This is a genomic window from Arthrobacter sp. UKPF54-2 (assembly GCF_007858535.1).
Lineage (GTDB): Bacteria > Actinomycetota > Actinomycetes > Actinomycetales > Micrococcaceae > Arthrobacter.
On record NZ_CP040174.1, the window covers coordinates 1530007 to 1983071 of the forward strand.

The following is a 453065-nucleotide window of genomic DNA, read 5'->3' on the forward strand; positions in this document are numbered from 1 at the left end:
TGCATGTGCACAATCGCGGCGCCGGCCTCGGCGGCGCCGATCGCGGCGTCGGCGATCTCGTCCGGGGAGACCGGCAGGTGCGGGGACATGGACGGGGTATGGATGGCGCCGGTGACGGCGCTGGTGATGATGACTTTGCGTGCGGCAGCCATGGGGGCAGCTCCTTCGGGGCTCAGTAAAGCTTTTCGGTGTTGCCGTCGACGGCGAGGGCCTGGCCGTTGACGTTGCGGGCGAGGTCGCTCGCGGCGAAGGCGGCCATGTTCGCGATGTCCTCGGCCTCGATCAGCCGGCCCAGGGACGACTGGTTGTGGTATAGCTCGGAGACCTGCTCGGCCGGCAGGTCCAGCATCTGCGCTTTGGCGGCGATGACGGCGTCGATCCGGGGGCCGTTGACGGCACCGGGGCAGATCGCGTTGACCCGGATCCGGTCAGGACCCAGCTCGATCGCGAGGGTCTTGGTCAGCCCGATCACGGCCCACTTGGACGCCGAATAGGCGCTGCGCCCGGCCATGCCAAGCCGGCCGGCCGCGGAGGAGAGGTTCACGATCGAGGCGCCGGTGCCCTGGCGGAGCAGGGGCAGGGCGTGCTTGATGCAATAGAACTGGCCGTGGATGTTGACGTCGAAGGTGGCCTTCCAGGCGGCGGCGTCGAGGGTCTCCAGCGGGCCGGTGGGCCCGGCGATGCCGGCGTTGTTGACCAGCACGTCCAGGCCGCCGAGTTTCTCGGCCACCGTGGCCATGAGTTCGCGGACCTGGGCCTCGTCGGAGACGTCGCTGACCGCGGCCGCGAGGCCGTTGACGCGGGCCTTTTCGACGGCGTCGGGGTCAATGTCGGTGACGAAGACGGCGGCGCCGAGTTCCTGGAACTTCTTGGCGATGGCCAAGCCGATGCCGTTGGCGCCGGCGGTCACCAGGACGCGCTTTGCGGTGAAATCCATGGGGTAGTCCTTGCTGTGGTGGTTCGGGGTGCCGCTCCGCCGGCGCGCAGGGCGCCGGCGGAGCGGCAGGGGTGGCGGAGGCCCTAGTGGGCGGCCGGAACGCCGTCGGGCTTTTCCGTGCCGCGCTTGAGCATGAGCGAGAGCAGCGCGCCGAGGATGCACATGCCCACGATGAACCAGAGCCCGGAGAGCTTGGAGCCGGTGGCATCCTGCATCATGCCCATCACGTACGGGCCGAGGAAGCCGCCGCAGAGGCCGATGGTGTTGACGAAGGCGATGCCGCCGGCGAGGGCGGCTCCGGTGAGCCGGGTGGCCGGGTAGGTGAAGAGGATCGGCTGCAGGGCGAAGAAGTTGAAGGCCGCGAGGCAGAAGCCGATCATGCCCAGGAGGGGACCGCCGACGGCGCCGAGGGCGAAGCCGGAGACGATGCCGATCATCGTTCCCGTGACCAGCAGGCGGGAGCGCCGGCCGTCGGTGGCGAACCGGGGAATCAGCAGGGCGCCGGCGGCGGAGAAGATCCACGGGATGGCCGTCAGGAGGCCGATCTGCAGCGGGTTGAGCTTGCCGTACGTGCCGATGATCGACGGGAGGAAGTAGGACAGGGCGTACACGGCGATCTGGTGGGTGAAGTAGATACCGACCACCAGGAGGATCTGCTTGTCCTTGAGGATGTCGCGGAGGCGGTGGTTGCCGGACGCTTCAGCGCCGGCCTTCTCCTCGGCGGCGATGCGGGCCTCGAGGTCCGTGGCTTCCTCGGCGGTGAGGAACTTGGCCTGGGTGGGACGGTCCGGGAGCTTCTTCCAGACGACGTAGGCCAGGAGGCAGGCGGGCAGGCCCTCGATGATGAACATCCACTGCCAGCCGTGCAGGCCGCCGAAGCCGTCCAGGGTCAGCAGCAGTCCGCCCAGCGGTGCGCCGACAATGTTGGCGATGGAGACGCCCAGCAGGAACATGCCGTTGGCCTTGGCGCGGTCTTTCACAACGAACCACTGGGTCAGGAAGTACATCACGCCGGGGAAGAGCCCGGCCTCGGCGACGCCGAGCAGCATCCGCATGATGTAGAAGGACCATTCGCCCTGCACGAAGGCCATGCAGGCGGAGATGATGCCCCAGGTGATCATGATCCGCATGATCCAGAAGCGCGCGCCGACCTTGTGCATGATCAGGTTGGACGGGATCTCGGAGAGGGCATAGGTCAGGAAGAACAGGCCGGCGCCGATGCCGTAGGCGGTGGCGGAGATACCGAGGTCAATCTCCAGGCGGTCCTTGGCCATACCGATGTTGGTGCGGTCCAGGAACGCCATGATGTAGGCGCCGATCAGCAGCGGCATAACGCGGCGGAGGATCACGCCGTTTATTTCCTGCGGTGTACGCATCTTCGTTGGTGCGGATACAACTGACATGGGTCTTCGTCCTTGAATTGGGTCAGGGTTGATGGTCAGGGTGGCAGCGGGCAGCGCGGTGGAAGCCCTTGACGCAGCGGATGCGCTTGGTGCTGGTGTTTAGGGTGGTGCGGGGTGGTGCGGGGTGTCAGGGAAGGGCGGGGGAGCAGCCGCAGGTGCGGCCGATATGGAGGCGGTGCCGGCACACCCGGGAGGTGTAGCTGCCGGACGGGGTCTCGATGCGTTTGAGCAGCATGGCGAAGGCCTCGTGGGCCATTTCCTGCTGCGGCTGGACAATGCTGGTCAGGTTGATCAGCCCGGAGCGGCTGTGCGGCAGGCCGTCGCAGCCGGCCACGGCCACGTCCTCCGGGATCCGCAGACCCCGAGCCAGGGCGTACTCCATGACGCCGATGGCGAGCTCGTCGCTGCCGCAGACCACTGCCTGCGGCGGTGTTCCGGAGGCGAAGAGGCGTTCCGCGGCCAGCCGGCCGCCCTCGTTGTTGACCCGCGTGCTGATCTTCCGGTCCCCGCTGATGACGACGCCGGCAGCGGCCGCCGTCCGCACGAAGGCCTGTTCCCGGGCCAGCGATGCGGTGGAGAAGCGGGGCCCGATCACGGTGGCGATCTCGGTGTAGCCGTGGCCGAGCATGTGCTGCATCAGCAGCGTGGCCGCGGCGTCGTCGTCGATCCCCACGAAGTCGGAGTCGAGGAAGTCGGCCCGGCGGGACAGGCAGACGTAGGGGGTCCGGGCGGCCCGCAGGGTGCGGAGGGCGCGGGCGTCGTCCCGGAGCGAGGCGGCGAGGATGACGCCGTCCACGTTGCGGTTCGCCAGCGTCGCCGTGACCTGGGCGAGGATTTCCGGGTCGTCCTGGGTGGTGGCGACGAAGACCTCGTAGCCGGAGTCTGCTGCCGCCGAAATGATGCCCTGGGCCCAGCGCGGGAACATCGGGTTGATGATGTTCGGCAGGATCAGGCCGATCACGCGGGTGCGCTGCAGGTCGGTGGACTGGGAGGACTTACGTGGCCTGAAGCCAAGTTCGTTCGCCACGTGGATGATGTGGCGCCGGGTCTCGGGGGAGACGCCGCCTTTGCCGTTGAGCACGTAGGACACGGCAGCGGAGGAGACTCCCGCCGCCCGGGCCACGGCCGCCGCGGAAACCGTGGCAACAGGGCCGTCGGCGGCAACAGTCGTGGCTTGCTCCTGCATTCTGACCCTCCTTCGCGTCGGTTTCTCCCGCTGTGACCTCAGTTACAGTACTGAGCGCGCCGAACGTTAAGCAACGTTAAGTGTTTTGGTGGTGCGGTATGTGGTTCCGGCGCCTTGACCGACGGACATGCCCATCCTCGGGCGCGGCACGGGCTTGGTCTCGGGTTAGTTGCCGGCGGGAGCGGGCGCGGCTCGGTTGCGGCTCGGGTGCGGCTGGGCGAGGCGGGTGAAGCCTGGGTTGATCGCGGCTTGGTGGCGGACTGGATAGGCGGGCTCAGAGCAGCGGTGGCCGAATTCCGGTCCTAGCTCCGCTGGACATGCCCATCCTCGGGTTCGCCCAGCGGACATATTCGGATTATGTGCACTCGTCGGCTCGAACGATGGGCACGCCCATTGGCGCGAAGAGTGGCCAGCGGGCATGTCCAACGCCACGCGCGAACGATGGGCATGCCCGCAAGCGGTAAGGGCTGCCAGCGGGCATGTCCAACGCCGCGCGCGAAGGATGGGCATGTCCGTTGGTGCGAAGAGTGGGCGACGGGCATGCTCAGTATTCCGCGCGAAGGATGGGCATGTCCGTTGGTGCGAAGAGTGGGCGACGGGCATGCTCAGTATTCCGCGCGAAGGATGGGCATGTCCGGAAGTGCAGCGGTCCGGCCCTAGACAGCAGTTTCGCCGTGGGCAAACATGGACCAAAAGGGGCCGGATGCAAAGTTGAGCGAGCTAGACTCAACTTTGACGACAGTCTTATCCCGGAAGGAGCTCTCTTTGGACGCCAAATTCACCACCAAGAGCCAGGAGGCTCTTTCGGCAGCCGCCATGAACGCCTCGACGGCCGGCAACCCGCAGCTGGAGCCCGCCCACCTGCTCAAGGCGCTGATGGACCAGCGCGAGGGGGTCGCCGTCGCGCTCCTGCGCGCCACCGGTACCGATCCGGATGCCGTCAGCGTCCAGGCGAGCTCGGCGATCAAGGCGCTGCCCTCCAGCTCCGGCAGTTCGGTGCAGCAAGCCCAGCTCTCCCGCGCGGCGATGAACGCTATCAAGAACGCCCAGAACGAGGCCGAGCGCCTCGGCGACTCCTTCGTCTCCACCGAGCACCTGCTGCTGGGCCTCGCGTCCGGCAACGACGACGTCGGCCGGCTGCTGCGCGACGCCGGCGCCTCCCACGAAGCGCTGCTCGCGGCACTGCCGGGGGTCCGGGGCGACCGCAAGGTGGACAATGCGGACCCCGAGAACACCTTCCAGGCATTGGAGAAGTTCGGCACCGACCTGACCGCGATCGCACGCTCCGGCAAGCTGGACCCGGTGATCGGGCGCGACGCCGAAATCCGCCGCATCATCCAGGTGCTCAGCCGCCGCACCAAGAACAACCCGGTGATCATCGGCGAGCCCGGCGTCGGCAAGACCGCCGTCGTCGAGGGCCTGGCCCAGCGGATCGTGGCCGGCGACGTCCCGGAAAGCCTGCGCGGCAAAACCCTGATCGCCCTGGACCTCGCCTCGATGGTGGCCGGCGCCAAGTACCGCGGCGAATTCGAGGAGCGGCTCAAGGCCGTGCTCGAGGAGATCAAGAGCTCCGAGGGCCAGATCGTGACGTTCATCGACGAGATCCACACCGTGGTGGGCGCCGGCGCCACGGGGGACAGTTCCATGGACGCCGGCAACATGCTCAAGCCCATGCTGGCCCGCGGCGAGCTCCGCCTGATCGGTGCCACGACGCTGGACGAGTACCGCGAGAACATCGAGAAGGACCCGGCCCTGGAACGCCGCTTCCAGCAGGTCTTTGTCGGCGAGCCCAGCGTGGACGACACCATCGGCATCCTGCGAGGGCTCAAGGAACGCTACGAGGCCCACCACAAAGTGGCCATCGCCGACTCCGCCCTCGTGGCCGCCGCGGCACTGTCCAACCGCTACATCACCGGCCGGCAGCTCCCGGACAAGGCGATCGACCTCGTCGACGAGGCCGCCTCCCGCCTCCGCATGGAAATCGACTCAGCGCCGGAGGAAATCGACCGGCTCCGGCGCCAGGTGGACCGGCTCACCATGGAGGAGCTGGCGCTGGCGGGCGAGACCGACGCCGCCTCGGTGGAACGGCTCGCCGCACTGCGCGCCGACATGGCCGACAAGAAGGAAGAACTCGCCGGGCTCAACGCCCGCTGGGAGGCGGAAAAGGCCGGCCTGAACCACGTCGGCGACCTCAAGGCCAAGCTGGACGAGCTGCGGTCCGCCGCGGACCGGGCCCAGCGCGAAGGCGACCTGGAAACGGCGTCGCGCGTGCTGTACGGCGAGATCCCCGCCCTGGAACGCGAACTGAACGCGGCGGCCGAGGCGGAGTCCGCCCGGGTGGCCGGCGGCGGCGCCAAGCAGGACCTGATGGTGGCCGACGAGGTCACCGCGGACGACATCGCCGAGGTCATCTCCGCCTGGACCGGCATCCCCGCCGGGCGCATGCTGCAGGGCGAGAGCCAGAAGCTCCTCGAGATGGAGCACGTCCTTGGCGAGCGGCTGATCGGCCAGACCAAGGCCGTCACCGCGGTGTCCGACGCCGTGCGCCGCGCCCGCGCCGGCATCAGCGACCCCAACCGGCCCACCGGCTCCTTCCTGTTCCTGGGGCCGACCGGCGTGGGCAAGACCGAGCTCGCCAAGTCGCTCGCCGACTTCCTGTTCGACGACGAACGCGCCATGGTCCGGATCGACATGTCCGAGTACTCGGAGAAGCACTCCGTGGCCCGCCTGGTCGGGGCGCCTCCCGGCTACGTGGGCTACGAGGAGGGCGGCCAGCTCACCGAAGCCGTCCGCCGCCGGCCGTACTCCGTGCTGCTGCTGGACGAGGTGGAGAAGGCCCACCCGGAGGTGTTCGACATCCTGCTGCAGGTGCTCGACGACGGCCGCCTCACCGACGGCCAGGGCCGCACCGTGGATTTCCGCAACGTGATCCTGGTCCTGACCTCCAACCTGGGCAGCCAGTTCCTGGTGGACCCGAACCTCGACGCCGCCGCCAAACGGGACGCAGTCATGGCAACGGTGCACGCCTCGTTCAAGCCCGAGTTCCTGAACCGGCTCGACGAGGTGGTGCTCTTTGATCCGCTGAGCGTGGAGGAGCTGGCCGAGATCGTGGAGCTGCAGGTCAAGGAGCTCGGCGAACGGCTCAAGGGCCGCCGGCTCAACCTGGAGGTCACGGAGGGCGCCCGAGCGTGGCTGGCCGTCACCGGCTACGATCCCGCCTACGGCGCCCGGCCGCTGCGCCGCCTGGTCCAGCGTGAGATCGGCGACCGGCTGGCCAAGGCCATACTGGCCGGCGATATCACCGACGGCGACACCGTGCTGGTGGACACCGCCCCGGACCTGATGGAGCTCACCATGGGCGGCCCGGACGTGTCCCCACGGCCCGACGGCGGCGCCTCCACCGGCAGCGGCCTCTCGGTACGCCGCAAGGAGTAAGACCGTCGGCACGCCTGCAAGGGGCCGCCGGCCGCCTTGTGCCGCTGGCGGCCCTTTTGCTGGGTTGCTTTTAGGCGCGCCGCTCGTCAGTCGAGGCAGAGGCAGAACGGATGGCCGGCCGGGTCCAGGAAGACCCGGAAGGTTGTACCCGGCTGATGTCCGTGTTTCCTCGCGCCCAGCTCAAGGGCCGCCGCCTCGGCGGCATCGAGGTCATCAACGGCGAAGTCGAGGTGCATCTGCTGCGGGACGTCCTGGCCGGGCCACTGCGGCGGCGTGTAGGAATCGACTCGCTGGAAGCTCAGCGAATCACCGTAGTCGGCGCGGATGGAGCACCAGTCATCGTCGTCCTGCTCCACCTTCCAATCGAGCAGGGTGCCGTAGAACTTGGCCAGGGACTTGGGATCAGGGCAGTCCAGTACAACGACCGGGAAGCGTGCGATAGCCATGGCGACACTCTAGGACATTTCCGGCCGAGCGCACCGGAAATGCCGGACGCGGGCAACCGTTGCCCGAAGATGCCGGTGCGGGTAACAATGATCCCGCCGAATCCAGCCCGGCCGAAAGGAAGCCTTCCGTGACAGCGCGCGACACCTCCTCCGTCGGTGCGCCCTGCTGGGTCGACACCTGGCAGCCCGATCCCCGGGCCGCCAAGGACTTCTACGGGCAGCTCTTCGGGTGGACGTTCGACGATCCGGAACCGATGCCGCCCGGTCTCGACGGCGGCTACTACAGCGCGCGCTTTCGCGGGCAGTTGGTGGCCGGCATTGGGCAGGCCCCGCCGCTGTCACCGCCGGGCTGGCTCACCCACGTCCGCGTCCACGACGTCGGGGAATCCCTGGCTCGCGCCGAGCGGGCAGGAGGCAAGCGCCTCGGGCTGGCTGATGACGGCTCCGAGGGCCGCTTTGCGGTGCTCGCCGACCCAGCCGGCGTCCCGTTCTGCCTGCGGCAGTCGGGGGCAGGCGACGGGGTCGAGCTGGCCGACGAACCGAACTGCTGGGCCATGAGCTCCCTCCACGCCCCCGACGTTGGCCAGGCCCAGGCCTTCTACGGAGCTTTGTTCGGCTGGGAGCTCAAAGCGGTGCCTAACGCTCCCTTTTCACTGTGGCTCCTCTCGGACCGGGTCGTGGCAGTCGTTGCGGCCACCGACGGCATCGAGGTTCCGCCGCATTGGAGCGTCAACTTCGCAGTCCGCGACGCCGACGCCACTGCTGAGCGTGCTGTCTCCCTGGGCGGCGGCCTTTTGATGGCGCCGGCGGATACTCCGGGATTCCGGAGCGCCGTGATCAGGGATCCGCAGGGCGGCGTCGTCGCGGTCAGTGCCGCCACCACCTGACGCGGGTCGCCAGCGATAGCTCGCGTCGAGCAGTCTCGACGCGACGTGGGCCGTTGCCCGGAACCGGGCGCTACAGCGTCTTGGAACTACGGCAGGAGGGATTCCATAATGACGTTGCCGGCGTCCACGGCGACGTAGCAGTCCACCCGTCGGTCGCCGGTGCCCCAGCTGGAGGAGCTCGGGTAGGCCAGCTTGTAGCTGAGCAGGTAGTCGCTGGACTTGTCGGTCAGCAGGGCCGACTTGCAGGCGTCGAGCGCTTTTTGTTTCAGCGGGTCGCGGCCGGGGTAGGCGTCCGAGGCAGCATACGACTCGATGGCCACCAGCTGCGCCGAATGTCCCGTGTCGCAGGCGACCACCGTGGACGCCGCGGCGTTCGGGTCGAAGTCCTTGAAGCAGTCGCCGAGGCGGAAGTCCATCGGGTTGACGCCTTCCAGCGGCAGCGCGCCGCGGGCCGCGGGGGTTGCGGAGGACGCGGACGCGGCCGGTGCGGGCGAGGTGCCGGCGGCAGGCTGCTGCTTGGCGGCGCCGAGGGCGGTAAGCCACCAGATCACCAGGCCGAGCACCACGACGGCGGCGAGGGCCGCCCCCACCTTGGCCAAGCCCAGCCGCTGGGCGCCGGCCCACAGGGTGCGGCCCAGCTCCTGGGCGCCGGATGCCGGCTTCGAGGCCCGCAGTTGCGCCGTCCTGGCCGAAAGGAGCTTGCCGAACTGGGCGGTCCCGGAGGCCGGGTTGCGGTTTGGTCGGACCTGCGGCAGCGCCGACGTCGGCGGTGCGGAAGGCCGCGGCGGGATATGGACGGAAGAGGGCAGGCGCGCCGGCGGGGTCGACGCCGGGCGGCGCCCGGCGTCGTGGGGGTGCGGAACGTCAGGCATTCCTGCATCGCCGAGCCTGGCGTTCTCGCTGCTCTCAGGCCTCTCGGTCACTCGGGAAATCACCTCATCCATGCGTTGCGCCGGGGCTGGACGTCCGGCTCTGGGCCCCCGTCGCCGGGAGCCCATCAAGAGACTCTATCGAAGAAGCGCGCGGGCCCGCATACAGGCCGGGGTCCGAACCGGGGCCCGATGGGCGCGGCGGGACGCGCAGCTTGCACCGTGACGCCGTCCACAGCTGCCGGGCCGGCGAGCAGTACCGGCCGAAAGCATGTAATCTAGGTGTACGACAAATTGACCAAACATTCCGGGGCCTCACCGATCGCCAAATGGTGACCACCTCCGGTCCGAGTACAAAAGGGGGTCACGCCATGGGGCGCGGCCGTCAAAAGGCAAAAGCTACCAAGCAGGCTCGGGATATTAAGTACTATTCCCCGAACACTGACTACTCTGCGCTTCAGCGTGAGCTGAAGAGCTCCGAGGGTCGTGCACCGAGTCGTTTCTCGAGTGAGCCCGTTGAGCCGGACTATTCGGCTTATGTCGATAAGTACGCGGACGATGTGGAAGAGGACGACGACGAGGTAGATTCCCGTCGGATAGGTTAGTCGCCACTTCACTCCGGGATCCCCTGCAGGCAGGGGACCCGGCCATGTTTTTCAGGCCCGCCGGCCACACCCCGTTCGGGGCGTGCCCGGCGGGTTTCTTGCGTCCGGCCCGTACCGTCCGTTGCTTGCCGGGTCCTGCACCGCGGGCTACCTTGGGTGTGCCGGAGTGCCCGGCGTTCTCTGGGAAGGACTGCCATGGCCATTCGATCGGGATTCAGCCAGGGGGAGGTCTGCTGGACCGACCTCCAAACCTCGGATGTGGCGGCGGCCAAGGACTTCCATACCGCCCTCTTCGGCTGGAGGTACGAGGATCTGCCCACTCCTGATGGCCGCAGCTATGCCCAGGCGTTCCTGGGCGAGGAGCTGGTGACGGTGATCGCGCCGCAGAACCCCCGGCAGCGGGAGTCCGGGGCGCCGGGGCAGTGGAACGTCTACTTCACCGTGGACGACGCGGCCGGGCTCGCCGCTGAACTGACCCACGCCGGCGGGACCCTGGAATTTGGCCCGGAAGCCGTGGAGGGCACCGGCGTGATGGTCTTCTTCGCCCCGCCCGGCGGAGGGAGCACCGGGGCGTGGCAGGCCGGCAGCCACTTTGGCGCGGCCCGCACCGAGGAGCCGGGGCCCTGGCGTGGGTGGAACTGCTCACGCCCGAGCCGCAGGCCGCCGTCGGGTTCTTCCAGCAGTTGCTGGGCCATGACGTGACCGAATACCCGCAGGACGACGGCGGAACCTACACGACGCTGATGGTGGCCGGTACGGAGGTGGCCGGGATCGCCACGGTACCGGCGGCCGAACGGAACCTGGAGCCGGGCTGGCAGGTGTACTTCGGCGTCGAAAGCGTGGCCGATGCCGTGGCCGCGGCGCGGGCGGCGGGCGGAGTGGTGCTGGTCGAACCGGAATCCGGTGACGAGGCCGGCACCATCGCCACCCTGGCGGATCCGCAGGGCGGCGTCTTCAGCGTGCTGGAGGTTTAAAAACCAATCGAGTGCTCCAAAGGTGCCGTTTTGAGGGGTCTAAACGGCACCTTTGGAGCACTCGATGGGGGCTTAGGCGTAGGCGTTGACCATCCGGACGGCGCCGCCGTCGACGCCCTTGGCGCCCTGGACGTAGTCCGGACCAGTCTTGAGAACCGAGTCGGAGTCTTCCCCGACCGTGCCCATGATCCACGAGGGCAGGCCGTGGGCGTTCAGGTGGTTCACGGCGGCGTCGGCGGCTTCCGGGGAGACGATCGCCACCATTCCAACGCCCACGTTGAGGGTGCGCTCGAGGTCGGCCAAGGGGACGTTGCCCAGCTCGGAGACCAGCTTGAAGATGGCCGGCAGTTCCCAGGTGGCGCGGTCCACGGTGGCCAGCAGGCCCTGGGGCAGGACGCGGGCCAGGTTGGCGGCCAGCCCACCGCCGGTGACGTGGCTGAAGCCGTGAACGGCCTGGCCGGCGGCGGAGCCGTCCACCGGGAAGGTGCGGGCCAGGTCCAGGCAGTCGGCGGCGTATACGCGGGTGGGCTCGAGGAGTTCCTCGCCCAGGGTGCGTTCGAATTCGGAGACGTGCCGGTCCAGGGCCCAGCCGGCGTGGTTGACTACGCGGCGGACCAGGGAGTAGCCGTTGGAGTGCAGGCCGGAGGAGGCCATGCCGATCACGACGTCGCCGGCGCGGACGCGTTCCGGGCCCAGCAGGGAGTCGGCCTCGACCACGCCGGTGGCGGCACCGGCGACGTCGTACTCGTGTTCGCCGAGCAGACCCGGGTGCTCGGCGGTTTCACCGCCCACCAGGGCGGTGCCGGCCACCGAACAGGCGGCCGCGATGCCGCGGACGATGTCGGCGATCCGTTCCGGGACCACCTTGCCGCAGGCGATGTAGTCGGTCATGTACAGCGGCTCGGCGCCCACCACCACGATGTCGTCCACCACCATGCCCACGAGGTCGAACCCGATGGTGTCGTGGATGTCCATGGCCTGGGCGATGGCCACCTTGGTGCCCACCCCGTCGGTGGACGTAGCCAGCAGCGGCCGCTTGTAGGTCAGCAGCCTCGAGACGTCGTACAGGCCCGCGAAGCCCCCGACGCCGCCGATCACCGAGGAGTTGTGGGTCGCCTTGACGGCGTCCTTCATGAGTTCGACGGCGCGGTCGCCCGCCTCGACGTCGACGCCGGCGGAGGCGTAGGTGATGCCGGTGTTCTGGGCGGAGTTCATGTCAGCGGCCGGGGAGGCGGAAGTCATACTGGCTCTTTCTTGTCGGCATCAAGCTTGTCGGCGGGTACGCGGTCGGCGTCGGTGAGCAGTTGTTCGAATTCGGCGTCGGGCCCCGGATCGCAGCCGGTGGCGCCGGCCTTCTCGGCCGGATCCTCATCGGCGGGGATCGCGGCGTCGGACACGGCGTTGGCGGCGGCCCCCTTGGCGGGAAGGCCGCCGAGGTCCGTGCGCTCCAGCAGGTTCTTGCCCAGCTTGTCCGCGCCCGGGAGCTCGATCGGGTACTGGCCGGTGAAGCAGGCCGTGCAGAGGCGTTCGCGCGGCTGCCGGGTGGCCCCGATCATGCCGTCCTCGGAGATGTACGCGAGGGAATCTGCGCCGATCGCCTGGGAGATCTCGTCGATGGTGGCGCCGTTGGCGATCAGCTCGGCGCGGGAGGCGAAGTCGATGCCGTAGAAGCAGGGCCACTTCACCGGCGGGGAGGAGATCTTCACGTGCACGGCGGCGGCGCCTGCTTCGCGCAGCATCCGCACGATGGCGCGCTGGGTGTTGCCGCGGACGATCGAGTCGTCCACCACCACCACACGCTTGCCGCGGATCACGGATTCCAGCGCGTTGAGCTTGAGCCGGATGCCGAGCTGGCGCAGCGTCTGCGAGGGCTGGATGAAGGTGCGGCCCACGTAGGCGTTCTTGACGAAGCCGTGCGCGAACGGGATGCCGGATTCCTCGGCGTAGCCGACGGCGGCGGGGGTTCCGGATTCCGGGACCGGGATGACGATGTCCGCTTCCTGGGTGTTTTCGCGGGCCAGCTGGCGGCCCATCTCCACGCGGGATTCGTAAACGGAGCGGCCGGCGATCGCGGCGTCCGGGCGGGCGAGGTAGACGTACTCGAAGACGCAGCCGGCCGGCGTCGGCTCGGCGAAGCGCTGGGAGCGGACGCCCTGTTCGTCGATGGCGATGAATTCGCCGGGTTCGATCTCGCGGATGAAGCTCGCGCCGACGGTGGCGAGGGCGGACTGTTCCGAGGCTACGACCCAGCCGCGCTCCAGCCGGCCCAGGACCAGCGGGCGGATGCCGTAGGTGTCGCGGGCGGCGTAGAGGGTCCCTTCATCCATAAAGACGAAGCAGAAGCCGCCCTTGACCTTGGGCAGCAGTTCCAGGGCGGTCTGTTCGAGGGACTTGCCCTCCTCGCCCTCCAGCAGGGCGGTGACCAGGGCGGTGTCCGAGGTGTTGCCCTGCTTCATTTCGCCGCTGAGCTGGCCGCCGTTGCGCTCCTCGATCATGGCCTTGAGCTCGGCGGTGTTGGTCAGGTTGCCGTTGTGCGCCAGGGCGACGGTGCCGGTGGCGGTGGCGCCGAGGGTGGGCTGGGCGTTGGCCCAGTGGCTCGCGCCGGTGGTGGAGTAGCGGCAGTGGCCGACGGCCAGGTGCCCGGTCAGGGTGTTCAGCGTGGTCTCGTCGAAGACCTGGGACACGAGGCCCATGTCCTTGTAGACGTTGATCCGCTTGCCGTCGCTGGTGGCAATACCAGCCGACTCCTGGCCGCGGTGCTGCAGCGCGTACAGCCCGTAATAGGTGAGTTTTGCTACCTCTTCGCCGGGAGCCCAGACCCCGAAGACGCCACAAGCGTCCTGCGGGCCTTTTTCGCCAGAGAGAAGATCATGAGAAAGTTTTCCATCGCCGCGTGCCACTGGTCGATTATCTCACGTTGTGCGCTAGGACTTTTCCGGGCGCCGGTTTGTGACCTGCCGGGCCAATGGGACGGCCGTCTAGGCGCGGTCGCCGTCGTCGGTGTCCGGCACCGAATCCGGGACGGACTCGACGACGGCGTGCTCGGCGCGGCGGACGCTCAGCCGGTCCAGCACCAGCGCGACGACGGCGCCAAGGATCGCGCCGCCCGCGGCGCAGAAGGTCAGGAAGAAGCCGAAGACGGAGTTGGCGTCGTAGCCCTCGTCGCCCGGCAGGCCGTAAGCAATCACGGCGGCCACCACAACGCCCAGCAGGCCGCCCAGGATCAGGAAGGGGACGTACCTCGGGGCGCGGCGGACGGTGACGGCGCGGCGTTCGGGCGCAACGGGGGTGTCTTCAGAAGCCATGGCATTAAGCCTACTGCCCCGCGGGCGCCTCTTCTCCGCCGGTGAAAATCCCGAACCCTAGCGGGAAGGCGGCCGTCGGGGCACACTATGTGGTGGGGGAGGGTGCGGTCCGGACTTCTAAGGACGCACCATGTCAGTCGCAGCGGACAAGATCCGGAACCGGCAGCGCATCATCTGGGACAAGTTCGCAGCGGGCTGGAAAAAGTGGGACGCGGAACTGCTCGACTGGCAACGACCCTTCGGCGCCGCCGTGATCCAGGGCGCCGGGCTCCGGCTGGACTCCACTGTGCTCGACGTCGCCTCAGGCACCGGTGAGCCCGGACTCACCGCGGCGGCGCTGGTGCCTGGCGGCGGCGTGGAGCTGACCGACATCTCGGCCGGGATGCTGCAGGTGGCGCAAGAGAAAGCATCCACCCTGGGAATGGGCAACGTGAGGTTCAGGGTCTGCGACGCGGCAGAGCTCCCCTTCGACGACGGCACATTCGACGCCGTGCTGTGTTGTTTCGGCCTGATGTTCTTTCCCGATATGCGGGCGGCGTTGCGGGAGATGGTCCGGACGGCCAAACCCGGGGCCCGGATCAGCGCTGCGGTCTGGGGCCGGGCCGCCGCCAACCCTTGGGCCAGCCTCGTCCTGGGCACACTCGCGCAACATACCGAGCTGCCGGCTCCGCCCGCGGACATGCCGGGTTTGTTCCGCTGTTCGGCGCCCGGCTTCATGACCAGGCTGTTCCGGGGCGTCGGGCTGCTGGCCGTGCAGGAGCGGACGGTCAGCACCGATCTGGTCCACGATTCGCCGGCGAGTTACTGGGAGTTCATGACCGACATCGCGACCACCGTGGCGACGGGCCTGGCGCTGGCGGATGAAGAGGCACGGTCGCTGATCCGGTCGGACGTGTTTCAGATGCTGGGCCGCTACGAGCACGGGGGCCTACTCCGGCTCCGGTCGACGGCGACGATCGTGACCGGTATCCGGGCCTAGGGGTTTTCCGGGACGGCCGGGCCCGAGGCGTCGGCGATGATAGCCCGGACAGAGTTGTTGCGCTTGTCGTGGGTGAGCTCCACCAGGCCCAGCGCTTCCAGCAAAGGCGGCAGGTACATGCCGAACCGTCCGCGGTATCCCTTCCGCAACCCGTACCACCCGCCTACAGGGTTCTCCGGGTCCCGGCCCCAGGCCTCGACGGTTCCTTTGGCGGCCGGCTTGTTCTCGTCGGCAGCACCCAGGGGCACCCAGTCAGCCTTCTCCATCAGCCACAGCTGAAGATCCTCAACCGCTCGGAGACGGTACTTCAGCGTGGTGGCGCCGACTTGGCAGACGAGGGCCGGCGGATCGGACTCTTCGTCCCGGTACATCGTGTACTCGGAGGTCCCCGGCGCCGTCTTGAGCTCCCAGGGATCCTGCTTGGTTCCAGCTGCCACGTGGTGACCACCTTCGGTAAGGCCGATTGCCGGCTGATGGGACCGAGCCTACCCAGTGCAGCCCGCCCGGCGCGAGGGCTTAGACGCCGAGCTCTTCCTTGAGTGCGGCGACGTGACCCTCGGCCTTGACCTGGTACTGCGCCAGCTTCACCTTGCCCTCGGGGTCGAGGACGACGGTGGAGCGGACGATGCCCTCCGTGATCTCGCCGCGGACCAGCTTTTCGCCCCACGCGCCGTAAGCCAGGGCCACAGCGTGGTCCTCGTCGGCGAGCAGCGGGAAGGTCAGCGCGAAGTCACCGGTGAAGTGCGCCAGGGCCTCCGGGGCGTCGGGGGAGATGCCCAGCACCTCGTAGCCGGAGCCCTGGAGGGAGGAGAGGCTGTCGCGGAAGTCGCAGGCCTCGGTGGTGCAGCCCGGGGTGGCGGCCTGCGGGTAGAAGTACACAATGACGTTCTTGCCGCGGTAGTCGGCCAGGGACACCGGCTTGCCCTCGGCGTCGGGCAGGGTGAAGTCGGGGGCCGGGGTGCCTGGCTGAAGCTTGACGGTGATGTTCTGGCTCATGGGAGTCCTTCGCTGGCAGGGCGGTGGGAAATGGTCTGTGGTGCACAACACCACGGTCGGATGCGGTATTCCGGCGGCTCAGCGGAGTCCGTGCCGGTCCGCGCCGGGCCCCGACGACGCCGGGTCAGCGGGCCGTGCGCTGGCGGAGGGCCCAGTCGAAGGCGGTTGCCGCCGGGCCTTGTATTCGAGGGCAACGTAGCCCTCGTAGCCGAGCTCGCGGCTGCGGGTGATCCAGCGCTCCAGCGGAAGGTCCCCGGTGCCGGGCGCCCCGCGGCCGGGGGCGTCGGCGATCTGGACGTGGCCGAAGTCCTCAGCGTGCTCCTCGATGACCGCGCCGACGTCGTCCCCGTTGACCGCGAGGTGGTAGAAGTCTGCGAGCACCTTGATGTTCTCCGCGCCGGTTTCCTGCCTCACCCGGGAGATGACGCTGAGGGCGTCGTCGGCGGTGAGGAGCGGGTAGCGGGGCGCGCCGCTGAGCGGTTCGAGCAGCACGGTTCCGCCGATCCGGGCCACGGCGCCGGCGGCGGCTGCGAGGTTCTGGACCGCCAGTTCGTCCTGCGCCTCCGGGGTGTGCCCATCGTGCCGGTTGCCGTACAAGGCGTTGAAGGACGTGCAGCCGAGCCGAGCGCCAATGCCGGCCACGACGTCGATGTTGTCCCGGAACTCGGCGGCGCGGCCGATCCAGGACACGAGGCCGCGGTCCCCGGCCGGCATGTCGCCGGCGGCGAAGTTCAGGCCGGTCAGCCGGACGCCGGCATCCGTGATGGCGCGCTCGAAGCGGCCGAGGTCCGCGTCCCCGGGGACGGAGCTCGCGAACGGCCACCAGAATTCGACGGCGTCGAATCCCGCAGCCTTCGCCGCGGCGGGACGCTCGAGCAGCGGCAGCTCGGTCAGCAGGATGGAGCAGTTCACGGAAAACGTCACGGTGCGCTCTTTCTGGAGTCGTTCTGGCCCGGAATGGTCCGGGATGGGCTAGCGACGCTTCCGGGGGTCTTTCCGGGCGGCCAGGCCCACCAGCGCCCCGATGCCAAGGCCGATCAGCAGCCCGGTAAAGGGCTTGTCGACGGTGGCCACGCCAATGGAATAGCCAAGCGCGGCGCCAACGAGCATTCCGATCCACAGGGACTGGTATTTCACAGGCTCAGGCTAGCAAGCCCGGCCGCAGGGGCGGCGGCCGGCGGTCACACTGCCCCGACTGTGACAGCAACGGCGGCCTATAGTCGGAGGGTGGAATACCGCATCCCGGTCCAACCCAGCCGGGCGTCCGAGATTGAAGGGTTTGTGCGCCGGCTTGCCTCCGTGGAGACCGGCCCGGGCTGCGCCAACTTCTTCGATCACACCGTGCCCGCGAACGCGCTCCGCCGCAGGAACCTGGCGATTTACCTGCAGGAAATGCTGGAGCGCGCCCCGAAAGTGCTGCTGGTGGGGGAGGCCCCGGGCTTCAGGGGCATGAAGATCACCGGGGTGCCCTTCACCAGCCGCACCATCCTCGAGGGGCCGCCCAACGGATTCGGCCTGTTCGGGCCCGGCAAGGGCTACGTGCTGCCGCCGGAATCGCGCGGCGTCCCGGCGGAGCCTACGGCCACGGTGATGTGGAATGTGCTGGCGGAGCTGGACTTCCTGCCGCTGCTCTGGAGCGCCTGCCCCCGCACACACACGTGCCGGGCCAGCCGTTGTCCAACCGAACCCCCACGGCGTCCGAAGCCGCGCTGGGGAGCCCGTTCTGGCAGGAGCTGGCCGAAATGTTCGCAATTGAGACTGTGGTGGCCGTGGGCAACGTAGCGCACCGCAACCTGCACCGGAACGGCGTCGACGCGCCGAAAATCAGGCATCCCGCCCACGGCGGCCGGTCCGGATTCAAACGGGGGCTGGGGGAGCTGATCGCGGCCGTCGCGTGACGCCGGCGGGTGGAACAACGAGACGTAGCCTTCTAGCCGTCAGCGCCCCTGCCAGACTGACAGCACCTCGCTCTTGTCCCAGCTGCTCCAATCGGACAGATGCGCCAGCCCCCGCGGCGTCCTCGGAAAATCGCTACGGAAACGGACTGGCGCACCCCGGGCTGACAGAGAGGGGGCCCGGGGTGCGCCAGTCCGAATTCGGCGCGGAAACCGCGGCTGGCGGCCTACTTCGCCAGGAAGCCCAGCAGCGCCTCGCTGACCTCGGCGGCGTGGGTCCAGAGCATGCCGTGCGGGGCGCCGTCGATCTCCACGTACTCCGCGCTCGGCAGGGCCTTTGCGAAGCGGCGGCCGGTGACGTCGATCGGCAGGATCCGGTCGGCGGTGCCGTGCACAATCAGGGCCGGGACGTCGATCTTGGGGATGTCCCCGCGGAAGTCGGTGAGCCAGGTGGGCTGGGCGGCGACGGACGCCGTCGGGCCGCCGGAGGTGGCGAGGTTCCAGCCGGCCCGCATGACTTCCTCGCTGAGCCGGGGCGTGCCCAGGAAGGCGTCGCTGTTGTAGAAGTTTTTGAAGAAGTCGGTGAAGAAGGCGTAGCGGTCGGCCGTGACCGCCTCCAGCAGGCCGTCGAACACGGACTGCGGGACTCCCTCGGGGTTGTCCTCGGCCTGAAGCACGTAGGGCTCCAGTGAGCCGAGGAAGACGGCCTTGGCCACCCGGGCGGAGCCGTAACTGCCGAGGTAGCGGCCCACCTCGCCGGTGCCCATCGAGAAGCCCGCCAGCACGGCGTCGTTCAGGTCCAGGTCGGTCATCAGGGTGTTGAGGTCGGCGGCGAAGGTGTCGTAGTCGTAGCCCTCGGTGGGTTTGCTGGACTTGCCGAAGCCGCGCCGGTCGTAGGTGATCACGCGGTAGCCGGCGGCCAGGAGCGCGGCGGTCTGCTTCTCCCAGGAGGATCCGTCCAGCGGGTAGCCGTGGATCAGAACCACCGCCTGCCCGGTTCCGTGGTCCTCGTAGTAGAGCTCGACGTCGGTGCTGTTTTCGGTTCCAACCTTGATGTATGCCATGAAGCGATCCTCTCGGTACGGTCTGAAGTCAGTTCGTGCGTCCCGCAGCGGGTCCCACTGTAGGGAACCAACGCCCTGCCCGGCTAGCGTGTTCCGCGAATTTGCGCCGGATACCCCCAGGGGTATAGTGGAGCGACGAAACCTACCACTGAGGAGACACCAGATGTGCCGACAGGTTGCATGCAAGAAGTGCGGTAAGACCACGTGGGCCGGCTGCGGCCAGCACGTTGACCAGGTCATGCGCGGCGTGAAGAGCGCGGACCGCTGCAAGGGCCACGAGAACGAGCCCAAGACCGGCTTCTTCGCCAAGCTCTTCGGCCGCTAGTCGCCGTCGGCAACCGCCGCCGAATCAGCAGCCTCAACCGGCGGCGGCTGCCGGCCCGGCGCTGTCTGCCGCTTCGCGGAGGAGATCCGCGGCGAGGCCGGCCCACTGGGGGCGGAAGGAATAGAGGCAGCCGAGCCGCAACTTTGCGGCAGCGGCGTAGGCCCCGAAGCGGGCCGGTGTGACGCGCAGTTCCACGGCCGCTGCGGTGACCTGGCGGCGCGCGGCGAGGTACCGCTCGTCGGTCAGACGACCCTGGCGCAGGCGCAGGTCAAGGTGGGCAGCAAGGTTTGCGAGGTCGGCGGCGGCTTCGGCCAACCCTGCCTCGTCGAAGTCCAGCAACCCGAGGGGGGCGCCCGGAGCCGTGGCGAAAATCTGCTTGTCATGGAGATCCCCGTGCGACCACACCAGCGGATCAGGGGGAGTTCGCAGCAGCTGCGCGGCGGTTTGCGCGGCGGCCGCGCGGACGGCGTCCCGCTGGGCCCTGGCCGCCGGTATGTCCCCGGCGTGCAGCAGCCACAGGTCCACCATGCGTTGAAGGTTGTCCAGTTCGACGGCGGCAGTCCGCCGCGCCAGCGACGCCGGTGCCTCCGGCGGACTGTGCGCAGCCGTGCCCGCGAGGGTCAGCTGACGGACCCAGGCACGGGACCATTTTTGCCAAATTTCCTCGAACCCGACGTCGCTGAGCGCGGCACCGCTTCCGAGCTCGAACAGGGAGCGGCCGGGCAGGGCCGTGAGGAGCAGGCAACCTTGGGTGTACCAGATGACCTCCGGGCTGACGAAGTCCCCCGCGGCCAGGAACGCGCTGGCCCGGGTGTGCCGGTCCGCGGCCTCGTCCGACTGCCGGGGCCGGAAGATCTTGAAGTAGTGGTCGCCGGCCCTGACCACGGCCCGCTTGTGGGCCCGGTGCACCACCACCTCGCCCAGAGGTTCCACGCGCGCCAGGTCCGGCAGCCGCCGGTCACCCCCGGCCGGGAGCAGCTCCACCCGTCCTGCCCGCAGATGGGCGGCGCGGACACCCGGCCGCGCCGGCGCCGCAAGCTCCATGGCATAGTCGCCCGCGATGGGTTCCGGCCATGCCCGCCGGACCAGCCACTGCGTTCCTTCCTCGTCCCGGACGGAGGGCGGGACGGGCGGGTGCCAGCTCACGGCACAGGCTCCTGCACCCGGTGCGCCGGCGGGTGCGGGGCCCGTTCCTCGAGCGCGGCGAGGGCCAGGGCCAGGCGTCCCGGCAGCGGGGAGCAGGCCAGCCGCAGCCACGCCGCGTCGGAGTAGGCGCGAAATCTGGGCTCACTGACGCGCAGCCGGCCGGCGACGGCCATGACCTGCCGATGGGCAGCGAGGAACCTCGCGGGCGTAATGCGGCCCTGGCGTACCAGGAACTCCAGATGGACATCCAGGTTGGCCAGATCCAGGGCGGCCTCGGCGCGGGCGGCGTCGTCGAAGTCGAGCAACCCGAACCCGGGCAGCCCGAACCCGCCGTCGAGGGCGATGATCTGCTTGTCGTGCAGGTCGCCGTGGGCCCACACCAGCGGATCCGGCGCCGACCCGAGCAGGCCACGCGTCACGTTCTCCGCCGCGGCGCACAGGGCATCGCGTTGAGCCGACGCTTCCGGGATGTTCCCGTAGTGGCGCAGCCAGCGGTCTACCCACCGCCGCGCATCCGCCGCCTCGACGTCCGGCGACCGCACGGGCAACGCGGCCAGGGCGTCGTGCCCGGCGGTGCCGTAACGGGCATTCACCTGGGTGGACCAGGCCTGCGACCAGTCTTCCCACAGCAGGGCAAACGATGCGTCGGTGAGCGCCACGTGGTCCTGCGCCAGCTCGCCCAGCGTCCGCCCGGGGAGGGAACTGAACACGATCACGTCCGCGGAGCTGCGGAGAACCTTCGGCGCCCGGAACGGCCCGGCGCCCAGCAGGATCTCCGTGTGGGTGAGGCGTTCGGCCGGCGCGGTCGCCTCGCCGGGCCGGAAGACCTTGACGTAGCACCCCGCCGCCCGCACCACGGCACGCGCATGGGGCCGGTGGGCAACGATCTCACCGTGCCTCGCTTCAGCCCGAAGGGCCGGCAGTCCGGGGTCATCCCGTGGGACCAACTCAAAGTGTCCGGACCGGAGATGGGCCGCCCTGACGCCGGGCCGACCGGCCGCCAGGACCTCCAGTTTGTAGTCTCCGGGGGTCCTGTCGGGCCACGCCCGGCGGACCTGCCAGGTCTGCCCGGAAGCGTCCACGGCGGACTTCGGGAGCGGCGGCTGCCAGCTCATGGGACCAGCTCCCAGGCGCCGTCAAGATGCCGGGACATGCCGGCGGCCCAGTCACGGGACCGGTCCCGGAACGGGTCCACGCTGCCGGCGAACAGCCGCAGTGCCGCCCAGGCGTCCGCCGCCGCGGGCCTGAACCGGCCGCCCGCGTGGACATAGCCCTCCACCAGGGCGGCCGTGAGCGGGGTGCCTGCCGTGGTTCCGCTCCAGCGGCCCATTTCTTCCGCGGCCGCGAAGGAGCCAAGATCAGCCTCCGGTACACCGGCGCGGGCGCGGTCGAAGTCGATCAGCCGGACCTCTTCTCCGCCAACGAGCACCTGGTCGGCGGAGAAGTCGCCATGGACGACGACGGCGGGGCCGCTCACGCCGTCGCCGTCGAGGCGGCGGCGGATCCGGGCCGCTACCGCGGCGGCGCGTTCTTCCAGTGCGGGAACGAGCGCGGCAACCATGGCGCAGGTGACCGCCAATTGCCGCTGCACGAAGTCCGCGGCGGCGGAACCCGCGCCGTCCTCCGCCGCAATGCCGTGGAGCCGGGCCAGGGCCTCTCCGGCTTCCCGGGCTCCCTTAGGGCTGCCGCCGGACGCCAGGTCGCGCTCTCCCCAACGGGGGCTGGCGCTGGTGCCGTGGTCCAGGAAGTCCGCGGTGCCGAGCATGGGAAGCACGGGAACGCCGTGGTGCTGCAACTGTCGGTGAAGGCGGCCTGCGTTGCCGGCGGGCGGTCGCGCTGCGGTCTTGATCACCAGGGGCGCGTCCTGGTTGTGCTCCAGCAGGACCACCCGCCGCTCGGGTTTGTAGCGCAGCACCGTGGCCCCGGCGCGGAGGAGGCCGGAACCGGGCGGCCGCACCGCGCCGAGCTGTTCCAGCCCCTGACCGGCAAGCCAGCGCAGGTTCGTGCCCAGGGCCCAGTCGTCTTCGATGCCGCCGACGGCGATCACGGCGTCGGCGTGGGGCGGAGCGGCAGGCAGCAGTCGCAGGCTTCCGCCATGCTGCTCCGACTTCCTGGCTCGTCCGGAGAGCTTGACGTTGTGAGCGGTCGTGAGGGCCCAGCCATACTCCTCCGCTGATCCGGCGGGGCGGCGGAAGGCTACCAGCGCCGAGGTGCCCGGTTTGTACCGGACCCGGGTAATGCGGACCGGTTCGCCGAGGAGCCCGGAGAGCAGGTCGTCGTCGAGCACCACGGCCAGGCCGGGCAGGCGCTGGTCCCGGCCGGCGAGCAAGAGATCGGCCGTGCGCGGGGGAACCCGGACCGGCGTCACGTGGGTACCTCGATGTCCCGGCGTTCGTCGCCCGGCCGGCGCTCCGCCGCGTCTTCCTCCGCCGCCCGGGATGCGGGCGGATCCCCCAGCCACCTGCTGAACCGGCTGCCGGGATCCTGCAGCAGCTCGAGCGGACTACCCTCTTCAAGGATGCGCCCCTCCTCGAGCCAGATGACCCGGTCGGCCAGGCGTGCGGCGAACGCATCGTGGGTGATGGTGATGGAGGTCCGTCCCCGCGTCAGGATTTCCAGGGCATCCAGGATCGATTCCCGGGAGGCGGGGTCCAGCCCCGCGGTTGCCTCGTCTAGGATGACGATCGGCGCCTCGCGGAGGATGGCACGCGCGATCGCGATCCTTTGCCGCTGGCCGCCGCTGAGGTCCTTGGCGGCCTCGCCCAGAACCGTGTCGTAACCCGCCGGCAGGGCGCGGATGAAGTCATCCGCCTGTGCCAGCGCGGCGGCGTGCTCGATCTCCGCGTCGGACGCGTCGAGACGCCCGAACCTGATGTTCTCCCGCACGGTGTTGCCAAAGAGGACGGAATCCTGCAGGAGGATGGAGACGTGGGCCCGTACCGAGGCGATCTGGAGCTCCCTCAGGTCCTCGCCTCCCACCCGGACCGTGCCCGTGGTGGGATCGATCATGCGCAGGATGAGGCTGGCCAGGGTTGATTTTCCGGCGCCGGACGGGCCGATGATGGCAAGGCGTTCGCCGGCCGGAATCGTCAGGTTGATGCCGTGCAGCACGATGGTCCCCTCGCCGTGGCCGGCGGAGACGTTGTCGAACACGACGTCCGGCCTGCGGCTGTCCAGGGGGCGGGCGCCGGCGGGCTCGGGCAGGTCGGTCTCGGCCTCGAGCAGGTCCGCCACGCGCTCGCCGGACGCCGTGGCCTGCGCAATCCGGCTTGTTTGCTTGGCGAGGTCCTTCAACGGCTTCATGCCGGTCTTCAGGTAGGTGAGGAAAACAACGAGGTCCCCGGGGGTGATCGAGTGGTCGAGCACGCGCCAGCCGCCTCCGGCCAGGACGATTGCGGTGGCGACGCCGATCAGCACATCAGTACGCCGTTCCAGGCCGGCGGCCAGCCGGAGGGCCGCGACGCCGGTCCCGAGGGTGGCCGAGTTGCTCTTCCGGAAGTTGGAACTGATGGTGTCCTCAAGTCCGTAGGCCTGCACTTCGCGCATGGCCCCGAGGGTCTGCGCGGCCGTGCTGGCCAGGGCCCCCTCGCCCTTGCGGGTCCGGCCCGCCGCCTTGGCAATCGAGCCCGAACTCCGGCGGGACAGGACGGCGAAAATGCCGGCGGCCAGGAACACCACGAGGGCCAGCATCGGGTCCAGCCAGAGCATGATGAGGGTCATGGCCAGGAGGGTGACGGCGTTGCCCAGCATCGGCAGCCCGGCCGTGACGGCCACGTCCTGCAGGCGTGAGACGTCGCTGACCAGTCGCTGGACAGTATCGCCGGAGGACGCCCGGGTATGGTGCCGCATGGACAGGCCCTGGACGTGGCGGAACGTGCGGGCCCGGAGGTCGGCCGCCACCCGGGAACCGACCAGCGCGAACGAGACGGCGGACCAGTAGTTGGCCACGGCACGCAGGATGCTGATCACCACGATCGCGCCGCCGCACAGCAGCAGGGTCTGGGTGCTGGCTTCCAGGGCGGGCCCGGGCCTCCGCAGGGTGGCGCCCAGCGAGCGGGTCACGGCGTCGATCACCAGCTTCACCGGCCAGGGCTCCAGCAGGCGGAAAAGGACGTCGGCGGCGAGGGCCGCGAAGCCAATGGCCATCCTCAGCCGGTGCTCGCGCAGATGCGGGCCGACGCACCTGAGGGTCCGGCGGAGCCCGGAGGCCGGCTTGTGGCCGCGGCGCGGCGTCATGGCCACGCCACCTGCCGCGGGACCGGCAACGCGGCCGTGATCCGGGCAAGGACCCGGTCCCAGCTGAAGCGCTTCTCCGCGTCGTCGCGGGCACGGCCGCCCAGGTCCGCGCGCAGGGCGGGATCGCCGGCCAGCCGGGTCAGCGCCGCGGCGAGGGCCGCGGGCTCGGAGGGCGGGACCAGCAGGCCCGTGCGTCCGTTTTCGAGGATTGAAGGGATCTGGCCCACGGAGCTGGCGATGATCGGCATGGCCGCCGCCATGTATTCGTACACTTTCAGGGGCGAGAAGTAGTCGTCGTGGCGCTCCTCGTCCGACGGATAGGGCGCTGCTGCGGCGTCGCATTCGTGCAGCAGTGCGGGCACGTCGGCGGGCCGCACCGCGCCGGTGAACTCCGCCCTGATCCCCAGCGAGCCGGCGAGCCGTTCCAGCTCCGGCCGGCCGGGCCCGTCCCCGATGATCCGGACCGCCCAGCGGCTGGCCGGATCCGGTGCCGTGGAATTCGCCAGCGCGACGGCCCGCAGCAAGTCCGGCACCCCGTGCCAGGGCTTCAGCGTTCCCACAAAGGCCACGGTGAGGTGGTCCGGGTTCCTCCGGCCGGGCCTGCGGGCGGTGATGCGACGGGCGTTGACGCCGTTTGGTGCCAGGACGGTCCGGGCTCCGGGCACCCGTTCGTGCACCCAGCGGACCACGGGCTCCGAGACGCAGGCCACGACGCCGGCCGTGCCGGCGTTGCGGCGCAGGATCGTTTCGGCTTTCTTGACGTCCAGCAGTTGGCGGTACTTCTGCTGTTCCTCGATCAGCGGGGCGTTGACTTCCAGGACCGAGGGGATGTCCAGGACCCGGGCCAGCACCGCAAGCGCCGGGCTGAACAGCGAATAGCGTTCGTACACCAGGCCGCATCCCTGGCGCAGGACCTGGTCGACCATTGAGAGCGCGGCGTCTTCGAGCGCCTGTTCGCGGACCGGTCCGGGCGCCGGGGGAACTTCGACGACGTCGAGGTCCTCGAGGTCCTCGGGGCGGTCGGTGCCGCGGCGGGCGCAGTAGACCGTGACGCCGGCGCCGGCCGTGCGCCAGGCCCGGACGATTTCCTGGACGTGCACGGAAGAGCCCTTGGTGCCAAAGACCGGCACCCCGGGGTCGGCGCAGATATAGGCCACACGCATCAGGCCACCCTCCTGGCCGCCAGGGAGAGGGACCGGAGCAGCTCGGCCTGGCGGCGGACGTCGAAGTCCTCCTCGATGAGGGCGCGCGCGTTGCGGGCCATCAAGACCCGGTCGGTGCCCGGGGCGCTCATTTTTTCGATGGCGCGGGCCAGGAGCCGGGAATTCCCCGGCCGGGCCAGGATGCCGGTGGAACCATTGCGGACCACTTCCGGGATTCCGGTGACGGCCGTGCTGATACAGGGCACCCCGGAGGCCATGGCTTCCAGCAGGACCGTGGGCATGCCGTCCGCGTTGCCGTCCGCCGCGACCACACAGGGCGCCACGAAGATGTCGGAGGACTCGAGCAGCTCCTGGACCTGGTCCTGCGTCTGGGCTCCGATCAGCCGGACATGCCCGCCCAGCCCGAGGCGTCCGACGGTCTCCTCCAGCTCCTCGGCCAGCACGCCGGTTCCGGCGATGCGCAGGTCCAGGTGAACACCGGCCTCCAGCAGTTCGGCGGCCGCCGGCAGCAGATACTGGAATCCCTTCTTTTCCACCAGGCGCCCGACGGCGGCGATCCGCACCACGGCGCCTGGCGGCCGCGGGTCCCGGTACGGGAACCGGTCCAGGTCCAGGCCGTTGCGCACCAGGTGGAGCCGGCCGGTGGCGGCGGGGAACTGCCGGCGCAGATAGCGCAGGTTGAAGCGGCTGATGGTCACCGCGTGGTGGGCCTGTTCGAACTTGATCCTCAGGTCCTCGCCGCTGACCGACTCATGGAAGATGTCCACGGCGTGGGCGGTGAAGGAGAACGGGATGCCTGTGATGGCCGACGCCAGCCGGGCCACAGTTGTGGCGCCCGAGGCGAAGTGGACGTGCATGTGCCGGATATTCCGGTGCTGCAGGGCCACGGCCAGGTTGATGGCACGGACGGCATCCTCCGGGGCCGCGGCGGCGAGCTCGGCGAAGTTCCTGCCCAGCGCGGCGGTGAGGCCGGCGGCTTCGGCTGCATGGAAGCTCTCCCAGAGGTCGGCCGTCTTGAGCGGCCGGTCAATGTAGGTCACCGGCGCCCGCACCCTTGCCAGTTCGGAGTGGAAGCGGGGGTCGTTGGGCGGCAGCAGCGAGAAGATCTCCAGCCGGTCGCCCGCCGCTTCCCGGGCCAGAATCTCGGAGACGATGAACGTTTCGGAGAACCGCGGATACATCTTAAGGACGTAGGCGGTCCCCGGCTCAGACGGCGACACGGCTGGCACTCTCCTTCGGATCGAGAGCCGGAACGCTCGACTTCGGACGGAAGAGGGGCTGGAGCAACTCGGCTGCCAGCTGCGGCACCCGGATGAGCCCGTCAAGCACCGCCCGACGCCGGTCCACCGCGGCGCCGAGCCTCGCCGCCAGCCATCCGCCGAAGATCTCGGGGGTCAGGGTTCCGATGTCCTGATGTTCCAGATACCCGGCGGCGGCCAGGGACTCCGCCCTGATGCGCTGCTCTTCACGTGCCTCGGTCCGCGGAACAATCAGGGCAGGCACAGTGGTGCTCATGATCTCGCACACCGTGTTGTAGCCGCCCATCGAAACAACGGCCGCCGCGTGGCGGAGGTGGTAGGGGAGGTCGTCCACTGCGGAGACAACCTTGACGCCGGGGCCGGCCTGGCGCCGCAGGTCGTTGAGCTGCTCCACGGGCATCTGGGGACCCGCCACGATCAGGTGGCCCAGTCCCGCCGGCACGGGTGCGGCCACTGCCACGCGGGCCAGGGCGTGGCCGTCCGAGCCGCCTCCGACCGTCGTCAGGCAGTAGGGCCCGGGCATGCAGCTCGTTCCGGAGCCGGGCGGCCGGCCGGCAGCCAGGTAGCCGGTGTAGCGGATGAGCTTCCGGAGCGAGAAGGGTATTTCACCGGCGGCCACGGGATCGTGGACGGCGGGGTCACCGTAGACCCAGATCTGATCGAAGAGGGCCTTGACCAGCCGCGGTCCGCCGATCCGCGCCCACTCCGCGGAGGCGACCGCCGGGGAATCCAGGACTTCCCGAAGACCCAGCACCACCCGTACCTGGCCCACGGAACGGGAACGCCGCAGGGCGGATTCAAGTTCGCGGTTCACCCCGGTGGCGTGGCGGTCCACCACCACCAGATGCGGGCGGAACCCGGCCAGGACGGCTTTGAGGAGCCTCGCCCGCATGGACACGAGATCGTCCATCGGCATGGAGAGGTTCCTTGGCAGGTAGCCGGCGGGGCTCTTGCCCACCCCCGGCAGCAGCACCCAGTCCCAGCCGTCCGGCGCCGGGAACGCGGGCGCCAGCGCGGTCCCGGTGATGAGGATGCCGGTGACCGGGCGGCCGGTCAGGCCCGGAAGCTGGTTGCTCAGGGCGTGGGCCAACGCCAGATTCCGGCGCATATGCCCCAGGCCCACCGAATCGTGTGAGTAGAGCACTATCCGCATGGGCTCCATTGCGATCCTCCCCATACCCCACACTCAGGGGTGTTCCTTGCCGGCGGTGTTTGCTGTCAAGACCACCTTGCAGCACCATCGTGAGGCACGGATGAGGGGAAGGTTAAGGAGTCTTCATAAAGCGCGTGGCGCCTGCTGTGAGGTCATAGGTCCGCCCCCACGGACTGCAAAGGAATCCTGATCATGAAGCGCGAACCCTGCCCGTAGGCGGATTCCACGGTGGCTGATCCGCCGTGGGCTTCGGCGATGGCCCTGACGATGGCGAGGCCCAGGCCGGATCCTTCCTCGCCGCGGCCCGGGCGCGCCCGGCCGAACCGCTCAAAGATCCGCTCCTGGTCCTTCATCTCGATGCCGGCGCCGGTGTCCCGCACCCAGAGCACCAGGGTCTCGGGCCCGGGCACCCGGGCGCCGTCCGGCGCCGTCGCGCCTTCCACCTTGCTGCCCAGGGCGATCGTGGCGGCACTGCCGGTGTACTTAACGGCGTTGGCTGCCAGCTGGACGAAGGCCTGGGTGAGACGCTGGGGGTCGGCCTCCACCGTGCAGTCGGCGCATTCGTCGATCTGCCAGCGTCGGTCGCCGAGGACATGGATTTTTTCCATCACCTGAGGGAGGAAATCCGGGATCCGGATGGGCGCCGTCCTGATGAAGTCAGGGTGGCCGGCATTGGCGAGCAGCAGCAGGTCATCGACCAGGCGCTGCATCCTGTCCACCTCTTCCAGCAACACCTCGCGGGTGGCCATCACATCGGCGGGGTCGTCGACGGACACCAGCTCCAGGTGCCCGCGGAGAATCGTCAGCGGGGTGCGCAGTTCGTGGCCGGCGTCGTCGAGGAACTGTTGCTGCTGCCGCGCGCCCTCGTCGAGTCTTTCCAGCATGGTGTTGAACGTCTTCGCGAGAAGCGTTACATCGTCCTCGCCGTCGCGTACTTCCACCCGCTGGGTGAGGTCCTCATGGCTGACCACGCGGGTGGCTTCGCGCAGGCGGCGGAGCGGATCCAGCAGGCGCCCGGCCACCAGGCCTCCGATCAGGGCGGCGGCGAGCAGCGTGCCGGCGGCCACCAGGGAGTAGGTCTGGACGGAGGCGAGATTGTGGTCCCTCTGGTCGGCGGCGTCCCGGCCGAGCAACAGATACGTCCCGGTGTTTTCGCCTGCCGTGCCAGGCACGGGCAGGGCCACCGTCCGGAGTGGGCGGCGGCCGGCGTCGAACGCGCCGAAGGCGGCGGCCCAGCGGTTGGGGAGCTTGGTGACTGAAGACTGCAGGGTGGCGTCCAGCAGCGGCTCCTCCGGGTTCCCCTCCTTGATCCACGCTATGCGGCCGTCGACGATTCCGGCCATCACTTCGTTGCTGCGGGGTTCGATGTCCTCGGCGGCCTCATGGAGCCGGTTCCCGTAGGAATCACCGCTGGCCGCGTTGTAGGTTTCAACCAGCTTGACCACTGAATTGCCCTTGTCGAGGATGGCCTGGTCCACGCGGGCATCGGAGTCCTGGAACTGGACCGTGAAGGCGATCAGGCCAGCCGTTACCAGCCCTGCGAGCATCATGCCCAGCATGGCGGCGATCACCCGGAAACGCACCGAGTGGAACTTTGCGCTCCACCCGGACGGGTCCGTGCCCGCGTCGGCGCGGGCTCCCCCGGGAGCTTTGCGGCCTCTTTGACGCAGCCGTTCCAACATGGAGGTCACGGTTCCCCTTCCCCGGCCAGCCGGTATCCGGCGCCGCGCGTGGTGACGATGTGGTCCGCACCGATTTTTTGCCGTAGCTGGCGGACATAGACGTCCACCACGTTGGACGTCCCGTCAAAGTCGTAGCCCCAGATGTGGCTGAGGAGCTGTTGCCGGCTCAGGACCTGTCCCGGGTGTAGCAGGAACATTTCGACCAGCGCGAACTCGCGGGACGAGAGTTCCACCGTTCTGTCCCCGACGCTCACCGAGCGCGTGTGGAGGTTCAGCTCCAGGACGCCGTGGCGGATGATGTGGTCCGAGGGCGGGTCGTTGTTCTCGCCCGGGCGGACCCGTCGCCGGATCCGTGCGACCAGTTCCTCGAAGCGAAACGGCTTGGTCATGTAGTCATCCGCACCGCCGTCCAGGCCCGCAACGGTGTCCGCGGCCGAGCCCCGCGCGGTGAGGATGATGACCGGAAGGTCCACCCCGCTTTTACGGAGCGCGGTCAGGACGGTGAAGCCGTCCAGACGGGGAAGCCCGACGTCCAGAAGCAGGAGATCGAACTGGCCGCTGGACGCGTAGTCCACGGCCGTGACGCCGTCGGTGACCACGGTGGGAACGAAGCCGGCAGCCCGCAGGCCCTTCTCGATGAACCGGGAGATGCGTTCTTCGTCTTCGGCGATGAGTATGCGGATCACTTCGACCCCGAGGAGTTCGAGCCTTCTCGAAAACTTTGGCGTCTCCTGCATATGAGCTGGGAGGAACGTCAGGGGCCCCAGCAGCCCCGATCGGCCCGTACGGGCGAAACCCGGACGCGGTCAGCGTCCGTGCGCAAAGCTCCGGCATCCACGATTGGCTTGGGATCCGGTTTCCTCCCATCCTGCCCCTGCAGCGGGACCTACGCCACCCCCTCGCGGTACGCATTTTTCGCACCGCGATTTATCGCGACGCCGTGGGCGCCCGCCCGCTAGGCTGGCAGCTATGCCGAAGAAGATTACCGTCAGCCTGCCCGACGCGACCCTGCGCGAGTACCTCCAGCCGCACCCGGATGTCACCGTCCTCGAGTGGGATTTGTCCGGTGAACCGCCGCAGTCGCGCCTGGACATCGTGGTCCCGCCGTACATGGGCGGTGCCAAGGTCCTCCGCGGGCTGGAAGGTGTGGAGACCGCCCTGGTGCAGAGCCAGTCGATCGGCTACGACGGCGTCGAGGAGTTCCTGCCGGCCGGGCGGGTGTTCGCCAACGCCGCCAGCGTCCACGAAACCTCCACCGCCGAGCTGGCCGTGGCCCTGATCCTGGCCAGCCAGCGCGAGTTCCCGCGCGTGCTGGCGAACCAGCGCGAGGGCCGCTGGGAGGGTCGTCCCACTGCCAGCCTCGCGGACCAGCGCGTGCTGATCGTCGGCTACGGCGGCGTGGGCAAGGCGATCGAGGACCGGCTGCTGCCGTTCGAAACCACGGTGACCCGGGTGGCCAGCCGGGCCCGCACCGATGACCGCGGCCACGTCCACGGCATTGACGAGCTCCCGGCCCTGCTGCCGGAGCACGACGTCGTGGTTGTGGGGGTCCCGCTCAGCGACTCCACCCGCCACCTGATCGACGACGCGTTCCTTGCCGCGATGCCCGACGGCGCGTTGCTAGTCAACGTGGCGCGCGGCCCGGTCGCGGACACCGAGGCGCTGGTCAAGCACACGTCCTCCGGCCGGCTGCGCGCCGCCCTGGACGTCACTGATCCCGAGCCGCTGCCCCAGGACCACCCGCTGTGGGCGATCCCCGGCGTCATCATCAGCCCGCACGTGGGCGGGGCGAGCGCGGCCATGCGCCCGCGGATGGGAAAGCTGGTCCAGCGGCAGATCGAGCTTATGCAGGCGGGCGAACCGCCGGTGAACGTCGTAATCAACAGCTAAGTGGAGGGCACCCCGGTGGCGGAGAGCTAACAGTGGAGGAAGGGTCCACTTCGGGTGCGCGAGGGCGGCAGCCATGACGCATTCGAGAGCTACCTGCCATCTATCCAGCCCTGCAGGCAGGTAGCTGAGGAGCGTAGAAGCGGCTAAAAGACGGGTAGCGGGTACTGGAGTGCACGGCGGGGTGCGACAGTAGCCTCTCGCTTGTCAGGTTCTCGAGCCAGCAAGCGCTCCAATCGTTTGGGGGAAATCATGCTACCTTCTGCCCGCCCATCTTTCCGTCGGCCCCCCAGGCATCGGCTGGCCAGACCGGCCGTCGTCGCGGCGCTCGCGCTGCTGATCAGCGGCATGGGCCAACTCGCCGGGATGCCAGACATTTTCCCACCGGAAGTGGCCGCGGCCGCAGTCCCCTTGAGCGCCACCGACGTCACGAAGGTGCCACACTACTTCGGCCCCTACCCCAACTGGGCCAACAGCCCGCAGACCCTGGCGGACGCGATGGTGAAGATCAGCGTCGGGACCCCGACGCCGGTCCCCTACGGCAACCCGCTGACGGAACGCAGGTACGCGACCGACTATGCGAAGCCGACCGGTGAGATGGGTCCCGTGCTCGTTGTGCTCGACCATGCCAAGCTGCCTGCCGGCACCCTCAACGACTTCCAAAGCTGGAACCAGGGCACCGCCGGAGGAAGCCCGACCACCTCCGCGGGCAACATCTTCCACGCTTTGGTGCTGCGGCCCACGGGCACCGCGGGCGAGTACACCGTTGTCTACGCCAGCGACGAGCTGAAGGTGCCGACGCCGACCGTGGCCACCGGAGAGGTCGAGACCTATTCCGTGCCGCCGGTGACCGTGCAGAAGGACGACGTGATCGGCTTCTACGGCCAGGGGATTCCGGTCGATACCGGTGTCCCCGCCAACGGCGACACCTTGAGCACGCCGGCAAGCGGTGACCCGACGCTGGCCACGAACGTAGCTCCGGCCAAGGACAGCACGGTCAAGCTCGGCGCCTCGAACTACCCGGACTTCTCGCACGACCGCACCTACTCCTTCGGGGCCGACGTCACGCCGACCATTACCGATCCGGGTACCGGAGCGGAAGCTACGGCCTCGGTCGACCCGAAAACGGGCGCCATCTCCGGTATCACCGTGACCAGCCCAGGTGCCGGTTATGCCGTTCCACCAACGGTGGAGATCACGACCGCCGGAGTCACCCCGACCACGGTGGCTACGGCCACCGCCAAGATCGCCACTGGCGTCATCACCAACATCGACGTCAACGAGACCGGCTACGGTTTCACCAAGCCCGCCGTGACCCTGACGGGCGGAAACCCCCCTGCGGGCTCCGAGGCGCACGCGCGCGCCAGCGGGACGGTGGACAACCTGAAGCTGACCGACGGCGGCAAGGGTTACAAGACCCAGCCCCTGGTGAACATCTCCAAGCCTGACCTCGCCGACGGCGAGCAGGCCACCGCCAGCGCCACGATGGACGCCAACGGCGTGGTCACCGGCGTCGAGATTGCCAACGCCGGCAGCGGATACACGTCCGCCCCGACCGTCGCCATCAGCGACGCCAGCAAGACGGACCCCGACCAGGAGGCCAAGGTTGAGGCCACCATCGGCGTCACCCGCATCGACGTCACCGACGGCGGGGCGGGCTACGCGTCGGCACCGACCGTGACGATCGCCGACACGGTGGGCACGCCGGACAAGGGCGCCAGCGCCACCGCCAAGGTGGCGGTCAACGGCTCGGTCACCGACATCGTCGTCACTAACCCCGGAGCGGGCTACCTCACCCCGGGGATCAAGAAGTTCGTCGACACCCTTCCCGGCCAGGGAGAGGCCAACGCCAACGACCTGGGCCAGTACATCCCGGTCGCCGTCCCCGACACCACCACCTACCCCGGCACCGACTACTACGAGATTGCGGTTGTGCAGTACCGGATGAAGTTCCACCGCGACCTGCCGGCCACGCTGCTCCGCGGATACGTCCAGCTCTCGACCAGCGTCGTGCCGGGCAAGAAGGTCGCCCTCAGCAACGCCAACCTTGACCCGGCCCTGCCGGACAGCCCCATCAGCTTCACCGGGGTGGACAATCCGCACTACCTCGGCCCGACGATCGTTGCCACGAAGGACCGGCCCGTCCGGGTGCTGTTCCGCAACCTGCTGCCTACCGGCGTGGCTGGCGACCTGTTCCTCCCGGTCGACACCACGGTGATGGGCGCGGGTGCCGGTCCCAGCATGATGACGCTTGACCCCACCACCAAAGTCCCGATGGACATGGCGAAGGATGAGAAGAGTGTCCTGGACGGCGTGCGCAATCCGATGTGCGGGCAGACGCCGAAGCCGACCACGTGCTACTCGGAAAACCGCGCCACCCTGCACCTCCACGGCGGAATCACCCCGTGGATCAGCGACGGCACGCCGCACCAGTGGGTCACCCCGACCGGCGAAAACACCGCCTACCCGAAGGGCGTCAGCGTCAGCAACGTCCCGGACATGCCGGACCCAGGCCCCGGTGCGGAGACCTTCTTCTACACCAACCAGCAGAGCGCACGGATGATGTTCTACCACGACCACTCGTGGGGCATCACGCGGCTCAACGTCTACGCCGGCGAGGAAGCCGGCTACATGATCACCGACGAGACCGAGCAGAAGCTGATGGCTCCCGGTGGCGCCCTCGAAGGCCTCGGCATGGGGACCTCGCTCACCATCCAGGACAAGACCTTCGTGCCGAGCGCGAAGCGGATGGCCCAACTCGACCCCACCTGGGATCCGAAGAAGTGGGGCGGGGAGGGCAACCTCTGGCAGCCGCACGTCTACATGCCGGCGCAGAACCCTGGCGACCCCAGCGGGATGAGCGCGTTCGGCCGCTGGTTCTACGGCCCGTGGTTCTGGCCGCCTGCCAAGGACGCCAAGTACCCGCCGATGGCCAACCCCTACTACGATCCCAACTGCGACCCGAACACCGCTGACTTCTGCGAGCCGGCCCTGATCCCGTCGACACCAAACAACTCGGTCGGCATGGAGGCCTTCCACGACACCCCGGTCGTGAACGGTACCGCCTACCCGACGACGACCATGGACCCCAAGACGTACCGGTTCCGGATTCTCAACGGCTCCGATGACCGGTTCTGGAACCTGTCCTGGTACGTCGCCGATCCTGCCACCGGCACCGAGGTCGCGCTGAAGGCCAGCGAAGTCTCCATGGCTCAGACCGACCCGGTCGTCACACCGACGCCGGACACCACAAAGAGCCCCAAGGGACCGGACTGGATCCAGATCGGCAACGAGGGCGGCTTCCTGCCGACCCCGGCCGTGGTCCCCGCGCATGAGACGACGTGGATCACGGATCCGACAAGGTTCGACGTCGGCAATGTGGACCAGCACGCACTGCTGCTCGCACCGGCCGAACGGGCCGACGTGATCGTCGACTTCTCCGCCTACAGGGGGAAGACACTGATCCTCTACAACGACGCACCGGCGGCGTTCCCGGGCCGGATCCCCGGCTACGACTACTACACCGGCGGACCGGACATGTCCCCGGCCGGCGCCCCCACGACCCTGCCCGGCTACGGGCCCGATACCCGGTCGGTCATGCAGGTCAAGATCTCCAACGCCGCACCGGCGCTGGCCTTCGACCGGCCGAACACCACAGCTGACCAGATGGGCAAACTGATGGCGGCGTTCGACCACCATACCGACGCGGCCGGCAATCCCGCCGGCGTCTTCGAGTCGAGCCAGAACCCGATCGTGGTCGGCCAGGCGGCGTACAACCAGGCCTACGGGAAGAGCTTCGTCAACAGCGGATACTGCAACGCGGCCACCAACGCCTCCGCCAAGTGTGACGGCTTCGCCCGGATCGCCGAGCAGGGAGGAGACAGTTTCAAGTTCGACACCCTGGCCGGCGCCCAGCTCAGTATTCCCATCGAGGGCAAGAGCGTCCACGACGAGATGAACTCGGCGAACTTCGACGAGTGGGGCCGGATGAGCGGCAACATCGGATTGGAGGCGCCCGGAGCAACACCGCTGCTGCAAAACGTCATCCTGTACCCGTTCGTCAACCCGGCCACGGAGAAACTGGACGGTACCAAGGGGACGGACAGCCTCCACGTGACCCCAATCTCTGCCGCCGCTGACGGCACGCAGATCTGGAAGATCACCCATAACGGCGTGGACACGCACCCGCTGCACTTCCACCTCAATGACGTGCAGGTGGTGAACAGAGTTACCTGGGACAACATCATCATCCCGCCCGAACCGACAGAACTCGGCTGGAAGGACACCGTGCGGGTCAGCCCACTGGAGGACACGATCGTGGCGGTCCGGCCCATCCTGCCGAAACTGCCGTTCGCCATCCCGGACAGCAGCCGGCCGCTCAACCCGATGATGCCGCTGGGCGCCAAGGGCTCGACGAGCGGACCGAACGGATCCGAAGCCGGGTTCAACAACACCGACACGAACGGCAACCCGATTGCGCCGATCAGCAACGACATGACCAACTTCGGCTGGGAGTACGTATGGCACTGCCACATCCTCAGCCACGAGGAAATGGACATGATGCGGCCCATCTCGGTCAGCGCGCCGCGCACACTGCCCGACGCGTCGGTGGCGAGCTTCACTAGACCGACAAATGACGTGCTGCTGAGCTGGACCGACGGGACACCGGTGTCGCTTACCGACCCCACAACCTGGGGCAACGCGAAGAACGAAATCGGCTATAAGATCGAGCGCGCGCCAATGACCAACGGCACGGTCGGCGCCTACGCCCAGATCGCCACCACCCTGGCGAACGTCACCAACTACACCGACAAGTCCGCCGGGACAGGGCAGTACGCCTACCGGATCAGGGCGTGGAACGCGGCCGGGGACACTGTGTCCGCACCGCTGCTCACCGCGTCCACTACGCCGACGGTGACCGCCAAGAACCCCTCAGCCGGGGCGACCGGCGTCGCGACCAACGTCCGGCCGACGGTCACCTTTAACGAACCTGTCACCGGTGTCAGCAACAGCACGTTCACTTTGAAGCAGGGCACCACGGCCGTTCCGGCGTCGGTGACCTATGACGCGACGTCACGGACGGCCACCCTCGTCCCGACCGCCGCACTGGCCGCTGACAAGCCCTACACTCTCTCCTTGACCACGGCCATCAAGAGCGTCTCCGGTGGCTCGCTGGCAGCGACGAGCTGGGACTTCATCACCGGGCCCAGCCCGACGGTGACCACCACCAACCCCGCCGCCGGAGCCACCGGCGTCGGCCTGGGAACGATCTTCTTGCGGACTCCGCTGACTGCACAGTTCAGCGAGCCCGTGACCGGTCTGCCCACCACCGCTGCCAGCACGCCCAACTTCACCCTGAAGCTGGGGACGGCGACCATCGCCTCCAAAGTGAGCTACAACGCCACCACAAGGGTCGCCACGCTGACCCCGGACGGTCCGTTGATCAGTGACCGCACCTACACGCTGTCCCTGAGCAGCTCCATCAAGGACCTGGCCGGCAATCCGCTCACCGCCAAGACATGGACCTTTATCACCGGGCCCGCTCCGGTCGTCATCGCCCGGACCCCGGCGGTCAATGCCACCCGGGTGAGCCGGACGGCGAACATCACCGCAACCTTCAGCGAGGCGGTCACCGGGCTGCCGAGCACGGCCGCGGCGAACGCCAACTTCACAATCAAGCGGACCTCGACCGGCACAGCCTTCCCCGCCAGGGTCAGCTACTCCAGCACCACCAAGACAGCAACGCTCAACCCGTCTGGAACACTGCTGGCCAACACCCAGTACACCGTCACCCTCAGCAGCGGCATCAAGGACACCGCTGGCAACCTGCTGGCTCCCGTTACGTGGAACTTCACGACGGGCAATTAGCACCTTCGAAGGTCGAGGAGACACTCGTGTTGAGAGGAACGCCCCCGTGGGCCCGGGACCGGGGATCCTGGGCCCACGGGCCCCGCGTGCGCCGGCTTCTGGGGCTGGTGTTTGCAGTGTCGGTGCTGCTGGGGATGCCCGCCGTTCCGGCCTGGGCGCATGGCGAGCTCGTGTCCACGACGCCGGCCGAGGGCGCCGTACTGCCGGGTGCGCCGGGCTCGGTTGAGCTCGCCTTCGACGAGCCGGTCTCCCTGGTCCCCGACGGCCTCCAGCTTTACGACGGCAGCGGTGGTCACCGCTCATTGCCTGGCGAGGCGGTGGAGGCGACGGTCCGGGTTACCTTGCCGTCGGATCTCGCCGAGGGCAGCTACGTGCTCGGTTGGCGGGTGGTTTCCGATGACTCCCACCCCGAGTCAGGGGTGCTCTCTTTCGCTGTGGGGCAGGCCGGCGCATCGGTCCCGACCGTCGTCAAGAGCGACGCCGGGCCGGTGGACGTCCTGTACGGGGTGCTCAACGCCTTCGGCTATCTGGGGCTCTTTTGTCTCGTGGGTCTCACGGTCTTTGACCTGTTTATCGCCCGCGCCACCGCGGCGGGCCGTCGGCTGCCCCGGGCGGCCGCACTCGTCGCCGTCGGCGCCTACCTCGTGCTGGTGCCCCTCACCACGGTGCGGGAGCGAGGGCTGGGTCTCGGCGCGCTGTTTGATCCGGCGGTCGTCACGGGGTGGCCGTGGGGGCCTGTGCTGACCCTGGTCCTGGCCGCATCCGGCGTGGTGCTGATGCTTTTCCGGGCGCGGCTGCAGCGCCGGGCAGGCTTCTGGGTCGGGACGGTGGGAGCAGCGGCGGCGCTGGCCTCGGTGCTGCCTGTCGGCCACACCCAGACCTTCGGACCCAGGTGGCTGGTGATGGGCGCCGACCTCGTCCACGCCGCGACGGCCGCGGTCTGGCTGGGTGGTCTTGTGGCACTGATCCTGCACCTCACCAGCGCCCGACGCCGGAAGAGCGACCCGGCCGCGGCTGCCGTCGTCCTGGGCCGGTTCTCCACCTTGGCCGGCGGCGTCGTCGTCCTGCTCGGCCTCACCGGGACCATCCTGGCCGTGGTGATCGTTGGCTCAGTGACCGCCCTCGTCGGGAGCTCCTATGGCCTGCTGCTGCTGGCCAAGCTTGCCATGGTCGCGGTAATCGGCGCCCTTGCGGCATGGAACCGCTTCGGGCTCGTCCCTCGCCTGGCTCGCGCCGGCACAACGGGGACTGCTTGGCCCAGGCTGGCACGAGCCATCCGCCTCGAAGCGGCCGGGGTAGTGGTGGTTGTTGGGCTTACTTCGGCCCTGACGCTGACGAACCCGCGTGAGACCGACGCCACTGCCGGCCCGGCTACGGCCGGGAAAGCCGCTGCGGTGGGGAGCCCGGTGCTCGCCGACCTCGGCACCGGACACCTAGCCGGCCGGTTCAGCCCGGGCACGGCCGGAGCCAATGTCATCACCTTCGACCTCACCGATGCCGGAGGTGCCCCGATCGTGCCGCTCGGCATGCCACAGGTCAGCGTGGCTGAGCCCAACCTGAGTCTGGGACCGCTGGCTGCCGAGGTTGAGCCCGGCGAAAAGCCGGGCAGCTACCGGGCCAAGGTCCTGCTGCCCGTGGCGGGTCAGTGGAAGATTACCGCCGCCGTCCGGGTCAACGAGCTGGAGCAGCCCGCGGCCGTCGCCGACGTGGTCGTGGTCGCGTGTCCTATGGGGAAATCCGTCGGCCGCTCCGATGGCGCAACCGGAGCCATACCACCGTGCTGAGAACGAGCGGCACTTGGGCCAGTGCATAAACGCCGTGGACCAGGTAATGGCTGAGAGTCTGCTCCGGGACGAAGGGGAGGACGGGTAAAGGAAGGACGCTGAGCACGCCGCCGCCAACCAGATTCAGCACGCCCCAGCACAGCAAAGCTATGGTTGCGGCCTGCCTCTCTGGCGTGAACCATCCGGCGACAAGCACTGCGGTGACCAGCAGCGGGACGAGCGATTCAGGGCTAAGGAAGCTTTGTCCGGGCAACTCGGCCAGGTTGTGGACGAACAGGCCGGCCCAGCCCAGAAATGCCCCGATGGGGACAGCGAGTGCAGGTGTATCGCTCATGCAACTGCCTGCCGGTTCCGGTTTTCGGACCAGAAGGCCAGGACGTGCTGGGTGATTTCGCCGGGTGCTACGAGCAGCGGAGCCACGTGGCCCGCACCCGTCACTCGGACACAGCGTCCGTCCGGAATGCTGCGTGCGGCGCGTTCCGCCTCCTCGGGATCGTTCATGGGGTCGTCCCGGCCCACGAGCATCAGGGTAGGGACCTGCAAGAAGGGCAGGACCGGGCGGAGGTCAGGGCGGTGAAGCATCACTGACTGCATTGCCCAGTATCGTCCGGGTTTGTTGCCGCGGCGGAACGCATCGCTCACCGCCGCGGCCGCCTGGGGTGCTGATTTCGCCGCGCCCCGCCCGGCCAGCGCGTCCACCAGCATCCCGCTGAAGGGTGCCGGGCCCAGGGCCCGGTAAAGGTGGACCAGCAGGGCAGTTTGCAGCCGGTCAGCAGGCGTCAACGGATAAGGGGGCGTGCCGATGGTGGTCAGGGTCCGGCACCGCGAGGGGAACCTGTGCGCGAAAACGATGCCTACATGACCGCCCCAGGCGTTGCCCACCCAGTCCACCGGCGCAGAGATACCCAACGCATCCAGGATCTGGGCAGCCGCGGTCGCGCAGTCCTCAAGGGAATAGCGTCGGTGGGGTCCGGGACTGCCGCCATGCCCGGGTCCGTCCACCAGGAAAAGTTCACGTTGCTTGCCCAGATCCTCCACGACGCCGTCGAAGGTCTCGGAATCAACAAAGAGGCTGTGCCACAGAACCGCCGGCGCGCCGGCGCCGGTCCGACGGACCATCAGTGGACCCAGAGTTGTATCAATCATGGTCGACGAGGTTTCCGCACGCATTTCCGGCCTCCAAAGAGCACTCGCATCAAGCCAACTATTTAGGGGATAATTTGCTTCGGATTCCGAAGCTTATGAGATAGAGTTTGCTCCGTGTCTATGCCACCGTCAAGAGATTCCGAGCGGCCAAGGCTTCCCGTGGGCCAGTTGCTTGTCCGCCTGCTGGCCGAGTTTCGGCGCGAGCTCCTGGCCGAAGCGGAATCCCACGGGTACGCCGACATCCGCCTGGCTCACCTGCAGATCGCGGGCAACGTCGGAACCAAGGGCATCCGGCTGACTGCCTTGGCGGCCCGGGCGCAGCTCAGCCTCGCTGCCACGTCCGAACTTGTTAACGAACTGCAGGACCTGGGATACCTGGAGCGGAGGCCCGACCCCACCGACGCCCGAGCGAAACTCATTTTCCCGTCCTCCCGGGGACTGCAGATGCTGCGGGAGGCGTCAGCCAAAGTTCGGGAGCTCGAACAATTGTGGGGCTCCTATGCGGGCGGGGAACGCTTCGAGGCAGCCCTCCAGACTCTCCAGGACGTGCTCGATGCGACGGGGAAACCGGAGAGGCAGGACCGCGGGCAGGCCTAGGCGGTTTTGGAACCCCGTTCACTCCCAGCCTCCGGACGTAAACTGACCTCCGGACCACCAATCGGGGACCGTGCGTGGAACTGGAGACCGGATGCTCTGGAAACTGCTCGTCGAATACCTGAGGCCGCAGCGGCGGCTGCTGCTCGCCGTCGTCGTCTTCCAGCTGGCGGCCTCCATCGCCTCGCTCTACCTGCCCACCCTGAACGCGGACATCATCGACCAGGGCGTGGCGCGCGGGGACACCGATTACATCCTGCGCGTCGGCGGCGTGATGCTGATGGTCACCCTGCTGCAGATCGCCTGCACCATCGCCGCCGTCTACTTCGGCGCGAAGGCCGCGATGGCGCTGGGCCGGGACGTGCGCGGGGCGATTTTCACCCGGGTGGCGGAGTTCTCCGAGCAGGAGGTGACCCGGTTCGGCGCGCCCAGCCTGATCACCCGCTCCACCAACGACGTCCAGCAGGTCCAGCAGCTGGTGCTGATGTCCGCCACGCTGATGGTCACCGCCCCCATGCTGAGCATCGGCGGCGTCATCATGGCGGTGCGGCAGGACGTGCAGCTGTCCTGGCTGATCGCGGTCAGCGTGCCGGTGCTGCTCATCGCGGTGGGCCTGATCGTTACCCGCATGGTGCCGCTGTTCCGGCTGATGCAGACCCGGATCGACACGGTCAACCGGGTGCTGCGCGAACAGCTCACCGGCATCCGCGTGGTCCGCGCCTTCGTCCGCGAGGACATCGAGACCGCCCGCTTCGGCCGCGCCAACGAGGACGTCACGGACACCGCGCTGCGCGCCGGCCGGCTGATGGCGCTCGCGTTCCCCACCGTGATGCTGGTGCTCAACGTCTCCTCCGTGGCCGTGATCTGGTTCGGCGCGTTCCGGATCGAGGACGGCTCCATGCAGGTGGGCACCATGATCGCGTTCCTGAGCTACCTGATGCAGATCCTGATGTCCGTCATGATGGCCACCTTCATGGCGATCATGATCCCGCGCGCCGCCGTCTCCGCGGACCGGATCGGCGCGGTGCTGGGCACCGAATCCAGCGTCCGGCCGCCGGAGTACCCGGTCAGCCTCGCCGGTGCAGCCCGCGGCGAGCTGGAGATGCGCGACGTCGGATTCGCCTACCCGGGTGCCGAGGCGCCCGTCCTCTCCGACGTGGATTTCACCGCCCGCGCGGGGCAGACGACGGCGATCATCGGGTCCACCGGCTCGGGCAAGACCACCCTGGTGAACCTGATGCCGCGGCTCTTCGACGCCACCTCGGGCTCGGTGCGGATCGACGGCGTGGACGTGCGCGAGCTGCACCCGGACCTGCTCTGGGGGCACATCGGCCTGGTCCCGCAGAAGCCCTACCTGTTTTCAGGCACGGTCCGCAGTAACCTGCTCTACGGCAAGCCCGACGCCACCGAGGACGAGCTCTGGCGCGCGTTGTCCATCGCGCAGGCCGAGGACTTTGTCCGCGAGATGGAGGGCGGCCTGGACGCGCCCATCTCGCAGGGAGGCACCAACGTCTCCGGCGGCCAGCGGCAGCGGATCGCGATTGCCCGGGCGCTGGTGAAACGGCCCGAGCTCTACATCTTTGACGACTCGTTCTCCTCACTGGACACCGCGACGGACGCCCGGCTGCGGCAGGCGCTCCGGCAGCACACCGCCGGCGCGACCCTGGTGATCATCGCCCAGCGGGTGTCCAGCATTGTGGACGCGGACCAGATTTTGGTGCTCGACGACGGCAGGATCGTCGCGCACGGCACGCACGAGGAGCTGCTGGAGACCTCGCCGACGTACAACGAGATTGTGAATTCCCAGCTCGCGGCGGAGGAGGCGGTATGAGCAAGGTGGAGTCCCAAACCCCCGGCGCCGCCGCTGGTGGAGCTGGCCCCGCGGGCGCCGCTAAGGACGCGCCGCTGCGCATTCCCCGTCCGGCCGGCGGGCCCGGCCGCGGCGGCCCGTTCGCCGGAATGAACATCCCCGCGGAGAAGGCGATGAACTTCGGCCCCTCCGCCCGGCGGCTGCTGGGCGAACTCCGCCCCGAGCGGATCTGGCTGACGCTGGTACTGGCCCTCGCCGTCGTCAGCGTGACACTGTCCGTGATCGGGCCGCGGCTGTTGGGCGAGGGCACCAACCTGATCTTCGCCGGCGTCGTGTCCAAGCAACTGCCCGCCGGGGTGAGCAAGGCCCAGCTGATCGCGCAGCTGCGGGCCGCGGGGGAGAACCAAAAGGCGGACATGCTGGGCGCCATGGCGCTGACGCCCGGGAACGGGATCGACTTCGCCGCGCTGTCCTCCGTGCTGCTGTGGGCGCTGGTGTTGTATGTGCTGGCGTCGTCGTTTATGTGGATGCAGGCATATATCCTCAACGGCGTGGTACAGCGCACCGTGTACCGGCTGCGCGAGCGGATCGAGGCGAAGATCAACCGGCTGCCGCTGCGCTACTTCGACACCGTGCAGCGCGGCGAGCTGCTCAGCCGGGTGACCAACGACGTGGACAACATCTCCCAGAGCCTGCAGCAGTCCATCAGCCAGGCGGTGACCTCGCTGCTGACCGTGGCCGGGGTGCTGGTGATGATGGTGATCCTGTCGCCGACGCTGGCCATCATCGCCCTGGTGACCATTCCGTTGACGCTGGTGACGACCGCGGTGATCGCCAAGCGCTCGCAGAAACTGTTCGTGGCGCAGTGGAAGAACACCGGCGAGCTGAACGGCCAGATCGAGGAGACCTACACCGGGCACGCGCTGGTGAAGGTGTTCGGCCGGCAGCGCGAGGTGGAGGAGACGTTCCGGCAGAAAAACGTGGAGCTGTACCAGGCGAGCTTCGGGGCGCAGTTCATTTCCGGGCTGATCATGCCGGCCATGACGTTCATCGGGAACCTGGTCTATGTGGGGATCGCCGTGGTGGGCGGGCTGCAGGTGGCCTCCGGCGCGATGCAGTTGGGCGACGTGCAGGCGTTCATCCAGTACTCGCGGCAGTTCACCCAGCCGCTGGCCCAGCTCGGCTCGATGGCGAATCTGCTGCAGTCCGGCGTGGCGTCGGCCGAGCGGGTGTTCGAGCTGCTGGACACGGAGGAGCAGTCGGCGGATCCTGTGCCGTCCGTAGCGCCCGACGGCGGGCGGGGGCGGCTCGTGTTCGAGGACGTGTCCTTTGCCTACTCGCCGGACAAGCCGCTGATTTCCAACTTGAGCCTGGTGGCCGAGCCGGGGCAAACCGTGGCGATCGTTGGCCCGACCGGGGCCGGCAAGACCACGCTGGTGAACCTGATGATGCGCTTCTACGAGCTCGACGCCGGGCGGATCACGCTGGACGGCGTGGACGTGGCCGCGATGTCCCGGCATGAGCTGCGTTCGCGGATGGGCATGGTGCTGCAGGATACCTGGCTGTTCGGCGGGACCATCCGGGACAACATCGCCTACGGCCGGCCGGATGCTTCCGAGGCGGAGATCCTGGAGGCGGCGAAGGCGACGTACGTGGACCGGTTCGTGAAGTCCCTGCCGCAGGGTTACGACACCGTGCTCGACGATGAGGGTTCCAATGTTTCGGCGGGGGAGAAGCAGCTGCTGACGATTGCCCGGGCGTTCCTGGCCCGGCCATCGGTGCTGATCCTGGACGAGGCAACATCGTCCGTGGACACCCGCACCGAGGTGCTGGTGCAGAAGGCGATGAGTGCGTTGCGCTCGGACCGGACGTCGTTTGTCATTGCCCACCGGCTCTCCACCATCCGCGACGCCGACCTCATCCTGGTGATGGAAGCCGGCCAGATCGTGGAGCAGGGGACGCACGCTTCGTTGCTGGAGGCCGGCGGGGCGTACGCCCGGCTGCACGAGGCCCAGTTCGCGGCGCCGGTGGCGGAGGTTTGAGGAAAGGGCTCCCCGCAGCCGCAGAAGGCACGCCCTACAACCGGTGCGGGTCCTCGGCGTACATCTGCAGGCGGATTTCCAGGGCCTCGGTCATGTGGCGGGCTGCGATGTCGCCCGCCACAGTCGCGTCGCCGGCCTCGATCGCGGCAACCAGGGCCTCGTAGTCGGCCAGGACTGCCTCCCAACGGCCCGGGTGGGTGAGGGTGGTCAGGGTATAACGGCGGACCTGCTGGTCCAGGCCTGTCAGCAGCCGCATGAGGGACGGGCTGTGGGCCGCGGCCCAGATCAGGCCGTGGAACTCCCGGTTTGCCTCGGCCAAGGCTGGCCCGTCGGCCGGGTCCAACGCCCGCATGCTCTGGTACTTGGCCCGCAGCAGCCGGACATCCAGGTCCGTTCGCTTGCGCGCAGCCTTGGCCGCCGCCGCCCCCTCGAGCACAATCCGCGACTCGTAGATGTCTACGATCTCCTCGGCCGTGTGCGTCCGGACCGCCAGGACCTTGCCGCGGCGCTCCAGCAGGCCGTCCTGCTCCAGCCGCTGCAGCGCCTCGCGGACCGGGGTGCGGGAAGCGCCGTACCGCTCCGTCAGCTTGACCTCGGTGAGGGTCTCTTCCGGTGGGATCGCCGAGCTCAGGATGTCCTCCAGCAGGCGGCTGTAGACCGACTTCTCCAACACCACGCACGCTCCTCACTGGGCCCGGACCTTACGTCCACGGGCAATCCATCCGGGTTCCCATCACACCAGCTCGCAGTATACATTTGCATTCAATCGCGGCGCCGGAGCCCCGGCCGCCGCAGCCGGGGCCACCGAAGGAGCTTCCATGCCCGCCGAGATCCTGCTGGTCCACGGGAGCATGCTCGGCGCCTGGTGCTGGGAGGACACCATCGCCGAACTCGCCGCCCTCGGCACCGAGGCCGCCGCGTTCGACCTCCCCGGCCACGGGAACGACGCCACCCCGCGCGGCTCGGTGACCGTGGCCGACTACGTCGACGCCGTCGTCGACCGGCTAAACGCCGCGCCGGAACCCGTGGTCCTCGCCGGGCACAGCATGGCCGGGTACCCGATCGCGGCCGCGGCCCTGGAGCGCCCGGACAAGGTCCGGCACCTGGTCTACTTCAGCGCGCAGGCCCGGAAACCCGGGCAGTCGTGGGCGGACACGCTGGACCCCGCCATCCGTGAGACGTACGAACGGGAAGCCGCCGAGCGCGGGGACGGCAGCTACGTCGTTCCGGAAACAGTGGTGGCCTCCCGCTGGCTCTCCTCGCTGCAGTCGAACGCCCCCGCGGTCCAGGCGATCCGCTCCCGCCTCACCCCGCAGCCTGCCGGGCCGCTCTTCGAACCGTGGAGCCTGCCCGCCGGCGCCCTGGACGGCGTCACCGTGACCTACATCTGGCCCGAGAACGACCGGCAGAACACCGAGTGGCGGATGCGGATGTCCCTCTCCAACCTCCCGGCGGCCACCCGGCTGGTCACCATAAGCGGGGACCACTGCGCCATGCTGACCGACCCCGCGGGCACCGCCGCCGCCCTCCACGCCGTCGCCACCTGGTAGCAGCAAACGCGAGAGCAGGGTCGGAAAGGGGCTCAGGCGATCGAACCGGCCCGCCGGCCGAAGACCGCGCCGGCGGCCAGCCCGCTGCCGCCCGGATAGTTGCCGCTGAACAGACCGCCGAGCGCCTCGCCGCAGGCCAGCAGGCCCGGGATGGGGGCGCCGTCGTCGTTCAAGACGCGCCCGTAGGTGTCCGTCTTCAGCCCGCCGAACGTGAAGGTCACGCCGCAGGTGACGGGGAAGGCGTAGAAGGGGGCCGTCTCCAGCGCCAGCGCCCAGTTGCTCTTGGGCGGCACCACGGCGGCCGCGCGGCCGTCCTTGACGTTGGGGTCGAACGCCCGGCCGGTGTCGATGCCGTCGTTGTAGCCGGCCAACGTGCGTTCCAGCCCGGCCGGGTCGATGCCCGCACGTTCGGCCAGGGTGGCCAGGTCATCGGCGACGATGACCGAGACGCCGGGCATCTCGTATTCCTCGGCGCGGAGCATGGGCCGGGTCGTGGCGTCGAACAGCTGGAACGCCACGGCTCCGGGCTGCTGCAGGATGTCCCGGCCGTAGCGGGCGTAGGTGTAGTTGCGGAAGTCGGCGCCCTCGTCCACGAAGCGCTCGCCGTCGCGGTTGACCACGATGCCCAGCGGGTAGCCGCCGCGGGTCAGCTGGTTGGTCAGCTCAAAATTGCTCTCATTCTCGGCAAAGCCGGCATCCCAGGCGACGCTGTGGCAGGTGGACCAGTCCCCGCCCTGCGCAGCTCCGGCGTCCAGGGCGGCGCGGATCATCTCGCCGGTGTTCCCCGGGGTGCCGCGGACCTTCGCGTTCTGCCAGCCCTCGCCCAGGTAGCGGCGCCGCATCTCCGGGTTCGCTTCGAAGCCGCCGGAGGCCAGGATCACGGACTCTGCCCGCACCTCTCCCTCTACGCCGTCGTCGTCGCGGAACGTCGCGCCCACCACGCGCGCATCCTCGACGATCAGCCCGGTCGCGGCGTGGCCGTAGCGGACGCCGACGCCGGCGCGTTCGGCCGCCGCCACGTGGTCCTCCATCAGGCCCTTGCCGCCGCCGACGTTGCCGATGTGCAGGCCGCCCCAGAACAGGAACGATCCGTCCGGCCGGTTGTACGCCTGGCGTTCGTACATCAGCCGGTACTTCAGCCCCTGCTGCTGCAGCCACCGCAGGGTCCCGTGGCTTTCCTCCACCAGCACCCGGGAAAGCTCGGGATCGTTCCGTCCACCCGAGACTTTCTCCAGGTCCGCGAGGTAGTCCTCCTGCGTGTACGGCGGAACCTCCGTGACGGCGTGACGCTTGTCGGGTTCGACGACGTCGGCCAGGTCTTCCAGCCCGCCGTGCGGGATGCGGGTGGCGCCAGCGGTGTAATAGCTGTTGCCGCCGGCGCGGTCCTTCTCCGCCTTCTCCAGCAGCAGCACCGAGCGGCCGTTTTCGGCCGCGGCCAGTGCCGCCGTGAATCCGGCGTTGCCGCCGCCTACCACCAGAACGTCTACGTTCTTCACCATTTCAGACTCCATTCTCGCTGTTGAATACGAATGTATACAACAGAATGCAATCGGACAAGGGGTTACGCGAAGTATTGCGGGGAAGTGGTGGTGGCGCAAGAAACTCAGCAGGGAGCTCGACCGTATCCGGCCGAGCTCCCTGCTAATCCCGCCGCACCGCCGCTACGGGCGCGCTGTGGTCAGTTGGTTTTGGCGATGAAGACGTCGCACGGTGCGTTGTGGGCGACCGTGTTGGCCACGCTGCCCAGAACCCTTCCCAGGCCCTGCATCCGGCGGTTTCCCACGACGATGACCTTGGCCTCGAGGCGTTCGGCCTCGCTGATGAGGACCTCGTGCGGCTTCCCGTGCGCGGCGGTGTACGTGGTGGAGACGCCCGATGCGCCCAGCAGCAATGCCACGCGCTGCGCCACCTTGGTCGCCTGCTCGGAGTCGGAGACAGTCCAGTCCTCGCCCGCGATTTCCACTACTTCGGTCTTGTCGCTCGCGTACGCGGTGACGACATTGAGGGTTGCGCCCATGGCCGAGGCCAGGTCCGCAGCGGTACGCGCGGCCCGCATGGCTGTTTCTGATCCGTCGACGCCGACGATGACGATGCCTGACACTGGTCGATCTCCTTCTTTAGTCACTCATGGCGGTGCTCCCGGATGCCCCGCGGGCACCGGGTGACGTGCAGGGGTTTACGGCGCAGGGATCTCCTGTGCGTCGATGTACATCTCGATCCGGATGTTCTTGGCAACTTCCAGGTGGGCGCTGGCGATCTTGCCGGCCCGCTCCGCGTCGCGGTCGCGGATGGCGGCCACCAGTTCCTCGTGTTCCTTCAGAACCTGGTTCCAGCGGGCGGGTGTGGCCAGGGTGGTGCCGGGGTAGCGGATGAAGTGGACCAGGATGCGGTCGAGCAGATCCAGCAGCGCGGCGCTGTGGCTCGCTGCCCAGATGCGCTCGTGGAAGGTGCGGTTCACGGCGGCCAGCTGGGCCGCGGTGGCCTCCTCGAACTTCAGGTCCACCATGCTCTGGTGGGCGCGTTCGATCAGCATCAGGTCCATGTCCGTGTGCCGCAGAGCTGCCGTCTTGGCGGCGGCTTCCTCCAGGAAAGAGCGCACCTCGTAGAGGTCCAGCATCTCCTCGGGCCGGTACTCCCGGACCTGCATCCGGGAACCGATCCGCTCCACGAGGCCCTCGGTTTCCAGGCGGCGCAGGGCTTCCCGGATAGGGGTACGGGACACGTTGTACTTCTTGGCGAGCGCGGTCTCCACCAGCTGGGCCTTCGGCGGGAACTCCTGGGCAATGATCGCGTTGCGAATCATCAGGTACGGACTCATGAGTGCCGGATTGCTCATCGCTGGTCTCCTCCTTGTGGCAGCAGCTGTTGTGAACATCAGGCGGTCCTGATTCAACTCAACATACAGTCGCAGGCCATTTTAACACACGGTATACATTCTCCGCGTTCGGTCGACACGGAAGGAGCGCCCTCCCCACTCTATGTCACGGTTCAGTAACGGGTGTGTGCCAACACACATTTTTGTTGCTCGCTTCCTTCAAACGGTATACATTCGATCCAAAGCGAGGACAGTTTCTCAAAACTGTACCGAAAGTGCTTCAAAGATCGACCGGTACCAACGACGGTACGCAGGCACCATTGAGGAGACACCATGACCAGCCCCACCGGCACGGTCCAACTAGGGGAATCGGACTCCCCACGAACGTCAGTAATTCAGGTCCCGGCCGCCCTGGTCCGCGGCGGGACCAGTAAGTGCTGGATCTTCCGCCAGAGCGACCTGCCAGCGGACACCGCGGACATCGAACGCCTGCTGATCCGCACCTTCGGCTCACCGGACCTCCGCCAGATCGACGGCGTCGGCGGCGCATCCTCCACCACGAGCAAGGCGATCATCGTCGATGACCTCGGCTCGGCCGACGGCGTGGTGAACTACCGCTTCGCCCAGGTGGCGATCGACAACCCCTCGGTGGAATGGGACAGCAACTGCGGCAACTGCGCCACGGGCCTGGGCCTTTACGCGCTGCACGCCCGGCTGGTAACTCCGGCCGACGGCGTCTCCCGTGTCACGATCGTCAACACGCTCACCGGGCTCAGCCTGGTCTGCGAGGTCCCCACCCCGGGCGGCGAGGTCCCCACCTACGGCGCCCGGCAGATCCCCGGGCAGTACTACCCGGGCGTGCCGGTGGACATCATTTTCGAGAGCAGCAGCTGGACCAGCTTCGAGACGGAAATGCCCACCGGCCACGCCGTCGACGAGGTCACCGTCCGGGGACGCACCTTCCACGCCACCCTGATCGACGCCGGCGCCCCGGCGGCGCTCTTCGATCCGCAGGACTTTGGCTTCACCGGCCGGGAGGACGCGGAAGAGCTGGAGGAACTGGTGGCCCTCGCACCGGAGCTGCGGTCCGCCGCCGCCAAGGTCATGGGCATCCCCAGCCACCTGACCTCCATCCCGAAGGTGGGCATCGTAGGCCCGCCGCCGGCAGGGGAGACGGGCGTCTCCGCACGGATGATCTCCATGGGCGCCCTCCACCCCGCCATCGGCCTCACCAGCGCCGTCGCCATCGCCGCCGCCTCCGGCCGCGCCGGCTCCGTCGTCGCCAACGCCGCGGTGAGTAACGCCGAAAGCGCAGGCCACGACGGCGGCGACACCCTGGCGATCCACCTCCTGAACGGTGCCACCAGGACGGCACTGGACGCAGCGGTTCCCACCAAAGTCGCATTCCAACGGTCCGCCAGGGTCATCAGCGAAGGAACAGTGCTCGTCCCCGGCGACTGACCGGGCGGCAGGCTTACATTCACAAGGACGTGTCATGAAAATCAGCATCCAGAATTTGCAGCTCAAGTACGGCGACTTCGTCGCCATCGAGAACCTCAACCTAGACATCGGCGACGGCGAGGCCCTGGTTCTCCTGGGCCAGTCCGGCTGCGGCAAGACCAGCACCATGCGCTGCCTTGCCGGCCTGGAAGAACCCAGCTCCGGCCGGATCATCATCGACGACGTCGTGGTGTTCGATTCGGAAAAGGGCATCAACCTGCCGCCGAACAAGCGCAACGTCGGCATGGTCTTCCAGTCCTACGCAGTGTGGCCGCACATGACGGTCTTCCAGAACGTCGCGTACTCCCTGAAGCTGCAGCGGCTCTCCAAAGCCGAAACGCAGGACCGGGTGATGGAAGTGCTCACTATGGTGGGCCTGGAGAAGTTCGCGGACCGCGGCGCCAGCCTCCTCAGCGGCGGCCAGATGCAGCGCGTGGCCCTGGCCCGCAGCCTGGTGATGCGCCCCAGCGTCCTGATGCTCGACGAACCGCTCTCCAACCTGGATGCCCGGCTCCGCGACCGCCTCCGCGTGGAACTCCGTGAAATCCAGCTGCGCCTCGGCCTGACCTGCGTTTACGTCACCCACGACCAGCACGAGGCCTTCGCCCTGGCCGACCGCATCGCCCTCCTCCAGGGCGGAAAGATCGTCCAGATCGGCGGCCCGCGGGAAATGTACGAGACCCCGGCCAGCGCCTCGATCGCCCACTTCCTGGGCGTCTCCAACGTCATGGACTGCGAATCGGTGCCCGCCCCGGACGGCTCCGCCACCGCCAAGGTTGCCGGCCACGGCCTCACCATCCACTCCGCCCAGCGCGCCGCCACGGCCCCGCAGCACATGAAGGTCTGCATGCGCGCCGAAGACCTCCAGATCAGCTCCCGGCCCACGACGGCGCCCAACGCCTGGCAGGGCAAGGTCATGGTGGCCGGCTTCCAGGGCAACGACGTGCGCTACGCCGTCGAACTGGAGGGCGGGCTGGAACTGGACGCCCTCGGCACCATCAAGCGGGGCGAACAGCACGAGGTGGGCGACTCGGTCTGGGTCAGCATCGACCCGTCGCAGGTCCAGATCCTCCCGGCGGAGGTGCTGGTATGAGCCTCAAGACGCCCCTGGCGGACCCCGTCATCACGGCCAGCCCAGCCCCCGTCGCCTACCGCGGGACCAAGGCTCTGGGGAACCTGCGCAAAAGTACCCCCGCCATGATCATCATCGCGATCCTGGCCGTCCTGGTGCTCCTGCCGCTGGCGCTGGTGCTGCTCGCGGCGTTCTCCGACGCCGTTCCCCGCCCCGGCAACATCTCCCTGGGCGGGCTGACGCTGGACAACCTGATCCTCCTGGCCAGCCCGGAAGCCCTCGGCGCGCTCGGCAACTCGCTCATGGTGGGCGCCGGATCGGCCGTCGTGGCACTCGTCATCGGGGCGTTCCTCGCCTTCGTCTGTGCCCGCACCGACGCGCCGCTGCGCAAGTTCATCTTCTTCATCGGCATGGCCCCGATGTTCATCCCCGCGCTCGTCGGCGCCCTGGCCTGGTCGCTGCTGTCCTCCCCGAGCGCCGGCTACCTGAACATCCTGCTCCGCGACCTGGGCATCGACTTCATCATCAACATCTACAGCCTGCCGGGGCTGATCTTCGTGCTCGGGATCTTCTACGCCCCGTACGCGTTCCTGCTGATGCACAGCTCGCTGTCCATGATGAACGCCGACCTCGAAGAGGCCGCCACGGTCCACGGGGCCACGCTGAAGACCATGCTGCGCACCGTCACGCTGCCGCTGGCGCTGCCGGCCGTCCTCGGGTCCGCGATCCTGGTCTTCGCCCTGACCATGGAGAACTTCCCGGTGGCCCAGGTGATCGGCAACCCGGCCGGCATCGACACCCTGCCCACCTACATCTACCGCCTGATGAGCGCGACGCCGGCCAAGAGCAACCAGGCGGCCAGCATCGCCATCGTCCTGACGGCGGCCCTGCTGATCATCACCGTGATCCAGCAGCGCATCATCAACAAGCGCAAGTTCACCACGGTCACCGGCAAGGGCAACCGGCCGCGCCAGGTCCCGCTGCGGAAGCTGCGCTGGCCGTTCACCATCATCGCGCTCGCCTACTTCGCCGTCGCCGTCGTCCTCCCGATGCTCGCGCTGCTCGCAGCGTCCATGCAGGCAACCCCGTTCGTGGCTTCCATCTCCCAGCTCTTCGAGACCGGGGCGATGAGCTTCGCCAAGCTCGCCGACGTGCTCGGCTCCCACGATTTCCAGCTCGCATTGCGCAACAGCGTGATGGTGGCCCTCCTGGCCGCGATCGCGGGAACCACACTGAGCTTCATCGCCTCCTACGTGCGCTACCGGACCAAGTCGCGCCTCGGTCAGCTGATCGAGCTGATCGCCATGACGCCGCTGGCGGTTCCCGCGATCGTCATGGGCATCGGCCTGCTGTGGACCTGGCTGCTGCTGCCGGTTCCGGTCTACGGCACGCTGGCGATCCTGGCGATCGCCTGCGTGGCGGTCTTCCTGCCGCAGGGTTACCGGGGCATCTCGGCGTCGATGCTGCAGATGGACCAGGACCTGGAGGACAGCGCCGTCATGCTCGGTGCGCGGCGGGCCAAGGCGATCGTCTCGGTCACCCTCCCGCTGATGCGCGTCGGCATCACCTCCTCGTTCCTGCTGTTCCTGATGCTCTCGATGAGGGAGCTCAGCGCCTCGATCTTCCTCTTCACCTCCAACACCCGGATCCTCTCGATCCTGGTGTTCGACAACTTCGACAACGGGCAGAGCCAGGCGGCCGCGGCCGTCAGTGTCCTGTACATCGTCGTGATCGCCGTGCTGGCGGTGATCGCCCAGAAGGTGGGCGCCGACCGCAAGCTCGGCGCCAAGTAACGCTTCCCAAAACCACACCATTTGAAAGGGTCTAAACAATGAAGTTAGCGTCCAAAATCCCCCTGCTCGGACTCGGCGTCGTCCTCTCGCTGAGCATGGCCGCCTGCGGCGGCTCCGCCCAGGGCACCAGCGTTGTCACCGCCACGGCGGAGGTGAAGACCGAGGACGGCCTGGTGATCAACGGCGAAAACATCGCGGACAAGGCCACCTATGAGAAGGCCAAGACGCAGACGCTGAGCCTGTATTCGGGCTACACGGAGTCCTCCGAGAGCGCCCTGGTGGCCGCCTTCAGCAAGGACACCGGTATTAAGGTCAACGTGGTGCGCCTGACGCCGAACAAGCTCGCCGAGCGCGTCCAGTCCGAGCAGGGCGCCGGCAAGCTGGGGGCGGACGTCATCCGCACCTCGGACTACCGGATCGCCAAGACCCTGGAGGACGCAAAGGTCTGGAAGACCTACGACGTGCCAGGCGCCGCGCAGTTCAAGGACGTCTCGATCGACGGCGGCCAGTTCACCCGCATGTTCAACTCCGTCTACACGCTCGGCTACAACACCCAGCTGGTCAAGGAAGCGGACGCCCCGAAGTCCTGGGCCGACGCCGTCAGCGGCAAGTGGCAGGGCAAGCTGGGCATCGTCCAAGGCGGCTCCGGCGGCAGCACCGCCTCCTTGAGCCGGTTCATGGAATCGAAGATGGGCTCGGACTACTTCGCCAAGTACGCGGCGCAGAAGCCCACCATCTATGACTCCCTTGGCGCCGAGGCCACCGCGCTGGCCCGCGGCGAGGTGGCGGTGGGAACCGTGACCATCAGCGGCACCAACATCTCCGCCGTGCAGGACAAGGCCCCGGTGAAGTTCATTGTTCCGGATGAGGGACTCGTGGCCTACGACTACTACCTGGGCATGGCGGGGTCCGCCACGAACCTTGAGGCGGCCAAGGTGTTCATGAACTACAACCTGTCCAAGCAGGGCCAGAAGGTTTTCGCGCAGCTGGGCGAATACCCGGCCCGCACCGACGTTGAGCCGCCCACCATCATGGGTATCAAGCTGCCGGCCGCCGACTCCGGCAAGGTCTACCGGATGGCGAACTCCGACGCGACCAGCTTCGGCAAGGACGACCTGGCCAAGTGGAACAAGGTCTTCGGCTACAGCAAGTAACCCGCAAACTGCCCGGGCCTGAGGGCCCGGGCAACGGACCGCAGTGGGGCGGCGAATGATGATCACCGGGATCATCGCCAATTCGCAACGTGCGCCGCCCCGCTGCACCAACCCGATCCCTGAGCGTCCGGCCCGTAACTAATCCCCACATACTCCCGCGCCGGATAAGCTCTACCAAGCCGCTGCAGTCACGCTCCCTCGGCGAGCAAGGGCTCCAGGCCCGCCCCTGCGTGGGCCGGCCGACGACAGCGCCGTAAACGACTGCCTCGCAGTAGCCGCTCTCAAGGAGGAGACCAAGGTGACTAAGACCGCGCAGCGCACTGCTGCTCCCGTGGGCGACGCCCCCGGCAAACGTCCGCAGCGTACTGCCCCCCGGCGCCTTATCCTGCTGATGGCTGCGAGCGTGCTCGCCGTCCTGGCTCTGGTTTTCCTCGTGCTCGGCGGTGGCAACTTCCAGCCGGCGTCCGCCGCGAAACCGGAGGGGACCATGACCGCCGTCCAGATCATTCCCCTCGTCATCCTCGTCGTGATGTTTGTCGTCGCTACTAAGTGGCCGTTGAACATCGGCGTCATGGGGCTGGTCGCATCCTTCGGCGTCGGCTACTTCATGCTCGGCATGACCGACAAGGAGATGCTGGCGGAGTTCCCCGCCAGCATTGTCCTGACCATCATCGGGGTGACCTATTTCTTCAGCATGGCCCAGCGGAACGGCACCATCGACATCATCGTGCAATCCTGCGTGCGCCTCGTCAGGGGCAAGACCATGCTCTTGCCGTGGGTGTTCTTCCTCATTGCTGCCGCGTTGACGTCGCTGGGTACTTTTTCTCCGGCCGCTGTCGCGCTGCTGGCACCGGCGGCCCTAGGTTTTGCCTACGAATCGCGCATCCATCCCGTGCTGATGGGCGCGTTCATCATCAACGGAGCCCATGCTGGCGGCTTTTCCCCGTTGTCCGTGGCCGGTGTGCTGGTACACGACGTCGCGCTGAAGAACGGCTTTCCTATTTCTCAGGGGGCACTCTTCACGGCGAGCTTCGCCCTCAACCTCATTCTCTCCGTCCTCACCATTGCCGTCTTCGCCCTCCTGGGAAGGCTGCGCGATGGTGAGGACGGCCAACATGCGGATCTCGACACAACCCGTACGGCTCGTCCCCACGGCCAACAGATCCTTACCCTCGTGCTGATCGCCATCATTCTGGTGTGCACCCTTGGGTTCCACCTGCCGATCGGCTTTGTCGCCCTCTCCGCCGGACTCCTGCTGGCCTTGGTCAACATCAAGGAACAGCAGACATTCATCGGCGGCATCTCCTGGTCCACGGTCCTCCTCGTGGCCGGCATGATCACCTATGTCTCGCTGCTCCAGCACGTGGGCGTCATCGACACGCTCGCCAAACAGGCCCTGGCCCTCGGCGCACCACTGCTGATCGCACTGGTGCTCTGCTACGTGATCGGCGTCGGATCAGCCTTCGCCTCCTCCACGGCACTGCTGACAGCGTTCATCCCCCTCGCCGGTCCCCTCCTGGCCAGCAGTTCGTTGAGTGCTTCCGGAACAGTCGCGGCACTGGCTATTGCTGCCACCGTCGTGGACGTCTCACCGTTCTCCACCGACGGAGCGCTGGTGGTCGCCAACGCCCGCGGCGACGACCGGCAGCGTGTCTACCGGCAGCTCATGGCCTACGCCGGGGCAGTTGTGCTGGTCGGCCCGGCGCTCGCCTGGGGACTGCTGGTACCGACCGGCATTATGTAATCGTGCCCGCGGATCCCAGGTAGCCAAGGCGACCTGTCTCGTGGGCCCTGTGGGCACAACGGCGGCGGGCAGGACGACGCTGGTGAACCTTTTGATGCGCTTTTACGAGCTCGACGCCGGGTGGATCACGCTGGACGGCGTGGACGTCGCCGCGATGTCCCGGCACGAGCTGCGCTCCGCGATAGGGGTCCCCGCCCGAGCTTGCGAGGGATGGGGAAATCGCGGAGCGCTAGGGGGTGCCATGGTCCGGAGGCGAGGTCTACGGTGGAGGAGTGAGTGATCGCCCCGAAATCTTCACTGTTGGTGAACTGCGTGCCTCCGGCCACGTCCACAAGGACCTGCGCCGCGAAATCCGCGACAACCTGCTCGCCGCGCTCGCCGCCGGCCGCGACCCTTGGCCCGGGATGTTCGGCTTCAGCCGCACCGTCCTGCCACAGCTGGAACGCGCCCTCCTCGCCGGGCACGACGTCGTCCTGCTCGGCGAACGCGGGCAGGGCAAGACCCGGCTGCTGCGCACCCTGGCCGGGCTGCTGGACGAATGGTCGCCGGTGATCGAGGACTCGGAACTGAACGAACACCCCTACGAACCCCTCACCGAGCACTCCCGCGCTCTGGCCCTCACCGAGGGGGACCGGCTGCGGGTGGCGTGGCGGCACCGCTCCGAACGGTACGTTGAGAAGCTCGCGACGCCGGACACCTCCGTCGCGGACCTGATCGGCGACGTCGACCCGATGCGGGTGGCCGAGGGCCGCCGCCTGGGCGACCCGGAAACCATCCACTACGGTCTGGTCCCGCGCTCCAACCGCGGCATCATCGCCATCAACGAACTCCCCGACCTCGCCGAGCGGATCCAGGTGTCCATGCTCAACGTGATGGAGGAACGCGACATCCAGATCCGCGGCTACGTGCTGCGGCTGCCGCTGGACGTCCTGGTGGTCGCCTCCGCCAACCCGGAGGACTACACGAACCGCGGCAGGATCATCACCCCGCTGCGGGACCGCTTCGGCGCCGAGATCCGCACCCACTACCCGATCGAGCTCGACGACGAGGTGGCCGTCATCCGGCAGGAAGGCCACCTGGTGGCCGGCGTCCCGCCCGTCATCCTCGAGATCCTGGCCCGCTACACCCGGGCACTGCGGCAGTCCCCGGCGATCAACCAGACCTCCGGGGTGTCCGCCCGGTTCGCCATCGCCGGCGCCGAAACCGTCGCCGCGGCCGCCCTGCGCCGCGCCAGTGTGCGCGGCGAGGACCAGGCCGTGGCCCGGATCATCGACCTCGACGCCGCCGTCGAAGTCCTCGCCGGAAAGATCGAGTTCGAATCCGGCGAGGAGGGCCGGGAACAGGACATCCTGGACCACCTGCTGCGGATGGCCACCGCCGAAGCCGTGCGGGCGCACTTCCACGGCCTCGACATGGGGGACCTCGTCGCCGCCCTGGACGGCCACACCACGGTCACCACCGGCGAGCTGGTCACGGCGCGGGAGTTCCTCGACAACCTTCCGTCACTCAACGGATCCAGCCTCTACGACGACATCGGCGCGCGCCTGGGCGCGGACAACGACGGGCAGCGCGCCGCCGCCGTCGAACTGGCCCTGGAAGGCCTCTACCTCGCCCGGCGGATCTCCAAGGACTCCGACGACGAGGCAACCGTCTACGGGTAACGCAGCCAAGGCTAAGGAGGGCCCATGACCGCTCACCACCGGTCCCGCTACAGCCGCTACGCTGGCGGGCCCGATCCGCTCGCCCCGCCGGTGGACCTGGCGGAAGCGCTGGACGCCGTCGCCGAAGACGTGATGGCCGGCTACTCTCCCCGGCACGCCCTTCAGGAATACCTGCGCCGCGGCGGCCGGAACCGGGAAGGGCTCGACGACCTCGCCGGCCGCGTCCAGCAGCGGCGCAAGGACCTGCTGGGCCAGCACAAACTGGACGGCACGCTCAACGAGGTGCAGAAACTGCTGGAGACCGCGGTGCTGGAGGAACGCAAACAGCTGGCCCGCGACGTGCGGATGGACGACACGGACCGCGCCTTCCGCGAGATGCAGCTGCAGAACCTGCCCAAATCCACGGCGGCGGCGGTCAACGAACTCGCCTCCTACGACTGGCAGTCCAGCACCGCCCGCGAGGCCTACGAGCAGATCAAGGACCTGCTGGGCCGCGAGATCCTAGACCAGCGGTTCGCCGGGATGAAGGAGGCGCTCGAGGGCGCCACGGAGGAAGACCGCGCGGCGGTGGCCGAGATGCTGGCCGACCTCAACGAACTGCTCGACAAGCACCGCCGCGGCGAGGATACCGACGCGGACTTCCGGGACTTCATGGCCAAACATGGCCAGTTTTTCCCGGAGAACCCGCAGTCCGTCGAGGAACTGATCGACGCGCTCGCCCAGCGCGCGGCTGCCGCCCAGCGGCTAATGCAGTCCATGTCCGCCGAGCAGCGCGAGGAACTGATGCGGCTTTCCGCCCAGGCGTTCGGCTCGCCGGAGCTTATGGCACAGCTGGGCCAACTCGATGCCAACCTGCAGGCGCTGCGCCCGGGGGAGGACTGGTCCGGCTCCGAACGCTTCGAGGGCGAGGAAGGGCTGGGGCTCGGCGACGGCACCGGTGTGCTGCAGGACCTTGCCGAGCTGGACGAACTCGCCGAACAGCTCTCGCAGTCCTACAACGGCTCGCGCCTGGACGACGTGGACCTGGACGCCCTCGCCCGCCAGCTGGGACAGGACGCCGCGGTGTCCGCCCGCACCCTGGCGGAGATCGAGCGGGCCATGCACGACGGCGGCTTCCTGCAGCGCGGCGCCGACGGCGACCTCAAGCTCTCCCCGCAGGCCATGCGGCGGCTGGGCCGGTCGCTGTTGCGCGACACCGCGAAGCAACTCTCCGGCCGGCAGGGCCGCCGGGACACGCGCGTTGCCGGGGCGGCGGGGGAGCAGACCGGCTCCAGCCGGCCGTGGGAGTTCGGCGACGCCGAACCGTGGGACGTCACCCGGACCATCACCAACGCGATCCGCCGCACCATCGCCGACGGCGGCGACCCGCGCCACGGCCTGCACCTGGCCGTGGACGACATCGAAGTCACCGAAACCGAGGCGCGCACGCAGGCCGCCGTCGCACTCCTGGTGGATGTCTCCTTCTCGATGGCCGCCGAGGGGCGCTGGGTGCCGATGAAACGCACCGCGCTGGCCCTGCACCACCTCGTGTCCACCAAGTTCCGCGGCGACCGGCTGCAGCTGATCAGCTTCGGCCGCTACGCGCAGACCATCGACATCGGCGAGCTCACGGCCCTGCCGGCGTTCCGGGAACAGGGCACCAACCTGCACCATGGGCTGCTGCTGGCCGGCCGGTTCTTCCGCCAGCACCCGTCCATGCAGCCGGTCCTGCTGGTGGTGACCGACGGCGAACCCACCGCGCACCTGGAAGCCGACGGCGAATCGTGGTTCTCGTATCCGCCGGACCCGGAGACCATCCGCGTCACCGTCGCCGAGCTGGACCGGCTGGGCCGCGCCGGCACCCAGGCCACGTTCTTCCGGCTCGGCAATGACCCCGGCCTGGAACGGTTCGTCGCCCGGATGGCCCGCCGGATCGATGGCCGGGTGGTGGCGCCAGACACCGGGGACTTGGGCGCCGCCGTCGTCGGCGAGTACCTCCGCGCGCACTTCCGCGGCCGGGCGTACGGGGATGAGGACTGGGCGACCTAGAATTCTGTTCGACGCCGATATTCAAGGGCGCTGGTTCTCAAGGACACGGATTTATCGAAACTGGAAAGGGCCGGAATGGCGCGAATGCCGCCAGCCCCGCTGGAACCGGATGACGCCGTCGTCCAGTTCCTCGTCAAGGACCAGCGGCCCGATCTCGCAGACCGTCCTCTGGTGCGGCTCACGAATGGCTGGGACAACGCGACCTTCCGGCTCGGCGACGAGCTCGCTGTCCGGCTGCCGCGCAGGGCAGAGGCCGTGCCGCTGATTCTCCATGAGCAGCGCTATCTTCCCGGCATTGCCCGCCGCTCCCCGGTGGCGCTTCCCGTTCCCGTTCATGCCGGCCGGCCGACGTCTGACTTTCCCTACCCGTGGAGCATCGTTCGGTGGGTCCCCGGAACCGGTGCGGCCGACGTCGGCCCCGCAGGCCGCGGGCCAGCCGCTGAAGGCCTGGCCGATTTCCTCCTGGCCCTGCACGTGCCTGCCGACACCGGCGTCCCCGTGAATCCTTTCCGCGGCGTGCCGCTGCCGGACCGTGGCGCTGCAGTGGTGGAACGGCTCCGGGACCGCGGACGCTACCCGCAGGCGGCGGCGCTGAGGGCGGTGTGGGCGCGGGCGTGTGCCGCCCAGGCCTGGGACGGTCCGCCGATGATGCTCCATGGGGACCTTCACCCGGGCAACATCCTGCTGGCGGACGACGGCTCGCTGGCCGGCGTCATCGATTTCGGCGACGTCGGGGCAGGGGACCCGGCCGTCGATCTTGCGGTGGGATGGCTGATGTTCGACGCCGGCGCCCGCCAGCGCTTTATGGACGCCTTGGGCCCAGCAGTGGACGGGGACACCTGGCTGAGGGCCCGGGGCTGGGCCCTCATCCTGTCCACCGCCCTGCTGAGCAACTCCGACGACAACCCCCGGATGCTCTCCGTGGGGGAGTTCGGGATCAGGCAGATCCTGGAAGGCTGAAGTTGCCTGCAACCCTGACGCCAACGTTAAATGTCGGTGGCTCCTGCCATGCTGTGGGTATGGAAGGCGGAGCAGTTGCGCAGACGTTGGAAGCCATGGAGGCTTCCCTTGCCAGGCTGGCTGCTTTTGCCGGTCGCGGAGCCCGGAACGCGGCCTCGACGGGCGCCGACCCTCTTCGGGACGAAGCCGACGCGTGCTTGGACGGTATGGCCGAGGTGGCCAGCATGGAAGCCAGGCTGGCCGGGTTGAAAGTCCACTTCGCCGCCGGATATGCCGGCGCTGCCGCCGCTATGGCCGGCGCAGCCGCTTCGCCGCAGGCGCGCATGGCCCAGGAAATGGCGGTGACTGCAGAGGTGGCCTGCGTGCTGACCGTGAGTGAACGATCGGCGGCGGCGCTCCTGTCCGAGTCAACCACCCTGACCACCCGGTTGCCCCGGACGCTGTCCGCGCTGCAGGCAGGAAGCATATCCTGGCAACACGCGCGGGTGATGTGTGACGAAACGTCCGGTCTGGACCCCGCTGCGGCGGCTGCGTTGGAGGCTCATTTCCTGGACCCCGAAGCTGCCGTGGCCGCGCGTGGCTGCCCGGCGGGGGAGTTGGTGCCGGGAAGGTTCCGGGCCAAAGCGCGCCGATGGCGTGAGGTGCATCATCCTGAAAGCATCGAAGCACGCCACCGCAAAGGTGCCGAGGACCGTCGGCTGGAATACACGCCGGACCGCGACGGCATGGCCTGGCTCTCGGCCTATCTGACTGCGGATGCGGCGGTGGGTGTGTGGTCCCGGGCCACGGAAGCGGCGCGTGCCCTGCAGGGGCCGGATGAATCCCGGACCCTGACGCAGCTCCGTGCGGACGTTGCCGCTGACTGGCTGCTGGCGGGGGTGGTGGAAGGAACTCCGTCACCCAAGGCACAGGTCCTGGTGACCGTGCCGGTGCTGTCTCTTCTAGGCGCCGTGACGGAACCGGCCACGCTGGATGGGTACGGTCCCGTTCCCCCGTCCATGGCCCGCCGGCTGGTGGGGGATGGTGCCAGATCATTCCTCCGTGTGCTCACCGATCCGCGCAGCGGAGCGCCGCTGGAGATCGGCCGGACCAGCTACAGGGTTCCGAAGGCGATGCGCCAATGGTTGCGGCTACGGGACGGCCGGTGTCGGTCCTACGCCAGCGAAGGTCAGGACTGGGAACCACCCCGCTGGCCGCAGGGTCTCGGCGATGAGGGTGAGGGCTGGGAGTTGGAGCCGCCCGACTGGCCCGACGACGTTGACGGCGCCGTCGGACCCGGGGAGACCGGGCCACCATTGCCCGTGGATCCCCTTCCGGACTGGGAACAGTTCATCGCGGCGTAGGATCGGCGCTCTCACAGATGGACGCTGTTCCGGGGGCTGCGCATGACGACGACGTGGGCGTGGCATCGGGAAGTTGGCGTGCGCGTTGTGAGAATGGCCGTTCGCGGCAGTAACCCACTGACGGGCCGCTGCCATATCCTGTCGAATCGGGGCAGAGTTGTTCGTAGTAGAGGTGAGCGAGCTCCCAGACAGGGCGCCCCCAAACCTGAGGAGATGACTCGAAATGCAGTATTTGCTGTCCGTGATCAACGACAAGCTTGAGCTCTCGCCGTCGGAGGAGATGGCGACCATTGACGAGTTCAACGACCAGCTCCAGGCCGACGGCCACTGGGTCTTCGCCGGCGGCCTCGGCTTTCCCAACACGGCCACCGTCATCGACAACCGTGGCGAGTCCCCGGTGGTGACCGACGGGCCGTTCGTGGAGTCGAAGGAGTTTCTGGCCGGGTTCTGGATCATCAACGCCCCCGACCTCGACGTCGCGCTCAAGCTGGCCGCCGAGGGCTCGAAGGCCTGCAACCGGAAAATCGAGGTGCGGCCGTTCCTGTGAACGCATCCGACGCCGGAGGCGCCGGGGGAGCGGTCAGCCAGGCCTACCGGGAGAACTGGGCCCGGGTGGTCGCCGCGCTGGCCCGCCGTTTCGGGGACCTTGACCTCGCGGAGGAGGCGGCGGCCGAGGCGTTCAGTACCGCCGTCGAACGCTGGCCGTCCGACGGCGTCCCTGCCAACCCGGGTGCCTGGCTGACCACCACGGCCAAGCGCAAGGCCATCGACCGGCTCCGGCGCGAGAACAAACGCGACGGCAAACACCAGGAGGCCCAGTTGGTGTTCGACGACGAACCGGCCGAGCCGCTTGGCGCGGTCGAGGACGACCGGCTCCGGCTCATCTTCACCTGCTGCCACCCGGCGCTCGCGTTGCCGGCCCGCGTGGCGCTGACCCTGCGGATGGTGGGAGGGCTGACCGTGCCGGAGATTGCCCGTGCCCTCCTGGTGCAGGAGAGCACCATGGGACAGCGGATCACCCGCGCGAAGGCCAAGATCAAGGCCGCACGGATCCCGTACCGGGTGCCGGCCGCAGAGGACCTCCCCGCGCGCGTCTTGGGTGTGCTCGCCGTGCTCTATCTGGTCTTCAATGAGGGCTACCTGGCGACGGGCCCGGACACCGGACCGGTCCGCTCCGAGCTGACGGCCGAGGCGATCCGGCTCACCCGCCTGCTCCGGACCCTGATGCCCCACGACGGCGAGGTGGTAGGCCTGCTGGCCCTGATGCTCCTCACCGAGGCCCGCAGCGCCGCCCGGATCTCGGCAGGCGGCGAACTGGTGACCCTCGACGAGCAGGACCGGGGTGCCTGGGACGCGTCCCTGATTGCCGAGGGCCACCGCCTGGTGCGTGAACGTCTCGCCTCCGGACTGGCTCCGGGGCGGTACCAGCTCCTCGCGGCCATCAACGCCGTCCACACCTCGGCCCGCGACTTCCGCGACACCGACTGGTCCCAGATCGTCGCGCTCTACGACCAGCTGGCGGCCCTCGACCCGTCGCCGATTGTCGCGCTCAACCGGGCCGTGGCGGTGGGGGAGCTGGACGGGCCGCAGGTGGCGCTCGCCGCCGTCGACCGGCTGGAACCAGAGCTGGCCGGCTACCACGCCTACCACGCCACCCGCGCCGACTTGCTGCGGAGGTTGGGCCGCGCCACGGAGGCGCGTGCGGCGTATGGGAAAGCCATCGAATTGGCGGGCAACTCCGCCGAGGCGGCCACCCTGAAGCGCCGCCGGGACCAGTTGGGTTCCTGACCCGGGGCCCGCCCGGATCTTGCGCGGCACTGTGCGGTCCGCGAGGATGAACGCCATCCCCCCGAACTGCAAAGAAGGGTCCACCCGATGACCAAGTACCTGATCTCGTTTCCGAGTGCCGCCATGGTCTTCCCCGAGGAGGAGCTGCAGGCCGTTGCGGACGCGGCCCATGCGGTAGTCCAGGAAGCGAAGGACGCTGGCGTCTGGGTGTTTGGCGGCGGCATCGACGAGAGTATCCCGCCCATCATGGTGGACGCCGACGGAAGCGTCCGCGAGGGCACCTACCCGCAGACAGTGCAGCTCGAAGGTGGCTACTCAGTGCTGGATTTGCCGTCCCACGACGCGGCCGTGGAGTGGGCGGCCAAAATCGCGGGAGCCTGCCGCTGCGCGCAGGAGGTACGAGCCTTCCAATACGACCCGGCCAGTTGATCAGGACTTTCAGCCATGGAGCCGATGGATTGCCTGGTCATTTACGTCCCCGCTGAAGCTGCCCACGACGTCCGGCAGGCGATCGGCGACGCCGGGGCGGGCAGGCTGGGCAATTACTCACACTGCTCGTTCAGCGCGGAAGGAACCGGGCGCTTCACGCCCCTGCCGGGCGCGACTCCTGCCATCGGCGCCGTCGGTTCCCCCGAGGAGGTTCCGGAAACGCGGGTCGAGGCCATCTACCCGCGTTCCCTGCGCGACGCCGTCCTCAACGCGGCACTGTCCGCGCACCCGTACGAGACGCCGGCGTTCATGACCTTCCCCATCGACGCGAGCCTGCCGGCCGGGTCCCGGCCGGACGCCTAGGGTTCGACGAGCATCAGGATGGTGTCCGGCCGGACGCCGTCGTACTTCATCGCCTCGGCTGCCTCTGCGGACGCCATGACGCGCTGGAACGCGTCCAGGTCCGGGACTTCGGCGATCAGGCCCACGCGCTGGCTCTTTGCCGGATCTGTGAAGGTCCGAACCGTAATGCCCAGAGGCCCGAAGACTTCCTCGCGTTTGGGCGACTTGAGCCAGTGTTCGACGTCGTCGACTTCATGGAAGATCAATAGTGTTGGCATCACATGCCTCTGCTTTCTGGGACTGTGCCAGGAGCCGAGCAGGTCAAGGGGCCGTGTCCGGACATCCCGATCACGCTGAACCTACCACGGCCCCGGAAGCGGCGGTAGGAGCGACGAATTGGCCGTCAGGACTCCCAACTAGCGGCTGCTGACCTTCCCGAACAGCTTGGCGATCGGGGCGAGCACGATCGGGCGGGCGGCGTACCAGCCGGCCGCGGTGATGGCGATGGCGGCCGCGAAGAGCCAGAAGCCCACCCAGTTCACCTCGTCGGTCCCGGCGAACATGTGGTTCAGGTTGCGCAGTGCCCCGGTCGCGAATACCAGGAACACGTGGATCAGGATGAACAGCACGAAGAACAGCATCGTGGGGAAGTGGAGCGCGCGCGCCACCTCCACGGGGTAGGCCTTGTTCAGCGCCTTGGCGTTCTTCGGCCAGAACTCGCTCATGCGCGCCCCCGTGATGGCCGCGAGCGGGGCGGCGATGAACACCACCACGAAGTACATCAGCTGCTGCAGGCTGTTGTAGTTCACCCAGCCGTTCTCCACCGGCCAGTCCAGCGTCAGGTACTGCAGCAGCGCGGAGGCCGCGTTCGGGAACACTTCCCAGCTGGTCGGGACAATCCGCATCCAGTGGCCCGAGGCGAACAGCAGCACCGCGAAGATGAGGCCGTTGGCCAGCCACAGGATGTCCAGTGACTGGTGCAGCCACAGCGTGATGCTGATCTTCTTGCCGCCGCGCTTGGGCGCCCAGAACGCCGGCGGCTTCTGCTGCGTGCGCACCTGGTAGCCCGAGCGGATGATCAGCGCCATCAGGAAAATGTTGAAGAAGTGCGCCCACTGCGCCCACCACGGGAAGCCCGGCTGAGCCGTCTCGGGCAGGTCATATTCGCCGGGGTACCGCTCGAGGAATGCCGGCACGCCCGGCAAAGTCGTCACACCGCGCGCGGCGAGGATGAGGATCCCGGCGGCGGCAATCGCGCCGACGGCGAGCAGCGCAATGCGCTTAAACCACTGCGCCAGGGTCCGCGAGCCGTAGAGTTTCGCCTCGGCCTTCGGCTTGGCGGGAGTTGCGGGTGTTGCGGGTTGTTCGACGACGGCGGGTGGAACCTCAGCGGGGACAGGAGCCTCGGCGACACGTGCGGGAACCGCCGGCTCGGCCTGCGCGGGCGCGGGAACCGGTGCAGCAACAGGAGCAGGGGGTGGGGCGTCGGCAGCCGGCGCAAGTCCGGCCGGCGGCCACGGTTCGCCGCCCGGGACGCGGGGGAGTCCGCGGCGAAGCTGGTCGGCTCCGGACGTGGGCGCAGTCGTGGCAGCAGCGAGCGCTGCTGCAGTTGCCGGCGTCTCCGCCTGCACTGACTTTTCCGGCGGAGCAATCGGAGCGGCCGGCGTCACAGCGGCGGCCGGATTAGCCGACGCGGGCTCGGCGGCTGCAGCCGGCGCCTCGGACACGGGCGCCGCCGACAGCAGAGCCGCACCACCGGGAGGCCAGGGCTCGCCTCCCGGCACCCGCGGCAGTCCACGGCGGAGCCGCGGGGCCACCGGGGCCGCAGCCGGGGCCGTTGCGGCGCTGCCGGCGTGCTCTGCGACGGCCGCCGTCGCCGTTCCTGCGTCGTTGATTTCCGCAGCAGGAGGGGCCAACGCCGCCAACGGCGCCGTTTCCTCAACAGCGGCCGGTACCGCTTCTGTCATGGCAAAGCGAGCGGGCGCCGTTCCGGCCGGAGGCCACGGCTCGCCGCCCGGAACGCGCGGCAGGCCCCGCCGGACGGACCCGGACTGAGTTGCCATGCCTACTTCTTCCGGGCCTCGAGGGCGCCGATGAGCTGGGGGACAACCTTGAAGACGTCGCCCACCACCCCAAAATCGGCGATCTCAAAGATGGGCGCGTCGGCGTCCTTGTTGACGGCGACGATCGTCTTGGCGGTCTGCATGCCGGCCCGGTGCTGGATCGCGCCGGAAATGCCCAGCGCGATGTACAGCTGGGAGGACACGGAGACCCCGGTCTGGCCTACCTGCTGCGACTGCGGGACGTAGCCGGCGTCCACCGCGGCGCGCGAAGCACCAATGGCGGCGCCGAGGGTGTCGGCGAGCTGTTCGACCAGGGCGAACTGTTCCGCCGACCCGAGGCCGCGGCCGCCCGCGACGACCTTCGCGGCGCCGCGCAGCTCCGGCCGGGTGGTGGCGGCGACCACCTCCTCAAAGGAATCGACCCGCGCGGCCTTCTTGTCGGAGGGCGTCACCGCCAGGGTCTCCGACGCCGGCGGCTGCGCCTCCGCGCGAGCCTCGATGGAGCCCTGGCGGATGGTGATGACCGGCGGCCCGAAGGTGGCGGTGGACGTCACGTCGTAGGCGCCACCGTAGACCGAGTGGTGGGCGACGACGCCCTCGTCATCGCGGGAGACTCCGACGGCGTCGACGCACACCGCGGCCCGCGATCGGGCCGCGTACCGGCCGGCGAGGTCGCGCCCGTTGAGGGAATGCGAGATTAGGATGGCATCCGGCCGCACCCGCTCGACGGCGGCCGCCAGCGCGTCAACGCCCGGCACGCCCAGCGCGGACGCATCCGGGGTTTCGGCGATCAATACGTGCGCGGCACCGAGGTTGGCGCCCTCCGCGGCGGCGGCGCTCCCGGCGTCGGGGGCGGCCAGCACCAAGGCAACCGCGGTGCCGGCTGCGGCGGCGGCGCCGAAGAGTCCCGCCGCTGCCTTCTCGAGTTCACCGGAGGGCCGGGTTTCGACGACGACGAGGATTGCGTCACGAGGGAATTCAGTCATGTCCGTTGTTCCTTACGCCAGTCGGTTTTCGATCAGGAACTCGGCCAGCTTCTCGCCGGCATCGCCCTCGTCAACGATCTTGGTGCCTGCCGCGCGCGGGGGCTTCTCGGCGATGGCCAGCATGATGGACCGCGCCGCGTCGGGGGCGTCAGCCGTGACACCGAGGTCCGCGAGGGTCAGGACCTCAAGGGGCTTCTTCTTCGCGGCCATAATGCCCTTGAAGTTGGGGAAGCGCGGCCCGGGAAGCGCCTCGGTGATGGAAATGACCGCGGGAAGCTCCGCGGACACCTGTTGCACGCCGGATTCAACGGCCCGGGTGCCGGAGACTGCGCCGTCGCGGATGTCCACGGAGCTGAGTCCGGTGGCGAGCGGCACGTCCAGCAATTCCGCCAGCATCGCGGGGATCATTCCGCCGGATCCGTCGGTGGAGACGTTGCCGGCGATGACAAGGTCAAAGCCGGCGCGGCGGATCGCCGCCGCGAGGGTTTCGGCGGTGAGGCCAAGATCCGCGCCCCGGAGCGCCTCGTCGCAGATGTGGATGGCGCTGCCGGCGCCCATCGCGAGCCCCTTGCGGATCGTCGCCGTCGCACCTTCGGGGGCGAGCGAGAGAACGGCGACGTCGGTGCCGTCGTGCGCGTCGGCGTAGCTCAGGGCCAGCTCCAGCGCGCGCTCGCCGATCTCATCGATGACTGTTTCGCTGGCCTCCCGGTCTGCGAGACCTGTTTCAAGGTTCAGTTTTCGGTCCCCGTACGTGTCGGGGACCTCCTTGACTAGGACGATAATCTTCATCGATGACTCTTCCTGTGGCGGGCATGTCCCCAGGGGGACACGTCGGATCTCCATAGAGTCTACGAAAGTGCAGCGCGGCCCGGGGGACAGGGGCCGTGTCGGCCGGGGGAGCACCCCCCACAACGCGGAGGACGGCGGGAGATCCCGCCGCCCTCCGAGTATGGGGTAAGGCCAGGGCCTACCTCAGGACCACCGTCCGGTTGCCCTGCAGGATCACCCGGCCTTCGCAGTGCCAGCGCACAGCGTTGGACAGTGCCTTGCATTCGGTGTCCCGGCCCGCCGCGACGAGGTCTTCCGGCCCGTAGGTGTGGTCCACCTCCACCACTTGCTGCGAGATGATCGGGCCCTCGTCGAGCTCCGCGTTGACGTAGTGCGCGGTGGCACCCACGGTCTTCACGCCGCGGGCGTAGGCCTGGTGGTACGGCTTGGCGCCCTTGAAGCTGGGCAGGAAGGAATGGTGGATATTGATGGCCCGGCCGTCCAGCTTTCGCGTCAGGCCGTCGCTGAGCACCTGCATGTAGCGGGCCAGGACCACCAGTTCGACGTCGAACTCATCGATAAGCGTCAGCAGCCGGCCCTCCGCCTCCGGTTTGGTGGCGGCGGTGACGGGCACGTGGAAGAACGGGATGCCGTGCCACTCCACCAACGCCTGATGGTCCGTGTGGTTGGACACCACGGCCACCACGTCGACCGGGAGCTCGCCGACCCTGGCGCGGAACAGCAGGTCGTTGAGGCAGTGGCCGAACTTGGACACCATGATCAGCACGCGCCGCTTGGAACCGTGCGGCTCCAGCCGCCAGCTCATCCCGAACCGCTCAGCCACCGGGGCGAAGGCCGCCCGCAGGGTGTCCGCGGTGGACGCATCGCCGTCGGACGCGAAATGCACCCGCATAAAGAAATGCCCTTCGGAGCGCTCGCCGAACTGCTTGTTGTCGATGATGTCGCAGCCGTGGTCCAGCAGGAACCCGGACACTGCGTGCACAATGCCCGGGGACTCCGCGCAGTCGAGCGTCAGGACATGCTCCACGGTCGTTTCCGCAGACGGGCCGGTCAGGGGCTCAGTTTCAATGGCGGTCATGGCTCAGCACTCGATGACGTTGACGGCGAGACCCCCGCGGGAGGTCTCCTTGTACTTAGTCTTCATGTCCGCTCCTGTCTCGCGCATGGTTTTGATGGCTTTGTCCAGAGATACTTTGTGGCTCCCGTCGCCGTGCAGTGCCAGCCTGGCGGCGTTGATGGCCTTGACGCTGGCGATCGCGTTCCGTTCGATGCAGGGAATCTGCACCAGGCCGCCGACGGGGTCGCAGGTGAGGCCGAGGTTGTGCTCAATCCCCACCTCGGCGGCGTTCTCGACCTGCTCGGGCGTGCCGCCCAGCACCTCGCACAGCCCGGCCGCGGCCATGGAACAGGCGGAACCCACCTCGCCCTGGCAGCCCACTTCAGCGCCGGAAATCGAGGCGTTGATCTTGAAGAGGATCCCGACGGCGGCCGCCGCCAGCAGGAACCGGACCACACCGTCGTCGTCGGCCCCTGGAACAAACTTCATGTAGTAGTGGAGCACCGCGGGCACGATGCCGGCCGCGCCGTTGGTCGGTGCGGTGACGATGCGTCCGCCGGCGGCGTTCTCCTCGTTCACGGCAAGGGCGAAGAGGTTCACCCACTCCATAGCGCGAAGCGGATCAGTGGTTCCGTTATCCGCCGCCAAGGTCTGGAAGAGCGACGGCGCCCGGCGCGGAACGTTGAGGCCGCCCGGAAGAATCCCTTCCGCGGCGCAGCCGTTGTCCACGCATTCCCGCATGACGGCCCACAAGGCGAGCAGTTTCTCGCGAAGCTCTGCCTCGCTGTGCCAGACGAGTTCGTTGGCAAGCATCACCTCGGAGATGGACAAGCCCTCCCGCCGGCAGGTGGCCAGCAGTTCGTCGGCGGTGGTGAACGGGTAGGGCAGGACAGTGGCGTCGGCCACCACCTTGTCCGCACCGTCGGCGTCCCCGTCCACGACGAAGCCGCCCCCAATGGAGTAGAAGCTCCGCTCGCTGAGCACGGCCCCGGCGTGGTCCAGGGCCCGGAAGGTCATGCCGTTCGGGTGGGCGGGCAGGGACTTGCGGCGGTGCAGGACCACGTCCTCGTCCCAGTTGAAGTCCACCCGGTGGTCCCCGCCGATCCGGAGTTCGGCGTCCAGGGCCGCCGCGGCCACCTGGTCGTCGGCGGTGGCTGTGTCCACGGCTTCCGGGTCCAGGCCCTGCAGGCCCAGCACCACGGCCTTGTCCGAGCCGTGGCCGCGCCCGGTGGCACCGAGCGAGCCAAACAATTCGGCCTGGACGCGTGCCGTGGCGCTGAGCTTGCCGTCAGCCTTAAGCCCGTCCGCGAACAGCTTCGCCGCCCGCATCGGGCCGACCGTGTGAGACGACGACGGCCCGATGCCAACGGAGAACAGGTCCAGGACACTCAGCGCCATTTAGGGCACCTCAGGCGAGGCGTACTCGCGCATCGCATCGAGGAGCCAGCGGCCCAGGAAGTCCGCGAAGGACGCGCGGGGGAACAGCCTGAAGCTTTCCTCCCCGGTCTTCTGCAGCACCACCGGAATGCCGCCCACCTCGGTGGAAAGCGCCGTACCCGGGATGAAGCTGCGCGGGTGCAGGTCCAGGGCGCAGCCCTTTTCCAGCACGGCCCGGGCGCGGGGGCCGGAGAGCTCGAACATGGTGCGGTTGGCGGACAGGTCCACCACCTGGCCCGGAGCGTCGCCCAAGGCCTCCGTAAGGGAGCCGATGAGGTTGCCGCCCAGGAAGTCGTGGGACTCCTCGGGTGCAACCACCAGGAATTCCGACGGTCCCAGCCAGAGGACGCTGGTGCTGCCCGTGCCGGTCACTTCGCCGCAGCGTGCCGGCAGTCCGCCGGTGACGGCTGCGATCCGTGAAGCGCCCTCGGAGCGGGGATCCACGCGGACCCCGGCCATGGTCTGGAACGGGCCCTCGGCGAGGACAACCTTGCCCTGGACCGAGCCCGCCTCGAGCGCTGAGGCCAGGTGGGAGGCGGGGCTGCGGCGGATTTCCCGGAGTCCATTGATGCCTTCGAGTGCTGCTGAATTAGCCATCTTTGCGGGTCCCTTCGGGGTCAAACAGTACGGTTTCTGCTACAACAACATCGACCAGCTGGTCGCCGGAGACGGCCACCATGGTTTCGCCGATGCGGTTGCGGCCATTCTTGATCAGTGCCAGTCCAAAGGAGCGTCCCAGGGCGGCGCTGTGGTAGCTCGAGGTCACGAAGCCCTGCATCGGGACGGGACCGTAGGCGGGGCTGGTGCTGATGCCCTGCTCCACAAGCTGCGTTCCTTCCGGCAGGCGGATGGAGCCGTCCACCGGCAGGACGCTGACCAGGTGCTTGCGGTCCCCGCGCTGGCCGTCGGCGCGGGCGTAGGAGCGCTTGCCGATGAATTCCTTGGCCTTGGAGACGATCCATTCCATCCCCGCGTCCTGCGGGGTGACTGTGCCGTCAGTGTCCTGGCCGACGATGGGGTAGCCCTTCTCGGCGCGGAGCACGTGCATGGTCTCGGTGCCGTAGGGGGTGATGTTGAATTCGGCCCCGGCCGCGGCAACGGCTTCCCAGGTGTTCAGCCCGTACCAGGACGGCACGTTGATCTCGTAGGCCAGCTCGCCGGAGAACGAAATCCGGCAGATCCGGGCCCGCACGCCGGAGGCCAGCGTCGTCTCGCGGAAGGTCATGAACGGGAAGGCCTCTGCTTCCAGTCCGCCGTCGGCTGCCAGTGCCGGTGCCAGCTTGGCGAGGACCGCGCGGGATTTGGGCCCGACGACGGCAATGGTGCTCCACTGTTCGGTGACCGAGGTGCAGTGCACGTCGAGTTCGGGCCATTCAGTCTGGAGCCATTCCTCCAGCCAGTCCAGGACCTTGGCTGCGCCACCGGTGGTGGTGGTCATGAAGTAGCGGTCATCGTCGAGGCGCAGCGTCACGCCGTCGTCGAAGATCATGCCGTCAGGGCCGCACATGACGCCGTAGCGGGCGGAACCCGGGGCCAGCTTCTTGAATGCGTTGGTGTAGACCCGGTTGAGGAATTCACCGGCGTCCTTGCCGCGGATTTCGATCTTGCCCAGGGTGGTGGCGTCCATGAAGCCCACGGAGTCGCGGACTGCGGCGCATTCGCGCAGCACGGCGGCATCCATGTCCTCGCCGGCCTGCGGGTAGTACCAGGGGCGCTTCCACTGTCCGACGTCTTCGAACAGCGCGCCCTTGGCCTCGTGCCACGGGTGGATGGAGGTCTTGCGGGCGGGGTCGAACAGTTCGCCGCGCTGGCGTCCGGCCAGCGCCGCGAAGGCCACCGGGGTGAACGGTGCCCGGTAGGTGGTGGTGCCGATGTCGCCAATGCCGCGGGACGCTTCGCCCGCGGTGCGCAGTGCGGCGGCGATGACACCGATCGCGTTGACCCCGGAGGTCTTGCCCTGGTCGTTGGCGGTGCTGATGGAGGTGTAGCGCTTGATGTGTTCCACGGACCGCATGCCGGCTCCGGTGGAACGCAGCACGTCTGCCACTGACTGGTCGCGCTGGAAGTCCACGAAGTGGTGGTGCCATTCATCCGGCGTGCCTTCCTGGCCCGGGACCAGCCACAGCTGCCGGGTCGGGGCGGAGGCCCTGGGCTCGCCGAGCGAGGCGGGCGTGGTGTCCGAGGCGAAGCCCGCGGCGATGGCCGCGGCGGCGCCGGCGGAAATGCCCTCGGCGAGGCAGTCGTCGAGCTCGAAGCTGCCACGGCCAGAGCCGATGGTCTGCTGGTTCGGGACAACCGTGCTCGGCACAAAAGCGGCGAGCTCGTCGTCCCAGCGGAGCTTGCCCTGGCGCTGGGAGTGGAGGTGCACCAGCGGGCTCCAGCCGCCGGAGACGGCCAGCAGGTCGCAGGCGATTTCCTCGACGCCGGAGGTGAGTTCGCCGTCGTCGTTGATGCTGCGGACGGTGACGCTCTCAACACGGCCGTCTGCCGCGCCGGAAGCGGTGTTGGCCACCGCGCTGCCGACCAGCACGCGGGTCCCGGCTTCGGCGGCTGCGCTCGCCACTGCGGTGAGCTGTGGGCGGGCGTCCACAACGGCCGCAACCTTCACGCCGGCGGCGCGCAGGTCCGCGGCGAGGGCGTAGGCGCTGTCGTTGGTGGTGCTGATGACCACGCGCTGCCCTGCCGCCACGGCGTAGCGGTTGAGGTAGCTGCGGACGGCGGAGGCCAGCATGATGCCGGGCCGGTCGTTGTTCTCGAAGACCAGCGGGCGTTCGTGGGCGCCGGGGGCCAGGATCACCTGGTTGGCACGCACGTGCCAGATCCGCTGGCGCGAGACGCCGGGCGCGGCGGGGCTGGAAAGGTGGTCGGTGCGGTTCTGGACGGCGATGACGTAGTTCGCGTCGTAGGCACCGAAGGCGGTGGTGCGGTTCAGGACCGTGGACTCGGCACCGGAAACCAGTTCGGCTTCCACGTCTGCCACCCATTCGAGGGCGGGCTTGCCCTCAATGGTGTCAGCCAGCTCAGCTGCGGTGGAACCTGACAGCAGGCTGCCGCCGAGTTCGGGCTGGTCGTCCATGAGGATGACGCGGGCGCCGGTGCGGACTGCCTCGCGGGCTGCGGCGAGGCCGGCGGGGCCGCCGCCGATGACCAGGACGTCGGTGTGGACGTACTTCTTGTCGTATTCCGCCCTGTCTTCTGCCGGGTCCAGCTTGCCGAGGCCACTGAGCAGCTCCGCCTTCAGGCCGTCCACCAGGGTGACGGTGGTGGCGGGGAGCATGGATTCGGCCACGTGTCCGGGGAACCGCGGCGCGATTTTGACCATCGCGTTGGATTCCTCAACTCCGGCGGACATGATGCCGCGGGCGCGGTCCTCGTAGAGCGAATTGCCGGCGGCGATGCGTCCGTTGGAGATCAGGGCGGAGGCGAGGGTGTCGCCGGGGTGGCCCGTGAATTCCTCGCCGTCCACGGTGAAGCGCCAGGAGATGGAGCGGTCGATGCGTCCGCCGGCGGCGAGACGGGAGTTCTGGGAAGTCACTTGGTTGCTCCTTCCGGGGCGGTGGTGCTGGAGATGCTGGTGGTCGAGGTGCTGGGAGCTGCGCTTCCGGTGGTGGTGCTGTCGGGGGCGAGGCTCGCGGTGCCGGTGTCTGCGGTGGCCCGGCCGGCGGCATCAGGGCGGGGCGAGCCCATCGGGTAGACCGCCTTGATGTCATAGGTGACGGTGTCGCGGAGCATGTTGAACCACTGGCGGCAGCCGGTGCTGTGCAACCAGCGTTCGGCGAAGATGCCCTTGGTGTTTTCCCGGTAGAACAGGAAGTGGGCCCATTCTTTGTCGGTCAGTTCATGCGGGTTTTCCGGGTAGGGCACGTGGGCCTGGCCGCCGTAGTGGAATTCGGTCTCGTCGCGCGAGCCGCAGTTAGGGCAGGAGATGAGCAGCATGTGCGTCTTCTTTCTGGGGGAGGGCTGCTAGTGGGCGACGGCGGCTGCGCCGTGCTCGTCGATCAGGGCGCCGGTTTCGAAGCGTTCGAGCGAGAAGGGCTGGTTCAGCCGGTGCGGCGTGCCGGTGGCGATGTTATGTGCGAACGTCATGCCGGCTGCAGGGGTGGCCTTGAAGCCGCCGGTGCCCCAGCCGCAGTTCACGAACATGTTCTCCACCGGGGTGTTGCCCACGATGGGGGAGGCGTCCAGGGTGGTGTCCACGATGCCGCCCCAGGTCCGCAGCACGTGGGCCCGGGCAAATATGGGGAAAAGCTCGACTGCGGCAGCCATCTGGTGCTCGATCACGTGGAAGGAGCCGCGCTGGCCGTAGCCGTTGTAGGAGTCCACACCGGCGCCCATCACCAGCTCGCCCTTGTGGGCCTGGGAGACGTAGACGTGCACGTGGTTTGACATGACCACGGTGGGGTGGACAGGCTCGTGCAGTTCGGAGACCAGGGCCTGGAGCGGGTGGGACTGGATAGGAAGGTCGAAGCCTGCCATTTCGGCCAGCACGGAGCTGTGCCCGGCTGCGGCGAGACCGACCTTTTCGGTGTTGATGGTCCCGCGGTTGGTCTTGACACCGGTGACCCGGTTCCCGTCCTTGACAAAGCCGGTAACTTCGCAGTTTTGGATGATGTCCACGCCCATTTCGTCGCACTTGCGGGCGAAGGCCCAGGCCACGTGGTCGTGCTTGGCGATGCCCGCGCGCGGCTGGTAGGTGGCGCCCATGACGGGGTAGCGGATGTTGTCGCTGATGTTCAGGATGGGGCAGAGTTCCTTGACCTGCTTGGGGTCCAGCCATTCAGCGTCCACCCCGTTGAGCTTGTTCGCTCCGACGCGGCGCATGCTTTCGCGGACGTCACCGAGGGTGTGGGCGAGGTTCATCACGCCGCGCTGGCTGAAGAGGAAGTCGTATTCGAGCTCCTCGGGCAGGATTTCCCAGAGCTTGAGCGCGTGCTCGTAAATGGCCGCGCTCTCGTCCCAGAGGTAGTTGGAACGGATGATGGTGGTGTTGCGGGCCATGTTGCCGCCGGCCAGCCAGCCCTTTTCCAGGACGGCAATGTTGGTCATCCCGTGGTTTTTGGCCAGGAAGTACGCTGTGGCCAGGCCGTGCCCGCCGCCGCCAACAATCACGGCGTCGTAGCTCTTTTTGGGGTCCGGGTTGCGCCAGAGGAAGTCCGGGTGCTCGGGGAGGAGGTCTGCACTCACTGGGCTGCTCCAATCAGGTCGGATTCGAAGGCGGCGATTTCGCCGCCGCCGTTGAGGTGGGGGTAGAGCGGGAACTGGTCGGCCAGGGCAGCCACCCGGGCGCGGAGTTCGGCGGCGGTTTCCTCGCTGAGCGTGGAGTCCCCGCCGCTGCCGGGGGTTGCGGCCGCGATGAGCGCCGTCGCGATGATGTCGGCGACTTCGGCGAACTCCGCCGCCCCGAAGCCGCGGGTTGCGAGGGCGGGCGTGCCAATGCGGAGTCCGGAGGACACCATGGGCGGGCGGGGGTCGAAGGGCACGGCGTTGCGGTTGACCGTGATGCCGATGCGGTGCAGGGCGTCTTCGGCCTGCTGCCCGTCCAGTTCGGAGTTGCGGAGGTCGACCAGGATCAGGTGCACATCCGTGCCCCCGTTGACCACGGAGATTCCTGCCGCGGCGACGTCGTCGCGGAGGAGCCGTTCAGCGAGGAGTTTGGAGCCCTGCAGGACCCGCTCCTGGCGTTCTTTGAATTCCGGGCCGGCGGCGAGCTTGAAGGCGACGGCCTTGGCGGCAATCACGTGTTCGAGGGGCCCGCCCTGCTGGCCCGGGAAGACGGCACTGTTGATTTTCTTGGCGTACTGCTCCTTGGCCAGGATGACTCCGCCGCGCGGCCCGCCGAGGGTCTTGTGCGTGGTGGTGGTGACGACGTCCGCGTAGGGGACGGGATTGGGGTGCAGCCCCGCGGCCACGAGGCCCGCGAAGTGTGCCATGTCCACCATGAGGTAGGCGCCGACGAGGTCGGCAATGCGACGGAACTCGGCGAAATCCAGCTGCCGGGAGTACGCGGACCAGCCGGCCACGATCAGCCGCGGCTGGTGTTCGAGGGCCAGTGCCTCCACCTCTGCCATATCGATCCGGAGGTCTGATTCACGGACGTGGTACGGCACCACGTTATACAGCTTGCCGGAGAAGTTGATCCTCATCCCGTGGGTGAGGTGGCCTCCGTGGGCCAGGTCCAGCCCCATGATGGTGTCGCCCGGGTTCAGCAGGGCGAACATGGCGGCGGCGTTGGCCTGCGCGCCGGAATGCGGCTGGACGTTGGCGAACTCCGCACCGAACAGCGCCTTGACCCGGTCTATGGCAAGCTGCTCCACAACGTCCACGTGCTCGCAGCCGCCGTAGTAGCGCTTGCCGGGGTAGCCCTCGGCGTACTTGTTCGTCAGCACCGAGCCCTGGGCCTCCATCACCGCGGAGGGGGCGAAATTCTCCGAGGCGATCATTTCAAGCGTCGACTGCTGTCGGCCCAGTTCCCGGGAGATGGCCTGCTGGACCTCGGGATCGACGACCGCGAGTCGCTCGTTCAACTGCTCAACCACGAATACTCCTTTGAAATACCACTATTGATGTAACTGATATATCAGTGTGAGGTCAATGCTATGATGGGGATCACACGGAGTCAATAGAGGCGGGAAAGTTTCGAAGGTCCCGCTTCCGGGCGCTCCTTTGGAAGCCCGGCACCTAGTAGCGAAGAACGGAGCGGAGCCTTGTCAGTACTTCCGGTCGTGTCCCCCGCAGAGGACGACGCGCTGTCGCAGGCGGAGTCCGCCTACCGTCAACTGCGCGACAAGCTGATCATGCTGGACATCCGGCCCGGGGAACCCATCAATGACGGGCAGCTGGCGGCAGAACTCGGCTTCGGCAGGACGCCGGTCCGCGAGGCCATCAAACGCCTGGAAGGGGACCACCTGGTGGTCTCCTACCCGCGCCGCGGCACGTTCGCGACCGTCGTGGACATTACCGAACTGGCCGATGTATCCGATATTCGTGAATTGCTCGAACCCCTGGCGGCCCGCCGCGCGGCGGTTAACGCCAGCGCCGACATGCGCGCCGAACTCCGGCAAGTAGCCCGGGCCCTTGCCGCGTTGGATGACAGGCCTGCTGACAAGCGCGAACTCATGCGCTACGACCTTGCCGTCCACCGGCTGATTTACCGCGCCGCGGGGAACCCCCACCTGGAAGACACCCTGATCCGCCACGACAACCTGGCCACGCGGATCTGGTGCCTCGTGGTGGACAAGGTGCCGTCCGTCGCCAGTCACATCACCGAGCATGTCCGGCTGCTGGAAGCGGTCGCCGACGGCGACGCGGAGCTCGCTGCGAAGCTGGCCTTCGAGCACGTCTCGAGTTTCGAGAAGACCGTGCGGCAGGTCCTCTAGCCACCGCGCGGGCCAACGGCAGCCGCTGCCGCAGCCGCGGCGATGTGGATGCTGAAGAGCCGGCCGGAGGTCCGCGGGTCGCCGCCCAGCAGCGCCTGGATCTTGCTAAGTCGCTTGTGCATGGTCTGCCGCTCGATATTCAAGGAGGCGGCCGACGTCGTCGTGTTGCACCCCGAATCGAGCCAGCACAACAGGGTGGCCAGCAGGGTGGTGCCATGCTTCCGGTCCCACTCGAGCACTTCGCCGAGTGCGGATTCCACGTAGGAGTCAAGGAACGCCGGATGCGGCACGGCGGCCAGGATCCGGCGGCCGAGGAAGTCCATGGCATCCAGCACCTGGCCCGCGCCCGGCATGCCGAGCTTCATAACTTCCTGCGCCTCGACGAACGAGTCGTGCGCTCGGGAACCCTCGGCCACGTTGGGTCCGAAGGCGGCGCATGTGTCCGAACCGGCCAGCGCCTCCCGGGCAGCGCGGAGCAGCACTTCGCGCGCGGCCCGTGCGCCTTGATGCGGGTGTGCCAGAAGCACCGCGCGCTCGCCGTCCCAGAGGTGGGACTTCACCTGGACTCCGCGCACCTGCAGCGCACGCTCGACGGCGGGAAACTTGGTGTCCCGGCCGGAGGCGCGGAACACCGCCACGATCGCGGCGTGGCCGGGGTCGAGTCCGGCCTGTAGCCAGAGCCGCTGGACGGACTCGGCATCCGCGCCCTCGATCACCGCCTCCAGCAGTCGCGCCTCGGCCACTTGGGCCGGCGTGGGCCGAAACGCCTGCGCCAGCGCCAGCGCCAGGATCCCGGATAAGCGGTCGGCGGCCAGTTCGAGCAGCAGCGGGTCTTCCGATGGTGATCGCAGGGTCAGCTGCGCCGCGTGCTGGCCGCCGACCACGATGCCGGCCTCGGCCCTGGAGCCTCCGTCGTCGACGGCGTCGCCGGCGCGCCCGAGCAGGGACCCGTCGGGTGCCGCGAGCGAGACCTCGGCGTCAAGGGCCCCTGCAAGCAGCTGGAGGATCGTTGGCAGGTGCGGGCCCTTGTCCGTGATCTGCCGGGCAATCCGCCGCGAGAGGTCATCGACCACCAGGTGGGCGGCAGCCTGCTCGTTGACCACCAGCCGGTTGACCGCCTCGGCGATGTCCACGAAAGGTGCCACGGTCCGCAGTTCGATCAGTGGCAGGCCATTCCTGTCCGCCGCCGCGACCAGAGTTTCCGGCAGCGGGACCCCCGCGCCGGCATTCTGCAAAGCCAGCGCCGCGATGTGCCGGGCCGCGAGGCTCCGGACGTACGTCTCCTGCTCCGCGGCCGGCAGCGCCAGCAGCGATTCCCCGCCGGAGAGCAGCAGTTCCCCGCCGCGCAGCAGCGGGGCGATCTCGAGGACCTCGCTGGAGTGCACCCAGCGGACGGCCCGCTGCAGCGTCCCCGGCACGCTGCTTCGCACCACCGGGGTGGCGGCCGCCATAGGTGCTGTGGCGAGGACTTGGGAAAGGGTGATCATGGTGGCCCGGCCTCATAGGGTGCGTCATATCGTCACTGGTTGGGACTTCAGTGTAATCAAAACGGCTCTACTTTGTGGGGCGGGTCACTCATAAACTGGATTTACTCCCCGTTCTCCCTCACAACGAAGTGAATTGAGGCACAGCATGACCCAAGCTCAACACGGCACGCACGAAGCGGCCACTGTGGAGGTTGAAGATGTCCTCCAACCCATTCCCGAGTCCGCACGGACCACCAAGCTTTCCGGTCAGTTCTGGATCTGGGCCGGCGCTAACGTTGCCCCCATCAACTGGATCCTCGGCGCACTCGGCATCCAGCTCGGCCTGGGCCTCGGCGACACGCTCCTGGTGCTGATCGTCGGCAACCTGATCGGCATGGCCGGCTTTGGATTCTTCGTAATCCTCGGCCAGCGCACCGGCGCGACCGGCATGCTGTTGGCCCGTGGGGCTTTCGGCCGCCGCGGAGCCTACCTGCCGGCCGCGATCCAGGCCACGATCGCCATCGGCTGGTCCGCCGTCAACACATGGGTCATCCTCGACCTGATCCTGGCCCTGTTCGGCATGATCGGCTGGGTCGATCCCGCCGAACGCAACATCGGCGTGCGCATCCTGGTGGCTGCAATCATCATGACCGTCCAGGTCGCGATCTGCTACCGCGGCTACCGCGCCATCTCCAAGTTCGAGCGGATCACCATGCCGCCCACCATCCTGGTCCTCATTGGAATGTCGATCGTTGCGTGGACCCAGCTGGACATCAACTGGAGCTACGCCGGCCCCGCCGGCGCTGTCCTGGAAGGGCTGCCGCGCCTGGCCGCCATGTCCTCGATCATGACGGTCATCGGCATCGGCTGGGGCATCGGCTGGTTCACCTACGCGCCGGACTACTCCCGGTTCGTCAGCCGCAAGGTCAAGCCCGCCAAGCTGTTCGCCGTCAGTGTCCTCGGCCAGTTCCTCCCCGTGGTTTGGCTCGGCATCCTCGGTGCCAGCCTCGCGACCAAGAACGGCCAGGCCGACCCCGGCGAGCTGATCGTCTCCAACTTCGGCACACTGGCCATCCCGGTCATCCTACTGGTCATCCACGGACCGATTGCCACGAACATCATCAACCTCTACACCTTCGGCGTTGCCTTCCAGGCACTCGACGTCAAGATCTCGCGGCGCAAGCTGTCCATCATCGTCGGAATACTGTCCATGTTCGCGGTCGTCGGGTTCATGTTCGCCGAGGACTTCGCGATGATCCTCGACTCCTGGCTGGGTGCGATCGTGGCGTGGGTGGCCACTTGGGGCGGCATCATGGCTGTCCACTACTTCATCTTCGAGCGGAAGCACAAGGACTTCTCCTACCTGTTCCTCGATTCGAAGAAGACCTCCCTGAAGTCCGTCAACCCCGCGGCGTTCATCGCCTTCTTCGCCGGGATCCTGATGACCTGGATGTTCATGTACGGCGGTATCCCGGCCCTGCAGGGCCCGATCGCCACGGCCATGGGCGGCGTCGACTTCTCCTGGCTCGCCGGGACCGTCACCTCGTCCGCCATCTACTTCGCCCTCGGCTACACCCGCTTCCGCCGGCGCATCCGGGCCGGCGTTCCCCTGGGCATCCGCCTCGACCTGCACGAAGAAGCAGTGCTCGCCGAACACGGCGACGCCTGCGAAGACAAGCACAGCCTCCCGGCGCCGGCCCCCGTGGCCTGAACCGGCACCAGCCTTCCCCTGAAAACCCCGCAACGTAAGGAACACGCATGACCATCACCACTTCTGCCCCCGCTGCAAACGTCTCCGAGCTGGAGCGCCTCAAGGTCCTGAACAACGGCCAGAAGGTCAGCCTGACGTTCTCCGACGCTGAATTTGAGCGCCGCCTCGCGGGGCTTCGCCGGATCATGGCGGAGAAGGACCTCGACGCCGTCGTCCTCACCAGCTACCACTCGATCAAGTACTACTCCGACTTCCTCTTCACCTACTTCGGCCGGTCCTACGCCATGGTGGTCACCAAGGACGACACCGTGACCGTCACGGCCAACATCGACGCCGGGATGCCCTGGCGCCGCAGCTACGGCGACAACGTGGTCTACACGGACTGGCGCCGCGACAACTACATCTTCGCCATCCAGGAGGTCCTCCGCACCCGCGGCATCAACCCCCGCCGGATCGGCGTCGAAGATGACTCGCTCCCGCTGGACAACCGCAATAAGATCCAGGCAGCCTTTGCCTCGGCCGCTCTTGTCGATGTCGCCCAGGCCGCCATGCGCCAGCGGATGATCAAGTCGGCCGAAGAGATCGAGGTCATCAAGCACGGGGCGCGCATCGGCGACCTCGGCGGCGAGGCGATCCGCAACGCCATCACGGCCGGGATCACCGAGTACGAGGTCGCCCTGATCGGCACCGAGGCCATGGTCCACGAAATCGCCCGGACCTTCCCGGACTCGGAAATTCGTGACACCTGGGTTTGGTTCCAGTCCGGCATCAACACCGACGGCGCCCACAACTGGGCCACCACCCGCAAGATCCAGGAACACGACATCCTGTCCCTGAACTGCTTCCCCATGACCTCCGGCTACTACACCGCCCTGGAACGCACCCTGTTCTACGGCGAACCGGATGCCCGTTCGCTGGAACTCTGGAACATCAACGTCGAGGTCCACAAGCGCGGCCTGGAACTGATCAAGCCCGGTGCCGTCTGCAAGGACATCGCCGCCGAGCTGAACGAGATCTACGTGGGCCACGGGCTGCTCGCCAACCGGACCTTCGGCTACGGCCACTCCTTCGGCGTCCTGAGCCACTACTACGGACGCGAAGCCGGACTCGAGCTCCGCGAGGACATCGACACCGTCCTCGAGCCCGGCATGGTGGTCTCCATGGAACCGATGATCACCGTCCTGGACGGCCAGCCCGGCGCGGGCGGCTACCGGGAGCACGACATCCTCGTCGTCGGCGAGGACGGGGCCGAGAACATCACCAAGTTCCCGTTCGGCCCGGAATACAACATCATCGGCGCCTGACACCCGCGCCAACGGCAAGAGGCAGGGTGCGGCGCCACGGATACCGTGGCGCCGCACCCTGCGGCAGATTCGACGCCGCACGAACAAGGAGCACCACCAGCATGCAAAAGTCAGTATTCCTGGAAGACCTGGATGCGTTCAGCTACCGCGAAGTCCTTGGCTCCGGCGAGGCGATGGTCCTCATCCCGGTCGGTTCCTTGGAGCAGCACGGCCCCCACCTTCCGCTGGGCACGGACACCGTCCTCTCGTCCCGCTTTGCCGAGGGGGTCGCCAGGCAGGTTGGCGCCCTGGTGGCCCAACCCATCGCCTACGGCTACAAGTCCCAGCAGAAATCAGGCGGCGGCAACCACCTTGCCGGCACCACGAGCCTGGACGGGACCACCCTGATCGGGATGGTGCGCAACCTGGTGAAGTCCTTCCTGAACCAAGGCGTCCGGCATCTGGTCCTGATCAACGGACACTTCGAGAACTACCAGTTCCTCTACGAGGGAATCGACCTGGCCCTGGAAGACCTGGGGATCAAGCCCGGCGCAGAGCAGAGCGTGCTGCTGTTGTCCTACTGGGACTTCGTCAGCCAGGACACCCTTTCGCAGGTTTATCCTGACGGATTCCCGGGCTGGGAAATCGAGCACGGAGGCGTCCTGGAAACCTCGCTGATGCTCCACCTGGAACCGGCGCGGGTGGCCATGGACCGGCTGGTGGACGGTCCGCCTGCCGTGTTGCCACGCTTCGACAGGCTTCCGGTGGTGACCGAGCGTACTCCGGCCACGGGCTGCCTCTCCTCGGCGGCCGGATCCAGTGCCGCCAAGGGCAGCCTGCTGTATGCGCAGGTCATCGAAGACCTGGTGGCCGACATCGTCGGAGAGCTGGTCAGGGAACCCGCCGCGGCCGCTGCCCGTCACTGACCGGCGAGGGCTGGGCAGTGACGACGATTCAGGCGACATTCTTGGTGACGGGCCTGATGCTTCTTCCCGCGTCGGCTCTCTTGATGGTCCCGGAGGTGCGGCGGGACGGGCCCGTGGCGGCCCTCCCTGGCCGCCGCGGGCGGCTGATCTTCGCAGGGCTGGTGGGCGCGCTGGGAGGGCTCCTGCTGCTTGCCGGCACGCTGGCGGGGGTTTAACTCCCGCTGCAGTTCCTGAGCAATGGACGATTCGGCGTCGGGCTAGGGCAGGCGGGACGGGCGCAGCAGGGTCGCCTCGCCGGCGCGGTCCGGGTCCAGCGGCACGGGGCTGACCAGCACTGCCGGTCCGCGGTGCAGGACGCCGTCTGAAAGCACCTGGCACCGCACCCCGCCCCGCCCGCGCATGGCCTTGTGGGCGCCCGGGGCAAGCACCGCGTCCATCCAGGCGCAGGGATGCGCGGGCCGTCCGGCTTTGAACCGCACCAGGTCCCCGCCGGATTCCAGTGCGAAGTCGTGGCCCAGCAGCGGAGCCAGCTCGGCGCCCCGGAGGTGCACGTTGCGGCGCGTCAGCAGCGCGTCGAGCGGGGCAGTCCCCTGCTCGGCGGCGATCGCGTCGAGGGCCTCGACGGCGAAAATGGTCACGGCCGCATCCATGTGCGCGGCCTTGCCGAAGAACCGGTCCCCGGCGATTCCCTTGCCGGCCACGAACTCGGCCCGCGCGGCGTCCGTGGTGGGAACGTCGGCTGCGCCGTCACGGGCACGGCCGAAGTAGGCGTGGGCGGGCGAGACGAGCAGGTGAAGGATCTCGACGTCGTACCTGTAACTAGCCGTCATCCCACCAAACTATCGTCTCGCGGAAGTCTCACGGGAAGAGGGTCGGGACGAAATCCTCATTGTGGGGCCCGTCCAACAGGGCCACGATGATCCTATGGATGCTGAGACAAAGAAGACCGCGGAGCTGAGCCTTCCCCAGGCCTTCCTCCTGCTGGCGACGAACGACGACGATGGCAAGCCTGCAGTGCCGGTGTTCGCCCTCAGGACCACGCTGGCCGGGGCCGTCCTGGCCGAGCTGGAACTGGCCGGCGCGATCGAGCTGAAGGGAAAACATGTCCGCGCTACGGGCATGGCAGCGCCGGCGGACTACCAGCACGAGCTGGAGCTCATCCGGGGCAAGTCGCGGCCGCATACTCCCAAGCGGTGGGTGTCCATGCTTGAAGGCCGCGCCGAAGTGCAGCGTGTCTACGAGACGATGGCGTCGCGGGGGATCGTGGAACATGTCGGCGAGAAGCACCTGGCCCGGTTCCGGGCCGTGCGGTACCCGGAAAAGGACCATGCTCCGGAGGCGGCGCTGCTGGAAAAGCTTGAGGCCGCGTTGAGCGGTGCACCGTCCGCATCCGAGAAGCCCGGGCCCGAGGCGCCGGCGGCTGCCCAGGCCGACACCACCTCGGCCGATACGGCGCCGGCCGAAGCGGCGGCTCCGGCCGCCGGCACGCCTGATGCCGCGGGGCCCGGAGCGGGGCCCGAAAACGCCACTCCCGAAGCCAAAGCGCCCCAGTCCCAGGGGCCCGACGCCAGAACGACGGCGCTGTTCGCGTTGCTGCATGCGGCCGGATTGTTCGGGAAGCTCTTCCCGGCGGCAGACCGGGTCTTTGCGGACGAGCTGGCAAAGGACTACTGGCCCGCCCGCGCGGTGGAGGATGAACTCCGGCTGATCAGGCTGGCGCAGGAAGAGGCCGCAACCTTGTAACACCGGCTCAGGGCTGGGGCCACGCTCGGCTTTACCGGCTGATTCTTTTCAGCGCGCGGTGGGCTTCGGCCGCGGTGGGCCGGTTGCCGGGTTCGGCGTCGGTCATTGAGTGCAGCAGCATCGACCAGCGCCGCCGGACCGTGTCCGGGAGCCGGGGTGCGCGGAGCGTTCGGGCCACCATGGACTCCAGTGCGGGGCCGGGGAAGGCCTTGATTCCGGTGAGGCACTCGAACGTGACCAGCCCCAGCGCGTAAACGTCGCTGGCCGTGGTGGTGGTTGTTCCATGCACGGCTTCGGGGCTCAGATAGTGCGGTGTGCCGGAGCCGGCATGGTTTGGCCGGTGCCACGAACTGGTGGCAATGCCAAAATCGGTCAGTTTCGCGAGCCCCGCGGGACCGGCGCTCGCGGAACGGTCCACAAGGATGTTGGCCGGTTTAACGTCATTGTGGACCACGCCCTTGCGGTGGACGTGCGCCAGCGCGCCGGCGACGTCGCCCATCCAGGCCGCCACGAGGGGCATCCGCAGCGGACCGTCCTGAAGGACGGTCCGAAGGTCCGGACCGCTCACCAGTTCGGTGACAAGGTAGTTCCGGCCCGAGCCGCTGCCCCCGTCATCCGGCCCGTGGCCGTAGCCGTTGACGCGCACGATATGCCGGTGGTGGAGCGGGGTGTGCAGGTCTTTCTCCCGGCTAAACGGCGATGCCGCGTCGCTGGCGTCGGACCGGAAGATCTTGACGGCCACCTCGGAACCGTTGGCGGCGTCGGTTGCCCGGTAGACGTCGGCCTCGGAGCCCCTGCCTGCCAGGGTCCCCAGCCGGTACCGCTGGTCCAGCAGGCGGTCTTCCGCAAGGGGGCCGAAGAAGGCCGCCCGGGGAGCGGCAGCCCGCGCCGGCCGCCGGGTGAGGGCGAGTGTCACTGCAGCAAATTTTGCAGCTCGTCCGGTGTCAGCCCTGCGGCCAGGGCCATGGCCGGGCGGTCCGCCCCGAGGCCCGATGCCGCCTTGAGGGCATTCTCGAAGCGCTCCTGGGCCGCGTCCAGCTCCCAGTGCAGGCTCTCCACCCGGGCGGAGGCCAGCCGCACGGCGGCAAGGGGATCAGCGGCAATATCGGCGTCCAGCCGGTAGCCACACCCGCAGGTCCACGCCGCGAACCCCGACTGCAGCGGCGCCCACGGCAATGAAGCCGACTCGGCCGCCAACATGGTCATGGCCGCGCCGCAGTGGGAGGGAGCACCCGATGCAGGAGCGCCGACGTCCGTGACGGCAGCGGTATTGGGTCCAGATGTCTTGCGATCAACTACGGCCGTCATTCGATCCACCATTCTAGTAACTAGTTCACAATGTAGCTAGTCTAACTAGTGTTTGGTGGTTGTCCAGTCGACGCCGGTCTTACTCGCCGTCGACGTCGATTTCGTCCACGGCTTCGCGCATGTGCAGCAGGAAATGCAGCACTGCCTTTGCTTCCTCGTCGCTCAGGGATTCAGCCACCTCGATCATCCGACCGTGCATCTTGCCCAGGGTGTGGCGGACTTCCTCGTCAGCGCCGCGGGTGGGGCGCAGAATGATGGCGCGGCGGTCCGACGGGTGCGGCTGGCGCGTGATGTACCCGCTGGTGGCCATGCGGTCAACCAGGGCGGTCATGGATGCGGAGGTCATTCCCAGTCGGGCGGCGAGTTCCTTGGGGCGGACTTCCTGGCCCGCAGTCTCAGCCTCAAGCAGGTACCGCAGTGCCAGGAGGTCGGTCTCGCCCATCGCCATGGAGTTGCGGGTGCGCCGCCGCATGGCGGTCTCCGAGGCCCGATACTCCCGGAGCGCGTTCAGGATATCGACGGCGTAAGGCTGCCCGTGTGCCTTCGGCGGGTACCAGTAGCCTTCTCTTTCAGCGGGCGGAGTCACGCTAATTCCTTCGATGGACTAGTTGTACGTTCGTCTAACCAATGGATACTAGCCCAACTTACCGCTCAGGGCGGCACCGCCTCCGAAGGTGCGGCGCCTACTCTGCCGCTGCGCCGGGTTTGTCCTCCAGCAGGCCCCCGCTGGCCCAGCGACGCAGCGCGAGCTTCTCGGCGTCGTCGAACTCCATCAGCGCAACCCGGCAGAGCTCCTCGACGTTTATCGTCCACGCCGCCGCCAGCTCCGGGGCCGGCAATGCGCCCGTGAGCGGGACCCCGGCATACCCCAGGCCCTGGAGAACGAAATTGACGGCCGCGCGGGAGACCGGCTGGCCCGCCGCGACGCAGTCGTCCCGCACCGCCTTGGACAGCTCAACGCGGTTGCCGGGGTGTTCGCGCAGCTTCGTCTCCAGCGACAGGAAGACCTGCCGGAACTGGTCGGACGAGAGCGCCGGGACATCCGTCACCCGGATGATCTGTTCCTCGATCGCCGGCTGCAGGCTGGCCGGGGCCGGAAGATCCTCGGCCGAGAAGCGCTGGGCGTCCCACACCCAGCCGCTCTGCGCTGGAGAGTAGTCCACGTCTTGGCCGATCTGCGCCACCCAGGCGCCGAACTTTCCGGCACCTCCCCAGTCCGTCTTCAGCGACGGGTCTGCCGTGAGCGCGCGGTGGGCAACCATCGCGCCGGCAACCGGTCCCGGAGCGGAACGGACAAAGGCCACGAGCTCGCGGACCGCCGGCGAGGCGGGCTTGGGTTTCGGCTTGCCCGCCGCCGGGGCTGGTTGTTGCTTGGGGGACGCCACTGTGTGGATGGACTCGGCCGCGCTCCCGTTGAGGACGGCCACGAAGTCGTGGGATTCGACCACGCTGTCCGCCATCTCCCGGTACGCGAACGCCACGGCGCCGGCGGCGATCACCGTCGTCATCCGGTCCGCGGCACGGAAGCGCTGGATCAGCGAGGTGAAATCCGCATCCGCCGAGGCCACAAAGAACTCTTCAATATGTGCCGCACCGGACAGGGCATCCATCGCGTCCAGGACAAGGTTGATGTCCGTGCTGCTCTTGCCCCGCTGCGTGAGTGACGGGCAGTCGATCACCCGGAAGCCCGCCCGGGTCCAGTACGGCCGGTACTTGGAGTAGATGACGGGGTTGAGGTAGCAGTTGCGGATCAGGAAGCGCCGGGAGTCCTCGCCCGCGACGCCGTCGGCCAGCGCCTCCGTCCAATGCTTGGGATCCTCGGCGAACCGCTTGTCGGCCGCCGGGTCCAAGGCCATCAGGCCCGTGTAGACGTTGTCGAAGTCCACGAACATCGCGGCGCGGATCCCCGGCCGCCGGGACTGATGGAGAGGTTCGGTCATCGGCTCAGTCTGCCAGCAGGAGTGCCGGGCGGGGCAGAAGTGAATCCGCGCGTTGCCGGGCCCGCCGTGGTCATGCCGCCGAGGAAACTTTCAAGGGCTCGATTTTGCCCAGTATGAACACGTAATTCGCGGCACCCAGCAGCGAGATGAAACCGATGACCGCGAGGGGTGCCACAAAGGATCCAGTCCGGTCCACCAGGACGCCGATCAGGACGGGCGTGAAGATGCCCGCCAGGTTGGATGCGAAATTCTGGAGACCGCCGATGGATCCGACGTGCCGGGAGCTCGGGGCGACGTCGGCGGGTAGTGACCAGATCCCGGTGGCGGCGACCGTGAGGCTGGAATAGGCAACGGACAGCAGCGCCAGGGCCATCCATGCCTCGGGAACAGTCGCGGCGAACATGATCACCGACCCGCCGATCAGGCCTCCGGCGATGGCGGTCTTGCGAACCCTGGTCACCGAGGTGCCGCGCTGCACCGCTCGGTCGGCGAGGTAGCCGGCCAGCCAGCCGAAGGCCACCGCGCAGATGCCGGGGATTGCACCGAAGATGCCAAGTTTGAGCAGGTCGAATCCGCGCTCTTTGACGAGATAGCCCGGGAAGAAAGTGATGAAGAAGTAGATGGCGCTGTTGAGGCAGAAGAAGCCGAACATCATGCTGAGGATGGTGCGGTATTTGAAAAGTGACCTCCACGGCAGCTGCGCGGCGGCGTCGTCGTCGGAGGCTTCGCTCCGGGCGCCCCCTTCCCGGATGTAGGCCACTTCCTCGGCGTTCGCACCCGGGTGTTCCTCGGGGTTGCGGTACGCATTCCACCACACGGCCGCCCAGATGATGCCGGCCATGCCGATGATGATGAAGACCGCGTGCCACGAGGTGAACGCGACGATCAGCGTGACGATGGGAAGCGCAATGACTGCACCTACGCGGGATCCGGAGTCCCAGATGCTGGTCGCGAAGGCCCGCTCGCGGAGGGGAAACCAGGTGGCCACGACCTTGGCCGCGGTGCTTGGAGCCGGGCTCTCCCCGACGCCCAGCAGGAACCGGGCAGCGAAGAGCGACCAGAAGTTTTGCGAAAAGGAGGTGGCGATCGTAAAGGTGGACCACCACAAGGCCGCCAAGGAGAAGGATTTCCGCGGTCCGACCTTGTCGACGTACCACCCGGCTGCCAGTTGGCAGAAGTCGTAGGCCCAAAAGAACGCTGCGAAAATCAACCCCTGCTGGGTCGCCGACAGTTCAAAGTCCTTGCCCATGAACGGCAGCGCCACACTGAGGCTGGAGCGGTCCAGATAGTTGATGCTCAACCCAACGAACGCGAGCCAGATGATCACCCAGCGCCTGCGCGATCTCGTGCGGGGCGCCGCGGAGGACGACGGCGATGCGTGCCTGCTGCCCAAGGTGGTCATATGGTCTCCTTTGACACGACAGAAGCTTCGGATGTTCCGGCAACTGGGCAGCGAGAGGCCAAGCACAAGGCGTCGCCCAATTCATGCCGAAATCTGGCTAATCATATAGAGGGTGCGGTCAACGGACAGACCCGAGCAGGCAACCTTGCGACACATCGGGCAAAGGCCCGTGGCTTATGATTCCCACAGCGACTCAGTTCAACCATCCCAAAGAGGTAACCGCGTGCCCCCTCGTCTTCCGTCCGATACGTCCAAAAGCAAGGCGGCCGTCGGCGATGTCTATGCCTCGATGCGGGCTTCCATCCTCAGGGGCGAAATTGAGCCCGGTGCCAGGATCAACATTGATGCGGTTTCCCGCAGTCTAGGTGTTTCGCAGACCCCGGTCCGGGAGGTTCTGCAGCGGCTGGAGGGCGACAACCTGGTGATTTACAGCCCCGGTCGGGGCTATAGCACCACCCCGTTGCTGGATCTGGCCGAGTTGCGGGCCCTCTTTGAGTTCCGGTTGCTGGTGGAGCCGTGGGCTGCCCGCTCGGCCGCCGTAGATCGCCTCGCCAACCCAGCAGCGGCGCTGGAAAAGGAGCTGTCCGCCTTTCGGGCCACCATGGAAGCCGGTGGCGAACTGCGGCAGGATCTAGTTGCCCATGACACCCGCTTCCACGACACCATCCTCGCCGCCGCGGGAAACCCGGTGGTGCGCCATGCCTTTGCCCAGACCCATTGCCACCTGCACACGTTCCGGCTCTACCCGGCGGACATCGACGGCGCCATCACCGCGGCCGAACACTCCGCCGTGCGGGATGCCATCTCGGCCTGCATGCCTGACGAGGCCGAACAGGCGATGGCTGAACACATTAGGAACTCCTTCCACCGTTTCGCCCAGGCGTTCGAGGGCGGCGACGAGCTCCCGCCGCTGGAAGACAATGGCCCTCCCCGAAGGCGAATCGTCGAGTAGAAGGAAGCCCTGGCCAGCCGGCCGGGGCTTCTTTGTTTCCTGGGCACTTGATCTGGATCACGGTTCCTATATGATTAACTCAATTCATATAGGAATTGCGTCCGCTCGTTGAATTGACCAGAGAGAAGATAACTGTGCCTTCCATCGTTTCCATCCACACCCAGGACGTACGCTTCCCCACGTCCCTCGAGCTTGACGGCTCTGACGCCGTCAACGTCGACCCGGACTATTCGGCCGCCTACGTCGTCATCCGCACCGATGCCGGCGACGAGGGCCACGGCTTCGTCTTCAGCTGCGGTCGCGGCAACGAGATCCTCACCCACGCGATCGACGCCTACGCCAAGCTGCTCCTCGGCCGGGACATCGAGGAACTCATCTACGACCTCGGCGGGGCGTCCAAGCGCCTCGTCCATGATTCCCAGCTGCGCTGGCTGGGTCCGGAAAAGGGCGTCACCCAGATGGCCTGCGGGGCGCTCGTCAGCGCCCTCTGGGACATCCGTGCCCGTCGGGAAAACAAGCCCCTGTGGCTGCTGCTCAGCGAGATGCCCGCAGAGGAGATTGTCGACGTCGTCGACTTCACCCACATCCGCGATGCCCTGAGCCCGCAGCAGGCACTCGACATCCTGCGCGCCGGCGAGGCCGGCAAGGCCGCCCGCATCGCGTCGCTCAAGGTGGATGGTTTCCCGGCGTACACGACGTCGCCCGGCTGGCTCGGCTACAGCGACGAGAAGCTGGTCCGGCTCAGCAAGGAAGCGGCCGCCGACGGGTTCTCCATGATCAAGCTCAAGGTGGGCGGCGACATCAACGACGACCGCCGCCGCATGGCCCTGGCGCGCCAGGCCGTCGGCGACCTGCCCATCGCCATCGACGCCAACCAGCGCTGGGAGGTCTCCGAAGCCATCGAATGGGTCAACCAGCTCGCCGAGTTCAACCCCTACTGGATCGAGGAGCCCACCAGCACCGATGACATCCTGGGCCACGCCGAGATCCGCAAGGGCGTTTCCCCCATCCGCGTCGCCACCGGCGAGGCCGTCGCGAGCCGCATTGTCTTCAAGCAGCTGCTGCAGGCCGGCGCCATCGACGTGCTCCAGCTGGACTCCACCCGCGTGGGCGGCGTGAACGAAAACATCGCCAACCTCCTGCTCGCCGCCCGCTTTGACGTCCCGGTCTGCCCGCACGCTGGCGGTGTGGGACTCTGCGAGCTCGTCCAGCACTTCTCCTTCTTCGACTACGCGGCCGTCAGCGGCAGCCAGGACGGGCGCATGATCGAATACGTGGACCACCTCCACGAGCACTTCGCCGAACCGGTCCGGATAATCAACGGCCGTTACGCGGCCCCGCAGCTGCCGGGCACCGGCGCCGAAATGATCACCGCTTCCCGCTCCCGGTGGGAATTCCCGGGCGGCGCGGGCTGGCTGGAGGTCGGGAACCGGGCCGCCGTGACCGGCGCCTCGCTGACTCCGACCGGCGCGGTCCGATGACGACCACAGCCGCCGAGCTCAACGCGAAAGTTGAGGCGGCCCACACGGCGTTCGAGAAGGGCCGCGCCGCGGACCCCCGGACCCGCGCGGGCTGGCTCGAGGCAGTGGCCGACGGTCTCGAGACCGACGCGGAAGCCCTGGTGGAAATCGCCGGCGAGGAAACGCACCTCGGCGAGGCGCGGCTCCGCGGCGAATTGAAGCGCACGGTCTTCCAGCTCCGCCTCTTCGCCGCCGAAATCCGCGCCGGCGAGCACTTCGACGCCACCATCGACCACGCGGACGCGGAGTGGGGCATGGGCCCGCGGCCGGACCTGCGCCGGCTCAACGTGCCAATCGGCGTCGTCGGCGTGTTCGGGGCATCCAACTTCCCCTTCGCCTTCAGCGTGATCGGCGGAGACAGCGCCTCGGCGCTCGCCGCGGGCTGCGCCGTCGTGCACAAGGCACATGACGGACACCTGAAGCTGGCTCTGCGCACGGCCGAGACGGTGGCCGCGGCCCTCGACGCCGCAGGGGCGCCTTCCGGGCTCTTCTCGCTGGTCACCGGAAGGGCAGCTGCGGAGGCTTTGGTCGACCATCCCTTGGTGAAAGCCATTGGATTCACGGGTTCGACGGCGGGTGGCCGGGCACTCTTCGACCGCGCCAACGCCCGTCCGGAGCCGATCCCGTTCTACGGCGAACTCGGCGGCATCAACGCGGTGTTCGTGACCGAAAAGGCGTGGGCCGCCCGGCGTGACGAGATCCTCGGCGGCTATGCCGGCTCGTTCACGATGGGCATGGGGCAGTTCTGCACCAAGCCGGGCCTGCTCTTTGTGCCCGGCGGCCAGACCGACAAGGTGCGGGAGGTCCTCCGTGCGGCCCTGGCGGACTTTGTGCCGGCACGGCTGCTCAGCAGCCGGCTGCACGAGGGTTTCTCCGAGGCAGTCCGGGCGCTGCAAAGTGGGGACGGAGTCGACGTGCTGGTCGAGGGCGACTTCGCTGCGACCCCGGCTCCGACCCTGCTTCACACGACGTCCGCCGCCGTGCGCCGTGATCCGTCGGTCCTCCGGCAGGAGATGTTCGGACCCGCCAGCGTGCTGGTCGAATACGGCGATGAATCCGAGCTCCCGTCGCTCGCGGAGCTCCTGGAAGGCCAGCTCACCACCACCCTGCAGGCGGAGCCGGACGATGACGTCGCCGAGCTCGCAGCACGGCTGACGGACATCAGCGGCCGGGTGCTCTGGAACGGCTGGCCCACCGGCGTTACCGTCAGCTACGCCCAGCACCACGGCGGGCCCTACCCGGCAACGACGTCGGCCACCACCTCGGTGGGTACGGCCGCCATCCGCAGATTCCTGCGTCCGGTGGCCTACCAGTCCTTCCCCGAGGGGAGGCTGCCCGAACCCCTGAGGGATGCCAACCCGTGGAACGTGCCGCAGTGCATCGACGGTACTTGGCGGCTGCCCGCGGCTGAATCCGCGGTCCAGGGCGAGGGGCAGCGGTGAACGCGCCGCTGGCAGCGCCCTCGGTTCTGCCCGATGATGCGGCGCAGGCCCTGCTGGTCGGCCGGCTCTGGGACCCGGCAACGGGGGGCCCGCGGGTGGTCGCGGTCCAGGAAGGGGTTGTCTTCGACCTGACCGGCCTGGCGGGAACCGTCTCCGAACTGCTGGAGCTTACCGACCTGGCCGCAGCGGTTCGTGCCGCCCTGACGGAGCCGCGGTGGAACACCGCCGACGTTGTCAGCGCATCCCTGGCGCGGGACGCGGACCGTCCGCACTTCCTGGCGCCGGTGGACCTGCAGGTCATCAAGGCCTGCGGCGTGACCTTCGTGGACAGCATGATCGAGCGTGTCATCGAGGAGCGCTGCGGCGGCGACGCCAGCCGCGCCCTCGAGGTGCGCGAGCTCGTGGGCCGCGCACTCGGCGGCAGCATCGCCTCCATCCGCCCTGGTTCGGCGGAAGCGGCCGAGGCCAAGAAGGTACTCATCGCCGAGGGGCTGTGGTCGCAGTACCTGGAGGTCGGCATCGGGCCGGACCCGGAGGTCTTCACCAAGGCTCCGGTCCTCTCCTCGGTGGGGCTGGGCGCCGGAATCGGCATTCCCGCGTTCTCCTCCTGGAACAACCCGGAGCCGGAACTGGTGCTCATCGCCACCTCGAAGGGCGCCGTTGTGGGCGCAACGCTGGGCAACGACGTGAATCTCCGGGACGTGGAAGGACGCAGCGCCCTGCTGCTGGGCAAGGCGAAGGACAACAACGCGTCAAGCGCACTGGGTCCCCTGATCCGCTTGTTCGACGGAAGCTTCACCCTCGAAATGTTGCGCCAGGAGGAAATCCTGCTGCGGGTGGAAGGGGAGGACGGCTACGAGCTGGAGGGCCGCAACTCCGTGGCGCGGATCAGCCGGCCGTTCGAGGAGCTGGTCGCGGCAACGTACGGCAGCCATCACCAGTACCCGGATGGGTTTGCTCTGTTCACGGGGACCCTCTTCGCGCCGACCCAGGATCGGGCGGAGCCCGGACAGGGCTTCACCCACCGGCCGGGCGACCTCGTGACTATCCGCAGCCGTCACCTCGGGGCCCTCATCAACCGGGTCGGGGCGGCGGAAGAGCTGCCGCGATGGTCCTTCGGCCTGCGGGAACTCTTCGGCTACCTGCAGGACCAGCGCACAGCCCGGGAATCCAGCTTCAGCGCCAGCTAAGCCACAAAGCCCGGCCCGCCGGGCTGTCCGCTGGCGGACCGAATCGGGAAGACGACGGCCGGGAGCTTCCCGCCGTCGTCCTTCTGCGTACCGATGAACGACCGAAAGGAACTCTCCATGAAGTTTGCCCAGATTGGCGCCCCCGGCGCCGAACAGCCTGTTCTCGTCCACGAGGGGAGGCACTACGCGCTCAGTAGCCTCACCGCCGCGATCGACGGAAACTTCCTGTCCCAGGGCGGTCCTGCGGCCGCCGCCGCCGCGCTGACCGCGGGCACCCTCGCGGAAATTAATGCCACGGGCGTGCGCTACGGCGCTCCGATCGCGCGGCCGTCGGCGGTTATCTGCGTAGGCTTGAACTACGCCGCACACGCCGCCGAATCCGGCGCGGAGCCGCCCACCCACCCGGTCATTTTCCTCAAGACCCCCAACACCGTCGGCGGCCCGGATGACGCCGTGGGCATCCCCCGCGGATCGACCAGGACCGACTGGGAAGTTGAGCTCGGAGTGGTCATCGGGAGCCGCGTCTCCTACCTGGAGTCCCCCGAAGCCGCCCGGGACCACATTGCGGGCTTCGTCGTGGTCGATGATCTCTCCGAGCGTGATTTCCAGCTGAACGTTTCCGGCGGCCAGTGGTCCAAGGGCAAGAGCTCACCGGGGTTCTGCCCCACCGGGCCGTACCTGGTCACCCCGGACGAGGTCGGTACCGGCGAGCTGCGCCTCCGCAGCTGGGTCAATGGCGAACTCCGCCAGGACTCCTCCACGGCTGACATGATCTTCGACGTCGAGACCATCGTCTGGAACCTCAGCCAGTACATGGTCCTCGAACCCGGCGATCTGATCTGCACCGGCACGCCGGAGGGGGTCGCGTTGTCCGGGCGCTTCCCGTACTTGAAGGCCGGCGATGTGGTGGAAATCGAGATCCAGGGCCTGGGGCGCCAACGCCATGAGTTCGTAGCATGAACGGGGACCACGGCATGGAGTTTGCCGGTATCCGGGTCATCGTCACCGGCGGAGCCTCCGGAATCGGTGCCGCCACAACGGCCCATCTGCTCGGCAGGGGGGCCAAGGTGGCGGTGCTGGACCTGAATCCGGAGGCCGTGGCCGCGCCCGCGCTCGCGATCCGGTGCGACGTCGCCGACGACGCCTCCGTCCGCGGCGCCGTCGAGCAGGCAGCCCGGGAGCTCGGAGGAATCGACGTCGTCGTCAACAACGCCGGGATAGGGGCGCAAGGCACCGTCGCGGACAACGACGACACCGAATGGCACCACGTCTTCGACGTCAACGTGCTCGGCGCAGTCCGCGTGAGCCGGGCCGCGCTGCCCTACCTCCGCCAGTCGGCAGCCGCCGCCATCGTCAACACCTCATCCATCGCGGCCACCGCCGGGCTGCCGGGGCGGGCGCTCTACGCGGCCAGCAAGGGCGCTGTCCGTGCCCTGACGATGAGCATGGCGGCGGACCACATCCGTGAGGGCATCAGGGTCAACTGCGTCAATCCGGGCACCGCGGACACGCCATGGGTCAGCCGCCTGCTGGGCCAGGCTGACGATCCCGTGGCGGAACGCGCCGCGCTGGAGGCCCGCCAGCCGCACGGCAGGCTGGTCGCCCCGGAAGAGATCGCCGCCGCCATTGCCTATCTTGCGAGCCCGCTCGCCGGTTCGACCACGGGGACCGAACTGGCCGTCGACGGCGGCATGCAGGCGTTGCGCCTGCGTCCCGCCGGCTAGGAGGCGGCCGGCCGGTCCGGGGCCATCCGCACCAGGGTGGCTTCGGCGAGGGGCGCCGGCTCCTCGTCGAACGCCCGCGCGAAGCGGTAGAAGGAGCTGCGGATGTGCTCGCTCATGGCGTTCTCGGCCGCCCCCGGGTCCCGGTCCGCAATGGCCGCGTGGATGCCCTGGTGCTCCACCAGGGTGATCCGGCCGTCCCAGTCGGCGGGGTAGAGGCGGAACATGTGGAGGTGGCAGTGGGTCTGGACATAGGCCTGCTGGACCACGTGGTTTCCTGCCGCTGCCAGGATCAGGTCATGGAAGCGCGCATCATGGGCCACCAGGTCCTGGCGCAGGTTGGCCGTGTCATCAACGTGGCGTTCAAGTGCCGCGAGCTCGGACCGGAGGGCGCCCGAGGGGTTTGACAGCCGCTCCACTGCCGCCGAGCGCGCCGCCCACGGTTCCACCAGGAGCCGGAACTCAAACAGGGAACGGAGCTCTGCCAAGCTCAACAGCGGCGTGGTGCTGTAGCCCCGGCTTGGGTAGTACCTCAGCAGGTTGTCGCCCTCGAGCCGCTGCAGCGCCTCCCGGACCGGCGTGTGGGAGACTCCCAGCCGCCGGGACACGGCGTCGATGTTGATGCGCGTGCCAGGCGTGATCTCGCCGTCCAGGATCGACTGGCGCAGCGCCGCGTAGACCCCGCCGGCTGCGACCTTGGTCATCGATGTGTCGCCTGCGGTTGGTGCCGTCATTTCTTCCTCTCGGTGCCCGAGGAGGCGCCCGCGGCGCCCCCTCGGCAGTAGTGCGACAGACCTAAGTTCACAAAGCTTGACCTGGATCACATTGCATATATGATACAACATATTCCTATACGATCCTCGACCACACAGCGGCCGGGGACACCCGGGACGCCGTCAGCGCCCGCATCCGATACGCAGTAACGATCACAGGAGAGTTCCCATGTTCAGAGCAACACCGAAGTTGCTTCTTGTTCCGGCAGTCGCTTTGGCCCTGACGTTGGGGGGCTGCTCCTCGGGCGGCGCCGCGAACGCAGGCGCTTCGGCAGGAGCCGTGGCGGACAGCCATCTCACGAAGATTCTGAAGTCGAAGACGATCAAGATCGCCGTCAGCGCCGACTCCCCGGGTTACGGAGTCATGAATGCGAACGGAGACCGCGAGGGCTTCGATATTGACGTCGCCAACGCGCTGGGTGCCTCGCTGGGCGCGAAAATTGAATTCGTCACCGCCACGAACGAAAGCCGCATCCCGCTGCTGCAGACCGATAAGGCGGATGCCGTCATCGCCACCTTCACCGCTTCCGATGCGCGTGCCCAGGTGGTCGAGATGTCTGACCCGTACGCGGCCAGCTCCACGGTCTTTATGGTGCCGGCCGGAAGTAAGATCGCCAGCTACGCCGATCTGGACGGCAAATCGGTCGCTACCTCACGGGGCAGTGTTGGCGAACAGATCCTCAAGGCCAGCTTCCCCAACGCCAAAGTGACCGGGTTCAACACCACGGCTGACTCAATCCAGGCGCTGAAGAGCGGCAAGGTGGACGCCCTGATCGAAAACAACGCCATCGTCGGCGGGCTCGTGAAGAAGGAACCCACCGCGTTCCAGGTCGTCAAGGGCGACCCGATCAAGCCGGCCCTGTTCTCGATCGGCGTGAAGCCGGGCGACCAGACGTGGCTGAACTACCTCAACAACTTCATCCGGAACTACAACATCTCCGGACAAAACGAGGCGTCGCTGCAGAAGTGGTTCGGGCTGAGCCTGCCGCCCTTCCTCGCCCACTAACAGATAGTCGAACGCGCCTCCAGCGTGGGTGGGGGAGAGCAAGCCACCCACCCACGCTGCCGTTCACGGACAGGACCCTTTGCACATGGCTTTATATTTTGGAGACCTTCTCCCGTACAGCTCGCTTCTTCTGGAGGGGCTCTGGACAGCTTTGTACATCACCCTCGTGGCCATGCTGGCGGGCAGCGTGCTCGGTGTACTCGTGTACCTGGGGAAGGCCGGACCCGGAAAAGCAATCAGCATCCTCTGCACCTGCTACATCGAGGCCATCCGCAACACGCCTCTGCTCGTTCAGCTGTACTTGATCTACTTTGCCCTTCCCGCTCTGGGCATCAACCTCGAGCCCGTCTGGGCGGCCGTTATCGGCCTGACCCTGAACAACGCCGCCTACACGGCCGAGATCTACCGTGCAGGGTTCGAGTCCGTGCCCCGCGGACTGCGTGAGGCCGGAAAGGCGCTGGGCATGAAACCCGCCCAGATCGTTCGCTACATTGTGCTGTTGCCGGCCACCCGCAACGTCTTCCCCGCATTGACCAACCAGCTCATTCTGCTGTTCCTGGCTTCGTCGATTGGATCCATCATCTCGCTCCCAGAATTGACCAACGCGATCATGAGCGTCAGCAACACCACGTACCGGACCATTGAGGTACTGGCCGTCGGCGGGCTCCTCTACCTCGGAGTGTCAGCACTGATGTCCCTTGTCTCAAAGCGGGCCGAAACGACCCTGTTCCGTTGGGCGGTGGGGACGCATGTTTAGGCCCTTCGATTGGCAGGACCTCGTGCCCCTGGCCGAGGGTGCCTGGCTGACTATCCAGCTCTGTGCAGTTTCCGGAGTGCTTGGTGTGATTTTCGGCCTGATCCTAGGCATCGCCCGGACCTCTCCGAGCAGGATTGCGCGGTGGATCAGCACCATCTACATCAGCTGCGTCCGCGGGATTCCCGTCCTGGTCATCATCTTCTTCGTCTTCTTCGGAATCCCACTGCTGTTTCCGGGCTTGGAGCCGGATAAGTTCTCCTCGGCTGTCATAGCCCTGACCTGCTTCGCAGCCGCCTACGTGGCCGAAATCGTACGCGGCAGCATCGAGGCCGTGGAGAAAGGCCAAAGCGAAGCGGCCGACGCACTGGGCCTCGACTACTGGCGCAAGCTCCGGTATGTCATCCTGCCGCAGGCGGTCAGGATCATGGTCCCGCCCGGAATCGGCTTCCTCATAGGGCTCGTCAAGGACTCGTCCTTGGTCACCGTCACCGGCCTGCTCGAACTCACCCACGCGGGCAATGTCGTCACCAACCTGACCGGTGATCCCATCAAGACATTTCTGGTTGTCGCCGGCATGTATTTCGTCATCTGCTACGGCATCTCCCTGCTGGGGCGGCTGTACGAGAAAAAGACCGGGATCCACGTGGACCCTCTCAAACTCCCAGAGCCCGCGGGCATCTAGAACGGAACATGAAAAGTGATTGTTGTTGAGAACCTGAACAAGAAGTTCGGACAAAACCATGTGCTGAAAGGGGTGGATTGCCACATCCGGGAGCGTGAGGTCGTGTGCGTCATTGGCCCTTCCGGTTCCGGCAAAAGCACCTTCCTGCGGTGCATGAACGGCCTGGAATCGATCACCTCCGGGAGCATCGTTATCAATAAGCACCGGCTGGATGACGCGAAAACCAACATCAACCTGGTTCGGCAGGAGGCCGGGATGGTCTTCCAGCATTTCAACCTCTTCCCGCATTTGAAAGTCATCGACAACGTCATGCTGGCACCGCTCAAGGTCGGCAAGGTTTCAAAGGAAGAGGCCCGGGCCAAGGCGGAAATGCTCCTGGCCAAGGTTGGTCTCGCCGCAAAGACGGAAACTTACCCCGGGAGCCTGTCCGGCGGCCAGATGCAGAGGGTGGCCATTGCCCGGGCCCTGGCCATGGATCCGAAAATCATGCTCTTCGACGAACCGACGTCCGCCCTCGACCCTGAGATCGTCGGCGAAGTGCTGACCGTCATGAAGGACCTGGCAAACGAGGGCATGACCATGGTGGTCGTCACCCACGAAATGGGATTCGCCAGGGAAGTGGCGGACCGCGTGATCTTCATGGACCAGGGGCTGATCGTCGAGGAAGGCACCCCCGAACAGATCTTTTCCACTCCGCAGCACGCGCGAACTCAAGGGTTCCTTAGCAAGGTCCTTTAGCCCGCTAGCCCTCAACCATTGCAAGGAGTATTTCCATGACCGCCGCCACGTATATCGGATCCCGAACCTTCAGCACCACTCCAACCGCCCAGACCCCGCCGCGAGCCGGGGAAGTGCAGATTGCGGTGTCCTACACCGGGCTTTGCGGCACCGATCTGCACATCTTCCACGGCGACATGGACGCCCGCGTCAGTATGCCGGCGATTATTGGCCACGAGATGTCCGGTGTCATTGCCGGCCTGGGTGAAGGCGTGACCGGGTGGACTTTCGGCCAAGCTGTGACCGTGATGCCCACCCTGTCCTGCGGTTCCTGCGCCGCCTGCACCCGCGGACACGGGCACATTTGTCACAAGCTGGACTTCATCGGCATCGACTCGGACGGCTCGATGCAGAGCTCCTGGAACGTGCCGGCCGACGTTGTGGTCGCCCTGCCCGAAGGCCTGGCGCTCGACGAGGCCGCGCTGATTGAACCCACGGCGGTGGCCGTCCACGACGTGCGCCGCGCACGGCTCGTCGCCGGTGAATTCGTCGTCGTCATTGGCGGAGGCCCGGTTGGCCAGCTGATCGCATCCGTCGCGCTGCGGCGGGGAGCCCGGGTGGTCCTGGTCGAATTGGACCCCGCCCGGCGGGCACTCGCGAAGGAATCCGGCATCAACGCCATCGACCCGCGCGAACAGAACCTGCTCGACCTCGTCCTGCAGGAAACGGACGGAGCCGGTGCAGATGTGGCCTTTGAAGTCTCCGGCGCGGCGGCCGGGGTGAACTCCGCCGTCGATGTCCTCACCACGAGGGGGCGGCTCGTCATGGTGGCGATTCATCCCAAGCCCAAGGAGATCGACCTGCACCGATTCTTCTGGCGCGAGCTGGAAATGTTCGGTGCCCGGCTGTACCAGCGCGAGGACTTCGAGGAGGCAGTGAGGCTCGTGGCTTCCGGCGCGATCCCTGCCCGGCGGCTGATCTCGCGGATCGTCAGCCTTCACGACGTCGAGGAGGGGTTCTTGGCCCTCGAGTCCGGCGGTGCCATGAAGGTCCTCGTCGACTGCCGTCCCGTGGCCACGTCATGAGTGGCGGCCTTTTCGACCTCACCGGGCAAACCGCCGTCGTCACCGGTGCTCGGCGGGGCATTGGACTTGCCATGGCCGTGGCCTTGGCCGAGGCAGGCGCGGACATTATCGGAGTGTCCGCGAATCTTGAACCCGTCGGCAGCGCGGTCGAGCAGCGCATCACGGAGCTGGGGCGACGCTTCACCGGCATCCGCGCGGATTTCGGCGACCGCGAAGCCGTGCGCGGCCTGACCGACGAGCTGGCCGGTGTCGGCCCGATCGACATCTTGGTGAACAACGGCGGCACGATCGCCCGAAAGCCCGCGGCCGAGCACCCGGATGACATGTGGGACCAGGTCATCGAAGTGAACCTCTCCAGCCAGTTCATGCTGAGCCGGGAAATCGGGAAAACCATGCTCAAGCGGGGGAGCGGGAAGATCATCTTCACGGCCTCACTGCTTAGTTTTCAGGGCGGCATCAACGTGCCGGGGTATACCGCGTCCAAGGCCGGCATCGCCGGTCTCACCAAGGCGCTCGCCAACGAGTGGGCGCCTAGGGGCGTGAACGTCAACGCCGTGGCACCGGGCTACATTGCCACCGACAACACCCAGGCGCTGCAGGATGATCCCGTCCGGGAAAAGGGCATCCTGGACCGGATTCCCGCTGGCAGGTGGGGACGCCCCGACGACCTCGCAGGCGCAACGGTGTTCCTTGCCTCAAGGGCCTCGGACTACGTCAACGGGGTCATTCTTCCCGTCGACGGCGGATGGCTGGGCCGCTGAGATGTCCTCACTGCAGCTCCCGACGGTCGCCAGCCGGCCCGCGCCGTCGCAGATCCTGCGCGACACCCGCGTGATCGCGGTCCTGCGGGCCACCCACGCCGCCGCCTACGCTCCCGTCATTGAAGCCCTCCTTAAGGGCGGTGTTGTCAGTGTCGAACTGACTCTGAGCACCCCCGGAGCGTTCGAGGAACTTCCGCGGCTGCAAGAACGATTTGGCGCCGACGCCGAATTCGGGGTGGGGACCATAACCACGGTTGCCGAGGCACTGGAGGCGATCGCGGCGGGGGGCAAGTACCTCGTCACCCCGCTGACAGATCCGGCAGTCATCGCGGCCGCCGTCGACCATGGTGTGGCTGTCTACCCGGGTGGCCTGACGCCTTCGGAGTTGTTCGGCGGCTGGTCGGCGGGGGCCACCGCCGTCAAGGTCTTCCCGGCATCGGTGGTCGGTCCGGGCTACGTTTCCATGCTCCGCGGACCGTTTCCCGGCATCGAATTGGTTCCGTCGGGCGGGGTGGGAATCACCGACGCCGCGGACTGGATTCGAGCCGGGGCACTTGCCGTCAGCCTGGGCGGACCCTTGATTGGCGACGCCTTCCAAGGTGGAGATTTGAAACAGCTCACCGAACGCGCCGTGCGGCTGCGCGGCCTTGTCGACGAGGCGGGGGCGGGGCAGTGAGCTCGTCCATTCCGCCGGCCCCCTATCTTGTAACCCTGGGGGAGACGATGGCGCTCCTCACGGCGGAGCAGCCGGGGCCGCTGGCCCATGTGTCGACCATGGGCCTTGGCATAGGTGGGTCCGAATCGAACGTGGCCATCGGGGTGCAGCGGCTCGGGGGAAATGCCGTGTGGTGCGGACGGGTGGGCGCCGACTCGCTGGGGCAACTCGTCCAGCGCGAGATCCGGGCAGAGGGGGTTACGGTGCGGGTCACGGAGGATCCGGACGCGCCGACCGGCCTCATGCTGAAGGAGCGTCGCACGCAATCAACGCAGAAGGTCAGCTACTACCGGGCAGGCAGCGCGGGCTCACGCCTCTCACCCGCTGACCTTGATCCGCTGCTGATCGCGGGCGCGTCGGTTCTGCATGTCAGTGGCATTACCCCTGCACTGTCCGGTTCCGCTGCGGCAGCCATCCGGCAGGCCATGGAGTTGGCGAGGGAACACAGCGTGAGCGTCTCGTTCGACCTCAACTACCGGGCCAACCTCTGGTCTGCCGCAGCCGCCGGAAAGTCCTACCGGGCACTGGTTCCGCTGGTCGACGTCGTCTTCGCCGGGGATGAGGAAGCAGCCCTGGCGGTCGGAAGTGCGGACAACCCGGCTGAACTGGCGCAGCGTATGGCAAACCTGGGCCCGGCCCAAGCCGTCATCAAGCTCGGCAGCGACGGCGCGGTGGCCTGGATCGACGGGAAAATCTTCCGCCAGGAGGCAGTGCCGGTCCAGCCGGTGGATACTGTTGGCGCCGGCGACGCCTTCGTCGCCGGCTACCTGACGGAACTCATGGCCGCCAGCGCACCGGCGCAGCGGCTTGAGTTGGCCGCGAAAACCGGAGCCTTTGCCTGCCTTGCCTACGGCGATTGGGAAGGGCTCCCGCGACGGGAGGAACTCGGCCTCCTGCAACAGCGCGAAGCTGTGACGCGCTGAAGGTCCCTCCCGCGCCAGCCTTGTATTTTGTTCCGGCGGCCAGAATCAACTCCTGAGGCCGAGTGCGGCTTTCGCGTTGTTCTTGCGCTCAGCGAGTTCCCTGCGTGCCGCCAAGGCTTCATCCATGCTCACGGCCACGAACCTGGTGGACGTGCCGGGGGCGGCGCGGGCCACCAAGTCCATGTCGGCGCTGATGACTGTTCCCACCATGGCATAGCCGCCGCCGGAGACGGCATCGCGGTGCAGAATGATCGGCTGGGTACCGCCCGGAATCTGGATGGACCCGACGGCGTAGCCGGCATCCACGATGTTCGACGGGTCGGAACCGGCCCCGAAGGGCTGCTCCCGTTCCTTCCACTTCACGCCGGGACCGGAGTACCGCAATCCCATCCGGTCGGCCACCGGAGTCACCTTCCACTCGCCGTTCAGGAGATTGTCCAGTCCCTCGTCGGTGAGGCGGTGGTCATAGAGTCCCAGCACTATCCGGACGGTCTGCTCCTTGGCGAAGGCGGGCCGGAACTCTTCCGGAACCGTATCCGCGTCGGGCACGGCTCCGTCGTTGAGCGGGCTGCCGACAGAAATCCGGTCGCCGGCCTCCAGCTTGCGGCCGTGGAATCCGCCGATTGCGCCCAGGCTGTAGGTGGACCGGCTACCCAGCACCTCGGGCACATCAATGCCGCCCTGGACCGCGATGTAGTACCGTGTGCCGCCCCGGATGACGCCGAAGCTGAGTTCGTCGCCGGCTTTCAGTTGCAGTCGGCTCCACTGTGGCCGGGGTTCGCCATTGACCCTGACCTCAACCGGGGCCCCCGTGACGGCAATGACAACATCCTGGTCGGCGGTCAGCGCCGGGCCCAGGTACGTGCATTCAAGGACCGCTTCCTTGGCGGTGTTGCCCACCAGTGCATTGCCGAGTTCGGCCGAATACTGGTCCAGGGAACCGCTCTGCGGGATGCCGACGTTGTAGTGCCCGGTGCGTCCCTGGTCCTGGACCGTGGTGGCAAGCCCGGGGCTCGTGATATCAAATGCCATTGAGGGCCTCCATGAGTTCCTTGTTGTAGCCTTCGGGATTCGCCAGCGCTTTGGACAGATCGAAGGTCACGGGCGACTGCCGGTAGCGGAACGTCCCCGCGGCGATTTCGGCCTGGATGCTGTTGTACTCGGCCTCGGTGACAGGCTTGAACTTCACGATGTCGCCCGGCCGGAAGAACACCATAAAGTCCTTGAAATCGGCCAGGGCCTGCGCCGGATCGAAGATTGGCGCGGCAGCGATTCCGAACATCTGATACCCGCCCGCTCCCCGTACCGAGTAGATGCAGCCGAAGCAGCCACCGTGGCCCACCGTCAAGGCAGGTGTGTCCGTGCGGGGGCTTAGGTACTTGGGGACTTCCAGCTGTTTCTCGCGCTCTACCAGCTGGAAGAGGAACGGCAGGCCGGCGACGAATCCGACCATGGAGACGAGCCAGGGCTGCTCGTGGTGCCGCTTTATGAACTCCGCGGCGTCCTTGAGGTTGTTGACTTTGGCGGCATAGTCAATGTCGCTGCCGCCCGGCTCTTGGTGGAATCCTTCGCGGAAGCGCTCTGCCACCTCGGCCGTGAATGGATCGTCGTACCAGACCGGCACTTCGATGATCCGGGTTTCGAGGGCCTGCTGCTGGTGGTGCGCCAGGTCCGCCTCAATGGTCCGGACGGTCTCTTCAAGGGTCGACGGCGGCAGGACGTCGGGATCGAACCGCACCAGCAACGAGGCGTTGGCCGGGCAGATGTCCACGATGCCCGTCAGCTCCAGCTCTGAAAGCTTCTCGGCGATGGACATGACCCTGAAATTGGCGGCCAGGCTCATGGACTCGGAGACCTCGACGAACAGGAATTCGTCTCCGCCCCAGGTGTAGCGGGCCTCCAACGCGGCGGGTGCGGGGCTACTCATGGTGCCTCCATCAGATTGTCTACGGTTTCTATGAACTTGGAGTGGTGCTTTACGGCGGCGAATTCGAGCCGGTCCAGCAGCTTCTTGAGCACGGGAATTGTTGTCTTGACCCCTTCGATCCGGGTCCTGTGCAGCGCCTCCAGCGCCCCCTCGATGGCGGCTTCGCGGGTGTCCTTGTGGACAATGAGCTTGGCGAGCATGGAATCGTAGTACGGGCTGACCGTGGACCCGGCCTCCACGCCTGCGTCAATGCGGATCCCGTCGCCTGACGGCCATTCAAGGGCGGTGATGAGGCCCGGGCTGGGAAAGAAGTTGTTGTGCGGGTCCTCGGCGTTGATGCGGCACTCGATGGCGTGGCCGCTAAATTGGATGTCCTCCTGCCGGACCGACATGGATCCGGTGGAGGCAATGAGCAGCTGTTCACGGACTAGGTCGACGCCGGTGATTTCCTCGGTGATGGGGTGCTCCACCTGAATGCGGGTGTTCATTTCGATAAACGCGGCCTCGTGGCCGGCCGGGTCATAGAGGAATTCGACCGTTCCGGCACCGCTGTAGCCGCATTCCCGGGCGAGTTCCACCGAGGATTCGCGGATGGTCCGGCGGACGGCGTCAGGAAGGTCGGGCGCCGGAGCTTCCTCAATGACTTTCTGGGAGCGCCTCTGCATGGAGCAGTCTCGGTCTCCGAGGTGGATGAAGTTGGTGCCGTCGCCAAGGACCTGTACCTCCACGTGACGGGCGTGCTTCACGAAGCGCTCCAGGTAGACGGTCGGATCTCCGAAGACCGACGCCGCTTCCCCGCGCGCCATCTCAATGGTTTCCAGTAGTTCGCCCTCGTTGTGCACAAAGCGGATGCCCCGCCCCCCGCCGCCGGCGGAGGCCTTGACCACCAGCGGGTAACCGATGCCGCGGGCCGCTTCCAGGGCGTCGGCGTCGGGGTCGAGCGGACCGTCGGAGCCGCGGAGGATTGGAACTCCCGCTTTGCGGGCGGATTCCCTGGCCAGGGACTTATTGCCCATCATCTCGATCGCGTCGGCGTCGGGACCCACCCACGTGAGCCCCGCTGCTGCGACCTTGCGCGCAAACGTGGCGTTTTCGGAGAGGAATCCATAGCCAGGGTGAACGGCGTCGCAGCCGTTATCCACGGCTGCAGCGATGACGGCGTCCTGGTTCAGGTAACTGGCGGGGGCAGGGGCCGGGCCTATCACGACGAAATTGTCGGCCGTGCGCGCTGCCAGGGAATCGGCGTCGGGTTCGCTTACGACGAGGAGGGTCTCAATACCCATCTCGCGGGCGGTCCGGGCAATGCGCACTGCGATTTCGCCGCGGTTGGCGATGAGCAGTTTCTTCATCACTAGCCTTCTCGGATGACGATGATGGTGTCGCCCGGATTGACCATTTCGCCCTCGTTGACCTTAAAAGATTCGAGGGTCCCGGCGACATCGGACTGGATTTCGGTGAATTGCTTCATGATTTCGATGATGCCTACGGTCTGGCCGACTTCTATGGTGTCGCCCTCGTTGGCGAAAGGCGGCTTTCCCGGGCCGGGCTTGCGGTAAAAGACTCCGGGGAGCGGGGAAACAATGTTTGCCATGGGGTGCTCGCTTTCAGGTGGTTGGATTAATCGGCTCTAGCCCAGGACCGCACGCACGGCGCTGGCCACGGCAGTGGAATTGGGGGCGTCGGAGTGCACGCAGATACTTCTAAACGGAATGTCCAGTTCGGTGCCGTCAACGGCCAGTACCGGCTCACCGGCCAGGGCGCGGCTGACGCGTTCGGCGGCGGCTGCGGGGTCAGTGGGAACCGGGCGTCGCTGGATCAGCAGCTCCCCTGCAGGACCGTAGTTGAGGTCAACATAGAGCTCCGGCACGAATTCCACGCCCATCGCCCGGCACACCTTTTCGTGGGCGGTCCCGGCGAGCCCGTAGAACGGAACTCCGTACTGCAGCGCCGCTCCGGCGGCGGCCTGCATCAGCTCCTCGTCGCCGGCCAGCATTCCGTAGAGGGCGCCATGGGGTTTGATGTGGTTCAGCGAGAGCCCGTGCTTGCCCAGGAACGCCGTCAAGGCCCCGGTCTGGTACAGGATGATCGACTCGACCTCGTCAGGGCTAAGCACCATCCGGCGGCGGCCGAAACCCACCACGTCGGGGAGCCCGGGGTGCGAACCGACAGCCACGCCGTGCTCGGCGGCCAACGCCACGGTCCGGTTCATCACGTCGGGATCACCCGCGTGGAACCCGCACGCCACGTTGGCAACGTCGATGACGCGCATGAGTTCCTCGTCGTTTCCGAACTCGTGGAGGCCCAGGCCCTCACCCATGTCGGAATTCAACAACACACGCCCTTCAGGGCGGGGAGAAGTGCCGGGAGTCACATTTGTTTGCATGGTGCAACGCTACTCAGCTTCCGGGGGAGCCGATATTGTGCAGGTCGATGAATCGAAGGGCCTGACTTATGATGTTTGCACTATCTGGAGGGTTTGGCCCGCCACTCATTGGAGGCTCCGTGAGAATCTCAGACCTGATTGACGACGCCGATCTCAACATCCGGCTTCGTGTTCGGGGCGCCGAAGGCCGTCTGGACCGGCCGATCACCTGGTGTGCACCCGCCGAACATATGGACCCCACGCCTTTCCTCAGCGTCAATGCCCTGCTGCTGACCAACGGCATGGGGCTGAACGTTAGAGACTTCAGGATCTGGGACGCCTACGTGGAACGGCTGGTCTCCGTCCCCGTGTCCGGACTCGCATTTGGCCTGGGCGCCGCGCACCGCGAGCTGCCGGAGGGCCTGCTGCAGGCTTGCGAGGCGCACGGACTGCCACTGCTGGAGCTCCCGCCGGATGTGCCCTTTGTGCTGGTCATGCGCCACGTGGAGCGGATCATTGCCGCCGAGCGCTATGAGGAGCTGCGGACGGGCTGGGAGCTGGCAGACGAATGCACCCGCCTGGCGGCCGACGGACATTCCTTGGGGGAGGTGCTTGGGCGGGTGGCGGGCGCCGTCAACGCGAGGGTGGCCGTGGTCGATCAGAATGCATTCGAGCTCGTAGCCGCAGGCACCGCCCACGGCCACACCGCGCGGACCACGCTGCGCCTGCCAAGCGGCGCATCCGAGCAGTTCAGGCTGGCCATCGAGGGGATCGGTAGCGACATTGTGCTGCAGCCCGTCCTGGGCCCGGTTGCCGCAGTCATCGGCATGCAGCTGAGCTACACCCTTGGCTCGCGATCGCCCCTGCATTCCCGGGAAGCAGCGCGCTTTATGGAGGCCCTCTATGCGGATCACGGTGAGCCGTCCCTGCCGCTGCGGCGCTATGCGCTGGAGTCCGGCTTCGATCCCGACGGTGACTGGAGCACGGTACTCATCGGCAGCTCGGAGGAGGTCGCGCCCGCCAAGCTGCGTGCCATCGCATGGCGCGCCCGGGTGGGATTGCAGGCCACGTTCAGCACGGTGCGCTTCATGGAGGAAAACGGCCTCACCTCGCTGTTGCTGCAGCGCCGGCAGGGAACGGCGGACCTGCTTGCTGCCGTGCGGGAGTTCTTTCTGGACGCGCCGGAATTCTCTGTCATCGTCACCGAGTCCGCGAGCCTCAGCGAACTGCCGCTGACGCTTCAACTTGCCCGGCGCCAGGTGGGGCGGCCGGGCGTGCGTAGGGCGCCGCTGGCCGACCTCGCCGGCATAGTGCAGGGGCTGCCCAGCCCGGGGTTGGTGGCGATGTGCCAGCGACTGCTGGCCCCCTTGACCTCTGACCGCGGCATTGCGTTGAGGGAGACGTTCGACGCTTACCTCCGGCACAGCGGGAATTCCACTAAAATCTGTGACGAGCTCTTCATCCACAGGAACACGCTCAGCTACAGGCTGAGGAAGATCCAGGAGCTCCTGCGCCTTGATCTGGCCGACGGCGAGGTCCGTGCCACCTACATGCTGGCTTTGAGCATCGTCGCGGCAGCCCGCTAAGGCAACGCGATACACGGCGCAGGCGCGCCGTCCGGCTGATCGCAGATCTCTCCGGGAGTCTTCGAGATCACCCGGGGATCGCCTGAGCGCTGCTTTCCCGGATGCATAGGGTCGGTTCGAGCAGGACAGGTTCGACCGGTTCGCCGTCCAGCACGCGCTTCAGGAGCTGCATGGCGGTCCGGCCGATATCCAGCATCGGTGAGCGGACCGAGGAAAGAGGGATGGGAAGCTCCGCGGCGACCGACGTGTCGTTAAAGCCCACCACCGCGACGTCACGGCCGACGGTGAAGCGATGGGACCGCAACACGCCCATAGCCCCGATTGCCGCGAAGTCGTTAACGGCGAACACGGCCGTGGGATGAGGCTTCCCGCTGGCCAGGATGGTTTCGGTTGCTTCGCGTCCGCCGGACGTGTCGAATCGGGACCACACCACAGCGTCGTCGGGAATTTCGCCGCCCAGGGATCGCCACCGGTCCACGAACCCGGCCGTCCGGTCAACGGCTGTGCTGGCGTACGGTTCACCCGCAACCACGGCCACGTTCCTGTGGCCTTTGCTCCACAGATGGTCCGCCGCAAGTCGGCCTCCGAGGACATCGTCGCAGGTGGCCGAGGGATAGCCGGGAACGCGGCGGTTCACGAGCACGAAAGGGACCTTGCGCTCGGTCAGCTCACGCAGCTGGTTGCCGTCCAGGTGCGCATCTCCAATGATCAGCCCGTCCACCCGGCGGGCCAGCATGGTGTCCGTTTTTCGGCGCTGTTCCTCCGGGTCGTCCCGGGAGTTCATGACGAACGTCGAGTAGCCGAGCTCAGCCGCGGCCTCCTCAATGCCCTCGTACATGATGGCCAGGACGAGGTCCGAAAGCCGGGGAACGATTACGCCCGTGAGGCGGGTCCGCCGCGTCCGCAGGCCGGCGGCCTGGGGGTTGGGGGAGTAACCCCGCTTCCGCGCCAACTCGCGAACGCGTTCGGCCGTCGCCACGGACGCGGCGCCGCGTGCCACGTCCGAGCCGGAATGAAGAATCCTGGACACGGTCGACGGGTGGATGCCGAGCTCATTTGCAAGGTCCTTAAGCGTGACCGTGCGGCCATCGGCCGTGATTTCTTTCATTTGCTCCCCTGTCGCAGCTCAAGAAGGCGTCATACAAGACTGCCCGATGCTGCGCGAATCCTCAGCACTGGGACCCTTGACGTGTCCCAAGTCACATCCTATAGTCAGTTTAACCTCTTACCCAATCGATTGGGTAGCCCGGCGGGTCGCATTCCACGCCAAAAGTGTTTACATCGCCGAAACGCCGGGCGCCATGTGGGCGAAACATCGCACAGATACTTTTTAGCCAGATACCCAAACGATTGGGTAAGCGTTCGCCGGAGGCGGATGCAGGAGTAACGGAGTCGAACATGACCGTCACAGATACGGGCCAGGCACACGTGGTACTGCTGGCCACGGGCGGCACCATCTCCTCCCGCGGGTCAGAGGGGGGCGGCGGAGCGGTGGCCTCGGACACGGGAGAGCAGGTCTTTGCCAGCGTGGGCGGCCGGGCTGCCTACCCGGTTCGCGTGGTGGACGTCTTCCGGAAGGGCTCGTACCTGCTGACCGTTGACGACATGATCGCCATCTGCGCCAGGATCCGCGAGGCCCTGACGGACCCGCAGGTTCTCGGGGTAGTGGTCACGCATGGCACGGACACGATGGAGGAAACGGCGTACCTGGCGGAACTCACACATGACGATGCCAGGCCGGTCGTCTTCACCGGAGCCCAGCAGGCTGCCGACTCCACCACCCCTGATGGCCCGGGAAATCTCGTCCGTGCGATCGCCGTCGCCGGTTCCCCCGCAGCCCGGGGGAAGGGTGTTCTCCTGGCCTTTGCCGGGACCATTTTCCCTGCGGCTGGAGTGCGGAAGTGCCACACCACAAGACCCGAAGCCTTCGCTAATCCGGATTTCGGAACGGCCGGATCGGTCAGCGATGCGGGAGAAGTAAGGCTGACGGCGGTACGGCCGCCGATTGAGGCGTTGCCGTTGCCGTTGCCGGGCGACGGGTCAGGTTCGCCTCGCGTGGACCTCATAGCCGCCTACCCCGGCGCGGACGCCGCCCTGCTGCGAAGTTCCCTCCAGGCCGGTGCGGCGGGGATTGTCCTCCAAGGAACCGGAACGGGCAACGCCAACCGCGAGATCTGCCGGGAGGTCGCCGCGGCCACCGCGGCCGGCGTGGTGGTAGTGACAAGCACCCGCGTGGAGGCCGGCGCCGTCGTGCCGATCTATGGCGACGGCGGCGGCGACGATCTGCGCGCGGCGGGCGCCATATCCTCTGGGCTGCTCCGGCCCTCCCAGTCGCTGGTTCTCCTGAGCCTGCTGCTCCGCCTCGGCGCACCACCGGACCGCATCGCGGCAGCCTTCGCCCTGCGTGGCAGGTTGCCGGACCCCGACCACCCCGAAGACAGTACCTCACCACACAACTCCAACAAAAAGCCCAGTGAAAGGTTGATCTCATGACTAAGGACATCCAAGTCGCGTTCGGCGTCGACGTGGACGCCGTTGCCGGAATGCTCGGCTCCTACGGAGGCGAAGACTCTCCGTGTGACATCTCCCGCGGTCTGTTCAGCGGTGAAGTCGGCGGCCCGCGCCTCATCCGCCTCTTCGAGAAATACGGGCTGCCGGCCACCTGGTTCGTCCCGGGTCACTCGATCGAGACGTTCCCGGATCTGACGCGGATGATCGTTGACGCGGGGCACGAAATTGGCGTCCACGGGTACTCGCACGAGAACCCCATCGCAATGACGCGGGAGCAGGAGACGGCCATCCTTGATCGGTCGATCGAACTCATCGAAAAAGTCTCCGGCCGCCGCCCCACGGGGTACGTCGCTCCCTGGTGGGAATTTTCGCAGGTTACCAACGAAATCCTCCTCGAACGCGGGATCAAGTACGACCACTCTCTGATGCACCGCGACTTCGAGCCCTACTACGTCCGGGTCGGTGACAGCTGGAAGAAGATCGACTACACCAAGGACGCCGAAACCTGGATGGAGCCGCTGGTCCGCGGCAAGGAAACCGACCTGGTCGAAATTCCGGCCAACTGGTACCTCGATGACCTGCCTCCCATGATGTTCATCAAGGCGTCCCCGAATTCGCACGGCTTTGTGAGCCCCCGCGACATCGAGCAGATGTGGCGCGACCAGTTCGACTGGGTGTACCGGGAAATGGACCAGGCCGTCTTCACCATGACCATCCACCCGGACGTCTCGGGCAGGCCCCAGGTCCTCCTCATGCTCGAACGCCTCATCGAACACATCAACTCCCATGAAGGCGTCAGCTGGCTCAAGTTTGACCAGATCGCAGACTCCTTCCTCGCTCGCAGCCCCCGAAAGGAAAACCAGTCATGACCATCCAGCAGCCCGCCGTCGACCTGACGAACCCGACACCTGACGAGAAGCGCCGTTTCCCGGTCTTCTCCAAGCGCAACACGACCACCGCCACGGTACTGGCCCTGCTGGCCTGGACCATCGCCGTTTTCGACTACGGCCTTTTCGGCACCCTCTTGCCGGCCATGCAGGAAGAGTTCGGCTGGACAGCAACCGAGGCCTACGCCATCAACACCTGGATCGCCGTCGGCACTGCCATCGTCTGCTTCGGCATCGGCCCTGTCATTGACCGGCTTGGCCGGCGCAAGGGCATGATGACCACGATCGGCGGCACCGCCGTCGTCTCCGGCCTGACGGCCCTGATTCCGACTGGCATCCCGTTCCTCAGCAACGGCATGCTCGTGCTGGTCCGGTCCTTCGGCGGCCTCGGCTTCTCGGAGCAGGCAGTCAACGCGACCTACATGAACGAGGTCTACCAGGTCACCGAGGTTGCCGATAAGCGGAAGCGTCCCGGTTTCCACTACTCCTTCATCCAGGGCGGCTGGCCGCTGGGCTTCCTGCTCGCCAGTGCCCTGGCCCTCGCTTTCCTTCCCTCCCTCGGCTGGCGCGCCCTGTACCTCATGGCGACGATTCCGGCAGCGATCATCGTGTGGGTCATTTCCAAGAAGCTCAAGGAGACTCCCCAGTTCGAACTGCACCACAAGCTGACCCAACTTGAGAAGAGCGGCCAGTCCGGGGACGCGCACGCCCTGGCCCACGCGTACGGTGTCGAACACTCGTCCGCGGCCCCGCTGAAGCGCATCTGGGAACCGCACCTGCGCCGGAACACGATCGTCTTCTCGCTGGCCTGGATCTTCAACTTTTTCGGGATCATGATCTTCAGCATCCTCGGCAGCTCCGTACTGAAGAACGCCAAGGGCGTGGAACTTTCGGATGCGTTCTGGATGCTGATTGTCATCAACATGCTGGCGTACTTCGGTTACGTCTTCCACGGATGGCTCGGTGACAAGATCGGCCGCAAGCGGACCATCATCGGCGGCTGGATTCTCTCCGGCCTGTCCTTCACCATCATGCTCAGCCCCATCGCCACCAGCCCGTTCATGATCATCCTCACCTACGGCGCCGGGCTGTTCTTCCTGGTCGGACCCTACGCCGCCATCCAGTACTTCATGGCCGAGTGCTACCCCGTCAGCTGCCGTGCCACCGGCACCGCATTCATCGGTGCCATGAGCCAGCCCGGCACCATCCTGGGCGGCGCACTGTTCACCGCAGCGGCAGCCAGTGCGGGCACCGGCGCTGCAGCCCTCTGGGTCGGTGCAGCCGGAACCCTGTTCTCCGGGCTCCTGATGATCGCTGCGAAGCCGCCGGCTGAGGCCCTGCTCGAGGACCACCCGCACGAGGTCGACGCATGACCGCGGACACGAGGGTGGCCGTGATTACCGGGGCCGCCAGCGGAATTGGCCGCGCGCTCGCCGTTCATTACGCCAAGCATGGCGTGCGGTCGGTGATCGGCACCTTCCCGGGGGATCCCCACGACCCGGAGGAAACCCTGCGCCTGGTGAAAGATGCGGGGGGCCAGGCGGTGATCCACGAAGTGGATGTCCGCAGCACTCCCTCGGTTGACGCGTTCGCCGAACGTGCGGTCAACGAATTCGGCCGGCTGGACTACGCCGTGGCGAACGCCGGAGTCCTTCGAAACTCGTCCCTCGGCGAGATGACCGACGAACGCTGGGACGACATGCTCGACGTCGACCTCACCGGCGTGTTGCGGACCCTGCGGGCGGGATCCGCGCAGATGACCGAGGGCGGGGCGATGGTTGCCGTGTCCTCAATCGCCGGCGGTGTCTACGGGTGGGAGGAGCATGCCCACTACGCGGCCGCCAAAGCCGGCGTGCTCGGGCTGATCCGCAGCGTAGCCGCAGAGCTGGGACCGCGTGGCATCCGCGCCAACGCCGTCATCCCCGGGCTCATCGAGACGCCGCAGTCCCTGGACCCAGTGAACTCGCTGGGGCCCGAGGGCCTGCAACGCGCCGGGCGGGACATTCCGTGGGGCCGGGTTGGGCGGCCCGAGGAGGTTGCCAGCGTGATCGGCTTCCTGACCTCCGATGACGCCGCCTACGTCACCGGCCAGTCGGTAACAGTCGACGGCGGCCTCACGATCAAAATGCGGGCCTGAGAAGCACTGGAAGGAACGAATGAACAACACGTACACCTCACCCAACCAATCGGGCCGGGCTGTGGTGGTCACGGGCGGCGCCAGCGGCATCGGCAAAGCCATCGCCGAGGCCTTCACCGCCAATGGCGACAGAGTGGCCGTCTTGGACCGGTCGGGCGCGGGGGGAGCCATCGCCGTCGATGTCTCGGATGAAGAGAGCGTGAAAGCCGCCTTCGCCACGGCACGGGACCAGTTGGGCAGTATCGACATCCTCGTTAACAGTGCGGGGCTGCTCACCGAATCGCGGCTGGAGGACATGACCCTGGCCATGTGGAACGAGACTATATCCGTCGACCTGACCGGCGTCTTTCTCTGCTGCCGGGAGGTCGTGGGGGAGATGCGGCAGCAGAAGTGGGGCCGCATCATCAACATCGCCTCCCAGCTGGCCATCAAAGGCGGAACCGGGCTCAGCCACTACAGTGCCGCCAAGGCCGGGGTGGTGGGGCTGACAAAAGCCTTGGCCCTGGAAACCGCCGGCGACAATGTGCTGGTAAACAGCATCGCCCCGGGTCCGATAGAAACCCCGCTGGTTGACGGAATATCGGAAGACTGGAAGGCGGCCAAACGTGCCGAGCTTCCGCTGGGGCGGTTCGGAAAACCGGCGGAGGTGGCACCCACAGCTCTCCTGCTAGCGAGCGACCCCGGGGGAAACCTCTTTGTTGGGCAAACTCTCGGCCCCAATTCCGGCGATGTAATGCCCTAGAAAGGGGAAACCGCATGTGCGGTGCCTGCGGACGAACCGTGGTGCCAGATCCCATTCTGGGCCCGGTCAGAACGATGCGGCAACACCTGATTGTCGCAGCCACGATCAACAGCTTGTGTCAGGGCCTGCCGGGAGCCCCCAGAGTGACCGCGCTCAAAGAGGGCTGGATCATGACAGGCCCTTCCGGGGCTTCAAAGCAATGCGAGACCCTTGAAGAACTAGGGGCAGCTGTCCTCGCTTGTTTTACTGAAGCCTCGGTTCGCGGACGCCTGCGCAGGCGTCAGAAAGACTACGCGGCCGACCCGTCCAATGAAGGGCTGCCCGCTCGTGCGGCCGGCATGTTAGCAACAAATCGCAGAGGAGATCTTATGATTGACTTCACCCCCCTTTGGTCACCCTTTCAGATCGGTTCCACTCACCTCGACAACCGGGTGGCGCTGGCTCCGATGACACGGATCAGTGCCACTGAAGACGGACTCGCCACGGAACGAATGGCCTCTTATTACCGGACGTTCGCCCGCGGTGGTTTTGGACTCCTCATTACCGAAGGGATTTATCCTGACACGGCGCACAGCCAGGGCTACCACTACCAGCCAGGCATTGCGACCGAGGAGCAGACCCGGTCTTGGGCCACCGTCGTCGACGGCGTCCACTCGGCTGGCGCACGAATGTTCGCCCAGCTCATGCATGCAGGAGCGCAAAGCCAGGGAAACCGGTTTGTCACGTCCTCGATCGGTCCATCAGCAGTGGCTCCCAAGGGGGAGCAACTCGCGTTCTACCGCGGTGAGGGGCCGTATCCAGTTCCCGCGGAGATCACCCCAGACCAGATGACCGACGTCCGGAAAGGCTTCGTCACGGCTGCGCTGAACGCCAAGCGGGCCGGTTTCGACGGCGTCGAAATCCACGGCGCCAATGGGTATCTGCTGGATCAGTTCCTCACGGACTACCTGAACCAGCGCACAGACAGCTACGGAGGATCGCCGGAAAACAGGGTGCGCTTCGCTGCGGAGATCTGCCGCGACGTCCGGGACGCGGTGGGCCCCGACATGACAGTGGGCATACGAATTTCACAGTCGAAAGTCAGCGACAATGACCACCGATGGAGCGGCACCGGGGAAGAAGCGGAAGTCATCTTCTCCACGCTGGGGGCCACCGGCGTCGACTTCATCCACACCACGGAATACCAGGCGAGCGAGCCCGCATTCGAGGATTCGGAGGAGACTTTGGCCGCACTGGCCAAGGCGCATTCCGGAGTGACAGTGATCGCCAACGGCAAACTCGACGATCCCGAAACCGCGGTGTCCATGTTGCGTGACGGTGCTGCCGACGTCGTCGCGCTCGGCAAGGCCGCCCTGGCCAACCGGAACTGGCCGCATCTGGTCCGGAACAACTTGGAATTCGACGAACTCGACCCCGGCGTTTTCGCTCCCCTCGCGGATGTCAAAGACTGGGAGTTAGAACCTCCCGCCTAAGCCCCAAGACCGCCGTACGCGGTGCCCGGGCGTCATTGCTTTTGCCGCGCCCACAGACGCGACGACGACGGCGGGAGCCTCCCGCCGTCGTCATCGTTTAATGCTGGGTTATGTTCTTAGGCGGAGGCCGAATCCAGGTTGGCTGCACCGTTGTTCAGGCTGAGCGTGAAGGTGTTGGGGCCGCTGGCGTGAACCGCGATGTTGGACTTCGCGGTGTTGTGCCGGACCGAGAGGTCGTGGACCAGGGCGTCCAGCTCGTGATGCATCGTGGAGCGGTCCCAGAGCTTGTGGGTGACAGAGTTGGCAGTTTCAAACGTCATTGTTCAGTGCTTCCATTCATGTTTCCGGGTGTCCGGCCGCCGCACCGATGCGGAGCCGCCGTGTCCATACCAGGAACGCCTGAGACTGGGGCAGCTCTGCGAGCTCACCGGTTTGGCCTCATTGCGTCCACCAGGATGGTGCCCTGGCTCGCTGCGGACGCGTGGCGTCCAGCGATGACCGGGGCTAAGCGGGAGGGGAGTCGAAACCCCGCCTGCCTTTTTATGATGCACAGCGGCCCGACGGCGGCTCAAGCCAGATGGCGATTATTGCGGGTGAGACTCATCACACTCACGCTGCGGGCCGGCGCCAGCGGACCGCCCCGCTCCTGCGCTTTACGCGTCGCGCGTGTGGGCCGTAGCGACGGATTTCCCTACGGCGATCTGGCGTTTGACCTGCTCAAGCTCTTCTTTGAGCTCGTCGACGGTGGCGCGGTATTTGTCGAAGGCCGCGGCCCGGCGCCGGGCCGCGATAAAACTGACGACGGCGGCAATTACGGCCAGCGGGAACGACAGCAGCAGGGCCCACCCGGCGGAGCCGAGGAATTCCAGTGCGATGGGAAGGGCGTGTTTGAAGGCCAAGAAGTCGTTCACCCCGCCGACGACGCCGTTCAGGGCTGCGTCCAGCGGGCCCAGGAACTGGCCCACCACCGGTGTGCCGGACAACGACGGCGCGCTCAGCGGCGGTTCGGCCCCGGTCGACCAGCGCGGATCGGTGAAGTGGTTCAGGACGTAGATGCCGGCGACAGCGTTGAGGGCCGCAAAGAGCAGCACGGACCCCAGCGCGGTCCAGTGCAGGCTGCGCGGGCGCCAGAGGCCGGCCACGAGGGCGAAAACGGCGGCCGCAACCCACATGAGGGTCCGAAGTTCCTCGCGGCCCAGGCCGGCCAGTAGATCCACAGAGTTCCCGCCTTAACGGTTGACGTCGATGCTTGTTCAGGTCCCGAGAGAGCTTATCCCAGTCGCCTCGCCGCCAGTTCGGCGGCGAGCGACGCCGCGTCGACCGGCGCGGAGGTGTCGACGTGGACCGTCCGGCCCACGCCCAGGGGGACCGCATTCTCCGACCATTCAGCCCAGTCGCGTTCTGCCGCGTTCGCGGTCGGATGAATCGCGTGGCGTTGCCGGCCCTGGTAGCGATCCCACGCCAATCCGGGCGGGACTTCGCACCAGACCTCGGTGAGCCGGGGATTGCCGGACTGAGCGACGCCCTCGCGGACGAAGTCAAGGTCCCGCGGCCGGTACCACCACGATTCGACGATCGCCGTGCCCGGCATCGCGGCGACCAGCTGCCACATGGTTTCCGAGGCGATCTGGCCCAGCTTGCCGCTGCCGACCCGGCCCAGGGCCAGATCCGCGAGGGCTTCCTTGATGCTGTCCTTGGAGATAACCGGCACGCCCAGCACCTCGCCGAGCCGGGCCGCCAGGGTGCTTTTGCCCGCGCCGGGAAGACCGTTGATCAGGATTACAGATTCAGCCATGGTTCATTGTGGCTTGCCGGCGGCGTCCGGCTCGAAAGCAGCGCTATTAAGGAAAAACCGAGGGTGATCAATCCCGATATCGACCACGAAACGTTCAGCAGCGGTGAATGCCTGCGCCTGGGCTGCCTGCGAGGCGCGCCAGTCGTTCGGCACCTGCAGGGAGTGGTCGGCGTCGTCGATCTCAACAAAGGTGCCGGCGGTCCCGGACAGTCCGGCGGTGTCCCAGAACTTGTCACGCAATCCGCCGATCAGCAGATCGGCTTTGGTGGTCCGGGAGAGCGTTGTGCGGATGGCGGCGTCCGTCCAGCGGATGGCGCGGACGTGCCAGCCGCGGTCCTTGAGCAATTCGGCGGGCCAGTCCAACAGGGGAGACTCGACCTTATAGCCCGCGCCGGGAACAACAACGGCGACTTTGGGCGCGCCCTGTTGATCAGGCGCGCACCCGGGCCGGAGGAAGGTCTCCATGGGGTCGATCCTAGGGCGGACTCCCGCCTGAGCCGGGTAGCTCAGCCGGACAGGCGCGCCTTGGCTGCATGTTCAACAAGGACCGGCACGAAGTCGCGGATCCGGCCACCATCCAGTGCCTGGTGTTCCTCCCGCACGGCCTCTTCGATGCTGGAGCGCGAGAGGTGCGGAAAACGTTCCGCTAGGCGGTCGACGACAATCCCGAGAGCCTTCACTTCGTCGTCCCTGTTCACTCCCCAAGTGTCCCGCCCGCCGGGCCGGACGGTCAAGGATCACCCGCCTCGCCGCCGCCTCGCCGCCGGACGGTCGCACCCGCAACGCACCCGTATTACGCAAAGCTTTTGTATCCTAATTTGGCTTAGGCAAGCCTAAGCCAATACCATCGTCCGGGTGACCACGCAGCTTGACTTTATGCGGGTGCCCTTCGCCGCCGACCTTGCGAGCTACGGGGACCGACCCGCCATCCTGACCGACACCCTGACCCTGAGCTACCGGGAGCTGGCCGAACGCGTCGACGAACTCGCCCTCCGGCTCGGCCCCGAACGCCGGCTCGTGGCGTTGACCGCCGCGAACGACGTCGGCTCGCTCGTCGCCTACCTGGCGGCGCTGACGGGCGGCCACCCTCTCATCCTCCTGCCCGAGGACAAGCCCGCCGCCCTGGACTCCCTGCTTGCGGCCTACGACCCCGACGTCGTGCTCCGGCCCGGCGGCGGGCACCCGCTCCTGGAGGAAAGGCGGCCCGGCACACGGCACGAGCTCCATCCGGATCTTGCCCTGCTGCTCAGCACCTCCGGATCCACGGGCTCGCCCAAGCTCGTCCGCCTCTCGCACACCAACCTGCAGTCCAACGCCGAATCCATTGCGGCATACCTGGACATCGCCCCGAACGACCGCGCCGCGACGACGCTGCCCATGTCCTACTGCTACGGGCTGTCGGTGATCAACAGCCACCTGCTCCGCGGCGCAGGCCTGGTCCTCACGGACCTCTCCGTCGTCGACCCGTGTTTCTGGGATCTGTTCCGAAACCGTGGGGCGACGGCGTTCGCGGCGGTGCCGTACACGTTCGAGCTGCTCGAACGCGTGGGGTTCGCGGACATGGAGCTGCCCGGGCTGCGCTACGTCACCCAGGCCGGCGGCCGGTTGGCGCCGGAGTCGGTGCGCCGGTACGCCGAGCTGGGCCGCCGGAACGGCTGGGACCTCTTCGTGATGTACGGCCAAACCGAGGCGACCGCCCGGATGGCGTACCTGCCGCCGGAACTCGCCGCCAACGTCCCCGGCGCTGTTGGCGTCGCCGTGCCCGGCGGTTCGTTCCGGATCGACCCGGTTCCTGGCCTGGAGCACGGCGAACTGGTCTACTCCGGCCCCAACGTCATGCTGGGCTATGCCGAGACCCCGGCGGACCTCGCCTTGGGCCGGACCATCACGGAACTCCGCACAGGCGATCTCGCCCGGCAGCACCCCGCAGGAGTGTACGAGGTGGTGGGCCGGCGCAGCAGGTTCGTCAAGATCGTCGGACTGCGCGTCGACCTGGGGCAGGTGGAACGACTCCTGGCAGACCTCGGCGTGCAGGCGGCCGCGGCCGGGACGGACGACGGCATCGTCGTCGCCGTCGAAGGCGACCACGACACCCGCCTGCTGGGCAAGGTCCTCGCCCAGGGGATGGGGTTGCCGCGCGCGGCCCTCCAACTCCACGCCGTCGATGAGCTCCCGCGCCTGGCCTCAGGCAAACTCGACTATCAGGCCGTCCTGGCGCTGTCCCGGCCCGAGCGGGGGACCGTGGCCGCGGAGGCGGGCGCCGACGGCGCCGGCGTCGCCGTCGGCCCGGGCAGTGTCCGCGGGATTTTCCGGGACGCCCTGGAGCGCGAGGAGATTGCCGACGGCGACACGTTCGTCTCGCTCGGCGGGGACTCGCTGTCCTACGTGGCCGCCTCGGTGCGGCTGGAGCAGGCCCTGGGCCACCTCCCGCAGGACTGGCACGTGACCCCGGTCCGGGACCTGGAAGAGCGCGCGGGCGGGGTGCCGGTGCGGAAACGGCGGCGCGTCTTCGTCCCGGTCGAAACGGGCACCGTGTTGCGGGCGGTGGGGATCGTCCTGATCATCGGCACCCACGTTGGACTCTTCACGTGGCAGGGCGCCGCCCATGTCCTGATGGCCGTGGCCGGGTACAACTTCGCCCGCTTCCAGCTCGCCGGGGAGCGCCTGCCGCGGCTGCGGCGGCAGCTGGCCAGCGTGGCCAGAATCGTGGTGCCCAGCACGGCGTTCATCCTGTTCGCCTACCTGGCCACCGACAACTACAGCCCGGCCAACGTCCTGCTCCTGAATGCCGTCATCGGGCCCGAGGCCGTGACCACCCAGTGGCATTTCTGGTTCGTCGAGGTCCTTGTCTACCTGCTCCTGGCCATGACGGCCCTGCTGGCCATACCGTGGGCGGACCGCGCCGAGCGGCGCTTCCCCCTGCTGCTGCCGCTGGCCCTGACCGGCGCCGGCCTGCTCACCCGCTACGAGCTGGTGGATCCCGGCGTGCCGCACACGGCGCCGGCGCTCTGGCTCTTCGCCCTGGGCTGGGCCATTGCACGGTCCCGGACGGCGGCCCAGCGGTGTGTGGTTTCGGCCATCGCCGTGCTGACCGTGCCGGGGTTCTTCGAGAACGCGGCCCGGGAAGGAACGCTGCTGGCCGGGATCCTGCTGCTCATCTGGCTGCCCAGCCTCCCGGTGCCGGCGGCGCTCCGCAGGCTCACCGTGCTCCTGGCCAGCGCCTCTCTTTATGCGTACCTGGTGCACTGGCTGGTGTACCCGCCGCTCGCCGGAATCAGCCCGGCCGTCGCCGTGGCGGCCTCGCTCGCCGCGGGGGTGGCGTATTGGGCGCTGTGGACCCGGGCGATGTCCGTGGCCGGCCGGTGGCGGACCGGCGCGCAGCTCCGCAGGGCGGCCCGGCGGCTGAAAAGTCAGGGGCCGGAGAGCTCCAACCGCGGATAGAGGACGTCGAAGCCCGCGCTGAGCCCGCCGTTCAGCGCCCCGATGACATGGCCGCCATTGGGAACCTCGTGGTACGTGACGGTCATTCCCGCGGCAGTTGCCGCGGCGGAAAGGTGGCGGGCCGCCTCCAGGTACACCGGATCGTCGGTGGACGCCGTGAAGATGGCCGTGGTGTCCGGGTACTTCCGCTGCTTCAGGATGTTGGCTGGTTTCTCGGCGTCGTAGGCCGCCTGGCTGCCGCCGAACATCTCCCGCAGGTTGGTCTCCGGTTCTTCCGCTCCCGGGTATTCCTCCCCGGAGATGTCCAGGACGTTGCCCCAGACGGAGGGATACTTTGCCGCAAAAGAGATCGCGCATTGGCCGCCGTGGGAATAGCCGGCGATGGTCCAATACTTGCGGTCGTCGATGATGTGCAGGTGGCCCCGCGCCCAGTCCACCACGTCGCGGTTAATGAACGTTTCGGGACGTCCGTGGAGCGGCGAATCCAGGCAGAGATTGTCGACGGCGGGGTTCCTGAGTTGGTCTGCGACGATCACGATGGGGGCCAGCCCGTCGTGGCGTGAGGCAAAGTCATCCAGAATCGTCTTGACGTACTGGGGGTCCGGATTCCCGGGCTGCCCCATCATAAAAACCACTAGCGGTAGGGCGGGCGGGTCGGCCACCAGGGCCGCCGGGGGAAGATACAGCCCCGCCGGCCGCGAGTCGAAACCGGACACTGTTGGCGGGATGGCGATCTGGGCTGTTGTTCCCTCCGGCGGCAGCTGCTCCGGCGCCTTCCAGCGCTCCCACAGCGGCGCCTGATGCTTGGCCGGGGTGTGGGGTTTGACGGGATCCAGCTCGATCCTGGGGGCGAGGGAAATCCCCAGCAAGGACGCCACAGTCGGGTGCAGACCGTAGTAGGCGTTGACTCCCAGCACCGCGGTGACGGCAAAAACGAGGGCCGCTGCGCACGCCAGCGCTTTCCGCCACGGCCGTGATCGCCGGAGACTGGCCGCGCAGATTCCCAGCCCCGCGAAGCACGCGATCACCCAGAGCCGGACGTGCCACCCCAGCGGGCCGCCGAAGGCGTGCATCAGGCCCTCCGAAACAATCAGGAGCGCGGCGCCGACGGCGGCGCCAACCACCCCCGCCTTGGCCGGGAAGACCAGGAGCCGCAGCCGACGTCCGAGCAGAAGCGCGACGGCGAAGCCCACACTCAGCGCGTAGAACGTCACGATCAGGGGGCCGTCAACGATGTTGAGGGTCAGCAAGAAGGAATCCATTGAACCCAAGAATGCGTGATACGGGGACCGTCCCCGGCCGGGACGGCAGCTCCCGCGGCGTGAGGGGGCCGGTGCTAACAATCAACCAGAGCGGGCTGCGGCTCCGGTCATCGCGTTGATCATACTGCCGCGGCTGGCACCCGGCCGAGTGGGCGGTGGACGTAACCACGAACCGGCAAAAGGAAACGCCACCCCCTATCCGGCGGGTGGCGTTTCCTGACGGTTCTCTGAGCTGGCAGCGAATCCGGCCCCGAGGCTACTTGTCGCGGCTTTTGCCGCCGCTGTCGCCCTTGTCCTTGGTGATGGACTCTACGGCGCCGGTCTGTTCGTCGAGCAGGACCTTATCGGAGCGCTGCCTATCGAAGTTGAACATGGCGCTCAGCGAGCCGGCCTATTTGGCCGGGGTGACGGCGGCCTCGTAGGTGAGGATTTCGGTGCCGTTGCCCTCTTCGCCGTTGTCGGGCGCGACCTTCATGGTGAGGTGGTCGCCGTCGGCGGTCATCTTGAAGGGGTTGCGAGTGGCGACGTGCCCGGCAGTGGACCACTGCTGGAACGGGGCCTCGCGGGTTACGCCGTGGGACTTGAGGTCGATCATTGCCATGCCACCGAGTTCGTACGTGGCTCCGGCGCCGCCGGCCGCCGGGGTCTGCGGCAGGTTGGTGATGCCGCCGCAAAGCATCTTGGCGTTGGGCACGTACTGGCAGTCCTGGTAGTCGATGAAGAAGTTCGGGTTTTCCCAGGTTGAGAGCTGCTTGCCCTGAAGGTCCCATTCGGCGAAGCGGCGCGAGCCCCAGGTGTTGCCGACCAAGTGGCCCGTCTGCTTGTCCATCACGATGCCGCCGAAGTGGTCCGGCACCTCGAACTGTTTGTGCACGTCGAGCCTGTTCGCGTCGACCTTGTAGATGATCGCGCTGCTGTTGGGCCGGTACTGGGCCACCGGGACCCACACACTGGTGCCGTCGAAGTCGATGCCGCCCGGGTGGTACATGTCTCCTTCGCCCAGGACGATGTCCTTCTGCAGGTTTCCGGCAGTGTCCATCACAAACAGGTGACCGATGCCCTTGCCGGGCGAACGGTCGAAGCCGTTCTGCGGGGTCGGAAACTTTGTGGTGGGTTCGGTGATCTGTACGGCGGAGAGGAAGATGTGGTCCTGGCTGTAAGCGATTCCTTCGGTGTGGTACGTGGGGAAGTTCAGCTTCAGCTTGGACGTCTGCTGCCACTTCGTGTTGCGGTCGACGCCGTCGAACGCGTCGGCCAGTGCGGTATCCGTTTCATGATGGGAACCTGCTCCGTTTCCGGCGGGCTGATCGTTGGTTCCTGCAGCCTGGGCGGCAGCGGTGCCGCCAATTGCGGACGCGGCCAGCACGAAGGCTGCGGCGGCGGTGAGGATGCCTCGGGTACGAGTCGTGCGCATGGGAAAGCCTCTCAAAGGTTGGGTCTCTGGGACTTCCCCCAAGCTACGCATGGGTAATGAACCGTGCGTGTAGGGAGGGTGAACAGCGCGCCGACTAGCTGTCGGGCGGCGCGGCGGCGGATCGTGGGGCGCTAAGCCGACTCAAGGACTCGCTTAAGGGTGCCCAGCTGGTCCACCTCGGCGCGCATGGTCCGGGCGATCATCGGCCCGACAACCTTCATAAGTCCCTTGGGCTCAAGGTCCAGGCTGAAACGAACGGTGGTTCCGCCCGTAGCTTCGCTCAGGTGGTACGTTCCGGCCGGACGTGCCGGGCCCGCGACAACCTGGAAGTCCAGCCGCCTCCCTGGGTCCGCGGCGGTGATCTCGTAGTCACCGGTGATGGGCCGCCCGCCTGGCCCAGAGAGTGTCTGGGCGTAGATTGCCCCGACGGCACCCGGGGTGCCCGTCTTAAGTGCAATGCTCTGAATCCCCGACCGCCACGCAGCGTTGTTCAGCCCGTCGGCGAGGAATGCAAATACGTCCTCGGGTGAACGGTTGATGGTGAGGTCGTTCTCGGCGTGAGCCACGGCTGCCCCTCATAGTTTTCCGGCTGCCGGTTCCTGGACTGAGACGAGCCGACAATGACCACACTCTACTGCGCCGTGTTGTCCCGCCGAGTGGCCCGGCCGCGCCTAGACTTGGCCGAATGACGCCAGAACCAATCCTTGCTGCGAGCGGGAAGAACTCCCTATGCGTCAATGGCGGCATCATCGAGTCGGTCTGGGCGCCGGGGTCGTTTGTCGACGTCGTTGACGCCCGGGACGCGATGCGGGCCACCGCGCTGCTCGCCGAGGCGGGGCGGATGCCCATGCTTTCCGTGATGACGGACGTGGAGATCAGCGCAGCGGCGCGCTACGAGTTCGCCAAGTCGATTGATGTGCTGGCCATCGCCGTGCTGGGATCCAGCGCGGTGGACCGCGTCGTGGCCGCGGCAACCAGCCGGGACACCCAGTACCCGCACGAATTTTTCACGTCCAGGGACGACGCCGTGGCCTGGCTCAACGGGTTCGTCTCCGACTCCGGAGGCCTCAGGCAGGACGAACCCGATTCCACCACGGCGCCGCGCTCCCGTTAAGGCCCTTCTCGACTCCGGCTAAGTCCCCAGGATCAGGCCGGCGAGCTGCCGGGGGCGGCTGATGAACGGCGAATGGCTCGCATCCAGGCTGACCACGGTGGTGCAGCGCTCGCCCATACGTTCCTGAAGCCCGGGACTAAGGGCCCGGTCCTGTTCGCATCTGAGGTAGGTGCTCCCGACGCTTTCCCACGCGATGCGGTCGGGAACCCCACGGCCGTGACCGGGCCGCTGTCGCACGAGCAGCCCGGCAGCGCGCTCGCTGTCGGCTTCGGTGCAGTCGGCATAGAGGACCTCCCGGGCCTTCTCCGGCCGGATGCTGGTGCTCCCATCCTCATGGCGGTGTACCGCTGCGTTCACCAGCGCCCCGGCGCCGCCCAGCAGCGCACCGCTCTCGCCGGCGGCCGGCACGAAGGCCGCGGCGTAGACCAGATGACGGACCCGGTCCAGCCCCGTAATGACGGATCCTCCGTAGGAATGGCCCACAACGACGGGCTCCGTCAGGCACCGGTCAACGGTCGCCTGGACCGTTGAAGTGTCGGCCGCGAGCGAGCCGCGGTGCAGCCGGGGGATGTGAACGGTCGCTCCCTGTCCGCGCAGTTCTTCCGCCAGGCGGTCGAAGTGCGCCGGCTGATGCCACAATCCGTGGACCAGAACGACTTCCAGCTTTTGCCTCATCGCCTCAGCGTACGGGCCCTCTAACCTGAACGGAGATTTTCGCGCCGGCCCCGATAGGGGACGGGCCGTCGTCGCACACCGTGCCAAATGGTGCAGAACTGCTACGCTCCACGTATCGGCCCGGCCCGGCGCGGCTCAGGCGGGCTGAGGCACGTTTCGTACCAGCTTCGGTGTGAGCGAGGGATTCAGCATGACGGTTGCCGAAATCCAGGTGGACCAGCGCGTGATCGGGATCGACTCGCGGCGCTTTGCCTCGGTCGAGAAAGCGCTGGTGGAGCTGATCACCAACAGCGACGACAGTTACGCCCGCCTCGAAAGAACCGGCGGGCACACGAGCGGCCGGATCCACGTGCGGTACGAGCGCCACCACGCCGGCGCGGTGATCACGGTCGGCGACCAGGCGGAGGGCATGTCCTTCGAGCAGGCCGGCCGGATCCTCAGCTACGGCGGCGCGCACAGTCCGCTGGCGCGCGGCGAGGGCGACGGCCGCGGCTACTTCGGCCGCGGCCTCAAACAGGCGATCTTCGGCCTGGGCCACGGCTGGATCGAGACCATCCAGGGCGGCCGGTTCACCCGGATCGACGTCTTCCGCGGCGAGAACGGCGGCTACCTCTACGACGACGGCGGCGAGGACCGGCGCGCCTTCCCCGCCGACTACGCCCGGCTGGGGATCGACGAAGAGCCGGCGGCCAGCGGCACCCGGGTGAGCGTCGTCGTCGACAATCCCCACGTCCGGATCACCCAGTACAGCACCCTGCTGGAGTCCCTCGCCGACAACATCTACCTGCGCGCGGTGCTGGGGCGCCGGAGCGTGGAGCTGGAACACGGGCAGCCGGGAGCGGGCGACTACCGCAGGGAGCCGGTCCGGTTCCGGGAGCCGCCGGCGGCGCTGCTGCTGGGGCCGGACCTGCCGGGCAGCGTCGATTTTGAGGGCCAGGAGTACCCGTTCACCCTCACGCTGAAACGCGCCAGGGACACCGAGCTGACCCTTAAGGGCGACGAACGCACCAACGGCCTCATCGTCCTGTCCGGGCAGGCCGTCCTGGACTGTCAGCTCTTCGACTTCGAAAACCAGGTGGGCACCGAATACCTCTTCGGCGCGGTGCGCTGCGATGCCCTGACCGGGATGCTGGGCCGCGGCCGGGCGGTCATCAGCGACGAGCGCGAGGGCCTGAACCCGCGCGACCCCTTTGTGGCCGCGTTCGCCCGGGCCGTGAGCCGGATGCTCGCCGACGCCGTGCAGGCCGAGAAGGAGAAGCTCACGCACCTCGAGCGTGCCACCACCTCCGGGCGCACCGCCGAAATGATCGAACAGCTGCTGCAGCACATGAACGCGGCGGCCGTCGTCGACCTGGGGCTGGAGACCGCGCCGAGGCCGGGGAACGGCCTGCCGGCGGGGGATGAGGCAGCGGCGCTGCGCTTTACCACCCCGTTCTACTACCGGCCGCCGGGCCAGCCGTTCCATGTGTCCCTGCTGCTGGATCCCGCCCGGCTGCCCGACGGCGGGACGCTCACTTTCGAGGCGGACCTGCCCGGCTCGATGCGGATGGACCCCGCCCCGGCCCCGGCCGCCGTCGACGCGCTGGGGCAAACCCGGCGGCTAGAGTGGACCGTCACCGGCGAGCGGTCCGGTGACCGGGGCGAGCTCACGGCCCGGGCCGGCGACTACTGGGCGCTCTGCGAGATCGTCATCGCCGAGCACGCCTCGCACCGGAGCGCCGACCAGCCGCCGCATCCCTCGGCCGCCGGAGTTGCGCCCGGCGGTGCCGGCGTCGCCGTCGGGCAGCAGGGGCGGCCAAACCGGGGCGGGCACAAGGAGGGACACCGGCCGGTCCGGGACCACGGCGTCGACCTCTTCACCGGATATGAGTTCCGCAGCCTGCACAACAGCGCGGACCGCGCCGTCTATAGCGCGCAGGAGCGCAAGGTCATCATCAACACCGCCGCCCCCACCGTCCAGCTCTACGTTGACGGGCGCGGCCGTTTCCGCGATTCGGCGCGGCTGCTGTTGGCCGAACTGTTCCTGGACGTGATCGCGGACGAGCTCGCCCGGCGGCGGGCGGAGCAGCACGGCCACGGCGGGGACCTCGAGGCGTTCCGGAGCGCCAAGCGGGACATCATCCGCCGCTACGGCAGCGACGTCCACCGTACGTTCATGGGGTGAGGCGGCGCCAACCCCGTTGACGGCCACCCGGCTGGGGTCTATCCTACAACCAAATGGTTGTAGATCGGTTGAGTGACGAAGTGGTGGACCGCCTGTTCCAGGCGTTTGCCGACTCGACCCGCCGGGACATCGTGCGCCGCGTGACGGTGGCGGAGTACTCGGTCTCCGGGCTCGCCGCGCTCTACGCCATGAGTTTCGCTGCCGTCCAGAAACATGTGGCGGCGTTGGAACGCGCTTCCCTGGTGACCAAGGAGAAGCGCGGACGGGAGCAGATTGTGCGGGCCAACCACGACGGACTGCAGAAGGCCCGCAGGATGCTCGATGAGTACGAAGCTATCTGGCGACAGCGGTCCGAACGGATCGCGGACCTGCTCTCCGACACGGATCCACCCAACGGCCCGCCGGGCAGCAGCGAGGCGGAAGACGGCTAACAAGGATAGGAAGGGTTGGGCATGACAGTCATCAGTTCAGTCAAGAACATTGAGGCGCTGAGTCTCAGCATCGTCGCGGAGTTCGACGCCGGCGTCGAACGCGTGTGGCAGATCTGGGAGGATCCGCGCCAGCTGGAGCGGTGGTGGGGGCCGCCCACGTGGCCGGCCACCTTCGAGAAGCACGACTTTGTCCCGGGCGGCGAGGCCAGCTACTACATGACTGGACCCGACGGGGAGAAGGCCCGCGGCTGGTGGCGGTTCGTCATCATTGACGCCCCGCACAGCCTGTCATTCGACGACGGTTTCTCGGACGACAGCGGCGAGCCGGTGGCCGAGATGGGCTCCATCCACGGAGTTGTGACGCTGGAACCCATCGGCGACCGCACCCGGATGACGGTGCTCTCCACCTTCGAAACGGAGGACCAGATGGAGAAGATCGTCGCCATGGGCATGGAGGAGGGCATGAAGGGGGCGCTGGGCCAGGTGGACGCGATCCTCGCCGAGCACGCCAACGCCTGAGCCGCCGCGCCTCCCGCCTCCCGCCGTCGAATTCGCCGGACGCACGCCAACTCGCCGGAACATTCCGGCGACTAGGGGAGTTTCCGGCGAATTCGGCGCGCAGCGTCCGCACCTAGTTGTGAACCGCCGCGTAAAGGTTCAGGCTGGCCGAGAACACCAGCCAGGAAACGTAAGGCAGCATCAGCAGACCCGCCGTCGTGCTGATCGGCCCGAAGCGCAGCACCGCCACGGTCGCCAGCGCGGTGTGCGCCGCGATCAGCAGCAACGCCAGCCACAGGGCGGCGGTCCCCAGCGCCGGGTACAGGCCGAAGAACATCAGGGGCCAGGCAAGGTTCAGCAGCATCAGGCCCGCGTAGACCGTGAGGGCCTTCCGGCGCGGGAAGAGCTGCTGCCGCCACACCAGCCACGCCGCCACGGCCATCGCCGCGTAGAGCGCCAGCCAGGCCGAGGTGAACATCCACCCGGGCGGGGTCCACGGCGCCTTGTCCGCCGCCGCGTACCAGCCGGCGTTCATCCTGATCGGCAGGGAGCCCAGCAGCGAAACCGCCCAGGATGCCGCCAGGAAAGCGATGAGGGCCGCAAACTGCCGCGGGCGGGTGCCGGGGGCGAAGGTGCCCGGGGCGCTTTGTTCAACGTTCAAGAGCACTGACTCACTGTGGACAACCGCGCGCCCTCCCGTCAAACTACGACGGCGGGACCTTGCGAGCTCGGCACGATCATCTACGTCTGGAAGGACATCATGGGCAACGACGCTTCATGGCAGGAAATCATCACCCCGGGCCGGTTCGCCGGCAAGACCGTGATCGTCACGGGCGCCGGCTCCGGCATCGGTCTTGCCACAGCGCTGCGCGTCGCTAAAGAGGGCGGCAAGGTCATCGCGGCGGACATCAGCAAGGAGCGCCTGGACGACCTGGTGGCCCAAAACCCGGGCCTGGAACTGGTGCCGGTGCCCGGCGACATCTCCACCGAGGAAGCCGTCGACGCCGTAGTCGCCGCCGCGGGCGGGCGGGTGGACGCGCTGGCCAACGTCGCGGGCATCATGGACAACTTTGCCCCGATTCACGAGGTGGACGACGCCGTCTGGGAGCGGGTGTTCCGGGTCAACGTCACGGCCCTGATGCGCCTGACCCGCGCTGTTGTCCCGCTGATGCTCGAGGCCGGGACCGGTTCCGTGGTCAACGTGACGTCCGAGGCCGGTCTGCGGGGGTCCGCCGCCGGTGCGGCTTACACCGCGTCCAAGCACGCCGTCGTCGGCCTGACCAAGAACTCCACGGTGATGTACGGGCCGAAGGGCCTGCGCTTCAACGCCGTGGCGCCCGGGGCGACGATCACCAACATCGTGGCGGACTGGGGCTCGCAGCTGGCGGCCGAACGGCTGGGGCCGCTGATGGGCGCCAACATCCCGGCCCCGGCCACGGCGGCGCAGCTGGCGGCCTCGATCACGTTCCTGCTCAGCGACGACGGCACCAACGTTAACGGCGCCATCCTCGCATCCGACGGCGGCTGGTCCGCGCTGTAGGCCCTCCCACCCCGGACGCTCCCTCAGGTTTGGTGGTCTCTTGATGGACGCTCCCTCAGATCAGCTGAGGGAGGGTTTGTCGTTTGGCGGCCAGAGGTGAGGGAGCGTCCGAATTCGCACGCACGCGCAGTTCGCGAAATGATGTGGGCATGGAGCACACTGACCAGCAGCCCTGGGTAAAGAACTACCAGCCGGGCGTCCCGGCCGAGATCGAACTGCCCACGGAGTCGCTGGTGGCCATGCTGGAGCGGTCCGTGGCCGAGGCCGGCAGCGCGCCCGCCCTGGAGTTCTTCGGCCGCCGGACCAGCTATGCGGAGCTCGGCGAGCAGGTGGACCGGGCCGCCGAGGGCCTGCGCCGGCTCGGGGTCCGGGCCGGGGACCGGGTGGCCCTGATCCTGCCCAACTGCCCGCAGCACGTCGTCGCCTTCTACGCGGTGCTACGCCTGGGTGCCGTCGTCGTCGAGCACAACCCGCTATACACCTCCCGCGAGCTGCGCCACCAGTTCGAGGACCACCAGGCCCGCGTTGTGATCGCCTGGGACAAGGCCGCGGCCGCCATCCGCGAGTTCCCGTCCGACGTCGAGATCGACCACGTGGTCTCGGTCAACCTGCTGGAGGCCCTCCCCGCAGCTAAGCGGCTCGCCCTGTCCCTGCCGATCGGGAAGCTGCGCGAGACCCGGGCGTCGCTCACGGCCCCCGCGCCGGGCACGATGCCCTGGAAGGAACTCCTGGGCCACGGCCGGATCGACCCGGCACACCCCCGCCCGGCGGTAACCGACCTCGCCGCGATCCAGTACACCTCCGGCACCACCGGCCGGCCCAAGGGCGCGATGCTCACGCACTTCAACCTCTACGCCAACGCCCTGCAGGGTGAGGCCTGGATGGCCGGCGCCGAATACCGCAAGGAAATCTTCTACGCGATCCTGCCGATGTTCCACGCCTTCGGCATGACGCTCTACCTGACCTACGGCATCCGCAAGCAGGGCCTGCTGGTCCTCTTCCCCAAGTTCGACCCGGACCTGATCCTGGCCGCCATGAAGAAATCGCCCGCCACCGTCTACTGCGCGGTCCCGCCGATCTACGAGCGCACCGCCATGGCCGCCAAGGAAAAAGGCGTCTCGCTGCGGTCCTGCAAGTACTGCATCTCCGGCGCCATGAACCTGCCCGACCACGTGGTGGAGCTCTGGGAGTCCGTTTCCGGCGGCCTGCTGGTGGAGGGCTACGGCATGACGGAGTCCTCCCCGGTGGCGCTCGGCAACCCCTTCCACCCCACCCGCCGCACCGGCACCATCGGGGTGCCGTTCCCGTCCACCCTGATGAAAGTGGTCGACGTCGACGACGCCACCGTGGAGGTCCCGCAGGGCCAGCCCGGCGAGCTGCTGATCAAGGGCCCGCAGGTCTTCCAGGGCTACTGGAACAACCCGGAGGAAACCGCGAAAACCCTCACCGCCGACGGCTGGCTGCGCACCGGCGACGTGGTCACTGTGGACCAGGACGGCTTCACCACAGTGGTGGACCGGGCCAAGGAACTGATCATCACCGGCGGCTTCAACGTCTCGCCCACCGAGGTGGAGTCCGTGCTGCGCCTGCACCCGGACGTCCGGGACGCCGCCGTCATCGGCAAACCGCTGGAACGCGGCGGCGAGCTGGTGGTGGCCGCCGTCGAACTGGAGCCTGGCACCGAACTGGACGAAGAAGCCCTGCGCACGTACTGCCGCGAGCACCTCGCCGGCTACAAGGTCCCGCGCCGGATTGTTCCCGTCCCGGACCTGCCCCGCTCCATGCTCGGAAAGATCCTCCGGAAGCAGGTCCGCGAACAGGTCCTGCCGGGGTTGTAGCCATGGGTGCGCCCGCAGCGATCGACTTCACCTCCGGCGTCCCCCGGCCGGGTGACCTCACCGTTTCCTGGATCCACGGCTCGGAGTCCGCCAAGCACAACACGGACCCGGACATCCAGGTCCACGCCTACAACGAGCACACCTTCGTGCTCCGCCAGAACATGGCGGTCAACTACGAGGCGCCGTTCATGTTCCTGCTGTTCGGCAATGCCCGGGCCGTGCTGATCGACACCGGGGCCACCGCCGCAGCCGAGTTCTTCCCGCTCCGCCGCATCGTCGACGGGCTGGTGAAGGCGTGGCTCGCCGCCCATCCCAGGGAGGGCTACGGGCTGTTGGTGCTCCACACCCACCCGCACGGTGACCACATTGCGGGCGATGCCCAGTTTGCAGGCCGCCCCGACACCCTGGTGGTGGACGCGGAGCAGGGCGGCGCCTGGGAGTTTTTCGGGTTCACCGACGACGACGGCCCGCCGGCCCGGATCGACCTGGGCGGCCGGGAACTGCAGTGCTGGCCCAGCCCGGGACACCACAGCGCCGCCGTCACCTTCTACGACCGGTACACCGGGTTCCTGCTGACCGGCGACACCGTCTACCCCGGCAGGCTCTACATCCAGGACTGGGCCGCCTTTGTCCGCACCATCGACACGCTGGTGCGCTTCTGCGCGGAAAACCCGGTCAGCCACGTGCTGGGCTGCCACATCGAGATGGCGGGGAAGCCCGGCGTCGACTACCCGGTATACACCACCTACCAGCCGGACGAGGCGCCCCTGCAGCTCAGCGTGGACGACCTCGTCGAGCTCCGCCGGGCCATCGACGTGGTGGACGGACGCCCCGGACGGCACGTCTTTCCCCGCTTTGTGCTCTGCCTCGACGGGGACTGAATAGCCCCGGGTCCGCGGCGCACGGGCCTTTCGGCCCCGGCCGGTTGTTGCGCATACTGGAAGGCAAACCCGGGATTCCGGGACAGGTTCCGGCAGGCGGGAAGGACGGTGGCCCATGGGCAGCGGGGGAGGCTCGGCGTTCCGGCGCCGGGTGGAACGGGCGGCAGAGCTGCGCTCCATCCGGGCCAGCGGCAGCACGGTCCAGGAGAACGACGAGCTCAGCGTGGCCGAGGAGGAACTCCGGCAGAAGCGGGCCGCGGTGGACGACGCCGCCAAGGCCGACTACCTGATCCGCGACGCCATGGCGCAGGGGAAGTTCGACAACCTCAAGTACGCCGGCAAACCCATTCCCGGCCTCGGCGAGGTATACGACCCGGACTGGTGGGTCAAGGGGCTGCTCCAGCGCGAGAACATCACGGGGCTGGGCCCCACGGCCATCCTGCTCCGCACCGAGGACGCCGGACTCGATGCACGCCTCGACGAGCAGTTCTCCGAGAAGCAGGTGCGGGACATCCTGACCGACTTCAACGCCCGCGTGATCGACGCCCGGCGCCAGCTCCAGGGCGGACCCCCGGTGGTCACGAGGACCCGCGACGTCGACGCCGAACTCGTGCGGTGGCGCGAAGCCGGGCTGCCACGGCGGCAGCGGCCGCCGCGCCCGCACCGGAACCGAAGCAGCCCTGGTGGCGGCGAACCTGGAACCGCGGCTAGGCACGCCGCGGTTCGGCACGCGGCGGCTGGGTGCGCCTACCGCCCGGAGCATCCGGCCGGGATAATTCCGCCCGGATCATTCGGCCGGGATAATTCCGCCCGGATCATTCGGCCGGGGGCCGCCGTCGCTGCTGCTTCGTCGCTGCCCGCTGTTCCTTCGCTGCGAGCCGCCGGCGGTTCGATGCGCGGGTGGGCTTGGTGGCCCGCCGGCGTGCTGCGTCGGGAGCGAGGGCCCCTGCGACCAGGGCGGAGAGCTTGGCCAGGGCAATCTCGCGGTTGCGCAGCTGGGAACGCCGCTCGGAGGCGGACACGGTGATGACGCCGTCGATGAGGCGTTGTCCCAGGCGCGAGGTCAGCCGCAGCCGCTGGCCGTCCGAGAGCGCCGCGGACCCGGCCACATTCCAGGAGAGCTCGACCCGGCTGTCCGAGGTGTTGACGTGCTGGCCGCCCGGCCCGGAGGACCGCGAGAACCGCCAGCCGAGTTCCGACGCAGGGATCGTGAGAGCGGGTGACACCTCCAGGTCCATGCCACTAGCGTCGCACGTTAGCGGCGCGAGTGTGCAGCGCGGGGACCGGGCGGACGCCGGACCTTTTCATGAGTCAGCGCGGACTGTGGCCCCGCGGGAGCAAGCGGCGTAGCCTGCGCTTATACGCACCTATCGCGCACTGCACGACTCGCGCAGTTGCGCGCCGGCACGAAGCGGGCGATGCCCATGCAGCAGTTCAGGTCAGAGGAAAGTCCGGGTGCCCGGCCGGCTGGACCGGCACGGCCAGCACCGCCCCGTGCGCCATTGCGGCTGGCCGCCACGCTCGCCTTTGCCGGCGTCGTCGTCTCCTTGCTGGCCGGGCTGTTCCACGCCGATTCCGCCAATGCGAACGACCACGCGGCGACGTTCGCGGAGTACGCACGCAGCGGCATCTGGACGGCCGTCCACCTGGGCCAGTTCGCAGGGATGGGGTTGCTGGTCGCGGGGCTGCTGGTCCTGATCGTGGTCCTGAAACCGCCGGACGGTGCCCTCGCCTGGACGGCCCGGTCCGCCGCGGTCGCGGCGGTGGCAGCGCTGGTTTTGTACGCGGCGCTCCAGGCCGTGGACGGGGTTGCCCTCAAACACGCCGTGGACGCCTGGGCTGCCGCCGCGGAGCCGGAGAAGGCCGGCCGGTTTGCGACAGCCGAGGGCATCCGCTGGCTGGAGTGGGGGATGCGCAGCTACCAGAGCTTTGTCCTGGGCGCGGCCCTGGTCCTCACCGGCGCCGTGATCGCCGGCACCGGCCGGGTCTCCCGGCCGCCCGGGTACCTGATGGTGCTCTCCGGGCTGGCCTACCTTGCCCAGGGCTGGATCATCGGCGCCGTGGGCTTCTCTTCGGCGAATGCCATCCCCACGCTGGCGGGTATTGTCCTGGTCCTGGTGTGGTCCGTGTGGCTGCTGGCCGTTGCCTGGTCGGGGAAAAGCCGTGCTCCCGCGGGGGAGCGGGAGGCATAGGGACGGCGGCGGGCGCCGCCGCCGCCGTCGTGAAGCACCCTAGTGGGCGCGGACGGTGCGGGGTGCCTTGGCCAGGTTGTCCCGGAGTTCGGCGGCGTTTTGGCGGACCACGTACGCCGGGCGGTCCCGTTCCACGCGCCAGCTTTCGGACAGCGGGCCGATGTTGACGGTGTCGAAGCCGAACTCATCGTAGAGCCGGGTCACGAGCTCGGCGGCTTCCGGAAAGTCGCTCGCGGTGGCCAGCGCACGCCGGTTCTCCGTGCCGTCGGGGGTGCCGTCGGTGGTGATCTGGGCGGCCATGATGTGGTTGAACCCCTTGGCCACCTTGGAGGCGGGCAGGTGCTCCTGCAGCAGTCCCGACGTCGTGGCCTCGCCGTTGTCCAGGGCGGGGAACCGGCCGTCGCGCTCCCAGTAGTAGTTGTTTGTATCGATCACGATCTTGCCCGCCAGCGGCTCGGCCGGGATGTCCTTGATGTTCTTCAGCGGGACGGTCACGACGGCGAAATCGCCGGCCGCGGCGGCCTCCGCCGCGGTGGCTGCCCGGGCCCGCGGCCCCAGTTCGGCGACGAGTTCCGTTAGGGTTTCCGGGCCCCGGGAGTTGCTGATCACGACGTCGTAGCCGAGCTGCACGGCCTTCCGTGCGACCTGGCTGCCAATGTGTCCTGCCCCGATGATTCCGATTGTTGTCATATCCGGGCCAACGGCATCCTGGGCGCGGATATTTCACGGGCCGCCAAGCGGGCCCGGCCCAAGCCCGTGCTCAGGGCCGAAGCCAGCCCTGCTCGAAGTCCGGATGGTCGAAATAGGGCAGCGCCAGGGCCTGCAGCGAACGCTCCATCCAGTCCAGCGACCGCGGCGCCCAGTGGGCCTCCTGGAGCGGATCGCTGACCATCGCGGCCAGCGCCGACTGCCGTGCCGCCTCGACGACGCCGATCAGCCGCCGTTTCGCCTCGCATTCGAGCAGCAGGCGCTGTTCATACCATTCGCCGGACTTGGAGACGGTCCGGTCGCTGAGCAGGGTCCGGGCCGCGGCCTCGTCCTCGGAAATGCGCTCGGACAGAAACTCGACAATGTCCACAAACCGAGGGTACGCGCGGCGCACCTACTTGGCATCACCCCAGCAGGTCGTCCTGGTAGCACCAGCGCCAGTCCTCGCCCGGCTCGATGCTGCGCATCACCGGGTGGCCGGTGGCCTCGAAGTGCCGGGAGGCGTGCGTTCCGGGGGAGGAATCGCAGCAGCCCACGGTTCCGCACGCCAGGCACATCCGCAGGTGCACCGGCGTCGTGCCCTCGCGGCGGCAGTCCGCGCAGAAAGGGTCGGGCGGCACGTCCGGGTCCGGCGCGGCCTCGAGGTGTCCGCAGACCCCGCCGGGCCGCGCGATCCCTTCCCCGCCGCCCTCGCCGGCGGTGTCCAGCTCATCGAGGGCGACGTCCAGCATGGATTCCTCCACATCCAGCCGGTCGAGGACTTCGCTCAGGACCTCGTGGGCGTACTCGCCGCCACGGCGCAGCTCCAGCACCTTGGCCCGTTCCGCGTCCAGCATGGCCAGCCGTAGCTGGGCATAGCGCTGGCTGGGGGTCGCGGCTTCCGCCGTCGGCCGGCCGAGCCGTTCCCAGGCCGCCAGCCCGCGCTCCTGGGTGCGGCGCTTGAGCATGGCCACGACCTCCGGCGGATCGTTGTCCGTGCGCAGTTCCTGCAGCCGCGCCACCCCGGCCGCGGTGGCCAGCTGCATCAGCGACGCCTGGTTCAGGGCGTCCTCGCGCTGGTCCGGGCCCTGCACCCGGAGCAGGCGCACCAGCGCCGGCAGGGTGAAGCCCTGCAGCGTCAGCGTCCCGCCAACCACCACCAGCGCGGCCAGGACCAGCACCTGCCGGTGTTCCAGGTCCGCGGGCAGCACCAGCACCGCAGCCAGCGTCACCACCCCGCGCATCCCCGCCCAGGACACAATCGCGGCGAACTGCCACGGCGGTGCCGGGTCCTTGCGCCGGATGGACGGGATCAGCCGGGGCAGGTACGTCGCCGGGAACACCCACACCGGCCGGAGCAGCAGCACTGCCAGCAGGATCACCGCGCAGCCGGCCCAGATCCGCCCGGCGCCCAGCGAGTCGTCCTGAACGCCCTCGATGATGGTGCTGACCTGCAGCCCGATCAGCAGGAACACGGAGTTTTCGAGCAGGAACTGCACGGTGTTCCAGTTGCTGCGCTGGCTCAGCCGGGCGGCCCCGTTGGGCATTGACGGCGCCTTGGTGCCCATCACCAGCCCGGCGACGACGACGGCGAGGACCCCGGAGGCGTGGATCGCCTCGGCGGGGAGGTAGGCGACGAACGGGGCCATCAACGACGTCGAGGTGTTGATGGCGACGTTCCGGATCCGCTTGCGGAGCTCGGTCAGGACGTAGGCGGCAGCCAGGCCCACCACCAGCCCGCCTCCGGCCGCGAGCACGAAACCGCCCGCGATCCCGGCCGCGGACACGGTCCCGGCGATCGCCGCGATGGCGGCGCGCAGGCAGACCAGCGCGGTGGCATCGTTGACCAGTGATTCACCTTCGAGGATGGTGACGATCCGGCGGGGCATGCCCACCTTGCGGGCGATGGCAGTCGCGGCCACGGCGTCCGGCGGCGCCACCACGGCACCCAAGGCGATCGCCGCGGCCAGCGGAATTTCCGGGAACAGCCACCAGACCACAAAGCCGACGGCCAGGGTTCCGAAGATGACGTAGCCCACCGAGAGCAGCCCGATGGCGCGGCGGTTGGAGCCGAAGTCGAAGAGCGAGGTCCGCAGCGCCGCGGCGTAGAGCAGCGGCGGCAACAGTCCGACCAGGACCAGCTCCGGGTTCAGCTCGATCGGCGGGACAAAGGGGAGGAAGGAACCCGCCACGCCTGCCAGCACCAGCAGCAGGGGGACGGAGACATTGAGCTTGCGGCCCAGTGCGCTGCCGGCGCAGACCACGGCCACGAGCACCAGGAGTCCGAGGGCGAGTTCCATGAGGCCATTCTGTCAGGCTGGTCTTTCGGCGGATGCCGAGGGGTTCCCGGCCCGCCCCGCAGCGTTACACGAAGCTGTCTTCCCGCACGCGCTCCGGCTGGCCGTGCGGTGCCGTAGCAGCAGCGGCAGCGGCAGTCGCCGCGGCGTGGGCGTTCACGTGGTGGGCCTGGAGGTGGTGCCCGAACGGGTTGAAGCGGCTGTGCGCCAGGCCGTCGAATTCGTAGGCGGTCTCGGCGTGCTCCGAGCGGTCCACGCCGGCCACCTCGTCCTCGTGGCTGACGCGGAAGCCGATGCTCTTGTGCAGCGCGAGCCCGATGACCGCCGTGCCCAGTCCGGACAGCGTGACGGTGATCAGCACGGCCACGGTCTGCGCGAGCAGCTGGTGCAGGCCGCCGCCGTAGAAGAGCCCGCCGCCCTGGCCGTCCACCGGCAGTGCGATGAAACCAAGCGCCAGCGTCCCGATCAGCCCGCCGCCCAGGTGAACGCCGACGACGTCGAGCGAGTCATCGAAGCCGAACTTGAACTTCAGGTCCACGAAAACGCAGCAGGCGGCGCCGGCCACCAGGCCCAGGACGATCGCGGCGAGCGGGCTGATGTTGGCGCAGGACGGGGTGATGGCGACCAGGCCGGCCACGACGCCGGACGCCGCGCCCAGCGAGGTGGGGTGGCCGTGGCGGACCTTTTCGGCCACCAGCCAGCTGAGCATGGCCGCGGCCGGGGCGGCGAGGGTGTTGACCCAGATCAGGCCGGCCTGTTCCGCCGTCGTCGCCGCACCGGCGTTGAAGCCGAACCAGCCGAACCAGAGGATCCCGGCGCCGAGCATGATGAACGGGATGTTGTGCGGCCGGTGGGCCGGATCCTTGCCGAAGCCGTGGCGGTTGCCCAGGATCATGACCAGCACGAGGGCGGCGGTGCCGGAGCTGATTTCGACCACGGTGCCGCCGGCGAAGTCGATCACCTGGCCGAAGATGGAGCTGACGGCCCCGCCGGCGCTCATCAGGCCGCCGCCCCAGACCATAAAGGCCAGCGGGCAGTACACCAGGGTGATCCAGACCGGAACGAAGAGCGCCCAGGCGGTGAACTTGGCACGGTCGGCGATGGCGCCGCTGATCAGGGCGACGGTGATGATGGCGAAGGTTGCGCTGAAGCCGGCCTTGAGGAGCTCCGGGGACCCCATCAGCCCGGCCAGGCCGAAGCTGGCGAACGGGTCTCCGAAGATGCCCAGGACGCCCTTGCCGCTGGTCATGGGGTAGCCCCAGAGCACCCAGACCACACCGACGATGCCGGCCGAGACGAAGCTCATCATGATCATATTCAGGGAGGCCTTGGCCCGGGTCATGCCGCCGTAAAAGAGCCCCAGGGCCGGGGTCATGAGCAGCGCGAGGGCCGCCGAGACCATGATCCAGATGTTTCCCGCAGTGAGTTGCACCTGAGTGTCCCTTCTCAACAAATCGCCGTACCGGGACACCTCGCCGCCGGCCCCCAACCTGGTTTAATCCTCGCGGGCCCGTGTTTCAGGCAGTCGGGAACTACGTTGCAGGGAAGTTACAGGAATCGGCGTTGTGTGAAGAAGGCGTCTCGGCCATGTTTCGGGCATGTTAACGCCGGCTCTCCTGCGCCGTTTCGACGGTTCCCCGCGCGCTCGACGTTTCCCGGCGTCGATCGCACACGGAACCGTCGAAGTGGGCCCGGAATGAAACTCAATACTTGAATGTTCAATAAAGCATGGACTTTGGCATCTTTACCTTTGGCGAGCTTTCCCGCAACATCAGCACCGGCAGTGCCCGGTCGCCGCAACAGCGGTTGACGGAGATCATCGAGCTGGCGAAGCTGGCCGACCAGGCGGGCCTCGGGTTCCTCGGCCTCGGGGAACACCACCGCCACGACTTTGCCCTCTCGGCGCCGGAAATCGTGCTCGCTGCGATTGCCCGGGAGACCAAGAACCTGAGGCTCGGCACCGCCGTCACCGTGCTCTCCACCCAGGACCCGGTGCGCCTCTTCGAGCAGTTTTCAACCTTGGACCTGATCTCGGACGGCCGCGCCGAGATCATCGTGGGCCGGGGCGCCTTCGTGGAGTCCTACCCGCTGTTTGGGCACCGGCTGGAGGACTACGACGAGCTCTTCGACGAGAAGCTGGGGATGCTGCTGGAACTGCGGGACAACGCCGTCGTTGACTGGAACGGGCGCCTGACGCAGAACCTGGCGGGCATGGACGTGGCGCCGCGGCCGGCGCAGGCCAAGCTGCCCGTCTGGGTGGGCGTGGGCGGGACGCCGGCGAGCTTTGCCCGCGCCGGACGGCTTGGCCTGCCGCTGTTCGTTGCGCTGCTGTCCGGTCCCGCCCGGTTCCGCCGGCTCGTGGAGCTCTACCGGCAGAGCGCGGCCGACGCCGGCCACGACGCCGCCGGGCTGCAGGTGGGCGCCGGCGGCCACTTCTACGCCGCGCCCACCTCGCAGCAGGCACGCGACACCTTCTACCCGCACTACCGCGCCTACTTCGAGCAGAACATGCCGCGCCCGGTGGACCACTTCCCGCGCGCCACCTTTGACGAGTGGACCGAGCCCGGCGGCGGCCTCCTGGTGGGGAGCCCGCAGCAGGTCATCGAGAAGCTGCTGGAAATCCACGCCACCCTCGGCAACAGCCGCTACCTGGCCCAGATCGGACTCGGCAGCCTGCCCTTTGCCGAGACCGCGCGCTCCATCGAGCTGCTGGCCACCGAAATCATGCCCGCGGTGAACCGCGAGATCGGCACCGCCTAAGCGGCAGGCTTGGCCAAGCTCCAGGCGGTCACGGCCACGTAGCCGCCGCTCACCATGTCCAGGTCCGCGGGCAGGCTGGTGCGGGGGACGCCGGCGAAGGGTGCCACCAGGATGGTGCCCACCCGTGTGTCGCCCGCGCCGGCCATGGCATTCCAGCCCAGGAACGCCTCGGCGGTGGCGCCGGGGGCCACCGTGACAGGGCTGGGGCCCCGGTCCGTGGTCATAAATGAGCCGCCGTGCACCGCCAGGATGTCCATCGCCCAGCCTGCGGTGTCGTTGAACGCGACATCCGGATAGGCATTGAGTACGCAGGGCGTTCCGCCGGTGTTGAGCAGCCGGAGGGGCATGCCCCGGTGGCCGGTGGCGGCGTCGGGTTCGCCGAGGGTGATCCGGACCTGCTCGCTCCGGCACCAGGCCGGATCGGCAGCCTGCAGGGACGGACCAACGGTGGGCGAGCCGTAGACGACCGGCGGAGGGGTTGGCGATGGCGCGGGGGCCGGCCGGGCCTGCGCCAGGCTGGCGGCGCGGGTGGCCGACCCGGACAGCGGCGCGGCGGCCACCAGCAGCATGGCGACGACGGCGGTGGCCGCCACGGGGGCGCCCGCAGGGAGCCGGCGCGGTACGGCGTCGGGAACAGTGCCTTGCCCGTGCGGTGCGCGGCGGGCCACCCGAACCCAGGCGACGGCCGGGACCCAGCCCCAGACAATGCCCCAGTAGCCGGCGGACAGCAGGGCGGTGCCTGCGGCGTCGAACAGCATCGCGGCACGTGGCGGCGGCCATTGCGCCAGGATGCTCCCGGCGGACCAGAGCGCGCTGGTCAGGAACGACGCGAGCACCACACACAGCCACACGCTCATCAGATCGGCCCGAGAACCGGGCTGAGCACCGGGCCGGTCCGCCGTCGCGCGGGGAACGGCAAAACGCAGCAGGAGCAACAGCACGCCCAGCAGCGTCAGGACCGAGAGCACGGGAATAGCCAGCGGCCACGGCATCACGGCGCGCCAGGCGGTCGCAACCACTGTTTCAGGAACCAACAGGCGCACCAGGGAGGCGGGCAGAACACTGAACCAGCTCAGCGCGGCGAAAAGTGCTCCGCTGAGAAGCCACCCGATTCCCGCCGCGGCTGCCGCCGCTGTTGTTGCTGCGCTGCCTGACATTCCTCCGCTGCGTATCCCCATGCCCGCCAGCCTAGTTCAGCCCGCGGACCTCGCCCGACGGCGGGCGGCGGCGCAGTGGCGCGGCCGCCCGGCACGGGTCCGGTGCCGCGGCTCAGGAGTGGCCGGTGTGGCTCCCGCTGCCGTTGCCATTTCCATTCCCGTTGCCGTTGCCGGGGCTGCCCGGGTCGAGCACGCGGTACCGGACGAGCATGCCGGCGGTGATGTGGTCGTTGACGTGGCAGTGGAAGAGCCAGGTGCCCGGGTCGTCCGGGACCATGTCGGCGGTGACCATGGTGGCCGGGAGCAAACTCACGACGTCGGTGCGCATTCCCAGCGCGGTGACCGTGTTGCCGTGCCAGTGCGGGGTGTGCAAGTCCACTTCGGTGCCCATGCCCATCAGGTACCAGCGCACCCGTTCGCCCTTTTTCATGGTCAGGGCGTCCAATGGCAGGTTCCCGTACACGTAGCCGTTGACGCTGTGCATGAGGTTGCTCTCGATGAATTCCTCGTCTCCGGGGTTGACCGACCCGGGGTTCCCGGCGAAGCGCTGGATGTTGCGCTGCAGGTACGGGCTGGCGTTCTCATTGCTGACCTTGAACTGGACGAAGAATTCCCGGTCAACATCGTCCGGTGTGCCGTCGGCGCGGGCGGACCCGGCCTTGGTGATGACCATCGGACCCACCAGCCCGGCGTAGTCGTCGCCCACCTCGTCGGTGTGCGAGTGGTACATCCACATGACCGAGCTGCCGTCCATCGGCCCGGGGCCGGCCCGCTCCGGGACCTGGTAGCTGTAGGTATAGACGCTCCCGGGCGGTACGGCGTCGTCGCCCTTCTGCGCGGGGCCGGTGCCGTCGTTGTAGGGGGCGCCCTCGTTGGCCTTGTCGTAGAACACGCCGTGCACGTGGACGGCGGCGGGACGGTCCAGGTTGTTCTTGAACACCACCTTGATGGTGTCCCCGACGACGGCGCGGATGACCGGGCCCAGCATGCCGAGGTGCTCGTCCGCGGCGCTGCGCGGCTTCAGCGTCCGGAAGGAGGAATCGGTGTACTCCCGGTAGAGGGATTTGATGTACGTGCTGCCGATGCGGTCGGGGCCCTGGCGGGTGAAGACCGCGGCCGTCTCGTCGAACGGCTCACCCGTGAGCTGGTTTGATCCGGTGGGTGCGTAGTTCCAGTCCGTCTCGTCCGCGCCGATGTAGTAGGTCCGCACCTGCGGGACGTATTTGCCCTTGGCCGCAAAGGTGTCCGACGCCGAGCCGATCAGGCCCGGAAGGAACGACAGCGCCGCAATCAGCGCCACCACCAGGGTCAGCAGGACCACCCGCGGCAAGGTCAGCAGGCTCCTGGCCTGCCGGGGTGCTGGTGCCGGAAAATTGCCGTCCATGGTGCGCCTTCTTTCGGTACGGGTGGGGCTCCAGTGACTTGCCGTCACACCCAGCCTAGAAAGGGCACGTTGGAATTTCCTTGGGCTCCGCGCGGGGCCTGCCGCTGCCCGGCCGCGGACCCGGCCGGCCCCTAGAAGCGGATGATTTCGGTCAGGTAGCCGTAGTACTTCGGCCCCGCCGGGCGCAGGGGGTCCCCGCCGAACCCGAAATCGTGGTGCCGCTTGTTGTACGACTCGGCGAGGTCGAGGAACTGCTCGCTGATGTCGGCGCCCGACCCGCGGCAGGCCTTTTCCTTGATGCACTGGGCCACCGCGCCGGCCACGGCGGGACTGGCGAAGCTGGTGCCGTGGTTGACGCTGTAGCCGCCGGGGGCCGTGGACAGGATGCAGACGCCCGGCGCCGCGACGGTGTGCCGCTGGTCCTTGATGTTGACCGCGTAGTTCGAGAAGAACGCCGGCTGGTCGTCCCGCTGGCCGAGCGCGCTCCAGTCGTCACGGCCGCAGATGCTGGGGGCGAGCCCGTCCGGATGCCCGTCGAAATCCGCCATGGCCGTTGCCGTGACGACCTCCTGGTACGCCGCGGGAATTGTGCCGGCGATGTCGGAGGCGGCGTTTCCGGCCGCGACCGTGTACGCCACCCCGGACCGGACCGAGCGGCAGATCGCGTAGTGGATGGGATCCGTTCCCTTGCCGCAGTTGGGCGTGTTGGAACCGGGGCCGGCGATGCTGATGTTGGCGACGTCGATGTCGTTGTTCCGGTCCTTGTCCCGGCGGGTCGAAGTCACCCAGTCAATGGCGCAGATCAGGCTCGCCTCGGTGATGGCTCCTTGATCGGACACCACCCGGACGGACCAGAGCGGGGTTCCCGGCGCCGTGCCGATGATGCCGGCGCCGTCGTTGCGGGCCCCGATGACCCCGGCCACCGCCGTCCCGTGGCCCATCACGTCAACGGGAGTCACCTTGACCGGTTCGCCGCTGGTGCAGTCTACCCCGCCGCGCACGTTGAGGTCCGGGTGGCTGCCGTCAATGCCGCTGTCGATGACCGCCACGTTGACGCCGGAACTGCCGTCGTCCTTGGAGGCCCGCTTATTGGCACCCTCCCGGGCATCGTCCAGGCTGCCGCCGATCCGCAGCCACCAGAACGGTGCCACCTCGGTGTTCGGCGCCTTGGGCTCCAGCGGCTTGTCGAAGTGCCGGCCGAGGGTGACGAAGTCGACGCTCGGGTCGGCGGCGAGGCTGCCGGCCTGGGCCGCCGTCAGGGCGACGGAGTACCCGCTCACCGCGTCCCGGTACACCTTGGACGCCGTGAAGCCGAACTTCCCCTGGTGGGCGGCGGCCACGGCCCCCGGGTCGCCGGCGGTGTCCTTAAGCACCACAATGTAGCTCTGGGCCGAGGAGGCGGCGGCGGGTGCGGCGGCCGCGATCCCGCCTCCAGCGGCCAGCGCGAGGGCGGCCGCGCCGGCCAGGACGCGCCGCGGGCGTGCGCCGTCGGGCGGGGGAGCGGCCGCGCCGGGCCGGGAGCGGTGCCAGCCCGTGGCCACGGATGTCTTCTGCATGCGCGGGAAGATTTTGCGGACAGTGGTGAACATCGTGGCCTCCAATAAGCGTTGTCGCTTTCGAGTGCCCCCCGTCCATCATGGTAGGCCTGCGGCGCGGAAAAATCAGGGGGTAAATGGTAGCCGCGGCCTGGTGACGGACCGGCGGGCGGTTACGCCAGCGGCATTTCCAGGCAGCCGCCGGCCTCATCCCAGCTGCTCGCGGCGCCCAGGTCCGCGCACAGCCGCTGCATCCGCCCGGAGATACTCCGGGCACTGTGCCCTGCCAGCCTGGCCTGAAAGCCTGCGATGACCGTGGGAACCATGAGGAGCCGCCGCGGCGTCCCGCCGTCGGTCTCCAGCAGGAAAACAAAGGACCGGTCGTTGCGTTCCTCCGGGTCCACGGCATAGTCATCGACGAAGTCCCCCGCGCCGTAGATCACCGGCCGGCCCCGGTAGACCTCGACCCCGCGGACAATGTGCGGCGAGTGCCCGAAGACGACGCCGGCGCCCGCCTCGACCAGCCGCCGCGCCAGGGCCCGGTGCGCGGCCGGGGGCTCGGAACCCCAGTTCCCGCCCCAGTGTGCCGAGACGATGAGGAGCTGGACCCGGGAGGCGGTCCGCCGGACCAGTTCCAGGAGTTCCTCAACCCGCTCCCCGGCGGCCTCCGCCGGAACGTAGTGGACGCCTGGGGAGCCGGGCGCTTCCTCCCAGTCCGGCTGGTTGTCCGTGAAGGCCACGAATCCGACGGCGTCGGCCCCCACCCGGCGCACCGCCGGCCGCCGGGCCGTGTCCCGGTCCGGGCCGGCCCCGGCATGAAGGATCCCGTGCCGCTCCAGCACCGGCAGCATCTCCCGCAGCGCGTCCGGCCCGTAGTCGAGGACGTGGTTGTTGGCCAGGGAGACGACGTCGATCTGCGCCGCGACGAGGCTGCGCACGTTTTTGGCATCGGAGCGGAAGGTGAAGACCTTGCCCGGCTCGGGAGCGCCGCCGTCGGCGAGCACACACTCGAGGTTGGCGATTCGCAGGTCCGCCTGCCGGAGGACGGGCAGGGTGTCACCCCAGGGATACGCCGGGCCGGCGGTCTTCAGCCGCTCGTTCACCAGCCGGCCGAGCATAACGTCGCCGACGAACGCGATCTGCATGGCACCAGCATGGACCGCGCCGCCGCGCCGGGAAAGGGGACATGGCCGTCCCCTCAGCCGCCCTTAGCCGGGCGGCCTGCCGCCCAGGTTCCGGTACTTCTCGAGCCGGCGCGGCAAGAGGTTGCGGATGCCATCGGCTGCGACTAAGGAGAGTTCGTATTCGATGGCGGCGCCCATCCGCCGGCAGAAGGCCCGGGCCTCGGCGGCGGCGTCGGGGCGTTCGTCGACGATGTGGTCGATCAGGCCGTTGGCGTGCAGGGACGCCACGTTGACGCCCTGGGCCGCCGACATGGCCGGCGCGAACTCGGTGCTGCGGTGCACGATGGCGCTGGCACCCTCCGGCGGGAGCGGCGAGAGCCAGGCGTGCTGGGCGGCTATGGTCCGGTCGGCCGGAAGCAAGGCCAGGGCCCCGCCGCCGGCGCCCTGGCCCAGCAGGACCGACACAGACGGGGACTGCAGGCCGATCAGGTCATGCAGGGACCGCGCGATTTCACCTGCCAGTCCGCCCTCCTCGGCCTCCTGTGACAGTGCGGCCCCGCCGGTATCGATCACGGTCAGCAGCGGCAGTCCCAGTTCCTCGGCCAGCCGCATGCCGCGCCGTGCCTCGCGGAGCGAGGCCGGGCCCATGGCGGTTTGCCGGGCGGGCCGCGGCCGGGTGTGGCCGAGCACCACACAGGATTTCCCGCCGAACCGGGCCAGCGCCAAAAGCAGCCCGGGGTCCTTCTCGCCCTGGCCCGTTCCGTTGAGCGGCAGGACGTCCCCGGCCCCGTGCGCAAGGAGCTGGCGGAGGTCCGGCCGCCGGGGATTGCGCGAGATCTCGATCGAGTCCCACGCCCCGGCGTCCGACGGCGCCACAGCCAGGGTCGGCGGCGGCGCCACCACGGCCGGGGCGCCGCCGGTGAGGATGTTCAGCGCCCGGTTGACGACGTCGGACAGCTGCTCCGGAGGCACCACCGCGTCCACGAGCCCCTTGTCGAAGAGGTTCTCCGCCACCTGGACGTTCTCCGGAAACGGCGTGCCGTGCAGCGCCTCGTAGACCCGCGGGCCGAGAAAGCCCAGGAGCGCGCCCGGCTCGGCGACGGTGATGTGCCCAAGGGAGCCCCACGATGCCATCACACCGCCCGTGGTGGGGTGCCGCAGGTACACAAGGTAGGGCAGTCCGGCCAGCCGGTGTGCCCGGACGGCGGCGGAGATCTTGACCATCGACAGGAACGCCAGAGTTCCCTCCTGCATCCGGGTGCCGCCCGAGGCGGGTCCGGCCAGCAGCGGCAGGCCCTCCGCGGTGGCACGTTCGACGGCGAGCACGATCCGTTGCGCCGCGGCGGCCCCGATCGACCCGGCGAGGAAACGGAACTCGCTGACGATCACGGCCACCCGGCGCCCGCGGATCAGCCCCTCCCCGGTCAGCACGGACTCGTCCACGCCGGACCTGCTGCGGGCGGCGTCGAGCTCCGACCGGTAGGCGGGATCCGGGTCGGGGTCCGTGACCGGCCTGTCCCAGCTCCGGTAGGAGCCCGGGTCCAGCACCGTGGCGATCAGTTCGGTGGCATCAAGGTGCCGGACTTTTTGGTCCGTGGGCATATCAGCGACCCGCCCTGCCCGCGGTGCCCGCCACCCGTTCGTGGGTGGCGCTCTCCAGCCAGCGGCGGATCTGCTCCCCGTCCTGGTCCAGTAGGGGCGGCGCGCTGTGCGAGGTCAGCGTGGTCTCCGCGGCGTCGCCCGGGCTGAAGAACCGCAGCGGGGGACCGGGCAGGCTGATCGTCCCGAGGATCCGGTGCTCGACGTCGACCACCAGGCCCTGCGAGTGGACCTGTTCCCACGCGTAGACCTCGTCCAGGGTCCGGACCTTGCCCGCAGGGATGCCCGCCTCGTTGAGCTTGGCCAGCAGGGGCCCGGCCTCGTACCCGGCGAAGGCGTCCTCCACGGCCTCGATGACCTTTTCCCGGTTCCGCACCCGGTCCGCGTTGGTGGCGAACTCCGGCACGGTGCCGTCAATGCCAAATGCGGCGGCGAAGGCGCTCCACAGCTTCTCGCTGCCGACGCTGATCTGCACGCTTCCCTGCCGGCAGTGGAACAGCCCGTAAGGGGCGATGGACGGGTGGTGGTTGCCCTGGGCCTGCGGCACTTCGCCGGCCACGGTCTGCCGCGTGCCCTGGAACGCATGCACCCCGATCAGGGCGGAGAGCAGCGAGGTCCGGACAATCTGGCCCTTGCCGGTCCGTTCGCGCTGCAGCAGGGCGGCGAGGGTGCCGAACGCCCCGTACATCCCGGAGAGCAGGTCCGCGATCGGGACCCCCACCCGCTGCGGGTCGTGCGGGCCGGAACCGGTGAGGGACATCAGGCCGGCCTCGCCCTGCAGGATCTGGTCATAGCCGCTGCGCGAGGCCTCCGGACCGTCGTGCCCGAACCCGGTGATGGACAGGATCACGAGGGTCGGATTCAGCGCATGCATGTCCGCCGTCGAGAAACCGAGGCGGTCCAGCACCCCGGGGCGGAAGTTCTCCACCACAACGTCGGCCCGCTCAAGGAGTTCCCGTAGGACCTGCCGTCCGTCGTCGCCCTTGAGGTCCAGGGCGATCGACTCCTTGTTTCGGTTGCAGGACAGGAAGTACGTGGCCTGCGGATCGTCCTCGGGCCCCACGAACGGCGGTCCCCAGCCGCGGGTGTCATCCCCGCCTCCGGGGTTTTCGACCTTGATCACCCGGGCGCCGAGGTCCGCCAGCATCATGCCGGCGTGCGGTCCGGCCAGGGCGCGGCTGAGGTCCACCACGAGGTAGCCGGTGAGCGGGCCCTCGGTCGGGTGGTCGGAATCGTTGCTCATGATTGATCCTTTGTTTGCAGTTCCTGCGGAGTGTCGGGGGCGGCGGCTGCCGGGCGTGGGCGGCTACATCCAGCCGGGGACCACCATCACCAGCCAGGCGACGGCCGGCCCGGCAGCGACGACGATGCCGCTGTAGGCGAGGATCTGCTTGTAGAACTTGTCCTTGTCCACGCCCTCCGGGGCGTTGGCGAGGACAAGGGCGCCGTTGGTGGAGAAGGGCGAGACGTCCACGATCGTGGAGGAAACGGCGAGGGCGGCGATGACGCCCACGGCGCCGATTTCGCCACTGGCCAGGAACGGAACCGCCAGCGGGATGAGGGCGGCGAGGATGGCGGTGGAGGAAGCGAAGGCGGAGACAATGCCGCCGATGTAGCAGATCAGCAGGGCCGCCAGCAGGGGCATCCCGAGCTGGGCGACGCCGCTGGAAACGAACTTGATGGTGCCGGCCTCCTCCAGGACCCCGACGAAGGTCAACATGCCGCAAATGAGCAGGACCGTGGACCAGCTGATCTTGTTCACGGCCCCCTTCTGCGCCTCGGGGGAGACAAGGGCCAGAATGATCGCGACGGTGATGGAGACGAATCCGACGTCGACCTTGAACCCGAGCGAGATGACGGCCAGTGCAATCAGGCCCAGGACGGTGACCAGCTGCGGTACTGTCGCCCGGGCGCCCCCGGAGGTGGCGGCGCCGTCGGCGGTGGAAGATTCCGCGGAGCTGCCCTTGGCAGACACGCTGGCGGGGGAGATGTCCGAACCGGACCCCTGCAGGGTGACGCCGGCCGCCCGGGCGCCGACGCTGACCTTCATGCGCTTCTCGGCCGCCTGTTCGATGAACTGGCCGGTCCTGGAGGAGAGCAGTTTGTTGCCGCCGAGGACGATGAACAGCACAAGCGCCACGACCAGGTTGAAGAAGAAGCTGGCCAGGAAGATGGCCATCGGGCTGGCGGCGAGTTCCGTCTTGGCGATGATGCCGTTGACGGTGACGCCGTAGACCGCGATCGGGGAGAAACCGCCCGCCTGCGCCCCGTGGATCACCATCATGCCCATCATGAGCGGGTTGATCTTGTGCTTCGCGGCAAAACTCAATGCGATCGGCGCGATGATGGCGACGGCGGCCGGGGACAGGGCGCCGACGGCGGTGATGAGCGCGGTAATCGCGAACATGACCCACGGAATGAGGGCGACTTTGCTGCCCACCATCCGCACGGCGCCCCGGACCAGAAGGTCGATGGTGCCGTTGTTCTGCGCGATCGCGAAGAGGTATGTCACCCCGACGATCGTCAGGAACAGGCCACCGGGGAAGTTGGACAGGATCTCGGTGGTGGACATTCCGAGGAAGACCGAGCCAAGCAGGAATGCACCGACAAACGCCAGGGCACCCATGTTGAGGGGCAGCACCGTGGCCAGCAGGAACATCACCGCCAAAATGATGATGGAAAGCACGGGAGCGGACATCTTTGTTCCTCCGGGGTAAGTGTGACGGGGATTACAGGACTACTGGCCTAGCCTCTTAGACAGTAGATGAGTTTGTCAATACTCCTCCGGGGTAAGATGACGTCAGCGCTACGTCGAAGAGGAAACGAAAATGGCGAAGAAATCCGAGGGTCCCGAGATTTCCCGCGTGTCCAGGCCGCGGCTCTATGAGCAGCTCGTGGCTCAGCTCCTGGACTTCATCGCGGCGGCCGAGCTGGGTCCCGGCGACCTCCTGCCGGCCGAACGGGACCTGGCCGAACGGCTGGGTGTCTCGCGCGCCACCCTGGCGCAGGCGCTCGTGGCGCTGGAGGTGCTGGGGGTCATCGACGTCCAGCACGGCACCGGCGCCGTGCTGGTCTACCGCCCCAACGTGCCGGCGGTCATCAAGGGGCTGCGGGAACACCGCAGCAGGCTTCCGGAGATCGTCGAGGCCCGCAGTACCCTCGAGGTCAAGCTCGCCGAACTGGCCGCCGCCCGGCGGACCGACCAGGACATGCGGGCCATTGACGCCGCGATCGACGCCATGGCCGAGGAGGTCGCCGCCGGCTCCAAGGGGGCGCGCGGCGACGAACTATTCCACCAGGCGGTCACGGCCGCCGCCCACTCCGCGGTATTGGGCCAGCTGATGGCGTTCATCGCGGAAATGATCCTGGAGACGCGGCTGGAGTCCCTGGGCCAGCCGGGGCGTCCTGAGCAGTCCATCGCCTCGCACCGGAAGATCGCCGACGCCATCCGGGCGCAGGACGCCAAGGGTGCCGCCGCGGCCATGATGGCCCACATCGACATGGTGTCCGACGTCGAACTTCTCAAGTAGCCGGCGCCGGACTGCCGGGCTTAGCCGTTGTAGCCCTCCACCTGCGTGACGGGACGCGCCTGGGCGTCGTCAGGATTCTCGCCGTATTGCTTCTTGGCCCGTCGCTGCCGCAGCAGGTCCCAGCACTGGTCCAGGTTCTCCTCGAGCTGGCGGAGCCGGAGCCGGTCCGGGACGTGGTCATGGTCGGCACTTGCGGACTCTGCCCGTTCCCGGAGCTCTCGTTCCTCCTCCACCAGCGAGGTGATGCGCTGGAGGATGTCCTGTTCGTCCATGGTGTCCTACTTCCTGCATTCCTGACGTGTTGGGTATCCGCCAGCGTAATCACGGCCGTCACGGCTGGCCAGAGGCCGGCAGGAGGACCCGCCCCGCGGCGGTCCCTCCGGCCGGCCCCCTGGCCGCACGGGCCTAGGCGGTCCGGCGCCGCAGCTTCAGCAGCGCACCTCCGCACAGGAAGGCCAGGGCGGCGAGGCTTGCCCCGTTCTGCCCTCCCGGTGCGGTGATGCCTGCTCCCGGGCCCGTGAGCGGCGCGGCGTGGCCGGCGGGGACGAAACCGACGCTTTGTGCGGTGCACTGCGCCCCGGCGGCCTTGCCGGCGCCTGATGCGCCGCCCGAGGCGCCGCCGCCGGAGCGGCTGCCGGGCGGGGTGGCCGCGCCGTCAGTCCCGGGTTCCGCCGGGACTCCGGCGGTGGCGGCGGAATCGCCGAGCAGCCCGATCGACGTCGCCCCGAGCGTCACCGGTGCGGTGGCGGGGGCCGTGACCTGGGTGCCGGAGGCGGTGCCGGCGTCGCCGGAGGTGGTGTTCCCGCCGGTGCCGTTGGAGGGGGCCGGGGTGGTGGTTCCGTCGCTCCCGCCGGCGCTCTCCCCGGTGGTGCCGCTGGAGTCCCCGGCCGGTGCCCCGCCGGCGCTTCCGCCGGTGGCGGCGGAGTCGCCGAGCAGCCCGATCGACGTCGCCCCGAGCGTCACCGGTGCGGTGACAGGGGCGGTGACCTGGGTGCCGGAGGCGGTGCCGTCGTCGCCGGAGGTGGTGTTACCGCCGGTGCTGCTGGATGCCGGGGCGGTGGTGCCGTTGCTCCCGCCGGTGATGGCGGCGGAATCGCCGAGCAGCCCGATCGACGTCGCCCCGAGCGTCACCGGTGCGGTGACAGGGGCGATGACCTGGGTGCCGGAGGCGAGGCTGTCATTGCCGGACGTGGTATCCGCCGCATAGGCGACCGACGTTCCGAGGGCCAGCAATCCGCCGGCAAAGAGGGTGCCAAGCAGCCCTCTGCGCACGTTTGCATGCATGATGAACTCTCCTGAAGGTGTTGGTGTGGCGGGCATCCAGGAAGGAAGCCCGATTGGCCGCGGCCCGCCCGTTTCGGGCAGGCGGGCACCAACTAGTCGGGAGAGGAGCCGGGGTCGAAGGACACCGGGTCGGGGGCGGCAGTGAGCGGGTTGCGGGCGTTGCCCGTCCCCGACGGCGGCCGAAGTTTGAAGGCCATGGTCTCGGCCGCAGCGCCTGCTCCCGGACCGGGCGCAGGCTGGCTGCTCCCCGCAGCGGATCCCGGAATGCCGGGAACCGTGGCCGGGGCTTCACCGGGGCGGGGGTGGTGCTCCGCCGGCCCCGCCGCCTCGCTTGGGCTTGTGCCGGCAAGGTCCGAGGGGCGGTGCGGAGCCCGGGGCTGCGCGGTGGCGGCAGGCGGCACAGCGCGCCCCGCCGCAGCAGAATCCGAATCAGCCCGGGCCGGGCTAGAGCTCGCGGCCCCGCCGGGATCTGTTGCGGGCACTGCGGGAGCGGGTGCGGCGGGCAGGATTGCCGGTGCCGTTGGCAACGGCACACGGCCGGTCAGCACGACGTCGAGCGGGTCCAGCCCGCGTGCCGACGCGGGCACGAGCCCGGCAAGAATGGGGCTGGCCGTCTGGATTACTCCTGAAACCGTGCCGTTCACGAGCTCAACGGCAGGGGAGGCCAGCTCCGTCAGTGCACTCGACGGAACCACCGTTCCGGCCGGGATTGCGGCGCCCGCCAGCTCAACGGCGCCCGGGAGGATGCTCAAAACCGGGGACAACAGCCCAGAGCTGTCGCCCCCGGAACTTGGTGGCGTGGACACGGCCGGCGCGGCGGCAGCGGAGAGCGCCGGGCCCGGCCTTCCGGAGACTTCGTCGTTTGGCGCGCCGGTCGCCGCACCCGCGCTTGTCGCGGAAAGAGTTAGCCACACTGCGGCCGCGGCGCCGGCCAGCAGCACGGGTCGCAGCAGGCGCGAGGCGCGTCCGGAATGTCGTTCGTTCTTCACGTGCAACACCCCCAGGTGCGGCGCAGTAATCGAGACGAAAAGTTCGGCAACTTCCGTCACCGTAGCCACACCCGAAACCTGAAGTCCAGAGTTGCAGCGAGAATTTCCCAATATGATCAGCTTGCTTATTATTTTCCGTCTTCCTAAAGTTGAAGGGGTAAGGCAACCAAAAACCCCGCGTGGGACTTGCCCGGCCCGACGGCCGACACCCCCTCGCGCTGGCCAAGGAGGACACATGTCGGAGCACACCATTGCAGGCAAAAAGGTCGCGTTTCTGCTGACGGACGGCGTCGAACAGATCGAGCTGACCAGCCCGTGGGACGCCGTCAAGGAAGCCGGTGGCGAACCCACCCTGGTGGCGCCCAAGGACGGAAAATTGCAGGGCTACGACGGCACCGAAAAGGGCGAGACGTTCGACGTCGACCTCGCCGTGGACCAAGCCCGCGCCTCCGACTTCGACGCCCTGGTGATCCCCGGCGGCGTCGTCAACGCCGACCATCTCCGGGTCCACAAGGGTGCCCAGGACTTCGTCCGTGGGTTCTTCGAACAGCACAAGCCGGTGGCCTCGATCTGCCACGGACCCTGGCTGCTGATCGACGCCGGCGTCGTCAGCGGGCGGAACGTGACCTCGTACCACACGCTGCAGACCGACCTGAAGAACGCGGGCGCCAACTGGAGCGACGAGGAAGTGGTGGTGGACCAAGGACTCGTGACCAGCCGGAACCCGCACGACCTGCCCGCGTTCAACAGCAAGCTGCTGGAGGAAATCGCCGAAGGCGAGCACGCCGGCCAGACCGCCTAGGCGGGACGCCGGCCGTCGGGATCCGCCGGCACCGGGCTGGGTTGTCCGTGCCGGAGCCGGGCCTATGAACTGTGCCCGATTTCCGGCAGGATATGCCCTGTAAGCCGCGCCGGAGCGGCGGCTGACGCCTGCCTGCTCCCCCGCCACCAGCCATCAAGGAGTCCCGGCTATGACGACGCTCAATCCCTACCTTGGCTTCCGCGACACCGCGAAGGATGCCATGACCTTCTACCAGTCCGTGTTCGGCGGGGAGCTGAACATGAGCACCTTCGCCGAATTCCAGGCGAGTGAGGACCCCGCCGAGCAGGACAAGATCATGCACGCCATGCTGACCAGCGACAAGGGGATGGTGCTGATGGGGGCCGACACGCCCAACAGCATGGACTACACCCCCGGCAACAACTTCTCGGTCTCCCTCAGCGGCACCGACGAGGCCGAGCTGCGCGGCTACTGGGACAAACTGTCCGACGGCGGAACGGTCAGCATGCCGCTGGAGAAGGCCCCCTGGGGCGACACCTTCGGCATGTGCAAGGACAAGTTCGGCGTGGACTGGCTCGTCAACATCGCGCCGGCCGCCGGCTAGCGGGAAGCCGCCGGCCGGGCACCCCGCGGCAGGGTGCCCGGCCGGCGTCGCGCCCTGGCTCAGTCGGGGCTGGTGTCCGTGGTGAGGCCACGGTCATCCGCCGTCTTTTCATCCTGTTCCTCGGCCGGTCCGGGCACTTTGTTCGCGTCGCCTGCGCCGGGGGCGTGGCCTTCCGCGCCGCCCGACGGTCCGCCCGACGTCGGCGCCGCAGCGCCCGTGGTGCCGGTGCCGCTCGCACTGCTAGCGCTGCCGGGGTCGCGGGGAACGGGCGTCCCGTCCTCTGCCACCCCGTCGCTGACGATGTCTCCCGGGTCGGCGGGTGTGCTGCTCATGCGTGCCTCCCATGCTGGCCTGCGGGACGTGCGCCCCGAATGTTCCACCCAAGGTACAGCGGGCCCGGACCGGCGTACAGGCCGCCGCGTCCCTGCCGCCGCTTCGGGCGCGGGCTGTCAGTATGCTTACTAGACGCTGATCCGTGGCGTCGAACAGAAACGAGACCACCATGAGCAGGCCCGTGCGCATCGAGGTCGAGGCCGCAGGACACCTCGGCCACGTCTTCGCCTCCCGGCGGCCGGCCGGCACGGCAGGGGAAGCCGCCGTCGTGCTGATCCACGGGATCGGCGCCTCGCACCGATACCTGCAGAGGCTCCACGGGCTGCTTGCAGAATCGGTGGACACCTTCTCGATCGACCTGCCGGGCTTCGGCGCCACCCCCAGGCCGTCACACACACTCAGCGTGGCGGAGCACGCCACCTATATCCTCGGGGCCCTCGAGCAGTTGGGCGTGACGGAGTTCGTGGTGGTTGGCCACTCGATGGGCACCCAGTTCGCGGTCGAAGCGGCGCGGCAGCAGCCCTCGCGGATCCCGCACGTGGTGCTGATGGGTCCGGTGGTCAACGACCGGCGGCGCACCGTGGCGCAACAGGCCCTGGCGCTCGGCCGCGACTGCCTGTTCTTCGAGAGCCCGTCCTCCAACGCGCTTGTCTTCACCGACTACCTCCGCTGCGGACCAAACTGGTACCTCAAAAACCTGCGGGTCATGATGGACTACCCGATCGAGGAGAAGATTGCAGGCGTCACCGCACCGGTACTCGTGATCCGCGGCGCGAACGACCCGGTAGCGCCGGCGGACTGGTGCCGCCGGCTCGCCGCCCGCGCAGCCTCCGCAACGTTCCTCGAAATCGAGGGAACCGGGCATGTGGTCCAGCACAACCGGGCCGTCCAGGTGGCCGACTCCATCCTCGGCTTCACCGGCGCCGCGGCTTCCGGAAACGAAACGGCCCAGGGGTCTACCGCGTGAGTTCGGTGCTCCGGCTCGCCGGCTGGTGGGCCCGGGACTACGCCTACGCCGCCGGCCGGCAGCTGCGCAGTGCGTTATCCCGGGTGGGCCCCGAGGAGTTCCTCAGCGGCGCGGGCCGGCCCGTGGTGGTGATCCCCGGCATCTTCGAGGACTGGCGCTTTATGCTGCCGCTGATCCGGGAGCTGCACGGAGCCGGGCATCCGGTGCATGTGGTGACGGTGCTCCAGCGCAACCGGCTTGCCGTCCCGAAAGCGGCGGCCCTGATTGCCGGCTACCTCGGGGATCGGGACCTGCGGGACACCCTGATCGTCGCCCACAGCAAGGGCGGACTGATCGGCAAATACGTGATGATGTCGCTGGATCCGGAGCAGCGGGTCACTCGGATGGTCGCGGTCGGGTCCCCGTTTTCGGGCTCGCGTTACGCGGGCTACATGCTGCTGCCGAGCCTGCGGGCTCTGTCCCCGCGCAGCGCGGTCACCGTCCAGCTCTCCCGCGAACAACGCGTCAACGAGCGGATCACCTCCGTCTACGGGCTCTTCGACCCGCACATCCCGGAGGGCAGTGTGCTCCCCGGTGCCCGGAACGTACTGCTGGACACGGGCGGCCACTTCCGGATTCTCGCCCATGAGGTCACCATCAGGACGGTCCTGGCGGAGGCGGCGGCGCCGCCGGCGCCCCGGGTGGCTGCAACGCCAAAGGCCCGCGGCCCGGAGGGCTAATCCTCGAAGTGGGTCCTCGCCGGACCGTGGCCCATGGCGTCAACGATTGCCGCGGCGACGGTGTGCAGCTTGACGTTGCGGGTGCTGGACGCCGTCTTGAGCAGCTCGAACGCCTCGGCCTGGCTGCACCGGTTCTGCGCCATGATGATGCCGATCGCGACGTCGATCGCCGTGCGGGTCTCCAGCGTCGCCTTGAGGTTGACCGCCGTTTCGCTGAAGTGCGCGAACCGCACGGCCAGCCCGAGTGCCATGGTCGTCTGGCTCACGAAGATGCTGGCCAGCTGCTGGGCCCTTTCGTCGAAGCGGTGCGGCCGGTGCGAATACAGATTGAGGGCTGCCCGGGTTTCGCCGTCGAGCAGGAAGGGGACGGCGAGGATGGAGCGCATGCCGTGCTCCCGGACCCTGGCCGCGCACTGGGGCCAACGCGAGTCACCGTCCAGGTCGGCAATGTGCACCGTGACCTGTTCCCGGGATGCCGTCACGCAGGGGCCGTCGCCGAAGCCGTACTGGATCTCGTCCATGGCCTGTGCGGCGGCGCTGCTGCTGGCGACGGTGGCCGCCTTGCGCTGCCGGAGCAGGGTGATCCCACACAGGATTTCATCGCCGGGCTCGGACAGGCTGCGCGCCGAAACCCTGGCTAACTCGCCGAGGAATTCCTCCACGTCGGCGCTGTTCAACACAAGCTGATGCAGGTGCTGGTTGATCGATGTTGCGGTTGACTCGCTTACCACTATTCCTTGATGCCGTTTCGCTCGAACCGAATCGAACCGGCCAGGCGCGGTGCACCACAGCAAGGAAGGAGGGCAGTGGTAGCGGCAGCGTAGCCGGATCGAATAACTATCCAACGGCCTTCTGCTAAACCGTACCAAAAAGAGATTATATACAGGACTTTGCCGGCGTTTCATCTGCCCTTCACCCGGCCAAATGACTCCCGGCCGCCGCCGACGTAGGCTTAGCCGTACCTCGAGGTATCCGGACGGAATCTGCATGCCACAGCTCGAAACCCGGGAGGCCGCCTCCCCGCCCCTGACCATCGCCGACGCCGCTCAGACCGACGCGGCCAGGGTGCTTGCCCGCCTGGGGTCGGGCGCGCGCGGGCTGGACCACGCCGAAGCGGCGGAGCGGCTTGCGGTGCTGGGGCCGAACGCGGTCCGCACCCACGAGGCAAGCGGCTGGTCCGTGCTGGGCAGGCAGTTCCGCAGCCCCATCCTGATCCTGCTGCTCGTCACCGCCGGGCTCTCGCTCTTCCTCGGGGATGCCACCAACTCGATCGTGATCGGGGTCATCCTGCTCGTCAGCGTGGGCCTGGGCTTCAGCAACGAATTCCGGGCCGAACGGGCGGCCGAGGCCCTGCATTCGCGGGTCACGCACACCGCCGTCGTGCTCCGGGACGGGACCGCCCGCGAGGTGAACGTCACCGCCCTGGTGCCCGGCGACGTCGTGCAGCTGGGGCTCGGAGCCATCATCCCGGCGGACCTGCGGCTGCTGGCCGTCAAGGACCTGCTCTGCGACGAGAGCATCCTGACGGGGGAGTCGCTGCCGGTCGGCAAGGATCCCGCCCCGGTGGCCGGCGGGGTCGCACTGGGCGACCTGACATCGTGCCTGTTCATGGGCACCGTGATCCAGTCCGGCGGCTGCACCGGGGTGGTGGTGGCAACCGGGGCCCGGGCGGAATTCGGCCGGATCGCACTGGGCCTGGGCGAGCGGCAGCCGCAGACCGAGTTCCAGCTCGGGCTCAAGCGCTTCTCCTTCCTGCTGCTGCAGGTCGCCATCGGGCTGACCTCGCTCATCTTCATCGCGAACCTGCTGCTCCAGCGCCCGGTGATCGAATCCCTGCTGTTCTCCCTGGCCATCGCCGTGGGGATCACCCCGCAGCTCCTGCCCGCCGTCGTCAGCACCAGCCTCGCCACGGGCACCCGGCAGCTGGCCAAACGCAGGGTGCTGGTCAAACGCCTGGTCTGCATCGAGGACCTCGGCGACATGGACATTCTGGTCACGGACAAGACCGGGACCCTGACGGAGGGCCGGATCAGCTTCACCGCGGCCCTACCGGTGGCCGGCGGCGTGTCAGCGGAGCAGCTGTTCACCCTCGGGCTGCTCGCCACCGAGGCGGACTACGCGGAGGCGAAGCGTTCCGTGATCGGGCAGAACCCGCTGGACGCCGCACTCTGGGAGTCCCCGCAGGCCGCGGCCTTCGAACCCGCCCGCTTCGAACGGCTCGACGTGATCGATTTCGACCACCAGCGCCGGCGGACCAGCGTGCTGGTCCGCGACGCCGGCGGCCCCGCCCGGATCATCACCAAGGGCTCGCCGGAGGACGTGCTGGCCCTGTGTGGCGCCACGCCGGCCGCGGTGCAGGCCCTGCTGGATGAACAGTTCGACGCCGGCTCCCGGGTTGTGGCGGTGGCGACCAGGGACGCGGCCGGGCTGGAGGACATGTCACAGGCCGACGAAAAGGATCTGGCCCTGGCCGGGTTCCTGGTCTTCCTCGACAAGCCCAAGGCCAATGCGCGGGAGTCCCTGGACCGGCTCGAGGCGCTGGGCATCACGGTCAAGATCGCCACCGGGGACAACGCCAAGGTGGCGGAGCGGGTCTGCGACGAGCTCGGGGTGCTCTCCGGCGGGACCATCACCGGCGCCGAGGCGGAGGCCATGTCCGATCCGGAGCTCAGCGCCGCCGCCCGCGAGGCCAGCATCTTCGCCCGCGTCTCGCCGGAGCAGAAGGCCCGGATCATCCGGCTGCTGCGCCAGAGCGGCGGAGCCGTCGGGTTCATGGGCGACGGCGTGAACGATGCGCTCGCGCTGCACCAGGCGGACATCGGCATCTCCGTGGACAGCGCTACGGACGTCGCCAAGGACGCCGCCGACGTCGTGCTCCTCGACAAGGACCTCGGCGTGCTGGCCGACGGCGTGATGGAGGGCCGGCGGATCTTCGCCAACACGATCAAGTACGTGCTGATGGGCACCTCCAGCAACTTCGGCAACATGTTCAGCGCGGCGACGGCGTCCGTGGTGCTCAGCTTCCTGCCGATGTTGCCCGGCCAGATCCTGCTCAACAACCTGCTCTACGACACCGGCCAGTTGGCCATCCCCGGCGACCGGGTGGACAAGGAACAGCTGCTGGCCCCGGCCCACTGGAACATCGCCTTCATCCGGCGCTTCATGTTTCTCTTTGGCCCCATCAGCTCCGTCTTCGACTTCGCGACGTTCGCCTTGATGCTGTTCGTCTTCGACGCTGTCCCGGGGGAGTTCCGGGCCGGCTGGTTCATCGAGTCCATCGCCACCCAGACGCTGATCATCTTCGCGATCCGGACCCGCCGGGTCCCCTTCCTCCGCAGCCGCCCCTCGCTCGGACTCCTGTGCGCCTCGCTGGGCGTGGTGGCCCTGGGGGTGTTCCTGCCGCTGTCCCCGCTCGCCGGTGTGCTGGGCTTCGATCCGTTGCCGGTGCCCTTCTTCCTGGCTCTGCTGGGCATGACCGTGGTGTACCTGGTGCTGGTGGAGATTGCCAAGCAGTGGTTCTTCTCCCGTGCCGCCCAGCAGCCCGCGGTGCCTGTACTGCCGCGGGTCCGCCGCCGGGGCAAGGACCACCACGTGGCCCGGCGCGCGGCACGCTTCAGTACGACGAACGCCGCCACGGCGCACGCCCGCCGGGCACCGTTGGCGCCCCGCCGGGGCAGGCCGGGCCGGGGCAAGCGAAACCGGGTACAAGGGCCCTCACATCCACGGAACTCCTGACAGATAGTGGGAGAAAGCGGCCGACCGCTCCGATGCCCATGCTGCTCCGGTGTCCAGCCTCCTCCGATGCCCAGCCCGCGGAGCACATCACCCCAGGGCCCGTCGGCCGGCGCCCGATTGGAAAGCCAAGACGATGAGCATTTTTGAAGACAGGGTCGACGCCGGGCGGCAGCTGGGGCGGCGTTTGGCGGACCTTCGCGGCAAGGACATCGTGGTCCTTGGCCTTCCGCGCGGCGGGGTACCGGTGGCGTTCGAGGTTGCCGCCGCGCTGGATGCGCCCCTGGACGTGATCGTCGTGCGCAAGCTCGGACTGCCGTACCAGCCCGAGCTCGCCATGGGGGCGATCGGCGAGGGCGGCGCCCGGGTTTTGGAGGAGCATGTGCTGGCCCAGGCCCGGGTCAGTGACGCGGAACTGCAGGCCGCCGAAGACCACGAGCGGGCCGTGCTCGAAAACCGGGTGGCACGGTTCCGGAAGGGCCGCACCCGCCAGGACCTGACCGGGCGCATCGCCGTGATCGTCGACGACGGCATCGCCACCGGCTCCACCGCCCGGGTGGCCTGCCGGATTGCCCGCAAACTGGGGGCCGCGAGGGTCATCCTGGCGGTGCCGGTTGCCCCGGCCGACACCCTCGCAAGCCTGAGCGAACCCGACGAGGTGGTCTGCCTGGCCACGCCCCGGCAGTTTTCCGCCGTCGGCTACCACTACCGAGACTTCTCACCCACCGAGGACGACGAGGTGATCCAGTTGCTCGACGCCGCCGCCCGGCGGCTGCTGGATTCGCCGCCGGCCGGGGCCACTGCGGTCACCGAGGACCCCGCGGAGTTCGATGAAGAGGTGGAGATTCCGTCCCGGGGAGTCCGGCTGCAGGGCCAGCTGCACCTTCCGGTGCCGGCCCGGGCCGTGGTGCTTTTTGCCCACGGGAGCGGCAGCAGCAGGCACAGCCCGCGGAACCGGTTTGTGGCCAGCGTCCTGCAGCGCGCCGGCCTGGGCACCCTGCTGCTGGACCTGCTCACGCCGGCGGAGGAGCGCAACCGCGCCAACGTCTTCGACATCGAGCTGCTGGCCCGCCGGCTGTCCTCGGCCACCGACTGGCTGGCCACCCGCACGGACACCGCATCATGCGCGATCGGCTACTTCGGCGCGAGCACCGGGGCGGGGGCCGCGCTGTGGTCCGCGTCCGAACCCTCCGCCCGGGCGTCCGCCGTGGTCTCCCGCGGCGGACGCCCAGACCTGGCCGGTCCGCGGCTCTCCGCCGTGCGGGCGCCGACGCTGCTGATCGTGGGCAGCTTCGACTACGAGGTGCTGGAGCTGAACCGCAAGGCCAAGGCCATGATGCGGTGCCCCAACCAGCTGGCCGTGGTCCAGGGCGCCACCCACCTGTTCGAGGAGCCCGGGACGCTGGCCGCGGCGGCCATCCTGGCCCGGGACTGGTTTGCGAAGTACCTGCTGCCCGAGACCGAACCGCCCCGCAAGGAGTGACCATGAACTACACCTACACCGTTGCCGTGCCGCTCAGCTGGGCGGACGCCGTCGAGAAGACCCGCACCGCGCTGGCGGGCCAGGGCTTCGGGATCCTCTCCGAAATCAACGTCCGCAACACCTTTGCGGCCCAGCTCGGCGAGGAGGCGGCGCAGGCCCTGGGCGACTACGTGATCCTGGGGGCCTGCAACCCGCAGCTGGCGAGCCGGGCCCTGGCGGCCGAACCGGAAATGGGGGCCCTGCTGCCGTGCAACGTGGTGGTCCGGCGGGCTCCGGGGGCGGCGGAGACGACGGTGGACGTGATCGACCCGCAGACCATGGTGCAGCTCAGCGGCAGCCCGGCGGTCCGTGAGGTGGCGGACGACGCCGGCACCCGGCTCCGCGCCGTCGTGGCCCAGCTGGCGGGGGACACGTAGGGAGCGCTGCTTGATTCTAGGTGCCGTGCACCTTGCGCGCGCCGCCCCGGCGGGCGCGGTAGGCATAGACCAGCAGGGCGATCCCGGCCACGATCATGCCGGCAGGGACGGCGAAGTCCAGGGCAATGAGCGCCGCCGTGGCCTGCAGGGCGAAAATTGCGCCGAGCACGCCGAGGGCTGCGGCTGGAATCAACGGCCACTTCATCCGGCCCTGGTGCTCTGAAGGCCCGTCGGACAGCCGCACCCGGACCAGGGACAGCAGGCCGAACGTGGCTGCCAGGCCCAGGAACAGGACGGCGGCGACGGCGGTGCCGGGCAGCCCCGGCGGGAGGGCCACAATGACTGCCAGCGTCAACATCACCCCGCACGGGATCAGGGCCCACCAGTTGCCCCGTTCGCGCAGGTAGACCGCGGCGAATCCGGCCGCCATAAAGAGGAAGAGGTAGGACCCGCCGCCGTCGCCGGGGGAGAGCTGCGTGGCGGTGATGACCGCGGCCAGGCCCAGGAACACCGAGCCCGGGATGGCCGCCCACCAGTTCTCCCGGCTTCGGACGAACAGGGACACGAACACCAGCCCCACCGCGGTGAAAATCAGCGGCGGCAGGAACGCGGCGATCTTGAAGACGCCGAGCAGGTCCAGCAGCAACAGGCCGCCGACCGTCATCAGGACAATGCCCGCGACAATACTTGTCTTTGCCGATTTCACCGTTGGCCTCCCGGAATCCGGCGGGCGGCCTCGCCGCTCGGTTATTTCAGGCTATGACGCCCCGGGGAGCCGCCGTAGGGCACAAAGCCCCCGCCCTCAGCGCCCCCGGCGACGACGGCTGCGGGGGCGGCGGCGCTCGACTCGGGCGCGGATGCCCAGCAGCATCCGGCGCTCCATCAGGAACTGCAACGGCTCAAGCACCACCCGCAGCGGGATGCCCAGCGGCAGCGGCGAGTAGTCATAGCGCGTCCTCGCCAGCAGCCGGGTGCTGCGGGCGCCGAGGGGCTGCAGGACAAACGTCCAGCCGGCTTCCAGGCGGGGACCGCTCACGCGCCGTCCGTCCCAGGCGCCATCCCCGGCAGGCTGCCCGGTGCGCGGGTCCAGGGTTCCGCCGAGGGCCAGCACCCTCTCGGGTTCAAGCCGCCGGACCGGAATGCCGCCGCTGGCGGAGAACGGGATGATGTCGCCGACGGCAAGCTGCTGGAACTCCGGGAGGATCCGGTCGGCGCTGTGCATGCCGAGGCCGGCCGCATTCTCCAGGGCGTCGTAGCTGTACATCCCGCCGCGACCGGCACCGAGCTGGACCAGCCACGGCCACACGGCCGCCGGCGGGGCGGCGATGCTCACGGCCCGCGTGCTCTGCAGCCGGGGCGTCGGAACCAGTTCATCGCCCGCCAGCGGGCCCGCGGCTTCCTGTGCGGTCGCGCCCCAGTTCAGCAGGCGCGGCCGGACGGCGAGGACGTAGCCCGCGGCCGCAGCCGCGGCGCCAAGGGCTGCCAGCGGGCCTTTCCATCCGGCCGGTCGCTGCGCGCGGGGCGCGGCGCGGCCGATCCGGCCTGAGCTCATTCGCCCGGCTGGCCGTCGCGGGAATCCTGGCCGACCACCAGCACCGGGCAGTGGGCGTGGGCCGCGCAGGCGCCGCTGACCGAACCCATAACCTGGGCGAGGAAGCCGCCCTGTCCGCGCCGGCCGACCACCAGCAGCTGGGCATCCTTGCTCTCTTCGATCAGCACCTTGGCCGGCGGTCCGAATTTGACCTGGCGGGTGAGCCGCTCCGGGCGTGCGTCCCCGAAGGCCCGTTCCAGGGACTGCTCCACGAGGCGCTTCGCGGTTTCCTCAAGCTCTTCGGTGGAGGCGGTGCGCTCCTCCGGCAGGTGGGATGCGAGGAAAAGATCCGAGGTGCCCAGGCACGTGATGACCTCCAGCGGGGCGTTCAGGCTGGAGGCCATGCGCCCGGCGAACCGGAGCGCCGTCGTCGAAAATTCCGAGCCGTCCACGCCCACGACTACCCGCTGATCTCCGCTCATGGCTTCCACCTTTCCGGGTCGCCCCGGCAGTGCCTAGGGCCAAAGGTCACCGCGGCCCGGGGCGGGTGCTCGGGCCGCCTGGGGTGCACCGCGGCCGCCCGCCGTTCTAGGCTGGGGGGAGCGCAGCCAACCGACCACCGAGGAGACCCTGATGAAAATTGCAGTGACCGGAGGAAGCGGAAAACTCGGCAGGAACGTGGTCCGCAGGCTCGGTGACGACGGCCACGAGGTCATCAACCTGGACCAAGCGGGGGAGCGGGGTCCCGGATTCACCCGGGTGGACCTGCGCGACTACGGCCAGGTGCTGGATGTCATCCTGGGCCTGGACGACCGGCACGCCGGGTTCGACGCGATCGTGCACCTGGCGGCCATCCCGGCGCCCGGCCTCGCCCCGGACGCGGCGACGTTCGAGAACAATATGCAGGCCACCTACAACGTCTTCCAGGCAGCACGGCGTGCCGGCATCAAGAAGATCGTCTACGCCTCCAGCGAGACGGTGCTGGGCCTGCCGTTCGACGTCGACCCGCCCTACCTCCCGGTGGACGAGGAGTATCCTGCCCGCCCGGAGAGCACCTACTCGCTGGTCAAGCACCTGGAGGAGCAGATGGCCATCCAGCTGACCCGCTGGGACCCGGCACTGAGCATCACTGGGCTGCGCTTCTCCAACGTGATGGATCCGGTGGACTACGAGGAATTCCCGTCCTTCGACGCCGACGCCCGGCTGCGCAAATGGAACCTCTGGGGCTACATCGACGGCCGGGACGGCGCGCAGGCCGTGGCCCGGGCGCTGGCCTACACCGAACCCGGGTTCGAGGCGTTCATCATCGCGAACGCGGACACCGTGATGAGCCGGCCCAGCAGCGAGCTGGCCGCCGAGGTGTTCCCGAACGTCACGGTGGTCAGGGAACTCGGCGAGCACGAGACGCTGCTCTCGATCGAGAAGGCCAAGCGGCTCCTCGGCTACGCCCCGGAGCACAGCTGGCGCAACTACCACTCGCTGCGCACCACCCCCACCGAGGACTGACCGCAGACGCCACCTGACCCCGCGCTGCGCTTGGAGGGTCAGGTGGCGGCGCGGTCGGGGTGGTGGCTGGACCAGATGTCGCCGATCTCCTCGGTGGACTGCTCCACGATCCTGCGCATGGCCGCGTGGGCGGCGTCCATCTCGCCGCGCTGGATGGCGCTGGCCACGTCCACGTGCAGCTGGAGTGCCTCATGCTGCGGCAGGTGGGGCATCAGCCCGTGCTCCGTCCGGCCGGTGAGGACCTCGGCGACGAGGTTGTGCAGCTGGGAAAACATCGGGTTGCCGGAGGCCCGGAGCACGGCGGCGTGGAACGTGATGTCCAGCCGCAGGAACTCGTCCTGGTCGCCGCGCTGGCCCGCCGCCCAGAGCCGCGCGGCCTGCGCGACGAGGTCGCTGCCGGTGTCCCAGGAGGCCCGCTCGGCGGCCAGCCGGGCGGCCTGCGGTTCGATTGCGCCGCGCAGTTCGTTCAGGGCGCGCAGCTGGTCGACCCGCCGGGACGAGGCCAGCCGCCAGCGGATCACCTGCGGGTCGTAGAGGTTCCAGGACTCCTCCGGCTGCACCACGGTGCCGAGCCGGCGCCGGGATTCCAGCATGCCCATGGAGGCGAGCACCCGGGTTGCCTCCCGCACCACGGAACGGGACACGCTGTGCTGGGCCTCCAGCTCGTCCAGGCGGAGGATCGAGTGCGGCGCCAGGCTCCCCTCGGCAATGGCGAGCCCCAGGGTCTGGACGAGCACGGAGTGCAGGTCAGCTGAAGACTCCGCCTTTGGGGTTTGCATGAATAAATCATACGGGTGGGCGCAAGGGGTTGTTTAAGTCTGCTTTATTTCTCTAAGATCGCTCCAGAGCAGATGTAAAGATGCATCCGCGGGCGGCTGGAGCTCGATCCGGCCCTGAAGACAAGGGAGTCGTAATGAAGCGGCGTTCAATTGTGAAGTACGCGGCCGTGGCCGCGGCGCTGTCGCTCGGCCTGACCGCCTGCGGCGGCGGCAGCGGCAGCGGCGATGCCAAGGCCGCCGGCACGGTGCGGGTCACGCTGGCCAACCACGTGTGGACCGAGGGCATCAAGGCAGCCATTCCGGAATTCGAAAAGGCCAGCGGCCTCAAGGTCGAGCTCACCCAGCTCGGCGAAGACCAGCTCTCGGACCAGTACAACGTCAAGCTCAACGCCGGCAGCGACGAAATCGACGTCATGATGTACCGCCCGCTCCAGGAAGGCAAGGCGTTCGCGAAGAACGGCTACCTCGCCGACCTGACCTCCAAGGTCTCCTCCGACGCGACGTGGGACTGGAAGGACTACCAGGAGGGCCCCGTCAAGGCCACCACCGTGGACGGCAAGGTGGTCGGCGTTCCGATCATCACCGAACGCGAAGTGCTCTACTACCGCAAGGACCTGCTGCAGGCCGCCGGCGTCGCGGTCCCCAAGACCATGGACGAGCTGCAGGCCGCCGCGAAGAAGGTCTCCGAAACCACTCCGGATACCGCCGGCTTCGTGGCCCGCACCGGCAAGTCCGCCGCGGTCACCCAGTTCTCCAGCTTCCTTTACAGCTTCGGCGGCGACTTCACCGACGCCAGCGGCAAGTCCGCCGTCGGCAGCGACGCCGCGAAGAAGGCCTACTCCTTCTACGGCGGCCTGATCAAGAACTACGGCCCGAAGAACGTCAGCACCGACATGAGCTGGCCTGAGGCGATGGCCATCTTCACCCAGGGCAAGGCCGCCTTCTACACCGAGGCCGACTCGCTCTACAAGAACGCCACCGATCCGGCCAAGTCCAAGGTCGCGGACAAGGTCGGTTTCGCCGCCCTGCCCGCCGGCCCGGCCGGTTCCAAGCCGTACAACATCCCGTCCTGGGGCCTTGCGGTCAACCAGGCCTCCGGCAATCAGGACAACGCCTGGAAGTTCATCCAGTGGGCTACCAGCAAGGAACGCACCCTGGAGGCACAGAAGGCCGGCGTCCCCGGCCCGCGCGCCTCGGTCTGGGCTGATCCGGCCGGAACTTCCACCTACCCGAAGGACCTGGCCGAGGCCATTGCCGCCAGCGCCAAGGTCGGCGTGGGCCACGACCGTCCCGAGGTTGTCACCGTGGGCAAGGCCCGCGAAATCGTCGGTGCCCCGATCGTTGCCACCATCACCGGCGCCGATTCCTCGGCCGCGGCCGACACGGCCCACGACGCCTTCCAGAAGTTCCTGGACAGCGAAAAGAAGTAGCGCCCCCGGCGGTCCGCGCCGGGCGCCGGGCAGCCGGTGCCTAGTGCCCAATGCCGGACGCCCAACGCGAACCGCCCTCGCACACCGCCGCGGCGGGACGGCTGCCAAGCCGCCGTCCCGCCGCGGCCATGCTCTGAACTTCACCCCCGACTCCTTAGGTGAACCATGTCTGTTCTGAACACTTCCCGCGGCGAGACCGCCCGTGACACCGCCCCCGGTGCCGGCCGCAGCCCGGCCCGCACGCCCGGTCCGCGGGAGAACTTCTCCGCCTGGGCCAACCGGCACCGCAAGTGGCTCTTCGCCGCACCGGCGATGATCTTCGTCGGCGTGCTGATCGTTTTCCCGCTCGCGTGGACGCTCTACCTGAGCCTCACCGACTCGCAGGGTTCGGTCCGCGCCGCCTCCCAGTTCGTCGGCCTCGAGAACTACCTCACGGTGCTCTCCGACGTCGAACGGTTCTGGCCCGCCGTCGGCCGCACGCTCAGCTTCACCGGCGTCGCACTGGCCTGCGAAGTTGTTCTGGGCATGGGCATCGCCCTGCTGCTGTGGCGGCCCTTCCGCGGCGAAAAATGGGTGCGCGTCGCCATCCTGCTGCCGCTGGTTGCCACCCCCGTGGCCGTCGGCATGATGTGGCGGCTGATCTTCGACCCCAACATCGGCTTCGTCAACCAGCTCCTCGGCATGATCGGCATCCCCCCGCAACCGTGGCTCTCCGGCCAGGACACCGCCCTGGGCACCACGATCTTTATGGACATCTGGCAATGGACCCCCATGGTGGTCCTGATCCTGCTCGCCGGCCTGACCTCGCTCTCCGAGGAACCGGACGAGGCCGCCCGGATGGACGGCGCGAACGCCTTCCAGCGCTTCTTCTTCATCACCCTGCCGCTCATGATGCCGACCGTGATCGTCGCCGTCCTGCTGCGCGGCATCGACGCCCTGAAGACCTTCGACATCCTCTACGCCACCAAGGGCAAGGGCGGCGGGTCCTTCCACGAGGTGGAGACCCTCAACGTCTACGCCTACGGCCTGAGCTTCGACTACAACCAGTACGGGCTCTCCTCCGCGGTGCTGATCCTGTTCTTCATGATCATCATCGGCACCATGTGGCTGCTGACCATGCGCAAGAAAGCGGTAAGCAAATGACCGTCCTGAACCAGACCACCGACAACACCACGGCCGCCCGGACCGCCCCGGCCCCCCGCCGCCGCAAGCCGCTGGCCACCCGCGCGTACAAGGTCTTCCGGGTTGTTGCCCTGGTCGCCGTCGTGCTGTTCCTGATCGCCCCGCTGTTCTGGATGCTGCTGGCCTCCTTCAAGACGAACGTGGACATCTACGACACGGCCAAGTCCTTCGTCTTCACCCCCACCGGCGAGAACTACGCCAACGTGCTGCAGCGCAACAACTACTTCGTGTTCATCTTCAACAGCTTCTGGGTGGCGTTCGTCTCCACCGCGCTGTCCCTGGTCCTCGGCGTGCCGGCGGCCTACGCGATGAGCCGCTTCACCATGCACCGCTCGGCGCTGGTGGTCCTGATGGCCCGCGTCATCCCCGGCGTCTCGCTGCTGGTGCCCTGGTACTACGTCTTCTCCAACCTGAAGATGGTGGGCGGCTTCGAGGTCCTCATCCTGAGCCACATGTTCGTCGCGCTGCCGCTGATCGTCTACATCATGATGAGCTACTTCGACTCGCTGCCGCTGGAGCTGGAGGAATCGGCGCAGGTGGACGGGCTCACCCCGATCGGCGCGTTCCGGCGCATCACGCTGCCGCTGTCCGTCTCCGGCATCGCCACCGCCGGCATCCTGTCCTTCATCTTCTCCTGGAACAACTTCATGTTCGCCCTGGTGCTCTCCGGCTCGAAAACCAAGACCCTTCCCGTGGCGATCTTCGACTTCGTCTCCTACGCCAGCATCGACTGGGGCGGGCTGATGGCCGCCGCCACCGTGGTCACCATCCCGATCATGATCATTGCGCTCTTCACGCAGAAGTACATCGTCTCCGGCCTCACCGCCGGCGCGACCAAGGGCTAGGCCACCGATGACACGCATCAGCAGGATCGAAACTTTCCTCGTCGCACCGCGCTGGCTCTTCGTCCGGATCGAAACCGAGAGCGGGATCGTCGGCTGGGGCGAAGCCAGCTGTGAGGGCCGCAGCGAAACGGTCCGCACCGCCGTCGACCAGCTCTCCGAACTGCTGATCGGCAACGACGCGCTCCGCATCGAGGACCACTGGCAGGTCATGACCAAGGGCTCCTTCTACCGCGGCGGCCCCATCCTGGCCAGCGCCGTCTCCGGACTTGACCAGGCCCTCTGGGACATCGCCGGCAAGCACTTCAACACCCCCGTGCACCAGCTCCTGGGCGGCCACGTCCGCGACCGGATCCGGATGTACGGCTGGGTGGGCGGGGACGAGCCCAACGAGGTGGCGGACCAGATCAGCGCCCAGCTGGAGGTGGGGCTCACCGCCGTAAAGATGAACGCCAGCGGCCGGATGAGCCCCGTCGCCACGGTCGCCGAGCTCGACGGCGTCGTCCGGCGGGTCGCGGCCGCCCGTGAGGTGCTCGGGGACCACCGCGACGTCGCCGTCGACTTCCACGGCCGCTTCAGCCTGGCCAACGCCCGGCGGGTAGCGCCGCTGCTGGAACCGTACCGGCCGTTCTTCCTCGAAGAACCCGTGGTCCCGGAAAACACGCACCTGCTGCACGAATTCACCTCCGCCACCACGACGCCGGTCTCCACCGGCGAGCGGCTCTACAGCCGGCAGGAATTCCTGCCCGCGCTGCAGGCCGGAATCGCCGTAGCCCAGCCGGACCTCTCACACGCCGGCGGCATCACCGAGGTCCGCAAGATCGCCTCCCTCGCCGAAATCTACGAGGTCCAGCTGGCCCCGCACTGCCCGCTGGGACCGCTGGCCCTCGCCGCCTGCCTGCAGGTGGGCTTCGCCACCCCCAACTTCCTGATCCAGGAACAAAGCATCGGCATCCACTACAACCAGGGAGCCGAGGTGCTGGACTACGTGGTGGACAAAACCCCGTTGAAATTCGTCGACGGGCACATCGAGCGGCTCACCGGCCCAGGCCTCGGCATCGAGATCGACGAGGCCGTGGTCCGGGCCGCGGACAAGCGCGGCCACGCGTGGCGCGGACCCGTCTGGCGCCACCCCGACGGCGCCTTCGCAGAATGGTGAACAACATGGCATCCGAGCCCACCCCCGAGCACCTGCTCGCCGGGATCCGCGAGACGCGCCTCGTGGCGATCGTGCGTGGCACCGACGGCGGAGCCGCCGCCAGGGCCGCCCTCGCGGCCATGGAGGAAGGTTTCCGCTACGTCGAAATCGCCCTGACCACCCCGGACGCGCTTGCCGCCATTCGCACGGTCCGCGCCGCCGCCCCAGCAGGCTGCTTCGTCGGAGCCGGCACCGTCCTCACCGCCGCGGACGTGGCGGAGGTGGCCGAGGCCGGCGGCCAGTTCATGGTGACGCCGTCGCTGGCGAGCTCCATCCAGGAATCCGCCCGCCTCGGCATCCCCGTCCTGGCCGGCGCGCTGACCCCCAGCGAGGCCTACGAGGCGATGAACCGCGGCGCCACCGCGGTGAAGCTCTTCCCCGCCTCGATCGGCGGCCCCGGCTACCTCAAGGCACTCCGCGACCCCTTCCCCGGCATCCCGTTCATCGCGGTGGGCGGCGTCGGGCTGGACCAGGCCGCCGGATACTGGGACGCCGGCGCGGTCGCCGTCGGACTCGGCGGCCCGCTGTTCGGCGACGCCGGCTCGGGCGGCGACCTTGCCCCGGTGCGCGAGCGGGCCCGGGCGTTCGTTGGCCTGGCCGCCGGCTACGGCCGGGACAGCGCCGCGGAGCCTGCGCGGTGAGCGTCGACGTGCTCACGCTCGGCGAGTCGATGGTCTCGCTGCGTTCGGCGGGGCCGCTGTCCGCCGGCGGCAGCCTGGCCATGCACGTGGCCGGGGCGGAGTCTAACGTCGCCGTCGGCGTCGCCCGGCTGGGGCACAGCGTGGCGTGGGCCGGCGTCGTCGGCGCGGACCCGCACGGCGAATTCATCCTGCGGCAGCTGCGGAGCGAGGGCCTCGCGGTGCACCACCGGGTGGATGCCGCCCGCGCCACCGGGGTGATGTTCCTGGAGCGGCGCACCGCGGACATCAGCCGCGCCTACTACTACCGCGCCGGGTCAGCGGGCTCCACGATCAGCCGCGGGGACGTGGACCGGGCCTTCGCCGCAGGCCCCCGGGTCCTGCACCTGACCGGCATCACCGCCGCCCTCAGCCCCGAAGCCCGCCGCGCCGTCGAATACGCCGCCGCACGCGGCGCCGCCGAAGGGCTGGTGGTCTCCCTCGACGTCAACTACCGCAGCAAACTGTGGTCCCGCGACGAGGCTCGCGCCGTCCTCACCCCCCTCGCCCGGCACGCCACCGTCCTGGTGGCCTCCGACGACGAACTCGGCCTCGTCGCCGACGGCGGCGCCGCCGTCGGCGCGGACCCGGACGCAGCCGAACTGGCCATGGCCGCCGAGCTGCTGGACCGCGGCGTGCGGGAAGTGGTGGTCAAGCGCGGCGCCGCCGGCGCCGGCGTGCACACCGCCGCAGGCCGCCTTGAAGCCCCCGCCGTCCCCGTGACCTGCATCGACACCGTCGGGGCCGGGGACGCCTTCACCGCCGGCTACTTGTCGGCCCTGCTCGACGGCGGGGACGTCGCCGAGCGCCTGCGCCGAGGCACCCTCGCCGGCGCCTTCGCGGTCAGCACCGCCGGTGACTGCGAGGGCCTGCCCAGCGCCGCGGAACTGGCGCTGCTTGGCACCGCCCCGGACGGCAGCACCCAACGCTAACCCCAACCCCTGGACCCCCTCCCGACCGACACCGAAAGCCTGGACCCGCCGTGAAAATTATTGCCGCCGACGTTTTTGTCACCAGCCCCTCCCGGAACTTCGTTACCCTGCGGATCACGACTGAGGACGGTGTCACCGGGATCGGTGACGCGACGCTGAATGGCCGTGAGCTGGCCGTCGCCGCGTACCTCAAGGAGCACGTCGCTCAGCTGCTGATCGGCAAGGACCCGCACCGGATCGAGGACACCTGGCAGTTCCTCTACCGCTCCGCGTACTGGCGCCGCGGACCCGTCACCATGGCCGCGATCGCCGCCGTCGACATGGCCCTGTGGGACATCAAGGGCAAGCTGGCCGGGATGCCGGTGTACCAGCTCCTGGGCGGGGCCTCCCGGAACGGACTGCGCGCCTACGGTCACGCCTCCGGCTCGGACCTGGAGTCCCTGTTCGACTCGGTGCGCGAGCACCTGGCGCTGGGCTACAAGTCGATCCGCATCCAGACCGCGGTGCCCGGCATCAAGGCCGTCTACGGGGTCGCGGCCCAGGCGCAGGCCTCCGGCGAACGGTACGACTACGAACCGGCCGGGCGCGGCGCGTTCCCGCAGGAAGAGGACTGGGACACCCGGGCCTACCTGCGGCACCTGCCCACCGTGTTCGAGGCCGTGCGCAACGAGTTCGGCCCCGAGCTGCCGCTGCTGCACGACGGGCACCACCGGATGACGCCGATCCAGGCCGCGAAGCTGGGCAAGGCGCTGGAGCCCTACGACCTGTTCTGGCTGGAGGACTGCACCCCGGCGGAGAACCAGGAGGCGCTGCGCCTGGTCCGGCAGCACACCACCACCCCGCTGGCGATCGGTGAAATCTTCAACACCGTCTACGACTTCCAGGCCCTGATCAAGGAACAGCTGATCGACTACGTCCGGGCCGCCTCCACGCACTTCGGCGGGATCAGCCCGCTGAAGAAAGTCATGGACTACGCCGCGCAATACCAGATCAAGTCCGGCTTCCACGGCCCCACCGACATCTCCCCGGTCGGGTTCGCCGCGCAGCTGCACGTGGGCCTGGCGATCCACAACTACGGGATCCAGGAGTACATGCAGCACTCGGATGCGACCAACGATGTCTTCGAGCAGTCCATGACCTTCGTGGACGGCTACCTGCACCCGGGCGAGACGCCCGGCATCGGCGTCGAATTCAACGAGGAAGCCGCTGCCGCGTACCCCTACCAGCAGGCCTACCTGCCGTACAACCGGCTCGTCGACGGCACCGTTCACGACTGGTGACGGGCTGAGGCCGGGCGGCCGCTTAAGCACAACGGTCCCCGGCGGCGATTCGATGCTCAGCCGCCCGGGACCTGGCTTGTGGGACCCGGAGCCGGACGGCCCGGGGGTGCGTCCCGCCCCGGTGGAGGTGCCCTAGTGGACGAGTTCCCGGGTCATCCCGAAGGGAACCTGGTCCGAGAGCGCGGCCGTGTAGTGGCCGGGCTTAAGGCGCGTCAGCAGGATGCCGTGGGTGCCCGTGAGCATCGCGAGGCGCTGCAGCCCCAGGACCGCGTCGTTGAGCCGGTCGTCAAGCAGCCGGCGGCTGTCGACCTGGATATCAATGCACTCGCTTGCTGTCGTCATCGCACAGTCTTTCCTGGAGGTGGTCGCCCTAATGGCCAACGGCTGAAGCGAGAGTAACGTCTGATTTAAATGTGAGTCAACTCACCACGCGGGGAGCTGGCGGACGGTGTTGATCCGGGCCGGCCGGCGCGCCACGAGCGGGCGCCTCGGCATGAGGCGTCCTACGTCACCACCGTGAACCGGGCCTCCGGATGGCGCACCCCGTTGACCTGCGGCTGCAGGGCGTGATCGCCGGCGTGGTGGACCCGGGTGGTCATCTGGCGGAAGGCGTGGCGCTTCGTAAAGGTCCTCGATTCGCCCGGCCCGAGCACGGCCGTTCCGAGCTTGAACACCTTTTCCGCCAGGACGCCGCTGGCCTTCGCGTAGTGCACAACGTAGTCGACGGCGATGCGGGCCTCCTCCGGTCCGGTGTTGGCGACATCGAATGCGAACCCGAGTTCCCCGGGAAGCTCGACGACGCTGCGGTCAAGCCGGGGCGGCGTCACCGCGAGCGGAGCCGGCGGGAACCCCAGCAGCTCCAGCGCCCCAGGGTGGGCCTTCTTGATCAGGGTCCGCAGGCCGTGCCGCACCACCCGGGCCGTGTTGGCGTCCGGGGCAGCCATCCAGCGGGCGGCGGTGGCCACCACGGCGTCCGGAGCGTGCCGGGCCAGATCGTTCAGGTGGTTCGCGACGGACCGCCGGACATCCTCGACCGGGTCGCGGTACAGGGCGTCGAGGATCGGCAGGGTTGCCGCGGGGCGGGCCGTGAGTTCGGGGACCCGGATGGCCCACGGCAGGTAGGCCCTCGTGCCCTCGCTGGCCAGTCGGCGGACGTGCCAGTCCGGATGGGAGGTCCAGCCCTGGATAACGTCCAGAGCGCCGTCCAGGTCCGCGGCGAGGAGCCGCCGGATCGCGAATTCCCCGGTCAGCCGGGGAGTCAGCTCGGCGAGCAGCGCCAGGCAGTCCGTGAAATCGCCCGGATGCGATCCCGCGAGCGCGCGGCTGACCGCCGACTCGCTGACGGGCCAGATCATCCAGCCGGTAAAGCCCGGGTCCGTCAGTGCCCGGCGGAAGAGGGACGCCGCCTCGGCGTAGCCGCCGGGGAGATCGGCGAGGATGGCGCGGCTAAGGAGGTCGGTGCGTTCCCGCAGGCTCCGTGCCTCAAGGAGCCCGGCCGTTGCGGCGAGCTGGGGCAAACGGAGGCCGGGGGATGCCGCGGCCAGGATGTGCTCCAGCGTGGCCACGACACCCGGGTTGATCAGTTCATTCATCACGCCCATTGCCTAAGGCTACCGGCGGGAGGCCGCGCGGTCGCGGGCGGGCCCACAGCGCCCAACGCGCCGGCCGAGACGGAACCGGGATATTCTGCACGATGGGAATGTCAACACACGGCTCAAAGGCGGATGCGGGAATGGCAGAGCAAGAAACCGGGAAATCGTCCGGCTGGTGGCGGGTCTTCCACGACAAGTTCGTGGTGGAGGAACGCTACATGGATGCGGATGCGCGGAGAAACCTCTACCGCACCGCCGTCGGACTTATGGTCGCCGGTGCCGTGTTGTTCACCTTCATCCTGGTCAGCGTCCTGCAGCACGGCGGAATCAGCGCGGTGGATGAGCCGGTGCGTTCCTGGCTGGTGACGCTGCGCGGGGAGCCCGCCACAACCATCATGATCATCCTGGCCATCGTTTTCGGACCCATCGGGCTGCCCATCATCATCCTGGTGGTCACCGTGGCCTGGGGCCTGCTGGCCAAACACGCCTGGCGGCCGATGGTACTGGCCGGCGCCATGCTGACCGGGGTCATTCTGGCGCAGCTGATCGGCCGGACGGTGGGACGGCAGCGGCCGCCCGTGGACCTGATGCTTTTCGGGGCCGACTCCACGTTCTCGTTCCCCTCCGGGCATGTCCTGGGCGCGTGCGACTTCCTGCTCGTCACAACGTTCCTGGTCTTCTCCCGCCGCCAGAACCCCAAGGCCGCCGTCGCGGGCTTCGCTGTGGCCGGCGTCGGCATCTTTTTCGCCGCCGTCAGCCGGCTGTACCTGGGCTACCACTGGACCACCGACGCCCTTGCCTCGCTGTCCATCTCGTTCGTGATCCTGGGCGCCGTGATCCTGCTGGACACCTGGCGGACGGCCCGGATCCCGGGGGAGCCCGTCACCGGCGAACTCTCCAAGCCGGAGACCGGCGCCGACTAGGCGGGCAGGGACTGCGGGGCGCGCTGCCGGTCAGCGCGCCCCGCGGCGTTTAAGTTCCGCACGCAGCCGGGCGTTGGCCGTCTCCAGCTCCAGCACCTTGGCCACGCCGGCCAGGTTCAGGCCCTCCTCCAGCAGTTCGCCGATCCGGCGCAGCACCGCCAAATCCGTGTCGCTGTACTGCCTGGTGCCGCCCGCCGTCCGGTCCGGCGTCAGCAGGCCCTTCCGTTCATACAGCCGGATGTTCTGCTGCCCTGTCCCCACCAGCTGTGCCACCACTGAGATCGCATACACGCCGACGTCGGGCCCCCGTTCCGCCATGACCTCGCCTCCTTCATCCCTCGGGAGATTTCCCCTTGCAGTAGTCTCGCACTAGTGCTATAAAAAATCTATATCCACTACCACAGATAATTGCGGGCTGGATACGAACAGGAATTGGACTCTCTTTGATGAAGGAGTGGTAAGTGATGTTGATGCGTACCGACCCGTTCCGCGAACTGGACCGGCTGACGCAGCAGGTGTTTGGAACGACGGCCCGCCCGGCCGCCATGCCGATGGACGCATGGCAGGAGGACGGCGAGTTTGTGGTTGCGTTCGACCTTCCCGGCGTCAACGTTGACTCGGTGGATCTCGACATCGAGCGCAACGTCCTCACGGTGAAGGCCGAGAGGCGCGACCCGACGCAGCCCAACGTCGAACTGCTGGCCTCCGAGCGGCCCCGCGGGGTGTTCAGCCGCCAGCTGATCCTGGGCGACAGCCTCGACCTGGACCACGTCAAGGCCCACTACGCCGACGGCGTCCTGACCCTCCGCATCCCCGTGGCGGAGAAGGCCAAGCCGCGGAAGATCGAAATCACCCACACGCAGGACAAGCTGCAGGAGATCGGGAAGTAACCCCGGCCCCGGCCCCGCGGCCGGGGCATTCGGGGACCAGAGTCCGGGAAGCAGAGCGCGGGGATCAGGCCCGTCCGGGCCGGCCTGATCCCCGCCGGATCGCTGGAGGGGGTGGAACGATGAACCGTGACCCGCGTGGGTTCTACGCCGCCCTGCAGGTGGCGCCGGACGCCACGCCGGCGGAGATCCAGCGCTCTTTCCGTGCGCTCATGCGGCTCCGGCACCCGGATCGGGAGGCAGCCGCCGCCCCAGCCGTTGCCGGCGCCGAGCCCGGCGCCGCGGACCGGGCCGCGGACGAGGTGCGGCTCATCCTGGAGTCGTTCGCCGTCCTGAGGAATCCGGCGTCGCGAGCGGAGTATGACCCCGCCGTACGGTCCCCGGCCGCCGGGCCCGCGGCGGCCGAAGGCCGCAGTATCCCGGTCCGGCACCACCGGGACCGGGAACCGGTGCTGCGGGTGACCCCGGTGCGGTGGGAGCGTCCGGAATGACCGCGGCGCCGGGACTCCCGGCCCGCTTTGCCAGGCAAGGAAGTCCAAGAAAAGGAGTACGGCCATGAGCGCATGGCGGCGTTACGATTCGCACCTGATGCCGGCCTTTCACGAACGCTTCGAGGAGCGGTGGGGCGAGGGAACGGCACCGTTCCTTGACCCGGAGGCCCACGAATTGCCCCTCCCGCGTGCGCAGTGGATCAACGTGGACACCGGGGCGGCGCTGGCAGTGGTGCCCATCTGGTCCGCCGAGGACAGCCAGCAGCGTTCCTTCGGGGTGTTCTATTTGCCACCAGCCGGGGACATCTGGGTCCTCAGGCCCGGTTTCACCGGCTACCTCGAGCCGGCCGCGGACGAGGCGGAACAGCTGCTGAGCCTGCGCAATGACGCCTTCAAGAAGGCCGTGGCGCATGCCAAGGAGTTCCTCCTGGGCCCGGAGGCCTCCACGTACTGAGCCGGCGGCCCTGGTGGGCCGGGGGCGCGCTGGGGCCCGGTTGTGGCGCGGGCACCTGCCGGGGCCTAAAATCAATCAACCACCAGCGCAACTGCATAGGGGATCCGCCAATGAACGCTTCCGCCCACGATCTGGCAGCCCTGCTGCCGCCCGGATTCACCATGGGCGTGGCGACCGCCGCTTTCCAGATCGAGGGGGCGCTGGACGAGGACGGGCGGGGACCCTCGGGCTGGGACATGTTTGCCGCCCGGCCCGGCACGATCGTTGATGACCACAGCCCCGCGATGGCCTGCGACCACTACCACCGGATGCCCGAAGACGTGGCGCTGATGAAGGAAATGGGCATCGATTCGTACCGGTTCTCGCTGTCCTGGCCGCGGATCCAGCCCGGCGGCAGCGGCCCGGTCAACCCCAAGGGGCTGGACTTCTACGACCGGCTGATCGACCTGCTGCTGGCCAACGGGATCTCGCCGATGGCCACGCTCTACCACTGGGACACCCCGCTGGAACTGGACGAGGCCGGCGGCTGGATGAACCGGGACACCGCCTACCGGCTCGGGGAATTCGCCGCGATCGCCGCCGCGGCCTACGGCGACCGGGTGACGCGCTGGGTGACCATCAACGAACCCGCCACGGTGAGTGCCAACGGCTACATGCTGGGCGTGCACTCCCCGGGGGAAACCCATATGCTCAAGGCGCTTCCCAGTGTCCACCACCAGCTGCTGGGCCATGGGCTCGCGATGCAGGCGCTGCGGGCGGCCAAGGTGCCCGGCGACATCGGCCTCACCAACGTCTATTCGCCCATGGTCCCGGCGTCCATCAACCCGCTGGACAAGGTCAGTGCCGGGCTGATGGACATGGCCCAAAACCGCCTGTACGCGGACCCGGTGCTGCTGGGCAAGTACCCGGACGCGATCAGGGCGGCCACGTTCTTCTCCTCCTTCAGCCCCTCCAGCGAGGACATGGAGCTGATCTCGCAGCCGCTGGACTTCTATGGGCTGAACTACTACATGCCCACCCGGGTGGCGGCCGGCCCGGGTGAGGGCACCGTACCCAAGGGCATGGCCGAGGCCATGGGCAACGACCTGAACGGCGACGGCGGCGCGACCCCGTTCCACGTCCAGAGTTTCCCGGACACCGAGATCACCGCCTACGGCTGGCCGATCAGGCCGGACTACATGGCCGTGGCGCTCGCGGAAATGGCCGAGCGTTACCCGGAACTGCCGCCGGTCTACATTACCGAGGGCGGCGCGAGCTTCGAGGACCTGGAGATCCACGACGCCGAGGGGCGGCTGATCGTCCCCGACGAGCGCCGCGTCCGGTATCTCGCCGAGCACATCGGCGCCGCCATCGAGGCGACGTCGCCCGGCGGCGCCGCCGAATCGATTGAGCTGCGCGGCTACTACGTGTGGTCGCTGCTGGACAACTTCGAATGGTCCGCGGGCTATAAGCAGCAGTTCGGCCTGATCCATGTGGACCGGGACACCATGGCCCGCACCCCGAAGGCTTCCTTCTACTGGATCCGGGAGCTCATGGCGGCCCGGAACCGCGCCGCCGGCGCAACCGGTGCCAACACGGCCGACGCGGGCGCAGCCGCAGCCAACACGGCCGGTGCCAACACCGCCGACGCCAACACGCCAGCCGCCGGCACGCCAGCCGCGGACTCGCCGGCGCCGGCCGCGGGTGCGCCCGCGGCCGGGGGCTAAAGGAGGTCCAGCTCCTGCAGGCGCTTGGCCATGCCGGCGCCGTCGGGGGAGTAGACCCAGGGCACGTTCGAGCCGGTGTGGTCGCCGGTTTCGGAGTGTCCGCCGGCCAGCACGGCCTCGCCGGTCGAGAGCTGGCGGATGCCGATCGCGGCCACCCGGTCGCCGTGGGCCTGGGCGAACTGCGAATAGATCGCCTCGTCGTGCTGGCCGTTGTCGCCGAAGAGGAGCCAGCGCATGTTGGGGAACTCCTTGGCCAGCAGCTCCAGATTGCGGCGCTTGTGGTCCTGGCCGCTGCGGAACCAGCGGTCGTGGGTCAGGCCCCAGTCGGTCAGCAGCAGGGTGCCGGGCGGGTACATGTTGCGGGTGATGAAGCGGGCCAGCGTCGGCGCGGCGTTCCACGGCCCGGTGGACAGGTAGATCACCGGCGCCTCGGGGTGTTCCACCAGCAGCCGGTCCATCAGCACGGCCATCCCCGGCGTCGCCATCCGGGCCCGCTCATTGAGCACAAAGGTGTTCCACAGAGCCAGGAAGGGCCGGGGGAGGGCCGTCACCATGATGGTGTCGTCAATGTCCGAGACGATGCCCAGCGTGGTGTCCGGGGCGATCACGTAGATTTTCGCTTCCGCGGGCTCGGTGCCCTCGGCGCGAAGCACGGCGGTGTGCCAGCCCGGCGTCAGCTGGACCGGGACCACGGTGTCCACAATGCCGCCGCGGTCGGCGTTCACGCGGGTGGTGGTGCCGCCGATCTCGATGTCCACCTCGACGAACTGGATCGGGACGGACGTGAAGGCACGCCAGCCGCGGATGTTCTGGTTGCCGTTTTGTGCCGCCTGCTCGGCCCGGCTGCCGGGGGTCGGTTTGCTGGTGAGCACCACGCGGCCCAGGATCCGGACCCACTCGGTGGAACCGTAGCCCTGGTAGGCGATGGTTTGCGGGCTGAACTTCCAGCGCCGGGCGGCCTTGAGGCGGAGGTGGTTGACCGTGTCCGAGACGAGGTGGGCCAGCCGGAAGGCCTGGCTGCCCTGGACCCTGTTGTCCGAGTCCTTCTTAGCCTGGGGTGGTTCCTGCGACGCCATTTCCATAGCTCCACTCTCCCACAGCGGTCCGCCGGGCCGGCGATTACGTCGGCGGTTCACGGGCCGTTCAGCCGCGGGCGCAGCCCGGCGTAACGCGGAATCCCCGTCCGGCGTCGGGCCGTGCGGCACTGTAAGACCCATGGCACGCATCGAGGATTACGCTATGGTCGGCGACCTGCACACCGCCGCATTGATCAGCACGGAAGGCTCCATCGACTGGCTGTGCCTGCCGCGCTTCGATTCGCCGGCGTGCTTTAACGCCCTGCTGGACAGCCCCAAGGCGGGCCGCTGGCTGCTCGCCCCCGCGGCCGGCGGCGAATGCACCCGGCGGCGCTACCGCAAGAACACCCTGATCCTTGAAACCGAGTGGGAAACCCCGGAAGGCAAGGTCAAGGTCATCGACTTCATGTCGCCCCGCGACGGCGCAGCGGACATCGTGCGGATCGTGGTGGGGGTCCGCGGGTCGGTGCGGATGCGCGGCGAACTGGCCCTCCGGTTCGACTACGGCCACATCGTCCCCTGGGTCCGCCATGACGAGCACGGCATCCACGCCGTCGCCGGCCCCGACGCCGCCTACCTGGTGACCGAGGCGCCCCTTCGCGGTGAGCACATGCAGACCGCCAGCGACTTCACCATCAAGGCAGGGCAGCGGGTCCCCTTTGTCCTGACCTGGGCGCCCAGCCACCTCGGCCGCCCGCGGACGGTGGATCCGGAGGCGGTCTTGGAAGCCACCGAGTCGTTCTGGCTGCAGTGGGCGGCAAAGTGCCAGGTCACCGGCCCGTACCGCGATGCCGTGCTGCGCTCGCTGATCACCCTCAAGGCGCTGACCTTCGCCCCCACCGGCGGCATCGTGGCGGCCGTGACCACCTCGCTGCCGGAGGAACTTGGCGGGGAACGGAACTGGGATTACCGCTACTGCTGGCTCAGGGACGCGACCCTGACGCTCCAGGCCCTGCTCGCCTCCGGATACTCCGAGGAAGCCGCGGCGTGGCGGAACTGGCTGCTGCGGGCGGTGGCCGGGGATCCTGCCGACCTTCAGATCATGTACGGGCTGCACGGGGAGCGAAGGCTGCCGGAAATGACGCTGGACTGGCTGGCCGGCTACGAGGGATCAAAGCCGGTGCGGATCGGCAACGGCGCCGCCGGGCAGCTGCAGCTGGACGTCTGGGGCGAAGTCCTGGACTGCCTCGCCCTGACCCGGACCTCGCTGCTGCAGGACGGGGATGACTCCTGGGACGTGCAGGTGGCGCTGATGGAGCACCTGGAGTCCGCCTGGGACCGTCCGGACAACGGACTCTGGGAAATGCGCGGGCCGCGCCGCCATTTCACCCACTCCAAGGTGATGGCCTGGGTGGCGGCGGACCGGATGGTCAAGGGCGTCCGGGATTTCGGCCTCCCCGGGCCGGCGGACCGCTGGGAAACGCTCCGCGACACCATCCACGCCGACGTTATGGCCAAGGGATTCGACGCCAAACGCAACACCTTCGTGCAGTCCTACGGCCGGCCCGAACTGGACGCCAGCCTGCTGCTGATCCCGCACGTGGGTTTCCTGCCCCCGGACGATCCACGGGTGCTCGGCACCATCGACGCCGTGCAGCGGGAGCTCACTCACGACGGCTTCCTGCTGCGCTACCGGCAGGAGCAGAGCGACGACGGCGTCCCGGGCGGGGAGGGCGTTTTCCTCGCCTGCTCCTTCTGGCTCGTCGATGCCCTGATCGGCGCCGGCCGGCGTCGGGAAGCCAAGGAACTGTTCGAACGGCTGCTGGCGTTGCGCAACGACGTCGGGCTCCTCAGTGAGGAGTGGGACGTAGCCGCCGCGCGGCAGCTGGGCAACACACCCCAGGCCTTCAGCCACTTCGCGCTGGTCCGGAGCGCCCTGCAGCTGCAGGCGGACGGCCGCTGAGGCGGGCTTTTCTCCAGAGCTTAGATAAGTATACTTACTAATATCCCCGGTGGGGTGAGGATGGTAAGGAGAAGGCAATGGCTGGATATTTCGAACTCGTGGATGCGCCCGACGGCGGCTACCGGATTCGGATGATGGACGCTGCGGGCGCCCTGATGGCCGTCTCCGTCACCTTCCCCACCAAGCGGGCGGCGGTCGCAGGCATCGCCCAGGCACGGGAGATTGCCGGCACCGGCCTGGTCCGGGACCGCAGCGGCGACGGCCAGTCCGCCGTGATGGCCTCGGTGGCCAAGCGCCGGACCGGCGGCGGCACGGGGCGCGGCTCCTCGCTCTCGGGCGGCACCCTCGCGGCCACGAAGCGCACCCGTGCCCACCACTGAGCCGGCCGCCCCCGCCCGGCGCCGGGGCGCGGTCCTCTTCGACGTCGACGGGACGCTGATCGACTCCTCCTACCTCCACACCCTCGCCTGGTGGCAGGCCTTCCGGCAGGCGGGCTACGACGTGCCGATGGCTGGCATTCACCGGTCGGTGGGCATGGGCGGGGACCGGATCCTCGACCGCCTGCTGCCGGCGGACCGCGACACCGACGCCGATGCGGACATCCTGACCTCCCAGGCCGCCGTGTTCTCCACGTTTTGGCCGGCCCTCCGCCGGCTCGACGGCGCCCGCGCGCTGCTGGCGCAATGCCACGACAGCGGCCTCGCCGTCGCGCTCGCCTCCTCGGCCCGGGACCGCGACCTGGAGATACTGCGCGCCGTGATCGACGCCGACGCGTACATCCATGCCGCCACGAGCTCGGCCGACGCGAAGGAGAGCAAACCGGCGCCGGACATCCTCGCCGCCGCGCTGGACGCCGTGGGCGTGGCCGCCGAAAACGCGGTCTACGTCGGCGACGCCGTCTGGGACATCTACGCTGCCGGCGCCCTCGGCATTCCCGCCATCGGCCTCACCTGCGGCGGAACCGGCGAAGCCGAGCTCCGCGAAGCCGGTGCCGTGGAGGTCTACGAGAGCCCGCGGGCACTGCTGGACAACCTGGCCGGCAGCGCCATCGGCGCCCTCGCCTCGCGCGTCCGCTGACCTGCCGACGCCGGGCTCAGGAGGACGAGGGAAACTTCGCCCAGAGCTTGAGGAAGGCCCGCTCCGCGGCGGCCGCCAGGGCTTCTTCCTTGGCGTGCAGGCGGCCGTAGCTGAATCCGTTCTCCCCGCTGCGCAGTGCCCGGCCGCCCAGCTCGGCCAGCCGCGCCCGGGCCACGACGCTGTCCTGGTGCAGTCCGAGGAGCTGCTGGATCCTACGCGCGGAATTTGCCGTCCGCTTGGCGCGACGGAGCCGGTTCCGGGCTTTCTTTCCGGCTTTCTTTCCTGTGCCGCTGCCGCCGGGCTCGTTCGGCAGCGAGGCCGCCAGCTCCGCCGAGTACCGCAGGCGCTTGGCGGCCTTGCGGACCTCGTGCAGGCCGGCGTCCCGGGTGTCTTCGCCGTCGTCGGAGCGCGGGGTGAGGCGATTGACGGCGCGCCGCAGCCTGCGCTCGTCCCGGGCCATGAGCTTGCCGATCCCCGGCCCGGGCGCCGCGGCCGCCGCCGGCGACTGCGGCGCGCCGGCCAGGAACTGCTCCAAAGCGGCCAGCAGCAGGTCATAGCGCTCGCTCGCGAGGGCCTCGATGGCTGCCAGGAATCCGGCGGCGGCCAGGGCGTCGAGCTCCTCGTCGATCCGGGTGGCCGCGGGGCCAAAGCGCAACGCTTCGGGTTCCCGGGCGAGCAAGGAGTCGAGCCGTTCGTGGACCACTCCGGGATCGCGGGCCGCCCCCAGCAGTCCGGAGAGCCAGCGCAGTTCATCGCGGAGGGGGTCCACGGCGCCTTCGTCGAACAGCGGCCGGCCCGAGGCCAGCAAGGAGCGGAGGCGGCGGGCCGCCACGCGCATCTGGTGGACATCTTCGGGCTGCTCCGCCAGCACGCCCGGCGCACGACGGCGCAGTTCGGTGAGCTGCGCTCGAAGATAGGCCAGCAAGGCTTCGCCCGCGGTGGTTGCCACGCTTTACTGTACGTCCTGGCCGCAGGCCCCGGCAGTGGACCGGGAAGGCATTTCGCGGCAATGTTTGTGCCGGGCACTGCCGTGAAGTGCCATCTCGGCATAGGCTGTCCGGGACCGGATTCCAGCCCGCCACTCTAGGGAGCTCCTCATGACACGCCAGCACCACCTCGGCCGGGTCGCCGTCGTCACCGGGGCCGGCTCCGGAATCGGGCGGGCCGTGGCGCGGCTGATGCTCGCCGAAGGCTACCGCGTGGTGCTGGCCGGACGCCGGGAGGCGGCCCTGCTGGAGACCGGCGCAGGCCACGCGCAGGCGCTCGCCGTTCCCTGCGACGTCACCCGGGCCGACGACGTCGAACGGCTCTTCGCGGTGGTCCTCGAACAGTGGGGGCGGGTTGACGTGCTGTTCAACAACGCCGGCGTCTTTGGCCCCGCCGCCGCGGTGGACGAGATCAGCGTGGCCGACTGGGACGCCACGGTGGCGGTGAACCTGACCGGCTCCCTGCTCTGCGCCGCCGCCGCCGTCCGGGCCATGAAGGCGCAGTCGCCGCAGGGCGGCCGGATCATCAACAACGGTTCCATCGCCGCGCACTCGCCCCGGCCCCGAACCGTCGCCTACACGGTCACCAAACACGCGATTACCGGTCTGACCAAGAGCATTGACCTCGACGGCCGCGGCTTCGGCATCAGCTGCGGCCAGATCGACATCGGCAACACCGCCACGGAGCTGATGGATGAGATCGGCGTCGGTGATGGAGCGCTGCAGGCCGACGGCAGCCGCCGGGTGGAGCCGACGTTCCCGGTTGAGGACGCCGCCCGCGCGGTGCTCCTGATGGCGGACATGCCCGCGTCGGCGAATGTGGGCTCGATGGTGATCACCGCCGCCGGCATGCCGTTCATCGGCCGCGGCTGAGGCCCTAAAGCGGCAGCAGCCCTAGAGCGGCAGCAACCCGGACAGGTCGGCCCGCAGCCCGGAGGCGGCCACCGTGCCGGCGTCGACCGCGTCCGCCCAGCTCAGCCGGCCGGTCACCATCGCCAGCCACGTGGCGGCGTCGCACTCGATGACATTCGGGGGAGTGCCCCGGGTGTGCCGCGGGCCCTCCACACACTGGGTGACGCCGAACGGCGGGACGCGGACCTCCACCGAGTTGCCCGGTGCCCGGGCGGTGACTTCCTCCAACGTGTAGCGCACCGCCGTCGCGATCGTGGTACGGGAGACCGCCGGTCCTTCCGCCGCGGGTCCTTCCGACCCTGGCCCTTCCGACGCCGGCGCATCCGCCGCCGGCGCATGGGCGTCGCGCCAGGCGGCCAAGGCCGCGCGGCCCTCGTCCACGGGAATCCGTCGCCGCTGAACTGCCACGGGCCTAGTCCAGCAGCGCCGAGACGGCGTGGCCGAGGCGGATCTTGCCGACCGGCCGGCCCCCGCCGAGCACCGGGTCCACAACCTTTTCCAGCACGCTGGAGACCTCGGGAATCTCGACGGCGCCCGCGGCGGCCAGCAGGGTCAGGCCCACCAGGGTGGTGGCGCGGATGTTGCCGTCGAGGACCTTGATCGCCACCGAGACGCCCTGCGGGGTGGCCATGACCAGCACGCCCTCGGCGCCGATCTTGGCGATGATCCCCAGCTCGTCCATCACAATCGTGTTGGCCTGCCCCCGGCCCTGCACGGCCCACGGGTAGTCCAGCATGGAGGTGGCGATCGTGGCGGCGCGGGCGTTGGAGTTGTTGTCCCCGGGGGCCTTGGCCAGGCGGGAGAAGGCACGGGCGAGCCCGGTGAGGGACACCGCCGCCACCGGGGCGCCGCAGCCGTCGATGCCCAGGTGGGCGATGCGCTCGCCGCAGTACTCCTCAATCACGGAGCGGATGCGCTGCTGCAGGGGGTGGTTCGGTTCGAGGTAGCTGTGCGTGTCCCAGCCGTTTTCCGTGCAGGCCCAGAGGAACGCCGCGTGCTTCCCCGAGCAGTTGAACGCGAGCTTGGACTTCCCGCGTTCCGTCTGGACCAGCCAGGTCCGGGCCGTCTCGTCCTCGGGCCACGCCGCGGGGCACTGGAGCTGGGCCTCCTTCACGCCGGCGGCCTTCAGCATGCCCTCGACCACGTCCATGTGGTCAAGGGACCCGACGTGGCTTCCGCACGCAATCGCCACCTGCGCGCCGCGCAGCGGGACGCCGGACTGCATGGATGCAAGGGCCTGCAGCGGCTTGAGCGTGGACCGGGCGTAGATCGGGGTGGTGATGTCGCCGAGTTCGGTGACGACCTTGCCGTCCGCGGACAGCACGACGGCGGAGCCGATGTGCCGGGACTCGATGAAACCGCTGCGTTCAACGACTGCCAGTTCGACGGCGGACTCAACAGTGAAGGTGGCATGCGGGTTCGAGGGCATGCAGCAATTCTATGGTGCGATCCCGGCCCAGCCCGGTTACTCCACGGTGACCATCACGGACTGCCAGCCGGAGGCGCCGTCGGGCACAGGATCGGCGCGCTTGTCCGTTTGCACCTCGCCGGTGCCGTCGGTGGCGCGAGCCTTGATGTAATGCGGCCCCGGGGTGGCCTCCCAGTCGAAGGACCACTGCCGCCAGGTCACCACGGAGGCCTCGGCCGAGAGCACCGCCTCGGTCCACGGGCCGTTGTCGATCTGGACCTCCACCCTGGTGATGCCGCGGGTCTGGGCCCAGGCCGTGCCGCCGATCGCAACCTTCCCGGCGGGGACCTTGGCGAAGGACTTGGGAACCTCCACCCGGGCCATGGTCTTGATCGGGCCGCGCTCGGACCAGCCGCGCTGCGTCCAGTAGGCCTTGTTGTCTGCGAACCGGGTCACCTCGAGATCCACCACCCACTTGGTGGCCGAGACGAAGCCGTACAGGCCGGGGACCACCATCCGCACCGGGTAGCCGTGCTCCAGCGGCAGGGCCTCGCCGTTCATGCCGATCGCCAGCATCGCGTCCCGGTCATCCTGCAGGACCTCCAGCGGCGTGGAAGCGCTGAAACCGTCGACCGAGGTGGAGAGCACCATGTCCGCGCCCGCCTTGGGCCGGGCCAGCTTGAGGGCGTCGCGGATGGGCATGCCCAGCCATTTTGCGTTGCCGGCCAGGTTCCCGCCCACCGGGTTGGAGACGCAGGTCAGCGTGACGTGGGATTCGATCAGCTGCGCATCGAGCAGGTCCTGGAAGCTGAGCCGCACCTCCTGTTCGACCATGCCGTGGATCCGCAGCTCCCAGTCCTGGGCGTTGATTTCCGGCACGCTGAGGGCGGTGTCGATCCGGTAGAAATCCTTGTTCGGGGTTAGCCAGGGGGTGACGCCGGGGGCCTTGGACTGGACGCCGGCGGGCACCGCGGCCGCGGCCCTGGCCGGGGCGGGCAGCCTGAGGGCTTCCCGGGCCTGCGCCACATTGCTGCGGGCGGCGCTCAGGAGCCGCCCGCCCGTGGCCGCGACGGCAGCCGCCACGGCGGTGATGCCGGTGGCGGTGAAGAACGTACGGCGGCTGGTGGCCGGCCGGTCCGGCTCCTTGGCGCCAAGGTCCGAGGCCACCTCCGGCCATTCCCGCATCCGCCACAGCTTGCCGATCAGGAACCGGAGTACCACCAGTCCGGCGACGGTTCCGATCAGCGAAGGAACGGCGTCCAGGGGCTTCACACTGGCCCGGGTCACCACACTGGCCACGATCACCGTGCCCAGCAGCAGGACACCGGCTACACCCAGGGTCCATTTGCGGAAGGCGACGATGCCGAGCACACACGCCAGAACCAGGATGGTCAGGCCCATGCCCACGAAAAGGGCGGCCTTGTCATTCGTGCCGAACGTGGCGATGGCAAAGTCCTTCATCCACGGCGGGGTGAAGTCGATGAAAGTTGAGCCCAGCGCGATCAGGGGCGTGGCACGGGCCGTGAAGAACGCCCCGATCAGCTCCGCGACGGCCAGCACGACGCCGGCCGCGACCACCCCGGCCAGCGCTGCGAGCGCGGTGGGCCCGGACAGCAGCTTGGGCCGCTTCCTGGATTGCGGAGTCGTGCCGGGCTTCGGGGTGCTGGGCGTTGTCATACAGGGTGTTCGGAGCGGCGCGGCCCGCGGATTGACCTGCCGGGGTGCGAAGCGGGCAGGCCCGGCTGCCGTTCCGCCCTGGGCGGCGCGGGGCATGCCCTTCCCTGGGCGTGAGGGATGGACATATGCGGATTATGTTCAGTGGGAACGGCCGAGAACGGGCATGTGCGTTGGCTGGCCCGGGGGTTGGCGCGTCCGCGTTGGCCGGTCCGGGGCTTGGCGCGGGGCATGTCCTTCCCTGGGTGTGAGGGATCGGCATGCCCTTCCCGGGGCGTGAGGGATGGACATATGCGGATTATGTTCAGTGGGCGCGGCCAAGAACGGGCATGTGCGTTGGCTGGCCCGGGGTTGGCGCGTCCGCGTTGGCCGGTCCGGGGCTCGGCGCGGGGCATGTCCATCCGTGGGCGTGAGGAGTGGACATATGCGGATTATGTCCAGTGGCTGCGGCGTGGAACGGGCATGTCCTGTGGAACCTGGGCCCGAAGGATGGGTATGCGCGTCAGACCGGTATGTGGGACGGGCATGTCCAGCAGGGCGGTCACAGCTTAGGAGCCGGCCGGGTCCACAACGTACCCTTGGGAACTGTGAAGGTACTTGTCATCGGCCCCGGCGGCCGCGAACACGCCATTGTCCGGTCCCTGCTCGCCGACCCGAATGTTTCCGAGGTCCACGCGGCCCCGGGCAACGCCGGCATCGGCAAGCTGGTCCCCACCCACGCCATCGACGCGAACGACCCCGACGCCGTCGCCGCCCTGGCCACCAGGCTCGCCGTCGACCTCGTGGTGGTGGGACCCGAGGCGCCGCTCGCCGCCGGTGTCTCGGACGCGGTCCGCGACGCCGGAATCCCGGTGTTCGGTCCCAGCAAGGCCGCCGCCCAGCTCGAAGCCTCCAAGGCCTTCGCCAAGGAAGTCATGGCCGAGGCCGGCGTGCCCACCGCCATGGCCCGGGTGGCGTCCAACGCGGCGGAAGCCGCCGACGCGCTCGACACCTTCGGCGCACCGTACGTTGTGAAGGATGACGGGCTCGCCGCCGGCAAGGGCGTTGTGGTCACCAAGGACCGCGACGAGGCCCTGGCGCACGCGCAGAGCTGCTTCGACGCCGGCGGCACCGTGGTGATCGAGGAATTCCTCGACGGCCCGGAGGTCTCCGTCTTCGTCCTGTGCGACGGCAGCACCACCGTGGCGCTGTCCCCGGCGCAGGATTTCAAGCGCATCTTCGACAACGACGAGGGCCCCAACACCGGCGGCATGGGCGCCTACACCCCGCTGGACTGGGCCCCCGAAGGCCTGGTCCAGGAGGTCATCGACCGGGTCGCGCAGCCCACCGTCAACCAGATGGCGCACCGCGGCACCCCGTTCGTCGGCGTGCTGTTCGTCGGCCTTGCCCTGACGTCCCGCGGCACCCGCGTGATCGAGTTCAACGTCCGCTTCGGCGACCCGGAAACCCAGGCCGTCCTGGCCCGGCTGAAGACGCCCCTCGGCGGCCTGCTGATGGCCGCCGCGAAGGGCGAACTGGACAAGGTCCAGCCGCTGCGCTGGTCCAAGGAGTCGGCGGTCGCCGTCGTCGTCGCCGCCGAAAACTATCCGGGGACGCCCCGGACTGGGGACCGGATCCGCGGCCTGAAGAAGGTCGAAGCCATTGAGGGCGTGCATGTCATCCATGCCGGCACCAAACTCGACGACGAGGGCAAAGTCGTCTCCGCAGGCGGCCGCGTCCTCGCCGTCGTGGCGCTCGGGACCGACCTCGTGGAGGCACGGGAGCGCGCGTACGACGGCGTCGAACTGGTCCAGCTCGACGGCGGCCAGTTCCGCACCGACATCGGCGGCAAGGCCGCGCGCGGCGAAATCAAGGTGACGGCGCCCGGCACGGCCTCCGCCGTTGCCGCAGCTGCGGCCGCGAAAGCGAAGGCCTGACCATGAACGCCACTGACTCCTCCCTGCCCGCGGGCGGCCTCGACACCGTGACGCTGGAGCTGCCCGGCTGGACGCACGTCTACTCCGGAAAGGTCCGCGACCTCTACATCCCGGCGGACCCCTCCATCACGGAGCGCTTCGGCCACGAGTGCGTCCTGGTGGTGGCCAGCGACCGCATCAGCGCCTATGACCATGTCCTCGCCAGCGAGATCCCGGACAAGGGGCGCATCCTCACCCAGCTGAGCCTGTGGTGGTTCGAGCAGCTCGGCGTGGAGCACCACGTGCTCGCAGCCACGGTCGACGGCGGCGTCCCCGCCGCCGTGGAGGGCCGCGCCATGATCTGCAAGAAGCTCGAGATGTTCCCGGTGGAATGCATCGCCCGCGGCTACCTGACCGGGTCCGGGCTGGCCGAATACCGGGAATCCGGCACCGTCTGCAGCATCCCGCTGCCGCCGGGCCTGGTGGACGGGTCCCGGCTCGCCGAGGCCATCTTCACCCCCTCGGCCAAGGCCGAGGTGGGGGAACACGACGAGAACATCACCTTCGAGGACGTCGTGGAGCTGGTGGGCGAGGACGTCGCCGGCCGGCTCCGTGAGCTGACCCTGGAGATCTACACCAAGGCCGAGGAAATCGCCGGGACCCGCGGCATCATCCTGGCCGACACCAAGGTGGAGTTCGGCATCGACACCGCCAGCGGCGTCATCACCCTCGGCGACGAGGTCCTGACCCCGGACTCCTCCCGCTTCTGGGACGCAAGCACCTACGCTCCGGGCAAGGCGCAGCCGTCCTACGACAAGCAGTACGTGCGCGACTGGCTGACCTCTGCGGAGTCGGGCTGGGACAAGGCCTCCGACACGCCGCCGCCGGCACTGCCGGCCGACGTCGTCGCCCGCACCCGCAGCCGCTACGTGGAGGCTTTCGAGCTGCTTACCGGGCGGTCCTTCGCCTGAGGCGGGTGCTGCGGGTCAGGTGCCGGCGGCGGCCGCGGCGCGGCGCTGGGCCAGCCGGATCTCGAGCACGGCGTCCATGGCCTGCTGGACCCGGTCGGAGGCGCCGGCCGCGCTGAACTCCTTCTGGGCTTCCTCCAGGTACACGAGGGCCTCCTCGGCTTCGCCGGCGGCCTTGAGTGCCTTGCCCAGCAGGAGCGAGACCTCGCCCGCGGTGTGCTTGGCCAACACGTCCCGCTCCGCGTGGATCTCGCGCAGCTTCTGCACGGCGCCCACGATGTCGCCCGTGAGGTAGAGCCAGCGCGCCCGGATGAAGGCAACTTCGAGGTGGTCCGTTTTGTTGCCGCCCACAATTGAGAGGGCCAGTTCGGCGCGTTCGATCGCGGACAGGGTTTCCGGTTCGACGATCCCGGAGGAGAGGCGTACTGCGGCGGAGGCCTTGTTGAACCTGGCCCAGAGGTCGATGTCGTTCGCGGGGGAGAGCAGCTTGGCGGCTTTCTCGTGGTACTTGATGCCCTCGGGGTAGTCGTGGCGCATAAAGGCGACGTTGCCCACCACCCAGGCCACCTCTCCGGCCAGCTGGGACATGGACTGCTCATCCATCTGCTCGTTCATGTCCTGGCAATACTTCCAGGCCTCGTCCAGACGGCCGCTTTCGGCCAGGGCGCCGATCAGCGCGCGCAGGGCGCCGATGATCAGGGTGGAGCCCTTGGGCAGCTGTGAGCAGAGCCGCACCGCCTCCTCGGCCTGTTCCACCGCCGTGGTCAGCTGGCCCTGGCCCTGGGCGGCGGCGGCAAGCATCTGCCGGGCCCGCACCCCGAGACCGGCCGACTCGGCGGCCATCGGATGGTCCAGCAGGCGCTGCACGATCGCCTTGCAGTCGGCCCACATGCCCTGCTTGATCATGCATTCGGCCTGCATGTAGGTCATGTTCCACCAGGCGCTGGTGTTCTTGGCTTCCAAGGCGATCTGGGCGGCAGCCGCGGCGTGTACCGCCGCCAGCGGGTAGTCCCGGAGGTCCCAGGCCTGGCGGGCGTACAGGCCGGCCAGTACGTACTCGGCGTCGCTCACGGAAACCGGCTGGCTCCACGCTTCGAGGGCTTTGGGAGCCAGCTCGAGTCGGCGGGCGAGTTCCTCGATGACATCCGCGGTAGGTTCCCGGCGGCCCGTTTCGAGCAGCGAGATGTAGCTCGGCGAGTAGAGATCCTTCCCCAGCTCGGCCTGCGTGAGCCCACGCTCCAGCCGTTCCGCGCGGAGTTTCTCCCCGAATCCGTTCCCCACGGATACCACCTCATTCCGGACACTTCATGTACTAAATGCTTGACACTCTCTGTGGAAAACATTTTACAATGTATGTCAACAAGGGCAGTGCTGACTTGGTAACGACTCCGACTCAAAATTGAGGAACTCTATGTTGAAGAAGATTGCAGCCGGCGCGGTTCTCGCGGGCGCCCTGGCTTTCTCCGCAGCGGCTCCGGCCGTTCTGTCCGCAGGTTCCATCGCCGATACCACCAACATCACCGCCGTTGGCAACTGGCCGGACCCCATGCGTACGGCCACGGCCGTGGGCAACTGGCCCGACCCGATGACCTACTCCACGAACGTGGGCAACTGGCCCGACCCGATGTAACCAGACGCTCGAAGGACAGCCCCGGCAACGCCACTAGGTGTCCCGGGGCTGTTTTTTATCTCATCCCCGTCGACTGCTCCGTCATGGCCGTTTTAAGCGGTCAAAACGGCAGTTACGGAGCAAGCGAGGGGTTTATGGCGACGGCGGCGACCTGGGGTTATAGGACAAAATGTGTGTCTGCGTGAGGCCTGCTTCCTAGTGCCGGGGCGGTAATGCGGGGTTTGCTATGCCCTGAGACTCGTAGTTGTGGCTGGTGCTGGGAATTCCTCGCGTTGTGTGCTCTGTGGTTCTGGACTCAAGCGGAACGGTAAGACCTCCGCCGGGCGGACCCGGTGGAGATGTACGGGGTGCGGTGCGAGCAGCACCAGGACCCGGCCCGATGTGGAACGCCGGGCCCAACTGGGCGCCTTTCTCGGCTGGCTCATGGGCAAGAGCTCCCAGGTCGAGTGTGTCCGGGAAGGCGCCGACCGGTCCTTCCGCCGCCGGACGGGCTGGTGCTGGAATATCGCCCCACAGATTCCCGTCACCGGCGAGGTCCACGACCAGATCCAGGTCGACGGGATTTACGTCGGCTCGTGGTGCTGCCTGATCGCGGTCGCCGGCGATTACGTCCTCGGGTGGCAATGGTGCGACACCGAGAAAAAGGCTGCGTGGGCGGCCCTGCTGGCAAGGTTCCCCGCGCCCACGGTCGTGATCACCGACGGCGGCGCCGGGATTGCCGCCGCCCTGTCTGAATGCTGGTCCGAGACCGCGGTCCAGCGCTGCCAGGTGCACGTCCAACGCAACGTCCGCACCTACCTGACCGGCCGGCCCAGAACCGAGGCCGGCAAAGCGCTCCTGCGCCTTGGCCGTGCCCTGACCAGAATCACCACGGCGACCGAAGCCGCGGCCTGGCTCGGAGGCCTGAACGACTGGTATCAGGACCACGGGCACCTCGTCCGGGCCAGGACCTACCGCAACGGCACCGCCCTCGTGCCGGGATGGGTGCGGGCAAACCAAAGCTGGTGGTTCACCCACGACCGGCTGCGCAAGGCCTACCGGCTCCTCGAACGCCTCAGCCGGGCCGGGACTCTCTTCACGTACCTGCGTGCCGAACACGCCGGGCTCAACATTGCACCCACAACCAACCGAATCGAAGGCGGCACGAACGCCCAGCTCCGTCTAATCCTCCGGGCCCACCGCGGGATGAGCGAAGAGCACCAAAAGCGCGCCATCGAGTGGTACCTCTACCTCCACAGCGAAAACCCGCTACCGCCGGCCGAGCTGATCGCGGCGCACCACTACGAGCTCCCGCGGCCGAAGCGAACGGTGATCACGGACGGTACTCCGGGCCCGGAACGTTATAGCGCCGGTCTCAGCGCCGAAGAAGGCCTCTGGGCCAGAAAAGGCTGGGCAGGACGCACCTAACACGCCCGAAAAAGACACACATTTTGTCCTATAACCCGCGACCTGGGGCCCGCTGTGAAAACAAAAGAGGGCCTTCCGAATGGAAGACCCTCTTTGACTGGTCGGGATGACAGGATTTGAACCTGCGACCTCGTCGTCCCGAACGACGCGCGCTACCAAGCTGCGCCACATCCCGATCCGTTACTTCAAAAGCAACTTCACAAGAGTATCCGATCCGGCCCCCGGATGCGAAATCGGAGCCGTCACAGGGAGGGCGGGCGCCGCCGGGTCAGACCAGCGAGTCCTTCCACGCCCCGTGCAGCTTGGCGAAGCGTCCGCCGCCGCCGATCAGCTCCGCTGGCGTGCCGTCCTCGACCACGCGGCCGTCGTGGACCACCAGCACCCGGTCCGCGGTCTCCACGGTGGAGAGCCGGTGCGCGATGATCAGCGCCGTGCGGCCGGCCCCGCCGGAGCCGGCTGAGCCGACTACCCGCAGCAGGCTCGCCAGGCCGGCCTGGACCAGGCGTTCGGACGGGATGTCCAGCGAGGACGTGGCCTCGTCCAGGATCAGCACCGCGGGCCGGGCCAGGAACGCCCGGGCGAAGCTGATCAGCTGGCGCTGGCCGGCCGAGACCCGCCCGCCGCGCTTGTTCACGTCGGTGTCGTACCCGTCCGGCAGCGCCATGATGAACTCGTGGGCGCCCACGGCCTTCGCCGCGTCCTCGATTTCCTGACGGGACGCCTCCGGCCGGCCGAGGGCGATATTGTCCGCCACGGATCCGCTGAACAGGAACGCCTCCTGGGTGACCATCACCACGTTCCGGCGCAGGTCCGACGTCGTGAGCTGGCGCAGGTCCACGCCGTCGAGCGTGAGCGAACCGGAGGAGACGTCGTAGAAGCGCGCAATCAGCTTGGCGAGGGTCGACTTGCCGGCGCCGGTCTGGCCCACAAGGGCGACCGTCTGGCCGGCCGGGATGTGCAGGTCCAGGGCGGGGATGACCACTGGGCCGTCGCCGTAGCGGAACTCGACGTTCTCGAAGTCGATGCGGCCCTCCGCCGCCGGCAGCGCCACCGGGTTCTGCGGCGGACGGACCGTGGGCACCTCCTCAAGCAGCCCGGAGACCTTTTCCAGCGCCGCCTGCGCGCTCTGGAAGGAGTTGTAGAACATGGCCATCTGGTCGACGGGCTGGAAGAAGCGCTTGGCCGAGAGGATCAGGGCCAGCAGCACGCCCACGGCGAGTTCACCGGAGAGTACCCGGAAGCCGCCCGAGAGCAGGACGACGGCGACGCAGACGTTACCGATCAGCACCAGGCCGGGCTGGAGGACACCGTTGAGGTTGATCGACCGGACCGTGACCTTGCGGTAGTCCTCGGAGAGTTCGGCATAGCGCTGGGCGTTCTGGCGCTCCTTGCGGAAGGCCTTGACGGCGCGGATGCCGGTCATCGTCTCGACGAAGTGCACGATCAGCCGGGCCGAGACGACCCGGGATTCACGGAACGCGATCTCGGAGTGCTTCTGGTACCAGCGGGCCAGGAAGTACATCGGCACGCCGGCCGCGAGCACCAGCAGCCCGCTGCGCCAGTCGAGGGCGAACACCGTGACGGCGGTGAAGACCATAAACAGCAGCCCGGAGGCGAGCGAGCTGACGCCGGAGTCGAGCAGTTCCCGCAGCGCCTCAAGGTCCGAGGTCTGCCGGGCGATGATGCGGCCCGAGGTGTATTTCTCGTGGAACTCCAGGCTCAGCCGCTGGGTCTGGCGGAAGACGCGCACCCGCAGGTCCAGCAGCATCGCCTGGCTCAGCCGCGCCGTCGAGGTCACGTAGAGGGCCGTGAGGCCCGCGGTCGCGACGGCCGCGGCGAGGTACGCGGCGCCGGCGAGCATCAGCGGGAGGTTGTCGCCGGAGCGGAGGGCCGGCAGGGCGTGGTCGATGCCGAACGCGATCAGCGCCGGGCCGGCCACGCGGGCAGCCTGGGACAGCACGACGGCGGCGATGGTCAGCCAGAAGCGCCGGCGGACCGGCCGGATCAGTGAGCCGAGCAGGGCCAGGGAGCGGCGTCGGACGGCCCTGCTGTCGGACTTGGACAGGTGCGCGTTGTCCTCGTTGGCGGTACCAAAGGTGGCCGTGCTCATCGGGACACCTCCTCGGCCTCGAGGGCGGACAGTTCAGAGTCCAGATCCCGCGGTTCCGGGTCCAGGCTGGCGATCACGTAGCGGTAGTGGCTGTTCTCCGCCAGCAGTTCCGTGTGGGTGCCGACGGCGGCGATCCGGCCGTCCTCCAGCAGGGCCACCCGGTCGGCCAGGGCCACGGTGGAGGGGCGGTGGGCCACGATCAGGGTGGTGGTGTCCGCGAGCACGACACGCAGCCGGGCCTCGACGAGCTCCTCGGTGTTGACGTCCAGGGCCGAGAGCGGATCGTCCAGCACCAGCACCAGCACCTTCGGCTTGGCGGCGACGGCCCGGGCCAGGGCGATCCGCTGACGCTGCCCGCCGGACAGGCTCAGGCCCTCCTCGCCGATGAGCGTGTCCAGGCCCTCGGGCAGGGAGTAGGCGAAGTGCGCCTGAGCGGTGTCCAGCGCCTCGGCCAGGATTTCTTCCCGGCGCTCCGGAGACTCCTGGCCCTGTACTCCGAGCAGCACGTTGTCCCGCACGGAACTGGAAAAGAGGGTGGTGTCCTCGAAGGCCACCGAGACGATGGTACGCAGTTCCTCGACGCTGAACTCGCGCAGGTCCACGCCGTCGATCGTCACGGAGCCCGCCGTGACCTCGAACAGGCGCGGCACCAGCTGCAGCAGGGCGCTTTTGCCGCTGCCGGTGATGCCCACCAGGGCCATCGTCTCGCCCGGCCGGATGTCCAGGCAGATGTCCTTGAGGACCGGCTTCTCCGGCGCGTCCTCGAAGGCGAAGGTGGCGTTGTGGAAGCCCAGGGCGCCCCTGAGCTCGGCCGGGCGGCGCGGCTCGTCCGGGCTGGTGATGGTGTTGACGGCGTCCATCACCTCGAAATGCCGGTCCACCGCGGTCTTGGCGGTCAGCGCCATGGCCAGCAGCATGCCGCAGAACTCCACCGGAGCGGCGATCACGGCGGCGGTGGCGAAGAACGCCACGAGCGAGCCGATGCTCAGCTGGCCGCCGGCGGCCAGCATGATGCCGACGACGAGCCCGGCGCCCAGGGCCAGCTCAGGCAGCAGGGTGACGACGAGGCTGAAGGCGGCGAGGTGCCTGGCCTTCACAATCTCGGTCTGGCGCAGTTCCTCGGCCTGTTCGTTGAAGTTCTCCAGCGCCTCGCGGCTGCGGCCGAAGGCCTTGAGCACGCGGATGCCGTGGACGGACTCCTCGACCGTGGTGGCGAGGTCGCCGGCCTGGTCCTGGCTGCGGCGGGCCACTTTGCTGAACCGGGTGCGGAAGCGGAAGCCGTAGATCATGATTGGCACGGCGGCGGCCAGAAAGATCAGCGCGAGCTGCCAGCTCATGGCAAACATCACGACGACGCCGATCACCACCGTGAGGGTGGTGACCACCAGCATGATCGCACCGAAGGCCATCCAGCGCCGGAGGAAGTTCAGGTCCGTCATGGCGCGGGAGAGCAGCTGGCCCGAGCCCCAGCGGTCGTGGAAGGACACGGCGAGGTCCTGGAGGTGGTCGTAGAGCGAGACCCGCATCCGGGTTTCCACCGTGGTGGCCGGGTTGATCACGAACTGGCGGCGCAACGCCACCAGCCCGGCTTCGGCGATGCCCAGGACGAGAATCACGGCGGAGGCGATCCAGACGGCCTGGCTGCTGCCGCCTGGCTGCAGCCAGTCGTTGATGAGCACCCGCAGCACCTGGGGGATGGCGAGGGCGACGAGGCTGGCCATCAGGGCAGAGACCAGGCCCAGGACAAGCCGCGGCATGATCGGCCTGACGTGCGGATAGAGACGACTGATTGACGAGAAAAACGGTGTCTGCTTGGCCATGCCTGCTTCTTAACTGCGACTGCGAAATGAATTACGCAACTGGATGTAGTTTCCTATAGCAACTACCCTAGGCCATCCCGTGACCGGGTTCACAGGATATCGGCCCGTACCGCAAACTGGCGCAGTAATTATGTTCCGTAATGTCAGTGCGGGGAGGGGCTTGCCAGCAGGACATGCCCATCGTCCGGCGTGCCGGCGGGACATGCCCATGCCAGCGCGGCGCGGTGGGGCATGCCCATCGCCCGGGCAGCGCGGTGGGACATGCCCATCGTCCGGCGTGCCGGCGGGACATGCCCATCGCCCGGGCAGCGCGGTGGGACATGCCTATTGTTGGGTCCCTCAAGGTTCGGACATGCCCGTTCCGCGGCCGCCCAGTTGAGCATGCTCATTCGTCGCTACAGGGCTAGACCGACATGTCCATCCTTGGACGCCGGGGATGGGCAAAATGCCGTTATGTCCATCGCTGGGCGTGAAGACCGGGCATGTCCGGTGGAGCGTGGGTCTTTGACCGGGCATGTCCGTTGCTGGGCGTGAAAGCTGGGCATGCCCGTTGGAACCTTGGCCTCGGGCATCTGCGGTGTAGACGCAGGTACGGGGGATGGGCATGTCCCTCCGAAGCTGGCGCAATGTCCCCCGCATCCGGCCAAGGTGCACCGGGGGAGATCCGGGTAGGGTAGCGCCGGGTCAGCTCCGGGCGGTCAGGGTGAGCAGCACGGCCTCGGGCTTGCAGGCGATCCGTACGGGGGCGAAGCGCGAGGTGCCAATGCCGCCGGAGACGTTCACCGGCGTCGTGCGGCCTTTGCTTTCCCAGTCGTGCAGGCCCTTGGCCCGCCAGGTGGGCAGGTCGCAGTTGGACACCAGGGCACCGTAGCCGGGGACGCAGATCTGCCCGCCGTGGGTGTGCCCGGCCAGCAGCAGATCTGCGGAATCCTCGGTGAAGTGGTCCAGCACGCGCTGGTAGGGGGCGTGCACAACGGCCACCCGCAGGTGCGGCTTGGCATCCTGGCCCCTGGTGCCGCGGGGCCAGCCGGCGTACCGCTCCAGGCGCAGGTGCGGATCATCCACGCCTGAGAAGTCCATCCGCAATCCGCCGATCACCAGCGACTGGCAGCGGTTGGTCAGGTCCACCCAGCCGGCCATCCCAAAGCCCGCCTTCAGCCTCGGCCAGTCCAGCTCCACGGGTTTCTTCGGCCGGCTGGAGGGTCCCCGGAGGTAGGCGGCCGGGTTCTTGAAGCCGGGCGCGTAGTAGTCGTTGGAGCCGGGAACAAAAACGCCGGGGAACTCCATCAGCGGCCGCAGGGCCTCCAGCACCGGCCCCACCGCCTGGGGGTGGCTGAGATTGTCCCCGGTGTTGACCACCAGGTCGGGTTTGAGTCCGGCGAGGGACCCGAGCCAAGCGGCCTTGCGGCGCTGGCCGGGCACGAAGTGGATGTCGCTCAGGTGCAGCACCCGCAGCGGCCCGAAACCAGGCGGCAGGATCGGGAGGGTTTCCTCCCGCAGCACGAACTGGTTCTTCTCCCACAGCCCGTAGCCGGCCGCGGCGGTGCCTGCGGCAGCTCCGACGACGGCGGTCACGGCAAAGCCGCGCCCGATGCTCCGGGCGCGGCTAGCCAGGGTGCTGGCGGTGGCCATGGCTAGGGCTTCTGCCCCGGGGGCGTCGGCGGAGCGTTGCCGGGCGGTGCCGGTGCAGGTGCCGGGCTGCTCGGCGCAGGGCTGTCGGTGGGCGCCGGTGCCTGGGTGGGCGCCGTCGATGGCTTCGGGGCTGCCGGGGCCGGAGCCGGGGCGGTGACCGGGCCGGAGACCATGTTCGAGGGCGGGGCCGGGAACGGATCGGTACCGTACGCCGGGGCTACTTGGGCCATGAAGTTCGAGAACTGCGGGCCGGCGATCATGTAGCCGTCGATCCCCTTGTAGAACTGGCCGTTGATGGTGATGTTCTGGCCGGGGCGCCGCTGGTCAAGCAAAGCGTCGCCGAACCAGGACGCCGTGGCCAGGCCCCGGGTGTGGCCGACCACCCAGGTGGACCCGTTGTTGTTGGAGGTACCGGTCTTCGCCGCGATCGGGAAGTTGGTCCGGGTGGAGATCCGCGGTTTGATCAGCGCGCCCGAGCCCCGGTTCAGGACCTCCTGCAGCGCGTAGTTGACGCCCCGGGCGACCTCGGGCTTGATGGCGTCCCGGCAGTTGGTGGCCTGGGCCGGCAACTGGGCGCCGTTCTGGTCAGTGACCGAGGTGATGGCGATCGGCTCGCAGTACTTGCCGTCGTTGGCGAAGGTCGCAAACGCGCTGGCCATGGACAGCGGCGAGGTCTGGGTGGACCCCAGCAGGTTCGCGGTGGTGAACATGTTGATCTTCGGGTTCGCCTCGAGGATCTTGCCGTCCTTGTCCACTTCAGGCAGTCCGGAGTGCAGGCCGACGGAGTCAACGATTTTCTGGATGCCGCAGAAGTCCAGCTGGGCCGCGGAGGCGAAAGTGATGGTGTTAATGGAGTTGTAGAGGCCCTCAAGAACGGTCAGGGGCCGGTACCAGGTCTCCTCGGCGTTCTGCAGGTCGTCCGCCGCGCCGAGGTCCTTTTCGGCGGTGTTGTAGGCGCCGGTGGTCACACCGCACGAGTTCCTCCACTTGAAGTTCAGCGGGTACTTCCGCACGGCGCCGTTGAGCACCTGGTTCATCGACTTGCCCTCATTGAGCCACTCGGCAAACGTGAAGGGTTTCATGGTCGAGCCCGGCTGCGCGCCGCCGAGGCCGTTGAGGTCGTTGCCCTTCTCATCGAGTTTGTCGACGTTGAAGTTCAGGTTCGTGTCGAACTTTCCCTCGGCGGGGAACCACACGGTGTTTTGGGCCATGTTGATGATCTTGCCGGTGCCGGGCTGGACCGAGACCAGGGAGGCGCCCCATTTGTCCGGGTTCGCGCCGGCCGAGGCGTCCACCTGGGCCTGGGCGACGGCCTGGGCGTTGGGGTCCAGCGTGGTCTTGATGGTCAGGCCGCCGCGGAAGATCTTCCGGTTGCGGGCGTCGGCGTCGGCGCCGTAGGCAGGGTTGTTGAGCAGCAGGTGCAGCACGTAGTCACAGAAGTACGGCGCCGTGGAGGCGTACGCGCAGCCCTGCTTGGCCTGGGTGACCTTGGTTTCCACCGGGGTGGCAACGGCGGCGTCGTACTCCGCCTGCTTGATCTTGTCCTGCGTCAGCATCGCCTTCAGCACCAGGTCCCGGCGCACCTTGGCGTTGTCCGGGTGGGTGATCGGGTCATAGAAGGACGGGCTGTTCACCAGGCCGGCCAGCAGCGCGGCCTGCGGCAGGGTCAGGTCCTTGGCGGAGGTGCTGAAGAAGAACTTCGAAGCAGCCTCAATGCCGTAAGCGTCGCGGTTGAAGAAGACAATGTTCAGGTAGCCCTCGAGGATCTGCTCCTTGGTGAACTTCTTCTCCAGGGCGATGGCGAGCTTCATCTCGCGGAGCTTGTCCCCGACGCCCTTGTTGACGCCGTTGAGTAGGACCTGATCGCCCTTGCCCTCGGATTCCAGCGAGGAGTTGATGACGTTGTTGACATACTGCTGCGTGATGGTCGACGCGCCCTGCTTGCTGCCGCGGGCGGTGCTGACCAGCGCGCGCAGGATGCCGGTGGTGTCCACGCCGCCATGTACGTAGAAGCGGCTGTCCTCGATGGCGACCACCGCGTCCTTGATGTACGGCGACATCTTGTCCAGCGACACCCGGGTCCGGTTCTCGGAGAAGAGGCTGGCGATCACGCTGCCGTCGGCAGCGAGGATGTTGGTGGACTGGCTCGGGGGATCGACCTGGAGCTCGGCCGGGAGGGTCTCAAAGAACTTGATCGAGCCGCTGGCGGTGTTGCCGGAGAGGGCGGCCGCCGGGACCAGCAGCCCCGCCACGAGCACACCACAAATGGCGCTCACGCCCAGGAAAAGAATGATCTTTCCGAGGGTGGTGGCCGTGTCGAATAAAGGGTTCTTACCAGTCGCCATGTTTTCCACTTTACCGGCAAGGACTAGGCTTTACTTCATGACCAAATGGGAGTACGCCACGATTCCGCTCATTATTCACGCGACCAAGCAGATCCTGGATCAGTGGGGTGACGACGGCTGGGAGCTTGTCCAGGTTGTTCCGGGCCCCGATGGAAACGGCCTGGTTGCCTACTTGAAGCGGGAGAAGCCGTAGCCATGAGCACCCCTGAAGCGGCCGCCCCGGCCGCCGGCGCACGTTCCACAAACAGCAGTGCAACAGCCCCGGCCGGCACCGAAAACGCCGCGGGCACCGGCGCGTCGTCCGCCGTCGAACAGCGGCTCGCCGAGCTGGGCCTAACGCTTCCCGCCGTGGCCGCTCCGGTGGCCGCCTACGTCCCCGCGGTCATCTCCGGCAACCATGTCTACACCTCGGGCCAGCTGCCGTTCATCGACGGCAAACTCGAAGCCACCGGCAAGGTCTCCTCCGGGACCGAAGGCACCTCGGACGAACCGACCGTGTCCCCGGAGGCGGCCAAGCGCTACGCCGAGGTCTGCGCCGTCAACGCCCTGGCGGCGGTGAAAAGCGTGATCGGCGACCTCGACCGCATCACGCGGATCGTCAAAGTGGTTGGCTTCGTCTCCTCCGACCCCTCCTTCACCGGCCAGCCCGGTGTCATCAACGGCGCGTCCGAGCTGCTGGGCAAGGTCCTCGGCGGCGCCGGCCAGCACGCCCGTTCCGCCGTCGGCGTTGCCGTTCTGCCGCTCGACTCGCCGGTCGAGGTCGAGCTGATCGCCGAATTCGCCTAGAAGCCCGGACGTCTCCCTTGCCGCACCTAGCACGACGCCTGTTCGTCCTCCCCCCGGATCTTGAGGGGGCAGCCCGCAGCTGGCTTGAACACGGCGAACGGACCCCCCGCGCGCCCCGCTACGCCTCCTCCGTGGTCCTGCTCAGGGACTCGCCCACCGGCCTGGAGACGTGGCTGGGGTACCGGCCCGGTTCCTCGCCGCTGGGCGTGCTCGCCTTTCCGGGCGGCTCGCTGGAAGCCTCCGACGACGACGCCGTCGGCTGGCTCGGGCCCCCGCCTCAGTTCTGGGCCGAGAAGATGGGCACGCCCGACGTCGGGCTGGCCCGCCGCCACGTGGTGGGTGCGATCCGGGAGCTGTTTGAGGAGACCGGGATCCTGCTGGCCGGCCCGGACCTGTCCACCACGGTGGAGGGGACGTCCTCGGCCGAGTGGATGCGCGCCCGGGAAGCCGTGGCCGATCAGGAGAAATCCTTCACCGACGTGCTGGTCAAGCGCGGACTTTCGCTGCGGACCGACCTGTTGAAACCGCTGGTCAACTGGCTCAGCCCGGACTTCTCGCACCGCCGCTTCAATACCCGGTACTTCGCCGCGACCGTCCCGATGAACCAGCAGCCCTCGCTCCTGGCCAGCAAGGGCGTGTGGGGGCGCTGGGTCTGCGTCCGCAAGGTCATCGCCGAACGGGACACCACCGCCCTCGGCGACGAGGTAGGCCAGCCGAACACCGTGGGCCTGAAGCTCGGCCAGCTCCTGGTGCCGGGTTCGGAGATCATGCTGGAGAAGATGGCGGCGGCGAACGGCTGCATCGCTTACCTCAGCTACAAGCGCACGGCACACGCCTACCAGCCGATCCTGGTCGAGGAGGACGGCCAGCTGATGCTGGAGGTCGAGGCGGCCAAGACCGTCGCCGGCGAGCCGCAGCGCGAACGCTAGCAACTCCTCCGGCGCGGGCGCCCCGGTACCCGACCCGAAAAGCGACATCCTCCGCGTGCTCGCTCGTTCCTCGCTTAGACGCACGCTTCCGGATGCCACTTTCCGGGTCTTTACACACGAAGGGCCGGCCCGTTTCAAACGGGCCGGCCCTTCGCATATGTTCTTCGGCGATGTTTCCTGCGGTTTAGCGGGAGCGCTGGCGCAGGCGCTGCATGTCGAGGATGACGACGGCGCGGGCTTCGAGGCGCAGCCAGCCGCGCTGGACGAATTCGGCGAGGGCCTTGTTGACGGTCTCGCGGGAAGCGCCGACCAGCTGGGCCAGCTCTTCCTGGGTGAGCTCGTGCGCCACCAGGACGCCGTCGGTCGCGGGACGGCCGAAGCGGTCTGCCAGGTCCAGCAGTGCCTTGGCGACGCGGCCCGGGACGTCGGAGAAGACGAGGTCGGAGAGGGAATCGTTGGTGCGGCGCAGGCGGCGGGCCAGGGCCTGCAGCAGCTGGGCAGAGACCTCCGGGCGGGTGCGCAGCAGGGCGTTGAGGCTCTCGTTCTTCAGCCCGGCCAGGCGGGTTTCGGAGACGGCCGTGGCCGTGGCGGTGCGGGGGCTCGGGTCAAACAGCGCCATTTCGCCAAACAGTTCACCCGGGCCGAGGATGGCGAGGAGGGACTCGCGGCCGTCGGGGGAGGTGCGGCCGAGCTTTACCTTGCCGGAGACGATGAAGTAGAGCTGGTCACCCTGGTCGCCTTCCCGGAAAACCGAGGCTCCGCGAGAGAGGTCCACCTCGGTGAGTTCGTCCGTCAGCAGACGGAACGCCTCGTCGTCGAGCGTGGCGAAAAGGGGTGCGCGGCGCAATACCTCGATATCCATGAAATCTCCTGACTTACTGTGTCGGCTGGGGCGCTTCAGCCATTGTTTCAGAATTTTGCGGCTTCTGTGACGTACTTGGCACCGAAACGCGCGAAACGACGCCGGAGTGCGCGCCCGGGGCGCCGGTGCGCAGCCGGGTGCGGGACCGTCGGGTCCGGCGGCCGCCGCCCGACAAAGTGTCGGTGCGCGCCGGTAGAATGGTGGCCTACACGTTTCTAAGGAGCCCCCGGTGTACGGCTTGACCATTTTGGACCTGGCGCTGATCCTCACGCTCCTGTCCTACCTGATCTACGGCTTCCGCAACGGCTTCCTGGTGACGCTGGGCGGCATTGCAGGGTTCGCGGCAGGGGCCGTGGCCGCTTTTGTGTCGGTGCCGATTGTCAGCGACCTCGTCGACGACCCGTCATGGCGCCTCACCGCGATCATCGCCACGGCTGTGCTGCTGATGATGCTCGGGCACGGGCTGGGCACCATGATCGGACGGCGCATCCGCAGCGTCGTCAGAATCAGCCCGCTCCGGCTGGCCGACCGGGTGGTGGGCGGCGGCGTCAACGTGGCGGTGTCCGCCCTCGTGATGTCCATGCTGGCCTTCAGCATCAGCGCCCTTGGCGTTCCCTTCGTGTCCCAGCAGCTTGCGGACTCCAAGGTGATCGGGTTCATCGACGGCGTCACCCCCACCCCGCTGAAAACGTCCATGGCCCAGCTGCGGTCGGCCGTGATCGGCGACGGGATACCGACCCTGTTCGAAGGCATCGGCGGCCAGCCGGTGCCCGTCCCGAATGCCAGCACCGACACCCCGGCGCTGAACAAGGCGGCCGCGTCGGTGCTGAAGATCGCCGGAACCGCGTACCAGTGCGGACAGAACCAGACCGGAACCGGATTTGTGGTCTCGCCCGGCCGGGTTGTGACCAATGCCCACGTGGTGGCCGGCGTCCCCGAGCCAGTGGTCGAGGTCCCCGGCGGCGGGGCGCTTCCCGGCCGGGTCGTCTACTTTGACAGCCGCCACGACCTCGCCGTGCTGGCCGTGGACGGGCTGCCCTCAGCGCCGCTGCCGCTGGGGCCCAATCTGCCGGCCGGCAGCCCGGCGGCGTTTGCCGGCTATCCGCACGGCGGGCCGTTCCAGTCCAAGCCGGCCACCGTGCGGGATGTCGCAACCGTCCTGGTCCCGGACATCTACGGCAACAACGCCGCCGCCGAGGATGTCTACCGGCTCGCCGGCGACGTCCAGCCGGGGAACTCCGGGGGCCCGCTGCTGACCATGGACGGGCAGGTGTCCGGCGTCGTCTTCGCGAAATCCACCTCGGAGGCCTCGCTCGGATTCGCCATCACCATGAACGACCTCGGCCCCGTGGCCGCCCAGGCCCCCGGGCTGGGCGACGCCGTCTCACCCGGGCAGTGCATCAAGAAGTAGTCACACCGGGCGAGGGGCTAAGTCAGCCGGCGCCCGCCTCGATCCACTCGAGGCTCTGGCCGTGCGGTCCGGCTATGGCCACCGGCAGGCCGTCCTCCAGCAGCAGGAAGCGGCCGCTGAGGCGGGCGGCGTCCATTTCCGGAACCACGCTGGAGCCGTCCGCCTGGACGATGACCGTGTGGCCCTCGTTGGAAATCCAGTGGCAGCCCCGGTCCGCGGCCAGCAGCGCAACGGTGTCCCGGAAGCGTTCGCGCCCGGGGGCGTCGAGGTAGGCCATCACCGCGCTGTGGAACACCACCAGGGCGGCGTCCGCCGGGGCCTGCCCGGCCAGGGAGATGAGCTGTTCGTTCAAATCCCCGGCGACCAGCAGCGGCGGATCAGCCTGCGCGATGCTGATCGCCTGGCGCAGCCTCTCGCGGCGGAAGTCCTGCTCCGGCCAGATCAGCGCCTCAAGCCAGGCGACGTCGTTGGGGTCGTTGATGTCGAGCGGATTCAGGTCGATGCCGGCGCGCCAGGCCACGGCGGGCAGCCCGGCCGGCAGCGGTACGGGCCCGGTGGTGGCACAGCGCAGGACCGGGTAGCGGCCGGCCGCGGCCCCGGCGGGCGCCAGGCGCGTCACCCCGCCGGAAGCGTTGCCGTACTCGTAGCCGTAGCGGTCAGGGAAGAGCGCCAGGCCGGCCGAGGCGCCCACTTCGATGAGGGCCAGCGGACGGCCCTCCGCGGCGGCGATGCGGGCCAGGGACGGGAGCAGCGCGGCGCAGCGCCCGGCTTCGTTCGTCTGCGTGGACCGGGAGAGCACAATCCGGGAGACGTCGTCCCAGCGGGCGTCCAGGAAACTCCGGAACTCACGGTAGGGGCCGATCCGGGCGCCGAGGAAGCGGGCGGCGGCCAGCATCAGCAGGGGCTGGCGCTTATTGTGCGGCCAGGCGTCGATCCGGCGGATCAGTTCGGGATCGTCCGCGACGGCCACCGACCATTCGGCATAGCAGGCGGAGTTGCCCGGGGCGTCGACGGTGCCGAAGTGGCGGTACCAGTCCGCGGTCCCGGCGGGCTCCGCCGCGGAGGCCATGCTCAGTCCCGGCCCGCGTGCAGTTCGGCGAGGTATTCGATGGCGAAGCGGTACCCGAGGATGCCCGCCCCGGCGATCACGGCCTTGCTGACGTCCGAGAGATAGGAGTGGTGCCGGAACGGTTCCCGGGCGTGCACGTTGGTGATGTGGACCTCGACGGCGGGCAGCTGCACCGCCGTGATCGCATCCCGGATCGCCACCGAGGTGTGCGTATAGGCGCCGGCGTTCAGGACGATGCCCACCGCCTTACCGCGGGCGGCGTGGATGGCCTCCACGAGCGCGCCCTCATGGTTGGACTGGAAGCATTCGACGTCGAGCCCGTGCGCCGCGCCGGTGTTCTTGGCCAGCTGTTCGACGTCGGCGAGTGTGGCCGTGCCGTACTTCTCGGGCTCGCGGGTGCCCAGCAGGTTCAGGTTCGGTCCGTTGAGGACCAGGACGGTGCCGCGGCCGGCGACGGTGTCCAAGGGGGTGGCTTCGCTCATGCCAGCCAATGTACCGCGGAACCGCGGGCTCTGGCCCGTACCGGGGCCGCTGCCTAGACTGAAAGGACCATCGTGCGGAGCCTCCGTAGCGGTCGGTCCGCGCAACAAGCCCAATTCTCTTGGAGCGTCACCATGCGCAACATTCACGCAGTGAAAGCAATCCGCGGGGCCGCCGTGGCCCTCTTGGCGGCGGTTGCCGTCCTGGTGCCGGCGCCGCTGTCCACCGCCGCAGGAACCGATTCCGGACACGGCCACTCCGTGATCACCCTGCCGGGGGCCACCGGAGCGGAGGGCATCGCGGCCGGTGAAGGGTCCACGTTCTACGCCGGGGACCGGCTCAATGGGAACATCTACCGCGGCGATCTCCGCGACGGGACGGCAAGGAAATTCATCACGGTCCCGGCCGGCCGCGCCGCGCTCGGCATGAAGGTGGACCGGCGCCACGACCTTCTCTTCGTCGCCGGCGGCGGCACCGGGCAGGCCTACCTCTATGACCTCAAGTCCAGGAAGACCGAGGCGACGTACCAGCTGGCCGCGCCCGGGGCGAGCTTCATCAACGACGTCACCCTGACCAGCCGCGGCGCCTGGTTCACCAACTCCCAGGCCGGCGAGCTCTACTTCGTGCCGGTGGACCGCGACGGCGAACCCGGAACCGCCCGGACCCTGACGTTGACGGGCCCGGCCGGCACCGTGGACCAGGGCTTCAACCTCAATGGCATCGCCGCCGCGGATGAGGACACGCTGATCGTCGCCCACACCAGCCGCGGCGTGCTCTACACCGTCAACACCCGCACCGGGGCGAGCGCCGAGATCGGCGGCGTCAGCGTCCCTAATGTCGACGGAATCCTGTTCAAGGACGGCACCGTGTGGGCCGTGCAGAACCTGGACAACCAGGTCAGCCGCGTCCGCCTGGACCGCCACTTGGACTCAGGCAGGGTGCGGCAGGTCATCACCAGCCCGGACTTCGACATCCCGACGACGGCAGCCCTCTTCGGCGGCACGCTCGCGGTCGTCAACGCGAAGTTCACCAACCCCGCGGCGACAAGCTTCGAGGTGGTCCGCGTCGACGCTCGCTAGCGCCGGGAGCCTACTTCCTGAGCGAGTGCGCGATCTGGGCCATCACGGTGTTGTCGGCCAGGGTGGTGGCGTCACCCACTTCGCGGCCCTCCGCGACGTCCTTGAGCAGGCGGCGCATGATCTTGCCGGAACGGGTCTTGGGCAGTTCCGGGACGATCAGGATGGTCTTGGGTTTGGCAATCGGACCGATTTCCTTGCCCACATGGTTGCGGAGCTCCTGGACCATCGCCTCGCCCGAGTCCACCGCGTCCCCGCGCAGGATGACGAACGCCACGACCGCCTGGCCGGTGGTCTCATCCGCCGCCCCGACGACGGCAGCTTCGGCCACGGCGGGGTGGGACACGAGGGCGGATTCGATCTCGGCGGTGGAGAGCCGGTGACCGGAGATGTTCATGACGTCGTCCACCCGGCCGAGCAGCCAGATGTCGCCGTCGTCGTCCTTCTTGGCGCCGTCGCCCGCGAAGTACATCGTCTCGAAGCGGGACCAGTAGGTTTCCTTGAACCGTTCCGGGTCGCCCCAGATGCCGCGCAGCATGGCCGGCCACGGCTCGCGGATCACGAGGTAGCCGCCCGAACCGTTGGGCACGGACTCGCCGGCTTCACCGACGACGTCGACGGCGATGCCGGGCAGCGGGACCTGGGCCGAGCCCGGCTTGGTCGCGGTCACCCCGGGCAGCGGGGCGATCATCTGAGCGCCGGTTTCGGTCTGCCACCAGGTGTCGACGATCGGGGCCGGGTTCTCTTTCGTCTCCCCGTTCTTCCCGGCGTTGGCGCCGATGACCTCGCGGTACCACATCCACGCCTCGGGGTTGATGGGTTCGCCCACCGAGCCCAGGACGCGGATCGACGAAAGATCAGACTTCGCCGGGATCTCCTTGCCCCACTTCATGAAAGTGCGGATCGCGGTGGGGGCGGTGTAGAGGATAGAGACCTTGTACTTCTCCACAATCTCCCACCAGCGGCCTTGGTGCGGGGAGTCGGGGGTGCCCTCGTAGATCACCTGGGTGGCGCCGTTGATGAGCGGGGCGTAGGCGACGTAGGAGTGGCCGGTGATCCAGCCGACGTCGGCCGTGCACCAGTAGACGTCCGTCTCCGGGTGCAGGTCGAACACCGCCTTGTGCGTGTAGGCGCCCTGCGTGAGGTAGCCGCCGGTGGTGTGCAGGATGCCCTTGGGCTTACCCGTGGTCCCGGACGTGTACAGGATAAACAGCGGGTGTTCGGCGTCGTGGCCGACGGCGGTGTGCTCGGCGGACGCGGCCTCGACGGTGTCGGCCCACCAGTGGTCCCGGCCCTCGTGCCAATCGACGTCCTGGCCGTTGCGCTTCACGACGACCACGTTCTGCACGGTGTGCCCGCTGCCGTCGCCCTCGTGGGCGAGGGCCTCGTCGACGGCCTGCTTGAGCGAGCTGGGCTTGCCGCGGCGGTAGGTGCCGTCGGCCGTGACCACCAGTTTGGCCTCGGCGTCGTCGATCCGGGAGCGGAGCGCCTCGGCAGAGAAGCCGCCGAACACCACCGAGTGGATGGCGCCGATCCGGGCGCAGGCCAGCAGGGTAATGACGGCCTCGGGGATCATCGGCAGGTACACGGCGACCCGGTCGCCCTTGGCCACGCCGAGGGATTCGAACGCGTTTGCGGCCTTTTTGACCTCTTCGGTGAGCTGCGCGTACGTGTAGGTGCGGGTGTCGCCGGGCTCACCCTCGAAGTAGATGGCGACGCGGTCCCCGTTGCCGGCCTCGACGTGCCGGTCCAGGGCGTTGTACGCGGCATTGATCTCGCCGCCGACGAACCACTTGGCGAACGGCGGGTTGGACCAGTCCAGCGTCTGGGTGAAGTCCTTGCTCCAGCTCAGCAGGCTGCGGGCCTGCTTGGCCCAGAACGCCGGCCGGTCGGCGTCGGCCTCGGCGTAGTCGGCGGCGGTGACCACGGCGTTGGCGGCGAACTCGGCCGAGGGGGCGAACTTCCGGTTCTCCTGCGACAGGTTTTCGAAGGTGTCGCCCTGCCGGGGCGCCTGGGTTGTCGTGGAGCCTGGGGTCTGCTGGGACATGGTGAACCTCATCATTCATCGAGCCGTGCCGCACGGAACGTCCATTTGCGCCGCAGTGCCGTGCCGCATGCGCGGCATCGGGCATCGGCTGGTCACGGACGGGCCGCAAGAGCTGTTCCGAAATACACACTAACCCTTGGCCCCGACCGAACGTGTGCCCCGTCACACAGGGAGCCGTGAGCGGTGTTTATTAAGCGCCGAATGGCGGCCGGGAGGGGAGGGCCGGCTCTGGCGCGGTCCCGGCGCCATGAGCCACACTGAACCCACTGCTCGTGATGACTGGGGGAGGCCATGGGATTCAACCGACCGGTGCCGGGGCCCGCATGGCCACAGGGCATGGCCATCCGCGTGGACGAGACGCCGCATCACCTGAGCATCCTGCTGTTTATCCGCCACGCCTGGGACATAGCGGCCGATGCCGACGTTCCCCGGCTGGACCCCCGGCCCGAGGCCGGCCGCTCGCGGATTCCCGACACCGCTTCCCCCTCGGAGTGGGACGCCCGCTGGCGCCGGGCGTGGGGGCGGGCGTGGGACTGGTATGCCGTGGCCGAGCCCGACCCGACCATCCATCCGACCCCGGAGTACATCCGGTCCGTCTCGCAGCCGGGCCACGGCCTCGACCCGCTGATTCCGCCGTTCTGGCAGGCGGACTACGGCTGGGACGGGATCGACCCGCATGCGTACACAGCCTGGGAAATGGCCTGCAGTCCGGGGGCCTACGGCCGGCCGCGTACGAAGGCAGCCGACGCGCCGGAGCCCCGGAGCCTTCCCGCGCTGATCGCCGCCTGGGAGCACGGGCTGGACACCATGATTGTCCTGCCGTACCAGGGCTACTTTGCCCGGCGGGTCACGGCCAGGCATCTGGCCGTCTCGGCTGCCACCCGCAACGAACCGGCGGCGTACAGCCGTGCCTTGCGGGCAGCCGTCGAGGGCGGGTGGCCGGGGTGAGGCGCCGTGCCGCCGCACCCGCTGCGCTCGCCGTCGTGCTGCTGCTGGTGGGGTGCGCGGGGCCGCCCGACGCGGCGGACCGCAGCTACCGGGGCATGCTTTCGACGTCGGCCGCGGCGCCGGGTGCGCCCTCCGCCGCGCCGCCGCAGACGCTGGGACAGCCGGTGGTGGCGTGGGTGGACAGGCCCCGGCGGTTCGGCATCACCCTCTGGGGAAGCTCCAGTTGCCCGGCCATCCCGTCCCGGATCGAAGCGGCCGCCCCCGACCGGGTCAGCATCCGGATCGAACCGTCCGCCGGAAACCCCTGCACCGCGGACCTGGCGCCGACCTCGCACGAATTCGGCATCCCGCCCGGTGCGGGCACACTCCCGCTGACCATCACCCTGGTTTACGCGCAGGGCGAAAGGACCCGCACGCTGGTGCTGGAGTGACGGCCAGTCAGCTAGTGATCGGTCCTGCACTTGGCTAGGGTGAGATGGAGTTGTGACATCCGATGGGGGCAACAGGACCGCTGGCGGTCCTGTTTTTGCCTGCCGTTAGGCGGCACCGTCCAGGGTGCGGCCACGCTAAGGAGAACAGAATGAACGAGCAAAGCAACGGGCAGCTCAATGCGCCCTCCCGCAACGACGCGACGGCCGGCCCGGCGCAGGCCGGCGGGCAGGCGGAACAGCCCCGCTTCACCGTGGACAAGCCAAACGCGAAAAACAACGAGGCCGTCCTGGGGCCCTTCACCGTCCGGGACCTCACCGTCTTCGGGTCCACGCTGGTTCTCTTCATTGCCTCCCTGATCCCGATGTTCGCCATCCGGTACAACCTCTGGAACCTGGGCAGCCTATTCTTCCTGGGCCTGGGGATCCTGCTGCCGCTGATCGTCGCGGCCCTCTTCGTGGCACGCCGGGTCAGCCCGGGCACCAAAATCCGGATCGGCTCCCTCTCGGTCGACCAGTTCGCCTCCGTTGTGGCGTCGTTCAGCCTGGCCTTCTTCTTCCTGGCCGCCGCCGGCGCCTTTGTGCCCAGCATGCTGTTGGGCCTGCTCGGAGCCCTCGGACTCTTCACCGCCACCGTGCTGGCACGGCTGATTCCGGTCCTCGCCGGCGACTTCCTGCACCGCGCCGAAACCCCGGCCCATGTTGTGGCCCGCGAAGCCGCCGAGCCGGTGCGCAAGCCGCGCGCCCCCAAGGCGCCCAAGGCCCCGAAGGCCGCCGGCGAGGCCGCGGCCGCCAAGCAGGGAACCAGCCCGCTGGCCGGCTGGGCCAAGAAGATTGTCCCGGGCAAGCAGGCCGACGGCTCGGAGCACGCAGCGCGCGGCCATGAAACCCACGGAGCATCGACTGCTGCCGCCGCCGGTGCGGCCGGTATCGCCGCCGGTGCCGCCGCCGGTGCCGCGGCGGCCCACGGCCGTCCCGCGGCCGAAGAGCCGGCAACCCAGGCGCACGGCGTCGTGCCCGCAGCCTCCCCGACCCCGACGGCGGCCTACACCCCGGCGGCCCCCGCCGCTCCGGCGGCCGCTTCTCATCCCGCGGCAGACGCGGAACCGTCCGCCGCCGAGCAGACCCAGGCTGCGGCAGCACCGAACGCCCCTGCAGCGCAGGGCGCCCCCGCAGTGCAGGGCGCCCCCGCCGAACAGCGCGCGGGCCTGGAAGAGACCCAGGCGGCCGCGGTCCCGGCAGCGGCAGCGCCGGCCGCGGCAGGCCACGAGGCGCCCACCGCGCTCACACCCCAGGTCCGTTCGCAGGAACCGATCGGCGCCACGGTGGATCCGGCGAGCCGGCCCGCGGCCCAGCAGCCCGCCTACGAGGCGTTCTGGTTCGCCGTCGCCCAGCCCCGCACCGCCGTGGACGAGCACACCGGAGCGCCGGCGTTCGTCGTCGAGCCCGGCGGCTGGGTTCTCGCCCTGGAAGACCGCGGCCACGAGTTCCTGGTCCAGCACACGGACGGCCGCGTCGGTGTGCTGCGGGACCTGAGCAACATCGAACGCGGCTAGCCGGACCATGGCCACCGAACCCGGGAGCGCCGCGGGGGTGCCGGCCGAGGGGCCCGCCGCGGGGCCCGGCGCGGTGCCCGTCGCGGCGGCCGGCGGCGCGCGGACCGGGGGCATGCGGCCCGGGGGCGCCAAGTCCCGCAGGACCCTGGCATCCGGGGAGACACTGCTGGGGCGCAAACGCCGTGCCCGCCGGATCAACAAGGCGCTGGCCGAGCAGTACCCCTACGCGCATGCGGAACTGGATTTCCGCAGCCCGTTCGAACTCGTGGTGGCCACCGTGCTCTCTGCCCAGACCACGGACGTGCTGGTCAACCAGATCACGCCGGCCCTGTTTGCCCGGTACCCGGATGCCCGCAGCATGGCCGAAGCCGAGCCCGCCGAGCTGGAAGCCATCATCAAGCCCACCGGGTTTTTCCGGGCCAAGGCGCGGAACCTGATGGCGCTGTGCACCAAGCTCGTGGACGACTATGACGGCGAAGTGCCCGGCCGGCTGGAAGACCTGGTGAAGCTGCCCGGCGTCGGCCGGAAGACGGCCAACGTCGTCCTGGGCAACGCCTTCGGCGTCCCGGGGATCACGGTGGACACCCACTTTGGCCGGCTGGCCCGCCGCTTCGGCTGGACGGAGTCGGACGATCCGGTCCGGATCGAGTCCGACGTCGCCGAGCTGTTCGAGCCCAGGGACTGGACCATGCTTTCGCACCGGGTGGTCTTCCACGGCCGGCGCGTCTGCCATTCGCGGAAGCCGGCCTGCGGCGCCTGCGCGGTGGCGAACTGGTGCCCCAGCTACGGTGAGGGCGAGACGGACCGGGAGAAGGCCAAAAAGCTGCTGAAATACGAGCTGGCGCCGGGGCAGGAGGACCTGCTGGCGAAGCTGCTGGCGGAAACCCACCGCGCCGCCGAAATCCGGATGGAATCGCAGCGGAGGCCGCGGTGACCGCCCGCCAGGACCTGGTCGACCTCGTGGCCGCGGTGGAGGCCGGAACGGCGCCGGCCCCGGACCCGCGCTGGCGCGAGCTGGCCGTGGAGCCCGGCGAGCGGGTGCGCCGCGCGGCCGTGCTGATGCTTTTCGGGTCCCTGGACGACGTCCCCGCGACCTCCGTCAAGTTGCTGGCGCCGGCGGACCTGGACGTGCTGTTGCTCCAGCGCGCGCAAACCCTTGATGACCACCCCGGCCAGGTCGCATTCCCGGGCGGCGGCATCGACCCCGGTGAAACCGTCGTCGAGGCCGCCCTCCGCGAGGCCGAAGAGGAAACCGGCCTGGACCCGCGCGGTGTGGAGGTCCTCGGCGTGATGCCGGAACTGGCCCTGCCGCGCGGGAACTTCCTGGTAACCCCCGTCCTGGCCTGGTGGGCCTCGCAGTCGCCCGTCCGGGTGGTGGACTACGGCGAGTCCGCCCAGGTCTTCCGGGTCCCGGTGCGGGACCTGCTCGACCCCGACAACCGGGTCATGGCGACCGTCAGCCGGGCCGGGCAGACGTTCCAGAGCCCGGCCTTTACCGTCAACGGTGTGGTGGTGTGGGGCTTCACCGGGATGATCCTCAACCAGCTGTTCGACCAGTTGGGCTGGGCCGTCCCTTGGGACCGCACCCGCCTCCACGGGATCGACGTCTAGCAGTACTGGCCCGGCACGTTGGTGAGACCGCGGGCGCAGTGCGTCAGCGCGATGTTACGAGCGGGCCGGGTCGTGCCGCGGCTGGCCTGCCGGGCGCCTTCGCGGCGGCCGGTTTGGCGGCCGGCTTGGAGGGTGCGCCCGGCCTGCCGGGCGTCTTCGCAGCGGAGTGGTCCACGACCAGCCCGGTGGCGGCGTTCTCCCGCACCGCGGTGATGCCCGCGGCCGCCCCCTTGATGGAGCTGAAAAGCGGTGACACAGCAACAACTGTCCCGTCCGGTGCCGTCAGCCTGAAAAAATACGACTCTTCTCCGGCCGCTGCAATCTCGAATACGCCAGCCACGCTGCTGCCTCCCCCCTTCCCTGCCTCATTGCTTTGCGCCGGCGGATCATTCGGGATCGTCGCCGGCCTTTTCGAGCGTAACGGGGCTCACAGAGCGGGCGCAACGCTACTGGCGGGTACGTTACCCCGGGCGTCCGGCCCGGCGCCGGGCGGCAGTTTCATATCTGCTATTTGGCGTTGTCGTAGGAGTCGACGACGGCGACGCTCACCGGAAACTCCACCGGAATCCTGCCGAACAACAGCTCCTTGGCGGCCGCCGCGGAGTCCTCGATGGCCCGGACACTGGCCTCCACGGCGGCCTCGGGGCAGTGGACCATGACCTCGTCATGCAGGAAGAACACCAGCTCGCCGGCCGGGGCGCCGTCCGCGCGAAGGGTCCGCAGCCGGCGTCGTAGTTCCGCCAGCCAGCAGGCGGCCCAGTCGGCGGCCGAACCCTGCACCACGAAGTTCCGGGTAAACCTCCCGCGCGAACGGGCGAGGGCCTCGGCCCGGCGCTGTTCCTCCGCGGTGGTGGATTGCTGGCTGCGCAGCCAGCGTTCGGAGGGCGGCGGGCTGCTGCGGCCGAGCCGGGAGGTGACGGTCTTGCCGGCCTCGCCGTCGCGGGCGGCCTGCTCCACGAAGCCGACCGCGCGCGGGTAGGTGCGCGCCAGCTGCGGCATCAGCCGCCCGGATTCGCCGGTGGTGGCGCCGTAAATGGCGCCGAGCAGGGCGACCTTGGCCTTGGCCCGGTCGCCGCCGAAGCCCTGCGCCGCGATGCCGGCGTACAGGTCCTTGTCGCGGGCGGCCTCCGCCATCCTGGAGTCCTGGGCCAAGGCGACCAGCACGCGCGGCTCGAGCTGGGAGGCGTCGGCGACGATGAGTTTGTGGCCCGGGTCGGCGTGGACGGCGCCGCGGATCTGCCGGGGGATCTGCAGGGCGCCGCCGCCGCGCGAGGCCCAGCGCCCGGATACCACGCCGCCCACCACGTATTCGGGCTGGAAGCGGCCGTTCTTGACCCAGGCGTCCAGCCAAGCCCAGCCGTTCGCGGCGTGCAGCCGGGCGAGTTTCTTGTAGGCCAGCAGCGGTTCGATCGCCGGGTGGCTGGATTCCTTCAACTCCCACTGCCGCGTGCTTTTGACCTCGATGCCGTTCCGGTGGAGGGCGCGCATTAGGTCCTGCGGCGAATCCGGGTTCAGCGCCGGGGAGTGCAGCAGGGTCCGGAGCTCCGTGTTGAGCGCCTCGAGCTTGGCCGGCCGGTGGCCCTGGGGCGGACGCGGGCCGAGGTAGTCGGCGAGGATCCGCTCGTGCAGTTCCTCGCGCCACGGCACGCCGGTGTGCTGCATCTCGGCGGCGATCATGGCGGCGGCGGACTCGGCGGCGAGCAGGAGCTGGAGCCTTTGCTTGCGACGGTCGCCGTCTGGGGCGACCGAGCCGACGGCCTCCTGCTGCGCGGCGTACTCGGCGCGGAGCTCCTCGGGGGAGTGCCTTGGCGCGGCGCGCAGCCCGGGGTCATCGAACAGGGCGCCTTGGTCCGCGGGCGGGGGAGGCGGCTGCAGTGCCCGCGGCGGCTGCTGGACGTCGTCGTCCTGGGTCAGCTTCTCCGCGTTGCGGGCGTACTCGGTGTGGGCGGTGAACTCCGAGTGGGCCAGGATCGCGCCGCACAGAGTCAGGTCGTAGCAGCGTTCCAGCTCGACGCCGGCGGCCAGCAGGGCCGGGTACCAGTCCTGCGTGCGGTGCCAGATCCAGCGCGGACGCTGCAGTTCCAGCTGGCGCACGACGCCGGCCAGCTCAGCGGCGCTGACCAGACGCGGTTCGGGGGCCGCGGGGTCGGGGGCGCCCGACGGCGTGAGCTGTTGGAGGGCTGCGCCGTCGGCGTGGGCGGCGAGCAGCAGGTACATAGGCTCAATTCTGCCCTGGCGGGGCGCCCGGTTTTCCACATAGCCGAAGACCTCGGGCAAGAACAGCGTCCGTAGCCCCCAACGTGGTGACATGAGCAGGCATCAACTACCCGAGCCAGTTGCCGGACACCGCCCGTCCCGGCAGTCCGTGTCCAGGGCAGGGCCCCAGTCGGGACCGGACCCTGCGGCCACCCCCGGGTCGTGGCTTCCCGAAGGGGCGGCGGAGACACTGCTCGTCACGGCCTCCGAGGTCCTGCGCGCCGAAGTGGAGCGCATCGTCGCCGCGGCCGGGCGCCAGCTGAGCCTGGCCCGCGATGCCACGGAGGCGGCCCCGTACTGGGACACTGCCGGTGCCGTGCTCGTCGGCAGTGACGTCCGGGAACTCCCGATCCGGCGCCGTGCACCGGCAGTTCTGGTGGGACTGCACGGCGAGGGGGACGGCCTCTGGCAGCTGGCCGCGGTCCTGGGGGCCGAACGGGTGGCCGTCCTGCCCGAGGGCGGACCTTGGCTAGCCGAGTACCTCAGCCGATCGCACGCCCCGGATCCGGGCGGGCATGTCCTCGGCGTCATTGGCGGCTGCGGCGGCGCCGGGGCCACCACCGCCGCGATCTGGCTGGCCCAGGCCGCCGCGGGCCTCGGCGCCAGAGTCCTCCTGATCGACGGAGACCCGTGGGGCGGCGGTCTCGAACTGGCCCTCGCTGCCGAAGAGGAGCCCGGGCTCCGCTGGCCGGACCTCGCCGACGCCAGCGGCAGCATCGACCCGGACCAGCTCCACGAGGCGCTGCCCGAAGCGGGCGGGTTCTCTTTTCTGTCCTGGCCGGGCACCCGGGAACGGCCGCCGGCCATCGACACGGCCGCGGTCGCCGGGGTGCTCGACGCCGCGCGTCGCTGCTATGAGCTGGTGGTGCTGGACATCGGGCGCGGACTCGAGCCGCTGCGGACCTTCGCCTGGGAGTGCGACCGCCTTGTCGTTGTGCTGCCCGCCCAGCTCCGGGCCGCGGTGGCAGCCGCCCGTTTGGTGCCGGAGCTGCCGGCGGTGGAGACGGCGCTGGTGATCCGGACGAAACCCGGGGTCGCTTTCGATTACCAGCTTATTTCCCAAGCCGTGGGGCTCCCCGTGCAGGCCATCCTGCCCGAGGTCCGGGGCACGGCCGCCGCCACGGAACTCGGGCGCCTGCTGGACGCCGGCGGACGGCGCAGCGTGCAACGCTTCACCGAGGGAGTGCTGGCCTTCGGCGCGGACGGGTTCCCGTGAGTTCGCTGCTGGCGCCCGACCCGCCGGACCCGGAGAAACCACGGCTCCGCCGGCAGCTGCGCGGCCCCCAGCGGCGGGTGGATGCGTTGCTGCTTGAAGCGGTCCGCGAATCGGTCATGGCCGACGCCGGCCCGGTCACGCCGACCCGCGTGGCCGCAGCCGTGCAAGCCAGCGGCAGGCTCCTCGGCACCGCCGGGTCGCTGGCCGCCGTCGAAAGCATCAGCGCCGAACTGAACGGGCTGGGACCGCTGCAGCCGTTGACGCGCGACCCGCTCGTGACCGACATCTTCGTCAACGGCCCGGCCTCGGTGTGGCTGGACCGCGGCCGCGGGCTCGAACGCGCCCCGGTTACCTTTGCCGGCGAGGCCGAGGTCCGGGCCCTGGCGGCCCGGCTGGTGGCCGCCGGCGGACGCCGGCTGGACGACGGTTCGCCCTGCGTGGATGTCAGGCTCGAAGGCGGGTATCGGGTCCACGCGGTGCTGCCGCCGATCTCCACGGCCGGAACGCTGCTGAGCGTGCGGATCCGGCGCGGGTCGGTCTTCTCCCTGGACGAGCTCGGCCGTACCGGCATGTTCGGCCCCCTCGTGAAGGAGGTGCTGGAACGCATGGTGGCGTGCCGCCTGAGCTTCCTGGTCAGCGGCGCGACGGGGTCGGGCAAGACGACACTGCTGGCGACCCTCCTGGGCCTGTGCCGGCCGGGGGAGCGGCTCGTCCTGATCGAGGACGCCTCGGAACTGAACCCCGTTCATCCGCACGTGGTGTCGCTGGAGTCCCGCCACAGCAACCTCGAGGGCGGCGGCGCCGTCGATCTCGGGGAGCTGGTCCGGCAGGCACTGCGGATGCGTCCCGACCGGCTGGTGGTGGGGGAGTGCCGCGGCGCGGAGGTCCGGGAACTGCTCTCCGCGATGAACACCGGGCACACCGGTGCCGGCGGGACCATCCATGCCAACACTGCCGCCGCGGTCCCGGCCCGGCTGACGGCCCTGGGAGCACTCGCGGGAATGGGGCCCGACGCCGTCCGGCTCCAGGCGGCCAGCGCCCTCGACGTCATTGTCCACCTGGAACGGGCCCGTCACGGCAGGCGAGTAGCGTCCGTCGGGTTGGTCGGGGACAACGGATCTGAACTGGCCGTCCAGTCGGCCTTGGAAACGATTGACGGCTCGGTCATGTCCGGTCCAGCCTGGCCGGGGCTGGCGTCCCGCCTCGGCATGGATCCGGCTGCCGTGCCAGGCTGTCCTGGCGCCGCCGGAACTGTCCGGCCCGGCGTGGCCCCAGGCCGGCCATGACCGCCGCCCTGACCGGAATCCTGGCGCTGGCGCTCTGGCTGGTTTTCGCGCCGCCCGGTGGCCCCGGCCCGCGACTGCGGAGGGTCCTCGCCGTTCCTCGGGCTGGGCGCCTGCCGGACACCGCCGCTATTCTCCCGCGCGGCTGGCGGGCACGCTGGGCACTGAGGCCCGGCGGGCGGGCAGCCGCCTCGGAGGTTCCCATGACCGTGCTCGCGCAACAGCTGGCTGCGCTGCTTAAGGGCGGACGGACGCCTGCCCAGCTGTGGGAGGACCTGTGGCAGCTCTACGGGGACCCGTCGCCGGCAGGCTTCCCGCCGGACGGCTCCGGCCAGCCCCACGGCGCGGCAGCCCAGGCCGGCGGCGCGGGTGCGACCTCGCGCGACATCCTGGCCGCCGCCCGGGCTGCGGCGCTGCGGGGATCACCGGTGGCCGCGGCGATCCGCAGGCGGGCCTCCCCGGACCATGGACGAGGCCGCCCCCGGGGTTCCGACCGGAGGGAACGGGCGGTCTGGATGGAACTTGCCGCGTGCTTCGACGTCGCCGAGGCAAGCGGCTGCCCGCTGGCCGACGTCCTGACGCGCTTCGCCGCGCACCTGGAATCCGAGGGCGATGCCCGGGCTGCCCGAAGGACTGCCCTCGCCGGGCCCAAAGCCACGGTCCGCATCCTGACCTGGCTGCCCTTCCTGGGGCTCGGAATCGGGGTACTGCTCGGCGTGGATCCCTGGGCCGTCCTCCTCGGCACTCCCTGGGGGATGGCGGCTCTCGGCGCAGGGCTGGCCCTCACCGCGGCCGGCCGGATCTGGTCCGCCCGCCTCGTCCGGGCCGCGGCCGGGCGGCAGCCGTGATCCCGCAGCCGGGCAGTCTCGCAGTTGCCGTCCTGCTGGCCGCGGCGGTGGTCGTGGCGGCCACGGACCGGCGGAGGTCGGGCCGGCGCTGGAGGACACAGGACCCGCACCGGCCCGGGAAATCGGCCGGCCGCGTCAAGGGCGGCGGCCACCCGGCGGGCCCGGACCTCGGGCTCCGGGATCCGGCGCTGATGCTGGAACTGATCGGCGCCATGCTGGACACCGGCGCCGGGCTCGGCCGCTCGCTGGACCTGATCGCCGGGCACGCCTCCGAAGAGATCCGCCGACCGCTGGTGCCTGTCGTCTCCGCCCTTGCAATCGGCGCCGACTGGGAGACCGCCTGGCGGGGCTCCGGTCCCGTTCCCGCCCCGGTGCTGGCACTCAAGGAGGCCTTGGATTTCGCGGCGAAAACCGGAGTGCCCTCAGCGGCCATCCTTTACGCGCAGGCGGCCCGGCTGCGCCGCGAGCAGTTCCGGGACGCCGAGCGGCACGCCGCCGCGCTGGGCGTGAAGCTGGTCATCCCGCTGGGGCTCTGCTCGCTGCCCGCCTTCGTTTGCCTGGGCATCGTGCCGGTGTTGCTTGCACTTCTGCCCCCGGGTACGTGAGTCCCGGCGCTCCGAGGAACCGCGGCCCGACCAACTCGGGAACCGCGGCCGCCGCCGGTGCACCACCGGCCACTGGAACTGGCCGCCGCCAGACCGCTCCCGCAGGGGCGCCGTGCCGCGACTTCTCCTCCACAGCCGGACTTATCCACTTGGGCCCACAGCACTCTTACCGCTGTTGGACCGCGCCCCCGACATTGGAATCAGCCGGTTACCGTGCCGGAATCTCCCGAGAGGAACGCTCATGACTTTCCACCGAAACGCCCCCGCCGGCACTGACCGCGCGTCCGAGGAAATCGGAACCGCGGACGTACGCGAAATCTACCCGGGCGCCCGGCAGGCGCCGCCGGTGCAGGTCTTTCCCAGGCCCGCCCGCCGGCAGCGGAAACTCCGCCATTCGGAAGCGGGGATGGCGACCGCCGAGTATGCCATCGCCACCCTCGCCGCCGTCGGGTTTGCCGGCCTGCTGGTGCTCATCATGCGCAGCGACGAGGTGCGGGGGTTCCTGCTGAACATCATCCGCACGGCCCTCGCGCTGCCGTGAACGGCGCGCCGCGGGGTGCATCAGCCCCGCCGCGACGCTCCCGCGGCTCCAAACTTCCGGGAACCCTGCGGCCAGTGCCCCGGCCCGGCGCGGAAAGTCTTGGCCACCGGGGCGGGCAAGGGTGCCGGGGCGCCGTGACGGCCGAGTTCGCCGTGGCGTTACCGGCCGTCCTCCTGGTCCTTGGACTGTTGCTGGCCGGTTCGGCGGCCGGGCTGACGCAACTCCGGCTCGAGGAGGCGGCCCGGGCCGGCGCCCGGGCGCTCGCCCGCGGTGAGGACGCCGGTGCTATTGGTGGTATCGTCCGGCAGCTCGCCGGGGATTCGGCGCGGTCAACAGTGACTGTCGACGGCATCTGGCTCAGCGTTACGGTGTCCGGAACCGTCAGCGGAGCGGCTGCTCCCCTGATCCCGTGGACCCTCACGGCGAAGGCCTGGGCGCGGCGTGAGTCCACGGTTGCCGCGGCGCTCTCCGCGCCATCAACCGCGCCTCTTGGCCTGAGCAGGGATGCATGATGGCCGTCCCCGTACGGAACTCCGAGCTCGGCGCGGGCACCGTCCTCGCCGTGGGCCTCGGGCTGATGCTGCTGCTGGCAGTGAGCGCCGTGGTGCTGCTGGCCCAGGCCGCGGTGCTGGCCACGAAGGCCGCCTCGGCGGCGGATCTGGCGGCGCTCGCGGCGGCGGACGCCGCCCGCGGCCTCAGCCCCGGGGAACCGTGCGCGGTCGCCGCCGAGGTCGCGGGGCGGCACGGCGCCCGGTTAGTGAGTTGTTCGGTGGCATCCGGCACCGTCCAGGTCCGGACGGAACTCCCCTTCCACGGCATGTTCGGGTCGGCTACGGGGCTTGCCCGGGCGGGACCGCCGCCGGCAGTGGAAGACGGGGCGCCGGAGCCGGCCCGCGGACCGCCGGGGACCGGCGACGCGTAACGCCTCCCGCCGGTCCGGGCTGCTGGCCCCTCCGGATCGCCCGGCCCGCCTGGCCTCAGGCTGCCGGTCCACCCGGCAACGCCGCCTACCCGGCGGGGCTGGCCACCGGGCCTGCGGCCCCCGCGACCGGACTTGCCGACTCCCCGGCAGGGCCCCCCATCAAGTCCGTGGCGTCGGTCAGCAGCATCTCGATCAGCGTGACGGCGGCGTCCTTGTCCAGCGGGTTGTTCTTGTTGCCGCATTTGGGGGACTGGACACAGGACGGGCAGCCGGACTCGCATTCGCAGGCTCTGATCGCATCGCGCGTCGCGGCGAGCCACACCCGGGCCTTGTCGTAGCCCCGCTCGGCGAAGCCGGCTCCGCCCGGGTGGCCGTCGTAGACGAAGATCGTCGGGACTCCGGTGTCGGCGTGGATGGCCGTGGAGACCCCGCCGATGTCCCACCGGTCGCTGGACGCCACCAGCGGCAGCAACCCGATGGCGGCGTGCTCGGCGGCGTGCAAGGCGCCGGGGAACTGCGCCTCGATCAGCCCGGCGCCCGTCAGGGACCTGTTGTCCATCACGAACCAGACGGCCTTGGTGAAGAGGTCCCGGGCCCCCAGTTGAAGCGGTTCCTCGCCGAGGATCTCGTTTGAAATCAGCGCCTTGCGCTGGAAGGAGACCACCTGTGTCGTCACTTTCACATCGCCGAAGTGCACCGCAACGTCACCCCACTGCGTCGTGCGGAGCGTCTCCAGGACCTCGATCTGGGTCACGTCCCGCGCCGTCGTGTAGTAGTCGGGGTTGGCGCGCCGCACCACGACGCAGTGTTCGCCTTCGTTCAGGTCCTCAACGACATAGCTTTCGCCCTGATGGACGTAGATGGCGCCGGTGTGCGCCTGGTAGTGCGTCTGCGGCGAATCCATGGTGCCGAGCAGCGAACCGGTGTCGGCGTCCATGATGCTCACCGGGCCGCCGCCGTCCGCCCGCAGGTTCACCATGGCCGCCGCGCTCTGCGGGTGGGTCCAGAACCAACCGGCGGGACGTTTGCGCAAGTAGCCCTGGGCGACAAGCTGGTCCAGCAGTTTCTCGGCGGTCGGGCCGAACAGCTCCAGCTCCGCATACCCCAGCGGCAGCTCCGCCGCGGCCGCGCACAGGTGGGGTCCCAGCACATACGGATTGGAGGGGTCGAAGACGGTGGCCTCCACCGAGACGTCGAAGATCGCCTCGGGGTGGTTCACGAGGTACGTGTCGAGCGGGTCGTCGCTGGCGACGAACGCGGCGATGGCATCCTGCCCGGCGCGGCCCGCCCGGCCGATCTGCTGGAACAGCGACGCGCGGGTGCCCGGCCAGCCGGCGACCAGGACCGCGTCGAGGCCGGAGATGTCGATGCCCAGTTCCAGCGCCGAGGTGCTGGAAACGCCCAGCAGCTCGCCGGAGCGCAGCGCCTTTTCCAGCGCCCGCCGTTCCTCCGGCAGGTACCCGGAACGGTAGGCCGCCACGCGCTGCGGCAGGCTCGGGTCCACTTCGTCCAGGAGGCGTTTGGTGATGGAGGCGATCGTCTCGGCCCCGCGCCGGGACTTGATGAACGCGATGGTCCGGATCCGGGAGGAAACCAGGTTCGCCAGCAGGTCCGAGGTTTCGGCTACGGCGGTCCGGCGCTCCTTGGCCCCGTTCTCGCCGCGCAGCTCCGTCAGGGCCGGTTCCCAGAACGCCACGGTGGTGGCCCCGTGGGGCGAGCAGTCCTCGGACACCGCCCGGACGGGGGCGCCGATGAGCCGGCCGAAGGACGTTCCCGGATCGGACGCGGTGGCCGAGGCGGCAATGAACACGGGCCCCGGATGGCCGGCGCCGGGACTGTAGTAGGCGCAGATCCGCCGCAGCCGGCGCATCAGGTTGGCCACGTGCGAGCCGAAGACACCGCGGTAGCTGTGCGCCTCGTCCACAATCACGTAGCGCAACCGGCGGAAGAACCGGGCCCACCAGGCGTGGTTTGGGAGGATCCCGAAGTGCAGCATGTCGGGATTGGCCAGGATCACGTTGGCGTGGTCCCGGATCCAGCGCCGTGAAGCAGGGTCGGTGTCGCCGTCGTACGTTTCGGCACGGACGGTGGGCAGCTTGAGCGAGCGGATGGCGGCCAGCTGGTCGGCGGCCAGGGCCTTGGTGGGAGAGAGGTAGAGCGTCACGGCGCCGTCGTCGTGGATCTTGCCGGGATCGGCCAGGACGCGCAGCTCGGAGCGGTGGACCGCGTCCAGCGCCGGCAGCTGGTAGGCGAGGGACTTGCCCGAGGCGGTGCCGGTGGCGATCACCACGTGTTCGCCCGCGTGGGCCAGGTCGGCAGCCTGCACCTGGTGACGGTAGGGCTCGTGAATGCCGAGCGAGCCGTAGGCCTGCACCAGATCCGGATGGACCCACTCCGGCCACGGCTCATTGACGGCCATCCGTGCCGGGATCGTCCGCACATGCCGCAGCTGCTCCGGGTCCGGGCCGCGGCCCAGCAACGGGATCAGGGACTCATGGGGATTCACTCCAACATTGTTTCACCCGGGCTCAAATCGCCAGGCGGGCGCCCCTGCATAGTGGGACCCGCGTGGCCGGACCCGCGTGCAGGGACGGGATTCGCCCTCACTCCCGGGCAGGAATCGGCTTCACTCCACGGAAAGGTCGGCGCCCTCATCCGAGGAAGAGAGCATCAGCACGTGGCACACCGTGGTCCAGCCCAGATGTGAGTACAGCTGCTGGCCGTCCAGCGAGGCCAGCAGGAGTCCGCCTTCGACGTCGTGCTCGAAGGCCTGCGCGGCCAAGGCCCGCATGATGAAACTGCCGAGCCCCCGACGCTGGAAGCCGGGTTCCGTGACGATCCGGTCGAAGACGGCGGTGTGGTCGGCGACGAACACCCGCCCGCTGGCAGCGACCTCGTCGCCGGCATAGACGACGGCGTGGTGCACGCCGCCCGCGGTTGAGGGCACCCACCTGAGGTCGTCGTCCGGAAGCCAGGGGTCCTCGGCGTCCTGGGTCTCCATGTCCACGATCATCATGGTCTGCGTCGCGGAGGTGACGTTCAGCCCGTGCTGCGCGGCCAGGGACGTGTAGCGGGGCACATTGTTGGTGAGGATCGTGAGGATCCGGGCCGGGACCTCGGCGGTCTTGACGGCCAGGTCAGCAAACTCCGAATCCGAGGGATCATGGGCGAAATACTCCCATTCGTGGGTGGTGTCCGCTCTCAGCGCCGCAGGGAAACGGCCCTCCCTGCGGGTCTCGTAACCCCGGCAACCGGCCCACCCGGCAACCCAGACCTCAAGGAGGTGGGTGGTGTCTTCAACCATGGCGTCAAGACTCATGAGATGAGCGTATTCCAGCCCCGCCACAAGCAACAGGGGCCGGGTTCCGTGACGGCGCTTGCTTACGCAATTGTGACTCCACTGCGGCCCTCCAGGACCGTGCCGCCCAACGATCCACAACGGTCCACACCGGGGCCTGCGCCGCGTTTTGCCCCGCCCAGTACGCTTAAATACGTGAATCGAATTGTGCTCTTCTACGGTTTTACCCCGATCGCGGACCCGGACGCCGTCCGGCTCTGGCAGCGGGCCCTCTGCGAGAAATACGGGCTGATCGGCCGGATCATCATCTCCAAAGACGGCATCAACGCCACGGTCGGCGGCGAGATCGGGGCCGTCAAGCAGTACGTCAAGACGACCCGCGAATACAAGGGCTTCCGTGGGATCGACGTGAAATGGTCCGACGGCGGGGCCGAGGACTTCCCCCGGCTCAGCGTGAAAGTACGCGAGGAGATTGTCTCCTTCGGCGCCCCCGGAGAGCTCAAGGTGGACGAAAACGGCGTCGTCGGCGGCGGCACACACCTTGCCCCCGAGGAACTGCACCGGCTGGTCGAGGAGAAGAAGCAGGCCGGCGACGAGGTGGTGTTCTTCGACGGACGCAACGGCTTCGAGGCCCAAATCGGCAAGTTCAAGGACGCGGTGGTCCCCGATGTTGCGACCACCCACGATTTCATCAAGGAACTCGACTCGGGCAAGTACGATGCCCTCAAGGACAAGCCGGTGGTCACCTATTGCACCGGCGGCATCCGCTGCGAGGTCCTCTCCAGCCTCATGGTCAACCGCGGCTTCAAAGAGGTTTACCAGCTCGACGGCGGGATCGTCCGCTACGGCGAGGCGTTCAAGGACCAGGGACTCTGGGAAGGATCGCTCTACGTCTTCGACAAGCGCATGCACCTCGAGTTCAGCGAGGACGCCAAAACGATCGGCCAGTGCGTCCGCTGCGAAATGCCCACGAGCAAATTCGAGAACTGCTCCAACCCGAGCTGCCGCACCCTGACCCTCTACTGCGCCGACTGCGCCTCGGACCCGGCGACGCTGCGCTGCCCGGACGGCTGCGCCGCCTGAGGCCAGGATTCAGAGCCGGCTGACGCGGTAGGCGAAGTTCGCCGGCGCCAGCGACTCGATCCGGACACTCAGCACCGTGTCCGCGGAGAGCTGGACCACGTTGACCCGCGAGGTGCCGCACCGCAGGCTCAAATCCACCAGGATGCTCTCCTGGTTCCGGATGGTGAAGGACACCCTCCGGGTGCTCCGGCAGACCAGCGTCAGGGCGTAGGTCCCGCTCGGCAGCTGCGTTGTGGTTTCGTTGCGTGTGGCCCCGGCGTCCAGCAGCCCGTAGCCGGTGTGAAAAACCTGGCCATGGATCTCCGGCAGCACCTCCGCGACCCAGTGGTTCAGGTCCGCCCCGGTCACCGGCTGGTTCATGGCGGGATCCTGCGGTAGCGCCGCGTCGGTATAGGTCACCGACGGGGACGGCAGGTCGTCGGCGGACAGCCCGTCGTCGTACTCATACTCGCAAGCCGACAGCCCGCAGGCCACTACGGCGGCAAGCGCGACGGCGGCAACTGCGCCGCGCGACCGCTGCGGCCGGGGTGCCTGCGCGGGGGGCATACTCCGACTGTAGGCCCGGCCGCGGCGCCGGACCAGAGCCGATCGGCCCGGAACGCCGGGGCTTCGGCCCAGCAGGGCCGGCCGCCCCCACGGTCCGCGGCCCCGCTCAGCTGGCGGGCACCAGCTGGTAGGCAAAGATGAGCGGGGCGTCCACGCTGGAGGCGCTGATCGTCAGCCGGCCCGCGGCGGGAATCTTGATCCTGGCGGTTTCCCGGCTCCCGTTGCAGGCGGCTCCGGCCTCCGTCAGCCGCGTGCCGTCGAGGGCGACGGCGAAGAACTCCTTGCCGCCGCCGTCGCAGGTCATGGTGAGGGTGTAGCTGCCGGCCGTGACGGAGGCCTCCCGGGCGATCGGATCCCGGTTCAGGATCTTGCCCGCATCTGCCAGGACAACCCTGCCGGCCGGCGGCAATGCGGTGGCTTTCCAGGTCTCCACGTTGGCGGATTCGATGGAGCCGGCAGGGGAGCACGCCGAGGCGCCGAGTACGACGGCGGCACCGGCCGCCGCAGCGAGGACGCGCCGGAACACGCGGGGGCGGGCCGGAAGCGGGGGAGCTAAAAGCATGCCTCCAACTTACCGGCTCCAGCGTCCCTCCCCGGCCGGGCCCGGCTCACGCTAGCCCGGCCCGGGCCACGCTAGCCCGGCAAGGCTTGACCTTGACGCTGCGTCAACATTTAGGCTCGCTGTAGCGGGCCGGAGAGACCGGCCTGCGCGGGAGGAGACGTCGTGGAGTGGTCCGTCCAGCAGATCGCGAAGCTAGCCGGCACCACGAGCCGGACGCTGCGGCACTACGACGGCGTCGGGCTGCTCAAGCCCAGCCGCACCGGGGACAACGGCTACCGCTACTACGACCAGCCCGCCCTGCTCCGGCTGCAGCGCATCCTGCTCCTGCGCGAACTCGGCCTGGGCCTGCCGGCGATCGCCGAGGTCCTCGCCCAGGAGCGGCCGGCGGAAACCGCGCTGGCAAGCCACCTCGAGTGGCTGAAGCAGGAGCAGGACCGGCTGGCCCGGCAGATCGCGTCGGTCCAGCACACCATCGAGGCAGTGCAGGCAGGAAAGGAAATCATGGCAGAGAAGATGTTCGACGGCTTCGACCACACCCGGTACCAGAAGGAGGTGGAGGAACGCTGGGGCCAGGACGCCTACGCACAGGGCGACGCCTGGTGGCGCGGCATGGGTGCGGCGGACAAGGAGGCCTGGAAGCGGGCGTCCCGGCAGCTCAGCGACGACTGGGCCGCGGCGGCGGAATCGGGTGCGGCCCCGGACAGCCCGGAGGCGCAGGACCTGGCCCGGCGCCAGGTCGAGTGGCTCACCGCCATTCCGGGGACCCCGGCCGCAGCCGGCGCGAACCTAAAGGACTACGTGTCCGGCCTCGGCGAGATGTACGTGGCGGATCCGCGCTTCGCCGCGAACTATGGCGGCGCCGCCGGAGCGGCGTTCGTGCGGGAAGCGCTGCAGGCCTACGCACAGAAGCGCCTCTGAGGCCTCGGCCCCTGCCAGACCCGGGACCGCTTACCCCGGACCCCGGACCCCGGCCCGCGCCGGGCAGGCCCGCGCCTAAACTTGTCCGGTGACCCCCTCAACGCTCTTCACGTCCGGCAACACCCCCGACGCTCCCCGCAGCGACCTCCCGGACCTGCTCCGGGCGCTCGCGGAGGACCTGCGCCGGACCGGCTACACGGTCGACGGCGTCGCCGGTCTGCTCGGGCCCGCCGCCCACGCGGCGCTGGCCCGGGACCAGCTCATCCCGGCCCTGATCGCCACCGAAGCCGCCGCCGGCGAAGAGACGACGGCGGCGCTCGCCGCCGTCGTCCGCCTCTGGCTGCTGGCCGAGCCGCAGCCGGCCGGAACCCTCGACGCAGCCCTGCCGGGCATCCGCACGGCGGGGCTGCTGGAGCTGGGCCTCGTGGAGCCGGCCGGGGAAGGCCGGGTGCAGGCAAAGGTGGACCTCCGCCCGTATGGCTGGGAGGGCAGTTCAGACGACGGCGCGCAGGGCGAAGATACCGTCAGCAGCGGCGGCGCCGAGCTCTGGGTGGCCAGCGACCTGGCCGCGCACCAACGCCCGGGCGTGCTGCGCCACGACCACGTCCTGGGGATCGGGCAGGCGTCCACCACCCTGGTGCAGGTCACTGCCCGCCGGCACGTGGCCCGCGCCCTGGACCTCGGCACCGGCTGCGGCATCCAGACCTTCCACCTCCTGCACCATGCCGAGCACGTCACGGCCACCGACATCTCCGACCGGGCGCTCGCGTTTACCCGCTTCAACCTGCTGCTGAACGCGGAGGCGCTGCACCTTGACCCCGCCGCCTTGGAGGCCCGGGTGAGCCTGCGGCTGGGCTCGATGCTGGATCCCGTGGCGGGGGAGGAGTTCGAGCTGGTGGTCTCCAACCCGCCGTTCGTGATCACGCCGCGCAGCCCCGGGGAGGCCGCGGCGGACCAGTTCACCTACCGCGACGGCGGCCTGCCGGGCGACGACATCGTTGCCGCGCTGGTGCGGGACCTTCCGACCGTCCTGAGCCCCGGCGGAACGGCCCAACTGCTCGGCAACTGGGAGATCCGGGCCGGCGCCGCGTGGGCGGACCGGCCGCAGTCCTGGGTCAGCCCGGACGCGGACGCCTGGTTCATCCAGCGCGAGCAGGTCAGCCCCGAGCAGTACGCCGAGACGTGGCTGCAGGACGCCTCGGAGGCCCGCGACCGGCGGCTCTACCAAGACTCCTACGCCGCCTACCTCAATGACTTCGCGGCCCGGGACGTGGCGGCCATCGGCTTCGGGATGATCTGGCTGCGGCGACCCGCGGCCGGCGCCCGGCCGGTGATCTCCCGCTTCGAGGAGATCAGCTACCCGATCGAACAGCCCGTCGGCCCGCACCTGGGCGCCGCCGTCGAGCGCGCCGACTGGCTCGCCGCCCACGAGCTGGAATCCGCGCACCTGCTCGTCGCCGACGACGTCACGGAGGAACGGCACCAGCGTCCCGGCGCCGAACACCCCGGCGTCATCCTGCTGCGCCAGGGCGCCGGGCTGCGCCGCACCAACCTGCTCAGCACCGAGCTGGCCGGCTTTGTCTCAGCGTGCGACGGCGAGCTCTCCGTCGGGCAGATCATCGGCGCCCTTGAGGCCCTGCTGGGCGGGTACGAGGGCTACGACAGCGGGGCGTTCCGCGAGGGACTCCTCAACGAGGTGGCCAACCTGGTGCGCGACGGCTTCCTGCTCCCCGCCTGAGCCGGGCACCGCAGCGGGCGCGACCGACGCCGACGCCGGAACCGATGCCGGCGCGGCCGCGCCCTCGCGGCCGAACCGGGGCAGCACATAGGCGGTGACGGCCAGGGCTACAAGCACGCCGCCGGCGCCCGTGATGAGAAAACTCAGCCGGATCGGCAACAGCGCGCCCAGCAGGCCGCCGATGGCCAGCGCGGCGATGGACACCGCGCGGGTCATGCCGCCGATGATCGCCATCGCCTGGCCGCGCCCGCTTTCCGGGATGCGCAGGATCGCGATGGCCCCAAAGCACGCGTTCAGCGCGCCGCAGGCCATGCCCATCGCCGTGTACGCCACGAAAAGCAGCTCCACGGTGGGAACCAGGGCCATCACCCCCAGGAAGGCCGAGGTCAGGACCATCGAGACCAGCAGCACCCGCAGCCGGGCCGGCGCAGTCGTGATCCGCCCCGCCATGGCGGCGCCGGCCGCCATGCCCAGTCCGAAGGCCGCCGCCAGCAGCCCGTACTGGGTCTCGGTGGCGCCCAGCTCGCCCCGGGCCAGGAACACCTCGAGCACATTGGTCGCCTCGCCCACGACGATAAAGAACAGTGCGCCGAGGACCAGGGCCCACACCAGGGCGTCCCCGCGGACCAGCCGCAGGCCGTCCAGCAGCGCCGGCGCTTCCCGGCCCCTGAGCTCCGCAGCGGTGCCGCGCCGGGTCCGGATCAGCAGCGCACCGGCGCCCATGGCCAGATAGCAGCAGCTCGCGACGCCGAACACGGACCCCGAGCCGCCCCAGCCGCTGAGCAGCCCGCCCGCCGCCGGGCCGGCCATGCCCGCAATCATGACGGTGGCCTGCATGGTGCCCATCGCACGCGGGGTGCGTTCCTCGCCGACGATCCGGGGCAGCAGCGCCTGCCAGGTGGGGCCGGCCACGGCCTGCGCGGCGTCGAGCAGGAAGGTCAGGGCGAACAGCACCGGGATGGGGTGATCCGTGAATTGCAGGCTGACGCCCATCCCGGCCACGGCGACGGCGCTGACCAGGGAGGCCGCCGTCGCGAGCGTGCGGGAGTCCCGGGTGTCCGCCAGCCGGCCCGCCCACGGCGCCAGCACCACCAGCGGCAGCGCCGAACACAGCAGGTAGCCCGCCACCAGCCAGGGCCCGGCAGCCGCCGTCGGGCCGGCGGCCGAAACGTTCTGGAGGTGCAGCATGATGCTGACAACGACGGCGCCCATGCCGGCGGTGGCGAGGAACCGGGAGCTGCTGGCGAGCAGAAAGTCGCGGTTGCGCCACAGCGGAGAGGTGCCGGAGGCGCCCTGCCCTTTATGAAGTATCTGTTTCATAAGTAGCAAGGTAGCGCGCCCCGAATCACAGTGTCAAGCATTTCTTTCATAGTTTGGCGGGCGTCGGTAGACTGGAAGCGTGAATGCAGAAATCCCGAAGGCGGAACTGTCCGCCGCTCCGGCCGCCAAGCGACGGCAGCGTCCGGAGAAGAAGGTCGAGATCACCGACCCGAAGGCGATCCGGGCCCTGGCCCACGCCGCGAGGCTCGAGGTGATTTCCGAGCTGTATTCCACCCAGGTCAGCCGGACCGCCACTGAACTGGCTGCCCAGACCGGCCTGACCCCCAGTGCCATGAGCTACCACCTGCGCGCCCTGCAGAAGTGGGGCATTGTGGTGCCGGCCGCCACGGCCGGCGACGCCCGGGAGCGCCGCTGGAAAGCCGCCGGCACCGACTTCACCATCCACTCGCTCGGGGGAGTGGCCAGCGGGGAACTCGCGGTTGTCGACCTCGAACTCGATGCCTACCGCCGCCGGGTTCTTGCGTACGCCAAGGCCCGCAATGAACGGCGCGAGGCCGGCGACACGGCCGAGGGCCCGTCCGCGGTGGTGCTGGCCAGCAACCTGCTGTACCTGACACCCGCCCAGCGCGCGGAACTGAACGAGAGGCTTTTTGACCTCCTGAAGGACTACGAGCTCGAGGACCCGGACCGGGTGCCCGAGGGCGCGGAGCGGATGGCCACCATGTGGTCCATGATTCCGGACGACCGGGGCAAGGCCGCGCCGGCTTCCTGAAATGCCGCACCGCCTTGGCGTCCGGGAACACAGTGACCTGTGACGTCAGTAAGACGTGGCGGGAAGCCTGGGATTTCCACCCGGATGCGCGGTATTCCGCAAAATATGGTGAACTAGGCGGGTATGGGCGCATCTGCCCGAGCCACCTTTTTCTGTAGGAGCACCGTGCCAAGCAAGGCCCCCACCGGCAAGAAACTCGTGATTGTGGAGTCTCCCGCCAAGAGCAAGACCATCGCCAAGTACCTGGGCGAGGGCTTCATCGTTGAGGCCTCCATCGGTCACATCCGCGACCTTCCGCAGCCCTCGGAGCTCCCTGCAGACCTGAAGAAAACGCCGCTGGGCAAGTTCGCCGTCGATATCGAGCACGACTTCAAGCCGTATTACGTGGTGTCCCCGGACAAGAAGAAAAAGGTCGCCGAACTCAAGGCCCAGCTCAAGGGCGCCGACGCGCTCTACCTCGCAACCGATGGGGACCGCGAGGGCGAGGCCATCGCGTGGCACCTGCTGGAAGTCCTCAAGCCCAAGGTGCCGGTCTACCGGATGACCTTCGGTGAAATCACCAAGGAAGCCATCCACCGCGCCATGGACAACCTGCGCGACGTGGACCAGGACCTCGTGGACGCGCAGGAAACCCGCCGCGTGCTGGACCGCCTGTACGGTTACGAAATTTCGCCGGTGCTCTGGCGCAAGGTGGCCCGCGGCCTCTCCGCCGGCCGCGTGCAGTCCGTCGTGACCCGCATGGTCGTGGACCGCGAACGCGAACGGATGGCCTTCAAAGCGGCCTCCTACTGGGACCTCACCGGCCAGTTCGGCGCCGAGTCCGGCTCCTTCAAGGCCAAGCTTGCCTCCGTCGACGGCGCCAAGGTCGCCAGCGGCCGGGACTTCAACGACGACGGCGAGCTGACCTCCCGCAACGTTGTGCACCTCGACGAGGAGCTCGCCACCTCGCTCTCCGCCGGACTGCAGACCGCGGACTTCCGGGTCCGCTCCGTCGACACGAAGCCCTACACCCGCCGTCCCGCGGCGCCGTTCACCACCTCCACGCTGCAGCAGGAGGCCGGCCGCAAGCTGCGCTTCTCCTCCAAGAGCACCATGCAGGTGGCCCAGCGGCTTTACGAAAACGGCTACATCACCTATATGCGTACGGACTCGAACGCGCTGAGCAACGAGGCCATCACCGCCGCGCGGCGACAGGCCTCGGAGCTGTACGGTCCGGAGTATGTCCCGGCCTCGCCCCGCGTCTACAGCGGCAAGGCAGCCAACGCGCAGGAGGCCCACGAGGCCATCCGTCCCGCCGGTGACTCCTTCCGCACCCCGGCGCAGGTCGCCAAGCAGCTCTCCGGCGACGAGTTCCGCCTCTACGAGCTGATCTGGAAGCGCACCGTCGCCTCGCAGATGGCCGACGCCAAGGGCTCGACGGCGACCATCCGCCTCGGCGCCGTTGCCACCGACGGCAGGGACGCGGAGTTCTCCGCCTCCGGCACCGTGATCACCTTCCCGGGCTTCCTCGCCGCCTACGAAGAAGGCAAGGACGAGAGCCGCGGGGACGAGGACTCCGAGGAAGCGCGCCGGCTGCCCAACGTGGCCAAGGACGACGCGCTCACCGCCTCCGAGATCATCGCCGTCGGGCATGAGACCTCGCCGCCGCCGCGCTACACCGAAGCGTCGCTGACCGCGGAACTGGAAAAGAAGGGCATCGGCCGCCCGTCGACCTACGCCTCCACGATCTCCACCATCCAGGACCGCGGCTACGTCCGGAAGCAGGGCTCCGCGCTGGTCCCGAGCTGGATCGCGTTCTCCGTGATCCGGCTGCTGGAGCAGCACTTCCACGACTATGTGGACTACGACTTCACGGCCGACATGGAAGCGGACCTGGACAAGATCGCCAACGGCCAGGAGGCCGGACCCGCCTGGCTCAAGCACTTCTACTTCGGTGCCGATTCCGAGCCCGGGCTGCTGAGCATCGTCAACAACCTCGGCGAGATCGACGCCCGTGAAATCAACTCCATCCCGATCACCGACGGGATCACGCTGCGGGTCGGCAAGTTCGGCCCGTACCTGGAAAGCTCGGTCCCCACCGTGGACCCTAAGACCGGCGAGGTCGTCGAATCCGCCCGCGCCAACGTCCCCGAGGATCTGGCCCCGGACGAGCTCACCGCTGCCAAGGCCATCGAGCTGATGGAGACCGCCGCGCCCGAGGAACGCGTGCTCGGCACGGACCCGCACACCGGACACACCATCGTGGCCAAGAACGGCCGCTACGGTGCGTACGTCACCGAGGTCATCCCCGAAATGACCGACGAACAGCTCGCCAACCAGCCGGTCGAGTACTACAAGAACGGCAAGCCGAAGCCGCCCAAGAAGCCCGTCAAGGCCAAGCCCCGCACCGGCTCGCTGTTTGCGTCGATGGGCGTGGACACCATCACCCTGGACGAGGCCCTGCAGCTGATGAGCCTGCCGCGCGTGCTCGGCCAGGACGCCGAAGGCAACCCCATCACCGTGCAGAACGGCCGGTTCGGGCCGTACCTGAAGAAGGGCACAGACTCCCGCTCCATCGGGTCGGAGGAGGAAATCTTCACCATCACGCTGGAGCAGGCACTGGAGATCTACTCCCAGCCCAAGCAGCGTGGTGCCCGCGCCGCTGTCCCGCCGCTGGCCGAGTTCGGTCCGGACCCGGTCTCGGAGAAGAACATCGTGGTGAAGGAAGGCCGCTTCGGCCCGTACATCACCGACGGCATCACCAACATAACCGTGCCGCGGTCCACCTCCATCGAGGAACTGACCCGGGAACAGGCCGTTGAACTTCTCGCCGAGAAGCGCGCCAAGGGCCCGGTCAAGCGGACGACGACGGCGCGCAAGGCCCCGGCCCGCAAGAAGGCCCCCGCGAAAAAGTAAGCGCGTTTACCTCCCGCTCGCGGGTTCCTTTCCCGCTCGACGTCAGAAGACGGCGACGGCGGACGGAACCCGCGAGCCGTTGTTCACATACGTGGTTCACCGACTTTCGGATGCGTAGCGGCGGCGGCAGGCTGGCATCATGGCATACCCCGTCGCCGAGCCTGAGGATCCCCTCGCCGCAGAGTGGGCCGGTTTTGCGAAGTCAGGCCCTTCAGCCACGGTCCAAGAGCCCCCGGCAGCAGCCCTGGCAGCGAAGCTTCCCGAAGCCGCCAATCTCTGGCGCACCGAGGAACTGCTGGACCGAGGCCTGTCCGCACGGCAGATCCTGCAGTTGACCCGGGCAGGCGTATTGGTCCGGCTCCGCCGCGGCTGCTACGTCCGCCGGTCCTTTTGGGCAAGGCTCGAAGCGGACGGTGCCTCGCGCTGCCGGATCGAGGCCTACGCCCACCGTTGCCTGACGAGCTCAACGGGCGCCTACGTGTTCAGTCACACCACGGCTGCCCGGCTCCACGGGCTCTGCTTATGGCAAGTGGGCGACACTATTCACCTCACGGTGCCGTTTCTCCCGTCGGCCGGCGGCCACGCGAACGACGTGAAGGCACATACCCGGCCGCTGGCCCCCGACGACGTCGTGCACTTGCAAGGTCATCGCGTCACGTCGCTGGCCAGAACGGCCGCGGACAGCTGCCTCGTCCTGAACTACTCCCAGGGGCTGATTCTGATGGATCATGCCCTGCGACTCGGGGCCGACCGCGGGGCACTGGAGGCGGAGTGCGCCCGGCTCCGCGGCGCGCCGGGTGTCGCGACGCTGAAAAAGGTCCTCTCCCATGCGGACCCGCTGTCCGAGTCACCGGGTGAAACCCTCGCCCGCGACCTGATCCGGAGACTTCGGCTCCCTCCGCCGGTGCTGCAGCTCGAGGTCCGGACCAGGCTGGGGACCTGCAGGCTGGACTGTGCGTGGCCGGAGAGCCGGGTCGCACTGGAGTTTGACGGCCAGCGCAAATATTTCGACTACGCGCCCACCGCCGAGGTCATCTTTGCGGAGCGGCGCCGTGAGAAAGCCCTGATGGAAATGGGCTGGAAATTCATCCGTATCGAATGGCGGGACCTGTTTCGTGAGCACGAGCTAAAAGCAAGGCTGCTGCGGTTGCTGGAGCCTTGAAATCCCCGTCCGCTCGCGGGTTTCGGCCGGGCTCGCTGTGTGCAAACACCGGGCGTGGACGGAACCCGCGAGTGGGCCGGCCGGGCGGGGAAGGAATTGCGGACCAGAGCGGGACGTGATCGAGTAGGAACATGACTGAACAGCCCGCACACCTGGACAACCAGCCGCTCAACGACCTCGAAGAGATGCTCGCCCGGGGGGAACAGCCGGACGCCAACCCGGTGGACGTCATCCTGGCCTTCCTGAACAACGAGGTGTACATCGTCAGCTCCGATACGATCGAGGGCCCCGATTCCCAGGTCGAGCCGCTGGTGCTGGCGAACTCCGCCGGCAAGCCGGTGCTGGCCGTCTTCTCGCACCCGAGCCGCGTCACAGAGCAGTACCTCGCCGCGGCCCCGAACGTGCTCGGCACCCAGGGCTCGGCGATCATCGGCAACCTCGGCGACGAGCTCGGCATGGTCATCAACCCCGGCGCCGTCTACGGCTTCGAAATCGATCCGGAGGGCGTGGCCAACATCCGCCGCGACTTCAAGCCCTCCGAGGACGAGCCGGACGCGCCCGGGGACGGCAGCCAGGCCTAGCCGCGGGACCCGCCCCGGCGGGCACCCGGTTAGGGCACGGACAGCCGGAGGACAATAATGGCCCTATGCGTCTTGGCGTCCTCGATATCGGCTCAAACACCGTCCACCTCCTCCTGGTGGATGCCCACCCCGGCGCGCGCCCGGTCCCGTTCGCCTCGCACAAGCGGCCGCTCTCACTGGTGCAGTTCCTCGACGCGGACGGCAGCATCAACGACGCCGGCCAGCACGAGCTGATCGAGTTCGTCCTTGAAGCGTGGGAGTTCGCGGCGAAGCACAAGGCCGAGGACCTGCTGGCGTTCTGTACGTCCGCGATCCGCGAGGCCACCAACGGGCCCGCCGTCCTCGCCCGGGTCAAGCACGAAACCACTGTCACGCTGCGGGAACTGACCGGCAGCGAAGAGGCCTCAATGACGTTCTTCGCCGTCCGCCGCTGGTACGGCTGGGGCGCGGGACCCATGCTGAACCTCGACATCGGCGGCGGATCCTTCGAAATGGCCTACGGGGAAGACGAACTCCCCGAGCTTGCGACGTCGGTCCCGCTCGGCGCGAGCCGGCTCACCCGCGACTGGCTGCAGGAGGACCCGCCGTCGGCGAAAAGCGTCAAGGAGCTCCGCCGCTACATCCGAAGCACCCTGAAGCCCGCTGTCCGGGACATCGCCAAGCTCGGCAAGGCCAACCACGTGGCCGGCACCTCCAAAACGTTCCGCTCCCTGGCCCGCATCGCCGGGGCCGCCCCCAGCGGCGCCGGCCCCTACGTCAAGCGGGAACTGCACGCCACGGACCTGGGCCTCTGGGCGCAACGGATCTCCGCCATGGAAGTGGAGGACCGGTTGAACCTCCCCGGCGTCTCCGAAGCCCGCGCACCCCAGTTGCTGGCCGGCGCGCTGGTGGCGGAGGCGGCCCTGGAGATGTTTGAGTTCCCGAGCCTGGAGATTTGTCCGTGGGCCTTGCGGGAGGGGCTGATCCTCCGCCGTCTGGACCAACTGGTCACCGAGGGCCCGCTGCAGCCCGCGCCGCACGTCGCCATGGCCGAGGAGCCGGCCGAGCCGCAATCACCCGGCGATGAGGGGCCGGACGCGGCGTAAACGGAGTCCAGAGCCGGGATGTCGTTTCTGGCGCAGGCCGTTCGTCGAGTAGGTGGAGGCCAGCCAAAGGAACCGGCCCGTCAGCCAAGGAGGACAGCATGGCACAGTACCTGCTCAGCGTTTACCAGCCCGCCGGCCCCGCCCCGGCCCCCGAGGTCCTCGCGCCCATCATGGCGGACCTCGAGGCCCTGAACCGCGAGCTAAAGGCGGCCGGCGCTTGGGTGTTCGCCGCGGGCCTCGACCCCGCCGGCGCCGCCACGGTGGTCCGGCAGCAGGGCACGGAGACGCTCATGACGGACGGGCCGTTCACAGAAGCGAAGGAGCACCTCGGCGGTTTCACCGTTATTGAGGCACCGGACCTCGATGCGGCGCTTGGCTGGGCCGGCCGGCTGGCCCGTGCCACCACCCTTCCCATCGAAGTGCGGCCCGTCCAGCACTAGGCGCCCACCAGCACCGGAGCGCGGCACACCGAATGTTTAAAAGCGAAGGCACCGGCGGCCCGCTGCGGGAAATGGGGGAAAACCCGCTGCAGACCCCCGGTGCCGGGCAGACATCCGCATGACTGCCTATCATCACTCGCACCCTCAATGAGGTAGTTCCTACGCTATTCGCGGAGTTTGGGAGCAAGCTGCGCTGAGGATGTGAGCTGGCTGTGAATCGCGGCTGACTGCAATGATGGGGGCATGAGCAACCGAATCGCATTCCTGGGCTGTGGGTCAATGAACGAGGCAATCATGAGCGGCCTGATCGCCGGGGGGACGGACCCCGCCGACGTCGTCGCCACGGTCCGGCGTGCCGAACGGGCCGCCGAACTGGCCGAGCGGCACCACGGCATCACGGCCATCGCCAGCGACGAAGAACCGGAGAACAACACGCAGGCCGCCACCGGCGCCGCCGTCGTCGTCCTGGGCGTGAAGCCGGTGGGGATCGCGGACCTGGCCCGCGAGATCAGCGGCTCGCTCTCGCCGGAAACGATCGTCGTCAGCGTCGCGGCGGCCGTGTCGCTGGAGCAGCTGGAAGCGGCGCTTCCTGCCGGCCAGCCGGTGATCCGCGCCATGCCGAACACCCCGGCCAGGCTGGGCCGCGGCGTGGTGTCGGTGTCCGCCGGGAAGCACTGCTCGGCGGCACAGCTGCAGCAGGCGAAGGACATTTTCGCCGCCGTCGGCACGGTCGTCGAGATTCCCGAGGAGCAGGTCGATGCGCTGTCCGCGATCAGCGGCTCCGGCCCCGCCTACGCCTTCTACCTGGCCGAGGCGATGGCGGCCGCCGGGGCCGAACTGGGCCTGGACGCCGAACTGTCGCTGCTGCTGGCCCGTGAAACGGTCGCCGGTGCCGGGCTGATGCTCGCCGAACCGGGCGCCGACCCCGCCGCGCTGCGCAGGGCCGTGACCAGCCCGAACGGCACCACCGAACGGGCAATCGCCACCTTCGACGAGCGCGGCCTCCCCTCGATCATCGCCGACGGCGCCCGGGCCGCCGCCGAGCGGGCCGCGGAAATCACGAAACAGCTCGGCTAGGGGCACCGCAGGCCATGACGCGGACCGGCTCCGGTGGCAGGATAGGACCCATGGAACTGCACATCACAGGGGATCCCGCGGCGGACAAACTGCTCAGCGACGACGCGTTTGCGCTGCTCACCGGCATGCTGCTGGACCAGCAGGTGACCATGGAGTCGGCGTTTGCCCGCCCCGAAAAGATCCGGACGCGCCTCGGTTCCCTGGCTCCGGCCGCAATCGCCGAATACGATCCGCAGGCGTTCGTCGAGCTATTCAAAGAACGCCCGGCGGTCCACCGGTTCCCCGGCTCGATGGCCGGCCGGGTCCAGGCCCTGGCCGAAACCGTGCACAGCCAGTGGAACGGCGACGCCACCGCCATCTGGACCCGGGGTAATCCGGACGGGCCGGAGGTGCTGCGCCGGCTCAAGGCGCTGCCGGGATTCGGCGAGCAGAAGGCCAAGATCTTCCTGGCCCTGCTGGGAAAGCAATGCGGGCTCCGCGCCGAGGGCTGGCGCGAGGCCGCTGGCCACTATGGCGCGGAGGACGCCTACCTGTCCGTCGCCGACATTGTGGACCCGGAGTCGCTGTCCAAGGTACGGGCGAGCAAGCAGGCAGCCAAGGCCGCCGCGAAAGCGGCAAAGACGGGCGGGCCTTGACCCTGCGGTAGCAGCCAGCGACGCCGGGAGGAACCTGCCCGACGCCGGAGGGAACCTAGTGCTTGGAGGTCGGGACCATCACTGAACAGCCGGCAGGACGGCTCCTTTCGCTCTGGGCGGCCACCGCCGGGAAAGCCACGTACCCGTCATTCGACGCATCCGCCGACTCGCCCGAGGAAGTTGACGTTGCCGTGATCGGCGGCGGCATCGCCGGACTGACCGCCGCCCTGGCCCTGAAACGGGCGGGCCAGACTGTCGCGGTGCTGGAAGCGGCGCGGGTGGGCACCGGCGTCACCGGAAACACCACGGGAAAGGTCACCTCACTGCACCGGCTCGCCTACTCCGAGCTCGCGGCCCGCCACGGCAGGGGCGCGGCCGCCATTTACGGCCAGGCCAACGAGGCCGCCATAGCGCACATCGCCGGCATCGTAGCGGCGGAAGGCATCGACTGCGGCTTCCGGCAGGTGGCCAACTACACCTACGCCGAAACCGGGACGGCGCTTGCCCTGGTCCGGGAGGAAGCGGCGCTGGCGGAGCGGCTCGGGCTGCCGGCATCCTTCACCACAGATGTGCCGCTGCCCTTCGCCGTTCGGGGCGCCGTCCGGTTCGACGGGCAGGCCCAGCTGCACGCGCTCAGGTATGTACAGGGCCTGGCCCGCGCTGTGCACGGGGACGGCAGCTTCGTCTTTGAGGAATCGCCTGCCACGGGATTCCGCGACGGTTCCCCGGCCATGGTGGACACCGGGCACGGAACGGTCCGGGCAAAGGACATCATCGTGGCGACCAACCTGCCCTTCGGGGACGACGGGCGTTTCGCGGCCCGGTGCTACGCGCACCGCTCGTACATTGTTGCCGCCCGTAGGGCCGGTCCCGCGCTGGACGCGACCTTTGTCAGCGTGGAGGAACCGATGCGCTCCATCCTGACGGTCGACGTCGAGGGCGCCAGATACGTGCTGGCCGGCGGAGAGGGACACCGGGCCACTGAGAGCGTCGACTCCGCCCAAAGGTACGCCCGGCTCGCGGCCTTTGCCCGCGACCGCCTCGGCGCGGCGGAGACCGTCTTCCGCTGGTCCACCCAGGACGCCATGCCTGCCGACGGGCTGCCTTACGTTGGCCTTCTGGGCCCGGAGTACCGGCATGTCCACGTGATCACCGGGCTGCGGAAGTGGGGCCTCACCAACGGCACCGCCGCCGCCCTGATCCTCCGCGACACGCTCTGCGGTACCGCCAACCCGTGGGCCGAGCTGTTCGACAGCAACCGCAGCGCCGGCCAAACGCAGGAGGTGCCCGCGGGGCCTGCCGTGGGGGCGGCGTCTGCGGCGGGGCCGGCCGGGGCGGCGCCGGGCGCCGCTGCCGCTCCGGATGAGGGAATCCCGGCGGACATAGCCCCGGGGGAGGGGAAGGTGGTGGACATCCGGGGTGCCAAAACCGCCATGTATGTCTCTCCCTTGGGGGACGTACAGGCGGTCTCCGCGGTCTGCACCCACCTTGGCTGCACGGTGGAGTTCAACCGGGCGGACGTGACGTGGGACTGCCCCTGCCACGGCTCCCGTTTCGCCACGGACGGCACCGTCATCCAGGGCCCGGCCACCAGGAATCTGGCGGCCGCGCCGGAGGATCCGGGCCGTCCCGGTGGCGGTGCCTAGCCGGCGCCGGCGCTACGGCCTCGCCGCGAACCGTTCCAGCAGGTCCACGTGCCCGGAGACGATCAGCATGTCCCGCGCGGACACCTTCGTCTCAGGCCGGGCATAGGTGAAGTCCTCGCCCGGGGACTTCACGCCCACGATCGTGACCCCGTACTTGGAGCGCACCTTGGACTCGTCGAGCGTGAAACCCACGGTTTCGCGCGGCGGGTACATCTTCACGATCGCGAAGTCGTCGTCGAACTCGATGAAGTCCAGCATCCGGCCGGACACGAGGTGCGCGGCCCGGACACCGGCGTCGGCCTCCGGATAGATCACGTGGTTGGCGCCGATCCGGGTCAGGATCTTACCGTGCGAGGGCGTGATCGCCTTGACCCAGAGGTGTTCGATGCCGAGGTCCACAAGGTTCACCGTGATCAGCACCGAGGATTCGATCGAGGTGCCCACGCCGACGACGGCGGAGCTGAACTCCTGGGCGCCGAGCTGGCGGAGGGCGTCGATGTTGGTCGCGTCGGCCTCAACAACGTGGGTCAAGACGCTGGCCCACTTCTGCACGAGGCTGCGGTCGCGTTCGATCGCCAGCACCTCGCGGCCCTGCTTGACCAACTGCTCTGCGGTGGACGCGCCGAAGCGGCCCAGCCCGATCACCAGCACGGGCGCGTTGTGGGCGGGGCGGTTGACGGCGCCTGAGGAACTAGCCAATGATCGGTCTCTCTTCCGGGTAGTGGTACAACTGGCTGCGCTGGCGCAGGGCCAGCCCAGCGGCGAGGGTGACGGTGCCGACGCGGCCGGCGAACATGAGAACGGTGAGGACATAGACGCCCGCCGGAGGCAGCTCAGCACTGAGGTTGGTGCTCAGGCCCACCGTGGCGAAGGCGGAAATCGTTTCAAACAGCACCCGGTCCAGGGACGCGCCGCTGATCTGAAGCAGGAGCAGGGCCGAGACTGCCACGAGCGTGGCGCCGGCGACGATGACCGAGATGGCCACCCGCATGGTGCCCTCGGGGATGGTGCGGCCGTAGACTTTCACGTCCGCGTCGCCCCGGGCCTCGGCGACGATGGCCAGGAACATCACCGCGATGGTGGTGACCTTGATGCCGCCGGCGGTCGACGCAGAACCGCCGCCGGCGAACATCAGCGCGTCGGTCAGCAGCATTGTGGTGGAATCCATCTGGTTCTGGTCCACCAGATTGAAGCCGCCGGAACGGGTCATCACGGAGGCGAAGAGCGAATGCGTGACCTTGTCACCGAGGCTCATGCCGCCGATGGTGCGCATGTTCTCCCACTCCATCAGGCCCCAGAGCACGGTGCCCGCGGCCAGCAGGATCAGCGAGACCTGGATGGTCAGCTTGGTGTGCAGGTTCCACTTCTTCCAGTTCAGCCCGTTCTGCTGGAGCACCATCACCACCGGGAAACCGAGGCTGCCGAGGAAGACTCCGATCATCAGCGGGATGAGGATCCACAGGTCGGTCTCGTAGGGGACGATGCCGTCCGAATGCGGGGTGAACCCGGCGTTGTTGAACGCCGAGATGGAATAGAAGACGCCGTGCCAGACTGACTGGCCGAAACTTTCGCCCAGCGCGAGGAACCGCGGGATCAGGGCCACGGCCAGCACCGCCTCGATCACGACCGACGTGACGATGACGATCCGCAGCAGGGTGCCCACCTCGCCGAGGCGCCCGGCGTTCATGGCCTCCTGCGCGATCAGCTTGCCGCGGACGCCGAGTTTCTTGCTGACCATCAGCGCCAGCAGCGAGGCCAGGGTCAGGGTGCCGAGGCCGCCCACGAAAATGCCAACCAGGATGACCAGCTGCCCGAAAAAGGACCAGTGCACCGCGGTGGAAACGACGGTCAGCCCGGTGACGCACACAGCCGAGACCGCGGTGAACAGGGCCTGGTGCAGGGGCGTCGCCTGCCCTGCGGCGGAGGACACCGGCAGGGAAAGCAGGCCGGTGAAGATCAGCACCACCACGGCGAAGGCCGAGACGGCCAGGCGTGCGGGGGAGGTGTTGGCGATGTTGTCGATAAAGTCGCGCAACCGGGTGAAGATCCAGAGCCCCTCGCGCTCCGGCTGGCCGGGGTGCCAGCCGGCCGGGCTCGATGACCTCGACTGGCTTTGCGTCATGTGCGGCTTGTCCTCGGTTGAAACGGCGTCCTCAGTAGTAAACCACTATATTCCGCGCAACGACGGGGGAAGGGGCGGTGCGCTCCGGTAGCCTGTGATTGATGACCTTCCTGCCCGGACTCGCCCAGACCGCCCTGCCGACGACGGTGGTGTGGGACTCGGCCATGACGGCATACAACTTCGGCCACAGCCACCCGATGGCGCCGGAGCGGATGGAACTGACCGCACGGCTGGCCCGCAGCCTCGGCCTGCTGGACCTGGGCCACGTCTCGGTGGCGGCCCCCGAAGTGGCCACCGACGAGGAACTCGCAGCGGTGCACAGCGCGGACTACATCGCCGCCGTCCGGCGCGTCAGCGCGGACCCGGACACCCCGGACCTGGAACGGGGTCTCGGCACCGAGGACGACCCGGCCTTCGCCGGCATGCACGAGGCCAGCGCCCGGCTGGCCGGCGGCTCGCTCCTCGCGGCAGCCGCCATCCTCGACGGCAGCGCCGTCCGGGCGGTGAACTTCGGCGGCGGCATGCACCATGCCGCCCGGGAACGTGCCAGCGGCTTCTGCATCTACAACGACGCGGCCCTGGCCATCGCGCGGCTGCTCGACGGCGGCGTGCAGCGGGTGGCATATATCGACGTCGACGCCCACCACGGCGACGGAACCCAAAGCATCTTCTGGGACGACCCTCGGGTGCTGACGATCTCGCTGCATGAGACCGGGCTGACCCTGTTCCCGGGCACCGGCTTCGCCAACGAGATCGGCGGCCCGAACGCCCAGGGCAGCGCGGTCAACGTGGCGCTGCCGGCCGGGACGGGGGATGCGGGCTGGCTGCGGGCCTTCCACGCGGTCGTCCCGCAACTGGTGGGCGCGTTTGAGCCGGAGGTGATCGTCAGCCAGCACGGCTGCGACTCGCACCGCCTGGATCCGCTGACACACCTGAACATCAGCGTGGACGGCCAGCGCGAGGCCGCCACCGCCATCGGTAACCTCGCGGCCCGCTACTGCGAGAACCGCTGGATCTCCACCGGCGGTGGAGGCTACAACGTGATCACCGTGGTCCCACGGTCCTGGAGCCACCTGATTGCCATTGCCGCCGGCCGGCCCGTCCCGCTGCGTACCGCCGTGCCGGAGGACTGGCGGCAGTATGTGCAGGAGAAGTACGGCGCCAAGTACGGGGTCGAACCGCCCTCGGTGATGGGCGACGACGTCGACCTCTGGTGGCGCTCCTGGGAGGTCGGCTTCGACCCGAACGACGAGGTGGACCGCACGGTGATGGCCACCCGCAAGGAAGTTTTCCCGCTCTACGGTCTGGATCCCTGGTTCGATTAGGGTGCCGTCCGGGCCGGCGGCCCGGGCCCGGTGGGGGACCTGTAATTGGTGGATGCCATCTGGCGTATATGTCGCTAGTGTGGAGGACATGGTGACAGACGACGTATTTGCCGTCATTGCTGAGGCGACCCGGCGTGACATTCTGGTGTCCCTCCGCAACGGGGACAAAGCGGTGGGGGAGCTGGTCCAGGAGCTCGAGGCGAGCCAGCCCACCATTTCCAAGCACCTCAAGGTCTTGCGCGAAGCGGACCTGGTCAGCATGCGCGCGCAGGGCCAGAAGCGCTACTACGCGCTGAACCCCAAGCCCCTCGCCGGCGTCGCGAGCTGGCTGGAAACATTCGACGTCGGCCGTCCCGCCGCCGAGCCGGCGCCTGCGACCGCTGCCCTCCCGCAGCCCGGCCCCGGCACCTTCGCCGGTACTCCGGCGGCCGCTGCGGCGCCCGCGCCGGCGCTGCCCGGGGTTCCCGCGGGCAGCGCGCTGAGCCCCGCCGTCGCCCTGCCGGTCGGGACCGCAGGGGAGGACCGGCGGCCGCAGCAGATCGGCCGCACGGTTGGCCGCGCCGCCACCCGCGCCGCGGACCTGCTGGCGAACCTGCCGAAATTCGGCCGCAAAAAGTAGCCCCGCCGCTGCGGCAACGATGTCATACGGGGCCGCCCCCGGGTATCCGAATAGAAATCCCCGCCCGCCCGGTGCAACCATGGAATGGCTTGTTTTGATGTGCCCAATGAGGGGCGCCAGGGTTGAGGAGTTGCAATGGACGCACGGCTTGAGGCCATCCGGGACACGGTGTTGGCGCGAAATCCCGGCGAAGGGGAATTCCGCCAGGCAGTCACCGAGGTCTTCGAGAGCTTGGGTCCGGTGCACGACCGGCACCCGGAATTCCTCGAAGGTGCCGTCCTCGAACGGCTCTGCGAACCCGAACGGCAGATCATTTTCCGGGTCCCGTGGGTCGACGACGCCGGCCGGTTCCAGATCAACCGCGGCTTCCGGGTGGAGTTCAACTCGGCCCTGGGGCCCTTCAAGGGCGGGCTGCGCTTCCACCCCTCGGTGAACCTGGGCATCGTGAAGTTCCTCGGCTTCGAGCAGATCTTCAAAAACGCCCTGACCGGCATGCCGATCGGCGGCGGCAAGGGCGGCTCCGACTTCGACCCGCGCGGGCGCTCCGACGCCGAAATCATGCGCTTCTGCCAGTCCTTTATGACCGAGCTGTACCGCCACATCGGCGAGTACACGGACGTCCCGGCCGGTGACATCGGCGTCGGCGGCCGCGAAATCGGCTACCTCTTCGGACAGTACAAGCGGATCACCAATCGCTACGAATCCGGCGTCCTTACCGGCAAGGGCATCTCTTGGGGCGGCTCACTGGTGCGCCCCGAGGCCACCGGCTACGGCACCGTGATCTTTGCCGAGGAAATGCTCAAGACCCGCGGCCTCTCCTTCGACGGCCAGCGCGTGGTGGTATCCGGCTCCGGCAACGTCGCGATCAACGCAATTGCCAAGGCCCAGACCCTCGGCGCCACTGTCGTGGCCTGCTCCGATTCCTCCGGCTACATTGTGGATGAGGCCGGGATCGACGTCGCCCTGCTGCGCCAGATCAAGGAAGTGGAGCGCGGGCGGCTCAAGGACTACGCGGCCCGGCGCCCCGGCGTCGACTACGTGGACGGCGGCTCCGTCTGGGACCTCGACGCGACCGTCGCGCTGCCGTGCGCCACGCAAAACGAACTCGACGGCGCCGCGGCCGCCCGGCTGGTCCGAAACGGACTGCTTGCCGTGGCGGAAGGCGCCAACATGCCCTCGACCCGTGACGCCGTCGCCGTCTTCCAGGAAGCGGGCATCCTTTTCGGCCCGGGCAAGGCCGCCAACGCCGGCGGCGTGGCCACGTCCGCGCTGGAGATGCAGCAGAACGCCAGCCGCGATTCCTGGTCCTTCGCACACACCGAGGACCGGCTCACCAAAATCATGGTCGGCATTCACGACCACTGCGCTGCCACCGCAGACGAGTACGGGGAACCGGGGAACTACGTGGTGGGCGCGAACATCGGCGGCTTCGTGAAGGTGGCGGACGCGATGCTTGCCCAGGGGCTCATCTAGGACTTCCCGCGCCCCGGCCCGAGTAGCGGGCTACCGGACGAGCAGCCTCACGTGGTCAGGGGTCAGCTCGGAGATCCGGCTGACGCCCAGCAGGGCCATGGTGCGCAGCATGTCCTTTTCCAGGATCGCGATGGCCCGGTCCACGCCGGCCCTGCCGCCCGCCATCAGCCCGTAGAGGTAAGCGCGGCCGATCAGCGTGAAGTCGGCGCCGAGGGCCAGCGCCGCGATGATGTCGGCGCCGCTCATGATGCCGGTGTCCAGGATGACTGCCGCGTCGCTGTTGTCCGCCTTGAGCGCCGCCGAGACGTCCGGGAGCAGGTGGAACGGGATCGGGGCGCGGTCCAGCTGGCGTCCGCCGTGGTTGGACAACACAACGCCGTCGGCGCCGTGGTCCACCACCTTGCGGGCGTCGTCGACCGTCTGGATACCCTTCACCACCAGCTTGCCCTTCCAGGTTTCCCGCAGCCAGTCGAGGTCCTCGAACGTCAGGGTGGGGTCGAACATGGAGTTGATCAGGTCCGCCACGGTACCGGTGTAGCGCGAGAGCGAGGCGAAGGTGAGCGGCTCGTGGGTGAGGAAGTTGAACCACCACGCCGGCCGGTAGGAGGCATCCAGCACGGTCTTCAGCGTCAGTGCAGGCGGGATGGTCATGCCGTTCCGGACGTCACGGAGCCGGGCGCCGGCGACCGCGGTGTCCACCGTGACCATAAGGGTGTCGTTGCCGGCCCGGGCCGCGCGCTCGATCAGTTCCAGCGAGCGGTCCCGGTCGGTCCAGAGGTAGAGCTGGAACCAGTTCCGGCCGTCCGGCGCGGCGGCCGCCACGTCCTCAATGGACGCGGTGCCCATGGTGGACAGCGTGTAGGGGATGCCGGCGGCCGCGGCGGCCTGCGATCCGGCGTACTCGCCTTCCGACTGCATCATCCGGGTGAAGCCGGTGGGCGCGATGCCCACGGGCAGCCGGGACGGCTTGCCCAGGATCTCGGTGCCGAGGTCCACGCTGGAGACGTCGCGCAGGATGCCGGGGCGGAACTCGATGTCCAGGAACGCCTCGCGGGCCCGGCGCAGCGTGATCTCCGCCTCGGCCGCCCCGTCCGTGTAATCAAAGGGCGCCTTGGGCGTGCGCCGCTTGGCCATGTCCCGGAGGTCCCAGATGGTGCTGGCCCGGCGCAGCCGCGCCTCGCGGCCGAACTCCGGCTTCTTGAACTGCATCAGCGGCGCGAGGTCGGCGTATTTCGGCACCCGGCGCCGGAGGGCGGCAGGCAGGCCAGTGCCCGGAGTCGCGCCGGCCACGCCGTTGTCGCGGGCCGCGCCGGCGTCGGCTGCGGCGTCCGTCCCGGCGGGCGCCGCAGGGCTTCTGGGGGTACCGGTCATGGTGGGTTGCGTCATTGCTTCCTCCGGGCGTCTCGATCCAACACTGTGGTCCAACCACACTGTAGGGGATGTGGTCCAACCACATCAAGTACTATGTGGCCATGCGTACGCACCAGGTCGTCCTGCAGTGGATCGAAGAGCAGCTCTCCAGCGGGCAACTGCGCGTGGGAGGAAGGCTTCCGGCGGAGCGGGCCCTGGCCGAGCAGCTGGGCGTCTCCCGCACCTCGGTCCGTGAGGCGATCCGGATCCTCGAAGCACTGGGCGTGGTCCGGGCGGGCGTGGGCTCCGGCCCCGACGCCGGCACCGTCGTGATCTCGGACCCGACGGCGGCCCTCGGCTCCGCGCTCCGGCTTCACGTGGCCACCGCGCACCTTCCCGTGGCGGACATTGTGCAGACGCGGGTGCTGCTCGAATCCTGGGCCGCTGCCCGGGCCCGGCCCGGGTCGCCCGCGCTCGCCGAGGCGGCAACGCTGTTGGAACAGATGGAGGGCTGCGAGGCCACGGAGGAGTTCCTGGCCCTCGATGTGCGGTTCCACCTGGCGCTGGCCGATGCCGCCGGCAACGCGGTGGTCAGCGCCATGATGGGCTCCCTGCGCGAGTCCATCCAGGACTATGCCGGACGCCTCACCGGGAACCTGCCCGACTGGGCCGCCACGGCGGCGCGGCTGCGGGAGGAACACCGGGGCATCCTGGCGGCCATCACCGGGCACGACGGCGCCGCCGCGGCCCGGCTCGTGGCCGAGCATATCGAGGGCTACTACGCCGAAGCCGGGCTGGGCGGCAGCGCCTGATCCGGCGGACGGTCCCGTCCCGGCCACTCCCGTCACGCCCGCAGCCGCGCCCGCGTCGGATTGTTACGGAACCGCTTTGCCCTCGGCCGGGGCCGGGGATAGGGTCATTGGCATGACTAACCGTTGGTATGCGTATTTTTCGTTGGCTCTGGAGGGGCCCGCGTCTAACTGACACGCATCCACACACCTTCAGAGCCAACAGGGCAGAGATCACTCTCTGCCCTTCGCCATTTCTCCGGCGGGTTCTGACCAGGGCCCGCTCCGCACCCCCGGAACAGGACCCGAACGATGAGCATCGAAACAGCCCCCGCCAGCCAGCAGTCCACCTCGAATTTGCGGGTCAGCGAATTCACGGCACTGCCCACCCCGCAGGACCTGATCGCGGAGTTCCCGCTGGACGCGCGGGGATCGGACGTCGTCGGGCGCGGCCGGGACGAGGTCCGCGCGATCCTGGACGGCGTTGACGACCGTTTGCTGGTGATTGTCGGCCCGTGCTCCATCCACGATCCGAAGGCCGGCCTGGAATACGCCCGGCGCCTGGTCAGCCAGGCCGAACGGCACCGCGAGGACCTGCTGATCGTGATGCGGACGTACTTCGAGAAGCCGCGCACCACGGTGGGCTGGAAGGGCCTGATCAACGACCCCCGGCTCGACGGCAGCCACGACATCGCCGCCGGCCTGCGCGCCGCCCGCCAGTTCCTGCGCCAGGTCACCGCCCTGGGGCTGCCCACCGCCACGGAATTCCTCGAACCGATCAGCCCGCAGTACATGGCCGACCTCGTGGCCTGGGGCGCCATCGGTGCCCGGACCACGGAAAGCCAGATCCACCGCCAGCTCGCCTCCGGTCTCTCCATGCCGATCGGCTTCAAGAACGGGACCGACGGCGGCCTGCAGGTGGCGCTGGACGCCTGCAGCGCCGCGGGCGCTGCCCAGGCGTTCCTGGGGATTGACGACGAGGGGCGGGCCGCCCTGGTCAGCACCGCCGGCAACCCCGACACGCACATCATCCTGCGCGGCGGCAGCGACGGGCCCAACTTCGCCGCAGCCGACGTCGAGGCCGCCTCCGCCCGGCTCGCCGCCCGGCAGCTGAACCCGCGGCTGATCGTCGATGCTTCCCACGCCAACAGCGGCAAAAACCACCACCGCCAGGCCGAGGTCGCGCTGGAGATCGGCGCACAGCTTGAGCACGGAGGCGGCTCCGCATCCGCGATCGCCGGCGTCATGCTGGAGAGCTTCCTGGTGGGCGGCGCGCAGGCCCTGGACGTCGCCGAACATGCCGCCGGAACCGACGAACTCGTCTACGGCCAGAGTGTCACCGATGCCTGCATGGACTGGGACGTGACGGCCGCGGTCCTGGGCCAGCTGGCGGCGTCGGCGCGCACCCGGCGCACCCGGCGCTGAGGCTGCCGGATCCGGTCCGCCCCGGCGGCGCCCGGTGGGACGTTCCTGCGGAAATCCTTCGCAGATTCCTGCGGAAACCTTTCACATTGGCACCACAAACCCCTAGAGTATCTAGCACATGGTTGTTTGATGGCTCAGCATCGGCACACCGCCATGTCGTTCAGACGGGGCAGCCGTTCGCTTGAGCAAAAGGAATAAGGGAAATGTCTTCGGAGGCCAACTTCTCCAACGCGCGCTTTCTCACCGTGGCCGAGGTCGCGGATGTCATGCGGGTATCAAAAATGACCGTGTATCGCCTGGTGCACTCCGGTGAAATGCCGGCGGTGCGCTTTGGCCGCTCCTACCGGGTTCCGGAAAACGCCGTCGAGCAGTACCTCAAGGGTGCTGTCGTCGACGGACACACTGAGACGGCCTGAGTCTTCTGCGCTCGTACCGGGCCGCAGCAGACCCCCTCGCGGGGCCTGCGGTCGTGGTGTGCCCCGGATAGGCGGTACCCTGTTAAGGAACGTTTTACGTCATTGTAAGAACCTGTCAGTTGTTCAGTTCGCTTGCCTAGCCCGCGGACCTTTCCCAACGGGCAGGTACTGCATCTAGCCGGTAAGGAACTTTCGTGGGTTCAGTTATTAAGAAGCGTCGCAAGCGTATGGCCAAGAAGAAGCACCGCAAGCTGCTTCGCAAGACGCGCCACCAGCGTCGCAATAAGAAGTAGAGATACTTCAACCAGCGTCAATGCCCGTTGCCTTTCCGGCGGCGGGCATTTTCTTTTGCCCGGCGGCCTCGAACCGGCCGGGGGAGCGGGCCTAGACCGTCGGGCCGCGGAAGCGGGAGAAGCCCCGCCAGAGGCCGTAGATGGCCCCGCCGACGGTCGCGGCCTTCAGGCCCAGGGTGGCGGCCCGCCGTCCGGACCGGAAGTCGTAGACCGGCCAGTTGTGTTCGCGGGCGTGCCGGCGCAGCCGGGTGTCCGGGTTGATGGCCACCGGGTGGCCCACCATGCTGAGCAGCGGGATGTCATTGTGCGAGTCGCTGTAGGCCCAGCAGCGGTTCAGGTCCAGGCCCTCGGACTCGGCAATGCCGCGGACTGCCACGGCCTTGGCGGGCCCGTGCAGAATCTCGCCCACGAGCCGTCCGGTGTAGGACCCGTCGCGGATCTCGCCCACGGTGCCGAGAGCTCCGGTGAGGCCCAGCCGGGTGGAAATCACGGTGGCGACCTCGATCGGGGTGGCCGTGACGAGCCAGACCGGGCGGCCCATGCGCAGGTGTTGTTCGGCGAGGGCCTTGGTGCCGGGCCAGATCCGGGACTCGATCATCTCGTCATAGACTTCCTCGCCGAGGGCCGCGATGTCCTCCACGGTGAAACCCGAGGCCAGGCTCAGGGCGGTGTCACGGACGGCGTGGACGTCGTCGATGTTTTCGCCGCGGAAGACGAACATCAGCTGCTTCCAGGCGAAGCCGGCCGCCTGGGGGATGGTGAACGCCCCGCGCTGGTACATCTTGCGGGCCACGTGGAAGAGGCTGGCGCCCCGCATGAGGGTGTTGTCGACGTCGAAGAAAGCGGCCTCGCCGTGCTGCGCTGACGCAACCGGCCTCGTGGCCACGGCGACGATCTTCTCCTCGGGCATGCACCGAGTCTAGTCAATCCCGGGGATTCCCATGCGCAATGGGTCACCGCCGCACCCCCGGCGACGCGTGCTGCGGCGGCCGCGTCGACGCCGGGTGGGGTGCCGGGCTACCGTGGATCCATGGCCACACCCGCGCCCCTTCCCGACGTCGTCCTCATCACCAAGGCCGACTGCCACCTCTGCGCTGACGCACGCGACGCCGTCGGCCGGGTCACGGCCGCGCTGGGGCTCGGCTGGTCGGAACGGTCCATCGACGACGACGCCGAGCTGCGCGAGCGTTTCGCCGAGGAGATTCCCGTGCTGCTGGTGGACGGGGTCCAGCGGGATTTCTGGCGGATCGATGAGGTGCGGCTGGCCCGGACGTTGCGGCGGGCGCTTGGGCGTCCCGCCTGAGCAGGCCCGTACCGCGGCCCGCGGGGGCGCCGGCGGCTGCTTTGTGGCCCGAACTGCCGGGGCTCTAGAGTGGAGTCACAACGCGACGCAACGGAGCAGATAGTGACCTCGCTGGATTCATCACCCGACGCCCTGCCCGGGGCAGCCGGGACTGCGGCCAAGCAGATCCCGCCCGCGGCCGTGGCCAGGCTGACGATTTATCTGCGCGCCCTGACGACGCTGCTGGCCGAGGGAGTGGACCGGGTTTCCTCCGAGTCGCTGGCCGAGGCGTCCGGCGTCAGCTCCTCCACTCTCCGCAAGGACCTTTCCTACGTGGGCTCCTATGGAACCCGCGGCGTGGGCTATGAAGTCCAGTACCTGAACCGGCATATTGCCGCCGCCCTGGGGCTGACCCGCGACTGGAAGGTCGCGATTGTCGGCGCCGGCAACCTCGGCAAGGCTCTCGCACGGTACGGCGGGTTCGAATCCCGGGGCTTCGACATCGTGGCCATTTTCGACGCCGACCAGATGGTGGTGGGCAGCGAGGTGGGCTGGCTGCGGGTGAGCGACGCCGCGGACCTCGAGGCCGTGCTGCACCGCACCGGTACCAACATGGTGGTGCTGGCCCTTCCGGCCGCGGTGGCGCAGGGTGTGTGCGACCGGGTGGTGGCCGCGGGCGTGCGCAGCATCCTCAGCTTTGCCCCGGTCATGCTCCAGGTGCCGCCCGGAGTGAACCTGCGCAAGGTGGACATGGCCACCGAACTGCAGATCCTCGCCTACCACGCGCAAAGGGCGCAGGACCCGGAAGACGCCGACTAGCTTTCGTCGGTTTCCGGATCCCGCGCCCTTCGGCCGGGCCCTGACCTAGCGGCCGTAGGGGTTCTGCGAATACGGGTTGGCGAACGGCTGCTGCTTCTGGAAGTACGGTGCCACCGAGGGCGTGTACAGAAGCACGATGCCTGCCGCGCCCATCAGGATCACGATGATCTGCAGGACGCCGGAGAGGACGCCGAAGGAGAACGCTCCGCCGAACAGGCCCAGCAGCGACAGGGCGGCGAAGACGGTGCCGAGGATCCGGGCCCAGTTCTTGCCCTTGCGGACCGGGAAGGCGACCAGGGCGTAGAGCCCGAAGGAAATCAGCCCGCCGATGACGCCGCTGACGGGGATGATGGCGCGCATCGCGCTGAGGTCGTCGGCGGAGAGCTTGGTGCCCTGCTGGGCGGCCGCCTGCTGCATGGCCGATTCGAAGTACGCGGTGCCGGTGAAGGCAACAACCAAGCTGCTGATGAGGGAAAGCACCCCCGCGCCGATGATCAGCCAGAAGGCCAGGTCCAGCTGGGAGGGCCGGGTCCCGGCGCCGCCGGCGGGAAGCTCCGACGGGTACTGCGCATAGGGCGACTGGCCGTAGGGGCTCTGCCCGTACTGGCCCTGGCCGTAGGCCGGCGGCTGCTGCCCGTACTGCGGGGCGTTCTGGCCGTATTGGGGTGCCTGCTGCCCGTACTGGGGAGCGTTCTGGCCGTATTGGGGTGCCTGCTGCCCGTACTGCGGGGCGTTCTGGCCGTACTGCGGAGCCTGCTGCCCGTACTGGGGAGCGTTCTGGCCGTATTGGGGAGCCTGCTTGCCCGACTCGGGTCCGTCCGGACTGGAAGGCTCGACTGGCGGGTTACTCATGGCGGTCCTTTGCATTCGATGGCGGATGGGACTGCCGGGACCAGTGTCTAACCCTGCCCCCAGCGTGGTTTAACTCCACCGTACCCCGGGCCTGCGGCGGTTTGGGTGATTCCGCAGAGGTATTCTCAGCCGCATTTCCCGCCGGTTTCGGGGCCCGCCGCACCGCGCTCCGGGACCCGGTACCGCCCGGGGGACCTCGCTTGGCCGCGGGCTAGAACCGGGGCTTGCCCGCGGTGAACCACGGCTGGGAGTTGGGCAGCCACATCAGCACGGTCGCGGCCAGGCTGATGAGGAAGCCCGGCCAGCTGCCCCCGCCCGCGATCCCGGTGCTGAGGGCTGCGAGCACCAGGCTGACGCCGGCGGCGATGGTCAGGGCAAAGCGGGCCCACTCCCAGCCCTCCTTCATCTTCATGGCGAGCGTGATCTGGGCCCCGGCCAGGGCGAGGGCCACCAGTACCAGCAGGAGCAGCAGAATGCCCGCCGGCGGCGACACCACAAAGAGCACGAGCGCGCCGAAGAGCCCGATCACCCCTGCGAGCAGGCCCAGCAGGCCGCCGATCACCCAGACCCAGTAGGAGATCTTCAGTTCCGTGGGCATCGCCGGGACGCTGAACATTCCGGAATAGCCGCCGGCCGGCATGACCTCGTTGAATGTCCGCGGCCAGTGGTCCGGCACCTTGAAACCGCGTCCGGGCTCCGGGGGATTGGCGCCCGGCTGTTCGGGCTCGGGGACGTCGCCGGTGGTGCTCATGAATTTCACTTTAGACCGCGGCATCAGTGCTTTCCAGCGGCCCCGGTTAAGCAAGGCACCCCGCCCCATCCGAGGATGGCGCGGGGTGCCTGCAGGGCATCCGGGGGGCCGGACGGCCCGTCCGCTGGGTGCGGAGGACGAATTAGGCTGCGGGGGCGATGAAGGCCAGTTCGAGGTTGATGGCAACCTTGTCGCTGACCAGCACGCCGCCGGCTTCGAGGACGGCGTTCCAGGTCAGGCCGAAGTCCTTGCGGCTGATGGTGGTCTCGGCGGTCAGGCCGGCGCGGGTGTTGCCGAACGGGTCGACGGCCACGCCGTTGAGCTCGGTCTCCAGCGCTACGGGACGGGTGACACCCTTGATCGTCAGGTCGCCCTGGAGCTCGTAGGCGTCGCCCTTGGGGACGATGGCGTTGGAAACGAAGGAGATCTCCGGGAACTTCTCGACGTCGAAGAAGTCTTCGCCGCGGACGTGGCCGTCGCGGTTGACGTCACCGGAGTCGAAGCTGGCGGTCTTGATGGTGGCGTTGACCTTGGAATCGGTGACGTTCTCGGCCAGGTCCAGGGTTGCGTCGGCTTCCTTGAACTGGCCGCGGACCTTGCTGATGCCTGCGTGGCGGACGGTGAAGCCGATCTCGCTGTGCGAGGAGTCGAGGGTCCAGGTGCCGGTGGTGAGGTTTGCGGGAAGTGCCATGGTGGTTCTCCTTGAGTCGGGTGGGTCGTGCGGAAAGTCATCTGATCGTTGGTTGCGGCTTCATTGGTTGAAGTCTCAACTAACTGCTTCACCCAGTATAAACATGCATTTGCATCTTTTATTCCGCCCCAGGGGAACATTTCGCAAAAAGTTTGAGTTCTACTTCTTGTAGAAGATTTCGTCATTGCCCCTGCCCTTTGAGAAACTGGTACACATGCCCCAAGCCACTGTTCATCTGCTCCGCCACGGCGAGGTCCACAACCCCGACGGTGTCCTGTACGGCAGGCTGCCCGAGTTCCACCTCTCCGAACTCGGCCGGCAGATGGCCCGCACGCTTGCCGGGCACTTCAGCGACCGCGCCGCGCAAGGGGCCAGGATCGTGCATCTCGCGGCGTCGCCGCTGACCCGCGCCCAGGAAACGGCCCAGCCGATCTCCGAGGCCCTCAACCTGGACATCGTCACCGAGGACCGGATCATCGAGGCCGCCAACTACTTCGAGGGCATGCAGGTCTCGCGGGCCGAGCTCCTCCGGCCGAAGCACTGGCCCATGCTGCGCAACCCGCTCCGGCCCTCCTGGGGCGAGCCCTACCGGGAGCAGGCCGCACGGGTGACCGCCGCGGTGCAGGACGCGCGGCTGCGCGCCATCGAGCTCGGCGGCGACGGCGCGGAAGCGATCCTGGTCAGCCACCAGCTGCCCATCTGGGCCACCCGGCTCAGCGCCGAAGGCAGGCCGCTGTGGCACGACCCGCGCAAGCGTGAATGCACGCTCACCTCCGTGACGTCCCTGGTGTTCGACGACGCCGGGACGCTGCAGCGCGTTGACTACAGTGAGCCCGCTGCCGCCCTGCTGCCCGGCGCCTCGAGCACCCCGGGGGCCTGAACATGCCAGGGACCGAACCCCGGCTGACCCGCCGCAGCATCCTCACCGCCGGCGGCGCGGCGCTGGCCGGCGTGCTGGGACTCTCCGGCTGCGCCCAGGAAGACGACCTCGCCAAGCAGGCCAAGGCGGGGGACAACAAGAACTACGTCGCCGGCGACGGCTCGGTGACCGAATTCGCCGTCGCCGACCGGAAAAAGCCGGTGGACATCAAAGGGACGCTGTTCGACGGGACCGCCGTCACGGCGTCGGACTTCCCCGGCAAGGTCACGGTGCTGAACTTCTGGTTCGCCGCCTGCGCCCCGTGCCGGGTGGAGGCCCCCTCCCTGGAGGCCCTGCACCAGGAGTTCAAGGGCCAGGGTGTGCAGTTCTTCGGTGTCAACCTGCGCGACGAAAAAGCCACGGCCGAGGCCTTCGACAAGACGTTCAACCTGACCTACCCCAGCTTCAACGACAAGGACGGTGCGGTGCTGCTGGCCGTCTCCGGACTGGTCCCGCCCGGCGCCGTCCCCACCACGCTGGTGCTAGACAAGCAGGGCCGCGTGGCGTCCCGGGTGCTCGGAGAAATCCAGAAGGGCACCCTCAAGTCCCTTATTGCCGCCGCCGTGGCCGAGTAGCGGAGTAGACGACGCCGTGAACAGCCCCTTCGCCGAAGCCATCCTGAGCGGGTCGCTGCTGCTCGCCATCCCGGTGGCGCTGCTGGCAGGACTCGTCTCCTTCCTCTCGCCCTGCGTGCTGCCTCTGGTCCCCGGCTACCTGGGCTACGTCACCGGGCTCACCGGCGTCGACCTGCAGCAGCAGAAGCGCGGCCGGATGCTGGCCGGGATCGGGCTGTTTGTGCTGGGTTTCTCGGTGATCTTCGTCCTGCTCGGCGGGGCGTTCGGGCAGCTCGGAACACTGATCACCGGCTCGCAGAACGCCTGGATCACGCAGCTGTTGGGTGTGCTGGTGATCTTGATGGGCATCGTGTTCCTGGGCGGATTCTCCTGGCTGCAGCGCGATGCGAAGATCCATGCCAAGCCGCCGGCCGGGCTGTGGGGGGCGCCGCTGCTGGGCATCACCTTCGGCCTGGGCTGGGCGCCGTGCATCGGCCCGACCTACTCGGCCGTGCAGCTGCTGAGCCTTTCCGGCGGCTCCTCTGCCGCCAAGGGCGCCCTGCTCGCCTTCGTCTACAGCCTGGGGCTGGGCATCCCGTTCCTGCTAATTGCCCTCGCCGTACGCCGCGGCATCGGCGTGATGTCCTTCTTCCGCAAGCACCGGCTCGCCATCCAGCGCACCGGCGGCGGCATCCTGATTGTGCTGGGCCTGCTGATGGCCAGCGGCGTGTGGGGTGCCTGGGTGTCCGGGCTGCAGTACTGGTTCCAAACCGATGTGAAATTGCCGATCTGATGAGCGAGCGAGTGAACGTAAAGAAGAACACCCCAGCCAGCGGCTCAAAGCTCAGCGGCGCACCCGGCCCTGGCGCACCCGGCGCCGGCACGACGCCCGCCGAGGATGCCGTGGCCGCGGCCAAGGCGGAAGCCGTCCTGCCCTCGCTGGGACCGGCGGGCATGCTCCGCTGGGCCTGGACGCAGTTGACCAGCATGCGCACCGCGTTGTTCCTGCTCCTGCTGCTGGCCGTCGCCGCCGTCCCCGGATCGCTGTTCCCGCAGCGGCCCGCGAACCCCGCCGTGGTCACCCAGTACATCAAGGACCACCCGGATTACGGCAAGATCCTCGACGCGCTGCAGCTCTACGACGTGTACTCCTCGGCGTGGTTCTCCGCCATCTACATCCTCCTGTTCATCTCGCTGATCGGCTGCGTGGTGCCGCGCGCCATCGTGCACTACAAGGCCATGCGGTCCCAGCCCCCGCGCACCCCCGCCCGGCTGTCGAGACTCCCCGAGTACGGCACCCTGGTGATCCCCGCCGACGCCGGGATCCCAGCGTCGCGCGCCATCGACGACGCCGCAGCGCTGCTGAAAAAGCGCGGCTACCGGGTGGAGGTCAGGGACCGCGACGGCGCCCGGCCCTCGCTGGGCGCCGAACGCGGCTTCCTCCGTGAGGTGGGCAACCTCGTCTTCCACACCGCCCTGATCGGGGTGCTGGTCTCTGTCGCGGCCGGCGGCCTGTTCGGCTACAGCGGGCAGCGGATCCTGGTGGAGGGCGACACCTTTGTGAACACCCTGGTGGGCTACGACCAGTTCTCCCCGGGCACGAACTTCCAGAGCAGCCAGCTGCAGCCGTATTCCATCCAGCTCGACAAGTTCCAGATCACCTTTGACCGCGAATCCAAGGGCAAGTTCGGCCAGCCGATTGACTTTAAGGCCGATGTGACCACAAAGGAGAACCCGGGGGCGCCGGCCGAGCAGCAGGTGCTCAAGGTCAACGACCCGCTCAACCTGGGCGGCACCAGCATCTATTTGACCGGCAACGGCTACGCCCCGGTGGTCACGGTGCGCGACGCCGCCGGCAACGTCGCGATGCAGGGCCCGGTCGTGGCCAAGCTGCAGGGCGACAACTACTACTCCTCGGTGGTCATCAAGGTTCCCGACGCCAAACCCGAGCAGCTTGCCTTCGCGGGATTCTTCCTGCCCACCGCGTTCGTCACACCGGAAGGCGTCTCCTTCAGCGGCGATCCCGAGCTGTTCAACCCGCAGCTGACGCTGAACTCCTACTACGGCGACCTCGGGCTGGACAACGGCTCGCCGCAAAACGTGTTCGAGCTCGACGTGAAGAAACTGACGCCCCTGAACGCCCGCAACCTGCCCACCAAGGGCATCGTGCTGACCCCCGGCGCCACCCACACCCTGCCGGACGGCAAGGGCACCATCAGCTTCGACGGAGTCAAGCGCTACGTCGGCGTCGACATCCACCACAACCCCGGCCAGGGCTACGCCCTCTTCTTTGCGTTGCTCGCCGTCGCCGGCCTGGTCACCTCGCTGTACGTCAACCGCCGGCGCGCCTGGGTCCGTGCCGGAACCCACGAGGACGGCCGGACCATGGTGGAGTACGGCCTGCTGGCCCGCGGCGAAGACCACCGGCTCGCGGGGGAGGCCGCAGCCATCCGGGCCCTGCTCGCGGCGGGGTGGCCGCTGGACGACGCCGGCTCCCAGCCCGCTCCCAGCGCGGGGGCGGATAATGACCGGGCGGACGACGGCGCAGGCCCCGGATCGCAGCCCGCCCAGGAACAACCCGCAGCAGATTCCCTCCAGACCACAGCAGGCTCTCCTGAGTCACAGAAGGATCAGTAATGTTCCCCATCAACGAAACCATGGGCCAGTACAGCGAGCTCTTTATGCTGCTCGCCGCCGGCACCTACACCGTGGCCTTCATCGCCTTCGCGTGGGACCTGGCCAAGAGCAGCAAGACGCTGCGCGCCGTGGACCTCAAGGCCGCGGAGCTTTCCGGTGCAGCGACCGCCCGCATCCCGGTGAGTGCCGGCGTCGGGGCCTCCGCCGCCGTCGACCGCGCCGACTCGGACGTCAGCGGCCCGGTCGGGCGCGCGGAGCGTCCGACGTCGTCGGTCACGGGCAGCCAGGGCGCCGGCCAGACTGCCGACGGCGGCATGCGCTACGGCGCGGAGCGCCGCGTTCCGGCCCGCGTCGCCGTCGCCGTGACCGTGTTGGGCGCGGCCATTCACGCCGCCGGCGTCATCACCCGCGCGCTCGGTGCCGGCCGGGTGCCGTGGGGCAACATGTACGAGTTCCTGACCACCGGCGCGTTTGTGGCGGTGGCGGTCTTCCTGCTGGTGCTGATCCGCCGCGACCTGCGCTTCCTCGGCACCTTTGTAATCGGCCTGGCCATCATCATGCTGGTGGCCGCCTCCGTGGCCTACTGGACTCCGGTGGGGCACCTCGTGCCGGCGCTGCAGAGCTACTGGCTGATCATCCACGTCTCCATCGCCGTACTGTCTTCGGCGCTGTTCACCCTGACGTTCGCGATGTCCGCGCTGCAGCTCGTGCAGTCGCACCGGCAGAAGACGATCGCCGCCGGCGGGGCTGACAAGCTGGGCTTTATGCGCCTCGTGCCGAACGCGTTGAGCCTGGAGAACCTGTCCTACCGGATCAACGCGATCGCGTTTGTGGGCTGGACCTTTACGCTGATGTTCGGCGCCATCTGGGCCGAGAAGGCCTGGGGCCGGTTCTGGGGCTGGGACACCAAGGAAGTCTGGACCTTTGTGATCTGGGTGGTGTACGCCGGCTACCTGCACGCCCGTGCCACCCGCGGCTGGACCGGCACCCGCGCGGCCTGGCTCTCGATTGTCGGCTACCTGTGCGTGGTCTTCAACTTCACGATCGTGAACCAGTTCTTCAACGGCCTGCACTCCTACTCGGGGCTGTAGGCGCCGGGGGACGTCCGCCCAGCGATTCTGCCTGGAAGGGCCGCCCATGATTTGCCGGAAATGGTCGCTAAGCCACCCGCTTAGCGGCCATCTTCGTCAGATGGGCGGCTGCACTGTCGGGGGAACGTGCCTCACGCGGCGCTGCCGGAGCCGTGGAGCCACCGTCCAGCCGCGTTCCACCAGCGCCGACCGTACCCGGGTGACTGCCGTCGGCTCCAGGCCGGGGGCGAACGGGGTCAGGTCCCACTGGGTCAGCACCACTACCCGCCACCCGGCATCCCGGGCTCTCTCGTCCCGGAAGATGTCACTGCGGCGCTGAGCCGGTGTGGCGTGGTGGCCGCCGTCGTACTGGAACGCGACCTTCTCCGTTTCGTAGGACAGGTCCGGGTCCTGGACCCAGCCGCCCGTTTCGTCGAACATTGGCACGTTGATTTCCGGTTCAGGCAGGCCATGGCGGAGCAGGAGCAGCCGGAGTTCGGTTTCCTTGGGCGAATCCGTGCCGGCACGGACCAACTCGCGGGCACGCATGGCGCGCCGGAAGCCCCGCGTGCCCCGCTTCCCTGCGAGATAGGAGTCCAACTCGGCGACCGTGGCTAAGGGATTCCTGCGTCGGAGGAGGAAGTCGCCGGCGATCACCACATCATCGAGGCTCAGCATGCCCGCGAGATCGAACCAGGTCCGTGTCCACTAAGGAGGCCGGCAGAGGGAAGCCCCACAACACCGCTGCGGAGAGGTGGCTCACCACTGCGGCAGTTACCCCAACCAGTGCGCGAACTCGTTCGAGGAGTGTGTCCGGGTTGGCGGCGGCGGTGCGCACTCCGTAACAGGGCGTGACGAGATCCCGGGCCCGGGTTCGACGTCGGCTTATCCCCGCCGCGCGGGCGTCTGCCATGGTGAAGGGCTTGTCTCGAAGCTGCGCGGGCAGCTCACTGGGTTGGCGCATGATCGAATTCTGCCCCTGCCGCGAGGCGGCTCCGACGTTATCCACAGAGCGGGCCGGGTGTGGGGGAGTAGTGGATCGGTGGCTTTACGTTCGTGTGGCGAGGGTGCGTGGCAGCGATTTGCCAAAGATGGCCGCTATGCGGGGTGGGGTTCCGGCCGTGTGTGGCGAATGGCCGCTGTGCGGGGCCGGGTTCCGGCCATGTGTGGCGAATGAGGGATGGTGGAGGCGCCGGTGGGGCTCGGCCTGGCGTCAGGGCGCCCGGTGTGGAATGAAGGCCGCACGGCCCGGAGTGGTGCTGCTGCCGGGCCTCGGTGCTACTTAACCTCGTCGGTGCCCTGCGTGGGGTCACCGGTGGCTTCGCCGGATTCCGGGCCGCGGGTTGGACCGGTGCCGTTGCCAAGCTCGCGTTCCTTTGCGTCCAGCTCGTCCTTGAGCTTCTTGAGTCGGTCGGCCTCAGCCTGGTTGCGGCGGCGCAGCTCCAGGTTGCGGAGGAAGTCGGGATCGTCGTCCGGGGCGGTCGGGTGGCGGTAGCTGGCGGGGGAGGCGGCGGCACCCCCGCGCGGCCTGCCCAGGAGGAACCACAGCACGGCGCCGAGCACCGGAAGGACGATCTGCACGACAATCCAGGCCGGCTTCGAAATGCCCTTGGCCTGGCGTGCGTCGGTCCGGATCAGGTCGATCAGTCCGTAGACGAACACGACCAGCAAGACGATGGGTACCACGACACGGAGCATAGCTTCAGTTTAGCCTCGATGCGAGCTTCCGGCTTCGGGCCGGGGCCGGGCCAGGACCGGGACGGCTAAACTGGGAGGGTGGCTTTCCTGAAATACTCCCTGATCCGTCTGGCGCTGTTTGTGCCGTTGTTCGCGCTGTTTGTTTACCTGAAGCTGGGCTGGCTGCTGGCAGCCCTCTGCGCCGGAATGATGGCCTTTGCCATCAGCTTCCTGTTCTTCCAGAAGCAGCGTGACGCGGCCACCGCATCGATCCACCACCGCTTCTCGGGCCAGGCCAAGCCGCTGCGCAGTGCGGGGGAAGCCGACGACGCCGCCGCGGAGGACCGCCTGGTGGATGAGCATCCGGACGTCACCGTGCGCACGGACACCCGGCCCAAGGACTCCTAGCTCCCGCCGGCGCCTGCCCGGGCGCCGGACACCGGCGCTGGCAGGACCGGCGCCGAGGCCTCCCGGACCCGAACCGAGCCCCGGGCTAGAACCCGTGGCTCAGCACCAGACCGAGCGAGAACAGCACGGCGTAGCCGAGGTTGATGAGCCCGGTCTGCTTCAGCACCGGGATGAGGCTCTTGCGTCGTCGTCCCGCGATCATCAGCCAGGACGGCATCAGGATGGCCGGGATGAGCAGCAGGACAATCAGCATCCACGGCTGCCGGGGAGCGAGCACAATCACCAGCAGGAGCGCGACCGCGAGCATCAGCACGTAACTTTCCCGGGCATGCTTGTCGCCCAGCCGCACGGCCAGCGTCTTCTTCCCAGCGACGCGGTCGGTGGGAATGTCGCGGACGTTGTTGGCCATCAGCAGGGCGCAGGCGATCAGTCCCGTGCCGATCGCACCGATCACGGCCGCGAGGCTGATCTGGCCGGCCTGCGTGTAGGTGGTGCCCAGCGTGGCCACCAGCCCAAAGAACACAAAGACGAACACGTCGCCCAGGCCGAGGTAGCCGTAGGGGTTCTTGCCCCCGGTGTAGCCCCAGGCGGCCAAAACGCAGCCCACCCCCACAAGGATCAGCCACCACGCCTGAGTGATGATGACCAGGGCCAGGCCGAACAGCATGGCCAGGCCGAACGCCGCGAACGCGGCCCGCTTGACGTGCGTCGGCGTCGCCGCCCCGGAGCCGACCAGGCGGAGCGGGCCCACCCGGTCCTCGTCGGTGCCGCGGATGCCGTCGGAGTAGTCGTTGGCGTAGTTCACGCCCACCTGGAGCAGCAGGGCCACCATGGCGGCCAGCAGTGCGTTCACGGGGCGGAACGCATCCAGCTCGTAGGCGGCTGCGGAACCGATCAGAACCGGCGCGATCGCGGCCGGCAGGGTGCGCAGCCGGGCGCCCTGGATCCATTGTGCGGCTGTGGCCACGTTCAGTACCTCGTTGATTCGGTGACGATCTGGTTGGACAGACTGGGTTGAAGCTTCTCTATTTTCCCTGATGCCGGGCGTCCAGCCGAACCGTCATGCCCAGCCGGTCCGGTTTGCCGTTCGGCAGCATCAAGAGTTCCGGGGCCGTGAGCACGGTTTTCGGGACCAGTGCGCCCGTCAAGGCGCCTGTTCCGCCGGCTGCGAACCGAGCCTCGAAGTCCTCGGCCGCGCCGCGCGAAGAGTCGTCCAGCACCACATAGGCCGCCAGCGCCTGGCCCCACTCGGCGGACGGAACCCCCGCCACGAATGCCGCCCGCACGCCGTCGAGCCGCTCCAGCTCCGCCTGCACGTGCGCGGCGGACACCTTGACGCCGCCGGTGATCACGACGTCGTCGGCCCGGCCCAGCACGGTCAGTGTGCCGTTCGCGGACAGTTCGCCGAGGTCGCTGGTGCGGTACCAGCGGAGGCCGTCCTCCTCGACAAACGCCTCCGCGCTGAGTTCCGGGGCGTCCAGGTACCCGGCGGCGATGGTGGCGCCGCCCAGCATGATGCGCCCGTCCCCGCCCAGCCTGACCTCGACGCCGTCCAGCGGCACGCCGTCGTAGACGCAACCGCCGCAGGTCTCGGCGGAGCCGTAGGTGGTGACCACCCTGACGCCGGCGTCGCGGGCGGTTTCGAGCAGCTCCGCCGAGGCGGGGGCACCGCCCAGCAGGACGGCGTTGAAGCGCCGGAGTACGGCCAGGGTCTGCGCGGAGGGGGCCTCGAGCAGCCGCTGCAGCTGGGTGGGCACCAGCGAGGTGAAGCGGAGCTTGTCGGTGAGCTCCAGGGCCGCACTGGTGAAGGCCTCCGGGGTGAAACCGCCGGTGAGGTCCATCGCCCAGGGGCGGGTGCCGGCGAACAGTGACCGGACCAGCACCTGCACGCCGGCGACGTACTGCACCGGCAGGGCGAGCAGCCACTGGCCCTCTCCCTTGAGGGCGATCGCCGTCGCCATCGAGGAGGCCGCGAGGGCGTCCACCGTGAGCACCGTGGCCTTGGGCGCCCCGGTGGAGCCGGAGGTCCGCACCACCACTGCGGCATCCTCAAAGCCGGACGTCCCAACGAGGCTGACGACGGGGGAGCCGTCCGGGCCGGCGGACAGTTCGACGGCGGGCCCCTCCCCGCGGAGGGCGGCTGCGAGGGCTGCGAGGGCGGGCTCGATGTTGACGGCAGTCACGTGCGTCGCCTCAGAAGTAGTACGGGAACTGGGACCAGTCCGGATCGCGCTTTTCCAGGAAGGCCTCCTTGCCCTCCACCGCCTCGTCCGTCATGTACGCCAGCCGCGTCGCCTCGCCGGCGAACACCTGCTGGCCGGCCAGGCCGTCGTCAGCGAGGTTGAAGGCGAACTTGAGCATCCGGATGGCCTGCGGGGACTGCCGGGCGATGTCGGCCGCGTATTCCAGGGCCACGTCCTCGAGCCGCTCGTGGTCCACGGCCTCGTTCACCGCGCCCATCCTCACCATGTCCTCGGCGGAATATTCGCGGGCGAGGAAGAAGATTTCCCGGGCGGCCTTCTGGCCGATCTGCCGCGCCAGCAGGGCCGAGCCGTAGCCGGCGTCGAAGCTGCCCACGGTGGCGTCGGTCTGCTTGAACTTGCCGTGCTGCCGCGAGGCGATCGTGAGGTCGGAGACGACGTGCAGCGAGTGCCCGCCGCCGGCCGCCCAGCCGTTGACGACGGCGATGACCACCTTGGGCATGGTCCGCATCAGCCGCTGGACCTCGAGGATGTGCAGCCGGCCGGCGCGCGCCGGGTCGATGCTTTCCTTCGTCTCACCGTCGGCATAGCGGTAACCGTCCCTCCCACGGATCCGCTGGTCGCCGCCGGAGCAGAACGAATGGCCGCCGTCCTTGGCGGAGGGGCCGTTGCCGGTGAGCAGTACGGTGGCCACGTCAGGGGTCATCCGGGCGTGGTCCATGGCGCGGTAGAGCTCGTCCACGGTGCCGGGGCGGAAGGCATTGCGGACCTCGGGCCGATTGAAGGCGATCCGGACCGTGGGCAGGTCACGGACCACGGCGCCATCCGCGGAGCGCTCCACCTGCCGGTGGTAGGTCATGTCCTGGAAGTCGTCGAAGCCGGTCACGGTGCGCCAGCGGGTGGGGTCAAAGACGTCGGACACCTTGGCGGGGATTTCGTTGCTCACAGACCGAGTCTAGTAATCGGCTCAGCTGATGCAGAACTCGTTGCCTTCCGGGTCCGCCATGGTGTGCCAGGAATGCGGCCCCTCGTTGGCGGTCCAGAGGTACGTGGCGCCGCGGGCCTCCAGGGCGGCGCGCATCTCGTCCTTGTCCGCGCCGGCGAGGTTCACGTCCCAGTGCACCCGGTTCTTCACGGTCTTCGCCTCCGGTGCGGTCTGGAACAGGATCCTCCGCGTGGCCGGCTTCGCCTCCAGATCCTCGGGTGGCCGGATGGCGGCGCCGGTCCGCCAGACCAGTTTGCCGTGGTGGAGCTTGGTCTCGGACTCCGTGGCGAAACCCTGCTCGATCATGGAGCGGATGAAGTCCTCGTCCTGCGGCTCCACGGCCCAGTCGAGGGTTTCTGCCCACCATTCAGCGAGGCCGTGGGGATCAGCGCAGTCAACAGCGATCTGGATGTTCAATGCCATGGGAAGAACCTACGACGCCGGCGGCGCCGGCGCTAGGGCTGCGGGCGCAGTCGGCCCGGCGCACGTCGCCCGGAGGGGCCTACTGCAGCTGCTCCAGGACTTCCGGCGGGATGGCATAGATGAAGATGACCGCCAGCAGGTTCTTCGCGGCGTGGACGAAGTAGGAAAACATCACGTTGTTGCCGGTCCAGACGTAGACCAGCACCAGGATGGCGCCCATCGCGAGGTACGGCATCAGGACCGGCAGCGACAGCGCCTCCTGGCCCACGATGTGCACGGCCGCGAACAACGCGACGGAGAGCACGCAGCAGAGCCAGATGTTCAGCTTCCCGCTCAGCTTGCCGATCAACAGGTGCCGGAAGATGTACTCCTCCACAAAGGGGCCCACCACCACCAGCAACGGCACCATCAGCCAGGCCGGGACCTGCTGCATCAGGGCCTGCAGGCCGGCCTGGTTTGCCGAGGTCTGCGGCGGCCCGGTCACGGCCACCAGCACGGCGGTCAGGATCATCGCGGCGATGACGGCAAGCGGCACCATCAGCAGCGTGAACCAGGGCCGGGTGGCCAGGACCTGGAGGTCCCGGCGGGCCACGTGGCGTACCGCGGCCAGGGCGAGCAGGCCGATGACCCCGTAAAAGACCAGATTGACGGCGTAGGAGGCTATCGCCGGGTTCGGGGAGAGCTGCAGCAGCAGCGGAGCAAGCAGCCCGGACGCGGTGGCAAAGAAGGCGCTCACCGCCGTGTAGATTCCCGCCGCTGCGCAGTCCAGCCGGGAGAAAACGTACAGCTCCGGACGTGGTGCTGGTAGTTGACGGAGAGCGGTGCCCATGGCTTCAGCCTAGCTCCCCGACAGGGCCCGCGATGTTGTCCGCGTCACGGTCGGGTTCCGAAAGCTAGTACTATGGATGAGCCGCGCGACGCTGCGAGCCATTGCGGTCTCCGGTTCCTCCGCTGACCCCACCCCCGGGCTTATACCTTGCCTTAGCGTGCCCCGGCCTGCCTGCCCGTCCCGGCGAGACCCCGACCCCAAGGAACAGTTGTGCCACAAAGTACTTCCACAGAAACCCAGAGCACGACGGCGCCATCCGCCGTCGTCGACTCCACCCTCAGTGCCGAGGGCTACAAGAAGTCCCTGAGCGGCCGCCAGGTCACGATGATCGCCATGGGCGGCGCCATCGGCGTCGGACTCTTTATGGGCGCCGGCGGACGGCTGGCCTCCACCGGCCCCGCGCTGATCTTCTCCTACGCCATCGCCGGCGTCATCGCCTACCTGCTGATGCGTGCCCTGGGCGAACTCATCATGTACCGCCAGACCTCCGGTTCGTTCGTCAGCTACGCCGGCGAGATGTTCGGCAAGAAGGGCGCGTACCTCTCCGGCTGGATGTACTTCATCAACTGGGCCATGACCGGCATCGCCGAGCTGATCGCGATCGGCCTGTACTTCCAGTTCTTCTTCCCCAACGTCCCGGTGGAACTGACCGCCATCGCGGCGCTGCTGCTCCTCGTCGGGGTGAACCTGCTGAGCGTCAAGGCGTTCGGTGAATTCGAGTTCTGGGCCTCGGTCCTTAAGGTCGCGGCCATCCTGATCTTCCTGGCCGTGGGCACATTTATGGTGGTCACCAACGCCAAGGTCGGCGCCGGTCACGCGTCCGTGAACAACCTCTTCGCAGCCGACGGCGGTATGTTCCCCAAGGGCGCCCTCGTGATGATCCTGGTGCTCAACGCCGTGATCTTCGCCTACAACGCCATCGAACTGGTGGGCATCACCGCCGGGGAGATGGAGGACCCGGCCAAGGAGGTCCCGAAGGCCATCCGCGCCGTCGTGATCCGCATCGTCGTGTTCTACGTCGGCTCCGTGACCCTGCTGGCCATGTTGCTGCCCTCGGACCAATACAAGGCCGGCGAATCGCCGTTCGTCACCGTCTTCGGCCAGATGGGCCTGCCGTGGATGGGCGACGTGATGAACATGATCGTCATCACCGCGGCCCTGTCCTCCAGCAACTCGGGCCTGTACTCGATCGGCCGGATCTTCCGCACCATGGCCAACAACGGCCACGCCCCGCAGTGGCTGACCCGGATGTCCAAGAGCCACGTGCCCTACGCCGCCATCCTGGCGATCGGCGCGGTGTACCTCGTCGGCATCCTGCTGAACATCTGGCTGGGCGGCTCGCACGCCTTCGACCTGGCGCTGAATACAGCCTCGATCGGTGTGATTTTCACCTGGGGATCGATCTTCGCCAGCCAGATCGCCCTGCGGAAGACCAAGGGCAAGGCTTCGTCGCTGCCCATGCCGGGCTCCCCGTGGACCAGCTGGGCCGGCCTGGTGGCGCTGCTGGCGATCACCGTGCTGATCGGGTTCGACACCATGACCAGCAAGTCCGGCGAGGTCTTCCAGCTGGGCTTGTGGACCCTAACGACCATTCCGTTCTTCGCGGTGGTGCTCTGGCTCGGCTGGCAGAAGGTCAAGCACAACGAGCCCAAGAGCCAGCTCTTCAGCTAGCACTCCAGGACACTAACGACGGCGGCGGCCACCTGCACAAGGTGGCCGCCGCCGTCGTCGTCTGTCCCGGACCCATCGATTGCTCCGATAACGCCGTTTTGCGGCCTCAAAACGGCGTCCTTGGAGCAATCGATGGGGCTCAGCCCTTCAAATGGCGGGCGAAATGATCCTCGATCCGGCGCCAGGCCTCCGGCGCGGATTGCGGATCCGGGCCGATGCCCATGACCCGGAAGAGCGGGCGCAGCGGCCTGGGCCCGGTCTCGGCGTCGTTGAGGAACGCGTGCCCTGCCGTTTCGAACTCCTTGATGTCATGTTCGACGCCCAGCCGTTCGAGGACCGACTCAAGTTGTGCCGCCGCTCCGGGGAGGGTCCGGTCCTTGGCGCCGAAATTGGCCACGACGGGGCAGGCGCCGGCGAGGGCCGTTTCCGGGTCCTTGGGGAGCCTGCCGTAGTTCACGGCCGCGGCGTCGAAGCCGTCGTTGGCCATCAGCAGGGCAAAACTGCCGCCCATGCAGAAGCCGATCACGCCGATCTTCCCCGTCGTTCGGCCGGAATCCAGCAGCCACTGCCGGGCCGTCGCCAGGTCGGTAAACGCCCGCCCCTGCCCGGCCGCCAGCGAACGCATGGTCGCCACGAGGCAGCGGCGCGCGCCGCCGTCGCTGTACAAATCCACCGCCAGGACCAGATACCCGGCGGCGGCCAGCCGCTCGGCGTGCCGGACGGTGATGTCGTCGAGGCCGAAGGCTTCGTGGACCATCAGCACGGCCGGGAATGGCCCGTCCCCCTCGGGCTCGGCCAGGTAGCCGTGGAGCCGGGGCGATCCGCCAGCGGCGCGGCTGGCCGCGCTGAGGTCGAGGTTGTGCCGATCGGTCGCCGGCTCCTCCGGCCGGCGGGCGGGATTCCTGGCCATGTGCGCTCCTCTGTCTGCGGACGGATGCTGCCTGGGGACAGTCTTGCATCCGGACACACAAAACGGCGCCGGACATCCCCCAAAGGAATGTCCGACGCCGTCGAGGTTAAGGACTAGTCGCGCTTGACCGCGTCCTTGACGTTCTCGCCGACCTTCTTCGCGTCGGCGACGACCTGGTCCTTCTGGCCTTCGGCCTTCAGGCGGTCATTGCCGGTGGCGTCGCCGGTAGCTTCCTTGGCCTTGCCGCCGAGGTGCTCCGCTTCGTTCTGAATCTTGTCTCCGATACCCATGGTGTGTTTCACCTTTCGTTTCCGGTTGAAATTCAACGCACTTTCACCATAACACAAAGCATGCTTACTAATTCAAGGGGTTTGACCTGATCAACTCCTTCGCCCCGGAGGCAGGGTTCCCTTTGGACCCGGCTAGGCTCGGATTTATGGAGATCGCAACCATCCTCAGAACCTGCCCGCCGGCCAGCACGGAATCCCTGTAATGGCGCGGGCTTCTGGCGGATCCAAGGTCGCAGCCCCGCGCCTGGTGCCGGTCCAACTGGCGGACCTTGTGGAGGATTTGGCCCCGGACTTCCGGCGCGGCGAGCGATACGACGGCGTCCGGTACAGCCGGGCGGCCGCAGACGGGCTGGAGCTCAGCGGAACGGACTTCGCCGAGTGCGAGTTCAATGGTGCCTCCTTCAACGAGACGCAACTGCGCGGCGCGGGCTTCCGCGACTGTGTCCTGGCCGAGGTCTACGCCCCCGTCTTCACGGCGGCCCGCTCCAGCCTGCGCGACGTGGAGATCCGCAATCCGCGCTGGGGGTCGGCGGAACTCTATGAAAGCGGCTGGCAGTCCGTGCGGATCGACGGCGGGAAGCTGGACTACGTCAATCTCCGCGGCTCGAAACTCACGGACGTGCAGATCAGTGATTGCATCATCAACGAACTGGACCTCGGCTCCTGCACCGCCACCCGGGTGGCCCTGTAGAACTGCACCGTTGGCAGCCTGGACTTCAGCGGTGCCCGACTCAGGGACTTCGACCTGCGCGGCACCGATTTCCGGTCGCTCAGCGGCCTCGACTCCCTCGCGGGGCTGGTGGTCGACGACAGCCAACTGACCCTGCTGGCGCCGTTGCTGGCCGGACAGCTCGGCATCACCGTGGCCTGAGCCGCCGCGTCATCCGGGGACGCTCGGTTGACCCCCTTGCCCTGCCGTGTAATCTTTATAGAACGAACGGTCGGTAATTTCCCCTGCTGCCGGCCCTGCTCCCTTGGTGAAGGATGTTCTCATGGTCGAGGCTTTTCTTGTTGGCGGTGCCCGCACTCCCGTGGGGCGGTACGGCGGGGCGCTCTCCGCGGTCCGTCCGGACGACCTGGCCGCGCTGGTGGTCCGGGAAGCCGTGGCCCGCGCCGGCGTCGACCCGGACGCCATCGACGAGGTTATCCTCGGCAACGCCAACGGCGCCGGCGAGGAGAACCGCAACGTCGCCCGGATGGCCACCCTCCTGGCCGGCCTTCCCCTCCACATCCCCGGTATCACCGTCAACCGGCTCTGCGCCTCGGGCCTGAGTGCCATCATTATGGCGAGCCAGATGATCAAGTCCGGCGCCGCGGACATCGTGATAGCCGGCGGCGTCGAATCCATGAGCCGCGCCCCCTGGGTGCAGGAGAAGCCGCAGACCGCCTTCGCCAAGCCCGGCCAGATCTTCGACACCTCCATCGGCTGGCGCTTCGCTAACCCGCTGTTCCAGAAGGGCGAGCTCTCCCGGGACGGCAAGATGACCTACTCCATGCCGGAAACGGCCGAAGAGGTCGCCCGCGTGGACGGCATTTCCCGCGAGGATGCCGACGCCTTCGCCGTCCGCTCGCACGAGCGCTCCCTCGCCGCCATCGCCGCCGGTCGCTTCGCCGACGAGATCGTCCCCGTGACCGTCAAGACGCGCAAGGCCGAGACGGTTGTGGACACGGACGAGGGGCCCCGCGCCGGCACCACCCTGGACGTGCTCGCGGCGCTGCGGCCCGTCGTCGCCGGCGGCTCCGTGGTCACCGCCGGCAACTCCTCCACCCTGAACGACGGCGCCTCCGCGATCATCGTCGCCTCCGAAGCGGCCATCCAGAAGCTCGGCCTCACGCCGCGGGCCCGCATCATCGACGGCGCCTCCGCCGGGTGCGAACCCGAGATCATGGGCATCGGCCCCGTCCGGGCCACACAAAAGGTCCTCGCCCGGGCCGGGCTCGACGTCGGCGACCTCGGCGCCGTCGAGCTCAACGAGGCCTTCGCCACCCAGTCCCTGGCCACCATCCGCCGGCTCGGCCTGGACCCGGAGATTGTGAACCGCGACGGCGGCGCCATCTCCCTGGGGCACCCGCTCGGGTCCTCCGGTTCCCGGATTGCCATCACCCTGCTGGGCCGGATGGAGCGCGAGGACGCGAAGATCGGCCTCGCCACCATGTGCATCGGCGTCGGCCAGGGCACCGCGATGCTGCTGGAGCGCGTCTAGTGGCGGCCCCGGCCCTCGAGCCGGCCGGCTTCGCCACGCTCCTGGTCGAGGAACGCCCCGACCGGGTGGTCGTGCTGCTCAACCGCCCCGAGGTCCGCAACGCGATCGACCAGCAGATGGTCGACGAGCTGCACCGGGTCTGCGCCTACCTGGAGCAGACGCCCAAGGTGCTGGTGATCGCGGGCACGGAGGGAGTGTTCGCCTCCGGCGCGGACATCTCCCAGCTGCGCGAACGCCGCCGCGACGACGCGCTGCAGGGCATCAACTCGACCATCTTCGTCCGGATCGCCAAGCTGCCCATGCCGGTCATCGCCGCCATCGACGGCTTCTGCCTCGGCGGCGGCGCCGAGCTGGCCTACGCGGCCGACTTCCGGCTCGGCACACCCGGGATCCGGATCGGCAACCCCGAGACGGGCCTCGGCATCCTGGCCGCCGCGGGCGCCAGCTGGCGGCTCAAGGAGCTGGTGGGGGAGCCCGTGGCCAAGGAAATCCTGCTGGCCGGCGCGGTGTTTCGGGCCGACCGGGCGCTCGCCGTCGGACTCATTACCGAGATCCACGAGCCCGAGCAGCTGATGGACGCCGCCCACGCGCTGGCGGACCGGATCGCGCAGCAGGACCCGCTCGCGGTGCGGATCACCAAGTCGGTGTTCCACGCCCCGGCGGAGGCACACCCGCTGATCGACCAGCTGGCGCAGGGGATCCTCTTCGAATCGCAAGCGAAGTTCGACCGCATGCAGGCCTTCCTTGATAAGAAGTCAGCCAAGAAATCAGCCAAAGAACCAGGCCCGAATTCAGACCGGAAGAAGTAAACATGAGCAACTCGGCACTCCCCTCGAATCTCCCCGCGACCGTCGGAGTGCTCGGCGGCGGCCGCATGGGCGCGGGCATCGCCCATGCCTTCCTGGTCAACGGCGCCAACGTGCTCGTCGTCGAGCGCGACGAGCAGTCCGCCGAGGCGGCCCGGGAGCGCGTGGAATCAGCGGCGGCCAAGAGCATTGAGCGCGGCGCCACTGACGCCAACCTCGACGAGATGGTCTCCCGGCTCTCCGTGACCGTGGACTATGACGACTTCAAGGACCGCCAGCTCGTCGTCGAAGCCGTACCCGAAGACTGGGACCTCAAGGTGGCCTCGTTGCGCGGAATCGAGCAGCGGCTCGCAGCCGACGCGTACCTCGCCTCCAACACCTCCTCGCTCTCCGTCAACGGCCTGGCCCGCGAGCTGAAGCGCCCGCAGAACTTCCTGGGCCTGCACTTCTTCAACCCGGTCCCGGCATCCACTCTGATCGAGGTGGTCCTCGGGGAACAGACGTCCGAGGCCCTCGCCCACGCCGCCCGCGGCTGGGTGGAAGCCCTCGGCAAGACCGCCGTCGTGGTCAACGACGCCCCGGGATTCGCTTCCTCACGGCTGGGCGTCGCGATCGCGCTCGAAGCGATGCGCATGGTGGAGGAAGGCGTCGCCTCGGCCGAGGACATCGACAACGCCATGGTCCTGGGCTACAAACACCCCACCGGCCCGCTGCGCACCACCGACATCGTGGGCCTGGACGTCCGGCTGGGCATCGCCGAATACCTGGCCTCCACCCTGGGCGAGCGCTTTGCCCCGCCGCAGATCCTCCGGGACAAGGTGGCCCGCGGTGAACTCGGACGCAAGACCGGCAAAGGCTTCTTCGACTGGACCACCTGAGCCTGACCCGGGCGGATACTCATTGGGGGATCCGTCCGGGCCGTGCAGGCCCCCAGCAGGCTCCCTGCAGGCGCCGGCCGCGCGCCGCCCGGCAGCCGGGCCTACTCTGAGGCCCGCGAGTCGAGGGCCTTCTTCATGCCGTCCATGGCGGGGCCGGCCAGGGACTGGAAGGCCGGCCTCACGACCGGTTCGGCGAGTTTGCGCCAGCCTTTGAGCTCGAATTCCGCGGTGTAATCGACTTTGGAGCCGGGGCCCGTGGACTCCACCTCGATGGTGTCCACCGAGATGACGGCCTTGTTCTCGCCGCGCAACGTGATGCGGCCTGCAGCCAGCTCCACCACCTCGTAGATCAGCGTCTGGCGCTTGCCACGGAACTCCGCTTCCGCCTCGTACCGGTGTCCTACCGCGACCGGCCCGTCGGAAAGCTTCCTGACCACCGGAGTTCCGGGATCCCATTCGGGCGTGTGCTCAAACGCCGAGAGGTACGCGAAGGCCTCGCCGGCCTCCAGAGCTGAGCGGACCGTGCCGGTGACTGTGATCATGGGCCCAGCCTACCCAGAAGTCCCCGAATGGACAGCACACCTGCCTCCGGGCCGTCCCGGGGCCGGCCGGGCGCAACGGTCCCGCGCCTAGGATGGTTCCGTGAACCGCATTCAACCCCTCACTCTCACCGGCCAGTACGTGGTGCTGGAGCCGCTGAGCCACGACCACCACGACGGCCTGGTGGACGCGGTCCGGGACGGCGACCTCTGGAAGCTCTGGTACACCTCCGTCCCTGCGCCGGAAGCCATGGCCGCCGAGATCGACCGGCGACTGGCACTGCAGGAGTCTGGTTCGATGCTGCCCTTCACCACCCGGCTGCTTGACCGGGCCACCGGCGTCCCGGGCCGGGTGATCGGGATGACGACCTACATGAACATCGACGCCGCCACGCCCCGGGTGGAGATCGGATCCACCTGGAACGCCGCCTCCGCGCACGGCAGCGGCAGCAACCCGGACTCCAAGTTGCTGCTGCTGCGGCACGCCTTTGAAACCCTCGGCTGCCCGGCCGTCGAGTTCCGCACGCACTGGCTCAACCACCAGTCCCGCGAGGCGATCGCGCGGCTTGGAGCCAAACAGGACGGCGTCCTGCGCAGCCACACCCGGACGGCCGACGGCGTGCTACGCGACACCGTGGTGTTTTCCATCCTGGAACACGAGTGGCCGATGGTCCGGAGCGCCCTTGAGTTCAGGCTGGCGAAGCGGCGCTAGCGCGGGTTCGGTGGGTAGGTGGGATGAGGTGATTCCGTGAAAGAGCAAAATCCTGGCGGCAAGGTGGGCTGGGACGGGGCGGTCAACGCCTGGCACGTTGCCGGCAGCGTCTACCGGATGGGGCGCCGGGAGTGGCTCACCGAGGACGGCTGGCAGCAGGCCTACGACGACGGCATCCGCACCGTTATCGACCTCCGCAACCCTGAGGAAATCCACCGCCGCGACACCGACCCGCCGGTGAGCGAGGAGGCGCTGGCGGTGTTCGACGTCGTGCACGCCCCCACCGAGGACCCCTCCAACAGTGAATTCCGCGCCCTGTGCGTCCCCTACCTGAACGACCCGGCGTCCTATCCGGACAATGCCAGGATCTTCCCGGGCAAGCTCGCTGCCGTGTTCAAGGCCGTCGCGGCGGCCCGCGGCGGCGTCGTGATCCACTGCTCGGCAGGCCGGGACCGCAGCGGCATGATCGCAGCCATGCTCCAGGACCTGGCCGGAGCCGGGGAGGACGCCATTGCGCTGGCCTACGAGCGCGCCCTGCGGGCCATCAACGAACACCACCGGGTGGCCGCCACCCCGCATCCGCACGAGCGCTACCTGCCCGAGGACGTACTCGCGCCGCTGGTCGCAGGCCGCCGGGAAAGCCTCCTGCGCTTCGTGCGGCAGGTAAAAACCGAGGAGTTCCTGGGCCACAATGGGGTAACAGTCGGGCAAATGGCCGCCCTTATGGCCAAATTGGGGCGTTAGAGTAACCGGGTGAAGACTCCCAAATACGTGCTGGTGGTGCGAATGGCGGCGGCCGCCGCTGTGCTCGCGGGCTCGTCGCTGGCCGTCCCCGCCTTCGCCGAGGCCGGGCAGGCCGGCACAACGGCCGCGACTCCGGCTGAGTCCACCGGATCCGAACCCACACCCGCTGCCCTCAGCGACGCCGGACTGGCCGAGGCCGTCCGGAGGGACCTCGGCCTGACAGTGGAGGAATTCAACGCAGCAGGACAGCTGGCCAAGCGTGCCGCCGATGCCGCAACGACCCTCCGGGAGCTCCCGGGCTACGGGGGCATGAGCCTTAAGGGCGGCAAAATCGTCGTCCGGGGCGGCGGCGCGGAGCTGCAGTCCCGCATCGAGGAGCTGAACGCGGCAGGCCCGACGGCGGATTTCGTGCTTGAGGGCCCCGGCCCGGCCGCCGCACAGGGGCAATTGCCCGCCCTGCAGGTGGCCTCGAGCGTGGACGAGCTGTTCGAGGCCTACGTCCGCGAGGTCGGTCCGGCCGGACTGCAGGCCGTGGCCTACGCCGACGGCCACTTTGTCATCCGCACCGGTGGGACCAACACGGCCGAGGCCGCGCTGCCGGACTTCCTGCCCATGCAGCCGCCGCCGACCCAAACTTCCGCGGCGGCCACGATGGCGGCCGCGGATTTTGTAGCACGGTACAACAATGTCCAGTTGGAAAAGGGCTCCCCGGTCACCACCCAGGCTGCGGTCGTCTCGGACCTCTTCGGCGGGCAGGGCTACGTCACGGACGGGAACTTCACGTGCTCCGACGGTTTCGGAGCCTACAACCGAACGACCGGTGCCCCGCTCGTCCTCACCGCCGGCCACTGCAGCAATGACGGCGCCAGCCACACGACGGGCATCGAGCCGGCCACCGCCTCGAAGGCCGGGGGTGCGACGACGGCCAAGCCTGCTGTCCTCGCGCCGCTCGGAACCTTCGGGTTCAGCCAGTTCGGCGGCCCTGGCAATACGGCGACTACCACTAACCCCGGCAACTTCGGGACCGACATCGCCGTGATCAAGGACCTAGCGGCAGGCATCAGGATCCAACCGGCTGTGACCAAGTGGCGTGGCGAGGAGCCAGCATATAACACCGCGGATCCCGCAAACCCGGGGCCCACGGCCGTCAAAATCATCGGAGCGATGGCCCCGAAGGTGGGCCAGCCCGTGTGCCGGTCCGGCCGCACCACCGGATGGAGGTGCGGCACGGTCGACTCGGTCGGCATCTGGCTGATCCCCGGCCCGAAGAGTCTGCCGCCAAACTTCGCCAACGACCTCCGTGCGGTCAGGGCTTTCGATTCCACCTCGGTCACGTCGGACGGCGGTGATTCCGGTGGCCCCTGGATCAGCGGCAACTTTGCAGTGGGTACCCACACCGCGGCCGAGAAGCAAGGCAGCACCCAATTGCGTGCCATCGCCGCCACCCTCGAGGATGCCCTGAAGCTGGTCCCGGACGTCCAACTGCAGTTGTTCCTGAACAAACCGGAACTCGTCGTACCCGCCAACCCGGCGGCTAACCCGGCGGTTAGTCCCGGGGGAGTCATCTCCGGGCAGGTTCGGGCAGCGCCCGCCTCCGCCGTAGCCGCCGGGTCTGCCGTCCGGATCACCGTCCCCGGCCAGTCGCCGACGGACGTACCCGTGGACCAGGCAGGACACTGGTCCTTCGCCGCCCCTGCGACCGCAGGCCACCTGACCTTCACGGCAGAGACGGTCAACGGCTTCAGCCGGTCAGGTGCGGTCACTCTTGCCGTTGACGTCTCCGCGCCGGCGGCCGCCGGCGCCGCCGCCGCGGCTGGCCAGGAGGTTCCCGGCGCGGTGCCGGTGCCGGCCGCCGAGCCAGCCGGAGCGGGGGTGGCCCCTCAACCGTATGGCTTCGCGCAGCCCGGGGAGCTATCCGACGACGGTGCCGTGTCGCCTGCCCCGCCCTCGGGCCCGTCCGGGAAGACCGACGTCGTGCCGGAGGCTCAGGCCAAAGAGCCGGCGGCTGCGCCGGCGGCGGCCCCGCCAACGCGGTCCGGACAGGTGCCGGGGCCCGGCATCGAGTGGCTGCTGCCGGCTGCAGGCCTGGCAGGCGGGTCCGTCCTGCTGGCCGCCGGGCTCTTGATCCAGCGACGCCGCCGGGCCGTCAGGGCCGCGCTGACCGAGTAGGCCCAGGCGGTGCCGCCCCCTCGGCTACCGGCGGGCGGGGCCGGGAGACGCCCGCCCGCCGGGGGTATCAGCCGAAATCGACGACGTAGCTGGGTACGCCCACTGCGTCAGTCGAGACTGGCGCGCCGGTGTCGTTGACCACGTGGTCCAGCGTTCCCGCGCCCAGGTTCACGGTCAGCAGCCCGTGCAGCCTGACGCCTGGCGTGACCGGGACCTCGAAGCCGCGGGTGGCGTGGATCGAGGGATCCACGTTGGTGTAGACGTAGCTGCCGCCGCCCCAGAGTTCGTGCGACCGGACGGCATCGGCAACCTTGTACCCGGCCCAGCCGAGGACGCCGTCGTGCTGCCATGCAGCCTGGTTCGGCGCGTCGTAGGGCAATTCGTTCTGGAAGAAGACCGTCCGGCCGCGCTCACCATTCCAGGTCACGTTGTACTTCTGGTAGTGCTCCACGAACAGGCCGGTGGCGGTGACGTCGTCGCCGTTGATGGTGACGCCGTTGTCGGCCGTGTTGGTGTCCCAGCCCACGCCGTTGCCGTGGTCCGCGCGCCAGGCCCAGATGTGGTCCAGGAGCACGCCGTCGCTGTTGACCTCGAGGCTGACGGAGGCCTTGCCCACGTGCGGGCCGCCGATGCGGAAGAACACGTCGTGCAGGGCCGTGGGGTTGGCCGGGTCCCCGTGCTTGCCGGAGGCATCCGTGTGGGAGGCGTTGCCCCTGGCCTTGCCCAGCCGCATCAGCGCCGGGGAGTTCACGGTGCCGGCGTCGATGGTGAGGCCGGCGACCTGGACGCCGGAGACGTCCGCGACCTCCAGCGGAACGGCGCCGCCGACGGCGGTCAGGGTGGTCATGCCGAGCCCGAGGACCACGGTGTCCGCACGCTTGACCTCAAGCGTGCTGTCGATGTCGTACACGCCCGGGGTGAAGAGCAGGTTCTTGCCGCGGGCCAGCTGGACGTTGATGTCCTTGGCCGAATCGGCGGGCGTGGCCACGTAGAAGTCGGAGAGCGGCACGCTGCGTCCCGCCGTCGGACCGTTCTCCCAGGTGGTGCCGGAGGAATTTTGCCGCGCGGAGGGAACGAACACGCAGTAGCTGCCGGCACCGTCGATGGTCAGGTACGGCTTCTCCCGGCTGACCGGGGTGCTGGCCAGCGTGGTGTACGGCGGGTCCGGGAAGGACTGTGCCGGAGCGCCGTTGACGCCGGAGAAGACCTGGTTCCAGACGGCGTTGGACCAGCCCCCGAGGGTGCTGTCGCGGACGTAGTACTGCTGCTGGGAGCCGTTGATCACGAACCCGGTCTTGGAGTCGGCGATGAAGCCGCCGCTGGCGTACTGCGGTCCGGCGGTGCAGTAATCCATCAGGGTGAGGTTTCCGCCGGTGACGTTGACCCGCCGCATCGGGGAGGCCTGGGAGGCGGCCCAGAAGTTGGCCGAGGCGCGGCAGCCGTCCAGCCCGGTGACGTTGATGGTGAGGTTGGAGACCGAGCGCCAGAAGTTGTTCAGGGCGATGCAGTTGTCCGCGGTGAGGCAGCGGTTGTAGGTGTCCACGTGGCCGTTGATGGTCACGTCGGTGGGGGAGTTGCCTAGGCCGGCCACCTCGGTGGAGTAGCCCACCTGGATGATCAGCGGCGTCTCCGCGGTGCCGTAGGTGCCGGGCTTGAACAGCAGCGAGTAGCGGTTGGTGCCCATCTCGTCGTCGACCTGCTGGGCGGCGATCGCGTCGACGGTGGCCTGGATCTGCGCCACCGGCATGCTCGGATCGAAGACCCGGACGTTGGGACCGAACGCGGACGCGGCGCCCGGTGCCGGCTTGGCCGCCGCGGCGGGCTTCGCCGGAGCGGACGGGGCTGGCGGGGTGGCTGGGGCTGCCGGGACGACGACGGCGGGCGGCGCGCCGGTGCCGGCGGGCACGGCGGCGGTGGCCGCGGCGCTGCCGGCCAAGGCCGCGGCGAGGGCGACGACGGCCCCGACGATCAGCCGGCCAGCGCCGTGCTGGGATTTGCGGAGGCCCGGCGGGGACGTCGGGCGGGACGGGAAGTGGGCTAGCGGCATTGCTCGGCCTGCTCTCTGTGGGGGTGGCGGGGCTCCGTGCGGAAGGTTGTGGGAGCGCTCCCGCCGGGAAGCGTAACACCGGCTCCAGGTCCCGGCAAGGGATCATCCGCTGCCGATGCGGGTGGGTTGACAAGGCCCTGTGATGTGCGACACCATCCTCGTGAGAGCGCTCCCACAATGGATGTGGGAGCGTTCCCATGAGGGTGACGGGACGCCATGAGTCCGCACCCGCCCCATCACCCACCCTGACGAAGGAGTCCCCGCGTGAAATTCCCCCGCAAACTCGCCGCGCTGTCGGCGTCGGCTGCCTGCCTCACCCTTGCCCTCAGCGGCTGCGGCGCCGACGCCCCGAAGAGTTCCGGCCCCTCGGGCGAGACCGGCAAGGAACCGGTGACCCTCACCATCGCCACCTTCAACGAATTCGGCTACGAGGATCTGATCAAGGAGTACCAGACCCTCAACCCGAACGTTACGATCCAGCACAAGAAGGCCGCCACCACCAACGAGGCCCGCGACAACCTCACCACGCGCCTGGCGGCCGGCTCCGGGCTCTCCGACATCGAGGCGATCGAGGTGGACTGGCTCTCCGAGCTCAAGCAGTACCCGGACAAGTTCGTTGACCTCAAGGATCCCGGCGTCGAGGGCCGCTGGCTGGACTGGAAGGCCAAGGCCGCGACCACCGACGACGGCCACCTGATCGGCTACGGCACCGACTCGGGCCCCGAGGCCGTCTGCTACAACTCCTCGCTGTTCAAGGCCGCCGGCCTCCCCACCGACCGTGAGTCCGTGGCCAAGATGCTCGGCACCACCTGGGACAGCTACTTCGACGCCGGCAAGAAATTCGTCGGCGCGAAGACCGGCCCGGCCTGGTTCGACTCCGCCGGATCCGTCTACCAGGCCATGAGCAACCAGCTGGACAAGGCCTACGAGAAGGAGGACGGCACGGTCATCGCCGCGGACAACCCGGCCGTCAAGGACACGTACACCAAGGTCCTCAACGCCTCCACCAAGGAAAATCTCTCCGCCCACCTGAGCCAGTGGAGCAACGACTGGGTGGCCGGCTTCCAGTCGCAGAAGTTCGCCACCACCCTCTGCCCGGGCTGGATGCTCGGCGTGATCGAGGGCAACGCCGCCGGCGTCAAGGGCTGGGACGTCGCTAACGTCTTCCCGGGCGGTGGCGGAAACTGGGGCGGCTCCTACCTGACCGTCCCGACCCAGAGCAAGCACCAGGCCGAGGCCAAGAAGCTGGCCGCCTGGCTGACCGCTCCGGAGCAGCAGATCAAGGCCTTCACCGCCAAGGGCACGTTCCCCAGCCAGGTCCAGGCCCTCTCCAGCGACGCCCTGCTGAGCCAGACCAACACCTTCTTCAACAACGCCCCGACCGGCAAGATCTTTGCCGAGCGGGCCAAGGCCGTGGGCGCCTCCCCGTTCAAGGGCCCGAAGTTCTTCGCCATCAATGACGCCATGCAGCAGGCCCTCACCCGGGTGGACGTGGATAAGTCCGACGACGCCGCTTCCTCCTGGACCAAGTTCCTCGCGGCCGTGAAGTCTCTCTAAGCCATGGCAGTAACGGACCGGGTCAGGCTCCAGGGGCCCACGGGCGGCAGCACGGACGACGGCGGCCGGAGCGTGCGCAGGCTTGCGTTCTCGCAGCGGCTCTCGCGGTGGGACGTCAAGGTCTCGCCCTACCTCTATATTTCGCCGTTCTTCCTGCTGTTCTCCCTGACGGGCCTGTTCCCGCTGGTGTACACGGGCTGGGTTTCGCTGCACAACTGGAACCTGATTGGCGGCCAGGGCAAGTTCATCGGCTTCGACAACTTCGCCTTCGTGCTCGGACAGCCTTATTTCTGGAACGCCGTGGGCAACACCGTGAGCATCTTCCTGCTCTCGTCGGTGCCCCAGGTGGTTTTGGCGCTGCTGATCGCGGCCGTGCTGGACGCCAACCTCCGGGCCAGGACGTTCTGGCGGATGGGGGTGCTGGTGCCCTTCGTCGTCGCTCCGGTGGCGGTGGGCCTGATCTTCAACAACCTGTTCGCGGACCAGTTTGGCCTGGTCAACAACGTGCTGCAGGCTGTAGGCCTCGACCCGGTCCGCTGGCATTCGGACCAGCTGGCCAGCCACTTGGCCATTGCCACCATGGTCAACTTCCGCTGGCTCGGCTACAACGCGCTGATCTTCCTGGCGGCCATGCAGGCCATCCCGCGGGACGTCTACGAGGCGGCCACCATCGACGGCGCGGGGCGGCTCCGGCAGTTCCTCTCGGTGACGGTCCCCATGCTGCGCCCCACCGTGATTTTCGTGGCCATCACGTCCACGATCGGCGGGTTGCAGATCTTCGATGAGCCGCGGGTGTTCGACCAGTCCGGGCTCGGCGGCGCGGACCGGCAGTGGCAGACGCTGACCATGTACATCTGGGAACTCGGCTGGGGCCAGCGCAACTTCGGGCGGGCCTCGGCCGTGGCCTGGCTGCTGTTCCTGATGATCGTCCTGATCGCCCTGACGAACTTCCTGCTCACCCGGCGCATCGCCAACCAAGGAGACCGCTCATGAGCTCCATCCCCATGATCCGGCAGTCCGCCGGCGCGGGCGCCGCCCGGAACGCCGAACGGCGCCTCAACCGCCCGGGAGGGCCTGGACGCAAGCCAGGCGCCGGGCGGGGCGGGGCCGTGCGCCGTCCCGGGGTGCTGACCTACGGCACCCTCACCGCCGTCGTGCTGGCCTCGCTGTTCCCGTTGTACTGGTCCTTCCTGGTCGGCAGCCACGACAGCACCGCGCTCAGCCGGGGCATCCCGCTGCTGCCCGGCGGGAACTTCCTGGCCAACGCGGCCAAGGTCTTCGACAGCATTCCCTTCTGGAAGGCCATGGGCAACAGCCTTCTGGTATCCAGTGTCACGGCCGCGTCCGTGGTGGTCTTCTCCACCCTGGCCGGGTTCGCGTTCGCCAAACTGCGGTTCCGCGGCAACAAGGCCCTGCTGGTGTTCGTGATCGCCACCATGGCGGTCCCCACCCAGCTGGGCGTCGTACCGCTGTTCATCGTCATGGCCAAGCTGGGCTGGACCGGCTCGCTCTGGGCCGTCATCATTCCAGGCCTGGTCACCGCCTTCGGCGTCTTCTGGATGACCCAGTACCTGCGGGACGCGCTGCCCGATGAGCTGATCGAGGCCGTACGGATGGACGGGGCGTCAATGATCCAGGCCTTCTGGTACGTCGGTTTCCCGGCGGCCCGGCCGGCGGCGGCCATGCTGGCCCTCTTCACGTTCGTCGCCACGTGGACCAACTTCTTCTGGCCCTTCATTGTGCTGGACCCCTCGAACCCCACCCTGCCGGTTGCCCTTCAGCTGCTGCAGGCGGCGCACTTCGTGGACTACTCAGTGGTGCTGGCTGGAGCTGTGCTGGCCACCGTCCCGCTGCTGCTGCTCTTCATCGCAGCAGGGCGCCAACTCGTATCAGGAATTATGCAAGGAGCAGTCAAAGGATGAGCACCACCCCGATCACCTTCCCCGAGGGCTTCCTCTGGGGCGCGGCCACCGCCGCCTACCAGATCGAAGGCGCCGCCCATGAGGGCGGCCGCAAGGACTCCATCTGGGACACCTTCGCCCGGGTTCCCGGCGCCGTCGCGGACGCCCACAACGGGGACGTCGCCTGCGACCACTACCACCGCTCGGGCCAGGACGTCGCGTTGATGAAGTCGCTGAACCTCAGCGCGTACCGGTTCTCGACGTCGTGGGCACGCTGCATGCCTGACGGCAGGACGCCCAACCCCGAGGGAATCGCCTTTTACTCCCGGCTGGTGGACGAGCTCCTGGCCGCCGGGATCACTCCCTGGCTGACCCTGTACCACTGGGACCTGCCGCAGGCGCTTGAGGACCGGGGCGGCTGGGCCAACCGCGAGACGGCGGGACTCTTCGCGGACTATGCGGCCGTCATGCATGAGGCCTTGGGTGACCGGGTCCGCATCTGGACCACGCTCAACGAGCCCTGGTGCTCGGCTTTCCTCGGCTACGCGGCGGGAGTCCACGCCCCCGGCCGGCAGGAACCGGCGGCTGCCCTAGCGGCGGCGCACCATCTGCTGCTGGGGCACGGACTCGCCACGGCGGAGCTGCGCCGGCGCGACCCGGAGGCGCGCCTCGGGATCACCCTGAACCTGACCGTCGCGGACCCGGCGGATCCGGACTCGGCGGAGGACCAGGACGCGGCCCGCCGGATCGACGGCCTGCATAACCGGATCTTCTTGGACCCACTCTTCCGCGGTGAATACCCGGCGGACGTGCTGGACGACGTCGCCGGCCTGGGCTTCGACGCCGTGGTGCAGGACGGGGATCTCGCCGTCATCGCCACGCCGCTGGACCTGCTCGGCGTCAACTACTACCAGGGCGAGGCGCTGACCAGGGACGCCGCTCCCGCCGAAGAAAGGGACCAGCCGGAGACCGTGACGACGACGGCGCAGGCGGCGCCGGCGTCGGACAACGGGCCGGCGCCCACGCCGTTTGTGTCCGCCGAGGGGGTGCACTCCGTGCCGCGCGGGCTGCCGGTGACCGGGATGGGCTGGGAGGTGCAGCCCGAGGGCCTGTATCGGTTGTTGACCAGGCTGCAGCGCGAGTACACGGGCCCTGCCGGCATTCCGATCTACATGACAGAGAACGGCGCCGCCTACCCGGACGCTCCCGACGCGGACGGTTTCGTCGACGACCAGGACCGGCTGGAGTTCTTTGATGTTCACCTGCGCGCGGTGCGCGCCGCGATCGACGACGGCGCGGACGTCCGCGGCTACCTCGCGTGGTCGCTGCTGGACAATTTCGAGTGGGCCTACGGCTACCACCAGCGTTTCGGTCTTGTCCGGGTCGATTACGAGACGCTGGAACGTATCCCGAAGGCGAGCGGCCTGTGGTACGCGACGGTGGCGGCGGCAAACGCCCTGCCGGCCCGCGAAGTTGCGCCCGTCAGCCCGGAACCCGGGGATGTCGTATTCTCAAGGTAATGAGCGCACAGATCCACCGGGGTCAGCAGGCCGGACCGGCCAGGCCCACCCCCACCCTTGAAGACCTCGCGACGGCGGCCGGAGTGTCACGCTCCACCGCCTCGCGGGCCATCAACGGGGGTTCCCGCGTCAGCCCGGAGGCGCAGGCGGCGGTGGACGCTGCGGTCATTTCCCTCGGCTACACCCCCAACCGGGCCGCACGCAGCCTGGTCACGCGCCGGACCTCCTCAATCGCCCTGGTCATCAACGAACCCGACGCGCGCGTCATGATGGACCCGTTTTTCGCGGCCGTCATCACCGGGGTCACGGAAGCGCTGCGGGAGACGGACATGCAGTTGGTCCTGTTGATGTCCCGTGCCGGCGGCGATCCGTCCCGGACTGTCCGCTACCTGCGCGGAGGCCACGTCGACGGCGCCATCGTGGTCTCGCACCACAAGGCGGACAGCTGGACGGAGCAGCTTGCGGCGTCGGGACTGCCCACCGTCTTCATTGGCAGGCCGTGGGACGCCGGGCTGGGCATCCACTACGTTGACGTGGACAGCTTCGAAGGCGGCCGGCAGGCCGCGCTTCACCTCGCCGCTGCCGGACGCACCCGGCTGGCAACCATTACGGGGCCGCTGGACATGACGGCGGCGGCGGACCGGCTTGCTGGCTGGCAGGCCGGCCTCAAGGAGGCCGGGCTGCGGCCGGGTCCGGTCGCCCACGGCGATTTCACTCCCGCGGGTGGGACTGAAGCCGCCGAACGGCTCCTCGCGGCGGACGGCAGTGTGGATGGCATCTTCGCCGCGTCCGACCTGATGGCCCGCGGCGCCATCACGGCCCTGCACGCTTCAGGGCGGTCGGTGCCGCAGGACGTCGCCGTCGTCGGCTTTGATGACCATCTGGCTGCACCGGGAGAACTGCCGTTGACAACCATCAACCAGCCCACCGTGGAAATGGCGACCCAGGCGGGCCGCCTCCTCCTCGCAGACATTGAAGACCCCGGTACCAGCCGGGAGCCACTCATCTTTCCGGCACGCCTCGTCGTCCGGGCGAGCAGCCAGCTTTAGCAAGGGCTAGGCCCGGCGCCAACAGCCGGGCCTAGCCCTTGCGCTCCAGCAGCAGGTTGGTGATGCGCAGTGTGCAGAGCCGTTCGCCGGCCTCGTTGGTGATCAGCACCTCGTGGGTGGTCACCGTGCCGCCCAGATGAAGGGGCGTGGCGGTGATAGTGATGATCCCCTCCCGGGCCGACTTGTGGTGGGTCGCAGACACGTCCACGCCCACAGCGGTCTTGCCCAGGGTGCTGGCGTGGATCACCGCGGCCCAGGAACCCACGGCCTCCCCGACGGCCAGCGAGGCGCCGCCGTGCAGCAGGCCGAAGGACTGGCGGTTGCCTTCCACCGGCATCGTGGCGACGACCCGTTCCACCGACTGCTCCACGATTTTGACGCCCATCTTCTCGTCAAGTTCGCCGAGCGTGATCTTCCACGGCTCGCCGGCGGGGGAATCGGGGGTCATAGCGTCTCCTCGGGGCTGGGCCCGTCTCGGGCCGGTCGGTCCTGCCGCTACTAGTGTGCCGCAGGGCTCCTTCATGTACTGTAGACATATTACCGAACGGACGGTCAGTAATGCTCTGGCCGTGTTGATCTTGCCCCGCGTTGGAAGGACCCGTCAACGATGACCACCACTGCAACAGCTCCGGAACCCTCAGTCGGCACCGTCGAGATCGTCCCCAGCTTCATCAAGAACTCGTGGTGGACCCCCGACGCCGCCTCTGCTGCCGGAGCCGCCCCGGTCCTGGACGCCAGCACTGGCGAGCTCCTGGCCAAGGTGAGCACCGAGGGCCTGGACCTCGCCGCCGTCGTCGACTACGGCCGCACCACCGGTCAGGCGGAACTGGGCAAGCTGACCTTCCACCAGCGCGCCCTCAAGCTCAAGGAGCTCGCTCAGTATCTCAACGGCCGCCGCGACGAGTTCTACGCGCTCTCCGCGCAGACCGGCGCCACCAAGGTCGACTCGATGATCGACATCGACGGCGGCATCGGCGTGCTCTTCACCTTCGGCTCCAAGGGCCGGCGCGAACTGCCCAACGCCCAGGTGGTGGTGGACGGGCCCATGGAGGTGCTGTCGAAGGACGGGTCCTTCGCCGGCGAGCACATCTACACCCGGATCCCCGGCGTCGCCGTGCAGATCAACGCCTTCAACTTCCCGGTCTGGGGCATGCTCGAAAAGCTCGCCCCGGCCTTCATCGCCGGCGTCCCCACCATCGTCAAGCCCGCCACCCCCACCGGCTACGTCGCCGCGGCCGTGGTGAAGGCGATCGACGAGTCCGGCATCCTGCCCGAGGGCTCGCTGCAGCTCGTCTCCGGCTCCGTCCGCACCCTGCTGGACCACCTCGACTACCGTGACCTCGTCGCCTTCACCGGCTCCGCGTCCACCGCCAACACGCTCAAGTCCCACCCCAACGTGGTCAAGGGCGGCGTCCGGTTCACCTCGGAGACCGACTCCCTCAACGCCGCGATCCTGGGCCCGGACGCGGTCAAGGGCACCCCGGAGTTCGACGCCTTCATCAAGTCCCTCGTCACTGAGATGACCGCCAAGGCCGGCCAGAAGTGCACCTCGATCCGCCGCGCGATTGTGCCGCAGGCGCTGGTGTCCGACGTCGTCGCCGCCGTGGGGGAGCGGATCGCTGAACGCGTCGTGCTCGGCGATCCCCGCGCCGACGGGGTCACGATGGGCGCCCTGGCCTCGCTGGAACAGCTCGCGGACGTGCGCGCCGCCGTCCAGTCGATGCTCGACGCCGGCGGCGAGCTCGCCTACGGCAGCCTGGATGCGCCGAAGGTCACCAGCGCGGACGGCAGCGTCGGCGTCGTCGACGGCGGCGCGTTTATGTCCCCGGTGCTGCTGAGCTGGGCCGACCCGGAAGCGGAAGAGGTCCACTCACTCGAGGCCTTCGGCCCGGTCTCCTCGGTGATTGGCTACACGGACCTCGCCGACGCCGTCCGCCTCGCCGCCCGCGGCGGCGGCTCGCTGGTGGCCTCGGTCTGCACCAACGATCCCGCGGTGGCGCAGCAGCTGGTCACCGGGATCGCGGCGCACCACGGCCGCGTGCTGATGCTCAACCGCGAGGACGCCCGCAGCTCCACCGGCCACGGCTCCCCGGTCCCGCACCTGGTCCACGGCGGACCGGGCCGCGCCGGCGGCGGCGAGGAGCTCGGCGGTATCCGCTCGGTCATGCACCACATGCAGCGCACCGCCATCCAGGGCTCGCCGAACATGCTGACCGCCGTCACCGGCGTCTGGCACACCGGCGCGGACCGGAACTTCACCCTCGAGACCGAGGGCCAGCACCCGTTCCGGAAGTCGCTGGCCACGCTGCACATCGGCGACGCCATCCGCTCCGATTTGCGCGAGGTCTCGCTGGAGGAGATCACCAAGTTCGCCAACTCCACCGGCGACACCTTCTACGCCCACACCAACCAGGAAGCCGCGGAGGCCAACCCGTTCTTCCCGGGCATCGTCGCCCACGGCTACCTGCTCCTGGCTTGGGGCGCCGGCCTGTTCGTGGAACCCGCGCCGGGCCCGGTACTGGCGAACTACGGCCTGGAAAACCTGCGCTTCATCACCCCCGTCGCGGCCGGCGACTCCATCCGGGTCACCCTGACGGCCAAGAAGATCACCCCGCGTGAGACGGACGAGTACGGCGAGGTGGCCTGGGACGCCGTCCTGACCAACCAGGACGACGAAATCGTGGCCACCTACGACGTGCTCACCCTCGTGGAGAAGTAGCCCTCCTCCCGACGCTCCCTCATCAGGTGTGCTTTCCGTGGGGACGCTCCCGCAGTTGGTGTGCTTTCCGTGGTGACGCTCCCGCAGGTGGTGCGCATTCCGTCGTGACGCTCCCGCAGTTGGTGCGGGAGCGTCACATGCCCGGTGGCGCAATTTGCAGGGTCTTTCCACCTCGCCCCGGCGTAGAATTTTGTTCGTAGGAGGTGGCGAAATGACCCTCGTATTAGATAAAGCCACAACGGTCCTGCCAGTCGATGATGTGGAGCGCGCCCACCGCTTTTATGCGGACACCCTGGGCCTGCCTCACCGTGGAGTGACAGACGACGGAAGTGAACTGTTTGGCTCGGCCGGCGGCCCGATGCTGCAGCTGATGCCAGTCCGGGATGGAAAGCATTCAGAGCACACCACCCTGAGTTTTGAAGTCAGCGAGATCGAACGCACCGTCAAGGAGATGGAAGCCAAGGGCGTCATGTTCCAGGACTACGATCTCCCCGATCTCAAGACCGAGAACCACATCTGCACCACGGATTCCGAGAAGTGCGCCTGGTTTATGGACAGCGAGCACAACATTCTCTGTGTGCACGAGAACATCACCACGGCAGCCGATTACCAGCTCTGAGCGGCAGCTCCCCGGCGTCCCGCCTGAAGAAACAGCACCCCGGCCCCCGGGGTGCTGTTTCCGGTCCGGCAAGGGTTTAGTGGACCTGTCCGAAGCGTCACCGCGGGTGTAGCGTGGGGCCAGATTCGCGTCCGGCGGAGGGAGCTGCCCAGCATGAGCCATTCCCCGTCCGGGCGGGCGCCCACGGCCGGCAGCCGCGCCCTCGCTTGGTTCCCCGTCACCCGGACGGGGAAGATAGCCCTGACCTTGGCCTATGTCACCGTCCTGTCACCGGCCTGGGTCCTTCTCGTCCTGGGACAGGCCGTGTTCCAGGCCGGAGCCTCCGACGACATTGTGGTCATCCTGCTGGTGGTCACGGTGGTGATGCTCTGGGCAGCCCTGCTGTGGGCGAAGGATCGTTCCCTGCTGGTCGCGGCGTTTGCCGTGCTCCTGTCCGCGGCCCTGATGTATTTCCTCTGGTGGGCCATGGCGTCCCCGGGCACGGTGGCGGGGTGACGGCGTCGTGAGTTGGCGGGGCCCGCGAGGGGCGGGCTAATCCGGCACGTGCAGGCCGTGGAACGCCATGGTGATAACGTCGTCGGCCAGCTTCTGCGGGGACAGGGAACCGCCCGGTTTGTACCATTCGACGATCGAGTTGATGGTGCCGAACAGCAGCCGGGTGACGGTGCGGGGGTCGATGTCCTGGCGCAGCGAGCCCTCGTCGCGGGCCGCGGAGATCAGGGCCGCCACCTTGTGGTCGAAGGTGCGGCGGCGCTCGAGGGCGTCCCGTTCGATCTCGGTGTTGCCGCGCAGCCGGAGGAGCAGCGTGACGAACGGCAGCCGCTCCACCAGCACCGAGATGGTTTCGCGGAGCACGAATTCCAGCCGGGCGTCCGCGGAACCGGTCTGGGCCTCCGGCTGGTCCAGGATGGCCTCGAGGCCGCCCAGGGCGTGGTCCAGGGCCAGCTTCAGCAGGTCGCCCTTGGATGGCACGTGATGGTAGATCGCGGATTTGGAGATGCCCAGGTTCTCGGCGAGGATGCCCATCGACGTGGCGTCGTAGCCGTGGCGGTTGAAGACGTCGACGGCGATGAGCAGGACCGACTGCTGGTCGTAGCCGGGTCGGCCGCGTTTGGTGCTGGTTGCTGTGCTGGGCATACTCGCTAGTTTCTCATGAACGGTCGGTCAGGCCTTGGGGCGCATGTCGTAGATCCGGCGCAGCTTGCCGTTGGAACGCTCCAGCGATCCCGGTTCGACGACGTCGACGGTGCAGGAGGATCCGACGTGGATCTTGATCTGCTGCTGCAGGACCTTGGCGGCCGAGGCGACCACGTCGCCCGTGACGGACTCGCGGCGTTCGATCCGGACGGTCAGCTGGTCCATCCGCTGGCCCTCCGGGCGGGTCAGTTCCAGCTGGAAGTGCGGGCTCAGCTCGGGGATCCGAAGGGCGATCTCCTCGATCTGCGAGGGGAACAGGTTCACGCCGCGCAGGATGATCATGTCGTCGCTGCGGCCGGTGATGCGGCCCATCCGGCGGTGCGCTGGGCGCGCCGTGCCGGGCAGCAGCCGGGTGAGGTCCTTGGTGCGGTAGCGGATGATCGGCAGGGCCTCCTTGGTGAGCGAGGTGAACACCAGTTCGCCGGGCTCGCCGTCGCCCAGGACCACCGAGGGATCAAACGCGTCGATGATTTCGGGGCGGAAGTGGTCCTCCCAGATGTGGCTGCCGTCCTGGGTTTCCACGGCCTCGCCGGCGACGCCCGGGCCCATAACCTCGGAGAGTCCGTAAATGTCGCAAGCCTTGATGTTCATGGTGGTTTCGAGCTCGTGCCGCATTTCCTCGGTCCAGGGCTCGGCGCCGAGCACGGCGTACTTGAGCGAGGTGGAGGCCGGGTCGATGCCCTGCTTCATCATGGCGTCGGCAATGGTCAGCAGGTAGGTGGGGGTGGCCAGGATCGCGTCCGGCTTGAAGTCCTGGATCAGCGTGATCTGGCGTTCGGTCTGTCCGCCGGAGATCGGGATGACGGTGCAGCCGAGGGCCTCGGCGCCGGCGTGGGCGCCCATGCCGCCGGTGAATAGGCCGTAGCCGTAGGCGTTGTGGACCTTCATGCCGGGCCGGACGCCGGAGGCGCGCAGCGAGCGGGCCACGAGCTTGGCCCAGTCGGCGAGGTCCTTTTTGGTGTAGCCCACCACGGTGGCCCGTCCCGTGGTGCCGGAGCTGGCGTGGATCCGGGCCACTTCGTGCTGCGGCACGGCGAACATGCCGAAGGGGTACTCCAGGCGGAGGTCTTCCTTGGTGGTGAAAGGGAACTTGCCCAGGTCGGAGAGCTCGCGGAGGTCCGTCGGGTGCACGCCGGCCTCGTCGAACTTGCGCTTGTACAGCGGGACCCGGTCGTAGGCATACGCCACGGTGTGCTGCAGCCGGCTGAGCTGCAAGGCCTCGAGCTCGTCGCGGGAGATGGTTTCTTCGCGGTCCAGGACGGCGTCGCCGGCGGCGAGGGCAGATTCAGCGGTGGGGGTGGTCATCTGGGGTTCCTACGTTTCTATTTCTTGGAGATGGTGCGGCTGCGGCCGCGGAACTCGGCGATGAGTTCGCCCGGGGAAGAACCGGCGGGCAGTTCGCCCGGGACCGTGGGGACAGCCGCCTGGCCGGCGGGCGCCGCCGTCGCGGTCTCTGCACCCGGGTCTGCGGCGTAAATCTGGATGTCATAGAGGCCGCTGCGGCCGGTGCTGGCGCGGCGGTTGGCGACGGCGGTCAGGACCTGGCCGCGGAAGGCCGGTTTGATGAAGTTGATGTCGACGCCGGAAGCCACGGTGATGGTGCCTTCCTCGGAAGGGCCAGGCGTCACCGGGTTGCAGGCAAGGGCGAACGCGGTGTCGCCGAAAGCGAAGATCATTCCGCCGTGGGCCATGCCGAAACCGTTGAGCATTTCCTGGCGGAGCGGCATCCGGATGGTGGCATGGCCGTCGTCGAGCGCAAGGACCTCAATGCCCATCCATTCGGAGGCGTAGTCGTCTTTCAGGATGGGGTGGGTGTTCCCGGAAATCGTCAGTCCAGCCATGCGTCGTTGCCTCCAGCTTTATTTACCGAATGTTCATTAGGTAATCCCATTCGGGTGCCTGCTGTCAAGGGGGGTAAGTATGCTGGGACACATGGCCAAAGGAATCTATGTCAGCGCGACCACGCCGGGATCCGGGAAGTCGCTGGTTGCCCTGGGCCTGGCGGATACGCTGCACCGGCACGCGGACCGCATCGGCTTCTTCAAGCCCGTCGTCCACGGCCGTGCCGGCGCCGATCCCATGGTTGCGCTGATGAAGTCCCGCTTCGACCTCGACGACGACCGCTGCCGCAGTGGCCTGACGTTCGCCGAGGTCCGCGGCCTGCTCGCTGAGGGAAAGCGCGAGGAAATCGACTCCCGCTGTGTCGAGATCTTCGCGGAAATGTCCCGACACTGCGACGTGGTGATCATCGAGGGCACCGACCTGACCGGCCAGGACGCCGCCGTCGAATTCGACCTCAACGCCCGCCTCGCCAACAACCTCGCCGCGCCGATGGTCGCCGTCGTCGGGGCGAAGGGCCGCACCGTGGCCGAAACCGCCGACGCCGTCGAGGTGGCCCGCAAGGAACTCCTCGCCGAGCGCTGCGCGCTGCTGGCGATCATGGTCAACCGCGCCGACCCCGCGGACCTCGAGGCCATCGCCGCCGCGGTCCGGCCCGGCGCCTCCGGGCGCCCGGTCTACGTTTTCCCCGAACTCGAGGACATTGCGCGGCCCACCACGGGCGAAGTGGCCTCCGCGCTGGGCCTCGGCCAGGTAGCCGGCCTGCCGGATCTGGAACGCGATGTGCACTCGGTCAAGGTGGCGGCCATGAACGTGGCCAACTTCCTGCACGTGCTCGACGACGGCGCGCTGGTGATCGTCCCCGGCGACCGTGCCGACGTGCTGGTGGCCTGCCTGGCGTCCTCCTTCTCGCCGGAGTTCCCGGTCCCGTCGGCGCTCATCCTGACCGGCGGCCTGGCCCCGGACCCCACTATCTACTCGCTGCTGGCGCAGGCTCCGTTCCCGATCTTCGCCGCCCCGGACGACACCTACGTGACGGCCAAGCGGGTCTCCGAGGTCCGCAGCGAAATCTGGTCCGGCCACCGCCGCAAGGTGGCCTCCGCCCTGGGCCTGTGGGCCCGGCGCGTGGACGAGGCCGAACTGCTGGAACGGCTGCACCTGCCCCGACCGGAGCGGATGACGCCGCTGCGGTTCCTGCATGACCTGATCGAACGGGCCCGTTCGCAGCGCCGCCACATTGTCCTGCCGGAGGGCACGGACGTGCGGATCCTGCGGGCCGCGGAGATCCTGCACCGCCGGGACGTCTGCGAGCTCACCGTGCTGGGCCGCGAGGCCGAGGTCCGGGAGCTTGCGGCCACGCAGGGGATCGACCTCGCCGGCATCAACATCGTGGACCCGGCCACCTCCGAGCTGCGCCAGGGTTTCGCGCAGAAGTACGCGGAGCTCCGGGCGCACAAGGGCGTGGACCTGGCCAAGGCGCTGGAGGTGATGGAGGACGAGAGCTACTTCGGCACCATGATGGTCCAGCTCGGCGTCGTGGACGGCATGGTCTCCGGCGCCGCGCACACCACGGCGCACACCATCCGGCCGGCGCTGGAGTTCGTGAAGACCCGCGACGGCGTCAAGATCGTCTCCTCGGTGTTCCTGATGCTGATGCCGGACCGGGTGCTGGTGTACGGCGACTGCGCCGTGAACCCGGAGCCCAACGTGGAGCAGCTCGCGGACATCGCGCTGGCCTCCGCCGAGACCGCGGCCCAGTTCGGCGTCGAGCCCCGGGTGGCCATGCTGTCCTACTCGACCGGTGGCTCCGGTGCCGGGGAAGCGGTGGACGCGGTCCGGCAGGCCACCGAGCTCGTGCGCCAGCGGCGCCCCGACCTCGCGGTGGAGGGGCCCATCCAGTACGACGCCGCCGTCGACGCCGCCATCGCCGAGTCCAAGATGCCCGGCTCCTCGGTGGCCGGCCAGGCGACGGTGTTCATCTTCCCGGACCTGAACACCGGCAACAACACCTACAAGGCGGTCCAGCAGTCGTCCGGCGCCGTGGCCGTCGGGCCCGTGCTGCAGGGGCTGCGCAAACCCGTGAACGACCTCTCCCGCGGCTGCACGGTGGATGACATCCTGAACACGGTGGCCATCACCGCGATCCAGGCCCAGTCGGTCCAGCCCGTGCCCGCGCAGCCCGCGCTGCAGCCCGTCGACTCCCAGGCCTAGGAGGCCCCCGTGCTCGTACTCGTTATCAACTCCGGCTCGTCTTCGCTCAAGTACCAGGTCCGCGACGTCGAGGCGGGGAGTGTCCTCGCCGAGGGGCTGATCGAGAAGATCGGGATGGGCAACGGCGGCGACGGCGACGGCGAGATCGAGGGTCCCCGCGACCACGCCGAGGCGCTGGAACGGGTGGACGAGGCGATCCACGAGGCACTCGGCGACCGCCCGCTGGACGCCGTAGGCCACCGCGTGGTGCACGGCGGCGAACGGTTCTCCGAACCGGTGCTGGTCAACAACGAGATTACCCGCGCCATTGAGCGGCTGAACCCGCTGGCGCCGCTACACAACCCGGCCAACGTGCTAGGCATCCGCGCCATCGCGAAGAAATGGCCGGAGCTGCCGCAGGTTGCCGTCTTCGACACCGCCTTCCACCGCACGCTGCCCGAGCACGCCTGGCGCTACGCCGTCCCGGACGAGCTGTACACGAACCACGGCATCCGGCGCTACGGCTTCCACGGCACCTCGCACGAATATGTCGCCCACCGGGCCGCGGCGCTGCTGGATGTGCCGGTGGAGGAATTCGACGCCGTGATCGCCCACCTGGGCAACGGCGCCTCCGTCACCGCCATCCGCGGCGGGAAGTCGATTGACACCTCGATGGGTTTCACGCCGCTCGAGGGCCTGGTGATGGGCACCCGCTCCGGCGACCTCGACCCCTCGATCCTGGTCTTCCTGGGCCGCGCCGGCTGGTCCGCCGAGGACATCGATTCGATGCTGAACCGCCAGTCCGGGCTCAAGGGCCTCGCGGGCAACAACGACATGCGCTCGGTCGTCGAGGCTGCCGAGGCCGGGGATGCCCGCTCCGCCATGGCGCTCGCCGTCGCCTCCTACCGGCTGTCGAAGTACATCGGGGGCTACCACGTGGCCGTCGGGGGAGCGAGGGCACTGGTGTTCACGGCGGGGATCGGTGAAAACTCGCACCAATTCCGCAGCCTGGTCGCGGAACGGCTCGGCGCGCTCGGCGTCGAGCTCGACGCCGGGCTGAACCGCCAGCGCTCCAAGGAACCACGGGTCATCTCGACGCCGGACTCCGCCCTGCCCGTGCTGGTGGTGCCGACCGATGAGGAGCGCGCGATCGCGGAGGCGACCGCCGCCGTCGTCGGCCAGTCATCCGTTGCTCCGTAACGGCCCTTTTGGCGGCTCATAACGGCGCTTACGGAGCAATCGATGGGTAGCGTGGTGGCTATGAAGGAACTGAACCTGCCCCTGCGCACCGACCGGCTGGTGCTGCGGCGCTTCGAGGCCTCCGACCTGGACGCCTACCATGCCTACCATTCGCTGCCCGAGACCGCCCGGTTCCTCCCGGGGGAAGCGAAGAGCTATACCAAGTCCATGGAGTCCGTGGGCAAGTACGCCAACTTCGTCTTCGAAAAGGAGGGCGACTGGATCTGCCTGGCCATCGAGGCCGCGGACGCGCCCGGGTTGCTCGGCGAGGTGGTACTCAAGTGGCTGCCCGGCTGCGGGCAGGCCGAGATCGGCTGGAGCCTCACCCCGGCGGCGCGCGGCAAAGGGATCGCGTCCGAGGCCGCCACAGCGCTGCTGAAGCTGGGCTTCGAAGACCTCGGCTTCCACCGGATCGACGCGAAGCTGGACGCCCTCAACACGGCCTCCGCGGCGCTGTGCGAACGCCTCGGGAGGCGGCTGGAGTCCACCCAGGTGGACAAGTGGCATTACAAAGGCCAGTGGGCCACCGAGGTCGTCTATGCCATGCTCGCCGACGAATGGCAGGCCCGGCAGCCGGGCTGACGCTCCCACCCAGTTACTCCCGTCCGCGCCTGCCCGGCCCCGCTGTTTACGGGGTGGGCGGGGCCGTGGTGGGAGGGGGCGCGGCCGTCTCCCCGCCGGAGCTCGGCGCGGGCGCCGGGGCCGTGGGGTCAGCGGACTGGCCGGGTGCAGGGGCAGCCGGGGGAGCCGGTGCCAGCGTCGCATCGGGTGCCGGCGCGGCGGTTTCACCGGACGACGGCGGCACCGTGGCGCCGGGCGACGCTGACTGGGTGGCCCCCGGGGTCGACCCCGGGGTCGACCCCGGGGAGGCCGACGATGTCGCTGTCGGACTTCCGGCCCCGCGCGGGGCCGCACTGGGGTCGGTGCGGACGAGCTCCATGATCTGCGCCTTGAACCCCTCCAATTTCCCCTGGATCTCCGAGAGCGGGACATTCTGCAGGTTCCGGCCGTACTCCGCGATCTGCTGCCACAGCGCGTTCAACTTGGCCATGCCGTCGGCACTCAGGGGCCCGTCGAGCGTCAGGACCAGCTGGTTCGCCAGGGCATAGGTGAGGCAGCGGACGCAGTTGTAATTGGCGGCGGCGGAGAGGTTCTCCGGGACCACCACGTTGGTCTGACCCACAATCAGGACCACCTGAAAGCCGACCGCGACGGCCGCGCAGTCCTTGCAGCTGGCGAAGGCGTACGCCTCGTTGGTGTTGCGCACGTCGGCCCCGTCGTCGGCCCAGACCAGGGCGAAAGCGACGTCGTACACCACGGATCCGTCCCTGGTGTTGACGGCGAGCGACTGGTTGCCGCCCTCTTCCGGGGCGGCAGGTTTGTCGAAGGGGAACACCCAGGACGGGGCCGGCGCCGTGGTGCCGGACGCTCCTTGCGCCGCCGGGGTCGCCCGGGGCACCAGCACCATACTCAGTTGCGGTTCCTCGCGGGTCGGCTTGCGGGCGCCCTGGGGCCAGAGCGCCACCGTCCGTCCGGCCTGGCCCTGCTTCATCCCCTTGGCCGAAGCGGCGGGGAAGATGGCGGTGGTGGCGTCGGCGAGGGTGCCGCGTTCGTAGGGCTGGACCGGGCGGTAGCTCTCGCCGCCGGGCCACCAGGCCAAGGCGAGGCCGGCCATGAGGGCCGCAATGGCGGCGATCGCGGTACCGCGCTGCAGTGCCTTGCCGCGGGTCCGCTGCCAGAGGCCGGTGACCACCTGCCGGCCCAGGCGCAGCAGGATGTAGAAGATGCCCAAGATCGGCAGCGCGATGCAGAGGATCGCCAGCCCGCGCACGGTGGCGTCGGCAAAGTCTCCGGCCGCGGCGCTCTGGGCGAGCATGGCCTGCTGCTTCCAGCCGTTGTCCCAGGCGGTGCCGAGGACCCTCGGCAGGGTGATGACCATGGTGACGAGGCTGAAGACCAGCAGCGGAACGGTGACAAGCACCCAGACGGTGACAACGGCCCGTGCCCAGGGCTTGAGCAGCTGTGCCTCGGGGTCTGTCTTGCGCCAGGGAATTAGCGCCAGCAGGGTCGGTTTAATCCGCTGGAACAGGTCCGGCACTCCGGTGGCGTCGGCGAGGATGTGGTAGCCGTCGAAGCGGACCATGGGCAGCAGTTGGCGGACCATTTGCAGGATCTGGGTGACCACCACCAGCAGCAGAGCGTCGAAGCCGGTGGCCCACCAGATGCCCATGATGGCCACGGCCACGATCGCGTTGAAGTACAGGCCGCCGAGGTCGGTGCGGATCCGGCCGGCGCGGCCCAGCCGGTAGGAATCGGTGACGTCCGTGTAGAAGGCCGGCCACAGCAGGTAGAGGCCGGTGCCCATGGCGCCGGGCGTGGCGCCGCCGCGGCGGGCGGCGGCGGCGTGGCCGAATTCGTGGAAGCCGGCCGAGAGCACGGTGACCAGCAGGATCAGCAGCACCAGGCCGGGATTGGCGAAGGCCTCGTGGGTGGCGGAGGCGAGCCCCTTGACCATCAGCACCCACCAGCAGGTGGCCAGGAACGCGGCCGTCACGGCCACCACGATCAGCGGGTTGAAGAGCGTCGCGAAGGGCGCGGTGAGTTTCCGCGTCCGTTCCGGATCCGTGACGGAGTACCGGAACCGCATGCCCAGGAGCGGGTTGGATTTCTTGACCTGGGGCTGCGAGCCGTCGGCCAGGCGCAGGAGGCCAAGGGGGAGCAGCTGGGAATCGATCAGGGTCCGGACGTTGCCGGCGCTCACCTCCTTGCCGTAGGCGCTGCCGGCGAGTTCCGCTATCTCTTCCAGGCTGCGCCGCCCGTCCACGGCCTCCAGCACCAGATAGAGCAGTCGTGTGAGCTGGATCGTTTGGCCGTCGGCGCGCCGGACCAGGGACGGGACTTGCTTGTAGCCGGAGCCCTTGGTCTCGCCGAGCAGTTGGACGCCGTCGGCAAGCGCCGGCGGCGGCAGGGTGCCCGCTGGCGCGGACGACGCCGGAAGGCCGGGTTCCGCGGTCCCAGCGGCGGACAGGGCCGGAGGACCGCCCTGCTCGGACGGTCCTCCGTACATAGTGCTCATCTACGTGCTACTGGGTCAGATCGGACTGCTGGTCAGCCGAGGCATTGGCATTGCCGTGGATGTCCTGGTTGATGATGGCATCCTGGTGGGCGACGGCGTAGGCCTGGCTGTCGATGGAGCCGATGTTGGCGCCGACCGCGGCGTCGATCGGCGCCGCCACGTTGGCGTTGGCGGCCACGGCACCGTTGATGGGCGCGGCGATGCCCGCGTTGGCGTCCAGGTTCACGTTGACGTTGAGCAGGTTGCCGTTGAGCGCGCCGGCGGCACCTGCCCCAACCCCGCCGAGGGACGGAGCGGTTCCGCCGGGGAGTACGCCGCCGGGGACGAGGCCGCCGTCGGCCGTGCCGGCCGGGACAGCGGACGGATCAACGGCAGCAGGGACAGCCGAGGGATCAACAGCGGCGCCCGAAGCCGCGGGATCAACAGCGGCCGGTGCCGCCGTGGGGTCGGACGGCGCCGCGGCCGCTCCGCCGGTGGCCGCGGTGCCCTGGTCGATGGTGCTGTCCTGCACCGAATGGGCCGTGGCGTCGCCGGTGATGCCTTGGTTGATGAGGGTGCCCTGATCCGCCAGGGCCTGGGAATCGGACCCGAAGGACAGGACGTTGGCGGATGCGGCGGCGTCGATGGGAGCTGCGACGTTGGCGTTGGCCGCGACGCCGAGGTCGATCGGAGCGGCAGCGCTGATGCCGAGGTTGAGGTCCGCATTGAGGTCCAGGACGGACGCCACTTCCTTGTCCGGCAGCGCGGTGGCTCCTTCGGCCATCAGTTCCTCGTCAGACAGGCCGTTCATAGCTCGTTCGGTACTCACGAATGACTCCAGTTCCGGCACGGTTTTGTGCTGCCCCCAGTGAGCAGTGTCTCCACCGACGTGCCTAGTGCAGGTCAATAGTAAGCATGATGATCACTTTTGTGTACCTCGCCGGCCGCTTATCCCGTCGATTGCTCCGCAACGGCCCTTATGCAGGCTGAAAAGGGCCGCTACGGAGCAGTCGATCAGGCTATTTCAGCCCGGCGCCCGGGAGTAGTTCCGTGGCGCCGAGGGAGTCCGCGACGAAGGCGTAGTCCCAGGCGCGTTCCTTCCATTGCACGTAGCGGCCGGACGCGCCGCCGTGGCCGCCGTCCATTTCGATCTTCATCACGATCGGCTCGCTGCCGGTGTTCGCCTCGCGCAGCCGCTGCACCCACTTGGCGGGCTCCACGTAGAGCACGCGGGTGTCGTTGAAGGAGGTGACCGCCGCGATCTTCGGATACGCCGCCGCCCGGACGTTCTCGTACGGGGTGTACGACTTCATGTAGGCGTATACCTCCGGGTCCGTGATCGGGTTGCCCCATTCCTCCCACTCCAGCGCCGAGAGCGGCAGTTCCGGGTCCAGGATGGTGGTCAGGGCGTCCACGAACGGGACGGCCGCGACGATCGCGGCGTACTTCTCAGGCGCCAGGTTGGCCACGGCGCCCATCAGCAGGCCGCCGGCCGAACCGCCCATCGCCGCGATGCGGGCCGGATCCACCCAGCCGGAGGCGGCCAGCCAGTCGGTGGCCGCGATGAAGTCCGTGAAGGTGTTCTTCTTGTGCAGCTTCTTGCCGTCGTCATACCAGTGCCGGCCCAGTTCGCCGCCGCCGCGGATGTGCGCGATCACAAACACAATTCCGCGGTCCAGCAGCGAGAGCCGCGGAATCCCGAAGGCCGGGTCCATGCTCATTTCGTACGAGCCGTAGCCGTACACCAGGCCCGCGGCGGTCGAATCGCGCACCACCGAGGCGTGCCGTAGCACCGAGAGCGGGATGCGGGTGCCGTCCCCGGCCACCGCCCACTCCCGGGTCGCCACGTAGTCGGCAGCCGAGTAGCCGCCCAGCACCGGGCTCTCCTTGCGCAGCAGCAGTTCGCCGGCGGGCAGCTCCGCCGTGGGCAGCACAAAGTCGTAGACCCGCGACGGCGTGAAGTACGAGGTGTAGCCCATCCGGATCACGGGGGCCTCGTAGTCGGAGCCGGCCACTCCCGCGGTGTACAGCTCCTCCTCGAAGGCCGGCTCCACCGGCGCGCCTTGGTCCGCGGTGCCGAGTCCGGCCAGCGGAAGGACCTGCACGCGTTCGATCGTGTCCTTGCGGATGGACAGCACCAGGTGCGTGGACGTGACGCCGGCGCCGTTGACGCGCACCTGGTCGGAGTGCGCGACGACGGTCCGCCAGTGCTGTTCGGTGAGCGGCTTGGCGAGCTCGGCCGGGTCCACGAGCGAGACCATCGAGTTGATGGCGTCCTTGTTGTGCGTGATCAGGATGGTTTCCTGCGCGGCTCCCGCGGCGTCGGCCAGCAGGAACGGCTCGGCCTCGTACAGGATGCGCTCGTCGCGGGAGATCACGGTGGTGAGCCCGGCGTCGGGGGCATCAAAACGCAGCAACCGGGTCTCGCTGAACTCGGAGCAGCCGATGCCCAGGACCAGGTGGCGCCGGTCCGCGGAGAGCTCGAAGCCCAGCCACATGGCGACGTCGTCCTCCTGGTAGATCACCTCGTCCTCGCTGACGGGGGTGCCCAGCACGTGGGCCTTGACCTGGTAGGGGCGCCAGGACGCGTCCACCACGGTGTAGAAGATCCGGGTGCCGTCGGGGGAGAAGCAGATGCCGTAGAAGACGTTCTCGATCACGTCCGGCAGCAGTTCGCCGGTGCGGAGGTCCTTGATGTGCAACGTGAACCGCTCGTCGCCGGCGTTGTCCACGGCGTAGGCATACAGGGTCCCGTCGATGGTCACGGCGGAGCCGCCGACAGCGAAGAAGGGCTTGCCCTCGGCCTCGATGTTGCCGTCCAGGAGGACTTCTTCGCCGGGAATGTCGATGCCGACCTCGACGGCGGGCGGCGTCCAGTCGGCCACCGGGTCACCGCTGTCCTGGGCGCGGACCCGGCAGGCGATGCCGTATTCCTTGCCCTCGACCGAGCGGGTGTAGTACCACCAGCCGTCCTTGCGGTTCGGAACGGACAGGTCGGTCTCCTGGGTGCGGCCCTTGATTTCCTGGAAGATCGCCTCTCGCAGCGGTTCCTGGTGGGCGGTGACGGCCTCCTGGTAGGCGTTTTCGGCCTTCAGCAGTTCCACCACCTCGGCGGATTCCTTGTCCCGCAGCCACTCGTAGTTGTCCTCAAAGACATCACCGTGGTGCGTGCGGGGCACGGGGACCTTTTTGGCGACAGGGGGCTGCGGGGAAGGCTGCACGGGAGTCTGCGTCATGGACCCAATCTACCGCCGGGCACCTCCGGAAGCGGCCCCTGGCCGCTGGGCAGGACCGGGCGCGCCGTCAGTTCCCGTTCTGCAGGTTGTGGGACGCCACGTAGTTGCCGAGCCCTCCGGAGCCCAGCGCCGCAGCCACCTCGGCCGTGGCGGCAGGGTTCTGCAGGACAATCGACTGCCCGTCGGTGCTGGTGCCCACGCCGGCCGTTGGCAACGTGAAGAACACCCCGTTGCCGGCCGGGACGCTGCGCAGGCTGAAGGCGAGCCGCTCAAGCGTCTCCAGCGTCAGCCCCGGACTTACCGAGACATGGGGCAGCACCCCGGTCACGAACGTGTGCACCGTTGTCCGGTCCGCCAAAACGCCGCTGCCCGAAGCCTTGGCGAGCACGGCCTTGAGGAAGGTCTGCTGGTTCCGTACCCGCTGATAGTCGCCGTCGGCGAACGCCTTACGCTCGCGGACGAAGTCCAGGGCCAGGGCGCCGTTGAGCCGGTTCGGGCCGGGCGCGTAGAAATGCTGGGATTCAATCGTGCCGGTGAAGGGCCGCGTCACTTCGACGTCGATTCCCCCCAGCACGTCGATCAGGGCGGCAAAGCCCTCGAAGTCGACCATCACAGTGTGGTCAACGTGTGTGCTCAGCAGGGACTCCACCGTCTTTGTTTGCAGCGGAATCCCTCCGAGCTCAAGCCCGGCGTTGACCTTCGCCCCGCCATACCCGGGGATGTCCACCCACAGGTCGCGCATGATCGAGACGCCGTAGATGTTTTGCCGGTCGGCCGGGAGATGGAGGAGAACCAGGACGTCGCCGCGCTGGTCGGACACGTTGCCCGCCAAGGCCTCGCCCCGCGCGTTGACGCGGCTGTCGCTGCCGATCAGCAGGATGTTCAGGTCTGTCGGGGCCGGATCCGGAGGCGGCGTAGGAGTGGGGGCCGACGTCGGCGTGGGGGTCGGCGTCGGGGGAGCCGTGGTGGGAGGTGCGGCAGGGGGCGGGGCGGCCGCTTCGGGCTTCGGCAGGGACAGGACTACGGCCGTGACGACGACGGCGAGGACCAGCAGGGCCGCGGCCGCCGCCGCCGCCAGCCTACGACGCCGGTTCCAGCCGGCAGACGCCGGGAGGGCTCGCCCGTCAGGACCTTGGGGGTCCGGCGGTTCCTGTGCCATATAGTCCCTTTATTTGCCGTTGCCGAAGTTCTTGGCGTCAGTGTACTCGCCTAGTTTGTCGGCGGTGAGCGCCGCCTTGATCTCCTCAATGGCAGCGACATCCGGCAGGACGATTGACTGGCCGTCCGCGGAGGTGCCGATGCCGGCGGTAGGCAGTGTGAAGAACACGGCGTCCTCGCCTCGAACCCCGCGGAGGCTGAACGCCAGACGGGCCACCTCGACGGAGTCCAGCCCGGGCGCCACGCTGAGGTAGGGGGAGACCGCGCTCAGCACATTGTGCAGCGTGACCGGGTTCCCCAGCGTGCCGCCGTTGAACGTCTTCGCGATGACCGCCCGCAGGAAGGTCTGCTGGTTGCGAACCCGCTGGTAGTCACCGTCGGCGAACGCGTAACGCTCGCGGACGAACGCCAGGGCCTGAGCCCCGTTGAGGGTGTTCTTACCTTCCGTGAAAACATATTTGCGGCTGCGGTCCGCGGCAAAGGGTACCTTCACATCTACGTCGACGCCGCCGAGGGCGTCCGTGAGGCCCTTGAACCCCTCGAAGTCGATGCTGACCACATGGTCGATCCGCTGCTGGAGCAGTTCCTCGACCGTCCGGACCATCAACGGGACTCCGCCAAAGGCCAGGGCGGCGTTGATCTTGGCCTTGCCGTAGTCCGGGATGTCGACCCAGAGATCGCGCATCAGCGAGACGCTGTAGACGTGGCTGCGGTCCGAGGGGATGTGCAGCAGCATGAGTGTGTCGGAGCGCTGGTTGGACGCCTCCCCGGCAGCTGCTTTTGCCGACGCCCCGCCCTCGGACTTATCGCGGCTGTCACTTCCCATCAGCAGGATATTCATCGGCCGTTCCGCGCCGGCGCGGACGGTCGGGGGAGCGACGCGGAGGGCGTCGGGGGGAAAAGCGTTTTCGATCTTGATGGTCTGGGTGTCGTAGATCTGCGCCAAGGAGTGCAGATAGGCCCCGACCGCGCCGGAACCGAGCAGCAGTGCGGACAGGATGGCGGCCAGGAACGCGCCTCGCCGGCGCTTCCGCTCGCGGGTTTGGGCCGCCGGCACCTGCGGCGTTGACACCGGCAGATGTCCTGGCCCCTGTGCTTCCATCAAATAAAGTGCCGCACGCTTCGACATGAGCGTCCCCTGAACTTCGTGCAGCGTCCGGCGAGGATCGCCGGGAGACCTCGCTGCAGTCGGTCATGCAGAGGCTATCCGGCTGACCTTGGGGTTTCCTTGGGTCCCTCCGGTGCTTGACTCACTTCCCGCCTTCCGCATATCCTGAACGAACGGTCGGTAATTATTTATCGGAAACGCATAGGAGCAACCATGGCATCGCAGACCCTGCAGTCAGTGCCCGCCGGGCCATCGCCGGCACGGCACGAAATGAGCCCCGAGGACGCGGCCCGCCGTGATGCCGAGGGCCAGGCGTATTTCGACAAGGTCATGGCGGAGGATTCGCGGATTGAGCCCCGCGACTGGATGCCCCCGGCCTACCGCAAAACCCTGCTGCGACAGATCTCGCAGCACGCGCACTCGGAGATCATCGGCATGCAGCCGGAAGCGAACTGGATCTCCCGTGCCCCCAGCCTCAAGCGCAAGGCCATCCTGATGGCCAAGGTCCAGGACGAGGCCGGCCACGGCCTGTACCTGTACTCCGCCGCCGAGACCCTCGGCCAGCCGCGGGATCAGATGATGCAGGACCTGATGGACGGCAAGGCCAAGTACTCCTCCATCTTCAACTACCCCGCCCGCACCTGGGCGGACATGGGCGCCATCGGCTGGATGGTCGACGGCGCCGCGATCGCCAACCAGGTGCCGCTCTGCCGCGCCTCCTTCGGCCCCTACGGCCGGGCAATGGTCCGGGTCTGCAAGGAGGAATCCTTCCACCAGCGCCAGGGCTTCGAGATCCTGCTGGAACTCTCCCACGGCACGCCGGAGCAGAAGCAGATGGCTCAGGACGCCGTGAACCGCTGGTACGCCCCGGCCCTGATGATGTTCGGCCCGCCGGATGACGACTCGCCCAACTCCAAGCAGTCCATGGCCTGGAACATCAAGCGCTTCAGCAACGACGAGCTCCGCAACCGCTTCGTCGGAATGATGATGGAGCAGGTCAAGGTCCTGGGCCTAACGCTGCCGGACAAGGACATCCGCTTCAACGAGGAAACCCGCAAGTGGGAGCACGGTCCGCTGGACTGGGATGAGTTCCACGAAGTCCTGGCCGGCCGGGGACCCTGCAACGCCCAGCGCCTGGAACGGCGCCGCGAAGCCCACAACAACGGCGCCTGGGTGCGCGAAGCCGCTGCCGCGTACGCGGAAAAGCAGGCCCGGAAGCAAGCAGAGAAGGAATCCGCAGCATGACAACCCCCGAACCGCACGCAGGCAACGTCTGGCCCATCTGGGAAGTTTTCGTCCGCTCCAGCCGCGGCCTCTCCCACGTCCACGCCGGATCCCTGCACGCGCCGGACGCCGCCATGGCCCTGCGCAATGCCCGCGACCTCTACACCCGCCGCAACGAGGGCGTGTCCATCTGGGTCGTCCCCGCGGATGCGATCGCCTCGTCCGACCCGGACGCCAAGGGCGCGTTCTTCGAATCGCCCCAGGGCAAGGACTACCGGCACGCGACCTACTACACCAAGAGTGAGGGTGTGAAGCACCTGTGAGCACCTCACCTGAAACGGCAGCAGAGACAGGCGGTCACGGGGACATCTCCGTCGGCGTCCAAGGGGCGAGCGGCAGCGGCGAGGCCACGGCCAGCGCCACCCGCATCACCCCGGGCAACGCCCTCCGCCCGGAGGACATCGCCCTGGCCGTCAGCCGCGGCACCGCCAAGCCCAGCGAGGACGTTGCCGAGTTCGCCCTGCGCCTGGGCGACGACGCCCTGGTCCTCGCTCAGCGCCTGGGCCACTGGATCTCCCGGGCCCCGGAACTGGAGGAGGACATCGCCCTGGGCAACATCGCCCTGGACCAGCTGGGCCACGCCCGGTCCTTCCTCAGCTACGCCGGTGGCCTTGATGGCCGGAGCGAGGATGACCTCGCCTACTTCCGCCGCGAGCACGAGTTCCGCTCCGTCGAGATCTTCGAAATCCCCAACGGCGACTTCGCGGTCACCATCGCCCGGCAGTTTGTGGTGAGCTACTACCAGTTCGAGCTCTACCGCCGGCTCGCCGAATCCACCGACGCCACCCTCGCCGGCATCGCCGCCAAGGCCGTCAAAGAAGTGGACTACCACCGCGACCACAGCGCCCAGTGGGTGCAGCGCCTGGCGCTCGGCACGGATGAGTCCCGCGAGAAGATGGTCCACGGCTTCAAGGTCGTCTGGCCCTACGTCGACGAGCTGTTCCGCGACGACGAGCTCACCGCCCGGCTCAGTGCAGCCGGCGCCGCCGTCCAGCCCTCCAGCCTGCGCGCCGACTTCGACCGGCTCACCGGCGAAGTGCTCGCCGAAGCGGAACTCGATGTTCCGCACGTCCAACCCGCCCCGGGCGGCGGACGCCGCGGACTCCACTCCGAGCATCTGGGCTACCTGCTGGCCGAAATGCAGGTGCTGGCGCGCGAATTCCCCGGAGCGAGCTGGTAACCACCATGGAAATGTATGTCAGCCACCCCACGGCCGCGCCGTCGGCGCCCGGGGAGCAGAAGACTGCAGAGCAGAAGGCCTGGGACCTCGCCGCCACGGTCTGCGACCCGGAAATCCCGGTCCTCACCATCGAGGACCTGGGGATTCTGCGCCACGTCGAGGTGACCAAGGAACCGGCCGCCGGCGACGGCGGGATGGTCCCGTCGGTCCACATCACCATCACGCCCACCTACTCCGGCTGCCCTGCCATGGACACCATCCGCGACGACCTCACGGCGGCCTTCAACCGCGAAGGCTACCCGAGCGTCAACGTGGAGATGGTGCTGTCCCCGGCGTGGACCACGGACTGGATGAGCGAGGCCGGCAAGGCCAAGCTGGAGGAGTACGGCATCGCCCCGCCCTCCGGGCACTCCAACGCGCTGCGGCACGCCGGGCCCGTCAGGCTGTCCCTCGCCGTCAAGTGCCCGCAGTGTTCGTCGCTGAACACCAAGGAACTCACCCGCTTCGGTTCCACCTCCTGCAAGGCGCTCTACGTCTGCCAGGACTGCAAGGAACCGTTCGACTACTTCAAAGTTTTGTAAGGAACAGGTGCTCCCATGACTGTTGTCCGCCAGACCGCCGCTGAAACGGCTGCAGCCACCGGCCGCCGTCGTGCGTCCTTCCATCCGCTGGCGGTGGACGAGGTCCGCCGCCTCACCGACGACGCGATCGAGGTCACCTTCGGTGTGCCGGCTGAGCTGGCGGGCCAGTTCGACTATCTGCCCGGCCAGTACGTCGCGCTGCGCACCACCTTGCCGGACGAGTCCGGCGAGCCGAAGGAAGTCCGGCGCAGCTACTCCATCTGCGCCGAGCCGCGCAGCTTCGCCGACGGCAGCAGCGAAATCCGCGTCGCGATCAAGAAGGACCTGGGCGGCGTGTTCTCCACCTGGGCCAACGCCGAACTCAAGGCGGGCGACGTCCTGGACGTGATGAGCCCGATGGGCGCCTTCGTGTCCAGGCACGGCCGGGACGGCAAAGAGCAGAACCTGATGAACTCGATGAACCACCCGGAAGAGATGGCCAAGGCGATTGCGGGGGAGGCCGGCTCCTTCGTCGCGATCGCCGCCGGGTCCGGCATCACCCCGGTGATCGCGATTGCCCGCACCCTGCTCGCGGCACACCCGGACACCCGCTTCGACCTGATCTACGCCAACAAGGCGGCCATGGACGTGATGTTCCTCGAGGAGCTCGCCGACCTGAAGGACAAGTACCCCTCCCGGCTCGCCCTGCACCATGTGCTCTCCCGCGAACAGCGCATCGCCCCGCTGCTCAGCGGCCGGATCGACGCGGAGAAACTGCAGGCCCTGCTGGGGACCGCCATCCACGCGGACGACGTCGACGAGTGGTTCCTGTGCGGCCCGTTCGAGCTGGTCCAGCTGTGCCGGGACACCCTGGCGGCGCGCGGCGTAAACCCGGACCACATCCGCTTCGAACTGTTCACCACCGGCAAGCCGGACCGCCCCGAGGGCAACGCCGGCCGGCCGGTGATCGTGGACGAGTCCCAGGCGACGTACAAGATCACCTTCAAGCTCGACGGCCTCCAGGGCGAGGTGGCGAGCCCCACGCACGCCCGCGAATCGATCCTGAACGCGGCGCTGCGGGTCCGCCCCGACGTTCCGTTCGCCTGCGCCGGCGGGGTCTGCGGCACCTGCCGCGCCAAGGTCGTCACGGGCGCGGTCACGATGGACGAGAACTACGCCCTGGAACAGGATGAACTGGACAAGGGCTATGTGCTGACCTGCCAGTCCCATCCCACCACCCCCGAAGTCACCGTCGACTTCGACGTCTAAGTCTTTTCGACGCCCGCCCCCTGTAGCCAAGGAGCCGCATGATTTCCCTGACCATCGCCGACGCCGTCGCCGAGATCGTCCTGGACGCCCCGCAGAAGCTGAACTCACTCGATGAGCAGGCCCTGCAGGATCTGGCACAGGCCTACGACGACGCCGCAGCGGCCGCCGCGCGCGGCGAGGTGCGGGCGCTGCTGCTCCGCGGCGAAGGCCGCGCCTTCTGCGCGGGCAGGGACATTGGCGGCGTGACCCCGGAAAACGACGACGCCCAGGCCTACCTGGGCGGGCTCGTCCAGCCGCTGCTGAAGAAGATGAGTGCCTTCCCGGCCCCCACCTTCGCCGCCGCCCAGGGCGCCTGCCTGGGCGTGGGACTCGGGCTGCTGCTCGCCACGGACGTGGTGTACGTCGCGGAGAATGCCAAGTTCGGGTCCCCGTTCGCCAAGCTGGGCGCCACCCTGGATTCCGGCGGGCACTGGTACTTCACCGAGCGCCTCGGTATGCACCGGACCCTGGACCTGATCTACACCGCCGAGCTCATGAGCGGCGCCGAGGCGGTGGCGCAGGGCCTGTTCAGCCGGGCCATGCCCGCGGACGAACTGCTCGAGACCACCCGCGTCATCATGGCCCGGGTGGCCGCCGGGGCGACCGGTGCGTTCAACGCCAGCAAGGAGCTGGTGGCGCACCTCCGCGACCAGCGGCTGGGCCTCTGGGAAGCCATGGAAGAGGAGAACGCCGAGCAGGCCCGGCTCTGCAAGAGCGAGGACTACGCCGAAGGCTTCCGGGCGTTCCAGGAGAAGCGCACGCCGGTTTTCAAGGGCTGAATCAGGGGCCAAGGGCGTCACGCCGATTCTGTTTCGGGGAGTCAACTTGTATGGTTCGGTTATGACTTTGGGGAAATCAGTTCGTAAGGCCGTCATTCCTGCTGCCGGATTGGGCACGCGCTTCCTGCCGGCAACGAAGGCGATGCCGAAGGAAATGCTGCCGGTGGTGGACCAGCCGGCCATCCAGTACGTGGTGGAAGAAGCGGTCAACGCAGGGCTCACGGACCTCCTGATGATCACCGGCCGTAACAAGCGGGCCCTGGAGGACCATTTTGACCGCGAACCCTCACTTGAGCGCGCGTTGGAGCTGAAGGGGGACACGGCACGCCTGGACGCTGTCCGGTACGCCTCCAACCTGGGTCCGCTCCACTACGTCCGCCAGGGGGAGGCCAACGGCCTGGGCCACGCGGTCCTTTGCGCCCGCCAGCACGTGGGGGACGAGCCCTTCGCGGTGCTGCTCGGTGATGACCTCATTGACGAGCGTGACGAGCTGCTGACCACCATGATCGAGGTTCAGGCGAAAACCGGGGGCTCAGTGGTGGCGTTGATCGAAGTGGATCCGTCCCAGATCAGCGCCTACGGGTGCGCGGACATCTCACCGGTGCCGGGGGAGGGGTACGTTCGGGTCAACCGCTTGGTGGAGAAGCCCTCAGTTGCAGAGGCTCCGTCCAACCTGGCCGTGATCGGCCGCTATGTGCTGCACCCGGCCGTGTTCGACGTCCTAGAGGACACTCCGCCCGGGCGCGGCGGTGAAATCCAGCTCACCGACGCCTTGCAGGTCCTCGCCACTTCCGGCGCCCCGGGCGGCGGGGTCCACGGCGTCATCTTCCGGGGCCGCCGCTACGACACCGGAGACAAGCTGAGCTACCTCAAGGCCGTCATCTCGATCGCCTCCGAACGCGTCGAGTTCGGCGAGGAACTCAAGACCTGGCTCAAGGCCTTCATCAACTGACGGGTCCCGCCTGCGCGGGGCCGGGCTGCACGGGATCGGCCTTCGCCGGGCCCTTCGGCGGGCCAACCACCTGGGCGGCTACCGGCGTCCTGGCCGGCTTGCGTCCCACCAGCGCCGGCGGCGCCTCGAGCAACCACCAGAGCGGGCCGGACCGGATCAGCTTCCCGAGCCATACCGTGGCCACCACGATCGGGATCGTCATGAGCGGCGGCAGCAGCGCATTCGAGAGCGGCAGGTTCGACTGCAGGAGCTGCAGCAGGCCGCTGACCTTGACCAGGGCGCTGATCACCGAGATCAGGAAAATGTGGAAGATGTAGACCGGCAACGTCTGGCTGCCGAGGTTCTGCAGCCAGCGGGGGACCCGTGCGTCCATCCGCACCAGGGCCACCAGCTGCGCCATGGCGAACAGCGCCAGGCAGGACAGCGGCACCTTCAGCTCGAGTTTCAAGTCGAAAAGCATCATCGGGACCACCAGCGCGGCGTACGCGGCGGCGGCCAGGGCCAGCCGGCCGTACGAAGCCGACGCCATCAGCCGGTCCCAGAGGCTCCTGCCGTGCACCCCGAGGTAGAACCAGACGAAATGCGTCGCCAGCGAGGGGACTTTCAGCGCATCCAGCGGGGCCGTGATGACCGGCTGGGTCAGCGGTTCCAGCAGTGGCGAGAGGGCGCTGAGGAGCGCCAGCGGGATCAAGGCATAGGCACTGAACCGGCCCAGCGCCCGCCTCAGGAGCCAGGCCGCCACGAAGAAGACCGGCAGCGCATACAGATACCAGAACGACGTCGGGAGCAACAGGCTCAAGACCAGGTCGCCGGCGGAGGGTGCGGGGGCGCCGTTGCGCGAGAGCGGCAGCCAGAGCCGCATCAGGAACAGGAACGTCCAGATCAGGTAGACGTAGTACAGGCCGAGGGTGCGCTGCCGGGACTGGCCCAGGCCCTTGCCGAGGGCGCTGACACTGAGCAGCCCGGAGATGAAGAAAAAGAGCGGCATCCGGATCGGGCTCAGCGCCTCGCTCACCGGCCACCAGAAGCCCACAACATCGCCGTTGACCTGTGTTTCCATAAAAAGCGCGGAGTGGAACAGCACCACCAGCACCATGCAGAGACCCTTGGCAAAATCCACCCACGGCAGCTTCACCCGGCGCGCATCATTCACGCGGAGACCATTCTCGACGGACAGGTTAATCCCCCCCATACATGCGGCCTCTCACCCAGCTGCCGCCTGAGCCGCCAGCCTACGGGAACGCCGTGTGCCCGTCCAGAGTCTGTTTAGGCGGCGGCCGGGCCTCCCGCTGCCTCTCCGAGGGCCGGCCCCGGCTCCTAGCGGGTGTCCAGGTCCTCGAACACCAGGAACGTCTGGGTGTCCAGCACCCCTGGCATGGACTGCAGCTGGTCAAAAATCACCCGACGCAGGTCCACGTTGTCCACGGCACGGACCAGCAGGATCACGTCGAAGTCCCCGCCCACCAGGGCAATGTGGTGCACCTCGGGGATGGCACGCAGCAGCTCCCTTAGTTCCCGCCAGGAATGCTGGCGCACCTTCAAGGTCACATAGGCCGAGGACTTCAGGCCGGCCTTGATCGGATCCACCAGCGCCGTGAACTTGGTCAGCACCCCTTCACCGGTCAGCCGGGCGATCCGGGTATAGGCGTGGGCCCGGGAAATATGCACGTTCTCGGCCACCTGGGTGACGGACATCCGCCCGTCCCGGGTCAGCTCAGCGATGATGTTCCGGTCCACGTCGTCCAGCGGTACCGCCTGCTCCGGTTCCGTGCCTGCCATTTGTCTACAACCCCCGCCGGTAATCCAGCTCACACTTACATTTTGTCTTCCAGATTAGGGCAAAATTCGGGACTTCTCCACGATTTGGCCCGGAGGTGGATACGAAACAGCATCCCGGACCATACTGGAGGCGAATAGTGGCTACAGAAGGACGGACCAATGACGATCTCCGCAGACCACACTGCGCAGCAGCCCGAGCGCGGGGAGGTGCCTCCCGCCCCGGCGGAAGACGCCGCCAGCGAGGCCGTGCGCAAATTCGGCATCACGGTCGAGGACTACATGCTCCCGGCCCGCCACCCGATCCAGATGGTGGGCCCGGACGGCGCCCTGAACGCGGACACGGAGCAGGGCGCCCAGCCCGGCCACGAATACAGCCTCCCCGGGGATGCGGAACTGCTGGCCGCCTACGAGCAGCTCGTCGTCGGACGCCGCGTCAACGACCAGAACTCCGCCCTGGTCCGGCAGGGCCGGATGGCCGTCTATCCCTCCAGCCACGGCCAGGAAGCCTGCCAGGTCGCGGCGGCGCTCTGCCTGTCCGACGGCGACTGGATGTTCCCGACCTACCGCGACTCGGTGGCCGTGATGGCCCGCGGCGTGGACCCGGTCCAGACCATGACGCTGTTCCGCGGCGACTGGCACGGCGGCTACGACCCGGCCAGGCACAAGGTGGGCATCCAGTGCACCCCGCTGACCACCCAGCTGCTGCACGCCGTCGGCGTCGCCCACGCGGCCAAACTCCGCGGCGAGGACACCGTGGTCCTGGCAATGTGCGGCGACGGCGCCACCAGCGAAGGCGACTTCCACGAGGCGCTGAACTTCGCCGCGGTGTTCCACCTGCCCGTGGTCTTCTTCGTCCAGAACAACCAGTACGCGATCTCCGTGCCGCTGGCGCACCAGTCGGTGGCGCCCTCGCTCGCGCACAAGGCAGTCGGCTACGGCATGGCCGGCGAACGCGTGGACGGCAACGACATCGTGGCCCTCCTGGCCGTGCTGGGCCGGGCCGTGAAGCTCGCCCGCGAAGGCTCCGGCCCGCTGCTGGTGGAAGCCCACACCTACCGGATGCAGGCCCACACCAACGCCGACGACGCCACCCGCTACCGCCAGGACAGCGAGGTCGCCGAATGGGTGGCCAAGGATCCGCTCAGCCGGATGAAGACCTACCTGACCGAGCGCGGGCTGCTCGACGACGACGGCGCCGCCCTGATCGCCGAGAAGGCCGAAACGGTCGCCGCCGCGCTGCGCGCAGGACTCAGCGAAGACGTCCCGGTGGAACCCCTGGACCTGTTCAAGTACGTCTTCTCCACCCCCACGCCCCAGCTGAGGGAACAGTCCGCCATGCTCGCCGACGAGCTCTCCCGGGAAGAGGCCGCGAAATGAGCCCCACCGTCACCACCTCCTCCGAGGCAAACGGCAACGTCAGCGCCGCGACCGCCCGCGCGGCGGCCAAGGCCGCCGTGGAAGCTGAAAAGACCGGCCCGCAGACCATCACCCTGGCCAAGGCGCTCAACACCGCCATGGCTGACGCTATGCACGCGGACGAGTCGGTCCTAGTCTTCGGCGAGGACGTCGGCATGCTCGGCGGCGTCTTCCGCATCACCGACGGCCTGACTGCGACCTTCGGGACGAGCCGCTGCTTCGACACCCCGCTGGCAGAATCCGGCATCGTCGGCATGGCCGTCGGCATGGCGATGAACGGGATGCGCCCGGTCATCGAGATGCAGTTCGACGCCTTCGCGTACCCGGCCTTCGAACAGATCGTCAGCCACGTCGCCAAGATGCACAACCGCACCAAGGGCGCCATCAAGCTGCCCATCGTCATCCGGGTCCCGTACGCGGGCGGCATCGGGGGAGTGGAACACCACTGCGACTCCTCCGAGGCGTACTACGCGCACACCGCCGGCCTCAAGGTCTTCACCCCGGCCACGGTCGCGGACGGCTACCGGATGCTGCGCGAGGCCATCGACTCCGATGACCCCGTGATGTTCATGGAGCCCAAGAAGCTGTACTGGTCCAAGGACCAGGTGGACCTGGACGCGCTCCGCGCCGAACACGCGGCCAACACCAAACAGGGCACCTCCTCGGAGGGCCGCGCCGCCGTCGCCCGCCCGGGCACCGACGCGACACTGATCGCCTACGGGCCCTCCGTCCCGACGGCGCTCGCCGCCGCCGCGGCGGCCGCCGAGGAAGGCCGCTCGCTCGAGGTGATCGACGTCCGCTCGATCGTGCCGTTCGACGACGAGACGGTCTGCGCCTCGGTCCGCAAGACCGGGCGCGCCGTGGTCATCGCCGAGGCGCACGGCTTCGCCTCGGTGGCCTCGGAAATCGTGGCCCGGGTCCAGGAACGCTGTTTCCACCACCTCGCCGCGCCGATCCGCCGGGTCACCGGTTTCGACGTGCCGTACCCGGCGCCCAAGCTTGAGCACTGCTACCTGCCCGGCGTGGACCGCATCCTCGACGCCGTTGACGACCTCCAGTGGGAAGACTGACCATGAGCGAACCGAAAGTATTCCTCCTGCCGGACCTCGGCGAGGGCCTCACCGAGGCCGAGCTGGTCAACTGGCTCGTGGCCGTGGGTGACGAGATCCGCGTCGACCAGCCGATCGCCGAGGTAGAGACCGCCAAGTCCATGGTCGAGGTGCCCTCCCCGTACGCCGGCACCGTCGCCGTGCTGCACGGCGAGCCCGGGCAGACACTCGACGTCGGGAAGCCTTTGATCTCGGTCATGCCGGTTGGTGGTACGGCGGCTGGCGCCGGTGGCGCCGCCCCAGGCAATGCCGCCCCCGTTGGGGCCGCCGCGGATGATGCCGCCCCCGCCCCTTCGCCGGACAGCATCCGTCCTTCGGACGATGCTGCCGGCTCCGACAGGCCCGATGCCACTCCCGGGGCGGCATCATCCGCGCCGGCCGGTGGCGCTCTCGACTCACCTTCCGCTGAGTCGCCGGCAGCTGTTGCTGCCGAGGTTTACCGCGAGGAAGAAAAAGCGGGGTCCGGGAATGTGCTGATCGGGTACGGGACTCCTGGTGGGCATGGGGTTGCTCGGCGGACCCGGGCTCCTAGGCGGGCTGTTGCCGAATCGCTTTCCGAAGTGTCGGCTGCGGAGAAGGCTGCCGATGATCTGGTGCTGATGCGGACGCGGGTTCCTGGGAAGTTGGGGGCTGTGATTTCTCCGCTGGTCCGGCGGATGGCTCGGGACCATGGGGTTGATTTGAGGGAACTCCAGGGGTCGGGGGCCAGCGGGCTGATCATGCGGCGGGACGTCGAGGCCGCCATCAAGCCCGCCGCAGCGGACCGTCCGGCTGGGTCTCCGGCCGGTACGGAGGCCCCGGTCCAGGCCGGCGCAGACACTGACGCGCGGACCGGGCTGGGCATTGCCGGGCGGACCCCGGTGCGCGGCGTGCGGAAGGCCGTTGCGGCAAACATGGCGCGCAGCCGCTCCGAGATCCCGGAAGCCACGGTGTGGGTGGACGTGGACGCCACGGCCCTGGTGGAGATGCGGGCCGCGCTGAAGAAGGCGGACCCGCACAACACGCCGGGCCTGCTGGCGTTCATCGCCCGGTTCGTCACCGCCGGACTCAAGAAATTCCCGGAGCTGAACACCCGGATCGTCACCACCGAAGACACCACCGGCGGGGCCAGCCAGGAGATCGTGGCGTTCGACGGCGTCAACCTCGGCTTCGCGGCCCAGACCGACCGCGGCCTGATGGTCCCCTCGGTGCGCAACGCGGACAAACTCAGCGCCCGCGAACTGGACGCCGAAATCCGCCGCCTCACCGCCGTCGTCCGCGACGGCAAGGCGACGCCGGCGGAGCTCGGCAGCGGCACGTTCACGCTGAACAACTACGGTGTTTTCGGCGTCGACGGTTCCGCGGCGATCATCAACCACCCGGAGGTGGGCATCCTCGGCGTCGGGCGGATCATCGACAAGCCCTGGGTGGTCAACGGGGAGCTCGCCGTCCGGAAGGTCACCGAGCTGACGCTCACCTTCGACCACCGCGTCTGCGACGGCGGGACCGCCGGCGGCTTCCTGCGCTACGTGGCCGACGCGATCGAAAACCCGGGATCCGTGCTGGCAGATCTCTGAGAGGAGCGGGGCGCGCCGGCGCATTCGGTTCGAGCGAGTACCAAGAGGGTGAAGAGCAAAGACGGGTAGTCGCTACTCTGGCCCATCACGGGGCCTTCGCTTACTTTCTGAGTGTGTGCAACCTTGCCAGCGAGCACTGGGGGCAGTACTCGCCAACCGGGCTGCCCACGTCCGGCCCCTTTCGTCTGGGCCGTCCGGCCAGCCGATAGGGGTGGGAATGAGGGGATCGAGTGCGACTTAAGCCGAGCCCGCAACGTGCGTGGCTCCGGGTGGGGGAGGAAACGCCGGACCCCCTCAGTGCAGGCGTCGCCTACGTCGTCCTGTTCCTGCTCTTTGTCAAAGCTCCGGGGCTGACCCTGGTCCCGGCGATGGCAATGCCAGCTTTCGGGCTGCTCGCCGTGGGGTTCTTTTGGCCCACCGTGCGAGCCGCTAAGGGCACCGCCGGCCTCCTGTACGGAGCGGTGATCGCAATGGTGATAGGGCTGGCTCTAAGGCTCCAAGCTTCCGACCAAAACTTCGTCACGAACACTCCGACGCAGTTGTCCATGATCCTGCTTTGGGTGTTTGCCTTTCCCGCGCTCGTGCTGGCCGGTTACTGGGCGCTCGAACGGGTGGACCTGTTCCGCGGAACAGCCGTCGCGCTGGCCGGCGCGGTGGCGTCGTCCCTCTTCAGCGGCACCGAAATCGGTTGGAAGGGTGACCAGGGGATTTTCGTGACCATGTTCCTGCTCGCCTTGACGGCACGGAGGCTGCAGTTGACCAGGCTTGTCCTCGGCGGGGCGGCCGTCGCGAACGTACTGAGCGATGCCAGGACCATGGCCTTCGTGACCGTGGTAGCTCTCATCTGCACTTTCCTCACCCAGCAGAGTCTCCGCTGGGTGAGGCAACATCCAGGGAAATCCTTGTCTCTAATCATCGGCGGATTCCTCCTCACGTCTCTGGCGATGGTTCAAGCCATGCTGTCAGGTCTGTTGGGTCAGGAGATTCAGCGCAGGACATCGCTACAGCTTGGTGGCGGCCGCGACCTCATTTCGGCCGGTCGCACGGAATGGGCTGCAACTCTCGAGCTGTTCAGACAGTCCCCCTGGGGTTTCGGTACCGGCGTTACCCCCGATGGTGCCATGCAGAGGGACGCCATTGGAGCGGCCCAGAACGCGGGAGGCGACTACACCAACACCGTGTACTGGAGCGACTCGGTGTTTGGAGACCGGACGGACTTGCATTCCGTGCTGGCTGATTTATGGGCACACTTCGGAATCGGCGGCGTCATTCTCGCCGCAGCGATTGCTACGGTCTTCGTGGCCGCTATCCCAAGAGCTGTGGGTTTCATTCGCGAGCTCGGAGCGTTGCCGCTGTTTGCCATACTCACCGGGGCCTGGGATCTGTTGTTTAGCCCGATGGGTAATTCAGACCGAATCATCATGGGTCTTCTCGCAGGGGTCGTCCTGGGCCATCTGGCACGGTTTCCTGGGAGCACGCCCATAGCAATCCAGCACGGTCCCTGGAAGCGCATGCCGTCCGTCGGCGGAGTGGTGCCGGAGACTCGCGCCAAAGCGCGGCAAGACGGACCAGCCTGGGACCCTCGCCCGCCAAGGGCCTGACCCACCTCAACAGACTCCGGCTAAGGCCGCCTGGGCTCACTGCTCCTGGGCCGGGGTAGCGCTGATGCGCCACTTCAGAATGCTCCGAGCCTGCCCGGAGCGCGCGTCCGGGTGTTCCCTCCCGGTTAAAGCGAGTACTCGATACTGTGTCCCCTCTCCGGCATGGACGCTAACGTCGGTGATCGACGAGAGCTCGTATGCCAGTGGCGCCAGCCGCGCGGCTTCTCACCGGAATAACCACGGATAGCGGCAGCAATTGGGCGACACATGCGCAAGAAGGAATGGAGCACCTCGAGTGAAATGCATGACGGATTTGGGTACCCGGACCTGTCCTAGCTTCTGCGGGGAGCTTGAAAAGGCCGCCCGCCTCCGCGCAGCCCAGGTTGAAGGATGAACCGGGTTTGTGCCGATGACGGAACGGCGTTCGACACACTGTCGGCCTTGGGGGATCGGAATGAAGATTCTGTTTGATGGATTTTGGCTTCTCGACGGGCCACCTTCAGGCCGGCTGGTAGTCAAGGAAGTGTTGCGCGCCTGGGCGAACCACTTCCCTGAAGATGACATCGTGGTGGTCGTACCGAGCCATGCACGTGCGAGCAGTCTTGATATCCCCGGAAACGCGACGTTGCTACGGTCGCGGCTACGACTCCATCCCCTGATTAACGGCATTGAACTGACCGTGGCCGCACGGCGGCTGGGTGTTGACCTCATCTTTTGTCAGAACTTTTCCGCCCTTTCGGGACGCTCCGTGGTATTCCTGCACGACGTCCTGTTTCAGTCCAACCCGGAGTGGTTCACGCGCATTGAGCGTACGTATTTCCGGGTGATGATTTTTCTGGCGCGGTTCGCGGGCGCGATCGTTACCTCGTCCGAGTCGGAACGTCAGCGAATTTCAGCGCATAACCCGACGCTGCGGAAGGTGATCGCAACGCGCCTTGGCGTAGCGTCCGTGTTTTCAAACAACGCGGCGAATCGCCATGTCCCCGACCTCAAACCAGGGCAGTACCTGCTCACCGTGGGGCGACTGAATATACGCAAGAACTTGGTTCGGACGATTGAGGGTGCCCTAATGTCGGGGACCGTTTCCCCGGACTTTCCCCTCGTGGTGGTGGGAGACGCGTCCGGGAAAAAGGAGGAACTCAGCGACTCGGCCAGAGCGGCGATCGCGGACGGCCGGGTGCGTTTTACCGGCTTTGTGGATAGCCGGCAGTTGCTCTGGCTGTATTCCAACGCGGCGCTGATGATGTTTCTCTCGCTCGGGGAGGGCTATGGGTTGCCCCCCGTTGAGGCCATGGCCTTGGGCACGCGGGTGCTGGCCAGTGACCTGCCGGTAATGCACGAAAATCTGGGCGAGTACGCCACATTTGTCGACCCCGCGGATGTCAGCGCGATCGCGGCCGCCATCAGCGAGTCCCTCGCCGGCAGCGGACCGGGCGTTCCCGAACCCGTTCCGTCCTGGGAAGCCGTCGTACGCGCTTCCAGGGCCGCCCTTGCGGAACCCCTTGCGGCCTGGCGGCCCCGCGGGCTGACAAGGTTCATGTACCGGAAGCTTCGAGGGCGGGACCTGCCCCTTGAAGTTCCCCCGAGCGTGGTGAGCGAGTTCCTGCTTCGCAAAATCGTCGAAGCGCTCCGCGGTGCCACTTTTGGCTTCACGTACCGGCGTCTGCCGGGACTTCATTTCCGGGGTAGGGGGGTCCAGGTGCAATTCCCGCGGCACTTCACCGCCGGGCGCGGTGTGGCGTTGGCCGATCGGGTGAGGATAGATGCGTATTGCCGTGAGGGTGTGGTCCTCGGGGACAACGTCACGGTCGGTGCCGGCACTCTGATCGCCGGAAGTGGTGTGATCGCTGAGCCCGGGGAATATGTGCGAATTGGCGCCCGCTCGGCAATCGGCGTCAACAACGTCATCTGGGGTCAGGGCGGCGTCACGATCGGTGTTGACGCGCTGCTGGGTCCCGACGTCGTCATTGTCAGTGAGAATCACGAGAGTTCCTCAATCGACATCCCTATTCGACTGCAGGGTTCAGCCCGCGCTCCGATCCGGATCGGTGACGGTTGCTGGATCGGGGCCGGAGCCAAGATCCTCGCCGGGGTCAGTATGGGCAACGGATCGGTTGTGGGTGCGGGCGCGGTAGTGACCCGGGATGTACCTCCGTATGCCATTGTGGCCGGAGTGCCCGCCAAAATCGTGGCGTACCGAGGTCAGGGCGCAACATATGCCTCCTGACCACCAGACGCTGGACCTTTCGGTCGTTCTCGTCAGCTACAACAGCAAGGACGTAATCCTGAGTGCCATCGCCCCGCTCGTGGACGTAGAAGGCCTGGACATCGTCGTCGTGGACAACAATTCCCAGGACTCCACGGTCAGGGAACTGGAGATGCAATTCCCGTCGGTACGGATCATGAAGATGCCGGAAAACTTGGGATTTGCCAAGGCCGTGAACCGAGGCGTCGAGTCATGCGAATCTGAGGCCATCATGTTGCTGAACCCGGATGCGGTGGTAGGCCTCGACAGCGTGCGAGCCCTCGTCGGTGCCCTTTCGGGACCCTGTTCCGGAATTGTCGCGCCCTTGATCGTGGACGAAGGCTCCCGGCTCGGCATCCTGCCGGCCGGGCGTTTTCCGACGATTTGGAGAATGCTGCTCCATTACTCCGGAATCTCGCGGACATCGGGCGCGTGGCGGGCGCTGTGGGGCCATTATTTGCTTCCCACGAACGTTTCCCCCGCCCCTGTTTCGGTTGACTGGGTAACCGGGGCGTGCATGGTTTTTTCGAAACAGACCTGGGACTTGGCCGGCGGACTCACGGAGAAATGGTTCATGTACGCCGAGGACATCGACTTCTGTTTCCGGGTCAAGTCGCTGGGGTTATCCGTGGTCTTGCTCCCAGAGGCGACCGCACACCACCTGGTGGGCCAAAGTGATTCGAGCGGCAGCTTTCGCGCCAACCCGGCGTGGATCCTGAACCTCCATGACTTCTACAGGGCCCAGCTGTCTCGCTCGGCGATCCACAGCATTTCCTGGTGCCTGGTTGTATCGGTCGGCCTGCTGACAAGAAGCTGGGCCTACTGGCTAAGGAGTTTGGACGGAAGGAATGCGGATGTGGGGTGGTCCTATGAGGCGGCGCGATTCCGGCTGTTTTCAGTGGCGGTCGTCAAGCGGGCGCTCTCGGCCCGCAACAACCGCTCTGACCGGCAGACGATCAGCGTGGCGTTCAGCGATCCCGATGAATAAGCGCTTCTTGATTGCTGAGATAGGAGTCTGATGGGGAAGAAACTGGTGGTCATCGCGGCCTTCGCTTGCGATCCCAACATCCCGAGCGAACCCACTATCGGATGGGCATACTTGCGGACGTGGGTTGCCCTGGCGGAGTCCATGCCTGACGTTGAGGTCCTGGCAGTCATGAACGCACGATCCAAGGCGGCCACCGATGCGCATCTTGCGACGCTGGATCTGCGTTCCGCGGAGAACATCCGAACGGTTGGCCTGGATCTGCCCAGGGCGCTTAAGTTACTAGAGAATCCGTACTTGACACGCGTGGAGTATTTGGCGTGGAACGTCCTCGTGAGGCACTACTTCAAGAAACTGCCCGCGGATCAGGACATCCTGCTGGCCCGACATGTGACATTCGCTAGCGAGTTGCTACCCACGCCCATTTCGGTCCTTCGACACCGCTCGTTCACAGTCTGGGGCCCAGTGGGATCCTCCGGCGCTGCGGACGCTCTTCGGATGCATCCCCGGCACCCCCTGTGGAGGTATCACTTCGCCCAACAAAAGGTGCGCGACGTCCTAAGCCGGCTCCGCTCCCGGCGAATTGGGCGGGACATGGACCTGGTGTTGACGACCTCCCGGGCCATGGCAGAGGACTTGATTTCAAACGGCATCCGGGCTGAAGCCTTCCCGAACACGCGCGTAGATCCTCAGTTTCTTGCTCTCATTGCCGACCGCCGCGAGCAGCAAGTGCCGGACGCACCGAAGCCGGACGGCCGTGGTCTGCAGCTGCTTTGCGCGGGGCACTTGGTGTATTCGAAACGATTTGAGTTGGCAATTGCGGCGCTGGCTGACCCCAGATTAAGCAACGCACGGTTGCTGATTATCGGCAAACCATCCCCCGGAAAAGAGAATTATCTCCAGAGCATCGCGGCCTCGCTCAACGTCGAGGACCGGGTCGAGTTCGGGGGGCACGTGCCGCAGAAAGATGTCTTCGAAGCAATGCTGGGGGCCGATGTGTTCATTCACCCGAGTTCGCGCGAAGGCGGGTCCGGCGTCGTCGGCGAGGCAACTGCTGTGGGAGTTCCCGTTGTCTGCTTCAAGGGGACGGGTTCGGCGGCGGTCTTGGAGTTTTCCGGAGGGCATGGAGTGCAGGTTGACGCGTCTAAAGACAGCTCGGTCAAGTCCCTTGTTTCCGCCGTGATCGAGGCCTCCCGTCTGGGCAACCGACCTGCTGAGGTCTGGCGGGGGGACCGTTACGCGGAAGCAGAGGCGGAACTCTTGCGCGCGTCGTCGGCTTCCCCGCCCCGCAGGCGACTCACCGATGCCTAGGCACGCTGCTATGCGCCACAGCCAGCTTCGCGGGGGGACGCCGGGTGGCCACGGATTCACGCGTAGCGATCTGTTTGCCCGACTAGCGGACCAAGGACTCTGGTCCGCTGGATCCTTCGCGTTCAATCTGGTCGGCGCCTCGGTGCTTGCGGTGACCGAGTACGCCTCCCTGACGGTATGTGCCTCCATCGGGGTTATCGTCGCGGCTGCAGTCCGCGCCTACGCGGTGGATGGACGCGTGATAGCCGGCGCTCGTAACTCCCTCTCGGGCCAGGACTCCTTAACTCGGAAGTCGGTGTTGATGCCGGGTCTGGCGGGTGCCCTCGGCGCCGGCCTTTTCAGCCTTATGTGGCTCGTGGCCGGAAACTCCCTCACCAACTGGTGGCAACCCCTCGTCGCAGTCGCCATTGTCCTGGCCGACGGACCTCATTACACCGCCACCATGTACGGGTTGTTTCGACGTGCTGCCTATGTTGCCTTCGTCTACGCCCTCTTGGCGGGCGCCGTTCTTGTCCTGAGTTCCCAGCACGTGCCCTTCCCCTTGGTCCTCATCTGGGTGACGTCACTGGGGGCCGTTTGGGCCATGGGTTGGAACGCCATCCGCCCAATCCCCTGGACTGCTACCCCGATCGCCACAATGGGTGTGCCGCTCCGCCTCAGCGGAGAAGCGATGTACTCCGCCTTGGGGGCCCAGCTCGGAATTCTCGTCATCTTCCTCACCAGCCCTCCTGACGACACCGCCGGGATTCGGCTGGCATATTCCTTGGTATTCGCGCCGGTCTTTATGCTGATTCAGGGTTTCTCACCCCTGTTCCTGTCCCGAATGGCCCAGCTGCATTCCCTTGGCGGACCGGCACAGCTGCAGCTTCTCCGGATGTGGCTGTCGGTGTGGGCGGCGGGCATCGTCCTATCCGGCGCAGCCGGGGCGGTGCTCAGCACGTTCTGGCACAACAGTAACTTCGAAAAGGTCGTGCCCTTTCTCATTCCCGTCGGCGCCGCGATGCTGGGCAGCTTGCTGTTGGATTCCGCCCTGCTACCGCTGAGGTTTTCGGTCGCTCCCCAGCTTCCGCACCGCATTCGCCTCGGCGTCGTGGCCGCCGAAGCGGCCCTCCAGTTTGCGCTGGCACTGACGTGGGGCACGGGGGGACTGGTCGCAGCATTGATGATCGGCTTCTCGGCAAAGCTCCTGCTGTCGTGTCTGCTGGCAGTCCGCGTCTGGAGGTCCCGGGACCTCAGCGTGGATGAAGTCCACCTTCAGAGACGGAGTGCAGTCAGTTGATTGGGTTCTCGCAATTACCTTCATTGCACCCGGAACTGAGACGGATTTTACGGGATCTGACTCTCAACCGGGGAATCGGCTCCGCCTGGATACCCTCCCAGCTTCGCTGGGTTCTGCTCAACCGCCTCGGGGCAGACGTTCGAAAGTCGTACATATCTCCCGGGTGCTTCTTCGGGGGAAATACGGTATCCATCGGCGAGGGAACCTTCATTAACTGTGATTGCTTTTTCGATTGCGCCGATGTGGTCACCATCGGAGCGAACGTGCGGATCGGCATGAGATGCACCTTCGTGACGGGAACCCATCAAATAGCGGGGCCCAAGCAACGTGCCGGCTCCGAAGAATCCGCGCCGATCGACGTCGGCGACGGGACGTGGATCGGGGCGTCCGTGACGGTACTGCCCGGCGTCACGATCGGCGCCGGAGCAGTCGTTGCCGCCGGGTCCGTTGTTGTTCGAGATGTGGCCGCGCACACACTGGTCGCAGGCGTGCCTGCAAGATTCATCAGGGTCCTGGCAGCGGATCAATGATGGGCGATACCCCAAGTCGATTTGTGGAACTCAGCCACTCGGAACAAGGAGGTTTTACGATGGACATACCGAACTATTTGCGATTGTTGCGACGCCATTGGATTTTGGTAGTCGCCGGTGCGCTGATCGGGATCTTGGCTGGCGGGGCAGTTTCCGCCCTCGCCCGGCCCACATATACCGCTGAGACCCAACTGTTCGTGGCAATTCCCGGCTCAGGGTCTACCACGGACCTGCAGGAAGGAAACACTTTCAGCCAATCCAGGGTCCAGTCATATCTCAAGACGGTGGCCTCGCCAATGGTTCTGCAGCCGGCGATCGATACTCTGGGTTTGTCCGAAAGTGCTGAATCGCTCGCCAAACGGGTGACGGCCACCGCTGACATCAACACGGTCCTTGTCGACATTCGAGTGGTGGACTCCTCGCCTGCACAGGCTGTTGCTGTCGCACAAGCCGTTTCCAACGGCCTCATCCGGGCGGTCGACAATCTGGAGAAGCCGAAGACAGGCGGCCAATCGCCGGTTAGCCTTTCGATCACTAAGCCCGCGACGGCGCCCACCGCGCCCTCGTCCCCGAACGTAGGCCTGAATCTCTTGCTGTGGCTCGGCGTCGGGCTGGGAGTCGGACTCCTGCTTGCCTTCCTGCGGTCGGCGTTGGACAGTAAAATAGCGGACGAGCTGGACCTTCGGCGCGTCACCGATGCTCCGCTTTTGGCGGGCATTCCCTTCGACCGTGATGCTGCCAAGGCGCCGTTGCTGAATCACTGGGCAGCGGGCTCTAGGGCGGAGTCATACCGCAGGCTGAGGACCAACCTTCAGTTCATGAATATCCCGGGCCGTTCAAAAATCATCCTTGTGACGTCGTCGGTCCCCGGGGAGGGGGCGAGTACTACTGCGATAAACCTCGCCGTCGCCGTGGCGAAAGCCGGACAATCTGTCTGCCTCGTGGATGCCAATCTCCATCGTCCCAGGGCCGGGGAGTACCTGGGCCTCGAGCGGAGGGAAGGCCTCACAGACGTTCTCACGGATTCCGGTGTCCTGGGTGACTTGATTCAGCAGTCGGGGGAAATGCGGCTTTTCGTACTTGCCTCGGGCCCAGTCCCCCCGAACCCTAGCGAGTTGTTGGGCTCAGCTGAGATGAAAGCGGTGCTTGACTACCTGGCGTCGCGTTTTGATTCCATAATCATCGACGCGCCTGCGCTCATTCCTTTCACCGATGCGGCCGTTTTGTCCCAGGATGTCGGGGGCGTTGTCCTTGTGGTCGGCGCCTCGGAGGCTCGTATTCGAGAATTGAAGGGTTCCCTTGACGCACTCCGCATGGCGGGGGCCAACTTACTGGGCGTGGTGATAAACCGCGTAGCTGGCAAAAGGCCAACCGCCTATTCGCCCGGGGACGGCGGTAGGTACGCCCGGACGGAGGACGCTGATGCCCCGGGGAGGCATGCGAAGACCACTCTAGCTACGGCCCGCGACGAGGACGGACCTGACCAGGTGGCAGCAGATTCTGCCGAAATGACCCCCGAGCGACTGCGGCCCCCACTTCGAACCCGAAGGTGAAAGCCGGGACCCCTCGGCGACGCAGCGGCCAATTCCAGCCGACCCAAGGTTTACTCAAGGTGGCCCTCTTAGCTTGCATGACATGGGCATCGTTTACTCGACGGCCAGGCCCTCGGCTGGCCGGCAACGGTAACTCCGTCGGTTGCATGGGCCACACTCCCAAGCTGACAGGCCGAAGCCTCCCCGCAGGGACGGCGACTCCTTGCTGCGCCTTTGACGGAGCGCGGCGGCTTTCTGCCGTTCTTGTTTTGCGCGGACTAAGTCGAGCGGGCGGTGGTCCTCCTCCCGGACACAACAGGTCTGGGCGTGAATCTCCTCGAGCCTCCACGTTCGGTGGAAACCGGTGCCCAGAGCAGCCGCCTTCCCCCTACGGCCAAGGTTGAACCAGTGATGGGGAGTGACTCGGCGACGGGCCCAGGGCCGAAGCCGTTCAATCGGCGAACCCTGCTGGTGGTTGCCGGAGGCCTTGCGGTCGCGGGCGCCGTCCTCGCCCAGGGGGCGAGTAACTTAGCCTTGATCGGGAAAGATGAGCTGCATTTCAACGTGCGCGACCACGGCGCCAAGGGTGACGGCGTCACCGACGATACTGGAGCTATTCAGGCGGCCATAAATGCGGCCGCCTTGGCCTCAAGCCCTTCTGCCGTAGTGTATTTCCCCAAAGGCGATTACTTGGCCGAGAGCCTGGTGGTGAAGAAAGGCGTCACCCTGCAAGGATCCAACAGGGACCGGACCTCCATCTCTGCTAAAGCCGGCATAAAGACAACCGCCCTGATAACATTTGATGCGGGCTACGTGGATAACATGTTCATAAATGATCTAACCCTTCATGGTGCCGGAATCAATAACCCCAACAGTCATGGCGTCTACGCGTTCGCTTCTGCTGCGGACGATACTTCGGCAGGATGGGGCAACGGTGGGATGAACCGCGTTTCCGTCCGTAACTTCAGTGGCGATCCCATGTGGCTCAGGGCTGGCGGGGGCGGCAAGAGGGCCCTCCACCAGCACCAGTTCCTGGTATTCAACCAAGTCGACTTCATAGCGGATAAAGATTCACCTGCATCCCAAGCTGTTCTCATGTCGGGAAAGATCGGCCAGGTTACTTTCATAAACTGCCAGTTGAGCACCAGTGCAGGAACCTCGGAACATGCCGGTACAAATCTTAGAATCACCACAGAGATCGATGCCGGCGGCATGCCCCTTTCCACCGTAGGGTCTTACGGCATTGATTTCCTCAATTGCTCCATAGAGGGCCGTGCCAAGGGCGTAGAAATGGAAGGCGCATTTTCGATCACCTTCACGGGAACCTTCACCGAAGCGCTTGGGAATGCCTTCAAGGCAAGTGCGGATAGCCGCGGTATTACACTTATCGGCACTCACTTCGCGAATTCAGGCCACAATAGCGCAGGCAGCGGTTATTTAGTGGAGGGGTCCAATACTTCCACCGTTGCAGTCGTCGGAGGAGCCGTTCTGGGTGCAGCCGACAGAACATGGGTGAACGCGGTGGATGCCCGCAATGTCCACATGGAACCCGGGATTCCGACGAGTGGCAGCACCGGCCAAGTAGCCGTGAAAGACGGCACAATATCAACGTTTCAGTGGACGACGGTCCTGGTGAACGGGCCCGCAACCCTAGCCACCATCGATTCCCAAAAGAGTGTTGGCGAAACGATCTACATCAAGGCCTTCGGAGGCGACATCTCAATAAGCGGGTCCGGCAATATTGACCTGGCAGGCCGGGCCGGTCCCGTGCCAGTGGCTCAGAACCACGTGGCCGTGCTGGTGAAGTTCGACCTCACCGGCGGGTGGCACCTGGTCACTGCGGGAGGGTAAGGCAGTGCGAAGCAAGAGTGCGCAGTCAAGCTTTTCCAAAGGTTCAGACCCTATCGTCGGGCGCATGATCGACTATTTCTGGGGCGTAGAAAGTCAGCTGCTGAAACCGGGCAATCACTCACGGTGCAGTGGCCCACTCAGCAGGCAGCAACAACTCCCAGCCTCAGAGCACCTGCGCTTCGTGCCCGGCCCCGACCGGGCACCATGAAGCGCATGGTTGTTGCCCCGCACTGCGACGACGAGGTGCTCGGTTGCGGGGGACTGCTGGCCAAGTACCCGGACGAGTGCGAGGTGGTGGTGATGGCGAAGCCGTCCGCCACCAGGCTCCGGGAGCATGAGGCCGCGCGGCGGACTCTGGGCTACGATGTCACGCACTTCTTGTCCCTGCCAGACGGCAGCCTGCATGAGTCGCTTGTTGCCATGGTGGACTCGCTGGACCGGATCCTCGGCATGACCCGGCCGCAGGAGATGTACCTGCCCTATCCGGACCTGCACCAGGACCACATCGCCACATACGAAGCCGGGATGCGGGCGGCCCGCGCGAGCATGAAGCAGAGCCACTGGTATGTTCCCAGCGTCTACGTCTACGACGTCGCGGTCTACTCTTTTGAGCTCCGCCCCACCGGCCTGAACTACAACACGTTCGAGGACATCTCAGGCGATGCCGTGCTGGCGAAGGGCAAGGCCATGGACTGTTACGCCTCCGAAACGGCCCCGCCGCCATCCCCGGCCAACGGCGCGGCGTTGATCAAGCAGGCGGAAGCCTTGGGGGCAATGCATCATCGCTACGCAGTGGAACAGTACGCCGCCGTGAGGGTGTTGCGCTGAGCCTGCATCCCGCTATGGCTCTACTTCCTTCATCACAGTATCGAGCGGCGTTTCGTCGTCGAACAGAGCCGTCAGGATAGAGTCTCCGGTCGTTAGCGCGTGGCGGCTCCAGCGAATCCGGATGCCACGCGAGGAAAACTCCTCGTCCCCTTCGGCGATGTAGGCTTTCCCGCCGGTCCCGGCGAGGCACACGGTCCCGCCCAGCCTTGCCACGCGCTCCGCCACCCTGGCTGCACCTGCCAGTTCCTGGGGCTCCGCCGGTACCAGCGGGGTATCAATCGACAGGTACTCCGCGACGGACGCGATCAGGGACGTGTTGATCACCCACAGCCGGTCATCGACGAAGGCCTTCTGCAGCCAGTCATGCACCATCTCGTGCCGTGTGGCCCAGAACCGGGATCCCACGTATCTGCCTCGGATCACATCCCACAGATGGTCGCCCGCCTCCGGAGTAACCCGGAGATCGACTATGGGGCCCTGTCGGTGCGCCTGCGCGAGCGGGACCGACGCCCATTGGCCGCGCATCGTCACCCGGCGTTGATACCCTCTCGCCTGGAACTGATCATGTATCGCGAGGTCAAAAAGGTCCGCGTGGGCCATTTTGTACCAGAACCCGGTATATGGGAACAGGTCGGGCTGGTGGCCGGACACCACAACATCGTCTTTACCATCCACCGACATCCCGCGGACCTCCTATGTTGGCCAAGCCGTTACGATACTGAAATTCGATTTTCGGTTCCTGATCGTCCACATCTGGCGCCCAAGGCGGGGCGTCGATCCAGGTGCTCCGCAGGGAGGACCCGGATCAGCTGGATGCTAGCAGGAAAGGGGGCCGTGCGCAGCCCGTCGGGCTGCCACAGACTGCTGCCGGTGGCAACGAAATTTGTGAACATGGACGCTTTCACACCGTTTTCCTGACGGGTCCAACGGCGCCAGCGGTTAGAATCGAGGCCTGAATGTCGCAGGCCAACGGTGCTGCAGAGCGCCGGAATTACGGAGATTTCATGTCACGATGGCTCGAGGTCGGCCAGGACAACTATGTGCTGACTACCCAAGGATCCCTGCTCAACACCGGGCTGATCGTAGGCACTGAACGTGCCATGGTGATCGATACCGGCGGCGGGCCCCGGCAGGGCCGCGAGATCCTGGACGCCGTCCGGGAAAAGACGCAGCTGCCGCTGGTGGTGGTCAACACCCACGCCCACTACGACCACTTCTTCGGCAACGCCGTATTCGCAGACGACGGGGTGACCGAGTTCTGGGGGCACGAAAACTGCGCCGCGGAGATCGAGGAAAACGGAGACGCCCAGCGGCACCTCGTCGAAGCCGCGGAACCGGAAATGGCTGCCGGCGAGGGTGCCTCCGTGGAACTCGTGGTTCCGAACGCGATCGTCAAGGACCAGCCGGTCCTGGTGGACCTTGGCGGCCAGAGCGCCACCCTGTTCTACCTCGGACGCGGGCACACGGACGGGGACCTCCTGGTGGGCACGGGCACCACTCTGTACGCAGGTGACCTGGTGGAACAGGGCGCGCACCCGTCCTTCGAGGATTCCTTCCCGGAGGAGTGGGCCGATGCCCTCCGGCACCTGTCTGCCCTGCGGCACCGCTACGAATTCCTGATCCCGGGCCACGGCGAACCCTGCAGTGACCAGTTCGTGAAAACCATGGCCAACACCATGAGCACGGCGGTGCGGCAGGCCACCCAGGCCACCCGCGAGACCCCCAACGATGCCACCAAGGCGGTCCCGATCCTGCCCTACGGCCCCGAGCAGTCCCGGTGGTTCATCCGGCGCCTCCAGGAAACCCGCGCGCACCACTAAGCCACCCCGGAGTCGGGCCCGGTTTTGCGGGTCCAGACCGGGCCGGGAGACAATCCAGGGGCCGATAAAAGATAAGGGTGCTCACGACTGCGCCTAGACTGGCTCTTTGAAAGAAGTCACAACAAGCGCCGCAGCGTGCTCCGCGGTGAGTCCTGGGGGAGAAACCACAAGATGCCCGAACCGGTGGAAGACAACTCAGCTACCACTGCTGAAAACGCAGGACAGCCTGAACTCCGCCGCCGCCGCGACCTGCGTCGCGCCGACGGTGAGAACCCAGCTGCCCGGACAGGAACCATGCCGGTCGTAAATCCCCGCACCGCCCCCGCCGACACCCCGGAACCCCCTGCCCGCGCGGCGCCGCCGCGCAGCAGTTCCTGGGCCCAGGCCGCGGAGGCTGCCGATGAGCGCTTTGGCTACCCGGCCACCGGCGCCAACCCGGTGATCAGCCAGGTCCCCGCCGCTCCGCGGCAGCCCGCCGCTCCGCGGCAGCCCGCCGCCGCACCGACGTCGGCCGCCCCGCAGGCACCGACGGCCCAGGAAGAGCCCCTCGACGCCGCGGCCGCCCCGAACCGGAGCCCGGAGCCGGCTGTTGAATCTGCGTCCGGCAACGTGCCCCCGCCGCCGACCCGTGCCACCCGCTCCGCCAGCCGGGCCGCCGCCCTGGCCGACGCGCCGATGCCGGACTTTATCAGCTCGCCGGGCCTCTTTGTCCGCGAGCAGAAGCCCCGGCCGGTCGGCGGACTCCGCGGCGCCCTCTACAACCTGACGGGCGGCAGCCTGAACCTGGGCCCGAGCGCCCGGCAGCGTGAAGAGGACGAACTCGCACGGCGGATTTCCCGCCAGCTGCAGGGCAGCTACAACACCGCGGTGCTGAGCCTCAAGGGCGGCATCGGCAAGACCTCCACCACGGTCGGCGTCGGACTGACCCTGGCCGAATACCGCGGCGACCCGCCGTGCGCCATCGACGCCAACCCGGACTCAGGGGACCTCGTGGAGCGCGCCCTCGGCGAAGGAATCTACCAGCAGCAGGCCCCGCGGACCATCAGCGACTTGCTCCGCAACGTGGAGTCGATCGATTCGCTGACCGCCCTGGCCCGGTACATGCACCACGCCGGACGCCTGCACCTGATCGCCGGCGAACAGGACCCGGAAGTCTCCGATTCGCTCACCGCGGAAGAATACCTGCGTATACGCAAGCTGATCTCCGGCTACTACTCCGTGGCCCTCACCGACTGCGGCACCGGCGTCACCCACAACGCCATGAGCGGGATCCTGCAGTCCGCGGACAACCTCATCATCGCGGCAGGCTACGCCGTCAGCGGCGCCAAGCGCGCCCGCAGCACCCTGCACTGGCTGGCCGGGCACGGCTACGAGGACCTGGCGCGGAACGCCATTGTGGTCATCACGGACAAGGACGAGGTCTCCTCGCGGGTGGACAAGGACGCCATCGAGGACCACCTCTCCGGCATCTGCCGCCAGCTGATCGCCGTCCCGCACGACCGCGGCGTGGCCGACGGCGACCTCGTCACCCTCGACGCGCTCCGGCCGGAAACCCGGCGGGCGTACCGGGAGATCGCCGCGGCGATCGTCGACGGCTACGTTTAGCCGCTACATTTAGGCCATGAGCAAGTACTCCGGAACCGACGCCGGGAAAGATGCCGCGCTCCAGCTGCAGGAGCTGATCGCCGGCACCGAAAACGTCGAGGACTTCCTGGACCGGCTCGCGGAGTTCGCCGCGTCCGTCCTGACCCACTCCGCCGGCGTGGAGATCGAGTGCGGCGTGACCCTGCAGCGCCGGAAGAAAACCATGACGGTGGCCGGCAGCAGCCAGACCGCCGTCGTCCTGGACCGGATCGAGCAAAGCCTGGGTGACGGGCCGTGCATCGAGGCGCTGCGCACCAAGGGAATCGTCCTGCTGGCCGACGTGGACACCGACCCGCGCTGGCCCGAATACCAGGAACAGCTCGCCGCGCACGGCTGCCGCAGCACCCTCGGCGTCCCGCTGGAAATTGGTGACGACTCGGCAGCCGCCCTGAACTTCTTCGCCTCGACCACCGGCATCTTCACCGCGGACATCGTGGCCGAGGCGGCCGGCTTTGCCGACCTCGCCGGCCGCGCGCTGCGCCTGGCCGTCCGGATCGGGACCGCCCAGACCCGCGCCGAGGACCTGCAGGCGGCCATGGAACACCGCACCTCCATCGACCTGGCCTGCGGCGTCGTCATGGCGCAAAACCGGTGCTCGCAGGAGGAAGCGGTGGCCATCCTCACCCAGGTCTCCAGCAACCGGAACCAGAAGCTTCGCGACGTCGCCGCCGACGTCCTCAAGAACGTCACGGGTGAGGAAATCCACACGCACTTTGACGGCTGACCCTGCAGCGTCGGGGAATGTCCGGTCCTAGGATGAAGGGGATGACCACCACACGCCCCGCCGCCTTCAGCCTCCGCAGCATCGCCGTCCCAGCCTTCGGCCCGGCCTTGCTGTTCAGCATCGGCGAAGGCGCGATCCTGCCCGTGGTGGCCCTCTCAGCCCGGGACCTCGGCGCCTCGGTGGCCGTCGCGGCGCTGATCGTGACCCTGATCGGGCTGGGCTCGTGGTTCTTCAACCTGCCCGCGTCGCTCATCACCCTGAAGTTCGGCGAGCGCTGGGCGATCGTCGGCGCGGCCGCCGCGAGCGCCGTCGCCCTCGCTGCCGCCGCCCTGGCACCGCTGGTGCCGGACGGGATCTGGGTGCTGGCCGCGGCGATGGTGGTGGTGGGCATGGCCGCCAGCGTGTTCAGCCTGGCCCGGCAAAAGTACCTGACGGAGGCGGTCCCGGTGATTGTCCGGGCCCGGGCGCTCTCCACCCTGGGCGGGGTCAACCGGATCGGCATCTTCATCGGCCCCTTCATCGGAGCGGCGGTGATGCAGTTCGGCGGTATCAGCGCGGCCTTCTGGGCCGGCGTGGTGGCGATGGCCGCAGCCGCCGCCCTCTCCGTGACCATCCCCGACCTGGTCGCGGCGCCCGCCCCGGCGGACGGCACCCCGGTCCGGCAGCCCACGCTGCGCAGCGTCGCCGCCTCCCACGCCGGGGTGTTCCTGAGCGTGGGCATGGGGGTACTGCTGCTCAGCGCGCTGCGTGCCTCCCGCCAGGTGGTGATCCCGCTCTGGGCCGATCACCTGGGCATGGACGCGACCGGCGCCTCGCTCATCTACGGCATCTCCGGGGCCATCGACATGCTGGTCTTCTACCCGGCCGGCAAACTGATGGACCGCAAGGGCCGCCACTGGGTGGCGGTGCCCTCCACGCTGATCATGGGCACGGCCATGCTGCTGATCCCGCTCAGCACCGGATTCGTGGGGCTGCTGCTCGCCGCGCTCCTGATCGGCTTCGGCAACGGCATCAGCTCCGGGCTGAACATGACCCTCGGCGCCGACTTCTCGCCGGACAACGGCCGCGGCCAGTTCCTTGGGATCTGGCGGTTCCTGGCCGACGCCGGCGCCACCGGGGGCCCGGTGCTGCTCTCCGGCGTCACGGCCGCCGCCTCCCTGGGCGCCGGGGTGGGGGCCACCGGCGTGCTGGGCTTCGCCGCTGCCGCGGTCTTCGCCATCACCATCCCCAGGCTCCGGCACCGCCGGAACTACTGACGGGCTGCCGGTGCCGGGCTACCGGTGCCCGGCATCCCGGCGTCGTGCGGCATGGCCGAACAACCACACCAGGGCGACGGTGGCGAGGTAGCCGGTAATGACGATCAGCGAGGTGCCCGCCCAGAAGTAGTTGGTGGTGCTGCCTTCCTGGCCCGGCCCCGGCGCGATCTTCAGCAGCGAGTAGGCGGCCACGGCGGCGGAGGCGAGCCCCGCCAGCACCGGGACGGCGACCCACAGGCGGGCGGACGCCCAGTGGCTGTTGTAGCCTTCCCAGACATTCCAGCGGCGTCCGGTGCGCATAATCAGCCAGCCCGCGGGAAGCGTGAAAGCACCCACCACCAGGAACGCCGCCACCACGTCGGCGGGCCGGTGCCACTGGTTGATGAGCGTGGACACCCCGGTGGCGACGGCGAAGCTGCCGCCCAGGAACCCGGCCAGCGGCCGCCAGCGCGGCGACACCATCAGGAACACCGCGGCCGCGGCCGAGGCGGCCAGTGTGGTGTGGCCGGAGGGGAGTGAATTGAGCTCCAAGGTTTCGATGCCGCGGAATGGCCGGACCGGGACCAGGTCCTTGAGGACCTGGGTGGCGACGTTGGCGCCAGCGGCCGCCGCCACGGCGATGCCGGCGGCCCTCCAGCGGCGGCGGGCCACCGTCACGAACAGGACTACCAGCGACGCGATCAGCACGGACAGGGCCGGGAGCCAGTCCAGGAGCTTGTTGCTGGCCTTGCCGGCGGCGCCGTGGATTTCGACGGCCTCGACCAGAGCCGATTCGTCGATGAACTGACCGGTGGTGGTGCGCACAAAGAAGTAATAGGTGGCGGCGAGGGCGGCGGCACAGCCAAGGGTGGCCAGCAGGAAGAGGAATCCGGTGGCCCTGCCGGGACCGGGGGGTTCCGGGGCCGGCGGCGCCGGGGCGCGTCCGGGGGAGCGGTCCCCCCGGGTGCCGGGGGCCGCCTGCCAGCTGCTGCGTTCCTGCCGAAAACTCATCGTTATACAGGTTCCCACAGAACGCTAGGAGCCACCTGAAGGGCCCGGGGCGCCGGCAGGATTGACCCGCGCCGCGAACCGGACCAGAGTCGTCCCATGAGCAACCTGGAGCGCGGCACCGACGCAGCGGCCGCAGCGGCACGGCACCCGGACCCAGCCTTCCCCCGCTTCCATCCAAGGCCGGCGCAGGGCTGGATCAACGATCCCAACGGCCTGTGCTACGTCGGCGGCAGATACCACGTGTTCTTCCAGTACAACCCTGATTCGGCGCGGCACGACCGGATCTGCTGGGGCCACCTGAGCTCCCCGGACCTGCTCCGCTGGGAGGAGCACCCGGTCGCGCTCCGGCCCCAGCCCGGCGGCCCGGACGCGCTGGGCTGCTGGACCGGCGTCGTGACGGACGACGGCGGCGTGCCCACCGCGGCGTATTCGGGCGTCAGCGCCGCGGGCGGGCATTCCCAGGTGGTCCTGGCCCGGGGATCCCGCGGCCTTACGGAGTGGCGGCAGGAAGGGCAGGTGGCTGCCCCGTTCCCCGCGGACCCCCACGTCACGGCGGTGCGCGACCCCTATCTCTTCACCTTCCACGGCCGGCGGTACGCCGTGCAGGGGGCGGGCCTGGCGTCCGGTCACGCGGCCGTGCTGCTCTACCGCGCCGACAAGCTGGACGACTGGCGCTACGAAGGCATCTGGTTCACCACCGAGGACGCCCTGGCGGCGCGGCACCTTCCGGCGGAGATCTGGGAGTGTCCGCAGCTGGTCCGTGTTCCGGACTCCTCCGGCGCGGAGACCTGTTTGCTGATGGCCTCCCTCTGGCTCGCCTCGGACTACCACCACCACCCCAACGGCGTGGGCTACCTGCTGGGTTCGCTCGCCGAGGACCCCGTCACCGGGCTGCCGGTCTTCACCCCGGCGAAGGGCGGCAAGGCGGACCTGGGCCCGGACTTCTATGCGCCGCAAATCCTGTCCCTGCCGGACCGTGCACTGCTGTGGGGCTGGTCGAACGAGGTGTCGGGGCTGGACGGGCGCGCCGGCCGCGGGCAGGAGCAGACAGACGCCGCCGGTTGGGCCGGGCTGTTGACCTTCCCCCGGCAACTGGCGGTGCACGGCGGGAGCCTCGCCGTCAAGCCGGCATCGGAGCTGCGCGGGTACCGGGGCACGCCGCGCGCCAAGGGCGCCGCCGGAACCCTGCACCTGCCGGGGTGGACCGCCGAGGCGGTGGTCACCGGCGGGGAGGGCAGGTTCCGGCTGGTCCTGGCGTCCGCGGCGCAGTCCCGCCCGGTCTTCGCGGACACCGTGGCCGGCGGCGACGAACTGAGCATTTTCGTGGACGGCTCGATTGTGGAGGTCTACCGCCACGGCTCGGTGCCGGCGACGCTGCGCGCCTACCCGGAGCCCGGTGAACAGTGGCGCCTGGAACTGCCGCACGGCGCGGCGGCCGACGTCTGGGAGCTCCGGCAGCCGGCGACCACGTAGCGCCGCCGCCCAAGACAAGTAGCGGCTACCCGTGCCCGGCCCGGGGCGGCGTCCCTAGACTCGCAGAACCGGTGTGGCTGATCCCGCCGGAAGCTCCTTGGGCGGGGCCGATGCAGACGAGTGTCCTAAACCGGGAGCTCACCCCCAGTCGACGTCGGCCCGCCCAAGGCCTCACCCTCAGCGCCGGTAGAGTACATCCATGCCCACCAGTGCCGACACCCCTCCCGCTCCCGGCCTGAACCCCGGGGGAGTGGACGAACTCCTTGACGTGGCCCGGGTAGTCAGCCTGCCGATGCGGGTGAAGTTCCGCGGCATCACCCGGCGCGAGGCACTGCTGCTGCCCGGCCCGCTCGGCTGGGGCGAGTTCTGCCCCTTCCCCGAATACGGCGACGCCGAGGCGGCCCGCTGGCTGGCCGCCGCTATCGAGGCCGGCTGGCAGGGCTTCCCCGAACCCCGGCGGACCTCTGTCCCGGTCAACGCCACGGTTCCCGCGGTTGCGCCGGAGCGGGTGCCGGAGATCCTGACCCGCTTCGGCCGCGTGGACGCGGTAAAGGTCAAGGTTGCCGAGCCCGGCCAGACGCTGGAGCACGACGCCGCCCGGGTCGCAGCCGTCCGCGCCGCGCTGCCGGACGCCGCGATCAGGGTCGACGCCAACGGCGGCTGGGACGTGCCGGACGCCGTCGAGTCACTGACCCGGCTGGCCGCCGTCGGGCTCGAATACGCCGAGCAGCCGGTGCCGGACATCGCGGGCCTCGCCGAGGTTCGACACCGGCTGCGGGCCGCCGGCGTGCCTGTGCTGATCGCCGCGGACGAAAGCGTCCGCAAGGAGGCTGATCCCCTGAAAGTGGCGCGCGCCGGCGCCGCTGACCTGATTGTGGTGAAGGTGGCGCCCCTTGGCGGCGTGCGGCGGGCACTGGAGATCGTGGCACAGGCCGGCCTGCCCGCCGTCGTCAGTTCCGCCCTGGACACCTCCGTGGGCATCCGCGCCGGGCTGGCGCTCGCCGCGGCCCTGCCCGAACTGCCCTACGCGTGCGGGCTCGGCACGGTCTCGCTGCTCGACGCCGATGTCACCCGGGATTCCCTGGTCCCCGACGACGGCGCCATCCGGCTCCGCAACGTCGCCGTCGACCCCGAACTGCTGGCCGAACATGCGGCCCCGCCGGAGCGCAGGGACTGGTGGCTGCACCGGCTCCGGCGGGTCTACGGCGAGCTCGCAGCAACGCGCTAAGGCTTTCGCCCTTTCAATGGCGCGAGCCGCGGGTCAGCGGCCGGCCGCGTACAGGGCTCCAACCTGAGATTGGGTCAGCACCGTCGGGTAGACGGCGGCGTTGTCGATGCTGCCCCGGAAAATCGTGTTCTCGGCGGCCCCGGGCCATTCGCGGTTCTTGTCGAAGTCCATGCTGTCGTAGCCGACCCGCCAGTAGCCGTCGTAGGTGCGCTCGGCGACCAGACGCGGGTTGTCGGCCTTCGGGACGCCGTCGATGTAGAGCACCGATCCGGCAGGACCGGAGGTGGCCGTGGCGAGGTGCCAGCGGCCGTCGTTGTAGCTGGTCTGAGTGGTGAGGCCGGCGGCCTTGTACTGCTGGCTGTTCCCGTTGCGGGTGGCGACGCCGAACCCGACCCCTCCGTTGTCGGTGAGGTACAAGTGCCGGTCAGTGAGTGTTGACGTTCCGGTCTGTGTGTTGCCGAACCCGAGCAGGCGCCCTCCGGAGGTGGCCCCTGGCGTGGTCTTGAACCAGACAGAGACACTGAATGTCTCCGGGGCGCTGGCCAGCAGACGGGTGCTGACCATTCCTGCGGCACTGCCGAACGCCAGGGCGGGGCTGTCTCCCGCGCAGGATCCGGCGGTGCGTCGGACGGCGCCGGAGAGGATGCCGTCATTTCCGGTCCGGCTGCCGTCCTCGGCCGCCGGTCCGGACGCCTCATTGAAGCCGAAGAACAGCGCGGGGTTGTCCTGGGCGGGGCGGAACAGGCAGTCGTAGGAGCTTGCGGCGGCAAAGGTGCCGGCCTGGGCTGGCGTTGCGGCGGAGAACGCAGCGTGGGCCGGAGCCGCCAGCAACAGCTGCGGGGTGACGAGGACCGGAAGTGAGGCCAGGCAGAGCAGGGTGCGGACGGCGGTGGCCCGTCGCGCCGCAGTCCGGGCACGCCGCCGGATGGCCCGGCGGGTGGCGGGGAGGTGCCGGTGTTGCGACTGCCTCGGGGCGCCGCCGGCAACGGGCGCGGCGGGCGCTCCGCCGTCGTGCCGGCCTGCGCTGGAACCGGCGGCTGCGGCCACCGTCAGCGCTGAGATTCCGGCGAACAGGGCGGCGAGATTGGCCCAGTTCTTTTCGGCGAACCACACCACCGGGAGCCCGACGTAGGGGACCCTGAGAACTGCCACGCCGCGGACCGCTTCGGGTGCCACGGGGGAAGAATCATTGGCCGCGTTGGCGTCGCCGCGCAGGATGAGCTTGCCGTCCGGGGTGTCCTGAACGTAGCGGTGCAGCCGCAGCCTCCCTGCATGGTCCGGGTCATCGACCAGCAGGACATGGCCCAAAGCGGCCGTTCCGGTGGGGATGGGCCGGGCGATGAGCACGTCACCGGCTGATATCCGGGGTTCCATGGACCCCGTCATCACAGTGGTGGGAATCCAGCCAAGGGCGAAGGGGAGCAACGCCCAGGCCAGCATCCCGAGGAGGGCGAAGAGTATGGATTGCGCCGCGAAGGTGACGGCGAGGCGGACGGGCCCAACGACGGCGGCCTCCGGGCCGCCGTCGTTCGGTGCTGCGGGGACAGCCGCAGCTGCCGGGCTGGTCTCGGGGGAAGCGACGGAATAACCGTGGATCCTGGGGGCGGCTGCATGCACCCGGTGCCGGAGACCGGGGGTGTGGGGGGTACTGCTTTCCGGAGTTCCGCCGATGGTGCCGCGGGACGTCCGGGCAGCACGGTCCCCGGACGTCGCGGGCAGTCGGCTCGGTCCGGGCATCGGCTTAGCTGTTCTGTGCTTCCCAGGTGAAGCCGACGGCAGCGGTGCCGCCCTGGGTGCTGTTCGGGGCCTCGGGCTTGACCGTGTACGTGATCTGGTAAGTGCGGGTCTCAGCGCTCGCACCCTTGGTGACCCAGCTGCCGACGCCCGAGGAGAAACCGGTGTTCTTGGTGCCGAAAGCTGCGACAGTGCCAGCGAAAGCCGGCGTCGCGGGCGTCGACGCCGTGAAGCCCTCGCACGCGCTGTTCCCGCCCGTTCCTTCGTAGATGGCCAGATCGATGTAGGAAGCGAGGTCCTTCGCGTCGTTAGTGAAGCCCTTCGCGTAGAGCTTTACGGTGGAGGCCAGGGAGCCACTGGAGGTGACGGTGATGCACTTGGAAGCGGTGGAGCCCGGCTTCAGGTTCTCGGCCGCGAATGTTGCGGTGCCGGTGTTCTTGTCTGCGGTGCTGGAGATGGCCACGGTGCCGCTCTTCCAGCTGTTCGCGGCGCTCTCGGTGGTGGCGCTGAAGGCGGAGTAGGAGGCCTGGGACACGGCGACGCCGCTCACCAGGAGTGCTGCGGGCACTGCTGCCCATTTGGCCCAAGTGGCCGTGCGTGCTGAGACCTTTGCCATGACTAACTCCTGGTGGTGTATGGGGCCCCCGCCCCGGATGAGACCTAGCACAGGCCCCCTGAGCGGAACCTGTTGAGAAAAAAGTACACTGAAGTGACTTGATAATCAAGCTAACGAATAATCTTCCTTGTTCTTGACGCCAAAAAACTGCGGATTTCCGGGTTTTTTGGGGAGTTAGCTTGAAAATAAAGTAGATCTCGAACCGGTTTGCGCGTCTCTTCGGGGCACAGTTAAGGGCAGTGCGCATATGATGAATTGCCCGCACACTGCAGGGCACATTTACTAGGAGCTAGACATGACAGACCAGGCGGAGGGACCGGCGGGGGACAAGGACGTGCTGTTGCGGATCACGCAGGGCCTGCGCCGGGTCGACGTGGGGACGTACGCCCTCCGGATCCGGCTGGCCGAGAAGCTGGGCATCGGCACCATCGATATCAACGCGATGGCCTTTGTCGGCGAAGTCGACGGCATGACGCCGAAGGCGCTCGGCCATCTGCTGAACATCACCACCGGATCCGTGACGGCCATGGTGGACCGCCTGGAATCCAAGGGATTCATGGTCCGCAAGCCCAACCCCACCGACCGGCGCAGCGTGCTCCTGCACCTGAGCCCGGCCGGGACCCACGCCATGCAATGGGCCACCGAGCACTTCGCCGACGCCGCAGCCGCCGTCCTCGACGGTGCGCCGGAAGAGAGCATCTCCGACGTCGCCGGCTTCCTCGAAGGAATCGGGCAGCGGCTGCTTGCGGCCGCCAGCGCGCCGGAGCAGCCGCGGGGCTGAGGGCCCCCTCGTGCCGTCCTCGCAGCAGGCACTCCCGCACCACCCTCCCCTTGAGTTAACCGGAACTTCACCGGCAGGACCGCTCCGCGTAGTCCGCCGCTGGCAGGGTGGCGGGGACGCATCCCCTGCCTTGGAAGGTCTCTCCCATGTCTGTCCCCACCGGACGAAAGTTCTCCCTGCTGCCCATGCTGGGCCACACCAAGGGCAAGCGCAGCCCCGTGACCTGCGCGCTCAAGTGTGACAACGCCTGCTCGGGCGAGGTCTGCAACAGCAGCTCCAACGACTACTTCCGCGACATTGCCTCCGCCACGATGTCCCGTCGCTCCGCACTCGGCTTCGGCGCCGCCGGCGCGCTCGCCGTCGTCTTCGGCAACGGCGTGACCTCGGCGCAGCCGGCCACCGCCGGCGGTCCCGGCCTGGCCGCCGCCGCCAAGGACGGCTTCGGCAAGTCCAAGCTCAAGTTCACCGCGATCGCTCCGGTTGACGCCGCCGTCGACGCGTTCACCGTCCCCGCAGGCTTCTCCTGGCAGCCGATCATCCGCTGGGGAGACCCGCTCTTCAACGATTCGCCGGCCTTCGACGTGGACCGCCAGAGCGCCAAGGCGCAGGCCCGCCAGTTCGGCTACAACAACGACTACACGGACATCCTGCCCCTGGACGCCAAGAAGCGCCGTGCCGTGCTCTTCACGAACCACGAGTACACGAATGAGAACATCATGGTCCCGGCCGGCTTCGACGCCGCGGAGACCCGGGCCATCGGTCGCGCCGCCCACGGGCTCACCGTCGTCGAGCTGGAGCGCAAGAACACCAACCAGCCGTGGAGCTACGTCAAGGGCGCGCCGCTGAACCGGCGCTTCCTGACCGACACCAGCTACGAACTGACCGGCCCGGCCGCCGGCTCCGCGCTGGTCACCACCGTTGCCGACCCGTCCGGGCGGACCATCAAGGGCACGCTGGGCAACTGCTCCGGCGGCACCACCCCCTGGGGCACCATCCTCTCCGGCGAGGAGAACTTCAACGGCTACTTCGTCTCCGCTGGAACATCCGCCGCCGACAAGCGCTACGGCCTCACCAGCAAACCGACCGCCCGTCAGTGGGAGCTGGACGACCCCCGCTTCGACACCCGCAACCCCGGGTACGCCAACGAAAGCAACCGCTTCGGCTGGATTGTGGAGGTGGACCCTCAGGACCCGACGTCAACGCCGAAGAAGCACTCCGCGATGGGCCGCTTCAAGCACGAGGGCGCCAACGTCATCATCGCCAAGTCCGGCCACGTGGTCGCCTACATGGGCGACGACGAGCGCTTCGACTACCTCTACAAGTTCGTCTCCAGGGACAAGTACCGCGAAGGCGACCGCAAGCACAACCTGACCCTGCTCTCCGAGGGCGACCTCTACGTCGCCAAGTTCACCGGGGACTCCCCGGCCGCCGAAATCGACGGCTCCGGCAAACTCCCCTCCGACGGAGCCTTCGACGGTTCGGGCGTCTGGCTTCCGCTGGTGGTGGGAGGCAAGCCCATGGTTCCGGATATGTCCGTCGAGGAGATCCTGGTCTATACCCGCGTCGCCGCGGACAAGGTGGGCCCCACCAAGATGGACCGCTGCGAGGACGTCCAGCCCAGCCTGCACACCGGCAAGGTCTACGTGGTCTGCACCAACAACTCCGACCGCGGCAAGACGGGCAAGGAGGGCGCCACCGAGGTAAACCCGCGCACCCTGAACCGTGACGGCCACATCGTGGAAATCACCGAAACCGGGGACCAGACCTCCACGAAGTTCAACTGGAACCTGCTGATGGTCTGCGGCGATCCGGCCAAGAACACCTCCGCCTACTTCGCCGGCTTCCCGGCCGACCAGGTTTCGCCGATTTCCTGCCCGGACAATGTGGCCTTCGACTCGGTCGGCAACCTGTGGATTTCCACGGACGGGGCCCCCTCGAGCATCGGTTACGCGGACGGCCTGTTTAAGGTCACCCTCGACGGGCCCGAGCGCGGCCGCGTTGAGCAGTTCCTTGCCGTGCCGCGCGATGCCGAGACCTGCGGGCCGATCATCCACGACGAGGAGCGGCATGTTTTCGTCGCCGTGCAGCACCCCGGCGAGGAGGGCTCGTTCGCGGCCCAGCACTCGGCGTTCCCGGACTACGTGCCCGCAGGCGCGACGCCGAAGCCGGGGCAGGCCCGGATTCCCCGCCCGTCCGTAGTCCAGGTCTTCCGCACCGACGACTAGCACTCCCGACGCTCCCTCACGTTTGGCAGCTCCGGCGCAGACGCTCCCTCACATCCCGTGGCTCACGCGCGGGATGTGAGGGAGCGTTTGCAGTTTGGGGGCCGGATATGAGGGAGCGTCCGGGGCGGCGGGGAACTGATAATTTGAACAGTGTGAATAATCCGGCCGAAATGGTTGTCCCCAGAGTCCAGGCAGCTATTGCCCATGCCTTCGGCGAGGAGTTCCGCCAGACGGACCCGGTGATCCGGCCCTCGCAGTTCGCGGACATCCAGATCAACGCCGCCATGGCCCTGGCCAAGAAGGTCGGCCTGGCGCCTCGTGACGCCGCCGCCAGGATCGTGGAGGTACTGGACCTCGACGGCGTCTGCAGCCTCGTGGAGATCTCCGGGCCGGGCTTCATCAACCTCACTTTCGACGGCACCTGGATCGAGGAACTGCTCAACACGCCGGAGCCGGCCGGCGGGCAGCCGGAGCCGATGCACCGCGTCGTCGTCGACTATTCCTCCCCGAACGTGGCCAAGGAAATGCACGTCGGGCACCTCCGCACCACCGTCGTCGGGGACAGCCTGGTGCGCGTGCTCGAGGCGCTGGGCCACACGGTGATCCGACAGAACCACATCGGCGACTGGGGCACGCCGTTCGGCATGCTGATCGAGCACTGGCTGGAGGTGGGGGAGGACTCGCCCGAGGCGGCGCTGCTGGTCGATGACCCGAGCGCTTTTTACCAGGCCGCGCGGGCGAAGTTCGATGCCTCCGCCGCCGACCCCGACGGCTTCGCCACCCGGGCGCGGCTGCGCGTGGTGGCGCTGCAGGGCGGGGACGCGGACACGTTTGCCGTCTGGCAGCGGCTCGTGGCTCAGTCGAAGCGCTACTTCAACGCGATCTACGCGATGCTCGGCATCAGCCTCACCGACGACCACATCGCCGGCGAAAGCTCCTACGACGCGCACTTGGCACAGCTGTGCCAGGAACTCGAGGAGCGCGGCATCGCCCGGATCAGCGAGGGCGCGCTCTGCACCTTCCCGGCCGGCTTCACCGGGCGCGACGGCGACCCGCTGCCGCTCATCATCCGCAAGTCCGACGGCGGCTACGGCTACGGCACCACCGACCTCGCCACCATCCGCTACCGGGTCCGGGAACTGGCAGCCGACCGCGTGCTCTACGTGGTGGGCGCCCCGCAGAACGTGCACCTGCGGATGGTGATGGCCACCGCCCGCGACGCCGGCTGGCTGCCCGACACGGTGGAGGCCACCCACGTCCAGATCGGCAACGTCCTCGGCGAGGACGGCAAGATCCTCAAGTCCCGCGCCGGCAACCCGGTCAAGCTGATGGCGCTGCTGCGCGAGGCCGTGGACCGTGCCCGCGCCGTCATCGATGCCAGCCGGCCGGAGCTCAGTGACGACGAGCGGGCGGTCACGGCCCGGCAGGTGGGCATCGGCGCGGTTAAGTACGCGGACCTCTCCACCGGCCACGACACCGAGTACGTCTTCGACTTCGACCGGATGCTCGCGCTGACCGGCAACACGGGCCCGTACGTCCAGTACGCCGCCGCCCGGATCCGGTCCATCCTGCGCAAGGCCGGCGCGCTGGAGCAGGACCTCGGCCCCGGCGCGCCGGCGGCGACCATCGCCGTCGTCGAACCCGCCGAACGCGCGCTGGCCCTGCACCTGCTCGAATACGACGCTACGCTGCACAAGGTCGGTGAACTGCTCGAACCGCACCGGTTCTGCGCCTACCTGTTCGAACTCGCGCAGCTGTTCACTTCCTTCTACGACCAGTGCCCCGTGCTCAAGGCCGAGGCCACGGTCCGCGACTCCCGGCTGGCCCTGTGCGGACTCGTGCTGCGCAGGCTCTCCAGCGGCCTGGACCTGCTGGGCATCGAGACGCCGGAGAACATGTGAGCCCGGAGGCGCCCGCGGCAGGCTCTCCTGGGGACGGTTCGTTGGGGTCGGTGGAGGCCGCACGGGTGGCCGTCGCCGCCCTGATCGGGTCCGGGGTGCGCTACGTCGTGGTGGCACCGGGATCCCGCTCCGCCCCGATGGCCTACGCCCTGGCCGAGGCCGACGCCGCCGGCCGGGTGGAGCTGCTGGTCCGGATCGACGAACGCGACGCCGGCTTCACCGCCCTGGGCCTGGCCCTGGCCACCGGCGCCCCCGCCGCCGTCCTGACCACCTCGGGCACCGCCGTCGGGAACCTGCTGCCGGCCGTGATGGAAGCCAACCACGCCGCCGTGCCGCTGGTGGTCCTCTCCGCCGACCGGCCCGAGGAACTCCGCGGCACCGGGGCGAACCAGACCACCGTGCAACCGGACCTGTTCGGCGAGCACGTCCGCTTCGCCGCCGACGTGCCGGCCGGCGAGAACCCGCTCCGGGCCGTCGAGACCGCGCTGAACGCCGCCACCGGCGCCTTCAAGGACATCCCGCCCGGCCCCGTGCAGCTGAACCTCGCCTTCCGCGACCCGCTGGTCCCGGCCGCGCGCGACGGCCTCGGCGAGGGCTCCGGCCGCCGGATCCACCAGGCCGCGCGCCACCCGCTGGCGCTGGACTTCCCGGACGCCTCCCCGGCCCTGCCCGAGCGGCGCACCGTCGTGCTCGCCGGGCACGACGCCGGACCGGTCGCCGAGGCGTTCGCCCGCGCCCAAGGCCTGCCGCTGCTCGCCGAACCTTCCTCCAACGCCCGCTTCGGCCCGAACGCCGTCGGACCCTACCGGCTGCTGCTGGAGCATTTCGGCCCGGACTCCGGCCAGCCGATTGAACGCGTGGTGCTGTTCGGCCGGCCCACCCTTTCCCGGCCCGTGTCGGCCCTCCTCGCCCGCGCCGACGTGCCCTCCGCCCTCTACCAGCCGGTCCAGGTGGCCTGGTACGAGCCCGGCCGGCGCACCGAGCTGCCGCTCGAGACCCTGGCGGACCTGGCCGACTTCGCCGGCCGGGGCAGCCCGGCGTGGCTCGACACCTGGCTGCTGGCCGGCGCCGCCGCCCAGCACACCCTGGACCTGGTGCTGGCCGGTTCAGCTTCCTCCTCTGCCGGCTCCGGGACCGCCTCCGGCCCCGCCTCCGGCCCCGCCGTGGGCGCCTTGGTCTGGGAGCACGCCCGCGGGCAGTTGGTCCTGGGCTCTTCCAACGGGATCCGCGACGTTGATCTGGCCGGCGCCCCGGCCCCGGAACCGCAGGCCACCGTCTTCGCCAACCGCGGTCTGGCCGGGATCGACGGTACCCTCGCCACCGCCACCGGCATCGCCGTCGGCGGCCGGCAGGAAACCACCGTGCTGCTCGGCGACGTGACCTTCCTGCACGACGCCGGCGGGTTGCTGCTCGGCGCGGGGGAGACCGAACCGGCGCTGCGGATCGTGGTCCTCAACGACGCCGGCGGGGCCATCTTCGGGCTGCTGGAGCACGGCGCCGTCGAGCAGTCCGGCCGCTATGGCACCGCCGTCGAACGCCTCTTCGGCACCCCGCACACCGTGGACTTCTCCGCACTGGCAGCGGCGTATGGCGTCGCCCACCGCACGGCCAGCACGACGGCGGAGCTCGCCGCGGCGCTGGAGGAACCCGTGCATGGCCGCAGCATCATCGAGGTGCGGACCGACCGCCAGGGCCTCCGCGAACTGCACGGACGGCTCCGCGAGGCCGTGTCCGCCGCCGTGGCAGGCGTCCTCGGCGGATAGCCCGCGTTTCCCCGCCGCCGCGCCAACGGGTTGCCGCTACGCAAAAGGACAGCCGCTACGTGGATCCACGTAGCGGCTGTCCTGAATCGGCGCGAAGAGTCCTAGTCGGCGATGTCGATGTGCGTCGGGTCGAGCACGCGCCGGAGGAATTCCTTGGTGCGGGGCTGGGTTGGGGCGCCAACAACCTGTTCGGCTGCGCCTTCCTCCACCACAACGCCGCCGTCCATAAAGACCACCCGGTCGGCGACTTCGCGGGCGAAGCCCATCTCGTGGGTGACCACCAGCATGGTCATGCCTTCCTTGGCCAGGTTCCGCATGACGGCGAGCACGTCGCCCACGGTCTCCGGGTCCAGGGCCGACGTCGGCTCGTCGAAGAGCATCAGTTCCGGGTCCATGCTCAGCGCCCGGGCGATGGCCACACGCTGCTGCTGGCCGCCGGAGAGCTGGTCCGGGAAGCGGTCCGCGAGGTGGTCCAGGCCCACGCGGGCCAGGTTCTTCCGGGCCACGGCCGCGGCTTCGTCCTGGCTGCGCTTGAGCACCTTGGTCTGCGCGATCGTGCAGTTCTGCAGCGCGTTCAGGTGCGGGAAGAGGTTGAATTGCTGGAACACCATGCCCACCTTGCGGCGCATCTTGTCGATGTCCACGTCCGGGTCCGTCGATTCGAACCCGCCGACGTGGATGGTGCCCTCGTTGGGCTGCTCGAGCAGGTTCACGCAGCGCAGCAGGGTGGACTTGCCGGAGCCGGAGGGTCCGATCAGGCAGACCACTTCGCCGGGAGCGACCTCAAGGTTGATGCCTTTGAGGACCTCGTTCGAGCCGTAGGACTTGCGGAGGTCCTTGATGGAGACCCCCGCGGCCTGGATCTGCTTCGCGGCGGCCGACGACGTTGATTCAGTCATGGTCCTAGCCCTTCGTCTTGGCGGTGCGGGATTCAAAGCGGCGGGCCAGAATACCGAGCGGCACGGTGATGATCAGGTAGCAGGCGCCGGCGATCACCAGCGGGGTCAGACCGGCGTTGGGCTGCGTGATGCCGTCGCGGCCGAACTTGGTCAGTTCGTACTGCGATGCGGCCAGGCCCAGCAGGTAGACGAGCGAGGAGTCCTTGGTCAGCAGGATGACCTCGTTGGTCAGCGGTGGCAGGACGATCTTGAAGGCCTGCGGAATCACGATCGAGACCATGGCGCGCCAGTGCGGCATGCCGAGTGACCGGGCGGCCTCAAGCTGGCCCTTCGGCACGGCCTGCAGCCCGGCGCGCAGGGTTTCGGCGATGTAGGCCGCCGCGACCATGCCGAGCGCCAGCATCACGGTGACGTAGATGTCGAAGCGGACACCGAACGCCGTAGGGATGCCGAAACCGAAGGCGATGAAGACCAGCAGGGCCGGGACGCCGCGGAAGAACTCGATGTAGAGCGTCGCGATCCAGCGCCACACGGCCACCGAGGAGAGTTTCATCAGTGCCAGCAGCAGTCCGCCGGAGAGGCCCACCACAAAGCTCAGGGCGGTGTAGATGAGGGTGTTCTTCAGCGCCAGGGTGATGATCTGCGGGAACTGCTTGACCGCCGAATCCCAGTTGAAGAACGCCTTGCCGATGGAGGCCCAGTCGGCGAAGAGGATAAACAGGGCGACGGCGAGCGCCAGCAGTCCGTACTGGACGGAGCGGCTGACGCGGGCCCGTTGGCGAACAGTCATAGCCATGTGATTTGCCTTTTACATGTTGCGGGGCGGTTCCGGGTCAGGAAGCGGCCGGAGCCAACGACTGATCCGGAACCGCCCCGGCTGTGCGGTCGGTCCGGGCGGGTTACTTGGCGGCTTCGCCGAACCAGGTGGTCTTGAGCTTGGTCATGGTGCCGTCGTCGGCCAGGCGCTTGAGCGTCTTGTTGACAGAGTCGGTCATGGCTTTGTTGTCCTTCTTGACTGCGACGCCGAGCTGTTCGCCGGTCTTGTAGGTCTCGGCGAAGACCAGGCTGTCGTCGCCCTTGGCCGCGAAGCCCAGTACGGACTGGTTGTTGATGGCCGCGTCGACGCCGCCGGTCTTGATCGCCTGGATCAGCAGGCCGGTGTTCTCGTACTGGATCGTCTCCAGGCCCTTGGACTTGGCGTATTCCTCGCCGGTGGTGCCCTGCTGGACGCCGACCTTCTTGCCCTTGAGGTCGGCCAGGTTCTTCAGGCCGGAGGCCTTGGTGGCCAGCAGCGAGAGGTCGTCGTCGAGGTACGGGGTGGAGAAGTCCATAACGGTCTTGCGGGCGTCCGTGATGGAGATGCCCGAGACGGCGATGTCGCACTGGTTGGTGTTGAGAGCCTGGCCCGACTGGATGCCTTCGAAGGCCACCGTGAGGACATTGGGCTCGACCTTGAGGTCCTTGGCGATCTCCGCGGCCAGGTCCATGTCGAAGCCGACGTTCTTGCCGTCCTTGACGAACTCGAACGGCTCGTAGGGGATGTCCGAGCAGACCGTGAGCTTGCCGGACTCGATGAGCTTGACGCCGGAATCGGTGGTCGTGGTACCGCCGGAAGTGCTGCAGCCGGTCAGGGCGAGGGCGCCGACGGCGAGCAGGACAGCCGCCTTGGCCGCGGGACCGGCCAGGTGGGAACGGGAGATCAGCATTTCTTTACCTTTTGTTGCAGGGGTATGCGTGACTGGAACGGCTTTTAGTCTATCGCCGAATGAGAGATGTGCATCACATGAAACTTAGTTTCACTATTGGATAACTAAACCGCCCCGCTTTTCAAGAGCCCGCGCGTTCCCGGTGTCTGGAATTCCGGACTTCCCGGTCAGTTGCTGATGCCGAGGGATTCCAGCATCGGCCGGAACTTCGCCCAGGTCTCGGCCAGCTCCGCCTCGGGGACGGAGCCCTCGACGACGCCGCAGCCGGCGTAAAGCCGGACCGTGTCCGGGGACTCAATGACCGCGCCGCGCAGGGCGATGCCCCACTCGCCGTTGCCCGCGGCGTCGAGCCAGCCGACCGGACCGGCGTAGGGGCCGCGGTCCAGGTGCTCAAGTTTGCGGATCAGGGCCCCGGCCACGGTGGTGGGGGTGCCGCAGACCGCGGCCGTGGGGTGCAAGGCGTTGATCAGAGCCAGGCAGGTGGGCACGTGGCCCTCCACTTCGGTCAGCTCGGCCTTGACGTCGGAGGCTAGGTGCCAGACGTTCGGCAGCTCCAGGATGAACGGCTCGCTGTGGGCGTTCATCGCCTCGGAGAAGGGCGCCAGCTGCGTGGTCAGCGACGCGATGGCGATGTCGTGCTCGTGCCGCTGCTTCTCGGACCCGGCCAGGACACGCTCGGCGAATTCCAGCGGCGAGCCGGCCATGCCCTCGGCGTCGCGGCGGTCCAAAGTTCCGGCGAGGACGCGGGCCTGCGCGGTCCGGCCCTCCACCTGGATGAGCATTTCGGGGGTGGACCCCACGAGGCCGTCGACGCCGTAGGTCCAGCATTCGCGGTAGCGAACCGCGAGCTGGCGCAGAATCTCGGCGGCATTCACGCCGTCGGGCACGGTGGCCACAATGTCGCGCGCCAGCACCAGCTTCTCCAGCGCCCCGGTGCGGATTTCCGCGACGCCCTCGGCGACGGCGGCCATCCAGTCCGCCTCGGTGAGGGAGCCGGTGCTCAGCTTGGCTTCCCGCCCGGCCGGGTCCGCAGGGGTCTCCGCCGAACGACCGGCGCCCTCCGCGTCCAGCCACCGGCCGAGGGCGGCGCGGGCGCCCGCCTCGGTGAGCTCGCCGTCGTCGAACGTGAGCTGGGTGAGCCAGGCGTTGCCGTCGCGCAGCCCCACCACGATCTCGGGCACAATCAGCCGGGACTCGTGCGCGGACACTTTGGAGAAGGCGAAGGAGCCAAAGGCCACCGGGCCGGTTCCCGGGCAATCGACGGCGTCGCTGATCTCCGCTTCGAGGACCAGGTGCCGCCACCAGATGTCCGCCTCGAGGAAACGCTCCGGACCGGTGGCGGTGAAGCGGCCAATTTCGCCGAAGCCGACCAGGCCGGCCTCGCGGCGGGTCCAGCACAGCACGTCGTCACGGACCAGAAACGACGGCAGCCCCCCGGGGAACGACTCTGCATCGAGGGGGACTGTCAGTGTCCTGATAATTCTGGTAGGGAGGGCGCTCGTCATGATGAGACAACACTACTCCGGCCGCACGCCGCGCCCCGGCCGGGCCGGTGGTTAGGGGGTGCGTCGAAGATTTGAGACAATAACGGGGTGAACCGAGCATCCTTGGATAAGCGTCCGGACGAAGTAGCCACGATGTTTGACGACGTCGCCCCCAAATACGACGTCGTCAACGATGTCCTGTCGATGGGGCAGACGCGCCGTTGGCGGCGGATCGTGGTCGAAGCCATGGACGTAAAGCCCGGCCAGCGCGTTCTGGACCTCGCCGCGGGAACCGGCACCTCCAGCGAACCGTACGCCGACGCCGGGATCGATGTCGTGGCCTGCGATTTCTCCCTTGGCATGCTCAAAGTCGGCAAGCGGCGCCGCCCGGACATCAACTTCGTCGCCGGTGACGCGACCCGCCTGCCCTTCGCGGACAACACCTTCGACGCCAGCACCATCTCCTTCGGCCTGCGCAACGTCAACGAGCCCAAGAAGGCCCTCGCCGAGATGCTCCGGGTCACCAAGCCCGGCGGCCGGCTGGTGATCGCCGAGTTCTCCCAGCCGGTGGTGCCGCTCTGGCGCACCATGTACACCGAATACCTGATGCGTGCCCTGCCGGCGATCGCCGTCAAGGTCTCCTCCAACCCGGACGCCTACGTGTACCTCGCCGAGTCCATCCGCGCCTGGCCGGACCAGGACCACCTCGCCGCCTGGCTGCAGGAGGCCGGCTGGGAGTCCGTCACGTACCGGAACCTCAGTGGCGGCATCGTCGCCGTACACCGCGCCCAGAAGCCGGCCGGTGCCGACCCTGCCGCGGGCGCCAAGGCACTGGCGAACCACACCGGGCCCGTGGCCAAGTTGCGGCGCAACATCACCCGGCCCGAGCGTTAGCTGATCGCTGCCGTGAAAGTACTGATCGTCGGGGCGGGGCCGGCCGGATCCACCGCCGCGTTCTACCTTGCCCAGGCCGGTATCGACGTCACGGTGCTGGAAAAGACCAGCTTCCCGCGCGAGAAGGTCTGCGGCGACGGCCTCACCCCGCGCGCCGTCCGGGAGATCCAGAAGCTGGGCCTGCCGCACCCGGAGGCCGACGGCTGGCGGCGGAACAAGGGCCTGCGCCTGATTGCCGGCGGCCGCACCATTGAACTGCCCTGGCCAGAGGTCTCCGACTTCCCGCAATACGGCCTGATCCGCACCCGCCTCGGCTTCGACGAGGAGCTCGCCCGGCACGCCCAGTCCGCGGGCGCCGTCGTGCTGGAACGCCACAGCGTCACCGAGGCGCTGCGCGCCGAGGACGGCCGCGTCACCGGCGTCCGCGCCGCACTGCTGGACGACACCGGCCGCAAGACCGGCGAAACGCGGGACTTTCCCGCCGACGTCGTCCTCGCCGCCGACGGGAACTCCACCCGCACCGCCGTCTCACTGGGCATCCAGAAGCGCGACGACCGTCCCCTCGGGGTGGCCGTGCGCACCTACTTCACCAGCCCGCGGCACGACGACGACTGGATGGAAGGCTGGCTGGAGCTTCCCGGCCGCGAGGGCAGGCTGCTGCCCGGCTACGGCTGGGTGTTCGGCGTCGGCGACGGCACCTCCAACGTGGGCCTGGGCATCCTGAACTCCTCCAAGGAATTCGGCAAGCTGGACTACAAGCAGGTCCTGCGCGAATGGACCGCCGGCATGCCCGCGGACTGGGGCTTCACCCCGGAAAACCAGGTGGGCGAAATCCGCGGCGCCGCGCTGCCCATGGGCTTCAACCGCACCCCGCATTACGCGCCGGGCCTGCTGCTGCTCGGCGACGCCGGCGGGATGGTCTCCCCGTTCAACGGCGAGGGCATCTCCTACGCGATGGAGTCCGCCCGCTTCGCGGCCGAGTTCATCATCGACACCGCGGCGCGGTCCGCGTCCGCCGGCTGGGGTGTTTCCGACGCCGATGCCCGGCTCGCGGGGTACGCGGACTTCGTCCGGGACCAGTGGGGCTCGCACTTCACCCTGGGCCGCGCCTTCGCCGCCGTGATCGGCAAGCCGGCCGTGATGAAACTGGCGCTCCGGACGGGCATGCCCATCCCGGTGCTGATGAAATTTGTGGTCCGGCTGCTGGCCAACCTGACCGACCCCTCGGCCAAGGGCATCGAGGACCGGATGATCCGCGTCCTGGAAGCCCTGGTCCCGGCCACGTCCAATACCCGGCCCGTTCCAGACTCGACCCCGCGGTTTCCGCAACAAAAAGTTAGGGTTAACCCGTGACCAACTCTGCAGACCAAAGCTGGACGCACGCCGGGCACGGCCTGCCGAGCGCTGAACCGGACCTGAACACCACCGCCATCGCCACCGGGCTCCAGCTGCCGGCCGGCTTCGCGGCGATCGCGGGGGACCCGGAACTCGGCCCGGCCATCACCACCAACCTGGCCCGTGTGGAGAAGAAGCTGCGCGAGGCCATCGCCAACTCGGATCCGCTGGCCGATGCGACGTCGCGCCACCTGGTGGAAGCCGGCGGCAAGCGCATCCGGCCCCTGCTGACCCTGCTCTGCGCCCACCTTGGCGACGCCTCGCTGCCGGCGGTCGTGCAGGCCGCCGTCGTCGTCGAACTGACGCACCTGGCCACGCTGTACCACGACGACGTGATGGACTCCGCCCCGTTCCGCCGCGGCGCCCCCACCGCGCACGAGGTCTGGGGCAACTCCGTAGCCGTCCTGACCGGGGACCTCATCTTCGCCCGCGCGTCCATCCTGGTCTCCGAACTCGGGTCCCGGGCGCTCGGCATCCAGGCCCGCACCTTCGAGCGGCTCTGCCTCGGCCAGCTGCACGAGACCGTGGGCCCGCGCCCGGACGAGGATCCGGTGGAGCACTACCTGTCCGTGATTGCGGACAAGACCGGCTCGTTGGTGGCCGCTTCCGGGCAGCTCGGCGCGATCTTCGCCAACGCCGATCCGGCCTACGAGAACCTGCTAGTGGAGTACGGCGAGAAGGTGGGCGTCGCCTTCCAGCTCGCGGACGACGTCATTGACGTCACCGGCGTGAAGGTTAAGTCCGGCAAGTCCCCGGGGACCGATCTGCGTGAAGGCGTGCCCACCCTGCCCGTGCTGCTGCTGCGAAAGGCGGCAGAGGACGGCGACGGTTCCGCAGTCGAGCTGCTGACACTGATCGACGGCGACCTCAGCTCGGACGAGGCCCTCGCTGCCGCCGTCGCCGGTCTGCGCGAACACCCGGTGACCGCGGAGTCCTGGGTCGTGGCGCGCGCCTGGGCCGATGAAGCCATTGCCGCCCTGGCGCCGCTGCCGGAGGGTGTGGTCAAGGATTCGCTGACCAGCTTCGCCCACGCCGTGGTGGACCGCAGCAGCTAGTTTCTGCTGGCCCGCCGGCGTCTGCCGAGAGGCCTGGCCGCATCCGCCTGAGTTATTAAACCGGAATGGCCCCGGTTCCTCACAACGTTACGAGTCGTCCGTTGTGCGGAACCGGGGCCATTTCTCCGTTCGCATCAGATTCACCGGAGGCATTTGGTGAACCCATGAATGAGTTTATGACAGTTGTGTCATACTGTCCAGCGATTCTGTAAATTTATTGTCACGGATTTAAGAGGGCGTTGCCGTGGCCGGATTTCCCCTGGTCTGGGCTTCGGAGGCGCCGAACCGCCGACGGGTCCCAGCAACCCGCCGTAGGGGGCAGCCAAAGGCGGGGAGTCTCCGTCCGGCACTTGTTCACATAGCCACTGGGCAACCTCCCCGGGCCGAGGGAGAAGCCGTCTATTGGAGGCATGGATCTCACGACCTACCTGAAATGTGCCGGCTCGGTCGCACGGACCGGCACGCTGTTGCAGGCCGGGTTCGCGGAACGGAGTATCCGCAGCTCGATTGCCGCGGGTGAATTACTGCGCTTACGCCATGGGGTAGTTGCGTTGCAGGGTGCGGCGCCGGACCTAATGGGCGCGGTCATGGCCAACGGCGTGCTGTCTTGCGTCTCGGCGACCGCACACCTTGGGATCTGGAGACTCCACGAGCCCTCCCAGCTGCACCTGTTCTGCCGCCACGGTTCGGCGAGGGGTGTGGTCAACCACAGAAACACGGTGGTCCCGCCGGAGTTTCCGCGGCCCGTGGCCGGGCTGACCGATGCGCTGCTGCACGCTCTGCGATGCCGGCCTCCGCTGGAATCCGTCATTATGGTCGAAAGTGCACTGCTGCAGGGTCGAACCACACTGGACTATCTCCGAGGGCATCTTCCCGGCAACCGCAACGGCGCAGCGCGGGCGGCGCTGGAACTGGTGGACGGTTCGGCGGGATCCGCGATCGAAGTGGTCGCCAGGCTGCTGTTCCGAAGCGAAGGGATCTTCACGCAGACGCAGGTGGATCTCCCGGGGATCGGAATCGTGGACTTCCTGCTGGAGGGATTCCTCATCGTCGAAATTGACGGCAGCTCCCACTTGGAAGCGCGGCAGGTGACAAAGGACCGTGGGCGGAACAATGCAAGTACCTTGGCCGGGTACACAGTGCTGAGGTACGGGTATCAAGACGTCGTCTTTAACCCCCAGAAAATCGTCGCGGAGGTGTGGCAGGTGCTGCGCGGAAGGGTCGTCCGCTGAATTTCCCCGTGTTTGAGCAGGAACTCTGCGAATCAACCGTCGGTTTTGACCAACACGCCGGAAGGCCCGCCCGAACGTGGGGAATATCCGCGGCCACGCAGGCGCCCCGTGGGCAAGGAGACCCCTAGTCCTCATCCTCGTCGTTGAAGGCCCACTCGAACATGTCGAAGACGAACTCGGAGAAGGTGCCTTCCTCGCTCTTCCACTGGCCACGGGCGTTGTTGCGGCGGTACACGATCGGGTCCGGAATGCTGAGGTCGCCCACGCGGAAGCCCCAGGTGAACTGCTCTTCCTCGTCCTCGAGGAACATCAGGAAGCCCTCGTCGTCGACTTCGAGCTCTTCGGGGTCCCAGAAGTAGTGGTAGGCCTCCATCAGGTCCTCGCAGCCGCCGAGGGCCAGATAGAACTCGCGCAGGACCAGCGGGACCTGGAACTGGTGCTCGGCGAGGGCCGCATCCAGCTCGTCAGCCGGCAGCCCATCCTCTTCCTGCCATTCGTCCTCGAGGTACTTCGGAACAAGCGCGCGGAACTTCTCGAGGAACATGTCAGTCATGACTCTTATCCTAGCTAATCCTTAAGGCCGCGTTCGGCCGTGTCCAGGCCCAGCCGGTGCCAGCCCCGGACCGCCAGCGGGGCGTACCAGTGGCGGCGCCAGGCCGTGACGCGGAAGGCGAAAACGACGGCGGCCACGGCGCTGGCCGTCAGCGCCGTGAACACCCCGGCGACGGACAGCGTCACGGTCATCGCGGCCCCGGCGAACGCCGGCAGGGCGTAGATGTCCTTGGGGTCAAACAGCTGCGGCACTTCGTTGGCGGTGATGTCCCGCAGCAGCCCGCCGCCCACCGCCGTCGTGACCCCCAGCAGCACCGCGGCTACCGGGTGCATGCCCGCGGCGAGGGCCTTCAGGCTCCCCGTGATGCAGAACAGGGCCAGGCCGCCGGCGTCGAACAGCACCAGCAGGGAGGTGAAGCGCTGGACGCTGGAGAACAGGAAATACACCAGGACCGTGGCCAGCAGCGGGGGAGCGAGGTAGGCCGGGTTGGTGAAGGCCGCCGGCGGGCCCGCATTGATGATGATGTCGCGGATGACGCCGCCGCCTAGGCTCACCACCGAGGCCAGCAGGAGGGAACCGACAATGTCGAACTGCTTGCGCGCCGCAAGCAGCGAACCGGAGACGGCGAAGAAGAAGACGCCCGCCAGGTCCAGCCAGACCATCACGAGGCTAAAGGAGAAAGTCATGGGGCGTCCCGGTCGGTAGCAGGGCGGCGGATAGGGCGGCTCCAAGGTTACGCTAACGGCTATGAATAGCCCCATCCTGATCGCCTGCGCCCACGGCACCTCCAGCCCCCGGGGCGCGGCGGAGGTCAACGCCCTGCGGGACGGAATCGCCGCGCTGCGGCCCGGGCTCGATGTCCGGGAGGCCTACGTCGACGTGCAGGACCCTGACCTGCCCGCCGTCGTGGCGGGGCTCCCGGCCGGGGCCACCGCCGTCGTCGTCCCGCTGCTGCTGAGCGTGGGCTACCACGTCAAGGTGGACATCGCCCGGGCCGTGAAGAGCCGGCCGGGCACCCTCGCCGCGGCGCCGCTCGGCCCGGATCCGCGGCTCGCGGCCTTGCTGGACGTCCGGCTGCGCGAGGCCGGCGTGACCGACAACGACGCCGTGATCCTCGCCGCCGCTGGCTCCTCCGACCCCACCGCAGCGGAGAACGTGGAGGAACTCGCCGGGCAGCTGAGGGCCCTCCGCTCCAACCGGATTGTGGCCGCCTACGGCGCCTCGGCGACACCCTCGGTGCCCGAAGCGGTGGCCATGCTGCGGGAGGAGGCCGCGGGAGGCGCCGGCGCGGGCCTCTCAGCCGGGGCGGTGGATCTGGGCGGACGGGTGGTCATCGCCTCCTATTTGCTGGCCCCGGGCTTCTTCCACGACCAGCTCGCCAAGGCCGGCGCGGACCTGGTCACCGCGCCCCTGCTGCCGTCCCCGGTGCTCGCCGAGATCGCGCTGGCGCGGTACGACGCGGCGGTCGCCGGCAACGGTTATGACGAAATGTTGCCCTAGGTGACCCCGCGTTTCTGAGCCATTGTGACGCCGTTACGGGCGCTCCTACAGTCGATCCATGACTGAAACAGCTCTAGCCGGAGCGTCCCCGGACCAGGCTGCCGCAGGCCGCGCCAAACGACCCGCCCGCCCCGCCGCCAAGCCGCACGGGCAGTGGAAGGTGGACGGAACCGCCCCGCTGAACGCCAACGAAACCTGGAAACAGGAAGACAACGGCCTGAACGTCCGCGAGCGCATCGAATCGGTCTACTCCAAGCACGGCTTTGACTCGATCGACGGCACCGACCTGCACGGCCGCTTCCGCTGGTGGGGCCTCTACACCCAGCGCAAGCCCGGAATCGACGGCGGAAAGACCGCCACGCTCGAGCCGCACGAGCTCGAGGACAAGTACTTCATGCTCCGCGTCCGGATCGACGGCGGCGCCCTCACCACCGAGCAGCTGCGCGTGATCGGCCAGATTTCCGTCGACTTCGCCCGCGGCTCGGCCGACCTCACCGACCGGCAGAACATCCAGCTGCACTGGATCCGGGTCGAGGACGTGCCGGAGATCTGGCGCCGCCTCGAAGCGGTGGAGCTCTCCACCACTGAAGCCTGCGGCGATGTGCCCCGCGTCATCCTCGGCTCCCCGGTCGCGGGGATCGCCAAGGACGAGATCATCGACCCCACGCCGCTGATCACCGAGCTCGCCGAACGGTTCATCGGCGACCCGGAACTGGCCAACCTGCCCCGCAAATTCAAGACCGCCATCACCGGCCACCCCAGCCAGGACGTGGTCCACGAGATCAACGACGTCGCCCTGGTGGGCCTGGTCCACCCCGAACTCGGCGCCGGCTACGACCTCTGGGTGGGCGGCGCACTCTCCACCAACCCGATGCTGGGCAAGCGCCTCGGCGCCTTCGTCCGCCCGGACCAGGCCGCCGACGTCTGGCTCGGCGTCACCAGCATCTTCCGCGACTACGGCTACCGGCGCATGCGCACCAAGGCCCGGCTGAAGTTCCTGCTGGCCGACTGGGGCCCGGTGAAGTTCCGCCAGGTCCTCGAGGACGAATACCTCGGCTACCAGCTCGCCGACGGCCCCGCCGCCCCCAAGCCGTCCACCCCAGGCGACCACATCGGTGTGCACGAGCAGAAGGACGGCAAGTTCTTCATCGGCGCCACCCCGCTGGCCGGACGCCTTTCCGGCAGCCAGCTCGTCAAGCTCGCGGACACCCTCGAAGCCCGCGGCTCGCGCCGGCTGCGGACCACCCCGCACCAAAAGATCGTGGTCCTGGACGTGCCCAAGGACGAGGTTGAGCCGCTCGTGGCCGAGCTCGACGCCCTGGGCCTGTCCGCCCGGCCGTCCGTGTTCCGCCGCGGGACCATCGCCTGCACCGGCATCGAATTCTGCAAACTCGCGATCGTGGAAACCAAGGGCACGGCCGCGACGGCGGTTGCTGAGCTGGAGCGCCGCCTCGCCGACCTCGTCGAGTCCCGCCAGCTCCCGCAGGCCTTGTCGCTGCACATCAACGGCTGCCCCAACTCCTGCGCCCGGATCCAGACAGCGGACATCGGCCTCAAGGGCATGATGCTTCCCACACCCGACGGCGATCCCACCCCGGGCTTCCAGGTCCACCTTGGCGGCGGGCTGGCGTCCGAGAGCCGCGAGGAGGCAGGCCTCGGCCGCACAGTCCGCGGCCTCAAAATCACGGCCGAAGAGCTGCCCGACTACGTGGAGCGGGTGGTGCGGAAATTCGTGGCGGACCATGCCGAGGGCCAGAGCTTCGCCGAATGGGCCTTCGCCGCCGATGAGGGGGACTTGCAATGACGGCCGCCCTCCGTTCCCGCGACGAGCTCATGGCCCTCGCGGAGGCCGGCGCGGCCGAGCTCGGCTGGGACGCCCCGGCGCGCGAGGTCATCGCCTGGGTGGCGCGCAACTTCGACCTGCCCACCGTCGCCGTCGCCTGTTCCATGGCTGACGCCGTGCTGCCGGCGCTGGTCGCCGACCAGCTCCCCGGCGTCGACGTCCTGTTCCTAGAAACCGGCTACCACTTCCCGGAAACCCACGCCACGCGCAACGAGGTCGCCGCGAACCTGCGCGTCAACGTCGTCGACGTGCTGCCCGAGACCACCGTGGAGCAGCAGGACCGGCTGCTCGGCAAGGACCTCTTCGCCCGCGACCCCGGGCAGTGCTGCGCCCTGCGCAAGGTCGCCCCGCTGCGCCGCACCCTCGCCGGCTACGAGCTCTGGTTCACCGGCGTCCGCCGCGACGAAGCCCCCACCCGCACCAACACGCCGCTGGTCACCTGGGACGAGGCCAACGGCTTGGTCAAGGTCAACCCGGTCGCGGCCTGGACCTTCGATGAGCTGGTGCAGTACTCCGATGACAATCTCCTGCCCGTCAACCCGCTGCTTTCACAGGGCTACCCGTCCATAGGCTGCCAGCCCTGCACCCGCAAGGTCGCGCCCGGCGACGACCCCCGCGCCGGACGCTGGGCAGGAACCGACAAGACAGAATGCGGACTACACGTATGAGCAACCTGAGCACGACGACGACGGCCGGCTACGCCTCCGCGGCAGATGCCGCCCCCGCCCCTGCGCCGCGCGGCATCCGTCCTTCGGACGATGCGCGCGGCTCCGGCAGGCCCGATGCCACTCCCTGGGCGGCATCTGCCGCTGCGGCTCTGCAGTCGGGTCACCCGAGTTCTGTGGCTCCGTGCCCGGCCCGCCTTTCGTCTTTGGATACTTTGGAGTCTGAGGCGATTCATATCATCCGCGAGGTGGTTGCCGAGTTTGAGAAGCCGGCGCTGCTGTTTTCCGGCGGCAAGGATTCTGTGGTGATGCTGCACCTGGCTACCAAGGCGTTTTGGCCGGGGAAGGTGCCGTTTCCGGTGCTGCATGTGGACACCGGGCACAATTTTCCGGAGGTGATCGAGTTCCGCGACCGGACCGTGGAGCGGCTGGGGCTGAAGCTCGTCGTCGGGTCCGTGCAGGAGTTCATTGACTCCGGCGAACTGGCCGAGCGGGCCGACGGGACGCGTAACCCGCTGCAGACCGTGCCGCTGCTGGACGCGATCGAGCGCAACAAGTTCGACGCCGTCTTCGGCGGCGGCCGCCGGGACGAGGATAAGGCCCGGGCCAAGGAGCGGATTCTGAGCCTGCGCGACGAGTTCGGCCAGTGGGACCCGCGCAACCAGCGCCCCGAACTGTGGAACCTGTACAACGGCCGGCACACCGTGGGCCAGCACGTCCGCGCGTTCCCGATCAGCAACTGGACAGAGCTGGACGTCTGGCGCTACATCGAGAGGGAGAACATCGAGCTGCCGGGCCTCTACTACGCCCACGAGCGCGAGGTCTTTGCCCGCGACGGCATGTGGCGTGCCGTCGGCGAGGTCTCCCGGCCGCGCGAGAACGAAGAAGTCATCACCAAGACCGTCCGGTACCGGACCGTCGGCGACATGTCCTGCACCGGCGCCGTCGAATCGGCCGCCGCCACCGTGCACGACGTCGTGATCGAAGTTGCCGCCTCCACCATCACCGAACGTGGCGCCACCCGGGCGGATGACCGCATCTCCGAGGCCGCCATGGAAGACCGCAAAAAGGACGGCTATTTCTAATGAGCACCACCGCAACCCTGCCCGAGGCCGCCGCTGAGAGCCTGGGCCTCTCGTCCGCCTCGCTGTTCCGCTTCGCAACCGCCGGATCGGTCGACGACGGAAAGTCCACTCTGGTGGGCCGGCTCCTGCACGACTCCAAGGCGATCCTGGCGGACCAGCTCGACGCCGTCGCCCGCACCTCCGCGGACCGCGGCTTCGGCGGCGCCGGTGAAGCTGGGGGCCCCGACGGGAAACAGCGGATCGACCTGGCCCTGCTGACTGACGGCCTGCGTGCAGAACGCGAGCAGGGCATCACCATCGACGTCGCCTACCGCTACTTCGCCACGGACCGCCGCAGCTTCATCCTCGCGGACTGCCCCGGGCACGTGCAGTACACCAAAAACACGGTGACCGGCGCGTCCACCGCGGACGCCGTCGTTGTGCTCATCGACGCCCGCAAGGGTGTCCTGGAGCAGACCCGACGGCACCTGTCCGTGCTGCAGCTGCTGCGCGTGGCGCACGTGATCGTCGCCGTGAACAAGATCGACCTCGTGGACTTCAGCGAGGACGTCTTCCGCGGGATCGAGGCCGAGGTGCAGCAAGTGGGCCGCGAACTGGGGCTGGGCAGTGACGGCATTGCCGACCTGCGGGTCATCCCGGTTTCCGCGCTCGACGGCGACAACGTGGTGGACCGCTCGGACCGCACACCCTGGTACAACGGCCCGGCCCTGCTCGAAGTTCTCGAGACGCTGCCGGCGGCAGACGAACTCGAAAGCCACCTGGAGAGCTTCCGTTTCCCGGTCCAGCTGGTGGTCCGGCCGCAGGGCGCACTGGCGCCCGACGCTGTCGCCGCCGGACTCGACGTCGCCGGCTACCGCGACTACCGGGCCTATGCCGGGCAGATCACCGAGGGCTTCGTGCAGGTGGGAGACACGGTCAGTGTCCTCACCCCAGGCCAGGCGCCGCGCACCACCACGGTGACCGGCATCGATTTCGCCGGGCGCTCGCTCACCGAGGCTGTGGCCCCGCAGTCGGTGGCACTGCGCCTCGCGGACGAGTTCGACGTCGCCCGCGGGGACACCATCGCGGCGACCGGGACGTTCACCGAGCCCACGGCAGACCTGTACGCCGCGCTGTGCTGGCTCTCGCCGAAACCGCTCCGCGAAGGCGCCAAGGTGCTCATCAAGCACGGCACCCGCACGGTCCAGGCGCTGGTCCGGAACGTGACCGGCAAGCTGGACCTCGCCACCTTCCAGCTGGAACCCGCGTCCGGGCTGGAACTCAACGACATCGGCCACGCGCAGCTGCGGCTCGCCGCCCCGCTGCCGCTGGAGAACTACCTGCACCACCGCCGGACCGGGGCCTTCCTGGTGATCGACCCGCAGGACGGCAACACCCTCGCCGCGGGCCTGGTCAAGGATCACCCCGGCGACCACGAGGACGAGCGCTACTCGCTCTAGGGGCGGCCGGAACACGCCCTCACGACTGCGTGTCCGGCGACCCCGCCGCCGAGGGCGGTCCTTGCCACCGCACTGTCTGCCCGCGATCATCGTTCAGGGAGGCGCGGTGGAGAGACTCAGCAACAAGCTGATCAGCTGGGCCTCCATCCTGGATGACGGGACCCGCCGGCAGGCGCTGGCCACCGCGACGCTGCCGATCATCTACCCCCACCTGGCGCTGATGCCGGACGCGCACCTGGGCAAGGGGGCGACCGTGGGATCCGTCATCCCCACAGTGGGCGCCATCATTCCCGCGGCCGTGGGCGTGGACATCGGCTGCGGCATGATCGCCGTGCGCACCCAGTACGTGCGGGCGGACCTGCCCCCGGACCTCGCGCGGCTGCGGGAGGGGATCGAACGTGCCATTCCCTTGTCGGCAGGCCACTTCAACCGCCGGATTTCCGCCACCGCCGGACCCCGGCTGGCCGGGCTGCGGAGGATGGCGGCCAGGGCCGGCTTCGACCCGGGCCGGTACGCGGCGAACTGGGAGCTGCAACTCGGGTCGCTGGGCTCGGGCAACCACTTCATTGAGGTCTGCGCAGACGAGGAGTCCGCGGTGTGGTTGTTCCTGCACTCAGGCTCCCGCGGTGTGGGCAACAAAATCGCGCAGCGCCACATCGCCGAGGCCCGGAGCGTGGCCCTGCGCCGGAACATCGCCCTGCCGGACCGGGACCTCGCCTACCTGCTGGAAGGCACCCCCGAATTCGAGCGCTACATGCGGGAACTGGGCTGGGCGCAGCACTTCGCCCTGCTCAACCGGGAGGAAATGATGGACCGGGTGCTCCAGCAGCTCGAAGCCTGGATCGGCGGCCCGGTCCGGGAACTCGAACGGATCAACTGCCACCACAACTTCACCGCGCAGGAAACGCACTACGGCAAGTCCGTCTGGGTTTCGCGGAAAGGCGCCATCAGGGCCCGGGCGGGGGACCCTGGCCTGATTCCCGGGTCCATGGGCACCGCGTCCTACGTCGTCGTCGGCCTGGGGAACGCCCTCGCCCTGGACTCCTCGCCGCACGGCGCCGGCCGGGAGTACTCCCGCACCGCCGCCCGCAAGACGTTCACGCTGGCGCAGCTGAAAACTGCCATGAAGGGCATCGAATTCCGGCCCCGCGAGGCCTTCATCGACGAAATCCCCGCCGCCTACAAGCCCATCGACGTGGTGATGCGCGACTCGGCGGACCTCGTCCGGGTCCGGCACACGCTTCATCAGCTCGTCAACGTTAAAGGCGACTAAACCGCTGGCCAAGGCCGGCCCTAGGCTCCGCATGTGACGCCGCGTGAACTAGCGTGACCCCCCGTTTCCGCATCATTGAACCCGGTTCGTGACCCTCCCTAGGGTGAAGCCATGACTACGCCAGATTGGTTCGACGGCCCCGCCCTCGGGGCGCCCCGGGGGCGATGTTGCCGGCGCTGACCTCCCGCCCGGCCCCCGCCACCCTCCACGAACCAGGACTCCGCCATGTCATCCGCCCCCGAAAATCCCACCCCCGGCACCACCCGGATCGTCGCCGGCGAACCGGCCAAGCCGAAGCGCAAGCGCACCGTTGAAATCGCCGTCGCCGTCGGACTGGCCCTGCTGATCGGCGCCGGCGCCGCCGTCGCCTCCACGGTGTCCCGCAACAACGACGCCGCCGCCCCGGCCGCCGGCACCGCCCCGGCAGCGGAACTCCGGCTCGGCTACTTCGGTAACATCACCCACGGACCCGCCCTGGTGGGCGTGACCAAGGGGTTCATCGCCAAAGAACTGGGCCAGACCAAGCTCAGCACCCAGGTCTTCAACGCCGGCCCCGCGGCCATCGAGGCCCTCAACGCCGGCGCCATCGATGCCACCTACATCGGCCCCAACCCGGCGATCAACTCCTTCGTCAAGAGCAAGGGCGACTCCGTCAGCATCATCGCCGGGGCAGCCTCCGGCGGGGCGCAGCTTGTGGTCCGGCCGGACATCACCTCGCCGGCCGACCTCAGGGGCAAGAAGCTCGCGACGCCCCAGCTCGGCGGCACCCAGGACGTGGCGCTGCGCGCCTGGCTCGGCAAGCAGGGCTACCGGACCTCCCCGGCCGGCGGCGGCGAAGTCACCATCAACCCCACCGAAAACGCCCAGACCCTGAAGCTGTTCCAGGACGGCAAGCTCGACGGCGCCTGGCTGCCGGAGCCGTGGGCGTCCCGGCTGGTGCTGCAGGCCGGCGCGAAGGTCCTGGTCGATGAAAAGGATCTCTGGGATGGTGCGCTCTCCGGCATACCGGGCGAGTTCCCCACCACCGTGCTGATCGTCAACAAGAAGTTCGCCGCAGAGCATCCGGACACCGTCAAGGCGCTGCTGAAGGGCCACGTCGAGTCCGTGGATTGGCTTACCAAGGCACCGGGGGCCGAGAAGGCCGCAGTCCTCAACGCCGCGCTGAAGGAGTCCGGCGGCGCCGCGCTGCCAGCCGACGTCGTCGACCGGTCGCTGCAGAACATCGTCTTCACGGTGGACCCGCTCGCCGGGACGTACCAGAAACTGCTGCAGGACGGGGTTGACGCGGGCACCACCAGGCAGGCGGACATCAACGGCCTCTTCGACCTGACCGCCCTGAACTCGGTGGCGGCGACGAAGATCTCGGCGCGGGGGCTGGGCAAGGACTAGTTCCTCTCCCTGTCCCTGCCGCCACCACCACGAAGGACGTGACCATGCCAGTCGTACTGGAAAACCTGGGCAAGCGCTTCGGCGACGGCGCCCCGGTGCTGGACGGCGTCAACGCCAGCATCGGGCAGGGCGAATTCGTCGCCCTGCTCGGAGCCTCCGGCTGCGGCAAGTCCACGCTGCTGAACATTATGGCCGGGCTGGAGGCCCCGACGTCGGGCGCCCTGGAGGTGCCCAGCGACGGCGCCGCCTTTATGTTCCAGGACGCGGCACTGTTCCCGTGGCTCACCGCCCGGGAAAACGTGGAACTTGCCCTCAAGCTGCGCGGCGTGGCCAAGGCCGAGCGCCGGGTGCAGGCCGGGGAGCTCCTGGACCTGGTGCACCTGGGCGGGGCCGGGGACAAACGGCCGCACGAGTTGTCCGGCGGCATGCGCCAGCGCGTGGCACTGGCCAGATCCCTGGCCCAGGACCGGCAGCTGCTCCTGATGGACGAGCCCTTCGCCGCGCTGGACGCGATCACCCGGGACCTGCTGCACGACGAGCTGGAGCGGATCTGGAAGGAGACCGGCCGCACGATCGTCTTTGTCACGCACAACGTCCGGGAAGCTGTCCGGCTGGGCCAGCGGGTGCTGCTGCTCTCCTCGCGGCCCGGCCGCGTGGTCCAGGAATGGCACGTCTCGGAGGAGCACCGCACCGACGCCGGCCTGGCCGGCCAGCTGACCGGCACCATCACTGCCCGGCTACGCGAGGAGATCCGCCGCCATGCCCAATAGCCCCCTCCCCGTGGCCGAAGCCCACACCGAGACCCTCAAGATCCACGCCGCCCTGACCCGGACTTCCACCGGTTCGGCCGACCTCCGCGAGCTTGAGGCCGGGCTCGATTCGCTGCAGTCCGACGCCGTCCGCAAGGCCCGGATCGACTGGAGCCGGATCCTGCTGCCGGTAGCAGCGCTCGCCGTGCTGCTGGTGGCATGGCAGGTGTACGTCTGGCTCGGCATCAAACGCCGCGACCTGGTGCCCGGTCCGCTGGACGTCGTCGACCAGCTCGGCACCCTCTGGGGCGAGGCCAAGCTGCAGGAGGCCGTTTGGACCTCGCTGCAGCGCGGCATTGCCGGCTTCCTGGTCAGCGTCGCTATTGCGACGCCGGTGGGCCTGCTGCTGGCCCAGGTCGCCCCGCTCCGCCGCGCCTTCGGTCCGCTGATTTCCGGCCTGCAGGTGTTGCCCTCCGTGGCGTGGGTGCCGGCCGCCATCATCTGGTTCGGCCTGAGCGACGCCACCGTGTACTTTGTGGTGCTGATGGGCGCGATCCCCTCGATCATCAATGGCCTCATCTCCGGCGTCGACCAGATCCCGCCGCAGTACCGCCGGGTGGCGACGGTGCTGGGCGCCTCCCGCCTCCAGCTTGCACTGCAGATCGTCCTCCCGGCCGCGCTGCCCGGCTACCTGAGCGGCCTCAAACAGGGCTGGGCCTTCTCCTGGCGCTCGCTCATGGCCGCGGAAATCATCACCGTGGGCGGCAGTATGGGCTTCGGCCTTGGCTCCATGCTGAACCAGGGCCGCGACTTGGCCGACATGACCATTGTGCTGGCCGCCATCGCGCTGATCCTCGCCGTTGGCATCCTGGTTGAGCTCCTGGTCTTCGCCCCGATCGAAAAGCGCCTGCTGCGCCGCCGCGGCCTCCTCGCCGGCAGCACCCGCTAGGGGCGTCCTTCTGCTGTTGTCTGGTGTCAGAGGCAGGCCTACACTCACGGCTAGAGGCCGGTTTATGGCCGGCCCACTCAAACTCCTGAGGAGACAGCCGTGGCACCAAAATTTGGAGTGCTGGCAATAGTCGAAGCCAAACTGGGGAAGGAACAGGAGGTCTGGGACTTCCTCAACGGCGGACGCGAGATCGTGCTGAAGGAACCCGGGACGAGGACCTGGTACGCCTTCCGGATCAACGATTACACGTTCGGCATCTTCGACTCCTTTGACACCGAAGAGGACCGCCAGGCCCACCTCAAGGGGGCCATCCCCGCGGCGCTCGGCGAACACGGGCCCACGCTGCTGTCCAAGGACCCCGACATCAAACTGATCGAGCTCATTGCCGTGAAGTAGCGCGCGCGGAACGGTTTGTGACCCAGCGTTACCCTGCGTGACCGGGTGTTTCCGCACCGTTGTTCCGCCGGATGACGCCGCCCTATCGTCGATGCATGGCAATTCAGGACATTTACCCCACGGCCCTGCGCCTGCTCGGCCGCCGGGTGCTGGTGGTCGGCGGCGGCCCCGTCGCCGCGCGCCGCGCCAAGGGACTGCTCGACGCCGGCGCTCAGGTCACGGTCGTCGCGCCGGCAGCCTGCCCGGCCCTGGACGACCTCGCCGGCGCCGGACTGCTGGACTGGCAACCGCGCCCCTACCGGTCCTCCGACGTCGACGGCGTCTGGTTCGTCCAGACGGCCACCGGCTACGCCGCCGTGGACACCCAGGTCGCTGCCGACGCCGAGGCGCAGCGGATCTGGTGCGTCAACGCCTCCGACCATGACGCCTCCGCCGCCTGGACACCCGCCGTCGCCGTTGTGGACGACGTCAAGATCGCCGTCAACGCCGGGGGAGACCCGCGCCGGGCCATGGCTCTGCGCGACGCCGTCGCCACGGCCCTGGAAACCGGGGACCTGCCGCTGCGCCGGCACCGCGCCCAGACGGACGCAACCGCCGGTTCGGTGGCCCTCGTGGGCGGCGGCCCCGGCGTCTCGGGTCTGATCACCGTCCGCGGCCGGCGGCTCCTGGGCCAGGCCGACGTCGTCGTCGCCGACCGGCTCGGCCCGCGCAACCTGCTGGCCGAGCTGGCCCCCGACGTCCGCGTGGTAGAAGTCGGCAAGACCCCCGGCCACCATCCCGTGCCGCAGGCCGAGATCAACCGCATCCTGGTGGACGAGGCCCTCGCCGGCCACCGGGTGGTCCGGCTCAAGGGCGGAGACCCCTACGTCCTGGGCCGCGGCGGCGAGGAAGCCGAGTTCTGCCGGCAGCACGGCGTCGAGGTCGAAGTGGTGCCCGGCGTCACCTCCGCCATCTCGGTGCCGGCCGCGGCCGGCATCCCGGTCACACACCGCGGGCTCGCCAAGGGCTTCAGCGTTGTCACCGGCCACGAGGAACTCGCCGAGGTCCCGGCCCGCCCCGACCACACCGTGATTCTGCTCATGGGGGTGGGCCAGCTGCGCGCCTCCGCGGACTCCCTGGCCCGGGCCGGTTTGCCAGCGGAGACGCCGGTTGGCATCGTAGAGAATGGTTATTTGCCGAACCAGCGGGTGACCATCGGCACGCTCGGGACCATCGCAGACCAGGCGGAAGCGGCGTCCGTCGCGAATCCTGCCGTGATTGTGATCGGCGACGTGGTCCGGGTCAGCCCGTTCGCGCCGTCGCACTTCAAGACGGCGGACTACGGCACCACGACCCCGAACGCCCCGCGCGTCGCCGCCCGTTAGTTTCACCCGCAGCACCCGGAACGACCCAAAGGAACACCGCCGTGTCAACGAACACCACCGTAGGAACTGCCGCCCGCCCGCTGCGCGTCGCCGTCGTCGGCTCCGGCCCCGCCGGCGTCTACGCCGCGGACATCCTGACCAAGAGCGAGGCCGTCAAAAGCGGCGGGCTGACGGTCAGCATCGACCTCTTCGACCGCTACCCGGCGCCGTACGGCCTGATCCGCTACGGCGTGGCCCCGGACCACCCGCGGATCAAGGGCATCGTCAACGCCCTGCACAAGGTCCTGGACCGCGGTGACATCCGTTTCTTCGGCAACGTGGACTACGGCACGGACCTCACCCTCGAGGACCTCCGGACGCACTACGACGCCGTCATCTTCGCCACCGGCGCCATCAAGGACGCGGACCTGAACATCCCCGGCATCGAACTCGAGGGCTCCTACGGCGGCGCCGACTTCGTCTCCTGGTACGACGGCCACCCCGACGTGCCCCGCGACTGGCCGCTGGACGCCAAGGAGGTTGCGGTGATCGGCAACGGCAACGTCGCCCTAGACGTAGCCCGGATGCTCTCCAAGCACGCCGACGACCTCCTGGTCTCCGAAATCCCGGACAACGTCTACGCCGGTCTGAAAGCCTCGCCCGTCACGGACGTCCATGTCTTCGGCCGCCGCGGCCCGGCCCAGGTCAAGTTCACCCCGCTGGAGCTGCGCGAACTCTCCCACTCCAAGGACGTGGACATCATCCTCTACGCCGAGGACTTCGAGTTCGACGCCGAATCTGACCGCCAGATCCAGAGCAACAACCAGACCAAGACCATGGTGGGCACCCTCACCAACTGGATCGCCGAACAGCCCGAGGACCTCGCCGAGCTCACGGCCTCCCGCCGCCTGCACCTGCACTTCCTGCACAGCCCGGTGGAGGTGTACGACGACGCCGAAACCCCAGGCCGCGTCGCCGGCATCAAGTTCGAGCGAACCGAACTCGACGGCACCGGCAACGCCCGCGGCACCGGCGAGTTCGTCGACTACCCGGTCCAGGCCGTCTACCGTGCGGTCGGCTACTTCGGCTCCGCGCTGCCCGAGATCGAGTTCGACCACAGCAAGGGCGTCGTCCCGAACGACGGCGGTCGCGTCCTGGACGCTGCCGGCACCCACGTGCCGGGCATCTACGCGACCGGCTGGATCAAACGCGGCCCGGTCGGGCTGATCGGCCACACCAAGGGCGACGCGCTGGAAACCGTGACCCACCTGCTCGAGGACCGAGAGGACCTGCCGCTGGCCGCGGCAGCACCCGCGCCGCAGGCAATCGTCGAGCTGCTGGCGGGCCGCGGCGTCGAGTACACCAGCTGGGAAGGCTGGCTGGCCCTGGACGCGCACGAACGCTCCCTCGGCGAGAAGGCCAGCGCGGCCGGCGAGTCGCACGGCGTCGCCGTCCAGCGCGAACGCATCAAGGTGGTCCCGCGCGAGGAGATGGTGGAAATCTCCCGCGGCGGCGTGGCCGCTGAGGTCTGACCCCCGATCGAACCGCAGCAAAGGCGGGAAATCCCGGCGGGTAGTCAGTAGGCTTACCGTCATGGATGAGCAGCGCACGCAAACCGCCGGCCCGGGTGTCCGCCGATGAGGCTCCGTCACAGCAACGCGTCCGGCCGCGGGTACCGCCGGGTCGCGGCCGGCACCGGCTTCAGCTACAAGGACCTGGACGGCTCCACCCTGGCGCCCGGCCCGGTGCGGGACCGGCTGGAAAGCATCGGGATCCCGCCGGCCTGGACCGACGTCTGGATCGCGCCCTACGAGAACGGCCACATCCAGGCCACCGGGCTCGACGCCGTCGGCCGGCGCCAGTACATCTACCACCCCAGCTGGCGGGAACGGAAGGACCGGCTCAAGTTCGACCGGTCGCTCCAGCTCGCCGAGACCCTGCCGTCCGCGCGCCGGCTCGTGACGCTGGACCTGCGCTCCGAAGGGCTCACCCGGGAGCGTGTGCTGGCGGCCGGCTTCCGGATGCTGGACAGCGGATCGCTGCGCGTGGGATCCGAGCGGTACACCAACGAGAACGGCAGCCACGGCCTGGCCACCCTGCTCTGCGCACATGTGAAGGTGCGCAAGAACGAGCTCCGGCTCAGCTTCCCGGCCAAGAGCGGCAAAACCTGGGAATCCCGGATCGACGACGCCGACCTGGCCGACGTCGTCCGCTCGCTTAAGCGCCGCGGCGGCAATGCCCGCCTGCTCGCCTACAAAGACGGACGCAGCTGGCATCCGGTCACCAGCGCGGAGATCAACGAGTACGTCAAGGAGCGCACCGGCGGGGACTTCACCGCCAAGGACTTCCGCACCCTGCGCGGGACGGTCGCCGCGGCCGTGAGCCTGGCCCGGAGCGGGCCGCAGGCGAAGGTCTCAGCCCGGAAACGCGCCGTGAGCCGCGCCATGGTGGACGCGGCGGCGGTACTCGGGAACACGCCGTCGATCGCCAGGAAGAGCTACGTGGATCCCCGCCTGCTGGACCACTTCGCCGCAGGGGAGACGATCGACCCGAAGCGGCTGGACTCGGCCGAGTCGGAAATCCGCGCGCTGCTGTACCAGGAGGGCCCGGTCGTCCCGCTGCGCTGAGGACCTACATCCGCCCGAACTTGGCCCGGATCAGGGCGAACACGCCGTAGGCGATGAACCCGGCGCCGATCGCCAGGAGCAGGAAGGGCCCGAACGGATGGTGCTGCAGCGCCTTGAGGCTGCCGTCCAGCCCGGTGGATGAGCCCGGGTCGTTGGTGGCTGCGGCCATCACGAACAGCAGCCCCGTCAGGACCAGCGCCAGGCCCTTGGCGACGTGGCCGGCGACGCCCAGGGCGCTGACGAGGTGGCCGCGGTGGGTCCCCTCGAAGTGCCGCAGCTCCTCCTTGAACTTCTTGCCCAGGCCCTTCACCACAAAGTAGACGCCGATCCCGCTCACGGTCAGGCCCAGGCCGATCAGCAGCGGCGCGCCCAGCGGCCGGTTCATCAGGGCCTCGCTGAAGGCGGCGGTGGAATCACCCGAGTCGCTGCGGACCCCGACGGCGAAACTGGCGAAGGTGAAACCGACGCTGCCGTAGGCAACGGCCAGGAAACCCGAGGAAACCAGTTTGCCCAGCCGTTCGCCGCGCGGCAGGTGCCGGGCCCGCAGGGTCGCCTCGCTCAGCTGCCACAGGGCGAGCCCCGCGCAGCCGATGCAGCCGGACCACATCACCGCGGGGCCCCAGGGGTTGGCGGCGAGCTGCTCGATGGCACCGGTGGGCTCGGCCTGGCCCGGCGCGCCCAGCACCAGTGCGACGGCGATCGCCCCGATGACAATGTGAAGCAGGGCCATCACGGCGAATCCCCAGCGTGCGACCACGTCCAGCACCCTGCTGTTGGAGGCGGCCTCCGCGGCATCGGCGGCATCGCCCAGAACGGCGTCGCGGTCCGGCTTCGCCGGCCAGCCGGGCAGTTTTCTGGTCAACCGTCTTCCTTCATGGCTACGAGCTTACGTGCCGGGATGCGGCCGGGACGGCGGGGCTACCAACTTTTTGGTAAGTGTGCTTACCATATGCGAGGTGCCGTCACGCAGGTGGCTGCACCGATCCGGATTCGCAATCACACGATAGGACGCTCATCATGGCAGGTAATCTTGTAGCCCGATCCATCCACGACCTGACCGCTGGTGCGTGGTTCGGCGGTTCGCTGATGGGGGCCATCGGTCTGAACGGCGCGACGGCAGAGGCCAAGGACCCCGCCGAGCGCACCCGGCTCTCCAGCCTCGGCTGGAAGAAGTGGGCCCCGTACCAGACGGCGGCATTCGGCGCGCACTTCCTCTCGGGCCTCGCCATCATGTGGGAGAACAAGGGCCGGATGGCCAAGCAGGACGGTGTGACGCGGCTGAGCGTCTACAAGTCCGTCGTCACCCTGGCGGGTGCCGCCGTGACGCTCTACGCCGGGCTGCAGGGCGCGAAGGTGGACAAGCTCGCGGCCGAGGGTGCCAAGGGCGCGACGGAGCCCAAGCCCGGGGCCTCGGAGGAACTCCGGTCCGCCCAACAGCAGCTGAAGGTCCTGCAGTGGGCCATCCCGGTCTTCGCCGGCTGGGTGATTGTCCTCGGTGCCAAGCACGGTGAAATGCAGCGGCCCAAGAACGTCTTCAAGGGCCTCGCCCGCTAGGACCACCAGGCCGGCGCGGGGCGGATCGGGCGTCAGCGGGGGTGGCGGGCGCTGAGCCGCTGGACGGCCAGCGCCAGCCACAGCTGCACCCGGTCCGCGGTCTGGGCCGGGTCGTAGCCGGTCAGTTCGGTGATCTGGGCCAGCCGGTAGCGGACCGTGTTGCGGTGCAGTGTCAGCTCCTCGGCGACGGCGGCCACCGAACCGTTGTTGGACAGGTAGCTCTCCAGCGTGGTCATCAGTTCGGCGCCGTGCGCGGCGTCGAACGTCCGGAGCGGGTTCAGCGACTCGTTGGCCATGTCCGCCAGCGGAACGTCCTCGCTGGCCAGCAGCAGTGAGGTCAGGCTCAGCCGCTCCGGTTCGTTGACGGGCAGGCCGTGGCTTGCCGCGTCGCGGGCTTCGAAGTAGCTCCAGCGCAAGCCGTTCGGCTTGGTGTACGCGCCGCCGATCCCGATCGTGGCGTGGATGCCGGCCTCGGCGAGGTGGTCGCTGAGGCTCCGGGCCAGCGCGCTGGCGCCGCTGCCGTCGTCGTGCACCAGCACCACCAGGTCCTTGCCGACGACGGCGGTCACGGCCGCCGCCAGCGGCTGCGGCAGCGAGGAACTGCCCAACTGCTTGGCGTGGGCGGCCGATTCCGCCAGCAGCACCACGTTCTTGCGGGTGCTGTTGACGCCGATGCCGGCCAGGCGCCGGGTGGCCTCCGTGGGCTCCAGCGTCCCGTGGATGACGTCCTCGAGCACCTGCCCGGCGAGGGCCCGCTGCGCCTGGCGCTGCTTGACCATGTTGTTGAGTTCCACGCTGATCAGGTTTTGCGCGTAGCCGACGATCCCCGAGTCCTCGAACGGGTGCCGGACCCACAGCGTGCAGGCGTCGCGGCGTCCGGTCGGGATCGGGTAGGAGGCCCAGCCGTCCGCGGTGGGCGAGGGGCCGCCGGCTGCGCTGTTGTAGAGCTGGGCGGTGAACTGCGTCAGGACAATGTCGGTGCGCAGCATGGAGCCCAGGTGTTTGAGCAGTTCGGCCAGGCCGCCGCCGGTCAGCAGGGCGCGGGCCAGGACCTGATGCCCGGCGATCAGGCGCTCCAGCTTGGCGTAGTGGTCCGCCGACTGGGCGTCGGCGACGAGCTTGCCGATCGCGATAAAGGGTGTCTCGTAGGGCACTTCGACTACCGGCAAGCCCCAGCGGTTGGCCTCCGCGATCAGGGCGGGAGGCACCGCCTCGTGGGTCAGGCCGATTCCGAAGCCGATGCCGACCGCGCCGGCGCGCTGGACCTGGCGCACAAAGCGGCGCTGCTCCGGCGCGCTCCGCAGCCGCATCCCGGTGGTGAGGATCAACTCCCCGCCGTTGAGGAAGCGCTGCGGGTCCTCCTGCTCCGTCACCGCCACCCAGTGGATGTCCTGGTGCCAGGTGGTCTCCGCGAGGCCCGCCTTGGTCAGCTTGAGGGACGGCACACCCAGCAGGGCCGCGAGCGAAATTGCCATGGAATCAGGATAGCCGGGCGCTGGTCAAGCGCACTAAATCCCTCTGGCTTCGGTGTGCAGCTGCCTATTCCCCGGCTTGGCCGCCTGGCATAGGCTCGGAGCAGTCGCAGATCCCTTCCCCCTGCCTTCGCCAGGCCAGCACGAAAGAGGTTGTACACCGTGGTTCAAACCTTGCAGAACTTCATCAACGGCGAGTTCGTCACCCCCGCCGGGACCGCCCTGCTGGACATCGTCAACCCCACCAACGGGGAGGTGGTGGCCAAGGCGCCGGTCTCGGTGCAGGCCGACGTCGACGCCGCCATGGCCGCCGCGAAGGACGCCTTCGCCAGCTGGAAGCACGTCACCCCCGGCCAGCGCCAGCTGATGCTGCTCAAGCTCGCCGACGCCGTCGAGGCCAACAGCGACGAACTTGTCGAAGCCCAGCACCGCAACACCGGCCAGGTCCGCTCCCTGATCGCCGCCGAGGAAGTCGCCGCGGGCGCCGACCAGCTGCGCTTCTTCGCCGGGGCCGCCCGTCTCCTGGAAGGCAAGTCCGCCGGCGAATACCTCGACGGCCACACCTCCTACGTGCGGCGCGAGCCGATCGGCGTCGTCGCGCAGGTCGCCCCGTGGAACTACCCGTTCCTGATGGCGATCTGGAAGATCGGCCCCGCGCTCGCGGCCGGCAACACCGTGGTGCTCAAGCCCTCCGACACCACGCCGGAGTCCACCCTGGTCCTGGCCCGCCTCGCCGGCGAGATCCTCCCGGCCGGCGTGCTGAACGTCGTCCTCGGCACCGGCGAGACCGGTTCCCTGATGGTCGAGCACAAGGTCCCGGGCCTGGTCTCGATCACCGGGTCCGTGCGGGCCGGCATCGCCGTCGCCTCCGGAGCCGCGAAAGGCCTCAAGCGCGCCCACCTGGAACTCGGCGGCAAGGCCCCCGCGATCGTGTTCAAGGACGCGGACATCAAAAAGAGCGCCGCAGCCATCGCCGAGTTCGCGTTCTTCAACGCCGGCCAGGACTGCACCGCCATCACCCGCGTCCTGGTCCAGGACTCCGTGCACGACGACGTCGTGGCCGCCATGGTGGAGCACACCAAGACCCTGCACACCGGCTCGCAGAACGACGAGGACAACTACTTCGGCCCGCTGAACAACATCAACCACTTCAACGCGGTCAGCTCCGTCGTGGAGCACCTTCCGGCGAACTGCAAGATCGAGACCGGCGGCCACCGGGCGGGGGAGAAAGGCTTCTTCTTCGAGCCCACCATTGTCACCGGCGCCAAGCAGACCGACGACATCGTGCAGAAGGAAACGTTCGGCCCGGTCATCACGGTGCAGAAGTTCAGCACCGAGGCCGAGGCGATCGAGCTGGCCAACGACGTCGACTACGCCCTGGCTTCCAGCGTCTGGACCACGGACCACGGCACCGCCATGCGGGTCAGCCGCGACCTGGATTTCGGCGCCGTCTGGATCAACACCCACATCCTGCTCACCGCCGAGATGCCGCACGGCGGCTTCAAGCAGTCCGGCTACGGCAAGGACCTCTCGATGTACGGCGTCGAGGACTACACCCGCATCAAGCACGTCATGTCCGCATTAGATGCATAGCGCTGCTGCGTAACGCCCACTGACCCCGCCGCCTGACCGGCCTCGCCGCCCACCCCCGCACGCTTAGAAAGGCGTCCCCATGACCACCACAGCAAACGACATCACTTACCGCCTTGAGCAGAAGCGCCGCGTCCAGGCCGACTTCCCGGGCCCCAAGTCCGTCGCCCTGACCGAGCGCCGCAAGGCCGTCGTCGCGTCCGGCGTCGCCTCCAGCGTCCCGGTCTACGTCGCCGACGCCGACGGCGGCATCATCCACGACGTCGACGGGAACTCCTTCATCGACCTCGGCTCCGGCATCGCCGTCACGAGCGTCGGCGCCTCGGATCCCGCCGTCGTCGGCGCCGTCAAGGAGGCCGTGGAGCACTTCACCCACACCTGCTTTATGGTCACCCCTTACGAGGGTTATGTGGCCGTCGCCGAGCAGCTGAACCGCCTCACCCCGGGCGACCACGAGAAGCGCACCGTGCTGTTCAACTCTGGCGCCGAGGCCGTGGAAAACGCCGTTAAGGTGGCCCGCCTCGCCACCGGCCGGGACGCCGTCGTCGCCTTTGACCACGCCTACCACGGCCGCACCAACCTGACCATGGCGCTGACCGCCAAGGCCATGCCGTACAAGACCAACTTCGGCCCGTTCGCGCCGGAGGTCTACCGGATGCCGATGAGCTACCCGTACCGCGAGGAAAACCCGGAGATCACCGGTGCCGAGGCCGCCAAGCGCGCCATCACCATGATCGAGAAGCAGATCGGCGGCGAGTCGGTGGCCGCGATCATCATCGAGCCGATCCAGGGCGAGGGCGGTTTCATCGTCCCGGCCGAGGGCTTCCTGCCGGCCCTCGCGGCCTGGGCCAAGGACAAGGGCATCGTCTTCATCGCCGACGAGGTCCAGTCCGGTTTCTGCCGCACCGGTGAATGGTTCGCCGTGAACCACGAAGGTGTTGTCCCGGACATCATCACCATGGCCAAGGGCATCGCCGGCGGCATGCCGCTCTCGGCCATCACCGGTCGCGCCGAGCTGCTCGACGCCGTCCACCCCGGCGGCCTCGGCGGCACCTACGGCGGCAACCCCGTCGCCTGCGCCGCGGCGCTGGCCTCGATCGGTTCGATGGAGCAGTACGACCTCAACGCCCGCGCCCGCCACATCGAGGAGATCGCCCTCGGCAAGCTGCAGGAACTCGCCACCGAGCTCCCCGTGATCGGCGACGTCCGCGGCCGCGGCGCCATGCTCGCCGTCGAACTGGTCCAGGCCGGCTCCAAGGAACCGAACCCGGAACTGACCAAGGCCGTCGCCGCCGCCTGCCTCAAGGAGGGCGTCATCATCCTCACCTGCGGCACCTACGGCAACGTCATCCGGCTGCTGCCGCCGCTGGTGATCTGCGACGACCTGCTCCTGGACGGCCTCGAAGTCCTGGCCGGGGCGGTCCGCGCCCACGCCTAACAGCGCGCCCGGCACCGGCCGGACGGAGGAGCCGCGGACCCATGGGTCCGCGGCTCCTTGGTTATGTCCGCGGGGTGCCGCAAAGTTCCGCACTAATCCCGGCGCTGCTGGGCTAGAGTCGTTCCTACCACTGCAGGAACGCAGACCGGCCGACGTCGCCCGGAGACCCGGAGCCAAGCTGGATTCTGCCCCAGACCCGTAAGGGGTTCTTAGATGCGATACGTAGTTGGCTACACACCCAACGACCGCGGCGCCGACGCCGTCGCGCTGGCTTCGGCCATGGCCCGGGCACAGGGCGCCCACCTGGACCTGGTCCATGTCGTGGACCGGAACACCCCGTATGTCGCGCTGAACCCGCAAGGGAACCGCGTCAGCGCGGCGGAGCAGGCCGTCCTCACCGCCGAACGGCAGGGACTCGCCCTGGTTCCGGAGGGCCTGGAAGCCAGGTTCCACGTACGCCAGGCGGACTCCTTCGCCGCAGGCCTGATCGACGCCGCCCGCGAGTACCGCGCCGGCCTGATCGTGGTGGGCGCCGCCAGCAACGGCCTGTTCAAGCGCTACAGCGTCGGCAGCGTGGCCAACGCCCTGCTGCACGCTTCCCCCGTCCCGGTGGCCCTGGCCCCCCGAGGCTACCGGCGCACGGAACCGATCAGCAGGCTCACGCTCGCCGTCGGCCGGCGCACCGGGGCCGAGGCCGCGATCGACGTCGCGATTGAATCCGCCGAACGCCGCGGCGTGCCGCTGCGGCTGGTCTCGCTGGTTGAGCTGGATGCCGAGGGCGACGGCGGAGAAAACGTCAACGCCGCGCACGTCCACGCCAACACCGTGCTCAAGGCCGCCGCCGAGCGCCTGCCGGCCGGCCACCACGTCAGCGTGGAGGTCGCGCACGGCCGGACCATCGAAGAGGCCATCGACGACCTCGAGTGGGACGACGCGGAGATCATGATCGTCGGCTCGTCCCGGTTGGCGGAGAAGAACAAGCTGTTCATCGGGAGCACAGCCAACAAGGTGCTCCGCGCCCTGCCGGTTCCCATGGTTGTGGTGCCGCGCGACTACGTGCGCATAGACAGCAGCCCGGAGGACTGAGGGTCGGCGCCGCCGCTGCCGGATTAGGGGCTTAGGCGGCGGCGCGGGCCAGCCGGCGGGTGACGGCGTTCTTCCGGGTGGTGAGCAACATGTCCGCCGTCAGCACCAGCAGGGCGAGCCAGACGACGCCGAAGCCGATCCAGCGTTCGGGCGTCATGGCCTCCCGGAACACCACCAGGGCCACGATGAACTGCAGCACCGGGGCGAAGTACTGCAGCAAACCGATCGTCGTCATTGGCAGCCGGCGCGCGGAGGCGCCGAAGAACAGCAGCGGCACCGCGGTGATGACGCCCGAAGCAGCGAGCAGCCAGAAGTGCCCGGCGCCGTTGCTGGTCAGGGTCGCCGCCCCCGTCGTGGCCAGGACGATCATGGTCACCCCGGCGAGCGGGGACAGCACAATGGTTTCCACCGAGAGGCTGGTGATCGCGTCCGCCCGCGGGCCCACGCGTTTCTTGACGAAACCGTAGAGGCCGAAGCTGAAGGCCAGGGTCAGCGCGATCCACGGCAGCTTCCCGTAGGAGTACGTCAGTACGCCCACGGCAACGAACCCGATCCCGACGGCGGCCCACTGCAGCGGTCGCAGTTTCTCCTTCAGGACAAAAACGCCCAGCAGCACGGACACCAGCGGGTTGATGAAGTAGCCCAGGGACGTTTCGACGGCCTGACCGGTGGTCACGCCGTAGGTGTAGGTCAGCCAGTTGACCGCGATCAGGCCGGCCGCCAGCGCGAGAGGGCCGATGACGGTGCGGTTACGGAAGGCCGCACCGATCACCCGCCAGGACCGGGTGACGGTGATCAGCAGGGTGCAGAACAGCAGGGACCACACCACTCGGTTGGCCACGATTTCGACGGCGCCGGCCGGGTGCAGCACAAAGAAGTACAGCGGCAGCAGCCCCCAGAGCCCGTAGGCTCCGACGCCGAACAGGATTCCCGCCGTCGTGTCCTTGTCCACGGCCTTGAGCTCGCCCGGCTTTGAGGCGGCTGCTCCGCTGGCGGGGGCGTGGGCGTGGGCCGGGGCGCCCGGCGGCGTCAGGGCGGCGGGGGCGGGTGATCGGTCCGAGATAGGCACAAGATCAATAACACCACTCCCGGAGCGCCTATTCCTGACGGCAGGCGCAGCCTGGGCCTGCGATTTCGGTCACGCGCGGAGCGCTGAAACCGCCGGAGACATTTAGAATGGGGGACTGTGCGCTCCAATTTGCCGGCGCACCCGCCAAGACTCAGAAGGGCTCCCGTGTCCAACTCGGCCGAATCTTCGTCCAAACGTCCCCTCCGCGTCGCGATCGTCGGCGCGGGGCCGGCCGGTGTCTACGCCGCGGACATCCTCACCAAGTCCAACGAGGTCAAGGACGGCGACTTCGAGGTCAGCATCGACCTGTTCGAGGCCTACCCGGCGCCCTATGGCCTGATCCGCTACGGTGTGGCCCCGGACCATCCGCGGATCAAGGGCATCGTCAACGCGCTGCACAAGGTCCTGGACCGCGGGGACATCCGTTTCCTCGGCAACGTCAGCTACGGCAGGGACCTGACCCTGCACGACTTCCGCGCCTTCTACGACGCCGTGATCTTCTCCACGGGCGCCATCAAGGACGCGGACCTGGACATTCCCGGCGTCGGACTGGAGGGCTCGTTCGGCGGGGCCGACTTCGTCTCCTGGTACGACGGGCACCCCGATGTCCCCCGGGACTGGCCGCTTGAGGCCAAGGAAATTGCGGTGATCGGCAACGGCAACGTGGCCCTGGACGTGGCCCGGATGCTGGTCAAGCACGCGGACGACCTGCTCGTCACGGAGATTCCGGACAACGTGTACCGCGCCCTCAAGAATTCGCCGGTCACGGACGTGCACGTCTTCGGCCGCCGCGGCCCGGCCCAGGTGAAGTTCACCCCGCTGGAACTGCGCGAACTGTCCCACGCCAACGATGTGGACATTGTGCTCTACCCCGAGGACTTCGAGTTCGACGAAGCCTCCGACGAGGCGATCCGCACGAACAACCAGATCAAGACCATGGTCAACACCCTCGGCAACTGGCTCGTCGAGGAGCACGCCGAATCCGAGGAACCGTCCTCCCGGCGGCTGCACCTGCACTTCCTGCATAACCCGGTGGAAATCTACGACGACGCCGCGCGCCCGGGCAAGGTGGCCGGGATCAAGTTCGAGCGGATGCAGCTGGACGGCACGGGCAACGTCAAGGGCACCGGGGAGTTCGTCGACTACCCGGTCCAGGCCGTCTACCGCGCGATCGGTTACCACGGCTCGCCGCTGGAGGAACTGGAATACGACGCCCGGCGCGGAGTCATTCCCAACGAGGGCGGCCGGGTGCTCGACGCCTCCGGCAACCCCGTCCCCGGCATCTACGCCACCGGCTGGATCAAGCGCGGCCCGGTTGGCCTGATCGGCCACACCAAGGGCGACGCCCTGGAAACGATCGGGTTCCTGCTTGAGGACCGGCTCACGCTCCCGCCGGCCCAGAACCCCGATCCGCAAGCCATCATCGACCTGCTGGAGGAACGCGGCATCGAATACACCACCTGGGAAGGCTGGAACCGGCTGGATGCGCACGAGCTGGCCCTCGGAGAGGCGTGGACTGACGCCCACGGGGCCGACGGCGTCGTGCGGGAACGCATCAAGGTAGTGCCGCGCGAGGAAATGATTGAGATTTCCCGGGGCTGAGGGCGACGCCGGCGCCTCCTCTGGCGGGGGCTCGGCGCGCCCCGTAGACTCGACCGGACACGGCTGCGCGCCCTCGCGCACCGACGACGGTGCCAGCAGGTGGGAGTTCAATGAGGAATCCGGTCGAGCAGGCCGTCACACGCGGTTCGGGCCTGAGCCCGGAGCTTCGCCAGCGGTACGCCCGCGCGGGGCATGAGGAACTGGGGTCCCTGGTGCCGGGGACCGAGCAGCTGCCGGGGCTGCGCAGCCTGATCCGGGAGTCCTGGCAGCGATCCGCGCAGCTGCACGCGAACCCGGACAACCCCGAAGCGCCGCTGGCCATGGACCGCGAGGAACTCGAGGAGTACCGCCGGCAGCACCCGCTGGCCGCGATCATGCCCGTCATCCACAAACTGCTGGTGCTTCCCAGCCACGACAGCGGCATGCTGGTGGCGGTAGGGGACGAGGTGGGCCGGCTGCTGTGGGTCGAAGGGGACCCCGCCCTGCAACGCCGCGCCGAGGGCATGATGTTCGTCCCCGGCGCCGACTGGTCCGAGGCCACCGTGGGCACCAGCGCGCCCGGCACCGCGCTCGCGCTGGGCCGAGGCATCCAGATCGCCGGCGCCGAGCACTACAAGCGCTCGGTGCACCCGTGGAGCTGCACGGCCGTCCCGTTCCACGACCCGGATTCGGGTGCCCTGCTGGGCGTCGTGGACATCACCGGCACCGAGTCCGCCGTCGCGCCCCACACCCTTTCCCTCGTGGAGGCGACGGTCGCCGCAGCGCAGGCGCACCTGCGGGTGGAGCGGCTGCAGTTGGCCGCGGCGCGCCAGTCCAGGCCGGCCCGACGCCGGTCCTCCGCCGGGGCCGCGGCCGCCCCACTGCCCGCGTCCCTGCCCGCCGGTGCGCGCACCCGGGCCTTCGGCAGCCTCTACCGCAACAGCCTGCAGCTGCTGGGCCGCGACCAGGCGGTGCTGAGCATCGACGGGCGCACGGTCACGCTGTCGGCCCGGCACAGCGAAATCCTCGCCCTGCTCAGCACGCACCCGGAAGGCCTGAACGCGGAGGAACTGAGCGCGCTGCTGTACCCGGACGGAGGCTCCACCATGACACTGCGCGCCGAGATGGTGCGCCTGCGCAAGGTCCTGCAGCAGCTCAACCCGGGCGCCGTCCCCGAGTCCCGGCCCTACCGGCTGTCCATGGACCTGGTCCCGGACTCGGCCCAGGTCCTCAGCTGCCTGCAGCGCGGCGCGCACCGGATCGCACTGGAAATCTACCGCGGTGCGGTCCTGCCCCGCTCCGAGGCGCCGGGGATCACCGAGCTCCGCGGCCGGGTCTCCGCCCTGCTCCGCGAGGCCGTGCTGACCGACGGCAGCGCCGAGTCGCTGCTGAAGTACGCGGAGCTGCCCGAGGCGCGGGACGACGTCGGCGTCCGCACCGCCGCACTGAAGCTGCTGCCGCCGCGCTCGCCGAAGCGGGCCGCCGTGGTCGCGGACCTGGAACGGCTGGACGCGGAACTCAGCGCCTGAACCCGCCGCCGCGGACGGCCCGGGGCCGCCGCAACGGACGGCTCCGGCCGCCCCCACCCGGGCCGACGTGATCCGGCTCACATGGTTGCAACCTGCTTGCAACCTCACCGCTCCTAAGCTGATGCCAGCGGCGGCCGCAGAGATCCTGGCCGCTCCCGCCACCCATCTTGCACAGCAAAGGAGCTAGCAATGACTGTCTACGCACAGCCCGGTACCGAGGGCTCGAAGGTCACCTTCAAGGACCGCTACGAGAACTGGATCGGCGGCGAATGGGTTGCCCCGGTCAAGGGCCAGTACTTCGAGAACATCACCCCGGTGACCGGCAAAGCGTTCTGCGAGGTCGCCCGCGGCACCGCCGAGGACATTGAACTGGCCCTGGACGCCGCACACAAGGTCGCACCGTCCTGGGGCAAGACCTCCGTCGCCGAGCGCGCCGCCATCCTGAATAAGATCGCCGACCGGATCGACGAGAACACCGAGATGCTTGCCGTCGCCGAGTCCTGGGACAACGGCAAGCCGATCCGCGAGACCCTCAACGCCGACATCCCGCTCGCGGCGGACCACTTCCGCTACTTCGCCTCCGCCGTCCGCGCCCAGGAAGGCCGGCTGTCCCAGCTCGACGACGACACCACCGCCTACCACTACCACGAGCCGCTCGGCGTCGTCGGCCAGATCATCCCCTGGAACTTCCCGATCCTGATGGCCGTCTGGAAGCTGGCCCCCGCCCTCGCCGCTGGCAACGCCGTCGTCCTGAAGCCGGCCGAGCAGACCCCGTCCTCGATCCTGGTGCTGATGGAACTGATCAGCGACCTGCTGCCGGCCGGCGTCGTCAACGTTGTCAACGGCTTCGGTGTGGAAGCCGGCAAGCCCTTGGCCTCCAGCCCGCGAATCCGCAAGATCGCCTTCACCGGCGAGACCACCACCGGCCGCCTGATCAGCCAGTACGCCTCCCAGAACCTGATCCCGGTCACCCTGGAACTCGGCGGCAAGAGCCCCAACATCTTCTTCAACGACGTCGCGGACAGCAACGACGCGTTCTACGACAAGGCCCTCGAAGGCTTCACGCTCTTCGCGTTCAACCAGGGCGAAGTCTGCACCTGCCCCTCCCGGGCCCTGGTCCAGGAAGGGATCTACGACTCCTTTATGGCCGACGCGCTGGCCCGGACCGAGAAGATCATCCAGGGCAACCCGCTGGACACCGACACGCAGCTTGGCGCCCAGGCCTCCAACGACCAGCTCGAGAAGATCCTCTCCTACATCGACATCGGAAAGCAGGAGGGCGCCAAGGCGCTCACCGGCGGCGCCCGCGCGGAGCTCTCGGGCGACCTCGCCGGCGGCTACTACGTCCAGCCGACGATCTTCGAGGGCCACAACAAGATGCGGATCTTCCAGGAGGAGATCTTTGGCCCGGTGGTCTCCGTGACCCGGTTCAGCGACTACAGCGACGCCATGGGCATCGCCAACGACACCCTCTACGGGCTCGGTGCCGGCGTCTGGTCCCGCAACGGCAATGTCGCCTACCGCGCCGGTCGCGAGATCCAGGCCGGCCGGGTGTGGGTCAACAACTACCACGCCTACCCGGCCGGTGCCGCGTTCGGCGGGTACAAGTCCTCCGGCATCGGCCGCGAGAACCACGCCATGATGCTGGACCACTACCAGCAGACCAAGAACCTGCTGGTCAGCTACAACGAGAACAAGCTCGGTTTCTTCTAGGCCGCGCGGCGGGGCGGACCTTGGCGGTCCGCCCCGCCCCCTTTCCCGGCGCCGGTGTCCCCGGCGCCCTTCCTACCGAACCCAGGAGAAGCGCATGACCCAGTCCAGGCTTGAAGCCGCCCCGACGCAGTCCGGCGAGGACTTCTCCCGTGTGGCCCTCACCCCCGAGGCCGTCGAGCTGCTCCGCAAGCTCTGGCTCCAGCACGGCCCGCTGATGTTCCACCAGTCCGGCGGCTGCTGCGACGGGTCCTCGCCCATGTGCTACCCCGCCGGGGAATTCCTCACCGGCGACTCCGACGTACTGCTGGGCCTCTTCGACATCTCGGACGGCGCGCAGCCGCAGCCCCTGGAGTTCTGGATGTCCCGGGAACAGTTCAACTACTGGAGCCACACCCACCTGACCGTCGACGTCGTCCCCGGCCGGGGGAGCGGCTTCAGCGTCGAGGCGCCCGAAGGCAAGCGGTTCCTGATCCGCTCCACCCTGATGGACTGGCCGGTCTAAGCCGCCGCCACCTTAAGCGCGAACGTACACGTGGGGCCCTCGCCGGAGGGCCCCACGTGTACGTCCGCGCTTCCGTGCGTCTCAGAATGTGGGACAAAAGCGGCCGTCCAGTGGATGGACACTACTATTAATAGGTCCGTTTCCAACCCAGCTACCGAAATTTTTGGACCTTCCTATGAACCTTTTCCGGACCAAATCCATTGAGCAGTCGATCGCCGACGCCGATGAGCCCGGACGCAAGCTGAAGCGCTCGCTCAGCACCTGGGACCTGATGATCATGGGCGTCGCCGTTGCCGTCGGCGCCGGGATCTTCTCGGTCGGGGCCAAGGCTGCCGCGAACTTCGCCGGCCCCGCCGTGACCATCTCCTTCGCGATCGCCGCCGTCACCTGCGCCCTCGCGATCATGTGCTACGCCGAATTCGCCACGGCCATCCCGGTGGCAGGCTCCGCCTACGTCTTCACCTACGCCACCATGGGGGAGGTGCTGGCCTGGATCATCGGCTGGAACCTCATCCTCGAGCTCTTCACCGCGGCCGCCGTGATCGCCAAGTACTGGGGCATCTACCTCAGCAAGGTCTTCGCGCTGATGGGGCTGGACGTTCCGCCGTCGATCTCCGTGGCCGGCGTCGACCTGTTCTGGGGCGCCTTCCTGATCGTCGCCGTCTTCACCGTGCTGCTGGTCCTCGGGACCAAGCTGTCCGCCCGGGTCGGCAACGTTTTCACCCTGATCAAGATCGCGGTGGTGCTCTTTGTGATCGTGGTGGGCTTTAGCTACGTGAAGTTCGAGAACTACGCGCCGTTCGTCCCGGCCTCCGAGCCCACCGGCGGCACCGGCGCCACGGACGTGCTCAAGCAGTCCTTCTTCGGCTTCCTCACCGGCGCGGCCCCCGCGCAGTACGGCACCCTGGGCATCTTCGCCGGCGCGGCCCTCGTGTTCTTCGCCTTCATCGGTTTCGACGTCGTCGCCACCTCCGCCGAAGAGGTTAAGAACCCGCAGAAGACGCTGCCCCGCGGCATTTTCGGCGGCCTCGCGATCGTCACCGTGCTCTACATCCTGGTCTCCCTCGCCCTGACCGGCATGGTCTCCTACACCAAGCTGGCCGAGGCAAAGAACCCCACCCTGACCACAGCCTTCGAGGCCGTCGGCAACACCGACGCCGCCAAGGTGATCGCTTTCGGCTCCCTGGTCGGCCTGACCACGGTGATCATGGTCCTGCTGATGGGCCTCTCGCGTGTGGTCCTGGCCATGAGCCGCGACGGCCTGCTGCCGCGCTCGCTGTCCAAGACCAGCACCATCCGCGCGACGCCGGCCCGCCTGCAGATCATCTGCGGCACGGCCGTGGCCCTCGTGGCCGGGCTGACCAACGTGGACCTGCTCGAGGAAATGATCAACATCGGCACGCTCTCCGCCTTTGTGATGGTCAGCCTCGGCATCCTCGTGCTGCGCAAAAAGCGCCCGGACCTCAAACCGGCGTTCCGCGTCCCGTTCGGAAAGGTGCTGCCGGTCGTGTCGGCCGTCCTGTGCCTGTACCTGATGACCAACCTGGCCGTGGAGACCTGGATCTTCTTCGCCATCTGGCTGGCCATCGGCATTGCGATCTACTTCGCCTACGGCCAGCGCCACTCCCGCCTCAACGGGAAGTTCGCCGAGGCCCGGGCCGCCGTCAACGGCGCGGACCGGGCAGGTAAGGCCGACACCGCCAACGCGACGGCCGACGCCAACGCCGCGGACGAGGACGCCGAGGCGCTCACCCGTTCCTGAGCCGCAGGCTCCCGGTCCGGGCACCTTCGCCTTGTGCCGGGAGCCCCGGCGTGGGGGTTGCTCCGCCGGGTCAGGGGGCGGCGTAACGGCCCTCCCATTCCACGAGGGGGCGCAGTGCCTCCCAACGGGTGGCCACTTCCTTGACTGCCCCAGGGCCGGCCAGCCAGTCGGGCTGGCCGACATTGACCCCGGCCGTCAAGGACTTGAACTTGAGCAGTTCCGCCCGGGGATGGTCCTTCTCGAAGCCCCGCGGCACCGTCTTCAATCGCTCGCCCTCCACCGCGAATCCGGCGGCACCTACCTTGTCCACAATCTCTGCCAGGGCCTCCCCGCTGGCGGGAGCGTCCACGGCGCCGCGGAAGCGGGCCAGCTGGGCCGGGCTTTGAGTATGGCAGCCCCCGCCGATGAGGAGGCCGTCGGCGCTGAGCTGGATGTAGAAGCCCACCCCCTCGTCCACCGACGCGAAGGCGCCCTGCGCGGTCTTGTACGGTGATTTGTCCGGTGAGAACCGGACGTCGCGGTTGGGGCGGAATAGCTTGGCGGGCCCGAAGCGCGGTTCTAGCTCGGCCAGGAGCAGGGTCAGCGGCTCCTTCACCGCGGCGTCGTACACAGGCTTGTGCTCCAGCCACCAGTCCCGGTTGTTGTTCTGTTCAAGGTCGGCGTAGAACCGGAAGGCCTCAGCCGGAATGCCAGTGAATGCGGTCATGCCCAAATCCTACGGAGCCGCGGCGGACTGTGGGGAGGCGGCCGCGACCCATGTGGATAACGCCAAAACGCCCCGCCACGGAGATCCGTGGCGGGGCGTTCGACGGAACGATCAGACCTTGTTGGCGGCCTCGGCGTCGGACTCGACCTGGCCGGCACCCAGGTTGGCGCGCAGCTTAGCGCCGAGCTCGGCGTCGACGTTGGTCCAGTACTGGATGGCGCGTTCCTTGATGGCAGCGCTCTTCACGCCGCTGACGGCGCCGGTGATGGTGTCCAGCAGGCGGGCCTTGGCGCCGTCGTCGAACACCTCGCGGTACAGCGTGCCGGCCTGGCCGAAGTCGCTGTCCTCAGCGTGCAGGGAGTGCGCGGAGAGCGTCAGCTCGCCGTCGTTCTCCCAGCCGCCGGCCGGGCTCTGCGGCTCCACGGCAGCCGGACCGCCGACGGAATTCGGGGCGTACACCGGAACCGAGGGAGCGTTGAAGTGGTACCGGCCAGCGCCGTCCTGGCTGTAGTTGTTGACCTGGCTTTTGGGCAGGTTCACCGGGAGCTGGGCGTGGTTGGTGCCCACGCGGTAACGGTGTGCGTCGGCGTAGGAGAAGATGCGGGCCTGCAGCATCTTGTCCGGCGAGGCGGCGATGCCCGGTACGAAGTTCGACGGCGCGAAGGTGGCCTGCTCGATCTGCGCGAAGTAGTTCTCCGGGTTCTTGTTCAGCTCCATGGTGCCGACCTTGACCAGCGGGTAGTCGCTGTGCGGCCAGACCTTGGTGAGGTCGAACGGGTTGAAGCGGTAGGTCTTGGCGTCCTCGTAAGGCATGACCTGCACGTGCAGGTCCCAGGAGGGGAAGTTGCCCGCGGCGATGTTCTCCTGCAGGTCGCGGATGTAGAAGTCCGCGTCCGAGCCGGCCAGGGCCTCGGCCTCGTCGCCTGTCAGGGACTTGACACCCTGGTTGGACTTGAAGTGGTACTTGACCCAGAAGCGCTCGCCCGCGGCGTTGATCCACTGGTAGGTGTGCGAGCCGTAGCCCTGCATTTCGCGCCACGAGGCCGGCAGGCCACGGTCGCCCATAAGCCAGGTGACCTGGTGCGCGGACTCGGGGGAAAGGGTCCAGAAGTCCCACTGCATGTCCGCGTCGCGCAGGTGGCTGCCCGGCAGGCGCTTCTGCGAGTGGATGAAGTCCGGGAACTTGATGCCGTCCCGGATGAAGAACACGGGGGTGTTGTTGCCGACCAGGTCGTAGTTGCCCTCGGTGGTGTAGAACTTCACGGCAAAACCGCGGGGGTCGCGCCAGGTGTCCGGGGAGCCGTTTTCGCCGGCGACGGAGGAGAAACGGATGAGCATGTCCGTCTCGGTGCCCGGCTGGAACAGAGCGGCCTTCGTGTACTGGGAGACGTCACCGGTGGTCTTGAAGGTACCGAACGCGCCGCCGCCCTTGGCGTGCACCACACGCTCCGGCACGCGCTCGCGGTTGAACTGGGCCAGCTTCTCGATCAGGTAGTGATCGGTCAGGATGATCGCGCCGTCGGCACCGACGGACTGCGAGTGGGCATCGGACGTGACGGGGGCACCGGACTGGGTCGTGGACACTGCGGGCGCAGCGATGTTCTGAGTCATCGTTCTCCTATTTCTGTTTCTAACTAGTTACGGTCGTCGGGAAGTGTTTGGGTGCGATGGCAGTCCTCGCAGATGCCCTGGTAGAGGACGTCCGCGATCTGGATGGTCATCGGCTTGGCGCCGGCATCCCAGTGCGGGGTCAGGCACGGAGCGTGGCCGACGGCGCACTCGACGTCCTCGACGCGGCCGCAGCTGATGCACACGGCGTGGTGGTGGTTGTCGCCCACCCGCGTCTCGTACAGCGCCGGGGAGTGCGGAGGTTCGAACCGGCGCAGCATCTGCAGCCCGGTGAGATCGCCCAGGACCACGTAGACCGATTGCGCCGTCAGCTCCGGCAGCTCCTCGCGGGCGGCGGCGAGGATGCCCTCCGCCGGCGAGTGCGGGTGGCGTTCGACGGCGGCCAGCACGGCCAGCCGCTGCTTGGTCACCCGGCGGCCGTTGGCGCGCAGGGCGGCTGCCCATGCTTCGCTGCTGCCCGCGGAATCCGTCATGGCCCAATTCAAGCACTTATTTTTAGTTGTTCACAATAAGGTTCGGCTTATTTCCCTTTTGTGTCCCACTAGAGTTGCCGGGTGGGGAAATTCTTGGCGGACATTACGCCGTTGCGCGAAAGCCCGGCGTTCCGCCGCCTGTGGCTGGGATCCGCCGCCTCGGCGCTGGGCAGCCAGCTCACGCTCGTGGCCGTGAGCCTCGAGGTCTACCGGCTCACCCAGGACAGCCTCTACGTGGGCCTGTTGAGCATCTTCGCCCTGGTGCCGCTGGTCTTTGGCGGACTGCTCGGCGGATCCATCGCGGACGCCCATGACCGCCGCAAGGTCGCGCTCCTCGCCTCCGCGGTGCTCTGGCTGACCACCGGCGCCCTGGCGCTGCAGGCCTGGCTGCAGCTGGGAAATGTGTGGCTGCTGTATGCCCTCGTGGCGGTGCAGAGCGGCGCGCAGGCCATCAACCAGCCGGCCCGCAGCGCCATCATCCCGGTGCTGGTGCGCAAGGAACTGCTGCCGGCGGCCAACGCCCTGAGCATGATGATCTTCGGCCTGACCATGACCGCAGGGCCGTTGCTGGCCGGGGTGCTGGTCGCCGCGGTCGGCTTCGCCTGGACGTACACCATCGACGTGGCCAGCTTCGCGTTTGTGGTCTGGGCCCTGTTCAGGCTGCCGCCGATGCCGCCGGGCCAGGTGTCGCACCGGGCGGGCCTGCGTTCCGTTGTGGAGGGCTTCCGCTTCCTGGGCACACGGCCCAACCTGCGCATGACCTTTGTGATCGACCTCGTCGCCATGATCCTGGCCCAGCCGCGGGCCCTGCTGCCCGCCGTCGGCGCGCTGATGATCGGCGGCGGCGAGGCCACCGTCGGCGTGCTCCTCGCCTCCACCGCCGTCGGAGCCTTCCTGGCCGGGCTGTTCTCCGGCCCGCTCGGGGCCGTCCGGGCGCAGGGCGCCGCCGTGGTCTGGGCCGTGATGGGCTGGGGCGCCTCGATCGCCGGGCTTGGCCTTGTTGTGGTGCTCGCCGGCCGCTCCGGCGCCGGCGGTGTGACCCCGTGGCTGCTTCCGGCCGCGGTGTGCTGCGCGCTCGCCGGCATCGCCGACTCCGTCAGCGCCGTCTTCCGTACCACCATCCTGCAGTCGGCCACCCCGGACCACCTGCGCGGCCGGTTGCAGGGAGTCTTTGTGGTGGTGGTGGCGGGCGGGCCGCGGATGGGCGACATGCTGGCCGGCAGTGCGACTAAGCTCCTCAGTGAGGGCTGGGTGCTGCTCGCGGGCGGTGTGCTGTGCGCGGTGGTGGCGTGGCTGGTGGCCCGCTGGCAGGCCGGCTTCCTGGCGTACGACGCGCGGAACCCGGTCCCGTAGCGAATCGTTTCTCAAGTGGGTGATCTTTTGGGGACACCCGGGCATGCGGGAGGATCAGTGCACAACCATCACAACGGACTGAAGACGGCGGCCCTGTTCGGCGTGCTCTGGGCGGTACTGCTTGGCCTGGGGGCCGTGATCGGATCGGGCACACGCAGCGCGGCGCCGATCTGGATCATGGCGCTGATCGGCGTCGGCACCACCGCCTACGGCTACTGGAATAGCGACAAGATCGCGATCCGTTCCATGCAGGCGTATCCGGTGACGGAGGCGGAGGCCCCTCAGCTGTACCAGATGGTCCGGGAGCTCTCGGCCCGTGCCAACCAACCGATGCCGCGGATCTACATATCGCCGACCATGGCGCCCAACGCGTTCGCCACGGGCCGGAACCCGCAGAACGCCGCGGTCTGCTGCACCCAGGGCATCCTGCAGCTCCTCGACGCCCGCGAACTCCGCGGCGTGCTCGGCCATGAGCTGATGCACGTCTACAACCGGGACATCCTGACCTCCTCGGTGGCGGCCGCCGTCGCCGGCGTGATCACCTCGGTGGGCCAGATGCTGCTCTTCTTCGGCGGCGGGGGCGACCGCCGCAACGGCAACCCGCTGGCCCTGCTCGCCATGGCTCTGCTGGCGCCGTTCGCCGCCTCGCTGATCCAGATGGCCATCTCCCGGACCCGGGAGTACGACGCCGACGAGGACGGCTCCGCGCTCACCGGCGACCCGCTGGCGCTGGCCTCGGCCCTGCGCAAGATCGAGCAGGGCGTGCAGCTCGCGCCGCTGCCGCAGGACCAGCGGCTGGTGAACGCCTCGCACCTGATGATCGCCAACCCCTTCCGCGGCGGCGGCATGGCCCGGATGTTCTCCACGCACCCGCCGATGAGCGAACGGATCGGTCGGCTCGAGCGGATGGCCGGCCGGCCGCTGCTGTAGGCACAAAAAAGCCGGGCCCGGCGTCGAGGATGACGCCGGAACCCGGCCAGAGCAGCCCTGCTAGCTGCGGAAGTTCACAAACTGCAGGTCGGCCTCGTCGAAGCCCTTGAGCAGGTTCATGGTCTCCTGCAGGTCGTCGCGGGACTTGGACGTCACGCGGAGCTCGTCGCCCTGGATCTGCGACTTGACCGACTTCGGTCCCTCGTCGCGGATCAGCTTGTTGATCTTCTTCGCCAAGTCCTGCGCGATGCCCTCCTTGATGGTCGCCTCGAGGCGGAACTCCTTGCCGGAGGGGTAGGGCTCGCCCGTGTCCAGGGACTTCAGCGAGATGCCGCGGCGGATGAGCTTGGACTGGAGCACGTCGAGGACGGCCAGCACCCGCTCTTCCGAGTTGGCCTTCATCAGGATCTTCTCGCCGCTGAAGTCGACCTCGGCGCCGACGCCCTTGAAGTCGTAACGCTGCGCCAGTTCCTTCTGCGCCTGGTTCAGCGCGTTGGCGACCTCCTGCTTGTCGACCTTGCTGACGACGTCGAATGTGGATTCGCCTGCCATGACTGTCCTCCTGTTGGTTGTCCGGGCGCCCTCCTGCAGGGCGGTGTTTTCTGCATTCCAGCCTAGTACGGATGCTGCGGTTGTGAAGGTGCCGCGGGAGGACCGGGCTTCACAGTTGGCTCAAAGCTGAACCACGGCGGGAACGAAGCCTCGCCCGGCAGGGTTGTATCCGTAGGAAGAGCCGCTTGAAAGGCAAGGCACATGAACCGCAAAGCCGTCCGTTACATCACCAGCACCACCGCCGCCGCCGCAAGCTCGCTCTCGACGGCGGCGACGTCGGTAGCCGCCGCGGCGCTGGCGGCCTCGATCATCCTCAGCCCCGCGGCCGAGGCATCCGCCCGCCTGGACGGGGTGCAGGCAGACCTCGCGCGGGCGGTGCAGCTCAACCAGGTCACGGCGGAGCAAGCGGCGAGGTTCGAGGCCAGGATTGCCGGCCGCATCCTAGGAGAAGCCTGATATTCCGGGCCTCCGGGGGCCTCGGAGTGCCGATTCGATTCTTCGGCGGAAGTTCTGTAAAGTTGTCTTGCCCGCGGTTGCTGGAAGCGGAACGGACTGGAAACAGGCGTTCCGAACACGGAAGCCGCGAGTGATCTTCTTTTGAAGTTCGGCAGATTACCCGAGCGGCCAAAGGGGGCTGACTGTAAATCAGCTGGCAACGCCTACGGGGGTTCGAATCCCTCATCTGCCACCCTCGAAAAAGCCTCCGGAACCCATCGGTTCCGGAGGCTTTTTTGTTCGTTCGGCCGGCGGCTGTTCCGGCGACGCTGTGATGGAACGTGAAAACGGCAGTTAAGGAGCAACCGACGTGCGGTCGACGGCGGCGAGAATGACCGCCCCCAATTCGGCCGGCCTAGTGAACTGCGGCCAGTGCCCGGTGGGCAGGTCTACATACTCAACGTCGCGGATCCGGGCCAGCTCCCCCACATAGGGGTTTTCCTGCGCGATCCAATCCTGGATCAGCGACGACGGAAATTCGCAGGCAATGATGGTGGCGGGAACGTCGTAGCGCCGTTCATCGTGCAGCTCCTGCCGATCCTGCGCCACTGCCTTGGGTTCCGGCACGGCCCGGGCGCGGAACGCGGCCCGCAGCTCCGGGTTCAGGTCGACGAGGTCCGCGTCCTCGAACAGCTCCCAAGGCGGCAGCGGAACCTCATCGCCGTCGGCGGGCAGCTGGTCGTTGATGACACCGCCGTCCCCCAACGGGCCGCTGTCCACGTAGATGGCCCGGGCAACACGGTCCGGGCGTGCGTCCGCGGCGCCGTGAATGATCGCCCCGCCTCCGGAATGGCCCACCAGCACCACCGGGCCGTCAATCTTGTCGACGGCGGCCACGACGGCGTCGATGTGGGTGCGCAGGCCAATCCCTGCACGGGGCGCGTCTGCCGCTTCGAGCCCGGGCAGCGTGAGCGGGTGGACCCGATGGCCCGCTGCGACGAGCGGCGGCGTGACCTCCGACCACGACGACGCATCCAACCAGAACCCGGGAACCAGAATGATGTCCATGGCGGCACCCTACGCGCTCGGGCCGCCGTACAGCGGGCGCAACGGGAACCATTCAGGGCTGGGTCGTCATTTTTCGGCCGAAAACGTAACCGGCGTCACGTTTCGGCCCGCAACGCGCTACTCTGTCGCGGGAGGGGGATCACGATGGATATAGTCCTGGCGGCCGGCAAAGGTACGCTCAGCCTGGGTGAGAGCGGCATTCTTCAGCTGGTCTGGGCCGGCGGCTCCGCGCTGGAGACTGCGGACGCGGCCGAATCCGTCCTGGCCATTTCCAAAATCAGCGCCGGGCGGATGCTGCCGCTGCTGATCGACATCAGCGACGTCAAACTGAGCGCCGGGGCCCGCAACCACTACCTGGAAAGCCGCTTTGTCTCCTCCGTGGCCCTGGTCGGCCAATCGAATGTTGACCGGGTGGTCGCGGCGTGGATGCGCCGCGGGAACGACTGCCCGCAACGGTACTTCACCTCCACCGCCGACGCCCTTCAGTGGCTGGGCGAGCTGGCCGCCAGCGACGGCGCGGCCCGGAGCGTCCCGGGCTGACGCTCTTCCGCCGCCATTTGTTCGCCGGCACGGCTGAGGGGCGCCGCCTCGACGGTGCCCCCGTTGTTCCCGGCGAGCGGGAACGTTAGTCAGCCTCCCTGCCAGCTAGTTCTTGCTCCACTGGTCGTGGACCTTGTTGTCCTTCTTGTGGTCCACCCATTTGTCGTTCCTGTGGTCCACCCATTTGTCGTTCCTGTGGTCCACCCATTTGTCGTTCTTGTCGGACCTGTGGTCTCCGGAATGGTCGTTCCTATCGTCGTGGCTCCGGGAGCTTCGGTCGTCGCGACGGTCGTCCCAATTGAACCTGCCGTCATGGCTCCACCAGCCCCAGCGGTCGTGCTCGCAACCGTTCCAGTCGTGCCAACGGCCATCGAAGTCGTCGTCGGAACGCCAGTTACAGTTGTCATCGCGCCAGCCGCCGTTGTCATCGCGGTCGTGGAAACGTCCCTTCGAGTCCCACCAGCCGTGTGAGGAGTCGTGCCTGTTCCTGCACGTGTCGTCGTTGAAGTTCCGGTGGTCGCCCGACATGGTTGCCGTTGTCTTTAGCCCGGTGTCCGCCGCTGCCGCTCCTGCGGAGAGAACGGTGCCGCCGAGGCCTAGCCCGCTGGCAAGCAAGGTGACGCCGGCCAGTCGTATTGAGCTCTTCATGAGGTTTCCTAGCGTGAGTTTCATCCTGATGAGCCGCAGGCATCCGGACGTGGGCATCCAGCCTCCCAAGACGTCTGCGGTGATGGGCCCCGAAAAATCCGGCGCAGGACCGCGCGCCAAACATTGCCTGGGGTCGCCTGGGGCCGTAGCGGGCGGAGAAAGCGCGTAGTCAGCGCGTTCGGGGCTCCGTGCCGGGTGTGAGTGGTGCGCGCCTGTCGCGCCTGGGCACGGTTTATTTTTCTTGGGGACCCCCCGCGCCTGCCCCAACGCCAACAGGGGGTTCACGGAATGGTAATCCTGGACCGGCTGCGGCTGGACGACACCCCGCCTCGTCATTGAGTCTACGGAGAGGTTCGTTCACCACCCACGATAGCCCGATGGAGTGAGTGACAACAGGGCCGGAGCCCAATTTCCTGCCGGCAGTGCCACAGGCGCCGGTGGCCGCCACGGCGACACCGGAACCGGACCTCGGCCTGATCGCCCCTACTCCGGAGTAGGGTTGGGCCGTTGATCATTGAGCCCAAGGAGCTGAAGTGAAGTCGTTTGCATGTGGTGACATTGTCCCCGGTTGTGAAGCCCGGTGGGTCTGCAGCACGGATGACGAGATCCTGGTCCAGGTAGGGGCGCACGCCGCCTCTGTGCATGGCCTGACCGAGCTGCCCGCCGAATTGGTCGAATCGGTCCACAAAGCGATCCACCCGGTTAGTTGACGCACGCGGCAGGCGGGCCAGTCGTGCAGCCGGGGCCGCCCGACTGGGACAGCCTGCTGGCCGCGGCCTGCCGCGGCATAGGGCTGGAGACCGCCTATCAGCCCATTATTGACACCGCCCGGGGCACGGTGGTGGGCTATGAGGCCCTTGCGCGGTTTCCCGGCTATGCCGAGAAGAACCCCGAAGTCTGGTTTTCAGCCGCGCGGGAGCATGGCAAGGCCGCCGAGCTTGAGGCTGCGGCGCTGCGAGCCGCGCTGAAGGCACGCGCCGCGCTGCCGGCCAACTGCTTCCTGACGCTGAACGTCTCGCCGGAACTGCTTACCTCGGACGCCATCCGCCGTATCTGGCGGGACGAAGGCGCGCTCGGCGGACTCATCGTCGAACTGACGGAGCAGACGCCGATTGAGTCGTATGTGAAGCTAGAACCTGACCTCAACCAGTTGCGCGCCGCCGGCGCCCTGATCGCCGTCGACGATGCCGGAGCCGGCTACGCGGGGCTGCGCCACCTGCTGGACCTGCGGCCCTCGATGATCAAGATCGACCGTGCGCTGATCCAGGACGTCGACCGCGACGAGGCGAAACGGGCCCTCATCGGGATGCTCGGCGCGTTTGCCAGCCGTGTCGACGCCTGGATCCTGGCCGAGGGCGTGGAAAGGGCCGAGGAGCTCGACGCGCTCGTGTCGATGGGGGTTCCCCTCGTCCAGGGTTACTACCTCGCCCGGCCCGCTCCGCCCTGGGCCGGCATTGACCTAGAGGTGGCGCACCGCCTCGCCAGCGCCCGTCCGGTTACCCACAAAAGGATCGTCCGCGACGTCGTCGAACCGGCGGCGACGGCGACGAGTGTCACGCAGGCGGCCGAAGCCTTCGCGGCCAACCCCGTGCTGGACGCCGTTGTGCTGCTGGGCGAGCACCTGCGGCCGGTCGCGGTGCTGGGCGCCGGTGCGTCCGCGCTCGGGGTGGTCAGCCCCGGGATGCGGGTGAACCTCGATACCCCGCTCAGCCTGGCGCTGGCACGTTCCATGACGAGGCCGCCGAACCAGCGGTTCGACCCGCTTCTGGTGACAGACAACGCCGGCCGCTTCGCCGGCGTCGCCCGGATGGAGCGCATGGTCATCGCAGTGGCCGGGACCGCCGACCCGTCCGACGGGACTGCCGACCGCTCCGCGGACCAGGGCGCGGACTAGCCCTCCCCGTTCCCGAGCGGCACGAGGCGGAACGAGTACTGCCCGGTGCCGCCGGAGGGGGCCATGCTCAGCTCGGCACCCTCCGAGGTCAGTTGTACTCGGGTGCTGATGACCTCCCCGCACGGGACGCTCACTTCGGCCAGGACCCCGGCGCCGTTCCAGCTGCGGATGGACAGCTGCGTCACCGGCGTCCCGCGGCAGGCGAAGTTCAATTCGTAACGGCCGGGAGGTGCCAAGAGGCCGAAGTTCGTTGGCGCGTCGGCCGTGGCGGACCCCCGGTACTCGCCGGGCTTGGACGGGTCCAGGACATCCCGTGCCCAGGCGCTGGCACCGAAATTCTCGCGCAGTGATTCGTCCGAGTTGGGCTCGATCTTGACCCCGGCGACGCCGGTGCCGAGACCGCCCAGTGCCGTGGCGCGGGCTGTCAGTTTTCCTCCGGTGTGGCGGAAAAACGAGGCCCGGGTTTCGCCGCAGGGGTAGTCCCAGGCTTGCGGAAGCGCCTGCTCGGGCAGCAACTTCACTTCGAGCCGGGCGGCACCGGAGCAGGCAGCGGTCAACAGGTAGTCTCCGGCGGCAAGCTGCACCGTCCACTCCGCCGGCGTTCCACTGGCGTACGGGAATCCGGCGACCGCCGGCGGTCCGCCGAGCTGCCTGGTCACTTCGGCGAGGAACACCCCAGGATCGACGGAGTGTGTGGCAGTCGGCGTGGGCCCTACCGGCTCGTCTGGGCTGTATTCGCAGGCGGCCAGCGGCAGGAGCAGAACCAGCAAAAACACCTTTGCGCGCAGGATCCGCGCCCCCCACAGAGCCGACATGCCCCGAGTCTAACGCCGGCGCCCCCCGCGGCGCGGCGCGGCGGGGGCTGCGGACCTGTGGGCAGGACCACGACCTCTTCCAGCGCATCCTCTACTGATCCTCGTGCCAGACTCTCAGGGTGACTGACGGATCTTTCGGTGCGCTGCACCATGTGGAACTCTGGGTGCCGGACCTGGGCAGGGCCACGGACCAATGGGGCTGGCTGTTGACCCGGCTCGGCTACGACCAGTACCAGGACTGGCCCCTCGGGCGGAGCTGGCGGCGCGGACCGACGTACATCGTCGTCGAGCAATCCCCGGACCTGAGCGGCACCACCCACCGGCGCACAGCGCCCGGCCTGAACCACGTGGCCTTCCATGCCGGGACCCGGCGGCAGGTGGACACCATGGCGGCCGACGCTCCTGCCCACGGCTGGACCGATCTGTTTCCGGAGAAGTATCCCCATGCCGGCGGCCCCGAGCACTTCGCCGCCTACCTGGTGAATTCGGACGGCTTCGAGGGCGAACTGATCGCCGCGGACTGAAGCGGGGCTGCCCGGCCGGTAGCGTGGCCCCATGAGCATCATCCTGGTGGGCGGCGGCCCCGATACCGTCACAACCCCGGTGGTCTTCGACCGCTTTGTGAAGGATGTCCGGCACCGCGCCGGCGGACACCGGCCTCCCAGGATCGCCGTCGTGCTCTTCGACCGCGACGGCAGCTCGGAGTATTTCCTGCCCGCCTACCTGGAGCCGCTGCAGGCGCGCATGCCCTGCGATGTGGCGGCCACCTTGCTGCGCACCGGCGAGCCGGCCTATCCGGCGGCGTTCGACGGCGTCGACGGGATTATCGTCGGGGGCGGACCGACCCCCGAGTACCTCGCGGGCCTGCTCGGCTCGGCGGCGGCGATCCGGGCCGCGGCTGCAGCGGGGGTGCCCTACCTGGGTTTCTCCGCGGGGGCCATGATCGCACCTCAGCGGGCGCTGGTGGGCGGCTACCGGATCCGGGGCACCGCGGTGTGCTCGGAGGAATGCTCCGAAGGCCTCGACGAACTCGACGTCCGCGACGGCCTGGGACTGGTGCCGTTCGCCGTCGACGTCCATGCCGCGCAGGCAGGCACCCTGAGCCGGGCGGTCGGGGCCGTGGCGGCGGGCCTCGTGGACCGGGCGGTGGCGGTGGACGAGAACACCGCGCTGGTGCTGCGCCACACGGACTTGGAGGACCTGGAAGTGATCGGCGCCGGGAACTGCTGGAGCATCCGCGGCTCCGGGACGAAAGCCACGGTGGCAGTCCTTTCCGCCCGCTGACGGAACCCCTTGGCACCTTTGTTACTGGCGGGTAACATAAGCTCCATGCATCTGCTCCTCCGCACCCTCCTCCTGCTCATCACGTCCGCCCGGCGCTCCCCGCTGAGCATCTGGGACGCCTCGTCGCTGCCGCTGCGTGTCCTGCCGACGGACATCGACATCGCGCTGCACGTCAACAACGGCATGTATTTCTCGCTGATGGACCTGGGCCGGTTTGACCTGATGGCACGCAGCGGCACCTGGAAGGCCATCCGCCGGCGGGGCTGGACGCCGGTGGTGGCGGGGGAGACCATCGCCTTCCGCCGCTCCCTGCAGCTGTGGCAGCAGTACACCATCGAGACCAAGGTGATCGGGCTGGACGAGAAGGCCATCTACTTTGAACAGCGCATGGTGGCCGACGGCGAAATCTACGCCCGCGCCCACATCGCAACGCGGCTGGTCAACAAGGGCAAGCCGGTCAGCCAGGAAGAGATCATCCGCGAATTCGGTGCGCCGCCGGCGGACCTGGAATTGCCGGCATGGATCCACTACTGGCGTGAGACCAATGCGCTGCCCGGCGCCCGCCGTCCGGCCCCGCATGTCTGGGCCTGATCTTTGCACCTGGCCTGCCGGCTGGCCCGCCCGGGATGTGCCAACAGCGAAACGCGGGGGACTTTCCCGGGCCGCTCGCGTACCGTTGAACCCATGGCAACCGTAGACATTACAGGTGAACAGTTCGCATCGACCGTCGAGGACAACGACATCGTCCTCGTAGATTTCTGGGCCGAATGGTGCGGCCCGTGCAAGCAGTTTGGCCCCACGTACGCCGCCGTCTCCGAGAAGCACCCGGACGTCGTGTTCTCCAAGGTGGACACCGAGGCGGAGCAGCAGCTTGCCGCCGAGGCGGGCATCACCTCGATCCCCACCCTGATGGCCTTCCGCGAGAAAGTGCTGGTGTTCTCCCAGCCGGGCGCGCTGAACGCCCAGCAGCTGGAGCAGGTGGTGGACGCCGTCAAGGCCCTGGACATGGAGGAAGTCCACGCCCACGTGGCGCGCTCGCAGGCCGAGGCAGCCGTATCCCCGCAGGACGGCACCCAGATCCCGGACGCCTAGTCGGCGCTTTTAGCTACGCGCTGCGGGGGCGCCTTAGAGCCGTTCCAGCCGCACAGGCTCGGCCAGCAGTGCGCTCAGGGACTCGTTCAGGTCCTGGAGGGCGGTGCCCTTGGCATGCCGGTCCAGGTCCTCCTGCGAGGCCCACTGCTCGGTCAGCACCAGCTTGTCCTCGGACGCCTCGGTCAGCTCGTACCGGAGACAGCCGGGTTCGTTGACCACCTCGTCGATCGCGATCTCGAGGGCTAGTTTCACGCGGAAGAATTCGCCCTCATTGGGGATGAAAGTGGCCTGCAGGTCAATGGGTGCGCTCATGGTTTCACCCTACCGGGCGGCCGTCGGCGCACCGCAGAATGTGCACAAGATTTCGTAGGACTTCCACGCTTTGCCCTTCTCATGCCGCCGGGCTGTTGGTAGCGTCGCACCATGCTTGCCTACACAGCCGGGGACACTGACGTCCCGCTGCTCAACGAGACCATCGGCGACAACTTCGAGCGGATCGTGGCCCGGTTCCCGTACCACGACGCCCTGATCGAGGCGGCGGCCATCCCCGGCGGGGAAGCCAGGCGGTGGAGCTATACCAAAATGAACGACGACGTCGACCGGCTTGCCCGCGCGCTCCTCGCCGTCGGTGTGGGCAAGGGGGAGCGGATCGGGATCTGGAGCCCGAACTGCGCCGAATGGACCATCCTGCAGTACGCCACCGCGAAGATCGGGGCCATCCTGGTCAACGTGAACCCGGCCTACCGCAGCCACGAGCTGGAGTTCGTCGTCCGGCAGAACGGCATGCGGATGCTGGTGGCAGCCCCCTCGGACAAGAACAGCGACTACACCGGCATGGCGCGCCACGCCCTGGCCGAATGCCCCGAACTGCGCGAGCTGGTGTTCCTGCCCGACGGCGGCCAGCCGGGCCTCGCCGCCGGAGCCCCGGAAAGCGAGGCGGAGCGGACGTACGCCGAACTGCTGCGGCGGGCCGACGACGTCGCACATTCGGACCTGTTGGCGCGGATGGCAGAGCTGGATCCGCATGACGCGATCAACCTGCAGTACACCTCCGGCACCACCGGCTTCCCCAAGGGCGCCACCCTGACGCACCACAACCTGCTCAACAACGGCTACTCCATCGGCGAGCTGCTGGGGTACACCGAGCACGACCGGGTGGTGCTGCCGGTGCCGTTCTACCACTGCTTCGGCATGGTGATCGGAAACCTGGCCGCCTTCAGCCACGGCGCCGCCACCATCATCCCGGGGCGCGGGTTCTCGCCGGCCGCGGCCCTGGAGGCCGTGCAGGACTTCGGCGGAACCTCGCTCTACGGCGTGCCGACCATGTTCATCGCGGAGCTCGCGCTGCCGGACTTCGCTTCCTACGACCTCTCCACCCTGCGCACCGGCGTGATGGCCGGCTCGCTGTGCCCCATCGAGGTGATGAACCGGGTGATCGCCGAGATGAACATGCGCGACGTCGCCATCTGCTACGGGATGACCGAGACCTCGCCGGTCTCCACCATGACCCGCGGCGGGGACACCCTGGCCCAGCGCACGCAGACCGTGGGCCGGACCTTGCCGCAGCTGGAGAGCCAGGTAGTGGACCCGATGACCGGTGAGGTGCTGCAGCGCGGCGACATCGGCGAGTTGTGCACCCGCGGCTACTCCGTGATGCAGGGCTACTGGAACCAGCCGGAGAAGACCGCGGAGGCGATCGACGACGAGGGCTGGATGCACACCGGGGACCTGGCCCGGATGGACGAGGACGGTTATCTCGTGATCGAGGGCCGGATCAAGGACATGGTGATCCGCGGCGGCGAGAACATTTACCCGCGCGAAATCGAGGAGTTCCTCTACACCCACCCGGACATCCAGGACGTGCAGGTGATCGGCGTCCCGGATGCCAGCTACGGCGAGGAACTCATGGCCTGCGTCATCCTCAAACCCGGCGCCGCCCCGCTGGACGCTGCTGCCCTTGCGGAGTTCTGCCGCGGGAAGCTGGCGCACTACAAAATCCCGCGCTACGTCGAGGTCCGCGAGAGCTTCCCGATGACCGTGTCCGGCAAGATCCGCAAGGTGGACATGCGCCAGGAGGCCGTGGCGAGGCTGGGCCTCTAAGCGCAACGAGGGGTCAGTGTTTCCGGTGGTCCTGGATGGTCATCCGCGGGCCGAAGACCGGCTTGCGGAAGCCGCTGAGGCCGATCATGCGGACCACCCGCTGCCGGTGGCCGGCCCAGGGGGCGAGCAGCCGCAGCATACCGGCGTCGTCCGTCCTCCGCCCGGTCAGGGCAGCGCCAACATAGGCGGCCAGATGGTAGTCGCCCACGGCGATCGAGTCCGGGCAGCCGTGGGTGCGCTGTACCACCTCCGCCGCGGTCCAGACGCCGATCCCGGGAAGTGTCTGCAGCTTCGCGGCCGCCTCGGCGGCGGGCAGCGCCGCGAGCCGTTCGAGCGCGACGGCGGAGCGGAGCGCCCGCATGACCGTGTCCGAGCGTTGCGGGCCTACTCCGGCCTTGTGCCATTCCCAGGACGGAATGCGCAGCCACTGCGCCGGCGTTGGCTGGACCCGGAGTTCCGCCGGCGCCACGGTGCCCGCGCCGGGGGCCGGGGTCCCGAAACGGTACATCAGGTAGCGGTAGCCCCGGCGGGCCTCGATCACGGTGACTTTCTGCTCGAGGACGGTGGGCACCAGCGCGTCGACCATCCGGCCGGTGGAGGGCAGCCGGACGGCGGGGTTCCGGCGTCGGGCGTCGATGACCATGCGGGGGAGGGTGGCGTGGAAGACCGGATCGTCGAAGGCCGTCCAGTCGTCGTCGTGGCCGAGCAGCCGCGGAACGGCCCGGACCGCCTCCTCCGCACCGGGTCCCCAGGCGCGTGCCTCGATCACGGGTGAGGCCGCCGGGCCGGTGCTGGCCAGGCGCAGCGTGGCCGGGCCGGCCGCCGTCGTGAATGCCATCCAGAAGCCGTCCGGCGCCACCCGGATCGCGGGGTCGCCGTGCCCCCGGCGGAGCGTGCCGAGGGTCTGCAGGAGATCGTAGGGCCCGCCCGGGTGCCACCGGAGCGAGGCGTCCGCCGCGGCGGCGGCGCGGGCCGGGAGCTCTGCGGTGGTCATCCGAATATGTTCCCACGCCCGGCCCGCGGCGGGGGCATCCGGGCGGCGTCCGGGACGCCGGCGGGCGCTCCCCGAGAGCACCGGCGGAGGGGAGCCGCGGGTCCAACGGCCCTTAACCGCCGCCCCGTGACGGGCTTAGAATCCGGCTGGGGCACGGAGTTCCGCGCCCGCCCGGGAACGGATCCCTTGAGTGTCAGGAGAGTGTGATGGCTGGTGGAGTGGTGCACTTCGAGCTTCCGGCGGACGACGAAAACCGGGCCCGGGAGTTCTACAGTTCGGTGTTCGGCTGGGGTTTCCAGGTCATGCCGGAGATGGAATACAGCCTGGCCATGACCACGCCGATGGACGAGCAGGGCCGTCCGGCGGTCACCGGGTCCATCAACGGCGGCCTGTTCCGCCGCGGCGACCTGACGGCGCCGGTGGTGACGGTCGACGTCGAGGACATCGACGCCGCGTTGGAGCAGATCGTGGCCGGCGGCGGCTCGGTCCACCGCGGCAAGATGGAGGTGCCCGGGTCCGGCTGGAACGCGTACTTCAAGGACACCGAGGGCAACGTTGTGGGGCTCTGGCAGAACGCGGTCCCGGAAGCCTCGGCGGAATCCGCGGGGAACGACCTCGGCGCGTGACGGGCCTAGTCCATGCCGCTGGCCAGCCACAGCGCCGTGACCGCCGCGGGCACGGTGAGGACGACCGCGACGAGGCCGGCCAGCGCGAAGCCGCCCCAGCGGACCTCGACGTTGAGCGCCCGCAGTCGTTCGTGCCAGAGCAGGGTGGCCAGTGACGCCCACGGAGTCACCAGGGGACCCAGGTTCACGCCGATCAGCAGCGCTGCGAGCCGCACCGGCGAGCCACCCACCGGCTCCAGCGCGAGGTAGGCCGGCAGGTTGTTGACCGCGTTGGCCGCGCCCGCACCAAGCCCGGCCAGCTGGAGCAGCGCCGGCAGGGTGTCCCCGGAACCGGCGACACCGCCCAGCACCCTGGCCAGGCCGTTGGCGTGCAGGGCCTCCACCACCATAAAAAGCCCGATGGTGAGCATCAGCGGCCGCCACGGGACCATGGACCAGCGCAGGCTTGACCGGCGGCGCCACAGGAACAAGGCCAGAAGGAGCGCGGCGGCGGCAGCGGCAGGAAGATACACCGGTATTCCGGACACCAGGGCCGGCAGCAGCACCAGCATCACAGCGGCCGAGGCGTAGAGCAGCACCCGGTCCCGCACCCGGTGGGCCGGCTGCGGACCGTAGCTGCCGCGCAGGTCCTTGCGGAAGGCCAGCCAGAGCAGCCCCAGGGGCAGCAGGATGCCCACCAGGGCCGGGGCCCAGACCAAAGCGGCGAAGCCGGCCGGGCTGAGGCCCAGCCGGGACTGGGCCAGCAGGTTGGTCAGGTTGGAGACGGGAAGCAGCAGCGAGGCGGTATTCGCGAGCCAGATGGTTGTCAGGGCGAAGGGCAGCGGCGGGATCCGGGCGTGGACGGCCAGCAGCACCACCACCGGGGTGACGAGCACCGCCGTCGTATCCAGCGAGAGGAACACGGTGGAAACGCAAGAGAGCCCGATCACCAGGAGCCAGAGCAGCAGGACCCGGCCCCGGCCCCATGCGGCCAGCCGGTCCGTCACCGCCCGGAACAGCCCGGCGTCGTCCACCAGCTCCGTCACCAGGGACATGGCCACCACGAACCCCAGCACCGGCACCGTGCGGCCGGCGAGCTCCTCGAAGGCAGGCCAGGGCAGCAACCCGGTGCCCAGCGCGGCGGTCCCGGCCAGCAGCATGCCGCCGGGGACAAGGTAGCTCCGCAGCGTCTTCAACCAGGACCTTCGCTTCACCGCCCTATCGTCGCACCCGCGGGGCTGTGGCGCGCACGCGACGTGACGGAATCCGACTCCGGCAGCTGCAGACGGTAACTTTGTACCTATGAAGTACGCCCAGTCCGTCCTGGACCTCATCGGCAACACGCCGCTCGTCAAACTCAACCACGTCACCGACGGCATCGCCGCCACGGTCCTCGTGAAGCTCGAATACCTTAACCCGGGCGGGTCCATCAAGGACCGCATCGCGGCCAAGATGATCGAAGAGGCGGAGCGCAGCGGCAAGCTCCGGCCCGGCGGGACCATCGTGGAGCCCACCTCCGGCAACACCGGGGTGGGCCTGGCGCTCGTCGCCCAGCAGAAGGGCTACCGCTGCATCTTTGTCGTCCCGGACAAGGTCGGCGAGGACAAGCGTGCCGTGCTCCAGGCCTATGGCGCCGAAGTTGTGGTGACCCCCACCGCCGTCGCCCCGGACAGCCCGCAGAGCTACTATGGCGTCTCCGACCGCCTGGTCACCGAAATTCCCGGCGCGTACAAGCCGGACCAGTTCTCCAACCCGGCCGCGCCGGCCAGCCACTACGAGTCCACCGGACCGGAAATCTGGCAGGACACCGAAGGCAGGGTCACACACTGCGTGATCGGCGCCGGCACCGGCGGCACCATCACCGGCACCGGCCGCTACCTCAAGGAGGTCTCCGCGGACAGGCCCGAGGCCGACGGCGGCGTGGTCAAGATCATCGGCGCCGACCCGGCCGGTTCGGTCTACTCCGGCGGCACCGGCCGGCCGTACTTCGTCGAGGGTGTGGGTGAGGACATGTGGCCGGCCAACTACGACAAGGCCGTGCCCGACGACGTCATCGCCGTCAGCGACGCCGACTCCTTCGCCATGACCCGCCGCCTGGCCCGCGAGGAGGGCCTCCTGGTGGGCGGATCCTCCGGGATGGCCGTCGTCGCCGCGCTGCAGGCCGCGAAAGACCTGCCCGCCGACGCCGTCGTGGTGGTGATCCTGCCGGATTCCGGCCGCGGTTACCTGGCGAAGATCTTCAACGACCAGTGGATGCGCTCCTACGGCTTCCTCGCCAGCGGCGACGAGGCCTCGGTGGGAGAAATCCTCAAGGCCAAGACCGGTGAACTGCCGGATTTGGTGCACATCCACCCCAACGAGAGCGTCCGCGACGTCATCAACATCATGAACGAGTACGGCGTCTCGCACATCCCGGTGCTGTCCGCGGAACCTCCGGTGGTGATGGGCGAAGTGCTGGGCGCGGTGGACGAGCGCACCCTGACCGCCAAGCTGTTCCGCGGCGAGGCGAACCTCACGGACAAGATCTCCGAACACATGGAGGCCCGGCTGCCGGTGATCGGTTCGCTCGAATCGATCTCGACCGCCCGCGAACTCCTCTCCGACGCCGACACCCTGATGGTGACGTTCGTCGGCGCTCCGGTGGGGATTCTGACCCGCCACGACCTCCTCGCCTACCTCAGCAACTGACCCGCCCAAGGAGTCCCATGTCCCAGTCAGAAAGCTCTTCCGCAAAGAACGCCGGCTTCAACACCCGCGCCGTGCACGCCGGCCAGGCCTTCGAGCCGCGCACCGGCGCCGTGGTGCCCCCGGTGCACTTCTCCTCCACCTATGCGCAGGACGGGATCGGCGGCCTCCGGGCAGGTTATGAATACGGCCGCGGCACCAACCCCACCCGCGACTCCCTGCAGGAACAGCTCGCGGCGCTGGAGGGCGGCTCCGCAGCGTTCTCCTTTAGCTCGGGACTGGCCGCCGAGGATTCGATGATCCGCGCCCTGACCCGGCCCGGGGACCACATTGTGCTCGGCAACGACGCCTACGGCGGAACGTACCGGCTGATCTCTCGTGTCCTGGGCGAGTGGGGGATCGGCAACACCCCGGTGGACATGTCAGACCTCGACGCCGTCGCGAAGGCCGTCGCGGCCAACAAGACCCGGCTGGTCTGGGTGGAGACGCCGTCGAACCCGATGATGAAAATCACCGACATCGCGGCGCTCGCCAAGGTGGCGCACGACGCCGGCGCCCTCCTCGTGGTGGACAACACCTTCGCCTCGCCGTACCTGCAGACCCCGCTGGCGCTCGGCGCCGACGTCGTGGTGCACTCCACCACCAAGTACATCGGCGGCCACTCCGACGTCGTCGGCGGCGCCATCATCGTCAACGATCCGGAGCTGGCCGAGAAGATCGGCTTTGTGCAGTTCGCCGTCGGCGCCGTGTCCGGGCCGATGGATGCGTTCCTGACCACCCGCGGGCTCAAGACCCTCGGCGTGCGCATGGACCGGCACAGCGACAACGCCCAGGCCGTGGCCGAGTGGCTGCTGCAGCGCCCCGAGGTGGAAGCCGTGCTGTACCCGGGCCTGCCCTCGCACCCGGGCCACGAGCTGGCCAGGAAGCAGATGAAGAAGTTCGGCGGCATGGTCTCCGTGCAGTTTAAGGGCGGTGAAGCGGCGGCACGCACGGTGGCCGAGTCCACTTCCGTGTTCACCCTGGCGGAGTCCCTGGGCGGCATCGAATCGCTGATGAACTACCCGTCGGAGATGACGCACGCCTCGGTCAAGGGCACAGAACTGGCGGTTCCGGTGAACCTGATCCGGCTCTCCTGCGGCATCGAGGACGTGGAGGACCTGATCGCAGACCTCGAGCAGGCTTTCGCGCGCCTTGAGCCGGGCAGCTAGCCTCCGGTGACCACCCTTTCGAAGACGGCCGGTTCCACCAACCGGGGCTGGATCGCTACGGCGGCCGGCGCCGCCGCCGTCGTCGCGGCACTGGTGGTGCTGTACTTGGCCTACATTCCGCTGCTGAACGACTTCGAGGTCTACTTCTACGGCGGAAACCGTGTCCTGCAGGCCGGCGAGACCGGCGTGAACGAGCTGTACGCGCCCCGGGACGGCCTGCCGTTCACCTACCCGCCGTTCGCCGCGCTGATTTTTGCCGCCATGGCGACGCTGGGCCAAGACGCCGGCGGCGTGGTCTTCACGGCGACGGCGCTGCTCGGCGCCGCCGTCGTCTCCGCCTGGCTGACCCGGCACTACTTCGGGCTGGGCCGCTGGCGCGACGCCGCCGCGGACTGGCGTTTCCGTGCCGTCGCCCTGGCCGGCACCGCGGCGATCCTGCTGCTGGGGCCGTGGCGGGACACCTTCGACTTCGGCCAGATCAACATCATCCTGATGGGCCTGATCCTGGCCGACTTCGCGCTGTACGGAAAGTCCCGGGCCGGCGAACTCCGCTGGCCCGCGGGCCTGCTGATCGGCATCGCCGCCGGGATCAAACTCACCCCGCTCGCGTTCGGGCTGTACTTCCTGGTCCGGCGCGACTTCAAGGCACTCGGCTGGATGGCCGCGGGGTTCTTCGGCTCGATCGCACTGGCCTGGGCCCTGCTGCCCGTGGCATCGGTGACGTTCTGGACCAAGATCCTGCCGGACACCGGGCGGATCGGCGGACCGGCCTACGTGGACAACCTCTCGGTCAAGGGCCTGCTGCTGCACCTGGGGCTGCCGGACTCCCCGCTGACGTCCGTGGTGTGGCTGGTGCTGGCGCTGGCCCTGGCCGCGGTGGCGGCGCTGGTGATCAAGTGGGCCGTCGAGGCGGAAGAGAACTTCGTCGCCGTGTCCGCCACCGCCTTGCTCATGTTGCTGATCAGCCCGGTGTCCTGGTCCCACCACTGGGTCTGGATGGCCGTGGCGCTGCCGTGCATGGGGTTCGCCATCCACCGGGTACCCTCGCGCAACGGGCGGATGCGGCTGGCCGGCTGGATCATCGTGGCGTTCTCTGCCCTGTCCTTCTACCTGACCCCCAAGTACCTCTCGGTCATGGCCGGGGCGGCCGAGTGGGGCAAAGACCCACAGACGCAGTGGCAGCTGATCGTGGCGAGCCTGGGCGTGGTCTGCGGCATGGCGATGCTGGTCTACTGGGCGCTCGCTTACCGTCCCTCCCGGGCCGGCCTGCGCCGGCAACTCTAGCTTTCTTCAAGAGAGTCAGCTACTCTGCGGGTATGGCACTTCGCTCCGACTGGTCCGGCCGCACCTGCAGCATGGCCCGCGGCCTGGATGTCCTCGGCGATCCCTGGGGCATGCTCGTGCTCCGCGAGGTCTTCTTCGGCAACGGGCGCTTCGACGCCATCAAGACCCGGCTCGGCGCCGCGGACTCGGTCCTGACCCGGCGGCTGGCCGCCCTCGTGGCCGCCGGCCTGCTGGCCCGGCGGCCCTACGACGACGGCGGCCGGCAGCGCCAGGAATACGTGCTCACCGCCAAGGGCGAGGACGTGCTCCCGGTGCTCAACGCCGTCGTGCTGTGGTCCGAAAAGCACCTGCCGGCGCCGTCGGAGCAGGCCCACATGTTCGTGGTCCACAGCGGCTGCGGGCAGCGTACCTCCTCCGCGGACAGCTGCACGGCCTGTGGTGAGCGCCTCACGGCCGGGAACACGAGCTGGCACAGCCTCACCCGGACCGACCACCCGCTACCCCTCGCGACCGCCCCGGCGCAGAAGACCGCCCAGCAGAACGGAACAGCAGCATGACCGCGCCCCGGACCACTCCCCGCCCCTCGGCCAGGCGCCGGGTCCATCCGGCCTGGATCGTCGCCGCCGTCGCGTTCCTGGCCCTGGTGGGCGCCGCCGGGTTCCGGGCCGCGCCGGGCGTGCTGATGGTGCCGCTGCAGAACGAGTTCGGCTGGTCCACCACGGTCCTCTCGGCGGCCGTCAGCATCAACCTGGTGCTCTTCGGCCTCACGGCGCCGTTCGCCGCGGCCCTGATGGAGCGCTTCGGCATCCGCGTGGTCACGTCCGTGGCGCTGGTGCTCATCGGGGCCGGGAGTGCCCTGACGGTCCTGGTGAACCAGTCCTGGCAGATCCTGCTGACCTGGGGGCTGCTGATCGGACTCGGCACCGGATCCATGGCCCTGGTGTTCGCGGCCACCATCGCCAACACCTGGTTCGCCAAGAGCCGCGGCCTGGTGATCGGCATCCTCACCGCGGGCAGCGCTGCCGGGCAGCTGGTGTTCCTGCCCTTCATCGCCGCCCTGGCGCAAAACCCCGGCTGGCGCCAGGCGTCGCTGCTGATCGCCGCCGGCGCGCTCGCGGTGGTGCCGCTGGTGCTGAAGTTCCTGAAGAACTCACCGGCCGACGTCGGCGCGCTGCCGTACGGAGCCGACGCCGCGGCGCTGCAGGAATCTCCGGCCACCGCGGCCGAACCGGAAGCTCCGATTGAACCGGCAAGCGCGGCCGAACCGGAAGAACCCCGCCGCAACGCCGCGGTCCGCGCGCTCCAGGTCCTCAAACGCGCCAGCAGGGTCCGCACCTTCTGGGCCCTCGTGGCCGGCTTCGCAATCTGCGGAGCCACCACCAACGGGCTGATCGGCACGCACTTCATTCCCTCCGCGCACGACCACGGCATGGCCGAAACCACCGCGGCGGGCCTGCTCGCCGTTGTCGGGATCTTCGACATCCTCGGAACCATCGCCTCGGGCTGGCTGACGGACCGGTTCAACCCGCGGATCCTCCTCGCGGTCTACTACCAGTTCCGCGGCATCGGGCTGCTGGTCCTGCCGCTGCTGCTCAGCGCCGAGGTCCAGCCCAGCATGATCGTGTTTGTGGTTATCTACGGCCTGGACTGGGTGGCCACCGTCCCGCCGACGGCCGCGATCTGCCGCCAGGTGTTCGGCGCGGACGGCAGCGTGGTGTTCGGCTGGGTCTTCGCCGCCCACCAGCTCGGCGCGGCCGCGGCGGCGCTGGCCGCGGGGGCCGTCCGGGACGCCACCGGCCAGTACACCTACGCCTGGTTCGCCGCGGCGGCGATGTGCACCATCGCCGCCGTCATCAGCGCGACCATCCGCAAGGACGCCGGACAAAAGGCCAAGGTGCCGGTCCCGGCCTGAGGGATCGGTAGGATGAACGGCGGGGACCGGCGCAGCCGCCGCCGGCGCGCTGCGCCCCGTCCCGCGCAGCAAATTCGCGCAGCAATTATTGGGGGATCCACACATGTCACTGCTCGACGCCGAAAACCCGCACGCCCCGCCAACCGGGACCCCGGTGGCGCCGCCGTCGGACCCGTCGCCGAAGAGGCGCCTGCCCCTCACCCCGGCGGGAGCCCTGTTTCCGCTGGGCGCGGCCGCCGTCGCGTTCGCGCTCTGGCGGTGGCTGGGTGTTTGGGGCGAGCAGGGCCTCGACTTCAGCGTCTACTGGCACGGCGGGAAGATCCTCAACGACGCCGGCCCGGCGGCCTCCGACCTCTATGAGGGCAACGTTGATTGGGCCGGCGGACCCGGGCTGCCGTTCACCTACCCGCCCTTCGCCGCGCTGCTGTTCAGCCTCCTGGCCCTGCTGCCCGAGAAGGTGGCACTGAACTGGTTCAACACCGCAGGCGTGATCGTTGCGCTTTGGGTCGCTGTCCGCGCGGTCCGCTACTGGACGGCCAAGGCAGACTGGCGCGCGGCCTTCCGTTCCCCTGGCCACCGCTGGGGCGCGGCCGTCCTGGTCCTGGCCCTGGTCAACCTCGGCCCGTGGCGCGAAACCCTGGCTTTCGGGCAGATCAACATCCTGCTGATGGGGTTGATGGCGGCGGACCTGCTGGCCCGGAACCCCCGCTGGTCCCGTGGCATTCCCGGCAGCGGTTTCCTGGTGGGCGTCGCCGCAGGGATCAAGCTGACGCCGCTCGTTTTCGGACTCTATTTCCTGGTCCGGAAGGACTGGCGGGGCCTGCTGAACATGGGCGCAGGATTCCTGTTCACCGTGGTGCTGGGCGCGCTGCTGCGCCCGGCCGAGTCGCTGCAGTTCTGGTTCCGGATCCTGCCGGACACCTCCCGGATCGGCGGGGCCGGCTACGTCGACAACCTCTCCCTCAAGGGCGCGCTGCTGCACTTCGGCGTCCCCGAGGCCGCCGTCACCGGGCCCTGGCTGGTGCTGAGCCTGCTGGTGGTCGCGCTGGCCGCCGGCGTCATCAAAGCCGCGAGCGAGCAGGGTGCCCGGGTCGTGGCCCTCTCCGCGACGGCGCTCACCATGCTGCTCATCAGCCCCGTCTCCTGGTCCCACCACTGGGTGTGGGTCGCCGTCGTTCTACCCGCGTTCGCCTGGACGCTGCGGGAAACGCCGCTCCGCTACCGGGGCACGCGCTGGCTGATGGGCGGTGTGCTCGGCGTGTCCGTGCTGGTGTTCCTGTTCTCCCCGAAGACGATCGGCACGGCCCTCGGCGCGCAGGACCTCAACGTCCAGACGCCGGGGTTCTGGATCATGGCGTCCAGCGCCGGGGTTTTCTGCGCCTTGGCCCTGCTGCTGTGCTGGCAGCTGGCCCTGCGCCGCGGGTCCTTGGCCCGAGCCTTCGCCGTGCACAGCGCGCCGGCCCGGGAACCTGCCGCCGCACCGGCCGGGGAACCTGCCGCCGCACCGGCCGGGCAAGGCTGAAGCGCATGACCCAGACTCCCGGTTCTCCCGGCCCGGCCCCGTTCCAGCGCAGGACGGCACTGGTCACCGGCGTCGGACGGCTGGCCGGCCTAGGGGCCGGCATCGCGCGGCGGCTCGCGGCCGACGGCTGGGACCTGGTGCTCAACTACTGGCAGGACTACGACGCCCGGATGCCCTGGGGCGTCCAACCGGACGACGTCGAGCGCCTCACCGCCGAACTGCAGGCCACGGGCGCCGCCGTGGTGGCACTGCCCGCCGATTTCGAGGACCCGCAGGCCGTGGATCGGCTGATGGCCGCGGCGGCGGACGAGGCCGGCACGCTGCAGGCACTGGTGCTCAGCCACGCGGAATCCGTGGACTCCGGCATCCTGGACACGTCGCTGGAGAGCTTTGAGCGGCACTTCGCCGTCAACACCCGCGCCAGCTGGCAGCTGATTGCGGCGTTCGCGCGGCAGGTTCCGGCCGACGGCGGCGCGATCGTGGCGCTGACCAGCGACCACACCGCGTTCAACCTCCCGTACGGGGCGTCCAAGGGTGCCCTGGACCGGATCGTCATCGCTGCGGCGAGGGAGCTGGGCCCGGCCGGCATCAGCGCCAACGTGCTCAACCCGGGCCCGGTCGACACCGGCTGGATGGACGCGCAGCTGCGCGAGGAGCTGGCCCGGCGGCAGCCTGGCGGCCGGCTGGGCACTCCCGCGGACATCGCCGGAACGGTGGCTTTCCTGCTCTCGCCCGAGGGCCGCTGGGTCTCCGGCCAGCTGGTCAAGGCCGACGGCGGCTTCTCGGCCTGACGTCCGAAGGCCCCGTGGCCGCCCTAGCGGAAGGCGGAGAGCCCGGTGATGTGCTGGCCTAGAACCAGGGTGTGGACCTCATCGGTGCCCTCGTAGGTGCGCACCGACTCCAGGTTCGCGGCGTGCCGCAGCGGCGAGTAGTCCAGCGTGATTCCGTTGCCGCCCAGGATGGTGCGGGCCTCGCGGGCAATCGTGATCGCCTCCCGCACGTTATTCAGCTTGCCCAGCGAGATCTGCTCCGGCCGCAGCGCCCCGGCGTCCTTGAGCCGGCCCAGCTGCAGCGCTAGCAGCGTGCCCTTCTGGATCTCCAGCAGCATGTTCACCAGCTTCTCCTGGGTGAGCTGGTAGCCCGCCAGCGGTTTGCCGAACTGCAGCCGCTCCTGCGAATACCGCAGCGCCGCTTCATAGGAGTCCCGGGCGGCACCCATCGCGCCCCAGGCGATCCCGTACCGCGCCTCGTTCAGGCAGGAGAACGGGCCCCGCAGGCCCCGCGCCGCCGGCAGCAGCGCCTCGGGGCCCAGCCGGACGCCGTCGAACGCCACGTCGCACTGGATCGAGGCGCGCATGGAGAGTTTCTGCCCAATGGGCGTCGCGGTGACCCCCGGGGCGCCGGCGGGGACCAGGAAGCCGCGCACGCCGTCGTCGGTCATGGCCCAGACCACCAGGACGTCCGCCACCGAGGCCAGGCCGATCCAGCGCTTGGCGCCGTCCAGGACCCAGCCCGCGCCGTCGCCGGTCCCGTCCCGCCGGGCAAAAGTCTGCATGGCGGCCGGGTCCGAGCCGGCGGTGGGTTCGGTCAGGGCGAAGCAGCCGATCAGCTCGCCCGCGGCCATCCGGGGGAGCCATTCCTGCTTTTGCTCCTCCGAGCCCCATTTGTGGATGGCGGTCATCGCCAGGGAACCCTGCACGGAGACGAACGTGCGGATGCCGGAGTCGCCGGCCTCCAGCTCCATCGCGGCCAGGCCGTAGTCCACGGCGGAGCGGCCCGGGCAGCCGTAGCCCTCAAGGTGCATGCCGAGGACCCCGAGTTCGCCCAATTCCGGGGCCAGCTCCAGCGGGAACACACCGTCCTCGTACCAGCGCGCGATGCCGGGCCGGATCCGCTGGGTGGTGAAATCCCGGACCTTCTCCCGCACGGCCAGCTCGCCGGCGCTCAGCAGGGAGTCGATCGCCAGGACATCGGACACGTCTGTTGCTGCAACACCGCTCATGGGAGCATCCTACGTTCCGGTGCGGGCGCCGTCCCCGACGTTCCTGCCCGGTTACGTCCGGTAACCCCCACGGATCGCGGCCAAAACGCCGGTGTCGCAGCCAGGCCCGGAGGCCTGCGGGAAAGTAACCGGGCTGGAGCGTCGCCGGATGGCCCCGGGCCTACACTGGTGCCATGGACACCGCTTCTGTGCTTGCCGTCTGCCGGGTGCATCAGCTGCTCAGCGATGCCGGAAGCGTGGGCGTGACGGCCATCGACAAACGCCCCGTGGACGGTCCGGTCAAGGTGCACCGGCTGGGACTGCACGGCGACATCCAGGCCAGCCGCATCCACCACGGCGGCGAGGACCAGGCGCTTTACGCGTATTCGCAGGACGACGCCGACTACTGGGCCGGCGAACTCGGCCGGGACATCCCGCCGGGGTACTTCGGCGAGAACCTCCGCGTCGCCGGGATTGATGCCACCGACGCGGTGATCGGCGAACGCTGGAAGGTCGGGCTCGACGTCGAGGTGGAGGTGACCTCGCCCCGGATGCCCTGTGCCACGTTCCAGCGACGGGTGCAGGTGCCCAACTGGGTGGCGAGGTTCGGCGAGGCCGGCCGGGTGGGCAGCTACCTGCGCGTGGTCCGGACCGGCACCATCCAGGCGGGGGACCATATCCACCGGATCTTTGTCCCCGCCCACGGCGTCACGGTTGGCAAGTGGTTCAGCGATCCCACCCTCGAGGACATGGAGGCCCTGCGGGACGCGGACGCCGACGGAGAAATCCGCCTCCAGCCCGAGTACCACGAGGCTTTCGAGAAGCTGCGGCGCCGGCTGGGGCAGTAGGGGGCGGAAACGGCAGTGTGCGCAAGCTCACCGCCGCAGACGGGCCCTCCCGGTAGCACCTGCGCCGCGGCATGCCCTACACTTGAAATATCCCCCACTCCGGAAATCCCTTATTCCTGCCCAATTCTTGAGGCAGGACTGGTAAGTGTTGGGGCCCGCAAAACTGTGTTGCGGGCATTTTCATAGGGAGAGCCGGCTAAAGAAAACGCTGTACAGACTGCTGGGATAGCAGCCAAGAGATGCAGCGGGAAGTCCTGCCACGGGATTGCGAAAGCGCCGGGCTTCTATGTGACCGGCCGGTCAAAGTATGCCCGGCAGCATGTGTCACGCGTACTGCGGCTCCGCTCACCTCGGGTTGTGCCGCCTGGCCCCTATGGATGAGGAAGATTCCCCTATGCCCGAAAATCAGGACAACTCCGTCGACACCGAGAACACCAGCGCCGACGTCGAGTTCACCGCCCCGGCTGCCCCCGCCGCAGCCGAGACCCCCGCTGAGAACACCGCCGATAGCTCCGGCGACGACGACGGCGGCCTCCGCTTCGTTGACCTCGGCATCGACGCCCGCGTCCTTGCCGCCCTGCAGGACGTCGGCTACGAGAAGCCGTCCCCGATCCAGGCAGCGACCATCCCGGTTCTGCTCGAGGGCCGCGACGTCGTCGGCCTGGCCCAGACCGGCACCGGTAAGACTGCAGCATTCGCAGTACCGGCGCTGTCCCGGCTGGCCGAACTCCACGACCTGAACGGCCCGTCCCGCAAGACGCAGGCCCTGGTCCTGGCTCCGACCCGCGAGCTCGCGCTCCAGGTCGCCGAGGCCTTCACCTCCTACGCCAAGCACATCGATGACTTCACGGTCCTGCCGGTCTACGGTGGCTCCGCCTACGGCCCGCAGCTGGCCGGCCTTCGCCGCGGCGCCCAGGTTGTTGTCGGTACCCCCGGCCGCGTCATCGACCATATCGCCAAGGGTTCCCTGGACCTGTCCGAACTCCAGTACCTCGTGCTGGACGAGGCCGATGAGATGCTGCGCATGGGCTTCGCCGACGACGTGGAGCAGATCTTCCAGCAGACCCCCGAGGGCCGCCAGGTTGCCCTGTTCTCCGCCACCATGCCGAGCCAGATCCGCCGGTTGTCCAAGCAGTACCTGAACAACCCGGCCGAGATCCAGGTCAAGTCCAAGACCACCACCGGCGCCAACACCCGCCAGCGGTACCTGCAGGTCATGGGCCCGCACAAGCTCGACGCGCTGACCCGCATCCTCGAGGTCGAAGAGTTCGACGGCGTCATCGCGTTCGTCCGCACCAAGATGGCCACCGAGGACCTGGCGGACAAGTTGCGCTCCCGCGGTTTCCAGGCGGCCGCCATCAACGGCGACATCCCGCAGCAGCAGCGTGAGCGCACGGTCGAGGCACTTAAGGAAGGCCGCATCGACATCCTGGTGGCCACCGACGTCGCCGCCCGCGGCCTGGACGTCGAGCGGATCAGCCACGTGATCAACTACGACATCCCGCACGACACCGAGTCCTACGTGCACCGCATCGGCCGCACCGGCCGCGCCGGACGCTCCGGCGACGCCGTGCTGTTCATGACCCCGCGGGAAAAGTACCTGCTGCGTTCCATCGAGAAGGCAACCCGCCAGCCCGTGGAGCAGATGCACCTGCCCACCGCGGAGACCGTCAACACCCTGCGCCTGGGCAAGTTCGCGGACAAGATCACCGAGACCCTCGAATCCGAGGACGTTTCGGCCTTCCGTGACCTGATCGCCTCCTACGAGGAAGAGCACAACGTTCCGGCCGCCGAGATCGCCGCTGCACTGGCCGTCATGGCGCAGGGCGGGCAGCCGCTCCTGGTCAAGGAGCTGCCTGCCGCACCGGAATTCCAGAAGCGCGAACGCTCCAAGGACGGCTTCGGCTCCCGCGGCCCGACCCGCACCCTGACCGAGGGCAACGCCACCTACCGGATCGCCGTCGGACGCCGCCAGCGCGTCATGCCGGGTTCCATCGTCGGCGCCATCGCCAACGAGGGCGGCATCTCCTCGGCCCAGATCGGCGGCATCGACATCCGCTCGGACCACTCCCTCGTGGAACTCCCGGCGGACCTGAGCCCGGATCAGCTGAAGGCCCTGTCCCGCACCCGGATCGGCGGCGAGCTGATCCACCTCGAGTTGGATAACGGCCGCAAGCCCTCCGGTGACCGCGGCTCCTACCAGGGCAACCGTGGCGGAGACCGTGGCGAGCGCGGCGGCTACTCTGGCGGCAGCGGCAACTTCAAGGGCAACGGCGGCTTCAAGCGCGAATTCCGCAAGAACGACGGCGAGCGTTCCTCCGCCGACCGCGGCGGCCGCTCCTTCAGCGACCGCAACGAGCGCGGCGTCGGCGCGGACACCCGCAAGCCGCGCCACGAAGGCGGCTTCAAGCCCCGCAACAAGTGGTAACCGCTAGTTTCTAGGCAGTACCAGAACGGGCCGGCTCCTTTGAGCCGGCCCGTTCTGTGCTTAGGCCGTGGAGGCCGTGTCGGGCGTAATTCCGATCCCGCGCCGGACCCGCGAGTCGGCTTCGTCACATCCGCTGTGCGGACCCGCCATTATGGCCTCGCCGGACCCTGCCCGGGCCCCGGAGATCCCCGGAACTACGCGGGTTTTGCTGCGATGGCCGGGGGAGGCCGGCCGATTTGTTGGGAGCGGAATCTTCCGGTAGAGTATTTACTCGTTGCCCCCCTAGCTCAGTGGTAGAGCGCGTTCTTGGTAAGAACGAGGTCACCGGATCGATTCCGGTGGGGGGCTCTGGATGAGGGCCTGCGTCAAGGCGGTTTTGACCGGCTGGACGCAGGCTTTTCTCATTCGTGGCGGTGTAGCTCAGTTGGTTAGAGCGCACGACTCATAATCGTGAGGTCGGGAGATCGAGCCTCCCCACCGCTACCAGGTAGAACCCCCGGAATCCTTCAGGTTCCGGGGGCTTTTCTGTCTGCGGGTGCGCAAGGGAAGGGCTTGGGCAACAATGGGTCCATGACGCGCATCGCAATCATCGGCGGCCACGGCAAGGTGGCTTTGGAACTGTCCGGCATTCTCTCCAAGGAAGGCTCCGGAGTCACGTCCATCATCCGCAACCCCGACCACCGCGACGATGTCGCGGCCACCGGGGCCACCCCGCTGGTCCTGGATGTGGAGAAGTCGACGACGGCGGAGCTCGCCGCGGCGCTGGCGGGCCACGACGCCGTCGTCTGGTCCGCCGGAGCGGGCGGCGGCAGCCCGGAACGGACCTATGCCGTGGACCGGGATGCTGCGATCCGCTCGATGGACGCGGCTGCCCAGGCCGGCGTGCGGCGCTACGTCATGGTGTCCTACCTCGGGGCCGGCCCGGACCATGGTGTCCCTGCGGACAACGGCTTCCACGCCTACGCCGAGGCGAAGGCCGCCGCTGACACCTACCTGCGTGGCAGCGGCCTGGAGTGGACCATCCTGGGCCCCGGAGCGCTCACCGACGGCCCCGGCAACGGGCTGCTGGACGTCAACCCCACGGACACCTCGGACGGCACCGGAACTTCGCGCGCCAACGTGGCCCTTGTCGCCGCCGCCGTGCTTGACCTGCCGCAGACCGCGGGCCGGACCATCGAGTTCCGGGACGGGACGCTCCCGCTGGCCGCCGCCCTGGAGCTCGCGAACTAGCCTCCTCCCGGGCTCAGCGACTCCGGGCCGCGAATCTCAGGCCGACGCCTGCAGCTTCAGTTCCAAGGCATTCGCCTCGACGAAGTCCAGGGCGTGCCGGATGGCGCCAACCGTGACGATCGCATCGCCCAGCGGGGAAACCGTCACCCGCGGGGGAGTGGCGGTGAAGCGCGGCAGCGCGGCGGTGATGCCGGGCAGCAGCGCGCCCGCCGAGTCCGCGACGGCGCCGCCGATCACCACCTGCTCGGGGTTGAGCAGGCTGGCAATCGCGGCGATGACCCGGGCCATCCGCTCGGCGAGCCGGTCCAGGATGGCCAGCGCGGCGGGCTCCCCGGCGGCGGCATCTTCGAAGACCCGCAGCGCGCTTGCCTGGCCGCCGGAAGTGGGTCCGCCGGACGCGGCCTGCCATTGCCGGGCGAGGCTCGCGATACCGTCGCTGGAGCCGACGCCCTCCACCATGTCCAGGAACCCCATCTCGCCGGCGCCGCCGCCGCGGCCGTGCAGCAGCCGGCCGGACTCCAGCACGCCCGCGCCGAGCCGCTCGCCGGCCAGCAGCACCACGAGGTCGTCCACTCCCGCGCCCGAGCCGCGCCAGCGTTCGCCGAGCGCGGCCAGGTTGGCGTCGTTCTCCAGCAGCACCGGCCAGCCGTGCAGGTCCCGCAGGGCCGAACGCAGCCCGACGTCGAACAGGCTCCAGAAGTGCTGGGCGGCCAGGACGTTGCCGTCGCGGTCCACCGGGGCGGCGATGCCGGCGCCCACGGCCAGGACTTTCCCGGGCGCCTCGCCGGCGGCCGCCAGCGCCTCCCGGCACGCCCGGTCGACGACGCCGATCCGCTCGCCGGCCGGGATGTCCGCGGCGCGGAAGTGCCCGCTGGCGCGGCCGAGGACCGTGCCACGCAGGTCCGCGACCGCGGCCGTGGTGGTGGCGGCGCCGATATCGATGCCAAGCACGACGCCGGCCCGGGCCCGGAGTTCGAAGCGCCGCGCCGGCCGTCCCTTCTGCGGGCTGCCGGCGGCTTGGCCCCCAGCGGGCAGGGCATCCTTGCGGGGCGCGTCCAGTTCGCTGATCCAGCCGCGCCGCATCAGGTCCTCGCAAACTGCGATCACCGAGGCCCGGGTGAGGCCGGTGGCCGCCATCAGCTCCGTGCCGGTCGCCTCCTCGGTGCCGCGGACGGCTGCCAGCACCGCCTGGGCGTTGACCCGGCGCAGCAGCTGGGGAGTGGCGGCGGCCTGGCGCTTCGGAATCTTGACCTCCCCCTGAGTGCCGACCCATAATTGATCTGGCAATAGATTTAGCTTCTATCTAAATTATCAGACCCGCTCTCCAGCCCGAAGGATTCACCTTGTCGAACACCGCCACGCTGGCAACCCTGTCCGGTTCCGACCTCGCCGCCGACCCCAACTGGTGGCGCCAGGCGTCCGTGTACCAGATCTACCCGCGCAGCTTCTCCGACTCCAACGGTGACGGCCTCGGCGACATCAAGGGCATCACCGCCAAGGTGCCGTACCTGAAGGCCCTCGGCATCGACGCCGTCTGGCTCTCACCGTTCTACCCCTCGGCCCTGGCCGACGGCGGCTACGACGTCGACGACTACCGCGACGTCGACCCCAAGCTCGGCACGCTGGAGGACTTCGACGAGATGTCCGCCGCCCTGCACGCCGCCGGCATCAAGCTGATCGCGGACATCGTCCCGAACCACTCCTCCAACCGCCACGTCTGGTTCCAGGAGGCCCTCGCCTCCCCGCGCGGCTCCGATGCCCGGGAGCGCTACATCTTCCGCGACGGCAAAGGCGAAAACGGCGAGATCCCGCCCTCGGACTGGGAATCCGTGTTCGGCGGCCCGGCCTGGGAGCGCATCACCGAACCCGACGGCACACCCGGCCAGTGGTACATGCACATCTTCGCCAAGGAACAGCCGGACCTGAACTGGTCCAACCGCGAGATCCGCGATGATTTCCTCAAGACGTTGCGCTTCTGGTCCGACCGCGGCGTGGACGGCTTCCGCGTCGACGTCGCGCACGCCCTCACCAAGGACCTGACCGAGCCGCTGCTGTCCAAGGTCGAACTGAGCGAGGCCAACTCCGGCACCGACGGCTTCGACGACGGCTCGCACCCGTTCTGGGACCGCGACGAGGTGCACGAGATCTACGTCGAATGGCGTGAGGTGTTCAACGAATACAACCCGCCGCGCACCGCCGTTGCCGAGGCGTGGGTGCACGCGTCCCGCCGCGCGCGCTACGCCAGCCCGGAGGGGCTGGGCCAGGCCTTCAACTTCGACCTGCTGCAGGCCGACTTCGACGCCGACGAGTTCCGCGAAATCATCACCCGCAACCTCGCCGAGGCCACCGAGTCCGGCGCCTCCTCCACCTGGGTCTTCTCCAACCACGACGTCGTCCGGCACGCCACCCGCTACGGCCTGCCCAAGGGCGGCGGACGGCACGCCAAGGGCCAGGACGGCAAGGGCTGGCTGCTGGCCGGAGCCCCGGCCGAGGAACTCGACGTCGAACTGGGCCTGCGCCGCGCCCGCGCCGCGACCCTGCTGATGCTGGCCCTCCCCGGCTCCGCGTACCTGTACCAGGGTGAGGAACTCGGCCTGCAGGAAGTCGCCGAGATCCCGGACACCGAGCGCCAGGACCCCACGTTCTTCCGCAACAAGGGCGTGGAGATCGGCCGCGACGGCTGCCGGGTGCCGCTGCCCTGGTCCCCGGAAGGTCCCTCCTTCGGCTTCGGCGACGGCGGCGCCCACCTGCCGCAGCCAGCCTGGTTCTCCCGCTACGCCGTGGCCGCCCAGGACGGCACCGAAGGCTCCACCCTGGAGTTCTACCGCAAGGCCCTGAAGCTGCGCCGCGAGCTGCAGACCTCCGAGGAGCTGGAGTGGGTCGAGACCGGCAACGCGGACGTGCTGCACTTCCGCCGCCACGGCGGCTGGCAGTCCGTGACCCACTTCGGGGACAACGCCGTCGAACTGCCCGCCGGCGAGGTGCTGATCAGCAGCGGCCCGCTGGACGGACAGTTGCTCCCGGGCAACACCACCGTCTGGCTCCGGTGAGCGCCAAGGAACTGGTCCCCACCCAGGAACTGATATACGGCTGCATGGGCCTGGGCGGCAGCTGGTCGGCGGAGCCGTACTCGTCCGCGCACGTGGACGAGGCGGCCGCCGCCGTGGACGCTGCCCTGCAGACCGGCATCACGCTGTTCGACCACGCCGACATTTACCGCAGCGGCAAGGCCGAGGCGGTCTTCGGCGAGGTGCTGGCGCAGACCCCGGGCCTGCGGGAACGGATCCGGCTGCAGACCAAATGCGGCATCCGGCTGGGGGAGCAGGGCCTCGACGCGTACTACGACCTGAGCCGGGAAGGCATCCTGGACCGGGTCAACGAAAGCCTGGCCCGGCTCAAGACGGACTACGTGGACGTGCTCATGCTGCACCGGCCCGACCCGCTGGTGGATCCTGCCGAGGTGGCCTCCGCCGTCGGACAGCTGATGGCCGAGGGTAAAATCCGAGCGGTCGGCGTGTCCAACATGTCGGCCCCGCAGATTGAGCTGCTGCAGGACCGGCTCGAGGCTCCCGTGGTGGCCAACCAGCTGGAGATGAGCCTCTCCGCGCGTGCCTGGCTGGAAAGCACCGTGCTCGTCAACCACGCCGAGGGCACGGACTACAGCTTCCCGCACGGCACCGTGGAGCACTGCGTCCGGCACGGCATCACCCTGCAGGCCTACGGGGCCCTGTCCCGCGGACTCTACACCGGAGCGCCGGCGCCGGCCCCGAGCGCCGCGGAGGAGGCCACCGCCGCCCTCGTGGCCGAGATGGCCGCGGCGAAGGGCACCACGGGCGAAGCGGTGCTGCTGGGCTGGCTGATGAAGCACCCGGCCGGCATCGCCCCCGTAATCGGCACGGCCAAACCGGAGCGGATCCTGGCCTGCGCCGGGGCCGCCGAGGTGGCCGCGGCGATGTCCCGCGCCGAGTGGTACCGGCTCTGGATCACGGCCCGGGGCAGCAACATCCCCTAGGCACGCCCATCTCTCCCAACCGGCCCGCAGTTGTTCCCTAACCCCAACAACTGCGGGCCGGTCCTGTGTGCGGGCGTGATTTTGGTCGTATTGGTCGCCCCGAACGGGGGTATTACTTGGCGGCGGGCCGGTCCGGGCGGCTAGCGTAGAGACATGACCTCTACCACCACCGCCGGGATTGTCCGGCCCCAGCGCAACGTCCCGGCCGAAATCGCCCGCTCCTGGCTGCTGGTCAACGCCATGAAGCCCGAACTCTTCGGACAATCCGCGGAGTCCCGCGCGGACGCCATCATCCTGGACATCGAAGACGCGGTGGACCCCTCGCAGAAGGACGCCGCACGCGAGCACGTCATCGACTGGCTGACCGCCGGCGGCAGCGCCTGGGTTCGGATCAACGATGCCACCAGCCCGTTCTGGGCCGATGACCTCGCCGGACTCCGCGGCACCCCCGGACTGCTGGGCGTGATGCTCGCCAAGACCGAATCCGCGGACCAGGTCACCGAAAGCTTCCACCGCATGGACGGCAAGACCCCGGTCATCCCGCTGGTTGAATCCGCCGTCGGCATCGAGGAAGCCAACCACATCGCCAAGGCCCAGGGCGCGTTCCGGCTGGCCTTCGGCTCCGGCGACTTCCGCCGCGACACCGGCATGGCCGCCACCCCGGAGGCCATGGCCTACCCGCGCGCCAAGCTCGTCGTCGCCAGCCGGGTCGGCAACCTGCCCGGCCCCATCGACGGCCCCACGGTGGGCACCAACCACCCGATCCTGCGCGAGCAGACCGGCATCACCGTGATGATGGGCATGACCGGCAAGCTCTGCCTCGCCATCGACCAGACCCACGTGATCAACGAGGTCATCAGCCCCACGCCGTCCGACGTCGCCTGGGCCACCGACTTCATGGCCGACTTCGAGGCCAACGGCCGCGTGATCCGGGACGGCTCCGACCTGCCGCGCCTCGGCCGCGCCGAAAAGATCATGAAGCTCGCGGTAGCCTTTGGGGTGCAGCCGGCCCTGTAGCCGGACCCGAACCAAGGAGACCCCGTGACCGATGCCCGCTATCTGGTCCACGGGGTCTTTTGGGATGGTCCCCCGCCGGCCGCGGGGCACGACGCCGGCCGCGCGGCCCTGCGCCTGCAGGACCCCTCGGGCGGCTTCACCGAGGTGGCGCTCGACGCCGGCACGCGGCTGGGCTTCCGGCTGGCCTCGCCGGGCAAGCACTGCCTGGGCCACCACAAGGTGCACGGACCCGCGGACCGGGATCACCTCGTCTGCCCGGACCGGGCACCGGCTGCCCGCGGAAGCCAGTGCGGGCCGTGTTTCGCCGTCGACGATTCACGGCTGATCCACGACTTCCACCGCGGCGGGCGCGTTCCGTCCGGCCTGCGCTCCTACCTGATGCAGCCGCACTGGCTCTACATCGCCACCTTCGCCCACGGCGCCAGCAAGGTGGGAACCGCCTCACAGCTGCGGAAATGGCACCGGCTCGCGGAGCAGGGCGCCGTCGTCGCCCGCTACGTCGCCCGCGCCGGGGACGGGAGGGTGGTCAGGGTGCTGGAGGATCTGGTCACGAGCGATGCCGGGCTGCCGCAGCAGGTCCGCTCGGCTGCGAAAGCCGCCGGCCTCACGGCACCGGCAGCCGCCGCAGAACTCGATGGGCTGAACGGCCGGCTCGCCGCGGAGGTCCGGACCCTGCTCGCCGGCGCCGGCGGGGAGGGCTTCGACGTGGTGGACGAACGCTGGCAGCGGCCCGGGCTGGCCGACGCCGCCTGCACCCCCGCTGCCCGGCATGCCTACCCGCATGACCTCGGCGCCGACGCCCACGGCTTCACCGTCTCCTCGCTGAGCGGCAGCATCGCGCTGGCATGGCTCGACGGCGCCGACCTTGACTTTGTGGTCAACCTCGGCGCTCTGAAGGGGCGTGTGATCGAACTCGGGGACCACGGTTCCGAGGTCCCCGCCGTCCAGGAGTCCCTGTTCTGAGCCGCTGGCCACGGGCCGTGCACCAGGGCCCCGGTAGACTGGCACGGTGCTGAACGAATTCTGGGCCACCGCGCCAACCACCTACAAGGTGCTCGTTTTCAGCGCCATGGGGCTGATCGCCGTCGGCATCATCCTCAACCTCGTCGGCAATACCACCGGCAACCAGGGCCTGGCGCTGGCCTCCCTGGCCGTGATCGGGCTCGGGCTCGTCCTGCACATCGCCGGAATCGTGGTCCGCGGCCAGACGATCCGCAAAAACCTCAGGCGTTAGCGGCGGCGTTCCGCGCCACGTGGCTCCGCGCGTGCTCCACGGCCCCGGGCAGGCTGTCGAACAAGTGCTTATGGTGCCGGAGCGAGCGGATCACGCCCACGTTTGTCACCAAAGCCAGATGCTGCGGCTGGATGCCTTTGAGCAGCACCGTGACGCCGCGCAGTTCCAGCGCCGAGATCACCTCCACCAGCGTGTGCGCCCCGGTCGCGTCGAGCAGCCGCACCTGCGAGAGCCGGATGATCGCGACCTGGATGTCCCTGACCTGGCTGATTTCCTGCAGGACCCGTTCCGCCGCGCCGAAGAACATGGCGCCGTCCAGCCGGAAGATGGCGATGTGGCCGTCCCCGGGTTCCGGCGGCCCGGGGATGTCCTCGCGCTGCACCCCGCTGAGTGAGGCAAACTTCCGCAGCGTGAACACCGCCGCCGCGACGAGCCCGATCTCGATCGCCACGATCAGGTCGAACGCCACGGTGATCAGCGCCGTCAGGACAAAAACGAAGGCATCCGCCCGGGTGGAACGCAGCACCGCCGCCACGGTCTGACGCGAGACCATTCGCGTGGCCGTGACCATCAGGATCCCGGCCAGCACCGCCAGCGGGATCCTGCCCACCAGAGGCGCTGCGAGGTAGATGATGGCCAGCAGCACCAGGGCGTGCACAATCGCCGCGAGCCGGGTTTTGGCTCCGGAGCGCACGTTGACGGCGGTCCGGGCGATCGCGCCGGTGGCCGGCATCCCGCCGAAGAGCCCCGCCGCCACCGATGCCAGGCCCTGCCCGGTGAGTTCGCGGTCCGGGCTATAGGTGCCGGTGGGGCGGCCGTCCGGACCCACCATGCCGGCGGCCACCCGGGCGGACAGCAGCGACTCGATGGCCGCGAGCGTGGCGATGGACACCGCCGGCATCAGGAGCCCGCCCAGCGCCGACGGATCCAGCGCCGGCAGTGCGGGGGCTGCGAGCGAATGCGGCAGGGCACCGATCCGTGGGATCTGCAGACCCAGGAGTTCGGCCGCCAGGGTGGCCAGCAGCACCGCTGCCAGGCTCGCGGGAATGGTCTTGTTGAGCCGGGGGAGCAGGAACATCACCGCGGCGACGCCCGCCACCACGGCCAGGGTCTGCAGCACGGCGGGAGCGGAGGCCGAGGCTGCGCTCTCGACTGCGGCCAGCACGGTGTTGTGGCCCGGCACCCCCGCCGTCCCGGTGGCCATGGGCACCTGCTGCAGGAAGATGATGGCCGCGATGCCCAGGGTGAAGCCTTCCACCACGGGCCACGGGATGAAGGCGACCGCCCGGCCCATGCCGCTGATGCCCAGGAGGATGACCAGCAGCCCGGCCATCACGGAGACGAGGGCGATGCTCCCGGCCCCGTGCGCGGCGACCACGGGGGCCAGAACCACCACCATTGCGCCGGTAGGTCCGGAGACCTGGACGTGGGAGCCGCCCATCACGGCGGCCACCAGCCCGGCGACCACCGCCGTGATGAGCCCGGCCTCGGCGCCCACCCCAGAGCTCACCCCGAACGCGAGGGCCAGCGGCAGGGCTACGATGCCCACGGTGATGCCGGAGAGCAGGTCCGTCCGCCAGGACGTGCGCAGCCCCTCGTAGTCGCGAACGGACGGCAGGAACCGGGCAAGGTAGCCGCCCCGGGAGCTTCGGGAGACTGTCCCGGCGGTCACGAGGCGACGCCTGGCTGGGGCGAGGCGGGCAGCGGCGCGGCCGGCAGTTCCTGCGCGAGCCGGAGCTGCTCACCCGAGTCCGCGAGGCTGTCCAGCAGGAAGATCCGGGCGATGGCCAGCAGCTCGGCAATCTTCGGGTGCGCCAGCCGGTACGTTACCGCGTTGGCCGTCCGGACCGAGGTCACCACCCGGTGCCGGCGCAAGGTGGCCAGGTGCTGGGACAGGTGCGAGGCCTCAAGCCCTGTCTCGGCCAGCAGGTGGCTGACCGGGGCCGCGGTGTCCGGCGCGGCCGCCAGCAGTTCCAATACCCGGATCCTCGCCGGGTGGGCCAGGGCCTTGAACAGATTCGCCTTGATCTCGTACAGGGGGGCCTGCGCTGCGGGCATCATCGGAAGGACCTGCGCTCTCTCCGCGACCGGAGCACCGGGCCGCGGCTTGCTGACTTGATGTTTTCATCATACCGCTGTGAGGCAAGGCCGCCCGCGCGCCTGTAACGCGGACGGCCCGCCCGGGGTTGGGCGCTAGGCTGGAGCCATGACTATCAATCCGGATCTCCAGGGCCGCAATTACCCTGCCGCAGAGGTGTATGACGTCGGCCGCGAGAAGATCCGCGAGTTCGCGCGCGCAGTCAAGGCCACCCACCGGGCCCACTTCGAGGTGGACGCCGCCCGGTCCCTGGGCCACGGCGACCTGGTGGCCCCGCCCACCTTCGTGATCATCGTGGCGCAGCGCGCCGACGCGCAGCTGATCGAAGACCCGGAATCCGGCATCGATTTCTCCCGCGTGGTCCACGCCGACCAGCGCTTCGTGCACCACCGGCCGATCGTCGCCGGCGACCGCCTCGTGGCCGAACTCCACGTCGACGGCGTCCGCGCCATGGGGGGAGGGGCCATGATCACCACCCGCTCCGAGATCTTCGCCCTCACCGGCGGCGCCGCGGCCGGAGATTCCGGCGGCCGCGAAGCCGTCGCCACCACCACCTCGTCCATCCTGGTCCGCGGAGAGGGACAGTAGCCATGAGCATTGACATCGCAGAACTCACCGTCGGCCAGGAAATCGGCAGCCGCGCCATCGAGGTCACCCGCACCGACCTCGTCAAGTACGCCGGCGCCTCCGGCGACTTCAACCCGATCCACTGGAACGAACCCTTCGCCACGGGCGTGGGCCTGCCCGGCGTGATCGCCCACGGCATGTTCACGATGGGCGCCGCCGTCCAGCTCGTGACCGACTGGGCCGGCGACCCGGCCGCCGTCGTCGACTTCCAGACCCGCTTCACCAAGCCCGTCCCGGTGGCGGACACCACCGGAACCCCGGAGCCCGGTGCCGTGATCGAGGTCAGCGGCGCCATCGGGGCGCTCGACGCCGACGCCGGCACCGCCCGCGTGGATCTCACCGTCGTCGCCGGGGGCCAGAAGGTCCTGATGAAGGCCCAGGCCGTCGTCCGGCTGGCCTGACCCGATGATGCTGCCGTGATGGCACGAGCCGCGCAGACCGCCGAAGTCACCCGGTGGCGCAACGCCGTCGTGGCCGCCTATGCCTTCAGCGGCATAGCGTTCGCCAGCTGGGTGTCCCGGCTGCCGGCCATCCGGGACGGGCTGGACCTCACGCCCGGAAACGTCGGCCTGCTGCTGCTCTGCATGACACTGGGCTCCTTCGTCTCGGTGTCCGCGTCAGGGCTGATCGTCCTGCGCTTCGGCTCCAAGCAGACCATCCGGATCGGCAGCATCATGGTGGGCGCAGGCCTGGTCCTCGCCGGATTCGGCACCTCCGTCCTGGTCAATCCGCTGGCGGTCGCGGCCGGACTCGTGGTGGTGGGCCTCGGCACCGCCAGCTGGAACACCGCCTCCAACGTGGAAGGCGCCGCCGTCGAGCGCGCGGTGCGCCGCCACATCATGCCCCGGCTGCACGGCGCCTTCAGCCTCGGCACGGTTGCCGGCGCGGGAGCGGGCGCTTGGGCTGCCGGCGCCGGCGTGCCGGTCTTCTGGCACCTGGGCGCCGTGGGACTGCTGGTCGCCGCCTCCGTGGCCACGGCCGCCGGCTGGTTCCGCGCCGACGTCACCCCGGTGGAGGAGAAGACCTTCACCCCGGCCGGGACTGACACCTTCGAGGACCCCTCCACCGGGCCGCTGCCAGTCATCAGCCAGGCCACGCAGGGCCCGGAAGAACCGCTGGACAACAAACGGCAGATCGCGCAGGCGTGGCGGGACCGCCGGACCCTGCTGCTGGGCGTGCTGGTGCTGGGGCTGGCCCTGGCCGAAGGCGCGGCCGGCGACTGGGTGGCCCTGGCGCTCGCCGACGGCCACGGCCAGTCCGACGCCGCCGGAGCCGCCGGCTACGGCCTCTTCGTCACGTTTATGACCGTCGGCCGCTTCGCCGGGACCCTGGTGCTGGACCGCTTTGGCCGGGTCCCCGTGATGCGCTGGTGCGCGGCGCTGGCCGTGGCGGGACTGGGCCTGTTCGTCTTCGCGCCGGTGCCCTGGCTGGCCTACGTGGCCCTGGCCGTCTGGGGCCTGGGCGCCTCGCTGGGCTTCCCGGTTGGCATGTCCGCCGCCGCCGACGACCCGGTCAAGGCCGCCGCGCGCGTCTCGGTGGTGTCCACCATTGGCTACGGGGCGTTCCTCTGCGGGCCGCCGCTGCTGGGCCTGCTGGCCGAGCACGTAGGCATCCTGCACTCGCTGCTGGCGGTCATGGTGATGCTGGTGGTCAGCTTCCTGCTCTCCCCGGTGGCCCGCAAGACCGCTTAGCCCCACAGCGGCCGCCTTTCCGGGCAAGCCCCGGACCCGGCTAGGCTGGAGGGGTGACCCAGACACTGCTTTCCGCCCTGACCACAGCCGGCGTCGGCGGCCCCGCCGCCACCTACGTCGAAGCCCGCACCGAAGCGGAGATCATCGACGCCGTCCGTACGGCGGACGCCGCCGGCGAACCGCTGCTGATCATCGGCGGCGGCTCGAACCTGCTGGTAGCCGACGCCGGCTACCCCGGCACGGTCCTGAAAATCGCGTCCGAGGGCTTCACGGTCAACGCCGAGGACTCCTGCGGCGGGGTCGCCGTTGTGGTCCAGGCGGGCCACAACTGGGACGCCCTGGTGGAGCACGCCGTCAAACATGCTTGGTCCGGCATAGAAGCCCTGTCCGGGATCCCCGGCGCCACCGGGGCGACCCCGGTGCAGAACGTGGGGGCCTACGGGGCGGACGTCTCGCAGACCATCGCCGCGGTGCGGACCTGGGACCGGGAACGCAACGCCGTGCAGACCTTCACCAATTCGGAGCTCAAGTTCGGCTACCGGGACTCCGTGCTGAAACAGGCCACCTCCAACGGATCCCCGCGCTACGTAGTGCTCACGGTGGAGTTCCAGCTACCGCTGGGCCGGATGAGTGCCCCGGTCCGCTACGCCGAACTGGCCCGGGCGCTCGGCGTCGAGGTGGGCCAGCGGGCCTACTCCAACGATGTCCGCCGGGAGGTGCTCCGGCTGCGGTCATCCAAGGGCATGGTCCTGGACCCGGCAGACCGGGACACCTACTCCACCGGCTCCTTCTTCACGAACCCGATCGTGCCGGCCGCGGTCGCCGCGACACTGCCTGAGGACGCCCCGCGCTACCCGGGCGGCGCCGACGGGCTGACCAAGCTCTCCGCGGCCTGGCTGATCGACAAGGCCGGCTACGGCAAGGGTTTCGGGCTGGAGCCCGGCAGCGTCTCCGGGGGCCGGGCATCGCTGTCCACCAAGCACACCCTGGCCATCACCAACCGGGGAGGGGCCAGCGCCGCGGACCTGCTGGCCATTGCCAGGGAGGTGCGCCGCGGCGTCGCCGAACGCTTCGGGATCGAGCTGCACCCCGAGCCGCTGCTGATCGGCATCGAGCTCTAAGCCATCCGGCATCAGCCGGGCCTAGTTCCTGCCGCGCTGCGGGGCCACCTTGCTGAAGAGCATGAACGTGAAGCCGGAAGCCGCCGCGCCGAGGAGGAAGACCTGGCAGAACGCCACGGACTGGGCGCTGGGCCCGCTTCGCAGCAGGAGCCCGGCGCAGGCGAAAGCCACCGCCCCGGCCAGCAGCGCCAGCGAGCCGAGCAGGAAACTGCGCACCGTCGCCGGAAACTCGCCGCCCGGATCGAGATCGAGTTCCCGGCGATCGCCGACCCGATGGGCAGGGGTCCGCGGCTGGAGCGACGCGGCAGTCACAAAACTGGCCACCGCGACCGCCATGCACACCGACGACACCGCCTGGAACGTTGTCATCATGGGGGAGAGGCGGGTGCCGCTGGCAATGGCGACGGCGAGGCCGGCCCCCATGCCAGCGGCGCTGGCGGCCCAGCCGAGCAGGGCCAGCCTCCTGCACAGGGGCCGCAGGCGCGGCCACACTTCACCCAGAGTCATGCCTCTACCTTAAGGAAACCGGCTGGGCGCAGGCTGGGAGGGCGCCGGGCATCGCCCCGGCAGCTGCCGGGGCGGGGACGGAGTCTGCGGGAATGTCCGGCCCCCGGCCTAGGATGATGCCATGGCAGCAGTGGAGCGCACGCGTCTGAGCCCGGCCGTGATGGGCCGGCTCCGGCTGGCCTCGCAGGGGCTCGTCGGTCCGGGCTTCGGCTCCGTCCCGGAAGCCGTCAGATCGATGCCGGCACTGCAGGCGCAGGACCTGCAGGCATCGCTGTGGGCTGTGGGACAGCGCGTTCCGGGCTCCCGCGTGGCCGACGTTCGTGCGGCCCTGGACCGCGGCGAAATCGTCCGCTCCTGGCCGATGCGCGGCACGCTTCACCTGCTGGCACCGGAGGACCTGAAATGGATCCTGGCCATCACGTCCAACCGCCTCATCAAGAGCCTCGCCGGGCGGCACCGGGACCTCGGCATCTCGGCCGCGGACGTGGACGCAGCCGCCGAAGCCGCGCTGGCGCGGGTGGCGGGCGGCGGCGCGGCAAGCCGGGCGGAGATGTTCCAAGCCTTCGAACAGGCCGGACAGTCCACGGCGGGTCAGCGCGGCATCCATTTGCTGGCGATGCTGTGCCAGCGGGGCTTGCTGGTGCAGGGGCCGCTGGCTGGCAACCAGCAGCTGGTGGTGGCCGTCGACGACTGGATCAAGAATTCGCGGAGCCTGGACCGGGCTGAAGGCATTGCAGAGTGGCTGCTCCGCTATTTCCGCAGCCACGGCCCCGCCACCGAGCGGGACTTCGCCTGGTGGTCCGGCATTCCGCTGACGGACACCCGCGCGGCACTGGCCGAGGTACGGGACCAGTTGGTGGAGCTGGACTTTGAGGGAACGCCGTACTGGCTGTCGCCGGAGACGGCGGCCCTGCTCGAGGACGGCGTCCCCGGCCAGCGTGCAGTGCTGGCGCTGCCCGGGTTCGACGAGTTCCTGCTGGGCTACACGGACCGGTCGATCGCACTGCCCGCGCACCACGCGGACAAGATCGTCCCCGGCGGCAACGGGGTGTTCAAGAAGACCATCGTGGCCGGCGGCGTTGTGGTCGGCACCTGGTCGGCGCCCGGCAGTGCCGTCGTGCCGGAGCCCTTTGACGGGGTTAACGGACTGCGGCCCGCAGCTCGAAGGTCCTTTGAGCTGCAGGCCGCGAAGTACCGGCGGTTCCTGGGGTTGAAGGACCCTGGCCGGCCCTAGAGTGTGCCGGTGGCGATTTTGAGCATGCGCCGCAGGGGCTCGGCCGCGCCCCAGAGGAGTTGGTCGCCCACGGTGAAGGCGCTGATGTATTCCGGGCCCATTTCGAGCTTGCGGATGCGGCCCACCGGGATGTCCAGGGTGCCGGACGCCGCCACCGGGGTGAGATCCGCCATCGAGGCTTCCTTGGTGTTGGGCACCACCGTGGCCCATTCGTTGTCCGCGTCGAGCAGCTTCTCGATCTCGGCAACGGAGAGATCCTCGCGGAGCTTGAGCGTCAGCGCCTGGGAGTGTGAACGCATGGCGCCGATCCGGACGCACAGGCCGTCCATGATGACGCGGTCCGCGCCGGAGGTACCCAGGATCTTGTTGGTTTCCACCCCCGCCTTCCACTCCTCCTTGGACTGGCCGTTGCCGAGGTCCGCGTCGATCCAGGGGATCAGCGAGCCCGCCAGCGGAACACCGAACTGGGTGGCGTCGATGTCGGTGCGCTGGTGCGCCAGCACCTTGCGGTCGATCTCGAGGATGGCCGACGCCGGGTCGTCCAGTTCGCTGCTGACCTCGGCGTTGAGCGTGCCGAACTGGCTCAGCAGTTCGCGCATGTGCCGGGCGCCGCCGCCGGACGCGGCCTGGTAGGTCATCGAGGTGCCCCATTCGACGAGGCCGTTCTTGAACAGCCCGCCGAGGCCCATCAGCATGCAGGAAACGGTGCAGTTGCCGCCGATGTAGTCCTTCACCCCGCCGGAGAGGCCGGCGTCGATGACGTCGCGGTTGATCGGGTCCAGCACGATGATCGAGTCGTCGTTCATGCGGAGGGTGGACGCTGCGTCGATCCAGAGGCCGTCCCACCCGCGGCTGCGCAGCTCGCCGTGCACCTGCTTGGTGTAGTCGCCGCCCTGGGCGGTCACGATGATCGGCAGCTTCGCCAGCGTCTCGACGTCGAACGCGTCCTCAAGCTTGCCGGCGGCACCTGCCGCCGCGCCGGCGACGGCCGGGGAGGCACCTCCGGCGTTGGAGGTGGAGAAGAAGACCGGGTTGATGTTGGCGAAGTCGCCTTCGTCCTGCATGCGCTGCATCAGGACGGAGCCGACCATGCCACGCCAACCGACCAGTCCGACGGACGGGGTAGCTGCTGTAGTCATTGGGCCAGTTTAGACTTTGCGGTGGCAAGGCCGCAGTCGGTTACGTCACGGCCGGGCCGGTACCAGCCGATGCGGGAGCCGCTACTCGCCGTCGGGCTCGGCCAGCAGGGCGCTCTTACGCCGGCGCAGGGCGAACACCGCGCCGAAGGCGAACACCTGGGTGACAACAACGAGCACGATCGCGCCGGCGATCTTGTTGCCGCCGAGGATCATGGTCAGCCCCACGATCGCGGACAGCAGCGCCAGCAGCGGCAACAGCATGTAGCCAAGGACAAACAAAGTTTCGGGTTTACGCAGCATTACTTGGCCTCCGTCCGGCGCCACAGCGTGATCCGGTAGCGGGTGCCGTTTGCGGCGGTCAGCCAGCCGTCGGCCGGGAGGCTGGCCTCCGCGGCCCAGTCGTAACCCAGCTCCGGCGCGAACGTGTCGCCCTCGGTGGCGGTGTCGATCGTGGTGACCACGGCGACATCGGCCAGGTCCAGGGACTGGGTGAAGATCTCCCCGCCGCCAATGATCCAGACCATCTGCTGGCCCGGCGCGAACTGGGATTCCAGCAGCGCGTCATCGAGGGACTTGACCGCCAGGGCGCCTTCCGCCTCCGGCGTCCCGCCCCAGCCTTCCTGCCGGGTGATGACGATGTTCGTGCGGCCGGGAAGCGGCCGGTACTTGTCCGGGAAGGAATCCCAGGTTTTGCGGCCCATGATGACGGGGTGCCCTGAGGTGAGCCGGCTGAAATGCGCCATGTCCTCGGGCAGGTGCCACGGCATGGACCCGGCCTGGCCGATCACGCCCGTGCTGGTCTGTGCCCACACCAGCCCGAGCCCGGTGACGGTGCCGCGGACATGCTCGGTGAAATCGGCGGGTTCCATGTGTTTGCTCGTCTCGTTGCTCATACCGCGATCGGAGCCTTGATCGTCGGGTGGTGCTGGTAGCCGACCACCTCGAAGTCCTCGAGGGTGTAATCGAAGATGGACTCCGGCTTGCGGGTGATCTTCAGCTGCGGGTACTCGTACGGTTCCCGGCCCAGCTGGGTGAGGACCTGGTCCAAGTGGTTCTCGTAGATGTGGACGTCGCCGCCGGTCCAGACGAACTCGCCCGGCTCCAGCCCGGTCTGCTGCGCCAGCATGCAGGTCAGCAGGGCGTACGAGGCGATGTTGAACGGCACACCCAGGAAGGTGTCGGCCGAGCGCTGGTACAGCTGGCAGGAAAGCTTGCCATCGGCGACGTAGAACTGGAAGAACGCGTGGCACGGCGGCAGGGCCATGTCCTTGAGTTCGGCGACGTTCCAGGCCGAGACAATGTGCCGGCGTGAATCGGGGTTGGCCTTGAGGTTCTCCACAAGCTCGGCGATCTGGTCGATGTGTCCGCCGTCGGGTGTGGGCCAGGAGCGCCACTGCACGCCGTAGACCGGGCCAAGTTCGCCGTCGGCGTCGGCCCATTCATTCCAGATGGTGACGCCCTGGTCCTGCATCCACTTCACGTTGCTGTCCCCGCGCAGGAACCACAGCAGTTCCACGGCCACGGACTTGAAATGCACCCGCTTGGTGGTGATCAGCGGGAAGCTCTTGCCCAGGTCGAAGCGCAGCTGCCGGCCGAACACGCTGCGGGTGCCAGTGCCGGTGCGGTCGGATTTGTGCGTGCCGTGTTCGAGCACGTCGCGCAGCAGGTCTTCATAGGGCGTTGGGATGCTCACCGTTCCAGTCTAGGGGGTCTCCGCGGTCAAGGACCCTAGTCGTCGAAGGGCCGGAATTGCTCCACGGCGACAACCTTGCCCTTGGGGCGCGAGACATGGCAGACAATGATTTCCCCGGGGGAGAGGTAGGGGTCGTTTTCCGGCAGCAGGGCCCGCAGCCGGGAGTTCATGTGTTTGCCGAGCTGCGCGAAGACCGTGGGCAGGGCCGGGCGGTGCGTGCACAGGGCCACGGCCCGTTCCTTGTCGAAGAGGGACTCGACGACGTTGGCGGTTTTGTGCGGGCTCCGGCCGTGCAGGTGCTCGGTGAGGGACTCATGCAGCTTCACCTTGGCGTCCACGGCCTTGGCGTAGGGGGCGACCGTCGCCACGCAGCGCAGCCACGGACTGGTCACCACCCGCGACGGGCTCCACGCCCGCAGCAGCCGCCCCACGGCCTGGGCCTGGCGGGCACCGGTGGCGGCCAGCGGGCGGTCGCCCTCGGCCTTGGACCAGGACGAGCGCGGCTTGGCCTTGGCGTGCCGGACCACCAGCAGCGGCCAGGTATCGAGTTCATTGCGGGCATGCGCCGCCGCGAGGTGCTCCAGCGGGGCCCGGTCGCTGGGGTTGCTCAGCAGGGACGCGGCCTTCTCTGGCGAGCACCACATCACGCTGTCCACCTCCTTGCCGTCCGGGTGAAGCGGGGCGCCGTCGACGTCGACCGCCCAGTAGTGCACGACCTTCAGCCCGGCCGCCACGTGGTAGTGGATCGGTGGCAGCGGGATGCCGAGGGGTGCCTTGAGGCCGATCTCCTCTTCCACCTCGCGGGCGGCACACTCGGGGACGGTCTCGCCCGGGTCGAGCTTGCCCTTGGGCCAGGACCAGTCGTCGTACCGGGGGCGGTGGATCAGCAGGACCTCGAGCTTGTCCTTGTTGACTCGCCACGGCAGCGCCCCGGCCGCGACGACGGCGACCGGCTCGCCGGGATGGTCGGTCTGGTCCTCAACCAGCGAATCGCTGTTTACCACCGGTGGCCCTAGCGCAGGCTCGTCGAGCGCTGCCGCGAACGGGAAGCGAGCAGCCATGACTGGACGTCCTCGAGGGCGGTGCCGTCCTCCGCGAGGTGGTGGCGGACCCATTCGCCGTCGTGGTCCAAGTGCCAGCTGGCGGTGCCCGGGTCCATGTAGCGGCGCAGCATGTCGAGGACATAGGAGGTGTCGTCGCCGCTGCTGAGCTGCACGAGGGCCTCCACCCGGCGGTCCAGGTTGCGGTGCATCATGTCGGCCGAGCCGATGTACACCACCGGGTTGCCGGCGTTGGCGAACGCGAAGACCCGGGAGTGCTCCAGGAAGCGGCCCAGGATGGAGCGGACCGTGATGTTCTCGCTCAGGCCGGGCACGCCGGGACGCAGCGAGCAGATGCCGCGGACAATGACGTCCACCTGCACGCCGGCCTGCGAGGCGCGGTAGAGGGAGTCGATGATGGCTTCGTCCACCATCGAGTTCACCTTGATCTGGACGCGGGCGGCGATCCCGGCCCGGGCGTTGCGGATCTCCGTTTCGATCCGGTCGATCAGCCCCGAACGCACCGAGCGCGGGGCCACCAGCAGACGCTTGAAGGTGGACTTCGGCGCGTAGCCGGAGAGCTGGTTGAAGAGCTTGGACAGGTCCTCGCCCACCTGCTCATTGGCGGTAAGCAGGCCCAGGTCCTCGTAGTAGCGGGCCGTGCGGGGGTGGTAGTTGCCGGTGCCGATGTGGCAGTAGCGGCGCAGGCCGTCGACTTCCTGGCGGACCACGAGGGAGAGCTTGCAGTGGGTCTTCAGGCCCACGATCCCGTAGACCACGTGTACCCCGGCCTGCTCCAGCTTCCGGGCCCAGGAGATGTTGGCCTGTTCATCGAAACGGGCCTTGATCTCCACCAGGGCGAGCACCTGCTTGCCGGCCTCGGCCGCGTCAATCAGCGCATCGACGATCGGCGAGTCGCCGGAGGTGCGGTACAGGGTCTGCTTGATGGCCTGGACCTTGGGATCTGCGGCGGCCTGCTCGAGGAAGGCCTGCACGGAGGTGGAGAAGGAATCGTAGGGGTGATGCAGGAGGATGTCCCGGCGCCGCATGGCCGCGAAGACGTTCGCCGCCTTGGACGTTTCCGATTCGTTCAGGTACCGGGAGGTGTGCGGGACGTGCTTGGGGTAGTGCAGGTCCGCGCGGTCGATGCCCGCGATCACGGAGAGCCCGCGCAGGTCCAGGGGGGCCGGGACGGAGTAGACCTCGGATTCCTCCACGCCGAGCTCGCGGATCAGCAACGCCCGGATGTTGGGGTTGATGTCATTGGTGACCTCAAGCCGGACGGGCGGGCCGAAGCGGCGGCGCAGCAGTTCCTTCTCCAGCGCCTGCAGCAGGTTCTCGGCGTCGTCCTCTTCGACCTCGACGTCCTCGTTGCGGGTGACGCGGAAGGTGTGGTGCTCCAGCACCTCCATCCCGGCGAAAAGCTGGTCCAGGTGGACGGCGATGACTTCCTCGAGCGCGATGAACCGGGCCACCCGGCCCGGGACCGACCCGGCGCGCGGGCCGTCGATGGAGATCAGCCGCGGCAGCTGGTCCGGGACCTTGACACGGGCGAACAGTTCCTTGTCGCTGACCGGGTTGCGGACCACCACGGCGAGGTTCAGCGAGAGCCCGGAGATGTACGGGAACGGGTGGGCCGGGTCCACGGCCAGCGGCGTCAGGATCGGGAAGACCTTTTCCGCGAACATGGCGCTGAGCTGGTCCTTGGCCTGGTCGTCCAGTTCCTCCCAGTGCATCAGGTGGATGTGCTCGTACGCCAGCGCCGGGCGGATCTGCTCGGCGTAGACGCGGGCGTGGCGCTGCTGCAGCCGGTGGGCGGCCTCGCCGATTTGTTCCAGGACCTGCATGGGGCTCAGCCCGGCGGGGGAGGGCACGGCGAGGCCGGTAGCGATGCGGCGCTTGAGTCCGGCGACTCGGACCATAAAGAACTCGTCCAGGTTGGAGGCGAAGATGGACAGGAAGCCCACCCGCTCGAGCAGGTAGAGGTTGGGATCCTCGGCAAGTTCCAGCACACGCGAGTTAAACGCCAGCCAGCTCAGCTCCCGGTCCAGGAAACGGTCGGGGCTGATGTCGCCTTCCGGTTCAAGGTTGGGGGCGAACTCGGGGATGTCGATCCGGTCCTGGGTGGCGCGCGAGGCGGGCACTTCGGAGGAACCGAACCGCGCCCGCACGGGACGCGCAGCCTTGTCCGGCGTAGCGGTTCCAGAGCTGGCTGTCCGGGCAGAATCCCGTTGCATGGTCTCTCCTAATGCTGGCGCGAGTTAGCTTCAACCTTACAAGGAATCAGAGCCGGAAGAGCCCAGGTTTCGCCCGGCCGCGGGGGCGGGCCAAGACGCGGCTACTGCCCGTCGCGCGGCGCGTACATCACGTCTTTGTCCCAGCGGGAAAAGCCGAGCCGCCGGTACAGGGCGACGGCGGGGATGTTGTCGGCGTCGACGTACAGCATGACGGCGTGCAGGCCCTGCTGCTGCAGGTGCTTGATGCCGGCGACCGTGAGGGCTTTGCCCAGGCCGGTGCCTTGGGCTTCGGGGGCGACGCCGACGACGTAGACCTCGCCGATCGCCGGGTGCTCGCCGTGCCGAGGGTGGACCTTGGTCCAGTGGAAGCCGATGATCCGGCCCTCGGCGTCGATCGCGAGCAGGAAGCCCGCCGGGTCGAACCACGGCTCGGCCATCCGGGCGTCGAGGTCGGCGCGGCTCATGTTCCCTTGTTCCGGGTGGTGGGCGAACGCGGCCCGGTTGACCGCGAGCCAGGCGTCCTCGTCCTGGCCGGGCACAAAGCCGCGCAGCGAGATGCCCGCCGGCAGGACGACGTCGGGCAGTTCAGAGGCCGCTGTGGCGAGCCGCATCTTCCACAGCTCCCGGACGGGTGCGTAGCCGTAGCGGGCGGCCAGGTCGGCCGCGGCCTCGTGGTTGCCGTGCGACCAGGCCTTGAGCCCGGTGAAACCGCGGACCGTGCGCAGTTCGCCGACCAGCCGGTCCGCGACGCCCTGGTTGCGGTAGTTCGGGTGCACGGCTACTTCCAGCACCCCGGTCCCGTCCGGTTCCCCGATCACCACGGCGAACCCGGCCAGGTCGTTGCCGCGGCCGGCGTTGAGGCGGGCCGGGGAGTCCTCGCCGGAATAGTCGGGGGAGTAGAGGGCCAGGGCCAGCACGGTGTGCGGCCCGGCGTCGCGGGCGCGGAGTGTCACGAGGGTCTGTTCGGACAGCGGGGGGTTGCCGTCGGACTCCTCCGCGGCGGCCACGAGCGTGGTGACGTCCCGCAGCAGCTGTTCATCGACAGCTCCCTGCAGGGTAAGTACGGGCCAGTTCTCCGGATGCGCGGGACTCATGCTGCAAGGCTATACGGCCGCCGCCCAAAGCCGGGTGAAAATCCGGCCGATTTGATGCAACCGCCGTCGGGACGTATAGTCGATATCTCATCCGGCTGGACGGTGCGTAACCGTTGAATGGATGTGAGGGGGATCCACCACTGGGGTGGCCTCGATACGTTCGACCCGTATGTCCTCCACTGCAACGCCAAGCGGCGAAACGAAAGCCCCGGACTTTCCAGTCCGGGGCTTTTTCGGGGTTATAGGACAAAATGTGTGTCTTTTTCGGGCGTGTTAGGTGCGTCCTGCCCAGCCTTTTCTGGCCCAGAGGCCTTCTTCGGCGCTGAGACCGGCGCTATAACGTTCCGGGCCCGGAGTACCGTCCGTGATCACCGTTCGCTTCGGCCGCGGGAGCTCGTAGTGGTGCGCCGCGATCAGCTCGGCCGGCGGTAGCGGGTTTTCGCTGTGGAGGTAGAGGTACCACTCGATGGCGCGCTTTTGGTGCTCTTCGCTCATCCCGCGGTGGGCCCGGAGGATTAGACGGAGCTGGGCGTTCGTGCCGCCTTCGATTCGGTTGGTTGTGGGTGCAATGTTGAGCCCGGCGTGTTCGGCACGCAGGTACGTGAAGAGAGTCCCGGCCCGGCTGAGGCGTTCGAGGAGCCGGTAGGCCTTGCGCAGCCGGTCGTGGGTGAACCACCAGCTTTGGTTTGCCCGCACCCATCCCGGCACGAGGGCGGTGCCGTTGCGGTAGGTCCTGGCCCGGACGAGGTGCCCGTGGTCCTGATACCAGTCGTTCAGGCCTCCGAGCCAGGCCGCGGCTTCGGTCGCCGTGGTGATTCTGGTCAGGGCACGGCCAAGGCGCAGGAGCGCTTTGCCGGCCTCGGTTCTGGGCCGGCCGGTCAGGTAGGTGCGGACGTTGCGTTGGACGTGCACCTGGCAGCGCTGGACCGCGGTCTCGGACCAGCATTCAGACAGGGCGGCGGCAATCCCGGCGCCGCCGTCGGTGATCACGACCGTGGGCGCGGGGAACCTTGCCAGCAGGGCCGCCCACGCAGCCTTTTTCTCGGTGTCGCACCATTGCCACCCGAGGACGTAATCGCCGGCGACCGCGATCAGGCAGCACCACGAGCCGACGTAAATCCCGTCGACCTGGATCTGGTCGTGGACCTCGCCGGTGACGGGAATCTGTGGGGCGATATTCCAGCACCAGCCCGTCCGGCGGCGGAAGGACCGGTCGGCGCCTTCCCGGACACACTCGACCTGGGAGCTCTTGCCCATGAGCCAGCCGAGAAAGGCGCCCAGTTGGGCCCGGCGTTCCACATCGGGCCGGGTCCTGGTGCTGCTCGCACCGCACCCCGTACATCTCCACCGGGTCCGCCCGGCGGAGGTCTTACCGTTCCGCTTGAGTCCAGAACCACAGAGCACACAACGCGAGGAATTCCCAGCACCAGCCACAACTACGAGTCTCAGGGCATAGCAAACCCCGCATTACCGCCCCGGCACTAGGAAGCAGGCCTCACGCAGACACACATTTTGTCCTATAACCCCTTTTTCGCGTCCGGCCGGTGCCGGCGACGGGCCGCTTAGGCCTCGGTGAGTTCCTCGTCCGGCTGCCGGACCAGGGTCAGGCGGTAGCCGACGTTGCGGACCGTGCTGATCAGGTTTTCGTGGTCGGCGCCGAGCTTGGCCCGCAGCCGCCGGACGTGGACGTCCACGGTGCGCGTGCCGCCGTAGTAGTCGTAGCCCCACACCTCGGTGAGCAGCTGCTGGCGGGTGAAGACCCGGCCGGGGTGCTGGGCCAAGTACTTGAGCAGTTCAAATTCCTTGAAGGTCAGGTTGAGCGCCGCCCCGTTGACCCGGGCCGTGTAGCTGGCCTCATCAATCACGACGCCTGCCGCCCTGATCTCCGTGGGGGTGTCGTCCGCGTCGGGCAGGGCGCGGGCAACGCCGAGGCGGATACGGGCCTCGACTTCGGCGGGGCCGGCGGATTCGAGCAGGATGTCATCCACCGCCCAGGCCGAGGAGACGGCGGCCATGCCGCCTTCGGTCAGGATCAGCATAAGGGGGGCGCTCAGGCCGGTCGCCTTGAGCAGCTGGGTGAGGGAGCGGGCGCCAACGAGGTCCTTGCGCGCGTCAAGCAGGACAATGTCGCACGGGTCGGTTTCCAGCAGGGCCGTGGGCTCGGCCGGAAGGATGTGGACGCGGTGGTTGAGCAGTTCCAGCGCAGGCAGGACATCCACCGATGACCCGGTGCTGTTCGTCAGTAGCAGGATGTGCGACATGGTTCCTCCAAGGGGTGTCCGCGCATCTTTGGGCGTCTGAGCCGGGCTTTCACCGGCCGGTACTGAGCTTCCTGCCGGTGCCCTGCCTGCGGCTGCCGGAGGAAGTGTAGCTGATTCTTGAGTATACCCAACCGCCCCTGCGCAGCGGCTGTTGCGCCGCTCCAGCAGGGTTCTTTTGCGACACAAATCGTTCACATAGGGCAGGATTGATCCGGAGAACCGCATTGGGAAGAGCCGCAGGGGACAATCCGCAGGGGGAAACAGCAGTGGGAAGAGCCGTATTGGGAAGCGCCGCGTGAAGTCCTGGAGTGTCGGGGTCATCGGCCTGGCCGGGCTCGCCGCGATTATCGCCGGCGCCTACTCAACACCCGAAGCGCTGCTGGCCGTCGCCGCGATCACCGCCGCCTGCGTCGGTATCGGCTGGCCGCACTTCCTGGGCATCCCGGCCAAGAAAACCCTCGCCGCCCTGATCGGCCTGCCCGGAATCGGCTCGGCCGTCGCCGCCACCTACCTGCCCGCCCCGGGTTTCCTGAACTGGACGCCGGCGTTTGTGGCGGCCGGGGTGATGGCCGTTTTTGTGATGCAGTTGATCCGCGGCACCGGCCAGGCCCAGCGCCTCGAATCGACCCTGGGCTCCTGCGCCGGTGTGCTCCTCTCCTGCCTTGGAGCCGGCTGGATCGCCTGCTCGCGTTTCAATGGTGTCCGCGAGATGCTGCTCATCGCCGCCATCAGCGCCGCGATCGCCCTGGCGGCGGGCCTGATCCGCTGGCCGGACCGTATTGTGGCGCCGCTGGGCATCGTCGGGGCCGGGCTCGCCGGTCCGCTGGCCGGCCTGGTGCTCTCTGACATCGCCGTCCTGCCGGCCGCCCTCGTCGGGGTCGTCGTCGGGGCCGTGCTGGTCAGCTTCCGCCGGCTCGTGATCCTGCGCGGCGGAACCCTCAACCTGCCGGCCGTGCTGGGCATGGGCCTGGGGCCCGTCTCCGCGGTCGGTTCCCTGGCCTACTTCATAGACAAACTACTCATTCACTAAAGCGTTAGGATGGCATCATGTCCGTACTTGCATTTGAGATTTTCTTCCTTGTTCTGCTCGGCGTCGCCAGCCTCGCCATGGCCTGGTTCGCCGGCTTTGTGGTGTACCGGCTCTTCAAAGGCCAGAAGTAAGCAGCCGGAGCCACCACCCGTCCAGACCCCGTAGTTTCCAGAGGTAGCTGCTGTGCCGATTGAAATCCCTACCGACCTGACCCCCGAAATCGTTCCGCTGTCCTGGCTCATTGGTGAGTGGGAGGGCCGGGGACGGCTCGGTGCCGGGGACGAAGATTCCGAGCATTTCCTGCAGCACGTCTCCTTCACCCACAACGGCCTGCCGTACCTGCAGTACCGGGCCGAGTCGTGGCTGACCGATGACGAGGGAACCAGGCTCCGTCCGCTGACCGTGGAAACCGGCTTCTGGGCCCTTGAGCGCAAGCAGCGCGAGGAGGACGGCGGTCCCGGACTCATCCCGGCGGACATCGTTCCCGTGCTCAAGAGCGCCGACGAGGTCGAGGAGCTGCGCAACAGCGACGGCGGCTTCGACATTTCCGTCTCCATTGCGCACCCGGGCGGGATCTCGGAGCTGTACTACGGCCAGATCAAGGGCCCGCAAATCCAGCTCAGCACCGACATGGTGATGCGCGGCAGCCATTCCAAGGAGTACACCGCGGCCACGCGGATCTTCGGCCTGGTCGACGGGAACCTGCTCTGGCGCTGGGATGTCGCCACCGGCAAGGGCTCGACGCCGGGAGCCGGCCTGGAGGCCCACGCCTCCGCCATCCTCAGCAAAGTCGGCTGAACCGCGCGTCCGGCCCAAGGCCGGGGTCTCACTGATTTTCCGTTGTCCGCAGCGAACGCAGGGAGCACCACAGTGAACGGCACCGCCAAACCCGCACAGTACAGCGACCTCAAGGCAGTCTTCTTCAACGGCACCTTGAAGAGATCCCCGGAACGCTCCCACACGCAGGGCCTGATCGAGGCCAGCCGCGCCATCATGGAGAAACAGGGTGTCACCACCCGCGTCATCCGGACGGTGGACCACGACATCGCCAGCGGCGTCTATCCGGATATGCGCGAGCACGGCTGGGCCACGGACGAATGGCCTGAGCTGTACCCGGCCGTGCAGGAGGCGGACATCGTGGTGGTCGCCGGGCCGATCTGGCTGGGCGACAACTCCTCCCAGACCAAAAAGCTGATTGAACGGCTCTACGCGCACTCCGGCCAGCTGAACTCCAAGGGCCAGTGGGCGTTCTACCCGAAAGTGGGCGGCTGCCTCATTACCGGCAACGAGGACGGCATCAAGCACTGCGCCATGAACGTGCTCTACAGCCTCCAGCACATCGGCTTCACCATCCCGCCGCAGGCCGACGCCGGCTGGATCGGCGCGGTCGGCCCCGGTCCGAGCTACCTGGACGAAGGCTCCGGCGGCCCCGAGAGCGACTTCACCAACCGCAACACCACCTTCATGACCTGGAACCTGCTGCACCTGGCCCGCACCCTCAAGGACGCCGGCGGAATCCCCGCCTACGGCAACCTGCCGGACGAATGGAAAGCCGGCACACGATTCGACTTCGAAAATCCGGAATACCGCTGAGCGCTGGGGACTTCTACTTCATATGACTACCAAGAGCCCCCTGCTGTCGCGCCCGGGCGCGGTCGAAGCGGCCGGCGCGGACGCCGGCGTCGCCGCCCACTACGGCGAACCGCTGCGCGAACAGCGCGCCCTGGCCGCCGGCACCGCCGTCGTCGATCTCTCCCAGCGCGGCGTGGTCACGGTGAGCGGGCCGGACCGGCTGAGCTGGCTCAACACCCTGTCCTCCCAGCAGCTCACCGCCCTGGCCCCCAGGCAGTCGAGCGAGCTGCTGCTGCTCAGCGTGCAGGGGCGGATCGAATTCGACGCGCGGGTAGTGGACGACGGCGCCACCACCTGGCTGATCGTCGAGGCGGCCGAGGCCGCCCCGCTGGCCGAATGGCTCAACAAGATGAAGTTCATGCTCCGCGTCGAGATCGCCGACGTGTCCGCCGACTGGGCCGTGCTGGGCGCCACCCGCCCGGTTCCGGAGTGGTCCGGGCGGCTCGTCTGGGAAGACCCGTGGCCGCACGTGGGCGCCGGCGGCTACTCCTACGCGGTGGTCGGTGAAGACTCGCACCCCGGCCTGGAGCGGCCGTGGTTCGAATACCTCGTCCCGACCGCCGAGCTGGAGGCCGCCGTGGCGGACCGGCCGCTGGCCGGTGCGCTGGCGGCAGAGGCGCTGCGCGTCGCGGCGTGGCGGCCCCGCTGGGGAGCCGAGACCGACGACAAGACCATCCCGCACGAACTGGACCTACTGCGCACCGCGGTGCACCTCGCGAAGGGCTGTTACAAGGGGCAGGAAACCATCGCCCGGGTGCACAACCTGGGCCACCCGCCGCGGCGGCTGGTGTTCCTCCAGCTCGACGGGTCGCAGCACACCATGCCCGCCGTGGGCAGCGAAGTCCGGGCCGGCGACCGGAAGGTCGGCACCGTCACCTCCGTGGCGCAGCACTACGAAATGGGCCCGGTGGCCCTGGCCGTCATCAAACGCTCCACCGCCCCGGACGAGGTACTGACAGTGATGGACGGCGAGGAAGCCTACACCGCCGCCCAGGAGCTCATTGTCGCGCCCGACGCCGGGCAGGTCGTGGGACGCCAGACCGGGTTCCTCCGGGGGGCCCGGTGAACGGGGACCCGGTGGCCGGCGGCACGGAATCGGCCGCTGCCGACGAGGGGACCCTCGCGCTCGCCCATGCCCTGTTCGACGCCGCGCGCGGGGGCGACTCCGCCATGCTCGGTGGCTACCTCGCGGCGGGCGCCCCGGCCACACTGACCAACGCGGCGGGCGACTCGCTCCTGATGCTCGCGGCCTACCACGGCCACGCTGACACCGTCCGGCTGATCCTGGCCCACGGCGGGGACCCCAATACGGCCAACGACCGCGGGCAGACGCCGCTGGCCGGGGCGGTGTTCAAGGGCTACCCGGACGTCGTCGGGGTGCTGGTGGACGCCGGTGCCGACCCCGACGCCGGCAGCCCCTCCGCCCGGGCAGCCGCCCAAATGTTCGCCCGGGACGATATTCTGGCGCTCCTCGGCTGAACCCAGCCTTCCCCGATCCACCCCACCACTTCAACCGGCACCACGCACCGTAAGGAACCCCCGATGGAAAACGTAGCGAGGCCGTGGGCCGCCCTCTGGTCCCTGGTGATCGGATTCTTCATGATCCTGATCGACACCACCATCGTCTCGGTGGCCAACCCCAAGATCATGGAGGGGCTGAACGCGGACATTAACTCGGTGATCTGGGTGACCAGCGCCTACCTGCTGGCCTACGCCGTGCCGCTGCTCATCACCGGCCGCCTGGGTGACCGCTTCGGGCCGAAGAAGCTCTACCTCGCGGGCCTGGTGGTGTTCACTCTCGCCTCTCTGTGGTGCGGGCTCTCCGGCGACGTCCACACCCTGATCGAGGCCCGGGTTCTGCAGGGGCTGGGCGCCGCGATGATGACGCCGCAGACCATGGCGGTCATCACCCGGATCTTCCTGCCGGACCGACGCGGTGCGGCCATGGGCATCTGGGGCGCCACCGCCGGCGTGGCCACCCTGGTGGGGCCGATCCTCGGCGGCGTCCTGGTGGACGGGCTGGGCTGGGAGTGGATCTTCTTCATTAACATCCCCGTCGGCATCGCCGGCTTTGTCCTGGCTCTGCGCTTCGTCCCCTCCCTGAGCACCCACCCGCACAAGTTCGACATCCCCGGCGTGCTGCTCAGCGCAGTCGGCCTGTTCCTGCTGGTGTTCGGCATCCAGGAAGGCGAGACCTACAACTGGGGCACCATCACCGGCCCCATCACGGTGTGGGGCCTGATCATCGGCGGCCTCGTCGTCCTCGCCGCCTTCGTGGCCTGGCAGCGGATCAACAAGGGCGAGCCGCTCTTGCCGCTGGGACTGTTCAAGGACCGCAACTTCTCCCTGGCCAACATCGGCATCACCACTGTGGGCTTCACGGTAACCGCCTTCAGCCTTCCGCTGATCTTCTACTACCAGGTGGTCCGCGGCCTGACCCCGACCCAGTCCGCGCTCATGATGGTCCCGATGGCGGTCATCTCAGGCGGCCTGGCACCGGTGGTAGGCCGGATCATTGACCGGGTCAACCCGAAATTCATCACCGCCCTCGGCCTGACCCTGATGTCCGTTGCGCTGTTCTGGAACGCCTCGTTGATGCACCCGGACACCCCCATCTGGCTTTTCCTGCTCCCCAGCGCGGTGCTGGGCTTCGCGAACGCCGGGATCTGGGCGCCGCTGAGCTCCACGGCCACCCGGAACCTGCCGCCGCGCCAGGCCGGGGCCGGCTCCGGCGTGTACAACACCACCCGTCAGATCGGCGCCGTCCTGGGTAGCGCGGCCATCGCCGTGCTGATCCAGGCCCGGCTTGCAGCCGAACTCCCGGCGGCGCCCGGCGCCTCGGGGGAGTCGAGCCCGATGGCGTTCGGTGGCCAGCTGCCCGAGGCGCTGCACGCAGGGTTCTCGACGGCGATGGGCCAGTCGATCCTGCTGCCCGCGGCCGTGATTCTGCTGGGCGCGGCCGTGGCGCTGTTCTTCGCCAAACCGCAGCCGCACCAGGGCTGGGGGACCCCCGGCACGGTGCCGGCCGCCGAAAGCGGGCACGCCGTGGCGGAGGGGACCGGGGCCCGGCAGGGCTAGGGTCTGCTGCCCAGGCCGTACCTCCCCAACCGGGCGGCTAGCCCAGGAGCACGCTGGTCTGGATGCCCCCGGCGGTGAAGCCGAGCCTCCGGGCCAGGGCGAGGGAGCCCTTGTTGCTGACGTCGGATCGCCACTGCAGGGTCAGGCCGGAGGCGAGGGCCTCGTGGGCGGCGATGGAGGCGGCGAGCGTGCCGACGCCGCGCCGCCGCCACGCCGGGGCCACCAGCACCCCGAGCTGCGCCAGGATCCCTTCCCACTCGGTGTAGGCTCCGCAGGCGACGGGCGTCCGGCGGCCGTCCTCCAGGTGCATGATCGTGAAGCGGTGCTCAAGGTCCGCCAGGCCCACCTCGTTGACATCGTCCGGCGGGCACAGCCCTTCGAGTTCGATCGCTTCCGGGTTCCCGTGCGAGACGGTCAGTTCCTCGGAGGGCTGCTGCAAGGGCAGGTCGTCGGCGAAGAACAGCGCGGCGGCGCCCAGCCCGTGGCCGCCGTGCCCGCGGGTGATGGTCAGCAGCGTGACGTGCTGGGCCAGTTCCTCGTCCGTGTAGCCGTCGGCGGCGTCGAGGGCCCATTGCGGCCCCACCAGGGCGGAGCTGCCGAACAGGCGGACGAACTGCAGCGATCGCGCAGCGTCGTTGGCCAGGGTGAGGCGGCGTCCCGCGGCACCGACGAAGGCGCCGTCGTCGAATCCCAGCCGGCGGTCCCAGGCGAGCTGGACGATTTCGGCGGAGCCGGGCGCAAGAG

At 68.6% G+C, this 453065-nt stretch carries 421 protein-coding genes, 4 tRNA genes and 5 pseudogenes (2 of these 430 only partly in view); 254 read left to right on the top strand and 176 right to left on the bottom strand.

Translation table 11 applies throughout. From position 1 onward, the window contains the following. The 4 genes from E7Y32_RS06955 to E7Y32_RS06970 all read right to left on the bottom strand — a co-directional run. A protein-coding gene (locus tag E7Y32_RS06955) for a 3-keto-5-aminohexanoate cleavage protein (RefSeq protein WP_146336478.1) crosses the window boundary here: on the bottom strand, positions 1-152 show its beginning. Its footprint begins 781 nt before the window's first position; 152 of the gene's 933 nt are visible here — the first part of the coding sequence; the start codon lies at positions 150-152; its stop codon lies beyond the left edge, outside the window. A gap of 20 nt (positions 153-172) precedes the next feature. Continuing rightward, entirely contained in the window at positions 173-937 is a 765-nt protein-coding gene (locus E7Y32_RS06960) for an SDR family oxidoreductase (RefSeq protein WP_146336479.1), read from the bottom strand. 83 nt (positions 938-1020) lie between these two features. Continuing rightward, entirely contained in the window at positions 1021-2340 is a 1320-nt protein-coding gene (locus tag E7Y32_RS06965) for an MFS transporter (protein ID WP_261382566.1), read from the bottom strand. A gap of 127 nt (positions 2341-2467) precedes the next feature. Further along, positions 2468-3526, bottom strand: a complete 1059-nt coding sequence (locus E7Y32_RS06970; RefSeq protein WP_146336480.1) for a LacI family DNA-binding transcriptional regulator — start codon at positions 3524-3526, stop codon at positions 2468-2470. A 765-nt stretch (positions 3527-4291) separates the two neighbouring features. Between E7Y32_RS06970 and clpB the strand changes: the two genes are divergently transcribed. Continuing rightward, positions 4292-6961, top strand: coding sequence for an ATP-dependent chaperone ClpB (gene clpB, locus E7Y32_RS06975; RefSeq protein WP_146336481.1), 2670 nt, complete (start codon positions 4292-4294; stop codon positions 6959-6961). Between the two features lie 86 nt (positions 6962-7047). Here the strand turns inward: clpB and E7Y32_RS06980 are convergent, their stop codons facing one another. Next, positions 7048-7407, bottom strand: coding sequence for a VOC family protein (locus E7Y32_RS06980; RefSeq protein WP_146336482.1), 360 nt, complete (start codon positions 7405-7407; stop codon positions 7048-7050). A 128-nt stretch (positions 7408-7535) separates the two neighbouring features. Here E7Y32_RS06980 and E7Y32_RS06985 point away from each other — a divergent pair, with 128 nt between their 5' ends. Continuing rightward, positions 7536-8294: a VOC family protein gene (locus E7Y32_RS06985; protein ID WP_146336483.1), complete on the top strand. Its 759-nt coding sequence runs from the start codon at positions 7536-7538 to the stop codon at positions 8292-8294. Between the two features lie 86 nt (positions 8295-8380). Here the strand turns inward: E7Y32_RS06985 and E7Y32_RS06990 are convergent, their stop codons facing one another. After that, the gene (locus E7Y32_RS06990) at positions 8381-9166 is read right to left on the bottom strand and encodes a septum formation family protein (RefSeq protein WP_146336484.1); all 786 of its coding nucleotides are present in this window, start codon (positions 9164-9166) and stop codon (positions 8381-8383) included. A 368-nt stretch (positions 9167-9534) separates the two neighbouring features. Between E7Y32_RS06990 and E7Y32_RS06995 the strand changes: the two genes are divergently transcribed. The 3 genes from E7Y32_RS06995 to E7Y32_RS16520 all read left to right on the top strand — a co-directional run bounded on the left by E7Y32_RS06995 (position 9535) and on the right by E7Y32_RS16520 (position 10742). Then, the gene (locus E7Y32_RS06995) at positions 9535-9768 is read left to right on the top strand and encodes a DUF3073 domain-containing protein (protein ID WP_082492711.1); all 234 of its coding nucleotides are present in this window, start codon (positions 9535-9537) and stop codon (positions 9766-9768) included. Between the two features lie 195 nt (positions 9769-9963). Next, a complete protein-coding gene (locus E7Y32_RS07000) occupies positions 9964-10470 on the top strand; it encodes a VOC family protein (RefSeq protein WP_315897992.1) in 507 nt (168 codons plus the stop codon). Next, positions 10401-10742, top strand: a complete 342-nt coding sequence (locus E7Y32_RS16520; RefSeq protein WP_395940443.1) for a VOC family protein — start codon at positions 10401-10403, stop codon at positions 10740-10742. The genes E7Y32_RS07000 and E7Y32_RS16520 overlap by 70 nt, the downstream gene beginning before the upstream one ends. A 72-nt stretch (positions 10743-10814) precedes the next feature. Here E7Y32_RS16520 and purM read toward each other — a convergent pair whose 3' ends face one another. From purM to E7Y32_RS07015, 3 genes are all read right to left on the bottom strand, one after another. Then, the gene (gene purM, locus E7Y32_RS07005) at positions 10815-11984 is read right to left on the bottom strand and encodes a phosphoribosylformylglycinamidine cyclo-ligase (RefSeq protein WP_146336485.1); all 1170 of its coding nucleotides are present in this window, start codon (positions 11982-11984) and stop codon (positions 10815-10817) included. Continuing rightward, a complete protein-coding gene (purF, locus tag E7Y32_RS07010; RefSeq protein WP_146336486.1) occupies positions 11981-13642 on the bottom strand; it encodes an amidophosphoribosyltransferase in 1662 nt (553 codons plus the stop codon). The genes purM and purF overlap by 4 nt, the downstream gene beginning before the upstream one ends. A 78-nt stretch (positions 13643-13720) precedes the next feature. Beyond that, positions 13721-14047 (bottom strand): hypothetical protein, encoded by a 327-nt coding sequence (locus E7Y32_RS07015; protein WP_146336487.1) that lies wholly within the window; start codon positions 14045-14047, stop codon positions 13721-13723. A 130-nt stretch (positions 14048-14177) separates the two neighbouring features. Here E7Y32_RS07015 and E7Y32_RS07020 point away from each other — a divergent pair, with 130 nt between their 5' ends. Then, the gene (locus tag E7Y32_RS07020; protein ID WP_146336488.1) at positions 14178-15026 is read left to right on the top strand and encodes a class I SAM-dependent methyltransferase; all 849 of its coding nucleotides are present in this window, start codon (positions 14178-14180) and stop codon (positions 15024-15026) included. Here E7Y32_RS07020 and E7Y32_RS07025 read toward each other — a convergent pair. From E7Y32_RS07025 to E7Y32_RS16270, 4 genes and pseudogenes are all read right to left on the bottom strand, one after another. Beyond that, entirely contained in the window at positions 15023-15463 is a 441-nt protein-coding gene (locus E7Y32_RS07025) for a DUF6855 family protein (RefSeq protein ID WP_146336489.1), read from the bottom strand. The genes E7Y32_RS07020 and E7Y32_RS07025 overlap by 4 nt on opposite strands. Before the next feature lie 79 nt (positions 15464-15542). Then, complete coding sequence (gene bcp, locus E7Y32_RS07030; protein WP_146336490.1) at positions 15543-16022, bottom strand: thioredoxin-dependent thiol peroxidase; 480 nt, start codon at positions 16020-16022, stop codon at positions 15543-15545. Positions 16023-16146: 124 nt separating this feature from the next. Continuing rightward, positions 16147-16946: pseudogene (locus E7Y32_RS07035) on the bottom strand (hydroxypyruvate isomerase family protein). A 48-nt stretch (positions 16947-16994) separates the two neighbouring features. Beyond that, a complete protein-coding gene (locus tag E7Y32_RS16270) occupies positions 16995-17159 on the bottom strand; it encodes a glycine zipper domain-containing protein (RefSeq protein ID WP_186467123.1) in 165 nt (54 codons plus the stop codon). Positions 17160-17261: 102 nt separating this feature from the next. Between E7Y32_RS16270 and E7Y32_RS07040 the strand changes: the two are divergent. After that, positions 17262-17920: pseudogene (locus E7Y32_RS07040) on the top strand (uracil-DNA glycosylase). Positions 17921-18144: 224 nt separating this feature from the next. Here the strand turns inward: E7Y32_RS07040 and E7Y32_RS07045 are convergent. Beyond that, positions 18145-18981 carry an alpha/beta fold hydrolase gene (locus E7Y32_RS07045; RefSeq protein ID WP_146336492.1) on the bottom strand — a complete coding sequence of 279 codons (837 nt, stop codon included), beginning with the start codon at positions 18979-18981 and terminating at the stop codon, positions 18145-18147. 163 nt (positions 18982-19144) lie between these two features. On the opposite strand from E7Y32_RS07045, the gene E7Y32_RS16275 reads away from it, so the two are divergent. Then, entirely contained in the window at positions 19145-19306 is a 162-nt protein-coding gene (locus E7Y32_RS16275; RefSeq protein ID WP_186372174.1) for a hypothetical protein, read from the top strand. Between the two features lie 33 nt (positions 19307-19339). Here E7Y32_RS16275 and E7Y32_RS07050 read toward each other — a convergent pair whose 3' ends face one another. From E7Y32_RS07050 to E7Y32_RS07090, 9 genes are all read right to left on the bottom strand, one after another. Beyond that, positions 19340-20452 (bottom strand): phosphotransferase, encoded by a 1113-nt coding sequence (locus E7Y32_RS07050; RefSeq protein WP_146336493.1) that lies wholly within the window; start codon positions 20450-20452, stop codon positions 19340-19342. Next, positions 20449-21567, bottom strand: a complete 1119-nt coding sequence (locus E7Y32_RS07055; RefSeq protein ID WP_146336494.1) for a hypothetical protein — start codon at positions 21565-21567, stop codon at positions 20449-20451. The genes E7Y32_RS07050 and E7Y32_RS07055 overlap by 4 nt, the downstream gene beginning before the upstream one ends. Then, on the bottom strand, positions 21564-22820 hold the full coding sequence (locus tag E7Y32_RS07060) for a phosphotransferase family protein (protein ID WP_146336495.1): 1257 nt from the start codon (positions 22818-22820) through the stop codon (positions 21564-21566). The genes E7Y32_RS07055 and E7Y32_RS07060 overlap by 4 nt, the downstream gene beginning before the upstream one ends. Further along, positions 22817-24688 (bottom strand): ABC transporter ATP-binding protein, encoded by a 1872-nt coding sequence (locus E7Y32_RS07065; protein WP_146336496.1) that lies wholly within the window; start codon positions 24686-24688, stop codon positions 22817-22819. The genes E7Y32_RS07060 and E7Y32_RS07065 overlap by 4 nt, the downstream gene beginning before the upstream one ends. Continuing rightward, positions 24685-25851 carry a glycosyltransferase family 4 protein gene (locus E7Y32_RS07070; protein ID WP_146336497.1) on the bottom strand — a complete coding sequence of 389 codons (1167 nt, stop codon included), beginning with the start codon at positions 25849-25851 and terminating at the stop codon, positions 24685-24687. Before E7Y32_RS07070 ends, E7Y32_RS07065 begins: the two co-directional genes overlap by 4 nt. After that, a complete protein-coding gene (locus E7Y32_RS07075; RefSeq protein ID WP_146336498.1) occupies positions 25851-27071 on the bottom strand; it encodes a glycosyltransferase in 1221 nt (406 codons plus the stop codon). The genes E7Y32_RS07070 and E7Y32_RS07075 overlap by 1 nt, the downstream gene beginning before the upstream one ends. Beyond that, positions 27058-28272, bottom strand: a complete 1215-nt coding sequence (locus E7Y32_RS07080) for a glycosyltransferase family protein (protein WP_186467069.1) — start codon at positions 28270-28272, stop codon at positions 27058-27060. Before E7Y32_RS07080 ends, E7Y32_RS07075 begins: the two co-directional genes overlap by 14 nt. Before the next feature lie 143 nt (positions 28273-28415). Then, on the bottom strand, positions 28416-29945 hold the full coding sequence (locus E7Y32_RS07085; RefSeq protein ID WP_261382606.1) for a HAMP domain-containing sensor histidine kinase: 1530 nt from the start codon (positions 29943-29945) through the stop codon (positions 28416-28418). 5 nt (positions 29946-29950) lie between these two features. Beyond that, positions 29951-30631 (bottom strand): response regulator transcription factor, encoded by a 681-nt coding sequence (locus E7Y32_RS07090; protein ID WP_146336500.1) that lies wholly within the window; start codon positions 30629-30631, stop codon positions 29951-29953. A gap of 283 nt (positions 30632-30914) precedes the next feature. Between E7Y32_RS07090 and E7Y32_RS07095 the strand changes: the two genes are divergently transcribed. The 3 genes from E7Y32_RS07095 (at position 30915) to E7Y32_RS07105 (ending at position 39484) form a co-directional block, all read left to right on the top strand. Then, positions 30915-31835 carry a 2-hydroxyacid dehydrogenase gene (locus tag E7Y32_RS07095; protein WP_146336501.1) on the top strand — a complete coding sequence of 307 codons (921 nt, stop codon included), beginning with the start codon at positions 30915-30917 and terminating at the stop codon, positions 31833-31835. 363 nt (positions 31836-32198) lie between these two features. Further along, positions 32199-37700: an Ig-like domain-containing protein gene (locus E7Y32_RS07100; RefSeq protein WP_146336502.1), complete on the top strand. Its 5502-nt coding sequence runs from the start codon at positions 32199-32201 to the stop codon at positions 37698-37700. Between the two features lie 26 nt (positions 37701-37726). Then, positions 37727-39484: a copper resistance CopC/CopD family protein gene (locus E7Y32_RS07105; RefSeq protein ID WP_146336503.1), complete on the top strand. Its 1758-nt coding sequence runs from the start codon at positions 37727-37729 to the stop codon at positions 39482-39484. Here E7Y32_RS07105 and E7Y32_RS07110 read toward each other — a convergent pair. Both E7Y32_RS07110 and E7Y32_RS07115 read right to left on the bottom strand, forming a co-directional pair. Continuing rightward, positions 39426-39818, bottom strand: coding sequence for a hypothetical protein (locus tag E7Y32_RS07110; protein WP_146336504.1), 393 nt, complete (start codon positions 39816-39818; stop codon positions 39426-39428). The genes E7Y32_RS07105 and E7Y32_RS07110 overlap by 59 nt on opposite strands. Next, complete coding sequence (locus tag E7Y32_RS07115) at positions 39815-40630, bottom strand: alpha/beta fold hydrolase (protein WP_261382567.1); 816 nt, start codon at positions 40628-40630, stop codon at positions 39815-39817. Before E7Y32_RS07115 ends, E7Y32_RS07110 begins: the two co-directional genes overlap by 4 nt. 159 nt (positions 40631-40789) lie before the next feature. Between E7Y32_RS07115 and E7Y32_RS07120 the strand changes: the two genes are divergently transcribed. The 3 genes from E7Y32_RS07120 (at position 40790) to E7Y32_RS07130 (ending at position 45076) form a co-directional block, all read left to right on the top strand. After that, complete coding sequence (locus tag E7Y32_RS07120; RefSeq protein WP_146336506.1) at positions 40790-41227, top strand: MarR family winged helix-turn-helix transcriptional regulator; 438 nt, start codon at positions 40790-40792, stop codon at positions 41225-41227. A 91-nt stretch (positions 41228-41318) separates the two neighbouring features. Further along, the gene (locus tag E7Y32_RS07125; protein WP_146336507.1) at positions 41319-43055 is read left to right on the top strand and encodes an ABC transporter ATP-binding protein; all 1737 of its coding nucleotides are present in this window, start codon (positions 41319-41321) and stop codon (positions 43053-43055) included. Beyond that, positions 43052-45076: an ABC transporter ATP-binding protein gene (locus E7Y32_RS07130; protein WP_146336508.1), complete on the top strand. Its 2025-nt coding sequence runs from the start codon at positions 43052-43054 to the stop codon at positions 45074-45076. Before E7Y32_RS07125 ends, E7Y32_RS07130 begins: the two co-directional genes overlap by 4 nt. 34 nt (positions 45077-45110) lie before the next feature. Here the strand turns inward: E7Y32_RS07130 and E7Y32_RS07135 are convergent, their stop codons facing one another. Beyond that, positions 45111-45752 carry a GntR family transcriptional regulator gene (locus E7Y32_RS07135; protein ID WP_261382568.1) on the bottom strand — a complete coding sequence of 214 codons (642 nt, stop codon included), beginning with the start codon at positions 45750-45752 and terminating at the stop codon, positions 45111-45113. Positions 45753-45894: 142 nt separating this feature from the next. Here E7Y32_RS07135 and E7Y32_RS07140 point away from each other — a divergent pair, with 142 nt between their 5' ends. Further along, complete coding sequence (locus E7Y32_RS07140) at positions 45895-46626, top strand: alpha/beta fold hydrolase (protein WP_146336509.1); 732 nt, start codon at positions 45895-45897, stop codon at positions 46624-46626. A 32-nt stretch (positions 46627-46658) separates the two neighbouring features. Here the strand turns inward: E7Y32_RS07140 and tcuA are convergent, their stop codons facing one another. From tcuA to E7Y32_RS07155, 3 genes are all read right to left on the bottom strand, one after another. Next, positions 46659-48125 (bottom strand): FAD-dependent tricarballylate dehydrogenase TcuA, encoded by a 1467-nt coding sequence (gene tcuA, locus E7Y32_RS07145; protein ID WP_146336510.1) that lies wholly within the window; start codon positions 48123-48125, stop codon positions 46659-46661. Between the two features lie 179 nt (positions 48126-48304). Then, positions 48305-48727: a universal stress protein gene (locus E7Y32_RS07150; RefSeq protein WP_146336511.1), complete on the bottom strand. Its 423-nt coding sequence runs from the start codon at positions 48725-48727 to the stop codon at positions 48305-48307. Between the two features lie 75 nt (positions 48728-48802). After that, entirely contained in the window at positions 48803-49462 is a 660-nt protein-coding gene (locus tag E7Y32_RS07155) for a GntR family transcriptional regulator (RefSeq protein ID WP_261382569.1), read from the bottom strand. A gap of 312 nt (positions 49463-49774) precedes the next feature. Here E7Y32_RS07155 and E7Y32_RS07160 point away from each other — a divergent pair, with 312 nt between their 5' ends. From E7Y32_RS07160 to E7Y32_RS07225, 13 genes are all read left to right on the top strand, one after another. Continuing rightward, positions 49775-50902 (top strand): PrpF domain-containing protein, encoded by a 1128-nt coding sequence (locus E7Y32_RS07160; protein ID WP_146336512.1) that lies wholly within the window; start codon positions 49775-49777, stop codon positions 50900-50902. 34 nt (positions 50903-50936) lie between these two features. Continuing rightward, positions 50937-52034, top strand: a complete 1098-nt coding sequence (locus E7Y32_RS07165; RefSeq protein ID WP_146336513.1) for an ABC transporter ATP-binding protein — start codon at positions 50937-50939, stop codon at positions 52032-52034. Then, on the top strand, positions 52031-53806 hold the full coding sequence (locus E7Y32_RS07170) for an iron ABC transporter permease (protein ID WP_146336514.1): 1776 nt from the start codon (positions 52031-52033) through the stop codon (positions 53804-53806). Before E7Y32_RS07165 ends, E7Y32_RS07170 begins: the two co-directional genes overlap by 4 nt. Positions 53807-53844: 38 nt before the next feature. Then, positions 53845-54960 carry an ABC transporter substrate-binding protein gene (locus E7Y32_RS07175; protein ID WP_146336515.1) on the top strand — a complete coding sequence of 372 codons (1116 nt, stop codon included), beginning with the start codon at positions 53845-53847 and terminating at the stop codon, positions 54958-54960. Between the two features lie 298 nt (positions 54961-55258). After that, on the top strand, positions 55259-56704 hold the full coding sequence (locus E7Y32_RS07180; protein WP_146336516.1) for an SLC13 family permease: 1446 nt from the start codon (positions 55259-55261) through the stop codon (positions 56702-56704). A gap of 272 nt (positions 56705-56976) precedes the next feature. Further along, positions 56977-58365: a sigma 54-interacting transcriptional regulator gene (locus E7Y32_RS07190; protein WP_146336518.1), complete on the top strand. Its 1389-nt coding sequence runs from the start codon at positions 56977-56979 to the stop codon at positions 58363-58365. 24 nt (positions 58366-58389) lie between these two features. Next, the gene (locus E7Y32_RS07195) at positions 58390-60393 is read left to right on the top strand and encodes a VWA domain-containing protein (protein ID WP_146336519.1); all 2004 of its coding nucleotides are present in this window, start codon (positions 58390-58392) and stop codon (positions 60391-60393) included. A gap of 84 nt (positions 60394-60477) precedes the next feature. After that, positions 60478-61353 (top strand): aminoglycoside phosphotransferase family protein, encoded by an 876-nt coding sequence (locus E7Y32_RS07200; protein ID WP_315897994.1) that lies wholly within the window; start codon positions 60478-60480, stop codon positions 61351-61353. A 59-nt stretch (positions 61354-61412) separates the two neighbouring features. Beyond that, entirely contained in the window at positions 61413-62696 is a 1284-nt protein-coding gene (locus E7Y32_RS07205) for a 13E12 repeat family protein (protein WP_261382570.1), read from the top strand. A 223-nt stretch (positions 62697-62919) separates the two neighbouring features. Next, positions 62920-63243 (top strand): YciI family protein, encoded by a 324-nt coding sequence (locus tag E7Y32_RS07210; protein ID WP_146336521.1) that lies wholly within the window; start codon positions 62920-62922, stop codon positions 63241-63243. Continuing rightward, positions 63240-64484: an RNA polymerase sigma factor gene (locus E7Y32_RS07215; RefSeq protein ID WP_146336523.1), complete on the top strand. Its 1245-nt coding sequence runs from the start codon at positions 63240-63242 to the stop codon at positions 64482-64484. Before E7Y32_RS07210 ends, E7Y32_RS07215 begins: the two co-directional genes overlap by 4 nt. An 87-nt stretch (positions 64485-64571) precedes the next feature. After that, positions 64572-64913, top strand: coding sequence for a YciI family protein (locus tag E7Y32_RS07220; RefSeq protein ID WP_146336525.1), 342 nt, complete (start codon positions 64572-64574; stop codon positions 64911-64913). A gap of 15 nt (positions 64914-64928) precedes the next feature. Beyond that, positions 64929-65276, top strand: a complete 348-nt coding sequence (locus E7Y32_RS07225; protein ID WP_395940444.1) for a hypothetical protein — start codon at positions 64929-64931, stop codon at positions 65274-65276. On the opposite strand, the gene E7Y32_RS07230 is transcribed toward E7Y32_RS07225, so the two are convergent. The 11 genes from E7Y32_RS07230 to glyA form a co-directional block, all read right to left on the bottom strand. Then, complete coding sequence (locus tag E7Y32_RS07230; protein ID WP_146336526.1) at positions 65273-65533, bottom strand: hypothetical protein; 261 nt, start codon at positions 65531-65533, stop codon at positions 65273-65275. The genes E7Y32_RS07225 and E7Y32_RS07230 overlap by 4 nt on opposite strands. 138 nt (positions 65534-65671) lie before the next feature. Further along, positions 65672-67318 carry a cytochrome b/b6 domain-containing protein gene (locus E7Y32_RS07235; protein WP_146336528.1) on the bottom strand — a complete coding sequence of 549 codons (1647 nt, stop codon included), beginning with the start codon at positions 67316-67318 and terminating at the stop codon, positions 65672-65674. 2 nt (positions 67319-67320) lie between these two features. Further along, the gene (locus E7Y32_RS07240) at positions 67321-68304 is read right to left on the bottom strand and encodes an electron transfer flavoprotein subunit alpha/FixB family protein (protein WP_146336530.1); all 984 of its coding nucleotides are present in this window, start codon (positions 68302-68304) and stop codon (positions 67321-67323) included. A gap of 12 nt (positions 68305-68316) precedes the next feature. Next, on the bottom strand, positions 68317-69093 hold the full coding sequence (locus tag E7Y32_RS07245; protein WP_146336532.1) for an electron transfer flavoprotein subunit beta/FixA family protein: 777 nt from the start codon (positions 69091-69093) through the stop codon (positions 68317-68319). Between the two features lie 178 nt (positions 69094-69271). Further along, positions 69272-70171 (bottom strand): formyltetrahydrofolate deformylase, encoded by a 900-nt coding sequence (gene purU, locus E7Y32_RS07250; protein WP_146336534.1) that lies wholly within the window; start codon positions 70169-70171, stop codon positions 69272-69274. Between the two features lie 3 nt (positions 70172-70174). After that, the gene (locus E7Y32_RS07255; protein WP_146336535.1) at positions 70175-71548 is read right to left on the bottom strand and encodes an L-serine ammonia-lyase; all 1374 of its coding nucleotides are present in this window, start codon (positions 71546-71548) and stop codon (positions 70175-70177) included. Then, positions 71549-72184, bottom strand: a complete 636-nt coding sequence (locus E7Y32_RS07260; RefSeq protein WP_146336536.1) for a sarcosine oxidase subunit gamma — start codon at positions 72182-72184, stop codon at positions 71549-71551. Beyond that, entirely contained in the window at positions 72177-75122 is a 2946-nt protein-coding gene (locus E7Y32_RS07265; protein ID WP_146336538.1) for a sarcosine oxidase subunit alpha family protein, read from the bottom strand. The genes E7Y32_RS07260 and E7Y32_RS07265 overlap by 8 nt, the downstream gene beginning before the upstream one ends. Next, entirely contained in the window at positions 75119-75523 is a 405-nt protein-coding gene (locus tag E7Y32_RS07270) for a sarcosine oxidase subunit delta (protein ID WP_146336540.1), read from the bottom strand. The genes E7Y32_RS07265 and E7Y32_RS07270 overlap by 4 nt, the downstream gene beginning before the upstream one ends. A gap of 27 nt (positions 75524-75550) precedes the next feature. Beyond that, the gene (locus E7Y32_RS07275; protein WP_146336542.1) at positions 75551-76771 is read right to left on the bottom strand and encodes a sarcosine oxidase subunit beta family protein; all 1221 of its coding nucleotides are present in this window, start codon (positions 76769-76771) and stop codon (positions 75551-75553) included. Continuing rightward, positions 76768-78123, bottom strand: a complete 1356-nt coding sequence (gene glyA / locus E7Y32_RS07280; RefSeq protein WP_146336544.1) for a serine hydroxymethyltransferase — start codon at positions 78121-78123, stop codon at positions 76768-76770. Before glyA ends, E7Y32_RS07275 begins: the two co-directional genes overlap by 4 nt. Before the next feature lie 168 nt (positions 78124-78291). Here glyA and E7Y32_RS07285 point away from each other — a divergent pair, with 168 nt between their 5' ends. Continuing rightward, positions 78292-78963, top strand: a complete 672-nt coding sequence (locus E7Y32_RS07285) for a GntR family transcriptional regulator (protein WP_146336546.1) — start codon at positions 78292-78294, stop codon at positions 78961-78963. Here E7Y32_RS07285 and E7Y32_RS07290 read toward each other — a convergent pair. Beyond that, entirely contained in the window at positions 78960-80450 is a 1491-nt protein-coding gene (locus E7Y32_RS07290) for a PucR family transcriptional regulator (RefSeq protein WP_146336548.1), read from the bottom strand. The genes E7Y32_RS07285 and E7Y32_RS07290 overlap by 4 nt on opposite strands. A gap of 145 nt (positions 80451-80595) precedes the next feature. Here E7Y32_RS07290 and E7Y32_RS07295 point away from each other — a divergent pair, with 145 nt between their 5' ends. The 4 genes from E7Y32_RS07295 to E7Y32_RS16280 all read left to right on the top strand — a co-directional run bounded on the left by E7Y32_RS07295 (position 80596) and on the right by E7Y32_RS16280 (position 84564). Continuing rightward, positions 80596-82140, top strand: a complete 1545-nt coding sequence (locus tag E7Y32_RS07295; protein ID WP_146336550.1) for a cytosine permease — start codon at positions 80596-80598, stop codon at positions 82138-82140. Positions 82141-82187: 47 nt separating this feature from the next. Continuing rightward, entirely contained in the window at positions 82188-83444 is a 1257-nt protein-coding gene (locus E7Y32_RS07300) for an aminopeptidase P family protein (RefSeq protein WP_146336552.1), read from the top strand. A gap of 101 nt (positions 83445-83545) precedes the next feature. After that, the gene (locus tag E7Y32_RS07305) at positions 83546-84349 is read left to right on the top strand and encodes a creatininase (protein WP_146336554.1); all 804 of its coding nucleotides are present in this window, start codon (positions 83546-83548) and stop codon (positions 84347-84349) included. A 56-nt stretch (positions 84350-84405) separates the two neighbouring features. Beyond that, positions 84406-84564, top strand: a complete 159-nt coding sequence (locus E7Y32_RS16280; protein ID WP_186467071.1) for a hypothetical protein — start codon at positions 84406-84408, stop codon at positions 84562-84564. Between the two features lie 42 nt (positions 84565-84606). Here E7Y32_RS16280 and E7Y32_RS07310 read toward each other — a convergent pair whose 3' ends face one another. Then, entirely contained in the window at positions 84607-85179 is a 573-nt protein-coding gene (locus tag E7Y32_RS07310; RefSeq protein WP_146336555.1) for an MOSC domain-containing protein, read from the bottom strand. Between the two features lie 94 nt (positions 85180-85273). Here E7Y32_RS07310 and E7Y32_RS07315 point away from each other — a divergent pair, with 94 nt between their 5' ends. Continuing rightward, complete coding sequence (locus E7Y32_RS07315) at positions 85274-86092, top strand: GPP34 family phosphoprotein (protein WP_146336556.1); 819 nt, start codon at positions 85274-85276, stop codon at positions 86090-86092. 31 nt (positions 86093-86123) lie between these two features. Here the strand turns inward: E7Y32_RS07315 and E7Y32_RS07320 are convergent, their stop codons facing one another. The 5 genes from E7Y32_RS07320 to E7Y32_RS07340 form a co-directional block, all read right to left on the bottom strand. Beyond that, positions 86124-87008 (bottom strand): serine/threonine-protein kinase, encoded by an 885-nt coding sequence (locus E7Y32_RS07320; RefSeq protein WP_146336557.1) that lies wholly within the window; start codon positions 87006-87008, stop codon positions 86124-86126. Further along, positions 87005-87400: a hypothetical protein gene (locus tag E7Y32_RS16395; RefSeq protein WP_261382571.1), complete on the bottom strand. Its 396-nt coding sequence runs from the start codon at positions 87398-87400 to the stop codon at positions 87005-87007. Before E7Y32_RS16395 ends, E7Y32_RS07320 begins: the two co-directional genes overlap by 4 nt. A 79-nt stretch (positions 87401-87479) precedes the next feature. Next, positions 87480-87986, bottom strand: coding sequence for a MarR family winged helix-turn-helix transcriptional regulator (locus E7Y32_RS07330; protein ID WP_186467072.1), 507 nt, complete (start codon positions 87984-87986; stop codon positions 87480-87482). Positions 87987-88083: 97 nt separating this feature from the next. Then, entirely contained in the window at positions 88084-89340 is a 1257-nt protein-coding gene (locus E7Y32_RS07335; protein ID WP_146336558.1) for an NYN domain-containing protein, read from the bottom strand. 70 nt (positions 89341-89410) lie between these two features. Next, on the bottom strand, positions 89411-90742 hold the full coding sequence (locus E7Y32_RS07340) for an MFS transporter (protein ID WP_146336559.1): 1332 nt from the start codon (positions 90740-90742) through the stop codon (positions 89411-89413). A gap of 223 nt (positions 90743-90965) precedes the next feature. On the opposite strand from E7Y32_RS07340, the gene E7Y32_RS07345 reads away from it, so the two are divergent. The 6 genes from E7Y32_RS07345 (at position 90966) to E7Y32_RS07370 (ending at position 97570) form a co-directional block, all read left to right on the top strand. Continuing rightward, entirely contained in the window at positions 90966-91694 is a 729-nt protein-coding gene (locus tag E7Y32_RS07345) for a GntR family transcriptional regulator (RefSeq protein ID WP_261382572.1), read from the top strand. 134 nt (positions 91695-91828) lie between these two features. Then, positions 91829-93175, top strand: coding sequence for an enolase C-terminal domain-like protein (locus E7Y32_RS07350; RefSeq protein WP_146336560.1), 1347 nt, complete (start codon positions 91829-91831; stop codon positions 93173-93175). Beyond that, positions 93172-94656 carry an aldehyde dehydrogenase (NADP(+)) gene (locus E7Y32_RS07355; RefSeq protein ID WP_146336561.1) on the top strand — a complete coding sequence of 495 codons (1485 nt, stop codon included), beginning with the start codon at positions 93172-93174 and terminating at the stop codon, positions 94654-94656. The genes E7Y32_RS07350 and E7Y32_RS07355 overlap by 4 nt, the downstream gene beginning before the upstream one ends. Next, positions 94653-95846, top strand: a complete 1194-nt coding sequence (locus E7Y32_RS07360; RefSeq protein WP_146336562.1) for a fumarylacetoacetate hydrolase family protein — start codon at positions 94653-94655, stop codon at positions 95844-95846. The genes E7Y32_RS07355 and E7Y32_RS07360 overlap by 4 nt, the downstream gene beginning before the upstream one ends. 117 nt (positions 95847-95963) lie before the next feature. After that, a complete protein-coding gene (locus E7Y32_RS07365; protein WP_146336563.1) occupies positions 95964-96806 on the top strand; it encodes a fumarylacetoacetate hydrolase family protein in 843 nt (280 codons plus the stop codon). Between the two features lie 14 nt (positions 96807-96820). Continuing rightward, entirely contained in the window at positions 96821-97570 is a 750-nt protein-coding gene (locus E7Y32_RS07370) for an SDR family NAD(P)-dependent oxidoreductase (RefSeq protein ID WP_146338346.1), read from the top strand. Here the strand turns inward: E7Y32_RS07370 and E7Y32_RS07375 are convergent. Continuing rightward, positions 97567-98301, bottom strand: coding sequence for a GntR family transcriptional regulator (locus E7Y32_RS07375; protein ID WP_138768242.1), 735 nt, complete (start codon positions 98299-98301; stop codon positions 97567-97569). The genes E7Y32_RS07370 and E7Y32_RS07375 overlap by 4 nt on opposite strands. A gap of 319 nt (positions 98302-98620) precedes the next feature. Between E7Y32_RS07375 and E7Y32_RS07380 the strand changes: the two genes are divergently transcribed. The 8 genes from E7Y32_RS07380 to E7Y32_RS07415 all read left to right on the top strand — a co-directional run bounded on the left by E7Y32_RS07380 (position 98621) and on the right by E7Y32_RS07415 (position 104986). After that, positions 98621-99346, top strand: coding sequence for a transporter substrate-binding domain-containing protein (locus tag E7Y32_RS07380; protein ID WP_186372173.1), 726 nt, complete (start codon positions 98621-98623; stop codon positions 99344-99346). A gap of 85 nt (positions 99347-99431) precedes the next feature. Next, on the top strand, positions 99432-100103 hold the full coding sequence (locus E7Y32_RS07385) for an amino acid ABC transporter permease (RefSeq protein ID WP_138768244.1): 672 nt from the start codon (positions 99432-99434) through the stop codon (positions 100101-100103). Further along, positions 100096-100785 (top strand): amino acid ABC transporter permease, encoded by a 690-nt coding sequence (locus E7Y32_RS07390; protein WP_146336564.1) that lies wholly within the window; start codon positions 100096-100098, stop codon positions 100783-100785. Before E7Y32_RS07385 ends, E7Y32_RS07390 begins: the two co-directional genes overlap by 8 nt. A 15-nt stretch (positions 100786-100800) precedes the next feature. Then, the gene (locus E7Y32_RS07395) at positions 100801-101523 is read left to right on the top strand and encodes an amino acid ABC transporter ATP-binding protein (protein ID WP_138768246.1); all 723 of its coding nucleotides are present in this window, start codon (positions 100801-100803) and stop codon (positions 101521-101523) included. Between the two features lie 35 nt (positions 101524-101558). Further along, the gene (locus E7Y32_RS07400) at positions 101559-102587 is read left to right on the top strand and encodes a zinc-binding dehydrogenase (protein ID WP_146336565.1); all 1029 of its coding nucleotides are present in this window, start codon (positions 101559-101561) and stop codon (positions 102585-102587) included. Next, positions 102584-103348, top strand: a complete 765-nt coding sequence (locus E7Y32_RS07405; RefSeq protein ID WP_146336566.1) for an SDR family oxidoreductase — start codon at positions 102584-102586, stop codon at positions 103346-103348. The genes E7Y32_RS07400 and E7Y32_RS07405 overlap by 4 nt, the downstream gene beginning before the upstream one ends. Before the next feature lies 1 nt (position 103349). After that, complete coding sequence (locus E7Y32_RS07410) at positions 103350-104024, top strand: bifunctional 4-hydroxy-2-oxoglutarate aldolase/2-dehydro-3-deoxy-phosphogluconate aldolase (RefSeq protein WP_146336567.1); 675 nt, start codon at positions 103350-103352, stop codon at positions 104022-104024. Further along, positions 104021-104986: a sugar kinase gene (locus E7Y32_RS07415; protein WP_261382573.1), complete on the top strand. Its 966-nt coding sequence runs from the start codon at positions 104021-104023 to the stop codon at positions 104984-104986. The genes E7Y32_RS07410 and E7Y32_RS07415 overlap by 4 nt, the downstream gene beginning before the upstream one ends. Before the next feature lie 45 nt (positions 104987-105031). Here the strand turns inward: E7Y32_RS07415 and E7Y32_RS07420 are convergent, their stop codons facing one another. Genes E7Y32_RS07420 through pxpA form a run of 5 tightly spaced genes read right to left on the bottom strand, consistent with a single transcriptional unit; the run spans position 105032 to position 109296 of the window. Next, a complete protein-coding gene (locus tag E7Y32_RS07420; protein WP_146336568.1) occupies positions 105032-106018 on the bottom strand; it encodes a biotin-dependent carboxyltransferase family protein in 987 nt (328 codons plus the stop codon). Then, positions 106008-106913 carry an allophanate hydrolase subunit 1 gene (locus tag E7Y32_RS07425; protein ID WP_146336569.1) on the bottom strand — a complete coding sequence of 302 codons (906 nt, stop codon included), beginning with the start codon at positions 106911-106913 and terminating at the stop codon, positions 106008-106010. Before E7Y32_RS07425 ends, E7Y32_RS07420 begins: the two co-directional genes overlap by 11 nt. Further along, on the bottom strand, positions 106910-108262 hold the full coding sequence (locus E7Y32_RS07430) for an acetyl/propionyl/methylcrotonyl-CoA carboxylase subunit alpha (protein WP_146336570.1): 1353 nt from the start codon (positions 108260-108262) through the stop codon (positions 106910-106912). The genes E7Y32_RS07425 and E7Y32_RS07430 overlap by 4 nt, the downstream gene beginning before the upstream one ends. A gap of 2 nt (positions 108263-108264) precedes the next feature. Beyond that, positions 108265-108504, bottom strand: coding sequence for an acetyl-CoA carboxylase (locus tag E7Y32_RS07435; RefSeq protein ID WP_091248151.1), 240 nt, complete (start codon positions 108502-108504; stop codon positions 108265-108267). A gap of 36 nt (positions 108505-108540) precedes the next feature. Continuing rightward, a complete protein-coding gene (gene pxpA, locus E7Y32_RS07440) occupies positions 108541-109296 on the bottom strand; it encodes a 5-oxoprolinase subunit PxpA (protein WP_146336571.1) in 756 nt (251 codons plus the stop codon). A 119-nt stretch (positions 109297-109415) separates the two neighbouring features. On the opposite strand from pxpA, the gene E7Y32_RS07445 reads away from it, so the two are divergent. Continuing rightward, a complete protein-coding gene (locus E7Y32_RS07445) occupies positions 109416-110861 on the top strand; it encodes a PucR family transcriptional regulator (RefSeq protein WP_186467073.1) in 1446 nt (481 codons plus the stop codon). A gap of 67 nt (positions 110862-110928) precedes the next feature. Here E7Y32_RS07445 and E7Y32_RS07450 read toward each other — a convergent pair whose 3' ends face one another. Continuing rightward, positions 110929-111969 carry a LacI family DNA-binding transcriptional regulator gene (locus tag E7Y32_RS07450; RefSeq protein WP_146336573.1) on the bottom strand — a complete coding sequence of 347 codons (1041 nt, stop codon included), beginning with the start codon at positions 111967-111969 and terminating at the stop codon, positions 110929-110931. Positions 111970-112259: 290 nt separating this feature from the next. Here E7Y32_RS07450 and E7Y32_RS07455 point away from each other — a divergent pair, with 290 nt between their 5' ends. From E7Y32_RS07455 to E7Y32_RS07480, 6 genes are all read left to right on the top strand, one after another. Next, the gene (locus tag E7Y32_RS07455) at positions 112260-113354 is read left to right on the top strand and encodes an asparaginase (protein ID WP_186467074.1); all 1095 of its coding nucleotides are present in this window, start codon (positions 112260-112262) and stop codon (positions 113352-113354) included. Further along, the gene (locus tag E7Y32_RS07460; RefSeq protein ID WP_146336574.1) at positions 113351-114241 is read left to right on the top strand and encodes a polysaccharide deacetylase; all 891 of its coding nucleotides are present in this window, start codon (positions 113351-113353) and stop codon (positions 114239-114241) included. Before E7Y32_RS07455 ends, E7Y32_RS07460 begins: the two co-directional genes overlap by 4 nt. Further along, positions 114238-115632, top strand: a complete 1395-nt coding sequence (locus E7Y32_RS07465; protein ID WP_146336575.1) for an MFS transporter — start codon at positions 114238-114240, stop codon at positions 115630-115632. The genes E7Y32_RS07460 and E7Y32_RS07465 overlap by 4 nt, the downstream gene beginning before the upstream one ends. Continuing rightward, positions 115629-116396, top strand: a complete 768-nt coding sequence (locus E7Y32_RS07470; protein ID WP_146336576.1) for an SDR family NAD(P)-dependent oxidoreductase — start codon at positions 115629-115631, stop codon at positions 116394-116396. The genes E7Y32_RS07465 and E7Y32_RS07470 overlap by 4 nt, the downstream gene beginning before the upstream one ends. Before the next feature lie 19 nt (positions 116397-116415). Further along, complete coding sequence (locus E7Y32_RS07475) at positions 116416-117138, top strand: SDR family NAD(P)-dependent oxidoreductase (protein ID WP_146336577.1); 723 nt, start codon at positions 116416-116418, stop codon at positions 117136-117138. Between the two features lie 368 nt (positions 117139-117506). Next, entirely contained in the window at positions 117507-118610 is a 1104-nt protein-coding gene (locus tag E7Y32_RS07480) for an NADH:flavin oxidoreductase (RefSeq protein ID WP_146336578.1), read from the top strand. Positions 118611-118726: 116 nt separating this feature from the next. On the opposite strand, the gene E7Y32_RS07485 is transcribed toward E7Y32_RS07480, so the two are convergent. From E7Y32_RS07485 to E7Y32_RS07505, 5 genes are all read right to left on the bottom strand, one after another. Then, positions 118727-118930: a hypothetical protein gene (locus tag E7Y32_RS07485; protein ID WP_146336579.1), complete on the bottom strand. Its 204-nt coding sequence runs from the start codon at positions 118928-118930 to the stop codon at positions 118727-118729. Positions 118931-119263: 333 nt separating this feature from the next. Then, positions 119264-119827, bottom strand: a complete 564-nt coding sequence (locus tag E7Y32_RS07490) for a hypothetical protein (RefSeq protein ID WP_146336580.1) — start codon at positions 119825-119827, stop codon at positions 119264-119266. A gap of 53 nt (positions 119828-119880) precedes the next feature. After that, complete coding sequence (locus tag E7Y32_RS07495) at positions 119881-120405, bottom strand: AAA family ATPase (protein WP_222433459.1); 525 nt, start codon at positions 120403-120405, stop codon at positions 119881-119883. Positions 120406-120408: 3 nt separating this feature from the next. Continuing rightward, positions 120409-120870, bottom strand: coding sequence for a hypothetical protein (locus E7Y32_RS07500; RefSeq protein ID WP_146336581.1), 462 nt, complete (start codon positions 120868-120870; stop codon positions 120409-120411). Positions 120871-120911: 41 nt separating this feature from the next. Further along, on the bottom strand, positions 120912-121103 hold the full coding sequence (locus E7Y32_RS07505) for a three-helix bundle dimerization domain-containing protein (RefSeq protein WP_146336582.1): 192 nt from the start codon (positions 121101-121103) through the stop codon (positions 120912-120914). Between the two features lie 157 nt (positions 121104-121260). Between E7Y32_RS07505 and E7Y32_RS07510 the strand changes: the two genes are divergently transcribed. Beyond that, entirely contained in the window at positions 121261-123846 is a 2586-nt protein-coding gene (locus E7Y32_RS07510; RefSeq protein WP_261382574.1) for an AMP-binding protein, read from the top strand. Here E7Y32_RS07510 and E7Y32_RS07515 read toward each other — a convergent pair. The 3 genes from E7Y32_RS07515 to E7Y32_RS07525 all read right to left on the bottom strand — a co-directional run bounded on the left by E7Y32_RS07515 (position 123816) and on the right by E7Y32_RS07525 (position 127088). Beyond that, positions 123816-125108: an esterase family protein gene (locus E7Y32_RS07515; RefSeq protein ID WP_146336583.1), complete on the bottom strand. Its 1293-nt coding sequence runs from the start codon at positions 125106-125108 to the stop codon at positions 123816-123818. The genes E7Y32_RS07510 and E7Y32_RS07515 overlap by 31 nt on opposite strands. A 391-nt stretch (positions 125109-125499) precedes the next feature. Then, on the bottom strand, positions 125500-126522 hold the full coding sequence (locus E7Y32_RS07520) for a DUF6454 family protein (protein WP_146336584.1): 1023 nt from the start codon (positions 126520-126522) through the stop codon (positions 125500-125502). 131 nt (positions 126523-126653) lie between these two features. Then, positions 126654-127088, bottom strand: coding sequence for an SRPBCC family protein (locus E7Y32_RS07525; protein ID WP_146336585.1), 435 nt, complete (start codon positions 127086-127088; stop codon positions 126654-126656). A 119-nt stretch (positions 127089-127207) separates the two neighbouring features. Here E7Y32_RS07525 and E7Y32_RS07530 point away from each other — a divergent pair, with 119 nt between their 5' ends. After that, positions 127208-127636 carry an STAS/SEC14 domain-containing protein gene (locus E7Y32_RS07530; protein WP_146336586.1) on the top strand — a complete coding sequence of 143 codons (429 nt, stop codon included), beginning with the start codon at positions 127208-127210 and terminating at the stop codon, positions 127634-127636. Positions 127637-127654: 18 nt separating this feature from the next. Here the strand turns inward: E7Y32_RS07530 and E7Y32_RS07535 are convergent, their stop codons facing one another. Further along, the gene (locus E7Y32_RS07535) at positions 127655-128311 is read right to left on the bottom strand and encodes an alpha/beta hydrolase (protein ID WP_146336587.1); all 657 of its coding nucleotides are present in this window, start codon (positions 128309-128311) and stop codon (positions 127655-127657) included. Between the two features lie 190 nt (positions 128312-128501). Between E7Y32_RS07535 and E7Y32_RS07540 the strand changes: the two genes are divergently transcribed. The 3 genes from E7Y32_RS07540 to E7Y32_RS07550 are packed head-to-tail and all read left to right on the top strand — an operon-like array spanning position 128502 to position 131425. Beyond that, positions 128502-130475, top strand: a complete 1974-nt coding sequence (locus E7Y32_RS07540; protein ID WP_146336588.1) for an ATP-binding protein — start codon at positions 128502-128504, stop codon at positions 130473-130475. A gap of 53 nt (positions 130476-130528) precedes the next feature. Then, positions 130529-130906: a metalloregulator ArsR/SmtB family transcription factor gene (locus E7Y32_RS07545; protein WP_146336589.1), complete on the top strand. Its 378-nt coding sequence runs from the start codon at positions 130529-130531 to the stop codon at positions 130904-130906. A gap of 21 nt (positions 130907-130927) precedes the next feature. Then, the gene (locus E7Y32_RS07550; RefSeq protein ID WP_146336590.1) at positions 130928-131425 is read left to right on the top strand and encodes an SRPBCC domain-containing protein; all 498 of its coding nucleotides are present in this window, start codon (positions 130928-130930) and stop codon (positions 131423-131425) included. 112 nt (positions 131426-131537) lie between these two features. Here E7Y32_RS07550 and E7Y32_RS07555 read toward each other — a convergent pair whose 3' ends face one another. Next, positions 131538-132071: a TspO/MBR family protein gene (locus E7Y32_RS07555; protein ID WP_186467075.1), complete on the bottom strand. Its 534-nt coding sequence runs from the start codon at positions 132069-132071 to the stop codon at positions 131538-131540. 93 nt (positions 132072-132164) lie between these two features. On the opposite strand from E7Y32_RS07555, the gene E7Y32_RS07560 reads away from it, so the two are divergent. From E7Y32_RS07560 to E7Y32_RS07575, 4 genes and pseudogenes are all read left to right on the top strand, one after another. Then, positions 132165-132944 (top strand): SDR family NAD(P)-dependent oxidoreductase, encoded by a 780-nt coding sequence (locus E7Y32_RS07560; RefSeq protein ID WP_146336591.1) that lies wholly within the window; start codon positions 132165-132167, stop codon positions 132942-132944. A gap of 149 nt (positions 132945-133093) precedes the next feature. Next, positions 133094-134782: a long-chain-fatty-acid--CoA ligase gene (locus tag E7Y32_RS07565; RefSeq protein WP_146336592.1), complete on the top strand. Its 1689-nt coding sequence runs from the start codon at positions 133094-133096 to the stop codon at positions 134780-134782. Between the two features lie 2 nt (positions 134783-134784). Further along, positions 134785-135663, top strand: a complete 879-nt coding sequence (locus E7Y32_RS07570; protein WP_146336593.1) for an MBL fold metallo-hydrolase — start codon at positions 134785-134787, stop codon at positions 135661-135663. A gap of 115 nt (positions 135664-135778) precedes the next feature. Beyond that, positions 135779-136374 (top strand): annotated as a pseudogene (locus E7Y32_RS07575) (DUF1992 domain-containing protein). Between the two features lie 104 nt (positions 136375-136478). On the opposite strand, the gene arfB reads toward E7Y32_RS07575, so the two are convergent. Continuing rightward, on the bottom strand, positions 136479-136901 hold the full coding sequence (arfB, locus tag E7Y32_RS07580; protein ID WP_146336594.1) for an alternative ribosome rescue aminoacyl-tRNA hydrolase ArfB: 423 nt from the start codon (positions 136899-136901) through the stop codon (positions 136479-136481). Between the two features lie 264 nt (positions 136902-137165). Here arfB and E7Y32_RS07585 point away from each other — a divergent pair, with 264 nt between their 5' ends. Further along, positions 137166-137855 (top strand): hypothetical protein, encoded by a 690-nt coding sequence (locus E7Y32_RS07585; protein ID WP_261382575.1) that lies wholly within the window; start codon positions 137166-137168, stop codon positions 137853-137855. Positions 137856-137894: 39 nt separating this feature from the next. Here E7Y32_RS07585 and E7Y32_RS07590 read toward each other — a convergent pair whose 3' ends face one another. The 4 genes from E7Y32_RS07590 to E7Y32_RS07605 all read right to left on the bottom strand — a co-directional run bounded on the left by E7Y32_RS07590 (position 137895) and on the right by E7Y32_RS07605 (position 142271). Next, positions 137895-138545 carry an NADPH-dependent F420 reductase gene (locus E7Y32_RS07590; protein WP_146336595.1) on the bottom strand — a complete coding sequence of 217 codons (651 nt, stop codon included), beginning with the start codon at positions 138543-138545 and terminating at the stop codon, positions 137895-137897. A gap of 70 nt (positions 138546-138615) precedes the next feature. Further along, positions 138616-138933: a DUF6221 family protein gene (locus E7Y32_RS07595; RefSeq protein WP_146336596.1), complete on the bottom strand. Its 318-nt coding sequence runs from the start codon at positions 138931-138933 to the stop codon at positions 138616-138618. Positions 138934-138967: 34 nt separating this feature from the next. After that, positions 138968-140842, bottom strand: coding sequence for a Na+/H+ antiporter (locus E7Y32_RS07600; RefSeq protein WP_146336597.1), 1875 nt, complete (start codon positions 140840-140842; stop codon positions 138968-138970). A gap of 64 nt (positions 140843-140906) precedes the next feature. Next, positions 140907-142271: an ammonium transporter gene (locus tag E7Y32_RS07605; RefSeq protein ID WP_186467076.1), complete on the bottom strand. Its 1365-nt coding sequence runs from the start codon at positions 142269-142271 to the stop codon at positions 140907-140909. Positions 142272-142567: 296 nt separating this feature from the next. Between E7Y32_RS07605 and E7Y32_RS07610 the strand changes: the two genes are divergently transcribed. Further along, positions 142568-143599 (top strand): LLM class flavin-dependent oxidoreductase, encoded by a 1032-nt coding sequence (locus tag E7Y32_RS07610; protein WP_146336598.1) that lies wholly within the window; start codon positions 142568-142570, stop codon positions 143597-143599. Here E7Y32_RS07610 and E7Y32_RS07615 read toward each other — a convergent pair. The 7 genes from E7Y32_RS07615 to E7Y32_RS07645 all read right to left on the bottom strand — a co-directional run bounded on the left by E7Y32_RS07615 (position 143596) and on the right by E7Y32_RS07645 (position 153096). Next, a complete protein-coding gene (locus tag E7Y32_RS07615; RefSeq protein WP_186467077.1) occupies positions 143596-144633 on the bottom strand; it encodes a DUF4232 domain-containing protein in 1038 nt (345 codons plus the stop codon). The genes E7Y32_RS07610 and E7Y32_RS07615 overlap by 4 nt on opposite strands. Before the next feature lie 235 nt (positions 144634-144868). After that, entirely contained in the window at positions 144869-146140 is a 1272-nt protein-coding gene (locus E7Y32_RS07620; RefSeq protein ID WP_146336600.1) for a multicopper oxidase domain-containing protein, read from the bottom strand. 131 nt (positions 146141-146271) lie between these two features. Continuing rightward, positions 146272-147729, bottom strand: coding sequence for a S8 family serine peptidase (locus E7Y32_RS07625; RefSeq protein ID WP_261382576.1), 1458 nt, complete (start codon positions 147727-147729; stop codon positions 146272-146274). A 119-nt stretch (positions 147730-147848) separates the two neighbouring features. Beyond that, positions 147849-148820 (bottom strand): CapA family protein, encoded by a 972-nt coding sequence (locus E7Y32_RS07630; protein ID WP_146336601.1) that lies wholly within the window; start codon positions 148818-148820, stop codon positions 147849-147851. 63 nt (positions 148821-148883) lie between these two features. After that, a complete protein-coding gene (locus E7Y32_RS07635; RefSeq protein WP_146336602.1) occupies positions 148884-150401 on the bottom strand; it encodes a carboxyl transferase domain-containing protein in 1518 nt (505 codons plus the stop codon). Position 150402: 1 nt separating this feature from the next. Beyond that, entirely contained in the window at positions 150403-151641 is a 1239-nt protein-coding gene (locus tag E7Y32_RS07640) for a CaiB/BaiF CoA-transferase family protein (protein WP_146336603.1), read from the bottom strand. A 63-nt stretch (positions 151642-151704) separates the two neighbouring features. Beyond that, a complete protein-coding gene (locus E7Y32_RS07645) occupies positions 151705-153096 on the bottom strand; it encodes an SLC13 family permease (RefSeq protein WP_146336604.1) in 1392 nt (463 codons plus the stop codon). A gap of 130 nt (positions 153097-153226) precedes the next feature. Between E7Y32_RS07645 and E7Y32_RS07650 the strand changes: the two genes are divergently transcribed. After that, positions 153227-153928 (top strand): FadR/GntR family transcriptional regulator, encoded by a 702-nt coding sequence (locus tag E7Y32_RS07650; RefSeq protein ID WP_146336605.1) that lies wholly within the window; start codon positions 153227-153229, stop codon positions 153926-153928. 20 nt (positions 153929-153948) lie between these two features. Here E7Y32_RS07650 and E7Y32_RS07655 read toward each other — a convergent pair whose 3' ends face one another. Both E7Y32_RS07655 and E7Y32_RS07660 read right to left on the bottom strand, forming a co-directional pair. Beyond that, complete coding sequence (locus E7Y32_RS07655) at positions 153949-154200, bottom strand: DUF2630 family protein (protein ID WP_146336606.1); 252 nt, start codon at positions 154198-154200, stop codon at positions 153949-153951. A gap of 133 nt (positions 154201-154333) precedes the next feature. Then, positions 154334-155212 carry a hypothetical protein gene (locus tag E7Y32_RS07660; RefSeq protein WP_146336607.1) on the bottom strand — a complete coding sequence of 293 codons (879 nt, stop codon included), beginning with the start codon at positions 155210-155212 and terminating at the stop codon, positions 154334-154336. A gap of 1224 nt (positions 155213-156436) precedes the next feature. Between E7Y32_RS07660 and E7Y32_RS07665 the strand changes: the two genes are divergently transcribed. Beyond that, positions 156437-157003 carry a type 1 glutamine amidotransferase domain-containing protein gene (locus E7Y32_RS07665; protein WP_146336608.1) on the top strand — a complete coding sequence of 189 codons (567 nt, stop codon included), beginning with the start codon at positions 156437-156439 and terminating at the stop codon, positions 157001-157003. A 169-nt stretch (positions 157004-157172) separates the two neighbouring features. Next, positions 157173-157586 carry a VOC family protein gene (locus E7Y32_RS07670; RefSeq protein ID WP_146336609.1) on the top strand — a complete coding sequence of 138 codons (414 nt, stop codon included), beginning with the start codon at positions 157173-157175 and terminating at the stop codon, positions 157584-157586. A gap of 59 nt (positions 157587-157645) precedes the next feature. On the opposite strand, the gene E7Y32_RS07675 is transcribed toward E7Y32_RS07670, so the two are convergent. After that, a complete protein-coding gene (locus tag E7Y32_RS07675) occupies positions 157646-157918 on the bottom strand; it encodes a hypothetical protein (protein WP_146336610.1) in 273 nt (90 codons plus the stop codon). Positions 157919-158061: 143 nt separating this feature from the next. Here E7Y32_RS07675 and E7Y32_RS07680 point away from each other — a divergent pair, with 143 nt between their 5' ends. Both E7Y32_RS07680 and E7Y32_RS07685 read left to right on the top strand, forming a co-directional pair. After that, positions 158062-158886 carry an alpha/beta fold hydrolase gene (locus tag E7Y32_RS07680; protein WP_261382577.1) on the top strand — a complete coding sequence of 275 codons (825 nt, stop codon included), beginning with the start codon at positions 158062-158064 and terminating at the stop codon, positions 158884-158886. Next, entirely contained in the window at positions 158883-159605 is a 723-nt protein-coding gene (locus E7Y32_RS07685; protein WP_261382578.1) for a triacylglycerol lipase, read from the top strand. Before E7Y32_RS07680 ends, E7Y32_RS07685 begins: the two co-directional genes overlap by 4 nt. Here E7Y32_RS07685 and E7Y32_RS07690 read toward each other — a convergent pair. Beyond that, complete coding sequence (locus E7Y32_RS07690; RefSeq protein WP_146336611.1) at positions 159602-160336, bottom strand: GAF and ANTAR domain-containing protein; 735 nt, start codon at positions 160334-160336, stop codon at positions 159602-159604. The genes E7Y32_RS07685 and E7Y32_RS07690 overlap by 4 nt on opposite strands. Before the next feature lie 256 nt (positions 160337-160592). On the opposite strand from E7Y32_RS07690, the gene mgtA reads away from it, so the two are divergent. The 3 genes from mgtA to E7Y32_RS07705 all read left to right on the top strand — a co-directional run bounded on the left by mgtA (position 160593) and on the right by E7Y32_RS07705 (position 165236). Continuing rightward, positions 160593-163340 (top strand): magnesium-translocating P-type ATPase, encoded by a 2748-nt coding sequence (gene mgtA, locus E7Y32_RS07695; protein ID WP_146336612.1) that lies wholly within the window; start codon positions 160593-160595, stop codon positions 163338-163340. 133 nt (positions 163341-163473) lie between these two features. Then, positions 163474-164820: a phosphoribosyltransferase family protein gene (locus E7Y32_RS07700; protein WP_146336613.1), complete on the top strand. Its 1347-nt coding sequence runs from the start codon at positions 163474-163476 to the stop codon at positions 164818-164820. Between the two features lie 2 nt (positions 164821-164822). Next, positions 164823-165236 (top strand): DUF302 domain-containing protein, encoded by a 414-nt coding sequence (locus tag E7Y32_RS07705; RefSeq protein ID WP_146336614.1) that lies wholly within the window; start codon positions 164823-164825, stop codon positions 165234-165236. A gap of 16 nt (positions 165237-165252) precedes the next feature. On the opposite strand, the gene E7Y32_RS07710 is transcribed toward E7Y32_RS07705, so the two are convergent. The 3 genes from E7Y32_RS07710 to E7Y32_RS07720 all read right to left on the bottom strand — a co-directional run bounded on the left by E7Y32_RS07710 (position 165253) and on the right by E7Y32_RS07720 (position 167249). After that, a complete protein-coding gene (locus E7Y32_RS07710) occupies positions 165253-165942 on the bottom strand; it encodes a hypothetical protein (protein WP_146336615.1) in 690 nt (229 codons plus the stop codon). Between the two features lie 96 nt (positions 165943-166038). Then, complete coding sequence (locus tag E7Y32_RS07715; RefSeq protein ID WP_261382579.1) at positions 166039-166788, bottom strand: hypothetical protein; 750 nt, start codon at positions 166786-166788, stop codon at positions 166039-166041. Beyond that, positions 166785-167249, bottom strand: coding sequence for a universal stress protein (locus E7Y32_RS07720; protein WP_146336616.1), 465 nt, complete (start codon positions 167247-167249; stop codon positions 166785-166787). Before E7Y32_RS07720 ends, E7Y32_RS07715 begins: the two co-directional genes overlap by 4 nt. Before the next feature lie 151 nt (positions 167250-167400). Between E7Y32_RS07720 and E7Y32_RS07725 the strand changes: the two genes are divergently transcribed. Then, positions 167401-168273, top strand: a complete 873-nt coding sequence (locus E7Y32_RS07725) for an NAD(P)-dependent oxidoreductase (RefSeq protein ID WP_146336617.1) — start codon at positions 167401-167403, stop codon at positions 168271-168273. 38 nt (positions 168274-168311) lie between these two features. Here the strand turns inward: E7Y32_RS07725 and E7Y32_RS07730 are convergent, their stop codons facing one another. After that, the gene (locus tag E7Y32_RS07730) at positions 168312-169052 is read right to left on the bottom strand and encodes a FadR/GntR family transcriptional regulator (protein ID WP_146336618.1); all 741 of its coding nucleotides are present in this window, start codon (positions 169050-169052) and stop codon (positions 168312-168314) included. Positions 169053-169186: 134 nt separating this feature from the next. Here E7Y32_RS07730 and E7Y32_RS07735 point away from each other — a divergent pair, with 134 nt between their 5' ends. The 7 genes from E7Y32_RS07735 (at position 169187) to manD (ending at position 176593) form a co-directional block, all read left to right on the top strand. Further along, a complete protein-coding gene (locus E7Y32_RS07735) occupies positions 169187-170482 on the top strand; it encodes an ABC transporter substrate-binding protein (RefSeq protein ID WP_146336619.1) in 1296 nt (431 codons plus the stop codon). A 165-nt stretch (positions 170483-170647) separates the two neighbouring features. After that, on the top strand, positions 170648-171625 hold the full coding sequence (locus tag E7Y32_RS07740; protein WP_261382580.1) for a carbohydrate ABC transporter permease: 978 nt from the start codon (positions 170648-170650) through the stop codon (positions 171623-171625). After that, on the top strand, positions 171622-172509 hold the full coding sequence (locus E7Y32_RS07745) for a carbohydrate ABC transporter permease (RefSeq protein ID WP_146336620.1): 888 nt from the start codon (positions 171622-171624) through the stop codon (positions 172507-172509). The genes E7Y32_RS07740 and E7Y32_RS07745 overlap by 4 nt, the downstream gene beginning before the upstream one ends. Positions 172510-172516: 7 nt before the next feature. Then, on the top strand, positions 172517-173665 hold the full coding sequence (gene dgoD, locus E7Y32_RS07750; RefSeq protein WP_146336621.1) for a galactonate dehydratase: 1149 nt from the start codon (positions 172517-172519) through the stop codon (positions 173663-173665). 5 nt (positions 173666-173670) lie between these two features. After that, positions 173671-174345, top strand: coding sequence for a bifunctional 4-hydroxy-2-oxoglutarate aldolase/2-dehydro-3-deoxy-phosphogluconate aldolase (locus tag E7Y32_RS07755; RefSeq protein WP_146336622.1), 675 nt, complete (start codon positions 173671-173673; stop codon positions 174343-174345). Beyond that, positions 174342-175313: a sugar kinase gene (locus E7Y32_RS07760; RefSeq protein WP_261382581.1), complete on the top strand. Its 972-nt coding sequence runs from the start codon at positions 174342-174344 to the stop codon at positions 175311-175313. Before E7Y32_RS07755 ends, E7Y32_RS07760 begins: the two co-directional genes overlap by 4 nt. Positions 175314-175363: 50 nt before the next feature. Next, on the top strand, positions 175364-176593 hold the full coding sequence (manD, locus tag E7Y32_RS07765; RefSeq protein ID WP_146336623.1) for a D-mannonate dehydratase ManD: 1230 nt from the start codon (positions 175364-175366) through the stop codon (positions 176591-176593). Between the two features lie 132 nt (positions 176594-176725). Here manD and E7Y32_RS07770 read toward each other — a convergent pair whose 3' ends face one another. Next, on the bottom strand, positions 176726-176935 hold the full coding sequence (locus tag E7Y32_RS07770) for a hypothetical protein (protein ID WP_146336624.1): 210 nt from the start codon (positions 176933-176935) through the stop codon (positions 176726-176728). Between the two features lie 161 nt (positions 176936-177096). Next, the gene (locus E7Y32_RS07775; RefSeq protein ID WP_146336625.1) at positions 177097-178194 is read right to left on the bottom strand and encodes a DNA alkylation repair protein; all 1098 of its coding nucleotides are present in this window, start codon (positions 178192-178194) and stop codon (positions 177097-177099) included. A gap of 131 nt (positions 178195-178325) precedes the next feature. On the opposite strand from E7Y32_RS07775, the gene E7Y32_RS07780 reads away from it, so the two are divergent. Continuing rightward, entirely contained in the window at positions 178326-179108 is a 783-nt protein-coding gene (locus E7Y32_RS07780) for a phosphatase PAP2 family protein (protein WP_146336626.1), read from the top strand. Between the two features lie 30 nt (positions 179109-179138). Here the strand turns inward: E7Y32_RS07780 and E7Y32_RS07785 are convergent, their stop codons facing one another. Beyond that, positions 179139-179426, bottom strand: coding sequence for a MerR family transcriptional regulator (locus tag E7Y32_RS07785; protein ID WP_146336627.1), 288 nt, complete (start codon positions 179424-179426; stop codon positions 179139-179141). A gap of 146 nt (positions 179427-179572) precedes the next feature. On the opposite strand from E7Y32_RS07785, the gene E7Y32_RS07790 reads away from it, so the two are divergent. The 4 genes from E7Y32_RS07790 to E7Y32_RS07805 all read left to right on the top strand — a co-directional run bounded on the left by E7Y32_RS07790 (position 179573) and on the right by E7Y32_RS07805 (position 182646). After that, complete coding sequence (locus E7Y32_RS07790; RefSeq protein ID WP_146338371.1) at positions 179573-179998, top strand: Hsp20/alpha crystallin family protein; 426 nt, start codon at positions 179573-179575, stop codon at positions 179996-179998. A gap of 119 nt (positions 179999-180117) precedes the next feature. After that, positions 180118-180486, top strand: coding sequence for a DnaJ domain-containing protein (locus tag E7Y32_RS07795; RefSeq protein ID WP_146336628.1), 369 nt, complete (start codon positions 180118-180120; stop codon positions 180484-180486). A 64-nt stretch (positions 180487-180550) separates the two neighbouring features. After that, positions 180551-180940 (top strand): hypothetical protein, encoded by a 390-nt coding sequence (locus E7Y32_RS07800; RefSeq protein ID WP_146336629.1) that lies wholly within the window; start codon positions 180551-180553, stop codon positions 180938-180940. A 110-nt stretch (positions 180941-181050) separates the two neighbouring features. Next, entirely contained in the window at positions 181051-182646 is a 1596-nt protein-coding gene (locus E7Y32_RS07805; RefSeq protein WP_146336630.1) for a GH1 family beta-glucosidase, read from the top strand. Here the strand turns inward: E7Y32_RS07805 and E7Y32_RS07810 are convergent. Next, a complete protein-coding gene (locus tag E7Y32_RS07810; RefSeq protein WP_146336631.1) occupies positions 182643-183728 on the bottom strand; it encodes an App1 family protein in 1086 nt (361 codons plus the stop codon). The genes E7Y32_RS07805 and E7Y32_RS07810 overlap by 4 nt on opposite strands. Positions 183729-183861: 133 nt before the next feature. Here E7Y32_RS07810 and E7Y32_RS07815 point away from each other — a divergent pair, with 133 nt between their 5' ends. The 3 genes from E7Y32_RS07815 (at position 183862) to E7Y32_RS07825 (ending at position 186702) form a co-directional block, all read left to right on the top strand. Further along, a complete protein-coding gene (locus E7Y32_RS07815; protein WP_146336632.1) occupies positions 183862-185625 on the top strand; it encodes a glycoside hydrolase family 15 protein in 1764 nt (587 codons plus the stop codon). Positions 185626-185702: 77 nt separating this feature from the next. Beyond that, on the top strand, positions 185703-186005 hold the full coding sequence (locus E7Y32_RS07820; RefSeq protein ID WP_146336633.1) for a hypothetical protein: 303 nt from the start codon (positions 185703-185705) through the stop codon (positions 186003-186005). Beyond that, entirely contained in the window at positions 185992-186702 is a 711-nt protein-coding gene (locus tag E7Y32_RS07825) for an HAD family hydrolase (protein WP_146336634.1), read from the top strand. Before E7Y32_RS07820 ends, E7Y32_RS07825 begins: the two co-directional genes overlap by 14 nt. Positions 186703-186718: 16 nt before the next feature. On the opposite strand, the gene E7Y32_RS07830 is transcribed toward E7Y32_RS07825, so the two are convergent. After that, the gene (locus E7Y32_RS07830; protein WP_146336635.1) at positions 186719-187651 is read right to left on the bottom strand and encodes a CHAD domain-containing protein; all 933 of its coding nucleotides are present in this window, start codon (positions 187649-187651) and stop codon (positions 186719-186721) included. A gap of 148 nt (positions 187652-187799) precedes the next feature. Between E7Y32_RS07830 and E7Y32_RS07835 the strand changes: the two genes are divergently transcribed. Next, on the top strand, positions 187800-188561 hold the full coding sequence (locus E7Y32_RS07835) for an SDR family oxidoreductase (protein ID WP_146336636.1): 762 nt from the start codon (positions 187800-187802) through the stop codon (positions 188559-188561). 21 nt (positions 188562-188582) lie between these two features. Here E7Y32_RS07835 and E7Y32_RS07840 read toward each other — a convergent pair whose 3' ends face one another. The 3 genes from E7Y32_RS07840 to E7Y32_RS07850 are packed head-to-tail and all read right to left on the bottom strand — an operon-like array spanning position 188583 to position 191685. Next, complete coding sequence (locus E7Y32_RS07840; protein ID WP_146336637.1) at positions 188583-189008, bottom strand: sterol carrier family protein; 426 nt, start codon at positions 189006-189008, stop codon at positions 188583-188585. Between the two features lie 4 nt (positions 189009-189012). Continuing rightward, positions 189013-190029 carry an asparaginase gene (locus E7Y32_RS07845; RefSeq protein ID WP_146336638.1) on the bottom strand — a complete coding sequence of 339 codons (1017 nt, stop codon included), beginning with the start codon at positions 190027-190029 and terminating at the stop codon, positions 189013-189015. Between the two features lie 36 nt (positions 190030-190065). Next, complete coding sequence (locus tag E7Y32_RS07850) at positions 190066-191685, bottom strand: molybdopterin-dependent oxidoreductase (protein WP_146336639.1); 1620 nt, start codon at positions 191683-191685, stop codon at positions 190066-190068. A gap of 584 nt (positions 191686-192269) precedes the next feature. Between E7Y32_RS07850 and purD the strand changes: the two genes are divergently transcribed. Both purD and E7Y32_RS07860 read left to right on the top strand, forming a co-directional pair. Beyond that, on the top strand, positions 192270-193598 hold the full coding sequence (gene purD, locus E7Y32_RS07855) for a phosphoribosylamine--glycine ligase (RefSeq protein WP_146336640.1): 1329 nt from the start codon (positions 192270-192272) through the stop codon (positions 193596-193598). Between the two features lie 2 nt (positions 193599-193600). Next, positions 193601-194548 carry a phosphoribosylaminoimidazolesuccinocarboxamide synthase gene (locus E7Y32_RS07860; protein WP_146336641.1) on the top strand — a complete coding sequence of 316 codons (948 nt, stop codon included), beginning with the start codon at positions 193601-193603 and terminating at the stop codon, positions 194546-194548. Positions 194549-194563: 15 nt separating this feature from the next. Here E7Y32_RS07860 and E7Y32_RS07865 read toward each other — a convergent pair whose 3' ends face one another. Further along, complete coding sequence (locus E7Y32_RS07865) at positions 194564-195826, bottom strand: helix-turn-helix domain-containing protein (RefSeq protein ID WP_146336642.1); 1263 nt, start codon at positions 195824-195826, stop codon at positions 194564-194566. Positions 195827-195956: 130 nt separating this feature from the next. Here E7Y32_RS07865 and E7Y32_RS07870 point away from each other — a divergent pair, with 130 nt between their 5' ends. Together E7Y32_RS07870 and E7Y32_RS07875 are read left to right on the top strand one after the other, a co-directional pair. Then, complete coding sequence (locus E7Y32_RS07870; protein WP_138768328.1) at positions 195957-196175, top strand: hypothetical protein; 219 nt, start codon at positions 195957-195959, stop codon at positions 196173-196175. 276 nt (positions 196176-196451) lie between these two features. After that, positions 196452-197582, top strand: coding sequence for an IS1249 family transposase (locus E7Y32_RS07875; RefSeq protein WP_261382595.1), 1131 nt, complete (start codon positions 196452-196454; stop codon positions 197580-197582). 98 nt (positions 197583-197680) lie between these two features. Here E7Y32_RS07875 and E7Y32_RS07880 read toward each other — a convergent pair. The 5 genes from E7Y32_RS07880 to E7Y32_RS07900 form a co-directional block, all read right to left on the bottom strand. Continuing rightward, positions 197681-197757, bottom strand: a tRNA-Pro gene (locus tag E7Y32_RS07880). A gap of 93 nt (positions 197758-197850) precedes the next feature. Beyond that, entirely contained in the window at positions 197851-199692 is a 1842-nt protein-coding gene (locus tag E7Y32_RS07885) for an ABC transporter ATP-binding protein (protein ID WP_146336643.1), read from the bottom strand. Continuing rightward, positions 199689-201512, bottom strand: a complete 1824-nt coding sequence (locus tag E7Y32_RS07890; protein WP_146336644.1) for an ABC transporter ATP-binding protein — start codon at positions 201510-201512, stop codon at positions 199689-199691. The genes E7Y32_RS07885 and E7Y32_RS07890 overlap by 4 nt, the downstream gene beginning before the upstream one ends. Before the next feature lie 684 nt (positions 201513-202196). Next, a complete protein-coding gene (locus E7Y32_RS07895) occupies positions 202197-203144 on the bottom strand; it encodes a metallophosphoesterase (RefSeq protein WP_146336645.1) in 948 nt (315 codons plus the stop codon). Positions 203145-203146: 2 nt separating this feature from the next. Continuing rightward, positions 203147-205489 (bottom strand): transglycosylase domain-containing protein, encoded by a 2343-nt coding sequence (locus E7Y32_RS07900; protein ID WP_146336646.1) that lies wholly within the window; start codon positions 205487-205489, stop codon positions 203147-203149. A 37-nt stretch (positions 205490-205526) separates the two neighbouring features. On the opposite strand from E7Y32_RS07900, the gene E7Y32_RS07905 reads away from it, so the two are divergent. From E7Y32_RS07905 to E7Y32_RS07915, 3 genes are read left to right on the top strand one after another with little or no spacing between them, the layout of a single operon-like run. Then, the gene (locus E7Y32_RS07905) at positions 205527-205682 is read left to right on the top strand and encodes a DUF4177 domain-containing protein (protein ID WP_146336647.1); all 156 of its coding nucleotides are present in this window, start codon (positions 205527-205529) and stop codon (positions 205680-205682) included. A gap of 2 nt (positions 205683-205684) precedes the next feature. Further along, positions 205685-206275: a RidA family protein gene (locus E7Y32_RS07910; protein WP_146336648.1), complete on the top strand. Its 591-nt coding sequence runs from the start codon at positions 205685-205687 to the stop codon at positions 206273-206275. 17 nt (positions 206276-206292) lie between these two features. Further along, a complete protein-coding gene (locus E7Y32_RS07915; protein WP_146336649.1) occupies positions 206293-207204 on the top strand; it encodes an NUDIX hydrolase in 912 nt (303 codons plus the stop codon). 184 nt (positions 207205-207388) lie between these two features. Here the strand turns inward: E7Y32_RS07915 and E7Y32_RS07920 are convergent, their stop codons facing one another. Then, on the bottom strand, positions 207389-208066 hold the full coding sequence (locus E7Y32_RS07920; protein WP_011693220.1) for a Crp/Fnr family transcriptional regulator: 678 nt from the start codon (positions 208064-208066) through the stop codon (positions 207389-207391). A gap of 229 nt (positions 208067-208295) precedes the next feature. Here E7Y32_RS07920 and E7Y32_RS07925 point away from each other — a divergent pair, with 229 nt between their 5' ends. Further along, entirely contained in the window at positions 208296-209477 is a 1182-nt protein-coding gene (locus tag E7Y32_RS07925) for a MarP family serine protease (RefSeq protein ID WP_146336650.1), read from the top strand. Positions 209478-209499: 22 nt separating this feature from the next. On the opposite strand, the gene E7Y32_RS07930 is transcribed toward E7Y32_RS07925, so the two are convergent. Further along, a complete protein-coding gene (locus tag E7Y32_RS07930) occupies positions 209500-210546 on the bottom strand; it encodes a DUF2332 domain-containing protein (protein ID WP_146336651.1) in 1047 nt (348 codons plus the stop codon). Positions 210547-210548: 2 nt separating this feature from the next. Continuing rightward, positions 210549-211028, bottom strand: a complete 480-nt coding sequence (gene aroQ, locus E7Y32_RS07935; protein WP_146336652.1) for a type II 3-dehydroquinate dehydratase — start codon at positions 211026-211028, stop codon at positions 210549-210551. A 150-nt stretch (positions 211029-211178) separates the two neighbouring features. Here aroQ and E7Y32_RS07940 point away from each other — a divergent pair, with 150 nt between their 5' ends. Then, positions 211179-212105, top strand: a complete 927-nt coding sequence (locus E7Y32_RS07940) for a hypothetical protein (RefSeq protein WP_315897995.1) — start codon at positions 211179-211181, stop codon at positions 212103-212105. Between the two features lie 10 nt (positions 212106-212115). On the opposite strand, the gene acs is transcribed toward E7Y32_RS07940, so the two are convergent. Beyond that, positions 212116-214149 (bottom strand): acetate--CoA ligase, encoded by a 2034-nt coding sequence (gene acs, locus E7Y32_RS07945; protein ID WP_146336654.1) that lies wholly within the window; start codon positions 214147-214149, stop codon positions 212116-212118. 336 nt (positions 214150-214485) lie between these two features. On the opposite strand from acs, the gene E7Y32_RS07950 reads away from it, so the two are divergent. From E7Y32_RS07950 to E7Y32_RS07970, 5 genes are all read left to right on the top strand, one after another. After that, positions 214486-215097, top strand: a complete 612-nt coding sequence (locus E7Y32_RS07950) for a hypothetical protein (protein WP_146336655.1) — start codon at positions 214486-214488, stop codon at positions 215095-215097. Then, positions 215094-215528, top strand: a complete 435-nt coding sequence (locus E7Y32_RS07955; protein ID WP_146336656.1) for a hypothetical protein — start codon at positions 215094-215096, stop codon at positions 215526-215528. The genes E7Y32_RS07950 and E7Y32_RS07955 overlap by 4 nt, the downstream gene beginning before the upstream one ends. Positions 215529-215677: 149 nt before the next feature. Then, entirely contained in the window at positions 215678-217081 is a 1404-nt protein-coding gene (locus tag E7Y32_RS07960; RefSeq protein WP_146336657.1) for a hypothetical protein, read from the top strand. 112 nt (positions 217082-217193) lie between these two features. Next, positions 217194-218015 carry an endonuclease III gene (nth, locus tag E7Y32_RS07965; RefSeq protein WP_146338373.1) on the top strand — a complete coding sequence of 274 codons (822 nt, stop codon included), beginning with the start codon at positions 217194-217196 and terminating at the stop codon, positions 218013-218015. Further along, positions 218012-218692 (top strand): CoA pyrophosphatase, encoded by a 681-nt coding sequence (locus E7Y32_RS07970; RefSeq protein ID WP_146336658.1) that lies wholly within the window; start codon positions 218012-218014, stop codon positions 218690-218692. The genes nth and E7Y32_RS07970 overlap by 4 nt, the downstream gene beginning before the upstream one ends. 43 nt (positions 218693-218735) lie before the next feature. Here the strand turns inward: E7Y32_RS07970 and E7Y32_RS07975 are convergent, their stop codons facing one another. Both E7Y32_RS07975 and E7Y32_RS07980 read right to left on the bottom strand, forming a co-directional pair. Next, on the bottom strand, positions 218736-218948 hold the full coding sequence (locus tag E7Y32_RS07975; RefSeq protein WP_261382582.1) for a hypothetical protein: 213 nt from the start codon (positions 218946-218948) through the stop codon (positions 218736-218738). A 251-nt stretch (positions 218949-219199) separates the two neighbouring features. Continuing rightward, a complete protein-coding gene (locus tag E7Y32_RS07980; protein WP_146336660.1) occupies positions 219200-220909 on the bottom strand; it encodes a bifunctional 3'-5' exonuclease/DNA polymerase in 1710 nt (569 codons plus the stop codon). A gap of 91 nt (positions 220910-221000) precedes the next feature. On the opposite strand from E7Y32_RS07980, the gene ssd reads away from it, so the two are divergent. The 7 genes from ssd to E7Y32_RS08015 all read left to right on the top strand — a co-directional run bounded on the left by ssd (position 221001) and on the right by E7Y32_RS08015 (position 226363). Further along, positions 221001-222164 carry a septum site-determining protein Ssd gene (gene ssd, locus E7Y32_RS07985; RefSeq protein WP_146336661.1) on the top strand — a complete coding sequence of 388 codons (1164 nt, stop codon included), beginning with the start codon at positions 221001-221003 and terminating at the stop codon, positions 222162-222164. Beyond that, entirely contained in the window at positions 222161-223450 is a 1290-nt protein-coding gene (locus E7Y32_RS07990; RefSeq protein WP_186467078.1) for a TadA family conjugal transfer-associated ATPase, read from the top strand. Before ssd ends, E7Y32_RS07990 begins: the two co-directional genes overlap by 4 nt. Further along, positions 223447-224295, top strand: coding sequence for a type II secretion system F family protein (locus E7Y32_RS07995; RefSeq protein WP_146336662.1), 849 nt, complete (start codon positions 223447-223449; stop codon positions 224293-224295). The genes E7Y32_RS07990 and E7Y32_RS07995 overlap by 4 nt, the downstream gene beginning before the upstream one ends. After that, positions 224292-224900, top strand: a complete 609-nt coding sequence (locus E7Y32_RS08000; protein ID WP_395940445.1) for a type II secretion system F family protein — start codon at positions 224292-224294, stop codon at positions 224898-224900. The genes E7Y32_RS07995 and E7Y32_RS08000 overlap by 4 nt, the downstream gene beginning before the upstream one ends. 241 nt (positions 224901-225141) lie before the next feature. Further along, positions 225142-225441 (top strand): DUF4244 domain-containing protein, encoded by a 300-nt coding sequence (locus E7Y32_RS08005; RefSeq protein ID WP_146336663.1) that lies wholly within the window; start codon positions 225142-225144, stop codon positions 225439-225441. 134 nt (positions 225442-225575) lie between these two features. Next, positions 225576-225953 (top strand): TadE family type IV pilus minor pilin, encoded by a 378-nt coding sequence (locus tag E7Y32_RS08010; RefSeq protein ID WP_315897996.1) that lies wholly within the window; start codon positions 225576-225578, stop codon positions 225951-225953. Further along, positions 225950-226363, top strand: coding sequence for an Rv3654c family TadE-like protein (locus E7Y32_RS08015; protein WP_146336665.1), 414 nt, complete (start codon positions 225950-225952; stop codon positions 226361-226363). Before E7Y32_RS08010 ends, E7Y32_RS08015 begins: the two co-directional genes overlap by 4 nt. 85 nt (positions 226364-226448) lie before the next feature. Here E7Y32_RS08015 and E7Y32_RS08020 read toward each other — a convergent pair whose 3' ends face one another. Together E7Y32_RS08020 and E7Y32_RS08025 are read right to left on the bottom strand one after the other, a co-directional pair. Further along, entirely contained in the window at positions 226449-228869 is a 2421-nt protein-coding gene (locus E7Y32_RS08020; protein ID WP_261382583.1) for a DEAD/DEAH box helicase, read from the bottom strand. 120 nt (positions 228870-228989) lie between these two features. Beyond that, positions 228990-229682, bottom strand: coding sequence for a GNAT family N-acetyltransferase (locus E7Y32_RS08025; RefSeq protein ID WP_146336666.1), 693 nt, complete (start codon positions 229680-229682; stop codon positions 228990-228992). 174 nt (positions 229683-229856) lie between these two features. On the opposite strand from E7Y32_RS08025, the gene E7Y32_RS08030 reads away from it, so the two are divergent. After that, positions 229857-230744 (top strand): rhodanese-related sulfurtransferase, encoded by an 888-nt coding sequence (locus tag E7Y32_RS08030; RefSeq protein ID WP_146336667.1) that lies wholly within the window; start codon positions 229857-229859, stop codon positions 230742-230744. 9 nt (positions 230745-230753) lie between these two features. On the opposite strand, the gene E7Y32_RS08035 is transcribed toward E7Y32_RS08030, so the two are convergent. Both E7Y32_RS08035 and E7Y32_RS08040 read right to left on the bottom strand, forming a co-directional pair. After that, complete coding sequence (locus E7Y32_RS08035; protein WP_146336668.1) at positions 230754-231290, bottom strand: DUF6023 family protein; 537 nt, start codon at positions 231288-231290, stop codon at positions 230754-230756. A 106-nt stretch (positions 231291-231396) separates the two neighbouring features. After that, positions 231397-231852, bottom strand: a complete 456-nt coding sequence (locus E7Y32_RS08040) for a hypothetical protein (protein WP_146336669.1) — start codon at positions 231850-231852, stop codon at positions 231397-231399. Between the two features lie 162 nt (positions 231853-232014). On the opposite strand from E7Y32_RS08040, the gene E7Y32_RS08045 reads away from it, so the two are divergent. Further along, positions 232015-232770, top strand: a complete 756-nt coding sequence (locus E7Y32_RS08045) for a MerR family transcriptional regulator (protein ID WP_146336670.1) — start codon at positions 232015-232017, stop codon at positions 232768-232770. 88 nt (positions 232771-232858) lie between these two features. Continuing rightward, positions 232859-234508, top strand: coding sequence for a methyltransferase (locus E7Y32_RS16400; RefSeq protein WP_146336671.1), 1650 nt, complete (start codon positions 232859-232861; stop codon positions 234506-234508). Positions 234509-234625: 117 nt separating this feature from the next. On the opposite strand, the pseudogene E7Y32_RS08055 reads toward E7Y32_RS16400, so the two are convergent. Beyond that, positions 234626-235828: pseudogene (locus E7Y32_RS08055) on the bottom strand (MFS transporter); the annotation flags it as partial. Between the two features lie 79 nt (positions 235829-235907). Between E7Y32_RS08055 and E7Y32_RS08060 the strand changes: the two are divergent. The 9 genes from E7Y32_RS08060 (at position 235908) to E7Y32_RS08100 (ending at position 246082) form a co-directional block, all read left to right on the top strand. Further along, on the top strand, positions 235908-236561 hold the full coding sequence (locus tag E7Y32_RS08060) for a helix-turn-helix transcriptional regulator (protein ID WP_146336673.1): 654 nt from the start codon (positions 235908-235910) through the stop codon (positions 236559-236561). Positions 236562-236726: 165 nt separating this feature from the next. Further along, positions 236727-239456 carry a type I DNA topoisomerase gene (gene topA / locus E7Y32_RS08065; RefSeq protein WP_146336674.1) on the top strand — a complete coding sequence of 910 codons (2730 nt, stop codon included), beginning with the start codon at positions 236727-236729 and terminating at the stop codon, positions 239454-239456. Between the two features lie 139 nt (positions 239457-239595). Beyond that, positions 239596-240618, top strand: a complete 1023-nt coding sequence (locus E7Y32_RS08070; protein WP_146336675.1) for a type IV toxin-antitoxin system AbiEi family antitoxin domain-containing protein — start codon at positions 239596-239598, stop codon at positions 240616-240618. Positions 240619-240749: 131 nt separating this feature from the next. Further along, positions 240750-241199 carry an SseB family protein gene (locus E7Y32_RS08075; RefSeq protein WP_146336676.1) on the top strand — a complete coding sequence of 150 codons (450 nt, stop codon included), beginning with the start codon at positions 240750-240752 and terminating at the stop codon, positions 241197-241199. Between the two features lie 65 nt (positions 241200-241264). Beyond that, positions 241265-242284, top strand: a complete 1020-nt coding sequence (locus tag E7Y32_RS08080; protein WP_146336677.1) for a Ppx/GppA phosphatase family protein — start codon at positions 241265-241267, stop codon at positions 242282-242284. A gap of 98 nt (positions 242285-242382) precedes the next feature. Then, positions 242383-242724 (top strand): YciI family protein, encoded by a 342-nt coding sequence (locus tag E7Y32_RS08085; protein WP_146336678.1) that lies wholly within the window; start codon positions 242383-242385, stop codon positions 242722-242724. A 243-nt stretch (positions 242725-242967) separates the two neighbouring features. Beyond that, a complete protein-coding gene (gene proC / locus E7Y32_RS08090; RefSeq protein ID WP_146336679.1) occupies positions 242968-243801 on the top strand; it encodes a pyrroline-5-carboxylate reductase in 834 nt (277 codons plus the stop codon). 50 nt (positions 243802-243851) lie between these two features. Next, a complete protein-coding gene (locus tag E7Y32_RS08095; RefSeq protein ID WP_186466955.1) occupies positions 243852-244436 on the top strand; it encodes an HhH-GPD-type base excision DNA repair protein in 585 nt (194 codons plus the stop codon). Between the two features lie 62 nt (positions 244437-244498). After that, positions 244499-246082 carry an FAD-dependent oxidoreductase gene (locus tag E7Y32_RS08100; RefSeq protein WP_261382382.1) on the top strand — a complete coding sequence of 528 codons (1584 nt, stop codon included), beginning with the start codon at positions 244499-244501 and terminating at the stop codon, positions 246080-246082. A 12-nt stretch (positions 246083-246094) separates the two neighbouring features. On the opposite strand, the gene E7Y32_RS08105 is transcribed toward E7Y32_RS08100, so the two are convergent. Both E7Y32_RS08105 and E7Y32_RS08110 read right to left on the bottom strand, forming a co-directional pair. Further along, on the bottom strand, positions 246095-246733 hold the full coding sequence (locus tag E7Y32_RS08105; protein ID WP_186372291.1) for a TrkA family potassium uptake protein: 639 nt from the start codon (positions 246731-246733) through the stop codon (positions 246095-246097). A 40-nt stretch (positions 246734-246773) separates the two neighbouring features. After that, positions 246774-248204, bottom strand: coding sequence for a TrkH family potassium uptake protein (locus E7Y32_RS08110; RefSeq protein WP_146336680.1), 1431 nt, complete (start codon positions 248202-248204; stop codon positions 246774-246776). Positions 248205-248305: 101 nt separating this feature from the next. Between E7Y32_RS08110 and E7Y32_RS08115 the strand changes: the two genes are divergently transcribed. The 3 genes from E7Y32_RS08115 to gdhA all read left to right on the top strand — a co-directional run bounded on the left by E7Y32_RS08115 (position 248306) and on the right by gdhA (position 251621). Then, positions 248306-249529, top strand: a complete 1224-nt coding sequence (locus tag E7Y32_RS08115) for an acetoin utilization protein AcuC (RefSeq protein WP_146336681.1) — start codon at positions 248306-248308, stop codon at positions 249527-249529. 88 nt (positions 249530-249617) lie between these two features. Continuing rightward, the gene (locus E7Y32_RS08120) at positions 249618-250148 is read left to right on the top strand and encodes a helix-turn-helix transcriptional regulator (protein WP_146336682.1); all 531 of its coding nucleotides are present in this window, start codon (positions 249618-249620) and stop codon (positions 250146-250148) included. Positions 250149-250283: 135 nt separating this feature from the next. Further along, positions 250284-251621: an NADP-specific glutamate dehydrogenase gene (gene gdhA / locus E7Y32_RS08125; protein ID WP_146336683.1), complete on the top strand. Its 1338-nt coding sequence runs from the start codon at positions 250284-250286 to the stop codon at positions 251619-251621. A 30-nt stretch (positions 251622-251651) separates the two neighbouring features. Here the strand turns inward: gdhA and E7Y32_RS08130 are convergent, their stop codons facing one another. Beyond that, positions 251652-253007 carry an alpha-hydroxy-acid oxidizing protein gene (locus tag E7Y32_RS08130; protein WP_395940412.1) on the bottom strand — a complete coding sequence of 452 codons (1356 nt, stop codon included), beginning with the start codon at positions 253005-253007 and terminating at the stop codon, positions 251652-251654. An 86-nt stretch (positions 253008-253093) separates the two neighbouring features. Between E7Y32_RS08130 and E7Y32_RS08135 the strand changes: the two genes are divergently transcribed. The 4 genes from E7Y32_RS08135 (at position 253094) to E7Y32_RS08150 (ending at position 255893) form a co-directional block, all read left to right on the top strand. After that, the gene (locus tag E7Y32_RS08135) at positions 253094-253783 is read left to right on the top strand and encodes a FadR/GntR family transcriptional regulator (RefSeq protein WP_146336684.1); all 690 of its coding nucleotides are present in this window, start codon (positions 253094-253096) and stop codon (positions 253781-253783) included. A gap of 288 nt (positions 253784-254071) precedes the next feature. After that, a complete protein-coding gene (locus tag E7Y32_RS08140) occupies positions 254072-255184 on the top strand; it encodes a 3-deoxy-7-phosphoheptulonate synthase (protein ID WP_146336685.1) in 1113 nt (370 codons plus the stop codon). A gap of 203 nt (positions 255185-255387) precedes the next feature. Further along, positions 255388-255600 (top strand): helix-turn-helix domain-containing protein, encoded by a 213-nt coding sequence (locus tag E7Y32_RS08145; RefSeq protein WP_138768374.1) that lies wholly within the window; start codon positions 255388-255390, stop codon positions 255598-255600. A 194-nt stretch (positions 255601-255794) separates the two neighbouring features. Further along, the gene (locus E7Y32_RS08150; RefSeq protein WP_003792170.1) at positions 255795-255893 is read left to right on the top strand and encodes a 30S ribosomal protein bS22; all 99 of its coding nucleotides are present in this window, start codon (positions 255795-255797) and stop codon (positions 255891-255893) included. A gap of 91 nt (positions 255894-255984) precedes the next feature. On the opposite strand, the gene E7Y32_RS08155 is transcribed toward E7Y32_RS08150, so the two are convergent. Beyond that, positions 255985-256803, bottom strand: a complete 819-nt coding sequence (locus E7Y32_RS08155; RefSeq protein ID WP_146336686.1) for an HAD family phosphatase — start codon at positions 256801-256803, stop codon at positions 255985-255987. A gap of 120 nt (positions 256804-256923) precedes the next feature. Here E7Y32_RS08155 and E7Y32_RS08160 point away from each other — a divergent pair, with 120 nt between their 5' ends. Together E7Y32_RS08160 and E7Y32_RS08165 are read left to right on the top strand one after the other, a co-directional pair. Next, on the top strand, positions 256924-257196 hold the full coding sequence (locus E7Y32_RS08160) for a glutaredoxin family protein (protein WP_146336687.1): 273 nt from the start codon (positions 256924-256926) through the stop codon (positions 257194-257196). Between the two features lie 102 nt (positions 257197-257298). Then, positions 257299-257994 (top strand): redox-sensing transcriptional repressor Rex, encoded by a 696-nt coding sequence (locus E7Y32_RS08165; protein ID WP_146336688.1) that lies wholly within the window; start codon positions 257299-257301, stop codon positions 257992-257994. 45 nt (positions 257995-258039) lie between these two features. Here the strand turns inward: E7Y32_RS08165 and E7Y32_RS08170 are convergent, their stop codons facing one another. From E7Y32_RS08170 to E7Y32_RS08180, 3 genes are all read right to left on the bottom strand, one after another. Then, positions 258040-258846 (bottom strand): hypothetical protein, encoded by an 807-nt coding sequence (locus E7Y32_RS08170; protein ID WP_146336689.1) that lies wholly within the window; start codon positions 258844-258846, stop codon positions 258040-258042. Between the two features lie 211 nt (positions 258847-259057). After that, positions 259058-259597, bottom strand: a complete 540-nt coding sequence (locus tag E7Y32_RS08175) for a hypothetical protein (RefSeq protein ID WP_261382383.1) — start codon at positions 259595-259597, stop codon at positions 259058-259060. A gap of 142 nt (positions 259598-259739) precedes the next feature. After that, positions 259740-260288: a YceI family protein gene (locus tag E7Y32_RS08180; RefSeq protein WP_146336690.1), complete on the bottom strand. Its 549-nt coding sequence runs from the start codon at positions 260286-260288 to the stop codon at positions 259740-259742. Between the two features lie 214 nt (positions 260289-260502). Here E7Y32_RS08180 and E7Y32_RS08185 point away from each other — a divergent pair, with 214 nt between their 5' ends. Genes E7Y32_RS08185 through ccsB form a run of 5 tightly spaced genes read left to right on the top strand, consistent with a single transcriptional unit; the run spans position 260503 to position 265489 of the window. Next, entirely contained in the window at positions 260503-261168 is a 666-nt protein-coding gene (locus E7Y32_RS08185) for a histidine phosphatase family protein (protein WP_146336691.1), read from the top strand. Positions 261169-261170: 2 nt separating this feature from the next. After that, positions 261171-261782: a TlpA disulfide reductase family protein gene (locus tag E7Y32_RS08190; protein WP_186466956.1), complete on the top strand. Its 612-nt coding sequence runs from the start codon at positions 261171-261173 to the stop codon at positions 261780-261782. A 16-nt stretch (positions 261783-261798) separates the two neighbouring features. Continuing rightward, entirely contained in the window at positions 261799-262554 is a 756-nt protein-coding gene (locus E7Y32_RS08195) for a cytochrome c biogenesis CcdA family protein (protein ID WP_146336692.1), read from the top strand. Further along, positions 262554-264398 (top strand): cytochrome c biogenesis protein ResB, encoded by a 1845-nt coding sequence (locus E7Y32_RS08200; protein ID WP_146336693.1) that lies wholly within the window; start codon positions 262554-262556, stop codon positions 264396-264398. Before E7Y32_RS08195 ends, E7Y32_RS08200 begins: the two co-directional genes overlap by 1 nt. Continuing rightward, complete coding sequence (ccsB, locus tag E7Y32_RS08205) at positions 264398-265489, top strand: c-type cytochrome biogenesis protein CcsB (protein WP_146336694.1); 1092 nt, start codon at positions 264398-264400, stop codon at positions 265487-265489. The genes E7Y32_RS08200 and ccsB overlap by 1 nt, the downstream gene beginning before the upstream one ends. A gap of 96 nt (positions 265490-265585) precedes the next feature. Here the strand turns inward: ccsB and E7Y32_RS08210 are convergent, their stop codons facing one another. Both E7Y32_RS08210 and E7Y32_RS08215 read right to left on the bottom strand, forming a co-directional pair. Next, entirely contained in the window at positions 265586-266146 is a 561-nt protein-coding gene (locus E7Y32_RS08210; protein ID WP_261382384.1) for a hypothetical protein, read from the bottom strand. Between the two features lie 600 nt (positions 266147-266746). Next, the gene (locus E7Y32_RS08215) at positions 266747-267166 is read right to left on the bottom strand and encodes a PLD nuclease N-terminal domain-containing protein (protein ID WP_146336695.1); all 420 of its coding nucleotides are present in this window, start codon (positions 267164-267166) and stop codon (positions 266747-266749) included. A 78-nt stretch (positions 267167-267244) separates the two neighbouring features. Between E7Y32_RS08215 and E7Y32_RS08220 the strand changes: the two genes are divergently transcribed. Continuing rightward, positions 267245-267553, top strand: a complete 309-nt coding sequence (locus tag E7Y32_RS08220) for a DUF4229 domain-containing protein (protein ID WP_146336696.1) — start codon at positions 267245-267247, stop codon at positions 267551-267553. An 85-nt stretch (positions 267554-267638) separates the two neighbouring features. On the opposite strand, the gene E7Y32_RS08225 is transcribed toward E7Y32_RS08220, so the two are convergent. The 5 genes from E7Y32_RS08225 to E7Y32_RS08245 all read right to left on the bottom strand — a co-directional run bounded on the left by E7Y32_RS08225 (position 267639) and on the right by E7Y32_RS08245 (position 271991). Further along, a complete protein-coding gene (locus E7Y32_RS08225) occupies positions 267639-268520 on the bottom strand; it encodes a 1,4-dihydroxy-2-naphthoate polyprenyltransferase (protein ID WP_146336697.1) in 882 nt (293 codons plus the stop codon). Positions 268521-268578: 58 nt separating this feature from the next. Further along, positions 268579-269736, bottom strand: coding sequence for an AMP-binding protein (locus E7Y32_RS08230; protein ID WP_146336698.1), 1158 nt, complete (start codon positions 269734-269736; stop codon positions 268579-268581). 10 nt (positions 269737-269746) lie between these two features. Beyond that, positions 269747-270700 (bottom strand): 1,4-dihydroxy-2-naphthoyl-CoA synthase, encoded by a 954-nt coding sequence (locus E7Y32_RS08235; RefSeq protein WP_146336699.1) that lies wholly within the window; start codon positions 270698-270700, stop codon positions 269747-269749. A 21-nt stretch (positions 270701-270721) separates the two neighbouring features. Further along, positions 270722-271162 (bottom strand): VOC family protein, encoded by a 441-nt coding sequence (locus E7Y32_RS08240; protein WP_146336700.1) that lies wholly within the window; start codon positions 271160-271162, stop codon positions 270722-270724. 79 nt (positions 271163-271241) lie between these two features. After that, the gene (locus E7Y32_RS08245; RefSeq protein ID WP_146336701.1) at positions 271242-271991 is read right to left on the bottom strand and encodes a CPBP family intramembrane glutamic endopeptidase; all 750 of its coding nucleotides are present in this window, start codon (positions 271989-271991) and stop codon (positions 271242-271244) included. 210 nt (positions 271992-272201) lie between these two features. Here E7Y32_RS08245 and E7Y32_RS08250 point away from each other — a divergent pair, with 210 nt between their 5' ends. Continuing rightward, positions 272202-273662, top strand: coding sequence for an amino acid permease (locus tag E7Y32_RS08250; protein ID WP_146336702.1), 1461 nt, complete (start codon positions 272202-272204; stop codon positions 273660-273662). A 139-nt stretch (positions 273663-273801) separates the two neighbouring features. Here the strand turns inward: E7Y32_RS08250 and E7Y32_RS08255 are convergent, their stop codons facing one another. Together E7Y32_RS08255 and E7Y32_RS08260 are read right to left on the bottom strand one after the other, a co-directional pair. Further along, positions 273802-274572: a dienelactone hydrolase family protein gene (locus E7Y32_RS08255; RefSeq protein WP_146336703.1), complete on the bottom strand. Its 771-nt coding sequence runs from the start codon at positions 274570-274572 to the stop codon at positions 273802-273804. Between the two features lie 113 nt (positions 274573-274685). Beyond that, positions 274686-274862, bottom strand: coding sequence for a CsbD family protein (locus E7Y32_RS08260; protein ID WP_146336704.1), 177 nt, complete (start codon positions 274860-274862; stop codon positions 274686-274688). Between the two features lie 202 nt (positions 274863-275064). Between E7Y32_RS08260 and E7Y32_RS08265 the strand changes: the two are divergent. From E7Y32_RS08265 to E7Y32_RS08280, 4 genes and pseudogenes are all read left to right on the top strand, one after another. Next, positions 275065-275733 (top strand): annotated as a pseudogene (locus tag E7Y32_RS08265) (pentapeptide repeat-containing protein). A 121-nt stretch (positions 275734-275854) separates the two neighbouring features. Beyond that, positions 275855-277066, top strand: a complete 1212-nt coding sequence (locus tag E7Y32_RS08270; RefSeq protein WP_146336705.1) for an acetyl-CoA C-acyltransferase — start codon at positions 275855-275857, stop codon at positions 277064-277066. Further along, the gene (locus E7Y32_RS08275) at positions 277066-277875 is read left to right on the top strand and encodes an enoyl-CoA hydratase/isomerase family protein (RefSeq protein ID WP_146336706.1); all 810 of its coding nucleotides are present in this window, start codon (positions 277066-277068) and stop codon (positions 277873-277875) included. Before E7Y32_RS08270 ends, E7Y32_RS08275 begins: the two co-directional genes overlap by 1 nt. Before the next feature lie 2 nt (positions 277876-277877). Then, positions 277878-278750, top strand: a complete 873-nt coding sequence (locus E7Y32_RS08280; RefSeq protein ID WP_146336707.1) for a 3-hydroxyacyl-CoA dehydrogenase family protein — start codon at positions 277878-277880, stop codon at positions 278748-278750. Positions 278751-278851: 101 nt separating this feature from the next. Here E7Y32_RS08280 and E7Y32_RS08285 read toward each other — a convergent pair whose 3' ends face one another. Beyond that, on the bottom strand, positions 278852-279292 hold the full coding sequence (locus tag E7Y32_RS08285) for an SRPBCC family protein (protein ID WP_146336708.1): 441 nt from the start codon (positions 279290-279292) through the stop codon (positions 278852-278854). 100 nt (positions 279293-279392) lie between these two features. On the opposite strand from E7Y32_RS08285, the gene E7Y32_RS08290 reads away from it, so the two are divergent. The 3 genes from E7Y32_RS08290 (at position 279393) to E7Y32_RS08300 (ending at position 282914) form a co-directional block, all read left to right on the top strand. Then, entirely contained in the window at positions 279393-280001 is a 609-nt protein-coding gene (locus E7Y32_RS08290; protein ID WP_146336709.1) for a GNAT family N-acetyltransferase, read from the top strand. A gap of 63 nt (positions 280002-280064) precedes the next feature. Next, entirely contained in the window at positions 280065-280745 is a 681-nt protein-coding gene (locus E7Y32_RS08295) for a tyrosine-protein phosphatase (protein WP_261382611.1), read from the top strand. Positions 280746-280754: 9 nt separating this feature from the next. After that, entirely contained in the window at positions 280755-282914 is a 2160-nt protein-coding gene (locus tag E7Y32_RS08300) for a S1 family peptidase (RefSeq protein WP_146336710.1), read from the top strand. Positions 282915-282981: 67 nt separating this feature from the next. Here the strand turns inward: E7Y32_RS08300 and E7Y32_RS08305 are convergent, their stop codons facing one another. Further along, positions 282982-284961 carry an adenylyl cyclase gene (locus E7Y32_RS08305; RefSeq protein ID WP_261382385.1) on the bottom strand — a complete coding sequence of 660 codons (1980 nt, stop codon included), beginning with the start codon at positions 284959-284961 and terminating at the stop codon, positions 282982-282984. Positions 284962-285225: 264 nt separating this feature from the next. Between E7Y32_RS08305 and E7Y32_RS08310 the strand changes: the two genes are divergently transcribed. The 5 genes from E7Y32_RS08310 to E7Y32_RS08330 are packed head-to-tail and all read left to right on the top strand — an operon-like array spanning position 285226 to position 290988. After that, complete coding sequence (locus E7Y32_RS08310) at positions 285226-286518, top strand: extracellular solute-binding protein (RefSeq protein ID WP_146336711.1); 1293 nt, start codon at positions 285226-285228, stop codon at positions 286516-286518. A 3-nt stretch (positions 286519-286521) separates the two neighbouring features. Further along, entirely contained in the window at positions 286522-287511 is a 990-nt protein-coding gene (locus E7Y32_RS08315; protein WP_146336712.1) for a carbohydrate ABC transporter permease, read from the top strand. Then, positions 287508-288440 carry a carbohydrate ABC transporter permease gene (locus E7Y32_RS08320; protein ID WP_146336713.1) on the top strand — a complete coding sequence of 311 codons (933 nt, stop codon included), beginning with the start codon at positions 287508-287510 and terminating at the stop codon, positions 288438-288440. The genes E7Y32_RS08315 and E7Y32_RS08320 overlap by 4 nt, the downstream gene beginning before the upstream one ends. Continuing rightward, on the top strand, positions 288437-289939 hold the full coding sequence (locus E7Y32_RS08325) for a glycoside hydrolase family 1 protein (protein ID WP_146336714.1): 1503 nt from the start codon (positions 288437-288439) through the stop codon (positions 289937-289939). Before E7Y32_RS08320 ends, E7Y32_RS08325 begins: the two co-directional genes overlap by 4 nt. After that, the gene (locus E7Y32_RS08330) at positions 289939-290988 is read left to right on the top strand and encodes a LacI family DNA-binding transcriptional regulator (RefSeq protein ID WP_146336715.1); all 1050 of its coding nucleotides are present in this window, start codon (positions 289939-289941) and stop codon (positions 290986-290988) included. The genes E7Y32_RS08325 and E7Y32_RS08330 overlap by 1 nt, the downstream gene beginning before the upstream one ends. Positions 290989-291019: 31 nt before the next feature. On the opposite strand, the gene E7Y32_RS08335 is transcribed toward E7Y32_RS08330, so the two are convergent. Continuing rightward, a complete protein-coding gene (locus tag E7Y32_RS08335; RefSeq protein ID WP_146336716.1) occupies positions 291020-291436 on the bottom strand; it encodes a PaaI family thioesterase in 417 nt (138 codons plus the stop codon). Positions 291437-291595: 159 nt separating this feature from the next. On the opposite strand from E7Y32_RS08335, the gene paaZ reads away from it, so the two are divergent. The 3 genes from paaZ to E7Y32_RS08350 all read left to right on the top strand — a co-directional run bounded on the left by paaZ (position 291596) and on the right by E7Y32_RS08350 (position 294821). After that, positions 291596-293707, top strand: a complete 2112-nt coding sequence (paaZ, locus tag E7Y32_RS08340) for a phenylacetic acid degradation bifunctional protein PaaZ (protein ID WP_146336717.1) — start codon at positions 291596-291598, stop codon at positions 293705-293707. Between the two features lie 211 nt (positions 293708-293918). Then, complete coding sequence (locus E7Y32_RS08345) at positions 293919-294326, top strand: VOC family protein (RefSeq protein WP_146336718.1); 408 nt, start codon at positions 293919-293921, stop codon at positions 294324-294326. Positions 294327-294479: 153 nt separating this feature from the next. Beyond that, the gene (locus E7Y32_RS08350; protein WP_146336719.1) at positions 294480-294821 is read left to right on the top strand and encodes a hypothetical protein; all 342 of its coding nucleotides are present in this window, start codon (positions 294480-294482) and stop codon (positions 294819-294821) included. 36 nt (positions 294822-294857) lie between these two features. Here the strand turns inward: E7Y32_RS08350 and E7Y32_RS08355 are convergent, their stop codons facing one another. From E7Y32_RS08355 to E7Y32_RS08365, 3 genes are read right to left on the bottom strand one after another with little or no spacing between them, the layout of a single operon-like run. Next, a complete protein-coding gene (locus E7Y32_RS08355; protein ID WP_146336720.1) occupies positions 294858-295463 on the bottom strand; it encodes a TetR/AcrR family transcriptional regulator in 606 nt (201 codons plus the stop codon). 27 nt (positions 295464-295490) lie between these two features. Next, positions 295491-296828: a phenylacetate--CoA ligase PaaK gene (gene paaK / locus E7Y32_RS08360; RefSeq protein WP_146336721.1), complete on the bottom strand. Its 1338-nt coding sequence runs from the start codon at positions 296826-296828 to the stop codon at positions 295491-295493. A gap of 17 nt (positions 296829-296845) precedes the next feature. After that, on the bottom strand, positions 296846-297364 hold the full coding sequence (locus E7Y32_RS08365) for a hotdog fold thioesterase (RefSeq protein WP_146336722.1): 519 nt from the start codon (positions 297362-297364) through the stop codon (positions 296846-296848). A gap of 91 nt (positions 297365-297455) precedes the next feature. Between E7Y32_RS08365 and pta the strand changes: the two genes are divergently transcribed. From pta to E7Y32_RS08380, 3 genes are read left to right on the top strand one after another with little or no spacing between them, the layout of a single operon-like run. After that, entirely contained in the window at positions 297456-299573 is a 2118-nt protein-coding gene (gene pta / locus E7Y32_RS08370) for a phosphate acetyltransferase (RefSeq protein ID WP_146336723.1), read from the top strand. 9 nt (positions 299574-299582) lie between these two features. After that, complete coding sequence (locus E7Y32_RS08375) at positions 299583-300752, top strand: acetate kinase (RefSeq protein WP_146336724.1); 1170 nt, start codon at positions 299583-299585, stop codon at positions 300750-300752. A 60-nt stretch (positions 300753-300812) separates the two neighbouring features. Further along, positions 300813-301373, top strand: a complete 561-nt coding sequence (locus E7Y32_RS08380; protein ID WP_146336725.1) for a GNAT family N-acetyltransferase — start codon at positions 300813-300815, stop codon at positions 301371-301373. Between the two features lie 46 nt (positions 301374-301419). On the opposite strand, the gene E7Y32_RS08385 is transcribed toward E7Y32_RS08380, so the two are convergent. The 5 genes from E7Y32_RS08385 to E7Y32_RS08405 all read right to left on the bottom strand — a co-directional run bounded on the left by E7Y32_RS08385 (position 301420) and on the right by E7Y32_RS08405 (position 309312). Further along, positions 301420-303867 carry a hypothetical protein gene (locus E7Y32_RS08385; RefSeq protein WP_146336726.1) on the bottom strand — a complete coding sequence of 816 codons (2448 nt, stop codon included), beginning with the start codon at positions 303865-303867 and terminating at the stop codon, positions 301420-301422. A gap of 7 nt (positions 303868-303874) precedes the next feature. Next, a complete protein-coding gene (locus E7Y32_RS08390) occupies positions 303875-304657 on the bottom strand; it encodes a peptidoglycan-binding protein (RefSeq protein ID WP_146338402.1) in 783 nt (260 codons plus the stop codon). Positions 304658-304865: 208 nt separating this feature from the next. After that, positions 304866-307082, bottom strand: a complete 2217-nt coding sequence (locus E7Y32_RS08395; protein WP_146336727.1) for a S9 family peptidase — start codon at positions 307080-307082, stop codon at positions 304866-304868. Positions 307083-307149: 67 nt separating this feature from the next. Next, the gene (locus E7Y32_RS08400) at positions 307150-308241 is read right to left on the bottom strand and encodes an LCP family protein (protein WP_146336728.1); all 1092 of its coding nucleotides are present in this window, start codon (positions 308239-308241) and stop codon (positions 307150-307152) included. A 9-nt stretch (positions 308242-308250) separates the two neighbouring features. Next, positions 308251-309312 carry an LCP family protein gene (locus E7Y32_RS08405; protein ID WP_261382386.1) on the bottom strand — a complete coding sequence of 354 codons (1062 nt, stop codon included), beginning with the start codon at positions 309310-309312 and terminating at the stop codon, positions 308251-308253. Positions 309313-309561: 249 nt separating this feature from the next. On the opposite strand from E7Y32_RS08405, the gene paaA reads away from it, so the two are divergent. The 7 genes from paaA (at position 309562) to galU (ending at position 315411) form a co-directional block, all read left to right on the top strand. Continuing rightward, the gene (gene paaA, locus E7Y32_RS08410) at positions 309562-310593 is read left to right on the top strand and encodes a 1,2-phenylacetyl-CoA epoxidase subunit PaaA (protein ID WP_146336729.1); all 1032 of its coding nucleotides are present in this window, start codon (positions 309562-309564) and stop codon (positions 310591-310593) included. Then, positions 310590-310895, top strand: a complete 306-nt coding sequence (gene paaB / locus E7Y32_RS08415) for a 1,2-phenylacetyl-CoA epoxidase subunit PaaB (protein ID WP_091251167.1) — start codon at positions 310590-310592, stop codon at positions 310893-310895. The genes paaA and paaB overlap by 4 nt, the downstream gene beginning before the upstream one ends. Next, positions 310892-311812, top strand: a complete 921-nt coding sequence (paaC, locus tag E7Y32_RS08420; protein ID WP_146336730.1) for a 1,2-phenylacetyl-CoA epoxidase subunit PaaC — start codon at positions 310892-310894, stop codon at positions 311810-311812. Before paaB ends, paaC begins: the two co-directional genes overlap by 4 nt. 11 nt (positions 311813-311823) lie before the next feature. Then, on the top strand, positions 311824-312393 hold the full coding sequence (gene paaD, locus E7Y32_RS08425; protein ID WP_146338408.1) for a 1,2-phenylacetyl-CoA epoxidase subunit PaaD: 570 nt from the start codon (positions 311824-311826) through the stop codon (positions 312391-312393). 15 nt (positions 312394-312408) lie between these two features. Next, a complete protein-coding gene (gene paaE / locus E7Y32_RS08430; RefSeq protein WP_146336731.1) occupies positions 312409-313641 on the top strand; it encodes a 1,2-phenylacetyl-CoA epoxidase subunit PaaE in 1233 nt (410 codons plus the stop codon). A 38-nt stretch (positions 313642-313679) separates the two neighbouring features. After that, positions 313680-314459, top strand: a complete 780-nt coding sequence (locus E7Y32_RS08435; protein ID WP_146336732.1) for an enoyl-CoA hydratase/isomerase family protein — start codon at positions 313680-313682, stop codon at positions 314457-314459. Between the two features lie 61 nt (positions 314460-314520). Next, complete coding sequence (gene galU, locus E7Y32_RS08440) at positions 314521-315411, top strand: UTP--glucose-1-phosphate uridylyltransferase GalU (protein WP_146336733.1); 891 nt, start codon at positions 314521-314523, stop codon at positions 315409-315411. Here the strand turns inward: galU and E7Y32_RS08445 are convergent. Together E7Y32_RS08445 and E7Y32_RS08450 are read right to left on the bottom strand one after the other, a co-directional pair. Further along, the gene (locus E7Y32_RS08445) at positions 315404-316564 is read right to left on the bottom strand and encodes an acyltransferase family protein (RefSeq protein ID WP_186466957.1); all 1161 of its coding nucleotides are present in this window, start codon (positions 316562-316564) and stop codon (positions 315404-315406) included. The genes galU and E7Y32_RS08445 overlap by 8 nt on opposite strands. 164 nt (positions 316565-316728) lie before the next feature. Continuing rightward, positions 316729-317190 (bottom strand): Lrp/AsnC family transcriptional regulator, encoded by a 462-nt coding sequence (locus E7Y32_RS08450; protein WP_146336735.1) that lies wholly within the window; start codon positions 317188-317190, stop codon positions 316729-316731. Between the two features lie 159 nt (positions 317191-317349). Between E7Y32_RS08450 and pdhA the strand changes: the two genes are divergently transcribed. The 12 genes from pdhA (at position 317350) to E7Y32_RS08510 (ending at position 333433) form a co-directional block, all read left to right on the top strand. Next, positions 317350-318567 (top strand): pyruvate dehydrogenase (acetyl-transferring) E1 component subunit alpha, encoded by a 1218-nt coding sequence (gene pdhA / locus E7Y32_RS08455; RefSeq protein WP_146336736.1) that lies wholly within the window; start codon positions 317350-317352, stop codon positions 318565-318567. Then, positions 318564-319676 carry an alpha-ketoacid dehydrogenase subunit beta gene (locus E7Y32_RS08460; RefSeq protein WP_146336737.1) on the top strand — a complete coding sequence of 371 codons (1113 nt, stop codon included), beginning with the start codon at positions 318564-318566 and terminating at the stop codon, positions 319674-319676. The genes pdhA and E7Y32_RS08460 overlap by 4 nt, the downstream gene beginning before the upstream one ends. Positions 319677-319678: 2 nt before the next feature. Continuing rightward, on the top strand, positions 319679-321271 hold the full coding sequence (locus tag E7Y32_RS08465; RefSeq protein WP_146336738.1) for a dihydrolipoamide acetyltransferase family protein: 1593 nt from the start codon (positions 319679-319681) through the stop codon (positions 321269-321271). A 269-nt stretch (positions 321272-321540) separates the two neighbouring features. Next, on the top strand, positions 321541-322872 hold the full coding sequence (locus E7Y32_RS08470; protein ID WP_146336739.1) for an O-antigen ligase family protein: 1332 nt from the start codon (positions 321541-321543) through the stop codon (positions 322870-322872). Positions 322873-323326: 454 nt separating this feature from the next. Further along, positions 323327-325099, top strand: coding sequence for a glycosyltransferase (locus E7Y32_RS08475; protein ID WP_186466958.1), 1773 nt, complete (start codon positions 323327-323329; stop codon positions 325097-325099). After that, a complete protein-coding gene (locus tag E7Y32_RS08480) occupies positions 325089-326105 on the top strand; it encodes a glycosyltransferase family 2 protein (protein WP_186466959.1) in 1017 nt (338 codons plus the stop codon). Before E7Y32_RS08475 ends, E7Y32_RS08480 begins: the two co-directional genes overlap by 11 nt. A 30-nt stretch (positions 326106-326135) precedes the next feature. Next, complete coding sequence (locus E7Y32_RS08485; protein ID WP_146336742.1) at positions 326136-327413, top strand: glycosyltransferase; 1278 nt, start codon at positions 326136-326138, stop codon at positions 327411-327413. 10 nt (positions 327414-327423) lie between these two features. Further along, entirely contained in the window at positions 327424-328692 is a 1269-nt protein-coding gene (locus E7Y32_RS08490) for a hypothetical protein (RefSeq protein ID WP_146336743.1), read from the top strand. Between the two features lie 242 nt (positions 328693-328934). Further along, the gene (locus E7Y32_RS16285) at positions 328935-329222 is read left to right on the top strand and encodes a DapH/DapD/GlmU-related protein (protein WP_186466960.1); all 288 of its coding nucleotides are present in this window, start codon (positions 328935-328937) and stop codon (positions 329220-329222) included. A gap of 59 nt (positions 329223-329281) precedes the next feature. After that, on the top strand, positions 329282-330775 hold the full coding sequence (locus tag E7Y32_RS08500) for a polysaccharide biosynthesis tyrosine autokinase (RefSeq protein WP_146336745.1): 1494 nt from the start codon (positions 329282-329284) through the stop codon (positions 330773-330775). Between the two features lie 306 nt (positions 330776-331081). After that, positions 331082-332605: a glycosyl hydrolase family 28-related protein gene (locus E7Y32_RS08505; RefSeq protein ID WP_186466961.1), complete on the top strand. Its 1524-nt coding sequence runs from the start codon at positions 331082-331084 to the stop codon at positions 332603-332605. Positions 332606-332818: 213 nt separating this feature from the next. Further along, the gene (locus tag E7Y32_RS08510) at positions 332819-333433 is read left to right on the top strand and encodes a PIG-L deacetylase family protein (protein WP_186466962.1); all 615 of its coding nucleotides are present in this window, start codon (positions 332819-332821) and stop codon (positions 333431-333433) included. A 12-nt stretch (positions 333434-333445) separates the two neighbouring features. On the opposite strand, the gene E7Y32_RS08515 is transcribed toward E7Y32_RS08510, so the two are convergent. Further along, the gene (locus E7Y32_RS08515) at positions 333446-334114 is read right to left on the bottom strand and encodes a WbqC family protein (protein ID WP_146336747.1); all 669 of its coding nucleotides are present in this window, start codon (positions 334112-334114) and stop codon (positions 333446-333448) included. A gap of 323 nt (positions 334115-334437) precedes the next feature. Between E7Y32_RS08515 and E7Y32_RS08520 the strand changes: the two genes are divergently transcribed. From E7Y32_RS08520 to E7Y32_RS08535, 4 genes are all read left to right on the top strand, one after another. Beyond that, positions 334438-335253 carry an MBL fold metallo-hydrolase gene (locus tag E7Y32_RS08520; RefSeq protein WP_146336748.1) on the top strand — a complete coding sequence of 272 codons (816 nt, stop codon included), beginning with the start codon at positions 334438-334440 and terminating at the stop codon, positions 335251-335253. A gap of 294 nt (positions 335254-335547) precedes the next feature. Further along, a complete protein-coding gene (locus E7Y32_RS08525) occupies positions 335548-336858 on the top strand; it encodes a MinD/ParA family protein (RefSeq protein WP_261382387.1) in 1311 nt (436 codons plus the stop codon). Between the two features lie 16 nt (positions 336859-336874). Then, positions 336875-337621 (top strand): GAF and ANTAR domain-containing protein, encoded by a 747-nt coding sequence (locus E7Y32_RS08530; protein ID WP_146336750.1) that lies wholly within the window; start codon positions 336875-336877, stop codon positions 337619-337621. A gap of 41 nt (positions 337622-337662) precedes the next feature. Further along, positions 337663-338877 carry an MFS transporter gene (locus E7Y32_RS08535; protein ID WP_146336751.1) on the top strand — a complete coding sequence of 405 codons (1215 nt, stop codon included), beginning with the start codon at positions 337663-337665 and terminating at the stop codon, positions 338875-338877. An 18-nt stretch (positions 338878-338895) separates the two neighbouring features. On the opposite strand, the gene E7Y32_RS08540 is transcribed toward E7Y32_RS08535, so the two are convergent. Continuing rightward, on the bottom strand, positions 338896-339867 hold the full coding sequence (locus tag E7Y32_RS08540) for a phosphatase PAP2 family protein (protein ID WP_146336752.1): 972 nt from the start codon (positions 339865-339867) through the stop codon (positions 338896-338898). Positions 339868-339963: 96 nt separating this feature from the next. On the opposite strand from E7Y32_RS08540, the gene E7Y32_RS08545 reads away from it, so the two are divergent. Both E7Y32_RS08545 and E7Y32_RS08550 read left to right on the top strand, forming a co-directional pair. Beyond that, on the top strand, positions 339964-341340 hold the full coding sequence (locus E7Y32_RS08545) for a glycoside hydrolase family 32 protein (protein ID WP_146336753.1): 1377 nt from the start codon (positions 339964-339966) through the stop codon (positions 341338-341340). Between the two features lie 199 nt (positions 341341-341539). Continuing rightward, positions 341540-342568, top strand: coding sequence for an o-succinylbenzoate synthase (locus E7Y32_RS08550; RefSeq protein ID WP_146336754.1), 1029 nt, complete (start codon positions 341540-341542; stop codon positions 342566-342568). A gap of 33 nt (positions 342569-342601) precedes the next feature. Here the strand turns inward: E7Y32_RS08550 and E7Y32_RS08555 are convergent, their stop codons facing one another. Together E7Y32_RS08555 and E7Y32_RS08560 are read right to left on the bottom strand one after the other, a co-directional pair. Continuing rightward, the gene (locus tag E7Y32_RS08555; RefSeq protein ID WP_146336755.1) at positions 342602-344305 is read right to left on the bottom strand and encodes a LamG-like jellyroll fold domain-containing protein; all 1704 of its coding nucleotides are present in this window, start codon (positions 344303-344305) and stop codon (positions 342602-342604) included. 4 nt (positions 344306-344309) lie between these two features. Next, positions 344310-344918: a hypothetical protein gene (locus E7Y32_RS08560; protein ID WP_146336756.1), complete on the bottom strand. Its 609-nt coding sequence runs from the start codon at positions 344916-344918 to the stop codon at positions 344310-344312. Between the two features lie 295 nt (positions 344919-345213). Here E7Y32_RS08560 and E7Y32_RS08565 point away from each other — a divergent pair, with 295 nt between their 5' ends. From E7Y32_RS08565 to menD, 4 genes are all read left to right on the top strand, one after another. Further along, entirely contained in the window at positions 345214-345699 is a 486-nt protein-coding gene (locus E7Y32_RS08565; protein ID WP_146336757.1) for a MarR family winged helix-turn-helix transcriptional regulator, read from the top strand. Positions 345700-345845: 146 nt separating this feature from the next. Then, positions 345846-347924, top strand: a complete 2079-nt coding sequence (locus E7Y32_RS08570) for a PhoX family phosphatase (protein WP_146336758.1) — start codon at positions 345846-345848, stop codon at positions 347922-347924. Between the two features lie 170 nt (positions 347925-348094). Next, on the top strand, positions 348095-349825 hold the full coding sequence (argS, locus tag E7Y32_RS08575; protein WP_222433440.1) for an arginine--tRNA ligase: 1731 nt from the start codon (positions 348095-348097) through the stop codon (positions 349823-349825). Further along, on the top strand, positions 349822-351588 hold the full coding sequence (menD, locus tag E7Y32_RS08580; protein ID WP_146336760.1) for a 2-succinyl-5-enolpyruvyl-6-hydroxy-3-cyclohexene-1-carboxylic-acid synthase: 1767 nt from the start codon (positions 349822-349824) through the stop codon (positions 351586-351588). The genes argS and menD overlap by 4 nt, the downstream gene beginning before the upstream one ends. 101 nt (positions 351589-351689) lie before the next feature. Here the strand turns inward: menD and E7Y32_RS08585 are convergent, their stop codons facing one another. The 4 genes from E7Y32_RS08585 to E7Y32_RS08600 all read right to left on the bottom strand — a co-directional run bounded on the left by E7Y32_RS08585 (position 351690) and on the right by E7Y32_RS08600 (position 355698). After that, entirely contained in the window at positions 351690-352487 is a 798-nt protein-coding gene (locus E7Y32_RS08585; RefSeq protein ID WP_146336761.1) for an amino acid ABC transporter ATP-binding protein, read from the bottom strand. Positions 352488-352491: 4 nt separating this feature from the next. After that, the gene (locus E7Y32_RS08590; RefSeq protein ID WP_146336762.1) at positions 352492-353283 is read right to left on the bottom strand and encodes an amino acid ABC transporter permease; all 792 of its coding nucleotides are present in this window, start codon (positions 353281-353283) and stop codon (positions 352492-352494) included. A gap of 103 nt (positions 353284-353386) precedes the next feature. Beyond that, positions 353387-354193, bottom strand: coding sequence for an ABC transporter substrate-binding protein (locus E7Y32_RS08595; protein ID WP_146336763.1), 807 nt, complete (start codon positions 354191-354193; stop codon positions 353387-353389). Positions 354194-354360: 167 nt separating this feature from the next. Then, positions 354361-355698 (bottom strand): isochorismate synthase MenF, encoded by a 1338-nt coding sequence (locus E7Y32_RS08600; protein ID WP_146336764.1) that lies wholly within the window; start codon positions 355696-355698, stop codon positions 354361-354363. Between the two features lie 87 nt (positions 355699-355785). On the opposite strand from E7Y32_RS08600, the gene E7Y32_RS08605 reads away from it, so the two are divergent. From E7Y32_RS08605 to E7Y32_RS08620, 4 genes are all read left to right on the top strand, one after another. Then, the gene (locus E7Y32_RS08605) at positions 355786-356571 is read left to right on the top strand and encodes a demethylmenaquinone methyltransferase (RefSeq protein ID WP_146336765.1); all 786 of its coding nucleotides are present in this window, start codon (positions 355786-355788) and stop codon (positions 356569-356571) included. 12 nt (positions 356572-356583) lie between these two features. After that, positions 356584-357924 (top strand): geranylgeranyl reductase family protein, encoded by a 1341-nt coding sequence (locus E7Y32_RS08610; RefSeq protein ID WP_146336766.1) that lies wholly within the window; start codon positions 356584-356586, stop codon positions 357922-357924. Then, positions 357921-359021, top strand: coding sequence for a polyprenyl synthetase family protein (locus tag E7Y32_RS08615; protein WP_146336767.1), 1101 nt, complete (start codon positions 357921-357923; stop codon positions 359019-359021). The genes E7Y32_RS08610 and E7Y32_RS08615 overlap by 4 nt, the downstream gene beginning before the upstream one ends. A gap of 410 nt (positions 359022-359431) precedes the next feature. Next, positions 359432-360253 carry an endonuclease domain-containing protein gene (locus E7Y32_RS08620; protein ID WP_146336768.1) on the top strand — a complete coding sequence of 274 codons (822 nt, stop codon included), beginning with the start codon at positions 359432-359434 and terminating at the stop codon, positions 360251-360253. A gap of 124 nt (positions 360254-360377) precedes the next feature. On the opposite strand, the gene E7Y32_RS08625 is transcribed toward E7Y32_RS08620, so the two are convergent. Both E7Y32_RS08625 and E7Y32_RS08630 read right to left on the bottom strand, forming a co-directional pair. Next, entirely contained in the window at positions 360378-360806 is a 429-nt protein-coding gene (locus E7Y32_RS08625; RefSeq protein WP_146336769.1) for a hypothetical protein, read from the bottom strand. Positions 360807-360820: 14 nt separating this feature from the next. Further along, the gene (locus E7Y32_RS08630) at positions 360821-361492 is read right to left on the bottom strand and encodes a trimeric intracellular cation channel family protein (protein ID WP_146336770.1); all 672 of its coding nucleotides are present in this window, start codon (positions 361490-361492) and stop codon (positions 360821-360823) included. 61 nt (positions 361493-361553) lie between these two features. On the opposite strand from E7Y32_RS08630, the gene E7Y32_RS08635 reads away from it, so the two are divergent. The 13 genes from E7Y32_RS08635 (at position 361554) to E7Y32_RS08695 (ending at position 376064) form a co-directional block, all read left to right on the top strand. Continuing rightward, positions 361554-362306, top strand: coding sequence for a sirohydrochlorin chelatase (locus E7Y32_RS08635; RefSeq protein WP_146336771.1), 753 nt, complete (start codon positions 361554-361556; stop codon positions 362304-362306). A gap of 58 nt (positions 362307-362364) precedes the next feature. Next, a complete protein-coding gene (locus E7Y32_RS08640; protein WP_146336772.1) occupies positions 362365-364110 on the top strand; it encodes a nitrite/sulfite reductase in 1746 nt (581 codons plus the stop codon). Continuing rightward, positions 364107-364817: a phosphoadenylyl-sulfate reductase gene (locus E7Y32_RS08645; RefSeq protein WP_146336773.1), complete on the top strand. Its 711-nt coding sequence runs from the start codon at positions 364107-364109 to the stop codon at positions 364815-364817. The genes E7Y32_RS08640 and E7Y32_RS08645 overlap by 4 nt, the downstream gene beginning before the upstream one ends. Positions 364818-364966: 149 nt before the next feature. Beyond that, positions 364967-365899, top strand: a complete 933-nt coding sequence (gene cysD / locus E7Y32_RS08650) for a sulfate adenylyltransferase subunit CysD (protein ID WP_146338414.1) — start codon at positions 364967-364969, stop codon at positions 365897-365899. After that, a complete protein-coding gene (locus tag E7Y32_RS08655) occupies positions 365899-367338 on the top strand; it encodes a sulfate adenylyltransferase subunit 1 (protein WP_146336774.1) in 1440 nt (479 codons plus the stop codon). The genes cysD and E7Y32_RS08655 overlap by 1 nt, the downstream gene beginning before the upstream one ends. A 106-nt stretch (positions 367339-367444) precedes the next feature. Beyond that, entirely contained in the window at positions 367445-368611 is a 1167-nt protein-coding gene (locus tag E7Y32_RS08660; protein WP_146336775.1) for an RtcB family protein, read from the top strand. A 225-nt stretch (positions 368612-368836) separates the two neighbouring features. After that, positions 368837-370000, top strand: coding sequence for an ABC transporter substrate-binding protein (locus tag E7Y32_RS08665; RefSeq protein ID WP_146336776.1), 1164 nt, complete (start codon positions 368837-368839; stop codon positions 369998-370000). Positions 370001-370044: 44 nt separating this feature from the next. Then, a complete protein-coding gene (locus tag E7Y32_RS08670) occupies positions 370045-370770 on the top strand; it encodes an ABC transporter ATP-binding protein (RefSeq protein ID WP_146336777.1) in 726 nt (241 codons plus the stop codon). After that, positions 370760-371698, top strand: a complete 939-nt coding sequence (locus E7Y32_RS08675) for an ABC transporter permease (protein ID WP_146336778.1) — start codon at positions 370760-370762, stop codon at positions 371696-371698. The genes E7Y32_RS08670 and E7Y32_RS08675 overlap by 11 nt, the downstream gene beginning before the upstream one ends. A 99-nt stretch (positions 371699-371797) precedes the next feature. Then, the gene (locus E7Y32_RS08680; protein WP_146336779.1) at positions 371798-372094 is read left to right on the top strand and encodes a putative quinol monooxygenase; all 297 of its coding nucleotides are present in this window, start codon (positions 371798-371800) and stop codon (positions 372092-372094) included. A 95-nt stretch (positions 372095-372189) separates the two neighbouring features. Continuing rightward, on the top strand, positions 372190-373458 hold the full coding sequence (cobA, locus tag E7Y32_RS08685) for a uroporphyrinogen-III C-methyltransferase (RefSeq protein WP_146336780.1): 1269 nt from the start codon (positions 372190-372192) through the stop codon (positions 373456-373458). 41 nt (positions 373459-373499) lie between these two features. Beyond that, positions 373500-374969, top strand: coding sequence for an FAD-dependent oxidoreductase (locus E7Y32_RS08690; protein WP_146336781.1), 1470 nt, complete (start codon positions 373500-373502; stop codon positions 374967-374969). A 105-nt stretch (positions 374970-375074) separates the two neighbouring features. Beyond that, positions 375075-376064: a DNA topoisomerase IB gene (locus tag E7Y32_RS08695; protein WP_146336782.1), complete on the top strand. Its 990-nt coding sequence runs from the start codon at positions 375075-375077 to the stop codon at positions 376062-376064. 4 nt (positions 376065-376068) lie between these two features. Here the strand turns inward: E7Y32_RS08695 and E7Y32_RS08700 are convergent, their stop codons facing one another. Continuing rightward, on the bottom strand, positions 376069-376926 hold the full coding sequence (locus E7Y32_RS08700) for a DUF1206 domain-containing protein (protein WP_261382388.1): 858 nt from the start codon (positions 376924-376926) through the stop codon (positions 376069-376071). A 155-nt stretch (positions 376927-377081) separates the two neighbouring features. Here E7Y32_RS08700 and E7Y32_RS08705 point away from each other — a divergent pair, with 155 nt between their 5' ends. Next, entirely contained in the window at positions 377082-377618 is a 537-nt protein-coding gene (locus E7Y32_RS08705) for a hypothetical protein (RefSeq protein WP_146336783.1), read from the top strand. 32 nt (positions 377619-377650) lie between these two features. Here the strand turns inward: E7Y32_RS08705 and E7Y32_RS08710 are convergent, their stop codons facing one another. Beyond that, entirely contained in the window at positions 377651-379093 is a 1443-nt protein-coding gene (locus tag E7Y32_RS08710) for a PucR family transcriptional regulator (RefSeq protein ID WP_146336784.1), read from the bottom strand. Between the two features lie 159 nt (positions 379094-379252). On the opposite strand from E7Y32_RS08710, the gene E7Y32_RS08715 reads away from it, so the two are divergent. The 3 genes from E7Y32_RS08715 (at position 379253) to E7Y32_RS08725 (ending at position 383204) form a co-directional block, all read left to right on the top strand. Then, positions 379253-380683, top strand: coding sequence for an aminobutyraldehyde dehydrogenase (locus E7Y32_RS08715; protein ID WP_146336785.1), 1431 nt, complete (start codon positions 379253-379255; stop codon positions 380681-380683). 79 nt (positions 380684-380762) lie between these two features. After that, on the top strand, positions 380763-382118 hold the full coding sequence (gabT, locus tag E7Y32_RS08720; protein ID WP_146336786.1) for a 4-aminobutyrate--2-oxoglutarate transaminase: 1356 nt from the start codon (positions 380763-380765) through the stop codon (positions 382116-382118). A 213-nt stretch (positions 382119-382331) separates the two neighbouring features. Beyond that, on the top strand, positions 382332-383204 hold the full coding sequence (locus E7Y32_RS08725; protein WP_146336787.1) for a universal stress protein: 873 nt from the start codon (positions 382332-382334) through the stop codon (positions 383202-383204). 31 nt (positions 383205-383235) lie between these two features. Here E7Y32_RS08725 and rarD read toward each other — a convergent pair whose 3' ends face one another. Continuing rightward, on the bottom strand, positions 383236-384282 hold the full coding sequence (gene rarD / locus E7Y32_RS08730; RefSeq protein WP_395940452.1) for an EamA family transporter RarD: 1047 nt from the start codon (positions 384280-384282) through the stop codon (positions 383236-383238). Positions 384283-384438: 156 nt separating this feature from the next. On the opposite strand from rarD, the gene E7Y32_RS08735 reads away from it, so the two are divergent. The 5 genes from E7Y32_RS08735 to E7Y32_RS08755 all read left to right on the top strand — a co-directional run bounded on the left by E7Y32_RS08735 (position 384439) and on the right by E7Y32_RS08755 (position 391360). Next, entirely contained in the window at positions 384439-385875 is a 1437-nt protein-coding gene (locus E7Y32_RS08735; RefSeq protein WP_146336789.1) for an FAD-dependent oxidoreductase, read from the top strand. Positions 385876-385985: 110 nt separating this feature from the next. Beyond that, positions 385986-387383, top strand: a complete 1398-nt coding sequence (locus E7Y32_RS08740) for a GAF domain-containing protein (protein ID WP_146336790.1) — start codon at positions 385986-385988, stop codon at positions 387381-387383. 189 nt (positions 387384-387572) lie between these two features. Beyond that, the gene (locus E7Y32_RS08745; RefSeq protein WP_146336791.1) at positions 387573-389096 is read left to right on the top strand and encodes an aldehyde dehydrogenase family protein; all 1524 of its coding nucleotides are present in this window, start codon (positions 387573-387575) and stop codon (positions 389094-389096) included. Between the two features lie 94 nt (positions 389097-389190). Next, positions 389191-389598 carry a DUF779 domain-containing protein gene (locus E7Y32_RS08750; RefSeq protein WP_146336792.1) on the top strand — a complete coding sequence of 136 codons (408 nt, stop codon included), beginning with the start codon at positions 389191-389193 and terminating at the stop codon, positions 389596-389598. 175 nt (positions 389599-389773) lie between these two features. Continuing rightward, complete coding sequence (locus tag E7Y32_RS08755; RefSeq protein ID WP_146336793.1) at positions 389774-391360, top strand: amino acid permease; 1587 nt, start codon at positions 389774-389776, stop codon at positions 391358-391360. Positions 391361-391430: 70 nt separating this feature from the next. Here the strand turns inward: E7Y32_RS08755 and E7Y32_RS08760 are convergent, their stop codons facing one another. From E7Y32_RS08760 to E7Y32_RS08770, 3 genes are all read right to left on the bottom strand, one after another. After that, complete coding sequence (locus E7Y32_RS08760; RefSeq protein ID WP_146336794.1) at positions 391431-392066, bottom strand: DUF2461 domain-containing protein; 636 nt, start codon at positions 392064-392066, stop codon at positions 391431-391433. Positions 392067-392177: 111 nt separating this feature from the next. Continuing rightward, positions 392178-393677, bottom strand: coding sequence for a catalase (locus tag E7Y32_RS08765; RefSeq protein ID WP_146336795.1), 1500 nt, complete (start codon positions 393675-393677; stop codon positions 392178-392180). A 23-nt stretch (positions 393678-393700) separates the two neighbouring features. Next, the gene (locus E7Y32_RS08770; protein ID WP_146336796.1) at positions 393701-394168 is read right to left on the bottom strand and encodes a Fur family transcriptional regulator; all 468 of its coding nucleotides are present in this window, start codon (positions 394166-394168) and stop codon (positions 393701-393703) included. Positions 394169-394249: 81 nt separating this feature from the next. Between E7Y32_RS08770 and E7Y32_RS08775 the strand changes: the two genes are divergently transcribed. Further along, positions 394250-395521: an MFS transporter gene (locus E7Y32_RS08775; protein ID WP_146336797.1), complete on the top strand. Its 1272-nt coding sequence runs from the start codon at positions 394250-394252 to the stop codon at positions 395519-395521. A 57-nt stretch (positions 395522-395578) separates the two neighbouring features. Next, positions 395579-396451, top strand: coding sequence for a zinc metalloprotease HtpX (gene htpX, locus E7Y32_RS08780; protein ID WP_146336798.1), 873 nt, complete (start codon positions 395579-395581; stop codon positions 396449-396451). 60 nt (positions 396452-396511) lie between these two features. Here htpX and E7Y32_RS08785 read toward each other — a convergent pair whose 3' ends face one another. Beyond that, positions 396512-397003, bottom strand: coding sequence for a YajQ family cyclic di-GMP-binding protein (locus tag E7Y32_RS08785; protein ID WP_138768479.1), 492 nt, complete (start codon positions 397001-397003; stop codon positions 396512-396514). 201 nt (positions 397004-397204) lie between these two features. Here E7Y32_RS08785 and E7Y32_RS08790 point away from each other — a divergent pair, with 201 nt between their 5' ends. Together E7Y32_RS08790 and E7Y32_RS08795 are read left to right on the top strand one after the other, a co-directional pair. After that, complete coding sequence (locus tag E7Y32_RS08790; RefSeq protein WP_146336799.1) at positions 397205-397459, top strand: hypothetical protein; 255 nt, start codon at positions 397205-397207, stop codon at positions 397457-397459. A 150-nt stretch (positions 397460-397609) separates the two neighbouring features. Continuing rightward, positions 397610-397691 (top strand) — tRNA-Tyr (locus E7Y32_RS08795). Positions 397692-397792: 101 nt separating this feature from the next. On the opposite strand, the gene E7Y32_RS08800 is transcribed toward E7Y32_RS08795, so the two are convergent. Further along, entirely contained in the window at positions 397793-398506 is a 714-nt protein-coding gene (locus tag E7Y32_RS08800; protein ID WP_146336800.1) for an alpha/beta fold hydrolase, read from the bottom strand. A gap of 144 nt (positions 398507-398650) precedes the next feature. Between E7Y32_RS08800 and E7Y32_RS08805 the strand changes: the two genes are divergently transcribed. Further along, positions 398651-399046 (top strand): STAS/SEC14 domain-containing protein, encoded by a 396-nt coding sequence (locus E7Y32_RS08805; protein WP_146336801.1) that lies wholly within the window; start codon positions 398651-398653, stop codon positions 399044-399046. A 105-nt stretch (positions 399047-399151) separates the two neighbouring features. Here E7Y32_RS08805 and E7Y32_RS08810 read toward each other — a convergent pair whose 3' ends face one another. Then, positions 399152-399694, bottom strand: coding sequence for a hypothetical protein (locus E7Y32_RS08810; protein WP_146336802.1), 543 nt, complete (start codon positions 399692-399694; stop codon positions 399152-399154). A 533-nt stretch (positions 399695-400227) separates the two neighbouring features. Here E7Y32_RS08810 and E7Y32_RS08815 point away from each other — a divergent pair. Beyond that, complete coding sequence (locus E7Y32_RS08815; RefSeq protein WP_146336803.1) at positions 400228-400404, top strand: DUF1059 domain-containing protein; 177 nt, start codon at positions 400228-400230, stop codon at positions 400402-400404. 23 nt (positions 400405-400427) lie between these two features. After that, complete coding sequence (locus tag E7Y32_RS08820) at positions 400428-401588, top strand: EAL domain-containing protein (RefSeq protein ID WP_261382389.1); 1161 nt, start codon at positions 400428-400430, stop codon at positions 401586-401588. On the opposite strand, the gene E7Y32_RS08825 is transcribed toward E7Y32_RS08820, so the two are convergent. Further along, positions 401585-402403: a hypothetical protein gene (locus tag E7Y32_RS08825; RefSeq protein ID WP_146336804.1), complete on the bottom strand. Its 819-nt coding sequence runs from the start codon at positions 402401-402403 to the stop codon at positions 401585-401587. The genes E7Y32_RS08820 and E7Y32_RS08825 overlap by 4 nt on opposite strands. A gap of 119 nt (positions 402404-402522) precedes the next feature. Between E7Y32_RS08825 and E7Y32_RS08830 the strand changes: the two genes are divergently transcribed. The 4 genes from E7Y32_RS08830 to trxA all read left to right on the top strand — a co-directional run bounded on the left by E7Y32_RS08830 (position 402523) and on the right by trxA (position 404779). Beyond that, on the top strand, positions 402523-402927 hold the full coding sequence (locus tag E7Y32_RS08830; protein ID WP_146336805.1) for a VOC family protein: 405 nt from the start codon (positions 402523-402525) through the stop codon (positions 402925-402927). Between the two features lie 31 nt (positions 402928-402958). Further along, complete coding sequence (locus tag E7Y32_RS08835; protein ID WP_146336806.1) at positions 402959-403687, top strand: Type 1 glutamine amidotransferase-like domain-containing protein; 729 nt, start codon at positions 402959-402961, stop codon at positions 403685-403687. A gap of 45 nt (positions 403688-403732) precedes the next feature. Further along, positions 403733-404278 (top strand): thioesterase family protein, encoded by a 546-nt coding sequence (locus E7Y32_RS08840; RefSeq protein WP_146336807.1) that lies wholly within the window; start codon positions 403733-403735, stop codon positions 404276-404278. A 93-nt stretch (positions 404279-404371) separates the two neighbouring features. After that, positions 404372-404779: a thioredoxin gene (gene trxA / locus E7Y32_RS08845; protein ID WP_146336808.1), complete on the top strand. Its 408-nt coding sequence runs from the start codon at positions 404372-404374 to the stop codon at positions 404777-404779. 33 nt (positions 404780-404812) lie between these two features. Here trxA and E7Y32_RS08850 read toward each other — a convergent pair whose 3' ends face one another. Next, positions 404813-405091, bottom strand: coding sequence for a putative quinol monooxygenase (locus E7Y32_RS08850; protein WP_146336809.1), 279 nt, complete (start codon positions 405089-405091; stop codon positions 404813-404815). A gap of 111 nt (positions 405092-405202) precedes the next feature. Here E7Y32_RS08850 and E7Y32_RS08855 point away from each other — a divergent pair, with 111 nt between their 5' ends. Then, a complete protein-coding gene (locus E7Y32_RS08855) occupies positions 405203-406879 on the top strand; it encodes an AMP-binding protein (protein WP_146336810.1) in 1677 nt (558 codons plus the stop codon). Positions 406880-406892: 13 nt separating this feature from the next. On the opposite strand, the gene E7Y32_RS08860 is transcribed toward E7Y32_RS08855, so the two are convergent. Beyond that, positions 406893-407873 carry a DNA-3-methyladenine glycosylase gene (locus tag E7Y32_RS08860; protein ID WP_146336811.1) on the bottom strand — a complete coding sequence of 327 codons (981 nt, stop codon included), beginning with the start codon at positions 407871-407873 and terminating at the stop codon, positions 406893-406895. A 206-nt stretch (positions 407874-408079) separates the two neighbouring features. Here E7Y32_RS08860 and E7Y32_RS08865 point away from each other — a divergent pair, with 206 nt between their 5' ends. Next, positions 408080-408499 carry a VOC family protein gene (locus E7Y32_RS08865; protein ID WP_146336812.1) on the top strand — a complete coding sequence of 140 codons (420 nt, stop codon included), beginning with the start codon at positions 408080-408082 and terminating at the stop codon, positions 408497-408499. A gap of 5 nt (positions 408500-408504) precedes the next feature. On the opposite strand, the gene E7Y32_RS08870 is transcribed toward E7Y32_RS08865, so the two are convergent. Beyond that, a complete protein-coding gene (locus E7Y32_RS08870; protein ID WP_146338423.1) occupies positions 408505-409638 on the bottom strand; it encodes an SLC13 family permease in 1134 nt (377 codons plus the stop codon). A gap of 142 nt (positions 409639-409780) precedes the next feature. Between E7Y32_RS08870 and E7Y32_RS08875 the strand changes: the two genes are divergently transcribed. From E7Y32_RS08875 to E7Y32_RS08905, 7 genes are all read left to right on the top strand, one after another. Continuing rightward, positions 409781-411166 carry a cystathionine beta-synthase gene (locus E7Y32_RS08875; protein WP_146336813.1) on the top strand — a complete coding sequence of 462 codons (1386 nt, stop codon included), beginning with the start codon at positions 409781-409783 and terminating at the stop codon, positions 411164-411166. A gap of 17 nt (positions 411167-411183) precedes the next feature. Beyond that, positions 411184-412371, top strand: a complete 1188-nt coding sequence (locus tag E7Y32_RS08880) for a cystathionine gamma-synthase (protein ID WP_146336814.1) — start codon at positions 411184-411186, stop codon at positions 412369-412371. Between the two features lie 6 nt (positions 412372-412377). Beyond that, on the top strand, positions 412378-413655 hold the full coding sequence (locus E7Y32_RS08885; protein WP_146336815.1) for a glycosyltransferase family 87 protein: 1278 nt from the start codon (positions 412378-412380) through the stop codon (positions 413653-413655). A 32-nt stretch (positions 413656-413687) separates the two neighbouring features. Further along, positions 413688-414212: a helix-turn-helix domain-containing protein gene (locus E7Y32_RS08890; RefSeq protein ID WP_146336816.1), complete on the top strand. Its 525-nt coding sequence runs from the start codon at positions 413688-413690 to the stop codon at positions 414210-414212. Beyond that, positions 414209-415567 carry an MFS transporter gene (locus E7Y32_RS08895; RefSeq protein ID WP_146336817.1) on the top strand — a complete coding sequence of 453 codons (1359 nt, stop codon included), beginning with the start codon at positions 414209-414211 and terminating at the stop codon, positions 415565-415567. The genes E7Y32_RS08890 and E7Y32_RS08895 overlap by 4 nt, the downstream gene beginning before the upstream one ends. A gap of 103 nt (positions 415568-415670) precedes the next feature. Next, positions 415671-417089, top strand: a complete 1419-nt coding sequence (locus E7Y32_RS08900) for a glycosyltransferase 87 family protein (protein ID WP_146336818.1) — start codon at positions 415671-415673, stop codon at positions 417087-417089. Positions 417090-417094: 5 nt separating this feature from the next. After that, positions 417095-417880: an SDR family oxidoreductase gene (locus tag E7Y32_RS08905; RefSeq protein ID WP_146336819.1), complete on the top strand. Its 786-nt coding sequence runs from the start codon at positions 417095-417097 to the stop codon at positions 417878-417880. A gap of 23 nt (positions 417881-417903) precedes the next feature. Here E7Y32_RS08905 and E7Y32_RS08910 read toward each other — a convergent pair whose 3' ends face one another. Then, the gene (locus E7Y32_RS08910) at positions 417904-419091 is read right to left on the bottom strand and encodes an acyl-CoA dehydrogenase family protein (RefSeq protein WP_146336820.1); all 1188 of its coding nucleotides are present in this window, start codon (positions 419089-419091) and stop codon (positions 417904-417906) included. 173 nt (positions 419092-419264) lie between these two features. Between E7Y32_RS08910 and E7Y32_RS08915 the strand changes: the two genes are divergently transcribed. The 5 genes from E7Y32_RS08915 to E7Y32_RS08935 all read left to right on the top strand — a co-directional run bounded on the left by E7Y32_RS08915 (position 419265) and on the right by E7Y32_RS08935 (position 423576). Beyond that, positions 419265-419918 (top strand): MOSC domain-containing protein, encoded by a 654-nt coding sequence (locus tag E7Y32_RS08915; protein ID WP_146336821.1) that lies wholly within the window; start codon positions 419265-419267, stop codon positions 419916-419918. A gap of 394 nt (positions 419919-420312) precedes the next feature. After that, the gene (locus E7Y32_RS08920) at positions 420313-422346 is read left to right on the top strand and encodes a DEAD/DEAH box helicase (protein ID WP_146336822.1); all 2034 of its coding nucleotides are present in this window, start codon (positions 420313-420315) and stop codon (positions 422344-422346) included. Between the two features lie 276 nt (positions 422347-422622). Then, positions 422623-422694: transfer RNA gene (locus E7Y32_RS08925), tRNA-Thr, on the top strand. A gap of 61 nt (positions 422695-422755) precedes the next feature. Next, positions 422756-422832 (top strand) — tRNA-Met (locus E7Y32_RS08930). 84 nt (positions 422833-422916) lie between these two features. After that, positions 422917-423576 (top strand): NAD(P)H-binding protein, encoded by a 660-nt coding sequence (locus E7Y32_RS08935; protein ID WP_146336823.1) that lies wholly within the window; start codon positions 422917-422919, stop codon positions 423574-423576. A gap of 36 nt (positions 423577-423612) precedes the next feature. Here the strand turns inward: E7Y32_RS08935 and E7Y32_RS08940 are convergent, their stop codons facing one another. After that, on the bottom strand, positions 423613-424863 hold the full coding sequence (locus E7Y32_RS08940; protein WP_261382390.1) for an ROK family protein: 1251 nt from the start codon (positions 424861-424863) through the stop codon (positions 423613-423615). A gap of 56 nt (positions 424864-424919) precedes the next feature. Between E7Y32_RS08940 and E7Y32_RS08945 the strand changes: the two genes are divergently transcribed. The 5 genes from E7Y32_RS08945 to E7Y32_RS08965 all read left to right on the top strand — a co-directional run bounded on the left by E7Y32_RS08945 (position 424920) and on the right by E7Y32_RS08965 (position 429839). Further along, positions 424920-426626 (top strand): alpha-amylase family glycosyl hydrolase, encoded by a 1707-nt coding sequence (locus tag E7Y32_RS08945; protein WP_146336824.1) that lies wholly within the window; start codon positions 424920-424922, stop codon positions 426624-426626. 44 nt (positions 426627-426670) lie between these two features. Then, positions 426671-427588 (top strand): aldo/keto reductase family oxidoreductase, encoded by a 918-nt coding sequence (locus E7Y32_RS08950; protein ID WP_261382613.1) that lies wholly within the window; start codon positions 426671-426673, stop codon positions 427586-427588. A gap of 153 nt (positions 427589-427741) precedes the next feature. Further along, positions 427742-428605: a CoA ester lyase gene (locus E7Y32_RS08955; RefSeq protein WP_146336825.1), complete on the top strand. Its 864-nt coding sequence runs from the start codon at positions 427742-427744 to the stop codon at positions 428603-428605. 24 nt (positions 428606-428629) lie between these two features. After that, positions 428630-429568 (top strand): DUF2797 domain-containing protein, encoded by a 939-nt coding sequence (locus E7Y32_RS08960; RefSeq protein WP_146336826.1) that lies wholly within the window; start codon positions 428630-428632, stop codon positions 429566-429568. 46 nt (positions 429569-429614) lie between these two features. Further along, on the top strand, positions 429615-429839 hold the full coding sequence (locus E7Y32_RS08965; protein ID WP_146336827.1) for a DUF3188 domain-containing protein: 225 nt from the start codon (positions 429615-429617) through the stop codon (positions 429837-429839). Here the strand turns inward: E7Y32_RS08965 and E7Y32_RS08970 are convergent. Next, on the bottom strand, positions 429829-431511 hold the full coding sequence (locus E7Y32_RS08970) for a SulP family inorganic anion transporter (RefSeq protein ID WP_146336828.1): 1683 nt from the start codon (positions 431509-431511) through the stop codon (positions 429829-429831). The two genes, E7Y32_RS08965 and E7Y32_RS08970, sit on opposite strands and share 11 nt — an antisense overlap. Continuing rightward, positions 431508-431900 carry a metalloregulator ArsR/SmtB family transcription factor gene (locus E7Y32_RS08975; RefSeq protein ID WP_146336829.1) on the bottom strand — a complete coding sequence of 131 codons (393 nt, stop codon included), beginning with the start codon at positions 431898-431900 and terminating at the stop codon, positions 431508-431510. The genes E7Y32_RS08970 and E7Y32_RS08975 overlap by 4 nt, the downstream gene beginning before the upstream one ends. A gap of 145 nt (positions 431901-432045) precedes the next feature. On the opposite strand from E7Y32_RS08975, the gene E7Y32_RS08980 reads away from it, so the two are divergent. Genes E7Y32_RS08980 through E7Y32_RS08995 form a run of 4 tightly spaced genes read left to right on the top strand, consistent with a single transcriptional unit; the run spans position 432046 to position 435376 of the window. Then, a complete protein-coding gene (locus E7Y32_RS08980) occupies positions 432046-432525 on the top strand; it encodes a MaoC family dehydratase N-terminal domain-containing protein (RefSeq protein ID WP_146336830.1) in 480 nt (159 codons plus the stop codon). A gap of 2 nt (positions 432526-432527) precedes the next feature. Next, positions 432528-432965, top strand: a complete 438-nt coding sequence (locus tag E7Y32_RS08985) for a MaoC family dehydratase (protein WP_146336831.1) — start codon at positions 432528-432530, stop codon at positions 432963-432965. A gap of 18 nt (positions 432966-432983) precedes the next feature. After that, on the top strand, positions 432984-434255 hold the full coding sequence (locus E7Y32_RS08990) for a sugar MFS transporter (protein ID WP_146338432.1): 1272 nt from the start codon (positions 432984-432986) through the stop codon (positions 434253-434255). A gap of 53 nt (positions 434256-434308) precedes the next feature. Continuing rightward, entirely contained in the window at positions 434309-435376 is a 1068-nt protein-coding gene (locus E7Y32_RS08995; protein ID WP_146336832.1) for a UDP-N-acetylmuramate dehydrogenase, read from the top strand. A gap of 21 nt (positions 435377-435397) precedes the next feature. On the opposite strand, the gene E7Y32_RS09000 is transcribed toward E7Y32_RS08995, so the two are convergent. Then, on the bottom strand, positions 435398-435883 hold the full coding sequence (locus E7Y32_RS09000) for a hypothetical protein (protein ID WP_146336833.1): 486 nt from the start codon (positions 435881-435883) through the stop codon (positions 435398-435400). Between the two features lie 121 nt (positions 435884-436004). Here E7Y32_RS09000 and E7Y32_RS09005 point away from each other — a divergent pair, with 121 nt between their 5' ends. Continuing rightward, positions 436005-437117, top strand: coding sequence for a winged helix DNA-binding domain-containing protein (locus E7Y32_RS09005; RefSeq protein ID WP_146336834.1), 1113 nt, complete (start codon positions 436005-436007; stop codon positions 437115-437117). Here E7Y32_RS09005 and asd read toward each other — a convergent pair. The 9 genes from asd to E7Y32_RS09050 all read right to left on the bottom strand — a co-directional run bounded on the left by asd (position 437114) and on the right by E7Y32_RS09050 (position 446581). Beyond that, on the bottom strand, positions 437114-438256 hold the full coding sequence (gene asd, locus E7Y32_RS09010; RefSeq protein WP_146336835.1) for an aspartate-semialdehyde dehydrogenase: 1143 nt from the start codon (positions 438254-438256) through the stop codon (positions 437114-437116). The genes E7Y32_RS09005 and asd overlap by 4 nt on opposite strands. A gap of 81 nt (positions 438257-438337) precedes the next feature. After that, positions 438338-438556, bottom strand: coding sequence for an NF038396 family protein (locus E7Y32_RS09015; RefSeq protein WP_146336836.1), 219 nt, complete (start codon positions 438554-438556; stop codon positions 438338-438340). Further along, complete coding sequence (locus E7Y32_RS09020) at positions 438556-439149, bottom strand: dihydrofolate reductase (protein WP_146336837.1); 594 nt, start codon at positions 439147-439149, stop codon at positions 438556-438558. The genes E7Y32_RS09015 and E7Y32_RS09020 overlap by 1 nt, the downstream gene beginning before the upstream one ends. Next, positions 439146-439949 carry a thymidylate synthase gene (locus E7Y32_RS09025; protein WP_146336838.1) on the bottom strand — a complete coding sequence of 268 codons (804 nt, stop codon included), beginning with the start codon at positions 439947-439949 and terminating at the stop codon, positions 439146-439148. Before E7Y32_RS09025 ends, E7Y32_RS09020 begins: the two co-directional genes overlap by 4 nt. A gap of 35 nt (positions 439950-439984) precedes the next feature. Then, a complete protein-coding gene (locus E7Y32_RS09030; protein WP_146336839.1) occupies positions 439985-441010 on the bottom strand; it encodes an NUDIX domain-containing protein in 1026 nt (341 codons plus the stop codon). Further along, positions 440962-443226, bottom strand: coding sequence for an RNA degradosome polyphosphate kinase (locus tag E7Y32_RS09035; RefSeq protein ID WP_261382391.1), 2265 nt, complete (start codon positions 443224-443226; stop codon positions 440962-440964). Before E7Y32_RS09035 ends, E7Y32_RS09030 begins: the two co-directional genes overlap by 49 nt. A 101-nt stretch (positions 443227-443327) precedes the next feature. Continuing rightward, a complete protein-coding gene (gene mshD / locus E7Y32_RS09040) occupies positions 443328-444320 on the bottom strand; it encodes a mycothiol synthase (protein WP_146336840.1) in 993 nt (330 codons plus the stop codon). A 273-nt stretch (positions 444321-444593) separates the two neighbouring features. Next, positions 444594-445754, bottom strand: coding sequence for an IS1249 family transposase (locus E7Y32_RS09045; RefSeq protein WP_186466963.1), 1161 nt, complete (start codon positions 445752-445754; stop codon positions 444594-444596). A 128-nt stretch (positions 445755-445882) separates the two neighbouring features. Then, positions 445883-446581, bottom strand: a complete 699-nt coding sequence (locus E7Y32_RS09050; RefSeq protein ID WP_146336841.1) for a response regulator transcription factor — start codon at positions 446579-446581, stop codon at positions 445883-445885. Positions 446582-446876: 295 nt separating this feature from the next. On the opposite strand from E7Y32_RS09050, the gene E7Y32_RS09055 reads away from it, so the two are divergent. From E7Y32_RS09055 to E7Y32_RS09080, 6 genes are all read left to right on the top strand, one after another. Then, positions 446877-447611, top strand: coding sequence for a permease (locus tag E7Y32_RS09055; protein ID WP_146336842.1), 735 nt, complete (start codon positions 446877-446879; stop codon positions 447609-447611). 183 nt (positions 447612-447794) lie between these two features. Beyond that, positions 447795-448409, top strand: coding sequence for an FABP family protein (locus tag E7Y32_RS09060; RefSeq protein WP_146336843.1), 615 nt, complete (start codon positions 447795-447797; stop codon positions 448407-448409). A gap of 72 nt (positions 448410-448481) precedes the next feature. Further along, the gene (locus E7Y32_RS09065) at positions 448482-449204 is read left to right on the top strand and encodes a flavodoxin family protein (RefSeq protein ID WP_146336844.1); all 723 of its coding nucleotides are present in this window, start codon (positions 448482-448484) and stop codon (positions 449202-449204) included. A gap of 22 nt (positions 449205-449226) precedes the next feature. Further along, entirely contained in the window at positions 449227-450309 is a 1083-nt protein-coding gene (locus E7Y32_RS09070) for a folate-binding protein YgfZ (protein WP_146336845.1), read from the top strand. After that, entirely contained in the window at positions 450306-450722 is a 417-nt protein-coding gene (locus E7Y32_RS09075) for an ankyrin repeat domain-containing protein (RefSeq protein ID WP_261382392.1), read from the top strand. The genes E7Y32_RS09070 and E7Y32_RS09075 overlap by 4 nt, the downstream gene beginning before the upstream one ends. Before the next feature lie 63 nt (positions 450723-450785). Further along, positions 450786-452321, top strand: coding sequence for a DHA2 family efflux MFS transporter permease subunit (locus E7Y32_RS09080; RefSeq protein ID WP_146336846.1), 1536 nt, complete (start codon positions 450786-450788; stop codon positions 452319-452321). A 37-nt stretch (positions 452322-452358) separates the two neighbouring features. Here E7Y32_RS09080 and E7Y32_RS09085 read toward each other — a convergent pair whose 3' ends face one another. Beyond that, positions 452359-453065 carry the 3' portion of a GNAT family N-acetyltransferase gene (locus E7Y32_RS09085; protein ID WP_146336847.1) on the bottom strand. The gene runs 4 nt beyond the window's last position, so only the last 707 of its 711 coding nucleotides appear in the window; its start codon lies beyond the right edge, outside the window; it ends in the stop codon at positions 452359-452361.

What these genes read in the sequence shown, in the direction of transcription:
- E7Y32_RS07860 (WP_146336641.1), top strand. Translation starts at nt 193,601, where the DNA reads ATGAACGCCACTGACTCCTCCCTGCCCGCGGGCGGCCTCGACACCGTG.
- E7Y32_RS08005 (WP_146336663.1), top strand. Translation starts at nt 225,142, where the DNA reads ATGACTTTCCACCGAAACGCCCCCGCCGGCACTGACCGCGCGTCCGAG.
- E7Y32_RS08480 (WP_186466959.1), top strand. Translation starts at nt 325,089, where the DNA reads ATGCCTCCTGACCACCAGACGCTGGACCTTTCGGTCGTTCTCGTCAGC.
- E7Y32_RS07015 (WP_146336487.1), bottom strand. Translation starts at nt 14,047, where the DNA reads ATGGCTTCTGAAGACACCCCCGTTGCGCCCGAACGCCGCGCCGTCACC.
- E7Y32_RS06970 (WP_146336480.1), bottom strand. Translation starts at nt 3,526, where the DNA reads ATGCAGGAGCAAGCCACGACTGTTGCCGCCGACGGCCCTGTTGCCACG.
- E7Y32_RS07240 (WP_146336530.1), bottom strand. Translation starts at nt 68,304, where the DNA reads ATGACTGAATTCCCTCGTGACGCAATCCTCGTCGTCGTCGAAACCCGG.
- E7Y32_RS07170 (WP_146336514.1), top strand. Translation starts at nt 52,031, where the DNA reads ATGAGCCTCAAGACGCCCCTGGCGGACCCCGTCATCACGGCCAGCCCA.
- E7Y32_RS09000 (WP_146336833.1), bottom strand. Translation starts at nt 435,883, where the DNA reads ATGACTCTGGGTGAAGTGTGGCCGCGCCTGCGGCCCCTGTGCAGGAGG.
- gdhA (WP_146336683.1), top strand. Translation starts at nt 250,284, where the DNA reads ATGGACGCACGGCTTGAGGCCATCCGGGACACGGTGTTGGCGCGAAAT.
- E7Y32_RS07425 (WP_146336569.1), bottom strand. Translation starts at nt 106,913, where the DNA reads ATGAGTAGCCCCGCACCCGCCGCGTTGGAGGCCCGCTACACCTGGGGC.
- E7Y32_RS07905 (WP_146336647.1), top strand. Translation starts at nt 205,527, where the DNA reads ATGACCAAATGGGAGTACGCCACGATTCCGCTCATTATTCACGCGACC.
- E7Y32_RS07000 (WP_315897992.1), top strand. Translation starts at nt 9,964, where the DNA reads ATGGCCATTCGATCGGGATTCAGCCAGGGGGAGGTCTGCTGGACCGAC.
- paaD (WP_146338408.1), top strand. Translation starts at nt 311,824, where the DNA reads ATGTATGTCAGCCACCCCACGGCCGCGCCGTCGGCGCCCGGGGAGCAG.
- E7Y32_RS07910 (WP_146336648.1), top strand. Translation starts at nt 205,685, where the DNA reads ATGAGCACCCCTGAAGCGGCCGCCCCGGCCGCCGGCGCACGTTCCACA.
- E7Y32_RS07835 (WP_146336636.1), top strand. Translation starts at nt 187,800, where the DNA reads ATGACACGCCAGCACCACCTCGGCCGGGTCGCCGTCGTCACCGGGGCC.
- E7Y32_RS08760 (WP_146336794.1), bottom strand. Translation starts at nt 392,066, where the DNA reads ATGACCGCATTCACTGGCATTCCGGCTGAGGCCTTCCGGTTCTACGCC.
- galU (WP_146336733.1), top strand. Translation starts at nt 314,521, where the DNA reads ATGACTTTGGGGAAATCAGTTCGTAAGGCCGTCATTCCTGCTGCCGGA.
- E7Y32_RS07630 (WP_146336601.1), bottom strand. Translation starts at nt 148,820, where the DNA reads ATGCAGATCGCGTTCGTCGGCGACGTTATGCTCGGCCGGCTGGTGAAC.
- E7Y32_RS08875 (WP_146336813.1), top strand. Translation starts at nt 409,781, where the DNA reads ATGAAGTACGCCCAGTCCGTCCTGGACCTCATCGGCAACACGCCGCTC.
- E7Y32_RS07715 (WP_261382579.1), bottom strand. Translation starts at nt 166,788, where the DNA reads ATGAGCTCAGGCCGGATCGGCCGCGCCGCGCCCCGCGCGCAGCGACCG.
- E7Y32_RS07790 (WP_146338371.1), top strand. Translation starts at nt 179,573, where the DNA reads ATGTTGATGCGTACCGACCCGTTCCGCGAACTGGACCGGCTGACGCAG.
- E7Y32_RS07890 (WP_146336644.1), bottom strand. Translation starts at nt 201,512, where the DNA reads ATGGCCAAGCAGACACCGTTTTTCTCGTCAATCAGTCGTCTCTATCCG.
- cobA (WP_146336780.1), top strand. Translation starts at nt 372,190, where the DNA reads ATGGCAATTCAGGACATTTACCCCACGGCCCTGCGCCTGCTCGGCCGC.
- E7Y32_RS08595 (WP_146336763.1), bottom strand. Translation starts at nt 354,193, where the DNA reads ATGCTGATCTCCCGTTCCCACCTGGCCGGTCCCGCGGCCAAGGCGGCT.
- paaB (WP_091251167.1), top strand. Translation starts at nt 310,590, where the DNA reads ATGACAACCCCCGAACCGCACGCAGGCAACGTCTGGCCCATCTGGGAA.
- E7Y32_RS07960 (WP_146336657.1), top strand. Translation starts at nt 215,678, where the DNA reads ATGAACGAGCAAAGCAACGGGCAGCTCAATGCGCCCTCCCGCAACGAC.
- E7Y32_RS08180 (WP_146336690.1), bottom strand. Translation starts at nt 260,288, where the DNA reads ATGGCACTTCCCGCAAACCTCACCACCGGCACCTGGACCCTCGACTCC.
- E7Y32_RS07650 (WP_146336605.1), top strand. Translation starts at nt 153,227, where the DNA reads ATGGCGAAGAAATCCGAGGGTCCCGAGATTTCCCGCGTGTCCAGGCCG.
- pta (WP_146336723.1), top strand. Translation starts at nt 297,456, where the DNA reads ATGGCCAAAGGAATCTATGTCAGCGCGACCACGCCGGGATCCGGGAAG.
- E7Y32_RS08540 (WP_146336752.1), bottom strand. Translation starts at nt 339,867, where the DNA reads ATGAGTTTTCGGCAGGAACGCAGCAGCTGGCAGGCGGCCCCCGGCACC.
- E7Y32_RS07475 (WP_146336577.1), top strand. Translation starts at nt 116,416, where the DNA reads ATGAACAACACGTACACCTCACCCAACCAATCGGGCCGGGCTGTGGTG.
- proC (WP_146336679.1), top strand. Translation starts at nt 242,968, where the DNA reads ATGAGCAACCGAATCGCATTCCTGGGCTGTGGGTCAATGAACGAGGCA.
- E7Y32_RS07590 (WP_146336595.1), bottom strand. Translation starts at nt 138,545, where the DNA reads ATGACAACAATCGGAATCATCGGGGCAGGACACATTGGCAGCCAGGTC.
- E7Y32_RS08745 (WP_146336791.1), top strand. Translation starts at nt 387,573, where the DNA reads ATGACTGTCTACGCACAGCCCGGTACCGAGGGCTCGAAGGTCACCTTC.
- E7Y32_RS08135 (WP_146336684.1), top strand. Translation starts at nt 253,094, where the DNA reads ATGCGTACGCACCAGGTCGTCCTGCAGTGGATCGAAGAGCAGCTCTCC.
- E7Y32_RS08040 (WP_146336669.1), bottom strand. Translation starts at nt 231,852, where the DNA reads ATGCTTTTAGCTCCCCCGCTTCCGGCCCGCCCCCGCGTGTTCCGGCGC.
- E7Y32_RS08865 (WP_146336812.1), top strand. Translation starts at nt 408,080, where the DNA reads ATGGCTGGTGGAGTGGTGCACTTCGAGCTTCCGGCGGACGACGAAAAC.
- tcuA (WP_146336510.1), bottom strand. Translation starts at nt 48,125, where the DNA reads ATGGTGAAGAACGTAGACGTTCTGGTGGTAGGCGGCGGCAACGCCGGA.
- E7Y32_RS08095 (WP_186466955.1), top strand. Translation starts at nt 243,852, where the DNA reads ATGGAACTGCACATCACAGGGGATCCCGCGGCGGACAAACTGCTCAGC.
- E7Y32_RS08475 (WP_186466958.1), top strand. Translation starts at nt 323,327, where the DNA reads ATGAAGATTCTGTTTGATGGATTTTGGCTTCTCGACGGGCCACCTTCA.
- paaA (WP_146336729.1), top strand. Translation starts at nt 309,562, where the DNA reads ATGGCATCGCAGACCCTGCAGTCAGTGCCCGCCGGGCCATCGCCGGCA.
- E7Y32_RS08535 (WP_146336751.1), top strand. Translation starts at nt 337,663, where the DNA reads ATGACCACCACACGCCCCGCCGCCTTCAGCCTCCGCAGCATCGCCGTC.
- E7Y32_RS08910 (WP_146336820.1), bottom strand. Translation starts at nt 419,091, where the DNA reads ATGAGCGGTGTTGCAGCAACAGACGTGTCCGATGTCCTGGCGATCGAC.
- E7Y32_RS07920 (WP_011693220.1), bottom strand. Translation starts at nt 208,066, where the DNA reads ATGGATATCGAGGTATTGCGCCGCGCACCCCTTTTCGCCACGCTCGAC.
- E7Y32_RS08395 (WP_146336727.1), bottom strand. Translation starts at nt 307,082, where the DNA reads ATGACGCAGACTCCCGTGCAGCCTTCCCCGCAGCCCCCTGTCGCCAAA.
- E7Y32_RS09020 (WP_146336837.1), bottom strand. Translation starts at nt 439,149, where the DNA reads ATGAGCAACGAGACGAGCAAACACATGGAACCCGCCGATTTCACCGAG.
- E7Y32_RS07125 (WP_146336507.1), top strand. Translation starts at nt 41,319, where the DNA reads ATGCTCTGGAAACTGCTCGTCGAATACCTGAGGCCGCAGCGGCGGCTG.
- E7Y32_RS08710 (WP_146336784.1), bottom strand. Translation starts at nt 379,093, where the DNA reads ATGGCAATTTCGCTCGCGGCCCTGCTGGGTGTGCCGTCCCTCAAGCTG.
- E7Y32_RS08015 (WP_146336665.1), top strand. Translation starts at nt 225,950, where the DNA reads ATGATGGCCGTCCCCGTACGGAACTCCGAGCTCGGCGCGGGCACCGTC.
- E7Y32_RS07995 (WP_146336662.1), top strand. Translation starts at nt 223,447, where the DNA reads ATGACCGCCGCCCTGACCGGAATCCTGGCGCTGGCGCTCTGGCTGGTT.
- purU (WP_146336534.1), bottom strand. Translation starts at nt 70,171, where the DNA reads ATGACCGCCATTGAAACTGAGCCCCTGACCGGCCCGTCTGCGGAAACG.
- E7Y32_RS08390 (WP_146338402.1), bottom strand. Translation starts at nt 304,657, where the DNA reads ATGAACGGCCTGTCTGACGAGGAACTGATGGCCGAAGGAGCCACCGCG.
- E7Y32_RS08155 (WP_146336686.1), bottom strand. Translation starts at nt 256,803, where the DNA reads ATGCCCGAGGAGAAGATCGTCGCCGTGGCCACGAGGCCGGTTGCGTCA.
- E7Y32_RS07245 (WP_146336532.1), bottom strand. Translation starts at nt 69,093, where the DNA reads ATGAAGATTATCGTCCTAGTCAAGGAGGTCCCCGACACGTACGGGGAC.
- E7Y32_RS08655 (WP_146336774.1), top strand. Translation starts at nt 365,899, where the DNA reads ATGAGCACCACCGCAACCCTGCCCGAGGCCGCCGCTGAGAGCCTGGGC.
- E7Y32_RS08755 (WP_146336793.1), top strand. Translation starts at nt 389,774, where the DNA reads ATGAACCTTTTCCGGACCAAATCCATTGAGCAGTCGATCGCCGACGCC.
- E7Y32_RS08835 (WP_146336806.1), top strand. Translation starts at nt 402,959, where the DNA reads ATGAGCATCATCCTGGTGGGCGGCGGCCCCGATACCGTCACAACCCCG.
- E7Y32_RS08215 (WP_146336695.1), bottom strand. Translation starts at nt 267,166, where the DNA reads ATGCTCCGTGTCGTGGTACCCATCGTCTTGCTGGTCGTGTTCGTCTAC.
- E7Y32_RS08115 (WP_146336681.1), top strand. Translation starts at nt 248,306, where the DNA reads ATGACCTTCCTGCCCGGACTCGCCCAGACCGCCCTGCCGACGACGGTG.
- E7Y32_RS08555 (WP_146336755.1), bottom strand. Translation starts at nt 344,305, where the DNA reads ATGCCCGGACCGAGCCGACTGCCCGCGACGTCCGGGGACCGTGCTGCC.
- aroQ (WP_146336652.1), bottom strand. Translation starts at nt 211,028, where the DNA reads ATGAGCGAAGCCACCCCCTTGGACACCGTCGCCGGCCGCGGCACCGTC.
- E7Y32_RS07160 (WP_146336512.1), top strand. Translation starts at nt 49,775, where the DNA reads ATGACCAGCCCCACCGGCACGGTCCAACTAGGGGAATCGGACTCCCCA.
- E7Y32_RS08485 (WP_146336742.1), top strand. Translation starts at nt 326,136, where the DNA reads ATGGGGAAGAAACTGGTGGTCATCGCGGCCTTCGCTTGCGATCCCAAC.
- E7Y32_RS08705 (WP_146336783.1), top strand. Translation starts at nt 377,082, where the DNA reads ATGGCAGGTAATCTTGTAGCCCGATCCATCCACGACCTGACCGCTGGT.
- E7Y32_RS07460 (WP_146336574.1), top strand. Translation starts at nt 113,351, where the DNA reads ATGACTAAGGACATCCAAGTCGCGTTCGGCGTCGACGTGGACGCCGTT.
- E7Y32_RS08170 (WP_146336689.1), bottom strand. Translation starts at nt 258,846, where the DNA reads ATGAGTAACCCGCCAGTCGAGCCTTCCAGTCCGGACGGACCCGAGTCG.
- E7Y32_RS08075 (WP_146336676.1), top strand. Translation starts at nt 240,750, where the DNA reads ATGACTGAACAGCCCGCACACCTGGACAACCAGCCGCTCAACGACCTC.
- E7Y32_RS07610 (WP_146336598.1), top strand. Translation starts at nt 142,568, where the DNA reads ATGGACTTTGGCATCTTTACCTTTGGCGAGCTTTCCCGCAACATCAGC.
- E7Y32_RS07820 (WP_146336633.1), top strand. Translation starts at nt 185,703, where the DNA reads ATGGCTGGATATTTCGAACTCGTGGATGCGCCCGACGGCGGCTACCGG.
- E7Y32_RS07660 (WP_146336607.1), bottom strand. Translation starts at nt 155,212, where the DNA reads ATGCATGCAAACGTGCGCAGAGGGCTGCTTGGCACCCTCTTTGCCGGC.
- E7Y32_RS07400 (WP_146336565.1), top strand. Translation starts at nt 101,559, where the DNA reads ATGACCGCCGCCACGTATATCGGATCCCGAACCTTCAGCACCACTCCA.
- E7Y32_RS08400 (WP_146336728.1), bottom strand. Translation starts at nt 308,241, where the DNA reads ATGGCACAGGAACCGCCGGACCCCCAAGGTCCTGACGGGCGAGCCCTC.
- E7Y32_RS07485 (WP_146336579.1), bottom strand. Translation starts at nt 118,930, where the DNA reads ATGACGTTTGAAACTGCCAACTCTGTCACCCACAAGCTCTGGGACCGC.
- E7Y32_RS08640 (WP_146336772.1), top strand. Translation starts at nt 362,365, where the DNA reads ATGACTGAAACAGCTCTAGCCGGAGCGTCCCCGGACCAGGCTGCCGCA.
- E7Y32_RS07270 (WP_146336540.1), bottom strand. Translation starts at nt 75,523, where the DNA reads ATGCTGCTCATCTCCTGCCCTAACTGCGGCTCGCGCGACGAGACCGAA.
- E7Y32_RS07540 (WP_146336588.1), top strand. Translation starts at nt 128,502, where the DNA reads ATGACGGTTGCCGAAATCCAGGTGGACCAGCGCGTGATCGGGATCGAC.
- E7Y32_RS08320 (WP_146336713.1), top strand. Translation starts at nt 287,508, where the DNA reads ATGAGCTCCATCCCCATGATCCGGCAGTCCGCCGGCGCGGGCGCCGCC.
- E7Y32_RS16395 (WP_261382571.1), bottom strand. Translation starts at nt 87,400, where the DNA reads ATGACGGCCGTAGTTGATCGCAAGACATCTGGACCCAATACCGCTGCC.
- E7Y32_RS09035 (WP_261382391.1), bottom strand. Translation starts at nt 443,226, where the DNA reads ATGCAACGGGATTCTGCCCGGACAGCCAGCTCTGGAACCGCTACGCCG.
- E7Y32_RS07155 (WP_261382569.1), bottom strand. Translation starts at nt 49,462, where the DNA reads ATGAGCAATCCGGCACTCATGAGTCCGTACCTGATGATTCGCAACGCG.
- dgoD (WP_146336621.1), top strand. Translation starts at nt 172,517, where the DNA reads ATGACACGCATCAGCAGGATCGAAACTTTCCTCGTCGCACCGCGCTGG.
- E7Y32_RS08465 (WP_146336738.1), top strand. Translation starts at nt 319,679, where the DNA reads ATGAGCGAACCGAAAGTATTCCTCCTGCCGGACCTCGGCGAGGGCCTC.
- E7Y32_RS08950 (WP_261382613.1), top strand. Translation starts at nt 426,671, where the DNA reads ATGGGCCTGGGCGGCAGCTGGTCGGCGGAGCCGTACTCGTCCGCGCAC.
- E7Y32_RS08895 (WP_146336817.1), top strand. Translation starts at nt 414,209, where the DNA reads ATGACCGCGCCCCGGACCACTCCCCGCCCCTCGGCCAGGCGCCGGGTC.
- E7Y32_RS06960 (WP_146336479.1), bottom strand. Translation starts at nt 937, where the DNA reads ATGGATTTCACCGCAAAGCGCGTCCTGGTGACCGCCGGCGCCAACGGC.
- E7Y32_RS08560 (WP_146336756.1), bottom strand. Translation starts at nt 344,918, where the DNA reads ATGGCAAAGGTCTCAGCACGCACGGCCACTTGGGCCAAATGGGCAGCA.
- E7Y32_RS07335 (WP_146336558.1), bottom strand. Translation starts at nt 89,340, where the DNA reads ATGACCGAACCTCTCCATCAGTCCCGGCGGCCGGGGATCCGCGCCGCG.
- E7Y32_RS08590 (WP_146336762.1), bottom strand. Translation starts at nt 353,283, where the DNA reads ATGGCTATGACTGTTCGCCAACGGGCCCGCGTCAGCCGCTCCGTCCAG.
- E7Y32_RS07795 (WP_146336628.1), top strand. Translation starts at nt 180,118, where the DNA reads ATGAACCGTGACCCGCGTGGGTTCTACGCCGCCCTGCAGGTGGCGCCG.
- nth (WP_146338373.1), top strand. Translation starts at nt 217,194, where the DNA reads ATGCGGCCCGGGGGCGCCAAGTCCCGCAGGACCCTGGCATCCGGGGAG.
- mshD (WP_146336840.1), bottom strand. Translation starts at nt 444,320, where the DNA reads ATGAGTCCCGCGCATCCGGAGAACTGGCCCGTACTTACCCTGCAGGGA.
- E7Y32_RS08785 (WP_138768479.1), bottom strand. Translation starts at nt 397,003, where the DNA reads ATGGCAGGCGAATCCACATTCGACGTCGTCAGCAAGGTCGACAAGCAG.
- E7Y32_RS08620 (WP_146336768.1), top strand. Translation starts at nt 359,432, where the DNA reads ATGGATCTCACGACCTACCTGAAATGTGCCGGCTCGGTCGCACGGACC.
- E7Y32_RS07545 (WP_146336589.1), top strand. Translation starts at nt 130,529, where the DNA reads ATGGTTGTAGATCGGTTGAGTGACGAAGTGGTGGACCGCCTGTTCCAG.
- E7Y32_RS07200 (WP_315897994.1), top strand. Translation starts at nt 60,478, where the DNA reads ATGCCGCCAGCCCCGCTGGAACCGGATGACGCCGTCGTCCAGTTCCTC.
- E7Y32_RS08985 (WP_146336831.1), top strand. Translation starts at nt 432,528, where the DNA reads ATGAGCATTGACATCGCAGAACTCACCGTCGGCCAGGAAATCGGCAGC.
- E7Y32_RS07655 (WP_146336606.1), bottom strand. Translation starts at nt 154,200, where the DNA reads ATGGACGAACAGGACATCCTCCAGCGCATCACCTCGCTGGTGGAGGAG.
- E7Y32_RS08070 (WP_146336675.1), top strand. Translation starts at nt 239,596, where the DNA reads ATGGCATACCCCGTCGCCGAGCCTGAGGATCCCCTCGCCGCAGAGTGG.
- E7Y32_RS08935 (WP_146336823.1), top strand. Translation starts at nt 422,917, where the DNA reads ATGACGCGCATCGCAATCATCGGCGGCCACGGCAAGGTGGCTTTGGAA.
- E7Y32_RS07770 (WP_146336624.1), bottom strand. Translation starts at nt 176,935, where the DNA reads ATGACGACAGCAAGCGAGTGCATTGATATCCAGGTCGACAGCCGCCGG.
- E7Y32_RS07310 (WP_146336555.1), bottom strand. Translation starts at nt 85,179, where the DNA reads ATGACGGCTAGTTACAGGTACGACGTCGAGATCCTTCACCTGCTCGTC.
- E7Y32_RS08725 (WP_146336787.1), top strand. Translation starts at nt 382,332, where the DNA reads ATGCGATACGTAGTTGGCTACACACCCAACGACCGCGGCGCCGACGCC.
- E7Y32_RS16280 (WP_186467071.1), top strand. Translation starts at nt 84,406, where the DNA reads ATGCTTCTTCCCGCGTCGGCTCTCTTGATGGTCCCGGAGGTGCGGCGG.
- E7Y32_RS07115 (WP_261382567.1), bottom strand. Translation starts at nt 40,630, where the DNA reads ATGATTGATACAACTCTGGGTCCACTGATGGTCCGTCGGACCGGCGCC.
- E7Y32_RS07700 (WP_146336613.1), top strand. Translation starts at nt 163,474, where the DNA reads ATGAGCATTTTTGAAGACAGGGTCGACGCCGGGCGGCAGCTGGGGCGG.
- E7Y32_RS07520 (WP_146336584.1), bottom strand. Translation starts at nt 126,522, where the DNA reads ATGCGCACGACTCGTACCCGAGGCATCCTCACCGCCGCCGCAGCCTTC.
- E7Y32_RS07410 (WP_146336567.1), top strand. Translation starts at nt 103,350, where the DNA reads ATGTCCTCACTGCAGCTCCCGACGGTCGCCAGCCGGCCCGCGCCGTCG.
- E7Y32_RS08765 (WP_146336795.1), bottom strand. Translation starts at nt 393,677, where the DNA reads ATGACTCAGAACATCGCTGCGCCCGCAGTGTCCACGACCCAGTCCGGT.
- E7Y32_RS07870 (WP_138768328.1), top strand. Translation starts at nt 195,957, where the DNA reads ATGTTGAAGAAGATTGCAGCCGGCGCGGTTCTCGCGGGCGCCCTGGCT.
- E7Y32_RS07735 (WP_146336619.1), top strand. Translation starts at nt 169,187, where the DNA reads ATGAAGCGGCGTTCAATTGTGAAGTACGCGGCCGTGGCCGCGGCGCTG.
- pxpA (WP_146336571.1), bottom strand. Translation starts at nt 109,296, where the DNA reads ATGCAAACAAATGTGACTCCCGGCACTTCTCCCCGCCCTGAAGGGCGT.
- E7Y32_RS07980 (WP_146336660.1), bottom strand. Translation starts at nt 220,909, where the DNA reads ATGTACCTGCTGCTCGCCGCCCACGCCGACGGCGCAGCCCTCCAACAG.
- E7Y32_RS07530 (WP_146336586.1), top strand. Translation starts at nt 127,208, where the DNA reads ATGACGCCAGAACCAATCCTTGCTGCGAGCGGGAAGAACTCCCTATGC.
- E7Y32_RS07845 (WP_146336638.1), bottom strand. Translation starts at nt 190,029, where the DNA reads ATGCCCTCGAACCCGCATGCCACCTTCACTGTTGAGTCCGCCGTCGAA.
- E7Y32_RS08335 (WP_146336716.1), bottom strand. Translation starts at nt 291,436, where the DNA reads ATGACCCCCGATTCCCCCGCCGGCGAGCCGTGGAAGATCACGCTCGGC.
- paaE (WP_146336731.1), top strand. Translation starts at nt 312,409, where the DNA reads ATGACTGTTGTCCGCCAGACCGCCGCTGAAACGGCTGCAGCCACCGGC.
- E7Y32_RS08600 (WP_146336764.1), bottom strand. Translation starts at nt 355,698, where the DNA reads ATGACGAGCGCCCTCCCTACCAGAATTATCAGGACACTGACAGTCCCC.
- E7Y32_RS08645 (WP_146336773.1), top strand. Translation starts at nt 364,107, where the DNA reads ATGACGGCCGCCCTCCGTTCCCGCGACGAGCTCATGGCCCTCGCGGAG.
- E7Y32_RS07470 (WP_146336576.1), top strand. Translation starts at nt 115,629, where the DNA reads ATGACCGCGGACACGAGGGTGGCCGTGATTACCGGGGCCGCCAGCGGA.
- E7Y32_RS07340 (WP_146336559.1), bottom strand. Translation starts at nt 90,742, where the DNA reads ATGACCACCTTGGGCAGCAGGCACGCATCGCCGTCGTCCTCCGCGGCG.
- E7Y32_RS09005 (WP_146336834.1), top strand. Translation starts at nt 436,005, where the DNA reads ATGGCAGCAGTGGAGCGCACGCGTCTGAGCCCGGCCGTGATGGGCCGG.
- E7Y32_RS07930 (WP_146336651.1), bottom strand. Translation starts at nt 210,546, where the DNA reads ATGGCCTCCGCGGCGGAGCCCGCCGGGACCGCGGACTGGTACCGCCAC.
- paaK (WP_146336721.1), bottom strand. Translation starts at nt 296,828, where the DNA reads ATGACCACCCCCACCGCTGAATCTGCCCTCGCCGCCGGCGACGCCGTC.
- E7Y32_RS07130 (WP_146336508.1), top strand. Translation starts at nt 43,052, where the DNA reads ATGAGCAAGGTGGAGTCCCAAACCCCCGGCGCCGCCGCTGGTGGAGCT.
- E7Y32_RS08270 (WP_146336705.1), top strand. Translation starts at nt 275,855, where the DNA reads ATGGTCGAGGCTTTTCTTGTTGGCGGTGCCCGCACTCCCGTGGGGCGG.
- E7Y32_RS08210 (WP_261382384.1), bottom strand. Translation starts at nt 266,146, where the DNA reads ATGCTGAGCCTCGATGATGTGGTGATCGCCGGCGACTTCCTCCTCCGA.
- E7Y32_RS07950 (WP_146336655.1), top strand. Translation starts at nt 214,486, where the DNA reads ATGGCCATCCGCGTGGACGAGACGCCGCATCACCTGAGCATCCTGCTG.
- E7Y32_RS08850 (WP_146336809.1), bottom strand. Translation starts at nt 405,091, where the DNA reads ATGAGCGCACCCATTGACCTGCAGGCCACTTTCATCCCCAATGAGGGC.
- E7Y32_RS08035 (WP_146336668.1), bottom strand. Translation starts at nt 231,290, where the DNA reads ATGCCCCCCGCGCAGGCACCCCGGCCGCAGCGGTCGCGCGGCGCAGTT.
- E7Y32_RS07480 (WP_146336578.1), top strand. Translation starts at nt 117,507, where the DNA reads ATGATTGACTTCACCCCCCTTTGGTCACCCTTTCAGATCGGTTCCACT.
- E7Y32_RS08630 (WP_146336770.1), bottom strand. Translation starts at nt 361,492, where the DNA reads ATGACTTTCTCCTTTAGCCTCGTGATGGTCTGGCTGGACCTGGCGGGC.
- E7Y32_RS07640 (WP_146336603.1), bottom strand. Translation starts at nt 151,641, where the DNA reads ATGAGCAACGATTCCGACCACCCGACCGAGGGCCCGCTCACCGGCTAC.
- argS (WP_222433440.1), top strand. Translation starts at nt 348,095, where the DNA reads ATGGTTGTCCCCAGAGTCCAGGCAGCTATTGCCCATGCCTTCGGCGAG.
- arfB (WP_146336594.1), bottom strand. Translation starts at nt 136,901, where the DNA reads ATGGACCTGGAGGTGTCACCCGCTCTCACGATCCCTGCGTCGGAACTC.
- E7Y32_RS07140 (WP_146336509.1), top strand. Translation starts at nt 45,895, where the DNA reads ATGCCCGCCGAGATCCTGCTGGTCCACGGGAGCATGCTCGGCGCCTGG.
- E7Y32_RS08385 (WP_146336726.1), bottom strand. Translation starts at nt 303,867, where the DNA reads ATGAGCACTATGTACGGAGGACCGTCCGAGCAGGGCGGTCCTCCGGCC.
- E7Y32_RS07205 (WP_261382570.1), top strand. Translation starts at nt 61,413, where the DNA reads ATGGAAGGCGGAGCAGTTGCGCAGACGTTGGAAGCCATGGAGGCTTCC.
- E7Y32_RS08160 (WP_146336687.1), top strand. Translation starts at nt 256,924, where the DNA reads ATGGCCACACCCGCGCCCCTTCCCGACGTCGTCCTCATCACCAAGGCC.
- E7Y32_RS08190 (WP_186466956.1), top strand. Translation starts at nt 261,171, where the DNA reads ATGCCAGGGACCGAACCCCGGCTGACCCGCCGCAGCATCCTCACCGCC.
- E7Y32_RS09080 (WP_146336846.1), top strand. Translation starts at nt 450,786, where the DNA reads ATGGAAAACGTAGCGAGGCCGTGGGCCGCCCTCTGGTCCCTGGTGATC.
- E7Y32_RS07055 (WP_146336494.1), bottom strand. Translation starts at nt 21,567, where the DNA reads ATGAGCTGGCAGCCGCCGCTCCCGAAGTCCGCCGTGGACGCTTCCGGG.
- E7Y32_RS07225 (WP_395940444.1), top strand. Translation starts at nt 64,929, where the DNA reads ATGGAGCCGATGGATTGCCTGGTCATTTACGTCCCCGCTGAAGCTGCC.
- E7Y32_RS07020 (WP_146336488.1), top strand. Translation starts at nt 14,178, where the DNA reads ATGTCAGTCGCAGCGGACAAGATCCGGAACCGGCAGCGCATCATCTGG.
- E7Y32_RS07370 (WP_146338346.1), top strand. Translation starts at nt 96,821, where the DNA reads ATGGAGTTTGCCGGTATCCGGGTCATCGTCACCGGCGGAGCCTCCGGA.
- E7Y32_RS07420 (WP_146336568.1), bottom strand. Translation starts at nt 106,018, where the DNA reads ATGGCATTTGATATCACGAGCCCCGGGCTTGCCACCACGGTCCAGGAC.
- E7Y32_RS07745 (WP_146336620.1), top strand. Translation starts at nt 171,622, where the DNA reads ATGACCGTCCTGAACCAGACCACCGACAACACCACGGCCGCCCGGACC.
- E7Y32_RS07290 (WP_146336548.1), bottom strand. Translation starts at nt 80,450, where the DNA reads ATGATCACCCTTTCCCAAGTCCTCGCCACAGCACCTATGGCGGCCGCC.
- E7Y32_RS07705 (WP_146336614.1), top strand. Translation starts at nt 164,823, where the DNA reads ATGAACTACACCTACACCGTTGCCGTGCCGCTCAGCTGGGCGGACGCC.
- E7Y32_RS07495 (WP_222433459.1), bottom strand. Translation starts at nt 120,405, where the DNA reads ATGGCTGAATCTGTAATCCTGATCAACGGTCTTCCCGGCGCGGGCAAA.
- E7Y32_RS07300 (WP_146336552.1), top strand. Translation starts at nt 82,188, where the DNA reads ATGACCATCACCACTTCTGCCCCCGCTGCAAACGTCTCCGAGCTGGAG.
- E7Y32_RS08920 (WP_146336822.1), top strand. Translation starts at nt 420,313, where the DNA reads ATGCCCGAAAATCAGGACAACTCCGTCGACACCGAGAACACCAGCGCC.
- pdhA (WP_146336736.1), top strand. Translation starts at nt 317,350, where the DNA reads ATGACGATCTCCGCAGACCACACTGCGCAGCAGCCCGAGCGCGGGGAG.
- E7Y32_RS08770 (WP_146336796.1), bottom strand. Translation starts at nt 394,168, where the DNA reads ATGACGGATTCCGCGGGCAGCAGCGAAGCATGGGCAGCCGCCCTGCGC.
- E7Y32_RS07565 (WP_146336592.1), top strand. Translation starts at nt 133,094, where the DNA reads ATGGAGCACACTGACCAGCAGCCCTGGGTAAAGAACTACCAGCCGGGC.
- E7Y32_RS08510 (WP_186466962.1), top strand. Translation starts at nt 332,819, where the DNA reads ATGGTTGTTGCCCCGCACTGCGACGACGAGGTGCTCGGTTGCGGGGGA.
- E7Y32_RS08900 (WP_146336818.1), top strand. Translation starts at nt 415,671, where the DNA reads ATGTCACTGCTCGACGCCGAAAACCCGCACGCCCCGCCAACCGGGACC.
- E7Y32_RS07175 (WP_146336515.1), top strand. Translation starts at nt 53,845, where the DNA reads ATGAAGTTAGCGTCCAAAATCCCCCTGCTCGGACTCGGCGTCGTCCTC.
- E7Y32_RS06965 (WP_261382566.1), bottom strand. Translation starts at nt 2,340, where the DNA reads ATGTCAGTTGTATCCGCACCAACGAAGATGCGTACACCGCAGGAAATA.
- E7Y32_RS08490 (WP_146336743.1), top strand. Translation starts at nt 327,424, where the DNA reads ATGCGCCACAGCCAGCTTCGCGGGGGGACGCCGGGTGGCCACGGATTC.
- E7Y32_RS07515 (WP_146336583.1), bottom strand. Translation starts at nt 125,108, where the DNA reads ATGGATTCCTTCTTGCTGACCCTCAACATCGTTGACGGCCCCCTGATC.
- paaZ (WP_146336717.1), top strand. Translation starts at nt 291,596, where the DNA reads ATGACCACCACTGCAACAGCTCCGGAACCCTCAGTCGGCACCGTCGAG.
- E7Y32_RS07430 (WP_146336570.1), bottom strand. Translation starts at nt 108,262, where the DNA reads ATGAAGAAACTGCTCATCGCCAACCGCGGCGAAATCGCAGTGCGCATT.
- E7Y32_RS08435 (WP_146336732.1), top strand. Translation starts at nt 313,680, where the DNA reads ATGATTTCCCTGACCATCGCCGACGCCGTCGCCGAGATCGTCCTGGAC.
- E7Y32_RS08305 (WP_261382385.1), bottom strand. Translation starts at nt 284,961, where the DNA reads ATGCCGCTAGCCCACTTCCCGTCCCGCCCGACGTCCCCGCCGGGCCTC.
- E7Y32_RS09030 (WP_146336839.1), bottom strand. Translation starts at nt 441,010, where the DNA reads ATGGCTGCTCGCTTCCCGTTCGCGGCAGCGCTCGACGAGCCTGCGCTA.
- E7Y32_RS08790 (WP_146336799.1), top strand. Translation starts at nt 397,205, where the DNA reads ATGAACCGCAAAGCCGTCCGTTACATCACCAGCACCACCGCCGCCGCC.
- E7Y32_RS08530 (WP_146336750.1), top strand. Translation starts at nt 336,875, where the DNA reads ATGAGCAAGTACTCCGGAACCGACGCCGGGAAAGATGCCGCGCTCCAG.
- E7Y32_RS07500 (WP_146336581.1), bottom strand. Translation starts at nt 120,870, where the DNA reads ATGGAGACCTTCCTCCGGCCCGGGTGCGCGCCTGATCAACAGGGCGCG.
- trxA (WP_146336808.1), top strand. Translation starts at nt 404,372, where the DNA reads ATGGCAACCGTAGACATTACAGGTGAACAGTTCGCATCGACCGTCGAG.
- E7Y32_RS08585 (WP_146336761.1), bottom strand. Translation starts at nt 352,487, where the DNA reads ATGACTGAATCAACGTCGTCGGCCGCCGCGAAGCAGATCCAGGCCGCG.
- E7Y32_RS08175 (WP_261382383.1), bottom strand. Translation starts at nt 259,597, where the DNA reads ATGAGCACCACCGGCGACGTCCCCGAGCCCGAACAGCCGGGCGCCAAT.
- E7Y32_RS07805 (WP_146336630.1), top strand. Translation starts at nt 181,051, where the DNA reads ATGAACGCTTCCGCCCACGATCTGGCAGCCCTGCTGCCGCCCGGATTC.
- E7Y32_RS07305 (WP_146336554.1), top strand. Translation starts at nt 83,546, where the DNA reads ATGCAAAAGTCAGTATTCCTGGAAGACCTGGATGCGTTCAGCTACCGC.
- E7Y32_RS08990 (WP_146338432.1), top strand. Translation starts at nt 432,984, where the DNA reads ATGGCACGAGCCGCGCAGACCGCCGAAGTCACCCGGTGGCGCAACGCC.
- E7Y32_RS08855 (WP_146336810.1), top strand. Translation starts at nt 405,203, where the DNA reads ATGCTTGCCTACACAGCCGGGGACACTGACGTCCCGCTGCTCAACGAG.
- E7Y32_RS08110 (WP_146336680.1), bottom strand. Translation starts at nt 248,204, where the DNA reads ATGACGCAAAGCCAGTCGAGGTCATCGAGCCCGGCCGGCTGGCACCCC.
- E7Y32_RS08245 (WP_146336701.1), bottom strand. Translation starts at nt 271,991, where the DNA reads ATGGGCACCGCTCTCCGTCAACTACCAGCACCACGTCCGGAGCTGTAC.
- E7Y32_RS08240 (WP_146336700.1), bottom strand. Translation starts at nt 271,162, where the DNA reads ATGGCATTGAACATCCAGATCGCTGTTGACTGCGCTGATCCCCACGGC.
- E7Y32_RS08975 (WP_146336829.1), bottom strand. Translation starts at nt 431,900, where the DNA reads ATGATGCCCGCAGCGCAGGCCCCCCTGTACGAGATCAAGGCGAATCTG.
- mgtA (WP_146336612.1), top strand. Translation starts at nt 160,593, where the DNA reads ATGCCACAGCTCGAAACCCGGGAGGCCGCCTCCCCGCCCCTGACCATC.
- E7Y32_RS08085 (WP_146336678.1), top strand. Translation starts at nt 242,383, where the DNA reads ATGGCACAGTACCTGCTCAGCGTTTACCAGCCCGCCGGCCCCGCCCCG.
- E7Y32_RS07900 (WP_146336646.1), bottom strand. Translation starts at nt 205,489, where the DNA reads ATGGCGACTGGTAAGAACCCTTTATTCGACACGGCCACCACCCTCGGA.
- E7Y32_RS07785 (WP_146336627.1), bottom strand. Translation starts at nt 179,426, where the DNA reads ATGGCGGAACGGGGGCCCGACGTCGGCGTGTATGCGATCTCAGTGGTG.
- gabT (WP_146336786.1), top strand. Translation starts at nt 380,763, where the DNA reads ATGACCACCACAGCAAACGACATCACTTACCGCCTTGAGCAGAAGCGC.
- E7Y32_RS08145 (WP_138768374.1), top strand. Translation starts at nt 255,388, where the DNA reads ATGTCTTCGGAGGCCAACTTCTCCAACGCGCGCTTTCTCACCGTGGCC.
- E7Y32_RS08915 (WP_146336821.1), top strand. Translation starts at nt 419,265, where the DNA reads ATGGACACCGCTTCTGTGCTTGCCGTCTGCCGGGTGCATCAGCTGCTC.
- E7Y32_RS07740 (WP_261382580.1), top strand. Translation starts at nt 170,648, where the DNA reads ATGTCTGTTCTGAACACTTCCCGCGGCGAGACCGCCCGTGACACCGCC.
- E7Y32_RS08280 (WP_146336707.1), top strand. Translation starts at nt 277,878, where the DNA reads ATGAGCAACTCGGCACTCCCCTCGAATCTCCCCGCGACCGTCGGAGTG.
- ccsB (WP_146336694.1), top strand. Translation starts at nt 264,398, where the DNA reads ATGTTCCCCATCAACGAAACCATGGGCCAGTACAGCGAGCTCTTTATG.
- E7Y32_RS09070 (WP_146336845.1), top strand. Translation starts at nt 449,227, where the DNA reads ATGACTACCAAGAGCCCCCTGCTGTCGCGCCCGGGCGCGGTCGAAGCG.
- E7Y32_RS07210 (WP_146336521.1), top strand. Translation starts at nt 62,920, where the DNA reads ATGCAGTATTTGCTGTCCGTGATCAACGACAAGCTTGAGCTCTCGCCG.
- E7Y32_RS07065 (WP_146336496.1), bottom strand. Translation starts at nt 24,688, where the DNA reads ATGACGCCGCGCCGCGGCCACAAGCCGGCCTCCGGGCTCCGCCGGACC.
- E7Y32_RS07220 (WP_146336525.1), top strand. Translation starts at nt 64,572, where the DNA reads ATGACCAAGTACCTGATCTCGTTTCCGAGTGCCGCCATGGTCTTCCCC.
- E7Y32_RS08825 (WP_146336804.1), bottom strand. Translation starts at nt 402,403, where the DNA reads ATGTCGGCTCTGTGGGGGGCGCGGATCCTGCGCGCAAAGGTGTTTTTG.
- E7Y32_RS07730 (WP_146336618.1), bottom strand. Translation starts at nt 169,052, where the DNA reads ATGCAAACCCCAAAGGCGGAGTCTTCAGCTGACCTGCACTCCGTGCTC.
- E7Y32_RS06990 (WP_146336484.1), bottom strand. Translation starts at nt 9,166, where the DNA reads ATGCCTGACGTTCCGCACCCCCACGACGCCGGGCGCCGCCCGGCGTCG.
- E7Y32_RS08140 (WP_146336685.1), top strand. Translation starts at nt 254,072, where the DNA reads ATGAGCATCGAAACAGCCCCCGCCAGCCAGCAGTCCACCTCGAATTTG.
- bcp (WP_146336490.1), bottom strand. Translation starts at nt 16,022, where the DNA reads ATGAGCCAGAACATCACCGTCAAGCTTCAGCCAGGCACCCCGGCCCCC.
- E7Y32_RS08285 (WP_146336708.1), bottom strand. Translation starts at nt 279,292, where the DNA reads ATGATCACAGTCACCGGCACGGTCCGCTCAGCTCTGGAGGCCGGCGAG.
- E7Y32_RS08800 (WP_146336800.1), bottom strand. Translation starts at nt 398,506, where the DNA reads ATGGACATCATTCTGGTTCCCGGGTTCTGGTTGGATGCGTCGTCGTGG.
- E7Y32_RS07815 (WP_146336632.1), top strand. Translation starts at nt 183,862, where the DNA reads ATGGCACGCATCGAGGATTACGCTATGGTCGGCGACCTGCACACCGCC.
- E7Y32_RS08905 (WP_146336819.1), top strand. Translation starts at nt 417,095, where the DNA reads ATGACCCAGACTCCCGGTTCTCCCGGCCCGGCCCCGTTCCAGCGCAGG.
- E7Y32_RS08565 (WP_146336757.1), top strand. Translation starts at nt 345,214, where the DNA reads ATGACAGACCAGGCGGAGGGACCGGCGGGGGACAAGGACGTGCTGTTG.
- E7Y32_RS08365 (WP_146336722.1), bottom strand. Translation starts at nt 297,364, where the DNA reads ATGGCTGGACTGACGATTTCCGGGAACACCCACCCCATCCTGAAAGAC.
- E7Y32_RS08635 (WP_146336771.1), top strand. Translation starts at nt 361,554, where the DNA reads ATGAATAGCCCCATCCTGATCGCCTGCGCCCACGGCACCTCCAGCCCC.
- E7Y32_RS07235 (WP_146336528.1), bottom strand. Translation starts at nt 67,318, where the DNA reads ATGGCAACTCAGTCCGGGTCCGTCCGGCGGGGCCTGCCGCGCGTTCCG.
- E7Y32_RS08515 (WP_146336747.1), bottom strand. Translation starts at nt 334,114, where the DNA reads ATGTCGGTGGATGGTAAAGACGATGTTGTGGTGTCCGGCCACCAGCCC.
- E7Y32_RS07810 (WP_146336631.1), bottom strand. Translation starts at nt 183,728, where the DNA reads ATGGAAATGGCGTCGCAGGAACCACCCCAGGCTAAGAAGGACTCGGAC.
- E7Y32_RS07755 (WP_146336622.1), top strand. Translation starts at nt 173,671, where the DNA reads ATGGCATCCGAGCCCACCCCCGAGCACCTGCTCGCCGGGATCCGCGAG.
- E7Y32_RS08080 (WP_146336677.1), top strand. Translation starts at nt 241,265, where the DNA reads ATGCGTCTTGGCGTCCTCGATATCGGCTCAAACACCGTCCACCTCCTC.
- E7Y32_RS07635 (WP_146336602.1), bottom strand. Translation starts at nt 150,401, where the DNA reads ATGCCCACGGACCAAAAAGTCCGGCACCTTGATGCCACCGAACTGATC.
- E7Y32_RS07800 (WP_146336629.1), top strand. Translation starts at nt 180,551, where the DNA reads ATGAGCGCATGGCGGCGTTACGATTCGCACCTGATGCCGGCCTTTCAC.
- E7Y32_RS07295 (WP_146336550.1), top strand. Translation starts at nt 80,596, where the DNA reads ATGACCCAAGCTCAACACGGCACGCACGAAGCGGCCACTGTGGAGGTT.
- E7Y32_RS07625 (WP_261382576.1), bottom strand. Translation starts at nt 147,729, where the DNA reads ATGTTCACCACTGTCCGCAAAATCTTCCCGCGCATGCAGAAGACATCC.
- E7Y32_RS07260 (WP_146336536.1), bottom strand. Translation starts at nt 72,184, where the DNA reads ATGGCTAATTCAGCAGCACTCGAAGGCATCAATGGACTCCGGGAAATC.
- E7Y32_RS07365 (WP_146336563.1), top strand. Translation starts at nt 95,964, where the DNA reads ATGAAGTTTGCCCAGATTGGCGCCCCCGGCGCCGAACAGCCTGTTCTC.
- E7Y32_RS08805 (WP_146336801.1), top strand. Translation starts at nt 398,651, where the DNA reads ATGGATATAGTCCTGGCGGCCGGCAAAGGTACGCTCAGCCTGGGTGAG.
- E7Y32_RS07255 (WP_146336535.1), bottom strand. Translation starts at nt 71,548, where the DNA reads ATGGCGCTGAGTGTCCTGGACCTGTTCTCCGTTGGCATCGGGCCGTCG.
- E7Y32_RS07385 (WP_138768244.1), top strand. Translation starts at nt 99,432, where the DNA reads ATGGCTTTATATTTTGGAGACCTTCTCCCGTACAGCTCGCTTCTTCTG.
- E7Y32_RS08695 (WP_146336782.1), top strand. Translation starts at nt 375,075, where the DNA reads ATGAGGCTCCGTCACAGCAACGCGTCCGGCCGCGGGTACCGCCGGGTC.
- E7Y32_RS08665 (WP_146336776.1), top strand. Translation starts at nt 368,837, where the DNA reads ATGTCATCCGCCCCCGAAAATCCCACCCCCGGCACCACCCGGATCGTC.
- E7Y32_RS07560 (WP_146336591.1), top strand. Translation starts at nt 132,165, where the DNA reads ATGGGCAACGACGCTTCATGGCAGGAAATCATCACCCCGGGCCGGTTC.
- asd (WP_146336835.1), bottom strand. Translation starts at nt 438,256, where the DNA reads ATGACTACAGCAGCTACCCCGTCCGTCGGACTGGTCGGTTGGCGTGGC.
- E7Y32_RS08120 (WP_146336682.1), top strand. Translation starts at nt 249,618, where the DNA reads ATGGTGACAGACGACGTATTTGCCGTCATTGCTGAGGCGACCCGGCGT.
- E7Y32_RS07165 (WP_146336513.1), top strand. Translation starts at nt 50,937, where the DNA reads ATGAAAATCAGCATCCAGAATTTGCAGCTCAAGTACGGCGACTTCGTC.
- ssd (WP_146336661.1), top strand. Translation starts at nt 221,001, where the DNA reads ATGAGCAGGCATCAACTACCCGAGCCAGTTGCCGGACACCGCCCGTCC.
- acs (WP_146336654.1), bottom strand. Translation starts at nt 214,149, where the DNA reads ATGTCCCAGCAGACCCCAGGCTCCACGACAACCCAGGCGCCCCGGCAG.
- E7Y32_RS08980 (WP_146336830.1), top strand. Translation starts at nt 432,046, where the DNA reads ATGACTATCAATCCGGATCTCCAGGGCCGCAATTACCCTGCCGCAGAG.
- E7Y32_RS07725 (WP_146336617.1), top strand. Translation starts at nt 167,401, where the DNA reads ATGAAAATTGCAGTGACCGGAGGAAGCGGAAAACTCGGCAGGAACGTG.
- E7Y32_RS07850 (WP_146336639.1), bottom strand. Translation starts at nt 191,685, where the DNA reads ATGACAACGCCCAGCACCCCGAAGCCCGGCACGACTCCGCAATCCAGG.
- E7Y32_RS08500 (WP_146336745.1), top strand. Translation starts at nt 329,282, where the DNA reads ATGGACATACCGAACTATTTGCGATTGTTGCGACGCCATTGGATTTTG.
- E7Y32_RS07665 (WP_146336608.1), top strand. Translation starts at nt 156,437, where the DNA reads ATGTCGGAGCACACCATTGCAGGCAAAAAGGTCGCGTTTCTGCTGACG.
- E7Y32_RS07095 (WP_146336501.1), top strand. Translation starts at nt 30,915, where the DNA reads ATGCCGAAGAAGATTACCGTCAGCCTGCCCGACGCGACCCTGCGCGAG.
- E7Y32_RS08625 (WP_146336769.1), bottom strand. Translation starts at nt 360,806, where the DNA reads ATGACTGACATGTTCCTCGAGAAGTTCCGCGCGCTTGTTCCGAAGTAC.
- E7Y32_RS07390 (WP_146336564.1), top strand. Translation starts at nt 100,096, where the DNA reads ATGTTTAGGCCCTTCGATTGGCAGGACCTCGTGCCCCTGGCCGAGGGT.
- E7Y32_RS08550 (WP_146336754.1), top strand. Translation starts at nt 341,540, where the DNA reads ATGCCCACCAGTGCCGACACCCCTCCCGCTCCCGGCCTGAACCCCGGG.
- E7Y32_RS08675 (WP_146336778.1), top strand. Translation starts at nt 370,760, where the DNA reads ATGCCCAATAGCCCCCTCCCCGTGGCCGAAGCCCACACCGAGACCCTC.
- E7Y32_RS07465 (WP_146336575.1), top strand. Translation starts at nt 114,238, where the DNA reads ATGACCATCCAGCAGCCCGCCGTCGACCTGACGAACCCGACACCTGAC.
- E7Y32_RS07085 (WP_261382606.1), bottom strand. Translation starts at nt 29,945, where the DNA reads ATGTTGGAACGGCTGCGTCAAAGAGGCCGCAAAGCTCCCGGGGGAGCC.
- E7Y32_RS08260 (WP_146336704.1), bottom strand. Translation starts at nt 274,862, where the DNA reads ATGGGTATCGGAGACAAGATTCAGAACGAAGCGGAGCACCTCGGCGGC.
- E7Y32_RS08750 (WP_146336792.1), top strand. Translation starts at nt 389,191, where the DNA reads ATGACCCAGTCCAGGCTTGAAGCCGCCCCGACGCAGTCCGGCGAGGAC.
- E7Y32_RS09050 (WP_146336841.1), bottom strand. Translation starts at nt 446,581, where the DNA reads ATGTCGCACATCCTGCTACTGACGAACAGCACCGGGTCATCGGTGGAT.
- E7Y32_RS06980 (WP_146336482.1), bottom strand. Translation starts at nt 7,407, where the DNA reads ATGGCTATCGCACGCTTCCCGGTCGTTGTACTGGACTGCCCTGATCCC.
- E7Y32_RS07895 (WP_146336645.1), bottom strand. Translation starts at nt 203,144, where the DNA reads ATGGCCACCGCCAGCACCCTGGCTAGCCGCGCCCGGAGCATCGGGCGC.
- E7Y32_RS07455 (WP_186467074.1), top strand. Translation starts at nt 112,260, where the DNA reads ATGACCGTCACAGATACGGGCCAGGCACACGTGGTACTGCTGGCCACG.
- E7Y32_RS08450 (WP_146336735.1), bottom strand. Translation starts at nt 317,190, where the DNA reads ATGGCAGGCACGGAACCGGAGCAGGCGGTACCGCTGGACGACGTGGAC.
- E7Y32_RS08545 (WP_146336753.1), top strand. Translation starts at nt 339,964, where the DNA reads ATGAGCAACCTGGAGCGCGGCACCGACGCAGCGGCCGCAGCGGCACGG.
- E7Y32_RS08880 (WP_146336814.1), top strand. Translation starts at nt 411,184, where the DNA reads ATGTCCCAGTCAGAAAGCTCTTCCGCAAAGAACGCCGGCTTCAACACC.
- E7Y32_RS08810 (WP_146336802.1), bottom strand. Translation starts at nt 399,694, where the DNA reads ATGAAGAGCTCAATACGACTGGCCGGCGTCACCTTGCTTGCCAGCGGG.
- E7Y32_RS08025 (WP_146336666.1), bottom strand. Translation starts at nt 229,682, where the DNA reads ATGAGTCTTGACGCCATGGTTGAAGACACCACCCACCTCCTTGAGGTC.
- E7Y32_RS06995 (WP_082492711.1), top strand. Translation starts at nt 9,535, where the DNA reads ATGGGGCGCGGCCGTCAAAAGGCAAAAGCTACCAAGCAGGCTCGGGAT.
- purM (WP_146336485.1), bottom strand. Translation starts at nt 11,984, where the DNA reads ATGACTTCCGCCTCCCCGGCCGCTGACATGAACTCCGCCCAGAACACC.
- E7Y32_RS07315 (WP_146336556.1), top strand. Translation starts at nt 85,274, where the DNA reads ATGGATGCTGAGACAAAGAAGACCGCGGAGCTGAGCCTTCCCCAGGCC.
- E7Y32_RS07620 (WP_146336600.1), bottom strand. Translation starts at nt 146,140, where the DNA reads ATGGACGGCAATTTTCCGGCACCAGCACCCCGGCAGGCCAGGAGCCTG.
- E7Y32_RS08870 (WP_146338423.1), bottom strand. Translation starts at nt 409,638, where the DNA reads ATGCTGCTGGCCGGGACCGCCGCGCTGGGCACCGGGTTGCTGCCCTGG.
- E7Y32_RS08460 (WP_146336737.1), top strand. Translation starts at nt 318,564, where the DNA reads ATGAGCCCCACCGTCACCACCTCCTCCGAGGCAAACGGCAACGTCAGC.
- E7Y32_RS07570 (WP_146336593.1), top strand. Translation starts at nt 134,785, where the DNA reads ATGGGTGCGCCCGCAGCGATCGACTTCACCTCCGGCGTCCCCCGGCCG.
- E7Y32_RS07645 (WP_146336604.1), bottom strand. Translation starts at nt 153,096, where the DNA reads ATGTCCGCTCCCGTGCTTTCCATCATCATTTTGGCGGTGATGTTCCTG.
- E7Y32_RS08355 (WP_146336720.1), bottom strand. Translation starts at nt 295,463, where the DNA reads ATGCCCAGCACAGCAACCAGCACCAAACGCGGCCGACCCGGCTACGAC.
- E7Y32_RS08185 (WP_146336691.1), top strand. Translation starts at nt 260,503, where the DNA reads ATGCCCCAAGCCACTGTTCATCTGCTCCGCCACGGCGAGGTCCACAAC.
- E7Y32_RS07375 (WP_138768242.1), bottom strand. Translation starts at nt 98,301, where the DNA reads ATGACGGCACCAACCGCAGGCGACACATCGATGACCAAGGTCGCAGCC.
- E7Y32_RS08345 (WP_146336718.1), top strand. Translation starts at nt 293,919, where the DNA reads ATGACCCTCGTATTAGATAAAGCCACAACGGTCCTGCCAGTCGATGAT.
- E7Y32_RS08255 (WP_146336703.1), bottom strand. Translation starts at nt 274,572, where the DNA reads ATGGCCAGGAATCCCGCCCGCCGGCCGGAGGAGCCGGCGACCGATCGG.
- E7Y32_RS07110 (WP_146336504.1), bottom strand. Translation starts at nt 39,818, where the DNA reads ATGAGCGATACACCTGCACTCGCTGTCCCCATCGGGGCATTTCTGGGC.
- E7Y32_RS08200 (WP_146336693.1), top strand. Translation starts at nt 262,554, where the DNA reads ATGAGCGAGCGAGTGAACGTAAAGAAGAACACCCCAGCCAGCGGCTCA.
- E7Y32_RS08740 (WP_146336790.1), top strand. Translation starts at nt 385,986, where the DNA reads ATGAGGAATCCGGTCGAGCAGGCCGTCACACGCGGTTCGGGCCTGAGC.
- E7Y32_RS07405 (WP_146336566.1), top strand. Translation starts at nt 102,584, where the DNA reads ATGAGTGGCGGCCTTTTCGACCTCACCGGGCAAACCGCCGTCGTCACC.
- E7Y32_RS08330 (WP_146336715.1), top strand. Translation starts at nt 289,939, where the DNA reads ATGAGCGCACAGATCCACCGGGGTCAGCAGGCCGGACCGGCCAGGCCC.
- E7Y32_RS07435 (WP_091248151.1), bottom strand. Translation starts at nt 108,504, where the DNA reads ATGGCAAACATTGTTTCCCCGCTCCCCGGAGTCTTTTACCGCAAGCCC.
- E7Y32_RS07535 (WP_146336587.1), bottom strand. Translation starts at nt 128,311, where the DNA reads ATGAGGCAAAAGCTGGAAGTCGTTCTGGTCCACGGATTGTGGCATCAG.
- E7Y32_RS16275 (WP_186372174.1), top strand. Translation starts at nt 19,145, where the DNA reads ATGTGCCGACAGGTTGCATGCAAGAAGTGCGGTAAGACCACGTGGGCC.
- E7Y32_RS09015 (WP_146336836.1), bottom strand. Translation starts at nt 438,556, where the DNA reads ATGCTGCGTAAACCCGAAACTTTGTTTGTCCTTGGCTACATGCTGTTG.
- E7Y32_RS07720 (WP_146336616.1), bottom strand. Translation starts at nt 167,249, where the DNA reads ATGAGCGGAGATCAGCGGGTAGTCGTGGGCGTGGACGGCTCGGAATTT.
- E7Y32_RS07070 (WP_146336497.1), bottom strand. Translation starts at nt 25,851, where the DNA reads ATGCGTGTGGCCTATATCTGCGCCGACCCCGGGGTGCCGGTCTTTGGC.
- E7Y32_RS08890 (WP_146336816.1), top strand. Translation starts at nt 413,688, where the DNA reads ATGGCACTTCGCTCCGACTGGTCCGGCCGCACCTGCAGCATGGCCCGC.
- E7Y32_RS07080 (WP_186467069.1), bottom strand. Translation starts at nt 28,272, where the DNA reads ATGGAGCCCATGCGGATAGTGCTCTACTCACACGATTCGGTGGGCCTG.
- E7Y32_RS08380 (WP_146336725.1), top strand. Translation starts at nt 300,813, where the DNA reads ATGAAGGAACTGAACCTGCCCCTGCGCACCGACCGGCTGGTGCTGCGG.
- E7Y32_RS07600 (WP_146336597.1), bottom strand. Translation starts at nt 140,842, where the DNA reads ATGGAACTCGCCCTCGGACTCCTGGTGCTCGTGGCCGTGGTCTGCGCC.
- E7Y32_RS08670 (WP_146336777.1), top strand. Translation starts at nt 370,045, where the DNA reads ATGCCAGTCGTACTGGAAAACCTGGGCAAGCGCTTCGGCGACGGCGCC.
- E7Y32_RS07675 (WP_146336610.1), bottom strand. Translation starts at nt 157,918, where the DNA reads ATGAGCAGCACACCCGCCGACCCGGGAGACATCGTCAGCGACGGGGTG.
- E7Y32_RS08570 (WP_146336758.1), top strand. Translation starts at nt 345,846, where the DNA reads ATGTCTGTCCCCACCGGACGAAAGTTCTCCCTGCTGCCCATGCTGGGC.
- E7Y32_RS08315 (WP_146336712.1), top strand. Translation starts at nt 286,522, where the DNA reads ATGGCAGTAACGGACCGGGTCAGGCTCCAGGGGCCCACGGGCGGCAGC.
- E7Y32_RS07195 (WP_146336519.1), top strand. Translation starts at nt 58,390, where the DNA reads ATGACCGCTCACCACCGGTCCCGCTACAGCCGCTACGCTGGCGGGCCC.
- E7Y32_RS07230 (WP_146336526.1), bottom strand. Translation starts at nt 65,533, where the DNA reads ATGCCAACACTATTGATCTTCCATGAAGTCGACGACGTCGAACACTGG.
- E7Y32_RS07780 (WP_146336626.1), top strand. Translation starts at nt 178,326, where the DNA reads ATGGCAGAGCAAGAAACCGGGAAATCGTCCGGCTGGTGGCGGGTCTTC.
- E7Y32_RS07885 (WP_146336643.1), bottom strand. Translation starts at nt 199,692, where the DNA reads ATGAGCACGGCCACCTTTGGTACCGCCAACGAGGACAACGCGCACCTG.
- E7Y32_RS07775 (WP_146336625.1), bottom strand. Translation starts at nt 178,194, where the DNA reads ATGGGCGTGATGAATGAACTGATCAACCCGGGTGTCGTGGCCACGCTG.
- E7Y32_RS07550 (WP_146336590.1), top strand. Translation starts at nt 130,928, where the DNA reads ATGACAGTCATCAGTTCAGTCAAGAACATTGAGGCGCTGAGTCTCAGC.
- E7Y32_RS08955 (WP_146336825.1), top strand. Translation starts at nt 427,742, where the DNA reads ATGACCTCTACCACCACCGCCGGGATTGTCCGGCCCCAGCGCAACGTC.
- E7Y32_RS08840 (WP_146336807.1), top strand. Translation starts at nt 403,733, where the DNA reads ATGCATCTGCTCCTCCGCACCCTCCTCCTGCTCATCACGTCCGCCCGG.
- E7Y32_RS08350 (WP_146336719.1), top strand. Translation starts at nt 294,480, where the DNA reads ATGAGCCATTCCCCGTCCGGGCGGGCGCCCACGGCCGGCAGCCGCGCC.
- E7Y32_RS07100 (WP_146336502.1), top strand. Translation starts at nt 32,199, where the DNA reads ATGCCAGACATTTTCCCACCGGAAGTGGCCGCGGCCGCAGTCCCCTTG.
- E7Y32_RS08520 (WP_146336748.1), top strand. Translation starts at nt 334,438, where the DNA reads ATGTCACGATGGCTCGAGGTCGGCCAGGACAACTATGTGCTGACTACC.
- E7Y32_RS08325 (WP_146336714.1), top strand. Translation starts at nt 288,437, where the DNA reads ATGAGCACCACCCCGATCACCTTCCCCGAGGGCTTCCTCTGGGGCGCG.
- E7Y32_RS08130 (WP_395940412.1), bottom strand. Translation starts at nt 253,007, where the DNA reads ATGACGCAACCCACCATGACCGGTACCCCCAGAAGCCCTGCGGCGCCC.
- E7Y32_RS08860 (WP_146336811.1), bottom strand. Translation starts at nt 407,873, where the DNA reads ATGACCACCGCAGAGCTCCCGGCCCGCGCCGCCGCCGCGGCGGACGCC.
- E7Y32_RS08525 (WP_261382387.1), top strand. Translation starts at nt 335,548, where the DNA reads ATGCCGGTCGTAAATCCCCGCACCGCCCCCGCCGACACCCCGGAACCC.
- E7Y32_RS07045 (WP_146336492.1), bottom strand. Translation starts at nt 18,981, where the DNA reads ATGGCATACATCAAGGTTGGAACCGAAAACAGCACCGACGTCGAGCTC.
- E7Y32_RS07450 (WP_146336573.1), bottom strand. Translation starts at nt 111,969, where the DNA reads ATGAAAGAAATCACGGCCGATGGCCGCACGGTCACGCTTAAGGACCTT.
- E7Y32_RS07355 (WP_146336561.1), top strand. Translation starts at nt 93,172, where the DNA reads ATGACGACCACAGCCGCCGAGCTCAACGCGAAAGTTGAGGCGGCCCAC.
- E7Y32_RS07670 (WP_146336609.1), top strand. Translation starts at nt 157,173, where the DNA reads ATGACGACGCTCAATCCCTACCTTGGCTTCCGCGACACCGCGAAGGAT.